Consider the following 366,918-nt stretch of genomic DNA (forward strand, 5'->3'; position numbering starts at 1 on the left):
CCCTGATGGAAAAAGACCACACGATTGGACACATCACGGGCAAAGCCCATTTCGTGCGTGACAACCAGCATGGTTCGCCCCTCTTCCGCCAGACCACGCATAACGCGCAACACTTCGCCGACCAATTCCGGGTCGAGAGCCGATGTCGGCTCATCAAAAAGCATGACTTTCGGTTTCATTGCCAGCGCACGCGCAATGGCGGCACGTTGCTGCTGTCCGCCGGACAAATGGGCCGGATAAAAGTCCCGCTTGTCGGCAATGCCAACCTTGGCCAAAAGCGCTTCTGCTTCTTCAACGCATTCCGCACGCTTGCGACCCTGAACATAGATCGGTGCTTCGATAATATTTTCCAGGATCGTCTTGTGAGACCAGAGATTGAAGCTCTGAAACACCATGCCCAATTCAGAGCGAATGCGCGAAACCTGCTTTTTATCAGCCGGATATGCTTCACCCTTGGAGTTTTTCGCCATGCGAATGGTCTCGCCGGAAACGCTGACAGTACCCGATGTTGGGGTTTCCAGCAGATTGATGCAGCGTAAGAAGGTCGACTTGCCCGAACCGGAAGAACCGAGAATCGAGATCACCTCACCTTCGCGCGCTTCAAGCGAAATGCCTTTAAGCACTTCATTGGTACCGAAACTCTTGCGCAGGTTTTCGACTTTCAAAGCCACCGGCGCATTTGAAGATATGACTTTGCTCACGATGTTTTTCCTTGGGTGCTCACTTTGACGACCGGCTGGCGCAGATAAGGCGTAAGCCTATATTCCGCAAACATCAGCGCGCGCGTCAGAACGAAGTTGATGGCGAGATAGATAGCGCCCGCAATAACGAACACTTCAATCGCACGATAAGATTCAGCGATCAGCTTGGCCGCGATGCCTGTCACTTCCATCAAGGTAATGATGGAGGCCAGCGACGTCGCCTTGACCATGGAGATCATTTCATTGCCGTAACCGGGAAGCGCCTGACGAATTGCCAGCGGCATGACGATGCGGCGGAAACAGGTGAAACGCGACATGCCGCAAGCTTTCGCAGCTTCGATCTGACCGCTTGGTACCGACAGAAGACCGCCGCGTATGATTTCGCTGGCATAGGCAGCGTTGTTCAAGGTCAGCGCAATGATCGCACACCAATATGGCTCGCGCAGGATCGGCCACAGGAATGAATAACGCACCGCCGGGAACTGGCTGAGGCCGTAATAGATAATGAAGATTTGTACCAAAAGCGGCGTACCGCGGAATACAAACACATAAAGGCGTGCAATCCAGTCGAGAACTGTTATGCCCGAAAGACGCATCAAGGCAAAAAGCAAAGCCAGAACAGCGCCAAAGATAATCGAACTGGCAGCAAGTTGAAGGGTCAGCGGAACGCCGCCAATCATCTGCATGAAGGCTTCCCAGTAGAATTGCAGGTTCATGATGCTCTCCGCACGCCGCGCGAGAAATGCCGTTCAGCTTTCTGCAGAATGGTTCCGGAAACCGACGAAATCAACAGATAGAGCGCACCGGCAATCAGGTAGAAATTGAATGGCAATCCCGTCGATCCAGCGCCGATCTGTGCCTGTCGAAGAATATCAACGACACCCACCACCGAGATCAGAGCCGACTCTTTCAACGCAACCTGCCACACATTGCCAAGGCCGGGCAGTGCGTGTCGAAGTGCAAGCGGCGCAATGATGCGGCGGAATTTTAATGCCTGCCCCATACCGCACGCCGAGGCTGCTTCAAGCTCCCCCTTCGAAACCGCACGATAGGCACCGCGAAAAACCTCGGTGTGATGGGCGCCACAGGAAATGCCGATCGCAAGTACGCCCGCCAGAAATGCCGGAAACCCGACAAAACCCTGTGCGCCGAAGAAATGACCGATCGCCGTTACGGCAGCGCTGCCACCGAAATAGAACAGATAGATCACCAGCAGATCAGGAATGCCGCGAATAATGGTGGTGTATGCGTCTGCAACACCACGCAGCGTACGTCCGCCGGAGATTTTTGCCCAAGCTGCGAACACACCAATGACAGCACCCAACAGATAGCCCAGAACGGACAGCGCCACCGTGACAAGCACCGCCATCATCAGCACATAGCCCCAGCCATCAGGCCCGAAGCTCAGAATATCGAGAAAAGCCTTCATGATGCCTCAGGCCGAATGGGGGATAAGGAAATAAACGTCATCTGTTTTCCGGGTCGTTCTTTCAGGCTGGTGCCTCATTTATCCAGGGTAGGCAAAGCTGGTTGCACACTATCCGGGATTGGGTTCACAAAAACAGCACCATTGAGCATTTTTTTATGATCTTCTTTGGCCTTTGCAATCTGTTCCGGGTTAAGAAACAGCTCGATCGCAGTACTTCCCATAATCTTCGCTGCATGGGCCATGCCTTTATGCGCCGCAGGCAGCTTACCCTGCGCGACCATCTGCCATGAATGAAGCGGCGTGCCGATTGCGCATGTTGCACCGCGCATCTGCACAGTAGGAACAACCCAACTGACGCTGCCAACATCTGTAGAGCCTACGAGCGAGTTATCGCCCTTATAAGGCTCATAGATACCTTCGCAAAGTGCAATTTCAGCATTTGGCTGGACACCGAAGCGGCGGAAGGCATCGGAGATATCTTCTTTGGTCAGTGTTGCCTGAAAACGTTTTGCGGTTTCGCGGTCCTGCTCATCAAAAATCGGCGGGCCGAGCCGATCAAGCTCGCGCTGCATCATCTGTTCCAGCGCCGGATTGCCAATCAGATTGGCATCACCGCTGACAATATTGCTCTTGTCCGTTGTTTCAGTCATCAAAGCTGCCCCCTCGGCAATCTTTTTGACGCGCTCCAGCAGACCCTGCATTTGCGGCAGATCGAGCGCAGGGATCAGATAGCGCACGCTGGTTTTTGCCTGAACGACATGGGGGGAAAAACCGCCTGTATCAGTGACTGCATAGTGAATGCGTGCCGATGACGGCATATGTTCGCGCATATAGTTCACGCCAACATTCATCAGCTCGACCGCATCAAGCGCGCTGCGCCCAAGATGCGGAGCCGATGCTGCATGAGCTGCACGACCGGTGAAGTTGAAATTGATTTCGTTGCAGGCCAGTGAAACCGGATCGTTTACGCCCGCAAAAGGGGCCGGATGCCAGCAGAAAGCAATATCGACATCGTCGAACAAGCCTTCGCGCACCATAAAGCCCTTGGCCGATCCGCCCTCTTCCGCAGGGCAACCATAATAACGGACACGCCCCTTGATGCCATTGGCTTCGAGATATTCCTTCACTGCAGCAGCTGCCAGAAGGGAACCCGAACCAAGCAAATTATGGCCACAACCATGCCCGTTGCCGCCCGCTTCAATCGGCTGCTCTTGCGCTACTCCGGCAAGCTGACTCAACCCTGGAAGGGCATCGAATTCGCCCAGAATGGCAATGACCGGGCCTTCTTCACCCGCCTCGCCCATCACTGCCGTGGGCAGGCCTGCAATCCCACGCTCAACACGGAAGCCTTCGGCTTCAAGCTGTGCTGCATGTGCAGCGCTCGATTTATATTCTTCGTAATTGGTTTCAGGATTATCCCAAACCATATCGCTAAGATCGAAATATGCAGCACTCTTGGAGTCGACAATATCCCAGATGTCGTGATGGTTTTTCAACGTGGTTCTACCGCTTGCGGCTGATGTTTCAAAATTTGCGGGAGAAAGAAGCAGTTCAAGGACAGCAAAACAACCATGGTTGAATTCGCGTTTCGCCAGTTTTTATGGCTGAAACATCATGGTCTGAATTCCGTCAAAGAAGAGAACGCTCCTCCCGAGCTGTACCTAGAGGTACTCTAAACTAGTGGCAACCGATATAAGTGAAATTGTTCAAAAAACACTGCAAAACAGTCATTTTGAACAAAATTAACATTCAATTTGATAAGTGATGGCTTTTATATCCTGATCAAGGTTGCACGCCGCCACTCAAAAGGCCGCGCGAGTGAAAACCAGCACGGCCCTAAATCATTTTGCGATGTGTGATCAGAAGTCCCAGTCTTCGTCTTCCGTCGCGACAGCCTTGCCAATTACATAAGAGGAACCCGAGCCTGAGAAAAAGTCGTGGTTCTCGTCGGCATTGGGCGAAAGCGCCGAAAGGATCGCCGGGTTGACCTTGCAGGCTTCCGCCGGGAACAGGGCTTCATAGCCAAGGTTCATCAGAGCCTTGTTTGCATTGTAATGCAGGAATTTCTTCACGTCTTCGGTCAGACCAACGCCATCATAAAGCGCTTCGGTATAACGCACCTCATTATCGTAAAGCTCGAGCAACAGATCGAAGGCAAAATCCTTGATCTCCTGCTTTTTGGTCTCATCAAGTTTTTCAAGCGCACGCTGATACTTATAGCCGATATAATAACCATGAACGGCTTCATCGCGGATGATAAGGCGGATGAGGTCAGCCGTGTTGGTGAGCTTGGCACGGCTCGACCAGTACATCGGCAGATAGAAGCCCGAATAGAACAGGAAGCTTTCCAGGAACACGCTGGCAATCTTCTTCTTGAGCGGATCTTCAGCGTTATAATTCTCAAGGATCAGCTGCGACTTCCTTTGCAGGAATTCGTTTTCTTCCGACCAGCGATAGGCATCATCCACATCAGGCGTCAGACACAGCGTCGAGAAGATCGACGAATAAGACCGCGCATGAACCGCTTCCATGAAGGAAATGTTCGACAGAACCGCTTCTTCATGCGGGGTGGAAGCATCCTCCATCAGTGTCACAGCACCGACAGCATTCTGGATCGTATCCAAAAGTGTCAGGCCTGTGAACACGCGGATAGTGAGCTGCTTTTCTTCCGCTTTCAGCGTTTCCCACGATTGGATATCGTTGGACAGCGGTACTTTTTCCGGTAGCCAGAAATTGCCAGTCAAGCGGTTCCAGACTTCAAGGTCCTTGTCGTCTTCGATCCGGTTCCAGTTGATGGCGCGCACGACAGCCGGCTTTTTCGTATTGTTGTTTTTAAACTGCATGTTCATTTGTCTCGATCCTGATCAAAGAGCGCAAGAGACGCAGCCTTCAACCTGCGTACCTTCGAGCGCCATCTGGCGCAGGCGGATGTAGTAAATCGTCTTGATACCCTTCTTCCAGGCGTAAATCTGGGCCTTATTGATATCGCGCGTGGTGGCGGTATCGCGGAAGAACAGTGTCAGTGACAGCCCCTGATCGACATGCTGCGTTGCCGCTGCATAGGTGTCGATGATCTTTTCCGGGCCAATCTCGTAGGCATCCTGATAATATTCAAGATTATCATTCGTCATAAAGGCAGCCGGGTAGTAAACACGGCCAATCTTGCCCTCTTTACGGATTTCGATCTTGGAAACAATCGGATGGATCGAAGAGGTCGAATGGTTGATGTAGGAAATCGAGCCAGTCGGCGGCACGGCCTGAAGGTTCTGATTATAAAGGCCGCCTTCCATCACGGATTTTTTCAGTTCCTGCCAATCTTCCTGCGTCGGGATCGCAATACCGGCGTTCTCAAAAATCTCGCGAACTTTCTCCGTCGCAGGTTCCCAGACCTTATCGGTATATTTGTCGAAATATTCACCGGTCGCGTATTTCGACTTTTCAAAGCCCTTAAACGAAGTCCCCTGTTCAATCGCGATACGATTGGAAGCACGAACCGCGTGGTAGGCCACCGTGTAGAAATACATATTGGTGAAATCGACGCCTTCTTCCGAACCATAGAAAATGCGCTCGCGAGCGAGATAGCCGTGCAGATTCATCTGACCGAGGCCGATCGCATGGCTTTCATCATTACCGCGCGCAACCGAAGGAACCGAGCCGATATGGCTCATGTCTGCAACGGCCGTCAGGGCACGGATCGAAGTTTCGATGGTCTTGCCAAAATCCGGGCTATCCATGGCTGCCGCAATATTGAGCGAACCGAGGTTACAGGAAATATCCTTGCCAAGATATTTATAAGACAAATCATCATTGAAAATGCTGGCTTCGCTCACCTGAAGGATTTCCGAGCAGAGATTGCTCATGGTAATGCGGCCATCGATCGGATTGGCACGGTTCACCGTGTCTTCAAACATGATGTAAGGATAGCCGGATTCAAACTGGATTTCCGCCAGTACCTGAAAGAAGTCGCGCGCGTTGATCTTCTTCTTGCGGATACGGCCATCATCAACCATTTCGCGGTATTTTTCGGTGATCGAAATCTCGGTCATCGGCACGCCATAAACGCGTTCAACGTCATACGGCGAGAAGAGGTACATATCCTCATCATTTCTGGCGAGTTCGAATGTGATGTCAGGGATCACAACGCCAAGCGACAGCGTCTTGATGCGGATTTTTTCATCTGCATTTTCGCGCTTGGTATCGAGGAAGCGCATGATATCAGGGTGATGAGCGTGCAGATAAACCGCACCCGCACCCTGACGCGCACCAAGCTGGTTGGCGTAGGAGAACGAATCCTCAAGCAGCTTCATCACCGGAATGATACCCGACGACTGGTTCTGGATCTGTTTGATCGGCGCGCCGGATTCACGAATATTAGTGAGGCTGAGTGCCACACCACCACCGCGCTTTGAAAGCTGCAAGGCAGAATTGATGGAGCGACCAATCGATTCCATATTGTCTTCAACGCGCAACAGGAAACATGAGACAAGTTCCCCGCGCTGCTTTTTGCCTGCGTTGAGAAAGGTCGGCGTTGCCGGTTGATACCGGCCCGCAATGATTTCATCGACCATTTCGCGTGCGTGCTGTTCATTGCCACGCGCAAGCGCAAGCGCAACCATGCAGACGCGGTCTTCGTAGCGCTCGAGATAGCGCTTACCGTCGAAGGTTTTCAGCGTATAGCTGGTGTAATATTTGAACGCGCCGAGGAAGGTCGGAAAGCGGAATTTCTTGTCATAGGCATGATCGAAAAGATCGCGCACGAAATTGAAGGAATATTGATCCAGCACTTCCTGTTCGTAATAGCCTTCATCGACCAGATAATCGAGCTTCTCACGCAGATTGTGGAAGAACACCGTATTCTGGTTGACGTGTTGCAGGAAATATTGCTGTGCCGCCTGACGGTCGCGATGCAGCTGAATCTTGCCTTCGTCGTCATAAAGGTTCAGCATTGCATTCAATGCATGATAATCGAGCGACGTTTCTGTCAGCTTCTGCGACTTCGCTGACGACGCGGCGCCGGAGTGATCCTGCTTTTCGGAAGCAGCCAGTGTCTCGCGCTCACGGGTCAAGGTTGTGTCTGCCGTGTCCAAAATCGTTCCATCCCGTCTTTAACATTGCCAATGTCTTCGTCGGTTCCCAGAAGCTCGAAGCGATAAAGATAGGGAACCTGACATTTGGCAGAAATGATGTTGCCTGCGAGGCCGAAGGCCTCACCGAAATTACTGTTTCCTGCAGCAATCACGCCGCGAATGAAGGACCGATTATTCGCATCATTGAGAAAGCGAATGACCGGCTTGGGAACAGCGCCTTTTGCACCCCCGCCGCCATAGGTTGGGGTCACAAGCACAAAAGGCTCGTTGACCTGCAACAGGCCAGTATTGTCTTCGTAGCTTTCCAGCGGAATGCGCTTTGAGCGCATCCCCAGACGCATCACAAAGCGATGCGTGTTTTCCGAGCGACTGGAAAAATAGACGATCTGACCCATAACAAACCCCGGCAGCAGTTGGGGCTTATGTGAGCGAGCTGATCATATCTGGACGGAATCCTGCCCAATGGGATTCACCGGCAACAACAACCGGAACCTGACGATAACCGAGACCCTGAACAAGATCGTAAGCATCGGCATCGGCGGAAATGTCGATAACATCATATTCAATGCCCTGGCGGTCGAGTGCGCGGGTGGTTGCTGTGCACTGGACGCAGGCTGGCTTGCTATAGACGGTGACGTTCATTTTTTCCTCACTGGGGATGGGTTGGGATGGGCTGCGAACTGGGATAAGACGCAAAAACGCTCACGCATTGCGAAATGCGCGTGACAAGAGACGACAACTAAAAGGCAACTCGCTCTAGAGCGCGTTTCGATCTGATTGAATCAGATCCACGCTCTAAACTCCTTTACTTTAAGCATAATTTTATCGACCATCGTTTCACTCCGACAGGACTTATGCTCCAAGCGAACATTCTGTACAGCCCGTAAAGGGCGGGCCAGAACTGGCCAATTTTGAATTACTAATCGACACGCTTTTCACCCCGAAGCTTTTGAGGGGATATTCGGGGCGGCAAAAGAAATGGCAGAACAATTCTGCCGGAATTCCATTACGCACCAACCGGACACCCCGCCCGTTGACGTTCACGTTCAAGGCAGGTCTCCTGGCTCACGGCTCTGCGTTCGCACCCGTCTTCCCGGCATAGGCCAGTGACATCTGGATTTGAACTCGCCGCTTACAGTTGCGGGGGCAGCTACGGCTTAACAATATCCACCATGGACATAGCGCACCGTATTCCCATCTTCGCTTTCAATTCTCACGAATCGTAAGAACCTTGAACACAAGATATGGTATCTGAAGTTAAAAAATCTTCAATGGATAGATGCTTCAAAATTTTTTAATGTTGGCTTTCTTAGGACTGACCTGTGAATAGCAGGGATATTTACCTGATCTGTCCACAGGCAAGCAGAGAACCGCTCACCAGATGCATTCTGTTGGCGGGATTCGCAGCGTTAGGAAATCCATCAATTGTGCTTTCACACAATATATAGTGTGGCTCTATATAGTGTGGCTCTTCATTTTTAAGCAAATTGAGCACACAGCAACATTCAGGAATAAAATTTCACCTTAAACGCCGCCCGAAAAATCTCGTCAACAAGATCAATGACTTGCTCCAAAATTCAACAGATCAAACAGTTGAACCGATTAAAATCGTCGATGTCCGCCGAAGGGATAATTTGACAGCGAGGCTTCATATCCTGTATCGATCTGGAAAATCCTGAACGTTGTTCAGCATATTGAACAATTAGGAAGAGATCCTCCCAAGCATCTCTTCGGACGACCGATGCACCGGCAGCATCGGGAAACTGCCGGTCTGGCTTTCCTCTACGCGAAAGCCAGACCGCTTTAAACCCAGTGTCTCGATGCCGGCGAGGAATGAGAGACCTCGGCTCTGGGTAAATATGAATAAGGGTGGAAATGATGACTGTAGCTATCAAGCCATTTTCGTTCGACACGGTCGGCTCAATGCTTGTCGAGTGGGGGGCTGCAAAGCGTCTCGGCGAAATTCTGGGCGAACGTTTCTCTGAACGAAAAATTCTCATCGTAACAGACAAGGGCCTGCACAAGGCAGGTGTTCTCAATGAAGCACTTGCTTCACTTGAAAAAGCAGGATTTGGCGTCAGCATTTTTGATTCTGTTGTCGCCGATCCGCCGGAATCGGTTCTGTTTGAATGCGTCGATCAGGCCAAAGCAGCCGGTTGCGACATCGTATTGGGCCTCGGCGGCGGTTCCTCGATGGATATTGCCAAGCTTGCTGCGGTGCTTATCATCTCCGAGCAGCAACTCTCAGAGCTTTATGGCATTGGCAAAGTACAGGGCACGCGCCTGCCGCTGATCCAGATCCCCACCACCGCTGGCACCGGATCGGAAGTGACCAACATCACGATTCTGACCACCGGCGAAACCACCAAGATGGGTGTTGTTTCCCGCCAGCTTTACGCAGATTTCGTCATTCTGGATGCAGAGCTGACCTGCGGTCTGCCAGCGCTTCACACAGCAGCCACCGGCATTGATGCTATGGTTCACGCCATCGAAGCCTATACCAGCCGCATCAAGAAAAATCCGCTTTCCGACGCTTTCGCGCGTGAAGCGCTGAAGCTCTTGTCCGCCAATCTGGTTGCAGCTTGCGAAAACGGCAAAGACCGCCACGCCCGCGAAGCGATGCTGCTTGGCGCAAACTATGCCGGCCAGGCCTTCTCGAACGCGCCGGTTGGTGCCGTTCACGCATTGGCCTATCCGCTCGGTGGCCACTATCATGTACCACATGGTCTCTCCAACGCCCTGATGCTCGGGCCGGTTCTGCGTTTCAACATGGCCGGCGCTGCGGAACTTTATGCAGAGCTTGCAGACCTGCTGCTTGGCAAAGCAGAAGGCACAACAGAACAACGGTCAGCAGCTTTCGTTGATTATATGGAAGACCTGATGAACCGCTCTGGCGCACCACGCCGCCTGCGCGACGTTGACGTCACCGAAGAAAGCCTCGAAACGCTTGCCCGCGATGCGATGCTTCAGACACGTCTTCTGGGTAATAACCCTGTTGATGTTACGGAAGCTGACGCACTGGCGCTTTATCGCGAAGCATTCTGATCCATCAATGACAATTTAAAAACAGTTCCCGGAAGGACTGGCCCAAGCCGCCACCCTTCCGGAGGTTTGTTTTGTCCTTTCGGAGTAACATCTTGAGCACTGAACGCATCGACGGTCAGGAGCAGCCATATTGGCCTGCCGGACCGTTCAAAATTCGTCTGCCTTTTATTCACTACAAATTCGAATGGCCTGACTATTGTCAGGGCCTGCTGATGTGCGCGGTCGATCTCGCAGCCATTCCTCTGATGGCGGAACTGTTGGGCATGCCATTTGAAGTGGCTTTGGCCGTGGTCGTTCTCAATGGTCTGTTCTACCTCACCCACCACCTGCTTGGTGACCCTGTTGTCCCGGGCTGGATCACACCGGCTGTTCCGCTCATCATGGCCTATTGCGCAACGTTCCCGGAAGGACCCGAACGCGTTCACGCACTCGTTTCCTTCCAGATGACGCTGGGGCTTTTATCCATATTGATTGGTGCAACTGGCATAGCCAATCGCGTTATTGCGGCCATTCCGCAGGCGATCAAATCCGGCATCATCATCGGCGCGGGCTTTGCGGCGGTCATTTCCGTCTTCAAGATCGGTGGCAACTTCGATATCTTCCCGTTCACCATCGCAATTTCTATCGGTCTTTGCTTCTATCTGATGTTCTCGCCGCAGTTTGCACGCCTGTCGCGCAATGGTGGAATTTTCGGACTGATCGGCAAGCTTGGCATTCTGCCGTGCATTCTGCTTGCGGTCGTGATTGCTCCGCTGTTTGGCGAAGCCAAATGGCCGGAATTCCAATGGACGATTTCGTCGCCTGACTTCAAAACTTTGTGGCGGGAATACACAATTTTCGGTCTTGGTTTACCACCGCTCTCAATGTTTCTGACCGCGCTGCCAACAGTTCTCGCGACCTATATCGTCCTCTTCGGTGACGTGCTGAAAACCAAGTCGATCCTCGGCGAAGCACAGCTTCATCGCCCGGATGAAAAGATCGACTATAATGCTAACCGCGCGCACCTCGTTTTCGGTATGCGTAATACTGGTATGTCAGTGCTTGGGCCCGATGTCACGATGTGCGGACCCGTCTGGGCTGCAATGCAGGTGGTCATCTGCGAACGCTTCTCTAAAGGCAAAAAGTCGATGCACTCGATTTTTGGCGGTGCAGGCTCGTTCCGCTGGGGTACGAATACCGGCCTGTTCCTGATGCCAATCGTGACACTTGTGCAGCCGATCCTAGGTGTTGCACTTACCCTGACACTGCTCATTCAGGGTTATGTTTCGGTTCGGATTGGCGTAATGGAAGCCCGTTCACAGCGTGATCTTGGCATTGCCGGTGTTACCGGTGCCGTTCTTGCAACGCGTGGCGCTGGCTGGGCTTTTGCCACAGGTGTTGTGCTTTGCCTGCTTATTTATGGCCGCGATTTTTTCAAGGGCGAGATTGATCGTACCTTCGTTAAAGATCAAAAGTCGCAGTAATCTGACCAAGAAGTCTCCCGGAAAATCACCGGGAGGCTTTTTAATCATATCACGGCAAATGGCTTGGAATTAATGAACCCCAGCCAGCGCAGCTGATAGACCTTTGAGAGATGTATTAAACGCTACAATTTCCATAGCTGAGCGGTTTGCGTAAATTACGTCGACAAACGCACCTTTTTTTATAGCTGCTCGTAATCTCGGGCCAACGCTTTGATACGCAACACACACATCTTTGTTGCATCCATCAACTTTGGCTGCAACTACTGACCCATGATCATCAAGCCGCAAGTTTATAGCATCACCTATATTCAATACGGGTGGAACTCTTAAGATCAACGTTGGCTGGCCATTTTGCATTGTCGCCAATGACCAGCTGAACACGTCGCTACCTGCCTCATCGACGATATTCTGAGTAATATTACATACGCGCACTCTACTCTTTAGATTCTCGTCGCAAATCAATGTCCAGTTGGGAAAGGGCTCTATTACGCGTCGATACTCTCCAGGGTTAATACCAGAAGGAATCTGGATGCCGGAAGGTTTAATTTTGTACGAGTGATCAACCCGACTTTGTGTTGCCTTATTCGCGAACGAACTACTACATAAGAATAAAAGAGCCGGAAAAGTAACTAAGAACATGAGAAGAGTACCAGCTCTTTTATGCATTAGCTTCTGCTCCTTAGTTAAATGTAAAGCTTGCGCCTGCACCTACACCCCAACGCCCACCGGAACTGGCTGCAGAAACATTGAGCCGCACACGCTGGCTTTCAGCTGTGTAGCCAAGCCCAAGCGCAAAAGCGCCCTGGCCGCCCCAAGCACCGCCACCAACCGCAGCACTAACTTTCCCCGGCCTATCGTCATACCTTAGTGATGAGGCAGCAAGCCCAATGGCGGCAGCCTGCTTAGCTTCTTTACTAACATCATCAATATGGCCGGTTAACTTCGAAATCTGCTCGTCTGTATATTTGTTCGATTGCCCGATAACCTCTCCGACCTTATTGTCCGTATATTCTGTTGATCGTTTGTAAGTCTCTTCCGACTTTGTGTCCGTATAAGTGTGCGCTGCACTGGCCACATCTCTCAGCTGCTTCATATTTGAAGCATCTGAATCCCGTGTCCCTGACGCAACATTATGAAGTACAACAGGCGCATTAGGATCTCCCCCGTGAAATGTTACACTATTCTCTGGCTTTCCATCCAAGCCGGGATCATATTGCACGACGTTTGGAGAAGGCTGCTCAGGAATTGAATGTATCTTCTGATCCAGATCATCAACTCGCTTGATCGTTCTATCCAAAGACTGGTTTGTTGCAAATAATTGCGAACCATTCACTGCATCTGTCGATTCTGTATCTAGCCGACCTGCCGCAACATTTTGAAGAATGCGCTCAAAACCTGCAGATCCGAAAGAAACTGCACTTACGGGATTAGAACCAGCATAATCATAATATTCATTGCCAAGAGTTGTACCCTTCGTTGCAACAACCTTCGATGTTTTTGATCCCGCACCGATAGCAACATCGCCCTCATTGGAATCTGCTTGAGTTTCAGCTCCCAATGCAATTGCATTATCCATAATTGCAGTGGCATTTTTTCCGAGGGCCTGGCTATTGACGCCTCTCGCAACAGCACCGCCTCCGATAGCTAGGCTTTCTGAACCAATCGCATCGCTATCACTAAGGGAAGAGTTAGCATGAAAATACTTGATACCGCCGCCATTATTAATATTCGTAATTTTTGTATTTAAATCTTCAAGCCCATTATCAACAGCCTTAAAGCCATCGCCAATATTATGATAATCTTTACCCCTTATATTATAGGTAGGATCTGTGAAGACTCCATCAGAGTTGAATTCAGATCCACCACCAACGATTGACGAGACTGAATTTCCAAAAGATTTATAGCCGTCACTAATCTTATTAACGGCTTGATTAGTTGCAAGTAACTGCGAACCATTAACAGCATCCATGGAATCCTGTGAAATTCTACCCGCCGCAACATTGGTTATTGTACGTTGAAAGTGCCTTTCTCCTTCACTACTGCCAACTGAGACAGTGCTAGTAGGGACCCTGCCAGCAAAAGTATATGTATCACCGCCAATCGTTGTATCTTTCGTTGCTACAACAGCTGACGTTACGGAATCTGCTCCAAGAGCAAGACTACCATCATACTCACTAACTGCATTAGCCCCAAGCGCCATGCTCCCCGTTTTGCTGGCTGTAGCGTTCGCTCCAATGGCGATTGCATTGAGTCCACTGCCGACACTGTTAGGGCCTATACCGATTGCATTCTCTGCTGTTGCCGAAGAATGTTCGCCCAAAGCAGTTGAATTCAAAGCACTTGCGGTAGCGTTGTAACCGAGCGCAGTTGCCCCCTGTTCTTTAGCATCAGAACATGCTCCGATAGCCGTCGCGCCAGTTCCGGCAGCCTTAGCCTTATTCCCCTCCGCCAAACTGTTATCATCATCGTCGTCTTGAGGATCAGCCTTGCCAATACAGTCTGTTGTGACTTGACCAACCTTACTGCCTAAATCAGTTGTCTGCGCAAACACGGGATGAATTAGAAAACATGAAATAGAACAAGAAGATAAAAGGAAAACATTTCTAATAAAATATTTTTTTTTGTTAAAATTGAAGTTCATTACACCCTCCTAAATTATTTTTTACTAATTTAGGTTTCCATATTTTTATTTACCTTTAAATCACTAATAATAGCTAGTATATTATAATTAATTATTTTTAAGAAAAATTAATAAAAAAGCATAATATAGATATAAAAATTATAATATTAAAATGATAAATATTTAAAATTCATTGCAGTCCTCATATATATATTATGAATTTTTGCATTAGAATTATTGAAATATATTCATTGATGACGCCGTTCTAGAATATGGATTCAAAATTGCGAAACGAACAATCTATTCTTCAAATATCCATAGCCGTTACTATTTTTGTTGCAGGATTTGGCGTCGTTTTCGGCCTTTTATCTGGTTCATTTTCCATTGTCTTTGACGGTGTTTACATGTTTGCTGATGCCGCGATGAGCGGGCTTGCACTCGTTGTCGCCAGGCTAATTGCCCTGTCTGCGCTACCAGAACCTCCAAGCGGAAAATTGCGTGATCGCTTCACTATGGGCTTCTGGCACCTTGAACCTATGGTTCTGGGCCTCAATGGCATCATGCTGACTGGTGTTGCAATCTATGCGCTCATCAATGCCATCGGAAGTCTGATGCATGGTGGCCGCGACCTCGAATTCAGTTACGCGATATTCTATGCGGTCGTTGCTCTGATTGCCTGCCTCGGCATGGCATGGCTCGAAACCCGTGCCAACCGCAGACTGAAATCCGACTTCATTGCGCTTGATGCCAAGGCATGGATCATGTCAGGCGGCATCACTGCCGCACTCCTGATCGCCTTTCTGATCGGCTATTTCATTCAGGGAACCCGGCTTGACTGGGTAACGCCTTACATCGATCCCGCTGTTCTTGCCCTGGTCTGTATCGCCATCATTCCGATGCCGATTGGTACCATCAAACAGGCGCTTGCCGACGTGCTGCTTGTGACACCTCTCGATCTCAAGCAGCATGTGGATCAGGTTGCCAAAGAAGTCGTTAAACGCAATGGTTTCAAGTCTTATCGCGCCTATGTCGCCAAGGTTGGGCGCGGCAAGCAGATCGAACTCTACTTCATCGTACCGCCTGATCAGCCCGCAAGAAAGCTCGAAGAATGGGATGCATTGCGTGATGAAATCGGCGATGCACTTGGCGGCGAAGGCCCAGACCGTTGGCTGACGATTGCCTTCACTACCGATGTTGAATGGGCCGTTTAGCGGCCCATTCACCCGCCTTTACTCAGCGCGCTGACGCCGTTTTGTCATCAGCATGGGTGCATATTCAAGAACATACAGCCCAAAGGCCAGCATCCATAAGAACGCCGATGCTGCGAGGAATGTATGAAAGAAATTAGGGACCATTTCCGCGAATGGGCGGATCAACGCTGACAGTATCAGACAAAGATAGGCAATCTGTGTGACAGGTGAAGCGACAAGTTCGCGGCCCGTATGTCCGCGGGTGGCCCGGGTCATGACTGCCAGCATCATACAACCAATGACACCGACCGTCATAACGTGAAGAGCCGAAAATGGATTGAGTTGTTCGAGAGCGGCCAGTGCTATGGCAACGAACCCGGCGGGTACAAAGAAGTAGGCGACATGCAGGATAAGAACCAGCTTGTCTTTTGCCACGCTCCATCCGCGCCAGCGATAAAGCCGAACAAGATGCAGACCAGCTGCGATGATTGCGATGACCGCCGTCAACCACTGTTCGGGCGCAATAATCCAGCTCACGCAGGCGAAGGCACCGACAAGAATGGCGAGACCGTCATACCGATTGAAAGGTACCGGAAAACGAGTGGCCCCCATCCGATTAAGCCAATTACGCGTGAAGCTTGGAATGATCCTTCCACCAATCAACATAACCAGAAGCACATAAGCACTGACTCCGATACGATTGGCAGTTGCTATGTCGCTGTTCGTTATCGCCAGATAATGGAAGCAGAAATTGGCAAGCATAACGATTGTCACTCCGGTCAGAACCTTAAGGTTCTTCCACTGATGTCCGGCAATGATTTCGCGCGATGCGATAAACAGGAGCAAAGGCAAAAAGAGGCTTTCAATACCGATTGCAATATAGAGATTAACAAGATCGGGAACCAGAAAAACCAATCGACCTATGAGCCAGACACTGAACAGCAGGGCAAGCGATGTACCTGAAACCGGTAAACGGCCTGTCCAGTTCGGAACAGCAGTCAAAAGAAACCCAGCGAGAATGGCGGACGAAAAGCCGAACACCATCTCATGAGCATGCCAGTTGAGCGCACCATAAGCACCGCCAACCGTCAGACCGAATGTGAGCGAGAGCATCCAGAGCAGCATGGCCAGAACAGCCCATATAGCCCCACCCAGAAAAAACGGGCGAAACCCATAGCTGAAGATTGCCGGACCAGACTTCTTGTAGCCACGAGCAATCGCACCACGACGTTCGGAGGGCACTGCTATGGAAGCTATCTGGGCAGTTGAGGCTGCGGGGGTAACCAGCAGCCCTTCCATTATTGTCATGACGTCCTCATCATGGAACCGCGGCCAGAGCGCATCGTATCTGTCTCGAATTTACCTGCGCTCCAGAATTATGGAGTTATGCAACACCGCTGCATATTGGAAACCCATTATTTTGCGCTGGCAATTGCCTTTTCGAGACGCGCTTGAACGGGTTTGGGCTTCTTGGCAGCAACGATTTCGTCAAGATTGGCTGGATTGTCACCAACAACGATTAGAGCAACCATGCCCATCGCATAGTGGGGCGTGCACTTAACAAAATATGCACCAGGTTCGGAGACGGTCAGAACGTAATTCTCGTTAATCTTGCTTTTGAATTTTTCCGCAGCTGCCGGGATCATATCCTTTACCGACTCGACATTGTGTCCCTTGTCGATCGGAATAAATGTGATCGTGTCGCCGGGGTTTGCTTTGATATAGGCAGGCTCGAAAACCATTGCACCTTCAGCACCCTTATTGAGCATGTGAACCTCAATATTTTCGGCCAAAGCGGGAGCAGCCATCGCAAGGCAAAGTCCGAATGCTGCGAATGGGATTGCAAACTTACGCATCTAATTTCATCTCCATGGGCCGGCTTCTGCAGCATCACGATGGTGCCGGAAGAACCGCGCTGCTGGAAACTTAGACCGACTCCATTTCAATCTCTTTGATTGGGATCAAACAGATTCAATATTGTTGATTATAACAGTCAGATATCCCGAATGGACTGACGAAGCGATCTCTGAGCGATCACGAAATACAGGTGATTTGCATCAAAACGCTCGCTACTGCTTCGGCAAGGAATCAAGATTTCGTGCCGAAACGACCGTGACCTGCATACAACGCTCCCCGCTAAACACAGATTTCGCGCAAATCGAAGTTTCCATTAGAACAAGAATTTCAGTGCCTTGCGATGTGTTTCAAATCGCACCCGCAAATGTGATCGCTGTTTGTGTTGACTATTAACACTTCGTTAACCACAGTTTGTTGCAATCTGTTACATAGCGTTACAATCGGATTGGCAGACCATATCGATACGAGGTGCATATTGGAAAAAATACGGCAGATAGAACAGCACTCCTTGCACACAAGGAACAGCTCTGCCGTTTCGCAGATGACATCATTCTGGGGCCTGATGCGCGCCTACTGGGTGTCGGAGCGTTGGAAGGAAGCATGGGCGCTGACCATCGCCATCTTCATCTTTACAGCCTTCATCAGCAAGACGACGGTTTGGGTTGCCGAAGCATCCGGCCATCTGATGAACTCCATCGTCAATGTCAAAAGCTCGCCGGTTCAAGACCCGCTGATGGGCATTGCCATCAATGCAGGCATGCTGATCGTGCTGATGCTCGGCAAAGACGTCATGCTGGTCGGCTTCCGGCATCTCCTATCCACAACCTTGCACCGCAAATGGCGCAAGTGGCTTAATGACAGCTTCTCCGATGCGATGCTGGATCGCAATCACACGCATTTCCACCTGCAACAGGGGAAGGGTGCGAACCTGCCGGACAATGTGGACCAGCGTCTGCAGGAATCCATCAAAGGCATGACCGGTGGCGCCATTGGTCTTGTTATGGGCATTGTCGGCGTCGTCCTTTCCGCCTTCTTTGTTGGCCAGAAGCTGCTTGAAATCTCGACCGAAGTGACCGGCCTTGAATTTCTTGGCTCCTACGGCGGCGCAGTACTGGCCTTCATTGCAATCATCATCTACGTGCCCATAGGCACCTTCATTGCAATCAAGATCGGCCGTCAGCTTGAAAAGCTGAACCTCGGCATGCAGAAAGCCGAAGGCTCGTATCGTGGAGAGTGGACGACGCTGCTGCGCCGCAGCTTCCAGATTTCCGCATCCGAAGGCGAAGCAGTGCAGCGTTCGGTCAACAAGCGGCTTTACAAGGATGTTGATGGCACATGGAACCGCCTCAACCGTTTCGACGCCGCCTATCTTGCCTTTTCGCAGGCCTATGGCTTCATGTCGAACCGTATCATCGCCTATATACCGGGTCTCGTGCCCTATATGAGCGGCGCTGTCAGCTTCCGCAATTATGTGACCGGCGCCGAGCTGGTGGCAGCCATGATCAATGATTGCTCGTGGTTTATTCAGGTCATGCCCGCAATCGCCAATCTGCGCGCGAATGCCGGTCGTGTGACAGGTCTCGCACAGGCCATTGAAGCGGTGCAGGAACCAGCAGAATTCTACGCGCGTTCCGGCGTAAACCGCTTTACTTTCTCAACCCAGCACCAGCGTTTCGGTCTTTCAGTCCGCAATCTCGCTCTCATGCAAGGACCGGATAACGAAGCAGCATTCCTGCGCTCGGGCGTGATCAATATCCGTGCCGGTGACTGGGTCTATATGCGCGGTGAATCAGGTTCCGGCAAAACATCCTTCATCAAGGCGCTGAATGGCCTTTGGCCTTATGGCACCGGCAATATCATCTTCCCACAAAAAGCGAAGGCCATCTACACACCACAGGAAGCGAAGTTCCCGAACGTATCGCTCAAGCAGCTCGTATCTCTTCCAGAAGATGAAAGCGCATTCAACGATCTCGCTGTCGCAGCCGTTTTGCACGAGGCGGGTCTAGGTGAATTCATCCTGCGCATGAATGATGACAATGCAGATGGAACGGCATGGGACATGGTGCTTTCAGGCGGTCAGAAGCAAAAGATCATGCTGGCGCGACTTCTGTTGCACAAGCCATCAATCATCTTTCTGGATGAAGCAACCGGCGCGCTTGACCCTGCATCCAAGACGCGCTTCCACTCTGCTCTGAAGACACGTTGCCCGGATGCAATCGTCATCAGCATCATGCATGAGGAAAAGCTTCCAACACTGGAAGACGGCGAAAGCGTCTACTCTCATGTGCTGGAAATAAAAAATGGCTATGTTTCGCTGAAGCCGGTCGATCTTGTCATCGAGCCGGAAGCCCCATTGATTGCGGCAGAGTAATTGTAGTCTCATGAGAAAAAATACTATAAATATCTGGCTGCTTGGAAGCGTCAGCTCTTCCGGTCGCCTGATTATATTGTAACATGCACTGAATAAATTTTTCCGAATCCGGCCTTTCTCATTTACGGACAGTGCAATGACTTACGTTCCCGACCCGTCTCGCTACGATTCAGCCATCTTTCGCCGCGTGGGCCAAAGCGGTCTCAAATTACCGGCAATCTCGCTCGGCCTTTGGCACAATTTTGGTGATACAACAACTTTGGATCGCCAACGCGAAATCCTGTTCAAGGCATTTGATCTGGGCATCACCCATTTCGATCTCGCAAATAACTACGGTCCACCTCCGGGATCAGCAGAAATCAATTTCGGTCAGGTCCTGAAACACGATCTGGCGGCATATCGTGATGAGCTGATCATATCGACCAAAGCCGGTTGGGATATGTGGCCGGGGCCCTATGGGGCCGGTGGAGGGTCGCGCAAAACCTTGCTTTCGAGTCTTGATCAAAGCTTGAAACGACTGGGCGTTGATTATGTCGATATCTTCTATTCGCATCGTTTTGACGCGCATACTCCACTCGAAGAAACCGCCGACGCACTGGCCTCTGCCGTTCGTCAAGGTAAAGCTCTATATGTAGGAATCTCTTCTTACTCAGGCAACAAAACGCGTGAAATCGCGAAGCTTCTTGAACTGCGTCGGGTTCCACTGCTGATCAATCAGCCGTCCTATAATCTGTTCAACCGCTGGGTTGAAAAAGACCTGCTGGCGGCAAGCGAAGAAGTAGGGTCCGGCATTATCGCCTTTACGCCGCTGGCACAGGGCCTGCTCACCAACAAATATCTCAATGGCGTGCCCGAAGATTCCCGCATCAATCGTCCGGGTGGGCATGTCCTGCATCAGGAACATTTGTCTGCCGCAAACATCGAACGTGCGAAGGCACTGAACGAAATTGCCAAACGTCGCGGACAGTCGCTGGCTCAGCTTGCTCTTGCTTGGGTATTGCGTGATCAACGCGTGACATCTGCCTTGATCGGCGCCAGCTCTGCAAAGCAAGTAGAAGAGAATGTCGCAGCACTCCAGAACCTGTCCTTCACGGCGGAAGAGTTGGCTGAAATTGATCGCTACGCGGTCGAGGGCGGCGTTAATCTTTGGGAAAAGCCATCCCACGATGAAGCTATTTAAGGCTTAAAATAGCGTAGGAAGTAATAATAAAAAGGCCGGTTTTCGGCCTTTTTATTTACGCAAACATACTAAATCTTCTCTCATGATTTTAGAAAAATACTAATTTTGGCGATTATTTAGAAATCGTATTTCTTGTTGTATATCGCACACTAAGTCATCATTCGCCTATGGATTATACAAGTTATGTTTACATAATAATTGCTATCGCCCCTTTCATAGTTTGGGGGATGGTAATTTTCGCCCTCTCCAATGACGCGTGGTCAGTGAAAAATGGACGATCCGATAATATAAACGACAATGAACAAGAAGATACGCATGGAATATCTTTTATTCCGTACGGCCTGGTATTTCCTCTTTATTATCGCTCTTCTGGACAGCAGAGTTTTATAGGTTAACGCAACATGCTGTTGTTAATCGCCTGTCCAATACAAAATTCATGATGGAAAGTACCGATTGCTACGGTTATGGATGTCGTCATCATAGCCATAAGCAAAGGATTTCGTCATGAAGCATTCCCTGATTGTCTCTCAAGGCCGAGTGGCAGATCGTACAGGCGGTGCGATACCAGGAGCATTGGCGCTGGCTAATTCCCTTGCAGCCCGGTATGGCTTTGAAATACAGACGGCGGGAAAGCCATCTTCAGCAAAAAATGATCATTGGAAAGACGCGCTGCTGGAAGCAGAACAGACGCTTACGCAACTCGCAACAGCCGTATCAGCGGAATTTGAAGCGGGACGGCGTCCTATTCTGGTAACAAATACGTGTTCCGCAAGCCTTGCCACGATCCCGCAAGCGGTTCGATATATCGACGATCTCGTTGTTTTATGGATTGACGCTCACGGCGATTTCAATACTCCAGCCACAACAGCATCGGGATATCTCGGCGGCATGGCCCTTGCAGGCATTTGTGGCATTTGGGACACTGGACACGGCGCAGGACTGGCCAGTGAGCGCGCAATCATCGTTGGTGGCCGCGATATTGACCCTGAAGAGCAATTAGCCCTTGATAAAGCTGGGGTTCAGGTCGTTCGTCCTGCAAACGTAACGGCTGAAACTATCCTTAAGGCCATAAAGGGCCGGCCAGTTTGGATTCATATCGATTGGGACGTTATGGAACCAGGACTTATTCCAGCAGCTTATGCGATTGATGATGGTTTGAATGTTATTCAATTACGCAGCATTTTGGCCGCAATCCCTGAATCTCAAATCGTCGGAATTGAGCTGGCTGAATTCGAAATGCCCGAAGCCCAACAGGATGCGGAAAACGCCCTGGCCCTCATTCGAGAAGCCACTGCGCCGCTTTTCAAAAACGTATGAGCCACAATCCTGTGCCGTCTCTTTCATCACGGCTGCACATATGCCGGGCAGTCCAATTTCCACCGACATTCAACTTTAGGACTACATGCCAAAAACCTTTCAAAAAAATACTATATATTACAATGCTTTAAATAAAAATCAGGTTAAAGTAATTGCTCATACTGATACAGTTCAATCTTGATATTACTACAATCTTTAATTAGCACATTCAGCAAGACACGCGCTTTTTTATATACTATGAAGCAGACATACCTTAAGCGTGTTGAATTGCGGATGCACACACATGAACTCCGATTTAGCGCAGCCACAATGGCGCATATCTGAACTTTTGCCAGCTCTCGCCCTTTTTATTGTGGGCTTCACTACTCTTCTTTATGCTTTGCTCTATCCACGCGGTGAAAACGACCAATACGCTGTTCTGCTGCAACCAGGGGCGAATATCGCCCAGATCACCACGATGCTCGAACAGACCGACGCGCAGATTGTTTCGATCAATGAGCGTATGAATGTCGTTGTCGTCCATGCGGAGCGCGCTGATGCAGTGACCGCACTCTATGATGCGGGCGCATGGCTCGTATTCGAACCTTCCCAGCTTTCAAGCTGTATCGATATCTCGGTCACCGGGGCCTAATTTCATGATCATTGAACTTGATGATATTCGCAGACGCTTTGCGCGCTTTCTGGTTATTTTTCTTTGGCTGCACGTCCCGCTTTTTGTGGTGATTGCTTATGCAACAGGCACCTCGGTTATCGGTGGCGCACTGCCCGCCGCCTTCCTTGCTGTATGTTATAATCTGATGTGGTTGCGCGTCGATATTGCGCCAGAAACACGATTTCTTTCAGCGATTGCTCTGGTCGCAGAACCCGCAATCCTGCTTTACCTCTTGCGTGGCCATATCTGGCAAATGGACATGCATATGTATTTCTTTGCCATGCTGGCTCTCACCATTGGCTGGTGTGATCGCCGCGCAACAATCATTGCCGCAATAGCAGTCGCTTTTCACCACCTTGTGCTGGATTATTTCCTGCCCTCGCTGGTCTTTCCAACAGGAAGCGATATCAGGCGTGTGATGATCCATGCCGTGATCGTAGCCGTTGAAGCAGCCGTTCTGGTCTGGTTTAGCGACATGCTCGTCGCTTGCGTTAACAGCATCAGCAAAATGCGCGATGAAATAATGGTGAAAAATGCCGAGATCGAAAAGCGTTCCGAGCAGGTCGAGCAGGCTTATAAGGCAAAAGGCATGTTCCTTGCCAATATGAGCCATGAAATCCGTACACCGCTCAATGCTATTCTTGGCTTCTGCCATCTGATGCAGCGTACGGATATGACCGAGCGCCAGCGTGACTATCTCACCAAAATCAATAGTGCCAGCGGATCATTGCTCCGTCTGATCAATGACATTCTCGATTTCTCCAAGAATGATGCGGGCAAGCTGACACTCGAAAACAGACCATTTGAACTGCGCGCCCTGTTTGACCGCAAATTGCAGATCACAAGTGCAGAAGCGCGCGCGAAAAACGTCAATGTCAGCCTTCATATTGAAGAAGGCGTTCCTGAGCGACTCGTCGGCGACGAGATGCGCCTTGGCCAGGTTCTGCTCAACCTGATGACCAATGCGATCAAGTTCAGCGAGAATGGCTCGGTCACGTTGCGCGTCAGCGGTAAAACAACACAAGACGGTGATTATCGGCTCAAGATCGCCATTGCTGACACTGGCATCGGCATGACTGATGAACAACAGTCGAAACTGTTTAATTCGTTCTCGCAGGCAGACAACTCTACCACGCGCCGCTTTGGCGGCACTGGCCTTGGTCTGGTTATCAGCAAGCAGATCGCAACCCAGATGGGCGGCGACATTACAGTTAGCAGCGCACCGGGTAAAGGCAGTGTCTTCACCGTCACATCGAATTTTGAAAATCTGGACCGCAGCCACGCCATTATTGAAAGGCCTCTGCCACATATTCAGAAATTGCGCGTTCTGGTCGCGGATGACAATCCAGCCTCGCGCGAAATATTGCAGGGCGTCTTCGCAGACTGGTCGATTGCTATTGATCTCGTTGCTTCTGGCAATGAAGTCATTGGCGCTCTGGAAACAGCTTTTCAGCGCGGCAATCCTTATGACTTGTTGCTGCTTGACTGGAAAATGCCGGGCATGGACGGTATGGAAACCGTTACCAGCCTCTATGCCAATGCGAAGCTGACCAAGCTGCCGGAAATCGTGCTGATCACCGCTTATGGCAGCGATGAATTCAAGGCCAAGGCTTCTCGTGCAGGGATTGCGGCCTATCTGCCAAAGCCAATTGAAGCGCAGCAGATATTAAAAACGCTGAATGAAATTTTCCCACTTTCAAAAGGCACGTTAGAAGCAGCGCATAATTCAGAGCTGATATCGGAACCGCTGCGCGGAGAAAAAATTCTTCTCGTTGAAGACAATGCAATCAATCGCGAAATCGCGTATCAGCTTCTCAGCGATGCTGGCTTGGAAGTCGATACGGCAGAAAACGGCCGTATGGCCTGTGAAAGCGTTGAGCGATCAGGCGATAGTTATGCAGCGATCCTCATGGATGTGCAGATGCCGGAAATGGACGGGCTGGAAGCCACACGCCATATTCGTCGCAAATGGACAGCTGAAGCATTACCTATTCTTGCGCTGACGGCACACGCCTATGAAGAAGAACGCCGTCGCTGCGCTGAAGTGGGCATGAATGATCACATTGCCAAGCCGATCGATCCGGCAATTCTGATTGGAACGCTTGAACGCTGGATGAAGCCGCGCCGCACGAAAGCGCCCGGTGCTATTGTGGAAGATAAAATCCAGCAGGTTGTTTCATCCGATCTTCCTGAGCATCTGCCACCTTTCGATCTGGCGCGCGCTCTTGGCCGTGTGAACGGCAAGAAGGCTCTGTTACGCCGCCTTATCATCAGCTTCCATGATGATTTCCTGAATGTAATACCAACACTCAAGGAGCAGCTTGCCAAAGGTGATCTGACCAGCGCACGCCGCCTTGCCCACACACTCAAAGGTGTGGCTGCATCACTGGAACTGCCTGCAATATCGCGTATTTCCGCAGAAATTGAGCTGGCTATTGCTAACGAACAGCTGGTTGGTCTTGAGCCGACACTCTTTGCGCTTGATGCGGCACTGAAACCTGCGCTGAAAGCTGCTGAAAGTCTGAAGGAACAGAAGAGTGAGACAACAAATCAGGCTGACACCAGTGTTCAGCAGGCAGATATCGAAGCGGCGGTAACAACATTGAGAGAGAACCTCACCCGACGCAGCATGCGCGCGCGCAGCAGTTTTGATGCTCTGCTGCAACTGGCTGAACCATCAGCTTCGGGCGAGCATGCGCAGGCTTTGCAGGACGTAAAGCAGGCACTCGACAAACTCGATTACGAAACCGCCCTGCGCAATCTTAATGCCGCTTTTCCGGCATAAAAATTAAAGTGCCGCTGTGGCTGATACCGCAGCACATTGAAGACTACCGGAGTTAATTACATGCCCAATCGTGCAACCGTGCTGATCGTCGATGATGACGTTTCCAACATCGAGATTATGAATGCGGTGCTTGAAGACCATTATGAAATCTGTTTTGCGACCTCGGGTGAGCAGGCACTTGAAGTCGCACGCTCAGTTTTGCCCGATCTCATTCTTCTAGATGTCCTTATGCCGGGCGTTGATGGTTATGAAGTATGTACACGCCTGAAAAACGACCGTCTTCTCGCTGACGTTCCAGTTATTTTCACAACTGGGCTGGACGATCAGGAGGCCGAGGTCCGCGGTCTTTCACTGGGAGCTATTGATTATGTCACGAAGCCCGTCAATCCGATCATTCTGCGCGCACGCGTTTCAAACCACGTTGAACTTAAGCGCTTACGCGACCAGTTGGCCCAAATGGCCGTCACCGATGCACTGACCGGCCTCAGCAATCGCCGACAACTCGAAACAACGCTGAAGTCTGAAATCGCACGTCTGGCACCGACGGGAGCGTGGCTTTCTGTGATCATGCTCGATATCGACTTCTTTAAGCTGTTCAACGACACCTACGGCCATCCAGAAGGGGATCGCTGCATCGCCATGGTTGCAGCAGCATTAACGCGTGCAGTCCACAAAGTGTCGGGGCTTACCGCGCGCTATGGCGGAGAAGAGTTTGCCTGTGTGCTTCCGGGAGCAGACCCCGAAGCAGCCTTAACGACCGCGCGTGAAATCCAGTTTCAGGTTCAGTCGCTGAACATCCCGCATATGGGTTCAAAAGTCAGTGCCAACGTTACTGTCAGCATTGGTATAGCTTCCGCGCAGGCCCAACCGGGCATGGATGGCTCGCTTTGGCTGGCACACGCAGATCATCAGCTTTATTCGAGTAAAAAAAGCGGTCGCAACCAGATCGCAAAAATCGAATTCTCTGCCACAGGCAGCGTAACGCGAAAAACAGCCTAAGACTTAAGGAAGTGGTAGCTACCCTCAAGTTTTAGTGTAAATCAAGGTGCTCTTTGAGCGGCATGTCGTCATGAACAGACACGGTTTGCCGCTCGATCATCCGATGCACCAGAGGCGGTGTGGATCCCTTATGAAGCGCCAACAATCTCTCTGAAACCTCTGCATCCGAATGCGTGCGGCGCTGATTGTGGCGCACATATTCAACCCATGTCGGCACGTGATAGCTCTCGGTCCATGTTTCAGGGTTTTCAAGATCGCGCAGCAAGGCCCATTGCCGCGCACCATCCCGGATACGAATACGACGTCTGAGCGCCATTGCAGCCAGAAATGCCTGCACGTCTTCCTGCGCAATTTTATAATCGACCATAATCATGATCGGACCGCTGCGTGAACGCAGATCAAGACGCAAGCGTGGTTCGCTGAACCGGTTGAGCGGATCAAGATTAAGCTGCTCAAACTCAGGTTGCGGTAAACAAAATCCGACCAGCACACCAAACAACAGAACACAGGCAGCGGTCATTAAGGCACCCGGCACGCCGAATTCATCTGCCACCGAGCCCCAGAGCCAGCTGCCCGCTGCCATCCCGCCAAAGGTAGCAGTCTGATAAAGCGCCAGCGCGCGTCCAACCACCCAGCGCGGTGTCGAAAGCTGCACCGTGACATTGAAAAGTGACAGTGCCAGAACCCACGACATGCCTGCTGGGAGCAGAAAAATGCATCCAAGCCAGATGCTGCGGCTCACGGAGAGCAACAGACAGCTAACCGCAAATGCAGCAAAAGCGCCGCGCACCAGCCATTCATTGCCCAGCAATTCGCGTAAACGCGCGCTCGAAAGCGCGCCGCCAATGGCGCCAATTCCAAAAAAGCCAAGCATAATACCGTATGTCAGCGCCGTCCCATCAACGAGATCGCGCGCGACGAGTGGCAAAAGTGCCAGAATAACAATTGCGGACAGACCAAAAAGAAAGCCGCGAAACATGACTTTGAGCAGATTCGGCGACATGGCCACATAGCGTAAGCCTGCCAACATAGCTGGTCCAAGCGCCTCACGCGGCAATGTTGATTTGGTTGTTTGCGGCTGCCAGCGCCAGAGCGCCAGAATAAGCGCACAATAGCTGAAAGCATTGAAGATAAATGCAAAAGCGGCACCCGCCACAGCAACAATGGCGCCGCCAATTGCTGGGCCGATACTGCGCATGAGGTTGAAACTCATTGAATTGAGCGCAACAGCTCCTGGCAGATCAGCTCGCGGAACAATATCGCCCATTGATGCCTGCCACGACGGATTGTGCAAAGCACCGCCGCAACCAATCAGAAATGTAAATGCCAGCAGCATCCATGGTGTCAGCATATTCAAATATGCGCAGACTGCGAGGGCTGCTGATATAATCAGTAATAATATCTGAGCGGTCAGCATGATGCGACGGCGATCAAAATTATCGGCCAGGGCACCGGCAGCAACAGAGAAAATCATCACGGGCAAAGTGGTGGAAGCCTGCACCAGCGCAACCATATCATCAGAATGCGCGATTGTGGCCATCATCCAACCCGCGCCCACTGTCTGCACGAGACCACCAAGGTTTGAAAACAGCGTTGCGGACCATAGTGCGCGAAAAGTTCCGTATTGAAACGGCGCAAGGGGGGATTTTCTTTGCGGCATTCGGACGAACCTCCGTATTCATCCGTTATCGGAGAGCGATGCCATAATCATGAATCAGGCCAGCGCGTTAAAGTATTTCCAATGTAAAGCCAACCCATCAAAATGCGCTAACTTTTATTTTTAATCCCTCTCTTATTGCAGTCACTGCAAATTTCTTAATTATTGCCGCCAGCAATGATGATCCGCAGCGAGATAAATTCCGACTGATAAAATAACCGGCCGCATCAGACCTATCTTACAAGATTATTATTTGGTTCAAATTGACATCATCACTGATCAATCGATTTCCCATACTGACGGTTGTTGATCTTCTCCATATGCAGCAGCAGCGCAGAATGATCGGCATCACCATTACCGGCTTCAACAAACGAGCGGAATTCATCGCGCACTTGTTCAGTTAATGGAAGTTGAAGAGAAAACTGCTCCGCCATATAAGCCACCGCGTCGAGATCTTTCAACTGCAAACGTGACGGACCACCAGGCTGAAACAGACGATCAACCATACGACGTCCGTGTAATTCTAATATACGGCTCTCTGCAAAGCCTCCTCGTATCGCATCACGAAATTTGCCTCGATCAGCTCCTCCGGCTTCAACAAGCACCATAGCTTCAGCAATAGCACCAATCGTAATCGCGACAATCTGTTGATTGGCGAGCTTGCAAATCTGTCCAGCCCCCGATGGGCCAACATATGTGACACGCCCCAACGCTGCAAAAACATCCGCCAATTCGTGAACAGATTTCTCATCACCACCAGCCATAAGCGCCAGCGTGCCAGCTTCCGCTCCCACAGTGCCGCCCGAAACTGGGCAGTCGATATGGTGAATACCCATTTCTTTCAATTGTTGAGAATGCTCGCGCGCTGTGGGGGGAGCAATTGACGATGTATCGATAACAATTGTGCCAACTTTCAACGCTGATGCCACACCATTATCGAATAAAACTGAACCAACTGCCTTGCCATCAGATAACATTGTAAAGACGATATCGGCCTTTGCGACGGCCTGCAGAGGGGTGGCAGCCACTTTTGCTCCATCTTTCAATAACGCTTCCGCTTTTGATAGATCGCGGTTCCACACAGAAACTTGAAATCCAGCTCCCAGCAGTCGGCGCACCATTGGAGCGCCCATCAGTCCCGTTCCAAGAAACGCTATTTGACGTGTCACCGCGAACCTCCCAATTCGTCTTCTATGTGAGCTTTGATGATCTCATCGAAAGAAGCTTCCGCCGTAAAACCCAATTCAATTGCGCGTTTGGCCTCAAAGCCCGGCGCCCATCCCGCACATATACGCATAATCATGTCATCCGGCTTCTGCCGAATGAGCGCGACGGCTTTATCACCGGCAACGCGCCGCAAAGCTTCAATTTGCTCACCAACGGTAACTGAAAGTCCGGGCATGGAGAGATTACGATTTGACCCCAAGCGCTGAAGATCTATGGTTGCACCATGCATCAAAAAGCCCACAGCAGACCGAGGAGAAGTATGCCAATGGCGAACATCGTCGGATACGGGCAAGATCGCCTCTTTTCCTACCAGCGGTTCTCGTAGAATACTTGAGAAGAAACCTGATGCCGCTGCATTTGGTTGCCCTGGTCTGATGCAAATGGTTGGCAGACGAATGCCTATGCCGTCAAAGTATCCGCGCCGAGAATAATCCGATAACAGCAGTTCGCAGATAGCTTTCTGCGTCCCATAGCTAGTGAGCGGTGTCAGGTGGTAGTCGTCAGGAATAGAGAAAGGGAAAGGGGCGCCAAAAACTGCGATCGATGATGTGAACACGATACGCGGATAATAACCATCTTTGTCATGGGCGCTCCGAACAGCATCAAAAAGAAAGCGCGTTCCGTCGAGATTGATCCGATAGCCCTTATCAAAATCGAGCTCAGCCTCGCCCGATACAATTGCTGCCAGATGAAAAATGACATCAGGGCGTTGATCGATCAGCTTTTCAGCTACACCGGGAGCAGATAAATCCCCGGTCTCCAACACTAATTTTCCGGTGAATTCTACGGGAACCTGCGGATCAACGACATCAAAAAGTGTCAGTGCTCCCACGTGCCGACTGCCAAGCATTCCATCTTTAGCCAATCGCTCGCATAGCTTGCGACCAACCATACCAGCAGCCCCGATAATTAAAATGTGCATTTACTCTCCTCCATAATGCACACTAAAGTCCTTTCATTCGCTAAAAACAATAAAATCATAAAATTAGCAGATTTATCGCTTCGGGTTTTATTAAACTTAATTTTTCTGTTTGATCTTCTGTTCGCGAAAGAAAATAAACAGACCTGACCCGACGATAAGTGCCGCACCCATAATCATTTCGGCTTTAGGTACGTCTCCAAAGAACAACCATCCAAATAGCACGGCCCAGAGCAGAAGGGTGTACTGAAGAGGTGCAACTGTTGCCGCATCAGAAATTTTCAGTGAACGATTAACCAGCATATGTGCGGACATAGACACTACTCCTAAAAGCAGCATTAGCACAAACTCCGTAGAACCTCCCATCGGTCGCCAATCAAAAGGTGCAAAAACCAGTCCTGCTATCAAAGCACCGATCAACTGAAAAAAGACCAAGGTTTTATCCGGTGTGTTTCTCAGACTTCTTCCTGAAATCATCATGAACGCAAAAGCAGCTGTGCCAAAAATTGAAATAATCGCTGGAGCAGTGAACATCGCGCTGGATGGGTTAAGCGCAATCATCACACCTATAAAACCTATAGCTATAGCGGTCCAACGCCGCCAACCCACCTCCTCACCGAGCAGGAATGGTGATGCAGCAGCCACATAAATTGGCGCCGCAAGCCAATATGTCATAACATCAGCAAGTGGTAGATACATCACCGCATAATAAAACGCGAAGACTTCAACGGTTGAAAAGAAAACACGCGCAGCCTGCATAATAGGCTTTTCAGCTTTGAGGATCGGCTTCAATCCTGCACGCCAAAGGAAAGGGGCCAGAACCAGAAGTGCAGCAGTACTGCGGATCAAAATAACCTGACCCACACTATAGCTGGCAACAAGCCACTTACCCATAGCATCGTTCAAAGCGAACATCAGCATTCCAAGCAGCATCAGCGCTGGTCCCGTCAGGGCCGGAAGTGAATGGTGACTTTGCGATGGTTGAGATGCGGCAGACATTAAACATCTGATCAGAGCTGTTCGATGCTGTGTTTCATATAGAGTTCAAGCCCAAAATCCAACGCTTTCCGGCTGCGGCGAAAATTTCAAACCAAGCGTCAAAGCTCTCTTGCACCAGCGCTTTACCTAAAACGCTATCGATGTAGCGATTCAAATTCGCCAGTGCTCTACAATGTTATTTAAAAACTTAATTGAACCTTCATGGATTGATTGCGATCCCCCGCAACTTCGAATGCTGTTAGGATATCTTCCAAAGGATAGATCGAACTTAGAAGCGGCTTCACGTCGACAGCTCTACGATTAATCAAATCAACAGCAAGCCCGAACTCCTCGTGAAAGCGAAAGGAACCACGCATATCGATCTCTTTTGAAACGACAATATTTTGCGGAATGGAGACATCTCCACCGAGCCCAACTTGCACCAAAATGCCAAGCGGCTTTAGAACTTCAAGTTCTGCCCGCATAGCACGCTCGTTACCGGAAGCTTCAAACATAATATCGAAATAACCCTTATTCGAAGCATAGTTTGCAGGTTGTTCGGGATTATCATTCACATTTATTGTGCGATCGGCACCGATTTCTCGCGCTTTTTTAGCACTGGTTCCATCACGCCGGTTGCTACTATTTCACGCGCACCATGAGCGCGGGCAGCAATAATGATCAACGCACCAATCGGTCCGCAATCAGTAACCCGAATGCGCTTATTGAGCAACGAGCCTGCTCGTGCGATTGCATGAAGCGTCACTGCCAGCGGTTCAGCAAATGCAGCTTCATGTATGGAAATGCCGTCACTAACCTTGTGGCACTGCCAGCTTTCTACAACCAGCTTCTGACGAAATGCAACCTGAATATGAGGCATAGGCATCGCGCTACCGTAAATGCGCATATTGAGGCAGTGGTTTTAAAGACCTTTGAGGCAATACTGGCACGTATTACACGGCCTACTCGGAGAGACGCCTACCTTATCACCGGCTGCGAGACCAATTACATCTGTACCTATTGCAGTTATTGTTCCTGCTACCTCATGACCCAATATCATTGGTTCGCGCACACGAATGGCACAGAAACCTCCGTGATTGTAGTAATGAAGATCAGACCCACAAATGCCACCCGCCTGAATGGCAACTTCGACCTGACCTGTACCAACATTTTCGGCTTCGCGATCTTCGATACGAAGATCTTTTGCGGCGTGAATGACAACTGTTTTCATATCTTCCACTTCTTATTTTTTGCTTATGTTATCGATAACATTTAAGCAAGACTTATATCATTTTTGACTCTTTAGGCGACGGAATAACTGGGAGGAATTTATGACGTTTCCGCTATTCGGCCTGTCGGGAAAGCCAGCCCTAATAACGGGATCAAGCCAAGGCATAGGTTTCGCACTTGCAAAAGGCTTGGCTGAACACGGGGCCGGTGTCATTATCAATGGGCGGGATCCCCAAAAAGTGGAGGCGGCAGTTCGTGAACTGCGAGACGAAGGTTATACGGCACATGCGTCCGACGTTGACGTAACGGACAATGATGCAGTCAAGTTTGGCATAAGTGCTATCGAGCGCGACATAGGTCCCATCGATATTCTGATCAACAATGCCGGTATGCAGTAACGCGCACCACTTGAAGAGTTCTCGGAGGATAAATGGCAGCAACTACTACAGACGAATATCTCAAGCATCTTTATTGTTGGGCAGGCTGTGGCGCCTCATATGATCGAACGAAAACACGGCAAAATAATCAATATAGCTTCTGTGCAAAGCAAGTTGGCTCGTCCGTCGATCGCATCATACACGGCGACCAAAGGTGCTGTTCGCAACCTTATACGTTTAAATGCGCTTGTTATTAGTTTTCAATGTTTTCGATAACACAGAAAGAGCCAGAAACCGCATCCTGCATTTACCATCTGCATCTCCGGTTCTTTCACCATGAGGCCAGCAGAATTTGCCTGAAACCGGCAAATATCGAATCTCTGCAACCGTATTTTCTCCTATCAATACGAATGCTGAGAAATTCCTCGCCGCTCCTCTTACCGCTTGAAATAGCGCGTGTTATCGATATCATCGTAACACAAAATGTATCAGGGGAACTTTCATGCATACACGTTCTGCGATTTTCGAAGGCACGATTCATGCCGGTTGCGAAGAAGATTTTTTCCGCATCGTGAAGGAATAACTGCTTCCAATTCGGAAGCAAATGCCCAACGCTCAAGCAGTGCGTGTCATGCGTATGCTGAACGTTGACCCCGGTTCACCTTCTATCGCCATGGTGCAAGAGATAGACTACCCCTCGATGGAGGTTGTTGAAGAAGCATTGGCTTCTCCCGTGCGGCTCGAAGGGCGTGTGATCACAGACAAAATAATGGAAATGTTCGATGGGCGTTTCTAGCACATTGTTTATGAGAAAATCCCAACCGTAAACGTCTGACAAACTATTTGATGACCTGACAGGACTTTGCATGAGCGCCTCCCCTACCAGAAAAGCAACAATGCGGGACGTTTCGCGTCTTGCAGGCATATCGCAAATGACGGTTTCGAGGGTTATTGCAAATCCTGAACTTGTATCCGAAGCGACCCGCAAACGTGTCATGGAAGCGATTGAGCAATTAAGCTACGTGCCAGATCGTGTCGCTGGCAGCCTTTCTTCCCGGCGCACTAATTTCATCACAGCTATTCTGCCAACATTGACGAACTCTAACTTCGCAGATACCGCGCAAGGGCTCGCAAAATCGTTGCTCTCAAAGGGCTATCAGCTGTTGATCGGCTTTACGATATATAAGCTTCAGGAAGAGGAGCGTATCATCCGTGCAATGCTGGAACGGCGCCCTGACGCAATTGTTGTCGCAGGAACTATCCATACAAAAGCCGCAACGGAATTACTTCTCCGGGCCGATATTCCTATTGTCGAAATATGGGGTAAACCCGACCAACCGATCAATCATTCCGTAGGCTTTTCTAATTATGAAGTCGGGCGCGCTGCGGCGCGCCACCTTTTGTCACTTGGACACCAGAAGATCGGTGCCATCGGTTCTCGAACAGATGCTGATGCCATAGATTTACGCGGTGAGAGTCGATTGATGGGCTTTGCTTCAGCATTGAGGGAGGCAGGCGTCAGCGATCAGCTGATCATACGCGAAGGTACCGCGCCTGTGTCTCACGATCATGGCGCAAGAACTCTTTCCATTTTATTAGAACAAGCTCCTGACGTAGAAGCTGTTTTCGCTGTATCGGACATATCAGCTTTTGGTGCAGTTATGGAGTGCCATCGCCGAGGAATTAATGTACCGCAGCAAATATCAATTATGGGTTTTGGGGATTTCGATATTGCCCGTCAATGTGTTCCGGCAATGACCACATTGCGTGTCGATGCTGTCGGAATTGGCACGAAAACAGGCGAATTGCTGCTCAATTTGTTTGAAAAAAGCGAAACAGATGAGAAGCCAACCTTACCCTTTCGCCTTGATGTCGGTTTCGAACTGATCGAACGACAAACAACAAAAGCAAAAATATAGATATGTTTTACAATGGATAAATGCTCTTTACACATCGCGCATTAAGCAAAAGATACCTTTTTCTAGTAAAAGATAAACATTAAAAGCATGTCGTATCGGATTGAATTTAAGCGAAATAATCCCCCGAAACAGAAGTAACTTCTCGCGAACGATTTCGATTATTCAATGAAGCCTTATCGATAATTCCTAAAAAGACACAAATTGTATGGGTTTTAGGCCGTATTCATAAGTGGCCACATAAACAAATCGCCGAATAACTGACCGTGCCTCCCAACACGGCGTTCAATGATTTAAAGAACGCGATGGCGTACTGCCATGATGCATTATCTCGTATGGACATGGAAATGCGACCTGCATCATGTTCAAACCTATAAACTCGACATCAAATGTGTCCGAAGCACTTGTGATAGTTCGGATGGCCGAGCGTCTTACTTATTATGGAGGATTATCCGATCAACATAACAATGAATTCATGTGGTTAGCTATGGACGAAATTGGATGTCGAATTGCTATTCGCAAGTCAGTTTGCCGGACCTTCGTCGGTTATTTGAGTTAAAACAGCTCAAAGTCCCTCTCGGCGATATTACGCGTCTGATGGGTCGTCATCGCTCAACAACCTACCGGGAGATCAAGCGCAACAGCTTCCGGGACACCGAGATTCCAGACTATAATGGCTATCATAACGTTATTGCCGACAACATTAGTAAATACCGCAGAACACGGTTGCGCAAGCTCAGACGTTACCCAGAGCTGTGCAAATTCGTCATAGAACAGTTGGAAGCCCATTGGTCGGCTGAACAGATTTGTGGCCGACTGATTAGCCATGGCCTAAGCGCGATACATCTGTGCGCAGAAACAAGCTATCGCTTCATTTATTCAAATGAAGAATATGGGCTAAAGCTGTATGAACACCTGGCTGAGATGCGAACAAAGCACTGCCCACGCGGCACCAGAAGATCGCGCAGCTCTCGCATTCCAGAAGCGTTTCGTATTCATCAACACCCTGATTTTATTGGCAATCGCCCGTAATTCGGCAACTGGGAAGGCGATTTGATTATCTTTGATCGTGACCTCGGAGAAGCCAATGTTATGACACTTGTTGAACGCAAAAGTCGTTATTGCGTGATCATCAAAAACAGCAGTTGGCATTCAAAGCCCATCATGAACAAAATCATTCGGACCTTTGCTGCACTGCCCTATCATGCACGCCGCAGTTTTACCTTTAATCGTGGTTCCGAGTTTATGGGGTTCCGGGCTTTGGAAGATGGAATGGGAGCTAAAAGCTAGTTTTGCAATCCCAACTCACCGTGGCAAAAAGGTTCTATTGAGAACATCAATAAGCGCATCCGACGGTATTTACCAGCAATACGAATCTGGTGCAGATTAGCCAGGCGCAGTTGACTGCCCTCGCCCACAATCTCAATGCAACGCCGCGGAAGTGTCTTGGATTCAAGACGCCAGCCGAGGTCCTTGCTACACTTTTACAGGAAGTTGCATAATCAGATTCCCTTCCCTACGGCATGATGCACTTGGGGTAGCTTTTCCAGTGCCTCAAAGGTGAATATGCCTCTAGCAGGTTTGGCAATAAGGAACCAAAGTCTCGAACGCTCGCGAAAATGTAACCACCTATTATGACGTCCGCGAACAAGTGGGGACAGAATGGGTTATCCAAGCCTACTCAGAAGATTTATGCCAGATGATTCCAATCAGTTGCCAGCCCTATGAAGCACCTGTGTACGAGATAGTTACATAGCCCGGCAGCGCTACAGTTGGCCGCAAAGCGTCAAATTCACTGGATACACATACGTTCAAGGTCGGTTTGAACTATCGTTTCTAAATCTTACAGGCAGCCGTTCAATTAAATTTGCGACGGCTGCCGCATCTTAAAATGCTCAATGGTACTGCTCATGATGAGACCGACAGCATCTTCGCGTTCAAAGTTCAGCTCAACATCGAGAACAGCCAGCTCTTTAACAAAAGCTTTCGGCAAATTTTGCATGGTAGTTAAACGCACTTGATCCTTGGCAGTTGTGATCAAACCGACTCCCAATTGTTTGGCCCGATCCTGCAAACCGACGACATCACTTGTCGAATAAGCATAATGATCAGCAAAAGATCTCGTTTCAATCACGTCTCCACCCGCCTCTCTTACGCTGGCGTAAAATTTTTCCGGGTTACCAATGCCTGCAAATGCCAACCATCTGTTTCCTTTGACTGTTGACCGCGAAGAAGGGAGTAATTGCGCATCGAATATCGGCCGCGCAGCTCGGGCCGCTTGCCTCACAACAAAATCGGCTGCGTCTCCCTTCCCTATCCGTAATAGAGCACTGGTCTTGCGCATCTGATCTGTCAAAGGCGCCCGCAATGGACCTGCCGGAATGACCTTGCCATTGCCGATCCCGCGCGAGGCATCGACGACCAACAGCGCGAAATCCACATGCAATCGCGCGCTTTGAAAGCCATCATCCATGATGATGAAATCACAGCCACGCCGGATTAACTCATGTGCTGACTTGAGTCGATCCGGACAAAGTGCAACCGGCGCATGACGTGCCAGTAAAAGCGGCTCATCACCGACATGCCGCGCACTGTCATTTAAAGGATCCACAATGTGTATCCCTTTGTAATCGCCACCATAACCGCGTGAAACGATACCCGGGCTAAAACCTCTTTCTTTTACAGCTTTAGCAAAAGCAATTGCCGTTGGTGTCTTGCCCGCACCACCGACCGTAAAATTGCCAATGCACAATACCGGCACTGCGATCCTTGGTGGTTCAGTTCTAAGAAGTCTGCGACCTGCAATCGCTCCGTAAACCCAGGAAGCCGGCGCAAGGCTATGTGCACGCCAACCAGGTTTTTCCCACCAGAAGGTCGGCGCCTCTCTCACCATTGTCAGATGCCGCCATGGATAAAGGCGGCCTCATTACGATTTCCCGGTAACTGGGCCTGCAACACCAGCGGCTGTATAAATGGCTCAAGCGAATTCAACGTCCGGTTAAGTGCGCCACGCATATCTTTAACTGTATCAGCGCCAGCACGGATCATCGTTTTGAGATGCTCTGGATTGTTAAAGAGAAAATTGATCGCGCCTGCGAGCATGTTTCGATCCTTAACAACGCGCGCACCACCATTTTTGATAAGCCGTTGGAAAGATTCACGGAAATTCTGAACATTCTTTCCGGTAAGAACAGCTGTCCCCATCATTGCTGGCTCGAGCGGATTGTGGCCGCCTTCTTTGGTCAGCGAATTACCGATGAACGCCACTTCAGTGAGCTGCAGATAAAGCCCCATTTCGCCAATCGTATCGCCCAGCAGCACATCAGTGTCTGGGTCGATAACATCGCCGCGGCTTCGCGCTGCAACCTTCAATCCCTTTTCGGCCAGCATATTTTCAATGGCTTCTGCGCGATTTGGGTGACGTGGCACGATGATCGTCAGAAGACGCGGATAACGCACTTTCAGCATCTGATGTACTTCAGCAGCGATTTCTTCTTCACCGTCATGGGTCGATATGGCTGCCCAGGTGCGACGTTCCCCAATCTGGTGCTGAAGTGTGGCAAGCGCTTGCGGGTCGGCAGGAGCAGGCGCAGTATCGACCTTGAGGTTGCCGGAGACACTGACAGGCCGAGCGCCAAGTGTGCGAAACCTGTCACCATCGAGCTCAGATTGAGCGATCACATGTGCAAAATTCTCAAATAGTGCCTCGGCAAGCTCAGGCCGCTTTTGCCATGCGGCGAAGGAGCGATCGGAAAGACGGCCATTAACCAGAACCTGGGGTATATGGCGTGTGCCGAGTGACAGCACTGTCGCAGGCCAGATTTCAGATTCACAGCCAATCACCAGGTCCGGCTTCCAGTGATCGAGGAAATTATTCACTGCCGGTTGCAGGTCGAGCGGCGCATATTGATGGATGACTTGATTTCCCAGCTGATCAGCAACCAGCTTCGCCGATGTTACAGTCCCGGTGGTCATGACGATATGGATGCCGGTTGCAGCGATGCTTTCGATCAGCGGTGCCATAGCAACCGATTCACCCACACTTGCGGCATGAGCCCAGATAACCGGCCCTTGCGGACGAGCAATGCCGGTCTTGCCATAGCGCTCGCTGCGGCGTGTGCGTTCTTCCTTACCACGTGAAGCACGATAGGAAATATAAGTCCCTATAAAAGGGTAAACGGCGGAGCCGAGCATGCGATAGGCCGACAACATATTTCGCGCCCATCGTTCACTCATTTACCTGCCTCCAATGCAGCATAGGCTCTATTTGTCGCGTCATTCAGTTGTCGCGTCAGTTCCATGCGCTTTTCTTCCAATTGTGCCTCATCCGCATTTTCATCCACCCAGACAGGCTCTCCGCATACAATCATCGAGCGCCCGAACGGTAAAGGAATAGTGGTCTTATCCCATGTCTTATGCAAAACGTGATTGCGCGAAAATGCATATGCAAAAGGCAGTATCGGTCGGCCTGAGAGTTTGGCCAGCAAAATGATACCCTCGCCAGCTTCCCTCGCCGTGCCATGTGCAATATCGGCAATCATTGATGCAGATTGTCCCTTTTTCAGCGCACTTTTCAATGTCAGAAGTGCGCGCGCACCACCTTTTTTCGCTGAATTTCCTTCGCTGCGCCCGCCGGAACCGCGCACCGTGATAAAGCCGAACTTTTCTGCGATACGCGCATTAAGTTCAGCATCTGCACTGCGCGAAAACATGGCAACCACAGACAAATCATGCGGGCGCACAACAGGCGCCATAATGTGCTGGCCATGCCAAAAGGTTATGATGGAGGGGTTGTTCTCCCGCAAAAGAACCTTGATATCTGCTGAACCCGTCCGAGGAGGGTTAGTCAAACGCACGAATTTCAGATAGCCGGCAATCAACTGCACGAGTGCAGATTTGACCAAAGCCGAACGCGCAAGTGGGCCGCGAATGCGACGCCACAAGCGTTTTGCAAAGCCATCGGAACGGTCGCGTGAAGCAGACAAGCGTTTATTCCGCTTTCAGATCAACACCTTCCGGGTCCAGCAAACGGTGCAGATGCACGATAAAATAGCGCATATGTGCATTATCAACTGTCTGCTGAGCCTTCGATTTCCATGCAGTCTTAGCCGATTCATAATCTGGATATATCCCAACGACATCGAGTTTATCGAGATCACGAAACTGAACAGTTCCAAGCTTTGTCAGCTCACCGCCAAACACCAGATGAAGAAGCTGCTTCTTGTCGCCTTCAACGCTCATTTTAATACCCTTTGAAACTACTTGCTTTGCGGCATGATTAGCTCAATGGCCAGTCCGCGACAACACTCAACATTTCCTGTAAAAGGTTGCCGCTGGATGCCACCAATGCCCCATGTTGCAGCGTCGGTCCACCATAAATAATCGGTCGAGCGTCATGACCAAGAAGCGCCCCGCCCGACTCACTTAAGATAAGATCGGCTGCTGCCAAGTCCCAATCATGCGAATTGGGCCGAATGAAGGTGCCAGCAATATCACCCCGCGCCACCATTGCAATCCGATAGGCAAGAGATGGCACATAAGGATGAACAATCACACGATCACGCCAACCATCTGGCAACACATCCACCATTCGTTTTGCTGACGCCATGGATATTTTTTCACCCGGTGGCGGCAATCGTGTTTGGATCGGCAGACCATTCTGCGACGCGCCAAAGCCTTTTCCAGCCTCGATAACTTCGCTAAGCACCGGACATTGCAGGACGCCTGCGATTGGCTTGCCATCTTCTACGACGGCAACACTTACACACCATTGTGACTGACCACCAATGAAGGCACGGGTTCCATCAATGGGATCAACAACAAAAGCACGACGACGGTGCTGTAGCGTACGGTCATCGGTCGTCTCCTCTGAAATCCAGCCGTAGTCAGGCCGCGCTTCAAGAAGAACCTGCTTGAGATAGGTATCGACAGCGAAATCGGCTTCGCTAACCGGCGACTGACCTTCTTTGAACCATACCTCCGGTGACTGCCCGAAATAACGCATGGCGATGCGACCTGCCTCACGCGCGGCATGACGCAACAGTTCCAGCTCGTTCTGAATATCTTTTCGCTTCTCAATTTCCGGCAAGGGTCATGCCTTCGATTACGAGTGTCGGAGCCGCCATGCCGAAATTCCGATCAATATCGGACGCAGGAGTCATATTAAGGAACATATCTTTAAGATTGGAAGCTATCGTCACTTCACTCACAGGATAAGCCAATTCACCATTCTCGATCCAGAAACCAGATGCACCACGGCTATATTGCCCTGTGATCATATCAACGCCCTGGCCAAAAACTTCTGTTACATAAAAACCAGTACCAAGCGCACGAATGAGCGCTTCCGGCGTGTCTTCACCCGGCTCAATCGCAAAATTGGTTGAGGCGGGAGACACGCCCGAACCTGAACGAACACCACGTCCATTACCGACAAGACCAAGTTCCCGCGCACTTGAACCAGAGAGGAGCCAATGCCTTAGCACCCCATCCTCAACCATAGTCAGCGGCTGGCCTTCAATGCCTTCGCCATCGAATGGGCGGGACGACGATCCACGAACCCGCAAGGGATTATCGGTGACATTTATTCCCGACTTCAAAATTTGCTTACCCATGCTGTCACGCAAAAAACTGGTTTTACGTGCGACAGAAGCACCATTGATCCCACTTGCAAGATGCCCTGCGATTCCGCGCGCCAGTCGCGGATCGAACACAACATTGACAGGCCCTGTTTTAACCTGCCTTGCACCCAAACGCCGAACTGCTCGTTCACCTGCGCTTCGTCCAATATTTTCAGGCGTTTCGAGATCCGCAAAATGAAGGCGTGAGCTGAAGTCGTAATCGCGCTCCATCTTCGTGCCCTCGCCTGCGATAGCAGAAACAGAACGGCCAAAACGCGTCGCAGCATATTCGCCCGAGAAGCCGGAAGATGTCACAAGCACCAGACCGCCCATGCTACGCGATGCGCCAGCGCCACCCGAATTGGTAACACCGGCAACTGCGCGTGCTGCCTCTTCCGTTAAAAGTGCATCGGCTGTCAGCCGCGCAGTATCAACCTCAGTGGCGTCAAAGAGATCGAGGCTGCGTGGCTGCTTAACAAGCAAATCCGGATCGGCCAATTGCTCAAACGGATCTTCAGGCGCAACGCGAGCCATGGCCACCGCACGCTCTGCCAATCTGTCGGGATCGCTGCCTGCATTGGCCGAAACACTGGCGATGCGGCGGCCCACAAAGACACGCAGGGAAAAGTCATCACTCTCCGACGAATCGGTTCCCTCAACCTTGCCAAGCCGGACAGAAACACTCACCGAGCGGGCTCGGATCACAACTGCGTCAGCATGATCCGCTCCGGCGCGCTTTGCAGCAGCCACGAGCTGTGCCGCGCGATCAACAAGTTTACCCGATGAATTGTCTGAAATCATTATATAATCCAAGCTTGAAATCAACGATGGCTCCACTTGGGAGACCACGCAATGTAACCAGCCGTAATCGGAATTTGCAAAAAACTTATGTCAAATTATTCGACATCGGACTGATTAGAGACATATCGTGTTTCTATATTGCTGAAATCCGATGGCTTCAAGGGAAGCCGTTACATTCTTCGAATTCCAAGAGCATATCATGGTCCCAACTGGCGGAAGCCTTTACTTACAAGCGCTGATGATTCTGGGCGGCGCGATTATCGCGGCTCCGCTATTCAAGCGGCTCGGTCTTGGTACCGTTCTTGGCTATCTTGCGGCTGGCATCGTGATCGGTCCAGTGGCACGCCTCATCTCAGATGGCGAAGATCTTCTGCATTTCTCAGAGCTCGGGGTCGTGTTTCTTCTGTTCATCATCGGCCTTGAATTAAAGCCATCGCGTCTATGGGCCTTGCGTCATGCGATTTTTGGTCTTGGCGCCGCACAAGTCATCCTGACAGGCTCAGCCCTCGCGGCACTCGGTGTGTATCTCGCTGGCCTTAGCACTGAAGCCGCGATCATAATCGGTTTTGGGCTCGCGTTGTCTTCCACGGCGTTTGCGATGCAGGTTTTGGAAGACCGTGCTGAAACGAACCAGAAGCACGGACAGCGTGCTTTCGCGATATTGTTATTCCAGGATCTTGCAATCGTCCCGATCCTTGCAATCATTCCCGCACTTTCTCCCAATGAACCGTCACAAGCCAGCGCCGGTTTTCATCTTGTGACCGCTGTCGCAGCAATTGCAGCCCTTGTCATCGCTGGACGCTATCTTATCAATCCAATGTTCCGGATCATTGCGAATACCGGCGCACGCGAAGTCATGATCGCAGCAGCTCTTTTTGTGGTGCTGGGTTCGGCAAGTCTATTGCAATCGGCCGGGTTATCCATGGCTATGGGCGCTTTCATAGCAGGCGTTCTTCTTGCCGAATCGTCATACCGCCACGAGCTTGAAGCAGACATTGAACCGTTCCGGGGTATTTTCCTTGGGTTGTTCTTCGTCGCCGTGGGACTTTCGCTCAACCTAACCGTCATTCTGCAATACTGGAAAACAATCCTGATTGCGGTTCCGATTTTCATGATCGTCAAAGCAGCGATCACCTATTTGCTCTGCCGCATCTTCCGTTCGAACCACAATGATGCGATCCGGGTAGCTTTTCTGCTACCACAGGGCGGTGAATTCGCCTTCGTGCTATTTTCTGCTGCCGCAGCAGCCGCCGTTATTTCAAATGCACTAAGCTCTGAACTTGTTGCCGCTGTGACCGTATCAATGGCCTTAACGCCGCTTTCTGTGGCCATCGGTTCAAAGCTGTTAATCAAAGACAAAACCGAAGACGTCATTGAAGAAAACTTCGAAGGCGCTGGCGCCGATGTTCTGATGATCGGCTTCTCGCGTTACGGGCAAATCTCTGCGCAGATCCTGCTTGCGGGTGGCATCGATGTGACCGTGATCGACAACTCACCCAATCGCGTAAGAGCGGCGGGCAAATTTGGCTTCCGCATTTATTTTGGCGATGGAACCCGTAAAGATGTGCTGGAGGCTGCCGGCATCCGCAAAGCAAAACTCGTGGCTGTGTGCACACATAAAAAGGAAATCACCAACCGGATTATCAATCTGATCCAGTCGGAATATCCGGATGTGCGCCTGTTTGTTCGCTCTTATGATCGTGAACATACCCTGCAGCTTCGTGCGCAGGGTGTTGAATATGAACTGCGTGAAACTTTCGAATCGGGTCTTTTGTTTGGCCAGCGCACACTCGAAGCATTAGGCTTATCTGAAGCCAACGCCTATGCCATTCGGGAAGATGTACGTCAGCGCGATGAAGACCGCCTTCATGTTCAAGCGTCTGAAGGCATCATGGCAGGGCGGCATCTGCTGTTTAACAAGCCAGTGACACCCGAACCGCTGGTCAAACCACAGCGTGAAGGCCAGCGTATCGACAAAGCCGGCGATAACATCGACACTGTTGCTAATGTTGATGAAGAAACTCCGTCGGAACCGGTTGCGGCTGAATAGATCAAGAAGCAGCTGCAGCGGTTCTGCCACTCAGAACGGAATCCAGTGCGCGTTTCAATTCTTCGCGAATGGGTGCGCTTTGCGATAAAATCTGTTCGAACTTTAGAAAATCGAGCAGGCCTATTCGCTCAACATTCGGACGCAGGAAGATATGCGGGGGTCTGTTTCGGAATTTATTCTCGATAATTGAGCACATGGTGAGCTGATTGGCTCCCATGACCGCTTCAATTGTTGTCGGCATATAATCATCAGGGCCAACAGGCGTGCCAACGACATCAATTCCTATGATGATATCTGCCTTATCGAAAAGCAGATCAAACGGCACCGGATTGAGCAGTCCGCCGTCAACCAGAATACGTCCATCGCGCCGCACTGGCCTGAATACCGGTGGAATGGCGCAGGATGCGGCAATAGCAGAGCGCAAATCACCTTCTTCGATATTGAGTTCAGCCGCCGCATGAAAATCCGATGCAGTGATGCTCATCGGAATTTTCAGCTCTTCGACATTTTCAGGCAGTGACGCCGGAAGAAATACGTCTAATATTTTCTCGAGGTTGAACTGGCTGACACGGAACCCACCTTTCAGCAATTCCACCCAGCGTTCAGGACGTGCCTGCCACATACGGCGCGCGACTTCCGATCGACGATTGAAAATTGCCGCCATATATTCATGAATTTCTGTGCCGGTCATACCATTGGCAACGCCCGCACCAACGATCGAACCGATGGAAGAGCCAGCAATTGCGACCGGTTTAACACCAAGTTCGTCGAGAACTTCAACTATATGAATATGCGCAATACCACGAGCACCGCCGCCGCCAAAGGCAACGGCGATGCGCGGAGATGTCGGTAGAGACTCATCCATAAAGCTTTCCTCTCGCTGCACTTGTGCTCTTTTTGATCCCAACATTTGCTCAGCGTATGAATCGACGGGGGCAAATGTTGGAATCAGACCACTAGCTTAAGATTGCGCAGGGCCGAAAATCAGAATTGCAGGTTCTGCTTCCAGAAGCTTTTTGGCAATAGCCTTCACCTGATCCAGCGTCACGGCATCAATCAATTCATTACGTTTATCGATATAATCCCGATCAAGATCTGCTTCCTGAAGGCCAACAAGCGTGTCAGCAATCGAGATCGATGAATCGAGATTATTCACTGCGTAGGAGCCTTTAAGGTAACTCTTGGCCGCAGCAAGTTCTGCTTCTGTCGGCCCTTCATTGGCCATCTTGGCCACCTGCTCGCGAATGATTTTTAGAGATTCCTGCGCTTTTTCTGGCCGGGTAGCTGTGGAAATCGTCAGCGCTGAAACATGATCACGAAGCGACATTGACGACGATACCGAATAGGCGAGTCCACGCTTCTCCCGCACTTCTGCATAAAGACGTGATGTGAAACCACCACCAAGAATATGGTTCATCAGATAGGCAGCGAAGAACTCTTCATCCTTGCGAGGGACTGCTGGATAAACAAAGCTGATCGACGTTTGAGGCATGTCAAAGCTAAGGCTGGTGGTTGTACCCAGTGCGAGCTTTGCATCAGGCACCGGCACCAGTTCCGCCGTTGCTGGCAAATCACCGAAGACCTCATCGAGCATCTCACCGAGATCCTTGGCATTAATAGCGCCAACCACACCAACCGTCAGGCGATCACGTGCAAAATTTTTGCGATGAAAGTTCACCAGATCATCACGACTGATCGACTGAAGCGACTTAACAGTCCCTTCATCGGGGCGGCCATAGGGATGGTTGCCATAAAGCACGTCTGCAAACTTACGCGATGCGATCGTCGAAGGATTGCGCTGTGATGCTTCAAGGCTGGCAACGACCTGTTGGCGGATACGGTCAATTGCGTCTTGATCAAAACGCGGTTTATTGACCGCGAGTGCGAGAAGATCGGTAACAGGTTTGCGGTTCTCAGCCAACATACGAATACTGCCTGAAACAGAATCCGGCGACGCCGAGAAACTCATTTCTCCGCCCAGATTATCAATGCGTTCCTGAAAGCTGTCAGAATCAAGATCACCTGCGCCTTCATCGAAAAGCCCGGTCATCAGGTTAGCAAGACCTTCCTTGCCCGATGGATCCTGTGAAGCCCCGCCCTTAAAAGAGAAACGCATGGACACGAGCGGCACTGAATTATCTTCCACCAGCCAGGCTTTAATGCCCTTTGGTGAAACCACTTCCTGAATTTCAATTGCACTGGCAGGAAGAGTGAGTGCCGTTAGCATCATCATGGATATCACAACGGCAACGATGGCACTCTTTGCTCGCAACATGTTCAAAACAACAACCTCACTCACTGGATTGCTCCTCCCGCGTTGCCTTCACCGTCATTGGTTGCTGCTGCAGCTGGATTTTCGCGTGCATTTTCCGGCTCCGTATCAGGTGGTAGCAAATAGCTCGTCACTGATTGATCTTTCACCAAATAACGGCCCGCGGCATCCTTAACCTGATCGACCGTCACCGATTTGATGAGGTCCGGCCATTTCTGAATATCTTCGATATTCTGGCCAATCGACAAGGTAGAGCCATAGATGCGGGCCATCCCAGACTGGCTATCCCGTGCAAATGTAACAGCTTTGAGGAAACGATTTCGTGCCTGATCCAACTCTTCCTGTGTCACACCGTCTTTAATGATCCGCGCAACCTCGGCATCAACCGCCTTTTCTACATCAGCCAGTGTCTTACCCGTTTGCGGGGAGCCATAGACAGAAAACGTTCCGTCATCGAGTGCATCACCATCATAGCTTGCCCCGGTGTTCGACGCGATGCCCTGTTTGACGATCAACTCTTGATAAAGACGTGAGCGCAGCGAACCGCCTAAGATTTCACCCAGCAGATCAAGCGCAGGCGCATCGCCCTGCTTCACATGCGGAAAGCGCTTTTCATTCGCATAAGACGGTACCAGCCAAGATACACGGAAAGAAGGCGTACTCACCCGATCATCATGCAAGGTTACAACCCGCGCTGCGTGCTTTTCCGGTTCCTGCGGACGTTCCCGTGGCAGAACCTCGGCACGCTTGGGGATTTTTGCCCAGGTTTGCATGACGAGATCACGGACGCGTTCAGGTGTCACGTCCCCGGCAATAACCAGTGTCGCATTATTCGGCGTGTAATATTGGTGGTAGAAATCAACCGCATCCTTCAGGCTGAGTTTCTCCATTTCCTGCCGCCAGCCGATAACCGGCACACGATAAGGATGATTATAGAACAGCACGGCGTCAGTGTTTTCCATAAGCATCGCTGCGGGGTTTGAATCGACCCGCATACGACGCTCTTCAAGGATCACCTCTCGCTCTGTCGTGACCGCTTCTTCATCGAGAACCAGATTGGCCATTCGATCGGATTCATAACCCATCACCATTTCGAGCGCATCGGGTGCAACACGTTGGAAATAGGCGGTATAATCATAAGAGGTGAATGCGTTTTCCTGACCGCCAATCGCTGCGATCTTCGCGGAGAATTCGCCCGCCGGATAAGTCTTGGTGCCCTTGAACATCAAGTGCTCAAGAAAATGCGCAATACCGGATTTTCCTGGAGCTTCATCAGCGGACCCGACATGATACCAGATCATCTGAGTGACTACCGGCGCACGGTGATCCGGAATAACGACGACTTTGAGGCCGTTTTCCAGCGTGAAGCTGCTGATATCTTCAGATTTCGTGATTTCTGGCAGATTTTGCGCAGGCTGAACAGCTACCGTATCAGACGACACGACGGGAGCAGATGTCTGCGCCTGAACAGAAACGACTGCTAGCGGCAGAGCAAGCGCGAAACCGAGTGCCGTGGACAAGAAAAAGCGCCGGAGTGAGGGGTTATACACCAAACGACATCTCCAATCAGTTTTGATTTCGCCGTTCAAAAGGACGAAATGATCAAATTCAATATCAAATATCACTGCCAGCCCCGGTTATCCGGAACCAGCGGATTTTCAGCCATGCCTCAACTGAATAAGACGAATGATGGTGCCACCATAATTTCGTTCTTCATGAACGACGAATCGTTCATCCAGTTCAAGCGATGCTTCTGCTTCCTCTTCAAGCACGATAAGTGCGTCAGGATTAAGCCAATCACCTTCCAGTGCAGATAAAAGAGCCTTTTCCCCCATGCGGCGACCATAGGGTGGATCAGCAAATATCAAATCGAAGGGTTCCATCGTGCCCGCTTCGCCCAGCTTGCAGGCATCACGGCGCAGAACCTTGGTCTGGCCCTGAAGTCCGAAAGCTTCGATGTTCTGGCGAAGAATGCCGCGACCTTCTGCAGATTCTTCGACAAAAACCGCATAGCGGGCGCCGCGAGAAAGCGCTTCGAGTCCGAGCGCCCCCGTCCCTGCGAAGAGATCAAGCACACGACCGCCATCAACCTTATCGGGAAAGCTGTGTGCGAGAATATTGAAAAGGCTTTCACGCGTGCGATCCGTGGTTGGGCGGATCGCATTTGTTGCCGGTGTTACGAGCGTACGCCCGCGGAATTTACCGCCGACGATCCGCACCACCGCCCCCTGGCTTGCCACCGCGTGGCTTTCCATCACCCGATCGGCCGTTGCTCGGCTTACCACCTGAACCGGAACGATCCGGACCCTTGCCAGAGCTTCCCGCACCCTTCGACGGGCCGCGACCTTCGCCTGAACGCGGTCCGCTGCTGCGTGGGCCACGATCAGCGTTTCCACCACCAAATCGGCCGTCACCACGCGGAGCTGAAGGCTTGCCAAAGCTGCGGCCTTCATAACCACCCGATGACCTCTCACCGCCTTCAGCCTTCAACTCAGCACGCTCGCGCTTACCCGGACGGCGTTCCTGCTTCCGATCATCACGGCCTTCAGGACGTGGACCGCGCCCCTCTGACCGGCCCTCAGAACGACCTTCATAACGGCGTGGACGATCCTCACGGCTTTCGTCACGACGCTGTTCACCGTCGCCAAAACGGCGTGGACGTGACTGGAAGTCACCTCCACCACGCGGGGAACGGCTTACAGGGCGTCCTTCCGAACGGCCCTCAAAGCGACGCGGACGATCTTCACGACCCTCATCGCGACGCTGATCACCTTCCTCGAAGCGACGTGGGCGAGATTTGAAATCGCCTTCCGACCGGCTTGCACGTTCACCACGAGCCGTGGCACGCGCTGCTTTTTCTGCGGCAGCTTTTTCACCCTGTGGACGTGCGCCAGATGCCATCCAGACGTTCACGCCACCACGACGACGCGGCTCGACCTTGTCTTCTTTTTTTTCCGGGCGTTTACGGCGCTCAGGCTGACTCGAAATCCATTCGCGCTCACGCGGCTGACGACGATATTCACCTTCTTGCTCACGCGGTTCACGCTGTTCCATTTCGCGCGCAGTGCGGCCCTGAACAACGGTGTTGGAAAATTCATTCAGAATTGGCGCATCAAAATCTGCGCCCGATTCTTCTACAAGCTTTTCACCGAGCTGATCGCGCAGAATGCGTCCGCGAATTTCACGCACGCCGCCTTCTTCCAGATCACCAAGTTGGAAAGGACCAAAAGAAACGCGGATCAGGCGCCCAACAGTGAGACCCAATGCACCGAGAATGTTCTTAACTTCGCGGTTTTTGCCTTCGCGCAGACCAATAGAAATCCAGACATTCGCGCCCTGCTCACGTTCAAGCGTCGCTTCGATACTGCCATAAAAGACACCATCGACGGCGATGCCGTTTTTAAGCTCGTCAAGCTGTGCCTGCGTGACCTTACCATGGGCGCGAACGCGATAGCGGCGCAGCCAGCCGGTCGAAGGCAGTTCCAGAACGCGCGACAAACCACCGTCATTGGTGAGCAGCAGCAGGCCTTCTGTATTAATATCGAGACGACCGACAGAAAGAACACGCGGCATTTCGGCGGGCAGTGCTTCAAATACAGTCGGACGCCCTTCAGGGTCACGATTTGTCGTCACAAGGCCAGCAGGCTTGTGATAAAGCCAAAGCCGTGTGCGTTCGGCCTGCTTCAACTGCTTGCCGTCAACAGTGATAACATCACTGCGTTTTACATTCACTGCAGGACTTGCAAGCACTTTCCCATTAACCGCGATACGACCAGCCGCGATCATTGTCTCTGCTTCACGGCGCGAGGCGATACCTGCACGTGCCAGACGCTTGGCGATACGTTCGCCACTATCTTCATCTTCTTGCGGCGGGCGCGATCCAAACTTGCGCGGAGCGCCGCGTTCATCGTCACGGCGAGGCCTGTCTTCACGCGAACCAGCTTCCCGAAATCCCGGACGCCGCTCACCGCGTTCGCCGCGCGTGCCGCCCGCGCGATCTCCACGGCCTTCACCGCGACCGTATGGAGGACGTCGACCGCCCTTATTGTCGTCTTCTGTACTCATCTGATATTAGCCTCTCAGCAGCGTCGCCTTGCCGTCTCTTGCCGCAGGGAAGCCGGCGAGTCACAGTCTGATCAAGGACGCTGTATAAATCCGTTCGCAAATCGGTTTTGATTTCGTGACTTATGCAGTAACAAATCGCTCATAAGCTTGCGAGTAAAATTTCCCTCTACCGGCCATGAAATGAGGTTGGATTGAAAAAGGTTACGGATATTGCATCCATTAACGGCGCGACTTTCATGGATGTTGCACTCGAAGAAGCCAAATCTGCTGCTCTTCGTGGTGAGGTGCCGATCGGCGCAGTCATCGTGCATGATGGAGAAATTATCGCACGCGCAGGTAACAGAACACGTGAATTGAATGATGTCAGCGCCCATGCCGAAGTGCTGGTTATTCGGCAGGCTGGAGAAAAACTTGGCTCCGAACGTCTGCCGGACTGCGATCTCTATGTGACACTTGAGCCATGCGCCATGTGTGCAGCCGCTATCTCTTTCGCACGTATTCGCCGTCTTTATTATGGCGCGGCTGATCCGAAAGGTGGCGGAGTGGAATATGGGCCGCGCTTTTACACACAGCCCACATGTCATCACATACCTGATGTTTATGCCGGATTTTCAGAAGAAGAATCCCAGAAGCTGCTTCGGGATTTTTTCCGTGAGAAGCGATAAACTTTTTTAACTGGCCACCCGGTGTCCGATCATATGACGCAGCGTATTATCGCGCAGCGCAAAATGATGAATAAATACCATCAACACATGGCCTGCTATGATAGCCAACAACACCCAACCCAAAAAACCATGGGCGGCATTAGCTGGAGCCGTTAAAGCAGCGTCTTGAACACCCGTCTTCGCAAATATCTGCATTCCGAGAAACGAGAAACCGCGGCCACCGCCATAAGTTCGTAACAGTGCAAGTGCCGGAACCGCGAACATCAGCGCATAAATCACCAGATGGCCAAGCCCTGCCAGCTTACCCAACGTACCCGACTTATGCGGGCGACGCGACAGATTGAGCAATCCCCAGATACCCCTGAAAAGCACAAGCAGCAGCAATACAAAACCCACTTGATAATGCGTCGGCCAAAAGAAATTATAGAGCGAGGTATCTTTCGCGAGTACACGAAGGATTGTCGATGTGAACTGCCAGGCAAAAAGCACGGCCATAGACCAGTGGAAACAACGGCTGACCAGCCCGTAACCATCAGAAGTGTCCCAAAAGCGGTTTGATTTATTCATAATAAGCACCTTACATCCCGAAAAGAGCAGATTACGATCTGCCAGAATGTACTCCTTGATTGAAATCAAATATTTCTCAAAATAACCGACATTAAAAAAATTTAATGTACAATAATCATACGCCTAAACACGGTATTTTCATGACATTGCGGTATGTATAAATATAATCAGCCAGAAGCGTTAACTTCTGGCTGACCAAACAATAAAAGATGATATTTTATATAATCAATTCCATGGCAGCATATCGCGCCAGCTTTTACCACCGCCAGCCGCCTTTTTGCGCTCACGTTCTTTCTGCGCTTCATCTTGCCCAAGCTCACCCGCAGATGCAGTAGGTGCTGGCTGACGATAAGCCAATGGCGGTTCACTGAGATACTTGCGCGTTGAAGATGAACCCTGTGCCTGCTGTTCGCGCGCTTTCTTCAACTCTGCAACACGTGCAGGATCCGCGGTCGGCGTCCGTGTCGCGAATTCTTCACGACGGCTGCTACCGCTTGGAAGGTGGCTTGCATTGCTGGCAATCGGTGCATCCTGCTCAATCGGCGAAACAAAGTTCGGATTGTCACGATTCGCAGTGATTTCATCCCGCAGACGCTTGCGACGCTGTTCTGGTGATTCCGGCCATGATGGATCACCAGCACTTGCCAGACTCTCTTGCGGAGCAGGCAATGAGCCCTTATCACCCGCTGCCGGACGCACAAGATCAGGACGCGGCTTATAATCAATGCGCTCTTTTTTCTTGCCCTGACCGAAGCTAGCCATATTCGACATATCGTCGAGAAGCTGAGCACTCGCTGTTTTGTCGGTCCCGTAGGTCGGCGACGACACGCAGCCAGACAGTGCGAGACCCGCAACCGCCGTCATCAATACCAGAACTCGTCCTTCAATCTTCATAAGCGCCACTTCTTTTACGCCTGTCGATTTTCTCTATGTCAGAGAAGTTTTCACACCTCTGCCTCAGAAAACCGGCAACTCCAAGGCAGATTGCAAGTTTATCTCAAAGACTGCCTTTTACATGAGACCATCTCGACGGGCAATCGCGTTATTAACCGCTATTTCACCATGTTCTCACGCTATAAGGCAAGCCTTGCAGCGAAAAGCCCGGAACTTCACCTGGTGACCGGGCTTCCGATTATTAGGCTGAAAGCTTACCAAGAGCTTTCAATTCATGCAGTGCGAGTGCGTCACGCGCCGAGACTTCCGGGAATTCCGGGTCCGAACCGACATCTGTCGTATAACGCCATGAACGAGCACACTTCTCACCTTCCGCACGAACAGGAACAACGGCAACGCCTTTAACTTCATCTAGCGTGAAGGCCTCAGCAGGCGCAGCAGCATCGGTGAGTGAGATACCGCTGGTAATGCAAATCTCAGCAAAATCCAAGCCATCAAGCGAATCGGCAAGGCTTTTGTCGGTGATGTAAACGACCGGAGCTGCTTCCAGCGAAGAACCGATGCGCTTGTCCGCGCGCTCCAGTTCCAGCGCACCCGTAACAACACGGCGAACATTGCGGACCTTGCGCCATTTTTCAGCCAGCACGTCATCGCGCCATTCCGCTGGAATTGTGCGGAATTGCTCGAGATGGACCGAAGCCGATTGCGGATAGCGATCAAGCCATGCTTCTTCGGTGGTGAAAGGCAGCATTGGTGCAAGCCATGTGGTCACACGATCAAAGATCGCTCGGACTGTCTGAAGTGCAGCCTTGCGACGCGCGCTCGATGGCGCATCGCAATAAAGAGCGTCCTTGCGGATATCGAAATAGAACGCCGAGAGTTCGACATTCATGAAATCGATCAAAGCGCGGGAAATACGCTTGAAATCAAAAGCATCATAACCTGAACGTACGACTTCATCGAGTTCAGCCAAGCGATGCAACATCAGGCGTTCGAGTTCAGGCAGATCGGCGTGAGGCAGCGTTTCGCCTCCGTCATGGGCGAGTGTGCCGAGCATCCAGCGGATCGTGTTGCGCAGCTTGCGATAGGCGTCGATGTTGGTCTGGATGATGTTTTTGCCCAGACGCTGATCTTCCCAATAGTCGGTCGTCATGACCCAAAGACGCAGAATATCGGCGCCTGAGTCCTTGATCACATCCTGCGGCGTCACAGTGTTACCAAGCGACTTCGACATCTTTTTACCATTCTCATCCATGGTGAAACCATGGGTGACAACGGCATTGTAGGGCGCACGGCCTCGCGTCCCGCAGCTTTCCAGCAATGATGAATGGAACCAGCCGCGATGCTGATCCGAGCCCTCGAGATAGACATCGGCTGGCCACTTCATGTCAGGACGATCTTCAAGCGTGAAGGTATGCGTCGAACCGGAATCAAACCATACGTCAAGAATATCGCGAACCTGCGTCCAGCCTTCGTTGGCGCGGCTGCCTAGGAAGCGCTCACGTGCACCTTCCGCAAACCATGCATCAGCGCCTTCTTCCTCGAAAGCTTCGAGAATGCGCTTGTTAACGGCATCATCCTGAAGAATATTGCCCTCTTCATCCGCGAAAACGCAGATCGGCACACCCCAAGCGCGCTGCCGTGAGAGCACCCAGTCGGGGCGACCTTCAATCATCGCGCGCAGACGAGTCTGCCCGGCCGCAGGCACAAAGCGGGTTTCTTCAATGGCTTTGAGCGAACGCGAACGCAGCGTTGTGCCATCGCCAAGGTTCTTGTCCATGTAGACGAACCATTGCGGCGTATTGCGATAGATAATTGGCTTCTTCGAGCGCCAAGAATGCGGATAGGAGTGCTTCAGACGACCGCGTGCAAAAAGATTATTATGCGCGATGAGCTGCTTGATGACAGCGTCATTGGCATCGCCCTTTTTGCCATTGTCGTCGATAACGCGCGCGGCACCACCTTCCCGATCAGGACCAAAGCCTGGCGTATCCTTTGTGTAAAAACCGTCGTCGCCCACCGGGAAAGGAATGCTCGGATCAATGCCGCGTGCTTCAAGTTCACGCGCGGCATCCATCCATGCTTCAAAGTCTTCGCGACCATGGCTTGGCGCGGTGTGAACAAAGCCCGTACCGGCATCATCGGTGACATGGTCACCAGAGATAAGCGGAACAACAAACTCATAACCGCCGGCGAATCCTTTGAGCGGATGATTAAGCTGGAGCGCACCCAGTTCTTCAAACGTCACATCACGCAAGCGCTTGAATTCCAGCTTTGCTTTCTTCGCACACTCTTCTGCCAGCTTGTCGCCGAAGATGAGCTTTTCGCCAGCCTGCGGGCCGAAATCGTTTTCAGCAGCAACGACTTCGTAAAGACCATAAGCAACCCGGCTGGAATAGGAAACCGCACGATTGCCGGGAATGGTCCATGGAGTCGTCGTCCAGATAACAACGGAAGTTCCGGCAAGATCACCAGTACCGGCGACCGGGAACTTGACCCAGATCATATCCGACTCAATATCATGATATTCGACTTCGGCTTCTGCCAGCGCTGTACGCTCGACAACCGACCACATGACTGGCTTCGAGCCACGATAAAGCTGGCCACTGGCTGCAAACTTCAACAGTTCGCCAGCAATCCGCGCTTCCGCGTGGAAGTTCATCGTTGTGTAGGGATTTTCAAAATCGCCACAGATTGCGAGACGTTTGAACTCTTCAGACTGAACCTTGATCCAGCCCGCTGCGAAATCACGGCATTCCTTGCGGAATTCGTTGATCTCGACTTCGTCTTTATTCTTGCCCTGTGCGCGGTATTTTTCTTCAATCTTCCACTCGATCGGCAAGCCATGGCAATCCCAGCCCGGCACGTAGTTCGAGTTGAACCCGCGCATCTGGAACGAGCGGGTGATGACGTCCTTGAGGATTTTATTCAGCGCATGGCCGATATGAATATTGCCGTTTGCGTAAGGAGGGCCATCATGCAGCACATAAAGCGGGCGGTCCTTCGCATCTTCACGCAGCTTTTTGTAGAGGTTCATTTCCTCCCAGCGCTGCACGAAAAGCGGTTCGCGCTGCGGAAGACCTGCACGCATAGGAAAATCGGTCTGCGGAAGATTAAGTGTCTTCGAATAATCGATCTTATCGGTCATTTTATCATTTGCCTGTAATCCCGCACGACAAACTGGCGGGTGAAAATGCTTGAAAACTGAGAAAGCGCAAGGCGCAACAGGTCATTCCCGGACCTTCCTCCCCAGCGTTGCGTTTCTCGCAACGCCATCGGGTTTTAAAGGAAGGCCGGGCCAATAATTCGGCCAGTGCTTCTTATGAGCATGCCGATATGCCGAAAATCCGTCATCATGGGCACGCTTTTAGCAATCACCATCGCAGGAATAAAGAGGCAGGGCGCAATAAACTTGCAGCCCTGCCTCTGAAAACCTTACAGATTGACTAATTTCAAATCAGTCGAGCGAAAAATCGAAACGATAAGTCGCCGACACACCAACCGTAAACTGGTTTGGCGAGCCATGATCCTTAACGATACTCGAATTCTTGGCCTTATCCTGGAGGCGATTATATTCAGCAAACAGACTGGTATCGATCTTATCCGTTGCCTGCCATGTTACAGCGCCACCGACCCCGACCGATTCCCAACCGCCACCCGGACGATATTCCTTCAAACCGGAAGCCACAGCTTCTTCAGCCGTCACACCATAGTAAGTGCGCATGTAATCCTTGGATGCGAATGTCGCACGCGGACCCGCAGAAACGCGAATTTTCGGCGTTACATCGTAAAAGGCATCAGCGGCGATATCAGCAACAACACCCTTATGCGCACGAATGCCGTGACGAACTTCACCGCGGAAACGTAACCAGTCGGTCGGATAAACGTCCACGAAACCGCCAGCCTCACCGCCGAATTTCGTTTTGTGTATGCCTTCAATGTCGGTATCGCGCTCGAACATCAGTTTTCCAACCGCACCAACGCGAAAACGATCCTTGTCAATGAAAGCAAACGACGCGTTGTCATTGCGCGACGAAAAACGTTCCGCCTCGCCCTGACGGCCGAGAGAAATAAGCGGCTGCGCCGAGAAGCGATACTTGTTGGAGCCCTCAAATTTAGGGGCAATCATTCCGGCTGCACCGACTTTAAGATACCAGTCACCCGACCAGAAATGCTTGCGCGCTGGCTGTGCAACTTCTGTCGTGTAGATATCAGTCTGCTGCACATCAGCAGCAAACGCTGACAATGGACTAAATAAAGATACGGCGCCCGCGACCAAGGCAAGAGATACAATACGCGTCACTTGATACTCCGATCAAACAGTGCCCATAAAACTTTGGGGCAATTAATACTGCTTGAACGAAATATGTAAAATTAAACTTAAACACCGATGAAAACGACAACACTTATTTTCCCATAAGTGTTGCATTAGAACACTACTGATTAGAAAACGATAATAGACGATCCAAATCAGAAATCGGCTTTGCCCCGGCGAGCAGGCTACGCGCTTCTTCTTCATCCCGCTTCATTTGAGTAATCAGCGGATCAAGTCCCTCGAATTTCACTTCACCACGCAAATAGCCGAAGAAAGATACTTCAACGATTTCACCATAAAGATCGCCGGAGAAATCGAAGACAAATGTTTCAAGCAATGGCTTTCCATCGCTGGCTACTGTCGGGCGCCGACCAAAACTCGCAACCCCATCATGCAGAATGCCATCGGCTCTGCGGAATCGCACCGCATAAATGCCATGCTTCAGACTGACATGATCATCAATCACCATATTGGCAGTTGGAAAGCCGAGCGTCCGGCCCAGCTTCTGCCCATGGATGACCTCACCGCTGACACGATAGCGATACCCCAAAAGGCCCGCAGCCTCAGCAACCTCGCCATCACAGAGAAGCGAACGAATGCGTGTTGAGGAAACAATTTCCCCGCCCTCGTCGCTGAATGCATCAACGAGCGAAACACTAAATCCAAATTTTTGCCCAGCCTCGACCAGGAATTCCGGCGTGCCGCGACGGCCTTTGCCGAAATGGAAATCATAGCCCGTTACCACGCAATTGGCTTGCAAACGGTCCACCAGAATAGTGCGAACGAAGTCTTCAGCCGAGAGCGCCGAAAAATCACCCGTAAACGGTTGTTCAACTACCGCATGAAACCCCATGAGACGCAGAATTTCAGCTTTTTCGGCGGCATCCGTCAGACGCTCAACAGGTTCGTCCGGCTTGAAAAAGCTGCGTGGATGCGGCTCGAAAGTCAGAACGACAGCCGGCAGTCCATCCATCTGTGCCAGCTCCAGCGCCCGTTCCAACACGGCCTGGTGGCCGCGATGCACACCATCAAAATTACCAATCGCCACCACGCAATCGCGCAGTGATTGTGGCAATTTGTCTGTTTCTGAAAGGCGCTGAAAAACTGGCTTTGTCATGATCGGCTTGTTCTCGAGCAATTATCAGACGAGCGCGTAAAGCGCGGCAACCGGCGCGTTTCCGTGCTTCTTCAGGAAAGCGTCCATTCTCTCGAAATCGACTGTTCCGTCCGTAGTATAATCTGCGGCATGAACGCCACCGGAAATATAGAGCACGTCGAGACCGTAATCCGCAGCGCCCTTTACGTCTGTAAGCACACCATCGCCGATACCCAGAATTCGGGACTTATCAACGGGCTGACCACGAATTTCCTCGACCGCCTTTGACGCCGCTTCATAAATCGGACGATGTGGCTTGCCGGCAATCAGTGTACGGCCACCAAGCTGACCATACTCACGGGCCAGCGCACCAGCGCACCATATGAGACGCGGACCGCGCTCAACCATAATGTCGGGATTTGCGCAGATGAAAGGCAAATTGCGCGAGCGGAGGCGTTGGAGCAAATCCGCATAGTTTTCTGGCGTTTCGGTTTCATCGTCATAAAGACCGGTACAAACGACACCCGATGCTTCAAACTCTTCCACCAGCTCAACATCCAGCCCCTCATAGATCGCGAGTTCCCGTTCGCTGCCGATATGAAAAACTTTGCGCGGGCCTTCGATGATAAGATCACGGGTCACATCACCGGACGTTACCACGCGGTCATAGGCGTCTTCCGGGACACCCAGCAGTGTCATCTGCGCAATAACGCTGCCAAACGGGCGCGGTGCATTGGTCACAAGAATAACCGTAATGCCTTTGGCGCGCGCCCGTTTCAGGGCTGCAACTGCCGGGGCGAAAGCCTCCACGCCATTATGCAAAACACCCCAGACATCGCAGAAGATTGCATCATATCCATCCGTCAAATCGTCCAGGCGTTCAGGCAGTTTCATCATTTTCCTCAATATCACTATTGTCCGGCAGCTACGCTCGTAAACGAATGTATCGCGTGGTTCCTCTACAAGACGCAAGCCTTCATGTCACCCGGCTTGAAGCTTTCTCCGCCCAGATCAAACAATTCTGTTAACCAAACACAATGTTTCCTGAAGATAACCGCGTGGGGGCAGCAATTTCCCGCTCCTTCTTGCCCAACAACTATATAGTCCCCACATTGAATGGAAGGGCCGACGCAACAGCATATTTCATGCGCACCGTGCCCTGTTGAGAAAAATTTATTTTCTGCCCTGTCAAAAAACGGCAACGATCCTTGACAATGAATAGGACCACTTCTATCTCTTGGGCACGTTAGCACTCAGACAGATCGAGTGCTAACAAGTTCGGATCGGTTCGATCCGTAAACAGGGTTCAACGTCTATAACACCAAGGGTTATACCATGGCTGATATCAAGTTCCGCCCGCTTCATGACCGCGTCGTCGTTCGTCGCGTTGAATCGGAAGCTAAGACTGCTGGCGGGATCATCATCCCGGACACCGCTAAAGAAAAGCCGCAGGAAGGCGAAATCGTCGCTGTTGGCGCTGGCGCTCGTGACGAAGCTGGCAAGCTGATCGCCCTCGAAGTGAAAGCTGGCGACAAGGTTCTGTTCGGCAAATGGTCGGGCACCGAAGTCAAGATCGGCGGCGAAGATCTGCTGATCATGAAAGAATCCGACATTCTGGGCATCGTTGGCTAATCCCTTCTGGCTCGCGCCGGCTAGGCGAAGCCAAAGATTAGTTTCTGCTTGAATATTAATTCACCATAATCTGACCGGGACATTTCCCAGGAGAGTAAAATGGCTGCAAAAGACGTAAAATTCGGTCGCACTGCGCGCGAAAAGATGCTGCGCGGCGTCGATATCCTCGCTGACGCTGTTAAGGTAACGCTCGGCCCTAAGGGTCGTAATGTTGTTATCGACAAGTCCTTCGGCGCTCCGCGCATCACCAAGGACGGCGTATCGGTTGCCAAGGAAATCGAACTCGAAGACAAGTTCGAAAACATGGGCGCACAGATGCTGCGCGAAGTGGCTTCGAAGACCAACGACACTGCTGGTGACGGCACGACCACTGCGACCGTTCTCGGTCAGGCTATCGTTCAGGAAGGCGCAAAAGCTGTTGCTGCCGGCATGAACCCGATGGACCTGAAGCGCGGCATCGACCTCGCAGTAACAGAAGTTGTTGCAAACCTTCTCGGCAAAGCCAAGAAGATCAACACTTCGGAAGAAGTCGCTCAGGTTGGCACGATCTCCGCTAACGGCGAAGCCGAAATCGGCAAGATGATTGCTGAAGCGATGCAGAAAGTCGGCAACGAAGGCGTGATCACGGTTGAAGAAGCCAAGACCGCTGAAACCGAACTCGAAGTCGTTGAAGGCATGCAGTTCGACCGCGGCTACCTGTCGCCATACTTCGTCACCAACCCAGACAAGATGGTTGCTGACCTCGAAGACGCTTACATCCTTCTGCACGAAAAGAAGCTTTCGAACCTGCAGGCTCTTCTGCCAGTGCTCGAAGCTGTTGTTCAGACCTCGAAGCCACTCGTCATCATCGCAGAAGACGTTGAAGGCGAAGCGCTTGCAACGCTCGTTGTCAACAAGCTGCGTGGCGGCCTGAAGATCGCTGCTGTTAAGGCTCCTGGCTTTGGTGATCGCCGCAAGGCAATGCTCGAAGACATCGCGATCCTCACCGGCGGTCAGGTTATCTCCGAAGATCTCGGTATCAAGCTCGAAACCGTTACGCTCGACATGCTCGGTCGTGCGAAGAAGGTTTCAATCTCGAAAGAAAACACCACGATCGTTGACGGTGCAGGCCAGAAGGCTGAAATCGATGCTCGCGTTTCGCAGATCAAGCAGCAGGTCGAAGAAACCACTTCTGACTACGACCGTGAAAAGCTTCAGGAACGCCTTGCCAAGCTCGCTGGTGGCGTTGCCGTGATCCGCGTCGGCGGTGCAACGGAAATCGAAGTTAAGGAAAAGAAGGACCGCGTTGACGACGCCCTGAACGCAACCCGCGCTGCGGTTGAAGAAGGTATCGTTGCTGGTGGTGGTACTGCTCTGCTCCGCGCTTCGGCTCAGATTTCGGCCAAGGGTGCAAACCCTGACCAGGAAGCTGGTATCAACATCGTTCGTCGCGCTCTGCAGGCTCCGGCTCGCCAGATCACGACCAATGCTGGTGAAGAAGCTTCCGTGATCGTTGGCAAGATTCTTGAAAACGCTTCGGAAACCTATGGCTACAACACAGCGAATGGCGAATTCGGTGACCTGATCAAGGCTGGCGTTGTTGACCCGGTTAAGGTTGTTCGCACCGCTCTGCAGAACGCAGCATCGGTTGCTGGTCTCCTGATCACGACTGAAGCTATGATCGCTGAACTGCCTAAGAAGGATGCAGCTCCTGCTGGCATGCCTGGCGGTATGGGTGGTATGGGTGGCATGGATTTCTAAGAAATCCAAAGACCCAATTATCTTGGAAAAGGCGGCCTTTAGGTCGCCTTTTTCATATTGCGTAACTCTTTATGATTTATAGAAAATTCACCTAAATTGAGCTTTTACGTAGATAGCCAATGTATTTTAGAATTTTCTGATTTACATTCTGCGCAGTTCGTGATCAATCGCTGTGTGATACTGGATAGACTTCCTAATTGCCCCCGCACTTGGAAGTCTTGTCTCAGGCAACAGGAAAGGCAGGCTTACGCCTGCCTTTCCACTTTTTAGTTTATAACTGTTATTCGCTGTTTTCAGCTTCGACCCGTTGGGCGTCATGACATAGGCCTTTTTGGCGATTGCCCACTCCCCACAATACGATTCAGCCTGAGAAGATAACTTGCCAATTCCGTCAACGCATATTCCACTTTGAGTATGCTATAGTCAGGAAAACAGTTCTGGATATAAATCCGTCGCGCTTGAGATGTTATTCACGACGTTCAAGACTGTCATCTATATTCTATTCCCGGATTATCTGGCAGTCGTCAGGAAGCGGGCTCTGAATTGAAGTGCGCACGCCTCAACTCAATCGTTATCGACAAGCTGTGGAACTTCGCAAACGCTTGCAATCCTGCTTGTCGCACTGTTTTTGCGCACTATGATTACCTGAACAGACAATCAGATGGATAATCATATGCGCAAAGAACTGCCGATAGCCACCGCACCAAAAGACGGACGCAAAGTCACCGTGGTCTGGATCGATGATGATGATCAGCGCAATGAATCGGTCGGGCAATATCGTTCGCTCGATAAGCTGAAAGCCGGGGGCGGCGACTGGGATGAAACTGACACCGGCTGGTGGGTTTTCACTAACAGCAAAACCCAGCAGAAGGTCGAACCAACTGCATGGATTTCCGAAACCGACGACGGCGAAGACGACAACGAGGATAACTAAAGCGCGAGTCATTGCTGATAAAATTTGACTTTTACATTCATATTTTATCAAATGATTGAGAGCTAAGGCTTTGCTGTGCAAGCAGTCCATAGCCAATAATCCAGCTATGCTGTTATTCTCGATTCTACGGGCGGTCATTTTCGTCGCCTGAAACAAGCCGGAGACTGAAGATGACTGCCACGCGTACCGAAACAGACACTTTCGGACCGATCAATGTTGCCGCCGACCGTTACTGGGGCGCGCAAACACAGCGTTCTTTGCAGAATTTCAAGATTGGCGGAGAGCGCATGCCTCTGCCTCTTGTTCATGCATTGGGCGTTGTCAAGCGCGCAGCAGCTGAGACCAATATTGCGCTTGGCAAGCTTGATCCGGTTCTCGGGCAGGTCATTGCCGTCGCGGCATCCGAAGTGATTGAGGGCAAGCTCGACGATCATTTCCCGCTTGTTGTCTGGCAGACGGGCTCCGGCACTCAGTCGAACATGAACGCCAATGAGGTTATTTCAAACCGCGCGATCGAACTACTGGGCGGTGAACTTGGCTCGAAAAAGCCGGTTCATCCGAATGACCATGTCAATATGAGTCAGTCTTCTAATGACACGTTCCCGACTGCAATCCATATCGCGACAGCAGTTGAAACTGTTCAACGCCTCTATCCTGCTCTGACACACCTCACCAAAGCGCTTAAGGACAAAGAAGAAGCCTTCAAAGACATTATCAAGATTGGCCGCACGCATACACAGGATGCAACGCCCGTTACGCTCGGACAGGAATTCTCCGGTTATCGCGCGGCCCTCGAATATGCGCGCCATCGTATTGAGCAGTCGCTTGCTGACGTGTTTCTGCTGGCACAGGGCGGCACAGCCGTTGGCACGGGTCTTAATGCACCAAAAGGTTTCGATACCGGATTTGCAGATGCGGTGAGCGAAATCACCGGCTTGAGCTTTAAGACAGCACCCAACAAGTTCGAAGCGCTTGCAAGCCACGGTGCGCTTGCGAACTTCCATGGCAGCCTGAATGCACTTGCCGCTGATCTCTTCAAGATCGCCAATGACATCCGCTTCTTAGGCTCCGGCCCGCGTTCAGGTCTCGGCGAGTTGTCTCTGCCGGAAAATGAACCCGGATCATCAATCATGCCGGGCAAGGTTAATCCAACACAGGCCGAAGCTTTGACAATGGTGGCAACACAGGTCTTCGGCAACCAGACCGCGGTAACCGTTGCTGCAAGCCAGGGACATTTCGAGCTTAACGTCTTCAAGCCGGTCATTGCGTATAATGTCCTGCAATCGATCCGGATTCTGAGTGACGCCATGGTATCTTTTGCAGATCATTGCGTGGAAGGAATTGAAGCAAACGAGGACCGCATCAAGGACCTTCTCGAACGCTCCCTGATGCTGGTGACCGCCCTCGCTCCTGCAATCGGCTATGACAATGCCGCCAAGATCGCAAAGACCGCACACAAAAACGGCACGACCTTGCGCGAAGAAGCACTGAACAGCGGCCACGTATCGGAAGAAGATTACGATCGGCTTGTTCGCGCCGAGAAAATGATTGCACCTGAATAACTGTACACAATAATCGAACGAACTGTCGAGGAATATCTATCTTTCCTTGACAGTTGGAACCATTTAATTGGTAGCTCATATTCATTTGGAGATACCAGAAATGTCCTCGATTACTCCTCAGAGCAACAGCGTGGCTACGCTAGTCGCACGCGTCTTCCTTTCGATCCTCTTTATTCTCGCTGGCTTCAGCAAGCTGACCGCTATTTCCGGCACAGCTGGTTACTTCGCAGGCCTTGGCCTTCCTGTTCCAACTGCAACCGCCGTTCTGGTTGGTCTGGTTGAATTCGTCGGTGGTCTCGCCATTCTCGTTGGTTTCCAGACCCGTATTGCTGCTGCAATCGTGGCTCTGTTCACCATCGGCGCTACGCTAGTGGCACACATGAACTTCGCCGAAGGCATGAATGCCATGATGGCACAGAAGAACCTGGCTATTGCCGGTGGTCTGATCCTTCTTGCTCTTCATGGCGCTGGTTCGATCTCGATCGATGCAAAACGCGGCTAATCCCCGCTCTCATGCCTGATTTTGAAAAGCCGTGCCTTATCAGCACGGCTTTTTAGCACCCACTTTATCAAGACACAGAACTGTTACTTAAAGTGCGTCAATATTGCGTCTGGCGAACTTGTAAGATAATGCAACCGCCTATTTTGATTTGGAAAGACATAACGTCCTCCCAGGCGTGCCTTATAACTTAGTTTGTAGAGAAAAAATGACCGTTTCCCCGACAACGAACAGTCAGCCTCGTGCTGAGGCCCATACGGGCAAGAATTACAGTTTTGCACTCGCCAGCCTCACCATGCTCTTCTTCATGTGGGGGTTCATCACTTGTCTCAACGACATTCTGATCCCGCATCTCAAGGGCGTTTTTCAGCTTAACTACTTTCAGTCGATGCTGATCCAGTTCTGCTTCTTTGGTGCTTACTTCATCGTCTCGCTGCCTGCTGGCGCTCTTGTCAAACGCATCTCTTATAAATGGGGTATCGTGACCGGTCTGGTGATTGCGGCCATTGGCTGCGCCCTATTCATTCCAGCTGCGTCTTATCGCGTTTACGAACTGTTTCTTGGTGCGCTTTTCGTGCTGGCTTCGGGCGTGACGATTCTTCAGGTGGCTGCGAATCCTTATGTCACCATTCTCGGCAAACCTGAAACAGCAGCCAGCCGTTTGACGCTAACACAGGCTTTCAACTCGCTCGGCACAACCGTCGCACCATCCTTTGGTGCACTCCTGATCCTGTCAGCCGCAACCAGCGATGCGGCAAGCTCTGCGCAAGCAGATGCCGTTCAGTTCCCTTATCTTATGCTGGCGTTGGCTTTCGCAGTCCTCGCAATCGTTTTCGCGATCCTGAAACTGCCTGACGTTCAGGAAGAAGAAGCTGTTCTTACCAAGGAAGACGGTTCAGCATGGCAATATCGCCATCTGGTCTTGGGTTCTATCGGCCTGTTCGTGTATGTCGGCGCCGAGGTCAGCGTTGGCAGCTTCCTCGTCAACTTCCTCAACGATCCGAATGTCGCGGGTCTGGCTGAATCTGAGGCCGCGCACTACGTTTCCTATTTCTGGGGCGGCGCAATGCTGGGACGCTTCATCGGTGCAGTTGCCATGCGTTATATCGATGACGGCAAGGCGCTGGCATTTAACGCCGCTATAGCCATCATTCTGCTGCTCATCACCGTAGCAACTACGGGGCATGTCGCCATGTGGTCGGTTCTGGCAATCGGTCTCTTCAACTCGATCATGTTCCCGACGATCTTCAGTCTGGCTCTGCATGGTCTTGGCAAACACACCAGCCAAGGTTCCGGCATTTTGTGTCTGGCCATTGTTGGCGGTGCGATTATACCGCTCATTCAAGGCGCGCTTGCAGATAGAGTAGGCATTCATCTGGCGTTCCTGATGCCGATCATCTGCTATATTTACATCGCCTATTATGGACTGATCGGCAGTAAACCGAAAATCTAAAACAAAAAAGCCGGTCTGAATTTCAGACCGGCTTTTTAAATTCGGTATTATACTGTTAGCCAGCCAACCCCTCGCGGATACGAGCAATCACATCCTGAACACGGCTATTCTGTTCGCTGCGGCGTGCTGAAACCAGACAAGCCTGCGAACGCAAGATTACGCCATCTTCAAGCACTTTGAGCTGATTGGCTTTGAGCGTCGAACCGGTCGATGTAATATCAACAATCATATCTGCCGAACCTGCCGCAGGGGCGCCTTCGGTCGCACCGAGACTTTCAACGATTCGATAGACCTGAATGCCGTGCTTCTGCGAGAAGAACTGCTGTGTCAGACGCCAGTATTTGGTAGCAATCCGCAGACGGCGACCGTGACGCTGGCGGAAATCCGCCGCAACATCATCAAGATCGGCCATCGTTGTTACATCGCGCCAGACTTCCGGTACGGCAACCACCACATCAGCATGACCAAATCCAAGCTCTGCTTCAATCGCCACACGCTCATCGGCATGGGCAAGCGTTTCGCGGATGAGGTCTTCACCGGTAACACCGAGATCAACGCTGCCATAGCCAAGCTCACGCGCGATCTCCGATGCCGATAAAAACAGAATATCGAGATCGTTTTCACCTTCAACCCGCGCACGATAATTGCGCGCGTCGTCAGGTAGAATAACCTTGTATCCGGCCTTTTCCAGCACAGCGAGCGTCTGCTCTTTCAGCCGTCCTTTGGACGGAAGTGCGAGCGTTACAGTCATGATTGTTCTCCGCTCAGCGCCTCGAGCCGGTCCAGCCAGATGGAAAAACCAACGCCCGGAATGTTTTCGGATGCACCGAGCATAGTCAACAGTCGGTCATAACGACCGCCACCGGCCAGCACCATATCCTTGTCGCCACCCGCCTGACGGATTTCATAAACAAGACCCGTATAGTAATCGAGCGGGCGTCCGAAAGACGCATCGTAGACAATGTCTTCGGCAGGAATACCGGCGGCGATAATCGCATCAGTGCGCGCTTCAAACTTTTGCAGAACAGCACTCAGATCAAGTGCGTTGTCGGCTGCAAAAGCCCGCAGCGTGATGGTCGCAGCTTCAAGCGACACGCGGGTCGAAAGGAATCGCTTGAGCACATCCAGTGTGGATGAAGGAAAACGGGCCGCAGCCAGATCTTCCTTCTCGATCAAGCGACGGGCGATTTCCGCAGGCGTGCGTCCAGCTCCCGGCGACATGCCAGCTTCAAGCATTTCTGCTTCCAGCATACGTGCCAGGCCTGCCTCGTCACCTTCGGCAACCAATCCAGCCAGATGTTCCGGCAACGGGTCAGTGCGCTGCTCGCCGGTCAGTTCGGCAAAAGCTGCTTCCATCGTGTGTGCATCGCCAAAGGCACGTAGCAGCTTCTTGCGCCATCCTTGCGGAAGACCAAGGGCTTTCAACATACCTGCAAAAACGGATTGATCGCCCAGCACGATTTCAAGCTTGGCATTGGGAGCTGCGGCATGAACACAGGCCAGCGCATCGGCAATCGAACGCGCATCCGATGCCGCTTCGTCGGTTGCACCCAAATCCTCGATGCCTGCCTGAAGAAACTCAGCCGCGCCATCGCGACGCTGGCGGAACACTTCACCGAGATAGGCATAGCGCTTGGGTGTTGCAGCATTCAGCGCAATGTGATTGCGGCAGACCGGAATAGTAAATTCCGGACGCAGGCAAAGGCTGTCGCCATTTTCATTTTCAGTGAGAAAGATACGGCGGCGCAAATCTTCGCCCGCCATATCCAGAAACGGATCGGCAGGCTGGATCAGCGGAATATCGACAAGCTCCGCTTCGCTGGCATCAAGCTGCCCGCGAAGCATCGTGAGGACTAAAGATGTGCGTTGACCTGCCATGTTACCCGTCACTTCACCTGCTGTGCGCGATCTTTGGCTTGCGCTTCAAGGATTTCGCGCACTGCCGCAACGATACCCTCTTCCTTGACCGTGATCTGTGCCGGGCGACTTTCTCGCCAGGTTGCATTGTCTTCGATTTCAGCAGAGATACGCTTGCCTTCGATCAGATCCTTGATCTGAACTTCGCCAGCTTCACGCTCCTGCGAACCCTGAATGATCACGCATGGCGCGTCACGACGGTCGGCATATTTCATCTGTGCCTTCATGCCAGAACCGCCGACATACATTTCAGCACGAATGCCAGCCTGACGCAGATCGGAGACCATCTTCTGATAGCGACCAAGGCTTGCTGCGTCCTTATCCATGACCAGCACAACAACCGGACCAACCACATCGGACACATCAAGCTTGCCGAGGTTTTTCAGCGCAGTCATCAGGCGCGAAACGCCGATGGAGAAGCCCGTTGCCGGAACCGGCTCGCCACGGAAGCGCGACACCAGACCGTCATAACGACCACCGCCGCCAACCGATCCGAACACAACCTTCTGGCCATCTTCGTTGGTAACGTCAAAAAGAAGCTCGGCTTCAAATACAGGGCCGGTGTAATATTCAAGACCACGCACAACCGAGGGGTCGATTTTCACCCGACCTTCGTAGCCACCAGCGTCAAACAGAGCTTCCATATCGGCAAGCTCTTTCACGCCTTCTTCGCCCTTGGCATTGCCGGCAACGACGGCCTGCAGATTGGCGATGGTTTCAGCACCTGTTGCACCACCCGCAGCGGTAAAGGCCAGAACCTTTTCCACTGCCGCATCGGACAGTTCAGCGCCCTTGGTGAAATCGCCGCTTTCGTCAAGACGACCCTTGCCCAAAAGAAGACGAACGCCTTCAGCGCCAAACTTGTCGAGCTTGTCGATGGCACGCAGAACATTGAGGCGCTTGCCAGCATTCGCATCGCCTTCAAGCCCAATGGCTTCGAGAACGCCGTCGAGAACCTTGCGGTTATTGACGCGGATCACATAATCGCCGCGCTGAATGCCAAGGCGCTCAACCGTATCGGCCATCATCATGCACATTTCAGCATCCGCCGAGACGTTCGGCGCACCAACAGTGTCGGCATCGAACTGCATGAACTGGCGGAAACGACCTGGGCCCGGCTTTTCGTTGCGGAAAACCCAGCCGTTGCGATAGCTGCGATATGGCTTCGGCAGGCTCTCGTAATTTTCAGCCACGAACCGTGCCAGCGGTGCAGTCAAATCGTAGCGAAGCGACAGCCACTGCTCGTCATCATCCTGAAACGAGAACACACCTTCATTCGGACGATCCTGATCCGGCAGGAACTTTCCGAGCGCATCGGTATATTCAATGAGTGGTGTTTCTACCGGTTCAAAACCATAGAGGTCGTAAACTTCACGGATGGTCGCCGTCATCTTTTCGGTGGTGCGCAAATCATCCGGCACCCGATCGACAAATCCGCGCGGCAACCGCGCCTTCATCTTGTCCGCTTTATCGGCCATTTTTCCTGCCTGATCGCTGATTTTGTTCATGTTGCGCCGGAAAACCCGGCAAATTCGTTGCCGGTTTCCTAACGCATCAAACCGGGTGCGGCAAGTGCAGGAAGAGCTTTAAAAAGCGCGATCAGCGCGTGGCGATGGCAACAGCCACGCCAGCCATCATTCCGGCGCATGTGCGGTTGGCGATCTTGACCATGCGCGGGGTGCGCAAAAAGCGTCGCGCCTGCACCGCCAACAGCACCCAAGCATTATAAACAACAGCCAGAACCATGAACATAACCAGCAGCAATTCGCCCCAGCCAAGGATAGAAACGCCTGTGAGATCAATCACGGTCGGCAGAATGGCAACATAGAAAACCATGATCTTCGGATTGCCCAGCGTAATGGCCAACGCGCTTAGGAAAAGACCCCCAGCCTCATTGCGACGCGGGATGATGTCTTTACTGGTAAGATCACTGACAGGCGCAAACCACATCTTCCATGCAAGATAAGCGAGGTAAACCAGACCACCGTATTTAAGCAAGAGAAAGAGGGTATGGAAATTATGCGCCAGCGTGGAAAGCCCCCATACAGCGAGCGACAGCCAGACAGCATCGCCAATCCAGAGTCCGAGCATGAAAGGGAAAACGCCCTTATGCCCGCGACTGATCACTCGGGCCACCAACGCGCCGATATTTGGACCTGGCGTGCCAGCTGCAACCATCAAAATTCCAGCAAAAACCAAAAGCGACGTCGGATCCATTTGTCCTAACTCCAGAAATGCACTTCTTCTGTGACAGAAAACCAAAATCGTCGCAATCTACAGTTTATTGCGGTCGCTCCAATTCCTGCCGGAGTTTTTCAATGTGCGGGCGGCAATGGCAGCCTTCAATATGATCGTTGACCAGCCCCATGGCCTGCATGAAGGCGTAAACGGTTGTTGGCCCGACAAAAGACCAGCCACGTTTTTTAAGGTCTTTGGAAATACGGGTTGAAACTGCTGTGGTGGGGTTAGCGGACAAGGTGGGATAATCCACCACCTGAGGCCGTTCCTCGGCACTCGGTTCAAACGACCAGAAATAAGCAGCCAGAGAGCCTTTCTCCTCAACCAATTCAATAGCGCGCTTCGCATTGTTGATTGTCGATACGATTTTGCCGCGATGACGCACAATGCCCTTATCCGCGAGCAGCCGCTCAATATCCTTGTCGTCGTAAAGCGCGACGCGATTAAAATCGAAACCGTCAAAGGCTGCACGGAAATTTTCGCGCTTGCGCAAGATCGTCAGCCATGAAAGGCCCGACTGAAACCCTTCAAGGCAGATTTTTTCAAACAATCGATTGTCACTTGTGACAGGAACGCCCCACTCATTGTCGTGATAAGCAATGTAATCGGATAACTCGCCGGGCCAGAAGCAGCGAATTTTACCGTCTGCGTTGACGATAAGACCTGTCTTTTTCTCTGCTGTATCGCTCATTCTGGCCTCCACAGTTTTAGCAATTTTTAATCATGTCACGCAACTTGCTGCTAACCACAACTTTATTTTGCATCACGCAGGCGCCCGACCATTGGAAAAATTTACCTTTATGATTCCTTTGAGCGGCACAATAGGTTCATGAAATTCGGGGCTGTATTCCTGACAGCAGATGTCAGGAGTGCGACGGGTAACCGCGTCAGCGCAAATGCAAGGCGCAAAACAGACGGATTTGGCTTATGAAACCACGTCATCTGCTTTTGATTGGATCGTTTGCGGCGATTGCCGTTTCCATCGTGACCACCAGCATGGCTTTTGCCAATGATCGTTATGCGACCCAACCACCAGTTCGCATTGACGATGCAACATCGCAGCGTTGGCTGGCGCAACTTGGTGGACCTGCGGTGCGCGTCCTGCCTCAGGCAGAAGCCGCACAACCGCAAAAGCGCACCCTCGTCCGCCAGAAGCAGCAGCCCAAAGCCCGTTATCAGAGCGTGAGCCAGCAGCGTCCTGCGGCTAATCCGGCAAAAGTGGTCCGCAAAAAGCAACAACTCGACCCGATGTTCCTGCCGCAAGTCGTATCATATTCCGGCGGTGAAAAACCCGGAACTCTGGTCATCGATACAAACAAGCGCTTTCTTTACCTCGTTGAAGGCAATGGTCAGGCGCGTCGCTACGGAATTGGCGTCGGCAAGCAAGGCTTCGGCTGGAAAGGCACACAAAAGGTGAGCCGCAAAGCGGAATGGCCAACCTGGACACCGCCTAAGGAAATGATTGCCCGCGAACGCAAAAAGGGACGCATTCTGCCCGCTCAGATGAAGGGCGGCATCAACAATCCTCTGGGCGCGCGCGCATTGTATCTGGGTTCCACGCTCTACAGAATACATGGCACCAATCAGCCATGGACGATTGGCAAAGCCATGTCTTCGGGATGTTTCCGTATGCGTAACGAAGATGTGACCGATCTCTATGGTCGCGTTCCTGTGGGTACTCGCGTCGTCGTTCGTTGAATTAAACCCTTTATTCAATGCAAGTTCAGGCCGTTGTCGCAAAAGTGACAACGGCCTTTTTGTCATCGAATTGAAATTTTTGACGTTTTTATAGGAAATGCATCTGCGTTAGCGCACAAAGGAAGACGAAAGGTCTTTCACTTTCCATGCGAACACCCATATGCTGTGAAAGCAAAACTAAGAGATATATGTATATGTAAGAGGGAAGGACTGAATATGACCGTACCGGCGGTAAAACTCAACGACGGCAATCGCATCCCGCAGCTCGGTTATGGTGTCTGGCAAATAGGCAATGATGAAGCCATCTCAGCCGTCAGCGAAGCGCTGAATGTAGGCTACCGGCACATCGATACGGCTGCCATTTATGGCAACGAAGAAGGCACCGGCAAGGCAATCAACGAATCTGGTATCGCGCGCAGCGATATTTATCTGACAACAAAGCTCTGGAACAAAGAACAGGGCTATGAGTCAACGCTCAAGGCTTTTGACGAAAGCCTCAAGAAGCTTGGTACGGACTATGTTGATCTTTATCTGATCCATTGGCCGCTGCCATCCAAAGACCTGTTCATGGAGACCTGGCGCGCTTTTATCAAAATCAAGCAAGAAGGCCGTGCGAAATCCATTGGTGTTTCGAACTTCCAGACCGCTGATCTCGAGCGCATTCTTAAAGAAAGCGATGTTGTTCCGGTTATCAACCAGATCGAACTGCATCCGCAGTTCCAGCAGGATGAGCTGCGCCTCTTCCACAGCAAACATAACATCGCGACCGAAGCATGGAGCCCGCTTGGTCAAGGCACGATTCTTGAAAACCCTACGCTCAAAACCATTGCGGAAAGGCACGGGAAGTCAGTCGCACAGATCATCCTGCGCTGGCATATCGAAACCGGCAACGTCGTCATTCCAAAATCTGTTACGCCAGCACGTATCAAGGAAAATTTCGAAGTCTTCGATTTCAGCCTCAATGGCACTGACCACGATGCAATTACCAAACTGGACAAGACGGATGGTCGTATCGGACCAAATCCTGCGACATTTTCGGTGGTTTAGTAAAAATGAAGCCCGGAGGAAACTCCGGGCTTTCTTTATCGCAGCAGCTTCAAACTGCCCGTTAGCGAGCGCACCCATTTCGTTGGGCCAGCGATTCCCACCCCGTCAATTACTTCATTCAACAGTTCCTTTTCAGGAAAAAGGGCTTCATACTCGGTGTAAACATGCAGCGAGCGCGCAAAGGCAGGGAAGGCCACAACTGCGCGACGTTCCTCAAAGCCTGCTGCTTTTAATGCAATTGCTCGAATAGTTTCCCCGTCAGCCTGCAGGATCGGCACCGGACGGTCAGAGCTGATATCAATCGCAACACCTGTCTTGTCGACCAGCTGTCGTGCGGCAATGAATGGCAACTTTGCACCCAGCCCAATCGAAATCGCGCCAACCGTATTGGAAATCAGCCCCAGCGGCATTTCTGGATTAACAATAATGGCGAGGCGAAGATCTTCTTGCATGACGGCTCCTGAAACAGAAATTTCTCACCGAGAAATACACCGCTTTATGGGGGTAATCCTGCCTATCTATCCCTTCCTGAAAATATTTTTGGTAGATATTACCCAGAATGATCGATTCTGAGGTAAATTCATATGAACATGCTTGATCCATCCGACATCAGGATTCTCGAAGCTTTGCAAGGTGACGGCCGGCTTACAAATCAGGCGCTTGCGGAGCAGGTTGGTATGTCCACTTCTCCAAGCTGGCGTAAAGTTCGCAAACTGGAAGAAGATGGCGTAATACAGGGCTACCGCGCTACGCTTGATCGCAGGGCAATCGGCCTTGGCGTTCTGGCCTTTGTCCGCATCAAGATCGATAGTCACAACGAAGCGGAAGCGGAACAGTTTGCAGCTGAACTGATGAGCCTTGATGAAGTCATCACCTGCTACAGCATTGCAGGGGACGCCGATTTTCTGCTGCAAGTCGTATCGCGTGATCTCGATACCTATGCCGATTTTGCCATGTCCACGCTGCGCCGCCTGCCCCGCATCAAGGAAATGCAGACAACTTTCGTGCTCAAAGAAACGAAAAGCTTCAAGGGCTTTCCGCTCAAATATGCACGTTCAATGAAGTCCGGAGCCTGAAAGCACAACGGGCTTTGGCCCGCCATAAGCCCAGTCCAGCAACTCAATTGTGTGCACTATTGGCAGTTTGCTGCCTGTTGCGATCTGCGTCATGCAACCAATATTGCCCGTCGCAATCAGATCGGCACCAGTCGCCTCAATATTTCTGACCTTGCGATCTCGAAGTTTTGTCGCGATTTCAGGCTGCATGATATTGTAGGTACCCGCCGAACCGCAGCAAAGATGCCCTTCCAATGGCTCTTTCACAGTGAACCCGGCTTTGGAAAGCAGGTCTTTGGGTTGACGCAAAATCTTCTGGGCGTGTTGCATGGAGCAGGCCGAATGATAGGCAACAGTAAGCATCTTCGGCTTGTCGGGTTGCGGCAGTGTGATGGTCGTCAGATATTCGGTAATATCCTTGGCGAGCGATGAAACAAGTGCTGCTTTATCCTTATAGGCCGGGTCGAGCCGCAGCATATAACCATAATCCTTGATCGTCGTTCCACAGCCGGAAGCTGTCACGATAATCGCATCAAGGCCACCCGCTTCAATCTCCCGCGTCCAGACGTCAACATTGTGCCGTGCCTGATCGAGCGCCTGCTCCTCGCGTCCCATATGGTGAACCAGTGAACCACAGCAGCCTTCATCCTTCGGCGCCACCACTTCAATGCCAAACCGATTGAGCAATCTCAGTGTCGCTGCATTGATGCCGGGATTGAGCACGGGTTGCGCACAGCCATTCAGGATCGCAACACGTCCGCGCTTTTCACCCTTGGCTACATTGATTTTTAGAGGATCAGCTTTGGCGGGAAGGTTTTGCGGGGCGAGTTCCAGCATGGCTGCAACGGGCTTTAAATGATCGTATTTTCGCATCAGTGGCGCAAAGGGTCGCCCGAGTTTGGCGAGCTTGAGTGCCATCCGAAACCGGCCCGGATAGGGCAGAACCTGCGCCAGCACCCCGCGCAGAAAGCGGTTCATGAATGGCCGCTTATAGGTCTTTTCGATATGCGCACGCGCATGATCGACCAGATGCATATAATTGACGCCCGACGGACAGGTGCTCATGCAGGAAAGGCACGATAGGCACCGATCAACGTGGCGCACGACTTCTTCATCCGCCGGACGTCCGTTTTCGAGCATATCCTTGATAAGATAAATACGTCCGCGCGGGCTATCGAGTTCATTGCCAAGCGTCACATAGGTCGGGCATGTCGCTGTGCAGAAACCGCAATGCACGCATTTACGCAGGATTTTATCCGCTTCGCTCACACCCGGATCGAGCAATTGTTCGGGGCTGAAATGGGTCTGCATGGCTCACACTCCCGCCTGCTCAGGATACATACGTCCCGGATTGAGAATGTTTTCCGGATCAAACTGATGTTTCAGCCTCTGTGAAAGTGCTGCAAGCGCTGCCGGTTGCGGCTCAAATACGTGCGTGTTGGCCCGCACAAATTCCGGTGCGCGTATTAGCGTTGCATGGCCGCCACCATATTTGGCGATCAGCTTGCGCAGTATCCCGGCTTCCGGCTCTGCTTCCATCCGCATCCAGATCAAACCACCTTGCCAATCATAATAGGCATCGACGCCTGCATGACGGCGCAACTCGTCAATCATACGCCAGCCCTGCATCGGTGCCATTGAAACACGCCAGACCACGCGCGTATCGCCAGCCAACGCATAGGGCAGCACATCGCGAACTTCTGTCCAGAGCTGTGTCGATTGCGGCTCATCAATCACGTCTATTATCCCTGCCCGGCCAAGTAGAGTCTGTAATTGCCTGCTCCGATGCGCGACAGACGGCGCAAAACCTTCCAGTCTTAAAATGGTTGCGGCTTCCCAGCCGAGCTTTCCGTCGAGAAAGCGATTGGCGACGGTGGGCGGCAAATGGGCACTCGATGCCACTTCCTCGCGCGATCCCATCGCCATAGCCATAACGCGAGCAGCCTGTTCGTCGTCCAGCCCACGAACAGCAAGCGTCACAGAAGTCTCGGGCTTCGGCAGAACCTTAAACGTAACTTCCGTTGCAACGCCCAGCGTACCCCAGGAATTGGCCATGCCCTTGGAAAGATCGTAGCCAGTGACATTTTTGACGACACGCCCACCAGATTTGAACAATTCACCGCGGCCTGAAACCACGCGAACGCCCAGGATATGATCGCGCGCAGCGCCCGCCTTTAACCGACGCGGCCCCGAAAGATTGGCAGCCAACACACCGCCTATTGTCCCCTGCCCTGCTTTGCCACCGAGCAGCGGACCATAATCCATTGGTTCAAAATGAAAGCACTGATTGCTTGCCGCCAGCAGTTTTTCGATCTCGGCGAGAGATGTGCCAGCCTTTGCTGAAAGAACCAGCTCATCCGGCTCATAGAGCGTTATGCCTGAAAGCTGCGACACATCCAGCACATGCCCTGCCTGAACAGGGCGACCTATCCCACGCTTTGAGCCATTGCCGATAATCTCCAGCGGTGTGGATGTGCTAAGAGCCCACTGGACCGCTTCAACGACACCCGCTTCATCGCGTGGTTTTAGAGTATTTACATCAGTCATCATCACAACCACAGATCAGAAACGCGGAAGGTCGGGAAAGGCCAGCTCGCCGCGATGCACATGCATACGGCCCAGCTCGGCGCAGCGACGCAGTTGCGGAAAGACCTTGCCGGGGTTGAGCAGGTGCTTGGCGTCAAATGCACATTTGACACGCATCTGCTGGTCGAGATCGATTTCGTTGAACATTTCCGGCATGAGATCGCGCTTTTCGATACCCACGCCATGCTCACCCGTCAGCACGCCGCCAACCTTCACGCAAAGACGTAAGATATCGGCCCCGAAATTTTCCGCAGCCTCCAGCTCTCCGGGAATATTTGCATCATAGAGAATGAGCGGATGCAGATTGCCATCACCCGCATGAAACACATTGGCGACCCGAAGTCCGTATTTTTCGGACAGCTCGCGCATCCCAGACAAAACACGCGGCAGTTCTTTGCGTGGAATTGTGCCATCCATGCAGAGATAATCCGGCGAAATGCGCCCCACTGCCGGGAAAGCCGCTTTACGGCCCGCCCAGAAAGCCAGTCGCTGTTCTTCCGATTGCGACAGGATACAGGTGGTTGAGCCATTTTTGAGCGCAATGCTCTCGACCGCTCCTATCAAATGGTCAACTTCGATCGGCGGTCCATCGAGTTCGACGATCAGCAGCGCCTCGACATCAAGCGGATAGCCGACACGAACAAAATCTTCAGCGGCGCGAATGGCAGGCCGGTCCATCATTTCCATACCACCCGGAATGATCCCCGCGCCGATAATATCCGCCACGCATTGCCCCGCCTGCTCACTCGACGGAAAGCCAACCATGACTGCACGCGCGGTTTCAGGCTTCTGCAGGATACGAACGGTGATTTCCGTCACCACGCCAAGCAGACCTTCCGAGCCGGTCATCAGCCCTAAAAGATCATAGCCTTCGCTATCGAGATGCTTGCCGCCAAGGCGCAAGACTTCGCCAGTTATCAGCACCATTTCGATGCCAAGCACATTGTTGGCGGTGAGACCATATTTCAGACAATGCACGCCACCTGCATTCTCCGCAACATTACCGCCGATTGAGCAGGCAATCTGCGAGGATGGATCGGGCGCATAGTAAAACCCCTCATGCTCGACAGCTTTTGTGATGCCAAGATTGGTCACACCCGGCTGCACGACTGCCACGCGATTAGGATAATCGATTTCGAGAATGCGATTGAAACGCGACATGCCAAGGAGGACTGCATCGGCCAGCGGCATAGAACCACCGGATAGCGACGTGCCAGCACCGCGCGGCACCACGCGAATGCCATTATCGTGACAATAGCGCAAAACTTTTGAGACTTGCTCGACCGTTTCTGGAAGGACAACGACCAGCGGCAGAGAACGATGCGCCGTTAGCCCATCGCTTTCAAACACGCGCATTGCATTAACAGTATCGACAATCCCCTCACCCGGTACGATATTGCGCAAGTCTGCAACGATGCCAGCACGTCGTTGCAATACGGCCGCATCCGGCTCCGGCATGACCAATCCGCTCATATGTTCCTCCGCCTCCCAGCGACTTCACATGATTGGTAAACTAATTTTACCAATCATGACTATGGCGAAACAGTTTTGACACTGCGGCATAATCGCCTTGCGATCTCAGCAAAGCCTCGGCTAGATGAGCAAGTACATATATCTGCCGGGGAGCATTTGAAACTATCATGATGAGCAGTCTGGCCGATATGGAGATTTTTGCACGCGTTGTCGCAACCGGCAGCATGTCTGCAGCAGCGCGCGATCTTGGCCTGTCACCCGCCGTGGTTTCCAAGCGGCTCGGGCGTCTTGAAGAGCGGCTTGGCACGCGACTGCTTCAGCGCACAACGCGCCAGATTGCTTTAACGGAAGCCGGACAAGGCTACCATGAGCGCGTGCTGGCTATTTTGTCGAACATTGAAGAGGCGGAAGCCTTCGTGGCCCGGCGTTCGGCAGATGCACGCGGGACTTTGAAAATCTCCGCCCCCACCACTTTCGGACGCATGCACATCGCGCCTTATCTGGTGCCATTCATGCGCGCCAATTCCGACCTGACTGTCAATATGCAGCTCTCGGACGAGATGGTCGATATTGTTGGTGACGGCTATGATCTTGCCATTCGCATTGGCGAACTGTCCGACTCTACACTTGTGGCCCGCCGTCTCGCACCTGTGCGCAGAATTCTCGCGGCATCCCCGCATTATATTGCAGAACGCGGAACACCGCAGACGATCGAGGATCTTGCCGATCATATCTGCCTTGCACCGCACAACAACGATCCATGGCGGCTTGAAGGCCCTAAAGGACCAATAACAATCCGTCCCGTCGGTCCGCTTCAGACCAATTCAAGCGAAGTGGTGCGCGAGGCGGTGCTGGCTGGTCTTGGAATTGCGCAGCGCTCGACGTGGGACATTGGACCGGAACTGGCAGAAGGCAGGCTGGTGCAGGTTCTACCGGAATATGCCGCATCGCGAAATGTCGCCATTCACGCGGTTTACCCCTCCAAGCAGTTCCTGCCTGCCAAAGTGCGTCTCTTCATAGACTATCTCGCAGATCTTTATGGACCGGTACCCTATTGGGAAAGTAGCAGTACTCCGCACGATATATCTAAATAATAGACGAAGCGGCTATGATTACGTAATAAGACGCCCGTTGCGTGATCGCGACAGCGTTTGCCGTTCGCCGGACAATATTAAGTCCAGACAATATCAAGGAATGACAATGAACACAGTACCCCGCCTGATTTTCGCACTCGTCGTGGCCGTTATCGTCGGTTGCGGTTTCATGTATTATGATAAATCGCGCGGCGCTGAATGGGTTGTTTCCCCACAGCAGATCGAACAAGCAAAGTCCGAAGGAAAAGCTGGTTTTGAAAGTCGCCCCGGCACCGTAGCGGTCCGTCCTATCCGTAGCGAAACTGCAGATGTGCTGCCCTTCAAATGGGCGATATATGGCCTAGTTGCCGGTATTGTTGTTTTCGTTTCGGGCCGCAAGCGCAAAAAGGCCTGACAACAGACCCCAACTCTTTACAAACCCCGGAAGCGATGTTTCCGGGGTTTTTATTTATGAACTGAAGATGCCATTGCCCGCTTGGCGGCTTAGGGATAGTTTGCAGCCATGATGGAGGCAGCAGACGGCATGGCCGAGACAGTTTTTTCCCGCATTCATGCAAGCCGCACTGCGGATGATGTTGTGCATCAGATCGAGAGTCTGATTCTCGAAGGTGTTCTGCGTGGCGGCGACCGTCTCCCGGGCGAGCGCGAGCTCGCACGACAGCTCGATATCTCCCGCCCTATTCTGCGCGATGCGCTCAAGCGGCTCGAAAATGCTGGTCTTCTCACCTCCCGCCACGGCGGCGGAACCTTTGTTGCCGATGTTATTGGTCAGGTATTCAGCGCCCCTGTTGTGAAGCTTTTTGCAGAGCATCGAAAGGCAACGACCGACTATCTCGAATATCGCCGTGAAATTGAAAGCGTGGCCGCCGAATATGCGGCTCTTCGCGCCACATCAGCCGATAAAGCTCTTTTGGCGGAAATCATGACCGCAATGGAAGACGCCAATAGCGCCTGTGATCTGGTTAAGGGAGCCCAACTCGATGTCGAGTTTCACAATGCAATTGGTGAAGCTGCCCACAATATCGTGTTGCTGCACACTTTGCGTTCCTGTTATCAGCTGCTGAAGGATGGCGTTTTCTACAATCGTAGCCTTATTTACAGCTATCCCGGTGTTGCTGACATGCTGCTTTCACAGCATCGTTCCATTTACGACGCCGTTATTGCTGGTAACCCGCAAGCAGCACGTGAAGCCGTGCAGAAGCATATCCGCTTTGTCGAACAGGCAACCAACGACCGTGAGCTTAACGATGAGCGCGAGCGCGTATCGCAATTGCGCTACCGCCAGCGAGCAGGAAAAGACGCGAAAGAAAGCTACGAGTTATGAAGACTGCGACGTTTAAAGAAGCGAAAGGACCGGACGGCATCCGGCTCTATGCTATGGGTGATGTGCATGGCCGCCTTGATCTCTTGCAGGACATGCATGGTCTCATCCATGCAGATATTGATCGAAATCCAACGCATGACTGGCGCATCATTCACCTTGGTGATTACATCGACAGAGGCCCGGATTCTAAAGCTGTGCTGGATTTTTTGATCCATGCGTCGGCACATGATCCGCGCATTATCTCGCTCATCGGCAATCATGACGACGGCTTTGTGCGCTATCTGACGACCGGGGATACGAACGGCATTTTTGCACTTCATGGCGGCAGCGATACCGCCCGGTCATATGGAGTGGAGGTCGATTACACTGATGGAGCATCAGCGGCAGCAGGATACAAACAGCTCGTCGACAAAGTTCCGCAAGCGCATATCGACTATATACGCTCGATGCCGTCTTCAGTGACCTTTGGAGATTTCTTCTTCTGCCATGCAGGTGTAAACCCGGCAGTTTCTCTCGACGAGCAAGATCGGGACGATCTTATGTGGATCAGGACACTGTTTTTAAAATGGACCGATCCGCTGGAGAAGGTCATCATCCACGGACATACGCCGCAGGGTGCTATCGATGTTCAAACCAACAGGGTTAACCTCGATACTTATGCCTGGAAAAGCGGAAAACTGTCAGCCATCGTGATCGATGGTCTGGAAAAGCGTTTTCTGGAAGCGACTGGTCCAGCCGCTAATCCTGTTATTTAACGTGCGCTGGAAATGCCGTAGCCGTCGGTGGAGGTCATGCTGTTGCCGGCATCGACGGTGAAAATGCCAACTGCCATAAACACAATCGCAGAAATCATCAGGACGGTGAGGAGTGCGGCATGCTTAGCGGTCATGGTCGAAAACTCTTTCGAGGTTACCAGGAGAAACGATGAACCGAGCTTTCCTAATAGCCAAGGCTTGCACCTTGTCTGATCACTGACCGCACGGAAGTTGGCCTCAGTTACACTCGAAAAAAGTTACCCGCAACTGAACGAACAAACGACAATTGTCGCTTTCTGAGGGAAAAAACTAATTCGTTTCGCCCTGTGGCAAAGTCGCAACGCATTATAAGGTCTGGTCTGTTGTTTGCAGGCAACTTTTTAGCTGTTTCTCTTAGATGAGATCAACCCAGGCACGCGCAAGCGCAGCCCCGGCCTTGTCTGCGGCAATCCCCGATTGCCGGAGATTAACAGGGAGTTCTGCCGCCCAATTGGAATCATACCTGGCAATCGTATCACTGAGCGTTTCACTCCAATTGACGACCAGCTTGGTATCCGCTTCAAAATGAAACTGCGTTCCGTAAACGGCACGCCCGATGCGGTAGGCCTGATGAACAGTCATGTCGCTGATTGCCATATGAATGGCACCCTCCGGCAAGGAGAATGTATCCCGGTGCCAGTGAAAAATTGGGAAAGCTGAACCTGCCGCAGACAGGACAGGATCGCTCTCTCCCTGCTCCGTTAACCGCACTTCGTGCCAGCCAAATTCCATCGGACGGTCGAGAATATTCTCACCACCATAGGCGCGTGCGACGAGCTGACTGCCAAGACATATACCAAGCACAGCCTTGTCTTGATCGCCAAAGGCCCGAATAAGATTGAGCAAACCTGGGAAATAGGGGTAGTCGCCATCGGCAAGTGCGTTCTGCTCGCCACCCAATACGATCAGGGCCTCATGCTCACTGTCATCCGTGGGAAGTGTATCGCCATTATAGGCATGCCTCACATCGATTGTATGCCCAGCTTCAAGCAGGATCGGCTCAATCTGCCCCAGACCTGAATCGGGATAATTCTGAACGACCAACACACTCATTGTTCAAGCCCCAAGTTTTACATCGAAAGGGCTAGCATGAAAAAAGCCCGGACAACAGCCGGGCTTTCATGGGTTTCAGTTTATTGCGTCTATCAATTGATGACTGACACGCTGACGGTGCGGCCTGCCACCAGATGCACCCCCTGAGGCACATCTTCAAGCTTCACACGTACCGGAACGCGCTGCGCCAGACGCACCCAGTTAAATGTCGGCGAAACATTCGCCAAAAGGTTCGTTGAATCGCTGCGTTCGCGATCTTCAATACCGCCAGCGATACCCTCAACCTGTCCCTTAAGCTTTAGCTTGCTGCCCATCACGTCAATCACAACCGGATCGCCGATGTTGATACGCTCGAGCTTGTTTTCCTCAAAATAGCCCGAGACATAGAACGAGTCTGTATCAACCAGCGCCGTTACCGGGGAACCTGCTGTCACATAATCGCCGGGCTGGAGCGAGAAATTGGTGATGACACCATTTACGGGCGCTTTGACAGAGGAACGTTCCAGATTGAGCGATGCGAGATCACGGTCGAGTTCAGCCTGACGATAGGTGGCCTCCGCTTGCATTGTCGTGGTTTCGATCTGCTCCATCTTCTGCTGCGTGATGGTGTTATCATTCAGCTTGCGATAGCGGGTAAGATCGCGATTGGCCATATCAAGAGCAGCCTTGCTGCTGGCAAGCTTTGCTTCTGCCTGTTGCAAAGCAAGCTTGTAGCGCGCCTGATCGATGCGAAAAATCACATCCCCCTGTTTGATGTTCTGATTGTCGCGCACCAGAACCTCGCTCACCAAACCCGAAACGTCTGGAGCAAGACGCACAACGTCGGCGCGGATTTTGCCGTCGCGTGTCCACGGCGCGTTCATGTAATAATCCCAGAGATGCCAGCCGAGAAGCCCTGCCATTGTGACCATGACGAGGGTTAGGAAGACCCGGCCAGAATGTGCAAAAAGTTTCTTCATAGTGGTATTCCATTTAAGATGACGGCGCTTGCGCCGAGAATGCAGAAGTACATGGCAGCGTCAAAAAGAGGCCTGTGCCACACAAAACGATAAAACCGGGCGCGTGCGAGCAATCTCTGCATCAGCGAATTTGCGAAATAAGCGCCCAGTGCCAGAACTGCGAGGCTCGGCAGATAGATTCCATAGATGTCGAATTCCGGTCTCATGACTCTAAAATTTCCATTCTCTGAACGTGTTTCAGGCGGCCTGCGGCAGTTCCAGTCGCGGCTGTGGTGGCAACTGGAAAGGCGGCGCCTTCGGAAAGAGGTTAAATCGCAGGGCGACCAGCGCCAGACGCGGTCTTTTAGCGATTGCAGGCGATCCCTGATCGATGATAATGGCGATAGCGTCATCGATAGCCGAAAGTAGCTGCTCGTCTATATCGGTACGCGTTTCAGCTTTCCTGTTGTGCAGAAGCGCACGATAGTGAGCACCAATTCCGTCGAGCACCCTATCGACCGCGTCCCGGCAATCTTCAGGCAGCTTCGCCCGATATTGCTGAAGATCGATCGTATTCATGCCGTTACGCAGATCACGCAGCAGATCGACCTTGGCGATATCAGCTGACGGGATCAGCGCCAATCGTGGTGTCATCATGCCGATACGATCAATCATTCTAAGCAACAAGCGGTTCATCCGCTGACGACGATGACGGCCCGGCTTGCGTTCGGTTGCAAGAGCAAGATCATTCCAGCCTGCCTTAACCAGACGCTGCACCGTCCATTCAGCACCCACCGAACGAACAATCGACGTTACGACAGCTGCAATAACAATACCAACGACAGTCGCCAGATTAGCATTGGCAAAGCTGACGAAATCATGTGTGAGACGGCCTTGCAGCATCAGCAGCATCGGCAGATTTATGCACAGCACCATGCCGAGCATGAATTGCGACGGTATTGCAAGAAGCAGTCCGGCAGGTATCAGAAACAAGCCCAGCACGAGCATAAGCGGAAAGAAACTATCAACTAACGGCAGCAGAGCGAACTCAAAGACAAAGGCCGCAACAATCACAATCATCAACAATTGGCCAAACTTGCGCATAACCGGAACCGGATCATCCATCGCTGCAAAAAGACAGCAAAAGATACCAGCCATCATCGCGGCTGCACCGCCCTGCGACCAGCCCGTTGCAATCCAAAATGCGGTCGCAACACATGTCGAGATAAAAGCACCAAAACCCGACAGAAAGGCCATGCCATAATCTCTGTGCTGCGGACGGGTTTTCAGATGCGCATCATAACGACGCCACCGAAGCGAATGTCGCGAACCGGAAACAATGTCCTGACGCAGTGTAATACAGTCGCTCCATATCTGAACCAAATCTCTCACGCGTGCTGCAACATTAAATGGCAACAGCTCACTCCATGTGTCGGCATCCCTGCCATAGCGTTCGATCTCATCGATATAGCCCAACAAAACCGCGCGGCGCTGCTCGGTAAGATTCTCTCCGCTTTCAATCCAGCTGCAGGTTTCATCAAGCAATTTCTGCACTGCCGGATGCCAAGGCTTTTCTCCTTCGCCAGGCTTGAGAAGCAGTACATCATGCAGGCTCGAAATAATCGGCAAAACAGCCACCATGCGCTGCTGAAGAACATGCAAAAGTGTACCCAGATTGCGGATTGATGATGTATCATAAGCCACATGAGTGGTCAGGTTGCGCAGTTCCAAGGCATCGGCGGCAAGCCGCTGACGGTCGCGGCGAAATTCCGGACTGTCTCCTTTGCCACGTAATGTCTCTAATAAGAGCATGGAGCCGTCGCGCAGCCAATTGTCGATACGAGCTACGACAACCGGACCGCTGTGGCGCGGAAATACCAAACGATTGACCACTGCTGCGCAGATAATGCCAATCGCAATTTCTTCAACGCGTCCCACTGCATAGGCAAAAGTTGTCTCTGGGGCCGATACAACCACAAAACTTGCAATGGCTACAGTGTAACCAGCCAGCATGAAGAGATAGCTGCGCGGCGTACCATCAAGCAGACTGATTGCAAGGCAAAGCCCCATCCACAGGCCAATAGCCAGTGTCAGGATTTCCGGAGAATTGACTAGATTTGGGACGAATAGAATCGTCACTGCACCGCCGATAATGGTCCCGATCAGCCGGTAAAACCCCTTCGACGTCGTGGCACCTGAGAGCGGATGCGCGACGATATAGACCGCCGCTATCGACCAATACGGATTGGGAAGGTCTGCCATAAGGGCGATCCACAGCGCAAGCATCGCCGCCGCAAACGTCTTCAGGGAGAAGACGACGTCCCAAAATTTCGGCAATGTTTCAACTGGTTTCGTCATCAATATCTCAAGTTTTACTTACGGTTTTCATGGATGCCGCATTCAGGATGGCCGGTTTTGAAACTTTTCGTTTAGTTCCCGCAGCACATCCATCGCGATATCGACGGAATCCGGGTCAAGATCACCGAGAAAGGCAGTACGAAGTCGCGCAGAGGTTTTGTCCACTTTCAAAGCGAGCTCGCGTCCTTCGTCCGTCAACTGGATAAGCTTCACACGACGATCTGTATCATCGGCAATACGTTGGATAAGTTTGTCTTTTTCCAACTCATCCACCACACGGACAATTGTTGCGCCCTCAATGCCAACCCTCTCGGCCAGCACGCCTTGCGGTATGCAATCGCCGTGCCGCAACAAGCTAATGAGTGGCAATGCTTTTGCATCTGAGAGGTTGTGCTCCGCCATGGCGGTATCAAAAGCTTTGCGCCAACCGCGTGCGTTTGCGGAAAGCAACGAAGCAAATTCAACCCAGGCCTGTCTCATGATTTAAGTTCCATTCAAATAGATAGCTTCATATCTATATGTATACAATCTTGTTTGTTTCAACTCATATTCTGATCCCATCAAAAAATCGTGTAGACGTCTGCGTGCCTTGCCCAATGCAACCAAAGGGCTTGACCATGCCCCCGCGCCTCTGCCATCGATGCGATCATGCGCGCAAATTATAAAATGCAACGAATTTATATCGAAACTGGTATAAGCGACGGCGTTAGTGCAGAAGCACCGACGCAAGCCGCCCATTATCTCACACATGTCCTGCGTTTGAAGGAAGGCGACGAGGTTCTCGCCTTTAACGGACAGGACGGCGAATGGAAGGTCAGGCTTCGTCCCGAGGGCAAGAAGCGGCTCTTTCTGGAAGTGATCGAACAAACCCGCCCACAGCCAGCACCTTGCGACCTGATCTATTGCTTTGCACCGCTCAAACAGGGCCGGCTTGATTACATGGTACAGAAAGCCGTGGAAATGGGTGCTGGCATTCTGCAGCCGGTGGTCACACAACATACACAAGTGCCCAAGCTTGGCACAGACCGCATCAAAGCCAATGCGATTGAAGCCGCCGAACAATGCGGTGTGCTTGCCATCCCCGAATGCCGTGAAGCAATACGCTTTGATCGCTTTCTGGAGCAATGGGACCAATCGCGACGTTTGATCTTCTGCGATGAGGGCCATGAGACAGATGACCCATTGACCATTTTGAGCGAACTCAAAAACGGCCCTTATGCTGTTCTGATTGGGCCAGAAGGCGGCTTTTCGGAAAGCGAGCGCCGGCAATTGCGCGAACTGCCTTTCGTCACAGCGATACCGCTTGGGCCGCGCATTCTGCGCGCTGATACCGCGGCCGTTGCGGCGCTTACACTTGTGCAAGCAGTATTGGGCGACTGGAAAGCACGAGCATGAACTCAAGAAAATCCAATCTTCAATGAAATTGACTTGCGTGATTTGACAAATTTGTCCAATCACGCTGACAAAGATAAATCGACTAGGGACACAATACATGGCGCGCGATACGACCGATGAAACAGCACTGACCGGTGTTGAAGAACTCGCAGCCTATCTTGCTGAAGGTAGCAAGCCGAAGGATGCGTGGCGCATCGGCACCGAGCACGAGAAATTTCCTTTCTACGTCGCGGATAACAGCCCTGTTCCCTATGAAGGTCCGCGCGGAATCAAAGCCATTCTCGAAGGCATGAAGGCCAAACTTGGCTGGGAGCCGATCATCGATGAGGGCAATATTATTGGCCTCGTTGAACCGACCGGACAGGGTGCGATTTCGCTTGAACCGGGTGGTCAGTTTGAGCTTTCAGGTGCGCCGCTTTCCTCCATCCACCAGACGTGCCGCGAAGTGAATGCGCATCTCTCGCAGGTGCACGAGATCGCGGAACCGCTGGGCATTCGTTTCCTTGGCCTCGGCGGCAGCCCGAAATGGACATTGGCAGAAACGCCGGTTATGCCGAAGTCGCGCTATAAGATCATGAGCAACTACATGCCGAAAGTCGGGCATGAAGGTCTCGACATGATGTACCGCACCTCGACCATTCAGGTTAATCTCGACTTTAGCTCCGAAACCGATATGCGCCGGAAGATGCAGGTTTCGATGAAGCTCCAGTCAATTGCGACGGCGCTCTTTGCCAGCTCGCCTTTCACTGAAGGCAAGCCGAACCATCTTCTGTCGTGGCGCTCCAATATCTGGCGCGACACCGACAACCAGCGCTCTGGAGTTTTGCCTTTCGTCTTCTCGGAAAACTTCGGCTTTATTGATTATGTCGAATGGGCGCTCGATATACCGATGTACTTCATTCTGCGAGATGGACGTTATCACGACTGCACGCATGTCACCTTCCGACAGTTCGTGAACGGCGCATTGAAGGGCGAAGTCAGCGATCCGGTTCCCAATATGGGCGACTGGACCAATCATCTTTCGACGCTCTTCCCGGAAGTGCGTCTCAAGCGCTTTCTGGAAATGCGTGGCGCTGACGGCGGTCCATGGCGTCGCATTTGCGCTCTGCCCGCTTATTGGGTTGGCCTGCTTTATGATGATGAAGCGCTCAGTGCGGCAGAATATCTGACCAAAGACTGGACTTATGAAGAGGTTCTGGCGCTGCGCAATGATGTCCCTGCAAAAGCCCTGAATGCCTCGTTCCGGGGTAAGCCAGTCGTGCAAATCGCACGCAAGACACTGGAAATTTCCCGTCTTGGTCTGCTTAACCGTAAGCAGCTCAATGGCGACGGCTTTGACGAAACCCACTTCCTTGCACCGCTCGAAGAAATCGTCGCAGCGGGTATCACCGATGCCGAGCGTATGCTTAAAGCCTATAACAGCGTGTGGGCGGGTTCGGTCGAACCGATCTTCCTGGAATACGCTTATTGAGTATTAAAAACAGTCGAGCTTATCTTCGACCGTAACCAGCGATGCGCCGGGTCACTTTCCCGGCGCTTATGCCATATCTGCACAAATGGTATCGGCGGCAGAACTACAGGCGCAGGCAGCACAATCAGATTATTGTCCTGCGGCAAATTCCTCAGCCCGCCGCGCGCAGTGGTCAGGATAAGATCTGTGCCAGCAATAAGCTGCGGCGCAACGCCCCAATGAGGCACCACCACAGCAATATGCCGTGTATGGCCCGCAAGTTTAAGGCTTTCCTCGATCTCTGTCGTCGCATCGCCACGCACTGCAACCAGTGCATGAGGACGGGCGAAATAAGTCTCCGCATCAAATGCTCGCCCTTCAAGACTTCGACGGTCGAGCAGACAGACATATTCATCCTGCATGATGACATCAGCGGCGATTTGCGCTGGCAGATGCGGAAAGACGCCAAAGCCCAGATCAATATCGCCATCGAGAATGCGCGCGATCATACCTTCACGGCTGAACTGACTGACTGCAAGATCAATTCCCGGCGCGTCCTGTCGCAATTCGCGCACTAACCTTGGCAGCAAGATACTGCCGCCATAATCTGACATCGAAAGATGAAAGCGATACTGTGTCGTTGCGGGATCAAATCCCTGCGGCCCAAGCACTGCACGAACACCCGTCAAAACCTCCGTTAGCGGCTTTGCAATTTCCATTGCCTTAAGCGTCGGTACCAACCCAGCGCCTTCACGCACAAGCAGCGGATCATCAAAAAGACCACGCAGACGCACTAGCGCATGGCTGACTGCTGGCTGGCTCATATTGAGCCTCACGGCAGCACGGGAGACGTGCCGCTCCGTCAGAAGCACATCCAGAATGACGAGCAAATTCAAATCAACATTTCTTAGATTATTCGTCTGATGCATATACAACTCGGTAATCTGAATTTCCAATTCACCAAACATATAACTAGATCAAAGCGAAAGGAATAGACGAAAGGACTTTCCATGCAGGCCCAGGGATCACTTACATTTCTCGTCGCAGCCCTCATTGCCGGTGCGGTGGTACCATTTCAGGCCGGTGCCAATGCGGCTCTCGGACGCGCACTTGGTCACCCGCTTTGGGCAACCATCGTATCGCTGGTTGTCAGCATCATCTGTGTGCTGCCGGTATTGCTGGCCATGAAAGTTTCGCTACCCACTTTCACCGGCCTCGCCGGACAGCCAAAATGGATATGGATCGGCGGCGTTGCCGGTGTGCTCTATATCACCGCTGCCATTTTGCTTGCGCCAAAGCTTGGGGCAGCCGGTTTCATGACTGCGGTCATCGCCGGGCAGCTGATCGCCTCTGTGCTGATCGATTACTTCGGCATCATGGGATTTGTATCAAGAGAAATCACGCCATCCCGCATAGCTGGTGTTCTGTTGGTGGCTGTGGGCGTCATCGTGATGCAGGGACCGTCGCTCTGGCGCAGTGCTGAAACTATCGCTACGGCAACAGTCAATAAATAAACAAAGGGCGCGGAAATCCGCGCCTTTTGTTCGTTAAGCAGAAACCTGCGTTCCCTTGCTCGGATCAGGGATAACGACAATCGTGCTGCCATCGCGTACATTGTTATAAAGATCAATGACATCCTGATTGAGCAGTCGGATACAGCCCGACGACACGGCCTTGCCTATGCTCCATTCTTCCGACGAGCCATGAAGCCGATAGATCGTGTCGCGACCATCCTTGTGAATGTATAGCGCGCGAGCACCAAGCGGGTTTTTCAAGCCGGGAGGCATACCGCCATTGGCAATACTATAAGGCATCAGCTCCGGCTGGCGCGCCACCATTTCATCCGGCGGCGTCCAACGCGGCCACTGGCGCTTATAAGCAATAATCGCACGCCCTGCCCACGAGAACCCATCGCGTCCGACGCCGATGCCGTAACGCATGGCCCGGCCATTGCTGCGAACATGATAGAGATATTTGTTCGGCGTATCGACGATGACAGTGCCGACCTTTTCGCTGGTCGGATAATCGACTTCCTGCCGCCAGAATTTCGGATCGACTTTGGCAACATTTACTGCAGGCAGAGGAAACTGCTCATAAGGCATGGCCTCGTACATTGGCGGCACAGCACGCACCGGGGCTGGCGCGGCAGCAACTTTAGCAGGTGCGGCCTGCTGGGCCGTTGAAACGCAACCCGAAAGCGCGACAGCACTCGCACCGATCAGAAATGCACGCCGGCTCGTGACACCTTTAGGCAGCATGGGCACATCACTGCCTTCAGAAAATTTACGCGACATCCAAAAACTCTTTCATTTGCACGACTTGAAGCCACATGCCCTCCACTACGAAAGCATGTCAGCGAATGTTTGCCGAGAAAAAGGAGACCAAACTTAAGTGAGCCTTAAGAGAACAACGTATTCTGCAACTTACGCGTTATCTTGAATGATGATGAAGCAATCAAAAGGCTTGTGTTGCTAAAATAGCGATCCCTGCCCGCCAGAACCAGACGATGACGCCTTTCGCGTGGCGCCCTTTGGTGATGAGGTATCGTAGCCATGTCCCGCCGTTGCCGCAACATCCCCATCGCGGAAGCGGATCGATAGCGCGTCACCGTCAGAAACGCCTGCAGCGAGTTTGACCGGCTTGCCATCGGCATTAAAAACAACCGCAAAACCGCGATCAAGAACACTTTCATAAGAGAGCGTCCGCATCAGGCGTTCCAGTTCGTGACCGCGTCTTTTCGTGCGCTCAAACAAGATATTAATCGCCTGATCACGCCGCCGATCAAGCTGCTCTATTGTGCCTTTCGCAAGGGTCGTACGCCGTAACAAAGGCTCTGGTGCCAGCCTGTCGGAACGCCTCGCAAACAATGTGCGCCGCTCGCGCAAAAACGCTTCAAGCGCACGCGGCAGACGCTGTCCAAGCAGCTTCATGTGACGCTTCTGTTCGTCGAACCCGCGTTGCAGCAAGCGCGGCGACAACTGACGTGCGCGACCCTCAAAGTGAACACGCTTCTTTTGTGTATTCACAAAAAGCGCCCGCGTCAGTCGCGAAGCGGCTTCATCAAAACGACGCCGTGGCAATGCCAGCAACTGATCAGCCGACGGCAATGCCCGGCTCGCGGCACGATGCGCCTGACGCTTCAGGTCGATAAAACGTGACATGGCAGACGCCAGGCGCGCCGATTGCGTTGCAACAGTTGCGATCAGATCGGCTTTGACGGGCACAGCCATTTCAGCGGCACCCGTGGGCGTTGGCGCGCGTACATCGGCGGCCAGATCAATAAGCGTCCAGTCGGTTTCATGACCGACAGCCGAAATCACCGGAATATGCGAAGCCGCAACTGCGCGAACGACTATTTCTTCATTGAAACCCCAAAGATCTTCGAGACTGCCTCCACCGCGCGCGACAATCAGCACGTCGGGGCGTGAAATCGCGCCATCTTCAGCCAGTGCATTGAAACCTTCCACCGCTGCGGCCACTTCCGCGCCGCTTGTCTCGCCCTGCACGCGCACCGGCCAAACGATCACATGCAGCGGAAAGCGATCTGAAATGCGGTGAATAATATCGCGGATCACCGCCCCTGTTGGCGATGTGACAACACCAATAACCCGCGGCATGAAAGGCAATAGTTGCTTGACCGCAGGATCAAACAGACCTTCGGCGGCCAGCCTGCGCTTGCGCTCTTCAAGCAGCGCCATCAGCGCACCAGCGCCTGCAGGCTCCATCTGTTCAATGACGATCTGATATTTGGAAGAACCTGGATAAGTCGTCAGTTTGCCAGTGGCAATGACTTCCATACCCTCTTCGGGGCGGAAGCGTAAACGCCCCATCGATCCACGCCATATCACGGCTTCAAGCCGCGCACGATCATCCTTCAAAGCAAAATAGGCATGTCCCGACGAATGTGGTCCACGATAACCAGAAATCTCGCCCCGCACGCGCACATGCGAAAACGTATCCTCGACCGTACGCTTTAAAGCGCCGGAAATCTCGGAAACGCTATATTCCGCTACATTTGAAGCGGTGCCGCTTGGTATAGAATCGGAACCCATGCTCATCTCATCATAGGCACCCAGCGCACCCCTCCGGTCAACGGGTCAAGTCGTCGCCCTGCATCTTATGCACCATCACCAGCCCGGCAACAATTCGTTGCTGCGCACACGCCGTGTCCGAACCGAAGGAAAACCTGCAATTTCAGCCGACGCCAATGCAGCCGGTGCAGGCGATGAAATATTATCAAGACTTTCAATGATATGCTGGGCCAGTGCATCAACAATCGGATTCTGCTTGGTATGTCCGCGCATGATGCCAATGCCGAATTCCGGCAAGGTGCCAAAACCATCTGCTTCGCCCAAAACACGCATTCCGGGCCGTAGCGCACATTCCGGCAACACAGAAACCGCAAGCCCCGACAGAACGGCAGCCGCCAGAACAGTCGCAGACCAGCTCGTAATAATGATGCGATAATCGCGTTCCACCTGTTCCAGAACATTGATTGCAGCATGGCGCCAGATGCAAGTCGGTCGCCCGACAGCGAGCGGCAACATCGCCTCTTCATGCACCGCATGGTTGGCCGATGCTACCCATAAAAGCGGCTCAGTGCGTACAACTTCTGACCGGCGTTTATCATCGCACTGCGTCACAAGAGCAATGTCCAGCGTTCCACGACGGATCATTTCGTCGAGATTAACCGTCGGCTCGCAAACAACCGACAATTCGACACGTGGGTTAGACCGCGCAAAACGCGCCATGATTTCGGGCAAAAACCGATCGGCATAATCGTCGGGCGTGCCGATACGCACATGGCCTTCAAGTTGCGTATCATCAAAGGCTGCAATGGTTTCACCATTCAGCAACAACATACGGCGCGCATATAGCAGCAGCCTTTCACCATCTTCAGTCAGCCGATTGATACGCCCATCGCGTTCAAAAAGCGGTTTTCCGATACGCTCTTCAAGGCGGCGCATCTGCATTGAAACAGCAGATTGTGTTTTGAAAACCGCATCAGCCGCTTTTGTAAAACTGCCCGTATCCGCAATGGCGATGAACGTCTGCAACTGATCCAGATCCAAAGGTGCACTCATCAAAACCATCCATCACTATTATTGAACTATTACATTAAAAACATTCGTTGGAACAATCAATTCCATTATTGGATAAAGCTGGTGTTGCAGAGAATGGAAACGCGAAAGCGAATGACCTGACGATGGAAACAATTTGAATACGCGCGCTTAAAGGAGAGCGGCAATGACAGCGATCAGCAAGACCATCATGACACATTTACCGGCTACGAGCACACTGACCTCTGTGCTCAAGCAAATGGTAAAATCGGTGTTTATGTCGGTTATGCGGCGCTGGACGCTAATCCGAAACCGACGCCATGTGCTCCACCTCAATGAACTCGATAATTACCTGCTCAAGGATATCGGACTTCAGAGTGGAGATGTTTTTACTGCGATCCATAAACGCAGCGCGGAGGATCCGACGCGCGTTCTGGCAGCACTTGCAGATGCACGTTCACGCGTGGAGGCGACCCGCCACATCTGTTGATTGAACATCTGGCAGGCGCCACCTTCACATGCCGGGTCCCCTCTCGGCCAGCCTGCCTTTTTGCCCGGCCGCACCTCTGCTGCCGGGCTTTTTTTTGCCTGCTCGTTGAATTTTGAGCGGCAAAGACAGTGCTTTCTGGCTGCAGCAAAGAAATAATTGAATTTGCCATATTTTTTTAAAAGAAGGGCTTGCACTCATCGTATGAGTTCGCTAGATGGTGGCCACCGATGAATAAAGCGATTGCTTACATCGAAATCACGGTTCAGAAACAAACTGATACGTGACCCTGCTGGGGAATAGGTTAACGGTAGACCCACGGACTCTGACTCCGTTAGTCCTGGTTCGAATCCAGGTTCCCCAGCCATTTGAATTCATTGGTTTTTTCTAATTTTAATCTATATTTTTCCTGTCTTTGGTTTGTAAATCGTGCGAAATGCGATTTCTTTAGGAGATTAAGCCACTGTTTTTGTTATCGTTTAATTCTAGAACAACGGTACACTTTCCAAACTTCTCTGCATCGGCAGGCTGCCAAAACGATTTACATTGCATCATTTGATCGATCTGCCCGTGAGTGAAATGGGGTGGTTTTCGGACTGTCCGGATTTGGACAGCAACGCCGCGAATTTGTCGGCAAACGACAAGGCGGCAATTTGCGCGCGCCTATGGCAGGCGAGCCGAACGCAAGCACAGCAAATTCTCCACCAGAACCGACTCTGTGTAGTTTAAGAATGCCGCCTGCCAGGATGCCCGCTACTGCACATGGAACGCGGGGGCGCTCCCGCTGTCCTATGAAAACAGCACCCGCTAATTCGGCCACTAAGCGACCAGAAAATTCTAACTTGACAATGTTGAGGTACGTACCTCAGAATGGTATTGCCGCAAAGAGAACGCTTGGAGGAGATCATGGACCCCAAATTTGTAATCGATAGTGAGGATGCCTTACGCCGCTTATATCCCCCGACGCATAACCTCGCTCTCCAAAAGTTTCAGCAAGAATTAGGGCCACATGCGCAGGCATTCATCCAGCGCTCACCATTCCTTTGCTTGGGTACGCAGGATCTCAACGGTCGGGCAGATGTAAGCCCTCGCGGGGATCCGCCTGGGTTTGTTCGTATCTTGAATAGCAGCACCTTGGCTATTCCTGACCGCCCAGGGAATAATCGACTGGATAGCCTGTCGAACATCCTAGTAAACCCAGCCGTTGGCCTGCTTTTTATGGTTCCCGGCTTTGACGACACCCTGCGCGTCAATGGATTGGCCAACATCGTAAATGACCCCGCTCTTCTCGAAGGCATGCAGGTCAAAAACCGTATCCCTACCCTGGCAATCGTCGTTCATGTTCGCGAGGTATTTCTGCACTGCGCAAAGGCTCTCAAGCGCGCGCGCATCTGGGATCCAGACCATCGTCAGGATCGCAGTCAGATGCCTTCACTCATCAAGATGATTTTAGATGAGACCACAGGGGCACCCAGTGAGGAGGAAATGCGAAAGATCGACGCTGTCCTTGAGGAGGAATATAAGCAGACGATGTACTAACAACATCGGCATGTCTGTTTATGAGAGTGCAGGTACGGGCGCTGACGGCAGAAATGGGGTCGAAATCTGACGTTTAGAGACGCTAAATGAAGCGGCAATCATATGAGATCAAATGGTGCGAAATTGTTGCACATTGTTTTGCATTTCGCAGCTAACCCATTGATTCATAACGGGCGTAGAATGCATCATTTTGCAAAATAATGACTATATATCAATAGATTGGCTGGGACTCTGACTCCGTTAATCCTGGTTTGAATCCAGGTTCCCCAGCCACTTCCTTTTATAATTCCACAACTTAGCCCTATGTCGCCAGCGTTGTGGATACCCCAACGCTGCCCCCCCACAAAGGGCGCTTTTGGCGATGTCGAACTTCCTCCGGCGCGAAGCCAATTCCTTCTTCTTCCGGCGGCGTGTCCCCGCCTCCCTCCAAGCTCGCCTCGGGTAGACCGAGATATACAGGTCCTTAAAGACCACCGTGCGAAGAACAGCCAGAGCGCGAGCCGCGCACCTGTTCATTGCCACGGAGAAGCTATTCCGAATGCTTCAAGAAGAAGACGATGAATTTCCATTGACGGACGACGACAAGCATATCGCGGAAGTGTCTGGACATTCGGAAAAGGATACCGAAACGATCATCAGGAAGCATTATCTTGTATCAAGTGCGGCTGTGGAAAAGATCGAAAGCAGAACGATTGCTGTAAACCGTGCACAAAGCGGTAAACTAGAGGAGTGACTTATTGGGTCTAAGTCATTGATTTAATGGTCGGAGCGGCGGGATTCGAACCCACGACCCCTTGACCCCCAGTCAAGTGCGCTACCGGGCTGCGCTACGCTCCGAACCATAAAAAACCCCTAGAATATAAAGGGTTAAATCGCAAGCCCTAATCATATTAAATTGGAACAAAATGAACACAGATGAATAGATCGCCACGGAGCAGAACCAAAAACGCCATAGGTGTTCTTTTTTTGTTCCAAGCCTCCGCTTGTGAATTGACTTATATGCACTGTTTAAGTGAATTAGCGCTATCTAAGACACCATGGCGGTGAGTGTGTCTGCTTTTTCATGGAGCAGTACAATGAATGCGGTTACGCGAGACAATGAATACGACGAAGAAATTGAATTGGTACTCGCCTATCACAAGGGCGATGTAAAAGCGGCGATTGAAGCACTATTGAAAGACCGGGACTTCCTCGTCAAAGAGATCGAGTACGCCAGCCTTGCCATGTCGATGGGCTTTGCTCGCGGCTGGAAGCCAACCGTCATCAAATAAAAAACGTCCTTAAGAACCTGAGACAAACCAATGTCGTTCGGTTCACCTGTGCTAGAGCGCGTCCACTTTACTCGGGGTCATCTCCGCAGGATTTGAAGTAGTTGGCACATTCTTGTGGTTCAAACAGCGTGACGATCTGGCCGACAGTATTCCATAAGCCCTCGACGGTTCGCTCGGCTTTGGCGCGCAAGACGGCCTTGAGCTTGGCGAAGGCCTTCTCGATGGGGTTGAAGTCTGGACTGTATGGAGGAAGGTAGAGCAAGCTGCAGCCCGCACCTTCGATTGCGAGACGCACGCCCTTCGCCTTATGTGACGGCAGGTTGTCCATGATGACGATGTCGCCGGTCACCAAGGTTGGAATGAGAACCTGTTCGACATAGGCCTGGAATGCGACGCCGTTCATCGCACCGTCGAGGACCATGGGCGCGGTCATGCCAGATAGTCTGAGTGCACCGGTAAATGTCGTTGTCTTCCAATGGCCGTGTGGGACCGGTGAATGGCATCGATCTCCGCAAGGGGCTCGTCCGCGAAGCCGGGACATCTTCGTGCTCAGGCCGGTTTCATCAATGAATACGAGGTGCGCTGGATCGAGATCGAGCTGGCCGTCGAACCAGTCCTGGCGACGCTTCAGCAGGTCAGGACGGTCCTGCTCCAGTGCATGTGCGGTCTTTTTTTGAAAGTCCAGCCGCGCTTTCGCAGCCAGACGTCAAGCGCACTGCGGCCGATCAATACGGCTCTCTCCTCATGCAATCGCCGGACCATTTCGTTGAGCGTGATATCCTTCGCCTCTTCGATCATGCCGAAGATGAAGTCCTCGTGAGGATCCAGGCGTGAGCCGCCGCGTCGGCCCTGCTTCGCCGGGGTCAACAGACCTGCTCGCGCACTCGCAATCCAGGCGATGGCTGTTGAAATCCCAATCCCAAATCGGGCTGCCGCTGAACGTGCCGACATGCCATCCCGTGACGCAGCCAGAACGCGGCTACGCAGATCATCACTGAAAGCCGGGTCATATTGCCTCCAACCAAATCACCAGTCGGAGCGATGGAATCAGAATTCGGCGACCAAGGGAATCCTCAACGCGATTCCGCGTTCAATGGACGCGCTCTAAATGCAATCACCACTACAAAAAGACGGCGCCGTTAATGGCTGTGCGCTTCGGGGAATGGCAGACGCTGGAAGAACTGGAAAGGCGCATTCTGTGCAGCAAATGCGGAAATCGTTCCGGAAACTTTGTCAGTTACGGGAACCCTGAAAGAAGATGCAACTTAAATGGAAGCGCACCTTCATTGGCGGGCAGACGTGCGCGTGCTGGAACAATGATGCTGACACCCGGACTGTAATGTCGAAGTGACCTAAAGATTTCATCGCAACGTTGGTGCATGTACACTTGTTCAGGTTTACATGCACCAACATATCAGAACACAATGCTTTGGTATTAAACCAAAGTTAAGGTGACGGCATCGATCTTAGCGAGGAGGGACTGGTGCAGGACCCGGACAAAATGGTTCTTCAATCTGGCCCGAACCAAAACACCAAAATCCAGTAGTTGTAACCCGATTGGTCAACGGATTTACGGAAGCAGTAGCGGCCATCGCGAAATGGGAAAGCATTCCAGCAAAAAAGATAGCAAGACCTGTCACAATAATATTTCTCATAGTTCCTCATCAAAAGTATTTAATATACAAAAACTATATTAAAGAAGACATTGATGAAATAACTAAAAATTGATCACTAACAGTTGACTGATTAATTGTGGGGGATTTTGCAATTTTTCGTCGATGGATGAGCTGATGAACCGCTTTAATGTTCTCTACTTCTTATCCTGAGCCAGAACCTGATCGAGACGTTTGTTTGTCTCTTTGGCGCTGTCTCTTGTCTCGTCCTTAAGCTCCTTCATGCCATCCCGTAGCTGGCTGACATGGCCGTCCAAATCTACCCAGCGCACATAGTCGTCACGAGTTCGGTTAATCCTCTCGTGCAGAGCGTCATCACCAGCCTTCATTGAGGCTGACAAGGATCAGAAAGCCGCGATCAATGCCAGCCCGAAAGTGACAGCTATACCGATTAGCCACTTAATATCGTCACCCATTACCAGCCACATGCTTTCTGCCTATAGGCATTATGTCCTGCAATCCCTTGCCCGGCTTTCAGATCGTTTCCGGCCAGATAGACCGCTGTTTCGGGTTTAACGCTTATCTGCTTCCAACCCGCGCAGTTGGTCGCATTGCTCACGCAACCCGCCAAAGCTCAAGGCAATGGAGAAGCGTTGATTCAATTGGTATTAAGGACATAATGAATGCCATTTCGTACAGGCCAGCTTGTTGGAACATACAAGCCAGAGCAGCTTAGAGCCCTGCAACGTGCATATGTCGAAACCTGTGTGCTGCTTAATGTTTCTTTGCCTACAGCAGCAGAAGCCCTGAAGATCGCGAAACAGGTTTACAAGATATATGATAGTGGAATTGAAGACCCTTATGAGATTGCTCGGATAATTCGACACGCTAATAACATAGATTAGAAACTGTTCACTAAATGTATAAGACCTGCTCGTTGGCAGGGTTAAATTGTGTGTTCATTTCTATGATGATCGTTGCATTATTATAACATTTTACATGTTGGAGACGCAGTATGAGTGACAACAGTTTTGTTGACCTTATTGGTAGTGACGGTCAAATCTACCGGGGTATACGATTATTCGTTGACATAAATTCTCCGGATCAAACTTGGGGTCGCATGAGCAAAAGCAAATCCGCACATTATTACTACGAGTTGGATGACGGAAGATCGACAGAACTTAACAGGTTTGGGGAACATGTTATAATGGGAACTTCTATCATTCTTAAGCCAGTCTAGGTTTTTGCTTTCAAACACTATAAAGTCAGGCCAAGGACGATTATCGGCTTGGCGAATGCCACTATTTAACCAGCCTGCTATAGGCTGACACCGAATTACCACAGACTGCTAAAGGCTGGTACAGAACGGGCGGGACGCTAACCCTGCTGACAGCGGGCGATTGCATCTAGCATCAGCGCATCGCAATCAATCAAGCTGCCGGTGATCCCCTGCGCTTCTGCTTTCAACGCCGCCGTTCTGATTAGTATGCGAGGCGGGCATGTACTGGATTACATATACCTAGGATTGCCGGAAACACTACCTAGCCCGCCGTTATATCCGGCTTGAATTGACGCCTTTCGGTCGCCTCGCATTCTGTCCGAGTGGCAGGATCGCAGCAGGATTTGAACCTACGACCTGTGAACCTAAGTCCAACGCTCTATCCAGCTGAGCTATGCGAGCCTGTTTATCCCCTCGAATTGAGAACCGCCGCGTACCTTGCGCTATCTGGATGCCAAGCAGTGGCGGCGGTCATGTCATATTTGCGAGGCAGAACCTACATGGCTGGCGGTCGGGATATCCACAACCCTTGACTATCGACTTATGGCAGATAACCGCCGTGCGACCAGCTTCTGACTTTCGGCTTCGTCGCCATACGGTGAACCACCGCTGCCTCGCATTCCGTGTGCGCCGAGCGCCAAATCTCTCGGTAACTCTACACCCTTTCGGGGAGGACGGCCTTGGCATTCACCGCGTCTCGCACATTCCGTTGAGGTGTTGCCTCGAATTCTACAGGTGGAGTAGCAGCCCCACACTATCGATCTATGCCACGTTCCCGCGTGTAATAGATTAATTAGGCAGTCCTGAACCCTTTCGAGTTCTCCCCATCATGCGGCGTACCGCGTGATACTTTGGCGCTGTGGGAGGATTTGCACCTCCCGGCAATCAGGTGGAAGCTGATAGCCGGCTACTTGCACCCGCTCGAATCAAAACGCGGCCCGTAAGCCGCTGAAATCTACTTTGGATACATTTATCCATTCTGAAACTATGTGCAGATTATTCCGTGTCTAGTGATTTGACAAGACGTTTATGCGACCTTTCTACGTTTTTGTGTGAAGAAGTGTCTATGAAGTGCATTACAGGCGAGACGAATATCCCCAATCATGTGTGGAAAGTAAGCATCACGTTCGAGCATATACTGAACCGCTGCAAGGAGATTGCCATTTCGCAGTTCGATTTGCGCGTCAACGATTGCCTTCCTTGCATCATCAAATGCTGCGTTTGCTCGTCTTACCCACGCGTCGTATTCCTCTTGGTTCGTTGTGCCGACCGTCCCAGAGTGCTCATAGTGGGCTGCGGATGAGCAATCAGCTTTCCGCTTATCATTATAGACCTCACGATAACGATCAGCAGCATCGTATTGTTCGGTGCTGATGCCGTCTGATCGGTCGCGTTTCCATGCGAGATGAAGCCGACCCAAATTGTCGCCCGCAAGTTCGCTGAGCGCCTCAGATGCTGTCATGCCGAATATCCTCATTCTTGCCAGTTGCGCGACCTTTGCAGGCGGTTCCTTTGCCCTGCTGATTTGACCGGATGGTGTCCGCAACACCCCTTCTTTCTTCGGCCTTCCCCTTCCTCGTTTTACTCTCGGCTTTTCCGCCTTGCTGTGCGCCGCCATAGTGTTTCCTCATCGCCTAGGGTTATGTTTATGCCGGTTAAGGTAGATTTTTCTTAATCTGCTCTTTGATGATGTCGCGAAGACCAGACATAATTTCCTTCGCTTCGTCAGACTTGACGACAACCTCCCCAGCCTGTGAGGCTGTTATAAGATAAATTGTATCCTTCGATGGGATAAGGATTGCTAGAGCTAAGGACGGGATTGTTATCAACACCCATATGACTGTCACGATAGTAGCTGGAAGCTTTTCGATATCTTCGATGGCAGATATAACCCAAAGCACGACCACTCCGGCGCCGCCCATAAGCCCGACCATGAAAGCGATAAAGCCAAACATTGGCTTAGCGCTGCCCGCTACATCTGCAAGATAAAGTAACCAACTTAATGTGTTCATCGCCCTCTCCTATGCCGCTTTCCGAATTGCTATTGCTTCCTTTGCGGAAATGCCGCCAGCGAGACACTTGCGCACGAAGACGTGAGCAAGTTCGCGATTTTCAAATCGGAAGTGCTTGAGTGAATTTAGAATTGTTGCGTGGTCACGTTCGCCCATCAGATGACCGATGCGTGGCAGTGAAAGGTCTTCTCGTTCAGCCCACACAGCTAATATTGCAAAATGTCTGACTGCTGAGACTTCATAAGTCTTGCCGCGTCCGATGATGCAGCGCGTCGAGAAATTCGATTGCTCACAGACTTCATCAACGATTTCTCGCCATGAACGGCGTGTTTCGACAGGCGCCTCTTTCCCCATCAGTGCATAAGCCGCTGCTATTGCAGCCTCTTTGTTTGCCTGTGCTTCTGCGGCAGCGGATTCCAGCTTTGCTAGATATTCCGCTTCGGCCTTTGCCTTGGCTTCTACCCTAGCTTGCTCAATTGCTTTTTCCTGTGCGGCCTTCGCTGCTCGTTCTTCCTCGGTCTGACTGCTTACCAAAAGGAGTTGAGCTGCCTTTGCCGCTTCCTGTCTACGCTTGATACCTGCTTCCACATGGCTTGATCGTGCGAAGAACATTCTGCCGATACCGCCTCGGTCGCCGCGACGACTATTCCGACCTCACATTTACCGCCCTTGAGAACATGCAAACGGCTGTTCTCGAAGCTGCTGAGTGAGGTGGATCATGGCCGAGAAGCGTAAGATTTTCTGCTGCGGTTGCCAGTCGTCAGTTGATGCGCACCTGAAAGACGGCAAGGAGATTTACCCTCATCGTGGCGACTTGTCCCGCCTGCCGTTCTGGAAGTGCGACACCTGCAAGAACTTCGTCGGTTGTCACCACAAGACTAAGAACAGGACGCGGCCGCTCGGGTGCATCCCAACGCCAGCAATCAAAAAGATCAGATCAAGCATTCATGCTGTTCTTGATCCTCTTTGGCAGTCTGGCCGCTTCGATCGATCGACTTTGTATTCTGACATAGCTCACGTTCTGGTTCTCGAAGAATATCACACCGCCGAACTTCACAGCGTCGAACAGGCGAACGAAGCCTATCGCGTAATCAGTGATATTGCAGCCCATGCGTGAACTCTCCCGCTCCGAAATCATCGCGAAACGCAAGGAATTGCAGCAATCATTCAGGTGATTGAGCGCGCTGCTATGAATCCGAATGTTGACATCGACACGATGGAGCGCCTGCTTGAAATGCAGGAGCGCATCATGGAGCGAAATGTAAAGGCGGCTTTTTCTGCTGCACTGTCCCGTATGCAACCAGAATTGCCTGTTATCAATGAACGAGGCGGCATTAAAGACCGCGCAGGGAATGTGCAGAGCACATATGCTTTATGGGAAGATATCAATGATGCCATTAAGCCAGTTCCAGCTCAATACGAGTTTGCGCTCAGCTTTAAAGTTGGGCGTGAAGATGGGATGATTGTTGTTACTGGTGTCCTTTCTCATGCAGAAGGCCGCTCAGAACAAACATCTATTCACCTACCAACTGACACTTCTGGCAGCAAAAACGCTGTTCAGGCTGTAGGGCCCAGCACGTCATACGGCAAAAGATATACTGCTTGTGTGCTCTTGAATAACAATCGCAGTTTCAACTTGCATTTTTTTATAATAATACGACCAATGCGCGGCTGAATTTCTTTTAATTTACATCGCAAATTTTTCTAATTAAGCTTGTATATACAATGCCATTCGCCAATCGAATACGGATGTATATTAGATATATACATTTTATATATGAAAAATTAACCAATAAGTTTCGAATATTATTTATTAGGAAAAATTTTATAATTTTTACCTGCGACACGAACTCATTTTACATGGCCATCATAATCCCGCAGTATTTCCACGCGATACATTCAAAAACCCTCACACCTTATTCGATATAAAACGCGTGAAAATACCGGCTTAAATTCGTCTAAGCCGCCTAGTAGTTTCACAAAATTGCGGATAAGCCCTTTTTGATAAATATGATCATGAGGGGTCTATGTCCTACTTTCCAAATTGGCGTCTTACAAACGACAGTACTGTACTACCTGACGAACGATTACCGACCTCAGCAGCAGTGCCGATGGGCATACAACATCTATTGGCTATGTCGGGTTCAACAATTGTTGCACCTCTGCTCATGGGTTTTGATCCGAATGTCGCCGTATTCTTCTCCGGCATAGGAACGCTCCTATTCTTCGTTATAACAGGTGGCCGTGTGCCAAGTTATCTCGGCTCGTCCTTTGCTTTTATCGCCGTTGTCATTGCCGTCACTGGCTATGCTGGTAGCGGCCCTAACCCAAATATTGCGTTGGCGCTTGGCGGTATCATCGCCTGTGGCGCTCTTTACGCAGTGATCGGCCTGATTGTAATGGCCGTCGGGACTGGTTGGGTCGAGAAACTTATGCCACCGGCTGTAACCGGCGCAATTGGCGTTGCCATAGGTTTAAACCTTGCACCCGTCGCGATCGGACAGCTCAAGGGCACCGGCGCGCATATGACAATCGCATTGCTTACGGTGCTATGCATGGCCATGATATCTGCTTACGGCTCACTCGCCACCAAGCGTATTGCTGTATTGCTGGCTTTGCTGTTCGGCTATTGCCTCGTACTGATTTTCGGGAATGGTCTGGGCTTCGTTCCCGGCATTGATTTTTCTGCGGTTGGCGCCGCGCCGTGGTTCGGCTTGCCCGCATTTTCTGCGCCTGTCTTCACCTGGCCTGCAATCACGCTGATCGCTCCGGTTGCCATCGTGCTCGTCGCGGAAAATCTGGGCCACATCAAAGCGCTTGGTTCGATCACTGGGCAGAATATGGATCGCTACATCGGTCGTGGATTTCTGGGTGACGGCATTGCGACAATGATTTCCGGTTCAGGCGGTGGTACAGGTGTTACAACCTATGCCGAGAACATCGGCGTCATGGCGATGACCAAAGTCTATTCGACTTTGATTTTCGTCATTGCTGCTATTGTAGCGATTGTACTTGGCATGTCGCCTAAATTCGGCGCCATCCTGCAAACCATACCAGCACCCGTTCTTGCTGGCCTTGCCGTATCTGTCTTCGGCCTTATTGCCTCAGCAATGGCACGCATCTGGGTGGTTAATAAGGTAAACTTCGCTGATCCGCGCAACCTTTTCACAGTCGGCGTTGCCCTGATTTTTGGGGCCGGTGACTTCACCGTCAATATTGGTGGATTTTCTCTCGGTGGAATAGGCACATCAACCTTTGCAGCACTGATTATGTATCAGTTGCTGAGCATTGGTCGTAAAAGCGACGATATAAAATAAAAAAGTGTCGCGCAAAACCACCAGGATTTTGCGCGACACGCCCCCGCCAGTATCAAAGCTGCCCCGCTTCCATTAAGCGCGGCGCGTACCTGACGATACGATATCGAGATATACGGCAAGCACCAAAATACTGCCCTTGATTATCTGCTGCCAGAATGTATCGACACCCAGCATCGACATGCCATTGTCGAGGCTCGACATAATGAGCGCACCGACCAGCGCACCAATGACTGAACCGACACCGCCCCGCATCGATGTTCCACCAATAAAGCAGGACGCGATTGCATCCAGCTCGCCGCCGAAGCCAGCTGAAGGTGTGCCGGCCGCAAGGCGTGCGGTGGTGGTCAAACCTGCAACAGCAGCCATCAGCCCCATCAGCGCAAACACCGCCATCTTGACGAAATTTACGTTGACCCCGGAGAACCGGGTAGCCTCAAGATTGGAGCCGACAGCATAAATATGCCGTCCAAATACGGTCTGTCGCGAGATGACAGTAAATACACCAAGGATAATCAGCAGAACGAGAACCGGAAATGGCACGCCCTGATAGCTGTTAAGGATAAGAATAAACCCGAGGATAAGAATGCCTGTGCCGACAAGTCGCGCAATTTCCATCGCGGGCGACAGCATTTGCAGGTTGTGTTTACGCTTGCTGGCACGCGTTCTCAAAGTGATCAATATCAGTACGGCAAACAGAGCTATCGCGCAGATATTGCCGAACCACTCAGGCAAATATCCTTGTCCCAGATATTTGAAATCTGATGAGATCGGCGCGATGGTGACACCACCCATGATGCCCAGCACGATACCGCGAAATACCAACTGCCCACCAAGTGTGACAATAAAGGATGGGATTCCGAGATAAGCTGTCAGCCAGCCGTTAAAGCCACCCAGAATAACGCCCAGAACCAATACGGTACTGATTGTCGCCCATAATGGCCAGCCATAGATGACGTCGAGTACCGCCGCGACGCCGCCCAAAAGGCCCAGCAAAGCCCCGACAGACAAGTCGATTTCACCTGCAACGATAACGAACACCATCGCCGAGGCCAACATGCCGGTTATTGCCATCTGGCGCAGGAGATTTGAGAAGTTTCGCGCTGTCAAAAACTGCGAGCGACCCATTTCAGGATCATAAGTCATGATGGCGAAGAATGCCCAGATCAAAGCGACGACGATCAACAACGCCACGATCTTATATTCCGATAGAAATTTTCTGAGGCTTTTGCCTGTCAACGTCATGTCATGCACCGATTAGAGTAGAGCATTTCCAGCAAAAGTAGGAAGTGTTTTTGCGTAGAATAATGCGTAAAAACAGTAAGTTAATTTGGTTCAGTTCTCGATAAGCTAGGCGGCATTGGCTTCGGGTGTGCCGATAGCAGCGGCAAGTACCCTCTCTTGGGTGAGATTTTCATTCGGGAAGTTGCCGCGCAATTTGCCCTCGCCAATAACAAGAACACGATCGCTAATGCCCAACACTTCCGGCATTTCCGACGACACCATCAAAATGGCCACACCTTGCTTGGCAAGTGCAAATATCAGCTTATAGATTTCATATTTCGCACCGACATCGACACCACGTGTCGGTTCGTCAAGAATAAGAACTTTCGGATCCGGCAGCATCATTTTTGAAAGGACAGCTTTCTGTTGATTGCCCCCTGATAGCGATGCAATGGCCAACATTGGATCGGCTGTCTTCACTTTCAAGCGCAGGATTTCGCGCTGAATGGTGGCAAGTTCGGCCTCCTTGTCGAGCAAACCGCGCAGGGAAAAGCGATCAAGAACAGAAATCGTCATATTATGACCAACAGGCATGATGGGCAGAATGCCATCTCGCTTGCGATCTTCTGGCACCATACAAATACCCTGCTGCACAGCATCACGCGGGCTACGGATTTTGACTTCCTTGCCTTCAAGAAAGACTTGCCCCTGATGAGCACCCGGCCAGACACCAAACAGACTGGACACGAGCTCGGTACGCCCTGCCCCCACAAGTCCTGCAATGCCCAAAATCTCGCCGCGCCTTAACTCAAACGATACATTATCGACCACTTTGCGATCAGGATTCGTCACTCCCCAGCAACTCACATTGCGGGCTTCAAAAATCACTTCACCAATATCGTGTGGCTCGCGCGGAAAAAGGTTTTTCATTTCACGCCCGACCATCATCGTAATAATGTCAGGTGTTGTCAGTTCTGCCATCGGACGCGTCGCAATATGTGCGCCATCGCGGATGACTGTCACCGTGTCTGAAATCTCCGCAACTTCATCCAGCTTGTGGGAAATATAAACGCAGGCCATGCCCTGCGCTTTAAAATCCTTGATCAGATCAAGCAGAATACGGGTCTCTGATGATGTTAGCGCGGAAGTCGGCTCATCGAGAATAAGAAGCTTGGCGTTCTTATTGATTGCCTTCGCAATTTCAATGAGCTGCTGTTTGCCACCTGTGTAATGATAAACCGGCAGAGCGACATTGATATCAAAAATCTTGAGGCGTGCGAGTAATTCGGTTGCCCTCGCATTCATCTGGTCATAATCGATGAAGCCGCCAGTCGTCGGCTCTGAACCGAGAAAAATATTCTCGGCTACCGACAAATGCGGCACCATCATCAGTTCCTGATGGATAATCACGATGCCGGCTTCTTCGGTATCGCGAATGCCAGCAGCTTTCAGCTCCTTGCCTTCCCAGAATATTTCACCGGTCCATGTACCATAGGGATAAACACCAGAAAGCACTTTCATCAGTGTCGATTTACCTGCACCATTTTCACCGCAAAGTCCGACGCATTCTCCCGGGCGCACCTTCAGAAAAATTCCATCCAACGCCTTTACACCGTTGAAATCCTTACTGATGTTTCGCATTTCCAAAAGATATTCGGACATAAATAAACGACCTTCCAGCAATTACCGGGCGTCAATTGGCCAAAGACAGCGTTGTCATGGCGAGGCCAACTGAGATTTGCTGAAGATCAGACGCCTGAAAAACAATATCCGGCGCCTGATCCATCAGCTTATTTCCAAGTTGAAACGAATGGGATTTACTTCCCTTCGATCTGTTCCTTGGTATAGAAGCCGTCTTTCACATAGACGTCGACATTGTCTTTGGTCACAGCAGTAGGCGTGAGAAGCAAAGTATCCACTTCCTTCGCGCCATTGTCGATCTTGCCATTGAACTCAGGCTTTTCATCACGAACCAGCTGAACCGTAAGCTTCGCAGCTTCTTCAGCAATGAGCTTGAGAGGTTTGTAAACAGTCACGGTCTGCGTACCGTCAACCAAGCGCTTTACGGCAGCGAGATCACTATCCTGGCCGGAGACAGCGGTTTTACCTGCAAGACCCTGTGCGGCCAAAGCCTGAATTGCACCGCCGGCAGTGCCGTCATTTGACGCAACAACAGCATCAATCTTGTTCTGGTTTGCAGTCAGTGCATTTTCCATGATGGAGAGCGCTTCGGTCGGGCTCCATTCCTTGACCCACTGCGAGCCAACAATCTTGACCTTACCGGAATCGACTGCTTCCTTCAGCGCTTTTTCCTGACCGGCACGAAGAAGCTTGGCGTTGTTATCCGTCGGTGAGCCACCGAGCAGGTAATAATTACCTTCCGGCTTTTCTTTCAGCACGGCTTCTGCCTGCATGAAGCCAACACGCTCATTATCAAAGGAAATGTAAGCATCGATATCGGCATTCAGGATAAGGCGGTCATAGGAAAGAACCTTGATACCGGAAGCCTTTGCATCGGCCACCACAGCATCAAAAACCTTGGAGTTCATCGGCACGATCACAATGGCATCAACGCCCTGAGAAATCAGGTTTTCAACCTGCTTCACCTGCTTTTCTTCATTTCCGTCAGCCGACTGAACGTTGACCTTGGCACCCAGTTTTTCTGCTGCAGCGATAAAATAATCGCGGTCACGCGCCCAGCGTTCAACACGCAGATCATCGATAGAAAAACCGATAACCGGGTTTTCCGGAGAAGCGAAAGCAGGCGCGGTCCCCATTGCGCCAAGGCCAAGAGCTGCGGCGACCAACGCACCTGTCAGAAAATTACGACGTTTCATGCACATTCCTCCAATAACCACCAGCGACATGCCGGCTGATACAAGACCTCGCCCCGAACAAAACCGCCCACGGAGTTTGGCACAACAAAGAAGCCTCCAAGGGAGACAACTAACGACTTATATCTGGCTGATCCTCCCTACGGTGCTCAGCACCAAGACCACTCCAGCAGAACCATCGGCAATATGCATGGCTCCTATCCTCGGTTGCAATTGATACTCGAACAAAAATGAATAGCAAGCATTTTTCTGATTTACGTACCTCATTTTTACTCCTATGTTCCGCTGCGAGGAGTGAGCATGAAACCCACTGTGCATGATATAGCCAGAACTGCAGGCGTCAGTCTTGCCACGGTTGACCGTGTGCTCAATGATCGCCCCGGCGTCAGAGCGAAAACCCGCGAACGGGTGACCGACGCGATGAATACACTTGGCTATGTGCGCGATGTGGGCGCAGCCAATCTGGCACGTGGCAGGCTGTACCAGTTTGATTTTATTTTGCCGGATAATGAAAACACCTTCATGCAAAGTCTGCGCGCCGAGCTTATGGCAGCGATGGAGCGTGGGCCTTCCGAACGTATTTTGATCAATCTGATTCTCGTTCCGGCATTTAATGAAGCTGCCCTTGTAAAAGCGTTGAATGAAAGCGCCGAGCGCAAACCTGACGGCGTCGCCTTTGTTGCCGTTGACACGGACCCGGTGCGCAAAGCCTGTGCAAGACTGACAGAAATTGGCATCCACGCGGTGACAATTGTTTCTGATCTTGGCCTCTCAACGCGTGCCCATTATGTCGGTATAGATAACGGCGCAGCCGGTCGGACAGCGGCACGTTTGCTCGGCCTCTTTGCCAGTGGTAAAAGCGGTGCCATCGCCGTTATCGCTGGTTCGCTGAAAGTACATGACCATCAGGAGCGATTTGAGGGTTTTAGAAGTGCCATGGAAACCGATTTTTCCGGGCACAAGATCCTGCCTGTTCTCGAAGGCTTCGATGAGAGCGCGCGCGTTGAGAAACTCGCTCTTGAACTTCTCGAAAAACACAAAAACCTCTCCGGAATTTACAGTTTGGGCGCAGGGAATAGCGGACTTGTGCGCGCGCTTGCCGCTTCGAAAAACATCAACAGGCCATTGGTCATCGCGCATGAACGTGACGGTGTCACATCGCAAGCGCTGAGGGACGGCCTTGTTCATGCTGTGTTGGCACAGGATGCGGGGCATGAAATTCGCAGTGCCATTCGTGTTCTGAAAGCAACGGCGGATCGCCTCGCGATTGTGCAGGGCCAGGAACATATCCGCATCGAAATTTTTCTGAAAGACAACCTGCCACAACTCGATTGAGTTGCAGGTGAACCGACAATCCGACTGGAGAAAATATGTATCTCGGGCTTGATCTTGGAACATCCGGCGTAAAGGCACTTCTGATCGATGGCGAGCAGAGGGTTGTTGGCTCCGCGCATGGTGAACTCGACGTTTCTCGTCCGCACCCGGGTTGGAGCGAGCAAGATCCAGCACAATGGATCAAGGCCTGTGAAACAGCCATTGATGGCCTGCGCGCAACGCATCCAAAAGAATTTGCAGCCATTGCAGGTATCGGATTGTCCGGCCAGATGCATGGTGCAACACTGCTTGATGAAAATGATAAAGTGCTTCGCCCCTGCATTTTGTGGAACGATACGCGCAGCTATAAGGAAGCGGCAGAGCTCGACGCTGACCCGGCTTTCCGCGCAATTACCGGCAATATCGTTTTCCCAGGCTTCACCGCGCCCAAACTCGTGTGGGTTTCTCGCAATGAGCCGGATATTTTCTCGCGCACCCGCAAGATTCTCCTGCCAAAAGATTATCTGCGCCTTTGGCTGACAGGCGAATATGTCTCCGACATGTCAGATTCCGCTGGAACAAGCTGGCTTGATACCGGCGCACGCAAATGGTCATCCGAACTGCTCTCCAAGACCGGATTGACCGAAAACCACATGCCGAAACTTGCCGAGGGCAGCGACGCCACCGGTACTTTGCGGGCTGAACTTACCGCGCGTTGGGGAATTTCGAACGCCCCTGTCGTTGCAGGTGGCGCTGGCGACAATGCAGCCTCTGCATGTGGCATGGGAACTGTACAGCCCGGTCATGCATTCGTTTCGCTCGGTACATCAGGTGTGCTGTTTGCAGCGAATGGCGCCTATCAGCCAAAGCCTGAAAGTGCGGTCCACGCGTTCTGTCATGCACTTCCCCACACTTGGCATCAGATGGGCGTCATTTTGTCAGCCGCCAGCGCCCTCGACTGGTTTTCGCGCATCACAGGCACCAGTGCACAAGCTCTTGATGGAGAGCTTGGCGACAAGCTGAATGCTCCCGGTATCACAACATTCCTGCCATACCTTTCCGGCGAACGCACCCCATATAACGACGCAAAAATTCGTGGTGTTTTCAGCGGTCTGGATCACGAGACAGACCGTAAGGCGATGACACAGGCCGTGCTTGAAGGCGTAGCCTTTGCCATACGTGACAATCTCGTTGCGCTGCAATCAGCCGGCACGGAGATCAAATCACTTATCGCAGTGGGCGGTGGATCGCGTTCCGCCTATTGGCTCAAATCTATTGCAACCGCGTTGAATGTACCGATTTCTCTGCCTGAAGAAGGTGATTTTGGCGCAGCATTCGGTGCGGCGCGGCTAGGTCTGATTGCCGCCAGCGGCGTTGATCCGTTTGCAATCTGCACGCCACCGCGAACCGCGCAGACCATCGAGCCTGAACAGGCGCTGATCTCGTCATATGACGAGGCTTATCACCGTTACCACGCACTATATCCCGCGCTGCGTCCGCTTTCTTAACAAGCAAGGACAAAGCGACAAATCTTCAACATTGGAGGAGCATCATGAGCACCGGATTTTTCGGCGACATTCAGAAAATACGTTACGAAGGACCTGACAGCGACAATCCGCTGGCATTCCGCCACTACAATCCAGACGAGATCGTCCTTGGCAAGCGCATGGAAGATCATCTTCGCTTTGCAGTCGCCTATTGGCATACATTTGCATGGGAAGGTGGCGACCCCTTCGGCGGACGTACCTTCGACCGACCTTGGTATAAGGATGGTCTTGAGGCTGCGAAGCTGAAGGCCGATGTGGCCTTTGAGTTCTTCTCGCTTCTCGGAGCACCTTTTTATTGCTTCCATGACGCCGATGTGCGCCCGGAAGGCAATAACTTTGCTGAGAACACGAAGAACCTTGAAGCGATTGTGGATATTTTCGAGCGCAAGCAGGCCGAGACCGGCATCAAGCTTTTGTGGGGCACAGCCAATCTCTTCTCGCATCGCCGCTATATGTCAGGCGCTGCGACCAATCCTGATCCGGAAGTGTTTGCCTTTGCAGCCGCAACTGTTAAAACCTGTCTTGACGCGACCAAGCGTCTTGGCGGCGACAATTACGTGCTTTGGGGCGGTCGTGAGGGTTATGAAACCCTGCTCAACACCGACCTCACACGCGAGCTCGACAATATGGGCCGCTTCCTGAACATGGTGGTTGAGTACAAGCACAAGATCGGCTTCAAAGGCACGATCCTGATTGAGCCAAAGCCGCAGGAACCAACCAAGCATCAGTATGATTATGATGTCGCAACGGTTTATGGTTTCCTCAAGCGCTACGGTCTGGAAAACGAAGTCAAGGTCAACATAGAACAGGGCCATGCCATTCTCGCGGGCCATTCGTTTGAGCATGAGCTGGCACTGGCCCGCAGCCTTGGCATTCTCGGTTCCATCGACATGAACCGCAATGACTACCAGTCGGGCTGGGATACAGATCAGTTCCCGAACAATGTGCCGGAAATGGCGCTGGCCTATTATCAGGTTCTGCTGGATGGTGGTTTCAAGAATGGCGGCACCAATTTCGACGCCAAGCTGCGTCGTCAGTCGCTTGATCCACAGGATCTGTTGATCGGCCACATTGGCGGCATGGATTGCTGTGCACGTGGCCTCAAGGCTGCTGCCCGCATGATACAGGATGGCGCGTTGAGCAAGCCCCTCGATGAACGCTATGCTGGCTGGTCGGGTGATTTCGGTAAAAAAATCTCAGCCGGCGTTTCGCTGGAAGAACTTGCTCAGGAAGTCGTCAACAAGGATATCAACCCGCAGCCAAAATCTGGCCGTCAGGAATATCTGGAAAATGTCGTCAACCGATACGTTTGATCATACACGAAGCAAAAAAACCCCGCTCAATGAGCGGGGTTTTTATTTAGTTTAAAGCCACATCATGTGGTGCACGACAGGTAGCAAAACGGTCCAACTTCTGGTCATACACAGACGTTTTGACCGCCATCATACCAAGCACGGTATGAAACACATTATCATGCGAGGAAGGCTCTGCCGTTGTCTTGCGCAGACAATCGGCATTGAGACCAGTGTCGGCGGCATATTCCGGCGCAAACCAGGTGATAAACGGTATATGTGTCTGCTGCGACGGTGCAATGAAATAGGGCGCTGCATGAAGGTAAAGACCGTCCTCACCAAGTGACTCGCCATGATCGGACATATAGATCATGGCTGAAGCAAACTTGTCCTCATGCGCTTTGAGAAGATCGATCACTTCAGACAGAATATGATCCGTATAGAGGATCGAATTGTCATAGGCATTGACGATCTCTTCCTGTGAACATTTAACGAAATCATTTGAACGACAATCAGGCTTGAAACCCGCATATTCAGCCGGATATCGCCTGTAATAGGCTGGGCCATGGCTACCCGTCATGTGCAAAACGATTGTCGCATTGCCGGTAGTTTCGCTCAGTTCTTTCGACAGGCTGTCGATCAGTATCTGATCGAGACATTCGCCCCCTTCGCAATAGCGCTTGTCCTGCGCACCTTGCAGATCGATGAGCTTTATGCGTTCAGCAACACCCTTGCTGCCGGTGTTATTCTCATACCAACTCGTCTGCACACCTGCATGTTTGAGCACATCCATCAGATTTTCGGAGCCACGGAACTTGGTGCTGGAATAATCCTCACGGGTGAAAGGCGAAAACATGCAAGGCACAGAAACGGAAGTTTCCGTCCCACAACTCGTCGTATTGGTGAAGGCAATAACGCCTTGCTGTTTCAATTCAGGATTAGTTTCACGCGCATAACCGTTGAGGCTGAAATTCTGTGCACGCGCAGTTTCACCGACAACCACCACTGTCACCAGTTTTTTTCCGGCCGGCAATTGTGTCAATGTTTGTCTGGCATTGACGCCGAGCGGCTGCATAACAATAGTGCGGTTTTTATAAACATGTGAGACATATTGAATTGTGCTGGCAATGGGGGTGCTTGGCATGAGTTTCTGCATGATATCAGCGCCATGCTCACGAAACATCGATGAATAAGCCGCATAATTCGACCCAAGTATGGTGACTGAAACAATCAAACAGGCGAGGATGACACCTGTGTTTACCATCAGCTTGCCGAGAATAGGTCGATGCTTGACGCGCACCCATGCGATCAACAGCGATGGGACAACACCAAAAATCAACATGTGCCACAGGAAGCTTGGCGTAAGCAGAGCGCCGGACTCGGCTTTCGTGGTCGTGAGTGCGGCTTCAACGACATATTTGTCGATGATGGTTCCGAAAGTATCGGTGAAATAAGAGCCGCCCGCCGCGATCAACACAAACAGGATCAGCATCGGCTTGATGATAAATTTTGCCGAAAAGAACACGAACAACGCCACGTGCAGCGCAAGAAGCGCGACTGCAATGCCCACAAGTCTCCAAGGAGAATCGGCATAATAGGAACCGATTGCTCGCCAGAACGAGATGTTTGTGAAAATAAGGACGTAAAGTGCCGTCAAAAGGCACAGTGGCCCACTGGCAATCACAGGGCGGAACTTCTGCATGGCAGATGCTTTCGAATAGCTTTGAATTCGCACCCCCTACAGCACCGACAGATCATTGCGTCGGTTGTATCAGGCACACCCTGTGCAAACATGAAATCAAGATGGCTTTTCTACGGCGGCACAAACGAGCCATTGGTCATGCCTAATCGCTCAAATAAAAACGCCGCCATATATGGCGGCGTTTTCAGTTTCATTCCGCGTCAGAGGCTTACCCATCCGCCGTTCTTGTTTGATGAGCGGACACAGGCATCAATGAATGCGACGCCTTTGACGCCATCATCAACCGTGGGATAGATGACCGCCGTGTCGAGCCTCGTATCATCACGTCGCGCCTGAATGGCGTGAGCTGCTTCAGTATAGATCGTCGCAAAGGCTTCCAGATAACCTTCCGGATGCCCTGCTGGAATACGTGTAACACGTGTCGCTGCATTGCCAACGCCCGCACCGCCGCGGGTGATGAGGCGCTTCTGTTCACCAAACGGTGTGAACCACAGCCGGTTTGGGTCTTCCTGGGCCCATTCAATGCCGCCCTTGGTACCATAGACACGCAAACGAAGACCATTTTCATTCCCTGGCGCCACTTGGCTGCACCAGAGCATACCCTTGGCTCCACCTGCAAAACGCAGCATCACATGCGCATTGTCATCCAGACGACGCCCCGGCACAAAACTGTCGAGATCAGCAGCCAGACTTTCAAGCGTGAGGTTAGTGACAAAGGATGCAAGGTTGAACGCATGCGTGCCGATATCACCCGTTGCACCACCAAGACCCGATTGCGCCGGGTCAGTACGCCAGACGGCACCCTTGGCGCCGGTCTCCTCAACCGCTTCCGTGAGCCAGTCCTGCACATATTCGACCTGTACCACCCGCAGATCACCCAACTCACCATTGGCAATCATTTCGCGCGCCTGCCGAACCATCGGATAGCCGGTATAATTATGGGTAAGCACAAAAAGTGCACCGCTTTCATCAGCCACTTTCTTGAGCTTCTTTGCATCCGCCAAGGTCGAGGTCAGCGGCTTGTCACAGATGACATGAATGCCTCGGCGTAGAAACTCCTTGGCAGCGTCATAATGCACATGATTTGGCGTCACGATAGCAACCGCCTCAATGCCATTTTTGAGCCGCGCCTCGCGGATCGCCATGTCCTTATAACTCGAATAGATACGATCCTCGGCAAGGCCAAGTTCCCGTCCCGAAGCCTGTGCTTTTTCCGCAGAAGAGGACAAGGCGCCTGCCACCAGTTCAAAACGATTGTCCAGCCGCGAAGCCATACGATGCACACCACCGATAAAGGCCCCTGCACCACCGCCAACCATACCAAGCCGAATGCGTGGATTGGCTGTTTCTTTGGTTTTTGCTTCAATGGTCATCGTGGTTCCTCAAAGCCCCAGCATACGTCGATTGGCAGCATCGTCTGTGCCGCCGGCTGCGAAATCGTCAAATGCCTTCTCGGTGACACGGATGATATGGTGCTTCACAAACTCAGCCCCTTCACGTGCACCATCTTCAGGATGCTTCAACGCGCATTCCCATTCGACAACAGCCCAGCCGTCAAAATCATTGGCTGCCATTTTCGAGAACACAGAACCAAAATCGACCTGACCATCCCCCAGCGAACGGAAGCGGCCAGCGCGATTAACCCAGCCCTGATAGCCACCATAAACGCCTTGACGCCCCGTCGGATTAAACTCGGCGTCTTTGACGTGGAACATCTTGATGCGGTCTTTATAAATGTCGATATTGTCGAGGTAATCGAGACATTGCAGCACATAATGCGAAGGATCGTAGAGCATGTTTGCCCGCGGATGGTTCTTAACCCGCTCCAAAAACATCTCAAACGTCACGCCATCATGTAGATCTTCGCCGGGATGGATTTCGTAGCAAATATCGACGCCATGCTCATCCGCATGATCAAGGATTGGCAGCCAACGACGCGCAAGCTCATCAAACGCTGTCTCGACCAGACCAGCCGGACGCTGCGGCCAAGGATAGATGAACGGCCACGCCAAAGCGCCTGAGAATGTGGCATGCGCACCAATACCCAGATTGCGGGAAGCACGGATTGCCATTTTGACCTGCTCAACCGCCCATGCCTGACGCGCTTTCGGATTACCGCGCACTTCCTGCGCCGCAAAGCCATCAAATGCTTCATCATAGGCCGGATGTACGGCGACAAGCTGACCTTGCAAATGCGTCGAAAGCTCGGTGACCTCTACACCGTTTTCACGCGCGACACCGGCGAACTCATCACAATAATCTTTAGACTCCGAGGCCTTCTTCAGATCGATCAACTGGCTTGCCCAGGTGGGAACCTGCACACCTGCATAGCCTTTTTCAGCCGCCCATTTGGTAATACCGTCCCATGTGTTAAAGGGCGCTTCGTCGCCCGCAAACTGCCCGAGAAAAATCCCGGGCCCTTTGATCGTTTTCATCAAAAGTCCTCCAAATGAAACTCAAACGTAAATCAGGGCAATACAGATACGCGCCCGACCAGCGGGCGCGCAGCAGAAAGTCAGAAAGGAGAATCCGGGAAGTAGAACTGCTCGGCATTATCCTTTGTGATCAGTGTGGCATCGAGAATGTATTCACCGCTCACAGGAACCTGATCATAAAAATGTCCGGCGGCCAGCTGCATGGCTGTTGAAACCATCGCAGGCGGATAAAGAACGTCCACTGGCATAAGTTTGTCGCCATCCATGACCTTCTTGATCATGTCTTTAGAGCCAGCACCACCAATGATGTACTGAATATCGTCGCGATTGGCCTGCTTGATCGCTTCGAGCACACCAACAGCCATATCGTCATCCTGACACCAGACAACATCGATCTTCGGGTACTTTGTCAGGAAGTCCTGCATGACACGGAACGCGTCGTCGCGGTTCCAGTTGCCATACTGGCGGTCAAGAACCTTGACGTTTGAGCCAGCGATACCCTTGTCAAAGCCATCCTGGCGCTGCTGGTCAATAGGGATAGGCATGCCGCGAATAACGACGACCTGAGCATCAGGGGTATTTTTTGCGATGTATTCGCCAGCGACCTGACCAAGAGCCGGATTATTGCCTGCGATGTAAAGATCGCGGATGGAATTATCATTGTTGCTCGGAGCACGATCGACAAGAGCTACGAAAGTACCCTTATCCTTGATTTCCTTGATAGCATTGACCAGTGGATCGGGATCCGTCGGCAATACGACAAGCCCATCAAGCCCCTGCACGGCAAGATCCTGCAAAGCATTTGCCTGACTGGCTGCATCTGGTGATGTCTTAACAATAACGTTGAGGCCCGGATGCTCCTGCATCAAGAGTTTGGCAACACGTTCTGCATGATAGACAACACCGGCCGTCCAGCCATGATCAGCAGCCGGAATAGATACGCCGATCGTCACCTTCTTATCCTGCGCACTTGCCGCGCTGGTAAACGCCAAGGCTCCAGCTGCCAAAGCAGCAAAAGCAAAACCTAGAAATTTTCCTCGCATTCTTTCCTCCCAAATATACAGGGGGCTTTACCTCTGTGACCGGACCGCCCCTTCAATCCCGCCAAACTTGACCTCCGTGGCGCAGAAACGCTACGCGTTGCGCCACGGTTTATCGTCGCGCCAGCGACCGCTGGACCAGCATTGCAATGATAATGATCGCCCCCTGAATGGCGCCGATCAGATATTCGCTGATAAAATTCGAAAGCAGCATGATATTGCCGACGATTTCGAGAATGAAGGCACCGCAGATCGTGCCCCAGACACGACCGATGCCTCCTCGCAATGCCGTACCACCGACAACAACCGCTGTAATTGCCTGAAGCTCCCACAACATGCCAGTCGTCGCAGAAGTGGAACCGAGACGCGGAACATAAAGCAGCACCGCAACAGCGACACAAAGCCCTTGGACGACGTAAGCAATCGTACGAACACGCTTGACAGAAATACCCGAATAACGGGCCACGTCTTCGCTTGAACCAACCGCGATGACATGGCGTCCATAACGCGTACGATAAAGCACGAAGGCAGCAATCGCAGCAGTTACAAAAATCGCAATGACGGGAATGGGTACGCCAAAAACTGAGCCAAAATAGGCCGGGCGATACAGTGCTTGAATTTCAGGGTTGCGCAGCGTGATAGCTCCGCCCTGAGACAGCCATGTCGTCAAACCACGATAAATGCCCATCGTTCCAAGCGTCGCAATAAACGGCTCGATCCCGCCCAGAGTCGTTATCAATCCGTTGGTCAGCCCGCAAAGAGCACCGACAACAACGGCCAGAAGCACCGCGGCAATCAGCATCATGACCGGATCAGCGATAGCACCGCTGTTCATGAACATGATCATGATACTGCCGACAAAAGCGGCCATAGCGCCAACCGAAAGGTCAAGCCCGCCGGACGAGATAACATACGTCGCGCCGAGCGCGATGATAGCAATAAAGGCACTACGCGTCGCAACATTCAGCAAATTGTCGATGCTGATAAAATTTGGATTGGCAATCGTACCCAGAACAAGCAGCAAAAGCAGAGCAATGAAAGGTGCAATTGCTCGTAAATCCCAGTCACGAGATGTCTTTGGCACTCTGCTTTTGTCGGTCGCTACGTCAGTCATTTACTTACCTTTATTTTATGCCGCTTCTTCAGCGCTGACGCCTGTTGCCAGAACAACGATATCGTGTTCGGTCATGGTTTCGCCGGAAACTTCGCCTGCGATCCTGCCCTCGCGCATCACAACGATCCGGTCGCATATACCGATCAATTCTGGCATTTCGGATGATACAACGATGATGGATTTGCCTTCATCGGCCAGATTAGCGATGAATTGATAAATCTGCTCTTTGGTACCCACATCAATGCCACGCGTCGGCTCGTCAATGATGACAATGGACGGATTAAGCATCATCATCTTCGCAAGCAGAAGTTTTTGCTGGTTTCCACCCGAAAGCTGCCCGGCGAGAATATCTTTACGTCCCGTACGGATATCGAACTCTTGAATCGCATCGTCGAGCGCCGCACTCTCTTTTCGCCGATCAATCTGCAAACCGCGCACAAATTTACTGATCGACGCAAGTGTCAGATTGATGCCTATATCCTTGGTCAGCAACAATCCCTTGCCCTTGCGGTCTTCGCTTAGATAAGCGATGCCGGCAGACAGACTTTCATGCGCATTATGGAAATTGACTGGCTTGCCATTATGACGCACCTGCCCCTTACCCGGACGAAGCCCGACAACGCCCTCCATAAGCTCGGTACGCCCTGCGCCAACCAGGCCTGCAAACCCCAGGATTTCTCCCCTGCGCAATGCAAAGCTTGCTGTTTTGACATAACCCGGCACCGCGAAGTCTTGAACTTCAAGAACTTGTTCCTGCCCGCGTTGCGCTGCGCGATCCGGATAAAGTTTCGCAACATCGCGCCCCACCATCAAGCGGGCCATATCATTGGGCTGTAGCTCGGACGCCATATGAGCAGAAACGAGTGTTCCATCACGCAGCACAGTGACGCGATCCGATATCTCTTTCACCTCTGGCAAACGATGGGAGATATAAAGAACTGCGACACCCTTGGCTCGAATATCGCAAATAACCTTCAGAAGAGCCTCGGTTTCAACTGGAGTCAATGACGCAGTCGGCTCATCAAAAATCACCACGCGATGCGGCACAAGCAACACACGCGCAATCTGAACAAGCTGACGCTGCGCAATCGAAAGATTGCCGACAATCGCATCGGGATTAATATCCGCACCCAGATCACGGATGGCTTTACGTGCACCTTCGCGCATGGCTTTGTCATCGACCACAAGCCCATTTGCGAGTTCTCGCCCGAGGTAAATGTTTTGAGAAACCGTCAGATCAGGTGCCAGCAGAATCTCCTGATGCACAAGCACGATTCCCTGTGCTTCCGCCTCTACCGGATTAGAAAAAGCTATCGGCTTGCCATCAATAAGAATTTCGCCACTCGTCGGGCGTTCATTGCCTGCAAGAAGCTTCATCAGCGTCGATTTTCCGGCGCCATTTTCGCCGATAATCGCGTGCACCTCACCACCATAGATGTTGAGGTTAATACCTTTGAGCACCTGAACTGGCCCAAAAGACTTCGAAAGAGATAAAGCCTGAAGAAGCGGTGTTTCGTTTTCTTTGGAGACAGCAATCATATGCAAGCACCAAGGACAACGTTGTCGCAAGGCCTTTCGCAGCAAATTGCAAACACATGAATATCAATGAGAATATTAGAATACAACGTGAACTCCTCCCAAAGCCTCGCATTCAAACCTTAGCGCCCGCTTTGAGGTACGTAAAGCAAATTGTTTGAAAGTTATGACGCAATTCGACAGTGCTCAACGAAAGGTTGTTAAAAATAATTGACACATAATAAAATGCTGTCATTCATTCGGCATTTGCGCTTATGAATGCGTGGTTTCGATGCAAATGATACTTTTTGAATAGTGATACGCTTTGAAAAAGTCCGTTCCTGATACCCTGAACAGAATGTGTTTGCCCGCTCGGGTGGCTAGAATGCCGACTACCTGGCTTCTGCTAACTATTATCGCGGCGGCGTGGCTGCTGACACTGCCGATCACATTGCCGATCGGCCCCATGTATTGGGATACCTATCTCTATCTTGATGCGGCTCAACGCATAAATATTGGCCAGACGCCGTCAGTCGATTTTTTTACACCCGTTGGCCCATTGGGCTATTATCTCTTTGCTTGGGGATTAAACCTCTTCAAACATGCGCAACCTCTTTTGCTTGCTCAATGGTCTTTACTTGCGGTTGCAGCCCCTTTGATCGCAATAGCCTTGTCGGATTTGGCGCAGCGAAATCGCGTATGCGCCTTCGCACTTCTCATACCATTTCTGGTTTTTGCCCTCTTCCCGGCAAATACGCAGTTCGAAACACCCTATCCGGGATTAGATGGCTTTGGCATTTACAACCGCCAAACATCTCTACTGCTTTACGTATTAATGTGCGGATTGCTCTTTCTTGCGAATGGACGAAAGCTAGCAATCTTTTGTGCGATGACAATGCTGTGCCTGTTTTTGACAAAGATTACCGGATTTCTGGTCGGCGGAGTTTTCGGCTTGATCGCATTGATGGCAGGCCGAATTTCTATCCTCAATGTCTTTATCGCGACCCTCATGGTTCTCGCCATATTGGCAGGATTAGAGCTCAACACGCACATTGTTTCAGGCTATTTTTCTAACATAAAAAAATTATTGGAGATTAATGAAAGCGTATTGCTTCCGCGCTTTCTCACTGTTGTATCAAGCAAGCTGGACGTTGTGCTCCCAACAGCCATTCTCATTCTTGTGCTGGTTTGGCAGGAAATTCGCGGAAATTTCTCACCCAGTCGTTTTTTTGATCGAGGCTCAGTTTGGCTGACGGTCACTCTTCTGGGCGGTATAATTCTTGAAACACAAAATACAGGCGGCCAGGAATTCCTTTTCATCTGGCCCGTCATCGTGATGATTTACTATCGGCTGCGCGACAAAAACGGCAAAGCCAAGATTCTCTTCCTGACGCTGTCCGCTTTCTGTGTGATTCCAACCATCACCAAAGTTACACATAAGACCTTGCGTGCAATTGCCGTTGCGCCAACTTATGTTACTCCTCCAGTGACAGAGCTCAAAAACATGAGCCAGGTTTCTGCCAGACCCGATATCATGGCGCGTGCGAAACTGTTACCAGAACATTACGCAGAACATGCTGATCCTTATAAGGCTCTCGCAACACAGGGACAGCTACCAAGCTGGCGCCTTTACTCTGAACTCGACTATCAGATGTACTGGCTCATTTCAGTGGATGAAGCGGTTAAGGCGATCAAACGATTTGAGAGTGAACACAACATTCGGCTCAACAGACTGATGGCGCTTGATTTTACAGACCCTTTTCCATGGCTTCTTAACCGCACGGCCACGCGGAAGATTCAAATCGGCGCAGATCCATTTCGCACTGTTCCACCCATGACAGATGAAGTTAAGGCCGAGGTTACAGCAACCGATGGTGTATTGCGGCCTAAATGCCCTATGACGACATCCCGCCTTGCTTTGCAGAATATCTATGCGGATGCGCTTAAAGATCGCGATGTCGTGGCGCTCGATCCTTGCTGGGACTTACTGCTACGCCCCGGCATTCTCAAACAATAAAAAAGCCGGGCAAATTGCCCGGCTTTTCTCTTTACTTGATCTGCGCTTTTACAAAATCCTTGACGATACCGACAATGCCGCGTCCAAGAATTTCATCAAGCGCTGCGATGAACTCATCAACATTCGCACGACTACATATCAATGGCGGCTGAAGGCGGATCACATTACGATTATACTCTGTGAAAGCCACCAGAACGCCATGATCACGCAGCAGATGACTTCCGATAAAGCCCGGCAGCGAGCCTTTCAGCTTGTCATCCAGCATAGCCAGCACTGGGCGCAATACCATTGGCATAGCGTTGGAGAAGTCATGGAACTCCAACCCAACCATCATGCCCTTGCCGCGCACTTCCTTGATCAGTTTAGGATAGCGTGCGTGCAACTCATTCAGGCGCTCCAACAGATATTCGCCGGTTTCTGCCGAGTTATCAATGAGATGCTCATCGTAAAGCACATTGATCGTTTCAATGGAGGTGATGCAGGATTCACCAATGCCGCCGAAAGTTGCCATGGCATGGATCATTGCTGTCTTCGGCGTACCATAGGCTTTCATATAGACGTCGCGCTTGGCAATCATTGCAGCCATCGCCGTTTTGCCACCGCCCAGCGACTTGGCCAGGGCAGTAACATCCGGAATGACGCCGTAATGCTCAAAGGCATAGAACTTGCCAGTACGACCGAAACCGCACTGCACTTCGTCGGCTACCCAAACCACACCATACTGATCACAGAGCTGGCGCAGCTTCTGCCAGAATGATGCATCGGCCTGAATAATGCCCCCACCGCCCTGAATGGTTTCAAGAACGATGACGCCAATTTCCGGGTCCGCGCGGAACGCGTTTTCAATGGCATCGATATCGCCGAACGGTACGCGCACCGTATTGTCGACCAACTTGAATTCACCACGATAAAGTCCGCCATCAGTAATGGACAGCACGCCCTTTGTCTTGCCGTGGAACGAATTTTCTGCATAGACAATCTTCGGTTTCGTCGGGCCTGCGGCACGTTCTGCAACCTTGACTGCCGCTTCCATGACTTCCGAACCGGACGAGCCCAAATACACCATATCGAGATCGCCCGGAGAGCAGGCTGCAATGTCATAGGCCAGGGCAGTGGAATATTGCGACATGAAAGCAATAGCGATTTCGTGTCGCATTTCTTCCTGAAACTTGCGACGCGCTTCAAGAATACGCGGGTGGTTATGCCCCAGTGCAAGAGAGCCGAAACCACCGAAGAAATCGAGAATTCTGCGGCCGTTCTGGTCGTAATAATACATGCCTTCGGCACGTTCGATTTTCACTTTGTGAAAACCGAGCAGTTTCATGAAATGCAGCTGCCCCGGATTAAGATGTGCAGTGAAAAGCTCTGTCATGCGTGGCAGATCAAGCGCCTTGGCATCTTCGACCGTCAGAAGCTTCGGTTTGGGCGTGTTATTCGTTATAACTTGATTGGTCATGGTCTGTCCTCAAGCTGCTTTCAGTGCAAGCTTTTTGTGATATTCACTGTACGCTGCGATCAGCATGTCTTCATCGCGATATTGCGGCACCCAGCCGAGCTCCCGCTCGCCTTTTGAAACATCGAGAATGCACATCTCATCGGCAATCAGATATTGCTCCGGGTCCATCAAAGGCCTGTTAAGCCAATCAAGGAAATCCAGCGTGCGCTTGACCGCCCAGGCTGGTGTAGGAACGAGAATGGATTTCGAGCCTGCGTGCTTGACCAGATCGCCAAGCAATTTGCGCACCGGTGGCGGATTGAGCGAGCCGAGATTATAAACCTCATTCGGCACGCCTGCCTTGAAAGCCGCATAGCAAGCGGATGCACAATCGAACACGGAAATGAACTGATAAGGATTCTTGCCAGAGCCAATCATCGGCACAGGCAGGTTGTTATCAATCAGCTTGAACAGTTTTTCCAGAATACCAAGGCGTCCCGGCCCGATAATCAGACGCGGACGGAACAGCGAAATACTTATGCCACGCTTGCGCCATTCAGCAGCCAATTCTTCGGTTTTCAGCTTTGACAGCCCATATTCGCCCAGCGGATTGCAGGGATGGTCTTCCTTCTGCGGCCAAACATAAGTGTGGCCATAAACCATGTCCGTGGTGAAATGGACAAGACGCTTTGCGCCTGCTTCGTCCATTGCATGAATAATATTTTCCGTGCCGTAATAATTGACCGGGAAAAAGAAATCGTGTCGCTTGGCCCGAACCTGAAGCGGTGAAAGCATTTTGGCGGAGAGATTATAGACCATATCGTCGCCGCGAAGCCCAAGCTTGCGGATGGATTCCGGGTCGGTCACATCGGTGTAAACGAAGGTCGCTTGTTCGTAATGCGCGAGATCGCTTTTCACGATGTCTGCGACGATCACTTCGTGCCCGTCAGCGAGAAGCATGGGAGCTAGATAACGCCCCACAAAGCCATCGCCACCGAAAATAATATGTCTCATAATCCTGCCCCGACTTTTAAATTTAGACTGACGAACGGTCATGAACCGCCGCGTTCTGTTCGACCTTCGGCGGCTTACCGCTCTGTGCGATCAACACTGTTCCAATGCAGATGAAAGCGATACCGGCGATCTTGTAGGCACCCAGTTCTTCCTTGAACAAAAGCCACGCGAAAACTGCAACCGCAACATAAGCAAGGCTCAGAAAAGGATATGCAAAAGACAAATCGACTTTTGAGAGCACATACATATGTGACGCCATGGAAATCACGAACATGGTCAAGCCAGCGAAAACCCACGGATTAAAGACAATCTGAAATATCCGGTAAATCAGCGTATCTGCCGTATAGCTGGCATTACTGAATGTCATCATGCCATACTTGAGCAGTAACTGTGCTGCCGCGTTGGTCATGACCGTGAAGAGAATGAATGGGATATATTTCATCGTCTGTCCCGTGGTTTAATTTTTTAATGCAGTACGCCGCCAGAAATCGGAGCAGAACCGCGCATCGCGCATGTCTTCAAGCTGCTGCCATTCTGGAAAGCTTGCCTTGAATGTTTCAGAACTCATGCGTTGATCCTTGTACGGATTAACACGTCCACCAGCCTCGACCGTCATTTTGTCAAGCGCATTAAGCAGATCCAGCGTCTTGCGCCCGCGATTGGGAAAATCCATCGTCAGCGTATAGCCGGGCTTTGGAAATGACAGCAGGCCCGGTGAATGGACCTCGCCAAACCGCTTCAATACGGTGAGAAACGATGCCTGCCCTGCTGATCTGCTTGCTGCCAGCATAGCGGGAATGACACGCTCTGCCTCATGAAATGGTATAACACTCTGATGCTGATAAAGCCCTGCCGGACCATAAAGCCGGTTCCAGTTGCGCAAACCATCAAGCGGATAAAAGAAACCCGCAAAGCCTGTCAGATGTGGTTCCTGTTTGCGGCGTTTTGCGCGAAAATAGAGAGAGTTAAACGCCGTCAGGCTCAGCTTGTTGAGCATCGAAAATGGCAGATCAAACGGCACGCCGAGCGAAGCTTCTGCGCTATTTACTTTGCGATTGCCGTTGATGGCATGATTACCCGTGATTAGCACACCACGACCTTCTGAGCGACCACTTGCCAGCTGGTCCACCCATGCGACAGCATATTCATTGTGGCGGTCAGCTTCTTCCGCCATTGCGAAATAGTCAGCCAAATTGTCAAATGGCGTGATGCGTTCTTCAACATCCAGTGAACCAACCGGCATCAGACGGATACGGGCATTGAGAATGAGCCCTGTCAGGCCCATACCACCAATGGTTGCCGCAAATAGCTCGTTATTTTCAGAACTTGAACAGATATAATGCACGCCGTCTGAACGAAGCAGCTCAAGGCTTTCGACATGACTGCCGAAGGTTCCTCGCAAATGGTGGTTCTTGCCGTGGACATCATTGGCGATTGCACCGCCAAGCGTCACAAAACGCGTGCCGGGAGTGACGGGCAGGAAATAACCGTGCTTCGCTACAGTCGCAATAATCTCGCTCAAAAACGCGCCAGATTCAGCTTCCAGAATTCCTGTATGCGGGTCAAAACTGATAATGGTCTTGTGTGCACGCATTGGCACAAGCAAACCAGCATCATTATGGCAGCTATCGCCATAAGACCGCCCATTGCCGAAAGCGAGCAGGCTTTCCGGGCCTTCCAGCCTGGAGAACACATCGCCAAAAGCAATCGCCTTTCGCTTGCCGCGATCAATGCGTCCAAAGCTTTCGAAAGACCGGTCCATCAGCGCATTCCGGCCACAAACAGCAGAACCGCACCTATCGCGATCACCACCTGACTACGCCAGTCATTTGCAAGAAATACAACGGGATCATCGTCCATTTCCCTACGGTGTGTCAAAATCCACACGCGGATGATGATGTAGAGTACAATCGGGACCAACGGCCAGATGAGCCAAGGATAAGTGTATAGCTCGCGCACAGCACCGCTGTTGATGTAAAGTGCGAGAACCACGACGGCCGTAAAGCCGGAGGCCACGCCACTCTGGCCGATAATATCCATATCTTCAGGACGATAACCGCGGCCTGCTATACGATCTTTCTCCGTCACCGTCGAATTCTGTAGCTCAACGTAACGTTTGACCAGCGCGAGCGACAGGAAGAAGAACATGGCAAAGGCCATCAGCCAGAATGACTGCGGAATCTCGGTCGCCGCTGTTCCCCCCAATAGCCGCAGAGTATAAAGCGCTGCCAGGCAGATCACATCAATGAGCAACATCCGTTTGAGCGCCAGCGAGTAAGCAGTCGTTGCAATCAGATAAAGACCTATGACCATCGCAAACTCAGGCGGAAGCAGAAAGCATATCGCAGCCGCTGTCAGCAGAAGTAAGGCTGAAACTTTAAGTCCGAAGGGAATGCCAAGCGATCCACTCGCAAAAGGGCGCAACTTCTTGCGAGCGTGTTGGCGATCGAGTGGCAGATCAATAATATCATTAAGGATGTAAATCGCAGATGCCGCCGCGGAGAATGCAACGAAAGCCAGAACCGAAGACAGCAATACTTCGGGGTAAAAGATGGTGTGGGTAAGGATTGCAGGAACAAAAACCAGCAGGTTTTTCAGCCATTGGTGAACGCGCAACATCTTCAAATAGGGTTTGATACCGTTGGCTTTCTTTTCAAACAGACGACTACCGTGAACTTTCTGAAAGCGTGATGCGGCACGATCAGGCGCGACGACGATTGCTTCACGTGCGGCGGTAAAAACCGCTATATCGGCGCGATCATTGCCGGCATAATCAAAGCCTTTCAGACCATAATGTTCGGTTAGTGCTTGTGCTTTGCGATGAGAGGAAAGATTGGTGCTTCCATTCGTTGCAAGTACCTCATCGAAAATATGAAGCTCTTCCGCTACGGCTTGTGCCAAAGGTTGCGCTGCAGCAGTAGCCAAAACCAGTTTGCGACCACGCGCGTGTTCATGATTCAAATAATCCAGAAAATCCTGTCGATAAGGAAGCAAAGCTGGATTGAGAGATATCCTCATCGCAATTTGTTGCTTTAAATAAGCTTTGCCTGATAATAACCATATCGGTAGCAAAAATAGAAACAGCGGGTTCTTTTTTAAAAGAATAAACGCGCTTTCCCATAGCAGGTCTGTCGCGACAAGTGTTCCATCGAGATCCACAGCCAAAGGTAATTCTTGGCCTTTTAGCCGCTCATCCATTTTTCGTTATCACTTTCAAACCCGCCCCCGCATACTTTCGTCGGCCAAGCTTCCTTAGCGAGGCAAAAAACGAAAGCATAAATGAACAATGATTTAATCGTGGCTACAATCAATAATTGTTCTTGATGAGCTTGTATCTACCAAATGCCCCTTTAATCAATCCCTACGAGTTTTGGTTAATAACATTCTTCTCTACATATTCGCTGGTCTAACTTATCGCCCCGTAATATAAGGCGTCGATCTTTTTTAAAGTCTGATCTGCGCTTTTTGCACGGACGCCTCACGTTTAGAGCCCCAATATGAATATCGAACATGCTTTGACTGATGGTGCCAATATCTTTGAGCTTGCACCGATTTCCCTATGGCTCGAAGACTATAGCGGATTGCGAAAGCAGTTCGAGCAGTGGCGCAAACTGGGCGTTACAGATTTACGAGCATTTCTGAAAGAAGATACAACCCGCTTGCGCATCTGCACGAGCCAGATTCGCGTACTCAAGGTCAATCGCAAGACTCTTTCTCTCTATGAAGCACACGACACCAACCATCTCACTGAAAATCTGGAGCGCGTATTTCGCGACGATATGATTGACCCGCATATCGAAGAAATGGTCCAGCTCTGGAATGGTGATAACGCTTTCGCCAGCGACACCGTAAATTATTCCCTTACTGGTAAGCGTCTCGACATTCAGCTCAAGGGAGTGGTTCTACCAGGCCATGAAGAAAGCTGGGATCGCGTTCTTCTATCCATCGAAGACGTAACCGCCCGCGAAGAAGCCCGTCGTGAGCAGAACAAGCATAAACAGCATGCCGAAGGCCTGTTCGAACATTCACCCGTTTCGCTCTGGGTGGAAGATTTCAGCCGCATCAAACAATTAATGGATGACATTCGTGAACGTGGAATAGTCGATTTTCGCGTTTTCACTGATGTGCATCCAGAATTTGTGCGCCAGTGCATGAACGAGATTCGCGTTCTCGACATTAATCGGGAAACTCTTGATCTGTTCCTTGCACCTGACAAAGCAACACTTTTGCAAAACCTGCAAAATGTCTTCAAAGGCGACATGGAAGCGAATTTTCGTGAGCAGTTGATTGACCTCTGGAACGGTGTGCTGTTTCAGCGCCGCGAGGTCATAAACTACGCACTGGATGGCTCAGAACGACACCTGCTGTTGCAGTTCTCCGTGCTGCCTGGACACGAAGACGACTGGTCTTTGGTTCAGGTTGCCCTTGCCGACATTACGGCGCGCAAAAAGGCCGAAGCCTATCTTGAATATCTCGGCAAGCATGATGTGCTGACAAAGCTGCACAACCGTGCTTTCTACGTTGATGAGTTGAACCGGCTTGAACGCAAGGGCCATACACCCGTTTCGATCATCATTATCGATCTCAACGGTTTGAAAGCAGCCAATGATCAGCTGGGGCATGCCAGCGGTGACGGCTTGTTGCGCCGTATCGGCGAAGTGCTGAATGAAGCGGTAAAGCTTCCCGGACACGCCGCACGTATCGGCGGTGACGAATTTGCAGTTGTACTGCCTTATGTGGATGAACGCGGTGCGGAATCGGTGATGGAAGATATTCGCCGATTGGTTGACATCAACAACCAATATTATTCGCAGCTGAAAATCGAGCTTTCGATGGGTGCGGCAACATGCATGCCCGGCGAAAAACTGGAAACAGTCGCCAAACGCGCCGACCTTCTGATGTATGAAGACAAACGCAAGCATTATTCAGCGGAAGCGCTACGGAAGTCGCAACTTTCCTGATCACTCGTCAAACGTGATGGTCGTCTTGCCGCGCGTAATATCGCTCACAAGACGTGCAAGATCGTCTTGTGCAGCGAGAGGCATTGCACCAGCAATTTCAACACCGGTTGCCGTGAAGTTTTCATTGGCAATCGTCACATGCTCGACGGCCGTAAGCCGCGCCTTCAGAAGCGCATGATCGGAAAAATCACAGGCAAATGAAAAGCCTATCACCGGGATCACTTCGGTCTTTTCCGCCTGACGCAGACACATGGCCGCCGTACCGCCATATGCACGCATCAATCCGCCACTGCCCAGCAAGATGCCTCCAAACCAGCGCGTGACCACAACCACGATATTATCGAGCTGCTGCCCGTCTATTGCCTGTAGAATTGGCTTGCCTGCCGTGCCGCTTGGCTCACCATCGTCACTGAAACGATAGTTCTGCCCAATGCGCCATGCCCAGCAATTATGGGTCGCAGCAAGATCTGAATATTCAGCGAGAAAGTCCTTTGCAGCCTGTTCATTGACGACAGGGGCGGCAATAGCCAGAAACCGACTTTTCTTTATCTCCTGTGTGATGGATTCAATGCGGCTGATGGTGAACATGACTATCCTGCAAACGGTATTTGGCGGGCCTAGCATTTTACGTTGCGGATGACGACCCCTTATGCCTCCGTTAGCATTGCGTGCTTAGAAAGTTGGGTATAAGGCAATGAAAACGAGCTGTGCATCCTGCTTGCCGCTCGCCCTGCCCCAAGATGAAAGGTCCGCCGATGTTCGATTTGATTGTGAGAAACGCCAATCTTCCCGACGGACGTGAAAAGCAGGACATTCTGGTCAAAGACGGCAAGATTGCCGATATCGTTCCATCAAGGGGTGAACATCAAGCCGGAAGGGTAATCGATGCTTCCAATCGGCTGGTCACTCCGCCCTTTGTCGATCCGCATTTCCATATGGACGCAACTCTGTCACTGGGCCTGCCGCGCCTCAACCGCTCGGGCACGCTCCTGGAAGGCATCGCACTTTGGGGCGAATTAAAGCCAATGCTGACCGTTGAAGCCATGGTCGAGCGCGCCTTGCGTTATTGCGATCTGGCCGTAAGTCAGGGCCTGCTTGCCATTCGCAGCCATGTCGATGTCAGCGATCCGCGCCTGCTCACTGCCGAAGCGATGATCGAAGTGCGTGAAAAGGTGAAGCCATATATCGATCTGCAACTCGTGGCCTTTCCGCAGGATGGTTATTATCGTTCGCCGGGCGCTGTCGATCTCGTCAACCGTTCGCTCGATATGGGTCTTGATGTTGTCGGCGGCATTCCGCATTTCGAACGCACCATGGCTGATGGTGCAGCCTCGCTTGAAGAACTCTGCCGCATTGCCGCAGAACGCGGCCTGCCGGTTGATATTCATTGCGATGAAACCGACGATCCAATGTCTCGCCATGTTGAAACATTGGCTGCACAAACGATGCGTTTTGGTCTTCAGGGCCGCGTATCCGGCTCGCATCTCACATCCATGCACTCCATGGATAATTACTACGTTTCCAAGCTCATTCCGCTGATTGCGGAAGCGCAGATGAACGCTATTCCAAACCCGCTCATCAACATCACCTTGCAGGGGCGTGCCGACACCTATCCAAAACGTCGCGGCATGACCCGCGTGCCAGAACTGATGACTGCTGGCGTCAATGTGGCCTTTGGTCATGACTGCGTGATGGACCCCTGGTATTCGATGGGTTCAGGTGACATGCTCGAAGTCGGCCATATGGCTGTACATGTGGCGCAGATGACGTCGATCGAAGGTAAGAAACAGGTCTTCAATTCGCTCACCGTCAATTCCGCTAAGGCACTTGGCCTTGAAGGTTATGGCCTTGAAAAAGGCTGCAATGCAGATTTTGTGGTGCTTCAGGCGCGAGACCCACTGGAAGCTTTACGTCTCAAGGCCAACCGTCTGACAGTCGTGAAGCGTGGCAAGATCATCGCCGAAACACCACAACGCGTCAGCGTGCTCAACCTTGAAGGGCGCCCTTCTTCGGTTGATGGTGCGGATTATGCACCCCTGGGATGATATTCCCACAAATATACGACGAAAAATGAGTGCCTGTTTTTCAATCGTCTGATAAAAGCGCTTGAATTAACGGCAGATTCGTCTGAAATTCGTGACGTTGCTCATAAGCCTCACAAAAAGAGGCGGAGCAATCAGTCGCGCATAATTGCACGTCTACACATCACCCAAGAGGGGTTCCTATGACCACAACAACCAAATTCACACGCCGCAGCGTTCTCGTAATGTCTGCGGCACTTGGCGTAACTGCCCTGTCCAGCGGCGCGTTTGCAGCCGAAGAAAAGCTGAAAGTTGCGGGGATTCACGCTTCGCCCGTTGAAAATGCATGGAATTCGCGTCTTCACGAAGCGCTCAAGCAGGCCAATGACGACGGTGTTATCGAATATGTCTTCTCGGAAGGCGTTTCGGCCAGCGACTATCCGCGCGCCATGCGTGAATATGCAGAACAGGGCATCAAACTGATCGTCGGCGAATCCTATGCTGTTGAGCGCGAAGCGCGTCAAGTTGCGGCTGACTACCCGCAGACCACGTTCATCATGGGGTCGTCCGGCAAGGAACAGGGTGACAATTTCGGCGTATTCGGCACCTGGAATTTTGAAGCTGCCTATCTTGCCGGCATGCTTGCTGGCGGCATGAGCAAGACCGGCACTTTCGGTTCGGTTGGCGCTATCCCAATTCCTGAAGTCAACATGCTCATCAATGCATTTCAGGAGGGCGTGAAGGAAACCCGCCCGGATGCGAAGTTCAACGCTTCATTCATTGGCACATTCTTTGATCCGCCAAAGGCACGTGAAGCTGGCCTCGCGCAGATCGATGCTGGTGCAGACATCCTGTTTGGCGAACGTATTGGCACGGCAGACGCCGCTAAGGAACGTGGTATCAAGGCAATTGGTTCGCTGATCGATTACACGCCACGCTACCCGGACACGGTTTTTGCCAATGCAATGTGGAACTTCCGCCCAATCCTTGATGCAGCCGTTGCAGACGTCAAGGCTGGCAATCCAACCGGCAAGGACTACACACCATTCAGCCTGATGAAGGAAGGCGGCAACGACATCGTTTACGTCAAGGGCGTTGCCCCGGCAGAAGTCGAAGCCAAGATGGAAGCACGCCGCGCGGAGATCAAGGCTGGTACTTTCAAGGTCGAGCCAAATCCGGCAGAGCCTAAGTAAGAAATTTCAGGACAGCAACGTGGCACTCGATATGAAGCAACAGGATGCAACGGCGCTCGCACTCGCGATTGCGAAGGGCATTTTGTCCGCACGAGAGGCCATGGATGCCGCGATTGAAGCCGCAGAAAAATGGCGCCCTCTGGGCGCCATTGCATATCTCGATGAAGAACTTGGACGCAAAAATTCGACTGCCTTCGATCAGACAGCTCCATTCGCCGGAGTGCCGTCCCTGTTCAAGGACCTTGGAGGTCCATGCGCGGGGCTTCCGATACGCCTTGGTTCCCGCGCTTGCGCAGATGCGCCACGAGACCTTGATTCAGAACTCGCCGCACGTTTACGCAAAGCGGGCCTTAATTTCTTCGGCACGACAACTGTCCCCGAATTCGGCATGGCGCTTGCAAGTGAGCCGATAGACGGCCCTGTCGCTCGCCATCCTTTCGTTAACACACTCTCGCCTGCCGGCTCATCCGGCGGTGCGGCTACAGCCGTGGCAGCAGGCATCGTCTCTATAGCCCATGCAACCGATGCTGGTGGCTCGATCCGCGTTCCGGCTGCAACCTGCGGGCTGATCGGCCTCAAGGCAAGCCGTGGCGCTATGCCAGCCGGTCCGCATTTCGGTAATTATCTCGCGGGTATTGCAAGTGAATTTGCGCTTTGCCGCTCAGTCCGCGATGCAAAAACATTATTCCCGCTCGTTGCAGGGAACACCGAAAGCTTCCTGCCCGATTTGGCATTCGTACCACACACGAACCTCTCAAAATTGCGCATCGGTATTGTTTCGGGAGATTTGACCAAATATCCGGTAACGGAACAGCGCCATCAAGTGGTTGACAATGCGGCCCGCTTTCTCGAAGCGCAGGGCCATACAATCCGCACAATCGACGCGGGAAAGCTTGCGCCGCTCATTGATACAAGTGCGACAGCTTTTGACCGGATCATCTCGGCCAATCTGGCATCTGCTATTGATGCTTTCTCCATTGACGAAGATAAGCTTGAGAGACTGACGCAAGCCGTAGCCTTGCGCGGGCGCAAGATGAGCGCGATCGAACTCTACGACGCCATGAATGGTGGCGTTATGACCGCCCATAAACTCTGGCAAATTTTTCACGATATTGATGTACTGATTACGCCGATGCTGGCGCGTGGTCCTCTGCCCATCGGCTCTTACCCGATGGATCACGACGATGTGGATACACATTGGCATACGATGAATGCATTCGCGCCTTATGCCGCATTGGCCAATATTTCCGGCTTTCCGGCACTTTCCATGCCATTTGGCGAGGACGCAAACGGCATGCCGCTTGCAATTCAGTTGATTGGACGAATGGGAGCGGACAATCTTCTCTTAAACCTTGGCGAGTTGATGGAAGAGGACCATCGCTTTCAGCACAAATTTGGCGTTGCGGGGTTGAACGCATGACCACCACAGTTCTCGAACTGCAAAATATAACCAAACGCTTTGGCACGCTGACCGCCAATGACGATATTTCGTTACAGCTTGAACGCGGCGAAATCCTCGCTTTCCTGGGCGAAAACGGTGCTGGCAAAACCACGCTGATGAATATTCTCTTCGGCCATTACGTGCCCGATGAGGGTCGCGTTTTCGTCAAAGGTGTAGAAATACCGCAGGGCAAGCCACGCGCCGCTATCGAGGCTGGCGTTGGCATGGTGCATCAGCATTTTACGCTGGCTCCAAATCTTACGGTTCTGGAAAACATCATCACCGGCACCGAAAGCCTCTGGAAGCTGAAATCAGCGGATAGCGCAGCGCGAGCCAAGATCGCGGAAATCGCCAAGCGCTTTGGCTTGCAAGTCGATCCAGATGCGCGGCTTGGTGATCTTTCGGTTGGTGAACAGCAGCGCGTGGAAATTCTCAAAGCGCTGTATAACGACGCGGACATTCTGATTCTTGACGAGCCGACCGCCGTTTTGACCACACAGGAAGCCGAAAGCCTGTTTGCGACATTAAAAGAAATGGCGCGTCAGGGACTGTCGCTCATCTTCATTTCGCATAAACTGCATGAAGTCATGTCGGCGGCTGACCGCGTTGTGGTCTTGCGCGGCGGCAAGCTTGTGGCTGAACGTAAAGCGTCCGAAACATCCAAGGAAGAATTGGCCGAACTTATGGTTGGCCGCCGTGTTTCGCGCCCTTCGCGCGCAGCCGCCACCCCCGGCGAGACTTTGCTTGAAGCAAAGAATATAACCGTGGTTGAAGATGGAGCAACACGCCTTAAAGACCTCGATTTTCATCTGCGCGCTGGCGAAACCCTTGGCATCATCGGCGTTTCCGGTAATGGTCAGGCAGCGCTGGGGCGTCTTGTTTCGGGGCTTAGCCAGCCTGCCAATGGTTCACTCGTTATGTTCGGCGAAGCGGTCACACAGTTTGATCCGCGCCAGTTCGTGGGGATGGGAGTTGGACGTATCCCGGAAGATCGCAATGCAGAAGGTGCAATCGGCGATCTGACACTTTGGGAAAACGCCGTACTTGAGCGCGTCCGCGATCCGCAATTCTCGAATGGAATTCTGGTCAATCGAACGGCGGCGCGCGAATTTACGGATCGCATCATCAAGGATTTTGATGTGCGCGGCGGAACACCCGACAGTCGCATTCGCCTGTTATCTGGCGGCAACATGCAGAAGCTTATTCTTGGCCGCAATCTTGAAACGGCTCCACGTATTCTGATTGCAGCCCAGCCAACACGCGGCCTTGATGAAGGTGCAGTCGCAGCCATTCATTCCCGCATTCTGGAAGCCCGCGCCAAAGGTGCTAGCGTGCTGCTCATCTCGGAAGACCTTGACGAAATCATCGGCCTTGCCGATCGCGTGCAAGCTATCGTCAAAGGAGAGCTTTCTCCACCCATAGATGCAGCCGAGGCCAATGCGCAAAGACTGGGCCTGATGATGGCCGGCGAATGGCAGAATAATACGACGAAGGGGCTCAACTGATGCGTATTGAACGACGCGAACACCGCCCCATGCTTCTGGTGGCAACGGCTCCGGTTATTGCTGTACTCGCTGCGTTTGTGCTGGCTGGCCTGCTGATCGCAGCCGCAGGCGCGCCAGTGCTTGAATCCTTCCGCCAGATTGCAATCGGCGCATTCGGCACAAGGCTTTCCATCACCGAAACACTAACCCGCGCAGCCCCGCTGATGCTGACCGGCCTTGCTGCGGCTGTCGCTTTCCGCTCAAAACTCTGGAATATCGGTGCCGAAGGCCAGTTCTATATGGGTGCACTGGCCGTTGTTGCACTTGGCACACAACTGGCGCTCCCCGCCCCCGTGCTTATCCCATTGCTGCTGATCGTGGGTGGGATTGCTGGCATGATATTTCTACTGATACCGCTTGGATTACGCCTGCGCTTTGGCGTCGATGAAGTCGTGACCACGCTGCTGCTCAATTTCATCGCTGTTCTATTTGTTTCGATGATGATCGAAGGTCCTATGAAAGACCCGCTGGCTTTTGGCTGGCCGCAGTCGGAACCCGTGCCAGATGCAGCCATGCTACCCAAAATCATGTCGGGTATGCGCCTCCATATCGGTATTCTGATAGCCATCGCCCTTGCGCTGATCATCGCATATGTGCAGAAGCGCACTGTTTTTGGTCTTGAAACCAAAGCTGCGGGGCTTAATCCGAAAGCGGCACGTTTTGCAGGCGTGCCCCTTGGCAAAACGTTGGTGAAAGTCGCCTGTATTTCAGGCGGCCTTGCAGGTCTTGCCGGTGCGATACAGGTCATGGGTGTCAAAGGCTATGTCACCACCGATTTGTCGCCGGGCTTTGGCTATTCCGGCATCATCGTTGCCATGCTCGCCAATCTGAACCCCATCGGTGCTATTTTCTCTGCACTTTTTGCAGCCGCCATGTTCGTTGGAGCTGACGGCATGAGCCGTGCCATTGGCATTCCGAGCTTCATTGCCGATGTCACCGTGGCACTTTCGCTACTCGCCATGCTGGTTGCTCTCTTCTTCACCCAATACAGGATCGCCCGATGAACGAGCTGATGGATATCCTGCTTTCCGCCGGCCTTTGGGTCTCGGTCCTGCGTATCGCAACACCACTGATTTTCGGCACGCTTGGCGCGCTTTATTGCGAACGCGCGGGCGTTCTTAATCTGGGCATCGAAGGTATCATGACCTTTGGCGCGATGATCGGCTGGCTGACGGTCTTCAACGGGGCCGACCTTTGGGTAGGCGTGCTTGCAGCCGCAGCGTCGGGTGCTGTATTCGGTCTGCTGCACGCAGCCCTGACCGTGCCGCTCGGCCTGTCGCAGCATGTCGTGGGCCTTGGGATCACGCTGTTCGCGTCAAGCCTCAGCTACTTCCTGTTCCGTCTGTTGGTGCCATTGTCTTCGACACCGCCGACGATCACGCCATTTCAGCCGGTCAATCCGACATGGCTTTCGGATATTCCATTTATCGGACAGGTTTTAGGCACCCAGACCGCGCTCACATGGATCGCCATTCCACTGGCATTGCTGCTCGGTTATGTGCTTTTCCGTACGCCATTGGGCCTTGCCATACGCATGACGGGTGAAAATCCCCATGCAGCCGAAGCGCAAGGCATCAACCCGATCCGTGTTCGTATTTTCACGATCATGTTTGGCAGTGCTTTGATGGCTGTCGGCGGCTCGTTTCTGACGCTCTCTGCCTTCAATTCATTCTTTCCGACGATGATGCAAGGACGCGGCTGGGTGTGCATCGCCCTCGTCGTATTTGCCTCTTGGAAGCCCGCGCGTGCGCTTCTCGGTGCACTGCTCTTTGCACTGTTTGACGCGTTCCAGTTGCGTCTGCAAACGGTTTACGGGAAGGTCGTTCCTTATCAGCTTTTCCTGATGATCCCATACATCATGTCGATTGTAGCTCTTGTGGTCATGGCGCGCCGCGCACGCGTACCACAGGCACTGATGCAGCCCTATCGCCGCGGCGAGCGGTAGAAATAAAATGCAACAAAAAACGGCGCCTTACGGCGCCGTTTTTATATCGTCAGAGAAATCAAGCTGCGCTCGACTTGCTCTTTTCAAAGCGCTTGCGCTCATTCGGATCGAGGTAGAGCTTGCGCAGGCGGATCGACTTTGGCGTCACTTCGACCAGCTCATCATCCTGAATCCAGGACAGAGCGCGTTCCAGCGTCATACGGATCGGAGGCGTAAGCTTCACCGCTTCGTCCTTGCCGGCAGCGCGGATATTGGTGAGCTTCTTGCCCTTGAGCACGTTGACTTCCAAATCATTATCGCGGCTATGAATACCGATCAGCATGCCCTGATAAACCTTGACGCCAGCGTCGATGATCATCGGACCACGATCTTCGAGGTTGAAGAGCGCATAAGCAACAGCTTCACCCTGATCGTTGGAAATCAGAACGCCGTTGTTACGGCCAGCAATTTCGCCCTTGTATGGCTGATAATCATGGAACAGACGGTTCATGATCGCTGTACCGCGTGTGTCGGTCAGAAGTTCCGACTGATATCCAATCAAACCACGGGTCGGTGCATAGAACACCATACGAACGCGATTGCCGCCCGAAGGACGCAGTTCTACCATTTCAGCCTTGCGTTCAGACATTTTCTGAACAACGGTGCCAGAATATTCTTCATCGACGTCGATGACGACTTCTTCAATTGGCTCAAGCTTTTCGCCATTCTCGCCGTCTTTCATGACGACGCGTGGACGCGAAACGCCCAGCTCAAAGCCTTCACGGCGCATGTTTTCAATGAGAACAGCCAGCTGCAATTCGCCACGACCGGAAACGAAGAACGAATCCTTCTCGCCGGATTCTTCAATCTTGAGAGCAACACTGCCTTCAGCTTCTTTCATCAGGCGGTCACGGATCACGCGGCTGGTAACCTTATCACCTTCCGTTCCGGCCAGCGGACTGTCATTGACGATGAAGGACATGGTCACAGTCGGTGGATCAATCGGCTGTGCTTCAAGTGGTGTGGTCACGGAAGGATCGCAGAACGTGTCTGCAACTGTGCCCTTGGAAAGACCGGCAATAGCAACGATGTCGCCTGCCTGTGCTTCTTCAATTGGCTGACGTTCGATACCGCGGAAAGCGAGAATCTTCGAAATACGACCGTTTTCAAGAAGTTTGCCTTCCTGATCAAGGACCTTAACACTCTGGTTCGGCTTGATCGAACCGGAATGGATGCGTCCGGTGATAATGCGGCCAAGGAACGGATCAGCTTCAAGAATCGTACCGATCATACGGAACGGGCCTTCAGCAACTTTCGGCGCCGGAACATGCTTGAGAACAAGATCAAACAGCGGTGCCAGACCTTCGTCCTGCGGGCCTTCCGGGTTCAAAGCCATCCAGCCGTTACGGCCCGAACCGTAAAGGACCGGGAAGTCGAGCTGTTCGTCGGTTGCGTCAAGATTGGCAAAGAGATCAAATACTTCATTGATAACTTCTTCATGACGGCCATCTGGACGGTCGATCTTATTGATCGCAACGATTGGCTTCAGACCAACCTTGAGTGCCTTGCCAACAACGAATTTCGTCTGCGGCATCGGGCCTTCAGCAGCATCGACGAGAACGATCGCTCCGTCCACCATCGAAAGGATACGCTCCACTTCACCACCGAAGTCGGCGTGGCCTGGCGTATCGACGATGTTGATGCGTGTGTTTTTCCAGACAACCGAAGTCGCCTTCGCGAGAATGGTAATCCCGCGTTCTTTTTCGATGTCGTTCGAATCCATCATGCGTTCTGCAACGCGCTGATTGTCGCGGAACGAGCCCGACTGCTTCAGCAGTTCATCGACCAATGTTGTCTTGCCATGATCGACGTGTGCGATAATAGCGATATTACGCAATTCCATATGGAGATCACTTCTTGTATGAGTTGGGAGCCGCGCCAAGATGGATGCACGGAAAATCAATGGGGCGCTCTTACAGGTTTTTTTGCGTTTTAGAAAGGGGCAGCGCTAAACTGCCCCTCAATTAACCCGAAAAACCCGGAATTGCGCGTTTATTTACACGTTGATTGTGACAGTTTTGCCGTGAATTCTATAACAAAGTGCCTGACAAAATGACCAGCGCAACGCTGAAATAGATCACAAGCCCTGTCACGTCGACGAGCGTTGCTACAAAAGGTGCAGAAGCGCTTGCCGGATCAAAGCCTAACCTTTTGAGAATAAAAGGTAGCATTGAACCCGTTACAGAGCCGAATGTCACAATACAGACCAGTGCCATGCCAATGGTGATAGCGACCAATATCCAGTGTTCGCCGTAATCATAAATACCGAGCATCTGCCAGATAGTGATACGGACTATGCCGATAAAGCCAAGGAAGCTACCTAGCGCCACCCCAGTCGGCAACTCACGGAATGCGACCCGCCACCAATCCTTCAACTTAATTTCCTGCAAGGCCAGCGCGCGAATGATCAGCGATGTTGCCTGCGAACCGGAATTACCACCCGAAGACATGATGAGCGGAATGAACAGGCTCAGCACCAGTGCCTTTTCCAGTTCCATTTCAAAATGCTGCATCGCACTTGCCGTGAGCATTTCGCCCAAAAACAGAATGCCCAGCCAGCCTGCGCGTTTTTTCAGCATCTCGCCGAAGCCGATACGCATATAAGGCTTGTCGAGCGCCTCCATACCACCGAAACGATAGGCGTCTTCGCTCGCATCCTCGGTCATAGCATCGAGCACATCGTCAACAGTCACGATGCCGATAATATGGCGGCTGTCATCAACGACAGGCACTGCCAGAAGGTCGTGCTTGCGGAAAAGGCGCGCAACGTCTTCACGATCTGCGTTTGGTGAAATGGTAATAGGATCATCGTCGCGTGCAAGCGAAAGGATCGGCTCATCCAGCTCGCGGATAATCAGCCGGCGCAGGCTGACCACACCAAGCAAAACGCGAGTTTGCGGATCAATCACATAGATCGCGTACACCGTTTCACGTGTACGTTCGACCTGACGAATATGGTCAAGCGTTTGCCCGACATTCCAATTGGAAGGCACGGTGATGAACTCAATGGTCATCAGACTACCAGCCGTGTTCGGCGGGTAGCCCATCAGCTTCTTGAGTGCAGCTTTCGTTTCGGGTGCGAGAATGGGGAACAGCCGTGCGCGATCGGCATCTTCGAGTTCCTGAAAGACGTCGGTCGCCCGGTCAGCGGACATACCATCCAGCAACTGACTTGAAATGTTTGGCGGAAGAATGGCCAGAATTTCCGTGGCACGTTCCAGTTCCGGCTGATCAAGCAGGCGGATCGCATCTTCTTGCGAAAGCTGGGCGATAACGGCAACTGCGTCATCTGCGTCGAGTTCATTGACGATCTCTACCGCGTCGCCCGTACGAATATCGGCGATGCGGCTAGCGATTGCTGCAGCAGGGAGGTCGGCAACATTGAGCACTTCAGAGATGAAGTTGTTGTCGGTCATGGGCTTGCCTTTCTGTCGATCCGCCGTCGAAGACAGACCGTGCAAGCTGACCGCAAACGATCAGATCACGAACTGCCTTGACGGCTGAAACAATCGACTGTGACTGTCGCTTGGCATAAGAGAATAAGACTCCGGTTGAAATGCAGCCCAAAAAATGCGGCTGCGTGGCTGATTTGCGCTTGGTTGCCCCGAAAGTCAACCCCTGCCTCCCCATCATGAAGGCTTTTTCATAATCCGATAGCACCCTTGTCTCATCCACCGCAAAATCCTAAGTCTCATTCATATCGAATTGATTTTATCCGGAGTTTTATGATGTCCGAAAGACAAGCTTATAATCACGCATTGACGCAATGGAACGGACCGCTTGGCCTGCCGGATTTCAACGCATTCAAGGATGTCGATTTCGCTGCCACCTTTGATGCGGCTCTGGCTGATGACCTTGCGGAGGTCGAGGCAATTGCAAACGATACCACTGAGGCGACGATTGAAAACACGCTGAAGGCCTTGCAGCTGACGGGCAAGTCACTTGATCGCGTTTCCTCGATTTTCTGGCTGCGAGCCGGTGCTCACACAAACGAGACCATTCAGACGCTGGAGCGAGAAATCGCACCCAAAATGTCGCGTCATTATTCGCGCATCATGATGGACCCTAAACTGTTTGCGCGCATTGATGCACTTTATGAGAAACGTGATTATCTTGATCTGGACGTCGAAACCAAACGCGTTCTGGAAAAGACCTGGAAAGGCTTTGTCCGCTCTGGCGCCAAGCTTGACGATGCAGGCAAAAAAGAGCTCGCTGGCATCAATGAAAAGCTCGCAGGCCTAGGTGCACGCTTCGGCCAGAATGTTCTCAAAGATGAATCAAGTTGGGCTTTGTTCATCACCAAAGAGGCGGATCTTGCGGGGCTTCCGGATTTTCTCAAAAACGCCATGCAGAGTGCTGCAGCCGAGCGCGGGCAGCCCGATGCATGGGCGGTCACGCTGTCACGCTCGATTGTTGAACCATTCCTGACCTTCTCAGAAAATCGCGAACTGCGTGAGCAAGCTTTCAACGCCTGGGCTAAGCGCGGCGAAAACGGTGGTGAGACGGACAACCGCGAGATCGTGCGCGAAATGGTGGAACTGCGCGAACGCAAGGCCCGCCTGCTCGGCTATGCCAATTTTGCCGCATACAAACTCGACGACACCATGGCCAAGACGCCGAAGGCTGTCATGGACCTTCTGGAGCCAGTCTGGGACAAGGCGCGTGCAAAAGCGCGCGAAGAAGAAGCAGAACTGGAACGTTTGATCGCGGCCGACGGCAATAACCACAAGGTCGCACCGTGGGACTGGCGCTTTTACGCCGAAAAGCTTCGTGCCGAACGTTTTGCTTTTGATGAGGCGGAATTGAAGCCTTATCTGCAACTCGAAAAGATCATCGAAGCGAGTTTTGATGTTGCAACCCGCCTTTTCGGCATTCGCTTTGAAGAGAAAAAAGGGATTCCCACATGGCACCCGGATGTAAGGGTGTTTCGGGTATTGAACGCTGACGGCAGTGAACGCGGCCTGTTCCTGGGCGACTATTTCGCACGTACCTCCAAGCGCTCTGGCGCATGGATGAGTTCGCTGCAATCAAGCCACAAGCTCGATGCCGGACAAAAACCATTCATCTACAATGTGATGAATTTTGCAAAGCCTAAGGCAGGGGAGCCAGCACTTCTGTCGCTTGATGACGCCCGCACCTTGTTCCACGAATTTGGTCATGCGTTGCATGGACTTTTGTCGGATGTGACATGGCCAGCTGTTTCCGGCACCGCTGTTTCGCGTGATTTCGTCGAGCTGCCCTCGCAGCTTTATGAGCATTGGCTGACAGTCCCCGCCGTGCTTGAAAAATATGCCGTGCACTATCGCACCGGAGAAGCAATGCCAAAAGCGCTTCTCGACAAGGTGCTTGCAGCACGTTCGTTCAATGCGGGCTTCAACACGGTGGAATTCACCTCCTCCGCGCTTGTCGACATGGCTTTTCATACCGGCAAGGAGAAGATCGCAGATCCTTTGGCCTTCGAGGCAGCAACGCTGAAAAAGCTGTCGATGCCAGACGCGATTATCATGCGTCACCGCACGCCGCATTTCACCCATGTCTTCTCCGGCGATGGCTATTCTGCCGGTTACTATTCTTACATGTGGTCAGAAGTGCTGGATGCCGATGCTTTCTCGGCCTTTGAAGAGACCGGCGACGCGTTCCACCCTGAACTGGCCGCGAAGCTCAAGCAATATATCTATTCTGCCGGTGGCAGCCGCGACCCGGAAGAGCTTTACAAAGCCTTCCGCGGCAAGATGCCGACGCCGGATGCGATGATTGAAAAGCGTGGCCTCAATTAAAAGCGTGTCTTGCAAAAGTGGTGTCCGGTTTTGGGACAAAAACATGCCCAAGAAAGACAAAAGCCCGGCTTAGAGCCGGGCTTTTTCATTCTCAATATTCGCCGAGCTTGGTGTCGGGCGTATAGTCTACACCCTCAACTTCTTTGATGACCGGCTGACCACAATGCAGAACGCCAGTTGCAGCGTTGAAAGCATAGGTCGGCGAGCCATACAACTGCCACCCTTTATTGAGCGCTGCGGTAACACGGTGGCAGAAAGCAGAATCATCCGGGCCGGTGATGAAACGATAAAGCTTCATAGTCATTTTCCTTGGTTATGATGACGAATTTGATTTTGCGAGAACGCGCTCGGCCATTTCGAGATGCAGACGTTCGACCATCTGGCCATCAAGTGAAACCACACCCTTCTCAGCATTTTCGGGCTGCGCAAACACTGAAATCACCGCGCGTGCATGGGCCACATCTTCATCCGAAGGGGAGAAGGCGCGATTGGCCACCTCAATCTGCGAGGGGTGAATAAGCGTCTTGCCGTCAAAGCCCATTGATGCAGCCTGCAAGCATTCCGCTTCAAAGCCCACACCATCCCGAAAGTCATTAAAAACACCGTCCAGCACAACAATGCCGCCAGCACGCGCAGCCAGAATGATTTGCATCAACCATGGGATCAGATAAGGCCGTCCGGTTTGCGGACGAACGCCAGTGGCACGCGCGATATCGTTCGGCCCGACCACAAAACACCCAAGCCTTGCCGCCGAACGATGACCAAGTACAGCAATTTCATCCGCATTGAGGATGCCACGTGGCGTTTCGATCATCGCCCAGACGCGCATATCTGGGTCCGCATCGTGGTGGTCAAGCCGGTTGGCAGCGTCTATCACATCCTGCGGGCGTTCGACCTTGGGTAACAACACGGCGTCTGCACCTATTCTGGCTGCAGCGTCAACATCGCCCTTGCCCCACTCGGTATCGGCAGTGTTTACCCGCACGACCCGCTCAAATCCAACCTTGGGATGCTGGGAAAAGTGTGCTGACAACGCGTCTCGCGCTGAAATTTTTGTCTCGGGCGCTACCGAATCCTCCAGATCGTAAATCACACAATCCGCTGCAAGCGTCAGCGACTTTTCAAGCGCACGGCTATTGGATGCGGGTACGAACAAAACGGAACGACGTGGGCGAGCAATTGTTTTCATGCGCAATTTGTGCACCGATCTGCATCAGCAAACAAGCGCTCGCCTACAAAGTTTTTAAATTCCGCTGGCTTCGTGTTCAAGCGTTCCGGTGAACTCACAGGATGCACCGTGGTAATAGGTGCATCCGCCGACTTCTTCGATCTCGAGTTTATACTCACCAACGAAATTCATCTTTATCTCGCAATAGCGCGGGTTCCTGACGGACTCGGCTTCTTTCGGATCAAAACCTTCGTTCTGGATTTTGAATGTCGCCTTTTTGTCTTTAATGGTGACATCCCCGGAGACACCGCCACCGCAGCCAGGCTGATTATCGACCATTGGGACGCTCGTAGACAGAGATACGGCATATTGATCGCCACTTTTGTGCGTCACATCAGCCTGAAGCTCCATGCCTCGATTGCTTTTAAATAGTCCTTCATGCGGATTGAAGCCAGGTTTGTTTGCCGCAGACGCTGGCAAACTCATCACTGTAACTGTCAATCCCAAGAGAAAAATTCGAAGCATATTCCACCTATCGCTGCTAATCATAAGACAAAAATCGTAGATAAGACTTTGATTATTTAAGCTATCCGGTCAAGCAAATATAATATTCCTGTACTGTCAGCATAATGATCGCTCGGAAGCGAATGCAGCTAGAAGTGCGGTGTGAGCGCACCTCCCATTCAGAAGACTTGAAATCCGCCTTAACTCTGCTTATTTTCCGGCCTTCGGTTGGAATGCACCCGCCGCTCGCAGCCTGACGGCCTCGGTAAAGCATTCTGAATTCACGTTCCTGTTCCGGTGACGGCAGAAACGGCAATGCGAGCGCCCGTTTACGAAAATGCTGCTCACTTCAGGAGCGAAACCATGACCACAGCTATCCTTGCTGGGCACAATACAACTGATTTCAAGCATCAGGCTCGCCGCTTGCGGCAGGCATTGAATGAAGAAGGTATTCACATCAGCCACGGAAAGGCACTTGACCTTGTTGCCCGCCAGTCCGGCACGCGCGATTGGAATACCCTTGCAGCCAATGGCATAAAAGCCGAAGCCACTCGCATCGAAGAGAGTGCGACCCCTTACCGGGTCAGCCAGCGCGTCTCAGGCATGTTTCATTCAACCGCCTTTAACGCTCGTATTATCGGTGTTGAAGAAACGATCAAGCCCGATCTCTGGCGGATCACCCTGCAATTCGACCCTGCAATTGACGTCACGGTTTCGCCGAACCTGTCGACGCTGCGCAGACGCTTCACATTTGTTGTCGGTGCAGACGGGAAATCTCGCAGGTTGACCGGCAGCGAGGCGGGCGGCATAGCACTTAACATGCAATAATTTCGCCAGACTTTCCTTCAGCGCATGATTCTGAATTTTTAAAACCATTTTCAGACATATTCATGCGTCGGGCATGTTAATCGCTTCCGGCTTGTCTCAAAACAGGCCGGAGGCGTTGTAAATCTGGCTTAGGGTTGCGACCTATTGGGCAGTTGCGGCCTGAAACATTGACTCTGTGCAACGCTGATGTAAAGCAGACTGCAAATTAAAATACCCAACCGACAGGTCAGGAACATGGACAAGTTCACCAAGCTCACGGGCGTCGCGGCCCCCCTGCCGATCGTCAATATCGATACGGACATGATTATCCCGAAGGATTATCTGAAGACGATCAAGCGCACGGGTCTGAGCAAGGGGCTTTTTGCCGAAATGCGCTTTAATGAAGACGGAACCGAAAATCCGGATTTCGTGCTCAACAAGCCCGGCTATCGCAACGCACAGATTCTTGTTGCTGGCGACAATTTCGGTTGTGGCTCCTCGCGTGAACATGCGCCTTGGGCTCTGCTTGATTTCGGCATTCGCTGCGTGATCTCGACCTCGTTTGCCGATATCTTCTATAACAACTGCTTCAAGAACGGCATTCTGCCGATCAAGGTTTCTCAGGAAGACCTCGACAAGCTGATGGACGACGCATCGCGCGGTGCGAATGCAACGCTCACCGTTGATCTGGAAGCCAAGGAAATCCATGGTCCCGATGGTGGTTCAATTTCCTTCGATCTCGACGATTTCAAGCGTCATTGCCTGCTCAATGGTCTTGATGACATCGGACTCACCATGGAAAAGGTAACGAACATCGACACGTTTGAAGCAAAGAACGCCCAACAGCGTCCTTGGGCATAATGGTCATTGCATTAAACGCCTCCGGTCGATGCGTGGTGGCCTGAACAAGTGAATAGGACACGATTGGCTGAAATGGCCCGAGAAGATCAAAGCGGTGATTGGGCGGCACGTTTGTCGCCCTCGCTTGACGAAATCGAATCCATCGCGATTGAAGCTCTTGCACATCTGCCGCAAGAGTTCAGGACGCTGTGCGGCGATATCATTATCCAGATCTCTGACTTTCCTGAAGAACAGATTGTCGAAGACATGGGACTGGAAACGCCTTTCGACCTGTTAGGCCTGTTCGAGGGCACCGGTATTGGTGAACGCTTTAGCCTGCAAACCGGTGAAGGCCCCAATCGCATCACGCTCTTTCGCCGCGCAATTCTGGATTATTGGTCCGAGCACGAAGAGACACTCGGCGATATAATTGCCCATGTTCTCATCCATGAAATCGGCCACCATTTTGGTCTGTCTGATGACGATATGGAAGCTCTGGAAGCTCAGGCAGAGTGAAACTGCGTATTGCTGGTATCATGACGCCAGGTCGTCATTTCTGACCAGAACTATGACAATTTTGGCAGATTTCGACACAATCTCAATACAGATATTACACGCGGAGAATGCTATTGATTAGCTCAGTTCAAACTGAGTGACGATCATGAACCTTTCTCCGGCGGCCTACCAGCTTCTGCTCGTTTACACGACCTATGTTATTGCTGCCGGAAGCCCTGGCCCCAGCAATATGCGCATCATGGGCGTCGCCATGAACCAGGGTCGAAAAGCGGGACTGATGTTTGCCGCCGGCGTTGTGACGGGCTCGATCTTTTGGGGTCTGATGGCGGCGACGGGTGTTTCGGCAATCCTTACACGTTTTGCCGAGGCGCTGATTATTCTCAAGATTTTCGGCGGCTTTTACCTCCTTTATCTGGCCTTCAAAGCGGGGCGCGCTGCCATGATGTCGGATGAGAAGATCGCCGCCCGCAGCACAAGCGGTGACGCTTTGCTTTCAGGCAAAGAGCTTTATCGGCGCGGCTTGCTGCTGCATCTCTCCAATCCCAAGTCGATCCTGTCATGGATAGCGCTGGTAACGCTTGGCATTGGCACAAACTCGTCATGGCCTCAGGTCGCTGCATTCCTCGGCGGCTGCATTGCGTTAAGCATCTCGATTTTCTGTGGCTACGCCATCATCTTTTCAACCGCGCCGATGGTGCGTTTATATCGTCGCGCTCGCCGCTGGATCGAAGGCGTTCTTTCCGCCGTCTTCGCCTTCGCTGGTATTCGCCTGCTTCTGTCGCGCTGAACCTGTCTAAGAAATGAGTATTGCGTTGAAATTTTTCAAAGGCCTTTCCGCTTTCCCCCTCACGCCAATCGATGCGGCAGGCAATCTCATAGAGGATGCGCTCAGCGCTTTTCTCACCCGCATCCATGACGCAGGCGCGGATTCAATCGGCCTATTGGGAAGCACCGGTGGTTATGCTTTCCTCACACGAGAACAACGCCGACATACAGTCAGTACCGCCGTGAAATGCATCGGTGGCAAGACACCGCTCATTGTAGGCGCCGGCGCATTGCGAACCGATGAAGCGCAGACGCTTGCCCGCGATGCGGCGGATGCCGGTGCTGATGCGCTCTTGCTCGCGCCTGTATCCTATACACCGCTTACGCAGGAAGAAGGCTTTCAGCACTTTAAGGCTGTTGCGCAAGCGACCGATCTGCCTCTGTGTATCTATAACAACCCCAGCACTACCCATTTCATTTTCACCATCGAGCTGATTGAGCGGTTGGCAGATATTAAAAATATCAAGTCGATTAAAATGCCGCTACCTGCCGATAATAAACATGCGGCTGAGATCGCGAAACTTCGCGCTGTAACACCCGATGACTTCACCATCGGATACAGCGGTGATTGGGGTGCGAAGGATGCTCTGCTCGCAGGCGCCGATACTTTCTATAGCGTGGCTGCAGGACTTCTACCGAAGCAGTTTGCGGTACTCATGCGCGTCGCACAAAGCGGGGATAAGACAGAAGCCGAGCGCATCAATAAGGCATTTGAACCGCTCTGGAGCCTGTTCAAAGCCCATGGCAGTTTCCGCGTGATGTATGTGATTGCCGATTTGCTTGATCTTGCAAAGATCGAGCCACCACGGCCCATTCTGCCATTGGGCGAAGAAATACGAGGACAGGTTGAGGCAGCCCTAAAAGCGTTGAACGATCTGCCTCACTGAATAAAACAAAGGCGCCCGTCTGGGCGCCTTTTGCGATTTTTTTGCCACTCATCATTTTCCGAAAAGCGGTTCCTGCTTTTCGGGATACGTTCTATGCCACGCTCAGGCGGACATCTATGTTGCCGCGTGTTGCATGTGAATAAGGGCAAACAATGTGCGCGGCATTAACCAGCTCTTCTGCCCTTGCCTTATCAACGCCCGGCAAAACGACCTCAAGAGCCACATCCAGACCAAAACCAGTGCCATCTTCGCGCGGACCGATCCCTACTGTCGCCGTCACTGTACTGTCAGCGGAGATGGAAACCTTTTCCTTGGCTGCGACAAATTTCAGTGCGCCGAGAAAGCATGCCGCATAACCGGATGCAAACAGTTGCTCAGGATTGGTGCCTTCGCCACCCGAGCCGCCAAGTTCCTTTGGTGTGTCAAGAACAACGCTGAGACGTCCATCAGCGGTCTTGGCGCTGCCTGTGCGTCCACCGGTTGCTGTGGACTGTGTCGTGTAAAGGATAGGCATATGAAAATCTCCGTTGATACGTATTGATTTATCTCCACCATCAAAATTGCAGATTATTATATTGTGCACAATCTAATTTTGCAAAATACATTATCACAAATATGTGATGCGCAATTCAATTGCACCTCATGTAAAGTTCTGTCATGGAGTGAGCGCTATGAAAGAAGACCCAAGAGAATCTTATCTTAATCTGTCAGATATGGTCTGTTTCGCGATCTATTCGACCGCGAATGCGCTGACCCGCGCTTATCAACCGATCCTCAGTAAACTGGAACTCACCTATCCGCAGTTTCTGGTCATGATTGTATTGTGGGAACAGGATAACCGCACTGTTTCGGAAATCGGCGCGAAACTTAGTCTTGATTCCGGCACCCTCACCCCGCTTTTGAAAAGGCTGGAATCGGCAGGGCATATTGCGCGCCGCCGTGACCCACAGGATGAGCGGCAGGTTCGTATTACGCTGACCGATCAAGGCCGTGCTTTGCGCACTGAGGCCGAAGCTATTCCGGAGCAGGTCTTCTGCGCACTCGGTCAACCCATAGGCGACTTGCAAAAACTTCGGGCGCAGCTGCTTGATGTCCGCAGCAATCTTAAAGACAGTCTCTCAAATTGAAAAAGCGCCGGAAAACCGGCGCCTTTATTTTGCTATCTGCAATCTCGATTAAGCGGCGAGTGCCTTTGGCGTAATCAGGCCACGAGCGACAAGCAGTTCCGCGATCTGGATCGTGTTAAGAGCAGCACCCTTGCGAAGATTGTCGGAAACGACCCACATTGCCAGACCATTTTCAACCGTGATGTCCTCGCGAATACGGCTGATATAGGTCGCATCTTCGCCGGCCGATTCATATGGCGTGATGTAGCCACCGTCCTCGTGCTTATCGACAACCTGACAGCCGGGCGCTTCGCGCAGAATTTCGCGGGCTTCTTCCGCCGAAATCGGGTTTTCGAACTCGATGTTGACTGCTTCCGAGTGACCGATGAACACAGGGACACGAACAGCCGTTGCGGTGAGCTTGATCTTTGGATCAAGCATCTTCTTGGTTTCGGCCACCATCTTCCATTCTTCCTTGGTGTAGCCGTCTTCCATGAAGACATCGATATGCGGGATAACATTGAACGCAATGCGCTTGGTGAATTTCTGAGCGGTGACAGGATCAGCAACAAAAACGGCACGCGATTGCTGGAACAGCTCGTCCATGCCTTCCTTGCCGGCACCGGAAACGGACTGATAGGTCGAAACAACAACACGCTTGATCTTGGCCGCATCATGCAGAGGCTTCAGCGCCACGACGAGCTGCGCAGTCGAGCAGTTCGGGTTGGCAATGATGTTCTTCTTGCGGAAGCCTTCAATCGCGTCCGGATTCACTTCAGGAACGATCAGCGGAACATTGGAATCGTAGCGCCATGCAGACGAATTATCGATAACGACACAGCCCTGCGCACCGATCTTTGGCGACCATTCCTTGGAAATGTTGCCGCCAGCAGACATAAGGCAGATGTCAGTATCCGAGAAATCATACTGGTCGAGCGCCTTTACCTTCAGCGTCTTATCGCCATAGGACACTTCCGTGCCCTGGCTACGGCGCGAAGCGAGCGCTACGACCTCATCAGCTGGAAAACCGCGTTCTTCGAGGATATTGAGCATTTCGCGACCGACATTTCCGGTGGCGCCGACGACTGCAACTTTAAAACCCATTTACCTGTCTCCTGTCCTCTCCGCTTCCATAAAACCCGCGACCAGCGGGCCTTTTCCCAGGGCCGGACCCGGGGAGAGTGGGCGAGCAGGCCAAGGGGTCAGACCGTTTTGGTGGTCGTTTTAATGCAAGTGGCCGTGGTAGTTTTGGAAACGAACGCCATAGGGCTGGCAATGGCGATGAGGCCATTCAGTCCACACAGGCTATGTGATGCGCGAGAAGCGTTCACGGGATTGTCTCCTTTTCCGATTGCGCTTTTAAGCCGTTTGAAAAAAGAGTCAATGTATTTGCAGTGATGAACGCAACAAAACTGCTCAAATGTGTGGGAGCGATACCGCTTATTACGCCGGGACCGCGAAATGACAAAGACCCGCGCGGAAGATACAGCGCGGGTCTTTGAACACTGATGCTCTGTTAGTAAAGCAGACGCGTGCGAATAGTGCCCGGAATTTCGCGCATTGCCTGAAGTACATCTTCGGCGTGTTCTTCCATCGCATCACCTTCGATCACCACATAGCCGACTTCACCATCGGTCTGCAGAAACTGACTGACAATATTGATGTTGTGCGATGAGAAGATGTTGACGAGACTGTTGAGGATGCCCGGGCGGTTCTCGTGCACATGCATGAAGCGCGTGCCGCTTGGACGTGCAGGCAGCTGAACCTGTGGGAAATTGACCGCACCCAGCGTTGAACCAACATCGGAATATTCAACCAGCTTGCGGCTGACTTCCATACCGATGCGCTCCTGCGCTTCTTCGGTGGAACCACCGATATGCGGGGTCAGGATGACATTTTCCAGTCCCTGCAATGGCGAAACAAACGGATCTTTGTTCGAAGCCGGCTCAACCGGGAACACGTCAATTGCCGCACCCGCAAGGTGACCTTCTTTGAGCACCGTTGCCAATGCCTCAAGATCGACCACATTTCCGCGCGCATTGTTGATGAGGAAGGCGCCCTTCTTCATCTTGCGCAGCTTGGCTTCGGTAATCATCTTGGCCGTCGACTTGTTCGATGGCACATGAAGGCTAACCACGTCAGAAATTTTGAGCAATTCGTCGAGCGTTTCGGTCGGGATGACATTGCCATATTGCAGCTTGTCGGTCATGTCGAAGTATCGGACCGTCATGCCGAGGCTTTCAGCCAGATTGCCGACCTGCGAACCGATATTGCCGTAGCCAACGATGCCCAGCGTCTTGCCGCGGACTTCACGGCTACCGGTCGCACTCTTGTCCCAGCCGCCGACATGGGCTGCATTGGAGCGAGGGAAAATACGGCGCATCAGCATGATGATTTCGCCAATCACCAGTTCCGCAACCGAACGGGTATTGGAGAAAGGTGCATTGAATACCGGAATACCACGCTTGCGGGCGGCCTTCAGGTCCACCTGATTGGTGCCGACCGAGAAACAACCGACTGCGATCAGACGCTGCGCTGCTTCAAATACTTCATCGGTAAGCTGTGTGCGCGAACGGATGCCAACAATATGCGCGGAAGCAATCGCCTCGATCAACTCAGCCTTGTCGAGTGCCTTGGGCAAATGAACGACGTTCGTGTAGCCGGACGACTTGAAATAATCGACAGCAGACTGGTTAATGCCTTCGAGAAGAAGAACGTTGATACGCTCACGCGCGAATGAAAGACGTGCAGTCATGTTTGGTGCTTTCAGGCTCTGGGCTCGATATTCGCTCAGCGACATAAATCAATCAGCAAATGTCGTCATTGCGATATTCTGGGTCGGTATTGATCGCGAGAGCGACTTAGCACCCAATGGCTCAGAAAAAAACCAAATTCGACGGAAAGCTGCGGTTTCGCGTCGTATTTGGATAATCATTTCAATCTCGGAGGCCACTCCGCCGCAGAACACCCGAAACATTTGCATTCTTGTCGAAAAATAGTTCAAAACTTGCGTCTTTTTTCGCTGATCGACCCAATTCTTATGTTCAATCCTCATCGCGAGTCGTCGCCAGTCGATCACGCTCATAGCGCTCTGTTAGCGGAAACTCTGGCAACCACCTTTCTCGACGTATCGTCCAAAGTTCATAAGTTGGCTTCAGCCGATCCGGGACGTCCAGCGAACCAAGATTGATCTCAATCTCATCATCCGTTCTTGAAAAAATGGAAGAGCCACAATGCGGGCAGAAATATCGACCGGCATAGCTGTTTGTTTCACCTTCAATCGTGACGGCATTTTGCGGAAAAATCGCTGAAGCATGAAACAAGGCGCCGTGATGTTTGCGGCAGTCGAGACAGTGGCAAATCCCTACACGGTCGGGATCACCTGAAGCTTCAATCCTGACGCGTCCGCATAAGCATCCACCTGTAAGCTTTCTCATGCCTCCCTCTCCTTCACACATAGGGATAAGAACAGGTTCTCATACTAAAAGATAATAACCATACGAAACGATTCAGTTCATCATAATCGCGTGGAAAAGTGTGCGGACGTTGGAGGAGAACATCCGCGCATATCAGCAAGATGCTGTTGGGAGGAACCCTATGTCAGTTCAATCGGGCGCCAAGGCCGGCGCACCTAAAATGACGCGCGAAGAGAAGAAAGTTATTTTCGCCTCTTCACTCGGTACAGTTTTTGAATGGTACGACTTTTATCTTTACGGAACACTGGCTGCATTTATCGGTGCCGCGTTCTTCAATGAATATCCGGAAACAACCCGTAATATTTTCGTTCTGCTCGCTTTCGCAGCAGGCTTTCTTGTACGCCCGTTTGGTGCGCTCGTCTTCGGACGTATCGGCGACCTTGTCGGACGTAAATATACATTCCTTGTGACAATCGTCATCATGGGCGCTTCGACGTTTCTCGTCGGCATTCTGCCTGGTTCGGCAACGATTGGCATCATAGCGCCTGCAATTCTGATCATCCTGCGCATGTTGCAGGGTCTGGCACTGGGCGGCGAATATGGCGGCGCGGCAACCTACGTCGCTGAACACGCACCAAACGGCCGTCGCGGTTTTTACACGTCATGGATTCAGACTACCGCAACGCTCGGTCTGTTCCTTTCGCTAATGGTTATTCTGAGCATTCAGAATGTCATGACCACGGAATCCTTCGCATCGTGGGGCTGGCGCATACCATTCCTCGTTTCGATTGTTCTCTTGGGCATCTCGGTCTGGATTCGTCTGCAGATGAGCGAATCGCCTGCTTTCAAAAAGATGAAGGAAGAAGGCAAAACATCAAAAGCCCCGCTTTCCGAAGCTTTCGGCCAGTGGAAAAACGCCAAGATCGCATTGATCGCTCTTTTCGGCCTTACCATGGGTCAGGCGGTTGTTTGGTATAGTGGCCAGTTCTACGCACTATTCTTCCTGCAGAACGTTCTGAAGGTTGAAAACCAGTCCGCCAATATCATGGTCGCGACTGCATTGGTCATAGGCACCGGCTTCTTCGTTGTGTTCGGCTGGTTGTCCGATAAAATTGGCCGTAAGCCGATCATCATGGCTGGTCTTTTGCTCGCTGCAGTAACCTATTTCCCGCTGTTTAAAGCTCTCACGCAAGCTGCCAATCCGGCACTCGCACATGCTGAACAGACAATTCGTGCAACAGTGACTGCGGCACCCGGTGATTGTAACTTCCAGTTCAACGCGACCGGAACGTCGAAATTCACAAGCTCATGCGATATTGCGACGAGCTTCCTGTCCCGCAGTGCAGTGCCCTACGACGTGGTCACTGGTCCTGCTGGTCAGCCAGCAACAGTCAAGATCGGTGATATCACTGTCGCATCTTTTGATGCCACTGCAGCCGGTGCTGAAGCAAAGGCCAAGCAGGCAGCCCTGACACACGACATCAATCTCGCTCTGCAGAAAGCCGGTTGGCCGCTGGTACGTAACCCTGCAAAGGTGGCAGATTCAAAGCTTGAAGCTTTCATTGCTGCAAACCCAGAGCTTGCTCTGAGTGCGGAAGCAGTTCGTGCGGGCGAAAGCACCACCATGACCAATGCGGAACTGGTGAAAGCAAATATCGTCACGCAAATTGAAGCGGACGCAGCTGGTGAACCAAGTCAGGCTGTCTACACGATCCCGAATGCAGGAACGTTTAAGATGGTCGCCGATCCATCGCAGATCAACTGGGTTATGACAATTGCCATCCTGACCGTTCTCGTGATCTACGTCACGATGGTCTATGGACCAATTGCTGCTATCCTTGTTGAAATGTTCCCGACGCGCATCCGCTATACAGGCATGTCGTTGCCTTACCACATTGGCAACGGCTGGTTCGGTGGTCTTCTGCCCGCAACCGTCTTCGCGATGAGTGCTGCCAAGGGCGATATTTATTACGGCCTTTGGTACCCGATCATCATTGCGACGATCACGCTCGTCATTGGCATCCTGTTCGTCAAGGAAACCAAGGACGTCGATCTCAACAAGGTCGAGTAATTATACCTTTGCCAACAGAAATGATGACGCCGCCCCTTGGGGCGGCGTTTTCATTTGCGGTATTTCGCCTCAATCTCAATCAGCTTCTGCTTGCGCCAAAGACCTCCACCATAACCGGTCAATGAGCCATCGGCACCAATCACCCGATGACATGGAATGATGATAGCAATCTGGTTTGCACCGTTGGCCCGCGCCACGGCACGAACCGCAAGCGGCTTTTCTACTGCCCTTGCAATCTCGCTATAGCTTCGTGTCTGGCCTGCCTCAATATTCTGCAACTCTCGCCAGACGTCACGTGTGAAAGCGCTGCCGTGCAGCACCAGCGGAATATTGAAATTCGCCGATCGACCTGCAAAAAACGCATCGAGTTCCTGTTCCAGTACGTCATGCGACGGGTATCGTCCGATACCGATTGAACCATGACAGGCCTTGTGCAGCTTTTTCAGCTCTTGTGGCAACGCCTTGCGATCAGCAAATTCCAGCAAATGCAGGGATGAGTGATCACACACGGCGATCATCGTGCCAAGCGGCGTCTTGATCCAGTCTGCGCGCAGCAAGCCGCCCTTTTGCAACTGCGCCGGGGGCAGGCCAAGGATGCGTGCGAAAGCATTGCGGAATGCGTCGGGCGATTCAAAGCCCGCATCCACTTGCGCATCGATGACGCGTTCGCCTTGTGCAAGCGTCTGGAAACCCTGTCGCAACCGTTCCTGCCGTGCCATTTCAAGGAAGGTAATGCCAAAATGCCGTCTGAAACTACGCCGTACGGTCGATGGATCAAAGCCCATGCCAGCAACATCGCCCTCGCTCCAGCGCCGTTGCGGCTGTGCATCCAACGCCTTCAACAGAGAACCGACAGAAGCATCAGCTTCCGCTGCGGGCTGCAACGGATGACATCTTTTGCAAGCACGAAAACCGTCGGCAATGCATTCAGATATGGAAGCAAAAAACCGGCAATTCTCTTTTAACGGCTTTCTTGCAGGACAGGTCAGCCGACAGAAAATGCCGGTTGAAAGCACGCCAACATAGGCTTTACCTTCATAAGCGGTGTCACGCGCCAGCAAGGCATTATACAAAGTGTCGATATCGGGAAGCGTGTTCAACATGACCACTATTTTTAGCGTCCTGGCGATAAATTAAAGCCGGAAATCGGGCGTTTATTATTCAACGATCCGCTTTCTGCAAAGCTGCGAAACAACTTTACCATATCAAAACGATTCTATTCATTGCGGTTCAAACGCGCGCTATTTATTCTGAACATCAGAGTAGCGATATATCCCGTAAAAAGCTGAACAAGCAGGTGAACAATTGCCTTCAGGAGTTGAAACAGCAATCAGTGCTGCTGACGCTTTCTCTCACATGAGAATTATCAATGGCATGGGTATCAGTCTGTGCCTGTCACGGCTACTGATCTTTGCTTCACGTTTCGTCCAGCATCCCAACAAGCATAAAATATCTTATATGCATATCGGATGGGTGATTGTAGTCTTCCTCTGGATCATCCAGTTCTGGTAGGACTATCTTTTTGAAAGCAGCACAAAGACATACAATGTCTACACCTATGTTTCAGATCTTCTCTATGTTTTCGGCCTGTTTTTCATGTGTGTTACTTTAACACCGGACGACATCAAGGAATATGGCGACTATGAACGCTATTTCATGTCCCGAAAACATGGCTTTTGTCACTCTTGATACTGCTCAATCTGATGGAACTGATGCGCAGTGCTGGCCCCAGTATTTCCATCAATAATGAAGAATCTCCCCTCGGGGATTTCATTTTCTTTGCGATTGAAACGGCCGTGATATTGTTTGCAATGCGGATCAAAAGAAAGGGATTTCAATATTTCTTTATCGCTCTGTTGATAGCTGCGGTGTTCGCAAACTTCACAATACAGCTCGACTGAAAATAACAAAAACGCCGCTGCGCGATCTCTGCACAGCGGCCGTTTCGTAATAGATAATATCAGCGATTAAGCCGAAAGCGCCTTGAACTTGGCAAGGATTGCATCGCCCATTTCGGTCGTGCCAACCTTGTTGGTGCCTTCCGACCAGATGTCGGCAGTGCGCAGACCATCATCGAGAACACCGGCAATCGCAGCTTCCAGACGATCAGCTTCATCGATCAGGTTGAACGAGTAGCGCAGGCACATGGCAAGCGAAGCGATCATCGCGATCGGATTGGCAATTCCCTGGCCAGCAATGTCCGGTGCCGAACCATGTACTGGCTCGTAAAGTGCCTTGCGCTTGCCAGTCACACCATCAGCAGCACCGAGCGAAGCCGATGGCAACATCCCGAGCGAACCGGTCAGCATCGCCGCAACGTCGGAAAGCATATCGCCAAACAGGTTGTCGGTGACGATCACGTCGAACTGCTTCGGCCAGCGCACGAGCTGCATACCGCCAGCATCAGCCAGCATATGCTCAAGTTCAACATCCGAATGCTTTTCCTTGTGGCGAGCCGTGACGACCTGGTTCCACAAAACGCCCGACTTCATTACGTTGCGTTTTTCCATCGAGGTGACTTTGTTGCGGCGTGCGCGCGCAAGTTCAAAAGCCACATCGGCAATACGTTCGATTTCGTAAGTGTCATACACCTGCGTATCGATACCGCGCTTCTGGCCGTTGCCCAGATCGATGATTTCCTTCGGTTCACCGAAGTAAACGCCACCGGTCAGCTCGCGCAGGATCAGGATGTCGAGCCCCTCGATAACTTCGGGCTTCAGAGACGATGAATGTGCGAGTGCCGGATAGCAGATCGCCGGGCGCAGATTGGCATAGAGTGCTAAGTCCTTGCGCAGACGCAACAGGCCTGCTTCTGGACGCACTTCATAAGGTACGCTGTCCCACTTGGGACCGCCAACCGCGCCGAAAAGCACGGCATCAGCAGCGAGCGCCTTTTCCATATCCGCATCGGAAATCGCCTGACCGTGCGCATCATATGCCGATCCGCCAACCAGGCCTTCGTCGGTTTCAAAACCGAGATTCAGACCCGAATTGAGGAAAGCGATAATTTTGCGGACCTCAGCCATTGCTTCGGGACCGATGCCATCGCCGGGCAGGAGAAGAAGTTTTCTGGATGCCATAATGCCAAGCCTCTGTTTTTTCTCACACAATAGCGGCAGTGAAATCAATTTCCGATATCGCGCTTTCAAGTTCCGCGAGGGTTATAGAACCCCCTCGCGCGGCAAGCAACAACCAGCGACACGAAATTTATGAAAAAGAACAGAGGACATGCAGAAATTATATAACGGCGTTATCAGGCATATCCATCCATACTTCAAATCTTTCCGAAGCTGGATATCCTCTATTCCAGAGGACGTGCTTCCGATGGAAGCATGATCGGAATACCACCGCGAACCGGATAGGCAAGCTTGGCTTTTTGCGAGATCAGCTCGCTGTTTTCCGCATCATATTGAAGCGGCCCCTTGGTCAGGGGGCAAACAAGCAACTCCAGCAGTTTCACGTCGAGATTGCCGGTATTTTCATCTATTGCCATTATTTATTTCCCCAGCGGTCATTGCAGACGCGAACCATAATCGTCCTTGTTCTTCGCCAAAACCATTTCGGTAATCGCGATCAGGGTCGCAGCGCGTGTTTTCAAATCCGCAGCCTCCAGAAGCACCTGTTTTTCCGCTGGACCAAATGGCGACATCATCGAAAGTGCATTGACCAGCGTGTCATTGGCCGCCCGCGAAATGCTATCCCAGTCCGCTTCCAGATTGTGTACTTCCAAATATTCCTTGAAAGCACGCAACAGTGCTTCGCGGTCCACATCGCCGAGATCACTTGGATCTTCAAGATCGGTTAGAAATGGCGCAATCCTGCATTGGCGATAAGGCCTGCGGGAATGCACTTCTTCCAGAAGCCGGAAACGGCAAATGCCCTGCAATGTAATCAGCACACGACCGTCACCAGTCTCAGCATAAGTGGTAATCCTTCCGAGACACCCGACCTGGCTCAGTTGCGGTCGAGCCGTTTCGTCGAATGTCTCGGCTTCGTCATCTTCATTTGCATCTTCAATGCGAGGCTGGATCATTGCGATAATTCGCTTACCCGCGAGCGCATCTTCGACCATTTCGAGATAGCGTGGCTCAAAAATATTCAGAGGTAGCTGGCCACCGGGCAAAAGAAGGGCTCCCTTGAGCGGAAATACCGGGACAAGCTCTGGAATATCCGAAGCTGTACGATATCGGGCATTGCCCACTTGCATGACTTTCTCCTTCTGAGCATTTCCAGCAAAATTCCGAAGCGGTTTTGCATGCGGAAATTCATAAAAGCAAAGTGATAAAGTGGCTTCAATGGTTTGGTATTATGAAGCCGCTTAAGAAAACAGCAGCGACGAAAGCTTGCGGCGCGCACCCAATGTCGCTGGATCCGCATTACCCCATGCCTCAAAGAACTGAAGGAGCTGCTTGCGCGCACCATCATCATTCCAGCTGCGATCTGCCTTCATGACCGCCAACAGCTCGTCAGCCGCTTCCACTCGTCGCCCCTGTGCGTTGCGCACCTGAGCAAGATCGTAACGCGCCTGAAAATCATTTGGATCAGCCTGCACACGGCGCTCCAATTCTATAGGATCACCAATAAGCTTGACCTGATCGGCAAGGGCGATCCGGGTTTCAAGCGCCCGAACCGGCGCTGCTCCCTGCTTGTCAGCAGGCAGGCTTGCCAGAATTTCGCGCGCCTTATCGGCATCGCCCGATTCAAGCAAACAAGTCGCCAGACCGACAACGGCGTCAACATTATCAGGCGCAACCTGCAGGATGGACGAGAAAATCTGCGCCGATTGCACAAAGTCGCCAGCTTCAACCAATTCCTTTGCGGCTGTCACTGCTTCAGAAATTGCCGCCTCCTGATCGCTGGGGCCTCCGATTTTCGCTATGAATTCCTTCACCTTGGATTCAGGCAACGCACCCATAAAACCGTCGGCTGGCTGACCGTTAACAAAGGCAATGACAGCCGGGATGGACTGGATACCAAGCTGGCCAGCGATTGATGGATGATCATCAATGTTCATCTTAACGAGCTTGACTGCGCCGCCTGCTTCACGAACTGCATTTTCGATAATGGGCGTAAGCTGTTTGCAAGGGCCGCACCATGGCGCCCAGAAATCCACAAGTACCGGCTGATTTCGTGATTCCGCGATAACATCCGCCTGAAAGGCTGCGGTCGTCGTGTCCTTGATAAGATCATTGCTGCCCTGAGGAGCGCCACCAACACTCGGATCCGATGTGCCAAAAGACACATTGCCGGTCATTTGTGCGCCTGAGTTCGAATAGGGATTGTTCTGGCTCGTCATCGGATATTCCTTATGTCTTCCAGCTTGCATATAGGGCAGCGGCAGGCCGGTTTCGATATCTCAGTTCGTATCTGCAGCAACCAATTTCAAGCTGCCATCGCACGACAATCGTCAATTGCCAGTCTATACCTCTGAAGACGCCTTCGCATCCTCTGAAACAGCAAGAATGCGCACTTCATGTCCTGTCGCGGCGAGAAAGCGCATCAGATCATCCCGTTTGATTGATGTCGTGGCTTCGTTCGTTAGTGGATGCCCGTTTATGATGTCATTTTCCATTAAACTTGCGTCGAGCACAATCTGAACATTGTGCCCGGTATCGTTTACCGCGCCAAACACTGTTACGCCGCCTGGTACCACGCCAAGATATTCCATCAGCTTCTCTGGCTTTCCGAAAGAGACACGGCTGGAAGCACCAATAATCTGATGGATCGACTTGAGATCAACGACCGCTTCCTCATCCACAGTCACCAGAAAGAAATTGTCTTTCTTGTCCTTCAGGAATAGATTCTTGGTGTGACCTCCCGCGATTTCGCCACGCAGGCTTTGTGAATCGGCAACCGTGAACAAAGGTGGATGCTCCACCGTCTTCACCTCGATACCGAGGTTTTTCAGATATTCATGCAGCTCGGCCGATGTCATAGGCATATTGGTCCCCATTCCCTAAAATAACACAATCATCCACTTCAATACGTGCTTTGCATACTCTTAATAAGCAAACTCAAACACGCAAGCTCAGCAAAGAAGAATGCAAAGATTGAAGATTAAGCGTGAATCACCAACGGCAATCATTGAAAAAAGCCCCTCTGATATTATCGGTAGTTTTTGTTGCAATAATTAAATCATAGATTGCACCCCTGACACCAGGTCAACGTTGTTAAGCGACACAACGCGAGAAATTATAATTATATTTTTCAATGTCTTATGCCACATTTGCGCAATAATCTGAAGCAAATTGCACTTTTCATGATTTTCCCTGTTGCAATCCGGAATCCGTTAGTCCATATACCGCCTGCCTAACGGAAACGACTTCTCTCTCAGAGAAGACTGGCGCGAGCGGGTGTAGCTCAGGGGTAGAGCACAACCTTGCCAAGGTTGGGGTCGAGGGTTCGAATCCCTTCGCCCGCTCCAGTTTTCCGGTGGCTTTCCGACAAGCTTTAACAATCGAGATAATAGCTCTTTCCTCTCGGTAACGACTATTTTGCGTTCAGGCGTACCCTATGATTCGCAGTGTGCTTTTATTGATCATCGGTTTCGGCGCGTTGTTGCAAGGGTTTATGCGCGTTGGAAAACCGGCACAGGCCGTTGAAAAATCTGGCTGGCTATATCAACAGTTTGGCGATCAAGGCATCGCATACGGAATGATAATGATCGGGTTGATCGCCCTCTTAGTCGGCGCAATCATGTTCAATAGCAGCTGGATCAAGATCGTTCGTTTGCGCAAAAACAATTGAGATGTGATCTGATTTTAAATCACGTCACACATGCCAGATATGATTTATTGTTCATTATCTGGGAATAGATTAAGCATCATAAACGCGTCCAACCTCACGGGACGACCAACTCCATGAAAACTGAAACTGTGTTTAGCGCTGTTCTGGCGTTGTGCCTTCTGTTCTTGACTTGGGCTGTCGGTTTGCCGCTTTCAATGCGTTAGAACGCAGCAATCATAATATGCACATAAAGCAGTCGCCTACACTTTCCTTTCCTCGCCGAACAGATGAGAGCTGAAATAATTTATAGGTAGTGAAAGACGGTATCCTGATTTTCATCAACGAGACCGTCTCAAATCATAGCTGTCTGAAACCAAGGAAGTGGTGCTTTTTATTTTCGAAGCGTTTCGTCCATGTGTTTCAATACCAGTTCAGAAACCTCGCTGTGAATGTCTGAGCGACTTTTTACAGTATCAGCGCAGATAGGATCGATTTCCCCAATTGAGTCTAGAAAATCAACAGCGCTTGGCTGGCATACAGGCAGGAAGCTGAAATGATCAGCTCCGCTCACTGTTTCATATTGAGCGCCTGGAACCTGACTGGACACTTTATCAGCAATTACGGCAAAGGGAATTTCATCCCCTGACCCCAAATTGATAAAAGCACTTGGAACACTGATTTCTTTCAGACTCTCTGGAACATAGGCATGAACTAGTCCCGGATCGACTATCACTGCTGATTTGATGCGCGTGTCAAGGTTGGATTGTTCAAACAGCATTTTATCGACAGTGCGCAAATCGACCATACCGACCTTAACGGTCTCACCATCGGTATAACCCACGCCACCTTGATACCACGCACAGTCCCATTTATCGTATTGATCGCAATAAGTTGCAAAGGCTTCAAGATTTGCACGGGCACCGATCAGCTCAAGTGCTGTTGCACCACCTAACGAGAACCCAACAACACCAACTTGATCAGCCTTAAGATGTGGTGCCCATTCAGCATCGCTTGTCAAAAAGCTTGTGACATCAGAGATATCGTGCGTTCTCTGCCATAGCTTTGGTGTTTCCGCAGGAAGCGAGTCGCCAGAAGTTGTGCCCGGATGATTTGGTCCGGCAACCATAAATCCGGCTTTAGCTAGCCGTGCAGCCAACCATCCAGCCGCCTCAACACGCCCGCCCGAACCATGAGAAAGCAGAACCACGGGAAAAGTCCCTACAGCGAAAGGCGCATCCAAATACGCTTGAGTGCCTTCGAAAACCTTGTTTTGACCATATAAGACAGCTGCACCGCCCTTTTGAGCAGGATACCAGACCGTCACTGACAGCTCCTTATTCCTCTCGGCCGACGGCACCTTTATTTCTCGTACGCCGACTTCAAAAGCAAATACGTTAGATGGTAAAGTTATCAACGCAAATGTGCAAAATGTTGCAGCTAGAACAGATCGTTTCATAATTCTCTCCGGATTGGAATATTGTCCCTGGAGGATCGTAAAACATGCCTGATCTTGCGTCCTAAATCATGATTCAGGTCGTACGGAAACGCGATATAGGTCATGGAACGACGGTCTTATTTACTGAATAGAGTTGCAGCGTGATCTTCGTTCCCTTACCCTTTGTCGTCGCTTTGCTTTTGACAATCCTGTTTTTTACGATGCTGTGGAACAGAACTTCCGCGCAGCACAACTGGCCATTTCAAGTCCTTGTCGCACTTTGCATTGCGCAGTCATTGGCGGTAGGCTTGCGATGGGGATATGGTCTCACCGAAGTTCGCTATCTGCTTCCAATAATCGCCAGCGCTCTACCGCCATTGCTTTATGCGAGCTTTCGAACCTTGATCGGCTCTGAAACGGACCGAAAAACCGAGAAGCTTTGGTTTATAGCAATTTTCCCAATCACGGTTATAGGCCTGCTATTGATCGCACCTATCCTGATTGATAGTGCTTTGATCCTGCTTTTCACCGGATATGCAATCGCACTGTTATATCTTGGTCGGCGCGGACCAGATTCTTTAAGTGATGCACGTTTTGAAACAGCGATTTCAGCCCATCGTGCACTTCTTATCGCAGCAGCATCTCTCTGCATGTCCGCCTTTTTCGATATCGCAATCCTTTTTGACTTCGAGTGGACGAATGGAAGAAATGCAGCTCTGATGGTCAGCAATGCTAATCTACTTGGGCTATTTTTTCTCGGCCTGACGGCAATCGTCGCCGGTAAAGCGCAACCATCAATGCCGAGCCATGAAGACAAAAGCCAAGGCGTTTCGGACCGCGAACAAGATCAGGCGGTCTTGTCGCATGTCGAAGAGGTTCTATCAGAAAAAAAGCTGTACCTCGATGAGAACCTGACGCTGGTTCGTCTTGCAAAAAAAATTGGCTTACCCGCACGTCAGATTTCAACGGCTGTGAACACTTTGACCACAAAAAATGTGTCGCAATTCATCAATGATTATCGAATAGCTGAAGCTTGCAAGTTACTAATCGAAACAGACACATCCGTGACCGTGATCATGCTCGATTCAGGCTTCACAACGAAGTCGAACTTCAACCGTGAATTCCGCCGTGTGACCGGGCTTAGCCCGCTGGAATGGCGCAAACAGAAAAAGTACTCGAATTAAATATTAAGCCGATGAACGCAAAATCAGCTGGCTTGCAAGGTGAGTGATCTCTGCTTCAACAGCAGAACCGCTTTTCTGAGCATTGATCCGCGAAAACAGCATATCCAGCCCGAGTTGGGCTATTGTGCGATAATCCTGCGCCACCGTCGTCAATGGAGGGCAAGTAAAGCGGCTCAGTGGATGGTCGTCATGGCCAGCTACCCGAAAGTCGCATCCCTCTTCCCGCCCAACGTGACGTCGCCGCTCATAAGCGGCTGAAATCACGCCAAAAGCAATACGGTCATTGGCGCATAAAACCGTCCGTGTTGGAAAGCCTCCTCGATCCAGGATGCGTCCCGCTTCTTCATAGCCGAGTTCTTCGAAATCCCATTTCTTTGACCTCATCGGCAAGATGATCGGCTCAATACCAATACGCTCCATTGTGGAAGTATAAGCAGTCCGACGCTCGATGGCATTCTGGTTGACTGCTGGCATTTCCATGAAACAAGGGTGTTCACCCGTGCGGCAGAGATACTCGACAATATTGCCAATGCTCTGGCGATTATCAGTCCCAACGAAAGGCTGGTCGTCACTAATACGGCTATCCAGAAAAACGACTGGCATCGAATTTGACAGGCTGGCAAGAAGCTTTGCATCAGTCTCGAATCCCAGCGGCGCCATCAGGACACCGGATATATTCAACGACATCAACGTGCGCATGGCGCGCGCTTCAAGTTTACGATCACCATGAGAGGAGAGAATGATTGTCCAGTATCCTTCCGCCAGACAACGCATTTCAATCTGACGAATGATCTCAGCATAAAAAGGATCAGAGATATGCGGAACAATAACGCCGATATTCTTTGGCTTTTTGCGGTTCATGCTGACCGCAAAAATATTCGGCTGATAATTATGGTCCTTGAGCGCCTTCTCAATGCGCGCACGTGTCGATGGCTTTACACTCTCGGGATTATCGAAATACTTCGAAACAGTCGGACGTGACAATCCGCTAGCCGCAGCGAATTCTTCCATCGTCCTGATCTTGTTATCCGCCATCGCTGCTCCTCCCATCCTGTGTCACGAGCATTTCCGGACGGGCCCATTATTTTCTATGCGTAAAATTATTTTTTACTGGAAGCAACTCCAAATTTACCCAAAAATGCAACGATTACTTGATTTAAAATTATAAATTTGGGCGCTCTGTGCCTCGCTCAATGAATTTTAAATCGATCTAATTTTTACACGTGATAATTTTTTATTGACTCATTGAGCATGCTCAATCATTTCTAGTGGAGGCCCGATATGGGGCTTGGGAAGGATCCTGCCCTTCCGGGAGGTTTCAGGATTGGCAGCAATCTTGGATCCAGCAGGGAATGTTTATGTGTCCCTAATCAGAAGGACGACCCGGCTAGTGCCGGTTCTACTCGGAGGAAATCATGTTTCGTAAGTCGCTTGGTCGTATTCTTTTTTCTGGTGTCACCCTTGCCATGTTGGCGGGCGTTGCATCCGCTGAAGGCATTGGCGCATCGCTTCTCACCCAGCAGCATCCTTTCTACATCTCGCTCGCTGAAGCGATGAAAAAGGAAGCGCAGGCAGAAAATGTGCCACTTGAAGTTTCCATTGCCAATCAGGATCTGAGCAAGCAGCTCGCTGATGTCGAAGACTTCATCACCAAGGGTGTTGATGTCATCATCATTTCTCCGGTTGACAGCAAGGGCGTCCGCTCTGCCATTAACAAAGCGCAGAAGGCAGGCATCAAAGTCATTACCGTTGACGTTCCAGCCAACAATGTCGAGGTGACTTCTTTTGTCGGCACCGACAATTTTGCGGGCGGCGAAAAGGCCGGTGAGCTGATGGCAAAATCCATCGGTGAAAAGGGCAATGTAGCAGTGATTGAATATCCGACGGTTCAGTCGGTTGTGGACCGTGTCGAGGGCTTCAAGAAAGCGATCGCCAATCACCCGGATATCAAAATTGTATCAATCCAGCCCGGCATCACCCGCTCAGAAGCGCTTGCTGCCGCACAAAACATCATTCAGGCCAATCCTGATATTGTCGGCATTTTCGGTTTCGGCGATGACGCCGCCCTTGCAGCGGCTTCGGCTGTCAAGTCAGCAAAGCTTGACAAACAGGTTAAGGTTATCGGTTTTGACGGCATGGAAGAAGCGCGCAATGCAGTCAAGAATGATCCTGTCATGGTGGGTGTGATTGCTCAATACCCTGATGAAATGGGGAAAGTCGCCGTTCAGACTGCAACAAAGGTAATCAAGGGTGAAGAAGTTCCCGCCAAGCAGCCAATCGTCCCTGGCGTAGTCACCAAGGACGGCGAAACCAAGTAACACCGCGTGAAATGATGACACTCCTCCCAGTCGTCATTTCCATTCAGTGCGCGGCGGCATGGCGGTCACCACCCGCCCATGCCGCCGCGCACATTATCGGCAAAGACTGTCGCATCGGCCATCCCCCGCCTGATGAAGACAGCAAATAATGGAGAGCGGAGGTTTTCAGATGACCGTTATCAATTCCGCACCAAAGAGTAATCAGGATATCGTTCTTGATATCAGCGATGTTGCCAAATCATTTGGTCCCGTTGTTGCGCTCAAGCGTATGAATCTGACAGTCCGTCGCGGTCGCGTCCACACATTGCTTGGCGAGAACGGTGCTGGCAAATCCACACTGATGAAGATTCTTGCCGGTCTTTTCAAACCGACATCGGGCACGATCCTGTTCAAGGGGGAGCCTTACACACCCAAAAACCCACGCGATGCTCGCGCAAGCGGCATTTCAATTGTCTTTCAAGAGCTCAGCCTTTCCCGCAACCTGTCCGTTGCCGAAAATATCCTCGCCAATAATGAACCGAGCCGCTTCGGTTTCATTCGCGAACGGGAACTCAATATGGAAGCAACACGACTCATTGCGGAGCTAGGGCTTCCCGTTGATGCACGAGCAAAAGTCGGCGACCTTTCAATCGCGCAGCGTCAGCTCGTCGAGATTGCGAAAGGCCTGAGCCGTCCGGCTGATGTGGTCATTCTTGATGAACCGACCTCTTCCTTATCTGACAGCGAAGCAGAAATTCTTTTCACCATAATCGAACGGCTGAAAGCCCAAGGCACGGCTGTTATCTATATTTCACACCGCATGGAAGAAATCATGCGGCTCTCCGACGATATCACTGTAGTGCGCGACGGCGAGTATGTAACGACAACAGAAAAAAGCCAAACCAGCATCGACAAGCTCATCGCGTTAATGGTCGGGCGTGAGATGAATGATATCTATCCGCCTCGCGAGGCCCCTCGCCCATCAGCAATCGTTCCGTCCATTCTGGAGACCAGGAATCTTTCAGTTCCAGGTAAGTTCAACAATGTATCGATTGATGTGAAGCCCGGCGAAGTGCTTGGGTTGTTCGGTCTTGTCGGTTCTGGCCGATCAGATGTGATGAAGGCTCTCTTTGGCATGCTCCATCCCACCGGCGACATTCTGCTGGACGGAAAACCCATCAATCTCGCGTCACCGGCGCAGGCTATTGCAAACGGCATCGCCTTTGTAACAGAGAACCGCAAGGAAGAAGGCCTCGTTCTGCCCCATAGTGTTGAACGCAACATCAATATGGTAGCGCTCGGCCAGCTCGCAGGTCCTTTCGGCCTGATGCGCTCTTCAGCCGAGCGTTCCAGTGCCAAGGCCGAAGTGCTGCGACTGGCAATTAAAACGGCATCTATCGACACTGTTGCCGGTTCGCTGAGCGGCGGTAATCAACAGAAAATCGTGCTGGCAAAATGGCTTCAGATGAAGCCAAAAATACTGATACTTGATGAACCAACCCGCGGTGTAGACGTTGGCGCAAAATTTGAAATCTACCGCATTATCCGTGAACTTGCCGCCCATGGCGCGGCTATCCTGATGGTTTCTTCAGAGTTGCCGGAGGTTTTGGGTCTGAGTGATCGCGTCGTGGTTATGCACAACAAGCATGTCGCCGCAACACTCGATGCAGACGGCCTGACTCCTGAAACCGTCATGAGCTACGCAGCAGGAATGCACCAATGACAAACACACAAGACATTCAGAAAAAAGCCGCGGATGCGGAAGTCCGCCGCTCACTATTTTCTTCTCCACTGATCCGTCAATATGGCGGCATCGTCATTTCGCTGGCGGTTCTCTGTATCGTTTTTGCAGTGCTGAACCCGCGCTTTCTCGCATTCAACAACTTCATGAATATCATGCAGCAGGTGGCCGTGATCGCCGTCGCAGCCTACGGCATGACCTATGTGATCCTGCTCGGCGAAATCGATCTGTCTATCGGTTCAATCATAGCAGTTGCTGGCATGGTTGCTGCCCAAGCCTTTGCCATGGGCTTTGGCTTCGTTCCAACAGTTGTGTTCACGCTGGCAGCTGGTGCCATCATGGGGGCTATCAACGGTGTTCTGTCAGCAAAACTGATGCTGCCGTCTTTCATCGTGACTGTTGCCACAATGGGCATCTATCGCGGTATGGTCAGCCTGCCGACAAATGGTGCACCGGAAATCATTGAAAATGACACATGGCTGGCTATCGGCTCGGAAAGCTGGCTCGGGCTGCCGATCATCATCTGGATCGTCGGTGTATTGTTTTTTATCAACTATGTCATTCTCTCGAAGACCGTGTTTGGCCGCCGTATCTATCTTGCAGGCGGGAACAAGGAAGCGGCTATTTATTCCGGCATCCGCGTTGATCGCATCAAGATCATCGTCTTCATGCTGTCTGGCGTCATGGCTGCAATCAGCGGCATCCTGCTTTCATCGCGCTTGTCCTCTGCACAGACCAATGCCGGCATGGGTTACGAACTTGATGCTATTGCTGCCGTCGTTCTGGGTGGAACCTCACTTGCAGGTGGCGTTGGCACCATGGTCGGCACGATCCTTGGAGCACTGATCATCGGCGTGATCAATAACGGCATGAACATGCTGTCTGTCCCTTATTTCTATCAGCTCATCGTCAAGGGTGTCGTCATTCTTGTCGCTGTCTGGCTGGATGTCCGCTCTAAATCCGTCAGATCATAATTGGTTAATCGCATGAAAAAGATCATCACTATTGGCGAAATCGTCGTTGAGATTATGGCTGTGGAAACCGGCAATGGTTTCAAAAGTGCTATCCCGCTGATTGGCCCTTTTGCTTCTGGTGCCCCTGCGATTTTCATTGATCAGGCCGCTAAAATGGGCCAGCCATGCGGCATCGTGAGCGCGGTTGGCAATGATGATTTTGGCGCACTCAATATTGAGCGGCTGGAAAAAGATGGGGTTGATGTTGCAGCCATCAGCATCCATCCGACAGCAGCCACAGGTAGCGCTTTTGTGCGTTATCGTCCTGATGGAAATCGCGACTTCATCTTCAACATCAAGCACAGTGCATGCAGTGCGATTGCGCTCACACCCGAAGCTGAAAAGCTGATCGAGTCTGCCGATCATCTGCATATTATGGGTTCGGCCCTGTTTTCAGATGGAATTGTCGAAACAATTCACGAAGCAACTCTGCGCATCAAGGCCAAGGGCGGGACCATTTCCTTCGATCCGAATATCCGCAAGGAAATGCTTGACCTTCCGGGTATGCGCGCGGCGCTTGTCCATGCACTCGAACACACTGATCTGTTCATGCCAAGCGGGCCAGAGATTTTCCTTTTCACAAAAGCGACTGAAGAAAAAGCCGCTGTCGAAGAGTTGCTGGCGCGCGGGATCAAGGCGATTGTTATCAAGCGCGGTTCCGAAGGAGCGAGCTATTACGATCAATCCGGTCAAGTTTCGGCAGCGGCATTCAAAGTCGATGAAATCGACCCGACCGGCGCCGGCGACAGCTTTGGCGCGGCATTCGTCACCTGCTGGCTCCGCGGTCTTGCTCCACAAGAAGCATTGCATATTGCCAATGCGACTGGAGCATGCGCTGTGAGTGTAAAAGGTCCGATGGAAGGCACATCGACAATGGCTGAAATTACGGCTTTCATCGCAAAAAATGGCGTCCCATCTTAAGCGTAACCTGACCTTTAGGAAAATTTTAATGGCACATTCGTGCACAAAACAAAGGGCGGTTTGACCGCCCTTTTTCAATACCTGTTGTAAGACGGCTCGATCAATCAATGCGAAGAAACATCCGAAAATTCACCCTGGCGGGTAAAGGCGATGCCGTTCTGATCAAACAGGTGACAAAACTGCGGATCGACAGAGACCTTAATTGCCGTGTCTCCGCTAATCGGTGCAGTGCCCGGCGTTATGATGCAAAATGTTTCGCTCATGCCTTCCGGTACGCTGTAAACAATGGTTTGCTGTCCGAGGCGCTCGACAACGGACGAGTTAACAGTGATCGCGTTCAGGCCGTCACTAATCGCGACATGCTCGGGACGAATGCCCAATGTCAGTGTCTGGCCGGCTTGTGGACGGGCTGCTTCTTCACAAAGAACCGGCAAAACCAGTTCATTGTCTGCAAGCTTCACGCGGGCATAACCATTGCTCTCAAAACCAGAAAACGTCACCGGCAGCATATTCATGCGTGGGTTGCCGATGAAGCCAGCAACGAAGCTGTTGCGTGGTCGATGATAGAGTTCAAGCGGCGTACCAACCTGCGAGATGTTGCCACCTTCAAGCACAACGATACGATCAGCCATGGTCATGGCTTCGACCTGATCATGCGTCACATAGATCATGGTTGCGCCGAGCTGTTTGTGCAGCTTTGTCAGCTCAATCCGCATATCGGCACGAAGCGCTGCGTCAAGATTGGAAAGCGGCTCATCAAACAGGAAGATTTTTGGTTCACGAACAATCGCACGGCCAATGGCCACGCGCTGACGCTGACCGCCGGACAACATGCCGGGCTTCTGCTCAAGGCGCTGATCCAGATGTAGGATCGAAGCCGCATGTTCCACCTTGCGCTTGATGGTGGCATTGTCGGCACCTTCGACGCGCAGCGGGAATGCGATATTTTCAAAAACACTCATATGCGGATAGAGCGCATAGCTCTGGAACACCATCGCGATGCCGCGCTTGACCGGAGGCAGATCGTTGACGCGCTTTTCATCAATGACGATATCGCCCGATGTCGTATCCTCAAGGCCCGCGATCATGCGCAGAAGCGTGGACTTGCCGCAGCCCGATGGTCCGACAAAGACCATGAACTCGCCGTCATTCACTTCAAGGGATACGTTCTTGACGACGTCAAACTGGCCGAAGCTCTTGACAATATTCTTGAGGGATAATTTTCCCACGCTGCTCTCCTGCGGCCGAAACTCTTATTTATAACCCGCCCTGCCAAAAGCTTCGGCAGGGCGGATAAGCTGTCGATTTAGTTCAGCTTCTTCAGTTCTTCATCTGCCTTCTTCAGCGCATCTTCAGGCTTTGCATCGCCTGTGATGACGGACTGAACCATGGCAATCATGACGTTCTGGAAACCGCGCCAATCGGTGAAGAGCGGCTCTGCACCACCATACTGGATGCCTTCGATCAGAGGGCGCCAATAAGGAATATCGACCATGACCTTATCAACTGCAGGAGATGGCCGCATTGGCGTCAAGCCTTCATCGGTTGCCAGTTCATATTCTTCCTGAATAGCAGGCGACGTGATGTATTTGGCAAACTCGGAAGCTTTTTCCTCAACGCCCGAATCCTTGAACACGGCAAGGCTGTCAGTAATCACCAGCGTGCCTGGGCCCTTCGCATCAGGACCAACGGGGAGCGTCGCGATGCCCCAGTTAAACTTTGAATCCTGAAGACGAACAGCGGCACCCGAGCCGCCCTGGATCATGCCGACTTTGCCGTCGAGGAAAATCGCGCGGACTTCGTTCTGCTCATAAGCTGTCGGACCTTCTTCGGCGTAAGCCTTGATATCGTTATAAGCCTTGAGAGCAGCCAGAACCTGCGGATTATCGATGACCACTTCACCCTTGTCGTTCAGGATCTTGCCGTCATTGGTGTAAACCCAGTGCAGGAACTGGTGCACAGTGTTGTCGAAAGTCTTTGCCGACAGGCCATAGCCTGGAATGCCGGTCTTTTCCTTGATGATTTTGGCGAATTCGATTTCTTCCGCCCAGGTCCGTGGTGGCTTTTCAGGATCGAGACCAGCCTGCTTGAACAGGTCCTTGTTCCAGTAGAGAACCTTGGTCGAAAGTGCGATCGGCACGCCCCACTGGGTGCCGTCATAGGTGACCGTTTCAACGACGTGCGGAAAATAAGTTGCCTTTTCCTCATCACTCATCGGCACCTGAACGATCATGTCGTTGTCGGCAAATTCCTTGAGCGTGCGCGAACCGACATAGGCGATTGCTGGCGGTGTGCCTGCAGCGGCAAGTGTCGTTGCCTTGTCCTGGCACTGTGCCCAGCCGACCACTTCAACAGCGATCTTCCAATCCGGGTTCTTTTCTTCCCAGGCCTTGATGTATTTGTCATGCGTCTTGTCGAGCTTGTCGCCGCAATAGATCCATGAGATCTCCTGAGCTGCCGCCGATGCACCCAGCGTGCCCAGCATCGTGCTGCCTGCGAGAACAAGCGCTGCAGCCCCCATTTTTAATATCGTCGTCACCTCTGGAAACTCCCTTATCATGGTAGATGTTTAGACGGATTGTTATTGCTTCACCGCGCCCGCAGTCAGACCCCCGACCAGATAACGCTGTAAAAGGAAGATAATGATCATCGCCGGTGCGATGCCGATAAACGATGCCGCCATCAGCTCATTCCACACCACTTCCTGCTTGCCAAAGAAGGCAAAGAGACCAACCGGCAGCGGCATGTATTCAGCCTTGGAATTGAACGTCAGTGCAAAGATGAACTGCTGCGCATAGGCACCGATGAAAGTGGTGATGGCCACAACGATGATACCCGGCATGGCAATCGGCAGAATGACCCGGCGCAGCGTGTAGAACTGGCTTGCGCCATCCATATAGGCAGCTTCATTCAGCTCACGCGGAATACGCATCATGTAAGTGCGCAGCAGCCAGATTGCCGCCGGAATGAGAAATGCTACACCCGGCACAATCATCGCCGCATAGGTGTTAAGCAGCTGAAAGCTGCGCATCAAGCGGAACAGCGGTATCAGCAGAACTGCGCCTGAAAACATGTTAATGGCCAGAAAGCCGCCAAGGATCAGCCCAGCTCCGCGAAACTCGAAGCGCGAGAAAGCGTAAGCAGCAGGCACGACCAGAAGCAACACGATGACCGTGACCACTGTTGAGATAAAGAACGAGTTGAAGATATAGCGCCCGAACTGCGGCACGCTCTTCCACATCGAGAAATAGGCATCAAAACTGCCATTTTCAGGCCAGAATGTATAAGGCGAAGAAAACAGCTGGTTGAGCGGTTTCAGCGAAACCAGAAAGCCTTCGATGAACGGCGCCAAAAGGAAAAACAGGAATACTGCAATTCCCACATAGGCTCCGATTTTTTCATACCATGTGTAGCGGTCGATCAGCGGCGTGTTTTGCGTTTGGCTCATTGTTTGTCCCCTTATGCCAGCTTTTCGGGGCTGATGCGTCGCGTGACACGGAAATAAGCAAGGCAGAACAGCGACAGGAATATGCAGATCGTGACAGCACGCGCTGCACCCTCACCGTAACGCTTGGAACCGATAGCGGTCTGATAGGTGTCGATAATCATCGTGGTGGTCGAGCCATTTGGGCCGCCCTGCGTCAGAATCCAGATGATGTCGAACGAATTGAATGTCGCAATGGTCGATAACATCGACATGGTGATGATGGCAGGCAGCATCAGCGGCAACGTCACCCGGCGGAAACGGTACATGCGGCCTGCGCCATCCGTCCACGCAGCTTCATAGAGATCCTTCGGGATCGCCTGAAGAGCGGCGAGGAAATAGAGCGTCACCATTGGCACGCCGATCCAGACGTCGGTCACAATAGTTGCCCAAAATGCCGTCGAGCCATGCGCAAGAAACGCAACCGGACCATCGACCAGACCGAAACGCTGAAGCATACCTGAAATCATGCCGAACTGACCGTTATACATCCAGCTCCACATGAAGATACCAATCGCCATTGGCACGATCCATGGCGGCATGATCATGATGCGAAACAGTGCGCGTCCCGGCAAAGCCATGTTGAGAAGCACTGCTCCAAACATGCCGATCGATATTTTCATCAACACCGAAAAGAACGTCCAGACGAATGTACGGCCAATGACGGCCAAAAACTGCGCATTGGCAATCTTTTCATAATTGGCCCAGCCAACCCAATTGGTTGTGCGGCGCAGCGATGCATCGGTGAAAGACAGGATGAAGGTGTCGATTAGCGGATAGGCAACGATGGCCAGCACATAGACGAGTGCCGGTGCCAGCATGACCCACGCAAAGATGACTTTGGAGCGTTGCATTCCCATATATCAGATCAAGCTTTCTGAAGTGCTGTGTCAAAGCGCTCCCACACGGGACGCAGATCGATGACCGTACGCTTTTCGCGCGCTTCATCCATTGCCATGGCGAGAATGCCCGCTTCCATCGCATCAAGCGGCGAAACAGGAAGCGGTCCACCATGCATGACATGCGCGATCACTTCTTCTGCCATTTTCTCGTCAGCACCATAATGCTGCGAAAGTTCAGTACGTGTCGCATATTCCTTGTGAATGGTGCGCTTTTCGTTCAGCACTTCATGCACATCGAAATAGCCGCGAATGAAATCGCCTTCGGCCTGACCGCGCGTTCCGAAAATCGCAAAGCGGCGGAACTGGTCGGGCGCATTCAGATTTGTGTGGAAGTTCATGCCAACGCCATTGGCATATTCAATGATCGCGACCTGATAATCGATGATGTCACCATCGGAATCGAAAACTTTGTCAGAACCTTGCCAGCCGGTCGGCTTGCGATGAAACAGCGACATGTCGTTGATGCCTTCACGACGCGGATCATTTTCTGGAATAAAGGTCTTACGCCCACCAAAACTTGCAACCCGCTCAGGGCGCGATCCGATCACGCTGTTGTAGAGATCGAGATCGTGGCAGCATTTCTCTAGCAGGAAGCTGCCTGACCACTTCGAATAACGGCGCCAGTCGCGCATGAAGAATGCGCCATGATACGGATAAATATGTTCAGCCGCTTCGACCGAAACGATATTGCCGAGCAGCCCATCGCTCTTGGCCTGCATCAGATCGCGATACATAGGGGCGTAACGCAGGACGAGGCCTACCAGCAAACGCTCCTGACCATGCTTGGCAAGAAGTTCAGCCAGCGCATAGGTCTGCTCGATAGATGACACAATCGGCTTTTCGGTGAAAACCGTAAGACCCGCTTCAAGCCCCACACGAATATGATCGAGATGCATATGGTTTGGCGAGCCGATCATCAGAAGATCGAAGGTCTCATTGGCGATCAGCTCTTCCGGCGTTGCATATTGCTTACCAGCTGAAATGCCATGCTCATCGAGTTCCGCCATGCCTGCGGGAGCAGGGTCGACATAGCCGACAATCTGGAAATCGGGATCTAGCGCATTGAAGACAAAACCCAAATAACCCAGACGATATCCCAATCCTACAATGCCGACTTTCACGATGAACTCCCATGCGGTTTTTAGTAAGATGAAAATCTGAGCGGCAAAATGTCAAGAAAAAAACACGCATAATTTAGCAAAGCAAAAGCTTTCACACAGAGTTGAAGCCTTTCAGAAAAGGCATTTCTGGACGACTGCCTGAAAAGAAATCATATTGCTCAAAATCGGATCAACATGTTCAAATAGCGATCTTAACGGATGCATTCTAAAATTTTACTAATTAAAACAATTATTTAAGTTGAAATCTATATCATAAGCCACCTGGAAGAACGCGCCAAAGCACAATATTACACGACAAATTCTCCCTTCGTGAGACGCATAAAGTCATGTTAAATCCGCAACAAAGGAATTTAATAACTATTAAATCAAAAGCGCACAAATTTTAGGATGGACAAAATCTTAAGAAGGCGATGTTATAGTTACTAACAGGCGCCATGCCTGAAAACCGCATGATTTGACGCATAAGCGACCGAGACTCAGCGGAATTGCACATTTCTGGAACGCACATTTGATCAAACGTGATTTTTACTTTTGATCATGCGCTTGTATTGCTGGTGGAGAATTGCATGCCTAGCCTATTCCGACTTGAAAACTCGTGGGTCGCAAACCCTGCACCAGCCGGAACCATGACAATTGAAGTGTTTAATCTGTCGGATGAAACCCTGACCGATTTCTCGCTTTGCTACACCAGCATTACACGAATCGTTGGAGAACCGCAGATCACGAACGGACACTTTGTCCTGCATGATGGCAGCTTCAACGAAATAGCTGCGCCCGAAGGCTTCACATTGAAGCCAGGTGGAACATGGACGGTGAGCGTCGCACCACTTAATCGCTCACCGTTCCATGTTAATGACGGAGCGAAGACGGCTTATCTCAAATGTGCCGATGGCCGTTTGATCGACATTGAGACCGGTGAACTGGCACTATCAGGACAGATACCCCCGCTGCCCGGTGCCCGTCTGCCGGAAGGCCGTCTTACGCTTCCGTTTTCCCTGCTGCCATGGCCTGTAAAATTTGAGGCCGAAGCAGGCAGCACACCAATTGCACTGCATCCCGCAGAAGGTACTGATCTTGCAGGTCTGCGTGCACTTTCACTGGTCGAGGAGCTCCATGCGCGGCTGTTTCCGCAAGCACGTCAGGTCTTTTCGCTCAGGCCTGTCGAAGGCGGTCGCGCTGTTTCCATCAAGGCCGATGCGAGCATCAAAAAGAGCGGCTTCACAATCGATTTCACCGCTGATCTGATCACGGTTACTGGTTCAGATAATGATGGCACACGCCATGGTCTTATCGCGCTGGCACACATCCTTGATGGTGCGAAACAGGATGCAGACCGCTTCAAATTCCCGGTTTCAGGCCGCATCGAAGATGCCCCACGCCATGACTGGCGCGGCTGCCTTCTCGATGTTTCGCGCCATTTCTGGACGCATGATGAAGTTACCCGCTTCCTCGACATCATGGCATGGTATCGCCTGAACACCTTCCATTGGCATCTGACCGACGACGAAGCGTGGCGCATTGAAATTCCGGAGCTGCCGGAACTGACTTCCATTGGAGCAACCCGCGCTCCGAACAGCCCAATGCTGCCTCAGCTCGGCGACACGACGGAAGCTTCACACGGGTTTTATACGCAGGCAGAGATCCGCTCAGTCGTTGCACATGCACTCTCGCTTGGCATCGAAGTGGTTCCGGAAGTCGATATGCCCGGTCATTGCAAGGCGGTACTGACCGCTCTGCCTTATCTACAGGATCGCAATGAAGCAAATGAGTCCTACACCACCGTTCAGGGCTTCACGAACAACGCGCTTAACCCAGCGATTCCCGCGACCTGGGAGTTTGTGAAGACAATTCTCGACAATATCGTTTCGCTGTTTCCGGGCCGTTATATCCATATTGGCGGCGACGAAGTTGCTGACGGATCATGGATCGGCTCGCCGCTTGCACGCGAACTGATGGAGCGCGAAGGTCTCGAAGGTACGTTTGAGCTTCAATCATGGTTTATGCGCAAACTCAAGATCATGCTGGAACAGCGTGGCCGTGTTCTTGCTGGCTGGAACGAGGTAGCTCATGGTGGCGGCGTGCAGCCGGAAGGCACTTTGCTGATGGCGTGGCAGGCACCGGAAATCGGCATTGAGCTTGCGAAGCAGGGTTATGACGTCGTCATGACACCGGGTCAGGCCTATTATCTTGATATGGCGCAATCGCATAACTGGTGGGAACCGGGTGCGGGCTGGGCTGGCGCTTCCACGCCGGAGGAAAGCTACGCTTACGAAGCAGCAGGCGATTTCCCGCCGGAACTGGCGCCGCATCTCAAAGGCGTTCAGGCCTGTATCTGGTGTGAACATTTCACCAGCCACGCCTATTTCAACGACCTCACCTTCCCGCGCCTGTTGGCTGTGGCCGAAGCTGCGTGGACACCGGCATCCGAAAAAGACTGGCTGCGCTTTGCTGTACAGGCACGTCGCCATCCGCTGTTCTGATATCGTTTTACAGCAGGAATCAGGAAAGCGTGACGCGGACAATGGCGACTTCAAGCCTTGATCTTGTTCGAAAATATCCGATCGTGCGTGCCAGCACGATCGCGATCCTGTTCTTTGGTTTTGCGGGAGCGGCCACAACACCTTATCAGCCGATTGTCGGTATCCGGGTCATCGGCTTAAGCGACTTCTCTTACTCGGTCGTGGCTTTTTGTGCGGTTGTCGCTAATCTTGCAGCCAGCATTGCCATCGGACTTGTTTCTGATCGTATCGGGCGTTATCGCGCACCGATGGTGATTGTGACTGCCCTTGGCATTGCAGGTTTCGGCCTGATCTGGCTGTTTCCCTCGCCATTTGTCTTTGCACTGGCAACCATTGGCCCGATTGCGCTTTTCAATGTTGTCAGCACGCTTTTATTCGCGAATATCCGCAATCATTCCGCCGGGATGACACCGATTGAACTTAGCGATTCGATCACCATCGTTCGCATGGCGATCTCGATTGCATGGATTCTCGTTCCCGGACTTGTCGGTGCGGCCCTTGCCGGAACCGGCTCGCCCTTGACCGCTTATTCATTTGCCACACTGCTTTCGCTCGGTTGCTTGCTGTCGATCATCACGCTCATGCCCAATGATCATAAGCCGGACAAAAACGCGCAAAGCACTAAGCCATCAAGTCTTGCCGATCTTCAGCGCCTGATTTCACCCAGCGTCTTCGTACGGTTGATCGGAACCGCACTGATCACCTCCGTTTTGCACGTCAATGCTATCGCGCTACCGCTGATCATAACAGGACGCGGCGGCGGCTCGGTTGAAGATGTCGGCATGGTCATGGGCTTTGTCGCAGGGCTTGAAGCAATCCTGATGCTGGTCTGGGCGCGCATTGGCCGCAGCAAAAGCCAGATCAGTATCTTCTTTGTCGCGTCACTGCTTTATGCAATCTATCTGGTCTGGCTTGCATTCCTCACCACACGATGGGAGATTTACGCCGCATCAGCAATCGGGGGGATCGGCGCTGCTGCAATCGTGAGCCAGCCAATAAGCTATCTGCTTGGTATCATTCACGATCGGCCCGGCCTGTCGGCTTCCCTGATCGCAATCAACATGTTTGTCGGTGGCGGCATTGGCACGGGCCTGTTTGCGATTGGGACAAGCATTGCCGGCTATGGAACAGTCACGATTATCGGGGCGATAGCGGGATTGTCGGGTGTCGCAATACTGGCGAAGGTAGAGTACAAGAAGAACTGAGGGGGATGCCTTGAAGCGGATACTGCTGGAAGTCTGCGTTGATGACGCCCAAGGTCTTGATGCCGCAATCAAAGGCGGCGCAGACCGGATCGAGCTTTGCTCGGCACTGGCAATCGGCGGACTGACGCCCTCTATTGGTCTCATGCAACTTGCAGCCAAAGCACCAATTCCGATCATGGTGATGATAAGGCCACGCGCTGGCAGCTTCGTCTGGACCGAAGGCGAATTGCAGATCATGGAAGCCGAAATTGCAACAACAAGAGCCCTCGGCCTCGCAGGTGTTGTGATTGGTGCCAATCTGCCTGATGGCAGACTGGATAAGGCCGCGCTGCAAAGACTGGTGAAAACAGCGCAAGGCCTTGAAATTGTGCTGCATCGCTCAATCGACCTGACGCCTGACGCAGCAGAAGCCGTGCAAATAGCGGTCGCACTTGGCATCAACCGAATCCTGAGTTCGGGTGGGGCATTAAAAGCCGTATCCGGCCTTGAGCGCCTTGCGGAAATGCAGAGTGCTGCCAAAGACGAAATCACCATCATGCCGGGTTCGGGTGTAAATGTGGGTACACTTCCGGCAATCGCTGCGGCATTACCTGATCTCACTGAAATTCACGCATCCTGCAGTGCGCCAATCAATGCGGATGAAGTTTTGCTGAATTTCGGCTTCGCTGTACCGGGTGCAACGAGAACCACAGCTGCGAAAGTTGCCGAGCTGCGCGCGGCGCTTGATGCCGTTGCCGACGGAAGACAGCCGCCTTCCTGATGTGCAGGCGGATGAAGCAAAGGAATTTGTGTTGAAATAAACAAAAGACATTAGAAATTTGTGTTGAAGTAAATTTTTCTTTTCAATAGAAAATCCCAACACAAGGAAAGGGCCGGAGTTGCAACCGACAGAAGACCTCTATCAGACTGTGCAGGCAGCAGTGCCGGAGCTTACTCCAAAGCTGCGAGGCATATGCCTGTTGATCGAAAACGATCCAGTAGGCTTCATTCGCTCCACGGCACGCGAATTGTGCAATCAGCTTGGCACATCTGAGCCAACGCTCATCCGTTTCTGCCAACGCTTTGGTTATGCTGGCCTAGCAGATTTCCGCATCGACCTTGCTTTATCGCTTGCCCAGCGCCCCGGACTCGTGCCCGCTGGTGTGGAAGCAAATCCGGTTGATCGTCGTGCTGTCAATTTCGCCGCCAAGGATGCAATTGGACGCAAGGCAGTTCATTTGCTCGAAGGCGATACTTCAGTGCTGTTTGACAACGGTTCAAGCGCCGAGCGTCTGGCCGCTCATCTTGGCAATCTCGCACCGCTCATCGTCATGACCCGCAGTCTCGACGTCGCACAGAGTGTGCTGCGCCACAAACAGCATCAGGTGATGCTGACCGGTGGCAGCATTCGTCGCGAAACCATGTCTGTCACAGGACGGCTAGTTGAAACTGCCCTTTCTGAAATGCGCTTCGACACTTTTGTGATGGGTGCGGACAGTATTGACCCGGAAACCGGTGTGAGCACTTTCCTGGAAGACGAAGCCCACGAAAACCGGGCAATGATTGAAGCTTCCGGCCGCATCATTGTTTTGGCCGACAAGACCAAATTCAGCAAACCACGGCTGCATCGTATCTGCGCAATAGACCGGATTACGGCGATCGTAACCGATCTTGAACCAAATCACGAAATAGCCAACCGCATCCGCGAGCGCGGTGTGCGTGTTATCAGTACTCAAGAGGACGGCGTTAATGACTAAACTGGAAGACAGCCATACCTGGCAGGAAATTCATGCACAGCCGGGCATCTGGCAGGCATGGGCTGCTCCACTTGCCAAACAGTCGGCTGAAATCCGTGAATGGATCGCCGCCAAAGGCATCAAGCGTATTGTTTTCAGCGGCGCGGGCACCTCGGCCTTTATCGGGCAGGCTCTTGCATCGGTGAAGGCTGGCACGATTTCGCTGACCGCTATTCCGACCACCGACATTGTTTCCAATCCTTCTGAAACGCTGTCTGATGATGCGGAACTGCTCGTCGTGCAGTTTGGCCGTAGTGGCAACAGCTCGGAAACCATCGCAACCCTCGACTTGCTGGACGAGCACTTCCCGAAGGCACACCGTCTGAACATTACCTGCAATGGCGAGAGCGCACTGGCCGTTCGTGCTGCAAAAGGTCCGGGCGAACAACGCGTGATCGTTTTGCCGGAAGCGACCCACGACCGCGCCTTTGCCATGACGTCGAGCTATACGACGATGCTCCTGTCGGCGCTCGCCTGCATTGATGACACGGTAGATGTCGCGGACAAGCTTAACAAGCTCTCGGCTGCAGGTGCAAAAGCGATTGCAAAGCTCGACGCAATGTCTGCCCCGCATCCAGAGCGCGCAATCTTCCTGGGCTCAGGCGCATTGACCGGCGTCTCCCGCGAAAGCGCACTCAAGGTTCTTGAGCTGACCGCAGGTCAGGTCATGACCAACTGGGACAGCACACTTGGCTTCCGCCATGGCCCGAAGGCCAGCGTTGTCGGCAACACCCGCGTTGTGGTTTTCATTCATCCGGATCAGTATACCGCGCGCTATGATCGCGACATTGCAGTTGAGATTGCTCAACAGTTCGCGACAGCGACGGTTACGACAGTTGGTGGCGACGAAGGTTGTGATCTTGTGCTTGATCTTACTGGTGACAGCCGCTGGGATTCCGTGCTTTACGTGCTTCTCGCGCAAATCTGGTCAGCACGTTGGTCGGCAGAACTCGAAATCAACATCGACAACCCGTTTATTGATCAGGGCAACCTGACACGCGTTGTTTCGGGCGTTAAGATTTACCCGTTTGCGGCATGAAACACGAGGTCAGCATGATCTGCGGCGCCATTGATCTGGGCGGCACCAAAATTGAGGGCCGCCTGTTCGACGCAAATATGGAAACAGTTCTGACACGGCGTATTCCAACGCCTGTCAGCGACTTTAGAGCCTTTATCGACGGGCTTTCCGCGCAGATTGAATGGCTGACCGAGACGGCGGGCAATCCAAATCTGCCCGTCGGCATCAGCCTGCCCGGCTGGATTGATCCGGCCACCGGCCATGGCTTTGCATCCAATATTCCGATCACCGGTCGCGATGTGGGGGAAGCGTTGGTCAAACGGTTCGGACGCAGCTTTCCGTTGATGAACGACTGCATGGCTTTCGCCTATTCGGAAGCGCATGGCGGGGCGGCTGAAGGAAGCCTTGCGATGATTGGCCTGATTGTCGGCACCGGCATGGGCGCCGGCGTGGTGATCAACGGTGAAATTCCCCCACGCTATAATGGTCTTGCACTGGAAATCGGCCATACGGGCATGCCTGCACGCATCCTGAGTGAGCAGAACCTTCCATTGATCCCTTGCGGCTGCGGCAAAACAGGCTGCATGGAACGCTATGTTTCTGGAACAGGCCTTGCCGATATTTCCAAAATCAAGCTTGGTGAGACCATCACTAATCAGGAACTGACGTTGCGTGCTTCCAATGGCGACACAAGCGCGGAGCAGGTCCTCGATGACTGGGCTGATCTGATGGCGGAATCGCTTCTGACCATGCAGCTCGTTGTCGATCCCGATTGCTTTGTGCTGGGCGGTGGCCTGTCTAATATGGATGGTGTTTCCGAACGCGTTTCAAAAGCATTTGAAAAGCGCAAACTTGGTCCCACACGCATTCCCGCCATCAGAACTGCACGTTTCGGTGATAGTTCGGGCGCACGCGGCGTTGCGCTGTATGCATTAAATAAATCAGGAGAAAGCCAATGACTCGTCTTGTCGCCCCCGATTATGTGTTTCTGAACGGGCGGCTTCAGACTGGTCTGGTGGCCGAGATTGGTACAGCCGGGATTGTTCACCTTCGTCCGCGCAAATCAGACGAAATGCCGGATTTGACGCCACACGTGCTCATGCCAGCCTGTATCGACCTTCAGGTCAATGGTGCAGGCGGCGTCATGCTGAATTCTGACACGAGCGCCAAGGGCATTGCGCATATCATCTCGACACTGCGCAAGCTTGGTACGGGCTGGGTTTTACCAACGCTCATTACCTGTGAACCGGAGCGTATCATTCAGGCGGCTCATGCGGCTGTCGAGTGCAAGGGAATGGATGGCTTCTTCGGCCTCCACATCGAAGGCCCGCATCTCAACCCCGCCCGCAAAGGCACGCATCGCGTTGAATTCATTCGCCCGATGGATGCATCCACGCTTGAAGCGCTCAAAATTCTGCGCAAGGCGGATGTTCCTGTGATGCTGACACTCGCACCGGAAATGGTGCCGGGCGACACGATCCGCGAGATCGCCGATATGGGTGTCGTGGTTTCCGCCGGCCACACCAATGGCACGACGGAACAGGCACAAGCCGGACTTGCCGCAGGTGTGAGTTGCTTCACCCATCTTTACAACGCTATGCCGCCGATGACCTCGCGCGAGCCCGGCGTGGTCGGCACTGCAATCGACAGCGAGGCTTTCGCCGGCATCATTGTCGATGGGCATCATGTGACATGGCAGATGGTCGGCATCGCATGGCGTGCACGCCCAAAGCGCGACCGTATGTTTCTTGTATCTGACGCCATGTCCACCATTGGCGGGCCGGATCATTTCGAGCTATATGGCGAACGGATCCAAGTGCGCGACGGTGCCCTCGTCAATGCCGCCGGCTCGCTTGCAGGCGCCCATATCGATATGGTCGGCTGCCTTGCTAATCTGGTTCAACATGTCGGCGTAAAGCTTGAAGAAGCTATTCGCGCGGCTTGTGTCGTGCCTGCCGATGTGATGGGTGTCGCCGCACCAAATCTTGGTGCCGGAACACCACTACCCCAACTTCTTGCGCTTGACAGCAATCTGCAGCGCATTTCCCTTTGATATGCATCTTTACCCCATGGAGTCCCTTTATGAGCAGCACTCAGAGCTTAAGCAAACTTCCCGCCCGTTACGCGAGTGGTGCGCGTGGAGGCATCACCTCGATCTGCTCGGCACATCCTCTGGTAATCGAAGCGGCTCTTCTTGAAGGCATTGCCACCAACACTGACGTTCTGATCGAAGCCACCTGCAATCAGGTCAACCAGGACGGCGGCTATACCGGCATGACACCAGCAGATTTCCGCCGCTTTGTCGAAGACATCGCAGCGCGTCTCGGGTTCGATACAAAACGGCTTATTTTAGGCGGCGACCACCTCGGTCCCAATCCGTGGAAGCATCTCAGTGCCGAAGAAGCAATGGCCAAATCCGAAGTGATGATGGATGGCTTTGTGCGTGCAGGCTTCACCAAAATCCATCTCGACACGTCCATGGGCTGTGCCGGTGAGCCTGTGGCGCTCCCGGATGCTGTAACGGCTGAACGCGCGGCACGTCTTGCCAAGGTTGCAGAAAAGGCAGCTGCCGAATCCGGCTTTGATCTGCCTGTCTATATTGTCGGTACGGAAGTTCCAATTCCGGGCGGTGCGATGGAAGAAATCGAAGATCTGGAACTGACGAAGCCAGATGCAGCGCTTGAAACCATCTCCATTCATCGCAAGGCTTTTGCAGCGCTCGGCCTTGAAGATGCGTTTTCTCGCGCCATTGGTGTTGTCGTGCAGCCGGGCGTGGAATTCGGTAATGAAAACGTTGTCTATTACGACAGCGACAAAGCAACCGCTCTTAGCGGCGTTCTCAACGAAACCCCACAATTTGTCTTCGAGGCCCATTCGACCGACTATCAGCCGGTTGAGGCGCTCTCGGCACTGGTGCATGATGGCTTTGCCATTCTGAAAGTCGGACCGGGCCTGACATTCGCGCTGCGTGAGGCACTTTACGGCCTTGATCAGATTGCAGCTTTCCTGGACAAACTGCCGGAAGAAGAAACCGTTCGCGGCAAGCTTGAGAAACTCCTTCTCAATGAACCTAAAAACTGGGAAAAATATTATCATGGCGATGCGGAGGAGCTGCGTATTCAGCGCCATTTCTCCTATAGTGACCGCATTCGCTATTACTGGCCGCACCCGGAAGCCGTGGCAGCCGTCAATTCGCTGCTAAAGCGTCTTGAAGGTCGTAAAATCCCGGAAACGCTGATCAGCCAGTATCTCGGTACACTTTATCCGGCTGTTGCAGCAGGCAAGGTTCAAGCCACGCCGCATGCGCTGATGGTCGAAGCCGTCAGAAATGTCATCCGGGTTTATGGAAAAGCTGTCGGAACACATTAAAAAACAAAAGGGCGGAAATTCCGCCCTTTTTCTATTAGCTCTTAAGTGACGGGCTACCCCCCTTAACGCCGATTGAAAATTGGCACTCTTTTTTCCTTGAACGCCGCACGCCCTTCCTGCGCATCAGCTGTTGCAAAGCAGATTGTTTGCAGGTCGCGTTCGTACTCGATAGCTTTTTCAAGTGGCATCGAAACGGCCGCTTTGAGATTAAGCTTGGCGGTTTTCGGAAAATGATGCGCGATAAAATAAAGATTTAGAGCGGCGATCTGATTCAATCAGACCGAAACGCGCTCTAGGCATCTCATAAGTATCGAGCTCACGAATAATACCTTTTGTTCTTGTCTTGATCTGTTTGCAGTAGCAACCCAACTTTTGCCCCCGCCGTTTTAGGGCTTTTTGATCTAACCTGGCTTTCGCAATTCGATTTAGGTGCGATTGTGACAATGGAAAATGAAAATAACACCAGCGCCACACTATCTTAAACTTGACAATTGTAATCTAGTATTTAAGCAGTGAAGTCAGCGCCAATATCACTCCAGTTGGCTTAAGAGGCTCATTTCGGCTGCGGACACATCAATGGAAAAAGCGAAGGCTGAGCAGCTAGAGCTCTTATATCGAAATGAGTATCGTCGCCTTGAGCGCATAGCTATGCGTCAAGTGAGTCCTTTTAGCGCGGCTGATGTGGTTCAGGATGTATTTACAGCTATCTGGTCCAAGGCAAAGACGCATGTGACCCTTTCGCCAGCCTATCTTTCACAGGCGACCAAGTTTGCGGCTATCAGTCGGTTTCGCTCGGAAAATCGACGCCAGAAATTTCTGGATGGCCTGACTGAAGAGCAGTACACACCTCCCGTCATCCAGCCCGACCAGATCGTTGCGGCCCGTGAAGATTTTAAACGCCTGGAAACCGCTATTGCGTCGTTGCCTCTAAGAACGCGTCAAATATTTCTGCTCAACCGGATACGCGGTTGTACCTATGATGAAATTGCCGTTGGACTGGAAATATCTTACAGCACGGTCGAGCGCGAAATGGCCAAGGCGATAATGGCGTGTAAGCATTCGACATAGGCGATCGCAAATTTTGAGGGCACAACCTGCTTCATGGAAAACCGCGAAACCACCGAGCCCCAAGACCAGTCGCTTGTAGAGAAATCCGCGATTGCCTGGTTTACGCGCATCAATGGTAACCCGACACGCACCGAAAAACGGGATTTTGCTACTTGGCTTGAGATGAGCCCAGAGAATAAGGCTGCTTATCAGGAAGTAAGCGCTTTATGGTCCGACATTGGAGCTGTTGCAGACAGCGTGGCTAAAAATGCCAATAGTGAACTCGACATTCCGATGAAGAAGATTGAGGACTTTCGTCGCAAAAAATGGAACGCAAAGTCAGGCGCTTTGATCGCTGGTTGTATCATGGCGTTTTTTATCGGCGCCTGGGTGTGGGTGAATGATCCAAGTTTGCTTCAGAATATGACCGCTGATTATAGTACTATCAAAGGCGAACGACGTTTAGTTACGCTGACAGACGGATCAACAATCCTCATGAATGCCGACACTGCATTGGATGCGGATATTTCCACGACAATGCGGCGTATTCATCTTTTGCGTGGAAACGCATATTTCACTGTTCAGAAGAATGGTGCTCCCTTTGTCGTACAGGCTGGCAATGGCGAGGCGCGTGTTTTGGGAACGCAATTTGACGTCGGCATAAATGGAAATGATGACGTCACAGTCACTGTGGCGGAAGGCAGCGTTGAAGTGTCGGCCGTCGATGAAACCCAAAAAGCAATACTTAAGCCCGGTGAAAGCATCGAATATGATAGGGCTGGCTTGGGGACGGTGAATGCTGTTGATATCGCCGAGCGCTTGGCGTGGCATGAGGGACGTCTCATATTTGACAATGCGCGCCTTGGTGATGTTCTTGCCCAGATCGAGCGCTATCAAGACGGCCGTATTGTCGTTCTTTCGTCTGAATTGAGAAACAGACGGGTGAGCGGCAACATTTCCCTTGATAAGACGATGACCACACTCGAAGCAATGCACTCGTCTGTTGGCTTCAGGATGACCAATCTTGTTGGGAAGGTCATTGTAATAAGCCCATAAATTATTTTTTAAAAAATCCCTTTTTTGTGAGGGTCCACTTCCTTCTCCGGCGATATGATAGTGAGAGTGCTAGAAAACGACCGCCTCTCGAATTTTATTTTGTTGAGAGGGTATGGATTATGGGCAAGTTGCCAAGCCGCAGGAGAATGGTTTTTCTTCTTGCATCGACAGTTCTAACGGCGGCAATAACCAGCAGTCTCCTTTGTGGAACAGCCTCTGCACAGGCGACAGCCCAGACTTATCAATTTAACGTCCCAGCCAAACCTATTCGTCAGGCCATGAACGATATTGTTCGTGTCACAGGTATTGATGTTGTGTTTCCCGAAACAGCGGCAGCGTCCGGCATCGGCCGCCCCGTGCAAGGTATGATGACGCCACAACAGGCTGTCGCAACCTTGTTAACGGGAACAGGACTGGCACACAAATTCACCAGCACAAAGACGGTAACCATTTCAGACCCCACCAAGGAATCGTCACAGCTCAGTGCACCGGCTGCCGATGGCACGACCGTTTTGAACACAATTACAGTGACTGGCGGACATGGCGCTTTAGGTAGTCATGATGACACTTACACATCCGCTGGGTCCGTTGCGTATATCTCAAGCGAGGAAATAGAACAAAAAAGAGGCACTTCCGTAGGGGATTTTCTCGGAGGTGTTCCCGGTGTTCTCAACGGTGATAGTCGTAATTCGGGCGCACTTGATGTCAATATTCGCGGGATGCAGGGACAGGGCCGCGTACCCGTAATCATAGATGGCGCCTCTCAGGAACAGACAGTTTATCGTGGTTATAACGGTGCGCGATCAGGCAGCTATGTTGACCCGGATCTGATTGGCGAAGTTTCAATCGAAAAAGGAGCAAGCTCGGGCGCCGATGCCACAGGTGCCATCGGCGGCATCGTTCGCATGCGAACGATCACTGTTGACGATATCCTGATACCCGGCAAAAAGTTTGGTGTGCGGTTACGCGGCGGTTTTAACAGCAACAGTACCTCCGTGCCGCCAGTCTTCACACAAGGCGGAATGTTGGGCGGCCGCTTTCCTGAAGGAACGACACCTGACGTGCGCGATGGTGGCAACATGGATAGGCCCGGTTTGCTCGATCCCACCGGTGGTAACGGTAGTGTAGCGGGAGCCTTTACCTCCGAAAATATTGACTTGGTTGCAGCTTATGCCCGGCGCAAAAACGGCAATTATTTTTCCGGCGAGCATGGCAAGGGGCAGCCACATTTTGTCGATCTCGGCACCGAATATGGCTACACAACCATCGGATACGAAGGACTGTCGCCCTGGAAGGGCGGAGAGGAAATTCTGAATACATCGACCGACAACAAATCGTTGTTGCTTAAGGGAAATATACGCTTTGGAGACGATCACGCCCTTGAACTGAGCTACATGAATTACGACAGTACGTTCGGTGAAATCATGCCAACCCGACTTGGTACCCACACAAGTGCAGTGGGCGGTTTCCAGTCAGAGCTTGATAAGCTTGAACTTAAAACATGGACGGCACGCTATCGTTGGGATCCGGAAAGTGACTTGATCAACCTGAAAGTTGACGTCTTCCGCACTGATATGGATCATCGGGCAACCAACTTGCTTTCTTTTAGCGGCATCACCACGGAGAGCTATAGCTGGTCGCAGACTATACGTGACGGCGTAACAATCTCGAATGAAAGCCAAATTGCTGCGGTCCCTGGCGACTTCAAATTCGAATATGGAGGCGCATGGAAGCATGAGAAAGTAGGGGCGCCCGACGATTATGAAAACGACAAATGGTTCGTCAATCATCTTGAATTCCCCCCCCGGACAGGCTCACGGACGGAAAAAAGCGCGTTCGTTAATGCAAACTGGGAAATCGATCCTCAATGGCAATTGAAGGCCGGTCTACGTTATTCGGATTATAAAACGACAGATCAGAACTACTCTTTAGAACCGCTCACTTATTGGCCAAATGCAACCTATCAACTTGTTCCCGGAAAGGACACATATCGTTCGGGACACGGTTGGTCGAAAAATGTTTCGCTTAGTTGGACACCGACTGACAGTATTCAGCTCTATGGACGTTATTCTGATGCAATAAGGCTGCCGACAGTATTTGAATCTATAAAAGGCTTTTCAACAGGGCTGATGCCGGACGAGCTGGAACCAGAACGCGCCAAGACGTTTGAAGTAGGAGCAAACAAATCGTTCGAAAATATCATCGGGGAAAATGATCGCCTTCGTACCCATATTGCTTACTATGATAACGACATTGATAATTATCTAACTCGTTCAAATGTGCCATACAACATCCCCGGCCAAACAAGCATTATCGGTTCACTCGGCATGGTTAATTTGGAAAACGCTCGCATGTCGGGTATTGAGGTTAGCGCTGACTATGAACGTGGCCCATTGTCCGCACGCCTCTCCTGGAACCACGCCCTTAAATCGCGCTTCTGTGCAAGGCCCGGCACTCTTCATCGCGTCGATGACTTGTGTTCAGAGGGAGGTTTCGCAAATAGCTATGCTTTGCAGCACGTCCCACCAAAAGACACGGTTTCGATGCAGCTGAGTTACAAAATGTTTGAGGAACGTCTCACCTTGGGGACTCGCGTGAGCTATTTTTCAAATCGCTTTGTGAAAAGCAAAGCAGATTCAACAAGTGAAATCCAGCCCGGCAATTGGGAACCATATACACTTGTTGACGTCTTCGGCAGTTACAAGTTCGACGAGACAAAGCAACTCGATTTTGCAATCGACAATCTGACGGATCGTTACTACATGGATGCTCTGAATGCTGCACTCATGCCCGGACCGGGACGTACTTTCAGGCTGAATATGACTGCGAAGTTCTAGAGCATCTGCTTCGAGGAAGGGGATAATTCAGCTTTCAATAAACTAATATATCCCCCCTCTGACATACAAAAAATTATCACTGCGTTTTCTTCCGATACTCTCAAGCTTTGCATGAACTTGGCCGAAAACAACGCTACAAAGCGTATTAATGCAATCGCTCACGTATCCCCACCGAAATTGCAGTTAATTGCTTAACCCAGCACTATAAGACAGCTGGTTTGCTTGGTTTGATTTTATGATCTTTCATTAAAAATTAACGAATGGACAAAGGGATTTTTCCATCGAACCTCGAATGTAACTTCTTCAAACAGATCATATTAGGCGTGACGGTGACCGTCAAAGGCCAGCTGATTTGGAGACGCAAATTGCTTCGAAAAGCTTAAGATCCGGCATCAGTGATCCGTTGATCGCAAATTGTTATGATGTTCATGCAAATTATCTGTCTGCGCCTGAAGAAAAAGTCTCTTCACAGAATAAACAGAAGTCGCGCGCTCCGCACCAATCACCTAAGAAGGCGTAAAAGGGATTAAAGAACTCTATAATATAAAAATTGATCAATTTTTCTATGAAATTATATCGATAAGGTCGATTGAAACACCGATTACTAACCACCTTAATCGAAAAGCAAATCCCCCTGAAGGCAGCTCTGCTCGCAATTGGCTTGATTTGTAACAATCTTATAGAGCGCATAAATTATCGCGCCACAAACGATTCACTTTATAAATATGATTAGAACTCAGATATTATCATAATGCGATTATTGCCAATTTTTCTTACATGGCCGAAGCCAATTTTTTGGCTTGACGATAGCTAATTCCCAAAAACGCCTTATTTATTCACAATCTCTCCGTTGACTCTCTTTGTATAGTTATTCAATTACGACCTACAGCATAGAATGATCGATTAGTGGACGCCCCTGGAATACGACAGATGGCCAATTTGGATTAATTATGAGTATTGAAGTTTTGGATAAAGGCGAGCCCAGTGGATTAGCTCAGGCTGAGCCCACTAAGGGACCTGGTGTCGCCATTCGCGACATTACCGAAGCACTATCAAAATATAGGTTGGCGCTTATTTTTGGTTGGCAAGATGTAGCACAACGCTACCGCAGATCAAGGGTCGGCGCATTTTGGCTCACGTTGAATATGGCCGTACTTATCGGTGCTTTGGGTTTGATTTTTGGCACTTTGTTTCAAAGCGATATGAGACATTTTCTGCCTTACGTTTGCGCCGGTATAATAACATGGAGTTTTATTTCCACATCAGTTGGCGATGGATGTTCGACTTTTATTGCGTCCCACGGCATAATTTTGCAGGTCAGGATGCCGCTATTTACGCATGTAATGCGTGGCTTATGGCGTAACATCATCATATTTTTTCATAATATAGTCATTTTTCCAATAATCGCCATTGCTGTTGGGGGCAGTATAAACTTCAATATAATATGGGCGATTCCTGGATTTGCCTTACTGTGTATAAATTTAGCTTGGATAATGCTAATTCTTGCAATTCTCTGCGCTCGATATCGGGACATGAGCCAAATTATAACTAACATCTTGCAGGTATTGTTCTATGCGACACCCATTATGTGGATGGTAAAAGTTCTCCCAGGCCACGTTTCGCGCGCATTCATAGAGTGGAACCCAGTCTATCATCTCATTGAATTAATTCGAGCTCCGCTGCTGGGCAACTCTCCAACAGCTTTGGATTGGGCCGTTTGCGTTGCAGCAGCATTCTTTGGATGGGCCTTGGCTATCGTATTTTTTGGGCGCTACCGTTCCCGTGTAGCGTATTGGTTGTAGGAATGAGTTTTATTCAATTAAAAGACGTAAGTGTCGAATTCCCAATATATAACTCCTCGAGTAGATCGCTAAAAAACCGCGTTCTAAGCATAGCCACCGGAGGGAAAATTGAGAGGCGCAGTGATCGATTAGTTATCGTTCGCGGATTGGATGGTGTTTCGCTTACGTTTAAAGATGGTGATCGGATTGGACTTATTGGGCATAATGGATCAGGTAAAACAACGCTTCTGCGGGTTTTATCCGGGATTTATATTCCTACTCAAGGGACTTCCGTAATCGACGGTCATTGCGTATCGCTGATCAACATTAATCTTGGAATAGATCCTGATGCGACCGGTCGCGAGAATATACGTCTCCGCTCGGCGATGATGGGTATGCATCCTCGAGAGATTACAGAAAAATTTGATCAAATCGCAGAGTTTTCCGGATTGGGTGAATTCCTCGACGTCCCCTTTCGTACCTATTCATCTGGCATGCAGCTGAGATTAGCTTTTGCGACCTCCACAGCAGTTCGTCCTGAAATCTTGATAATGGACGAATGGCTTTCGACTGGTGACGAGGATTTTAAAGAACGTGCGAATGAGCGAATGAGCGAGCTGGTTAATTCAACAAAAATTCTTGTTTTGGCGAGCCATTCCAAACAACTATTGGAAAAAAATTGTAACCGAGTTGTGTGGCTCGAACATGGGAAAATCAAAATGGATGGTAGTCCATCAGACGTGTTACCTGCCTATTTTGGCAGGTAAGATAAAATTAGCTTTATTGATGATTCAATTTTCAAAATTATTTCGACAGTCAGTTGAATAAGAGTTCAAAAAGCAACTTTTAGTGCGAAGATTAGAAAAATCGTCAAAGCTTATGTCTGATTTTTATCGATTTTTGAATTCGCTCCAGTGGTGCCGCCCCGTTTTTAACGGGGACTCGTTAGATGAACTCACGCGGCCATTTTCAGTTTCTGTGCAGGTGCTACGTCGCCGATGCTCATATTGGGACGTTTGTTGTCGTAGGTTGATGGCCACTGCGTGGCAAACTCTTGTGCCTCCTCAATGCTTCCGATGATGTGTTGGTTGAGCTATTCATGTCGAACCGTGCGGTTGTAGCGTTCGACATAGGCGTTCTGTTGGGGCTTGCACGGCTGGATGCAGCTCAAGGCGATCCCCCCGCGTCTCCACCCATTCCATCAGCTTGCCACTGACATATTCCACGCCGTTGTCCACCCTTATTGCCATGGGCTTACCGCGCAATTCGATGATCTGGTTCAGATTGCGGATGACGCGCTCGGCAGGCAGCGAGAAATCCACCTAGATATCCAATCCCTTGCGATTGAAGTCGTCCAGCACGTTCAACAGCCGAAACTGCCTTCCATCCTCGATGGCGATCCCCTATGAAGTCCATGGGCCATGGCCATATTCGGCGCTTCAGGCACGGCGAGCGACTCTGGCTTGTTCCGTCGCAATCGCTTACGTGGCTTGATCCACAGGTTCAATTCCAGTTCGCGATCGACCCGCTTGTGGTTCCACCGATGTCCCCGGACATTGCGTAGGTAGAGAAAGCACAGGACGAAATCCCAGTTCTTCTCGGCTCGCGTCAATCCGATCAGCAGATCGGCGATCTGCTCGTTATCGTCATTTAGCTTGGCACTGTAGCGATAGCAGGTCTCGCTGACATCAAAGTGCGGCAGGCGAGCGCAATGTACAGAGGCCCTCAACTCCAATCGCTTTCAGGGCCATCTCTCGACGTTGAGATGGCCGTATCACTTTTTTCCCAAGGCATATTTGAGCAATTTGGCCTGCATGCTCATCTCGGCATACATCTTCTTCAGTCGCCGGTTCTCGTCTTCGAGAACTTTCATCTGGCTGATCACTGACGCACCCAAACCGCCATATTTGGCTCACCACTTGTAAAACGACGCTGTGCTCATTCCGAGCTACTGGCACAAATCCGGCAGGGGGATGCCATCTTCTCCCTGGCGCAGGATGGCAAGGATTTGCGGTTCGCTGAATTTCCTCATCTTCATCAAAATCTCCTCGTTCATAAAGCCCGAGAAAATTCTACTTTTGAAACCCATTATTCGCGGGGGGACTACCCAGTGCTTTAGGGTGACTTTATCACGGCTGATAGCGGCCGCTTGTGGTACGTAGCGATTTCAGCTGCATGGTGCCACATCAATTCGCCAACTAATAATCGCGCAGTCAAACCCTAACGGCATATTAGCTCTGACGCAGTTTGATGTATATGTGTTTTTCCTGCGCCAACGGCTCCAACCTGAAGGAGATCGATTTCCTCAGTACGTACATCTGGCATGTCAAAAATCTGAGTTTTGTGCTCTGTCAATCTGTCTGCTCATTTGACTATGGAGAACTCACCGGGTGACTGACGACTGCGCGATCTTCGACCAAACCGTTGGAGACAGTGCCGACCACGCTTGATCAGACGCGCTATAACCATGGTTCCAACCAGGCGAAAAATTTCTTGCGTATCATGCCCTGGAAAGCCGCGATTATTTGCAGTGCTTTCGCGTGTTTCGACATACAAATCGCTGCCAACGTAATGATCTAGGGCTTAGCACTATTTTGGCAGTTTTCGATTCACGGGCGTGTGCCAGCAGCTTCAGACAGTGCGGGCATCTGCCGGGGGGACCGCATGAAGAAGTCTAGACCGAGCTCTTCCTTCAATTGCTGATGTGCCTGTTCGCAGATCCATCTGGCCTTAACCGTAGCGGCAAGTATCTTGAGGCTCGTATCAGATTATAAGTTGGGCACATAGCATTTTGTTCGCCAGTCGACCGGCGTCCGCCGACGATCCAGGCCTCCTCGCCTGGCAAGCATTGCATGCGATTATCGAGCATCCGGTGCTTATGACCATTCGCAACGCGGACACGTCGAGCCGCAAACAAGCATGTCAGCTGGCCCTTAGTACCGCGCCGCCAGCTTTTTTTGTGACATTTCTTACCAGAAAATGGTCCCGTTTGGTTCCTGATTCATTGATGAACGAGAGCTTAATTCAACGTGGATGATATCGATGGGACAAGCCTAGATATTCATACAGATGCTCTTTTTCAATTTGCAAGTTCCAAGAGAGCCCCACGCTTTTAATGCCAGCACAAAGTCGTTCCGCCACCTTTCGATTCACACCTCTTACCGAGGCAACAGCAAGAACACGGATGCGGAGATCATCAAAAGAGCTTGGACAGTTCTGCCGAGCTCCAACTTCAATCAGAAACGAGCAATTTTCTAAAACCGCACGAGGCCACTCGGATAGGTAAATGCGCCAAATTCAGCTTAACCCCGATTTTAGCGCATTCAAATAATCATAACCATGATCAGCGCTTGGTTCCAAAACGGCACCTTCTGCCCACTCATTCCAAGCGTTCACGAAGATCATTGGATAACTAATTCTCCCCTCCTCGAACCTTGACAGTGTGATCGCTTTGCAACTAGAGACCCATTTTCGGAATAGTTCCGGAGAGCTTCCAATAAGCGTGTGAGCATTCGTCTGTCGACGCGGTGTGTTATCCCAGTCTGGACATACGCCCATAAGCATCTTGGGAAGAAAATTCGCCGAATTGAGGGCGGTCTCCATGACAGCCTCATAACTTTCATAATAATCTTTTCTGGTAGCATCAAACGGTCCGATCTTGTCCGATTGTATTGTGATCCTCGGACCTGTACGAACTATTCTATGTGGCGGAAATTGAACTACAAAATCCACATGCTCCAAATGTTTTTCGTTGAACTGCAGTGAAAATACAGAACCAATTATGAGTGAAAAACCGGTTCTAGTTCGCACACGAGTTCTGATTTCGGACAAAAAAAGAGAAAAATTGGGGATGGCTGCAACTTGATAAATCATAAAGACTGGTCGGCCATCTATCATTTGATAGGAACCCAATTCGATACTTTCACAGATATCGTTTACGAGACCGTTAAGTGTATCTTCGTCATATGTCTGTTCAAGAATGACATCAGACGTCGCTCCATCCCAAGCTCTGGTCCAGCTCTCATTCGCCCAACAGAGGCAGTAGGTTACAGAGGACTGACCAAGGCTACTAAATACTTCGGAAGGCTTCTGCATTATCCTTTTTTTTCCGAAACGATAATAATACATGCAGAAGTTGTTCACACCGTACTGCTGGGCCAAATCTACTTGTTGACGGTGAATTTCGGGCAACCGAAGGTCATAGAACCCCAGAGCGCCGGGCAGCTTTGGTTGCACATGCCCAGGAAACCGCGGCTTAGCTCGAACAACGTTAAACCATTCTGTGAACCCCTCACCCCAATTTTCGTTATTCACGTCAATTGGATGGAACTGGGGAAGATAGAAAGCGCTAACGATAATCTGTTGGCTGGCTGCATGAGTTTCAACGGCACCATAGTAACGAGTTCTTACAGCCTGCCTTACCTTATTAAAATTAGGTTGCAATTCCATATGCTTGATAGCGTCCTTAAGTCGGCGTACCCCATACCGGCTTAATAACTTCTCCCAACCGAATTTCATTAGGTCAATTCGAAGCTCACTCTCATAACTTTTTGATTTTGAGTGAAAGACGTAAATATCTGTTGAGACGCCTAATGCGAATCCAGCATCGGCTGCTCTAAAGCAGTAATCAGTTTCTTCACCGTAGCCTTCCGGGAACAATTCCTCGTCAAAACAACCAACTTCATCAATGCATCGACGGGTTATTGTGAAGCAGAATCCGTGAACGAGCGGAACGTATGATACGGGATAATCGTGTGCAACATAAGCACAGAAATTATCCACATCTTGCACTGAAACACCACGCGGCAACTCATTAACAGCAGTCTGAGTACTTGTTGACTGAAACGCTGGAACAGATTGATAGCTTGCGGCATTTGACATTGGCCCTAATATACCGAGCTCTGGATGATTTAAAAAACACTGCTGCGTTCTCACTGCCCAATTCAAGGGAACTATTGTATCGCTATTTAAAAGCGTAACAATATCCGCATCACTTAAATTAATCCCACTATTAGCGGCTTTGGTATAACGGATAGCAGTTTCATTCCTGATAATCTTAATATGTGGAACAGTGCTGGCAAATGCAGAAAGAATTTCGCGAGTTTCTTCATCTGATGCGTCATCTACGATTATAATTTTATTTATATCACCAGAGTTGAGTAAAACCGACTCTAGGCAAGCACGTGTTTCGTTCGGTGCGTTATGAACGCAAATGACTAAATCGTGTGACAAACGATCAATATTTTTTACCATGCTAAATCAATCTCTTGCCGTTTGCATAACAAAATCCACTATCCTCGACCTTCCTTTCACGTCATACGCAAAGTGTATGAAATTACCTTCATCGCGCGTGGAAATACCAGGTTCAAATATCTCTATTTCTTTAACCCCTGACTTCATAATTGCATAACGTAAACTAATTTGATCCCTTATACTTCGCGTATTTATCTCTGACCACCAATGATCAAAGAACTTCTGCACATTCCTGCGCAATGGCCTGCTAATCAATATATTAGTCTCAACAAGATTTTCATTCTTTACACCAATATTTTGATATAGCTCCACTTGTTGATCTAATATTTCGATATCGTCAGAACCAATTCTTTTGCATTCATTGGCTTCTTCTATATAACCACTTCTTACCGGGTGACGAATAACACCGATGTCAGCACCGCTTTCAACTACAATTTCGACATAGGGAAGAATACCTTTTAAAGGAACAACGTTCGCATCAACCCAGACAACGACGTCGTAATCTGGAAAGAAGTAATGCGGATGAGTTTTTACAAATCGTGCGGTCTTTCGAGGATTCGGATCAACGTAGGGAGTCACCCGATTTTTATAAGGCTGCGGAACGGATATGGGTTGATCGGTAAAACAATAGTAATCCACCCCTAACTCCACAGTCGGAATACTCGCTAATTCGTCGAAATTTCCCATTACTGCAGAGCAAACGGCTACGCGCAGATTACCAAGCTTCGAATCTTTTGAGGGAAGCTTAATTTCTACCTGCCGCCTTTGATTGTTTGTAAAACTCGTAATTCTACTAGTCCGAGATCTACTCCAGTATCCTGCCAGATTATAGGCAACGTCTGCCGTCACACATATCTTCTTATAACCGTTGGCTACGCCCAGAACTCCTATAAAGCGCTCTATTGCGTGAGCGAGAGCCCGTCTATCTGCCCTTTTTCTTCATCAAAATCTTCATAGCGTAGACCTGCGTCCAACAAGGGCTTAAGCATACGAGTTCTGCACCAGAAAAAGGCCCCCCCGGGAAATCCGGGCACGTATTAAGCTCTGGTATGCCAATTATCCTTTTTGACAACTGATCAACAGCGGTCTTATTGCTACCCCAAGACGGCTGAAGGCTTGTTTCACCATAGTATGCAGGATAAAATAAACCAATCGAAGCATCACTTTCAAAAATGTTATATATCTGGGAAAATATACCTTCCGACCCCAACGTATTATGTAGAAGGAATTTCCTCCAAAACTGATATCTGCTTTGGTAATTTGACTTTTTCGAGTGAGCATGAATAAAAATGTCATATTTTATTATTTCATCTTTAAAAAGAATCACCCACGACGCAACGTCGCGACCCTTATTTTTACATCTATTTACAATGCATTTATCTATTTGAGGTATTTGATCAATGAAGAATTTTTTCTATGGCTTTACATCTTCATTATCCTGAATTGAGATCAAAAGCGAAAACTGTACTGAAATGTTTTTTAGATAGTTTAAAAATTCAGCAGCACAATCTGTATGAAATAGATGCAGATGAACACAAATTGAAAGTCGAGGATCAATTTTAGCAACGTGGTCGAACTCGAGAATCCGATCGATCGGTCCATATTCAGGTTTACGAGTCCGTATAAGGCCATGCATTAAATTAGAGACGCTTGCACTGGTTTTTAAAGTCGGCGTCTTAAGCATGAATGACCGTTGTTCGGCACGACCAAACTTCAGATAATGTAGTAGTGAATTATATCTAGCCTGCTTTACATCGGGATTCGCCATTAAATAGCGCTGCCCATCGAAAAGCGGTCCAGGATTCCGCTTCTCGAAGTCACCATTCCGTAAAAAGTGAACCGCCGGATTAACACCAGCATTCTTTACATCGGGATTATTGGCAAGGTACCATTCTTTATCAAAAAGGGCACTGTTCGATATGATACGTCCATTGCGAATATCGAAAATAAGTCGCTTAACTGCCTTAAAGCGCGCTAAGCGCTTCCATATATATTTTCTCACATTGACCCCGTAATTTCAATCATCCCCCTCAGTTTAGGGAGATTCAATATCCCACCACCCGATACACTTAATCGTCAACGTCTTCAATTGTTGACATCCGCTGACTGCCCTCTTTTTTCATCAGAGTACTTCAGAAGATTTGAATTTTCCGCGCTTTTCGGGATTTATACTTCTGATTTCCACAACAAGGCGATCCTCGTTATACAAACTACATCATATCACTACTAATCTTTTATATTGTTCTAATGCTTCTACTATGTCGACAAGTCATGAATGCAAAAAATATTGGTAAATAGCTAGGAAAATAGACTTACCCGGAGTTTATTAGGTGGATGCGACTGATCTCGATCTCTTTTTTGGCCCAGTCAATATTTTTCCCGTATCGAATCTAGGACCTGTATCTGCATAAATAGCACATTTTGCCATAATAATCACTAATGCGCTTAAGTCGATGACTGAAAAGTTAATTGATACTAGTAACAATAGGTTCGTAACGGCCACTCGCGTTTTGGCCCTCGCAATAGTAATAACTGCCTGCCGAGACAGACCCAAGGGGATGCCGACATCACTGCAGCAATCTTCGCCCAAATTGGCGTGACTAATGCGATGCCATACTCCAATTAGGCCCCTTAAAATCAGCTAGCCACTGGCGATGGCTGTCACGCTTATTCTCATCTGTTAAGAGAAACTCCGTTATGCGCATTCTCTAACTCTCAATGACAGAACACAAAATTAAACAGAATGTGGAGAAAACTACACCGACTACAAATAAAACCAACAATTTTGTTAGAAATCAATATTTCTAAAATAAGATAAATTATAATATAGTTTGATATATCAAATCAAAATATTATTCATGGCGCTACAATAACCAAAAGCAACTATTTATTCTAAATGAACATTATAATATCAAAAAATTCTAGTATATTATCTCAAAAACTCTTTTGCTATCGAATGTACTGGCGTCTGTTTTTACATCACTGATAAGCGTCTTTATCGATGTAAACTGACCTATCATATTTTTTTCAGCATAATTTACCTCATTCTGAAGAGCCTCGACAATCAATTCAGGCGTGGGCAATTCGATACTCGTAATGTATTCGCTACGCTCACAGAGGTCTTTACTCTCGTACTTATTCGTTATGGTGCGAATTCCCGCATAGGCCATTTCTAATGGAGGGTAACTTGGGTGGGGAGAAACCATAAGCGAGATGCCAACGGATGCCTTGCTCAGCAAACCAGCATATTCCTCAAGTGGCATCTTACCTGTTATGACGCAATTTGGGATAGATTTTACAAGATTAGAGTCAAAGCTTTCACCGATACAGAAAATTTTCCAATCATTCGCTTGAATCGGATTCCTCCTTGCCCATAGAGATAAAGCATCAATCCCAGCTTCAAAGCAATTCCTGAGAGCTGAAGGCCGCGAATAAAACAAAATTATCTTCTCCCGACGAAAATCTGAGAGCATAGAATCCACTTTGTTATTGGGCTTGTAGCGGATTACCATTTTTGAAGGAAAATGATATTTTCTTTCCAAGTAATTTACGAGTTCTTCTGAATTTATTATGGCGACGGTATCTTCTCCACGCATATAGGTTGACTCTGCAAGAGCATAACGGGTCGACCATCCATAGAATCCTGGCTCGAAATCCTGTATAAGGTAAACAATTTTCGGCGCATAACCAAAGAAATACTTTTGTAAATCATGCAACTGGTAGGAATTCCGAGCTGTCCACCAAGCAGTGGCAATAAAAATGTCATTTGGTCGAACATCCAAATACTGATCATTTCTATCTGTCGCATCGACTATAACGTAGGGAGCAGCTCGCTCATCTCCAAGTTTTTGCACTTCATATCCTCTTAATGCTTCTGGAACATCGCTGACCAGCGCTTCAGATACAATAATCCGAACATCAATATCCTGGCCTGCTGACGCGACCATCTCAGCAAAGATTTTAAGTGCTGTATCTATACCTCCGAATATCGCCGCCGGATGAACAGTGTGCAGCATCAGATTCAGCCTGCGCTTTTCCTCGTACTGTGGAGCAGCGAGGATACGTAAAGTCTCACCGATTGAAGAGGAGATCAATCCAACAGGTGCGCGCTCCGAACCCAGCAATGGTACAAATCTCATCTCCTCTGGATCAGGAGCACCCTGATAATGCGGACGGAGTGTAACGCGAGCCCAAGCGTGTCCTGTGCACTCCGCGATAAGCAACAATGCTCTTTCTATGGCGTGTGCAAGAGTACCATCGATTTGTCCTTCCTCATCAGGAAAGTCTTCAAATTCTAATTGCATATCCAGGATAGGCCGAATAGCTTTAGATCTTCCCCAAAACATAGATCCAGATGGAAATTCAAGTGTGGTCTTAACGTCTAGAACTAGACCTAACTTACTCATTAAACTACTTACTATCGGAAAGTCGTACCCCCAATTAATATCTTTTTTCACTTCATGAAAATGTTCTGGGTAGACAATGCCTATATTTCTCTTCGAGAGTAAAAATAAATTAGATGCTGCAATCTCTCGGCTTCCAACTAGATTCTCGAAAAGATATTTTCTCCACCTCGAACCCAATCCATGAGCGTGCAGAGATTTCTTTGAATGCAAATGAAGAAATGCTTCATACCGCGCATATACTTCGCGGTGTGCAATATATTTTGGGGCAACATCTCGGCCACGATTCGGAGTTACACGAACTTCAAGCTCTATTACATCTATTCCCGACTCTAAGAATTTTCTCTCGATCTCCGCCTTTTTAGCATCGGTATCGGTCGTAACAAACAGACCAAATGGGACAGGAATGTTAGCTATATACTGAATTATTTCAGAAGTTAAATCGGGATAGTAGATATGCGCGATGACAGCGACTCTATCAAATTTTACATCTAACTTTTCGTTATCTATCGGTATGCAAACCGAAGGATTTATATCATCCGACAATATTCTTGCCGACAAAACTCCATTTTCATTTATATATGCAGGAGAATTTAAAGAATTACGTTCAAAAATAGAGAATTTGTTTAGATTAAGCTTGTACTTAATAAACTTTGCACTATGCAAAATCAAAGAATACACGCCACGTTTTTTTATTATACTGTAAGCACGCAGAGCATAGTACATGGATTCATCCTAGATGCAACTTTTACACAAGTATGGTTCGAAACCTAGATATCAAGAACGCACATGAAAACACATGTTTACGGCTTAATTCACCATAAGGAATCATCAGAAAACCAATAATATTTTTAATTATAAATGATCTAGCTTCAGATTGAAAATCCAACTGACTAGCGCACAGTCAATCATGGACTAATTGAGGCCCACTTGGAGTTTGGACCACGGATAAATATAGTTTACGCGCTGAAGGCTGCGGGGATGCCGATGAGCCATTTATGCATGAACTCGGCATCTGATTGTCAAGGCCGTTTTATGATCGGAATTTACTATAATTTCCGTACCAGTCCTCCATCTTAATTCGTGGATCGCCATAGTTCATAAATCAATCGGCGTTAAAATATTCGGCTCGGAACTTGTCCTTTAAGCTCTCGATATGCTGTCGGCTTGTTAACTCGAGAGAAGTCGGACGACCACTACTGCAAGTCAACAAGACTAAGTTATGAGAGATAAATCGTTACCATAATCCAAACGAATAATACTGGGATAACCGACATGACGACATATCGGTTGCAGGGTCTATACGTCATCTTCACTAAGTGAGCGATGCAGCATCAACTGCTAGCGAAAAGCATGAGAACGTGGTCAAAAACATCAGAATATGGATTTCGTCCAATAGCCAATCGACCTTCCATATCCGGCCGGGTTTAAACGAGACTAACCTACGCTTTTGAAAAACTCGATGTTTGCATTGAACCGTCTTTTCCCCCGATAACGAATCATAGTTGGAAATTTCAATTCTGAATGGCTTAATTTAACCAAAGCACATCACCATATGATAGCTCATACCAAACAGACGACGGCATATTGCTGCTATTTGACCCGCCAATCCATGAAAATAATATTTTTAATTTTAGTCCAAACATACGGATTTACTAGGTAAGAAAATATTGTGGCTGGGGCGCCTGGATTCGAACCAGGGAATGCCGGTACCAAAAACCGGTGCCTTACCGCTTGGCTACGCCCCAACAAAAATCAGATCAGAGTGATCGATAGCGCGGGCTTATAACCTCTCTCCGTACGGAGCGCAATCGTCTATTACAAATTCTGTTAAGCTTTACACACCTGGGGATAACTCTACGTAAAGGCGTTAAAGACATAACGCTGTCAAACCCATAATGCTTTGCGTTCTCTATCAAAACTGATATTTGATATAAACAGTATTTTTCTCGGTTGTCGCAATGTTCCTGCTGCTCGTTTCATTTCTTGCAAGCGCCATTCTTTGCGGCGTTGGTCTTTATATCCTTGCAAATCTTTTACCCAAGAGCTTTCTTGCAGCGGGCTTCAATGCGCGTTCAAACCACAGCATAGCGGCGCGGCAAATCGGGGGTCTCGCGGTCATCCCCGGAATATTGACTTCTCTCTTGATGTTCGGAACCGATCTCGGGTTAACTATTGAACTTGTTTTGTGCCTCTCTGGCGCATCTTTATTGCTCTGGGTAGTCGGCGCACTTGATGACCGGTTCGACCTTTCCGTTTCGATACGGTTTGGATCTCAACTCCTTGCAGCTGGCCTCGTCATCTACGGATTAGGCCCGGACTTTCGGCTTCTGGCAGAGATTTTTCCACATTGGTTGGAAATTACTTTTATGGTCATTACACTTGTTGCTGCTATCAATATAACCAATTTCATGGATGGTCTGGACTGGATGACATGCGTCGGGATCGGCATCCCGATGGCAGGATTAGCATTACTGACCATATTTCAGCTCAGTGGCCTGGACAGCGGTACACTAGGAGCAATTATCGCAGGCGCTCTTTGCGGCTTCGCAATCTTTAACCGCCCTCCTGCCAATATTTTTCTGGGAGACTCCGGCAGCTTCCCGCTCGGCTTGATAACAGGTACCGCGCTTCTTCTGCTGGCAAAAGGAACCCATATCTCTGTCGCGCTTATTCTGCCGCTATATTATATTTTAGACACGGTAACGACGATGGTTTTACGTGCAGCGCATGGTGAAAACATTCTCAAAGCACATTCTAAACACGCCTACCAGCTTGCCAAACGATCTGGATGGAGCGTAACCAAAATCGTGGGGCATGTAGCAGTCATGAATTTAATTTTGATTGCATGCGCTACGGCAATCCTAGAGTTTAATCATATGCTCTCACAAATGATATTTCTGCTTGTAGCATTCGTGTTAGTATTATTACTTTTGTTAGATTTTCGTGGTCATTTTAGGAAGCTATGACACTAAATAAAATTTTGCGTACAGCACTTACATCTTCAGTCGCCATAGCTGATCGCAATGCATCTAAGCTCGCCGGAACATCCACATCGCCCTTATTGCCTTTAGGCGCCCGCATTATTTTGGGATGGCGCGTGCTTTGTGCATGAGAAGGATCATAGAAGAGCTCTTCAAACATTTTCTCGCCTGCACGAACACCCGTCACTTCGATCGCGATATCACCGTCTGGAGTTTCCGGGTTGCGGACAGTTAACCCGGCGAGCATAATCATATTTTCAGCCAGATCCCGAACCTTAACGGGTTCACCCATTTCAAGAAGCACGGTATCACCAGTTTGCGCAATTCCGCCCGACTGCACGATAAGTTCCGCAGCTTCCTTGATCGACATAAAATATCGCGTCATATCTTCATGCGTTAATGTTACCGGCCCTCCCTGAGCAATTTGCTCACGGAAAAGAGGAACTACAGAACCATTCGAACCTAAAACATTTCCAAATCGAACTGAGTAGAAAAGCTTTGACTGACCGGCAGTTTCAGCCAGCAAACCGTGGTAATAAACAATCAGCTCTGCCCAGCGTTTTGTAGCTCCCATCACATTGGTTGGCCGCACAGCTTTATCTGACGAGATCAGAACCATACGCTTCACATTCGTCGCCAAAGATGCAGCCGCAACATTCACGGTGCCAAAAACATTATTATGGATACCGACCAATGGGTTCTGTTCAACGAGCGGAACGTGCTTGTAAGCTGCGCAATGATAGACCGTGTCTACATTGTGCGCGCGAATAGCTTTTTCAACGCACTTTCGATCCGTCACGGACCCAAGAACAGGAATGACAGGGCAACTTGCAACTTGGCGTAACTGGCGCTCTATCTGATAAAGTGCAAATTCACTGCACTCAAAGAGAACGATACAAGCAGGATTCCATTGCGCAATCGTTTGGCACAAATGACTTCCGATAGAGCCTCCTGCACCAGTAATCATGATACTTCGGCCTTCTACCACTTCACGCAGCAGATCGACGTCAGGTGGAACCGGAGAGCGCCCAAGAAGGTCATCGATCTCTATATTGCGAAGCGCACTGACGAGATATTTTCCTGCCGTTAAATCGGCAATAGGCGGAAGAATACGTGTACTGACCGGAAGTCGCCCAAGAAGACGAGCCAAGGTTTGCCGTTGTTTCTGATCAAGGCCCGGTTCGGATATAACGACTTGCTTAACCCCAAAATTTTCAATCAGCGCCGGAATATTGTCAATGCCATACACCCGTAAACCAACGATATCCATTCCGTTGAGTTCGCCCGCGGGATCGATAAAGCCTATGACCTGCGTATCGCTGTGGCTTCTCAAAGCGGCCGCAAGTTGTCTCCCAGGTTCACCAACTCCGATAATCAGTGCGGTACTGGAATATGCTTTCGCCATCTCGGCGCTGCGCAAAAGCCATTTCGCGCCAAACCTGCTTGCAGAAATAAGGACGGTACTCAACAACCAATATAAAAGCGGAACCGAACGAGGCAAACCAGCTCCGCCATAAGATTCCATAAGAAAAACCAGCGCCACCCAGAAAAGTGCTGCAATTGCCGTGGCCTGAAAGATTGGCCAGATCGCACGTTCAGCCAAATAACGAATGATCGCACGATAGAGACCAAATCGAATAAAAACAGGAACAGCCAATACCGGCGCTATGGCGATCAGAAAAATTTGGGTTGGCGTTGGTATAAACACAAAACCCAAGCGCATAACAAAGGCCAGATAAGCGCTGAGTAATAGCAACAAACAATCGCTCACGAGCAAGATTATCTGCTTACCAAAGCGCGGCAATAATGCCAGTTTTTGCCAAGGCGACCTAAAACTCATACGAATATACCTAGCCCTCTCAAGGCGCATATCCCAAAAATCAGTTATGAAAATTGGGCTGCATTAAACTTTTTTATCGCGATATCAAACGGCTAATAACAACACCCAAACATAAAACGCTTTCAATAGCTGCACCGATATCATGAGTCTTTGAGCGGGACTACATCAATTGAAATTTCAGGCACTTACAAACATTATGTCGCACCTCTTTATTGTAATATTTAATTAAATTGATCTTTTATCAATTGCTATTGCGCTTTTCTTCGAGCTTATCATTTTCAAAGGATGGAACTAGCCATCTCCAGCTATTATAAAGATATAAACATTTCTTTATGCCACATTGACAATTGATGATGCTTCATTCAGACTGAATTGCGTTATGGTTCTTTCGTCAGACTCTCGACGGAAGCTAAGAGGGAAACCGGTGCGCTAAAAACAATACCGGTGCTGCCCCCGCAACTGTAAGCGGCGAGCCCTGATCCATCATGCCACTGGAATGAAAGTTCCGGGAAGGCGGATCAGAGCGCATCCCGAAAACTGTAAAAGGTCTTCGGATAAAGATGCGCTCCAAGGCGCTGACCCGCGAGCCAGGAGACCTGCCATGACAGATAACGTCAACGGGCGGGGTGTCCCGGAATGTCGCAAAGCGGGCGTTCAGCCTATGCTCTTTTGCGTCTCCAACCCCGCCGCCTATATCGGGGTCTATAGATATGTCACGAACAACACTTTCCACCGCCACATTGGGCGTGCCGCGCATTGGGCGTCATCGCGAACTGAAATTCGCTCTTGAAGCCTTCTGGTCCGGGAAATCTTCCGAAGCGGAACTTCTCGCAAATGCAAGGGCCCTACGCGCCGCCAACTGGACCGAACAGCGCGACCGCGGTATTACAAAAATTCCGTCCAACGATTTCTCGCTTTACGACCATGTGCTCGATACTGCCGTGATGGTGGGGGCGATCCCTGCGCGCTATGGCTGGTCAGGCGGCGATGTAACGCTTCAAACCTATTTCGCCATGGCGCGCGGTCGTGAAGGCCAAGCACATGGTGATTGCGGCTGCACCCATCCGCAAGAAGGCGTGACCGCGCTGGAAATGACCAAATGGTTTGATACCAACTATCATTACATGGTGCCAGAACTGACCGATGATCAGAGCTTCGCACTTTCGTCACGGAAGCCGGTGGAGCATTTTCTTGAGGCAAAAGCGCTGGGTATCCACACGCGTCCGGTCATTCTCGGGCCGGTGACCTTTCTTAAGCTGGCAAAATCGACCGCAGCGGGTTTCAATCCGATAGCGCTGCTGCCGAAACTGCTGCCTGTTTACGAAACACTGCTGGAGGAACTGGCGGCAGCCGGAGCAGACTGGGTGCAAATTGACGAGCCATCGCTGGTTCTGGATCTCATTCCCAATGAACGTGCTGCGTTTGAACTCGCCTATCAGCGTTTGAGCGCCGCAAGCCCGGTCAAAATCCTGATTGCCAGTTATTTTGGAGAACTCGGCAACAATCTTGAGACCGCACTTGCGCTACCGGTGGCGGGCTTGCATGTCGATCTTGTGCGCGGGGCAGAACAGCTTGCGGAAGTTGAAAACAAAGCACGCAAAGATCAGGTGCTTTCGCTCGGCGTCATCGACGGTCGCAATATCTGGCGTGCCGATCTCAGCACGATCACCGATCGTATTCAGCCTGTCATCGACAAGCGCGGGTTGGAGAAAATCGAAATCGCACCGTCCTGTTCGCTCCTGCATGTGCCGATTGATCTGGAGCTTGAAACAACCCTTGATGAAGAGCTGAAAAGCTGGCTCGCATTCGCAGCGCAGAAGATCGACGAGCTTTCCATCGTCGGACGCGCACTGGCATCCGGCAAAAGCACTGTTCTTTCTGAACTCAAAGCAGCCAGCGACGCGCTCGGCAGCAGAGCCCGATCACCCCGCGTGCATAATGCAGCCGTTAAACAGCGGATTGCGAATATCACCGAGGCGCAGAAAAGCCGCCAGAGTGCTTTTGCAAAACGTCAGAAATTGCAAAATGCAAAGCTTGACCTTCCCGCCTTCCCAACCACCACAATCGGCTCTTTTCCGCAGACGCCGGAAGTGCGCAAAGCCCGCGCGGCACACATCAAGGGCGAGATCAGCAACGCGCAATATGAAGGTTTTATTCAGCGGGAGACCGAAGTCGCTATCCGCTGGCAGGAAGAAATTGGTCTCGATGTGCTCGTTCATGGCGAGTTTGAACGCAACGACATGGTGCAATATTTCGGCGAGCAGCTTGCGGGCTTTGCTTTCACCAAGCACGCATGGGTGCAAAGCTATGGCTCACGCTATGTCCGTCCGCCCATCATTTTCGGCGATGTTTCGCGTCCGGAACCGATGACGGTGGCATGGTGGAAATATGCACAATCGCTGACCGACAAGCCGGTCAAGGGCATGTTGACGGGGCCGGTCACGATCCTCAACTGGTCATTCGTCCGCGACGACATCCCGCGCTCGGCAAGCTGCCGTCAGATTGCGCTCGCCATTCGTGACGAGGTACACGATCTTGAAGTTGCAGGCGCCGCCATGATCCAGATTGATGAGGCGGCACTGCGAGAAGGTCTGCCGCTGCGCCGTTCCGACTGGGCGCATTATCTTGACTGGGCCGTCGAATGTTTTCGCCTCTGCTCCACCGGCGTTGCCGATCAAACGCAGATCCACACCCACATGTGTTATTCGGAATTCAACGACATCATCGCGGCAATTGCCAATATGGATGCCGATGTGATTTCGATTGAAACCTCGCGCTCACGCATGGAACTGCTCGAGGCCTTCAAGACCTTCAAATATCCCAACGAAATCGGGCCAGGCGTTTACGACATCCATTCGCCGCGCGTTCCGAATGTCGATGAGATGGCCGATCTCCTGCAGCTTGCCCGCAGGCAGCTTTCTGATGCGCAACTATGGGTCAATCCCGATTGCGGCCTCAAAACCCGCAAATGGGATGAGGTTCGCCCTGCCCTCATCAACATGGTGACAGCAGCGAAAGCGCTTCGCGCTGAACGAGCTTAGTAATGCAAGCCTGCGCCGGAAGTCCGGCGTAGGCTACCCTCCGTTCACAAGCGCCAGAATAAGCTGTTCAACATTGCCGCCCGACCCCATTTCAACACGGTCGAAGTCACGGCCCTGCTGACGCTGAACGGCGACCAGCGCATTGATACGGTTAATCAGTTCGCGGCGCATTTTCTGGCATTTCGGATCGTTGGGGATGGAAAGCCCAACCGTTGTGCGGACAATCTCGCGCGTCATGTCCTTGGCTGTTTCACCGTGCACAAGTTCATGCTTATAGATGCCATCATAAAAGCGTTCCCAGTTTTCTTTTACTGGGGAGGAAAGCTTCTGTGAGGGCTTCGGCAGCGTATAGGTGATCTTCAGTTTTGGCTTTGCCGAGACAATCGTGCAGCCATTGTTGGAATTGTCGAATTTGCGATCCCAGGTCAGCACAAAGGTGGTGTGCGCAATCACACGGGACTTTCCGGCCTTCGGGCCACGCTCACCGATGGATTCATAGAGCTGTGGACCGGTTCGACCGGTTATCGCGTATGGCTTTATAATTTCAACGGCTTTCCAGTCGTCTTCTGCATGGGCGAGGCCTGAAAACAGAAAACCGAAAACGACACTCAACACAGCTATTCGCACGACGGCTCCAGGATCAGGTCGGTAAAATCACGGCGTGTAAGCTACAATATGACGGCGATAATCAGAAGCCCTTTCAGCGAGGATGATGACCATATCGTACGATATTGACAAAATATTCATATTTTCGTATATATGAAGATATGAAGGATACTGACCCAATCGACGCAGGACTGACGTCCCATTCCGCCGACAAGGCAAGTGATTTTCTCAAGGCAATCGCCAACAATCACCGGCTTATGATTCTGTGTCGGCTGACTTGTGGTGAGAGGTCGGTGGGGCAGCTTGCCGAAATGCTTGGCCTGCGTGACTCCACCGTTTCGCAGCATCTGGCCCTGCTGCGTCGCGATGGCATTATTGCCGGGCGGCGTGATGGACAAACGATCTGGTATCGCATCGAAAGCGATGCAGCCAGAGAGGTGATGGCGGTCCTTTACTCTCATTTCAGGCCACCAACCCAATCATCGGCCCAAAGCTGAAGAAAAAATATGCCCGATCAGACACTCGCCAGACGTAATATCCTTGTGTTGACCGCAGCACAGGCACTGGGTGCGTCAAGCCCGCCCATCATCATTTCACTCGGCGGTCTGGTTGGCCAGCAGCTTTCCTCCGATCCGGCGCTGGTCACACTGCCGGTCAGTCTGTTTAATCTGGGCCTTGCGGCGGGCACCCTGCCTGCAGCTTTTGTCATGCGCAGTATCGGGCGTCGCAATGGCTATCTGCTGGGCGCCACTCTCGGCATAGTCGCCGGACTGATTGCAGCACTGGGTATTTTTGTTGCGTCCTTCGTCATATTCTGTCTCGGCACCTTCATTGCTGGTTTCTATGCTTCCTATGTTCAAAGCTATCGCTTCGCGGCTACCGATGCAGCAACAGGTACGCTCAAGGCACGCGCCATCTCCTATGTTATGATTGGCGGTCTGATCGCCGCAATCATCGGCCCCCAACTTGTCATATGGACCCGCGACGCGTTCGCCGCGACTCCCTATGCGGGAAGCTTCCTGAGCCAAGCCGTTCTAGCACTCTTGGCAATCCCGGTGCTGATGCTGCTTCGTACACCCAAAGCTGTGAAGTCCAGCAACGCTACCGGCAATGGCCGCCCACTCAAAGAGATCATGCTGAACCCGCGCTACATCCTCGCGCTTGCGGCAGGCGTGGTTTCCTACGGCCTGATGACCTTTTTAATGACCGCCGCCCCTATAGCGATGGTTGGGCACGGTCACTCCATTGATAATGCCGCACTGGGCATTCAGTGGCATGTACTGGCAATGTTTGGACCAAGCTTCGTTACAGGCATTCTGATGACCCGCTTCGGCAAAGAACGTGTAACTGCCGTCGGCCTCTTCATCATCGCTTTGTCTGCAATCGTTGCCCTCTCGGGCCTCGATCTCAGCCATTTCTGGATTTCGCTGATCCTGCTGGGCATTGGCTGGAATTTCGGCTTTATTGGCGCAACAGCGATGGTCGCCGACTGTCATACGCCGGAAGAGCGTGGCAAAGCGCAAGGCGCAAACGACTTCTTTATCTTCGGAACGGTTGCCGCTGCATCTTTCTTTGCCGGATCACTCTTGCATTCGTCAGGTTGGAAAACAATTAACTGGATGATCTTCCCGGCTGTGGCTCTCATCCTTGTGCCGCTTTTATGGCAGTCGGTGCGAAAGCAGAAAGCCAAGACTGAAGCATAGAAAAAGCCCACCCTGAAGATTCAGGGTGGGCTTTTTTCCAATCACAATTTGATCTTACTGTTCGATCGTGCGGTTCCAGCGGCTGTTGAGCTGCTGACGGCCTTCGTTAACGGCATCCCAATCAAGCGTGTTCGCGGTCTTCATATAACCGTTGAATGCATCAAGCTTTGCCTGTGCTTCCGGCGAACCGGCCTTGGCTTTCTGGTTTGATGGAATAACATTACCGTAGTCCAATGCCTTGCTTTGTGCATCGGCTGAGAGCAGATAATGCGCAAGCTTCTGGCTCAGTTCCGGTTCGCTATTGCCTGCAAGCACGCATTCGGTCACAGCGAGAACGACAGAGCCTTCCTTAGGCTGTGCATATTCAACCGGAATGCCCTTGTCCTTCAAGTTGTTTACGCCGGTTGGCGTCAGCGGGAAGATTGCAGCTTCGCCGGTCTGAACCATTTCGGAAATCTTGGCCGATGACGGAATGAACTCCAGAACATTCTTGCCAATGGTATCCGGGAATTTTTCAAAACCTGGCTCAAGGTTCTTGTCGTCACCGCCCTGAATCCGGTTGAACATAAGGAACGCATGCAGACCGAAAGTCGAGGCGGAAGCCGACTGGAACACCACCGCGTTCTTGTACTTTTCGTCAGCGAAGTCCATCCACGACGTTGGAGCTGCCCAACCCTTTTCGTCGAAGAGCTTCTTGTTGTACGCGATGCCGGTCATGCCCATATCGACGCCGATTGCCATGTCGTCTTTGAGACGTGCGGCTGGCTGAATGTCAGCGAGAACTGCATCATCCGTGATCTTCTGGCAGAGACCGGCATTGATCGCACGAACCATAACGCCGTCGTCGAGCAGCATGACATGCATCTGTGGCTTGTCTTTCTGCGCAGTTGCTTTTGCGAGAATATCAGCAGACGTGCCCGGAACGACAACGACCTTGACGTTGTTGGCTTTTTCGAATTCCGGCAGGACATGCTCGGTGTAAGCCTTTTCCATGTTGCCGCCATTCATGCCGATATAAAGCGTTTTGGTTTCAGCCGACGCGCCGCATACAAAAGCTGCCGACAGGCCGAGTGTCATTGCCGCCATCGCGGTAATCCGTTGATTTTTCATGCTTAGTTCCCTTCCATGTTAAGATTGGTATTGGTTGAAGTAAAGCGGTTGATCGAAAAGGCCTCGATCGGTGTTTCTGTCTCGCCCTTATGTGCGAGGTCTGCGAGGACGGCGCCCACGGCAGGTCCGGTCTGGAACCCGGCGCCGTTAAAACCAAAGGCGTGATAAAGATTTTTGACCCGGCTGCTTGGCCCGATCACCGGATTGTCATCCGGTATTTCGGCTTCGGTCCCAGACCAGAAGCGGATCACCTGCGCATGTTGAAGATGCGGAAACAGCTCGATTGCACGCAGCATCACCGAGGATGCCGCATTGACCGAAGGCCGCGAAAAGTCCGGGTTTTCAAGCGGTGTACCGCGTCCACCACCCATGACGTAATTGCCGCGTGTGACTTGGCGGCCGTAGAAACCGCCGCCTTCTTCGCCAAGGCTCATTGGCAGGCGATAGGGCATCGGCTCGGTCACAACCATCGTCGGATAAATCCGCGTTAACGGAACCGGCTCACCAAACGAGGTCGCGAACTGATCTGACCAGGCACCCGCACAATTGAACAGAAGGCGCGAGCGGATTTCGATGCCATCCCCGGCCAGAATGGCAAAACCATCGCCGGTTTCACGCGCTTCAATGACCGGTGTGTTTTCCAGCACGGTCGCACCGGCAGCCTGCGCGGCACGGGCAAAAGCAGGCGAAACCAGACGCGGATTGGCATTGCCATCTTCCGCACAAAGCGAAGCACCTGCGACATCGCCCGGAAGCCATGGGAAACGCTCGCGCATCGCATTGCTGCCGATCAACTCGACATCGAGGCCAAGCGGTCTGACTTTTTCTGCATAGGCTTCAAGCTTGGCGAAATGCGCTTCCGTACGGGCAAGTTTCAAATGTCCGCTGCGGCTGTATTCGCCATCAATGCCGATCAGTTCCGGTAGTCGCGCCCACAATTTGTGCGAACGCTGTGCCAGCGGCAATTGTTCCGGCGCACGACCCTGCCTGCGAACGCCGCCATAATTGACGCCGCTTGCCTGCGCACCGCAAAAGCCCTTGTCGAGCAGGATGACCGACAATCCGGCCTGTCGCATGAAAAGCGCAGCCGAGCCGCCCACAATCCCGCCGCCAATAATCACCGCATCCGCCTGAAGATGGCTCATCATGACGAAGTGCCTTCCTTGGCCGGAGCGCCAAAGCCGAGCGGGATTGGCTTGACCGGTGCCTGAGCGCGGATGCGCCCGGATTCTGCAGGCGTTTTGCCCTGCATCGACGCCAGCAGTTCTGCGGCGGCAGCACTGCACATACGCCCCTGACAACGGCCCATACCCACCCGGGTCAGTGCCTTGAGCCGATTGATCTCGCGCATATCGCCTTGGCCGATGACTGCCTTGGCATCACGCACCGCGATTTCTTCGCAACGGCAAAGCGTGACATCGCCTGCAATCGTGTCGAACCAGTCGCGTGGGAACGGGAAGGCTTTTTCGACGATCAGGCGTTCTCGATAGATATGATCGAGCTTTGTGAGAAGCCCGCGCTCCGTGCCTTCGTCAAACGGCAGGCCCATGTCGCGGAGCAATGCAATCGCGGCCAATGATCCTCGAATTTCAGCGGCATCGGCACCGGCAATGCCTGCACCGTCACCCGCCACATAAACACCTTCGCGGCTTGAACGGCCAAACCTGTCTGCCACAGGAAGCCATGCGCGGTCGCGTTCTTCAAAGCGGAATTCGCAACCGGCGAGATCGGCAAGCTGTGTTTCAGGACGCAGCGCAAAACCATAAGCCAGCGCGTCGCATTGAGCCTCGAGCACGCGCTTGCCCGCACGATAGCGAATGCCTGTCACATGACCGTCGCCCAGAACCTCATCCGGCCGCACATTATAACGGATAGGCACGCCACCAAGCTTCAAACGCAGACCGTAATAAGCACCGAGCGCCACGATGCGCGGCGCATAAAGCGCAAGATGTGCCAGATGAAACTTGGAGGTGAAGGGTGCAGTGTCGAGAACCGCTACGACCTTCGCACCTGCATGATGATACTGCCAGGCCACCAGATAAAGCAGCGGCCCCGACCCCATGAACACCACGCGTTCGCCAACCGTGCAGCCTTGCGCTTTGAGCGCCGTTTGCGATGCGCCAAGCGTATAAACACCGGGTTTGGTCCAGCCTTTGAACGGCAGAACCCGGTCGGTCGCGCCGGTTGCAAGAATGAGATGGCTATAGGCAAGCTGGCTATGCGAACCGTTGCTCAGGAGATCGAGACGATCGCCCTCGCCACGCGTGATATTCCACACCAGTGTTTCCGGGCGATAATCGATTGCGCTGCGAAGCCTATCAAAAGTCTTGTGCAGTGCCTCGGCCTTATGCGCTTCTGAACCATAACGCGCGCGATAGCTGCGACCGTCATCGAAAGGCGGCCGGCGATAGATCTGGCCACCTGAGCGATAGCCTTCATCAAGGATGATGGGCTGAAGACCAGCCTTGACCAGCGTTTCGGCAGCGCGAATGCCTGCGGGACCAGCGCCCACAATAACCGGATGAAGTGCCGCGCTCATTTCGCCGGCTCCGTCACAAAGGACATGCCATTTTCCAAAAGCGTTGTGCAGGCACGAAGCTTACGACCCTCAGCAGTCATTACATGACAATCCTGACAGGCGCCGATCAGACAGAAGCCCGCACGCGGTTCGCCGGTAAATTCGGTATGACGCAGCTTCCCCTGCACCGAGAGAATGGCGGTCAACACGGTGTCGCCACGGCGGCCCTCAAAAGGCACGCCGTCGAGCGAGAAGCTGATCGGCTGCTCATTCAGCCGATACCGTCTGCGGAATTGCGCCGCGGCAGGCGAAACCGGGATCGTCATGACTACCTGCTTAGCCTTTGCCCACGAGGACGCGATCAAGACCAAACAGGCGATCAATGATCACCATGGTCACGGTTGCAACAAGGATCATCAGCGCAGACACCGCCGCCATCATCGGATCGATGGATTCGCTGGCATACATATACATGCGGACCGGAAGCGTGACCGTGGAAGGCGAGGTGACGAAGATCGACATGGTCAATTCGTCGAATGAATTGATGAAGGCAAGCAACCAGCCACCCGAAAGACCCGGCAGCAGCAGCGGTAATGTAATGCGGCGGAACACCGTCCATTCACCGGCACCCAGTGTGCGGGCCGCATTTTCCGCATTGCGGTCCATGCTGCTGAGCGATGCCAGAATGAGGCGCAGCGCATAGGGCGTTACGACAATGACATGCGTTGCGACCAGCCAGGCAAACGAACCCGTAAGCCCCATCAATGAGAAGAGGCGCAGGAATGCGACGCCCAGCACCAGATGCGGGATGATCAACGGCGACAGAAACAAAGCGTTGAGCGCATCGCGGCCACGGAAATTATACTGTGCAATTGCAAGGCCTGACGGAACAGCCAACAGCGTTGAAATTGTTGCCGAAAAGATTGCAAGCTTCAGCGAATTCGAGAACGATGTCATGAAGTCGTTATGGGCAAAGACTGCCTCAAACCAGCGCAGCGAGAATCCATTCCATGGCATAGTCAGGGTATTTTCCGGTGTGAAAGCCACCAGACACACCACAACCATCGGTGCCAGCATGAAGATGACGACCAGCGTGTGGAAGAGAAGAGCAAAAGGACCGTTTTTAACCATGGCCGTTGTTACCCCAGCTTCTTTCTCGCCTGCCCTTCAAGCATGCGATTATAGGCGATCATGATCACAAGATTGGCGACCAGAACGATAATGGCGATAGCAGCACCCAGCGGCCAGTTCAGCTCGATCAGGAATTCGTCATAGACGACCGTTGCCGCCATTTTGAGACGACGCCCACCAAGCAGACCCGGAATAGCAAAGGAGCTTGCAGAAAGCGCAAAGACGATCAGGCTACCCGACAGAATGCCAAGCACGGCCTGCGGAAACACCACGCGGCGCAGCGCTGTGAAGCGCGACGCGCCAAGCGTGAGCGCAGCGGCTTCTACCGTTGGATCGAGCTTTTGCAGCACCGTCCAGACCGGAATAACCATGAAAGGCAGCATGATATGCACAAGACCGATCACGATGGCTGTTTCGGTGTAGAGGATTTGCTGGGCTGGCAGACCGACAAATTCCAGCACGCTGTTTACAAGCCCGTTGCGTCCCAGCAACATGCTCCAGCCGAATGTGCGCACCACAACTGAAACCAGCAGCGGGCCGATGATGACGAGCAGGAAAATCGAGCGCCAGGGTGCGCGCATATTGGACAGAATATAGGCTTCCGGCACCCCGATCAGCACTGTGATCACAGTGGTAATCAAGGCGAGTTTCAGTGTGCGCCAGAAAATATTGAGGTAATACGGGTCCTGAAGCACCTGTATATAATTGGAGAGCGTATAAATATCTTCGATGCCCTTGTCATAGCTGTAGCTATTGAACGAGAGCAACACCGTCAGCCCCAGTGGCAAGAGCACAAGGGCAAAGAACATCAAAGTGGATGGGCCTGTGAGAAAAAGCGGCATCCAGTTGCGCCGTTCTTTCGTCTCCCCGGAGCCTGATTGAGGACCTGTTTGTGAAGCAGCACTCATGATCAGTGCGCTCCCTTGTCGAGAACACGGCAATCCGCATGATCCCATGTTAGCCCGACCCTGCTGCCTTCTATTGGCGGTGGGTTGCCAAGGTTCGGCAGAGCGACGGACAGCATGCCTGCAGGCGTCAGAACGCCCAGCAGCCACTGCGCACCCATGAAGTAACGTGTCGTAACTTCACCGCTGACATGGCCCTGATCCTCATCAACGAGATGCACTTTTTCCGGGCGAATGAAGACAGAAACCTCACCGGATGCGGGCGCATCTTTTGCAGGAAAACGCACCTGTGTATCAGCCAGATTGATATGACCGTCCCCGGCATGACCCTTGAGAAAGTTCGACTTGCCGACAAAGTTGGAAATGAAGTGATTATGCGGATGCTCATAAAGCTTATACGGTGCATCGACCTGCGTTATGACACCCTTTTCCATGACCACGATGCGGTCGCTGATCGACAGCGCTTCGGCCTGATCATGTGTCACCATAATCGTTGTGATGCCAACCGTGCGCTGAATCCGGCGCAGTTCAAACTGCATTTCTTCACGCAGCTGTGCATCGAGATTGGAGAGCGGCTCATCGAGCAGCAGAACCGGCGGATTGATGACCAGCGCACGAGCAATGGCCACACGCTGGCGCTGACCGCCCGACATTTCACGTGGATAACGATCCGCAAGTGCACTTAGACGCACCAGTTCCAGCACATCGCGAACACGCTTTTCCCGTTCTGCCTTTGGAACATTGCGCATTTCAAGGCCGAAGCTGACATTCTGCGCAACAGTCATATGCGGGAAAAGTGCGTAACTCTGGAAGACGACGCCAAGCTCGCGTTTGGCCGGAGCAAGGCGTGTTATATCGCGTCCATCAAGCGTGATCGAGCCTGATGATGGCTGCACAAGGCCCGCAATCATCTGCAAGGTTGTGGTCTTGCCGCAGCCCGAAGGGCCGAGAAGCGAGATGAACTCTCCCTTTTCAATCTCCAGATTGAAGTTATCGACGGCTGCGAACTTGCCGTAATAACGGGAAATATTGGAAAGGGTCAAAAAGCTCATTGCGTCTCCCTCTCGGCAAGACTTCCGCCATAGGCTGGGGGAACGGAAGCGCCGTGATGTTTTCTCACGTCGCCTCTTCGTTAGGGCTGGCTTGCGGAAGCGGCTCGACCGCGCATGAAGCGCTGATCAGACTTGGATGGTTTGAACGCGCGTTGGTCCGGTCGCTGGCGCAACCGTGGCGTTCCCCTTGCTTCAAGTTAAAACCGCCGATCCGCTTACGGCATCGTCAAGACACCTTGCCGGACCTTCCCATTGGCGACGGATTTTAAATGGCAGAAAATTTTGAACGATTACAAATTATAATTTTCAATTTCGGAAGAAATTATATATTTCTTTCAAAATACAGAATTTGGTAGCAATTTTATGGATGATATATCAGAAAATACGAAATCTGGTGCGGCGCTTAACTCAAGTCTGGTGAAGGCAATTTATATTCTGAAAGGCCTGGCAGCCAGCACGGATGATGGCGTGCGGTTGATCGATCTGGCGCGCGAACTGGAACTGAGCCAGCCTTCGGCGCATCGTTTGCTCAAGACGCTGATTGCGGAAAACCTTGTCGAGCAGCTTCCCGACAAGAAGGCCTATCGTCTGTCGCTGGAGTTTTTCGCTATGGCCGCCCAGGCGCGTCAGCGCGATGGAATCCTGAGTCTTGCCCGCCCTTCCCTCTTGCGACTTTCAACCACCTTCAACGATACCGTCTTCCTGCTGGTGCGCAGCAATTTCGATGCGGTCTGTCTTGATCGTGTGGAAGGGCCGTTCCCGATCCGCTCTTATACTGGTGATATCGGCGGTAAGGTGCCGCTTGGCATCGGTCAGGGTAGCCTTGCCATTCTGTCCTTTCTGCCGGAAGAAGAGCGCGAGGCGATCATCCGTTTCAACATGCCCCGCATTCTGGACAAGGCCACCATTGACGAGGTTGATCTTCGCATCATGATCGCACAAGTGCGCGAAACCGGTGCCTCTACCTTCAACTTCAATATGATCGACGGGATGGCCGGCTTAGGTGTTCCGGTGCTCAATCGGAGTGGTGAGGCGGTTGCCGCACTCAGCATCGGCACGCTGGCCTCACGATTAACAGAAAAACGTCAGCACACGATCACGGAACTTTTGCAGCGTGAAGCAGCCGCTATTTCCGATAAACTCAACCCTTTTGACCCGGCTTTGCGTCATCCCAGTCAGGCATTCGTGAAATAATCGGATAGTTTATCAGGATTTCACGCAATAGCCTTGTCTTGTCCACAGAAGCCCCCGAAATTGGAGATTGACTTGCACTTTGCAGCGGCGTTTGATCTGGCAAGTATGGGGGATCTGTAGCAAGAGGCGAAAAGCCCGAAACAGAAATTCCATCTCTTTATTGATGTAAAAATGGAGTTCTGTTGTGTTCAAGTTCACCAGACGGGGAATGTTTCATCTTGCTCTCGCTCTCGCCGGATCCACGGCGATGGGCACAGTTGCCACCACGGCAGCACAGGCTCAGGACAAGATCCTGCTCATCATCAATGGCGCGCTCGGCGATAAATCCTTCTTCGATTCCGCTGCCAATGGCATGAAGATGATCAAGGACAAATATGGCGACGACGTCGAAACCAAGATTCTCGAAATCGGTGATGATCCGACCAAATGGGAACCGGTTTTCCTGGATGCATCCGAGCAGGACTGGGATCTGATCATCGGCGGCACCTACCAGATGTCGGAAACAGTTGGCTCTGTTGCACAGCAATATCCGGACAAGAAATACGTCCTCTATGATGCAAGCGTGCCTTATGAAGAAGGCGGCTACGACAATGTTTATTCCATCCAGTACAAGCAGAACGAAGGTTCCTATCTCGGTGGGATGCTGGCGGCCTCGCTCCTGAAAGACGGCAAGCTCGGCGACACCGGCAAGAATCTCGGCTTCCTTGGCGGCATGGATATTCCGGTCATCAACGACTTCCTCGTTGGCTATATTGCTGGCGTGCAGGCAGTCGAGCCTGACACCAAAATCGCGATCTCCTATGCAGGCTCTTTCATGGATGCGGCAAAGGGCAAGGAACTTGGCCTCGCACAGTATCGTTCGGGCGTGTCGCTCGGCTTCGTCGTTGCCTCGCAGACCGGCCTTGGCCAGCTTTCGGCAGCCAAAGAAACCGGCAAATATGTTCTGGGCGTCGACTCCGATCAGGAAGCCATCTTCAAGGACAGCGATCCGGCAATGGCCAAGCAGGTCGTCAGTTCCGTGTTGAAGAACGTCGATGTCAGCCTTCTGCAGGCCTATGACCGTTTCAAGGAAGGCAATCTTCCATTCGGCAAGGCTGAAGCGCTCGGCCTGAAGGAAGGCGCTGTCGGCATCGTGCAGGATGGCAACATGGCTTCCATGGCCACGCAGGAAATGAAGGACGCCATCAAGAAGGCTTCCGATGAAATCTCCGAAGGCAAGATCACGGTCCCAACCGCATTTGGCATGAGCACCGAAGATCTCAATGCGATCCGTAACAAGGTTCGTCCATAATCGTGGAAAAACAAGCTGAAAACATTGAAGGCGGCGATACAATCGTCGCCTTCCGAGATGTGAGCAAGGTCTATCCGAACGGCACGGTCGCACTGCGCGATGTGTCGTTTGCGATCCGCGCCGGTTCGATCCACGCCATTTGCGGCGAAAACGGCGCAGGCAAATCCACGCTCATGAAAATCCTGTTTGGCATCGAAAATGCCACCGCAGGCGAAATCGTGATCGACGGCCAGACGATCTCTTCATGGTCGCCGGAAGATGCCGCTGCCCGAGGCATCGGCATGGTGCATCAGCATTTCTCGCTGGTGCCGACGCTGACCGTCACCGAAAATATCATTCTCGGTCATGAGCCGGTGAAAGGCGGGTTTATCGACCGTGTGAGCGCGCGCAAATCGGTCGAAGAACTCATGCAGCATTATGATCTGCACGCCGATCCGGATGCGATCACCGGCACGCTTTCGGTTGCAGCCCAGCAGAAGATCGAAATCCTCAAGGCGCTGGCGCGTCGTACGCGACTGCTGATCCTGGATGAGCCGACCGCCGTTCTTTCGCCGCCCGAAATTGAAGAGTTGATGCGCAGGCTGAAAGCACTGCGGGATGAAGGTATCACCATTCTCTTCATTTCCCATAAGCTCAATGAGGTGCGCGAACTGGCCGAAAGTGTCACGGTCTTGCGCGCAGGCGCCGTTGCAGGAACCGAAAAGCTCGCCGATGTGCTAGACGATGCCATCATGCAGATGGTTATGGGCCACGCGGTCGAGATTCCGCAACGCGCGCACAAGCTCGACGCGACGCAAACAGTTCTTGAAATGAAGGGCGTCACCATTGAAGCCCTCGACCCTGCCGACCGTATCCGCGATGTAAACCTCACCATTGGTGCGGGAGAAATCGTTGGTGTTGCCGGTGTGGATGGCAGCGGCCAACGCGGACTGGTTTCCGCATTGTCTGGCCTGATGCGCGCATCTCAAGGTGCAATCACCCTAAACGGCGCAGATATGTGTGCCGCCGACACTGCAAGCTGGCGCGAGAAAGGCCTGGCCTATCTGCCTGCCGACCGCTTTTCACAAGGCGGCGCGCCGGGCCTGTCTCTGGCTGAAAACACGATTGCCGGCACGGATGGAAACCGCGACACTGATTTCGGCCCCTTCCTGCGATGGAGCGCGATCAAAGCGCGTGTCAGCGACATGATTAAACAATATTCGGTGCGTGCAGGTGCAATCACCGAAAGGCTCGACTCGCTGTCGGGCGGCAATGCGCAGAAGCTTATCGCAGCGCGCGAACTTGCCACCAGACCGAAGTTCCTGATCGCCGATCAGCCAACACGCGGCATTGATGTTTCAGCAGCAGCCTTCCTGCATCGCCGCATCGATGAAGTGGCGCAGGGCGGCTGTGCTGTGCTTCTTGTCAGTGCTGATCTCGATGAATTGCTGCGGTTGAGCGATCGCATCGTCGTGTTCTTCAATGGCCGGATTGTCGCCGTCCTCAAGAACGGACCCGATATTACTCCGGCGGTCCTTGGACCTTATATGCTGGGCACGCGAGCATGATCCCAAAAAGTGTAAAACGGTTTTTGGATAAGATCATGCTTAAGCAGAGAGTTGCAGCTTAATGCGTAGATTTATATCCTATCTTATTCCCTTCTTTCTGACAGTGCTGGTGATCGGTATCATCATGGCGCTGCTGATCGTGCCACTCGCCCTGATGCAGGATAATCCGGCAGGTGTGTTGAAAACCTTCTTCCTCGGACCGTTTGGCAGCATTCGCCACATGGGTAATGTGGTGGAAGCTGCAACGCCGATCATGCTGACGGGCCTCGCCATCACCATTCTTTTCCGCTCCGGCCTGTTTAATCTGGGCGCGGAAAGCGGTTTTTATCTTGGCGGACTGGGTGCCGTTGCGGGAGCCGTTCTGCTGCCGTCGCTTGGCTGGTTCTCACTGCCGGTCGCCATTTTGTGCGGTGCGGTTGCAGGCAGCTTTGCCTGCACGATCCCCGCAGCGCTGCGCCTGCGTTTCGGCGCATCTGAAATGGTAACGTCTCTGGTTCTCAACTATGCCTTCCTGTTTCTCGGGCTGTTCGTGCTCAATTATGTCATCCGCGACCCGGCTGCGGGCGGCATGATGTCTTTGCGCATTCCACCCGAAGCAAAGCTCGACCGGCTTCTGGCAGGCACGCGTTTGAACTCCGGCTCGATCATTGCCATTCTCGCCTGTATCGCAGGTGGCATCTGGCTATACTGGACGCGTTCCGGCCTCAATATCCGCATTGCAGGCTCCAGTCCCGGATTTGCAAATCATCTGGGCCTACCGCTCAAGGGCATCATCATGCGCGCGCAGATCGTTGGTGGTCTGGTGGCAGGCATGGCCGGTGCACTCGAAGTTCTGGGCCTGCATAACCGCTTTGCATGGCTGGACCTGCCCGGTTACGGCTGGACGGGGCTGGTGGTTGCCATCCTTGGCCGCGAAAACCCATTCCTGCTCATTCCGGCAGCTTTGTTCCTTGGTTTCGTTCAGGTTGGCGGCGATCTTCTCGCCCGCAATATGAATATCCCGACCGAAGTCGTGGGTCTGATAACCGCGGCTATCATGGTGGGCGCAACAGCAAGCGTCATTCATAATCACCCGACAGTATTGCGCGTGATCCGAAACCTCCGCAATCGGGAAGGAGAACAGGCATGAGCGCAGTTCTTGCACAAATTCTCGATCCGGCTTTTATTGCAACCATTCTGCGTGTTGCCACGCCCTTGTTGCTGGCAGCGCTTGGCGTGATGATTTCCGACCGTGCAGGCGTTCTGAATATCGGCATGGAAGGCATGATGCTGATCGCAGCGCTGATAGCCGTTCTCGCAAGTGCGGCAACGGGAAGCCCGGCCATCGGGCTCCTTGCGGCCCTTATAGTCGGCGCCTTTCTCGGCTGGCTCATGTCTCTGTCTGTCAACAAGCTCGGTACCGATCTCATCATGACAGGCATCGCGCTCAATATTGCAGCGGCTGCTGGCACGACGCTGGGGCTTTTCCTTGCCACCGGTGACAAGGGTATGTCGGGCGCGTTGAAAAGCGGGGCGCTGCCAAGCCTCAGCGTTCCTTATATCGGCAATATCCATATATTGAGCTTTGTCGCATTGCTGGCTGTTCCGGTCGTTAGTCTTCTAATGATGCGGACGCGGTTCGGCCTTCATCTGCGCGCAACGGGTGTCGATCCGAAATCGGCACGCGCAGCAGGCATTCACACCGGACGCGTTCAGATGCAGGCGCTCATACTTTCTGGCATCTTTGGCGGTGCGGCAGGGGCCTATCTCTCGCTCGGTTATGTGACATGGTTCGGCCAGAACATGACCGCCGGGCGCGGTTTCATCGCCATTGCTGCCGAAGTGATGGGGCAGGGAACGGCGTGGGGAACGCTGATCGCAAGCCTTGTACTTGCCGCTGCGGAATCGCTGGCAATCACCCTGCAAAGCCTTGGGTTGCCCTTCGAGCTGATGCAGATGATCCCTTATCTCGTACCCGTCGTGGTGCTGACGATACACGCCGCAAGAAGACAGCGGCGTGCAAGACAGTTGAAGAAATCCTGAAATGCATGAAAACGAGAAAAATATGAAAGCCTGGGAGCTGACACGCGATCTGCTGCGCAACACAAAGCCCGTTGTTCGGGCGGCGGAAGAGCAGACATGGGATGCAAGCGCCGTCATGAAGGCGCAGGACGATCTGATGGCCATGTTCTGGAAAAGCAATGTGCCGGGATCGGCAGCGCCTGAATGCCTGATGGCCGGTGCGCTGCAATCACTTGAAAACAAGGGTTATGTGCTGGCACCCTATGCAGAGCTTCTGCGCGACGGGCTTGCGGCACTGGAGCGCTCTGATTTTGAAACCCTTTATCGCATCGATATGCGTTTGCGCATACTCATGCGCGCGGCAAAGCCCGATCCCGATCATCCATCGCAGAAAACCATCCGCTTTGCATCGTGGGATGCATTTGATGCGACAGTGAACTGGCCCAACGATGTGGCTTATCCTATCCAGTCTGATGATTTCCGTGACCGTACCGCGGGCGCATGGATGGCGCAGCTGGTGGGCGCTGCGGCTGGCACGGCACTTGAGGGCTATACGGCCGAGAACATCATGGAGGCTTTTGGTCCGATCCGCGATTATGTGCGCGAGCCCAACACCTATAATGACGACATCACTTTTGAGATCGCCTTTCTGGAAGCCTTTGGCGAGAGGGGTTCTGCTGTGACCAGCGCCGACATTGCCGAACGCTGGACCTCGCTGATCCCGCTTGGCTGGTCGGCGGAGGCAATCGCCCTTTCCAACATGCGTCGCGGTCTCACGGCGCCTGAAACCGGCACTTCCGACAACCCGTTTGATGAATGGATTGGCGCACAGATGCGCGGCACAATCTGCGGCATGGTCGTGCCGGGACGTGCGCGTGAAGCTGCCCGCCTTGCCTGGATGGATGCGGAAATTTCACATGCCGGAAACGGAATCCTGGGCGAAGTTTTCAATGCCGTCATGGCAGCCCGCGCCTTTACAATCAAAGACACGCGCGAATTGCTGGTTTCAACCGCAGAGCTTTTTTCGACCGACACGGAATATGGCGCAGTTCTCGCTTTCGCGCTTGATGCCTGCCGTGCTGCAGATCGCTGGCAGGACGCCTGGGCAAAATGCGATGCGGAATATGCCGAGTATAACTGGATTCACGTCACGCCAAATGCCGCAGCACAAGTTGTGGCACTCTGGTTCGGCGAAGGCAATTTCGACCAGACGCTGGAAATCGTCTGCGGCATCGGCCATGACGTTGACTGCAATGCCGCGCAGATTCTGAGCATGATCGCCATTCAGCACGGCCCCGGCATTATCGCAGAACGCTGGTCAAAACCGCTCCTTGCCGACGACATCGTCACCTATATGCGCCGACCGGCGAAAATCTCTTTCGATGCGCTGGTCGATCAGACAGTGAATGCAGCGCGCAACGCTCTTTAAAATCCCCTATCAGGAAACCAATCATGGCCCGTAAAATCATTATCGATACCGATCCCGGTCAGGACGATGCAGTCGCCATTCTTCTGGCCCTCGCAAGCCCTGAACTCGACATCCTCGGCATCACCGCCGTTGCCGGCAACGGCCCGCTGGCCCGCACAGAAATCAATGCGCGCACCATCTGTGAAGTTGCGAAAAAGCCGGACACAAAAGTATTTGCAGGCTCCATCCGTCCGCTGGTGCGCCCGCTTGTGACGGCTGAAAACGTCCATGGCAAGACCGGCCTTGATGGTTATGATCTGCCTACACCCACCATGCCGCTTCAGGCACAGCATGGTGTTGATTTCATTATCGAAACACTGATGAAGGAAGAAGCTGGCACCGTCACTCTCTGCCCGCTCGGCCCTCTCACGAACATTGCCTCTGCACTCATCCGCGAGCCGAAGATCGCTGAACGCGTCAAGGAAATCGTGCTGATGGGTGGCGGCTATTTCGAAGGCGGCAACATCACGCCATCGGCTGAGTTCAACATCTATGTCGATCCACATGCAGCCGCAGTTGTGCTCAAATCAGGCATTCAAATCACCATGATGCCGCTCGATGTCACGCACAAGGTGCTGACCACCGAGAAGCGCATCGCAGCCATTCGCGGCCTCGGCACGCATGTCGGGGAAGTCGTTGCTGCATGGCTTGAATTCTTCGAGCGCTATGATGAAGCAAAATACGGCACCGATGGTGGCCCACTGCATGACCCGAACGTCATCGCCTATCTGCTCAAGCCTGAACTTTATTCAGGTCGCCATTGCAACGTGGAAATCGAGATCAATTCGGAGCTGACCATCGGTGAAACAGTCGTCGATTGGTGGGAAGTTACCGATCGCCCAAAGAATGCACTCTTCATCAAGGATGTTGATGCGGATGGTTTCTTCAGGTTGCTGACTGAGCGTCTCGCAACGCTCTAAACACTCTCAAAATCACATAATTGCCATAAAAAAGCCGCAGGATTCACAATCTTGCGGCTTTTTTGCCATCGGTTTTTATGGCTTTTTTGTGATTTATGGCTGTTTTTGCAGAAGTTCGGCCACTTCTTGCGCCGTCGGCGCGGCAGATCCGGCCCCCACGCGCGTCACAGCAATCGCACCGGAAGCTGACGCGAAACGCACGCAATCATGCAGCGACTGACCCTGCGAATAGGCAACAGCAAAGCCACCATTGAAACTGTCGCCAGCAGCAACAGTGTCAACCACCTTCACCTTGAACGGTTCAAAGTGTTTGACCTCATCGGCCGTCACAAGCAATGAGCCACGGCCACCAAGCTTGACGATAACGATCTTCGGACCACGTTCGAGAAGCTTGCGTGCAGCAGCTTCCGCAGATGCAATATCGGTTGGTTCAATGCCGGTGATTTCAGCGGCTTCGGTTTCGTTGGGCGAAATGATTTCGCTCAATGAAATCAGATCAGCCATACGGCTTGCATCGCCAACCGGAGCCGGATCAAGCAGCACGGTTCCACCAGCGGCTTTCACAGCCTTTGCAACAGCAAGATTGGCTTCATGCGGGACTTCACGCTGCAACAGCGTGATTTTGGCTTTCGCAATATCAGACGCATAGGCATCAATATCGGATGCGGCCCAGTTTGCATTGGCCCCAGCGCAAACAACAATCGTGTTCTGTCCGGCCTCTTCGACCTGAATGATCGCGATACCGGTATCGACACCATCAATCATTTGAACACCGGCGGTATTGAGACCAAACTGCTGCATTTGCTTGACAGCCAATTGGCCAAAAGCATCGTTGCCAACCGCACCGACGAAACGGACATCGCCGCCGAGCTTTGCCACAGCAACCGCCTGATTGGCCCCCTTGCCGCCAAGACCGATGCCATAGCCGGATGCATTGAGTGTCTGGCCGGGACGCGGCAGCGCTGCCATGCGGGCACTGACATCCACGTTTACGCTGCCAAAAATGAAAATTTTCAATGGAGTTCTCCACAATTGCGATTGCCGCGGAACATAGCGTTGGTTGTTGCAAACTTCCATGCCACGCATCGCGCAATACACAAATACTACAAGGTAAGACACCGCCCAAATATAGATATTTTAGCCGATCTGGAACGAAGAAGCTTGACCATGAATATTCCTCCACCCCATAAATAGAACGGGGAGAATATGTGAAATTACATATGTTTTATTTGTAAGGTGCAGTTTGAAACAATCTACATAGGGAGATGCTGCGATGGTATCAGAAAAGCTGCAGGACATGATTGCACGTGTCCATCAATCGCTTCTTGCTGATATTCAATCGCTCAAAGGAAACAGCCCCGAATTTATCCTTTTCTTATCTTTCACAGATATGAAAACACGAGCAACGACGTTCTGTACAACGGCATCAAGTTTTGAAGATTGCTGGAAAGCCGCGATTAAAAATTTCGAACGACAGGTCATTGAAAACAACATAGAGGTTCGCTCCCTTCGGATCGATTGGGTCGATCATATAGAAGAGCTCAGCAAAGCCGACCTCGAGGCCCAGCTTAAAAATATTAAACGTAACTATTTTCGATTTGGCATTTCGCTAGACCCTATGTTTGAGCAGGCTTTTCTGGAAACAGAGCTTAACGGCAATGCTATGCTTTATGGTGGGCCATCAATCGTGCATGCCATAATTAATGAGGCCAACTTTAACCGATATGGAAAACGTCAGCGGGGCTTCTCTGATATATCCGTTGCTGATGTCGAACAGTTTCATATCTTCTCTGCGCAGGGCGTTTTCGTGAATGACGAAGACGAATTTATTCATAAACTTCCTGGTGCAGGGCCAAATGCTGGTCGACGCACAATAGAAACATTGGCTGTTACGGATATTGACGGATTAATCGCCCGCGGGAGCACATTTCTGGCCTCTCAAATCAGAGAAGACGGGCGCTTCATCTATGGCTGGCACCCCTGTTTTGACAAGGAGATTGGTGCCTATAACACGCTGCGTCACACGAGTACGCTTTATGCAATGCTCGAAGCCTGGGAAGTGACACAGGACAATGCGCTGAAAACAGTGATCGAGAAGGGCCTAGCCTATCTTACAGAGCAACTTATCAAAACAGTAAACCACAACGGGAGTGAGTTGGCTTTTCTCACCGAAGAGAACGGCGAAATCAAACTTGGCGGCAATGCGGTTTGCCTGTTGGCGCTTGTCAAATACAGCGAACTGACCGGAAACAAGCAATATCTGCCTTTACTGGAGAAGATTGCGCTTGGCATTCTGCACATGCAGGATGAGGCAACCGGCAAATTCAGCCATGTTCTCACCTATCCATCGCTCCGCGTGAAAGCACCTTTTCGCATCATTTATTATGATGGGGAGGCGGCTTTCGGGTTGATGCGGCTTTATTCGCTTACACATGACGAAAGATGGCTGAATGCGGTTGAAAAAGCCTTTGGCTATTTCATAGAGGCCGATCACTGGAAAGCGCATGATCACTGGCTATCCTATGCCGTCAATGAGCTGACACGCTATCGGCCTGAGCGCAAATATTACGAATTCGGTATTCGCAACTTCGCTGACTATCTTGATTTCGTCACCAACCGCATCACGACATTCCCAACTTTGCTGGAACTTATGATGGCAGCCCAGCAGATGGTAGTGCGGATACAAGCCGATCCCGCTCTTTCAGGCCTGTTGAATGATGTTGATTTAAAACAGTTTTACTTTGCGCTTGAACGCCGTGCGCATCACCTTCTGAACGGCCATTTCTGGCCGGAACTTGCGATGTTCTACGCCAATCCGGCGCGGATCAGCGGCAGTTTCTTCATAAGGCATCATGCGTTCCGCGTACGTATCGATGATGTGGAACACTATCTCTCGGGTTTTGTCGCCTATCGCAAATACCGGCTCGCACAGCAAAAAAGTGAAGAGCATCAGCGATTCCTGCAAGCAGCACCCACACTGGAGCGACCACTGATCGGCCTGATGCGTGCAAAGGGCAGACCCGGACCAAGGACGCTGGCGACTGCGCATGTAGCTGCAGCACAGGGCATTGCGCTTTATTTCTTCACACCATCCGATGTGAATATTGTAGAGAATACGATCAATGCGCTGAAGTTTGAACATGGCAAATGGGTGAATAAGCGCATCGGCTTCCCCCATATCATCGATAATGATGAAGGGTCTCGGTCCGCGGCAGATGTATGGAAGACGCTTGAACGCCAGAGCACCATGACAACCATCATGCTGGGCGGCAAAGCCATAACGCTGCAAAAGCTGCGCGATGCTAACATTTTCAGCGATATGATCATCCCCGATCTGTGCGTCGGCGACCCGGATACGACACTGGCTTTCATTGACGAACATCGCGATGTTGTCTTCAAGCCTGTCAGGGGCGCGCAGGGCAACGCGGTTTCACTCGTGAGCTTAGAGAGTGGCATCTATAACATCCAGCTTGGCGCGGATAAGCAGACAGTTTCGGTCGATGATATAAAGGATTTTATCGCCCGGACGTTTCCCGCGCATCGATATATCGCGCAGAAATATATTCACTCGCGCACGCCTTCCGGCCTGCCTTTTGACGTCCGCTTGCATTTGCAACGTGGTGAAGGCGGCGCATGGAAAACCACGAAAATCTATGCCCGCATTGGTCAGGGAAAGACCATCACCTCCAATATTGCAGGCGGTGGCAGCATCGCCGATGGCCGTATTTTTATTGACGGGCAATTTGGCGTGCGGGCACGGGCGGTCTGGCAGACCCTCACCAATATCGCCCATGAATTTCCGGAAAAATTTCAGGCACTTTACGACAAACAGATCGATGCGATCGGACTTGATCTTGGTCTCGATAAGCATGGAAAGCCCTGGCTGTTTGAAATCAACAGCTATCCCGGCACCAAGTTTTTTGAATTCGATGAAGCGCTGATCCGCGTCGGGTATCTGAAATATCTGGCAGCGCAAGCAGTTCCCGATGAGAGGCCAGTTCTTGCAGAAGCCCCGTCATTAGCATCCCTGATCGAAGCATTCGGAGGCTCACCAGATCAGGCAAGCCAGAGCGATCAGATCGTCTCATCCATCGCCATTGATAATGCACCGCCCACGCGCAACAGTGTTGGGCTGTTTTATGCGGCGGGCGATGTGATTGGTTGCAGCAAGGCAGCACTTCAAAAGAACAAAGACCGTTTGCTTGCCATTTTCGGGCAGAGCGACAAAGCGCCGGTCGAGGGTGTCTCCTATTACCAGACCCGCTCTCTGCGCGAAGGGCTTATCCGTGCAGCCACCACCCGCCGCGATCAGTTTAAAGGCCATGTCTTTTGTGTTGCGGGCAGCGTTGGCAAAACCAGCACCACCCATCTGCTGGCGCATGCGCTGCGGCGCAGTGGAAAATCGGTAGGGGTGAACGGCGCAGGCAATGTGCCGGAATATGTCGCGGCTGGGATGGCAACAATGCCGCTCAACCGCGATTGCCTCGTCTTTGAAGTTGCGGGTGCTACCGCGCCGGACAAAGAGCCTATCGGCCTCACCTCAACGCGGATCGTCCATCCGCATATCTGCATTTTGAGCGCCCTCACCCCCGCCCATATGGATAAGATGATTTCCATGGAGCGGGCAGCATCGGTTAAAGCGGCAGCTTTTCGTGGTCTTGATCCGCTTGGTACTGCGATCGTCAATCGCGACATCGAACATTTCGAACTTGTGAAGCATGAGATCCCTTCAACCGTCCGCATGCTGACATTTGGGCGTCACGCAGAAGCTGACATTCGCTGGAGCGAACGGGATGCAGACCACAAGATCAATATCAGTATTTTTGGCAAGCCGTTTACGCTGCCATTTGATGTTTCCCGCGATGCCTTTGTGATGAATGGGTTAAGCGTTATTGCTGCCCTGATTGCCGACGGTGTTGCCCCAGCAGATGCAGCGCTTGCAATCGGTGGCTGGACTCCGCTTGCTGGTCGTGGCGCGGTGGTGAATGTGGCGTGGAAAGAAGGGCAAATTCAGCTGATTGATGATGCCTATAATGCCAATCCCGCTTCAATGACGGTTGCTTTGCGCGAACTCGGTTCCCTTAAAACGCGTGGTCGCCGTATTGCCGTGTTAAGCGAAATGGCAGAGCTTGGCAACAAATCGACGGATTATCACACAGCGCTCGCGCGCACAGTGCGCGATAACAATATCGACCAGATTTTTCTGCTCGATTCCGATGCCTATAGCGGCTTCTGGAAAGAGATTCGCAGCGAACAGCGTGCAGCAAAAAGCCCGGCGCTTGATGTGCTGAAATCCGAGCTGGTCGCGGGTTTGCAGCCAGGCGATACGCTGCTGATCAAAGGCTCCAATGCGACCGGCTTGCACCAGCTTTCACGCTGGTTCAGAGAATTGTCAGCAATTACTCAATGAAAATCTTTACGCTGGCAGCGCGTCCGCCTGCATCAACAACGGTCAGTGTGGAATAGCCGGTGCCATCCGGCAGCCATGTAGCCGTGCGGCGGCGGTTGGGTTCGGCAATGGGTTTGCCATTGGCAAGCCAGCGAAACGGTGCGCGTCCGCCCTGTAATTTCAGCACCAGCGGTGAGGCATTGTCGGTCAATGCCTTCAATTCGACATGCGCGCCATCCGGTGGAAACACGATGCGCGGTGCAGGCTCAATCGTGGCTTTGAGAACCGGCAGCGGATCGCTTGCAGACGAAAAGCGTATCTGCGTCACAGGAAGATCGGCGCGTGCCGTGCGAAATGCGCCAGCAGGCGCACGCGGAAACGGTACGGAAGCAACGCCCGAACGCACAAAGGCTTCAAACAGAATGGGCGCTGCCGAAACATAACCGGCAAGGCCGGGCACCGAGCCACCATCGGCACGACCGACCCAGACACCCAGCACATAACGCCCGTCATAACCGACCGACCATGCATCGCGATAGCCATAGGACGTACCGGTCTTGTAAGCGAGGCCGAGGCGTTTCGCACCTTGTGGCGGCACGACACCGGCCAGAATATCGCCAATCTGCCACGATGCCTGCTCGCTCAGAATAGGGGCCGACGGCTGCACAGGTTCTGAACCTTCCGTGCCGTCTCGAAGGGCTGCCCCTCGCCCGCCATTGGCAAGGCCAGTATAAAGCTGCACCAGATCGCGCAGGCTGATACCCGCACCACCAAGGCCGATAGCCAATCCCGGCGCTTCACCTTTCGGCAATTGCAGATTGACCGCCGCCTGACGAATACGCGTGGTGAGCCGTGCAGGACCGACTGCATCAAGAAGGCTGATGGTGGGCACATTCAGCGACATTTGCAGCGCCTGACGGATGCTGACATCGCCCTGATAGCTCATATCGAAGTTGCGCGGACGATAGCCTGAAAAATCCTGCGGGCGGTCCTCAATAATGGTTTCCTGCGCAATCAGGCCCTGCTCGAAGGCCAGCCCATAGATGAAGGGTTTGAGGGTGGAGCCGGGCGAACGCACGGCGCGCGTCATATCGATCCAGCCCTGCCGCTTGCCATCGAAGTAATCAGCGGAGCCGACTTCGCCTAAGATATTACCGTTGCGGCTGTCGGCCAGCACCATGGCGACCGATACTTTTGGCCCAAGCTTGGCAGCGGCTTCACGCGCCACAACTTCAAGCCCAGCCTGCACCGACTTTTTAAGCGTCAGATGATGCCGGGCCTCGGTCGGTGCCCGCTTCAATGCGAGATCGGCAAAGTGAGCGGCCAATGAAGGCAAGGGATGGCGCGTCGCGGATATGCGCTCACGCGATGCGCGCTCGGCTTCTTCAGTTGTGAAAACATCAGACGAAACCATGCGTTTTAAAACACGATCCCGCGCGGCAACCGCGTTTTTCATCGCGCGATCCGGACGGCGGCGCTCCGGCAATTGCGGCAGAGCCACAAGCAATGCTGCTTCTGAGGTCGTAAGACGCAGCGGCTCTTTGCCGAAATAGGCTAATGATGCCGACCGTACGCCTTCCAGATTGCCGCCATAAGGCGCGAGTGTCAGATAACGTTCGAGAATTTCAGACTTGCTGAGGCGCCGTTCAATCTGGACGGCACGCGCGAGCTGCCGGAACTTGGAGCCGAAGCTGCGGTTTTCGCGCGGCTCGATCAACCGTGCAAGCTGCATGGAAAGCGTGGAGCCGCCAGAAACAATACGGCCGCTCCCTGCAAGCTGATATGCGGCCCGAAGAAGTGCTGTGAAATCAATGCCGCCATGCTCGTAAAAACGCTTGTCCTCATAGGCGATCAGCATTTTCACGAATTTCGGATCGACATCCTCAATCCGCGTATTCAACCGCCAATAGCCGTCCGGCGTTGCATAGGCGCGCAGCAAAGCGCCGTCGCGATCCATAACTTCTGTGGAAATCGTCAGCCGTTCCGGCAAAGGCGGAGGATAGGCGCGGTCGAGCCAGTCAAGCCCGACTACAGTTCCGAGTGCAGCGATGCCGAGAAACGCGGCACCGCCAATCGCTATTTTCCAACGCCTTTTCATTTGTTTGAGCATGATCTTGTCCGAAAACCGGTTCCTACTTTTCGGGATCATGGCTTACGGTGCAGCCACCTCCATCATGCCGGTTGCCGTGCGCGCTGCAAATTGCGGACGATACATATCCTCAACCGTTGCTGCCGGATGGGTGTAAAGACCCGGCGTCACCGCGCGCACCACATAAGCGAGCGTAATCGGCTTCTTCTCGCCTGCCGAGCGGTCGAAAGCGGCCACAAAACGATCATTGCGGAATTCGAGATGCGCTGCCTGTGTGCTATCCAGCCATGGGAAATTGCCAAGATCTGCACTGGAAACAAGGCCCGGATTGTCGATCTCGAAACCAGCTGGCAGCAGATCGGTCACCAGCAGACGCGACTGCCATTCCTGCAGATCGTCAATTTTCAGAACAACCACATAGCGCTCATTCTGATTGACCCCGGTGACGTTGGCCGGTTCGCCATCAAGCGTATAATAAGTGCGCTCGATGTTGAAACCTTCGCCGCCCGCGGGCAGCGACTGCGCAGGTGGCGCAACTGCGGTCACGACGGCATCAACCGAACCCTGCCCCTTGTTAGTGACGACCAGCGGCTGCGCTTCAAGGCTTGCACCATTGAGACGTTCAGAAAACGCGCCCTGATGTGCTGTGCCATTGATGTCGAGGCTGATGACGCCATTATCGTCCTGAAGCCCACGTGCTGCAAGCAGCATCCATGCCTGATCCTGCGTGCTGAGATAACGAGCCTTTTCACGCTGGAACTCGACCAGCGTAATCAGCGATGGCAGCACTTTCGGCGCAGGCTTGGTTTCCGCAGCCAGAGCCAGCATTGCCGCGCCATCACGCAGCGGTGAACCATAATCGGAGCGATTATAGTCGTAGCTGGACTGGTTGGTTGCGAGCTGGAGCGACGCATTGAACACGCGTTCAGAACGCGGCTGATCACCATAAAGGGCAAGCGCTGCACCAAGCTGGGCAACGGCCATCGGGCTTGCAAAGTTTTCAAGCTGGGTATCGGCAAAGTAACGCAGATCGCCAACAGAAGCCTTCTTGTTGCGTGCCAGAACATAAAGCGCATAGGCAATGTCGTTGCCGCGTTCCTTGACGTCGGTGGTATAGCCGAGCGCATTTTGCAGATTAGAAAGTGCGGACAGCATCGCCTGCTGCGGCACGTCATAGCCCTTTTCGCGGGCACGCGTCAGGAAGTCGGTCACATAGGCGTCCATCCAGAGATCACCCGATCCCGGCGACCAGAGGCCAAAAGAACCGCTTGAAGACTGGTTGTTGAGCACGCGGAAGATGGAATCCTGTACACGCTTCTTGAGTTCTTCCGGGCTTTCCAGTCCCGCAGCCGCTTCCGTACCTGCCGCCATTTCGCTCAAATAAAGCAGTGGCAGTGCGCGGCTGGTGGTTTGCTCGGTGCAGCCATAAGGATAGCGGTCAAGCGCCATCAACAAAGCCGGCACATCAAATGCGGCACTTCGCGTCACACCAACGCTGACAAAAGCACCATCAAGCAGGCTTTCCGACAGAAGGCCGCCGTCAATTTTCAGGCTTCCGCCATTGGCAGCGAGATTGACGACATGGCGGCTCGTGACCGGCAGATCGACCGGACGCACCGGCACTGCCAAAGCCTGTTCAACATTGAGGCCTGCATCATTGGAAAGCCGGATCGTTACACCACCGGCACCCGTGGCCACCGCATTGAGCGGCACGGTGATCGATTGCCGCTTGCCACCGGCAAGGGCAATGCTTTCAGGATAGGAGCCAACCTCGACGCCGAGATTATCGGTGGTCTCAAGGCTCACACGATAATTGCCGTCCGGTGCATCCGTATTGGCAATATCGAAGCGGATATTGGCCTGATCGCCAGGGGCCATAAACCGTGGCAGACCAGCAGTGATGACCACAGGATCGCGGATAATGACATCGGTCACCGCGTGACCGACGGCCTTCTTGGTCCATGCCACCGCCATGACGCGCGCGGTTCCGTTGAACTGCGGTATGTCGAAATCAATTGTCGCCTTGCCGTCGCTGTCGAGTTCAACCGGACCGGAGAACAGCGCAACCAGCTTTTCGGTGGGCGGGCTGCCTTCCGCTGCCATATTGCCACCATCGCCACCTGTGCGCAGCTTGCCGGTGACGCCGAGCGAACCGTCGATCAGGCGACCATACATATCGCGCATTTCAAGGCCCAGCTGACGCTGGCCGAAGAACCAGTTTTCAGGGTTCGGTGGCTGATAGCGTGTCAGATTGAGAATGCCGACATCGACTGCCGCGACCATGACATAGGCCTGCTCGCCACCCGCATTTTCAACCGAAACAGGGATGGAAAGTGTGGAACGCGGCGCGATCTTTTCAGGCGGGGCCAGCTTGACTGCAAGCTGCTTGTCGGCAGGATCGACCTTCAGCCATTTAAGACCAATCGCACGCGCAGGCATACGGCTTTCAATCGCCTCACCCGGACGGAACAGCGTTGCCGTAACATAGGCGCCCGCACCCCAATCCTCACCCACCGGAATATCGATGGTCGTGCCACCTTCCGGCACGCTTGCGGTGATTGTCTTGAGCAGCTTTTCAGCACCAATGGTGATGAGCAGCTCACCGGCAAAACGCGGGGAGATTTTCAATTCTGCCGTGTCACCTGCCGCATAATGTTCCTTGTCGAGCGCGATTTCGAGCCCGTCCGGCGTTTCCGTCGAAGTGGAGCTGACATACCAGCCCGCATCGAATTCATAGCTCGTGGCCGGACCCGAAGCATCAGCCGTTTCGATTTCCAGACGGTAACGACCCCAATCGACCGGCAGACTGATTTCAGCCTCGCTATCGGTTGTAAGGTCAATCTTGCCATTGGCAATCGCCTTGGTGAAAGTGACCGGTTCGTAGTTCCAGCTGTTGCCACTGCGATACCACTGATAATTACGCTCGATCTTGACCAGCGACCATTGTGCGCCATCAAGCGTCTTGCGGTCGCCCTTGCTGTCAGAGGCGATCAGGCTGAACTTTGCGGTTCCACCCTGCGGGACTTCATCGCCTGCGAAATCCGGGCGAATGCCAATGAGATCGGTTTCCGGCTGAATGGCAATATCGATCTTACGCTCAACCGCACGACCACCGGTTTCGCGCATACGAACGGTCACGGCCGCGTTTACGAGACGCGTCGTTGACGGCATTTCATCGACAGTAACCGGGAAAGTCGCCTTGCCGTTGTCATCGACTTTTGACAGGCCATCGAGCGGAAGGCGCGTGGCTTCGCCCTGTTCTTCATCGGCGAGGCCGAAGTAATAGCCCTTGAAGCGGTCCCACTGGCGCTTGGTCGAAAGCGTGACCTCGCCTTCAAGCGCAAGACCGGCGGCAGGCGCACCATAAAGGAAACGACCGTCCACCGTGATATTGGCGGTTTCGCCAACAGCGATTTCCGGCTTGTCAGACGTCAGATCGAACTCGATCCGGTCCGGCACGAAATCTTCAACCAGAAACATCTGCGTGGCAATCGCTGGCTGCTTGGGATCGGTATAGACCGAAACATTCCAGGTGCCGCGCATGGCATTCGACGGCAAGGTCAGGTCGATGGCATGACCACCGGCCAGTTTGCTGTCGGAAACAAGACGGCGGTCTTCCACGCCATCGGGACGCGTGAAAATAAAGGTGAGTGGCAGATCATCAATCGCGGTTGCGGTGTCGTCACGCGCAAGCGCACCCACATGCACAACTTCGCCCGCACGATAGATACCGCGCTCTGTCCATGCATAAAGATCAAGCGCTTTCGGCACGGCACGGCCCGTCACACCACGATCGGAAAGATCGAAACCGGCGCGCGCCATGTCAAGAAATGTGAAATCCTCATCGTCACTACTGGCCATCAGCACCGCTGGCACCATGCCGTCCGTGCCGCGTGTCAGTCCCGGTGTAAACGTCGCCCGGCCATCGCTGTCGGTGGTCGCTTCGCCCAGCACTTCATTGTTGCGTGCAAGCAGCGTCAGCTTCACGCCTTTAAGCGGCTCCGCGCTTTCCAGCGAACGGGCAAACACATTGATGCCGCCCTGTCCGGTATAGGTCGAAAGGCCGATGTCGGAAACGACAAACCACTGCGTTGCCTTGGTGCCATATTCATCATCGGACTTCTGAACCAGCGGCTCAGCAGTCAGCACATAGACGCCGGGCTTGCGTTCCGGGAGTGCTTCATCAACCGGGAAACTGGTCGTTGCTTCCTTGTTCAGCTCATTGCCTGCGACCTCAATCTCACCTTCCCAGACAGGTGCACCCATCTGATCGGAAACCGTGCTGATGTCGTAGCTGTCCAACTGCCGCAGGAACTGATAGCCGGAGAGAAGCTGTGCCAGCGAACGGTCGCCGACGCGATAGAGCTTGACCTTGGCTGTACTCAAATTGACGCTGACCAGCGGAATGCCGCGACGGGCTTTCGCAGGCAGCACGAAGCTGTCGCCGGTAAAGCGCACCGATGGCGCGCGGTCCTGCACATAGATCGAAAGATTGACCGGCGCTGGCAGCACTTCGCCAACAGCCGATGGCAGACCCTGACGGAACGTCACCGTATAATTGCGGCCATGTTCCAGACCCTCGACGCAAATCTGGCGATCCTTGGCGTCAACGGCTTTTGGCGCGCCATTGTCGAGGGTAACGAAGCTCGAATAATCGACGCCGCTTTTCACCAGTTCTTCCGAGAACTGCGCGCAGATGCGCGGCGCGGCATTGTCATTATCGACCGTATTATTGACGATGCGGAAGCCTTTGCGGGCTTTCAGATCTTCATAGGCTTCACGAACGGATGCGGAATTGACGAGATCAAGGCTCGCTTCATAAGCCTGCAGAGCCGGGCGCGATGCATCGCGCTTTTCCAGCGCCTGTGCCATGACGGCAAGCGCCTGCGCGCGATCTTCCGTGGTGCGTGATGTCTGGTAGGCAAACCAAGAGGCTGACGTCGCGTCGCGTTGGAGTTCTGCGCGCTCCTGATAATTGGATGGCTCGATCAAAAGCGCAGAAAGGGCATATCCCGCCCATAGCTGGCTGTCGTCCGGGGACATGCTCGCAGCTAAACGGAACTTTTCCATCGCCGTGCGCGGATCACCGTTCATACCGGCAGTGCCCGCTTCATTGCGTAATGTGCGCAGGCTGTCAGCGCTTTCAAGGCTTGCCATTTCGCGCTTGAGACGCCGGGCTTCATCGATAAGATTTGGGGCAAAGAACGAGATTGCGGGAGGCGCACCAATGTCTTCAACTGCAGCGGCGGCCGCCGCTTCCGTCACAACACGGCCTGCAATGGAACCGACAGACGCATTGAGCTTATTGTAATCCGATTTCAGAAAGCACCATTTGACCTTGGGATTATAGGTGAAGGCCAGACAGGAATTATCGCCAAGGCAGATGCTTTTGCATTGCGCAAGCGAGACATTCTTTTCGGGTCTCAGATCAAAGCCGAAATAATCGGCATCCTGCGTGGTCTCGATCTGCCGGGTTTCAGCGGCAATCGCGCTCAACGGTGTCGCAAGGCAGAACGCAGTCGTAAAGGCCAGTATCAGGCGATTAAACTGAAAAGACATGAATGTCACTCTTCCGTTGTTTTCCCTCATCCCGTGCGGTCGTCGTCAACCGAAACCCGCACGCTCGTCAGCTCAGACATTACCAATTTATCCAAAACTGAATAGCTGGATTCTTGCCTGAAAGCCCGAATAGACTTTGATATACAACAAACCTGATCAAACAAGGTTTGTTTAGTGACAACTTAATAAATCAACCGAAAATGTAGCTAATTAACTGATTGCAATAAGTTACTGGACTTTTTCTCAAGCGTCATCGTCTTGAGATTACCTGAAAACAAAATGCCGGTGATCGGCAAAACTGGTTCCGTAGGCAGCGCTTCATGATGGGTGCTGTCTTTTGGAACATGAAGCTTATGCTCGGTGCCTTCATCGGCACCGGACATGATAAGCGATACATTCCCGCGCGCTTGCAGCAATTTTGTCCCGTACAGGAACTCGAAGCTCAGCATCGAAACGAGGAATTTATAGGTTCCGTCGCGTACGCCACCCTTCATCATGGCGGCGCGATGGACCTCCTCGCCGATTACTACATCAAGCGGCGGAATACGGGGATCACAAACATAACCAAGCGCGAGCAGTTGGCCGTTATCAACCTCAAAGCGCATTCTGTCTGCACCAAAATCGAGTGCGGAAATTGAAAAGCGGCGGTTGCTATATTGAATTGGCACGCGTCCCAACCGCTTGCAAAGCTGTTCGCCACTCAAGGCGCGTGCATTGGCGAAGTGGTCTGGATCAATAGCAAATGGCAGCGCTTTTGGGCGATGCTGCATAGACAAAGCTTGGTCGAGAGCATCAGCGATCAAGTTGGCTACAATCGTCGTTGAAACAGGGCGCGCATAATGGCCCTGATCGAGATAGAAAGCCGAATTGCTTACGACGTCACGGCCATATTGCTGCATCAGCATCCGCGAAACATCGACTGAAATGGTGCCATACCATTGCGATATGTAATTGATGCCCGCATCAATTGAAGGAACCGAATTCAGGAACGAGCCATTGCGTGCGCCAAATATAAGCGTTGCGATCCGCAGGTTAGGATTGCGTTCCAGTGCGTAACGAATGATCCCCTCGTAAAATCGCGCCCAATGGCGAAAGGGACGTCGTTCATCGCCGTAAACAAAGGCATCATTGATCGCATATTCAATCAGCAGGAGCTCGCAATCCTCGAGCTGCTCAAACTGCTTGAGCTGATAAAGGCCAAGCGCGCTCGTGGTGCCGCCCACGGCAAGATCAGCAACAATGTCCAGCTCCACGCCGCGTTTTGCCATCGTCCCCAGAAGAGTTGGTAGATAGCCGGGCAGCATGACGGTGTTTGAACCACCGATGATTACAGTTTTGAGCTTCATTTCGTCACCGTTGCAGCTTGGCCTGCCGGCGTCAGCGAACCACAACGCCACACACCGTAAGTGCTTGCATCCCAATCAAAATAATAAGCGGCTGCGATCTGGCCACTATCCATCATCTGACGAAACCGACCGCGTGCCTTCTCGACCAGCTGTTCGCGATTATTGTCATTTGCCGGGCAGGCTTTGGAGGTATTCGCAAAACCCCATTCGGTGATCCAGCATGGCTTTCCATCAGCACCACCGCAGAAAGAGAGAGCGTTGCTAATGTGTTTCGCGCGCGCGGCCCGCGTGCCGCTGCTGCCCGGATAAATGTGAATACCATAGCCGTCGGCCACATCCTTAAGACCATATTTCTTGAGAAGATCGGTAAAGACGGTTGGATCGACGCTGTCTATTCCGCGCCGGTCAGCATCGATGAACGGAATATCGGACAAACCCGCAGATACAACTTTTGCTTTGGCGCTGTGCTTGGTCTTTGTCAGCTCCGTCCTGACAATGCGCAGAAGTTCGACGTATTTTTCTGCACCCTTTTCGACCAAAGGCAGGTCTTCCATCTCATCCAAGGAACGTGCGGTCTTCATCCTTTCCTTGGGCAGAATGGCAAGATCGCCATTATAGGCACCCCAATTGATCTCATTGCCGGGTTCAACAGCAACCAGTGGCGCCCCAAGTGCATCAATCTTTTGCAAGGCATCTGCGATCGCCTGCTGAAAGCGATCCGGCGATATATCTGAAAGCCGATACATATCCCAGATGCGCCCGCGACCGGAACGAGGCTTCGTTCCTTCAGGATAGAAATCCGCGTTATTGAGCGAAATTTCGAGCAGGATGGCCAAACCTTTTTCATGAGCAAGACGCACCGCATCGATACTCTGATCCACCGGTCGCGTGAGGGACAGCCGAACTGCCACCACGCCATTATCCACCATCTGATCAAAAATCTGCTCACGCTCTGCTGGCTTAAGCCAGGCCATATTGACCCGGTTGACGCCGAAGCGTGTATCGGCAAGAGCACTTTGAGGCTGGAGAGCCAACGACAAAGCGCCCACGAGCGCTATCATCGCCACCATCTCGCCCCTGATGCTCTTGCAGCTTGGCATCATCTTATCCCGATATCCTTGAGTGCGCCGTTGAAATTGGCTTCACATTCCGAATAGCGATTGATGGCAGCAGGCACATCAATCTTGGAAAGAAAGTCGCGCAGATAGGCCTTCTTCTGAGGTTCACGGTTCCAGACGCTTGCATCAATATGTGGAAAGCCGACGAAGCCGAGCATTTCTCGCATTCGGTCATCGACCGCGATCATCAGCCCCGGAACACCCGACTGCATACCGATGATAGTGCCGTGGAAACGACGGCTTAAACCGAAATCCTGACTGGAAATCCAGCTGCGCCATTTATGCGTATCGAAAAACACCAGCAGCTCGTTTTTGCGCTGCCACTTTTCCATGTGTTTGTAGTCGACAGGTGCGGTGATGCGGCTTGCAGCCTCATCGAAAGCTTGCGCATGATCTTCGCCTGCGATGTTCATGTTATAGACGATCACCTCGTCCTGAATGACATAGCTTGCAGCGCTGTCTTTTTCGAGCAGCGCATGTGCATCGACAATCGTATCGGCGACACTGCCGAGATAGCCGCCGAATGAGATTTTTTGCGCATCCGCGAGGCTCGGATCAGCAAGACGGCTCAGCGATAGCTTCATCTGCTCTGGTCGATAGTAGAGCGAAGGGCAGCCCGTCGGACGGACATATTTCATGCCCGCATCTTTCAGAAACGCTTCCGTAAAATGCCCGCGTGTGAGGAAGAAACTTTCCTTGCGGCGCAGAATTTCCAAAAACCGGCGCGTGCCTTCCGGCAATTCGGCTTTCAGATTTTCCTTCTTCTGAATGCCGATGCCCATCACGACAATTGGCATGTTCAGCTTTTCAAAGACGAAGGATTCCGTTGTTGCGGCATAACCGGGACGCAAAAGATTTGCCGATGCAAACAGGCAGAGATCAAAGCTTTCATTGAGCTTTGCATAGGTGTCAGGTGAATTGAGGCTGTTGGCCAGATGCCAGAACGGAACATAAGTCACATCATGGCCGCGGACGGCATAGGCAGCGCCTTCACCAATGAGGTAATTGCCAGTATTGGCAATCTTTTTGACCTGATCGATCACATCCTTTTTGGTGCGGATGGGCTCGAAATAAGGGCGGTGTTTAACAGTTGCACCCGAAACGCTTTCGACGGTCCGCATCAAATAGGACGGAATGCCGGTAATCATTATGCGCATGGTTATCCATCTTCGCTTAAATTAAAGAAAATTGCTGGATTTGGATTAGGCGTGAGATGCCCCAATGCCGATGTCTGAAAGCACGCTTCGGAAATTGCGTTCGCGAGCCGAGTATTTTTCAACCACATCAGGGATGTTCATTGCTGCGATATGATCACTCACGAAAGCGCGCCGGTCGTTAGCTGCATTGAGATCACGGGCATCGATCTTTGGCAGACCGGAGAAATTGAGCATTTCACGCATACGGTCATCAACGGCGACCATAAGGCTTGGTACGCCCGCCTGCATGGAAATGATATTTCCGTGGAAGCGGCGACCGAATGAGAAGTCCATCGTAGAGCACCAGGCACGCCATTGATTGGTGTCAAGGAAAGCGTGAACGCTGAGCTTCTTCTTGAGATCGCTTGAGCCTTTGTAGGTCAGCGGCCCTACCAGCTCACCAGTCGTTGAATCATAAGCACGGCCATTGGCGTCCGATTCAAGCTGCATATCGAAATGCAAAAGCTCATCCTGAACCACATAGGCTGAACGACCGTCGTCCGAACTCAGCGCATTCATGTCGCCGATGGTTTCAAGTTCTGCGCCCATATAACCTGTGAAAACTGTGCGGCCTTCACCCACTTTGACCTGCGGCAGACGCGTAATGGCCTTGCGCATATTATCAGGACGGAAATAAAGCGACGGGCAACCAACCGGACGCACATAGGAAAAGCCCCGATCACGAAGATAGCCGGCTGCGTTTTCACCGCGGGTAAGGAAATAATGCTCGCGGGATTTAAGCACTTCGAGAAGCTTCTTCGTGCCAGCAGGCAAACCGTCTTCGCCTTCAATATCAGGGCGGTTCTGGATACCAATGCCCAGCATAACCACCGGCATATCGAGCTTGGATAAAACCAGCGCTTCCGCATCTGCCGACAGGCCTTTACGCAGAAGGTTTGCGCAAGTGAAGACGCAGATATCGAACTCCTTGTTAATCTCCTCGACACCTGTTCCATTGTTCACGCAATTATAGAGATGCCAGAACGGAATATGCTTGGCTGACGGCAGAAGGGCCGTCATTGCGCCCTCGCCGATCAGATAATTTCCGGTATTGGAGATGTTTTTCAGTTCCTGGATAAAATTATCCCTGGATTCTGAATCCTTCTGCTTTTCCGAATAATAGACCTGCGCTTTGTCTGCGCGATCAATGAGACGTGTCAGATGGCTCGGAATGCCGGTGACAAGAATTCTTGGGTTGGTTGGGCGGCTCATAGGTCGACCTTTCTGGTATAATCAGGCAACTGCACGGCCGGGGAAAACGGCAATCGTGCTGGCATCGTCTGCAACGTCCGGCTGGGAGGACCGGGATTTCGGATAGACCGGGCTTATTTCATTGGCCCAATCGGTAAATTCGGAGAAAGCAGCGCTCCAGGTGCGGTGAGCGGCTGACGCCAATGCGCCTTCAGCCGTACGCATCAGGGCTTCGCGATCCTGCGCAAGAATGGTGAGAATGCGCGTCATATCGGCCACGATCTGCGCATCATTGCCATTGCGGATTAAGATGCCGTCGCGACCATGATTGATCAGCTCATCGACAGCACCCACCGCAGTTGCAACCGGCACACAGCCGAGCTGCTGGGCTTCAGCAATCATCAGCGGTGCGCCTTCCCAGCGCGACGGCATCAAAAGCACATCTGCCCAGGCGAGATGGTTTGCGATATCTCTTCCGTCGAAGACCGGTGGCGAGACCTTCACGCCCGCATCTTTGAGACGCGTCATCCAAGATGCACTTGGATCGTCGGAAAGGATTTCTCCACCGATGGCTTGCGCTTCAAACAAAATGCCCTGCTCTTTGAGCTTGACGATTGCATCATGTAACCGGTCGATCCCCTTTTGGCGATCAAGACGGCCCATATAAAGCATCCGAAACGGCTCACCCTTGCGTATCTGTTTACGCGCGGCCGTTACCTGCGCACGCAGCTTTGAATCAATGGAGAAGCTTGCACCATTAGGCACCGAGAATACTTTCTCAAACGGCACGCCAAAGCTGTGCAGGTAGATTTTCAACTGATCTGAACAGGTGAGAAAGGCGTCATAAGCGTGTTCAAAAGCAATCGCCGCATAGGGCTGGCCCGCTTGCCTACGGAAGACGGTTTCGTCCACCACATGCAGATAACAGGCCGTGCGTGTGCCTTCCGAACGCAGCTTGCCCATTAATGGATGCGCTGCCATGACGTGATTGTTGACCACGAGATCGAAACCGGAGAGTTGCCCGCGCAGGATGCCCCAATCAAGCGGATGATCTTCGGTTATGAAATCCTGCCCAAGGAAGCGGTTTGTGTCGCCCCACGCCGGAATACCGTCTTTCCAGAAGTGCAAATAGTCGAAGGATTGATCGAACTCGTCGAGCACATCCATGCGCTCATTGCCAAGCACGAACAGATGCGTTTCAAATCCCTGGTTCTTCAACTCACGACCAGCCGCATAAGCCACCTTCTCTGCTCCCCCAAAGGAGGCATTGGACACCAGAACTGCAGCCGTCTTCTTTCTTGCGGTGCTATGCGCAAGCGGCAGAACTGGTCCACCGCCCATTTCATCGCGCAACACCTGATACATTTCTGAAAGTGCTGGCAGACGACGCGGACGCCATGTCCAGCGCATGGCGGCACTTTGTTTGAGCGGGCTTGTCGCAATCGATGTCACCAGATTGAGCATCGACTGTTCGGGGCGGGAAAGCGCCCTGCGCTGACGGACGCGCGGAAAAGGGAAGCGGACTTTCATGCGCGCCGAGGTGGGCCATAATTGCTGCGTACCCAATGATGCAAACCAATCCAGCGCATCGTTTTCGATGATGTCTTTGATCAGTTTCGTCGAGACGAAAATCAGATCCGCATGGGGCTGGCGCGTGCCGGAAGGCATGATTTCAGTATCGATACGCCGCTCGTCTTCAACATTGGTCAGTTCGACAAAGACGATATTCGCCTGTTCAGAAAGCCTCTCAAGCCGAGACAGAATGTTTGGCAACAGCCGCGAACGCGCCAGAAGCTTCAAAGTTTCGGTATTGGATGAAGCAAGAAAGGGCGGGAAGTGAAAATTATCCGGCTCGGAAACGCTACCCCAAAATGCGCGGATGGCATCATCAAATTTAAGATCAGTCGTGCCAAGGCTAAGATCAGTAAAAAGACTGACTGTTCCCTCGCCTGCACGGATCACGCCATAGCGCGGACATTCCTCATGCTCGAAACCCACAAGCGTCGGGCGACGAAACAGCGCCTTATGTCGTTTGCGGAGAAAGTTGATGGAGCCGGAGCGGTCGCGATTGGCTTCCTTGAAGCGGCTCTCAGCCCGCAGGCGATATTCGAACCCGGTGTCATGGCACGGCGTTCCGACGAAACCGGCTTCAATGGCCGAAAGCCAGAATTCCCAGTCTTCAAAACCATTCTGCCGGTCGTCGTCAAAGCGCACGCCGCTGCGGAACACTTCCGCTGAAATCATTGAGCCGGTATCGCATATATTGTCAGTAATGCAGTGAATAAGCCGCGAATAACTATCGCCATAATGCGCGCGCCAGTTGACTGAAAACGTGTCGATATTGGTGTAAACCCAACCGACATTGCTTGCGAGCAACTTGCGATAAAGCGTGTCGATGGTTTGCGGTTGCACCCGATTATCGGCATCCACGAAATAGACGGCTTTCACATCCGGCATCTCTTCGAGAATATAATCAATCGCACGGTTACGCGCACCACCGGGACCAGTATTCTCTCCGAAGATGACGTGAATATTGGGGTGTGCTGCCGCATAAAGCGCCAGACTGTCGAAAACTTCGCGACGCGGATCACCATCGACGGAGACGACGATCTGGGTACGGAAAACCGTTTCCGAGGCAAGAAGGGTTTCAAGCGCTTCAAGCGCAAGCGCCGCATGGCCATAAAGCGGCATGGCAACGACGATCAAATCTCTCGATCTATCGTACATTCGCAACCTCTTTGGCTAATTCCTGAACGGGGCTTGCGGCTTCGATGTGCTTGACCAGGCGGAAGTTGAAAATCTTCAACCAGGAAAAGTCGACTGAATCACCTGCAGCCTTGCTGAGCACGATCAGATCCATCGTGCGATCAATCGGCTCTTCGAGCATGAAATTGATATCGATTGGACGATTGGGTGCCACTTCCGACCAGCCACTGAACAAGACCTGTGCGCGCCGACGGTCCATATTGGTGATCGCGTCGATCTCTTCCTTCACATCGGAAGCGAGATTGACCAGCAGCAAACCCGCCACGCATGGCTGTCCCTCAGGGTGGTCGATCACGGCACGCGCTGATATCCGGACCGTACCGGGGGCAACAACCCGGCGGATGGCAGCGGCCGTAATACCTTCCTCAAGTGGATGGCAGCCGATTGCATCTTCATGTTCAAGAAACCGCACGGTTGGGAAATCCGGCGTCAGGGGGGTAACGGAAACATTGGCGACACTGCGTAGCAATTCAATCGGCAGGCGATAATCATCAACCTTGCGGCCATTGATGAGCGATGTCGGCACAATTGCGTTGGGCAATGATGCTGGCCGAACGCCCGGAAGCCCCGTAAAAATACGAAGTGCCAGCGGACGCATATCGAGATCGCCATGCGGGATGCGGGCACGAGCCGCATAGCGTTCATTGGCAATCACATTGCCCAACGAGAGTTCTGGTGGCACACCGCCGGTCGCGGAAATTCGCAGACGCAGGGTCCGGTGACTACCATCGCAAGCCTTAGGCAGCGAGAAGAAATTCCATTCCGAATGAAGCGTGGCATAAGGCACGAGCCATTCGGCAATGCCTTCGCCATTCTCCAGATAATCGAGTGTTACGATCAGCTGTCCGTTGCGATTGGCAGGCATGTCGCGGAAATGCAGGGCAAAGCCCGATACGGCATAGCTTGAAACTGGAAAGAGCTGTTCAATTTCCGATTCACGCAGCAAGCGTGCAAAACCTTCATCCTTTGGATCGACCAAAGGCGCATGGCTGAAAATCTCTGTAGAGGAATCCCAGTTGCGGGCGTGAAAGGCATCCTCGATAGCGCGATAGTTTTCGAACATCGTTTCGCGTTCACGACGCAGCATCGCAAGCTCGGCATGCACTTTGCTCACATGGCCGACAAGCCGGTCGAGGCCGTTTTCAAGCAGCTGCGATACGAGAAGCGGTATGGTTTCAGGGGACGCCTCATCAACGCGCACGACGGGGACTTCAGGAATGGTGCGCATCCGGTAAAGCTGCTGCAGGACGCCATTGAGTTCTTTTGCGCCCTCATCGGAAGCGGCAACAGCAACGAGTGGAAATGTATTCGCCAGACGCAGCCGCTTGCCGTCTCCTTCAACGAAGGCGGTCAATTCGCCAAGAGCGGTCGGTTCCAACGCTTCACGATCACGCATTGAAGCAATGGCATAACGGCGGGTTTTCCGCGCCGAGATCGCTGGAAGTGGTGTGCTCAACATAATCATCCATTGTCTAAGAACCAACTTGGGAGGTTTGGCCTCTGCTCACAATGAGAAAATACTGACTATGTATTGTCAATAATAATAATGAGAAATGTATATGATAATACTAAAATTATTTAGAATCTATTTAATTCAAAATTTGAAACAATGTAAAATTACATTGGATGCAGCAGTTAAAAGCGCAGAAATACGGGATTTTATATTATATAGTTTTTCCTTTGGCGCCCTATTTTCGTCATATAATTCTCATTTTCCATTTAGTAATGCTTCGATCAAGGTTTTTTGCTGCCGTAAACATTCCGACAGTCGAAAGCGCTTTTCGATCGTTCTTCGCGCAGCAGCCCGCATTGGCAGGCATGCATCTGGATCTCGAAGCACATTCAGAATCGTTTCAGCCAACGCATCCGTATCGTAAAAGGAAACCAGCAGGCCGTTTTTCCCGGCACGTATCACCTCACGAACCGGTGGCGTATCTGAACCGATGATAAGTGCGCCACAAGCCATGGCCTCAATGACGGACCAGGACAGCACAAACGGATATGTGAGATAAATGTGGGCTGAGGAGATTTGATAAAGTTTGCGCAACTGCGCATGAGAAATAGTGCCAGGGAAAATGATGCGGTCTGGCGGCAGCTCTATGTCGCGAAGCAAATATTCGCGCCATGAACCGCCACCCGGCGGCGGCGTACCGTAGCTTACCCCATCTCCACCAACGAACACGAATATCGCGTCGTTATTTTGCCGGATAATTTTTTTTGCAGCTTCAAGCGCCTGTGGAAAGCCCCTGTAAGGCTCAAGGTCGCGCGCAACGAATGTAATCACCTGCGATTCGCCTGCTTTGAGAACGCGTCCACTCGGCAGCTCGATTGAAGCGTGCCTGTCAGGGTAGAACAGTTTCGTATCTACCCCCTCATGCACAACAGCGATCCGCTTCTGCACCGACGCAGGATAAAGGCCTTTTTGCCAGTGTGTCGGGCTGAAGCCTCCATCGATCCCATCCAGCGTGACGAGTTGGGCCATATTGCGCAGCCGCAGTCGCTTGCGTGTTTCCAAACCCGTTTTGTCTTCAGGAGCGAAACCAACATCTGCGCCGTTGGCGCGATAGAAAAATTCACAATATCCGAGCGCAGGTGTTGAAGGCAAAACGTCTTTAACGAACATCATACTGCCCCAGCCGATGTGACCAATCACAATATCAGGGGCTTGGCCATGACGCGCCATAGATTCCAGAGTTTCGGCCACACGATAACCGATCCTCGTGTGATGGTCGGGTATTTCGAGATATCTGGCCATCGCACCATTTGGGCGAGGACCAGATTCTACTCGGTGGCGGATGACACGGACCGCTGGGAGGCGACGATCCACTGTCTCGCAAATCAGACTCACATCATGTCCGCTTGTAGCCAAATTGTTGGCCAGCGCAGCAAATTGCCCAAAACCGCGCCTATGCACAAAAGCTATACGCATGTCACAAAAAGTGTCCAGTTAAAGGCCGTAAACAGTACACTAAACATCAAATGCCATAGCGGGCAGCATTGCCCCATACCAGCTCAAGGCGGTGCAGAGTTTGATAAGCGATCTCCAGATTTCGAAGATCATCATCATCGCGAGCGAGGATATGACTGTATGTTTTGCTCGCATTTCGCAAGCTTGCACAAAGACGTTCACCCTTATCCGTCAGGCGAATACGCGCTGACCGCTTGTCTCTTTGCGAGGCAACACGATCCACATAACCACCATCGGTAAGTTGTTTAAGATAGTAGGAAATATTGGACCCAACATAGTGCCCGCGATCCAACAATTCACCCACGGTAAGTTCAACATCGCCGATAGCCATCAGCACCAGAGTTTGCGCAGGCCCGATATCCTCGACACCCAACTTGGTGAGTTCAGTTTTCAGCAAACTGACAAAGCGGCGATTCACCCGTTCAATCATCCGGGCCAGCTCGAAATGCGTAACGATAACTGTATGGGCCGGATGTGTGCGTTCCTGTTTTTCGGCGGTAACGTCAGGAAAATCAACAGAAGTAAATCCGTCGATTGATGTATCGACTTCCACTCCCTCGTGCAGAAGTTTTTGCATCTCTTGCTCTCCATTTTTCAATTTTACTTCAAATTTTGAAGAAATTTGTAGTTACTTTTTCTTTCGTCCTTTCAAACTTCCCCGCCACAAAAACTTTTTTCGGTCACATTCTATGCAGTAATACTTTACTGATCTTACGAAGCAGAACACACTACCTATGGATACCGGCCACCTGTGACCATTACAAGGCAGATCGCGCATGGATAATACTCGCGAAAACCAATCAATTGGCAAGAGCGTAGGAGATAAAAAAAGCGGCGACGATGCTGCGTTCACGCCGAAAAGCCTTATTTTTAAGGCTCGGCGCGTATTCTTGTCCGGCCTCATTTATGCGGTGGTTTTAAGCGCCTGTATCAATTTGCTACAACTCACTGTACCTCTCTATATGTTGCAGGTGCATGATAGGGTGCTCAACAGCCGAAGCATGGACACGTTAACCATGCTGACGATTCTGGCCGTTGGGGCGATGCTCGTCTTCGGCGTATTGGAATACATTCGAGCGCTATCCTTCCAAGCAATGGGCAGTGCACTTGTTCGCCGACTAAATCTTCCTGTTCTCACTGCGGCTGTGCAGGCATCCGCAAACGAAGGCCTTCCAAAAGCTACGCAAACATTGCGGGATCTGTCAGAACTGCGAAGCTTTCTCACCTCGCCCGCCATCAATGCACCGCTTGATGCGGCATGGTCACCAATCTTTCTTGGTGTACTGTTTATGCTGCATCCGATGCTCGGCTTGATAGCGCTTATCGCTGTTATTATTCTCGTTGCATGCGGCGTACTGAATGATCTGTTGACCCGCAATCTCATTCAGGAAGCAAATCAGGCCAATGTCGAGGCAATTGCCAAAATTGGCAGCACTTTGCGTCATGCAGAAACAATTGAAGCAATGGGGATGTTACCGGCTCTGGCACGTCGCTGGCGAACCATGCAGTTACAAGCACTTGAAGTGCTTGATATGGGCGGAACACGCGCACGCGCCATATCATCGATTGCACGCACGGCACGTTTTATCATCCAGATCGGCGCGCTTGGTCTGGGAACGCTTCTCGCTATGCAGCAGGAGATCACCCCGGGCGCTATGATCGCAACCAGTATAATCATCGGCCGTCTCCTGATGCCTTTTGACCGGATCGTTGAGAATTGGCGTCAGTGGGTAAGCGCTATCGGCAGCTGGAAACGTGTCCAGTCGCTGCTGTCTGAAAACCTTGCCGTGCGCCAGACAATGCCGACCCCTCGTCCCAATGGCGACCTCGTTGTCGATAAGCTGATCTACACCGCCCCCGGCGTCGATGTTCCGATCATCAAAGGGATTTCGTTTTCGATCTCACCGGGCGAAGTGCTTGGCGTTGTCGGCCCTTCCGCGGCAGGAAAATCGACCCTCGCACGCTTGCTGATAGGTATCGTGAAGCCAACGTCTGGTGGCGTTTTCCTTGATGGCAACAATGTATATCTCTGGGAACGCGGCTCTTTTGGTGAAATCGCCGGTTATCTGCCGCAATCCGTGTCGCTGCTGGATGGCACAATCAAAGACAACATTGCTCGTATGGGCGATAGCGATCCACAACGCGTACTGGAAGCAGCTCGCCTCGCCGATGTGCACGAGATGATTGGGCGCATGCCACTTGGCTATGATACGCCAGTGGGTGATGGACGGCTGACGCTTTCGGGCGGGCAGCGCCAGCGTATCGGATTGGCACGCTGCCTCTATAATCGCCCTTGCCTTATAGTGCTCGATGAGCCGAACTCTAATCTTGATGCGGTGGGCGAACGCGCTCTGATGCGGGCAATCGAACACGCTCGTGATGACAGTGCAATTGTCATCATGATTGCTCATCGACCGTCTATTATGCAGGTCGCCGACAAGCTTCTGGTGCTCGACAATGGGCGGATCACACAGTTTGGCCCCCGAACGGATGTGGTCTCTTCACTCACTCCGGCCAGCAATAATGGCCCGCAAATGGGAGCGGCAAGTGCATGATTGGCAAACCTGTTATTCCGCGTCGTGTCTCCAGCTTGCTCGCCCCGCGTGCAGAATCATCCCACAGCAAATCTCTGACCCGGTTTGGCTCCGCGAAGCCGGAATGGGCACATGATCTCGAGCAAGAAGATATGAAATCCCCCCTGCGTGGTCTCATCATTGCAGGGCTTGCAACAATTGGCGTTGCCTTTGGCGGCTTTTTTGCGTGGGCCTATTCTGCCAATCTCGGTAGTGCGGCAGTAGCCATGGGTACAGTGATTGTCGATTCTAAACGCAAGACGATCAGTCATCTCGAAGGCGGCATTCTTGACAGGCTTCTGGTTCAAGAGGGGGATGTCGTTAAAGAAGGACAGCCGCTTGTCCGGCTTGATGCAACGAAAGCACGTTCCGAACTGCAATCACTGGAAAGTCGGCGTATCGGTCTTATTGCCAAACTTGCACGTCTGCGTGCAGAGCAATCTGGCGCCACTGAAATTACGTTTCCCGAAAATTTTTCTGAAGGCGGAGAGAACGCAGAAAATGCGATCCGTGCAGAAAATATCTTTTTTCAGAAGCGCCTCGCACAAAAACTGAGCAAGATCGACATTCAGCAAAAGACAATTGAGCAATATAGCGAGCAGGAAAAAGCTTCTACATCACAGATTTCCGCGACGGATCGCCAAATTGAGCTGATCACCGATCAACGCAATGCGATCGCAAGCCTTGTCGAAAAAGGCTTTGCGCAGAAATCGAAGCTTACAGAAATTGATACACGTTTGAGCCAGCTTGCTGGTGATCGCGGGGAATATGCCGGCGACAAAGCCAAAGCCGGACAGGCAAAAGCTGGCGCAGAATTTGCACTGGCAGCCATTGAAAGCGACCTGCAGTCGGAAATAGCTGGTGAAATCACCTCAAGTCAGGTCGAGCTATCTGATGTGCAGGAAAGAATCGTAGCAGCAAAAGACGTGATGCGCCGCGTCGAGGTAAACTCACCCCAACAGGGCATTGTCGCCAATATCCGTCTTCGCACACCGGGCGGTGTAGTCGCTCCCGGCGAGCCAATCATGGACATCGTGCCAGAGAATGAGCCTATGGTGGTCGAGATGAAGATCAGTCCACGCGACATCGACAGCATCTTCGTTGGAGCAAGTGCACAGATAAAATTGACCGCCTATAATCAGCGCTCAATGGCACCACTTGATGGACGGCTGACATATATTGCAGCGGATCAATCGCTCGATGAGAAGAATGACACGGCATATTTTGTAGCCCGCGCTGAGATTACGCCAGAAGCCCTCGCCGCCAATCCAACTGCAAGGCTCTATCCCGGCATGCCAGCAGAGATCATCATCGTTCATAAAGACCGTAAAGCGATAGACTATCTGGTGTCGCCCATCACTGACAGTCTCAATCGTGCTTTCCGCGAAGATTAACGCTCAAGGGCGTGATTGTGGCCTCTATGACTGGCAGATTATTGAAACAGCATTCTGCAATATAAATCATCATTGGTATGAATAATCGTTATTTTACTGCGTCGCGGATAATCCATTATGTGCAGCCCTATCATATTGAATTAATTTAACTTTTTAATAATTATGAATAATTTCAAATTTTGAACTAAAATTATCGTAAATAGTAATTAAATATGAATTACAATATATCTATTTATTAATCTTAAATGGCGTTTATATAAATTAAAAGTAATAATTTGTTACTTATGTGAGTCAATTTTAGGACAATTTATAATGTTGCATTTCTTATTGATGCGGCGCAAACTACTATAAGTAAGATGGTCGGAACGTATCCGGCTTTTTTGTAACCATACAGGAACACAAGGAGAAGCAGATGGCCACTTTAGAAGGCGGCGCCTACGACGACGTGTTGTTCGGTTCCCGCTTTGACGACTTCATCCGCGCTCATGGCGGTGATGATCTCGTATTCGGAGGTGATGGCAATGACATCATCTTCGGCGACGACGGGAATGACATCCTTTTCGGCGGAAATGGTGATGACCTCCTTTTCGGCGGAAATGAAAATGATATTCTGTACGGTGATGCAGGTAACGACGTCCTGAGTGGCGGTGATGGGAATGATGTGCTGTTTGGCGGCGCTGGTGATGATATTCTTCAGGGCGGTGCAGGCTCAGATCTTCTCTTTGGCGGCGATGGGAACGATATCTTGCAAGGTGGTGACGGCAACGACATCCTTGATGGCGGCGCTGGTGATGACATCCTTATCGGCGGCGCCGGTAGTGACGTCTTCCTGTTCAATGGTGGCGGCGGAAACGACGTCATCCTTGACTTCAACCCAGGCGAAGACACCCTTCAGATCCAGCAGGGCATTAATGGCCTTGATGTTAATTCGGCGGATGACCTTGCAGACCGTGTCACACAGGTTGGTGGTAATGTGATTGTCGATCTCGGCAATGGCGACACCGTTACCCTCGTGAACACCAGTGCAGAAGATATACAGGCTCATCCCGACCAGTATTTCACTGTCCACTGATTAAACGATTGAGTGCGTGCCCGGCATCCTCCCGCCGGGCACGTTCCTTCTTTAATTTTTTTCAATCTCGATTTTTGGCCCGACCCAGCCTCGTTAGTGCTGCTTCTGGCCCTGCATTTCCAACAAGAATGAAAGGGCGCTCACATTGAACCTCGACCATTCGGCGGACACTGAAAGCAAAACCGAGAATCTCTCCATTTGCCGTCTATGCGCCGACGTGGCTCTGGTCATCTGGGATGTTCCCGGCCCGGCTCGCTCCACAAACAAATGCACGCTGGAAACGCCTGTCCAGCCCGTCCCGCTGCTCAGTGTTGGCATTCCGCTGGAAAATGGCGGGATGCGTATGTTCTGGGCCATGCGGACCGGAACCGAACCAATCGAATTATCGCTGAGTGCAGGTTCATTGGGACCTACAGCACAAGCAATCCTTTATCCGGCCAATGAGCTTGCAGCATTCGACGTCAATCATGTCGTGAGTGATCTCACTTTGCCCGGCCATATCAAGCTTCTGACCAATATCCTCACAGCCTGGCGCAGCACGTTCCGGCTGACGCGAAATCAGGCATTCGCATCCCTCGTGCGCGAGCTGACTTTTGCTTTAACGCCGGAACCCCGGGAAGCTCAGCATTGCGGTGAACCTGTTTCCGGGCATCATCTTCTCGAAACAGCCATCGATCCGATGCTCGGCGAAATCTCCGCCATTTACGGCATAACGCCAGGCAGCGTCATGGTGATCCCGCCGCGATTTGTGCTTGGTCAGCAGGGCCGCAATGCCTGGCAGTCCTGCCATCTTCTGGTTGAAGCTCCGCAGGATCTGCCTTCATCGCTCCTGCTTGTACTAAGCGGGAAGAAGGGTGTCGCGGTGCGCAAGATGGCAACCCGAACGGCAGAACAAAACGACTTCACCAAATGGTGGAGCAAATGGCAGAGTAACGGTGCTTTGCGGGCGTTTCTGGTTCGCCAGCTGGGAAAAATCAATGCGGCAGGCGCCGCCGTTGCCATTGATTTACAAACGCGCTCGCCGCTACCTGTCCGTCAAATTGCACAATCCACTTCTCAGCCGGCAGCCGAAATCGATCTGGCGCTGGCATTGGATGGAGGACTGATCGTCGGTGGCTGGATGCATGATCCTTCAGCCATGCTCGCCGATATCGAATATTTGCCTGAAGGCGGCAGCGCTCAGTCGCTCAAGCCTTATTTCCATAAGTTTGCAGGTAAAACTGCCAAGCGTGAGGATGCTCCACAAAGGGACGTGACAGGCTTTGTTGCGTGGTTGCCATCGGCAAAAAACCTTGGCCCATTGCTGCAGCCGCGTTTTCAGATGCGGCTTACCTCGGGCAGCACCGCGCCACTGGTGCCTGCGCCACAACCTTTTGAACCATCCGCGCAGCGAATGCGGATCTTGCGTTCCGTCCCGCCACAACAGGCGCGGCCGCATGTTTTCGAGCAGATTCTCGCCCCCGCACTCACAGAAGTTGAAAAGAAGATCGGCGCAACGGTGCGCATCACGCAAGTCAAAGAGTTTGGTGAGACGCCTGTTTCTCCTTTAGCCTCGATCGTCATCCCGCTCTACCGCAATCTCGATTTCCTGCGGTTTCAGTTCTCATCGATGGCAACTGATCCGTGGCTGATGGCCAATGCTGAATTTATCTTCGTGCTCGATTCACCTGAAATTCAGGATGACACGGAGCATATGCTGGGTGGCCTCAACATCCTTCATAATATGCCGTTCAAGCTTGCAATCATGAACCGCAATGGCGGCTATGCGCGCGCCTGCAATGCGGGCGCAAGCATCGCGACAGGCACAACAATTGTTATGCTCAATTCGGATGTGGTGCCTTCCGAACATGGTTGGTTGCAGCAGCTGATCCAGCCGCTATTCGATGAGCCGAAGCTCGGTGCAATCGGCCCGCGCCTTTTGTTTGAAGACGGCTCTCTGCAACATGCCGGGCTTTACTTTGCCCGCGATCGACAAGGCATCTGGCTCAATCATCACTACCATAAGGGTATGCCCGGCAATTATGCGCCTGCGCGTCGTGGGCGTGATGTTCCGGGCGTTACCGGCGCGTGCCTGATTACCCGCAAGGACATCTTTGATCTGGTAGGCGGTTACAGCGAAGACTATGTCATCGGCGATTACGAAGACAGCGACCTGTGCCTGAAAATTCGCCAGCTCGGTTTCCAGATTTACTACGAGCCGAGCGTTGCCCTCTACCATTTCGAGCGCCGCTCAATCCGCCGCAGCGCGGATTATATGCGCGGCCTTGCCAGCCAATATAATTCCTGGCTGCACACACAGCGCTGGAACGAAGAAATCAGTGAACTGATGGCCCCGCAACACGACGAGATGCAGCTCTCAATGCCCTCAAATGTGATCGTGGCCAAATCTGAAAGGAGCGCCGCTTGACGGAAGTGGTAATGCTGAAACAGCCAGAACCTGAAGCCAAACCAGCAATACCCGAAGAACAGATTGACTGGCTGATACAATCTGTTTTGAAGAACCGGTTTCTGCCCTCACCCGACCCGAACAGCGTGTTCGTCGGAGACGGCGATTATCGCGCCGTGGGTGCCGAGTTCCTTGGTCATTTCATCCGCAAGGGCGGGCTGAGACCTGATTCACGCGTGTTGGATATCGGTTCGGGGATTGGCCGCATGGCCATACCACTGACCCAATATCTCGACCCGGCGAAGACACACTATGCCGGTATTGATCCTGTGGTCGGTGGCGTTAACTGGTGTCGCCAGAACATCACTGCGCGCTATCCCAATTTCGAGTTCCGTCATCTCGACATTGCCCATGATCTTTATAATCCAAAAGGAAGCGTGAGTGGTCTGACCCTCACATTGCCTTTTGCGGATAAGAGCTTCGACTTCGTCATTATGACCTCCGTGGTCACGCATTTGCCGCCTGACGAGGTAAAATCCTATCTGGAACAGATTTCGCGCGTCCTGGCGCCTGGTGGCAAACTGTTCATGACTGCCTTTGTCGTGGACGACATTGCCGCTCGCGACCGGCACGGCAAGCGCGACAAGCGCCTCTCCTTTGAGCGTCACGGCACAGGCCCATGCTGGTTTGTGCCGGAACTTCCGCCCCTTGCGGCGGTCGGCTTTGAAAACGGCTTTCTGGATCGTGCGCTTACAGGTGCCAAACTGGAACTACAAACAAAGTCCTTTGGACATTGGCGCGGCATTGAAGCCGATCACTATCAGGATATCTTCATTGCCTCGCGCGGAGTTAGCGTCTGATGGCCCCGCGTGTACTCATCGCAGCCCACAACCATCCGTCGCTGCACCCCGGCGGAACGGAAATTTTCGCCCATGATCTGTTCCGCGCCTATCAGCGGGCAGGCTGTGAAGCGATGTTTCTAGGTGCAACCAACAAGGTGCATCGCGAAGCGCGTCCAGGCACGAGCTTTCAGAGCATTGGCAACGGCGGCGATGAAATTCTGCTGTGGTCCGGGCACTTTGATCGCTTCTATATGAGCCAGATCGACCTATACGGCATTGTGCCGGATATTGTTGAACTGCTGCGTGACTTCAGACCCGACATTGTGCACCTGCATCATCTGCTGCTTTTGGGCGCAGAATTCCCCCATATCGTGCGCCGCACACTGCCTAATTGCCGGATTGTCCTGACGCTGCACGATTATTACCCCATCTGTCATCATGACGGGTTGATGGTTCGCACCACCGGCAAAGAACTTTGTCATGGGGCAAGTCCAGATCGCTGCCACGCCTGTTTCAAAGATATTGCGCTGGATAAATTTGTGCTTCGTGAGCGCCACATCAAATCGCTGCTGAGCACTGTCGATGCGTTTGTGTCACCAAGTGCGTTTCTTAAACAGCGCTATGTAGAATGGGGCCTTGCCGATGATCGCATTCGGGTCATCCCCAATGGCCAGCCGGAACGTCCAAGATCAACGGCTGTTTCGCAAGAGCGGGCTAAGCCGACCTTCGGCTATTTTGGCAATCTCAACCCGTGGAAGGGTGCAACAGTTCTGCTTGAGGCCGCAAAGCTGCTGATTGCCGAGGGATTTGATTTCGAGCTCCGTGTTCATGGAGCAGCTCCCTTCCAGAGCGAGAGCTTTGTCAGCGAAATCGATGCGCTTTTTGCTCAAACATCTCCCGTTGTGCAGCGGCGTGGTGCTTATCGCCGCGAGGATATCGCTCAACTCATCCAATCCGTGGATTGCGCCATCATGCCTTCGATCTGGTGGGAAAACGCACCGCTCGTCATTCAGGAAGCACAGGGACAGAACCGTCCCGTCATCTGCAGCAATATTGGTGGAATGGCCGAGATGATCACTGATGGCATCAATGGTCTCACCGTTCCGCCCAATGACCCGCTGGCGCTCGCCCAAGCAATGCGACGCATGGCGGAAAACCCGGACCTGCGCCAGTCGCTTGGCGAAAACGCGCGGCACCCGGACACCATCGACACCACCGCAGCACGCTATCTCGATCTGATTGGATCCTTGCGCGCGGCCCGTGTCGAGGCAGCATGAGAGGTAGATCATGAACATCGCGACCAAAATTCCATCCGAAGGGGCACAAAAGCCGGTTGAAGCACAGAGTGCTCAACCGAAAGCTCAAAGGACTGAAGCCATGAAAGGACGCGTTGACGCTATTGAAGAAGGACGCCTTTACGGCTGGGCATTTGATCCGTCCTATCCCACTGAGCGGCTCATCATTCGCGTTCTTTTGGACGACAAGCCCATTGCCGAAGCACCAGCCGACAAAGAGCGACCAGACCTCAAGCGCAATGGCATTGGCGATGGGCTGCACGCTTTCGAAGTGATGCTGCCACAATTTGCTGCAGCCCGCGCTGGCGATCTGTTGGTCGTTGCAGCCAATGCTGCAGGCAATGAGCAAAAGCTGCGCGTTCCAAAACCTGATGAGCAGGCAGCTGAAGCGCTCATCGCAGCACCGATGACCCGCATTCTCGATAAACTCGATATGCTGATGGCTGCACAGCGGCAATTGCAGGTCAACCAGCGTTCATTGCAGCGCGCATCGCCCACCATCGACAGTTCCGGTGATGCGGCACCAGCAGAGCTTCTCGATATAGCCGGTTCGGTTGATGCGCTGCGAACCGATCTTCATCAGCGCATGACCGAGCTTGATGTTCATATCATGCGGATGGATGGCGTGGTGGCGGGCCTTGAACAACGCATGGAAGACGTGCGCAAGAGAAGTAGCGGTGACATCAAAGTACTTTTCGTGCTGGCCGCCGTTTTGACCGGCTTTGTCGCAGGCGCGCTTCTGACGCTTGCAGTCATGCCGTAAGGACAAGCCGTATGGTGCAAGACGAACGTCCAAATTCGGCTCCAAAACAGCCCCGCACACCTGATCGCCCACCCATGATGATTGAGGGTGAAATGGTGGTCGGCAGCGTGATTGAGGACACGCTGGTTTTAGTGCTGGGTATTGGCAGTGCGACCAATGATCAGGTTACGGCCTTTCTGAATGGCGACCCTGCAATGAGTGTGAAAACAAACCTCATTACCTGGCCGCTAAAAGAACCTTCACCTGCCGGAACGCACGGTTTTGTGGCAATTGTTCCGACCAATGTGCTGCGTCGTGGCGTGCTTAAAACAATCATGTTCCAGCACCGGTCCAAAGTAGGGCGCTATAACTTTGCCTCACGATCCGCCTCCATTGCGGATTTTGTTGCAATGATTGCCGATCTGTCGGGTTCAGCTCTGCCCGGCGTCATTGACGAGCTCGTCGAAGGCCTGATTTCAGGGCCAATCAGCCGGAAGAAGCTTTCAGCGATCACCGTTCTCTTACAAGCAGGAGCGCGTTCGGATGGCTGCATCGAATTGATCGGAGGCAGCGACGAGGGTGAAATTTTCGTTCAGGGCTGGGCTCAGGATTTGACGCCCAGTGTCACGCGACTGCTGATCAGCGGTAAGAATTCATCCCTCGCCGAATGTGCGATCAGTGTTTTCGCCCGCCCTGACCTCACCGAACAAGCATCCGGTTTTGCTGGGCTGCTGCTCTCCAATGAGCCGGTTGAAGCCAATGATATTGAGCGAATTCTGTTTCGCGGCAGGCGCGGCTGGCGATTTACAGAAGTCTATGATCGCAGGCTTTTGTCCGGGTCGCGCGAGACGCCGGCCCATATCCGCGCAATCCTGCCACGGGTGAGAAGCTCAACCGATATTTTGTTAAGGCTGCGTTCGGCAGCCAATCGCTTTGACGGTACGGATACCGTTTCGTCCCTCCCGTTTCCGGTCCGGATCGGCATCGACAATGTTTTCCGCGTTGAAGGCAGTGGCCTTCTTGTTGCAGGCTGGTTGCTCGATCCCGACAGCCACGTCGAGGGTGTAAAACTGCGTCGTCATCGTGGAGAAATCCAGATCGACACAACATGGACGCGCATTGATCGCCCGGATGTGACGCGTGAGTTTGACAATCAACCCCCGTTCAATGCTGGCCTTGATCCTAGCAGACACGCTCATGGCTTTGTGGCATTTGCTGTGGAACTTGATGGTGACAGTACCTCACCCTTCTACCTAGAACTAACCATCAGCGACGGGCGGCGTGCCTTCTTTCCGCTGACGCCGACACGCGTGACCTCGCGCGATGCAATCGTGCGGCAGCTTCGCGCAACGGACCCCAACACCTGGGCATTGCGCCACATCGTCGATCAGCAGCTGGTGCCGCTGCTGCGTGGCGTTACCCGCCCCGCACCTGAAGTATTCGGTGTGGTTGATCTGGGACCATTTGAAGACGCAATGGGGCCAGCAATCATCATCGGGATTGACGAGCGTGTCGAAGAGATCGAGCCATTGCTCGCGCTGCTTGCCCTTGATCCTGAAACGCGAATAGCACCGATTGTGATCGCAGCAGCAACCGAAATCATAGACCGCGTCGGCGTTCAGATCAGACGGCTGGCTGATTTCTATCGTCTGCGCATTCGACTTGTTTCGGCCCATGGCTCGGAAGATCTTTATGACGCGCTGGAAGTCGGCGCACGCACTGTTACCACCGATCAGGTTGTCTTTCTGGCAGGCTCCCTGCTGCCGCGAAAGGCTGGCTGGCTCAACAAGCTGGTCAGTGCATATGAAACCCATAAAGACTGTGTGCTCTCTCCAACCCTTGCCTATGAAGATGATTCAATCCGCTGGGCAGGGACGTGGGTTGCAGGACCACAATCGGATCGCGCCCTCATCAGTCGTTATGCGGGCTATCCGATCGACGCCATATCCGGCATGTCGCTGACCGAAGTGGCAACGGCAACCTTTGAATGCTGCATCATGCCGCGCGAAGCATTGTTTTCTGCCGGTGGCTTCACACGAGGCTATCTCGGCACCCATGAAAAGGGCCTGGACCTTGGGCTGAAGCTCAAACAATCGGGCCTGCGTTCCTATTGGCTGCCATCAGCACAGATGCTCGGCGCCGATGATACTTCTGTCACCGACAAGGCCTCAACCATTGCTTTAATCGAGCGGATCGACCGCCAGGTTTTCGACGCCCGGTGGTCGGCCATTCTCGCTGGCAAGCGCAAAGTGCAAATGGAGGAACCCGTATGAGCGAGAAGCTTCGCGTTCTGGTCATTTCCCACGCCCATCCGTCGATCTCACTCGGCGGTGGTGAAATTGCATCCTATAATCTGCACAAGGGCTTAAACACCATTCCCGGCGTGCAGTCAGTCTATCTGGCACGCGCGGTACACCCCATACCGCGACATGGGACGACTGCGCTGATGAGTATGCGTCGCGCAAGCGATGAAATTCTCTTTCATGCTGACGAGTATGATCACTTCTATCTTTCAAACAAAAACACCGACGAAATCCGCCGCGATCTGCTGCGGTTTGTGCGCGATTTCGACCCGGATATCATTCACTTTCACCACGTACTCGGCCTCGGCCTCGAAACGCTTTATGCCATTCGCGAGACATTGCCGGATCGCATCATTCTGATGACGTTTCACGAGTTCCTCTCGATCTGCAACAATGACGGGCAGATGGTAAAAGCTGGCACCTCGAAGCTCTGCAATGAAGCCTCGCCAATTGATTGTCACGCCTGCTTCCCGCAGATACCGCCTGCCCGCTTTTTAAAGCGCGAACGGTTCGTGCGCGGGATGCTGGAACTGGCAGACGCTTTCGTGTCGCCCAGCGAGTTTCTGGCAAACCGCTATCGCGAATGGGGTATAAATGCTGCGAAAATGGCAGTGATCGAAAACGGGATCGCGATCACACAGACTACGCCGCCACGCGAGCTTACGGGACCGGACCCACGGCGCAGTCGCTTTGCCTTTTTCGGGCAGATCAACCCATTCAAAGGCATTGATGTGCTTGTCGATGCGGTCTCACGCGTTCCCGAACAGGTATGGGGCGAGGATTCCCGCCTGATGATCTTTGGCGGCAATCTCGAAAAGCAACCGCCGGCATTTCAGGCACGAATGCAGAAGCTCATTGAAGAAGCAGGACCGCGTGTCCGCTTTTACGGCGCCTATCAGAATGCTGAAATGCCGCGGCTTATGCAGTCGGTGGACTGGGTTGTGATGCCTTCGATCTGGTGGGAAAATTCACCGATCGTCATTCAGGAAGCATTGCATCATCGCCGGCCTGTCATTTGCTCGAACATTGGCGGCATGGCTGAAAAAATTCGCGATGGCGAGGACGGTCTGCATTTTCGCGTGCGAAGCGCCGAAGATCTGGCTGATCGTTTTACTGAAGTGCTGAGCGATCCGAATATCTGGAACCGTCTTCATCAATCCATTCGCAAGCCTGTTCATTATGTCGATTGTGCAAGAGAGCACCTCGATCTTTATCACCAGTTGCGGGAAGCCCATCCGCGCAGGCTAAAGCCTGCCGTGGATACAACCGTACTTTCACAGGCCAGCTGAGCCTGGCTCGCCTGTATCTGTTACAAAAGAAGGAATAGCCTATGGCACGCGCCCTCGTCATGATCCCCGCAGGAGAAGTGTACGATCACGACAATGTCCGCTGGTATCGTCATACCGACGTGCAGGGCAGCATCAATCACTATCACAATATCGGCGACGCCTTCGTTTTTGAATCTTCGCTGAAGCTGATGAATTATGAAAAAGCTTCCGAGCTGCCGATCACCAATTTCTCACCGGAGAAAATCGATCAGCTGCGGGAAGAATATGATTATGTGATCCTGCGTGGCTCGAACTACATAAACAAGGATATGAACTGGCGCGATACGATCCCTGTTTTGCAGCGATTAAAGTTGCCCGTCATCGCTTTTGGTGTTGGCGCACAAGCGCCAGTGCGTGGTGAAATTCAGCTGTCAGAGGAAACAAAGGCAGTGCTGCGCATGATCGCCGATTCAACCGTCTCTGTTGGCGTGCGTGGGGCTTATACGGCTCAGGTTCTCAACGATATCGGAATTCAGAATGTCCGTATCATCGGTTGCCCGACGGCGTTTCGCCGTAACAATCAGCATCTGCGCATCAAACTGCCGCCGCTTGAGGAAGTGAGCCAGGTTGGCGTTACCGTGCGGCGCGAGGTTTCACCGGCTTACGCGCAGGATATTGAGCAATATCTGACCCGGCATCGCGATCTGATCCGCACAATGGCCGCACGCTTTGACGTAACGCTCATGGCACAGGGCGAGATTGAAGAAAAAAAGATGGTGTTCGGCACGGCTGAACAAAAGGAAGAGGCTATCGCAGCCCTCAAGGCGCATCGCTGGACCGCTGACTGGTATTTCGATGACACAATCGAAAACCTTTATCGGCATCGCATGTTCTATTCGGATGTTGTTGCCGACTACGAGGAATTGGTGCGCAAGCAGCAATTGGTTCTGGGCTACCGCCTGCACGGAAATCTGATGGCGCTCGCTAACGGCATTCCATCGATCTATTTCACTTATGACAGCCGCACTGCGGAATTCGCCGAAACCTATAAAATCCCAAGCTATGATGTCTTCAGCGACAAACAGTTCCGTTTGGAAGATTACTGGGACCAGCCCTTGTTCGATCAATACAACCGCGCCTGGTTTGAGACCTATGCTGAAATGAAGCAGTTTCTCGCTGAAAACGGTGTCGATAACAAAATGACCGACACCGGTCTGCCAATCGGAGAATTAAAGGTGGCTTGACGCTTATTGCGGCTTGGCCGGATCACTGGTTTTAGGCTCGTCGGGTTCTGGCTTGCTCAGATGCACTTCAAAAGGAGCGATGAGCTTCTTGGGCTTGTCGCTTGGCATATCTGGCGTGAAAGGTGGAAAAGCTGCACCAGCGGCCGGAACTTTCAATGCTGCAGCATCGACGAGATCGTCGCCTGAACTTTCCACGAGCTCGACATCAGAGACGGTTCCATCCGGCGCCAGATAAAAGCTGATCTTCGGTTTGAAAACACCATCAAGCTCAAGAGGGCGGAGTTCGCGCGATAGAAGAACCCCATAACGTCGGAGGATGCGGACGACAGCGCTTTGCCATTCAGCCTGATTGGTAATCTGAGGCGCTTCCGCCTCAGATGATGCGGCTGGTGCCGTAACACGAGGCCCTGTCTGCGCAACGGATGGCAAACTGTAGGACGTCGCGGTCAGCAAAGAACCAAGCATCATGAACAGGCGCAAACTCGTTTGATTTTTCATTTTCATGATCCTCAATGTTAGGTCTTTTACCCTTGAAAGCACCGATCATTCTGATCAGCCGCGTGACCGGGAAAGACGTTATAACTATCCCTGCAATCCGAAAACCGCGTCAGCAATATCGGATTGGCTCACCTTTTCAAACGTCTCGCCAATATACTGGGTTAATAGAACGCCAACTTCTCCGATACCCAGATCATCAAGCTGATCCGGTGTGCCGAAACCATATTCCATGTGCCCGCGCCCGATGATGCCGACGACAAGCGCTTCGGGCTTTTCTTTGAGATATGACGCGATGTTGCAAGCAAAGGCCCGATCCCAGGTTTGCTGCGCACGAACAAAGCGGTCAAACTCAGGCGCGGCTGCAGATTTTCCCTGCATATAGGACGGCCCGCCATTAGTCAGACGCAAAAGATGTTCGCGATGCGCAAGGCTCGCCGGACGTGCCGGGGTCAGACCATCGCGATCTACTTCCGCTATCGCTTCCCAACCTTCTTTGCCCACACGTGTCACGAGATCACGGCGACAATTAAGCGCCAACATCTTGACGTTAAACTCACGGCAGAGGTGGAAAAGCGGCCAGTAAAGATCTGCATCAAAGCCCCATACCTTGCGCCATTCAGTTTTCTCCAGAAACTGCTCGGCTTCAAGCTTGCCTGCCACCCATTCATCAAGCACTGGCTGAATTCTTCTCGGAAACATCTCAAAGCCAATGGCCATTTCATCGCGAAGAGCAAGAAGCGAGGCCGAAATATTCACCTGCCAGCGATGAATATCATGTCGATCATGCTGCTCGCCAAGAAGCACAACTTTCTTCCTAGCCATTGCAGCCATGATCTCACTATGGGTACAAATCTCGAGTGAATTTGGATTAATCCATTCACCTGCACGCAACTCGGCAGATTTTGCAATCATTTAAATACGCCCCTGCTCAACCGTACTGCACTGGGAAAATGAAAATTAATGCTGTGATCGGGGCAGTTGATGATTTGGAGAAGGACAGACTCTGGCACGGCATCTCGCATGACATATTATGAACTAGCCACGAACAAACGCGTAGCGAAAAGTTGATTATAATTATCAATATATTATTTGACTACGCTGTCCAGCACGAAGATGCCATCATCGAATGAAGGTAAGTTTTCCGAATATTATCCAAAACAATTTGATTTTCCGCACGAAGAAAGCTTCAGCATAAAACGCGCTCGCTCGGCACTCCATGCCTCGCAACCGCGCCAGGCCTTTAAATGTCTCAGTATCAAACCAGTCTTTGCAACGTTGAGTGCCAAAATGTGTTATCAGCAAGTCAATCTTCCGTTCAATGATGTCGGATGACAATGAACAATAGGTGTTAGGCTGGCCAAGATCGCCATCCCATTTTGGTATTTCATATTCCAGTATGGGCTGATCACTGAAAACATTCCAGGTCAGCTCGTTAACAGTTCGATGTTCCTGGTGGGCGTCCATGGAACGATGTGTGAATATAATATCTGGCAACCGACGCTGCCGCTGCGAGATTAACCACTCTTTTATCGCCCTCGTTTGAGCGGGAAAATAACTATCCTCAAACGCGGCAAGATGAACTTGGAAACGGACTGCCCGACGCAGAAAATCATACGCCGCAGCTTCAGCTTCCAGATGCCGCTCGGCACTGCCTGATAGGACACACCACTGCACGTCAAGCGAAATGCCAGCTGCAGCAAGGTGCAAAATTGTTCCTCCACACCCGATCTCAATATCATCGGATATGTGCACCTATACACAGCACTTTCAATGGTTTGTTTGGGCTCGCCTGTGAACGCAGATCAATCATAAGGCTAACGCAATGCTGGTGGCGCGCCGCTCAGCTTTATGTTTCTTGCAGGGCATGTCACCCTTCTCGACCATATCTTCAAGCGTTTGCCAATCACGCATGTATCCATGGACCGCCAAAAGCCTTCATATTTATAAGCCATTAGCTGATTTTCGGCGATGAGGCGACCGAATGGCTCTAAGACAAGTTCTTCACCTTCGCGCATGTAATCGAAGATTTCTTTCCGGAAAAGAAAATAGCCACCATTGATCCAGATGTCAGAGGTATTTGATGTGCGAAAGACCCGCACGTCGCCGCTATCAGCTATATCCGCGAGATGATAGGTCAAAAGCGGTCGAACTGCGAGAAAATAGCTATCTTGTCACTCGCAAGAAAGCGCTCAACCGTGTCTTCGAGATCAACATCGCTTAATCCGTCACTGTAGTTGGCAAGAAAGACGTCTGCATTGGCCACATGTGCACGCGCACTCCACAATCGTTCCCCAATATTCTCCAAATGCCAGTATCAAGAAGTGTGAAGCTCCAGTCGCGGTCAACTTCCTCCAAAAGCTGTACATTCCTTCCCCCATCTGAAACCACACAATCCGCGAATGTCTGAGGACGGATATTAAGGAAGGATTCCTTCACAACATTGGCCTTATAGCCCCGACACAATATGAAATCGTTATGACCATAGCCACTATAATACTCCATAACATGATGGAGTATCGGTTGATGCCCCAAAGGTATCATTGGCTTGAGGACACTTTCAGAATAGCCCCAACCCTAGGGCCAGCCTTTCGTTTACTGCCATTGTGCGCGAGATAAACCCGCAGAGAACCACCATGAGTTGATAGCTCTTCCACATCAATCACCTTGAGACGATGACGATGCGCCATGTACCGAATTGTCAGAAGCGAGCAATATGAGAAATGCTCATGATAGATCGTGTCAAACTGGTTTTGCTCTGTCAGATTGGCAAGATGAGGAAACTCCAAGGTTATAACGCCTTCAGGCTTCAATAGAACCTGCATTCCCCGGACAAAGTCATTAAGAGCCTGCTCCAAAAAGGATTGAGCGATTTCAGTAGGTTATGATTCAATCGGATTTCTGACATACGATGAAGATCGCGATGGCCTGGACTGAAAGCGCTCGCCGACAGTATGAACGTCGCAATTCGCGTTATGCAAGTGTTTTAACCGATGCAGAATGGTCGATTATTAAACCACTCATGCCAGCGTCCAGACACCCTGGCTCCCCTCGAAAGACGAACCTGCGTGAAGTGGTGAGTGTGCTGCTATATATAGCGTCTTCGGGTGGTGCGTGGCGGCTTCTGCCAAGGGATTTCCCACCGTTTTCCACGGTACAGAAATACTTTTACCGATGGCGAGATGAAGGAACACTGAACGCAATCAACAACTCGCTTGTTATAGCAGCCCGTGAGCTGGCGGATAAGCAGCCCAACTCGTGAACTCGCGTAATTGATAGCCAGTCGGTGAAAACCACGGAAAGTGGCGAAATACGTGGCTTTGATGCGGGGGAAGAAAATCAACGGGCGCAAGCGTCATATTGTGGTTGATACACTGGGGTTGATGGTTGGTCTCGTGATCCATTCGGCGGGTATTCAGGACAGAGACGGCGCGCCGGATGTCTTGAAAACCATTCTCAAACGTTGGCCATGGTTGCGGCACATCTTTGCTGACGGCGGATATGCAGGGCCCAGGCTCAAAGGTAGGTTAGAAAAGGTCGGGAAGTTTACACTGGAAATCGTCAAGCGGTCCGATCACGCTGAAGGTTTCAAACTACTTCCGCCGCGATGGGTGGTCGAGCGCACTTGTGCATGGCTGGGACGGTGCCGCAGATTGGCTAAAGACTTCGAGAAAACAATCGCTTCCGCAGAAGCATGGATCTACATCGCAAACATTCGCCTACTTACAAGACGCATCGCAAGAGCCTGATATCCCTACATGCATTATGATTCAGGTTCTAAGTAGATTAGCACTCTCAGCTAAAGTCTACTCCCCACATACAGTAATGAGCAGTCAAGGAGACTGGGCAAATACAGTGCACATCGTCAAAAATGGCTGGGGCTGTATCTATCGTGACCTAACTGATGGTAATCGGCAAATACTGGATTTTCCCATGAAAGGAGACTTTTTGGGTTTTCGGACCGGCATTGGATTTAACTATTATACTCTGATCTCAGTTACCGAACTTGCAGTGTTTGAGATCTCAATTGATCATTTAACAGAAAGCCTTTTACAATCTCCCCGCCTTGCAATGACCTTCATGGAATTGATGGCTCGACAACGATCAATTCTTATTGAGCATCTCATAAGCATTGGTAGGAGAAATGCTCTGGTGCGCGTCGTACACCTTCTTCTGGAGCTAGGTCACCGTGCGCAAATGAATGGCACAGGTGACAGTAGAGGTTTTTACTGCCCACTCACACAAAGTGAACTCGCCGATGCGGAGGGACTAACACCTATCCACACAAACCGGATGCTAAGAGACCCCAGAGAGGAACAGCTCCTCACCTTCCGCAATAGTGAGGTCGAGTTTCTCAACCGCTCGGCACTCGTACATATCGCGAATTTTGATGAGAACTATCTAACAATGGAAATTTTTCCACGCATCCGTTTCAATCACTAGACGACAGCTTATAACAGACAGCAGTTGCCCTATCGCCATAAATTGCCTAGCTGTTAGACAAATTAAGTTGAAATGGGGGAGATGAGTACCGTGATTGACTGGCTGGCAGATTCGAGCCCGGTAAACAGGAAAAGTGCTGCGGAAATCGTCTTTGAGGATATTCGCACTGCTATCGCCAATGGACGACTGGCTGTCGGAACACGCCTGCCCTCGGAAGCCCAGCTCGCTGAAAAATACAGCGTCAGCCGCCCGATCGTGCGCGAGGCGCTGCGCTCGCTGCAAACGCTTGGCCTCACCAACACCCGCACCGGAAGCGGCACCTATGTCATTAAAACGGCTCCCGGCCCGGAACTGAGTTATGGCGGCTATTCAGCGCGCGATCTTATCGAGGCGCGGCCCTTCATCGAAGTGCCTGCAGCCGGATGGGCAGCAATCCGTCACACTGAAGATCAGATGACGAGGCTCATTGATCTTTGCGACCGCATGGACAAGCAGACGGACCCACATAAATGGGTGCTGCTCGACACCGAGTTTCACAGCATGATTGCTTCTGCCTCCGGCAATGCAATGTTTGCGAAAATTGTGGCTGATGCCCGCGTGGCCCTTTCGCGCCAGTCGGAACTCGTTAATCTGATGGCCGGCCGTCGTGAGGCTTCCAACATCGAGCATCGCCAGATCGCCGAGGCCATAAAGAGTGGCTCCGAAGAACAGGCGCGTCTGGCAATGCAGAGCCATCTCGGTCAGGTGAAGCTGGCCGTCACCACCATTATGACAAAGGAAAAAAGCGCATCAGACTGAATGTCCGATGCGCAATTTTAAAATATGCTCAGGCTTCAATTGCCAGATTGGCAAGATGCTCCGGCTTGAGCGCCTGCTGCAATTGTTCCACTGTCATGTGCCCCTGCGCAAGCACGACCTCCGGCACCGTTTGCCCCGTGGCCAGCGCTTCCTGCGCAACTTTGGTCGCCGCATAATAGCCGATCAACGGATTAAGCGCTGTCGCAAGACCGATGGATTCCTCAACACGCCGCGCCATGATCTCCGGATTGGCGGTTATGCCATCCACACAGCGTTCTGCGAGAATGCGGCAGGCAGCACCCAGATGGCTGATGCTCTCCGACAGTGAGCGCACGATGATCGGCTCAAATGCATTCAACTGCAACTGACCGCCTTCGGCAGCCATGGTGATCGTGATGTCACTGCCGATGACCGCAAAAGCCACCTGATTGACCATCTCCGGGATCACCGGATTGATCTTGCCCGGCATGATACTGGAACCTGCCTGAACAGGTGGCAGGTTGATTTCGCCGATACCGGCTCGCGGACCGGACGACAAAAGCCGCAGATCGTTGCAGATCTTGGAGAGCTTGACGGCAACGCGCTTCAACACGCCTGAAAGATGCACGAACGCGCCCGGGTCCTGCGTTGCTTCAATCAGATCGCTGGCAGTGACCAGCGGGCGCCCGGTCAGACGCGCAAGATGTTCACAGGCCAGCGCTGCATAGCCTTTCGGGGCGTTTAATCCTGTGCCGATTGCCGTGGCACCCAGATTGATTTCATGCAGAAGTTTCGCCGATTCAAGCAGCCGCAAGCGGTCTTCGCCAAGCATGACGGCAAAAGTGCCGAACTCCTGACCAAGCGTCATCGGTACCGCATCCTGAAGCTGCGTGCGCCCGACCTTCAGCATCTTGTCGAATTCACGCGCTTTACGTTCAAACGATACCTGAAGAACTTCCATGCAATCAGCCAGTTCATCAATGGCTTCTATCACCCCGACATTAATCGCGGTCGGATAGGCATCATTGGTCGACTGGCTGAGATTGACATGATCGTTGGGGTGCAAATGCGCGTAATCGCCCTTTTCATGCCCCAGCAATTCCAGCGCTCGATTGGCGATAACCTCGTTTGCATTCATGTTGGTGGATGTACCAGCACCGCCTTGAATGACATCGACCACAAATTGATCATGCAGCGCGCCGTCGCGGATTTCGCGGCAGGCGCTGACAATTGCATCGAGATGGGAGCGGTTCAACAGGCCAAGTTCATGATTGGCCAATGCTGCGGCTTCTTTGACGAAAGTCAGGCCGCGAACGAGATAGGGATAGCGTCCGATACTGACGCCTGTGATCTGAAAATTATCCACTGCACGCGCGGTATGGACTCCCCAGTAAGCATCTGCAGGCACCTCCTTTGCACCAAGCAGATCATGTTCAATGCGCGTTCCGACCACTTTGTCCTCCTGAATTCGAAACGTTAGAGCGCATTCAGAAAGCGGTTTCACCTTTACAAAATGCGCTTTAATATCTGTCAAGCTGTCAGACAGATTTTCTTTGGTTACTCCTCCTTGTGACAAGCGTCAACACAGTTGTGAACTTGACTCGTGTTTTCTGATATGCGTTAAAGCCGCAATTAAACCTGTCATGCAGCTTTACAGAAAATGCAATGGGAACGAATTGAAGCATGTTCGGAAACCTGCTCACCCTTGGGGTGTTAAGGTTTCTTTTCTCAACAATGCTTTCAATTGAAACAAAAGATGCATTGCCGGGCCATGCGCAAGCGCCATGTATCGTTTCAAAAATGCCGTTCTTCGTTGCGGGTAGCGCGTAAAGCTAAAGGCCTTTATTCAAAACTGAGCTCTCAGGGAGGAGCGATGACAACAGAATTTATCAAGGCCACACCGGCCGAACGCGAACTCTTCACTGAAGAAGACCGCGGCTATCACAAGGCGCTGAAGCCGCGTCAGATACAGATGATTGCCATTGGGGGAGCAATCGGAACGGGTCTGTTTCTTGGTGCTGGCGGACGTCTGGTGCAGGCTGGCCCGTCGCTTGTGTTCGTTTACGCCGTCTGTGGATTTTTCGCTTTTTTAGTGCTGCGCGCCCTTGGCGAGCTGATTATGCATCGTCCGAGCTCCGGCTCCTTCGTCTCCTATGCCCGTGAATTCTACGGGGAGAAAATGGCCTTTGCGGCTGGCTGGATGTACTGGCTCAACTGGGCCATGACATCGATTGCAGACGTGACTGCCGTCGCGCTCTACATGAATTTCTTCAAGCATTATGTGCCTTGGCTCGAAGGCATTGACCAGTGGATGTTTGCGATGACCGCGCTCATCCTGGTGCTGTCGATGAACCTGCTTTCGGTCAAGGTTTTCGGTGAACTGGAATTCTGGTTCAGCCTTGTCAAAGTGCTTTCTCTGGTAATCTTCCTTGCTGTCGGCATTTATTTCGTCGTGTCCGGCACACCGATTGATGGCCATCAGCCGGGTTTCCATCTCATTCGTGAAAGCGGCGGTTTCTTCCCGAACGGTATCCTGCCCGCCCTTGTCATCATACAAGGCGTGGTCTTTGCCTATGCTTCGATCGAGCTGATCGGCACCACGGCTGGTGAAACCGAAGACCCGCGCAAGATCATGCCTGGTGCGATCAAAACAGTCGTCTTCCGCCTGCTGGTCTTTTATGTCGGCTCGGTTTTGCTGCTCACCCTTCTGCTGCCGCATACGCTCTATTCGGCTGGCGAAAGCCCGTTCGTGACCTTCTTCAGCAAGATCGGTGTTGAGGGTGCGGATATTATCATGAACCTCGTCGTGCTGACAGCGGTGCTATCATCGCTGAATGCCGGTCTTTATTCGACCGGACGCATTCTGCACTCGATGGCTGTTTCGGGTTCTGCGCCTGCGGCACTTGCCAAGATGAACAAGAGCGGCGTCCCTTATGGCGGCATTGCTGTTACCGCAGTCGTCACGGCAATCGGCGTTGCGCTCAATGCGATTGTACCTGCCGCGGCCTTTGAAATTGCATTGAACCTAGCCTCGCTCGGCATCATCACCGCCTGGGGCGTGATCATCCTCTGCCAGCTCAAACTATGGTATCTCGCGCGCAAAGGCGAGATCGCCCGTCCGGATTTCCGCATGTTCGGCGCGCCATATACCGGCATCCTGACGCTGTTCTTCCTGTTCGGCGTTCTGGTTTTGATGGCAGCCGACTATCCGGTCGGCTCTTACACCATCGGTTCGCTCATTATCATTATACCCGCACTGATTATTGGCTGGTATGGTCTGCGTGAACGAATCTATCGTCTGGCGGCAGAGCGCGCGGCTGAAACGCAAAAAACAGCTAGTTGAGGGGCAGAGTGAATAATTCGCAATTCAAACCATTGGTGGCGGTGATCGCCACCGGTGGAACTATTGCAAGCAAGCGCGGGGAAGATGGCGCAGCCACGCCGACGCTCAATGGCGACGATCTGCTTGCAACGCTCGGGCATGTCGGGGCACATCTACGCCCCGTCGATCTGATGGCAAAGGATTCATCCGTCCTCACATTGATTGATATGCAGACCATCTCCGACGCGGTTGCAGCGCAGATGGCAAATCCTGAAATCGATGGCGTGGTCGTCCTGCATGGCACGGACGCCATGGAAGAAACGGCCCTGCTCGTTCATCTGCAACACCATCTTTCCAAGCCGGTGATTTTCACCGGCGCGCAGTTTACTGCCGATCATACCGATGCGGATGGTCCATCCAATCTGACGACCGCAATCAACCTCGCAACTGACCCGGCCAATGCCAAAAAAGGTGTCTTGATCGCCTTTGGTGGACGGATCGTGCCCGCATGGGGCGCATTCAAATTCAGCAGTGATCATGCCGATGCTTTTAGGGAAGTGCGCGATCTGGAAAGACCGGATGCAATCCGCCTGTCCGCATCGGTCAGTTCAACACGGGTCGATATTGTTGCCATTCATCCAGGTTGCGACGACCTGCATCTTCGGGCGAGTATCAAGGCTCAAAGCCACGGCATCGTGCTCGCAGCTCTTGGCTCTGGCAATGCCAATGCAACAATCGTTGAAGCCGTAAAAGAGTGTACGAGAAACAATATTCCGGTGGTGGTTTCAAGCCGCGTTCCAACGGGGGTATTGGTGCCAGGTTATGGCGGCGGGGGTGGCGGACATGATCTGGTTGCAGCCGGCGCCGTACATTCGCAGACTTTGCGTCCTGGTCAGGCGCGGATTCTTCTGGCAAGCCTGATTGCCAGCAAAAGCCCGAAAGAGACGATTATCCGGGCATTTGATGACCTGAACTTCTGATCAGATGGCCGGTCACTTATGTGCCCGGCCTCACTGCTTTTCTCATGATATCACAGGCCAACTGAATGCCGCTTTACAGCCCGTGCGTTCCGTCATAGCCGTTGATTTTTGGTGCGACCCAGCCTTCGGGCTTACCTGTAGGCTTATAGACTTCAACAACAAGCGGGTAGCAAGCAGCCGTGTCAGATGAATGCTCGGACGAGCAGTCGCCACCCGGACAGGCCGACATGCAGCCCAGCAGGTCGATCTCGGCGAAGAATTCAAGATAGTCGCCGGGGCGAACCGGGCTTGCCTTCATGAAATACTGGCCGGTGTCGCGCGTGAAGCCTGTGCACATGAAGACGTTGAGAACGTCATGAACAAAGGTGCCTGCTTCTTCCAGTGACTTGCCCGTCTGCCTCGCAAAAGCGCGCGTCAGATTGGAGTGGCAGCAATGATGATACTGGCCGCCATTGCTCAGCAGATTGTGAGTATACGGATCACAGCGTGTTCCGATAACGTCATGCACAGAGCCACCGAATTCATCGAATCCGTACCAGTCGAGTGTGTCATGCGTGATCGTTGCGATCGGGCGCAGATAGGGCATATTGGAGAAGAGCTGATCACCCAGGCCCACATGCGTTCCATTGAGCGCACGTGTTTTGCCGGTATAAAGTCGCTCGTTGAGATTGTTGGCATTGAACAGGTTGAGATCGCCCACCTGCGAACCTTCGCTGCAGAGGATACGGCAGAAATGCCCGGCAGGAACCTGCCAGCAAGCGGCATCCCGCGCAGGAACAACGATGCGTTCGACAAATTCCAGCTCATCGCGCAGCGCTCGATAGGCTGCAAGATCAGGGCGCGGCAATGTATCGACAGGATAGCAGATCACAGGTTTGATGGCCTTGCGAGCGGCTGCATCTTCCGGCGCAAGGGTAATGGGCTCGGGTTTCATCCCTGTTTTTCTCCTTAAAATCGTTATGGGTATGCCGCGCTATTGCGCCTGTGCTGAGAATTGCTTGTTGGGACGGGGCAGGTTCTGTGCGCGGGCTGCTTCCAGAACCACGCGTTCAGACTCCTGCAAATAAAGTTCAAGAGTGCGGCTCGCAGCGGCGCGATCACCGTCGCAAAGCAGACCGCAGATTTCCACATCGCGTGCCACCCACGGCTCCTGAAAACGACGGGCATCCGGCGCCATGGAGAAGGCCAGGCGCGCCTGTGCCGCCACCGTCGCAAAGACGTCGTTCAAGCGCGGGCTGCCGATGAAATTGACGATTTGCTGGTGAAATTCCAGTGAAGCCGTACCACATTGCTGCCAATCCCGGTTGAGAGCAGCGCGCTGTACGGCTTCAGCGCGTTCAACAAGTTCCGACATCGCTTCATGCGAGGCATAAGCGCTGCACGTAACGCCGCGCAGTTCCAACGTCATGCGGATGGCATAGATTTCACTGATCTCGGCAGCGTTCAGCGCGCGCACTGTGGCACCGTGATGCGCTCGGTGTTCAATCAGGCCCTCGGCGACCAGATCGCGCAATGCTTCACGCAATGTATTGCGCGATACATTCAGCGTCTCGGCCCAGACCACTTCACGCAGCGGTGTTCCGGGTGCAAGCTCACCACGCAGAATTTTGTCGCGCAACAGCCCAGCCGCAGTCTGCGTCAGCACTAAAGGGCGATCTGAAGGGCGATCTTGGTTGGTCACGACGGTCTCCTTGGCAATATAATTTGTTGAACAATATTTCCATGTCAAGGGAAAATGCGCCTCTCCCACAGTCCCATAAACAAAATCTGTATCAGATTCTCGGAAGCCGCGCCGCTTTCTTTGCCGTCAGTTAAACATCTCGGCAGTGCGGGTTTCGGTCTTGTCTGCACCGATCCTCCGAAAAAGCAGGCTATTACGGGTAAAAACGCAGACATTTGTCTGATGCGGCCTAAATTGGAAAATTTTATCTCCGATGTTGAACAAAAAAGAAAGAGCCGAAAATTGAACAACTTAGTCGTTATCCGACACGATATAACGGCTATTCTCAGGATATTTTCATGGGCTTCGCAACGCTATGGTGAAAATTTATGCAGTAATGGGGATTGCATTCTCATAATTGTTCAACAAAGATAAGAAAACGAATGAGAGGAACGTCCTATGAAAAAGCTTCTGGCCAGTACTTTAATCCTGATGGCGTCACTGACGGCAGCCAATGCCGAGACCCTGAAGATTGGTGTTGATCTGACCTACCCGCCCTATAACTATTTCGATGAAGCCAATCAGCCTGCAGGCTTTGACGTTGAATTGATGAAGCTGATCGGCAAGAAGACTGGCAGCGAAGTTTCTTTTCAGGATACCCGCTTTGAAAACCTGATCCTTGGTGTTTCCAGTGATCAGTTCAATGTCATCGCCTCCACGCTTTACGTAACACCGGCGCGCGCAAAGCAGATCGATTACATTCCCTATATGAAGACAGGCGTTTCCATCGCCGTTTCGGCAAACAGCGGTGCAAATTTCACCAAGCCGGAAGAACTGTGCGGTAAACGCGTTGGGTCGATCAAGGGTGCCGCATGGATTCCTGAACTCGAAAAGCTCAACAAGTCAGTTTGCGCCGGCAATCCAATCGACTCCCGCGAGTTTCCAACCTCGCCAGAGGCCACGCAGGCCGTGATGTCCGGCGGCGTTGACGCGCAGCTAGAAAACTCCGCTGTTCTGGCCGACGCGAGCGAAAAGCTTCGTGGTCGTCTGAAGGTGACTTCGACCGAGCAGCTTTATCCTGTGATCGTCGGCTTTGGCGTCAAAAAAGGCAATGAAGAGTTGGCTAACTTCTTGCGTGGTGCACTCACCAAGCTTGATGGAGATGCCGATTATGAAGCCTTGTTCAGCAAATATGGTGTTGCGAAATCGACGGAAGCCGAATTCAAGGCAGCTATTGCTGAATAGGCGCGTCAGGCAGGTGGACACCACACACCTGCCTGACCGGTTAAGACTGGAATTTATGGCGCCAGCTGCGTATCCCGAAAAGTGTGAAATGGTTTTCGGAATGCCTGTTGCAACAATCAGTTGGAGCGCCGCGCGTCCACCTGGATGCTATACATTTGGGAAATCCGGCCCATGAATTTTGACTGGAACTATCTCTTTAGCCTGGCGCTTTATCCTGACTTCTGGCGTGCCACGGCACTCGTCGCGTGGCTGGGTGTGCTGACCTGGGTCGTCGGTACCGTGCTCGGCTTTTTGCTGGCGCTTGCAAGACAGTCGAACCTGCGCATCGTGCGCTGGTCTGCAAAGACCTATATCTGGTTGTTCCGCAGCTTGCCTTTGCTGGTATTGCTGATTTTCGTTTACAACATGCCGCAGTTCATACCGGCGCTCGGTCCAGTCCTGTCAGTGCCATTCTGGGCCGGTCTGATTGCGCTGGTCATTTCGGAAACGGCCTATCTCGCGGAAATTCATCGTGCAGGTCTCATTTCGGTTGATCAGGGGCAGCACGAGGCGGCTCATGCACTCGGTGTTCGCCCGGTGGGCAAATATCGTCATATCATTCTGCCGCAAGCTGTGCGCGTTGCATTGCCATCGCTGGGCAATGAATTCATCACCATCGTCAAGCTGACCTCGCTGGTATCGGTGATTTCGCTTGCGGAGATATTGCTGGTCGGCCAGCGGCTTTACACCCGCAATTTCATGGTCATTGAAACGCTGGTCGCAGTGTCGTTCTACTATGTGCTGGTTGTTTCGATTTTCAGCTTCTTCCTGTCCCGTCTTGAAGGTCGTCTCGATATTACCCGTATGACCGGGGCTGAAATTGCTGTGCCTGCCACAACGCAAGCGCCAGCCCAGACCACCAATGAACGCCGTATAGGCAAAAACGTTGTCGTGGCTCTTGAGCACGTCTTTAAGAATTTCGGCGGCAAACATGCACTCGCAGACGTCTCACTGAAGGTTAGCAAAGGCGAGGTCGTCAGCATCATCGGACCGTCGGGCTCTGGCAAGACGACCTTGATCCGTACGATCAATGCACTTCAGGACATCGACAAGGGACGTATCCTGCTTGATGGCGGTGAGTGGATTACAGCGGATGAGAAGGGCTATCGGGTTGTGTCCGATTTCCATGATCGCGTTACGCGGCTTGGAATGGTGTTCCAGTCATTCAACCTGTTCCCGCATATGACCGTTTTGCAGAACGTGACTTTTGGTCCGCGTTATCACGGCAATCGCAACAAGGAAGCCTTGCGCAATGCTGCGATGAACCATCTGGCGCGCGTTGGAATGGCGGCCCATGCCAACAAATATCCGCATCAGCTTTCCGGCGGACAGAAGCAGCGCGTGGCAATTGCGCGTGCGCTGGCTATGGACCCGGAAATCATGCTGTTCGATGAGCCGACTTCGGCGCTCGATCCCGAACTGGTGGGTGAAGTGTTGCAGGTCATTGAAAGCCTCGCACGCGATGGCATGACGATGATTATTGTGACCCATGAAATGCGCTTTGTCAGTCGTGTCAGCGACCGTGTCGTGATGATGGAAAATGGCCATGTCGCAGTCAACATGACGGCAGACGAACTCAAACAGGCCCCAGCTGACAGCCGAATCCAGAAGTTCATGCTGCAATGCTAAAGAGCACTCCGAAAGCGGTTAGGCTGTCTTCCCATTTGATAATTACAAAAAAGACCGGCGGATTTCATAATCCGCCGGTCTTTTTGTTTCATGCAAGAGGGCATTGCTGCCCCTTCATCATTCGATGGTTGCAAGTTCCTGACCAAGCCCAACGCTCTTGCCCGGCTGCGCATGGAGGCTGATCTTGCCGGCCTTGGGAGCAACGATGCGTGTCTCCATCTTCATGGCTTCCATGATGGCAACGACTTCGCCTTCTGCAACTGTCGCACCATCTTCAACCAGCCATTGCTGGAAGGTGCCGGGAATAGGCGCGGTCACGGCACCTTCCGCCGCCTGCTCACTGTTTGAAGTCGATTGCTGAGGTGCGCTGACGCCTGAGAAGAGGGCGGTGGGCAGGCCGATAGTGTGGCGCTTGCCATCGATCTCGATAAAACTGCGCAGCAAACCACCATCGACCGGGTCAATCCTTGCCGATGGTTCAACACCACGAAACTCGGTTTCGATCCAGTTGGTGAAAACCTTGAAGCCGTCTTCGCCGGTAAAGTCTTTTTCTTCAACAACCGCGCGATGGAAGGGAAGCACAGAAGCCACGCCTTCGATTTTAAACTCGGCTAATGCGCGACGCGCACGGATCAGCGCTTCCTCACGTGTGGAGCCCGTCACGATGAGCTTTGCCATCATAGAATCGTAAAGACCGGGAATTTCCGATCCGCTTTCCACACCTGTATCAAGGCGCACACCCGGACCCGAAGGGGCGCGGAAACGTGTGATCAGGCCCGGTGTTGGCAGGAAGCCACGGCCCGGATCCTCCGCATTGATGCGGAATTCAAAGGCATGGCCCCGGGGCGCCGGGGTGTCGGTGACAGACAGTTCCTTGCCGTCTGCGATACGAAGCTGTTCGATGACGATATCGATGCCGGTCGTTTCTTCGGTGATCGGATGCTCGACCTGAAGGCGTGTGTTGACCTCGAGAAACGAGATCGTGCCGTTCTGCGACAACAGAAACTCGACGGTTCCTGCACCGGTATAGCCCGCTGCTGCGCAGATTGCGCGTGCGGATTCATGAATCCGTTCGCGCTGCTCCTGCGTGATAAAAGGTGCTGGTGCTTCTTCAACGAGCTTCTGGTTGCGGCGTTGCAGCGAACAATCGCGTGTTCCAAGAACAACGGTGTTGCCGTGTGTGTCGGCGATGACCTGTGCCTCGATATGGCGTGGCTTTTCAAGAAATTGCTCGGCATAGCATTCGCCACGTCCGAAGGCTTCTACCGCCTCGCGAACGGCGGAATCGAATAACTCGCCTACTTCTTCCAGACGATGCGCCACCTTCATGCCGCGACCGCCACCGCCAAATGCGGCCTTTATGGCCAGTGGAAGTCCAGCTTCACGCGCAAAGGCAACGGCTTCGGCGGCTGATGCCAACGGGCCGTCCGAACCCTTGACGAGTGGTGCGCCAACTTTTTCAGCGATGCGCCGTGCTTCAACCTTGTCACCCAGCGACGTGATAACCTCTGGTGATGGGCCAACCCAGATGAAACCCGCATCGATCACCGCTTTGGCAAATTCGGCACGTTCCGACAGAAACCCGTAGCCCGGATGCACGGCATCCGCGCCTGCACGCTTTGCAATGTCGAGTATCTTTGCAATATTGAGATAGGTATCTGCCGGACGACCTGTGCCGAGGCCATAGGCTTCATCGGCAAATTCGGCATGCAGCGAATTCGCGTCGGTGTCGGAATAGATCGCGACAGATGCAACACCATAATCGCGTGTTGCGCGGATGATGCGAATGGCGATTTCACCACGATTGGCAATAAGCAGTTTTTTCATCAGCGTATGACTTCTGAGGTTTCGAAAGCCGAAATTGGATTGAAGCGGATGCGGGCACCGATCGGTATCTGCCCTGCGAGGTCGAGATGATGATGTGCAACCACACCGATCACCGGATAACCGCCGGTTAGAGGATGGTCAGCGAGAAACAGAACCGGTTGTCCACTTGCTGGCACCTGGATAGCGCCAAGGGCGGTACCCTCCGACGGCAGCTCATCGTTGATGGCGCGTTCAATTGCATTTGCGCCTTCAAGACGCATCCCGACGCGGCTTGATTGAGGCGTCACATTCCACTCCTGTGATGTGAGTGTTTCAAGACCCTGTCGGGTAAACCAGTCGGTGCGGGGACCGAGCACAACATCGAGTGTAACGACTTCACTGGCGCGCGGCAGGCGGCGCTGTGCGTTTGTATGTGATGAAACCGCCAGTGCGGGCCGGTTTGCAGGCACAAGAATATCGCCTTCAACAACGGGTGAGGGTCCAATCTTGGCGAGCGTGTCGCGTGCGGCGGATCCCAGAACAGGCTCGACGTCAAAACCACCGCGCAGCGCAAGATAGCTCAACATACCTTCTGGCGGGATGCCCAACGACAGTTCATCGTCTGCATCCAGCGCGATTGGTTGCGCAAAGCCCGCGGTGACGGTTTGGCCTTCGCGCGTACGAATGGTCAGCGGACAGGGTGCGCCGGTCACGGCGATGGTGACGGGACGATCAACCTTGAGTGCAAAGCCGCCAAAGGAGATTTCAATTGTCGCGACATGAGCAGGGTTACCAACACAACGATTGGCCTCTCGCATGGCGATGCGATCAAGCGCGCCGGATTCTGAAACACCCTGACTGGCAAGCCCCGGACGCCCCATATCCTGATAAAGTGCGGGGCGATCAGCCCGGGTTACAAGCAGGCCATCGGCGGACTGAGGCGTTGCTGCTGCCACCGATGGCTTCGATACGGCGACAGTTCCGCCTTTGGCCATGTCGCGAAACCGCACACGATCACCGGGCGCGAGCAATGCCGCACGTTCGCGCCTCGTGTCCCACATGGCAAGCGGTGTGGTGCCGAGCAATTGCCAGCCGCCGGGGCTGTCAGACGGATAAATGCCGCCGAATTTGCCTGCCAGTGCTACCGATCCAGCCGGAATTCTAACACGCGGGCTTTTGCGGCGCGGTACATCGAAGCCGGGATCGTCACAGGTCATATAGGCAAAGCCGGGCGCAAAGCCGGTAAAGGCAACCGTATAGGTCGCCTCCGTGTGGCGCTCGATGACCTCGTTGATTGTGCAGCCAAGCATGGCTGCGACATCACCGAGATCTTCACCATCATAAGCGACGGGTATTTCAAACAAATCGCCGCTGCGGGAGCTACGCACTGAGAGATCAAGCGCTGCAATCTGGCTTGCAAGTTTGGCACGATCTGTCAGCCAGCGGTCAAAGCGCACCATGATCGTGCGTGCGCCGGGAATGACTTCGCACACGCCCACAAGCTCTGCTGCAAGCATTGCATCAAGCAGCGTGAGCGTTATGGAAAGATCATCAAGTTCGATGAGAAAACTGTCGCTGCCTGAAGGCAGAAAACGCAAGCGTTCACTCATGATGCAACATTAACAAAAGGCTTGAGTTCGACGCCGCGTGCTTTCAGCCGTTCGCGCAATGCGGAGGCGATTGCAACGGCGGTTGGATTGTCACCGTGAACGCAGATCGACTGTGCATCAAGCACGATATCGGTTCCATCAATAGCAGTTACCCGCTGTTCATTGACCATCCGCAGCATCCGTTCCACGATTACTTCAGGATCGTGGATGACAGAACCTTCAAGGCGGCGATTAACGAGACTGCCATCCAGATTATAGGCGCGGTCGGCAAAGGCTTCCCAAACGACCGTCAGTCCTGCTTTTCTGGCCTGTTCGACGATTGGTGCACCGGCCAGCGCCATCAGTACGAGCGAAGGGTCAATTGCCTTGATCCCGGCAATCACATCGGCAGCCTGCCGCGCATCATGGGCAATTGTGTTGTAAAGTGCGCCATGCGGCTTTACATAATTCACCTTCGTCCCTGCGGCTTGCGCAAGCCCCTGCAATGCACCGATCTGGTAGATTGTATCGGCGACAAGTTCACTGCTTGAAGGGTCCATGTTGCGACGACCAAAGCCGACGAGATCGCGATAGCCGATATGCGCCCCCACACTGACACCGCGTCGGGCCGCTTCACGCAGGACGCTAAGAATTCCGGCTGGATCACCCGCATGAAAGCCACAGGCAATATTGGCGCTGGTCACAATGGCCAGCATTGCTGTGTCGTCTCCCATGGGCCATGGGCCGAAGCCTTCTCCGAGATCGCTGTTGAGATCGATAGCTGCCATGTCTTACCCCTGTTGAACAGAAATACATTACGGGATATTGTTGAATAAACTATTATCAATTGTTCAACAATACAAATTCGCATATAGCTGGAAATTGATAGGGAAGAGCCTGATGGCGTTCCGCAAACTGTTCTGATTTGACAAGGTTTGAAGGATTATCATGACACGCGAAATCTTGTCCCCTGCAGATGACCAGACATTGGCGACCCTGACCGCCGCCAAAATTCGCGAGATGTTGATTACTGGAGAGCTGTCGCCGGGCACCAAGCTTTCCGAACAGCAGATTGCAGCGCGGTTTGGCATATCGCGCAACACGCTTCGCGAAGTTTTTCGCCTTCTGACCAGCCAGAACCTGCTGACTTATATTCCCAATCGCGGCGTGTTTGTTGCAACGCCGGATGAAGCCACGGTCGTTGATATTTATCGCGTGCGGCGTGTCCTTCAGAAGGGAGCTGTTCAGGTCGCTATTCCCGGACACCCTGCATTGATACGTATGAGAGCACTGCTCGCGCAAACGGCATCGGCGCGCGAAACTGGCAATTGGCGACAAGTCGGAACAATTAATATGGAGTTTCACCGCGCAATGGTGGAGCTTTGCGACAGTCCGAGATTAAGCGCGTGCTTTGATCTGGTTTTGGCTGAATTGCGGCTTGTCTTCGTGCAACTGGAAGATATGGCGCATCTTCACGAGCCTTACATCGCACAGAATGCGGAGCTTCTCGTTTCTCTTGAAACGGGAAATATCGAGACTGCGGCCCAGCAACTCGATTCTTATCTCTTACGATCTGAACGCTCTGTGCTGGCTGCATTGCAGCGCAGGAAATTTATTTAAAACTGGATCATAAGATCAGAAATCTACTGTAACTTCAAACAGATATTCTCGGAACAACAATCATTATAATTATAAAAATATTGCCGACCTATACAGAGACAGGTCGGCTTTTGGAAATTCTGTCATTTAAAATGATAATTGCTTTTTAATATTTACAGTATGTATTTGCATCCACATATGTGAAATCACCAACGAAGCTTGAAACCCGCATTGCCTTTCAACAAGTAGTTGCTCGAGGCGTCTTCAAGAGCGGCACTCACCGAACCTTGCCCATAAATCGCATATTTTTCATCTGCCCAACTAACATCGATGCCGGACCCGATCTCCATCCAGTTAGACTGATTTTCATTTTTAATTTTAGTTCCCGAAACGCGGATATTTCTACTTGCCTCAAATTCTCTATAAAAATTCGTTATGAGGTAAGCTGTCGAACGAGCATTGCGGCCATCTGTAGTCTGCCATTTGCTGTTATACTCTACGCTTAAACCAATCCGGCCAAGGAAACTGGAATCTCTTTCCAAATCTACCTTAGAGCCCCAAACGTCTGTAAACGCTCCTGAATCAAGTAAAGCGCCTTCCGCGCCTTGTCTCAAAGCACCCTCACTTATCGTAGTGTCACCACTATAGTCACTAGCCCCCGATAAAATTAACGCGGCTGTTCCTCTTTTTACGAAGCTACCTTCACCAGTTACATTTCCAGAGAAATTAGCGTCATTTGAAAGATTCACGCTTAATTTTCCGGCTCCCAAATTTAGATTACCGCTGCCAGACAATCCATGAATGTCTACAGAGTGACTTGAAATATTCAGAAAACTATCAGAGGCAATATTTAGATTTCCAGAGCCAAAAACTGTGCCGTCATTACCCGCTGTAACCGTGCCACTTGAAACATTCAAATCTCCCGAAAAACTATTTTCTCCCGACAAAATGAGATTTCCGCTACCTTTTTGAGCCACATCGCCTTCGCCAGAAATCGCTCCTTCAAATACAATGTCATCGCTACCGTTGAACGCGAGTTGTGCGGCCTGATCGACATTCACGTTACCCTGAATACTACCGCTGGAGCCACCAGCGCCAATCTGTAGAGTGCCACCCTTCACGTCAGTATTACCAGAATAGGTATTCTCACCCGTAAGAACCAAGGTACCTGAGAAGGTTTTTGCATGCCGTCTGTTCGAGCGAGCACAGTGAATATAGTCGCGACCTTGGCAGCGTCGGTATCGTGAACACTGCTCACACGAATGATAGGCTTTTCACCCAGTGTAGCAATATCACTCTCAAGCATCAGAGCATCTACTGCTGCAAATGACGCTATCTCATAGTCAATCACTAGAAATTGCATAGCTGTGGCACGCACTCCACCAGCCGAATTATCGACCTCAACTCTGCCAGCAGTACCACCAAAAAATGGCAAAATGATCGTCAGACTATTCTCCATGAAAGACTAACTCAGGATCCTGGGTCCAGTTATCATGGTTTTGTTGCAAACTGTTCATCAAAATGGGTGGGCTTATATTATTTTGGCTTTTAATCAGCCGATTATTTTAGATGTTTAAAGGCCGCCATTTTGATAAATCCGTCATCCTTCTGTGTGTTCGATGGTACCTTGCTTACAATCTGAGCCTTCGCAATCTGAAGGAAATGATGGCGGAACGTGGCATCGATCTCGATCATTCTACCGTCCATCGTTGGGTTATCTGCTTTAACCCAAAAACTGCTTGAACGTTTCAATGAGAAGAAGCGTCAGGTCACACGCAAATGGAACCTTGATAAGATTTACATCAAGGTCAAAGGCGAGAGGCTGCACCTGTATTGTGCCATCGATAGCAATGGCGATACGGTTGAGTTCTATCTCAGCAAGAAACGTGATTTGAGCGCTGCTAAACGTTTTATACGCAAGGCACTGGCCCGCCACGGCAGGCCAGTGCGCATTACCATTGATGGAAGCGAGACCAACAGACTAGCTATTTTGCAATGCAATGCAGAGAGCCGACTCAGACAGGATGGTAAACTTATTGCCATTCGCTCCAGCAAATATATGAACAACAGCATTGAGCAGGATCATCGTCGCATCAAACGACGCACACGCTCCTTGCTTGGCTTCAAGTCACAAACCGCAGCGGGCATAACGCTCGCCGGTATAGAACTCATTCACATGATGCGCAAACAACAAGGCGTCTTTTCAGCGGCAAATGAACGCTCAATCAAAAAACAGTTCGAGGCACACGCTGCATAACTACGTCCAGAGATAGGCCGTGCTCCGTTCAGATTGAATTTTTGCAACAGAGCCGACCCGGACCATCGGTATCGTTCGAGTGATGTAAAAACTCTGAGTCGGCTCGAATTCAGGCCCACAAACCTTCTAAGGTCGTCCGTGGACTTTGCTTTCACTTTTAGGATCGTCGCAAGCACCTCCTCATCGACGCATATGACGAGTCTATCATGCCCGTCAGATCGTGCGTTTGAGTTCGCCTCCCCGGCCTTTTTTTGGGCTACCGCTTTGTCGACAAGGCTTCTATCGTCAAGCTGCACCAGAAGTCCCGCTCCCTGCGGCGGTTCCCGTCAGGAAATCGAACATTTCAGAAAGCTGCCCTTCAAGCATAGCATGACCCGGATGAACGGTCAGTCCGCGTGCACGCGCGTGCTGTAAAAGCGCAGTATATTCAGGCTGCATGATCACCTCGGCCACTACCGCGCCCGGATCGACATCCTCGACCGCAAGTGGCAAAGGATCATCGGGTTTCAGACCCAGTGAGGTGGCATTGATGACCAGATCATGCCCGGACACATCGCCGCCAACGAAAACTTCAATCTCCGGATGATGGGTTTTAAGCCGTGCGGCCAAGGTGGCGAGCTTGGCGACCGACCGGTTGACCAGCGTCAGACGGCGCGCGCGCCTGGCCGCGACCGCCATGGCAATGGCACTGGCAGCTCCTCCTGCACCAACCAAATAGACAGCGCGGCCAGCAATTTGATGTCCGGCTTTTGCAAGCCCGGCAACAAACCCAGCGCCGTCCAGCAGATCTCCGGTCAGGGTGCCGTCAACCTCGCGCCGGATGGCATTCACCGCACCCGCAACCTGCGCCCGGGCCGTCAGACGGTCGCAAAGCGTTGCGATCTCGACCTTATGGGGCACGGTCACGACAAGACCGCCGAAGTTTTCAACCCCGCGCAGGCCCGCCACAAAACCTGCCAGCCCAATTGGCGCGACATCGCAGGCGACCATGACAGCATCCACGCATTTTTCGGCGAAAACCGCATTCATGGCCTGCGGTGTGCGCACATGCTGCGCCGGATGGGCGACAATGGCGAAAAGTCTGGTCTTGCCCGAAATCATCATAGCAACAGCGACATCGGATTTTCGATGCCCTCCTTGAAGGCGGCCAGCACCTGCGCGCCCAATGCCCCGTCGACCGAGCGGTGATCGACGGACAGCGTCACACTCATCACATCGGCCAAAACGATCAGGTCGCCGCGCCCAACGGGGCGGCGTTCGCTCGCCCCTACCGCCAGGATGCAGCTTTGCGGGGGGTTGATGATCGCCGAAAAGCTTTTCACCCCATACATGCCAAGATTGGACACCGAGAAGCCACCCCCCTGATATTCCTCGGGCTTCAGCTTGCCATCGCGGGCGCGGGCCGCGAGGGCCTTCATCTCGGATGACAGTGCGCCAAGGCTCATTCGGTCGGCCCTGCGCAGAATCGGTGTCAGCAATCCGCCTTCGGTTGCGACGGCGACTGAAATATCGACCTCGGCCAATTGTAGAATCTCGTCTCCATTCCAGACAACATTGGCCGCAGGCACTTTGCGCAGGGCCAGAGCAGAAGCCTTAATGACGAAATCGTTGACCGAGATTTTTGCGGCCTTGTCGCGCCCGTCATTGATCTGCGCGCGCAGAGATAGCAGGGCATCCAGCTCGCAATCGACTGACAGATAGAAATGCGGCACGGTCTGCTTGGCCTCGACCAACCTGCGCGCAATCACCCGACGCATATTCGACAGTGGCTTGACCTCGTAGACACCGATGCCCACTGGAATCGGGGGAGAGCTCATGTTCGCGCCTGCCGCCGGCGAAGGGATGGCTTCGGGGGTGATAGTTGGTGCACGAGCTGCCGCAATCAGGCGTTCGATGTCGATCTTGACGATCCGCCCCTTCGGGCCACTGCCTGCCACGCCATCAAGGCTAAGGCCCGCCGAAGCCGCCATCCGCCGCGCGATGGGCGAAGCCGAATGTTTGCGCTCGCCCGCCATAGTATCTTCGTGAGGGATCGCCTGTACAGTGGCAGCCGGAGTTGGTTCCGCGCCGGTTGCGGCCGCAACCTCCACCGCGGGCAGAGCTTCGCCTTCGGCCAGCAGAACTGCGATCACCTGTCCGACATCGGCGCGCTTGCCGTCTTCCACCCGCAACTGGCCGACGATGCCATCGGCCTCGGCCTCCAGCTCCATCGTGGCCTTGTCGGTTTCCACCTCGGCCAGCAGCTGCCCCCTAGTCACGCTGTCACCGGGTTTGACCAGCCATTTCGCAATAACCGCATCTTCCATGCCTGCAGACAGCGACGGCAGAATGATTTCGATAGCCATTTCCCAATCCTCCCGGGTTTAAGCAGGTAGCGGCAGGCCCTGACCCGCCATCATGTCACGAAGGCCTGCTTCAATTTCCTGCGGGCGGGCACAGGCCGCCGTTTCTAGCGCTTTGGAAATCGAAGGCGAGGCCTCGCCCCCTGTCACACGTCGGATCGGCTGATCCAGATAGTCGAAGATCCGGCGTTGCAGTTCATCCGCCAGCATCGCGCCGTAAGAGGTCCCGAGCGCCCCCTGTTCGACGATCAGCACATTATTGGTCTTGCGCACCGAAGTCGTGATCGTATCCCAGTCAAGTCCCGCACGATCTAGCGAGCGCAGATCGATGATCTCGGCATCTACGCCCAGGACTTCGACGACCTGTCGGGTTTTCTCGACCATCGCCAGATAGGTCAGGATGGTGATCTTCGATCCCGGGCGGACGATGCGCGCCTTGCCGAAGGGTATGCAGTAATCGAGATCGTCGACCGGGGCCGCGCCCTTGGAATTGTAAAGATCGACATGTTCGATCACCAGAACCGGATCATTGCAGCGCAGAGCCGAGTTCATCAGTCCGACATAATCATAGGGAGTCGAGGGCGCGACGATACGCCAGCCCGGGGAGGTGGCGAAAATCCCCGCCGGATCCATCGAATGCTGCGATCCATACCCCGTACCCATCGCGACCTTGGTGCGCAGCACCAGCGGCATCGGGCCTTCGCCCCCGAACATGTGGCGGAACTTGCCGATCTGGTTGAAGACCTGATCCGCCGCAACCCACATGAAATCGGGATACATGAATTCGATCACCGGACGGACGCGGCCATCGGCGGCCATGCCAGCGGCCACGCCGGTAAAGGCATTTTCGGCAATCGGCGTACCAAGGCAGCGATCAGGGTATTTTTGTGATAGCCCCCGTGTCGCGCCGTTGGTGCCGCCCTTCAGTCGGTGGACATCCTCGCCCATCACCACGATTTCGGGATCGGTGCTCATCCGGCGGTCCATTACATCAGCAACTGTATCGATGAACTTGGCGTTGCCTTCAAGCTTGCCGGTGAAATCGGCCTGTTCGATATAGGTCGCACCCGCCATTTCCGACAGATCACCGCGCAGCCCGTAATCGACAAAGCTTTCTTCGGGCCAAAGTGCGGGGATAATCCGCTTCTTGCCATCGACGGTTTCAATGAGCTCGTCGGTCACCTCGTTCATCAGGGTCTGGCAGCGCTGACGCAGGGCCTCGAGTGCGTCGGAGCCAATGATCTGGCGTTCCTGTAGCGTTTTGGACAGCGCGTCGATCGGATCACGGTCGCGCCATTCCTGTTCCTCTTCCTTGCTGCGATAGCCGAAGGCCGATCCAGGCAGGGCGCCGTTCTGGTGAAAATAGCGGTAGACATCGGCCTCAATGATGGTCGGACCCTCGCCCGCACGCATGATCCGGTTAGCCTCTTCCGCCGCCAGATAGACCGAAAGCGCATCCATCCCGTCAACCTTGAACGAGGGAATGCCGAACGCGAGCCCACGCGCCGAAAGCCGAGGCTCGGCCGTAACCTCCTCGACATGGGTCGAGACGGCATAGCGATTGTTTTCAATGAAGAAACAGATCGGCAGCTTCCATGCGGCGGCAAGGTTCATGGTTTCCAGAACCGAGCCGATGTTGGTCGCGCCATCGCCGAAATAGGTATAGACGACATTCCCAGTGCCTGCCTTTCGATGTGCCCAGGCAGCCCCCGCCGCCATCGGCACTCCACCACCCACGATGGCATTGGTACCAAGGTTACCGCTTTCCGCCCAACGCAGGTGCATCGAGCCGCCTCGACCCTTGCAGAAGCCTTGCGCAAGACCAAGAATCTCAGCCAGCGTCTTTTTCGAAAGATCGCGGATCTGCTCATCAAAAGGCTGTTCGGGGTCGATGCCTGCCTGTGCCACATAGGACAACGCCTTGGCAAGGAACTGGTGGTGCGCGCGGTGCGAGCCATTAACCTGATCGGTCGGACGCATGGCCAGCGCAGACCCCACCGCACCGCCTTCTTGCCCCACAGCCGAGTGGGCGGGGCCATGGATCAGCCCCTGAGCTGCAAGTTCAAGAACCTTTTCCTCAAAAACACGGATCAGGCTCATTTGCGCCAACATGGTTAGCCCGGTTTTTGGGTCAAGCGCGGTACGGTCGGCCTCGGTCGCGCGAATCTCGCGCCAGGGGGCCAGGGGCGTTAGGTCGAAAAAGCTCGGCATGGAAATGCTCCGGGAGAAGGATGGTCAGGCGGCGAGGAAGCCGCCGTCGACGGGCAAGATGGTTCCGGTGATGAAGCTCGCCATCTCGGACGCGAGGAAGATCACCGGATCAACGATTTCACGGGTTTCGCCGATGCGTTTCATCAGCGCGCGGTTCAGGAACCAGTCGGCACCACCCGGACGGTTCAGCTGGGCCACCGCCATTTCGGACATCATGATGCCCGGGGCCACCGCATTGACGCGGATCCCGTACGGGGCAAGATCGCGCGCCATCACCTGTGTCAGCGAGCGTACAGCCCCTTTTGATACGACATATCCCGTGGTGGACCCACCCGCGACAAACCCCGCGACCGAGCATAGATTCACCACGCAGCCCCGGCGCGCCTTCAGCGCAGGAACGAGCGCTTGAGACATGTTGAAGGTGCCAACAAGGTTCACATCGATGACACGGTCGAAGATTTCGATCACGGCCGGGTCATCGAAAGACGCACGGCCCGCGATGCCCGCGTTGTTGACCAGCACATCCAGGCCGCCCGCCGAAGCCAGCCCTTCGGCCAGCCCCGCCACGGCAGCGCGGTCGGTCACATCCAGTGCCACGGCCCGGACCTTCAGCCCTTTGGCGTGAAAGGCACCGGCGGTTTCAGATAGAGCTTCGGCATTCATATCTGCCACGATGACCTCGGCCCCAGCTTCAGCCAAGCCGCAGGCGATGGCCGCGCCGAGACCACGTCCCGCCCCAGTCACCAATGCAATTTTGTTTTCGAGCAATGCTGCCATATTCGTCTCCTGCCGGGGATTCCGCGGCGAAAGGATTGCGGTCGTCAGACCATGTAGATGCCGCCGTTCACCTGAATGGTTTCGCCGGTGATAAAGCTTGCGGCGCCAGAACACAGGAAGGCGATCACGGATGCGATTTCGCTGGGCTTGCCAAAGCGCCCAAGTGGGGTTTGCGTGATGGATTCATCGCCTCGCGCCGCTAACAGGGATTGAGTCATCGGCGTCTCTATAATGCCAGGCGCTACTGCATTGACCCGCACGTTAGGCGCAAGCTCGCGCGCCAGCGCCCGGGTCAGCGATACCAACGCCCCTTTGGTCGCGCCGTAATGGGCATTGGAAAAGGCCCCGCGATAGGCCGCAACCGAGGTCAGGTTCACGATGCTTGACCCCACGCCCAGATGCGGAGCGGCACGACGCAACAGGTAAAAAACGCTGTCAAGATTGATCGACATAGTGCGGCGCCACTGGTCGTCGGTCATCTGTAGGAAGGGCTCGGCCAGATAGATTCCGGCCGAGGGCACGACATAATCGATCTGCCCGAATTCGGCTATAGTACGGTCTACCAGCATCTGGGCCGAGGCCGGATCGTCCGCATCCATCGGCAGACAGATATTGCGCCCCGGACCGGGCAGGGTCGCCGCAAAGTCCAACAGTGGGGCCAAATCGCGGTCGGCCAGTACCATAGCGGCCCCAGCCGCCGCAAAGACCTTTGCAACTTCGCGGCCTATGCCACCGTTCGCGCCGCTCAGAAGAAGGATTTTGTTGCTGAAATCGAACATCATGGCCTGACCAGATCGGAACGATAGGCAGCGACATCGACGTAAGAGACGATTTCGAGGATGTGGCCTTCCGGATCACGCAGGAAGGACAGAAGGACGCCGTCGCGCACCTCGATCACCGGTTCCGCACTCAGCAGACCGCCCCCTGCGGCGCGCACCTGTTCAACCACCGTCTCAATGTCATCAACGATGAAGGTGATATAGGTCGCGCTTTGATGCGACAAGATCAGGCCCTCCACATCGACGCGCGGAGCAGGCGCCTCATCGGGGGCGATGAGCTTGATCCGCTCGCCCATCGGTGTCTGCAGGCGCAGGGCGGTATAGCCGCAACTGCTCAAGGCGGCGGCCGAGGCCTTGGGACCGGGCACATAGACCTCGGACACGAAGGTCAGTCCAAGGGCCGCCTCATAGAAGGCCCGCATCCTCGGCAAATCGCTGACGGTCAGGCCCACTTCCAAAGGTGCAGTCATCTTCATCTTGTGTCTCCGGGCCCGGTCAAACTGCGAGCCATTCTTCCATCACCGCCGTATTGGCGCTTAATTCTGCAGGGGTTCCCTCGAACACGATGCGGCCATGCCCCATCACCGCCACGCGGTCCGAGACCTTCAGCGCTATCACCAGCTTCTGTTCGACAAGAACCACCGACACACCCTTTCGGTTGATGTCGGTAATCATCTCGCCTACCTGCTGCACGATCATCGGGGCCAAACCTTCAGTCGGCTCGTCGATCAGCATGACAAGCGGGTTGCCAAGCAGGCTGCGGCACATGGTCAGCATCTGCTGCTCGCCGCCCGACAAGCTACCTGCCCGAGTGTTGCGGCGTTCCTTCAGACGCGGGAAATAGTCGAACATCTGTTCGGCGGTCCATTGCGCCGCGCCCACGACCCCCTTGTGAACCCCCATCTGCAGGTTTTCATCGACAGTCAGGTTGGTGAAGGTTTCGCGTTCTTCAGGGACATAAGCGATGCCAGCCCGGCAGATCGCATAGGGGCGCTGCCCGGCAAGATTGCGACCATTCAGAAGAACCTCGCCCTCCGTAGGGGTGACAAGACCCATCACTGTTTTCATCGTGGTCGATCGCCCCGAGCCGTTGCGGCCCAAAAGGCTTACAACCTCGCCCTGGTTCAGGCTGAAATCGACACCGTGCAGGATATGGCTTTTGCCGTAATGCGCATGAACGCCGCGAAGGGCTAGCAATTCGCTGTTAGCCATCGTCAGACCTCCTCACCCAAGTAGGCTTCCTTGACCCGGACACTGGTACGGATTTCCTGCGGCGTGCCAGTAGCGATGACTTCGCCGTAAACCAGAACGGTGATGCGGTCGGCCAGATTGAAGATCACATCCATATCGTGTTCGACGATCATCAGGGTCCTACCCTCGGTGATCTCACGGATCAGGCCCGTGGTGTAATCAGTCTCTTCATGCGACATGCCCGCCATCGGCTCGTCCAGAAGGATCACCTTGGGGTCAGAGGCCAACGTCATCCCGATTTCAAGCGAGCGCTGATCCGAATAGGGCATGTCGCCCGCCAATACCCGGGCCTTGCCGGTCAGCCGAATCTTTTCCAAAAGCTCGTCCACCTCGGCATTCACACGTCGCAAATGCGCAACCCGGCGCCAGATGTTGAACTGCAGTCCGTGGCGACGCATGACTGCTAGACGCAGGTTCTCGGTCACGCTGAGTCCCGGGAAGATATTCGTGATCTGGAATGACCGCGCCAGTCCGCGACGGTTCACCTGCGCGGGGTCCAGCCCGCCGATCTCGGCCCCGTCCAGCCGGATGCTGCCCGAAGTTGGCTTGTAATTCCCCGAAATCAGATGGAACAGTGTCGATTTCCCGGCCCCGTTCGGCCCAATCAGCGCATGGCGTTCGTTTTCAAAGATTTCGAGGTTAACATCATGTGTGACCTGTACGGCGCCAAAGGATTTACACAGGTTTTCCAGAGTAAGGATCGTGCTGCTCATGCCTTTACCTCCTGCTGAAGACGTGCCTCGCGGCGATTGATGCCGGTCACAAGACAAAGGCCCGCCACGATCAGCACAAGGGGTAGCGCCCAAGTCGCAAAGGCGAAGGGGCTCCAAGCGTGACCTGCGAATTCAACCGCAGGCCAGTTGCCCGCTTGACGGGCAGCCCGATAATCAGTGCTGAAGAAACGCTGGGTTAGCTCGATTGCGGTGACGAAACCGGCTGCGGCCACAAGGAGACCGATTATCCGGCCCACCAGGTGCAGCGGGTTGATCGCACCGCCCCCGCCCTTCAGCCGGGCGAATATCTCGCCCACGATGCCGCGCGGCAGATACATCATGACCAGCATGAAGATCACGCCCTGATACAAAAGCCAGCTGCGAGTCAGATCCGAGGTGACATGGCCGAAGAAGGTCATAGCCGCCGCCCCGATTGCTGGGCCGAAGAAGACTTTAGCCCCTCCGATAAAGGTATTTAACAACACGGCGGTAGAAACATGTGTTTCCAGAACCACATAGTTCGCGGCCTCAATGTTCAGGGCCTGCAACGACCCAGCGACTCCGGAAAAGGCGGCTGACAATGCGAAGACAAGCGTCGCCAGAACATGTGTGTTATAGCCCAGAAACTTCAACCGCTGCTTGTTCTCGCGCAGGCCCAGGGCCAGCCGTCCGAAGGGGGTAAAGGTGAACGCCCAAAGGAGACCGATACACAGAACCGACCATCCCAGCACCAGATAATAGATCTCGGTGGTCGAGCCAAAATCGAAGCCCCAAGCGGGCATGCGGAACGAAGATACGCCTGCCTCGCCCCCGAATATCTCCTTAAGATGCGGTGCAAGGGCATGCAACAGTTCGGCCAGCGCAAGTGTGATCATCGCGAAATAGGTGCCGCTGCGCTTGGTCGAGAAATACCCCGCACCCAGCCCCGCCAGCAAGCCGATAGCGGCCCCGGCCAGTGGCAGAAGTGGCGTCGGCAGCAAGCCAGCACCATTGAAGGCATTCATCGCATGGACGGTGGCAAAGGCCCCCAGCCCGAAATAGGCCGCATGACCAAAGGACAGCATCCCCGCCTGACCACAAAGCAGCGCAAAGGCCGTGGCAAACAAAGCGGCGATCAGCATCTGCACAGCGGCATTCAACATTGATTCCGACAGAAAGACCGGCAGCGCCATAAACAGCGCCAGCACAACCACGACGGCAAAAAGTTTCTGGATCATCAGATCATTCCTTCTCGCCGAGCAATCCGGACGGGCGGACCAGCAGGACCAGTAGCATCAGAAAGAACGGCAGCGTCGCGGCCAGGCTTGATATCTGCAGCGTCATCACGCCTCCAGCCTCGCGCGCCCAGTCACCCAGGCCGATGGGCTCAAGCATATCGGCCAGAGATAATCTGATCCCCACCGCCAGCGAATTCATCACGCCGATCAGCAGCGAGGCCAGCATGGCCCCACCCATCGAGCCAAGGCCGCCGACCACAACGACGACAAAGACCACAACGCCAAGTTCCAGCGCCATATTCGGATTGGTCGTGTAAAAAGCCCCTGCAATAGATCCGGCCAGGCCAGCCAGAAAGGCACCTATGCCGAAGATCCCCATAAAGACCACAGGCACATTATGGCCTAACGCCTCTACCATTCGGGGGCGATAGATAGCAGCGCGGACCACGATGCCGATGCGCGTCCGGGTCAGAAGCAGGAATAGCACCGCAAACATCAACAGCGCGACCATTCCCATGAACAGCCGGTAGAACGGATAATTCATGCCACCCAGCGTAAAGGCCGAAAAGCTCAGGCTGGCCGGCACACTGTAGTCGACAGGAAAGTTGCCGTAGAACATCTTGATGACTTCGGCGATTACCACTGACAGGCCAAAGGTCACCAGCAGCTCGTGGGCATGCCCGTGAGCATGGACCCGGCGCAGGATGAACCGTTCGACGCAGACACCAAGACCTGCGACTAGAAAGGGCGCAATGATAATTGCTAACCAGAAGCCCGTCACCGGTTGCAATGTATAGGCGAGATAAGCGCCGATCATGTAGAATGAGGCATGTGCGAAGTTCAGCACGCCCATCATGCCAAAAATCAGCGTAAGACCCGCCGAAACCATGAACAGCAGCAACCCGTAGATTGCCCCGTTGAGGAGGGCGAAGATGATCTGCTCCATGCGGTCACCTTTCGTTCAAACTGTAGGGAATTCCGAAGTTCGCCCCTGCCCCAACACTATTGGTTGGGGTATGGGACCGCATACTCGAAAGCTTCAGGCAAGCGGGGAAGGCACTTGCACGACCGGGCCTCAGCCCGGGCGTTTCATCTTGCAACTTGCCTGAACCGGGTCGGCGGAATCTGCACCCGAATACACTTTCAGCGGTTTGAAGCCGTATTCGGTCCCATCGACCTTGAACGCCGCCTCTTTCGAGACCTGCTGAATGATCATCGGCATTTCGGCCTGATGGTCAGCGGACCGGATGCTCAGCGTACCGGTGGGCGTTTCGATCTGGGTTTTTTCCATGGCCAGCACGATTTGATCGGCGGTGACCGGTTCGATGCCGGTTTCCAGCGTCTTCAATGCTGCGCCGAACAGCTGCATGCCGAAGACACCGTAAGGTTCGACATAGGCAGGATAATGTCCTGACTTCGCCTTGTAATCCTCGGCAAACACCTTACTCGACTCGTTCAGTTCGGGGTTATAGGGCGCGGACATGACATGCCCTTCAGCGACCGCACCGGCATTGCCGATATTGCCGGGCTGATCAAGGAATGACGTCCCAAATCGCACCTGCAGCTTAGCATCTGAGGTCGCCTTCATCAGCAGCAGCAGATCGTTCGACCAGTTCCCAGTCAGGACTGTATCTGCACCCGATTGCTGGATCTGGGCCACATAGGGTGAGAAGTCCTGAATCTTGTTCACGTCATGTAGGGTCTTGCCGACGACCGTATAGCCGACGGGTGCAGCATTGGCCTCCACGATCGATTGCACATCGACGCCCCAAGAGTAGTTCTGGTTGATCGAATAAACCTTGTCACCCATAAGTCCCAGCTCGCGCATTCCCTTGGTCAGGGTCTGGAAGCGGATCGTCGCGTTCGGACTGGTGCGGATGATGTGGAAGTGGCACTTCTCGCCTGTTAGCTCCAGCGCCTCGCCGCCAAGGTTGATGTAAAGGACTTCGCGGCCCTTGTTGCGCAGGTTGTATTTGCGCACATCTTCGGAAATCTGCCCCGCAACCGAGGATGATGACCCCTGCAGGATCACTCGCGCGCCATCGGCAATCGCGGCCTTGACCCGGTCGGCTGCACCGACCGGCCCGCCCTGGCTGTCATATTCCGCAAGCTCAATCTTTTCGCCGCGGAAACCACCGGCGGCATTAATCCTATCGATCTCATAAAGCACAGCGGTGCGGTATAGCAGACCGGTAGATGCCTGCGCCCCGGAAAGGGTCTCGACCAACGCGACCTTCAACGGCTCGGCCACTACCTCACCCGCGACCATTACCATAAAAGCCGAACAAAACAGTGCTGACTTAAACATTCATTCCTCCCTCAATCGTTCCTCCAAACTGGTAGGGACAATTATTTCAACTGGCATTACCAGTCAAGACATTGTTGCCAAAAAAAAGAAAAAGCCACACCGTCAAGACAAGAATATTATTGCAATACATAGCCTTATATGGAGACAATAGAAAAGATTTGGTATTACCAGACTTGCATATGGGCCAGCGAATCGGCCACAGTAGATTGAACCCGTCATTGAACTGACATGAGGATTACCGCCGAATGGGAAAACAGCTCACCGAAGAAATAGCGGCAGAGCTCAGCCACCGCATCCACAGCGGCGAGTTCGGCCCCGGCCAACGCCTGCCCAGCGAAAGGGAATTAAGCGCGTATTACGCTGTGTCGCGCCCAGTTGTACGCGAGGCTTTGTCGCATCTGAAATCGGGGGGGCTGGTCGAAGCGCGGGCCGGATCTGGGGTTTTTGTGACAGCGGATCGCGAATCGCGCTTTTTTCGCATGCCGGAAATTGATCTCGATGAAGCGGAATCACTGGCCCAAGTTATGGAGTTGCTTCTCGCCGTCGAGGTCGCAGCAACCCGCAGCGCCGCACAGCACAGAACTGATGCAGATCTTAAGTTAATTCGACGAGAGCTCATAGGCCTCGAGTATGCGATCGCCAGCGACCGTCTCGGGGATGACGAAGACTTCGCTTTTCATCGGGCCATCGTCGCCGCTACCCACAACCCCCACTTCATCTCCCTGTCACAGCACCTTGAGGCCGGAGCAAGAAGTGTGATCAGACGAGCTCGCTCCAACACGCGAGCAAACTTGCCGATTGAGCTCGACGCCGTTCAGGCAGAACATCAGGCGATTTACCAAGCTATCGCCGATGCAGATCCTGCTGCTGCGGCTGCCGCTGCGGCACGCCATTTGGAAAATGCCAGTGAGCGAGCAAAGCTATATCGCCGAAATTCTGCGGTCAGTAATAAGGATCAGCTGAATGGCAACGGGTCGAAGGATAGGACCTGACGTCACCCGGCCACTTTCGCGTTATGCCGTTTACCAGGCCAAGTGAACGGAAGTTTCTTTCTTCTCGCAACGTAAAGCGGCATGTTTGAACCGTTTGGTCGGTAAGGTGTTGATTGCCGGGGGTGCGGACGAAAATTTGGACTGGTTTTACGTTACAATGCCAAGACTGTTTCGATTTTCGATTGGGCTTCGTGCGCCAAGTGACATTTTGATCCGCTTCTCGTTGTACCATCGAATGTAGCCATCGACTTCCTTGATAAACTGCTCGAGTGTGGTGCTCTTCCAATCGCTGGGATAAAAGTATTCTGTTTTCAGCCTTCCGAAGAAGCCTTCGCATGCAGCGCTATCTGGGGAACACGCCTTGCGGGACATTGCGTACACCAGCTTCGCATCACTGATCCTCGATAGCCAACCCGGCCAGCGATAGTGCGCACCCCGATCAGAATGCACTATTGGCCGTTTATCTGCGTCGCTCACAGTTTCGATGGCGGCATCGAGCATCGTGTTGACCAATTGCGCAGCTGGTCTCACTCCGATAGACCAGCTGATGACCAAACCATCGAAACAGTCGATGATGGGTGAGAGATACACCTTGCCAGCCGGGATATGGAATTCAGTGATATCAGTCAGCCATTTCTCATTCGGCGCTGTGGCCTTGAAGTCGCGATTAATAAGGTTCTCGGGTGCTGGACTGATTTCTCCGAGATAAGAGCGATATCGCCGCCGCTTTGGCGTGGCAACGATCAGGTTCTCCTGTTTCATCAAGCGCTGTACAACCTTCTCGGAGATTGTAACGGATTGTTTGGCTAATGACGCCTGTAGCCTGCGGTAGCCATAGCATCGACGGTTGGCTTCGAAGATTTCGGTGATGTTTTGACGAATAGTGAGGTACTTATCGCTCATCCTCATGCGGGTTCGATGGTAAAAATATGAGCTGCGCGCCAATTCCAACTGAGTAAGCAGATCAGGGAGTTGATAAAGATCTTTTAGGGCGTCAACCAACAGCGTTTTCTCCCGATTACTCAGAAGTTGCAGATCGACGCCCAGGTCTTTCCTAAGAAACACTCTTTGCATCTGGGATGGGATCAAGCTGATATCCCAAAGCTCGAGCACGGCGTTGTAGGCTTGCCAGAACCCGGCCGCGATGTCGCTCATCATATGCCTCTGCACCAGGATCACGATAAGCCATACCGAAGCGAAGGGCGTTGAAGAAGAGCACAGCGATCTTCCGTGCAGTCGCCGTCACTGCTTTCTGCTTGCCGATACGTCCTGCCAAACGTCGGTAAAACGCACCCAGTGCTGTATCGCTTCGGCCAATCATGGTAGCTGCCAACCGTATGAGTGCGGCTGCCCGACTCGATGATCGGCGCGTTCTCGACAAAAGAAATCTGCCGCCAGATATCTTGTTGCTCGGAGCCAGGCAAAGCCACGATGTAAAGTGTTTGGCTGTTGGCCATGCCCGCAAATCTGTGCCGCACTCACCAATCAACTTCAGAGCAAGTGATGCACCGAAGCCATGGATTTGTGTCAAGTCCGTTCCTACAAGGCCATATAATGCGGCCCGGACATCAAACGATGGCGTATTCGGCTGCTTCGTCTTTATTCTGATCTTAGGCAACGGCGATTGTGGCTTCTCGACATTACGCGTCATTGGGGCTATCGCCTGCTCGAGCTTGTGATCGCATTCGAGCATCTTTTGCTGATAAAAGTCGTACAGGTCCAACGATTGGGAAAGCGCAAAGATGTGTTCATCTTGATCATTCCCAACCAGGGATGCGCGTATCGTTTCGACCGAGGAGTGACAACGGATATCGCGCAAGGATGCCAGCACATCGGGGTCACGTTCGCCGGCAACGATTGCCCGGATGATCCTCATGCCTTTGACGCCGGTGATGTCTGACACGACATGGTGAAGCTTGTCCGACATCAACGCCTTTGAGACCAAACAGTGTTAATTGAGCAGAGAGGACTTTCGGCTCATCATAGCTCAATTAAAGGAAGCAAAGATGAGACAGAAACCCGTTCCGCAAACGTCTACCGCTGAGAAGACGATGAAGGATATACGGCGCGCGACGCGCAAGCATTATTCTGCAGAGGATAAAATCCGTATTGTGTTGGAAGGCCTGCGTGGCGAGGACAGCATTGCCGGGATTTGTCGCCGTGAGGGGATCGGCGAGAGCCTGTATTATAGCTGGTCGAAGGAGTTTCTCGAAGCTGGCAAGAAACGTGTCCGTCGTGGAATGATTTGAGACTTTTTGTGCTCTTGAAGATTGGAGTTTCCGGCTTGTTTTGCGGGTTGATTTAAGCTGCTTTGGCCTGGTGGTTTAAGCGGGGTTTTTTGATGGTGTCTCGTTTGATCCTTTCGCGTTCGATTAGGATGGTCTGTCCACGTCGGAAGTCAACGTCAGCCGGGGTGAGATTGTCGAGGCTCTCGTGGTATCTGCGATGATTGTAGTGATCGACGAAGGCTGCGATCTGGGCTTCGAGGTCCTGCTTGAAGAAGTAGTTTTCGAGCAGGATGCGGTTCTTGAGCGTCTGGTGCCAGCGTTCGATCTTGCCCTGCGTTTGCGGATGACCGGGAGCGCCATGGCCTTGGCTGATTTTGTATTTGTCCAGCCAGTCACCAAGGTCGGAAGCGACGTAACATGAAGCGTTGTCCGACAGCAGGCGGGGACGGTGTTCGACCTTGACCTTATCGCAGCCTGAAGTTGCCAGTGCCAGGTCGAGTGTATCGGTGACATCCTCGACTTTCATGCTGGTGCACAGTTTCCAGGCGATGATGTAGCGGGAATAGTCATCAAGGATGGTCGACAAATAAAACCAGCCCCAACCGACAACTTTCAGATAGGTGAAGTCGGTCTGCCACATTTTATTCGGCCGCGTGGTCTTGTCCTTGAACTCATCATTGGCCTTGATGACAATAGAGGCTGGTGACGTGATCAGGTCGTGGACCTTGAGCAGACGATAGACCAAAGCCTCTGATACAAAATAACTTTCCGTATCGGTGAACTTCACCGCCCGCTCTCGTGGTGACAGGTCGGCGTGGTCCAGCGCCATTTCGATGATGCGATCCCGGATGTCATCAGGAATGCGGTTCCATACCCGTGACGGTGCGGACGTCTGGTCTTCCAGCCCCTCGAAACCGTGGGTCTGGAAACGATCATACCATCGATAGAAGGTCGGTCTTGGAATGCCCAGCTTGTCGAGGAGGGGCCTAGCTGACAAATGCGACTGCTCCACAAGCCGGAAGATCCCAAGCTTTTCGGTGGCGGGATATCTCATTCGTCGTCGCCCCCATCCCCGATCATGCTTTTTTGAGCAGGCGGTTTTCCAGTATGACGTCGGCCAATGCCTCTTTCAGGTCACGGCTTTCACGACCCAGTGACCGAACCTCGTCACTGGTCGCCGAGCGGGCCGTATTGCCAGCAAGGAGTTTCTTGCCAGCTTCGAGAAACTCCTTCGGCCAGCTATAATACAGGCTCTCGCCGATCCCCTCACGGCGACAAATCCCGGCAATGCTGTCCTCGCCACGCAGGCCTTCCAACACAATACGGATTTTATCCTCTGCAGAATAATGCTTGCGCGTCGCGCGCCGTATATCCGGTAGACGTTTGCGGAACGGGTTTCTGTCTCATCTTTGCTTCCTTTAATTGAGCTATGATGAGCCGAAAGTCCTCTCTGCTCAATTAACCCGTTTGGTCTCAAAGGCGTTGATGTCGGACAGACGACGGCTTGGTCGGATACATTAATTATGACGATCAACTCTGGCATTTCACTCTAACTAGAGCATCATAAGTTAAGAGCCCCCTTCGCCACAAGGTGGAGGGGACTCCTAGAAAAGCTATACTTAATTTTAATGTAAAATTAATGAGTCAATATTGATGAAAGATCAAACAACGTGGCCTGCACTCCAGCCCGAAGACCACGCCCATTGAAAGTTATACCCGCCAAGCCATCCGGTGACATCCACGACTTCGCCGATAAAATAAAGGCCCGATACTTTGTTTGCTTCCATGGTTTTGGAATTTAGCTCTTTCGTGTCTACGCCACCAATAGTTACTTCCGCAGTGCGATAACCTTCAGAACCAGCAGGCTTGACCGTCCAATTATTTACCGCACTGTCAACCTGGCGCAGAATTTCATCCGACATATCGGCCAGTTTATCAGGAGCGGAAATATCGGCTGCAATAATTTGCGCGAGTTTTTTTGGAAGAAATGAAGCTAAAGCAGTCTGCAAAGCTTGTTTGCCGTTTTCTCTTCGCAGTATACGCAGTTTTTCAAGTACATTGACTTCCGGTGCCATGGACATGGCTATCTCGCTGCCTTCCCGCCAATAAGACGAGATCTGCAAGATAGCTGGCCCGCTTACGCCACGATGCGTAAACAACGCGGCCTCTGAAAACTGCGTTTTTCCGCAGTGCACCTTTGCATCGACCGCAACACCTGCCAATGGCTTCAGGCGTTCCAGAAGATGCGGTTCAAACGTCAAAGGCACCAAGCCGGGGCGCGTTTCGACAAGCTTTAGTCCGAAGCTTGAAGCAATTTCATAACCTAATCCTGTGGCGCCCATTTTTGGAATGGACTTACCACCGGTCGCAACAACGAGCGATTGCGCAATCGTGGTGCCGTGAGAATGGCGAACCACGAATCCCCTGTCCGTTTTGCTCACACTCTCAATGGAAGTTTGAAGCTGCAGATGAGCGCCGTTGATCTCCATCTCATTACGCAGCATTTTTATAATCTGGATGGCCGATCCATCGCAAAAAAGCTGACCAAGTGTCTTTTCATGAAACGAGATATCATAGCGTTTCACAAGGTTGATGAAGTCGGTTGGCGTATAGCGGCTTAATGCAGAAATGCAAAAATGCGGATTTTGAGAAATAAAGTTTTTAGGACTGGTGTGAATGTTCGTGAAGTTACACCTTCCACCGCCAGAGATTCTGATTTTATCGCCCGGTGTCTTTGAGTGATCAAGGACAAGAACCGAACGGCCACGCTTCGCAGCTTCGACAGCACACATCATGCCTGCCGCGCCCGCACCCAAAATCAAAACATCAACCGTGTCCAAAACCAAGCTCCAAAAAAGAAATTCGAAAATGCATTTCAAGAATTCATTGCTGTCACTGCATTTTGGGAATCGAGAGCGTTCGTATTCAACCTTTATCAGCTCCGGTCAATATCGCCTTAAGCGAGAATTGCTGTTGTGGCGTCCTTTGCAACGACAGGATCAGCAAGATGCAGACCCCGGTTTTCCTCCTTCGCTGCACCAACTCGAAGGGAATAATGGCCAATGCTGTGATCCAGTTTGATGAAACATTCGTATGATGCTTCATGAATGCAAATGTTTCCTTTGCCTCACAGACATGGCACAAGAAAGTAGAGCGCAATTTGCCGCTTCTGGCTTCTCCACATCTGAGCAAACGGGATTCAATACAGATGAATGAACGGACTGCTTCGGAAAATCAGCCCTCACTGGAGGAATTGATGCTGGCGGTCAGTTCCCGGCGCGACGTGGACGCATTCGAGGTGATTTTCAAGCATTTCGCACCACGGGTGAAGGCCTATATGGCTAAACTGTCTGCCGATACGCAAACAGCGGAAGAATTAATGCAAGAGACCATGATTACGGTCTGGAACAAGGCAGATCAGTTTGATTTTTCCAAAGGCGCCTTGTCGACCTGGATTTTCACCATCGCACGCAACCAGCGCGTTGACGCTTTACGACGAGCCCGACGCCCGGAGTTTGACCCAACCGATCCAGCCTTTGTGCCCGACGAGGAGCAACCAGCCGACATGAGGATCGTGGACCGGCAGTCCGCCAGCCAGTTGCGCGCGGCAATGGCTGATTTACCGAAAGAACAAAGCACTCTCCTGGAACTCGCTTATTTCGAGGAAAGCACACATAGTGCCATCGCAAAGAAGTTGAACCTTCCGATCGGCACGGTCAAATCTCGCCTGCGGCTGGCATTCAGCAAATTGCGCGCAGCGCTCGAACACTCGGGAGCGCGATGATGAATATCAAACATCATGTGAGCGACGAACTCCTCTCGAGCTATGCCGCCGGCACACTGGCCGAAGGCTGGAGCATTGCTGTCGCCACCCATCTTGCGCTGTGCCCGTCCTGCCGTTCCCGGCTCAAACAATTTGAGCAAATTGGCGGACAGCTTCTTGAAACGGTTGAACCCGGGACGATTGAAGCATCCACATGGGACAACTTCAAAGGCAGGCTTCAGAAAGCTCCGCCCTCACCCGCGCATTCGGCACCACGCACCGAAATAAAAATGCCTGCCGTGATACCGGAGCCACTGCGATCTTACGTCGGCGGCGATTTACCGGACCTGAAATGGAAATCGCTTGGTCGGGGCGCCTATCAAGTACCGATCAAAACGCGCGACGGCGAAACGCAGGTTCGCCTTTTGCGAATTCCCGCGGGGAAGCCGGTGCCCGAGCATGGGCATGGCGGTCGCGAACTGACATTGGTGCTAAGCGGCAGTTTCCATGATGGCACCGGACTGTTCGCGCGCGGCGATATTGAAGACGCGGATGCTGATCTTGTGCATCAGCCAATTGCCTCGCCTGATGGCGATTGTATCTGCCTTGCCGTGACTGATGCACCGCTAAAATTCCAGAGCTGGCTTATGCGACTCGTACAGCCATTGATTGGCATTTAGAGCGCACCCCGAAAAGTATGAAACGATTTTGGAATAAGAGACACAATAAAACAGAAGGCGGCAAATATGCCGCCTTCTGTTAGTTCAACACGACAATTGCCGCGTTCAACGCGGTCGCCAGCGACAGCCATATCAGATACGGCACGAATAGCAGCGCCGAGATACGATCTGGTTGCCATGCACGAATGATGAACAGTAGCACACAAAGCCAGACGCCGATGATCACGACAAGTCCCAGTATGGTCAAATGAGCGCCAAAGAAAATCGGCGACCACAGGAAGTTTAAAATCATCTGGCCAAACCAGGGACCGCGACGACTCCAACCGGAATCACTGATCCATGTCCGCCAGCCCGCAATCGCAATGAAGACATACAGGATCGTCCATATCGGAGCGAAAGCTGCATTGGGCGGGGTAAACCACGGCTTTTGAAGCGATGCATACCATTCACCCGGCGGGAACCCAATCCCGATTGCCATTCCCACCACGACAATAACGAATGCAAAGACAGCCAGAAGCCCCAATTTTTGCATGTCCTTACTCCAGTTTATCCGCTGATCCGCGATGTCACCCAATAGCCAATATAGGCAGAGGCAGCAGACAGAACAGTACCCCATATCATATCAGCGATCGTCAGCGCCCAAGACCAGTTTTTCAGTGTCGCCTGATTGGTGAGATCGTAGGTCGCATAGGCAATAAATCCTAGAAGCGCTCCATTAACAAGTGTAACAGAAGCGTTACCAGCAATAAGTCCGGGCTTTACCGCAAAGAACACCAGTCCAAACACAAAGATCACATAGAAAACGATAGCCGGTGCCAAACGAAACCCTGACAGCATCATATCGCCCATAATCGGACGATAAATCACGTTGGCCATATTGGAGAGCCAAACGGCATCAATAGCCAGAAAAGCAAGCGCCGTTGCGCCATAGGCTATGAGATAATCTTTCATCGATAACCAGCTTTCTTATTTAATTCGGGTCCAGCCCACACTCCGACACAGGATGCCAGCCAGAACACAGCCATTGGAAGTCATATGGTCACCATCAACCTTCACACTAATCTTGTAGTTAAGGTTGCGTTGCGGATCGAAAGCGGTGCCTGAATATAGGCCCTCAGAAGTTTTGTTGATGCTCATCACCAGCCGGTCTCCCGCTTTCTCTTTCGGTGTCCCGGGTTTGATCCAGGTATTGGTGGCGCAAATATCCTTGCCGCATCCGGCAATTTTTACCCGAGCCTTACCATCTCCCCTCGCCCAGTTTCCATTGATCTCTGCGGCGTGCACCGAGAGAGGAAACAAAACCGTCACCATGCCGATCACCACTATCCATTTCATCGATGCCTCCTCTGGTAGTGAACCTAGAACCTAAGCATGTTCAATCGTGTAAAGGCCGACATTGATCGCGCCTTCTTCAAATCCCCCTTCGCAATAGCAAAGGTAATATTCCCAAAGCCGCCGGAATTTATCGTCGAAACCAAGCTTTTGGATTTCCGGCCAGTTGGCGATGAAACGCTGACGCCATTCGGCAAGTGTCAGCGCATAGGAGTGGCCGAAATGCTCTGTCTCCTTTAACACCAGACCAGCCTTCACAAGATCACGCTCAAACACCTGATCTGAAGGCAAAAAGCCGCCCGGAAAGATGAATTTCTGGATGAAGTCGGCCTTGCGGCGATAGTCCTCGTAACGTGTTTCCTCGATCGAAATGACCTGTAAGACCGCTCTGCCGTTGGGTTTGAGGCACCGCTTCAGCGTTGCGAAATATTCAGGCCAATAGGCTTCGCCGACGGCCTCAAACATCTCGATTGATACAATGCGGTCGAACTGACCCTGAACATCGCGATAATCCTGCAAGCGCAGATCAACTGAATTATTCTGCCCCCTCTGCGCGACAAGCTGCGCTGCCCAGGCAAGCTGCGATGGCGAGAGGGTTATTCCCGTCACATGCGCACCCTGATGCTTTGCAAGATAGCTCGCCAGTGCACCCCAGCCACACCCGATTTCGAGAATTTTCTCGCCGTTCTCAACCGCCAGTTTCTCAGCGATACGCTGCAATTTTTGTCCCTGCGCACTCTCAAGGCTATCGCTCGTCTCGCTCCAGATTCCCGATGAATACAACATCGAAGGATCAAGCCATCGCGCATAGAAATCATTGCCGAGATCATAATGTGCTTCAATGTTTCGACGGCTTCCACGCCGCGTATTGGCATTAAGCAGATGGCCGATACGGTTCAATGCCCGCATCCAGATCGACCCGCGCAACGTAGAAAGCAACGTATCGCGATTGCGCACCGCAAAACGGATGACCGAGGTCAGATCAGGGGATGTCCATTCACCCTCGATATAGGCTTGCGCAAAGCCAATATCCCCGCCCGTCAGCAACCGACGCAGGCTGTTCCACTTGATGATTTCGATCTTCGCTTCCGGTCCGGGTGAGGAGCCATTGGCGGCCAGAACCTCTCCACCGGGGAGTGAAAGCACCAAGCGCCCATGCCGGACCTGTTTCAGCAGCCGCTTCAACACTATAGCCGAGGGGCTGAAAGCGGTCCGGTCTATCCGGCTTGACGCGGGTAGTCGATGATATTCGTCGAGTTGGCTCATGCGGCCTTGTTCCTCTTTTGGACGGTCTCGTTACGAACAGATGTGATGGAAATCTCTGGCGGTGCGGGTCGTTTGCGCAAACCGATGCCCTTCAACCAGATTTTCAGCGCTTCCCAGTGAATACCGCCAACCACTTTCAAGGTGAGAAACGGAATTGCAAAGAAAGCGCGCAGCAAGGCTCCGTCAGTCAATTCAACCCGGTGCGCCTGATGGCGAGCCGTCAAAAGCAGACCTTCATCATCAAAACTGTTGATGCGGATCGCCAACTTGTCTGTCGGTGGAGTGACCTCAAATTCATATCGCAGCCTCATATCCATGAAGGGCGAGACGTAAAAAGCCTTGTCGCAGCTTTGCACGATGCGTCCGCTTGCAGCATCGTCGACCGGGATCATATAGCCATGGCGCTGGCGGAAGGTATTATCGACCTCCCAGAGGATCGCGACAATTTCGCCGCCACGATTATAGCAGAAGAAAACACTCAGCGGATTGAAAGCCCAGCCCGCAATACGCGGCATGGTGAGCAGGCGGATAGCGCCGCCATCGGGCGTGACGCCGGCTACATCCATGGCACGTTCGACCTGCAAGCGCAGCGACGTGGCCGATCCATCGCCCCTGTCTTTTCTATAGAATGAAAACAGATTGAAACGGTCGAGCGAAAACAGCTTCAACTTGCCATCAAGCGCTTCCAATTCATCGAGATCGAGCAGAAGCGAATAGATTTTATAAGCCAGCTTATGAACCTTTGGCCGTAAGCGCGCGTGGGTCACATGGCCGGGGAAAAGTGCAGACTGGAAGTTTTGGGTCATGGCCGTATCCGCTCCCGGATCGGCAATGGTTGGCGAACAATGCGCCCACTTTCCTGCTCGACCTTCCATGGGCGGCGCAGACCACCCAGATCTTCCGCCACGGCGAGACCTGCCTGAAGCCCGTCCTCATGAAAGCCGGAGCCGAAATGCGCGCCACAGAACCAAGTCCGCCGCTGTCCTTGCAATGACCAGATTTCCTTCTGCGCACGATCCGTTGCCATGTCGAAAATCGGATGTTCATAGACCTCGCGCCGGATCACCAGCGCCTCGCGCGGCGCCCGACAAGGATTGAGTGTGACAAACGTCTCGGGTGCGCGGCCCAACGGTTGCAGGCGGTTCATCCAGTAGGTGATCGACGGCTGTGTTGGACCAGTGGCTGCATTGGTAAGATAATTCCAGCTCGACCACGCTGCACGGCGTTTTGGCATCAGCGTTACATCGCTATGCAACACCGCTTCATTGCGTGAATATTGAAACGCGCCGAGAATGCGGCTTTCATCGGCAGTCGGATCGGCCAGCATTCGCAAAGCCTGATCGGCATGGGTGGCGATCACGACATCGTCGAAAACATGGGAAACTCCGTTTCCGTCGAGCAACTCGACCAAACTTTCTGAACGGCGCACGGATTTGATGGGCGTCGAAAGCATGATGCGGTCTGCATAGGGTCTGGTGATACGCTTTACATATTCCCGACTGCCCCCGGATACCGTACGCCAGATCGGCCTGTCACGAAGAGCCAGAAGTCCATGGTTGCAGCAAAAGCGCACGAAGCTTGCTGCCGGATATCGACCGACTTCCATGGCAGGGGTGGACCAGATCGCCGCCGCCATCGGATAAAGATGGTCATCACGGAAGGCGCGGCCATAATCATTGCGTGCCAGATAATCATCAAGCGAAATGCCACCCATGATGCCGAGATCTTTTGGCGCATTGCGATAAAAGCGCAGCAGATCACGGATCATCGACCAGAAGCGCAGACTGACCAGATTGGAGCGCTGGGCAAAGAGTCCGAAACCTGTGCCGCCTGAATATTCATATGCTCCGTTTCCGACTGAAACCGCAAACGACATGTTGGACGGGGCAGTCGGGACATCAAGCGCACGAAACAATGCAGTCAGATTGGGATAGGTCACTTCATTATAAACAATGAACCCTGTATCGACCGCGACCGGACCGACGCTGCTCTCAAACTCGACGGTATTGCTGTGGCCGCCGATGCGATCAGATGCTTCAAAAACAGTCACATCATGACGTTTCGAGAGCAGCCACGCAGCAGACAGCCCTGAAATCCCGCTGCCGATAATCGCGATCTTGAGACGTCTAAAGCTACCCGGATGTTTCGTGATATCCATAGTCCCTCTTTTCACCGCGCACTTGGCTTGGCTCTCTGATACGTTTTCATCCTCTTACGTTTTGAGAGGGGGTTCGGTTCAATCGGCTGCTGAACTTTTTTAATTTTTTAAGCTGCTTAGGAAACCAAAAAGCAGGATCAAACGTATTGCATGCAGAAAACGCACTCCTCGCCAAAGGTTCGCCATGCAACCCGGTCTTCTCTTCATTGTTGCCATTACGCTGTCTGTCACGATGACGCTTGCATGGGGGCTTGCACGCAAGAGCGGCAAAAGCGGCTGGATCGACGCAATCTGGTCTTTCTCAGTGGGTATAGGCGCAATCGTAGCCGTTGTGCTTGCAGATGCGACATGGCAGCGGCGTTCGGCGATACTGATCCTTGTTCTGGCATGGTCGCTGCGCCTTGGCTTGCACATCACACAGCGAAGCGTGAGCCACGGTGACGACCCACGTTATGCAAAGCTGATAACAGAATGGGGTGAAAGCGCTTCCTCACGCCTTTTCTGGTTTTTGCAAATACAGGCTCTCGCAGCCTTCATTCTGGTTCTGTCGGTCTATCTCGCTGCCATCAGCCGCCCCGGCTTCCCAATTTTCTGGGACATGATTGCCGTTGCGATCATCGCCGTGGCACTGATGGGTGAAGCGCTGTCTGACTCTCAGCTTGCACGGTTTCGCAAAACGCCGGAGGCCAAAACTGAAATTTGCGAAACCGGCCTCTGGGCCTATTCCCGTCATCCAAACTATTTTTTTGAATGGCTGTTCTGGTGTGCATGGCCGCTGATGGCGATCACCGCATCGCCGTGGAGCTGGCTGTCGCTGCTCGCTCCGATCCAGATGTACTGGCTGCTGGTGCATGTCTCCGGCATCCCGCCGCTAGAACAACATATGTTGAAATCGCGCGGTGAAAAATTTCGCGCCGTGCAACAGCGTGTCAATGCGTTTTTCCCCGGCCCTCCAAAGAGCTAAACACACCAGCGTCCGAAATTTTCAGTAAAGTTGATCTTTCATAAAGTTTCGTCCCGTAGTTTTTGATATTCTCTAAATATTCAAATAAGTATAATTTATATGACCAACGGAAAGCTAAAAGCAGAACGTTGAAACTCATCACTTTCTGCGGGAGCATAAAAATTGCAACGAATAACAATTACCGTTGATGATGACCTGATGCACGACCTCGATGCATTAATTGCCCGAAAAGGCTATGCCAATCGTTCTGAGGCAGTTCGTGACCTTGTCAGATCCAGCATAGGTGAAGCAGACATTGCAGCTGATGAGGCCCGGCATTGTGTGGGTGTATTAAGCTACGTTTACCAGCATGATGCGCGCGATTTGGCGAAAAAACTCACGGCTTCGCATCATGACCATCATCAAATGTCCGTCGCTTCGTTGCATGTCCATATGAATGAAGAGCTGTGCCTTGAAGTCAGCCTCCTTCGCGGGGCGGTGAAGGATGTTAAGCAATTTGCGAATTCAATCATTTCGCAACGCGCTGTCGTTTATGGCGATGTGTCCATCATTCCGCATGAACCTCACGAGCATTAGGCATCTCAAATCAATATAGCGACCGGTTTTCAACATATGTCATAAAACATCGTATTGAAATTATTGCTTTAATGTAGCTAATCGGCATATTCCCTACGTGATTTGGTATCTCGTTTCGAAATAGTGGACACTCATGGATATTACCGTTCTCATATTTCTGCTTGTCTATCTGGCGATGGGTTGCGGTACTTTACCAGGTTTCAAAGTCGATCGAACGGGTGCTGCAATTATCGGATCACTCGCAATGCTTGTGGCGGGCAGTCTCACTGCGCAAGCTGCATGGAACGCGATTGACTACAAGACTTTGGGCATGTTGTTCGGCCTGATGGTGGTATCAGCCGGCTTTTCTGTTGCGGGATTTTATGGCTGGGTTGCAAAGCGCGTAACGGAGCTGCCACTCTCACCGCCGTTGCTGGTCGGCGTGATGATTATTGTAGGCGCATCATTTTCGGCATTTCTGACGAAAGATGTGGTTGCAGTGGCTATGACACCCTTGCTGGTTTCAGTGAGTCTGGCGAGGGGGCTTAATCCTGTACCCTTTCTTCTTGCTTTCTGCTTTGCCGTTAATACGGGTTCAACTGCCACGTTGATTGGTAGCCCGCAAAACATGATTACCGCACAGCAACTCGGACTTTCGTTTAACGGATTCCTGAAAATAGCGGCCATACCTGCATTGCTGTCATTGCCGATTGTATGGGGTGTTATTGTTTTCGCATACCGGGGCCGGTGGGAGCTAAAGACGCAAGCTGCAAAAGGTGTTGATGTTTCACAGGCGGGAAAAATCGATGTTCAGGAAACAGTAAAGACGGGTCTGGTCGCGCTGGTTGTGATCGGATTGTTTATCTTCAGTGATTTGCCGCGCGAGCTTGTAGCGATGGGGGGCGCAGGGATTCTCCTTATCAGTCGAAAAGTCTCATCACATGATATGCTCAAACAGGTTGATGGCGATTTGCTGCTGCTGATCATGGGTCTGTTTATTGTGAATGCGGCCATCGCAGCGACGGAAATTCCGCAGGATTTGCTTAATCATTTGCGCGAGGCAGGGCTTGACTTGAACGATCCGCTTACTTTGCTCTTTGTCGGTGGCGTTTTGAGTAATCTGGTCGGAAACAACCCAGCCGTGATGCTGCTTGTACCATATCTTCATTCAGGCGCAGGTGCCGATGCGCTGGGAGCTGCTTTGGCTTTGGGAACAGGTTTTTCAAGTAATATGATCGTTTTTGGAAGCCTTGCGGGCATTATTGTCGTTGAACAAGCGGGGGATCGCGGAATTAAAATATCATTTATGGAATTTGCCAGAACTGGCATTATTGTAATGCTTCTGTGTATGATTGTTGCAGCTTCGTGGATTTATGTCTTAACCAAATTCTAATTGATATAATTTAATAGAGAATTTTCGAAAAAAATAAATCCTATTGATCAATATATCAATACTGCAAACTTCTTTTGACTGTTAATAATTATCTTATAATTTTAATTATTTATTTGTAAAATAAGTATTGATCCCAAGCGACCTGATTGCTAGCTTGTACGCGGTGGTTTAATCGAGGGGAGCAACTTTAAGGGCTGCTGCATGCCATCTCCCCATTGTCTTTGTACGGAGGTTACGTATGCATTTCACGCCGCGAGAGATTGACAAGCTCATGATTCATACGCTGGCGATTGTCGCGCAGCGTCGTAAAGATCAGGGTTTGAAGCTGAATCATCCTGAAACCGTATCTTTGATTGCGGCGGCGGCACTTGAAGGTGCACGTGCAGGCAAGACGCTTGAAGAGGTCATGGAACTTGCCCGTAAGACCATCACAAAAGATGATGTGATGGAGGGCGTTGTTGAGATGATCCCTTATGTACAGGTTGAAGCTGTTTTCACTGATGGTAGCCGGCTTGTCACTGTTCACGATCCAATCCAATAATTCCCACAGGAGGCTTAGTTATGGCTGCAGATAATACAAAGACTCCTGTTGGAGGTCTGGTTCTCGGCAAAGGTGATATTGAGATCAATGCCGGTTATCCAACCACAACACTGAAGGTTCGCAACACGGGTGACCGCCCTATTCAGGTGGGTTCCCATTATCATTTCTTTGAAGTGAATTCGGATCTCGAATTCGACCGCGAACAGGCATTCGGCAAGCGCCTTAACATTCCTGCAACCACCGCTTTGCGCTTTGAGCCGGGTGACGAGAAGCAGGTTGTTCTGGTGCCCTATCAGGGCAAGCAGCGCGTTCTCGGCTTTAACGGTCTGGTGAATGGCTGGGTTGGCGAAGAAAGCTACAACGAATCCCGTCCACGTCTGACGGATGCAATGGAACGCGTTGAGCGCTACGGCTTTAAAAACAAAGCTTGATTGCCCGCTCCGAAAACCAGCGAACAGGATACTGAAATGGCTAAAATCTCACGGCAGCAATATTCGGATTTGTATGGTCCAACCACGGGCGATAAAATCCGTCTGGGCGACACGGATCTTTATATCGAGATCGAAAAAGACCTTCGCGTTTATGGTGAAGAAGCGGTTTATGGCGGCGGCAAGACCCTGCGTGACGGCATGGGCTATGACAACGAACTGACAAGCTCTGCCGGCGCACCGGATCTGGTTATTACCAATGTGACAATCGTTGATGCTGTTCAGGGCGTTATCAAAGCAGACGTCGGTATTAAAAACGGCCTCATTTACGGCATTGGTAAAGCCGGCAATCCGTCCACCATGTCGGGTGTTACGTTGCCTCTCGGACCGGGAACCGATGCAATCTCGGGCGAGCATCTCATTTTGACGGCAGGCGGCATTGACGCGCACGTTCACTTCATTTCGCCACAGCAGGCACAAGCGGCTCTTAGCAACGGTGTAACGACGCTGTTTGGCGGCGGTGTGGGCCCAACGGACGGTACGAACGGCACAACCATTACGCCGGGAACCTGGAACATCGAAATGATGTTGCGTTCTTTTGACAGCTGGCCGGTAAATGCGGGCGTTCTCGGCAAGGGCAATTCGTCCTCGGTAGTAACGATCGAAGAGCAGATCAGAGCCGGCGCGATGGGTCTTAAAATCCATGAAGACTGGGGCAGTACGCCGGAAGCAATCCGCACATCGCTGACTGTTGCGGATAAATTTGATATTCAGGTCTGTATCCACACCGATACGCTGAACGAAGCCGGTTTCGTTGAAAACACGATTGCCGCTTTTGAAGGCCGCACCATCCACACCTATCACACCGAAGGTGCAGGCGGCGGACATGCGCCCGATATCATCCGTGTTGCAGGCCAGTCGAACGTCATTCCAAGCTCGACCAATCCGACACTGCCTTATGGCATCAATTCGCAGGCCGAATTGTTCGATATGACAATGATCTGTCACAATCTCAGCCCGAAGATTCCGACCGACGTTGCTTTCGCTGAAAGCCGCGTGCGCCCGGAAACCATTGCAGCTGAAAACGTGCTGCATGATATTGGTGCTATCTCTATCCTGTCGAGCGACAGTCAGGCCATGGGTCGCGTCGGTGAAAACTGGATGCGCACCATCCAGACGGCGCATCTGATGAAGACCCGCTTCGGTGCTTATGACGGTGACAAATCCGGCAACGACAACCAGCGCGTGCTGCGTTTCGTTTCCAAGGTTACGATCAATCCGGCGATTGCCCAGGGCGTTTCGCATGTTGTGGGTTCGATCGAAATCGGCAAAATGGCGGACCTCGTGCTATGGGAACCTGCATTCTTTGGTGCCAAGCCAAAGATGGTTATCAAGGGCGGCATGATCTCATGGGCGCTCATGGGTGATCCGAACGCATCGCTGCCGACGCCGCAGCCAGTCATATATCGTCCAATGTACGGACAATTCGGTTCCGCATCGCCGAAAACCCGTGTCACTTTCACATCGGCGGCCGGTTTCGAGAATGGCATCGTGGACCGTTATGAACTGAAATCTCAGGTCGTGCCGGTGTACAACACACGCGCCATCAGCAAGGAATCAATGGTGCGCAACAATGCATTGCCAACCATTGAAGTGAACCCTGAAACCTTCGCTGTTACTGTTGACGGCAAGCACGCCACTGTTGAGCCCGCGACGAGTGTGCCTCTGACGCAGCTTTATTTCTTCAGCTGATGTAAAATTCACGGGAGGGTTATCAGCCCTCCCGCGTTCACTTAAAAAGTTTCGTTTTCGCTTTGAATGCAATGCAGAATAATGCCGCTTTCAGCTGCATTTCCGACTGCCGGATATGAAGCATAAGCTTCCGGAGGAACTATGATTCTCGTTGAGAAGACACTCGGTAACATCAAGGATTCCGTGTGGCATGATCGTTCACATCATGCACAGGTCGATTATCTCGCGCTAGAACAATGGGAAGCACCCAAGAGCCGCCTGCGTAAGGCCAGTGAAGGTGGCGTCGAGCTTGCCATTTCTCTGCCGCGCTCGGAACATCTGCATGATGGCGATGTGCTCCATTATGATGAAGCTGCGAACATCATCGTTGTAGCACGCATTGCGCTGAAAGAAGTGATGGTCATCGAGCTTCAGGGGTTGGAAGAACTGGCACCGCAGGAAATTCTGCGTATCTGCTTTGAACTCGGTCATGGTCTGGGCAATCAGCACTGGCCAGCAGTCATCAAGGGAACGACGGTTTATGTGCCGCTTTCTGTCGATCAGAAAGTCATGGCCTCTGTCATGCGCACCCACGCATTTGATCGCGTAAAGACGTATTTTGCGCCGGGCGAAGAAATCGCAGCGAAGCTCGATGCCAAGGAAGTGCGCATGCTTTTTGCGGGTGCCGACGCGACCCCGCATCATCATCACGACATGCACAAACATTCTCATTCCCATAGCCATTCCCATGATCACCATCATGATCATGGCGACCACTCGCATTCCCATGACCACAGCCATGAGCATTCGCATGACCATCATCACGGCCACAATCACAGGTAATCCATGTCAGGCATGAAGAACGAAGAACCACGTCCAATGCAGGATATGGTTCTTCTGGCAAAATTGCTGCAATTCTCGGACTCAACACTGCCTGTTGGTGCATTTGCATTCTCAAACGGCCTTGAATCTGCCTTGCAGACCGAGGTCGTGACCAATCCGGAAAGCTTGCATCGTTTTGTTGAGCTGGTGGTCCGCCAGGCAGCCCACATGGATGGCATCGCTTTTATCCATTCTCATCGCGCCATTCTGGTCGGTGACTATGAAAGCGTGCTGGCTGCGGATCATGAAATCTGGAATCGCAGAGTGGGCGAAGAGCAACAGCTTATGCTTGCGCGTATGGGCAAGAAATTTGCAGAGCTCTCTCTCAAGATCAGCGATTTCCCACCGCTTGAGCGCTGGCTAAAAGACATCAAATCCGGTGCTACACCGGGATGTTTTCCAATCGGCCAGGCGATGGCTCTGGCGCATATGGGTGCGGATGAACGGCAAGCCTTTGTGGTGCATCAATATGGCGTTGCATCGATGATCTTAAGTGCTGCGGTACGCCTGATGCGTATTGATCATCTGGATACACAGCGCATATTGTTTGCGGTCCAGAGCCGGGTCGAAAGTGACTATGAGGATGTGCAGGGGCTGGCACTTGATGAAATGTCGAGTTTTGCGCCAGTCTTTGACGTTCTCGTCGCGCATCACACAAAAACGCATGTCCGTCTATTTATGAACTAAAGCACATCCCGAAGAGCGGGAACGGGTTTTCGGAATTAGATGCGCGCAAAAGCAGACACACAGCGCAGTCTGAAAACTGGAAATGCTGGAAATAGCGTCTTGAAACAGGAATGAACCATGAAGAAGATTACACGTATTGGTATCGGCGGACCTGTGGGTTCGGGCAAGACGGCAGTTATTGAAACGATCACGCCGCGGCTGATTGAAATGGGCATCAAACCCCTTATCATCACCAACGACGTTGTGACGACAGAAGATGCCAAGCAGGTGCGTCGTACGCTGAACGGTATTCTGATCGAGGAAAAGATCGTCGGCGTTGAAACAGGTGCATGTCCCCACACGGCTGTGCGTGAAGATCCTTCAATGAACATTGCAGCCGTTGAAGAGCTGGAAGAAAAATATCCCGACAGCGATGTTATTCTGATTGAATCGGGTGGTGATAATCTGACGCTCACATTCAGCCCGGCGCTTGCCGATTTCTATATTTATGTGATCGACGTTGCAGCCGGCGATAAAATTCCACGCAAGAATGGTGCAGGTGTCTGCCAGTCGGATATTCTGGTGATCAACAAGAAGGATCTGGCACCTTATGTCGGTGCGAGCCTTGAGGTTATGGACCGCGATTCCAAGCTTATGCGCGGCAAGAAGCCATTTGTCTTCACCAATTGCAAAACCGGCGAAGGCATTGATGATTTGATGCAATTGATCCTCGATATGGCGCTGTTTGACGTCAAGCCCGTTGTTCAAACAGAAGCGGCTGGGTAAACGCATGAGCCTTCACGAGCGACTAAGCCGACTTGATGCAGCCAGAGAACTGAAGGGGTATCATAACCAGCCCGCGCAGATGCGCGCAGCCGGACCGGGTAAAATCGGCGAACTTCGTCTTGGCTTCTCGGTGCGCAATGGTCGCTCAGTGCTGCATGATCTCTATCGCGTATCGCCTCTTCTCGTACAGCAGGCGCTGTACTGGGACGAGGCGATGCCAGAGCTGCCAATCTGTTCGATCATATCGATTGGCGGCGGCATTTTGCAGGGCGATCGTTACAAGATCGATATTCATGTTGGCGAAAATGCCTGCGCGCAAGTGACGTCGCAGGGCGCAAACCGTGTTCATCAGATGGACGCGAATTACGCCTCGCAATATCAGACAGTGACAGTGGAGGCGGGCGCATATCTTGAATATCTTCCCGACTTCACTATTCCCTATCGTAACTCGCGTTTCATCAACCAGACTGACATTGTGATCGATGAGACTGCAACCCTCATCTATGGCGAGATGATGATGACGGGACGCAAGCATCATCATGAGAGCGAGAGGTTCGGTTTCGATCTTCTCTCAATGATGGTTTCGGTCAAACGCCCGGACGGAAAGCGGCTTTTCACGGATAAAGTTCTGATTGAAAAGGGTAATCCAACTATCGACTTCGCAGGTGTCATGCGCGGTTTCGATGCTTTTGCCAATATTGTCTGCATTACGCCACCCGATGTTGCCGCACGTATCAAGGAACGTGTTGAGGTGAATTTCAGCACCGATGCACCACGTGCAATATCTGGCGTATCGATGTTGCCCAACAATGCTGGGCTGATGCTGCGCGCAGTTGGTATCGAAAGCTATGACGTTCGCGCCGAAGTGCGGAATTTTTGGAAAATTGTTCGCGAAGAAGCGCGCGGACGGACTTTGCCTGAGGAGTTTCTCTGGCGTTAAAACGCATCTCGGAAACTAAGGACGGGTTTTCGGACAAGATGCGCGTTAAACATCGAAACGTGCCTTCGATTTGATTAAGAGGGGTTAGCGAAATGGCAGAGAAGAAAGTTAGTTTTCCGATCGCGTGTCTGCGTGGCGCGGGACAGGTGTTCTTTATGGAGAACGCTATCACCGGCGTATTGTTTTTCGCAGCAATTGCCTATGCATCTTATGCGACCGGCATATGGGCAACGACAATCGGTGCCGTTATTGGCCTCATTGTTGCGACGCTGACCGCGCATCTGCTTGATTGCGACGAACCGTCGATCGGTTCCGGCCTGTTTGGTTTCAACGGCATCCTTGTCGGGGTTGCGCTGCCCACCTTCATAGCAGCGACGCCGCAGCTCTGGTTCTATATCATTATTGGGGCCGCCGTCAGCACGGTTGTCACCGCCACATTCAGTGCCACACTGACCAAAAGCTGGGGCATACCCGGTTCGACCGGGCCATTTGTTCTCACAGGTTGGCTAATGGTCGCTGCCGCTTATTCGTTCGGTGCACTTGATGTAACCGGTGACAGCCCGAAGCTTGCATCGGATTATCTGCAGGGTGCTGCCAGCATTCCCGCCAATATTGAGCTGGTGCAAATTTTCTTCCGCAATATTGCGCAGGTATTCCTGCTTGGGAATGAAGTGAGTGGCGCGCTCATTCTGATCGGTATTTTTGTCGCTTCGCGTCCAGCCGGAATTGCTGCAGCCCTCGGCTCGCTGATCGCCTTGATCACAGCAATAGGCATGCGGGCGGATCCGGCTGTTGTGATTCAGGGTCTCTATGGTTTCAGCTCGGTTCTGACAGCAATTGCCGTTGGAGTGGTTTTCCTCAAAACAGACGGTAAAGTCATCGCCTATGCATTGCTAGCAACCATCACGACGGTCTTCATTCAGGGTGCTTACGACGTCATCATGTCACCGATGGGGCTACCGTCTTTCACAGCGCCCTATGTCCTGACGCTGTACCTGTTTATCGCACCAAAGAAACTGTTTGCGCCGCATCCTCACAAGCCGGTGTCCAAGCACCTCATAAGCGATAAATAATTTTTTGAAACAGGGACCTGTGGTTCTGAATTTCAATTCTGAAGGAAAAGAACATGCAATCTATAAGTGCTGGCGATACAGCCTTTCTTTTGATTTGTACTGCGCTGGTGTGCATGATGACACCGGCACTGGCTCTTTTTTACGGTGGCCTCGTACGCCAGCGTGATGTTCTGTCGATCATGATCCAGAACTTTGTCTGTATGGGTGTGATCGGCCTGATCTGGGTATTCGGCGGCTTCAGCCTCGCATTTGGTCCAACCGTCGGTGGCGTCATTGGCGACATCACCACCTATTTCGGCATGTACCATGTAGGCATTGAGCCAAACCCAACCTATGCGGCCAACGTGCCATTCATTCTGGTATTTGCGTATCAGATGATGTTTGCCATCATCACGCCCGCACTGATGACGGGTGCCTTTGTCGGACGCTTCAAATTCGGCGCTTACCTTTTCTTCATCGCTTTCTGGACGATCCTTGTTTATCTGCCTGCCGCACATTGGATCTGGGGCGGCGGTTTCCTTGCAAAGCTTGGCGTTGTCGATTTTGCGGGTGGCATCGTCATTCACGCTTCTGCTGGTTTCTCTGCATTGGCAGCAGCAAAATATCTTGGGAAACGTAAGCTCGCAAAAGGCCAAAAAGAATCGCAGCCTGCAAGCTTGCCGCTGGTTGCAATCGGTGCAGGTCTTCTATGGTTTGGCTGGTTTGGCTTCAATGCGGGCGGCGCCTACGCAGCCGATGCGCTGGCGGCTTATGCCTTCACCAACACCATGTTGGCTGGTTCCATCGCAATGCTCGTGTGGATGTTCTGGGAATGGAAAGAATCGGGACGCCCATCTTTCTCCGGCGTGCTGGTCGGTGCAGTGACTGGTCTTGCAACGATCACACCCGCTGCGGGCTATGTTGAACCAATGACCGCTCTGCTGATCGGTGCAATCGGCGCTTCCGTTTGCTTCAATGCAAAATATGTTCAGAAGTGGCTCAAGGTCGATGATACGCTTGAAGTCTGGCGCGCGCACGGCGTGGGTGGCATGACGGGTGCTATCCTGATCGGTGTAACTGCAAGCTCAAACATCAATGCGGTATCTGCCAGCGCCTATCAGCTCGGCATTCAGGTCATGGCTGTTGCTATCGTTGCGATCTATGCGTGGATCATCACCATGATCCTCCTCAAAATTCTCGATGCATTCGGTCATCTGCGCGTCCCTGATGAAGTGCAGGTCGAAGGTCTCGACGACAATCTCTACGGCGAAAATGCTTTCAGCCTTTGGGGCATGAAAAAGCAGATGGATAAGTAAGCCATCCGTTAAAAAATAAAAAAGCCCGCATTCAATTTTTGCGGGCTTTTCTTTCATATTCTCATAGACTTAAAGCAAAATAAATTTCGAATTTATCGATATACTTGTTGCCTCACTAAAATGCCGCCAGTAAGATGATTTTGGAAAAAGATCATACTCCGAGGGCAAAAGTGAATTTCATCTCCGTTTCCTTTGCTGCCATTGTCGCGCTGGCATCAACGACCGCAGTCTACGCCCAGCCAAAAGATACTCTGGTTCTGGCGATTGGTGGCGAACCGGATAACGGGTTTGATCCTCTCGCAGGGTGGGGCGGTTATGGAAATCCGCTGTTTCAGTCCACGCTTCTGCGCCGTGACGTCAATCTCGATACCGTCCCTGATCTGGCGACCAGTTGGACACTGTCGGACGACCGCAAAGTCTGGACCTTGAAACTGCGCCACGACGTTCAGTTTTCTAACGGCACTCCGGTCACGGCAGAAGATGTGGCTTTTACTTTCAACAAGGCAAAGGCGTCTGCCAACGCGATTGATCTGAGCGTTATGGAAAAAGCTGAAGCCGTGGATAAGGACACGGTCCGTATTTCTCTCAGCAAGCCATGGATCACCTTTGTCGAAGCCTTCTATACGCTTGGCATTGTGCCAGCGGCTTCATACGGTCCTGATTACGGCCGTAAGCCCGTTGGTTCCGGGCCTTATAAATTTGTCGCGTGGAATGAAGGCGAGCAGCTTATTGTTGAACGCAATGATGCCTATTACGGTGACAAGGGACCATTTAAAAAAATTACTTTCCTCTTTACCGGTGAGGCTCCCGGACTGGCGGCCGCGAATGCTGGCGCTGTCGATATGGTGGCTGTTCCGGCACAGTTAGCAGATGCTGTTCCAAATGGCTTTCAGGCGGTTCCGGTTCAAACCGTCGATAATCGGGGACTGAGCCTGCCTTTTACGAAGCCACATGATGTCGATGGCCGCAAAGTCGGAAATGCTGTGACGTCGGACCCGGCCATTCGCAAGGCGATCAATATGGGCATTGATCGCAAGCTTGTCGTTGATGTTGCCCTGCATGGACATGGCACACCGGCGTTTGGTCCGGCAGACGGGCTGCCATGGGCAGGTAAGGCTGACACGATCGAGTTTAATCTTGAGGGCGCAAAGGCAATTCTTGATGAAGCTGGCTGGATTGCCAGCGACGATGGAATCCGCGTCAAAGATGGCATCCGTGCAGCGTTTCCAATTCATTATCCTGCCAGTGATGCGACAAGGCAGGCACTCGCTGAAACCTCGGCAGAACTGTTGCGTCCCCTTGGGATCGAAGCAACGCCTCAAGGGGGTAGCTGGGATGCCATTGGCCGCGTCATGCATTCAGAACCCGTTGTGTTCGGGTTCGGCAGTCATTCGCCTTACCAGCTTTACAGTTTGTTCGCAAAAAAGCTTGGTGGCGTCGAATATATGAACCCAAGCTACTACGCCAATCCTGAGGTTGAGGCGCTGTTCGAGAAGGCGCAGGGGGCTGAAAGCCTTGAAGCTTCAATGCCTTACTGGTCAGAGGCTGCGGATTATTATGGCCTGAAGGGCGATAACTCGTGGGCATGGCTCATCAATATCAATCATGTGTATTTCGTGAACAAATGTCTGGATCTGGGCAAAACGCAGATTGAGCCGCACGGACATGGCTGGCCGGTCACTGCAACAATTGCAAACTGGCGGTGGACCTGCGAGTGAAGGCCACCAATATCACCACTCTGATTTCCTTGCGTGTTTTGCGCCTTTGTGCGCTGGTCATATGCGTTGCTTTCGCAGTGTTTCTGCTTATGAAGGCGTCGCCAATTGATCCTGTAAATGCTTATCTCGGACCAGCCATGGCCTATGTTGGCACCGAGCAGAAAATGCAGATTGCTGCAATCTGGGGACTGGACCGTCCGGTCTTGGAACAGTTTTTACGATGGGCTGGGAATATTCTGAAGGGCGATCTCGGCTTCAGCATTACCTACAACACTTCAGTTGCAGAAGTTATGAGCACCCGCATCGGTGCCTCCTTGACGCTCACTGGTCTGGCGTGGCTGTTATCCGGGATTCTTGGCTTTTCACTAGGTCTGATTTCAGCAGCCTATGAAGGGCGCTGGCCGGACCGGATCATTCGGCTTTATTGCTACATACTCGCCGCAACGCCGACTTTTTGGCTCGCGATGCTGATGCTCGCTCTTTTCTCGGTCAAACTGGGATGGACCCCTATTTGCTGTGCCGGTCCGATTGGTGTTCCTTCCGAACAGGTCACCTTTTCAGAACGCTTGCAGCATCTCATCCTTCCTTTGACCGCATTGACACTTTTTGGCGTTGCACAGATCGCTTTGCATTCCCGCGCTAAGCTTATCGAGGTTTTGCAGTCAGACTACATTACCTTTGCACGGGCACAAGGAGCCCGTCAGGGCGACATCATCCTTCGCCATGGCATAAGAAATTCTGCTCTTCCCGCTCTGACTGTTCTGTTTGCTTCAGTAGGAGAAATTTTCGGCGGCGCCATTCTCGCGGAACAGGTTTTCGCCTGGCCGGGGCTGGGCCGCTCTGCCGTTGAAGCTGGTATTCGGGGCGACGTAGCCTTGCTGTTGGCAATTGCCATGCTGACGACGGTCGTCGTCTCAACTGGCAATATGATTGCCGATATTCTCTATCGAATCGTCGATCCAAGATTGAAGGGGGGAGCATGAAAGCGTTCCCTCTCAACGGCCGCATCCGCGCGCTGATCAGTGCCTTGTTCGCATTGACCGTCATTTCCGCCATTTCAATCGCGGCCTGGATCTATGGTAATATCGGCATTCGCTCTGACTTTTCCATACGCAACTTGCCACCAACGCTTGAGCATTGGTTCGGGACCGACCAGATGGGCCGCGACATGCTGGCACGGACGTTGCATGGCCTGACACTGAGCCTGAGAGTTGGTATTCTGGCGGCAGGATTTTCCGTCATCATTGCACTGGTCATCGTTCTGCTGTCTGGTCTGGGCAAAGTGGCAGATGCGATTGGCAGCTTTATCATCGATGCCATGCTCGCCATGCCGCATCTGGTTTTGCTGATTTTGATCAGCTTTGCGTTGGGGGGCGGAACAGGCGCGGTTATCATCGCGGTCGCGATTTCACACTGGCCGCGTTTTGCGCGTATTTTGCGCGCGGAGCTGATCCAGATTCAGGTGGCTCCTTTTGTTGAAGCATCTCGCAGTTTTGGCAAATCGCGGAGCTTCATCCTCGTCAACCATATCCTGCCGCATCTCTTGCCACAAATGCTGGTTGGATTTCTGCTGATGTTTCCGCACGCCATTCTGCATGAGGCCGGTCTGACATTTCTCGGCTTTGGTCTCGAGCCGTCCCGCCCTGCGATCGGGATCCTGTTGTCGGAAGCCATGCAGCATATTACTGGCGGCCGCTGGTGGCTCGCCGTTTTTCCCGGTCTTGCACTATTGATCATGGTGCTGTGCTTCGACCTGCTCGCCAATGCATTGCGTCGCCTTATCAGCCCAAAAGAGGCCCATATATGATGCTCGAAATCGACAATCTTTCCGTTTCGTTCCAGCGTTACAGTGGTATTTTCCGTCAAAATTTAACGGCGCGCTTATCCAATGTAAGCATCGATATCGCAGCAGGAGAAATTGTTGCCCTCGTTGGGCATTCGGGAGCCGGCAAAAGTTTGCTTGCTCACGCAATCCTCGGTTTGTTACCCAGGAATGCTGTTACGACTGGAGATATTTTCTTTGAGGGGAAGCGGCTTAATGAAGATGCACGCCGTGAACTGCGTGGGCGCGATATTGCTTTGCTGCCGCAGCAGACGACATATCTCGATCCAACGGCAAGTGTCGGCGATCTTATACGCTGGGCGGCAAAACGCGGCGGGAAGCCAGCAATAGTAGAACAGCGTTTGAATGATGTTGGGTTGAGTGATGAGGTCGCGCAATTCTATTCTCATCAGCTTTCAGGCGGCATGGCCCGGCGGGTGCTTATGGCGCAGGCGACAGCTGGCGAAGCAAAATTGATTATTGCCGATGAGCCAACGGCTGGCCTTGATCCTGAAAACTGTACGACTATCCTGCAGAAACTGCGCAAACATGCTGATAAAGGAGGTTCGACTCTTATCATAACGCATGATCTGATGACCGCTTTGCCTTATGCCGACAAAATAGCTGTTCTTAACGAAGGAAGGCTTAGTTGCGTTTTACCATCAGCCGCATTTCGGGGGACCGGCGACGAAATCACCTCCCATTATGCGAAAACAATGTGGCTTGCACTCCCGCAAAATGGCTTTAACGCTTATGCTTGAAGCAAAAAATATCAGTGCGTCATTTAAGAGAAAATCTGTTTTTTCCGATCTGTCGATCTCGATAAATGCTGGTGAAATTTATTGTATTTCGGGGCAGTCCGGTTGTGGAAAGACAACATTGGGCCGTGTTCTTGCTGGCCTCCATCGCCCAGACACGGGCGCTATTTATCTGGATAATCAGCAATTTTCACCGGAACAAAACTGGCGCGTCCAATATTTGTATCAATCCCCACTCGCCGCGATGAACCCTCGATGGCGGATTCAGAAGATCATTCTTGAGTCGGGACCGATTGATACTGAACTGGCGCAACTTCTCGGCGTTCAAACGGAATGGGCGGACCGCTATCCCCATGAGCTTTCTGGCGGTCAACTGCAACGCGTTTCAATATTGAGAGCACTGGGCGCGAAACCACGTTATCTGATTGCAGATGAAATTACCTCAGCACTTGACCCCATCGCGCAAGCACAGATTTGGCACATACTCACATCTTTGGTTGAAAAGAATGCAATGGGAATTGTTGCGATAAGCCATGATAAAGAGTTGCTTGCAAAAATAAGCAAATTGCAAAAGCACCTCGTACTGGATGATGAAAAATATAAAAATCGATAACTCGCTAGAGCGTCCCGAAAACCGTGAAACGGTTTCCGGATAAAGCTGCGCGTTACAGCGCGTTTCGATATGATGAAATAAGATCCGTGCTCTAAACTCTTTTACTTTAAGCGTACTCTTAACGATCCTTATTTCACGTCGGTCGGATTATGCTCTACAACACATGCATCCACATTGCATAAAACCGGAAGTACATGTTTTGACTGATCTCGTCAGGTCAGGATTTGAGTGACCGATCGGGTTGCCGATATCATCATGGGGACGAACTGACGCGTAAGAGTATTCTCATCGTAACGCAGGTTCGAGGCAGCGAGTACGACCGCAGCAGTTGTATGTCCGTCGGGCAAATGAATTGGAGCCGCCAAAGCTATATCTTTGGTATAGACCTGCTCTACCGCAATGGCAAAGCCGCGCTGACGCGTCTCATAGATACGCTGCCATATTTTTTCAGGTTCGAATATTGTTTTGGGCGTGTAAGCCCGTAGATCGCTACGCGCCAAAATATCGCTAATCTGGTCGTCTTGTAATCCTGCCAGAAACACCAATCCCGCCGCCGAACAATAGGCTGGCAATTTGCTGCCTACGATAACATCGTTATCGAGCGTATTGGCCGACAGATAGCGAGCCAGATAGATGATGTCTGTGTCATCACGTAGCGTGAGAGAGATTGTCTCTCCCGTGCTTCGATTGAGATGAAGCAAATAAGGATGTGCACGTTGCACGAGTTGACTGGATCGTGTGTAGCGATAAGCCATATTCAGGGATTTGGCCGACAGCTCATAGGTCTTGGCATTGGGCACTTTTTGAAGATAGCCAAGATGCAACAAGGTGTGGGTGAATCGCTGCGCTGCAGAACGGTCAATCCCCGCGCGCTGAGCTAACTGCGTGAGAGTTTGGCGCGCATGAATTGAATCGAAAGCTTCGAGAACACGAAATGCTTTTTCTACGGCCCGAACCATCATTGGATCGTCGTTCTCTTCTTCCGTATGTGCCATTTCCAGCCACCCCTCTGCCTTCGCTCACAGTACTCCCGATACCATGCATCTTACTGATATTGATTAATTGTTAGTGATTGGCTACAGGGTTTTTCATTCTTTTAAGCTGTAAATCCAGGCTCAGGAACCCGTTATAGCCGCCAAAAAACCGGAAGGTGCCGAAACCGACACCCTCTCCTTTTGCGTTAGAGGATCAGAACTTGATGCCCTCAGGCAGCGCGGACGTATCCATACCAGCGTCTTTGAAGCCTTCCAGCAATAGCGGAACAATCGCCTGATTTGCACGATACTCTTCTGCCCATTTCTGAAGGAAAGCCTGAACGCGGCCATCTTCATCTATACGTGTGGCAGCGGAAACAGGAATGCCGTGCGGCGGTGTCGGCACAGTATAGCTTGAAAACACGCCGGGTGCTGTTGTGAAGGTCTTAACACAGATCGGCAGTTCTTGAATCATATAGTCTGCCCGCCCCGATTGAACGGCCATGATGGCTTCGCTCATTTCCTTAAGGCTCATAATCTTTGCCTTAGGCATGCTTTCTCTAATGAAATTCGTCTGGGCTGTGCCGGTTACCATAGCAAAGGTGACGTCGGGATTATTGTATTCTTCCCATGTCGCCATTGGCTGCTTTGCTTTTGAGCCGATGACACAATCCGACATCTGCCAGACAGGTCCAGCCATGGCCAGAGCTTTTTTACGTTCTTCAGTGGCAGTCATACCCGGAAAAATATCAAGGCGCCCTGACTGCAAATCCAGAACAATGCTCTGCCAGGTGACTTCACGCCACTTAAGCTTCAGGTCTTTTCCCATTGCTTTGCCAAGATCAGCAGCCATCTGGCGGCAGACACGCGGCCCATAGCCGGCATATTCGAGTTCACCGCCAACGTGGAAAGATGTCGGCGGGTAATTACGGACCCCGCCGCAAACGACCTCGCCAGTCCGTTCGATTTTGTCCCATACGGATTCGGCCATTGCCGGAGCGCTCATGGTGAGCGTGGCGCAGGTCAGAAGCGCTGCTGCTATCTTCCGCATCATATCAATATTCCCTTCTTAATGCCCTTCTGAGGAGAGCTTGAATTCAACAGATGGCAGCATGTATTTTTCTATCCACCGAGGACAAGAGAAAAATTGAAATTTGGCTATTACCCTTAGAGAAAAATGCTAATTGGCCATTAAAATAAGAATAATATTCGCATAATGATTAAATTTAATCGCATGGCGATTGAAATTACATTTTTATACTAAATATGCTTTTCAGCAATTTCGAATCGCGGTAGCCCATAAAGAAAAAGCTGCCTGATCCGGATTCAGGACAGCTCCAAAATGGGAGTACATGAAGATGTACCAGTTTGATTGGTCTGTTATCCTGGACGGACAATTGTGGCTCAACGCTATCGGTGTAACTGTTGCCTATGCAGTTGTAACCTCTCTGGCTGGCCTGCTGATAGGGGTCATACTCGGACTTGCTCTTGTATCACGCATACCCGTGCTCAAATGGCTGATAAATGGCTATATCCATTTGTTTCGCTGTACCCCTCTGCTGGTACAAATCGTGTGGTTCTTTTACGCGCTGCCGATGCTGACAGGTTACACCCTGCCTGATTGGTTTGCCGCAGGTTTGGGACTGACCCTTTACATGGGGGCTTTTGCTGCGGAAATTTTCCGCGCGGGCGTTATCTCCATTGATCGCGGCCAATGGGAAGCATCAACGGTACTCGGTTTCTCCTACTTTACCAAAATGCGCCACATCATCCTGCCGCAGGCAACGCGCAGAATGATTCCTCCGATCGTTAGCCAGACAATTCTCCAGCTGAAAAATACATCTCTTTTGTCTGTCGTCGCCGTACCAGACATTATGTATGCAGCCGGAAGCCTGACGATGCAGACTTACAGGCCTTTGGAAGTCTATACTTTCGCGGCGCTGCTCTACCTGGTCATCCTGACACCTGTGACTTTGATCGCCAACCGTTTCGAAATCAAACACTAGGGCTGCGCCATGATTAACGTGAAAAATCTGCGAAAGACATTTGGCACGCACGAAGTTCTCAAAGGGATTGATCTTAATGTAAGCCGTGGCGATGTTGCGGTTCTTATTGGCCCCTCGGGTTGTGGAAAATCCACACTGCTGCGCTGCCTGGACCTACTTGAGCAGCCAACGGAAGGCCGCATCGAAATCGCCGGAAAAAGCCTGGAGTTCAATCCGAACAGTAAATTTTCCGAGCGCGTTCAGGCCGATTTTCGTTCCAAAACTGGAATGGTGTTTCAGGGGTTTCACCTGTTCCCGCACATGACTGTTCTGCAAAATGTGATGTCTGGCCCGCTGCTCAATAAGCTTAAGACCAAGCAGCAATCCAGAGAACTGGCGATGAGCCTGCTCAAGCGTGTCGGACTGGCGGACAAGGTTGATCTTCACCCTCATCAGATATCGGGCGGACAAGCACAGCGCGTCGCCATTGCCCGCGCTCTGGCACTGGAGCCTGAAGTCATGCTCTTCGATGAGCCGACCTCAGCGCTTGATCCTGAACTTGTCGGGGAAGTTCTTGACGTGATGCAGGGGCTGGCAGCCGATGGTACGACCATGATCGTCGTAACCCATGAAATGAGCTTCGCACGCAATGTGGCATCGAAAGTCGTCTTCATGGAAGGCGGCCATGTTGTTGAGACAGGCGCTCCGGACGACGTTCTGAAATCCCCCAAAACAGATCGCCTGAAGACCTTCCTGTCCAAGGTTGAACACTAATCACAGCATATCAATATGGGATGCCTGATCATGAAACCTTCTGACCTGCAGGGTATGTATCCTGCAATTCCTACACCGCTGACTAATGACGGAAAACTTGATATTGCAAAGCTGGAAGCGCTGATCGAATTCAATCTGGCGGGCGGAGCCAAAGGCCTGGCCCCCATTGGCGGCACCGGCGAGTTTACGGCTTTGGCATATGAAACACGTCTTGCTGTCGTGCGTGAGACCGTGCGCATCGTCAATGGGCGCGTTCCTGTCGTGGCGGGTGTTGTTTCTCCCGGCTGGGCAGAAGCAGTCGAGCACGGCAAGGCCTTTAAAGATGCAGGCGCAGATGCATTGCTTCTTGTCACCCCGTTTTACGTCATCCCAAGCCAACAGGGCGTTATCGACTATTTTCACGCTTATCGTCAGACCGTCGATTTGCCGATCGTCTATTATGATGTTCCGTCGCGCACAAGCTTTGTAACGGCTGTTGAAACGCTCAAGACATTGGGCGAAGATGGGACGATCATCGGCGCCAAGATCTGCAATACGGATGCCTATTATTTCAATCGTCTGTCGGTTGCGGTCGGCGACAAAATTGCTCTGCTGTCCGGCGATGACATGATGTATGTGGTGCATATCATGTATGGCGCCACCGGGGGCATCCTCGCCAGCGCGCCTATGCTGCCAGCGTTCTGGACCCGCATTCACGACACGCTTATCGGCGGCAATCATGCCGAAGGCATCGCTCTGCACCGCAAGCTGCTTCCGACATTTGCCGCTCTGTTCAATGAAGTGAACCCCGGACCACTCAAATCGATGATGGCTGATCTCGGTATGCCTGTCGGCCCCGTATCATTACCGCTTAAAGCGCCCAATGACGCAACGCGCGACCTCATTTCCAAGGCGATTAAAGGCCTGAAAGCACAAGGGATCGCTTGATCAATGGCAGGCGGGGCTAAGTTTCTGGATTTTGCAGAGGCGAGAGAAAAGGCAAGGTCTTTTCTCCCCCGCGCTCTATTTGACTACATTGATCGTGGTACAGAAGCGGAGACTGCGATTGCATCACTGCATCAAGGGTTCAATGCAAAACGCATAGTACCGCATGTATTACGTCCAGTTTCCTCTCCCGACATAACCGCCCGCTATCTCAACAGCAATCATCAATGCCCATTTGTGATCGCACCGACGGCACTGGCCGGTATGGTTCGTCATAACGGGGAAATCGTTATGGCACGCGCTTCAAAAGAAGCCGGCTTACCTTTCGTCGTCGCTACCCAATCATCGACCAGCATTGAACAGATTGCGGATGGCGCTCCTGCAAGCGAGCTATGGTTCCAGCTTTATGTCTGGCGCGACAGGAATGAAACCTGGAAGCTGCTGGACCGCGTAAAAGCATGCGGTGTCGAAACTCTTGTTCTGACCGTCGATACGCCGGCATCTCCAAAGAAAATACATAACCAGCGCAATGGCTTTGGCGTACCATTGCAGCCGTCCGCCACATTAGCAGCCGACCTGTTGTTGCATCCGCGTTGGACGCTTGGTGTTATGGCACGTTATGCGCTTGGAAATGGCTTTCCGTCCTATGCGCATTACCCCGGAAATGTCGCAAAAGCTGTGACCCAATCTATTCGTGATCCACGCTTTGCGCTCGACATGGTTCTCGACACCGCCTTTCTTAAAGAGCTTCGGCGTCAGTGGCCACATAAGCTTGTGGTCAAAGGTGTCATGGCCGTATCAGATACGATTGATATTTTTGAAGCCGGTTGTGATGCGGTCGTCGTCTCGGCTCATGGCGGGCGCAATATGGACAGTGCAGCGACGCCGTTGGAAATGTTGCCTAAAATTCGCGATGCGATTGGTCCTGATAAGACCCTATTTGCTGACAGCGGCGTTCGGCGGGGGTCAGATGCTGCCAAGCTATTAGCAGCCGGTGCGGATGGTGTGTTCCTTGGGCGAGCGCCGCTCTATGGCCTTGCTGCAGAAGGAGCCAACGGCGTTCAGCGCATTGTCGATCAGTTTCGCGAAGAGCTGCGCTCCTTTTTAGCATTCGCGGGTTCTCCCGACATACAAGCTCTCCGAAATTCCCAGTGGATTGGTTAGCAATCCGCTCTTTCCATTAAACCGTCGTTTTCCAGGCCAGATCCATGCAATTCAAGCCCGATAATAATGATCATTTGCTCGCAAGCCTCCGTGGAGCATTAGGCGATCAATACGTGATGACGGATGCGCATGATATTGAGCCATACCTGTCGGATTGGCGTGGTTACGAAACAGGCCACGCACTTGCTGTGGTGTTTCCCGCGACAACCGAGGAAGTCTCAAGAATATTACGCCTTGCTGCCGAGAATAACTGCACTGTCGTTCCTCAAGGAGGCAATACGGGTCTGGTGCAAGGTGCTGTGCCGCTGCGCCAAAACCGCGCAATTGTTATGGGCTTGCGCCGCCTGGATCGCGTGCGTGAAATCGATAAAGCATCCAATGTCATTATTCTGGAGGCGGGTCTGACACTTGCAGCCGCTCACGACGCTGCGGCGCGTGTTGAACGGCGTATTCCGCTGCACCTTGGCAGTGAAGGCAGCGCACAGATTGGTGGCCTCGCTTCTACTAATGCAGGCGGCACAAGCGCTCTGCGTTATGGCCCAATCCGGGAATTGATTTGCGGTATTGAAGTCGTGCTGCCTGATGGGCGCATTATGAGCGACTTGAAAGCGCTGCGCAAAAACAACACTGGCTATGATCTGAAAAACCTCTTCATCGGAGCAGAAGGAACACTCGGTATAATCACCGCTGTAGCGCTGCGTATGCAGCCGGTCCTGCGTTCCTCAGGACATGCTTGGATTGCCTTGCCCAACCTTGAAACGGCTGTTGATATTCTGGTTGGCATACAGGACCGCTTTGACAGCGCAGTACAGGCGGTCGAGCTTTTATCCGGCAATCAAGTCGACCTTGTTCTTGAGCATATTCCGCGATCACGCCATCCGCTGGACAGCCGCCCGGACTGGTCCCTTCTGGTGGAACTGGGGAGTACCGACGCCAAAGCCGATCTCAGTAACGCATTGGAAGAGTGGCTCGGCGAGTTGTTTGAAGCAGGCCTTGTTGACGATGCATTCATTGCTCAAAGTGAAGCGCAGGCGGGTGATATCTGGCATTTGAGACATTCTGTATCAGAGGCCAATAAACTTGAAGGGCATAGTCTGTCACACGATATTGCCGTGCGCCCTGCTCTTGTTCCTGAACTCATTAACCGTGCAACGCACGGAGTGCATGAACTGTACCCAGATGCCCGCATTCTTATCGTGTCACATATTGGCGATGGCAATGTGCACTTCATTGTACATTTCAAGCATGACCAATGGGCCGATCTCGAAAATCCCAAATCAGTCACATCGGAAATTATGGAAAAAGTGCATGACGTCGTTGATGAGTTGAATGGCACATTCTCAGCCGAGCATGGCATTGGTCGCAAGCTAACCGCGGAGCTAGACCGACGCACAGACCCAGTCCGTATGGAACTCATGCGCTCCATTCGCGCACTACTCGACCCGGCACAAACTCTAAATCCGGAAAATGTGATTGCCAGCATAGAGGCGCAAAAAACGGACTCGATTTTTGTAAAGCACAATTCGTAAAATCAAAGAGTCAGAGTGACTCTTGTGCGTCCGAAAGGGCGCACAACGCTTCAATATATCCTAGGCGAGACACTTGGATTTTAGCCGGCTCAATTTAAGCGGCAACAGACACAACGATTTCGCATGCAGGAGCATTTGCGTCTCGCAATCTGTTTTATATTTGGCAAAATATGCATGAAAGCTATCGACTGATCCAGTCGTTAAGCTCGGCTTCTGCTCGTTCCAATGCGCTGTAATTCAAAAGCTTCCGAAGCAGTGCGACTGTTACCGCACGCGAACGCAAGTTGAAACGCCCTTCGTCCGGCTCCCCTTTTTCCTGATATACGCCCAGCTTTTCGTAGAGTTGCTGTAATCTATTCTGCACGCTTCTGAGCGACAGGTTGCGTCGGCGTGCGATAACGCGATCCGTCAGGCCAAGCGCAATATCGATCAGAATCTCATATTCGCTTTCACTGAACCCGCTGGCATGACCAAGGCTCTTCTGCTGCAAACCACGGACTTCACGATCGATCACGCATTGCGCTTCAACAAAAATACTACGGAGCGCCAAGCGCAGCTTGTCATCGGAAGCCGATTTCAACACATAGCCGTAGGCAGCGCCTTCCGGCACGATACGCGACACACCACGCACATAGGCTTCATCTGCGTAATTCGACCAGAACAGAATGCGGGTTTCCGGGTTTTCCTTCCATATGGTTCGCGCGGCTTCAATGCCGTTGCGTCCACTCATCTGCAGGTCCATCACAATATGCGCCGCACGATGTATTCGTGCCAGCTTTTCACCGGTCGAACCGTTATCCGCTTCCAGAACAACGCTGCACTCAGGCAATGCCGCGCGAATTGCCTCACCCAGATAGGTGCGATGCAATGGATCATCCTCCACGATCAGAACCTGCATCCTATCCTCCAACTGGTTCGTACATTTCCGGCGGCAGGTGGATCGTCACGCATGTGCCACTGCCATCCGTATTCTTTCTGATGGCAAAGCTCGCGGAAATGAGCCGTGCCCTTGTGCGCATATTGTCGATGCCATGGCCGCTCCGCTGCGCCTGACGGTCCATACCAATACCGTCATCCATAACTTCAACGAGAAGCCGCCCCCCCTTCCCGCGCAGGCGAACGCGGATTTCTCCGGCGAGGGCATGGCGGATCGCATTGTTGATCGCTTCCTGCACAATACGGAAAAGCGAGGTCGCAACCGTCTCTTCAAGCCTGTCGGTCATGCCGTCGCTGTCGTCTTCCAGAAACCACTCGATTGAAGCGCCGCTCTCGCGAATTGAGCGGTCAAGATGGTTCTCTGTTGCCTGCGCAAAGCCGAAGAGCTGAAGCACGGAAGGTTTGGCTTCTTCGATGATCTGCCGCAAATCCTGCATACAATGCTGCAAGCCGCGGAATAAGGGTTCGAGCTGTTCGCCCGAAAGGTCTGGCGCGCGTGTCAAACGCTCGACGTGACGGGCAAGGCGCGTCAGATCAGCCAGTGTCTGATCGTGCAAATCCATGCCAATACGATGGCGCTCGGTCTCCAGCGCCTCCGTGAGTTTGAGTGCGCCAAAGCGTAAACCCTCCTCACGTGCGCGCGCTTCCGTTTCGACAATCGCCGAGCGTTTCGCCTGTTCAGCGGCCCTGATTGCAAAAAAATACGGCGCCAGAAGATCGGCAATCGACTGCGCGTTTTCTACATCACGCATTGAATAACTGCCCGTCTGCAAACTAGAACAGCTAAGAGCACCAATAATATCTCCCTGTGCCTTGAGCGGCACATGCAACCGGGCCTTAAGATCGTGTTCGATGATGGGCGTCGAAAACGCACCGGCAAAATGAAAGCGCGGATCAATGCGGGCATCGTCCGTGAGCAGATACTCAACCTCTCCCGACAAGACGGTGCGAATCGGACTTCCCGACAACAGCGCGGGCGGGTTACAGCTCCAGGCGGTCGCAATGCCGCTTTCATAAGCGATGTGAAATTTGCCATCAATCATCTTGATGCAAACATCAAGATGGTCATAGGGCAGGATATGATTGATCTCGGCAGCAACGGCCTGAATGATGGAATCAAAATCAAGCTGTCCCGCCAATAATCTGGAGATATTCAGATAGCGGTCAAGCAGGCGCGCAGGTGCCAGTTCCAGCAAGCGACTCTCCTCCCAAAGACAGGTTGCTTTGCTCATATAATACGCCGCTTCTCTACCGGCGCGTCTTGCGGGTTCCCGCAATTTTGCTGCGTAAACCCGCAGCATGGTTGCTGCGATCAGCCTTCACAGTGCAACGCATTTGTTTCATCTTCGCTTCATCAGAAAATTGCCCGCAAGACAACAGGAAATGTCATGGGCGAGCTGATGCTGTTGAGGAGCGGCGGTGCGGGAGGTTTCGCGCCACATTCAAATTCGAACGATCCGAAGCGCTGACAGGCGCTGCGGGGCGGATATTTGCAACTGGGAGGAATAAAATGAAGCTTGGGAAAATTCTTTTGGCATCTGCAGCATTCGCCACATTGATGGCAAGCGGTAGTGCATTTGCTGACACATCATCGAAGAAGATCGCATTCTCCAACAATTACGCCGGTAACTCATGGCGTCAGGCGATGCTACAGAGCTGGGACAAGGTGACGAAAGAAGCCGTCAGCGCTGGTGCAGTTTCTGCGGCCGATGCTTTCACCACCGCTGAAAACCAGGCCACCGAACAGGCAGCGCAAATCCAGAACATGATTTTGCAGGGCTATGATGCCATCGTCGTCAATGCCGCATCGCCAACCGCTCTTAATGGTGCCGTCAAGGAAGCCTGCGATGCGGGCATCACCGTCGTTTCCTTCGACGGTATCGTTACCGAGCCTTGTGCATGGCGCATTGCAGTTGATTTCAAGGGAATAGGCGAAGGCCAGATCGATTATCTCGCCAAGCGTCTTCCTGAAGGTGGCAATCTGCTCGAAATTCGCGGTCTTGCCGGCGTTTCTGTCGATGACGAAATCCACGCTGGCATTCTGGAAGGCGTAAAGAAACACCCGAATTTCAAAATCGTTGGTTCTGTGCACGGCGACTGGGCGGCTGATGTTGCGCAGCGTGCGGTGGCAGGTGTTTTGCCAAGTCTGCCTAAGATCGATGCTGTTGTAACACAGGGCGGCGACGGTTACGGCGCAGCACAGGCTTTTGCCGCAGCAAAGCGCGAAACGCCGATCATCATCATGGGCAACCGCGAAGACGAACTTCAGTGGTGGAAGCAACAGAAAGATGCGAACGGCTACGAAACCATGTCGGTTTCAATTGCGCCCGGCGTTTCAACACTCGCCTTCTGGGTCGCCCAGCAGATTCTCGATGGCAAAGAAGTCAAGAAAGACCTCGTCGTGCCATTCCTGAGCGTCAATCAGGACACGCTGGATAAGGAGCTTGCCAACACCCAGAAGGGTGGCGTCGCGAATGTCGAATATTCGCTTGAAGACGCGCAGAAGGTCATTGCGGACGCAAAGTAACCTCATCACCTTATCTCCCAGGGGGTGGGCGTGTCTCATGCCTGCCCCTCCCATATATCTCCAATACAGTTCGAGTGCATGGCAAATTCAATCGACAAAGGCGAAGTCGTCGCCGCACGCAATATTCGCGTGCAGTTTGGTGCGGTAAAGGCACTGGATGGCGCTGAGCTTGTGATCCATGAAGGCGAGTGTGTGGGACTTGTCGGCCATAATGGAGCAGGCAAATCCACTATCGTCAACGTCATCAATGGCGGCCTTACCCCGCACGAAGGCAGCCTTTCCTATCACGGTGAGGCAGGCCATGGCGTGGCGACAGCGCGCAGGCATGGCGTTCGCTGCGTCTTTCAGGAATTGTCGCTCTTCCCTAATCTGACAATTGCCGAAAATGTCCGCATCATGCAGCGCGACCTTGCGGGCGCCAACTGGCGCGGCAAGGCTGTTGATCTCATAACAAACAAGCTCAATGAGATTTTCCCCGGTCACAAGATCGATTGTTCGGCAACTGTCGATGAGTTGTCGATTGCCGAACGGCAGATGGTCGAAATCGCGATTAACTTCACCGCACCCGGCATAGCCCCAAAGCTGGTCATTCTCGATGAACCGACCTCATCGCTCGATGCGGGCATTGCCGCACAGCTGATGGCCTATGTCCGTCGCTTTGTCGGCACAGGTGGTTCGGTGATCCTCATTTCGCATATGCTGGGTGAAATCCTCTCGACATCCGACCGCATCGTCGTGATGAAAGACGGCAGGGTTGTTGCCAATCGCGCCGCAAGCGATTTCACCAATCGCAGCCTTGTCGAAGCCATGGGCAGCGTCGAGCGTGAAAAAGCAGCGCGCCGTACGGCAAAAGCGGACACCTCAGGCACAGCCGTTCTCTCTGCAAAAAAGCGCTCCAATGACAACAAGCCGTTTCAGGCTTTCAAGGGCGAAGTTATCGGCCTCGCTGGGCTTGCCGGTCATGGTCAAACCAAGATGCTGCTCAATCTTTATTATGCGCGTCGGCCAAACTGGTTGCCTGCGCGCAATTGCGAGATCGCATTTGTGGCAGGTGATCGCAGCCTCAACGGCACGTTTCCGCTCTGGAGCATCCTGCATAATCTCACCATTGGTTCGCTTGATCGTCTCTCATCGCTGAAGCTCGTCGATCAGTCACGCGAAGATCAACTCGGCGCGCAATGGAAAGACAAGATCCAGATACGCACACCGGATATGGGCAATCGCATTCTTTCGCTTTCAGGCGGCAATCAGCAGAAAGTGCTTTTTGCCCGCGCGCTTGCGACCAGCGCCAATGCCATTTTGATGGACGACCCCATGCGCGGCGTGGATGTCGGCACCAAGCAGGAAGTCTATGAAATCCTGCGCCAGGAAGCTGAAAATGGCCGCACCTTTGTCTGGTATTCCACCGAAATGGACGAGATTGAATTGTGTGATCGCGTCTATGTCTTCCGCGACGGTGCAATCGTGACAGAACTTATCGGCGACGAAATTACGGAAAAGAACGTGCTTGCTGCATCCTTTGAGGGAGGACACGAATAATGCGTCTCTCCGCTTCATCTCTCCGCCTGCTGACGCCGGTCTTCTCGCTCGCTTTGCTGCTGGCCGCTGTTTTCTACATGCAGCCGCGTGCCATGAGTTATACCGGCCTTAACCTGCTGTTCAATCTCGCCGTCCCGATTGCACTCGCAACAATCGCGCAGATGCTGATCATGGCAGTCAATGATCTTGATCTTTCGATGGGAACCTTCGTGAGCTTTGTGGTCTGTGTTGCCGCGACCTATCTTAACACCGACCCTCTCATCGGTGTTCTGATCCTTGCAGCAGCAATCGCAGCCTATGCAGCACTGGGTGCCATCATCCATCTGCGCAATCTGCCATCTATCGTCGTCACGCTCGGCATGAGCTTTGTTTGGGGTGGGTTGGCGGTTCTGCTCCTTCCCTCACCCGGTGGACAGGCCCCGGATTGGGCACGTTGGATCATGACCACAAAACCGCCATTTATACCTATGGCGATTGTCGCAAGTATTCTGATTGCCATCGTCACGCATTTCATCGTCATGCGCACAACCTTTGGTGTGCTGATGCGTGGTGCAGGCGGCAATGGGCGTTCCATTGAGCGCGCTGGCTGGTCGATTACAGCAATCCGCGCCGGAACCTATGCACTTGCGGCATTTTTTGCAGTGCTTGCAGGGATTGCCCTTGTGGGACTGACCACCTCGGCAGATGCCAATATTGCATTGCGCTATACGCTGCTCTCCATTGCCGGGGTTATTCTGGGTGGCGGCGAATTTGTTGGTGGCCGTATTTCTCCCGTTGGCGCAGTCATCGGAGCGCTGACTCTCACCCTTGCGGGTTCCTTCCTCTCCTTCATGCGGATCTCACCTGACTGGCAAATTGGCGCGCAGGGTGGAATCCTCATCATCGTGCTGGCGCTTCGCCTCTTCCTCAATCGCCTTGACCGCCGGGAGAAAAAGCAATGAACGCTGTCTCCGTTCTAACAAGCCGTCCATGGATATGGTCGTTCATCGCAACCATCGCGGTCTGGATCATCACCGTATTGTTTACGGGCGGCGCGGGTGCCGCAGGGCTTTCTCATGCGGCCTTCACCTTCGCATCATTTTCAGTGATTGTCGGCCTCGGACAGATGTTCGTAATCACGCTTGGACCCGGCAATATCGATCTCTCGGTTCCTGCCACCATGACCCTTGCTGCAACATTGGCATTGAAACTGATGGATTCGCAGGACAGCATGGTGCTGGCGGGGCTTGCAGTTGCACTGCTGGTCGGCCTTGGCATTGGTGTCTGCAATTATGCGCTGATCAAGCTGCTGCGCATCCCGCCGATCATTGCAACCCTGTCGATGAGCTTTCTTATTCAGTCAACTGCTATCTGGAGCAATCGCGGCTTACGCGTAAAGCCTCCTGAAGTTTTGGCTCAGTTCACCACATCCTCCATCTTTGGTATCCCCAACGTTGCACTCGTGGCGCTGCTTCTGTCGATCTTAGGCTGGGTGCTTCTCAAGAAAAGCATTTATGGTCGCTGGATTTCCGCCATTGGACAAAACCCGTTTGCCGCACGCATGGCAGGCGTTCCGGTCGATGGAACACGCTTCGTCACCTATTTGCTCTGTGGGATTCTGGCTTCGCTCTGCGGCTTTCTACTTGCCTGTTTCTCGGGTGGTGCGGCACTCAATATGGGTGCTGAATATCTGCTGATGTCGATTGCCGTCGTCATCATTGGAGGCACAGCGGTCGCCGGTGGTGATTCCAATATCCCCGGCATCTGGGGTGCCGCTCTCTTCATGTTTCTCATAGTCTCCATGCTCAACACCTATGGCTTCGGTGCCGGTGTTCGTCTGGTCCTTACGGGATTGACCATCATTGCGGTGATCTTCCTTGCCAGCAGCCGCAGATCTGAGCGTTAAACAGCATTCCCCGGAGTAATTTCCTTGTCTCAGCATCCTTCGACTTACGAAATTCACGACGATCGCTTCAAGCAGATGATCGTGCCGAGTGCTGCTCTCGATGAGCTTTACAATGACTGCCGCTGGGCCGAAGGACCGGTCTGGTTTGGCGACCTGAATTGTCTTCTATGGAGCGACATTCCGAACCAGCGTATTTTACGCTGGGTGCCGGAGGGTGGCGTTTCTGTCTTCCGCCAGCCTTCGAATTTTGCCAACGGAAATACGCGTGATCGTGAAGGACGGCTGGTTTCATGCGAACACGGCGGACGCCGTGTCACCCGCACGGAACTGGACGGCAGCATCACCGTTCTTGCGGACAGCTATCAGGGCAAAAAGCTTAACGCACCCAATGACGTCATCGTGCACTCTGACGGCACAATCTGGTTTACCGACCCGACCTACGGCATCATGGCCGATTATGAAGGATATAAAGCTGTTCCCGAACAGCCAACACGCAATGTTTATCGTCTTGATCCCAAAAGCGGTGAGCTTACAGCCGTTATAACAGACTTTCAGCAGCCGAACGGTCTCGCCTTTTCACCGGATGAAACGAAGCTCTTTGTGGCCGATAGCGCCTATAGCCACGACGAAACGGCGCCACGTCATATCCGTGTTTTTGATGTAGTTGACGGTGGTGCGCGTGTAACCGGCGGCAAGGTTTTCTGCACGATAGATAACGGCCTGCCGGATGGCTTCCGTTTTGACACGGATGGCAATCTATGGACCAGCGCTGGCGATGGCGTGCATTGCTTTTCACCGCAGGGTGAACTTCTCGGCAAGATCAAGACGCCACAGACGGTCGCAAATATTGCCTTTGGCGGCCCACGCCGCAACCGGCTTTTCATTGCTGCAACAAAATCGCTTTATGCAGTCTATCTTACCGTCACGGGGGCTCAGCATCCATAAAGGCTCGATCTTTAAAAGGTGCGAAAAATAATTTCTTTCCAATTTAAGTGAGACAAAATATCTGATCATGACATCTGTGATGGACCTGGGTCATTCCGGCTGAAGGTTGTGATCGTACCACGCTCACTAAAAATGAGAAGGAATTGACGATGTTCAGCCGGTTTCGTCTGTTTATACCTATATTGGCTGGCGCGAATTTGCGCGATCGCCTGATCGCGTGTTTCGGTGCTTTGCTGGGTATTGGCCTCACAGGTTTTATCACGGCACTCCTATTGGGGCAGTCGATGGCTCTGCCCATCATCGTTGCTCCGATTGGTGCTTCTGCGGTGCTTATTTTCGCTGTTCCGGCCAGTCCCTTGGCACAGCCGTGGTCAATCATCGGCGGCAACGTGATTTCAGCGCTGGTTGGCATAACAATTGCAAAATTTGTCGACCATCAGGTGCTCGCCAGCGGCCTGAGTGTCGGCCTTGCCATCGCTGCCATGTCGTTTGGCCGCTGCCTGCATCCGCCAGGTGGCGCGGCCGCTTTGACAGCCGTAATCGGTGGTCCAGCCGTAACAGGACTTGGTTATCAGTTTGCCTTCATCCCTGTCGGGTTGAACTCGATAATGCTGGTTGCGCTCGGCATCGCGTTTCACAAGCTCACACGACGCAAATATCCGCATTTGCCGGCGGCAGCTCCGGTCAACACGCATAAGACCAGCGATCTTCCTGCACCTTTACGCGTCGGCTTCAATTCAGATGATGTGAACAAGGCACTGCAAACTGTCGATGAAACTTTCGATATTGATCCCTCGGATCTGGATCGCCTGTTAAGACAGGTTGAGATGGAAGCGCTTGTTCGCACCCATGGCAAATCGCAGGCAAAGGACATCATGTCGCGCGATGTGATTTCCATCACCGAAGATGACACGCCGGACAAGGCGAGGGAATTGCTACTCACGCATAATATCCGCACACTGCCGGTGGTCGATGGAGCGGGTAAACTCAAGGGGACGGTTGGATTGCGTGAGCTACAGAACACCGGCGCTGATGCAGGCTCGTTGATGACCGAGGCGCTCACGGCTTCAGCGGACGATCCGGTGGTCGGACTGGTGCCACAGTTGACCGACGGACGCGCACATGCCGTTATCGTAACGGATCGCGACAATGTTGTGCAGGGTCTGATATCACAGACAGACCTTTTAAGCGCGCTTGCCCGTTCGCTCCGTTTTCAGGAGCCAGAGCAGTCAAAGAAGCGAAAATCCCCGCTTCACCTTTTGCGCGGTGCAGGGATTTAACCAATAGAGAGCAGCTCTCTTGAAAGCCTGTTCATACTCTCAGCGCCGCTTTCGGTTATCAGAAACTGTTCTTCGATCATCAGCGCGCCGAGCCCATTGGCATAAAACGGTGTTTCCAGCGCCAGCACCATATTCGGTTCAATCAACATTTCGTTGCTGCTTGAGATAAACGGCCACTCTTCAATACCAACGGCAGCACCCACCGAATGGCCAAAATGGCCGCGATAATATTCGCTGAAACCGCGCTCACGCATGACGCCAAGCATTGCTGCATGAACATCGCAGAACCGCGTACCGGGCTTTAACAGCGCTTCGCCCACCGAAAAGCTTTCCTGCAGCACCTTGTAGATTTCGCTCGCAAGCGGATCAGGCTTGCCGCAAACATAGGTGCGCGCACCGTCCGACGAATAACCGTTAATGAGTGTACCGACATCAGCTTTCACAAGATCACCATCTTTGAGCTCAGCCTTCATGTCCTGAAGATCAGGGCCGGTCGAGATATAAGCCCAGTGCCCGGAAAGGACCTGGCCATTCCGGCTGGCTTCCTTTGTGGCGCCCTCAAGCCAGGCTGCCGAAAGCGCGTTCAGGCTGGAGCCACGTCGGGCGGTTTTCAACATATTTTCCAGCCCGCTTTCTGCATAACGGGCTGCATTGCGCAGATACTCGATTTCGCGGGCATTCTTGATGAGCCGCAGGCGCTTGACAAGAATGGATGCGTCCTGCCAATCGACCGATGGAAGCGCTTTTTGGAGAGCTGCAAAATCAGCCGCTGGCATGAACTCCAGATCAACACCGATACGCGCTTTCGAAAGTCCACGCTCTGCCAGCAGATCGGCTAAAAGCCTGAAAGCTGCATCCTGATCAAATGTCTCGGCGCGCGGGCCGACATTGTTTGCCTGCCTGTAGGCCGCATTGATGTCTTCAATTGTTCTGGCATTTTTAACCGTCACCATATCGATCCAGATGCGATGGGTGCGGAAATCGATCCTGTCGCCAAGATGCGCTGCAGCAGCGTAGGCATGATCGCTGATGACGACGCCGAGTTTTGCCTTGTCATCGGCTGGCACCAGCGCAATTGCCGAACCCGCCCGCCCCCACATCGTTGCAACACCGGCTGTCACCCCGGTCGCATAACGGAAGTTTTCGGGCTGAAACAGCGTAAGCGCATCAAGCCCTGCTGCTCTCAAAAGAGACTGGCTTCTGGCGCGATCAATCTGGCTCATCATATTCTCTCAATGAAATTTAGGATGCAATTTGGCCACTGGACCAATAGGGCACAATCCAGCATCACCAGTCTTTTGTTTGTGATCGTTTATATAAGACTTGCCCGCTTGATAACGCAATTTTTGCTGTTGGTGGGTATCAGCCCAGGGTGACGGATAAATTGCCCATCAATTTTATTTATTATAGAATAATCTTCTAAAGAATCCCCGTATGGCGCAGCTACACCGCTTATCGATGCTCTGACGGTCGCTGTATAACCTGTATCAACTGAGGGCCTTATGGCGACCTCGAAGCAGGAGAATAAAATGAGCGGTTTGACCATTCGCAATCGCAAAATGAATTTGAGCAATTGGGGGCTGACGACGGCACTGACCGTTGCGCTTGCATTCGGCTCGTTCGCTCAGGCAAATGCGCAGCAAAGCAACCCTGACGCTACCATCAATATCGGGTCGCTCTACGAGCCGCAGAACCTCGATAATACCGCAGGCGCTGGTCAGGGCATCAACGAAGCTTTTAACGGCAACGTCTATGAAGCGCTGTTCCGCCTGGACGACAATGGCACTGTCGAGCCTGTTCTCTCGAAAGATTACACGGTCAGCGACGATGGTCTGACCTATACGTTCAAGCTTCAGCCCGGCGTAAAATTCCATTCAGGCGCGCCGCTGACCTCGAAGGACGTCAAGTTCTCCATCGAGCGTGTTGCAGCGCCTGAATCCAAAAGCTCGCGCAAAAGCAGCCTCAAGACCATTACAGGCATCGAAACGCCAGATGATGAAACTGTCGTCGTCAAGCTTTCGTCCCGCTCGATTTCGTTGCCTTACAATCTCAGCTATGTCTGGGTTGTGAATGACGAAGCAAGCGATCTGCAATCGAAGGAAGACGGCACCGGACCTTACGCGCTGGAAGACTGGCGTCGCGGTTCATCCCTCGCGATCAAGCGCTTTGACGATTACTGGGGTTCGAAGCCAAAGAACGAAGAGGTTGTTTTCCAGTATTTCACCGATGCAAGCGCGCTCAACAATGCACTTCTGACTGGCTCTGTAGACATCATCACATCGGTTCAGAGCCCGGATTCGCTGGCCCAGTTCAAGGACAATCCTGATTTTACCGTCAGTGAAGGCAAGTCCACGACCAAGCTGCTTCTCGCGTATAACGACCGTATTGCACCTTTCGACAATGTGAAAGTTCGTAAGGCGCTGGCGCGTGCCATCGACGACAAGAAGCTTCTGAACGCGGTTTGGGGCGACTATGGCACACTGATCGGCTCATTCGTTCCGCCAACAGATCCCTGGTATGTCGATCTGACCGGCGTGGATGCCTATAATCCTGAAAGCGCCAAGGAGCTCTTGAAGGAAGCTGGCTATCCCGATGGCTTCAGCTTCACCATCGATACACCGAACTATGATCCGCACCCGATTGCAGCGCAGTTCATCCAGAGCGAACTGGCCAAGATCGGCGTGAAGGTGAACATCAACATCATCACGGCCAATGAATGGTACACGAAGGTCTATAAGGCGCATGATTTCCAGGCAACCCTGCAGGAGCACGTGAACCACCGCGATATCGTGTTTTACGGCAATCCGGATTTCTATTGGGGTTATAACAACCCGAAGGTTGTGGATCTGATCAAGGAAGCCGAAGCAAGCTCCACCACCGATGAACAGACGGCCAAGCTGACCGAAGCCAACAAGATCATTGCAGAAGATGCAGCCAGCAACTGGTTTTATCTCTATCCGCAGATCGTAGTCTCAAAAAAGTCGGTGAGCGGCTATCCGGTCAATGGCCTGAATTCGCAGTTCTTTGCTTATGATATTACAAAGGCCGCTGAATAATCTGCTGTCCATAATCGAGAACTGATACTCGACACGAAGCGCCGCCTGAATTATTTTCCGGCGGCGTTATCGCATTCTGAGTGGCCCAAAACTGCTCCCTCATGCCCGAGAGGTATTCGCCATTCTTGCCTATATTCTGCGCCGTTCGGCCATTCTGATCCTGTCGGTATTCGTTGCAGCTATCATTCTGTTTTTGCTGCTGCGCCTTTTGCCGGGTGATCCGGCAAATGCGCTGGTCTCGGTTGGTGCGGACGCCGCGCAGATTGAAGCTGCGCGCAAACAGGTCGGGTCCGACCTCCCGCTTTATCAACAATTCACACAGTTCATCGGCTCGCTTATGCGCTTTGATCTCGGCAATTCCTTTGTCAGCGGCGCACCTGTTTTGACTGAAATCGGCAAACGCCTGATCGTAACGCTGCCACTGACACTGATGGCATTTGTGCTCGCAATCATCATCGCCGTGCCGTTCGGCATCCTGTCGGTCGTGCGTCAGAAAAGCTGGTATGGCTCGATCATTTCAGTGATTTCACAGTTGGGCATTGCGGTGCCGGTTTTCTGGATCGGCATTCTGCTGGTCTGGGTGTTCGCGGTGAAACTGCGCATGTTTCCATCGGGCGGTTTTCCATCGCGTGGATGGCAATCCGCACCTGCTGCATTTCAGTCGCTGACATTGCCAGTCATCACCATTGCCATAGTCATGTCGGCATCGCTGATCCGCTATGTTCGTTCGGCAACGCAGGATGTATTGGGCAGTGACTATCTGCGCACGGCACGCGCGCTGGGTTCTACGTTCTCACAAGCGCTGATCCGCCATGGCATCCGAAACGGTGCGGTTCCTGTGATTTCGATCCTTGGTATCGAACTCGCCTCAACGTTTCTCGGTGCTGTGGTTGTGGAACGCGTTTTCTCGCTCCCCGGCCTCGGCTCCATGCTGCTTTTGGGCATTGAGCAGCGCGATTATCCCAATGTACAAGGTGTCTTGTTCGTCTCGACGCTTCTGGTTCTTCTGGTGGGCTTCGCCGCCGACCTCGCGCAGCGGCTGATCGATCCGCGATTGCGCAGCCGCTCTGCGGGAGGCCGCACATGAGCAGCATCACCACATCTTCGCAAGGTTTACGATTGCCATGGCCGCTCGTGGCCGGCGGTATTCTTGTTGGCATTCATGTCATTGTTGCGGTGCTTACCCTGTTCTGGACGCCTTATGGGGTTGGCGACATGGTTGGCGGACGGCTTGAAGCGCCGTCATGGGAGCATTGGGCAGGCACCGACCGGCTGGGTCGCGATCTCATGACACAGATCATGGTCGGCTCACGCATTGCGCTCGTTGTCGGGCTTGGGGCGGTCACCATCAGCGCAGTAATTGGCGTTACCATTGGCGTTCTGGCCGCTTTTGCGACGCAGACGCTCGACGACATACTGGCTGCGACGCTCGATATTCTGATTGCTTTCCCGACATTGCTGCTTGCAATGCTGATCGTCGCTTCAAGCGATGGCGCAAGCCTTTCGACGGCCATTCTCGCAATTGGTATTGCTGGTGCAGCAATTGTCGCGCGGTTGACCCGCATTCTCGCCAAACGTGTTCTGGCGATGGATTATGTCACAGCATCGCGCATTTCCGGCACTTCTTGGCTCGGCGTCGTCCGCCTGCATGTGCTGCCGAACATCTGGCCAACACTTATCGTCAATTTTGCACTTCTGTTCGGACTGGCGGTTATTGCTGAAGCCTCACTCTCTTATCTCGGGCTTGGTGCTCCGCCACCCAATGCATCCTGGGGGCGACTGCTGCAGGAAGCGCAGGCTTCGGTTTATACAGCTCCCTTCGGTGCAATCGCACCGGGTCTTGCACTCGTTTCGCTCGTCATCGGGCTTAATCTTTTTGCAGATGGCTTGCGCGATGTGGCTGACCCAACGCGGAGGAGGCAACGATGAGCCCATTGCTGAACGTTGAAAATCTCGCAATCGAAACAGCAGGCCGCGTTCTTGTTTCCGGCTTGTCTTTTTCGGTTGGGCAGGGCGAACGCGTCGGCCTGATCGGTGAATCCGGCTCCGGCAAATCACTGACCGCATTGGCTGTCATGGGACTGCTTGCTGACGGAATGAAAGCAAGCGGTTCGATCACGCTCGACGGCCACCAGATTATCGGTGCGCGTGATCATACGCTTGTTCCGCTGCGTGGACGAAGCGTCGCCGCCGTCTTTCAGGAACCGATGACCGCGCTCGATCCGCTGATGCGCATTGGCAAACAGGTTGCAGAAGTGGTGAAGCGCCGCGCATCGCGCGATGGCCGCAAGCTTGGCAAAGCGGAACTTGAACGCGAGGTTATTGGGCTTCTGAATCGCGTTTCCCTGCCGGAACCGGTACGGATTGCCCGCTCATGGCCGCATGAGATTTCGGGCGGTCAGCGCCAGCGTGCAGCGATTGCCATGGCTCTTGCGTGTCGGCCAAAACTGCTGATCGCTGACGAGCCGACAACCGCGCTCGATGTGACGACACAGGCGGAGATCCTCAAACTTCTTGAGCAACTTGTTCGCGATGACGGCATGGGGCTTTTGTTCATCAGTCATGACCTGCCGGTCGTTGCAGGCATTGCCGAACGGGCGCTGGTGCTCAGGCACGGCAATTTGATCGAGCAGGGACCAGTGTCCACGCTTTTTGCCAATCCCGTTGCGGATTACACCAAGGGACTGGTTGCTGCCGCGCGTGCCTTCGATGCTGCATTGGAGGTGGCGCGATGAGCCTCATTGATCTTTCCAACGTATCTTTTGCCTATAGTGCTGGCAAAACCGTGCTGCATGGCATCGATCTCACGCTTGAGAGCGGCAGCAATCTTGGCATTGTAGGTGAATCCGGCTCCGGCAAGACAACCATGCTCAAACTGCTGCTGGGATTGCAGGTTGCAACGTCCGGCGATGTTAATTTTCGCGGCCAGAAGCTCAACATCAAAGACCGCAAATTCATGCGTGGCTTTCGCCGTTCTGTTCAAGCGGTTTTCCAGGATCCTTATTCCTCGCTCGATCCGCGCCAGCGCGTGTTCAACATTATTGCTGAACCGCTGCGCTCGCTGAAAATCGAGACAGACATTACAAAGGCCGTCGCTCAGGCACTGGCTGCGGTCGATCTGCCAGAAGATGCAGCAACACGTTATCCGCATGAGTTTTCCGGCGGTCAGCGTCAGCGCATTGCAATTGCGCGTGCGATTGTCGCCAATCCTGATCTGATTATCGCCGATGAAGTCGTCAGTGCGCTCGATCTTACCACGCGTGCGCGTATCATTGATCTCATGCGGACTTTGTCTGAACGCACGACTTTCGTGGTCGTTTCGCACGATATCGCACTTGTGGCTTTGCTTTGCGAAAGACTGATCGTGCTTGAGAAAGGCAGGATCGTTGAACAGGGCGATACACGCGATATTCTTGCCAATCCGCAACACGCCTATACGCAAAAACTGCTGACAAGCTTGCCGCGAATGCCCAGAGACGATGCTTCTAAAAGCGTTTAGAGGGCTAATCTGATCGAGGAATATCGAAACTCGCTCTAATCACTCGCAAATTCGCACTTACTTCTTCCGTTTTGGAAGAAGTAAGCTTCTCGCTGATGGACTAATCAATGCGCGGGCTTTTTGGCATGTTGCCCCTCAACTTCTCCTTTTGAATTGAGGCTATCGTGATCGACAACCGTACCGCTCCCTATGCAATCTTGCTGCTGCGTCTCGCACTCGGCATCCTGTTTCTCGCCCACGCCGGATTGAAGATTTTCGTCTTCACCCCTGCAGGCACGGCCGCCTTCTTCGGATCGCTCGGCCTTCCTGGCTGGTTTGCCTATGTCACCATTCTCTGGGAACTGGTTGGCGCAGTTGCACTCATCCTTGGCATTTTCCCGCGTATTGCCGCCGTGGCTCTTATCCCGATCCTTCTCGGCGCTATCTATACCGTTCACGGTGCGGCAGGCTTCTTCTTCACCAATCCAAATGGCGGCTGGGAATTCCTGGCACTCTGGATTGCGGGCCTTGCAGCCGTAGCACTCGGCGGAAATGGCGCATACGCTCTTAAGCCGGGTAAATAATACGAAGGATCACGGGGCTATGCCCCGTGATCCCAGATAAGCTTTCAGGGACAGATACCATGCTGGTAGACGGAAAATGGACAGAAGACTGGCAACCAGTGCAGGCCAAAGATGCAAAAGGCGGCTTCGTGCGCCAAATTTCCGGCTTCCGCAACTGGATCACGCCCGATGGACAGGCGGGCCCGACCGGCGACGCCGGTTTCAAGGCGGAGGCAGGCCGTTACCATCTTTATGTCGCCTATATCTGTCCCTGGGCTTCACGCACATTGATCGGCCGCAAGCTCAAGGGACTGGAAGATGTCATTTCCGTTTCCGTTGTTGAGCCTGCGCTGACCGATCAGGGCTGGCGTTTCGGTGACTATCCCGGTTCTGACCGTGACAGCCTGAACAATGCCACCTATATGCACGAAATCTATACCAAGGCGGATCCGCATTATACCGGCCGCGCGACGGTTCCAGTGCTGTGGGACAAGCAGAAGAATACCATCGTCAACAATGAGTCCGCAGATATTCTGCGTATGTTCAATTCTGGCTTTGGCGATCTGGCGCGCAACACAATCGACCTTTATCCGGAATCTCTGCGCACAGATATTGATGCTTTGAACGAATATATCTATCCGCGTCTTAACAACGGTGTTTATCGTGCTGGCTTTGCCACCACGCAAATCGCTTATGACGAAGCCTTCCGCGATGTCTTCGCAACGCTCAATGAGCTGGAAGCAAAGCTTGAGGGCAAAGGTCCTTTCCTGTTCGGCGATCAATTGACGGAAGCCGATATTCGGCTTTTCGTAACGCTGGTACGTTTTGATGCAGCCTATTTCAGCCTGTTCAAGTGCAACCTGCGCCGCCTGACTGACTATCCGACACTGCAAGCATGGCTGATGCGCGTTCTGGAAGTTCCCGGCATCCGCGAGACCGTCAATATCGACCATATAAAGCGTGGCTACTATTCCATCAAGACACTGAACCCAACCGGTATCGTGCCTGTTGGGCCGGATCTTCCTGGCCTCGCTCCTGTCGAAATCTGAGGGTGAACGTCATGGATTCACTGATAATCTTTCTGCATGGTGTCGGAAGCCGAGGTGACGATCTGGCTCCACTGGGCGAATACTGGTCACAGGCATTGCCCGCTACGGTCTTCGCCGCTCCAGATGCTCCTTTTCCGTTTGATCAGGGCGGTTCGGGTCGGCAATGGTTCAGTATCAGCGGCGTAACGCCGGAAAATCGCGCGCAACGGATTGTGGATGCACGTCAGGCTTTTGACAAAACCTTGCAGACGATCATGACAGCGAAGGGCTTTTCCGATAAGCCGCACCGTGTGGCACTGGTAGGCTTTTCCCAAGGCGCGATTATGTCTCTTGATGCGCTGGTCACAGGCAGATGGTCGTTGGGTGCCGTTGTCGCTTTTTCCGGCAGGCTGGCATCGCCGAAGCCCTTTACCCCCTCGCTTTCTACCCCAGCCCTGCTCGTGCATGGTTTAAGTGATCCGGTTATTGCACCAAGTGAATCCCAAAAGGCGCATCAACAGCTAAGTGAAATCGGTGTAAGTTCGACCTGCCATATTCTACCGGGCGTTGGTCATACGATTTCTGCCGAAGGAGCTGCTCTCGCTGTCAACTTTCTGAGGCAAACTCTGCATCTTGGATAATTTCCAAATTCAGTTATTTTCTTGTCTAACGACAAAGATAATAGCTGAACTGGAAACAATTATGGATCGGCTCGATTGTGAACGCATGTTCGTTGCCGTGCTCGATACCGGCAGTTTTTCAGCCGCCGCCCAGCGGCTTGGAACGAGCAGCGGACAAGCGTCGAAACTCATATCGAAACTGGAAGCCGACCTTGGTGTTCAGCTGATCAGACGCACAACGCGCGCATTGTCACCAACGGAAGTCGGCTTCGCCTATTACGAACGCATGAAAGGGCTCTTGCAGGATTTTGATGCGCTCGATGCCGCTGTCCGCAATGCTTCCGGTGCACCAACAGGGCGTATTCGGCTGACAGCACCCATGTCGTTTGGAACATTGCGACTAACGCCGGTTCTTCTCGACTTTGCCCGGTCTTTTCCCGATATACAGATTGATGTCAGTTTTTCAGACCGGATTGTCAGTCTGGTCGACGAAGGCTTTGATATTGGCGTGCGGATCGGCAAGCCACTGGATAGCAGCCTGATTGCGCGGCGGCTTTGCGATGCGCGTGTGGTGCTGATCGCATCGCCATCCTACGTCGAAAAGCATGGCTCGCCAGACCATCCGCGTGATCTCGTCACGCATAATTGCATCATCGATACCAACTTCCGCGAACCCTTTGTCTGGCGATTTGCTCCTTCGCCAGAAGGTGAACCCAGTGCAGTCAATATTGCCGGAAGGCTGCAATTCTCCAATGGTGAAGCCTGTCTTGAAGCAGCAGCGGCGGGGCTGGGTATTGCCCATGTGCCAAGCTTTATTGCGGGTCCCTCCATTCGCAAAGGTCGCGTACTGCAACTGCTAAAAGCCTATGAGGACAAACCGCTCGGCATCCATGCGGTCTATCCACCTGCAAGACATCTGGCATTGAAGGTGCGGGCGCTCGTTGATTATCTCGTTGAGCATTTTCACGGAAAGCCGGAATGGGATCGTGACTGGTAGAAGTCGCCATTAGAGCGCGTTTCGGTGTGATTGAATGAGATCGTTGCTCCAAATTATTGTCTTAATACGCATCCCCAAGGCAGCTTCGCACTTTTCGTGATGCGCTCCACGAAGAAGAGGCGGAACTTACAAATATTCCGCCCTTCCCGGCTTCATTCAACGTATCAAGCAGCCGCCTTAAGATTTTTTTCGCATCTCAGCAACATTCCGTAGAGGTCGCGCGGCTCATCAGGATCTGCAAGCATATCAAGTTCGATATAGAGCCCCGTTTCCTTCAATTTGCTGCGAACATAGCGCAGTGCCGAGAAATCTTCGATTGCAAAGCCAACACTGTCGAACAAGGTGATAGCCCGATCTGACGAACGGCCTTCTATAGCTCCAGTGATGACCTGCCAGAGTTCCTTGACGGGATAGTCGGGATCAAGTTGCTGGATTTCGCCCTCAATACGCGTCTGTGGCGGGTATTCAACGAAGATGTCCGAACGGAGCAGGATGTCTTTGTTCAGTTCTGTCTTGCCCGGACAATCGCCACCCACTGCATTGATATGAACGCCAGGGCCAACCATGTTGTCACTGAGAATCGTTGCATATTGCTTGTCGGCTGTGACGGTCGTGATGATATCGGCACCCTCAACCGCTTCCTGAGACGTGCCAAAGATCGAAATAGAAAGCCCTGTATCGCCCAGATTGCGTGCGCAACGCTCACTCGCTAGGCGGTCAATATCAAAAAGGCGCAGATTTTCGATTCCCAGAATAGCCTTGAAAGCCAGCGCCTGAAACTCGCTCTGCGCACCATTGCCAATGATCGTCATGGTCTTTGAACCCGGACGCGCAAGGTGCCTGGCCGCGACAGCAGACATAGCAGCCGTGCGCAATGCCGTTAAAATCGTCATCTCGGTCAACAGCATTGGATAACCACTGCCAACATCGGCCAGCACACCGAAAGCCGTTACAGTCTGGAGACCTTCCTTTGTATTTTTCGGATGGCCGTTCACATACTTAAAGCCATATAGCGTGCCGTCACTTGTCGGCATCAACTCAATCACACCTTCGTCAGAATGGGATGCGATACGTGGCGTTTTATCGAACTCTTGCCAACGGCAAAAATCTTCTTCGATCACTTCCGCCAGTTCCTTGAGAAAGGTTTCAACGCCTACCGTCAGCACCAGCTTCATCATGTGATCGACACTGACGAAAGGAACAATATTCAGCTTTTCATTGGTCATGATTCTGATCCTTGGTCGGATAGCTTTGTGCTGAATCTCAGGCACGCTTCGACAATAATTCTTCCGCAATCATTGAAACGACCTGCGGCAAGACTTCAAAAGCATATGGCGCATGGACGCGTTCAAGCTTCTGGTGGAACTCGCGGCCCCACGGCCCAATGTTAACCACCGGAAACTGTAGAGCATCATCCGCTGGTTGATCGACAAGGCGCGCAACTGGCGTGTTGTGGGAAACCACATCCTGACCCTGTGTCGCCTGCCCCAGAAAACTCATGTCAGAGATTCCCTGAAAATACGGCTTCCAGACCAGTGACTGACCAGGGAAGGCTGAAAATGTTTGCACGGTTGTCTCGATGGCCTGCTTAAAAGCGCGATCCTTAGCCTGAGTGTCATCAAGATGGCTCGCAGGGTAATGTAGACCGGAAAAGCCAACAACAACCGCAGGACCGGAGAGATGCGCCACACCGACAAGCCATTCGGTCAGTTGGCGGCTGACAGATAAAGGATTGTCTATGTGGGAAAGGCGCTTCTCCTGCTCGCTGTAAAGCGCCTCAAACTCCTCACCTGCAACCTCGGCGGCCATTCCACGCAACTGATCGAACGTTATGAGTTTCGGTACTGCTGGCGTTGCGCCGGCACGTTTGCCAATCAGTTGACCGAAAGCCTCTGACTGCCCCGCAAAACGTTCGACAGCCTCGGTAGCACCTGCCAGCACTTCAGTCTGAAAGCGCTCAAATAGCTCTTCTGCAGTCATGGCATGATAAAGCCAGTTAAGTGCAATCCAGAAGCGTTCAGGCGTGGTCACTTCATATCCATCGCGCAAGTCTTTTGCCTCGAGGCAGATTGGCGGTGGTGAGATATCATTTTCATCACGGTCGGCCAATGCTGCATTGCCTTCAAAGCGTGCAAGGATGCCAGCCGCCATTGCCTGCGCACTCACACCCTCATAAGGATAGCTTGCATGCGAGCTTAGTCCGATGACCAGCGCAAATGGTAACAGCTTTCCAATCGTCCCTGCGTAGACCGCGCGTCCCTCCTGACCGTCTCCTTGATCAGACGTCACATCAAGATTGATTGCAGCAGCGATTTCGATGTCGAAATCACGGGCTATCGCGGGTAGCGCATTACGCATAGAACGCATGCCACGGCTTTCGCGTTCTTCATCCGGTGTGAACACAAGCAAGAGATTGCCACTGCGATCTGCATCCTCGGCGAATTTTTCTGCACATGCTATTCCAACGGCAAGGCCACTCTTCATGTCGAGCATGCCACGCCCCGGAAGAAAATCGCCGCTTAGCAAATCTTCCAGAGCACGTTCTTCCTGTGCCGAACGTGCACGCTTCGACAAATCTTTAATCAGTGCATCTTTGAGTTTGAGGCTTTCACAAGCCAGAGACTTCAACTCGTGATAATTATCTGTCGCAACCGTATCGAAATGACCTGCAAGAGCAAGCGTACGCTTGCCCTTGCCACGAACCAGCGCGACGACATTATGCGTCAGCGGATCGCCATGACTTGCAACCGTGCGGATATTGTTTGGATTTTGCTGGAAGTAAGGAATTTCCTTCAAAACAGAGACCAGATGTTCGGAAAACCTGGCTTCACCGGGTGTTCCGGTTTCACTGTTCCATCCAACCAGACGCAGTGCCAATTCCTCGACATGCTGCGCATTAATATGGTTATGCGCCATCGTTACGGCGTTGGACGCGCCGTTTGAAACATTCGCAGTCATAGATCAAGTCTCCGTCAATGGGAGCGTGTTTCTAAGAAATGCAACACGCTTCTAAAGCTTAGATTTCAATTTTTGAGCATAATCCGACCGGAGTAAAACGAGGATAGATAAGATTATGCTTAATTTAGCAAGAGTTAGAGCACCGATCTGAATCAATCAGATCGAACCGCGCTCTAATGAGAAAGATGCTTGCGCAGGAATGCTCGCGTCCGCTCTTCGGTGGGATTGGACAGAACCTGATCTGGCGAGCCCTGTTCAACCACCACACCACCATCCATGAACATGACGTGGTCACAGACTTCGGCTGCAAAACGCATCTCGTGTGTGACGATCAACATAGTCATATGTTCACTTGCGAGCTGCTTCATAACTTGGTTCACCTCTTCGACCAGCTCAGGGTCAAGTGCGGATGTTGCTTCATCAAAAAGCATAACCTTCGGCTGCATGGCCAGCGCACGCGCAATCGCAACACGTTGCTTCTGTCCGCCCGATAGCCGCGCAGGATAGGCATGGCCCTTATCGACAAGGCCCACTTTCGCAAGCAAGCTATTTGCACGTTCCAATGCATCTGCCCGCGAGAGGCCCTTCAGCTTCATCGGTCCGACCATGATGTTCTGAAGAACGGTTAGATGCGGAAACAGATTAAACTGCTGGAAAACCATCCCCATTTCCTGCCGGATATGGTTGATGTGCTTTTCGAAAGCGCGCCCCTTGAGTGGGCGATTAACCTGATGTCCATCCAGCCAGATCTCACCGCTTGAGGTTTCTTCCAGCATGTTGATGGAACGCAAGAGCGTACTTTTTCCGGAACCACTGGGGCCGATAATGGAAACGATCTTTCCTTTGGCTACAGTGAGGTCAATGCCTTTCAAAACCTCGATATCGCCATAGGATTTCCTGATCTGACGAAGTTCGATCATGGGGGTCTGTGTGTTCATCGGATAGCTTCCGCTTTCTTGGCCGCTTTGCTCAAAACCCATTCCATCAAAAGATTGACGAGGTAATAGAGCACGGCTGCAACGAAGTAGAACTCAAAAGGACGATAGGTTTCGCTGATGCCACGCTGTGCGCTCAACACCAGTTCTGCAATGCCCAATACCGACAGAACGGCTGTGTCCTTGAGCAGGATAATGCTGTTGTTGCCGACTTGCGGCAGTGCAGTCAGGATCGCCTGAGGAATGATGAAATAGCGCAGCGCAGCACCATTTCCAAAGCCGAGCGAACGAGCAGCTTCCATCTGCCCCTTATCAACGGCCTCGAGTGACGCACGGAAAATATCAGCGTTGTAGGCAGCATAATGCATGCCGAGGCCGAAAACTCCCGTCCAAAAGGCTGGCACCATAATGCCTATCTGCGACAAACCATAATAGAGCAGATACAGCTGTAAAAGCAGCGGTGTACCCATAAACAGAAACACGATGCCGCGGATTGGAAGACTTATCAGCTTTGGGGCGTGAAGCGTTACAATCGCGATAACAATTCCCAAGACAATACTAATAAAGCCAGCCAGTACAGTAATCAGTACAGTCCAGAGCAGGCCTATCAGCATCAGCTCTGCATAGGGTGGAACGACGGTAAAATCGAGACTCATGCCCCTGCCCTCTTGTCTGCGCTGAAGTAAATTTCAAGACCGCGTACGATCAGGGAAATGACGGCAATAATCACAATATATGCCGCCGCCGCGACCGCAAAAACCTCGAAGGGCTTATAGGTAGAGGTCACAAAACGCTGTGCGGTATAGGTCAACTCGACCACGCCGATTGTCGAAACAAGAGCGGTGCTTTTTGTCAGAATAACGGTATTCACACCGAGCGAGCGGATCATCAGAGGAGCCGCCTGTGGCAGTATAAAGAGCCGCATCGTTCCTATCCGGCTAAAGCCAAGCGAACGCGCTGCTTCATTCTGCCCCTTATCGACTGCAAGAATCGCGCCACGCATTCCTTCCGACATATAGGCGCCGATGTTGAAGCCCATCGTGATCACGCCCGCAACAAAAGGCGAAAATTCAAAGCCAAATTGTGGGCCGCCGAAAAACACCAGAAACAACTGTACGAGAAGCGGCGTCCCACGCATGACACTGATGTAAGCGGTTGCGATCCAACGCACCGGCGCGTAACGCGAAAACTTCGCTATCACCAACAGGCTCGCAACGATGAGGCCGATGAGCAATGAGACGATAGTCAACTCAACCGTCACCCATCCTGCCTGAACAATGAAGGGAAAAATCCGCTCAATAAGTGCGATATCCATCCTTCAACCTTTCTGCCTCAACTCTGAAAGCATCTGTCACATTGGAACAAGCACGGCCGCGAGCCGGCAACACCTATGACAAAGTTTAGGAACGAAAGCATTCACCGCTTAACTGCATGGCCGTTTGCCACGACAAAAGCGAAAGAAGCCAAGCAACAACAATTTTGATGTCGCTTTTCAACAGTGGTCGAGCGGCTCTTCGAACCGCTCGACACCAATGTTCAAATCAACGGATATCCCCACCAATCCACTTTTCGGAGATGGTCTTGTAGGTGCCGTCAGCCATCATGTCATCAAGGGCCTTCTGCATGGCATCGCGAAGCTCAGGATTGTTTTTACGCACTGCAATACCGATATCATAACGCGGCAGCTGATCGTCTTTTACCTGATCGATAGGCGCATTGCTTTTACTGATCGCTACAAGGACAGGAACATCATCGGCAATTACAGCGTCGATACGGCCTGAACCAAGATCGAGTAGCATTTCTGGCAGCCCCTTATACGTGCGGACTTCGTATTTGCCCTGCTCACGCACCCACTTTTCAGAGGTTTCACCAAGCGTCACACCGATGGTTTTGCCTTCCAGTTCGTTCAGCGACTTGACCGTATCGCCTTTACGTACGAACAGCCCGAGACCGGAACGATAATAAGGGCCGACAAAATCAATAGCCTTCTTGCGTTCTTCGGTGATGCCCATCGAACCAACAATGGTATCAAAACGGCCCGTGACGAGGCCAGCAATGATCCCATCCCAAGCAGTCGTTACGATTTCAGGTTCAACCTTCAGGCGACGAGCAATTTCAGAGCCGATATCAACGTCGAAACCAACAACCTGATTGTTTTCATCGACAAAGCTGAACGGCGGGAAAACCCCGGATAGCGCAACGGTCATCTTGCCGCTCTTCTGAATCTTCTCCAGATCGTCAGCCTTAGCTGCATGAGCGCAGAGAGAGATGCCAAGTGCCACCAGCGCAGTGGAAAAAAGTCTCGCCATTTTCATTATCAAAGTTCCCTAAGATAGCTCCAAACGGAGCCGTTGACGCTATTTTCTGGCCTTGTAACCGGCCTCAACAGGGAATTGTGCAGCATCCCACCAGCTAGCAGCATTTTAGGAGCCACTTTTATATTCCCCTTGTCGGAAATCATTATCCGCAATCACATTGACAAAAAAGAATATAAAGTGATTGTTTTTGTCATAAAATGACGATTCAGTCACAATAAATTACTAAAAAGAAAGTGGGAACAATGGATGAATTAGATAAGAGGCTGATTACAGAATTACGCATCAACGGCCGTGCCTCTGTGCCCCAACTGGCAGAGCTGCTGGGAGTGGCACGCGCAACGGCGCAGAAACGCCTCGACCGCTTGATCGCCAATGGCGACATTAAAGGTTTTACCGTGCGCGTGCGTGATGATATCGGTAAAGATCAAATCCGGGCTTTCATGCTCATCGAAATGTCTGGTGCATCGCTCAAAGCCACCATCGCCGCAATCAAGCGCGTACCCGGACTGACCAGTCTTTGCAATACGAATGGTATTTGGGATGTGATTGCAGAGCTTGAAGTCTCGACAATCTCCGAACTAAACGAAGTCATCTCAACAATTCGCTCGCTTCAGGGAGTGAGCAAAAGCGAAACCTTCATCATGCTTGGACCTGCATAGCGAAACACATTTTCGATCTTACTTTTGCAGTTTCTGATAACGCTTGATGAGGCGATCACGCTTGAGCTTTGACAGACGCTGAAGCCAGAAAATCCCGTCAAGCTGATCGATCTCATGTTGATGACAGACTGCAAGCAAGCCATCAGATTCTTCAGTCCACTCAACGCCGTCCATATCCTGATAACGCAGATGAATGCGGGCATGTCTTTCAACATCGTCAACAACACCTGGCATAGAGACGCTTCCTTCCTGATGACGGATTTTCTCATCGCAAGCCCAGGTGATCTCAGGATTGATATAGGTCTTGGCGCTGCCCGGGCCGGAAAGCTCAAGCACCACGACACGCGTCAGAACACCTATATGCGGAGCTGTGATGCCGATGCCCGGTGCAGCGCGCAGCGTATCAAGCAAGTCCTGTGCAAGGATACGTAGATTATTATCAAAAACGGTGACCGGTGCTGCAGCAGCACGCAAAGCTGCATCCGGAAATTTGACAATCTGTCTAACGGTCATTCTGCTTCCCTGCTATTCGCTATCTGCCGATTATGACTTCATCGTCGCGTTAACGATGATGGATTCACTGGATCAAACTTAATGAGGCCCGCATAACGCAGAAACCTCAAAAGCTCTATCTCCATTAAAGCTAAAAGCTTTTCAACACAGAGGAGCCCTGTCTGTCTTATTAAGGTCTCATCCAAAATTCGCCTGGCAGCAACGGTAACCAACAGCGCGGAGACGCTGCGATGCCTTGCGTAGGTGTGAGCGATTGCAGACGGCAATACCACAATCCGTCGCTCCCTCAGACCCTTCATAGGTCATGCTAATGTCGCTCTAATATCCTGTAAGGAAGGAAGCGACTTTTACGCATACAAAAACTACAGACGCTGAACCAATATACTCTTACGTCATACGGGATTCTGTTAGCCTATGAAGAATAGGAACGAGTGCCTAGCAAGAAAGCAACACTGTTAAACCTGCCTCAACGGTACCCGATATAGGCATCTTAACAGTTTTCTTGCGAAAACCTTACCATATGAAAAATTGAAGGTAATCCGAGCTTACTAAACTGAACAGAAGCTTTTCTTTCGTCACTGAGACAATCTCACAATCGTGAGTCGCTCACCTCAAAAGGTGACGAAAATCCATTAAAGGCACGGGATCGATAGGGATCACTATACGACTATTTCGTTAAGAATGTCTACTCTTCAAAGACTCATTTGAAAGATTTTGCAAACAGTTATTCGGGCGAAGCTCGCCATGCTTTCAGCTTGTCAATCCAGCCTGAAACATTCGCTGACCTCCTTCGAACGGAATTTTAACAAATCCTGCATCGTAGAACCCAAAATGCATGCTCTTGCACTTGAAATATCGAGCCAGCTTCCGAGGCCCGATCGTCTCCTTTCTTCAGTGCTTAACAAACTCATCATCATATAAATTTGCGAATTCATTCAAAACCGTCCGATTCCCCCACAACCAATGTCCCGGAAAAACGCGATTTTACTTGCATCCATAAAGCAAACCCCTCATCAGCGATGACAGGCAAAATAGACTACAGTCTATTATCCAGAATTCTCTTTATATTCAGAGAGATAGACAAAATCCGATTCGTTATGACTTCATAGAAAGTTAGCTAAACGGAATGCGCTAATCATTTGTTAACATACGCCACTTGCAGCAAAATAAGAATCGGACATAATGACGGTATTTAGGCGGTATTAGTTCCAGTGCCGTCATTAGGGATCCCGAGCCTATGAATATCGCAAGTAAAGCAGAGCAAGTGTCGTTTGACGACATGATATTGACGCAAGGTCGAGAGATCTCGCGCAAGCTCAATCTGCTGCGTCATGAAAACTTCCCGCCAGATGCACGCAAAAACTTGCGGCAGTTTTCCATGGCGGAAGCTGCGTATTTTCTCGGTGTCTCTCCGAGCAATTTAAAGAAGCTTCATCTGGAAGGCAAAGGCGTTGAGCCTATCATCCTTTCCGGCGGACGCCGTGCTTATACAATTGAACAACTACAGGAACTGCGCCAATGGCTTGATCAGAACGGTCGTGCTGAGGTGAAGCGTTATGTTCCCCATCGTCGTGGCAATGATAAACTGCAGGTTATCGGCGTTGTGAACTTCAAAGGCGGTTCCGGCAAGACGACGACTGCGGCGCATTTGGCGCAACATCTCGCCCTCACCGGCCATCGCGTGCTTGCCATTGATCTTGATCCTCAGGCTTCGCTGTCAGCTCTGCACGGTATTCAGCCTGAGCTTGATGAATTTCCATCGCTCTACGAAGCTGTTCGCTATGACGAGCAGCGCAAGTCGATCCGCGAAATCATTCGCAAAACCAACTTCCCGGGTCTGGACATCATCCCTGCAATGCTGGAGTTGCAGGAATATGAATATGATACGCCGCTAGCGATGCAGAATGGTGGCGAAGGCAAAACCTTTTGGAACCGCATCGCTGTGGCTCTTGCAGAGGTGGATGCCGATTATGATGTTGTCGTCATCGATTGCCCGCCGCAGCTTGGTTATCTGACGCTGACCGCTCTTTCTGCGGCAACATCGGTGCTCATTACCGTTCATCCGCAGATGCTCGATCTTATGTCGATGTCGCAGTTTCTGCTTATGCTGGGCGACATTCTCAAGACAGTTCGTCAGGCGGGCGGTGCCGTACAACTTGATTGGTTCCGCTATTTGATCACACGCTATGAACCGACAGATGTTCCTCAGGCACAGATGGTTGGTTTCATGCAAAGCATGTTGGCGTCGCACATGCTCAAGCATCAGATGCTGAAATCAACTGCGATCTCAGATGCTGGCCTTACCAAGCAGACACTTTATGAAGTTGAGCGCTCTTCCATGAACCGCGGAACTTATGATCGCGCTATGGAGGCCTTGGAAGGCGTTAATTCGGAAATTCGCGGGCTTATTCATGAGGCCTGGGGTCGTTAGACGGCAGTCTAATTCTGAAAATATGAAATAAAATCAGGCTTATGACTGATTTGAGGATAAAAGAATGGCACGGAAGAACATTTTTCAAAGCGTAATGCAGACCGAAGAAACGGAAGAAAACTCCGTTTCACCGGTCGAAAATGTTTCGCGCCGTTTCGGTGCTGCTAAGTCTTTATCTGCATCCATCGATGAACTTGCAAAGCAGGCTTCTCAGAAGCTCGATGGAGAAACCATCGTTGAACTCGACCCTGCCGTTCTTGATGCATCTTTCATTGCAGATCGTCTGCCTGAAGCAGATGATCAGGAATATGCCGAGCTCCTGGAAGCTGTGCGTGAGCGTGGACAGGACAGCCCTATTCTCGTGCGCCCTCACCCGGAGACCGTCGGCCGCTATATGATCGTTTTTGGTCACCGGCGTGCAAAAGTCGCTCGTGAACTTGGCATCAAGGTCAAAGCCGTCATCAAACCGCTAGCCGACCTTGAGCATATTCTAAGCCAGGGTCAGGAAAACTCAGCGCGTGCAAATCTCAGCTTCATAGAACGTGTTTTGTTTGCTGCCCGGCTCGAAGACCTGCAGTATAGCCGTGAAGCTATTCAGGCAGCACTTTCTGTCGATTATCAGACATTGTCGAAGATGCTGACAATTCCGCGCGCTATCTCGGAAGATATGCTCATGGCTATTGGGCCAGCGAAAGGTATTGGCCGTGATCGCTGGCTCGAACTGCGAAAACTGATTGAGATGCCCGGCAAGGCAGATGCTGCGCGCGAACTGATGGATACGGATGCATTCAAGGCAGCACAATCCAGTACGCGCTTTGAACAGCTTTATGGCTATCTTAAAGGCTCCAACCAGAAGAAGTCGGTTACGAAGGCTGCAGCGCGTACTGGCTCGACCTGGAGTGCCGCAGACAAAAGCGTGAGCGCAATCATCAAACAGAATGGCAAAACAGCAACGCTGGCACTGAGTGCAGCCAATGGCCCGCGTTTTGCCGAATGGATTTCGCGTAATCTGGATACGCTTTATGCGTCATTCAGTA

At 52.2% G+C, this 366,918-nt stretch carries 309 protein-coding genes, 4 tRNA genes, 15 pseudogenes and 2 riboswitches (2 of these 330 running past the window's edge); of the genes and pseudogenes, 155 read left to right on the forward strand and 173 right to left on the reverse strand.

The window, feature by feature from the left end; translation table 11 throughout:
* From H5024_RS11970 to nrdH, 8 genes are all read right to left on the reverse strand, one after another.
* On the reverse strand, positions 1-701 hold the 5' portion of the coding sequence (locus tag H5024_RS11970; protein WP_187547126.1) for an ATP-binding cassette domain-containing protein. Its footprint begins 94 nt before the window's first position; only the first 701 of its 795 coding nucleotides appear in the window; its start codon is at positions 699-701; its stop codon lies beyond the left edge, outside the window.
* Positions 698-1,417 (reverse strand): ABC transporter permease, encoded by a 720-nt coding sequence (locus tag H5024_RS11975; protein WP_187547127.1) that lies wholly within the window; start codon positions 1,415-1,417, stop codon positions 698-700. The genes H5024_RS11970 and H5024_RS11975 overlap by 4 nt, the downstream gene beginning before the upstream one ends.
* Positions 1,414-2,130 (reverse strand): ABC transporter permease subunit, encoded by a 717-nt coding sequence (locus tag H5024_RS11980; RefSeq protein WP_187547129.1) that lies wholly within the window; start codon positions 2,128-2,130, stop codon positions 1,414-1,416. Before H5024_RS11980 ends, H5024_RS11975 begins: the two co-directional genes overlap by 4 nt.
* A gap of 74 nt (positions 2,131-2,204) precedes the next feature.
* Complete coding sequence (locus H5024_RS11985; protein ID WP_187547131.1) at positions 2,205-3,626, reverse strand: M20 family metallopeptidase; 1,422 nt, start codon at positions 3,624-3,626, stop codon at positions 2,205-2,207.
* Between the two features lie 363 nt (positions 3,627-3,989).
* Entirely contained in the window at positions 3,990-4,979 is a 990-nt protein-coding gene (gene nrdF / locus H5024_RS11990; RefSeq protein WP_187547133.1) for a class 1b ribonucleoside-diphosphate reductase subunit beta, read from the reverse strand.
* Positions 4,980-4,994: 15 nt separating this feature from the next.
* Positions 4,995-7,115: a class 1b ribonucleoside-diphosphate reductase subunit alpha gene (gene nrdE, locus H5024_RS11995; RefSeq protein WP_187548585.1), complete on the reverse strand. Its 2,121-nt coding sequence runs from the start codon at positions 7,113-7,115 to the stop codon at positions 4,995-4,997.
* Positions 7,116-7,192: 77 nt separating this feature from the next.
* Complete coding sequence (nrdI, locus tag H5024_RS12000; protein WP_187547136.1) at positions 7,193-7,612, reverse strand: class Ib ribonucleoside-diphosphate reductase assembly flavoprotein NrdI; 420 nt, start codon at positions 7,610-7,612, stop codon at positions 7,193-7,195.
* 25 nt (positions 7,613-7,637) lie between these two features.
* Positions 7,638-7,859 carry a glutaredoxin-like protein NrdH gene (nrdH, locus tag H5024_RS12005; protein WP_187547138.1) on the reverse strand — a complete coding sequence of 74 codons (222 nt, stop codon included), beginning with the start codon at positions 7,857-7,859 and terminating at the stop codon, positions 7,638-7,640.
* A gap of 390 nt (positions 7,860-8,249) precedes the next feature.
* Positions 8,250-8,466, reverse strand: a riboswitch (cobalamin riboswitch).
* Positions 8,467-9,092: 626 nt separating this feature from the next.
* Between nrdH and H5024_RS12010 the strand changes: the two genes are divergently transcribed.
* Both H5024_RS12010 and H5024_RS12015 read left to right on the forward strand, forming a co-directional pair.
* Positions 9,093-10,262 carry an iron-containing alcohol dehydrogenase gene (locus H5024_RS12010; RefSeq protein ID WP_187547140.1) on the forward strand — a complete coding sequence of 390 codons (1,170 nt, stop codon included), beginning with the start codon at positions 9,093-9,095 and terminating at the stop codon, positions 10,260-10,262.
* Positions 10,263-10,354: 92 nt separating this feature from the next.
* The gene (locus tag H5024_RS12015; protein WP_187547142.1) at positions 10,355-11,725 is read left to right on the forward strand and encodes a hypothetical protein; all 1,371 of its coding nucleotides are present in this window, start codon (positions 10,355-10,357) and stop codon (positions 11,723-11,725) included.
* Between the two features lie 69 nt (positions 11,726-11,794).
* On the opposite strand, the gene H5024_RS12020 is transcribed toward H5024_RS12015, so the two are convergent.
* Complete coding sequence (locus H5024_RS12020) at positions 11,795-12,391, reverse strand: invasion associated locus B family protein (RefSeq protein WP_187547145.1); 597 nt, start codon at positions 12,389-12,391, stop codon at positions 11,795-11,797.
* A 13-nt stretch (positions 12,392-12,404) separates the two neighbouring features.
* Entirely contained in the window at positions 12,405-14,366 is a 1,962-nt protein-coding gene (locus tag H5024_RS12025) for a YadA-like family protein (RefSeq protein WP_187547147.1), read from the reverse strand.
* A 263-nt stretch (positions 14,367-14,629) separates the two neighbouring features.
* On the opposite strand from H5024_RS12025, the gene H5024_RS12030 reads away from it, so the two are divergent.
* Positions 14,630-15,556 (forward strand): cation transporter, encoded by a 927-nt coding sequence (locus tag H5024_RS12030; RefSeq protein WP_187547149.1) that lies wholly within the window; start codon positions 14,630-14,632, stop codon positions 15,554-15,556.
* A gap of 18 nt (positions 15,557-15,574) precedes the next feature.
* Here H5024_RS12030 and H5024_RS12035 read toward each other — a convergent pair whose 3' ends face one another.
* Together H5024_RS12035 and H5024_RS12040 are read right to left on the reverse strand one after the other, a co-directional pair.
* Complete coding sequence (locus H5024_RS12035; protein WP_187547152.1) at positions 15,575-16,843, reverse strand: NnrS family protein; 1,269 nt, start codon at positions 16,841-16,843, stop codon at positions 15,575-15,577.
* A gap of 107 nt (positions 16,844-16,950) precedes the next feature.
* The gene (locus H5024_RS12040) at positions 16,951-17,391 is read right to left on the reverse strand and encodes a pseudoazurin (RefSeq protein ID WP_187547154.1); all 441 of its coding nucleotides are present in this window, start codon (positions 17,389-17,391) and stop codon (positions 16,951-16,953) included.
* A 542-nt stretch (positions 17,392-17,933) separates the two neighbouring features.
* On the opposite strand from H5024_RS12040, the gene H5024_RS12045 reads away from it, so the two are divergent.
* The 6 genes from H5024_RS12045 to H5024_RS12070 all read left to right on the forward strand — a co-directional run bounded on the left by H5024_RS12045 (position 17,934) and on the right by H5024_RS12070 (position 26,696).
* Positions 17,934-19,763 carry an ABC transporter ATP-binding protein/permease gene (locus tag H5024_RS12045; RefSeq protein WP_187547156.1) on the forward strand — a complete coding sequence of 610 codons (1,830 nt, stop codon included), beginning with the start codon at positions 17,934-17,936 and terminating at the stop codon, positions 19,761-19,763.
* Positions 19,764-19,899: 136 nt separating this feature from the next.
* Positions 19,900-20,943: an L-glyceraldehyde 3-phosphate reductase gene (gene mgrA, locus H5024_RS12050; protein WP_187547158.1), complete on the forward strand. Its 1,044-nt coding sequence runs from the start codon at positions 19,900-19,902 to the stop codon at positions 20,941-20,943.
* A 504-nt stretch (positions 20,944-21,447) separates the two neighbouring features.
* Positions 21,448-22,260: an arginase family protein gene (locus tag H5024_RS12055; protein WP_187547161.1), complete on the forward strand. Its 813-nt coding sequence runs from the start codon at positions 21,448-21,450 to the stop codon at positions 22,258-22,260.
* A 283-nt stretch (positions 22,261-22,543) separates the two neighbouring features.
* Positions 22,544-22,891: a hypothetical protein gene (locus H5024_RS12060; RefSeq protein WP_187547162.1), complete on the forward strand. Its 348-nt coding sequence runs from the start codon at positions 22,544-22,546 to the stop codon at positions 22,889-22,891.
* A gap of 4 nt (positions 22,892-22,895) precedes the next feature.
* Positions 22,896-25,697, forward strand: coding sequence for a response regulator (locus H5024_RS12065; RefSeq protein WP_187547163.1), 2,802 nt, complete (start codon positions 22,896-22,898; stop codon positions 25,695-25,697).
* Positions 25,698-25,757: 60 nt separating this feature from the next.
* On the forward strand, positions 25,758-26,696 hold the full coding sequence (locus tag H5024_RS12070; RefSeq protein ID WP_187547164.1) for a diguanylate cyclase: 939 nt from the start codon (positions 25,758-25,760) through the stop codon (positions 26,694-26,696).
* 31 nt (positions 26,697-26,727) lie between these two features.
* Here the strand turns inward: H5024_RS12070 and H5024_RS12075 are convergent, their stop codons facing one another.
* From H5024_RS12075 to H5024_RS12095, 5 genes and pseudogenes are all read right to left on the reverse strand, one after another.
* Positions 26,728-28,356 (reverse strand): MFS transporter, encoded by a 1,629-nt coding sequence (locus H5024_RS12075; protein ID WP_187547165.1) that lies wholly within the window; start codon positions 28,354-28,356, stop codon positions 26,728-26,730.
* A 269-nt stretch (positions 28,357-28,625) separates the two neighbouring features.
* Positions 28,626-29,522 (reverse strand): NAD(P)-dependent oxidoreductase, encoded by an 897-nt coding sequence (locus H5024_RS12080; protein ID WP_348770692.1) that lies wholly within the window; start codon positions 29,520-29,522, stop codon positions 28,626-28,628.
* On the reverse strand, positions 29,519-30,502 hold the full coding sequence (gene denD / locus H5024_RS12085; protein WP_187547166.1) for a D-erythronate dehydrogenase: 984 nt from the start codon (positions 30,500-30,502) through the stop codon (positions 29,519-29,521). Before denD ends, H5024_RS12080 begins: the two co-directional genes overlap by 4 nt.
* Before the next feature lie 96 nt (positions 30,503-30,598).
* Positions 30,599-31,432 carry a DMT family transporter gene (locus H5024_RS12090; protein WP_187548587.1) on the reverse strand — a complete coding sequence of 278 codons (834 nt, stop codon included), beginning with the start codon at positions 31,430-31,432 and terminating at the stop codon, positions 30,599-30,601.
* A 245-nt stretch (positions 31,433-31,677) separates the two neighbouring features.
* Positions 31,678-32,708: pseudogene (locus H5024_RS12095) on the reverse strand (L-idonate 5-dehydrogenase).
* A 100-nt stretch (positions 32,709-32,808) separates the two neighbouring features.
* On the opposite strand from H5024_RS12095, the pseudogene H5024_RS12100 reads away from it, so the two are divergent.
* The 4 genes and pseudogenes from H5024_RS12100 to H5024_RS12115 all read left to right on the forward strand — a co-directional run.
* Positions 32,809-33,321 (forward strand): annotated as a pseudogene (locus H5024_RS12100) (SDR family NAD(P)-dependent oxidoreductase); the annotation flags it as partial.
* Positions 33,322-33,586: 265 nt separating this feature from the next.
* Positions 33,587-33,880: pseudogene (locus tag H5024_RS12105) on the forward strand (hypothetical protein).
* 100 nt (positions 33,881-33,980) lie between these two features.
* Positions 33,981-35,003 carry a LacI family DNA-binding transcriptional regulator gene (locus tag H5024_RS12110; protein ID WP_187548588.1) on the forward strand — a complete coding sequence of 341 codons (1,023 nt, stop codon included), beginning with the start codon at positions 33,981-33,983 and terminating at the stop codon, positions 35,001-35,003.
* Between the two features lie 498 nt (positions 35,004-35,501).
* A pseudogene (locus tag H5024_RS12115) lies at positions 35,502-36,502 on the forward strand (IS30 family transposase).
* Positions 36,503-36,861: 359 nt separating this feature from the next.
* On the opposite strand, the gene lpxK reads toward H5024_RS12115, so the two are convergent.
* From lpxK to H5024_RS12145, 6 genes are read right to left on the reverse strand one after another with little or no spacing between them, the layout of a single operon-like run.
* Positions 36,862-37,893 carry a tetraacyldisaccharide 4'-kinase gene (gene lpxK / locus H5024_RS12120; protein ID WP_187547167.1) on the reverse strand — a complete coding sequence of 344 codons (1,032 nt, stop codon included), beginning with the start codon at positions 37,891-37,893 and terminating at the stop codon, positions 36,862-36,864.
* A gap of 2 nt (positions 37,894-37,895) precedes the next feature.
* The gene (gene waaA, locus H5024_RS12125) at positions 37,896-39,236 is read right to left on the reverse strand and encodes a lipid IV(A) 3-deoxy-D-manno-octulosonic acid transferase (protein WP_187547168.1); all 1,341 of its coding nucleotides are present in this window, start codon (positions 39,234-39,236) and stop codon (positions 37,896-37,898) included.
* On the reverse strand, positions 39,233-39,985 hold the full coding sequence (locus tag H5024_RS12130; protein ID WP_187547170.1) for a lysophospholipid acyltransferase family protein: 753 nt from the start codon (positions 39,983-39,985) through the stop codon (positions 39,233-39,235). Before H5024_RS12130 ends, waaA begins: the two co-directional genes overlap by 4 nt.
* 4 nt (positions 39,986-39,989) lie before the next feature.
* Complete coding sequence (locus tag H5024_RS12135) at positions 39,990-40,241, reverse strand: DUF4170 domain-containing protein (RefSeq protein ID WP_187547172.1); 252 nt, start codon at positions 40,239-40,241, stop codon at positions 39,990-39,992.
* A 37-nt stretch (positions 40,242-40,278) separates the two neighbouring features.
* Positions 40,279-41,088, reverse strand: a complete 810-nt coding sequence (locus H5024_RS12140) for a 3'(2'),5'-bisphosphate nucleotidase CysQ (protein ID WP_187547174.1) — start codon at positions 41,086-41,088, stop codon at positions 40,279-40,281.
* Positions 41,075-42,418 carry a TldD/PmbA family protein gene (locus tag H5024_RS12145; RefSeq protein WP_187547177.1) on the reverse strand — a complete coding sequence of 448 codons (1,344 nt, stop codon included), beginning with the start codon at positions 42,416-42,418 and terminating at the stop codon, positions 41,075-41,077. Before H5024_RS12145 ends, H5024_RS12140 begins: the two co-directional genes overlap by 14 nt.
* Before the next feature lie 199 nt (positions 42,419-42,617).
* Here H5024_RS12145 and H5024_RS12150 point away from each other — a divergent pair, with 199 nt between their 5' ends.
* Complete coding sequence (locus tag H5024_RS12150) at positions 42,618-44,468, forward strand: monovalent cation:proton antiporter-2 (CPA2) family protein (protein ID WP_187547179.1); 1,851 nt, start codon at positions 42,618-42,620, stop codon at positions 44,466-44,468.
* Position 44,469: 1 nt separating this feature from the next.
* Here H5024_RS12150 and H5024_RS12155 read toward each other — a convergent pair whose 3' ends face one another.
* The 5 genes from H5024_RS12155 to H5024_RS12175 form a co-directional block, all read right to left on the reverse strand.
* On the reverse strand, positions 44,470-45,333 hold the full coding sequence (locus tag H5024_RS12155; RefSeq protein ID WP_187547181.1) for a patatin-like phospholipase family protein: 864 nt from the start codon (positions 45,331-45,333) through the stop codon (positions 44,470-44,472).
* 96 nt (positions 45,334-45,429) lie between these two features.
* On the reverse strand, positions 45,430-46,701 hold the full coding sequence (locus H5024_RS12160; protein ID WP_247875346.1) for a pitrilysin family protein: 1,272 nt from the start codon (positions 46,699-46,701) through the stop codon (positions 45,430-45,432).
* A gap of 62 nt (positions 46,702-46,763) precedes the next feature.
* Positions 46,764-48,290 (reverse strand): pitrilysin family protein, encoded by a 1,527-nt coding sequence (locus H5024_RS12165; protein WP_187547183.1) that lies wholly within the window; start codon positions 48,288-48,290, stop codon positions 46,764-46,766.
* A 108-nt stretch (positions 48,291-48,398) separates the two neighbouring features.
* Positions 48,399-48,959, reverse strand: coding sequence for a 16S rRNA (guanine(966)-N(2))-methyltransferase RsmD (gene rsmD, locus H5024_RS12170; RefSeq protein WP_273727420.1), 561 nt, complete (start codon positions 48,957-48,959; stop codon positions 48,399-48,401).
* Positions 48,940-50,805, reverse strand: coding sequence for a pseudouridine synthase (locus H5024_RS12175; RefSeq protein ID WP_187547188.1), 1,866 nt, complete (start codon positions 50,803-50,805; stop codon positions 48,940-48,942). Before H5024_RS12175 ends, rsmD begins: the two co-directional genes overlap by 20 nt.
* Before the next feature lie 236 nt (positions 50,806-51,041).
* Here H5024_RS12175 and H5024_RS12180 point away from each other — a divergent pair, with 236 nt between their 5' ends.
* Positions 51,042-51,470 carry a nucleoside deaminase gene (locus H5024_RS12180; RefSeq protein WP_187548590.1) on the forward strand — a complete coding sequence of 143 codons (429 nt, stop codon included), beginning with the start codon at positions 51,042-51,044 and terminating at the stop codon, positions 51,468-51,470.
* 6 nt (positions 51,471-51,476) lie between these two features.
* On the opposite strand, the gene H5024_RS12185 is transcribed toward H5024_RS12180, so the two are convergent.
* The 6 genes from H5024_RS12185 to H5024_RS12210 form a co-directional block, all read right to left on the reverse strand.
* The gene (locus tag H5024_RS12185; protein ID WP_187547191.1) at positions 51,477-52,037 is read right to left on the reverse strand and encodes a cytochrome b; all 561 of its coding nucleotides are present in this window, start codon (positions 52,035-52,037) and stop codon (positions 51,477-51,479) included.
* A gap of 225 nt (positions 52,038-52,262) precedes the next feature.
* Positions 52,263-52,931 carry a hypothetical protein gene (locus tag H5024_RS12190; protein WP_187548591.1) on the reverse strand — a complete coding sequence of 223 codons (669 nt, stop codon included), beginning with the start codon at positions 52,929-52,931 and terminating at the stop codon, positions 52,263-52,265.
* Positions 52,932-53,172: 241 nt separating this feature from the next.
* Positions 53,173-56,079: an isoleucine--tRNA ligase gene (gene ileS, locus H5024_RS12195; protein ID WP_187547193.1), complete on the reverse strand. Its 2,907-nt coding sequence runs from the start codon at positions 56,077-56,079 to the stop codon at positions 53,173-53,175.
* 309 nt (positions 56,080-56,388) lie between these two features.
* Positions 56,389-57,234, reverse strand: a complete 846-nt coding sequence (locus tag H5024_RS12200; protein ID WP_187547195.1) for a MipA/OmpV family protein — start codon at positions 57,232-57,234, stop codon at positions 56,389-56,391.
* A 133-nt stretch (positions 57,235-57,367) separates the two neighbouring features.
* Complete coding sequence (locus tag H5024_RS12205) at positions 57,368-58,363, reverse strand: bifunctional riboflavin kinase/FAD synthetase (protein ID WP_187547197.1); 996 nt, start codon at positions 58,361-58,363, stop codon at positions 57,368-57,370.
* Positions 58,364-58,387: 24 nt separating this feature from the next.
* Positions 58,388-59,236: a TIGR01459 family HAD-type hydrolase gene (locus tag H5024_RS12210; protein WP_187548592.1), complete on the reverse strand. Its 849-nt coding sequence runs from the start codon at positions 59,234-59,236 to the stop codon at positions 58,388-58,390.
* A 441-nt stretch (positions 59,237-59,677) separates the two neighbouring features.
* On the opposite strand from H5024_RS12210, the gene groES reads away from it, so the two are divergent.
* The 6 genes from groES to H5024_RS12240 all read left to right on the forward strand — a co-directional run bounded on the left by groES (position 59,678) and on the right by H5024_RS12240 (position 66,162).
* The gene (gene groES / locus H5024_RS12215) at positions 59,678-59,974 is read left to right on the forward strand and encodes a co-chaperone GroES (protein WP_006472506.1); all 297 of its coding nucleotides are present in this window, start codon (positions 59,678-59,680) and stop codon (positions 59,972-59,974) included.
* 99 nt (positions 59,975-60,073) lie between these two features.
* Positions 60,074-61,714, forward strand: coding sequence for a chaperonin GroEL (groL, locus tag H5024_RS12220; protein ID WP_187547199.1), 1,641 nt, complete (start codon positions 60,074-60,076; stop codon positions 61,712-61,714).
* Between the two features lie 673 nt (positions 61,715-62,387).
* Positions 62,388-62,648 (forward strand): hypothetical protein, encoded by a 261-nt coding sequence (locus tag H5024_RS12225; protein ID WP_187547201.1) that lies wholly within the window; start codon positions 62,388-62,390, stop codon positions 62,646-62,648.
* A gap of 170 nt (positions 62,649-62,818) precedes the next feature.
* The gene (gene fumC / locus H5024_RS12230) at positions 62,819-64,210 is read left to right on the forward strand and encodes a class II fumarate hydratase (protein ID WP_187547203.1); all 1,392 of its coding nucleotides are present in this window, start codon (positions 62,819-62,821) and stop codon (positions 64,208-64,210) included.
* 100 nt (positions 64,211-64,310) lie between these two features.
* Entirely contained in the window at positions 64,311-64,712 is a 402-nt protein-coding gene (locus H5024_RS12235) for a DoxX family protein (protein ID WP_187547205.1), read from the forward strand.
* Between the two features lie 205 nt (positions 64,713-64,917).
* The gene (locus H5024_RS12240) at positions 64,918-66,162 is read left to right on the forward strand and encodes a sugar MFS transporter (RefSeq protein WP_187547207.1); all 1,245 of its coding nucleotides are present in this window, start codon (positions 64,918-64,920) and stop codon (positions 66,160-66,162) included.
* A 55-nt stretch (positions 66,163-66,217) separates the two neighbouring features.
* Here the strand turns inward: H5024_RS12240 and hisG are convergent, their stop codons facing one another.
* From hisG to H5024_RS12265, 5 genes are all read right to left on the reverse strand, one after another.
* Positions 66,218-66,913 (reverse strand): ATP phosphoribosyltransferase, encoded by a 696-nt coding sequence (gene hisG / locus H5024_RS12245; RefSeq protein ID WP_187547209.1) that lies wholly within the window; start codon positions 66,911-66,913, stop codon positions 66,218-66,220.
* Complete coding sequence (locus tag H5024_RS12250) at positions 66,910-68,040, reverse strand: ATP phosphoribosyltransferase regulatory subunit (RefSeq protein WP_187548593.1); 1,131 nt, start codon at positions 68,038-68,040, stop codon at positions 66,910-66,912. The genes hisG and H5024_RS12250 overlap by 4 nt, the downstream gene beginning before the upstream one ends.
* A gap of 8 nt (positions 68,041-68,048) precedes the next feature.
* Entirely contained in the window at positions 68,049-69,557 is a 1,509-nt protein-coding gene (hisS, locus tag H5024_RS12255; RefSeq protein ID WP_187547211.1) for a histidine--tRNA ligase, read from the reverse strand.
* 121 nt (positions 69,558-69,678) lie between these two features.
* A complete protein-coding gene (locus H5024_RS12260) occupies positions 69,679-70,296 on the reverse strand; it encodes a LysE family translocator (protein ID WP_187547213.1) in 618 nt (205 codons plus the stop codon).
* Between the two features lie 64 nt (positions 70,297-70,360).
* Entirely contained in the window at positions 70,361-71,008 is a 648-nt protein-coding gene (locus H5024_RS12265; RefSeq protein WP_187547215.1) for a DNA-3-methyladenine glycosylase I, read from the reverse strand.
* A gap of 236 nt (positions 71,009-71,244) precedes the next feature.
* On the opposite strand from H5024_RS12265, the gene H5024_RS12270 reads away from it, so the two are divergent.
* Positions 71,245-72,015: a L,D-transpeptidase gene (locus tag H5024_RS12270; RefSeq protein WP_187547217.1), complete on the forward strand. Its 771-nt coding sequence runs from the start codon at positions 71,245-71,247 to the stop codon at positions 72,013-72,015.
* A 216-nt stretch (positions 72,016-72,231) separates the two neighbouring features.
* Positions 72,232-73,062 (forward strand): aldo/keto reductase, encoded by an 831-nt coding sequence (locus tag H5024_RS12275; RefSeq protein ID WP_187547219.1) that lies wholly within the window; start codon positions 72,232-72,234, stop codon positions 73,060-73,062.
* A 35-nt stretch (positions 73,063-73,097) separates the two neighbouring features.
* Here H5024_RS12275 and H5024_RS12280 read toward each other — a convergent pair whose 3' ends face one another.
* Complete coding sequence (locus H5024_RS12280; RefSeq protein ID WP_187547221.1) at positions 73,098-73,514, reverse strand: DUF2000 domain-containing protein; 417 nt, start codon at positions 73,512-73,514, stop codon at positions 73,098-73,100.
* A 132-nt stretch (positions 73,515-73,646) separates the two neighbouring features.
* Between H5024_RS12280 and H5024_RS12285 the strand changes: the two genes are divergently transcribed.
* Positions 73,647-74,138 (forward strand): Lrp/AsnC family transcriptional regulator, encoded by a 492-nt coding sequence (locus H5024_RS12285; RefSeq protein WP_187547224.1) that lies wholly within the window; start codon positions 73,647-73,649, stop codon positions 74,136-74,138.
* Here the strand turns inward: H5024_RS12285 and glcF are convergent.
* The 3 genes from glcF to H5024_RS12300 are packed head-to-tail and all read right to left on the reverse strand — an operon-like array spanning position 74,118 to position 78,176.
* Positions 74,118-75,428 carry a glycolate oxidase subunit GlcF gene (glcF, locus tag H5024_RS12290; protein ID WP_187547226.1) on the reverse strand — a complete coding sequence of 437 codons (1,311 nt, stop codon included), beginning with the start codon at positions 75,426-75,428 and terminating at the stop codon, positions 74,118-74,120. The two genes, H5024_RS12285 and glcF, sit on opposite strands and share 21 nt — an antisense overlap.
* Positions 75,429-75,431: 3 nt before the next feature.
* Positions 75,432-76,664 (reverse strand): glycolate oxidase subunit GlcE, encoded by a 1,233-nt coding sequence (glcE, locus tag H5024_RS12295; protein ID WP_187548594.1) that lies wholly within the window; start codon positions 76,662-76,664, stop codon positions 75,432-75,434.
* A 15-nt stretch (positions 76,665-76,679) separates the two neighbouring features.
* Positions 76,680-78,176 carry an FAD-linked oxidase C-terminal domain-containing protein gene (locus H5024_RS12300; protein ID WP_187547228.1) on the reverse strand — a complete coding sequence of 499 codons (1,497 nt, stop codon included), beginning with the start codon at positions 78,174-78,176 and terminating at the stop codon, positions 76,680-76,682.
* A gap of 167 nt (positions 78,177-78,343) precedes the next feature.
* Between H5024_RS12300 and H5024_RS12305 the strand changes: the two genes are divergently transcribed.
* From H5024_RS12305 to H5024_RS12320, 4 genes are all read left to right on the forward strand, one after another.
* Entirely contained in the window at positions 78,344-79,270 is a 927-nt protein-coding gene (locus tag H5024_RS12305; RefSeq protein WP_187547230.1) for a LysR family transcriptional regulator, read from the forward strand.
* 106 nt (positions 79,271-79,376) lie between these two features.
* Positions 79,377-79,664: a hypothetical protein gene (locus H5024_RS12310; protein WP_187547232.1), complete on the forward strand. Its 288-nt coding sequence runs from the start codon at positions 79,377-79,379 to the stop codon at positions 79,662-79,664.
* Positions 79,665-79,793: 129 nt separating this feature from the next.
* Positions 79,794-80,594 (forward strand): FCD domain-containing protein, encoded by an 801-nt coding sequence (locus H5024_RS12315; protein ID WP_187548595.1) that lies wholly within the window; start codon positions 79,794-79,796, stop codon positions 80,592-80,594.
* Positions 80,591-81,349, forward strand: coding sequence for a metallophosphoesterase (locus tag H5024_RS12320; protein ID WP_187547234.1), 759 nt, complete (start codon positions 80,591-80,593; stop codon positions 81,347-81,349). The genes H5024_RS12315 and H5024_RS12320 overlap by 4 nt, the downstream gene beginning before the upstream one ends.
* On the opposite strand, the gene H5024_RS12325 is transcribed toward H5024_RS12320, so the two are convergent.
* The 6 genes from H5024_RS12325 to H5024_RS12350 form a co-directional block, all read right to left on the reverse strand.
* Positions 81,346-81,483, reverse strand: a complete 138-nt coding sequence (locus tag H5024_RS12325) for a hypothetical protein (protein ID WP_007877997.1) — start codon at positions 81,481-81,483, stop codon at positions 81,346-81,348. The genes H5024_RS12320 and H5024_RS12325 overlap by 4 nt on opposite strands.
* A 259-nt stretch (positions 81,484-81,742) precedes the next feature.
* Positions 81,743-82,441, reverse strand: a complete 699-nt coding sequence (locus H5024_RS12330; RefSeq protein ID WP_187547236.1) for a type 1 glutamine amidotransferase — start codon at positions 82,439-82,441, stop codon at positions 81,743-81,745.
* A 92-nt stretch (positions 82,442-82,533) separates the two neighbouring features.
* On the reverse strand, positions 82,534-83,400 hold the full coding sequence (locus tag H5024_RS12335) for an HlyD family secretion protein (protein ID WP_187547238.1): 867 nt from the start codon (positions 83,398-83,400) through the stop codon (positions 82,534-82,536).
* Positions 83,397-83,606: a DUF1656 domain-containing protein gene (locus H5024_RS12340; RefSeq protein WP_187547241.1), complete on the reverse strand. Its 210-nt coding sequence runs from the start codon at positions 83,604-83,606 to the stop codon at positions 83,397-83,399. The genes H5024_RS12335 and H5024_RS12340 overlap by 4 nt, the downstream gene beginning before the upstream one ends.
* Positions 83,607-83,637: 31 nt before the next feature.
* Positions 83,638-85,737 (reverse strand): FUSC family protein, encoded by a 2,100-nt coding sequence (locus H5024_RS12345; protein WP_187547243.1) that lies wholly within the window; start codon positions 85,735-85,737, stop codon positions 83,638-83,640.
* A gap of 42 nt (positions 85,738-85,779) precedes the next feature.
* Complete coding sequence (locus H5024_RS12350) at positions 85,780-86,217, reverse strand: MarR family transcriptional regulator (RefSeq protein WP_187547251.1); 438 nt, start codon at positions 86,215-86,217, stop codon at positions 85,780-85,782.
* Positions 86,218-86,385: 168 nt separating this feature from the next.
* On the opposite strand from H5024_RS12350, the gene H5024_RS12355 reads away from it, so the two are divergent.
* The gene (locus tag H5024_RS12355) at positions 86,386-87,132 is read left to right on the forward strand and encodes a 16S rRNA (uracil(1498)-N(3))-methyltransferase (RefSeq protein WP_348770693.1); all 747 of its coding nucleotides are present in this window, start codon (positions 86,386-86,388) and stop codon (positions 87,130-87,132) included.
* 97 nt (positions 87,133-87,229) lie between these two features.
* Positions 87,230-88,603, forward strand: a complete 1,374-nt coding sequence (locus H5024_RS12360) for a glutamate--cysteine ligase (RefSeq protein WP_187547255.1) — start codon at positions 87,230-87,232, stop codon at positions 88,601-88,603.
* Here the strand turns inward: H5024_RS12360 and H5024_RS12365 are convergent.
* Entirely contained in the window at positions 88,597-89,511 is a 915-nt protein-coding gene (locus H5024_RS12365; RefSeq protein ID WP_247875275.1) for a LysR family transcriptional regulator, read from the reverse strand. The genes H5024_RS12360 and H5024_RS12365 overlap by 7 nt on opposite strands.
* An 81-nt stretch (positions 89,512-89,592) precedes the next feature.
* Here H5024_RS12365 and H5024_RS12370 point away from each other — a divergent pair, with 81 nt between their 5' ends.
* Positions 89,593-90,096 (forward strand): DMT family transporter, encoded by a 504-nt coding sequence (locus H5024_RS12370; protein ID WP_187547259.1) that lies wholly within the window; start codon positions 89,593-89,595, stop codon positions 90,094-90,096.
* Between the two features lie 33 nt (positions 90,097-90,129).
* Here the strand turns inward: H5024_RS12370 and H5024_RS12375 are convergent, their stop codons facing one another.
* The 3 genes from H5024_RS12375 to H5024_RS12385 form a co-directional block, all read right to left on the reverse strand.
* Positions 90,130-90,876, reverse strand: a complete 747-nt coding sequence (locus H5024_RS12375; RefSeq protein ID WP_187547261.1) for a L,D-transpeptidase — start codon at positions 90,874-90,876, stop codon at positions 90,130-90,132.
* 177 nt (positions 90,877-91,053) lie between these two features.
* A complete protein-coding gene (xseA, locus tag H5024_RS12380; RefSeq protein ID WP_187547263.1) occupies positions 91,054-92,634 on the reverse strand; it encodes an exodeoxyribonuclease VII large subunit in 1,581 nt (526 codons plus the stop codon).
* A gap of 75 nt (positions 92,635-92,709) precedes the next feature.
* Complete coding sequence (locus H5024_RS12385) at positions 92,710-93,666, reverse strand: LysR substrate-binding domain-containing protein (protein ID WP_187547265.1); 957 nt, start codon at positions 93,664-93,666, stop codon at positions 92,710-92,712.
* Between the two features lie 163 nt (positions 93,667-93,829).
* Between H5024_RS12385 and H5024_RS12390 the strand changes: the two genes are divergently transcribed.
* The 4 genes from H5024_RS12390 (at position 93,830) to H5024_RS12405 (ending at position 96,401) form a co-directional block, all read left to right on the forward strand.
* The gene (locus tag H5024_RS12390; RefSeq protein ID WP_187547266.1) at positions 93,830-94,132 is read left to right on the forward strand and encodes a DUF1127 domain-containing protein; all 303 of its coding nucleotides are present in this window, start codon (positions 93,830-93,832) and stop codon (positions 94,130-94,132) included.
* 290 nt (positions 94,133-94,422) lie between these two features.
* A tRNA-Gln gene (locus tag H5024_RS12395) sits at positions 94,423-94,496 on the forward strand.
* Between the two features lie 539 nt (positions 94,497-95,035).
* Complete coding sequence (locus H5024_RS12400; protein WP_187547267.1) at positions 95,036-95,668, forward strand: pyridoxamine 5'-phosphate oxidase family protein; 633 nt, start codon at positions 95,036-95,038, stop codon at positions 95,666-95,668.
* 538 nt (positions 95,669-96,206) lie between these two features.
* A complete protein-coding gene (locus H5024_RS12405; RefSeq protein ID WP_187547268.1) occupies positions 96,207-96,401 on the forward strand; it encodes a hypothetical protein in 195 nt (64 codons plus the stop codon).
* A gap of 27 nt (positions 96,402-96,428) precedes the next feature.
* Here the strand turns inward: H5024_RS12405 and H5024_RS12410 are convergent.
* A tRNA-Pro gene (locus H5024_RS12410) sits at positions 96,429-96,505 on the reverse strand.
* Between the two features lie 239 nt (positions 96,506-96,744).
* On the opposite strand from H5024_RS12410, the gene H5024_RS12415 reads away from it, so the two are divergent.
* A complete protein-coding gene (locus H5024_RS12415) occupies positions 96,745-96,939 on the forward strand; it encodes a CUE domain-containing protein (protein WP_187547269.1) in 195 nt (64 codons plus the stop codon).
* A gap of 67 nt (positions 96,940-97,006) precedes the next feature.
* Here the strand turns inward: H5024_RS12415 and H5024_RS12420 are convergent.
* From H5024_RS12420 to H5024_RS12430, 3 genes are all read right to left on the reverse strand, one after another.
* Positions 97,007-97,890, reverse strand: a protein-coding gene (locus H5024_RS12420; RefSeq protein ID WP_247875276.1) for an IS630 family transposase whose coding sequence is annotated in 2 segments (ribosomal slippage) — positions 97,007-97,626 and positions 97,626-97,890 — 885 coding nt in all. Because the reading frame shifts where the segments join, the coding sequence is not laid out codon by codon here.
* 859 nt (positions 97,891-98,749) lie between these two features.
* The gene (locus H5024_RS12425; RefSeq protein WP_187547271.1) at positions 98,750-98,953 is read right to left on the reverse strand and encodes a hypothetical protein; all 204 of its coding nucleotides are present in this window, start codon (positions 98,951-98,953) and stop codon (positions 98,750-98,752) included.
* 74 nt (positions 98,954-99,027) lie between these two features.
* Positions 99,028-99,171 carry a hypothetical protein gene (locus H5024_RS12430; RefSeq protein ID WP_187547273.1) on the reverse strand — a complete coding sequence of 48 codons (144 nt, stop codon included), beginning with the start codon at positions 99,169-99,171 and terminating at the stop codon, positions 99,028-99,030.
* Positions 99,172-99,235: 64 nt separating this feature from the next.
* Between H5024_RS12430 and H5024_RS12435 the strand changes: the two genes are divergently transcribed.
* A complete protein-coding gene (locus H5024_RS12435; protein ID WP_187547275.1) occupies positions 99,236-99,457 on the forward strand; it encodes a hypothetical protein in 222 nt (73 codons plus the stop codon).
* A gap of 1,401 nt (positions 99,458-100,858) precedes the next feature.
* Here the strand turns inward: H5024_RS12435 and H5024_RS12440 are convergent.
* From H5024_RS12440 to H5024_RS12450, 3 genes are read right to left on the reverse strand one after another with little or no spacing between them, the layout of a single operon-like run.
* Positions 100,859-101,449: a hypothetical protein gene (locus H5024_RS12440; protein WP_247875277.1), complete on the reverse strand. Its 591-nt coding sequence runs from the start codon at positions 101,447-101,449 to the stop codon at positions 100,859-100,861.
* A gap of 37 nt (positions 101,450-101,486) precedes the next feature.
* The gene (locus tag H5024_RS12445; RefSeq protein WP_187547277.1) at positions 101,487-101,843 is read right to left on the reverse strand and encodes a hypothetical protein; all 357 of its coding nucleotides are present in this window, start codon (positions 101,841-101,843) and stop codon (positions 101,487-101,489) included.
* A gap of 9 nt (positions 101,844-101,852) precedes the next feature.
* Positions 101,853-102,455, reverse strand: coding sequence for a helix-turn-helix domain-containing protein (locus H5024_RS12450; RefSeq protein WP_187547279.1), 603 nt, complete (start codon positions 102,453-102,455; stop codon positions 101,853-101,855).
* Positions 102,456-102,561: 106 nt separating this feature from the next.
* Here H5024_RS12450 and H5024_RS12455 point away from each other — a divergent pair, with 106 nt between their 5' ends.
* From H5024_RS12455 to H5024_RS12465, 3 genes are all read left to right on the forward strand, one after another.
* Positions 102,562-102,960 (forward strand): zinc-finger-containing protein, encoded by a 399-nt coding sequence (locus tag H5024_RS12455; RefSeq protein WP_187547281.1) that lies wholly within the window; start codon positions 102,562-102,564, stop codon positions 102,958-102,960.
* A 54-nt stretch (positions 102,961-103,014) separates the two neighbouring features.
* Entirely contained in the window at positions 103,015-103,518 is a 504-nt protein-coding gene (locus H5024_RS12460; protein ID WP_348770694.1) for an ERF family protein, read from the forward strand.
* A gap of 352 nt (positions 103,519-103,870) precedes the next feature.
* Positions 103,871-105,160 (forward strand): solute carrier family 23 protein, encoded by a 1,290-nt coding sequence (locus H5024_RS12465; protein WP_187547283.1) that lies wholly within the window; start codon positions 103,871-103,873, stop codon positions 105,158-105,160.
* Between the two features lie 72 nt (positions 105,161-105,232).
* On the opposite strand, the gene H5024_RS12470 is transcribed toward H5024_RS12465, so the two are convergent.
* From H5024_RS12470 to xylF, 3 genes are all read right to left on the reverse strand, one after another.
* Positions 105,233-106,402, reverse strand: a complete 1,170-nt coding sequence (locus H5024_RS12470; RefSeq protein ID WP_187547285.1) for a sugar ABC transporter permease — start codon at positions 106,400-106,402, stop codon at positions 105,233-105,235.
* Positions 106,403-106,507: 105 nt separating this feature from the next.
* Positions 106,508-108,043, reverse strand: a complete 1,536-nt coding sequence (locus H5024_RS12475; RefSeq protein WP_187547287.1) for a xylose ABC transporter ATP-binding protein — start codon at positions 108,041-108,043, stop codon at positions 106,508-106,510.
* A 155-nt stretch (positions 108,044-108,198) separates the two neighbouring features.
* A complete protein-coding gene (gene xylF / locus H5024_RS12480) occupies positions 108,199-109,218 on the reverse strand; it encodes a D-xylose ABC transporter substrate-binding protein (RefSeq protein WP_187547289.1) in 1,020 nt (339 codons plus the stop codon).
* Positions 109,219-109,515: 297 nt separating this feature from the next.
* On the opposite strand from xylF, the gene H5024_RS12485 reads away from it, so the two are divergent.
* The 3 genes from H5024_RS12485 to xylA are packed head-to-tail and all read left to right on the forward strand — an operon-like array spanning position 109,516 to position 113,389.
* Positions 109,516-110,550, forward strand: a complete 1,035-nt coding sequence (locus tag H5024_RS12485; RefSeq protein ID WP_187547291.1) for a LacI family DNA-binding transcriptional regulator — start codon at positions 109,516-109,518, stop codon at positions 110,548-110,550.
* Between the two features lie 35 nt (positions 110,551-110,585).
* Positions 110,586-112,037 (forward strand): xylulokinase, encoded by a 1,452-nt coding sequence (xylB, locus tag H5024_RS12490; protein WP_187547293.1) that lies wholly within the window; start codon positions 110,586-110,588, stop codon positions 112,035-112,037.
* A gap of 44 nt (positions 112,038-112,081) precedes the next feature.
* Positions 112,082-113,389 carry a xylose isomerase gene (xylA, locus tag H5024_RS12495; protein ID WP_187547295.1) on the forward strand — a complete coding sequence of 436 codons (1,308 nt, stop codon included), beginning with the start codon at positions 112,082-112,084 and terminating at the stop codon, positions 113,387-113,389.
* A 46-nt stretch (positions 113,390-113,435) separates the two neighbouring features.
* On the opposite strand, the gene H5024_RS12500 is transcribed toward xylA, so the two are convergent.
* From H5024_RS12500 to H5024_RS12525, 6 genes are all read right to left on the reverse strand, one after another.
* Entirely contained in the window at positions 113,436-115,070 is a 1,635-nt protein-coding gene (locus H5024_RS12500; RefSeq protein ID WP_187547297.1) for a phosphoethanolamine--lipid A transferase, read from the reverse strand.
* 200 nt (positions 115,071-115,270) lie between these two features.
* Positions 115,271-116,443, reverse strand: coding sequence for a Gfo/Idh/MocA family oxidoreductase (locus H5024_RS12505; protein ID WP_187547300.1), 1,173 nt, complete (start codon positions 116,441-116,443; stop codon positions 115,271-115,273).
* Between the two features lie 9 nt (positions 116,444-116,452).
* Positions 116,453-117,505, reverse strand: a complete 1,053-nt coding sequence (locus H5024_RS12510) for a sugar phosphate isomerase/epimerase (protein ID WP_187547301.1) — start codon at positions 117,503-117,505, stop codon at positions 116,453-116,455.
* A gap of 80 nt (positions 117,506-117,585) precedes the next feature.
* Complete coding sequence (locus tag H5024_RS12515) at positions 117,586-118,548, reverse strand: substrate-binding domain-containing protein (RefSeq protein ID WP_187547303.1); 963 nt, start codon at positions 118,546-118,548, stop codon at positions 117,586-117,588.
* Between the two features lie 109 nt (positions 118,549-118,657).
* Positions 118,658-119,659, reverse strand: coding sequence for an ABC transporter permease (locus H5024_RS12520; RefSeq protein WP_187547305.1), 1,002 nt, complete (start codon positions 119,657-119,659; stop codon positions 118,658-118,660).
* Between the two features lie 15 nt (positions 119,660-119,674).
* Positions 119,675-121,198, reverse strand: a complete 1,524-nt coding sequence (locus H5024_RS12525) for a sugar ABC transporter ATP-binding protein (protein WP_187547307.1) — start codon at positions 121,196-121,198, stop codon at positions 119,675-119,677.
* Positions 121,199-121,559: 361 nt separating this feature from the next.
* Between H5024_RS12525 and H5024_RS12530 the strand changes: the two genes are divergently transcribed.
* A complete protein-coding gene (locus tag H5024_RS12530; RefSeq protein ID WP_247875278.1) occupies positions 121,560-123,191 on the forward strand; it encodes a hypothetical protein in 1,632 nt (543 codons plus the stop codon).
* Between the two features lie 31 nt (positions 123,192-123,222).
* Here H5024_RS12530 and H5024_RS12535 read toward each other — a convergent pair whose 3' ends face one another.
* The 5 genes from H5024_RS12535 to H5024_RS12555 are packed head-to-tail and all read right to left on the reverse strand — an operon-like array spanning position 123,223 to position 128,838.
* Positions 123,223-124,647 (reverse strand): aspartate aminotransferase family protein, encoded by a 1,425-nt coding sequence (locus H5024_RS12535; protein ID WP_187547309.1) that lies wholly within the window; start codon positions 124,645-124,647, stop codon positions 123,223-123,225.
* Positions 124,648-124,656: 9 nt separating this feature from the next.
* Positions 124,657-125,640, reverse strand: coding sequence for an NAD(P)-dependent oxidoreductase (locus tag H5024_RS12540; RefSeq protein WP_187547311.1), 984 nt, complete (start codon positions 125,638-125,640; stop codon positions 124,657-124,659).
* Between the two features lie 22 nt (positions 125,641-125,662).
* Complete coding sequence (locus H5024_RS12545) at positions 125,663-126,082, reverse strand: EamA family transporter (protein WP_187547313.1); 420 nt, start codon at positions 126,080-126,082, stop codon at positions 125,663-125,665.
* 15 nt (positions 126,083-126,097) lie between these two features.
* Positions 126,098-127,402: an FAD-binding oxidoreductase gene (locus tag H5024_RS12550; RefSeq protein ID WP_187547315.1), complete on the reverse strand. Its 1,305-nt coding sequence runs from the start codon at positions 127,400-127,402 to the stop codon at positions 126,098-126,100.
* Positions 127,402-128,838: a UbiA family prenyltransferase gene (locus tag H5024_RS12555; protein WP_187547317.1), complete on the reverse strand. Its 1,437-nt coding sequence runs from the start codon at positions 128,836-128,838 to the stop codon at positions 127,402-127,404. The genes H5024_RS12550 and H5024_RS12555 overlap by 1 nt, the downstream gene beginning before the upstream one ends.
* Before the next feature lie 299 nt (positions 128,839-129,137).
* Between H5024_RS12555 and H5024_RS12560 the strand changes: the two genes are divergently transcribed.
* The gene (locus tag H5024_RS12560; protein WP_187547319.1) at positions 129,138-130,601 is read left to right on the forward strand and encodes a GGDEF domain-containing protein; all 1,464 of its coding nucleotides are present in this window, start codon (positions 129,138-129,140) and stop codon (positions 130,599-130,601) included.
* On the opposite strand, the gene H5024_RS12565 is transcribed toward H5024_RS12560, so the two are convergent.
* Complete coding sequence (locus tag H5024_RS12565) at positions 130,602-131,189, reverse strand: YigZ family protein (RefSeq protein WP_187547321.1); 588 nt, start codon at positions 131,187-131,189, stop codon at positions 130,602-130,604.
* A gap of 167 nt (positions 131,190-131,356) precedes the next feature.
* On the opposite strand from H5024_RS12565, the gene H5024_RS12570 reads away from it, so the two are divergent.
* The 6 genes from H5024_RS12570 (at position 131,357) to H5024_RS12595 (ending at position 138,745) form a co-directional block, all read left to right on the forward strand.
* Entirely contained in the window at positions 131,357-132,646 is a 1,290-nt protein-coding gene (locus H5024_RS12570; RefSeq protein ID WP_187547322.1) for an amidohydrolase family protein, read from the forward strand.
* Between the two features lie 179 nt (positions 132,647-132,825).
* Positions 132,826-133,815 carry a BMP family protein gene (locus tag H5024_RS12575; RefSeq protein ID WP_187547324.1) on the forward strand — a complete coding sequence of 330 codons (990 nt, stop codon included), beginning with the start codon at positions 132,826-132,828 and terminating at the stop codon, positions 133,813-133,815.
* A 31-nt stretch (positions 133,816-133,846) separates the two neighbouring features.
* Positions 133,847-135,235, forward strand: a complete 1,389-nt coding sequence (locus H5024_RS12580) for an amidase (protein ID WP_187548599.1) — start codon at positions 133,847-133,849, stop codon at positions 135,233-135,235.
* A complete protein-coding gene (locus tag H5024_RS12585; protein ID WP_187547326.1) occupies positions 135,232-136,761 on the forward strand; it encodes an ABC transporter ATP-binding protein in 1,530 nt (509 codons plus the stop codon). The genes H5024_RS12580 and H5024_RS12585 overlap by 4 nt, the downstream gene beginning before the upstream one ends.
* Complete coding sequence (locus H5024_RS12590) at positions 136,761-137,804, forward strand: ABC transporter permease (RefSeq protein ID WP_187547328.1); 1,044 nt, start codon at positions 136,761-136,763, stop codon at positions 137,802-137,804. Before H5024_RS12585 ends, H5024_RS12590 begins: the two co-directional genes overlap by 1 nt.
* Positions 137,801-138,745 carry an ABC transporter permease gene (locus H5024_RS12595; protein ID WP_187547330.1) on the forward strand — a complete coding sequence of 315 codons (945 nt, stop codon included), beginning with the start codon at positions 137,801-137,803 and terminating at the stop codon, positions 138,743-138,745. Before H5024_RS12590 ends, H5024_RS12595 begins: the two co-directional genes overlap by 4 nt.
* 58 nt (positions 138,746-138,803) lie before the next feature.
* On the opposite strand, the gene typA is transcribed toward H5024_RS12595, so the two are convergent.
* The 3 genes from typA to H5024_RS12610 form a co-directional block, all read right to left on the reverse strand.
* Positions 138,804-140,627 carry a translational GTPase TypA gene (gene typA, locus H5024_RS12600; RefSeq protein WP_187547332.1) on the reverse strand — a complete coding sequence of 608 codons (1,824 nt, stop codon included), beginning with the start codon at positions 140,625-140,627 and terminating at the stop codon, positions 138,804-138,806.
* Positions 140,628-140,814: 187 nt separating this feature from the next.
* Positions 140,815-142,200 carry a magnesium transporter gene (mgtE, locus tag H5024_RS12605; protein WP_187547334.1) on the reverse strand — a complete coding sequence of 462 codons (1,386 nt, stop codon included), beginning with the start codon at positions 142,198-142,200 and terminating at the stop codon, positions 140,815-140,817.
* Positions 142,175-142,459, reverse strand: a complete 285-nt coding sequence (locus H5024_RS12610; RefSeq protein ID WP_247875279.1) for a hypothetical protein — start codon at positions 142,457-142,459, stop codon at positions 142,175-142,177. The genes mgtE and H5024_RS12610 overlap by 26 nt, the downstream gene beginning before the upstream one ends.
* 53 nt (positions 142,460-142,512) lie before the next feature.
* Here H5024_RS12610 and H5024_RS12615 point away from each other — a divergent pair, with 53 nt between their 5' ends.
* Positions 142,513-144,561, forward strand: a complete 2,049-nt coding sequence (locus tag H5024_RS12615) for a M3 family metallopeptidase (RefSeq protein WP_187548600.1) — start codon at positions 142,513-142,515, stop codon at positions 144,559-144,561.
* A gap of 91 nt (positions 144,562-144,652) precedes the next feature.
* On the opposite strand, the gene H5024_RS12620 is transcribed toward H5024_RS12615, so the two are convergent.
* From H5024_RS12620 to H5024_RS12630, 3 genes are read right to left on the reverse strand one after another with little or no spacing between them, the layout of a single operon-like run.
* Positions 144,653-144,859 carry a DUF1737 domain-containing protein gene (locus tag H5024_RS12620; protein ID WP_187547336.1) on the reverse strand — a complete coding sequence of 69 codons (207 nt, stop codon included), beginning with the start codon at positions 144,857-144,859 and terminating at the stop codon, positions 144,653-144,655.
* Positions 144,860-144,874: 15 nt separating this feature from the next.
* Positions 144,875-145,765, reverse strand: coding sequence for a CoA ester lyase (locus H5024_RS12625; protein WP_348770695.1), 891 nt, complete (start codon positions 145,763-145,765; stop codon positions 144,875-144,877).
* Positions 145,766-145,804: 39 nt separating this feature from the next.
* Complete coding sequence (locus H5024_RS12630) at positions 145,805-146,254, reverse strand: hypothetical protein (RefSeq protein WP_247875281.1); 450 nt, start codon at positions 146,252-146,254, stop codon at positions 145,805-145,807.
* Between the two features lie 342 nt (positions 146,255-146,596).
* On the opposite strand from H5024_RS12630, the gene H5024_RS12635 reads away from it, so the two are divergent.
* The 5 genes from H5024_RS12635 (at position 146,597) to H5024_RS12655 (ending at position 150,108) form a co-directional block, all read left to right on the forward strand.
* On the forward strand, positions 146,597-147,061 hold the full coding sequence (locus H5024_RS12635) for a glyoxalase superfamily protein (protein ID WP_187547340.1): 465 nt from the start codon (positions 146,597-146,599) through the stop codon (positions 147,059-147,061).
* A gap of 234 nt (positions 147,062-147,295) precedes the next feature.
* Positions 147,296-147,901, forward strand: a complete 606-nt coding sequence (gene leuD / locus H5024_RS12640) for a 3-isopropylmalate dehydratase small subunit (protein ID WP_187547342.1) — start codon at positions 147,296-147,298, stop codon at positions 147,899-147,901.
* 72 nt (positions 147,902-147,973) lie between these two features.
* Positions 147,974-148,396 (forward strand): metallopeptidase family protein, encoded by a 423-nt coding sequence (locus H5024_RS12645; protein ID WP_187547344.1) that lies wholly within the window; start codon positions 147,974-147,976, stop codon positions 148,394-148,396.
* A 145-nt stretch (positions 148,397-148,541) separates the two neighbouring features.
* On the forward strand, positions 148,542-149,183 hold the full coding sequence (locus H5024_RS12650) for a LysE family translocator (protein ID WP_187547346.1): 642 nt from the start codon (positions 148,542-148,544) through the stop codon (positions 149,181-149,183).
* A gap of 13 nt (positions 149,184-149,196) precedes the next feature.
* A complete protein-coding gene (locus tag H5024_RS12655; RefSeq protein WP_187547348.1) occupies positions 149,197-150,108 on the forward strand; it encodes a dihydrodipicolinate synthase family protein in 912 nt (303 codons plus the stop codon).
* 91 nt (positions 150,109-150,199) lie between these two features.
* On the opposite strand, the gene H5024_RS12660 is transcribed toward H5024_RS12655, so the two are convergent.
* A complete protein-coding gene (locus H5024_RS12660; protein WP_187547350.1) occupies positions 150,200-150,622 on the reverse strand; it encodes an organic hydroperoxide resistance protein in 423 nt (140 codons plus the stop codon).
* 157 nt (positions 150,623-150,779) lie between these two features.
* On the opposite strand from H5024_RS12660, the gene H5024_RS12665 reads away from it, so the two are divergent.
* Positions 150,780-151,235: a MarR family transcriptional regulator gene (locus H5024_RS12665; protein WP_187547352.1), complete on the forward strand. Its 456-nt coding sequence runs from the start codon at positions 150,780-150,782 to the stop codon at positions 151,233-151,235.
* Positions 151,236-151,283: 48 nt separating this feature from the next.
* Here H5024_RS12665 and H5024_RS12670 read toward each other — a convergent pair whose 3' ends face one another.
* Positions 151,284-152,318, reverse strand: coding sequence for an aspartate-semialdehyde dehydrogenase (locus H5024_RS12670; protein WP_187547360.1), 1,035 nt, complete (start codon positions 152,316-152,318; stop codon positions 151,284-151,286).
* A 77-nt stretch (positions 152,319-152,395) separates the two neighbouring features.
* Here H5024_RS12670 and H5024_RS21515 point away from each other — a divergent pair, with 77 nt between their 5' ends.
* Positions 152,396-152,527 (forward strand): hypothetical protein, encoded by a 132-nt coding sequence (locus H5024_RS21515; RefSeq protein WP_273727443.1) that lies wholly within the window; start codon positions 152,396-152,398, stop codon positions 152,525-152,527.
* 203 nt (positions 152,528-152,730) lie between these two features.
* Here the strand turns inward: H5024_RS21515 and serA are convergent, their stop codons facing one another.
* Entirely contained in the window at positions 152,731-153,969 is a 1,239-nt protein-coding gene (serA, locus tag H5024_RS12675) for a phosphoglycerate dehydrogenase (RefSeq protein ID WP_187548603.1), read from the reverse strand.
* A 289-nt stretch (positions 153,970-154,258) separates the two neighbouring features.
* Positions 154,259-154,651, reverse strand: a complete 393-nt coding sequence (locus H5024_RS12680; RefSeq protein ID WP_187547362.1) for a GFA family protein — start codon at positions 154,649-154,651, stop codon at positions 154,259-154,261.
* Positions 154,652-154,811: 160 nt separating this feature from the next.
* On the opposite strand from H5024_RS12680, the gene H5024_RS12685 reads away from it, so the two are divergent.
* Positions 154,812-156,701 (forward strand): MFS transporter, encoded by a 1,890-nt coding sequence (locus tag H5024_RS12685; RefSeq protein ID WP_187547364.1) that lies wholly within the window; start codon positions 154,812-154,814, stop codon positions 156,699-156,701.
* A gap of 50 nt (positions 156,702-156,751) precedes the next feature.
* Here the strand turns inward: H5024_RS12685 and H5024_RS12690 are convergent, their stop codons facing one another.
* The 6 genes from H5024_RS12690 to H5024_RS12715 form a co-directional block, all read right to left on the reverse strand.
* Positions 156,752-157,804, reverse strand: coding sequence for a trifunctional transcriptional activator/DNA repair protein Ada/methylated-DNA--[protein]-cysteine S-methyltransferase (locus tag H5024_RS12690; RefSeq protein WP_187548604.1), 1,053 nt, complete (start codon positions 157,802-157,804; stop codon positions 156,752-156,754).
* A gap of 864 nt (positions 157,805-158,668) precedes the next feature.
* A complete protein-coding gene (leuB, locus tag H5024_RS12695) occupies positions 158,669-159,781 on the reverse strand; it encodes a 3-isopropylmalate dehydrogenase (protein WP_187547366.1) in 1,113 nt (370 codons plus the stop codon).
* Between the two features lie 221 nt (positions 159,782-160,002).
* On the reverse strand, positions 160,003-160,194 hold the full coding sequence (locus tag H5024_RS12700; protein WP_187547367.1) for a Trm112 family protein: 192 nt from the start codon (positions 160,192-160,194) through the stop codon (positions 160,003-160,005).
* An 18-nt stretch (positions 160,195-160,212) separates the two neighbouring features.
* The gene (locus tag H5024_RS12705) at positions 160,213-160,908 is read right to left on the reverse strand and encodes an LON peptidase substrate-binding domain-containing protein (protein WP_187547369.1); all 696 of its coding nucleotides are present in this window, start codon (positions 160,906-160,908) and stop codon (positions 160,213-160,215) included.
* Positions 160,909-161,019: 111 nt separating this feature from the next.
* Complete coding sequence (gene trxA, locus H5024_RS12710) at positions 161,020-161,997, reverse strand: thioredoxin (protein WP_187547371.1); 978 nt, start codon at positions 161,995-161,997, stop codon at positions 161,020-161,022.
* A gap of 123 nt (positions 161,998-162,120) precedes the next feature.
* The gene (locus H5024_RS12715) at positions 162,121-162,642 is read right to left on the reverse strand and encodes a prolyl-tRNA synthetase associated domain-containing protein (RefSeq protein WP_187547374.1); all 522 of its coding nucleotides are present in this window, start codon (positions 162,640-162,642) and stop codon (positions 162,121-162,123) included.
* Between the two features lie 408 nt (positions 162,643-163,050).
* On the opposite strand from H5024_RS12715, the gene H5024_RS12720 reads away from it, so the two are divergent.
* Positions 163,051-163,125: transfer RNA gene (locus H5024_RS12720), tRNA-Gly, on the forward strand.
* A 101-nt stretch (positions 163,126-163,226) separates the two neighbouring features.
* On the forward strand, positions 163,227-163,448 hold the full coding sequence (locus H5024_RS12725; protein WP_348770716.1) for a hypothetical protein: 222 nt from the start codon (positions 163,227-163,229) through the stop codon (positions 163,446-163,448).
* A 370-nt stretch (positions 163,449-163,818) separates the two neighbouring features.
* Here H5024_RS12725 and H5024_RS12730 read toward each other — a convergent pair whose 3' ends face one another.
* Entirely contained in the window at positions 163,819-164,883 is a 1,065-nt protein-coding gene (locus tag H5024_RS12730) for a dienelactone hydrolase family protein (protein WP_187547378.1), read from the reverse strand.
* A 140-nt stretch (positions 164,884-165,023) separates the two neighbouring features.
* Here H5024_RS12730 and H5024_RS12735 point away from each other — a divergent pair, with 140 nt between their 5' ends.
* Positions 165,024-166,046 carry an AraC family transcriptional regulator gene (locus H5024_RS12735; RefSeq protein ID WP_187547380.1) on the forward strand — a complete coding sequence of 341 codons (1,023 nt, stop codon included), beginning with the start codon at positions 165,024-165,026 and terminating at the stop codon, positions 166,044-166,046.
* Between the two features lie 3 nt (positions 166,047-166,049).
* Here H5024_RS12735 and H5024_RS12740 read toward each other — a convergent pair whose 3' ends face one another.
* The gene (locus tag H5024_RS12740; protein WP_187547382.1) at positions 166,050-167,081 is read right to left on the reverse strand and encodes a LacI family DNA-binding transcriptional regulator; all 1,032 of its coding nucleotides are present in this window, start codon (positions 167,079-167,081) and stop codon (positions 166,050-166,052) included.
* Positions 167,082-167,461: 380 nt separating this feature from the next.
* Between H5024_RS12740 and H5024_RS12745 the strand changes: the two genes are divergently transcribed.
* The 4 genes from H5024_RS12745 to H5024_RS12760 all read left to right on the forward strand — a co-directional run bounded on the left by H5024_RS12745 (position 167,462) and on the right by H5024_RS12760 (position 172,018).
* The gene (locus H5024_RS12745) at positions 167,462-168,364 is read left to right on the forward strand and encodes a substrate-binding domain-containing protein (RefSeq protein ID WP_187547385.1); all 903 of its coding nucleotides are present in this window, start codon (positions 167,462-167,464) and stop codon (positions 168,362-168,364) included.
* A 169-nt stretch (positions 168,365-168,533) separates the two neighbouring features.
* Positions 168,534-170,066, forward strand: coding sequence for a sugar ABC transporter ATP-binding protein (locus H5024_RS12750; RefSeq protein ID WP_187547387.1), 1,533 nt, complete (start codon positions 168,534-168,536; stop codon positions 170,064-170,066).
* The gene (locus H5024_RS12755; RefSeq protein WP_247875283.1) at positions 170,063-171,058 is read left to right on the forward strand and encodes a ribose ABC transporter permease; all 996 of its coding nucleotides are present in this window, start codon (positions 170,063-170,065) and stop codon (positions 171,056-171,058) included. The genes H5024_RS12750 and H5024_RS12755 overlap by 4 nt, the downstream gene beginning before the upstream one ends.
* 12 nt (positions 171,059-171,070) lie before the next feature.
* Positions 171,071-172,018 (forward strand): sugar kinase, encoded by a 948-nt coding sequence (locus H5024_RS12760; protein ID WP_187547389.1) that lies wholly within the window; start codon positions 171,071-171,073, stop codon positions 172,016-172,018.
* Between the two features lie 104 nt (positions 172,019-172,122).
* On the opposite strand, the gene ugpC is transcribed toward H5024_RS12760, so the two are convergent.
* From ugpC to H5024_RS12785, 5 genes are all read right to left on the reverse strand, one after another.
* Entirely contained in the window at positions 172,123-173,247 is a 1,125-nt protein-coding gene (gene ugpC / locus H5024_RS12765) for a sn-glycerol-3-phosphate ABC transporter ATP-binding protein UgpC (RefSeq protein ID WP_187547391.1), read from the reverse strand.
* Between the two features lie 77 nt (positions 173,248-173,324).
* A complete protein-coding gene (locus tag H5024_RS12770; protein ID WP_187548606.1) occupies positions 173,325-174,539 on the reverse strand; it encodes an extracellular solute-binding protein in 1,215 nt (404 codons plus the stop codon).
* Between the two features lie 60 nt (positions 174,540-174,599).
* The gene (locus tag H5024_RS12775; protein ID WP_187547392.1) at positions 174,600-175,466 is read right to left on the reverse strand and encodes a carbohydrate ABC transporter permease; all 867 of its coding nucleotides are present in this window, start codon (positions 175,464-175,466) and stop codon (positions 174,600-174,602) included.
* An 11-nt stretch (positions 175,467-175,477) separates the two neighbouring features.
* Positions 175,478-176,362, reverse strand: coding sequence for a sugar ABC transporter permease (locus H5024_RS12780; protein WP_187547394.1), 885 nt, complete (start codon positions 176,360-176,362; stop codon positions 175,478-175,480).
* 8 nt (positions 176,363-176,370) lie between these two features.
* The gene (locus H5024_RS12785; RefSeq protein ID WP_187547396.1) at positions 176,371-177,525 is read right to left on the reverse strand and encodes a Gfo/Idh/MocA family oxidoreductase; all 1,155 of its coding nucleotides are present in this window, start codon (positions 177,523-177,525) and stop codon (positions 176,371-176,373) included.
* A gap of 566 nt (positions 177,526-178,091) precedes the next feature.
* Here H5024_RS12785 and H5024_RS12790 point away from each other — a divergent pair.
* The 8 genes from H5024_RS12790 to H5024_RS12825 all read left to right on the forward strand — a co-directional run bounded on the left by H5024_RS12790 (position 178,092) and on the right by H5024_RS12825 (position 187,411).
* Positions 178,092-180,005, forward strand: coding sequence for a family 20 glycosylhydrolase (locus tag H5024_RS12790; protein ID WP_187547398.1), 1,914 nt, complete (start codon positions 178,092-178,094; stop codon positions 180,003-180,005).
* A gap of 29 nt (positions 180,006-180,034) precedes the next feature.
* The gene (locus tag H5024_RS12795; RefSeq protein ID WP_187547399.1) at positions 180,035-181,249 is read left to right on the forward strand and encodes an MFS transporter; all 1,215 of its coding nucleotides are present in this window, start codon (positions 180,035-180,037) and stop codon (positions 181,247-181,249) included.
* 10 nt (positions 181,250-181,259) lie between these two features.
* Positions 181,260-182,009, forward strand: coding sequence for a copper homeostasis protein CutC (locus H5024_RS12800; RefSeq protein WP_187547400.1), 750 nt, complete (start codon positions 181,260-181,262; stop codon positions 182,007-182,009).
* A 118-nt stretch (positions 182,010-182,127) separates the two neighbouring features.
* Positions 182,128-182,985, forward strand: a complete 858-nt coding sequence (locus H5024_RS12805; RefSeq protein WP_187547402.1) for a transcriptional regulator — start codon at positions 182,128-182,130, stop codon at positions 182,983-182,985.
* On the forward strand, positions 182,978-184,063 hold the full coding sequence (locus H5024_RS12810) for an SIS domain-containing protein (protein WP_187547405.1): 1,086 nt from the start codon (positions 182,978-182,980) through the stop codon (positions 184,061-184,063). The genes H5024_RS12805 and H5024_RS12810 overlap by 8 nt, the downstream gene beginning before the upstream one ends.
* Positions 184,064-184,077: 14 nt before the next feature.
* Positions 184,078-185,001: an ROK family protein gene (locus H5024_RS12815; RefSeq protein ID WP_247875284.1), complete on the forward strand. Its 924-nt coding sequence runs from the start codon at positions 184,078-184,080 to the stop codon at positions 184,999-185,001.
* Positions 184,998-186,095, forward strand: a complete 1,098-nt coding sequence (gene nagA, locus H5024_RS12820) for an N-acetylglucosamine-6-phosphate deacetylase (protein ID WP_187547409.1) — start codon at positions 184,998-185,000, stop codon at positions 186,093-186,095. The genes H5024_RS12815 and nagA overlap by 4 nt, the downstream gene beginning before the upstream one ends.
* 29 nt (positions 186,096-186,124) lie before the next feature.
* On the forward strand, positions 186,125-187,411 hold the full coding sequence (locus tag H5024_RS12825; protein ID WP_187547412.1) for a D-tagatose-bisphosphate aldolase, class II, non-catalytic subunit: 1,287 nt from the start codon (positions 186,125-186,127) through the stop codon (positions 187,409-187,411).
* 62 nt (positions 187,412-187,473) lie between these two features.
* Here the strand turns inward: H5024_RS12825 and H5024_RS21615 are convergent.
* Positions 187,474-187,635: pseudogene (locus H5024_RS21615) on the reverse strand (enoyl-CoA hydratase-related protein); the annotation flags it as partial.
* Positions 187,636-187,987: 352 nt separating this feature from the next.
* On the opposite strand from H5024_RS21615, the gene H5024_RS12830 reads away from it, so the two are divergent.
* The 5 genes from H5024_RS12830 (at position 187,988) to H5024_RS12850 (ending at position 194,899) form a co-directional block, all read left to right on the forward strand.
* On the forward strand, positions 187,988-188,479 hold the full coding sequence (locus H5024_RS12830) for a sigma-70 family RNA polymerase sigma factor (RefSeq protein WP_187547414.1): 492 nt from the start codon (positions 187,988-187,990) through the stop codon (positions 188,477-188,479).
* 33 nt (positions 188,480-188,512) lie between these two features.
* Entirely contained in the window at positions 188,513-189,514 is a 1,002-nt protein-coding gene (locus H5024_RS12835; RefSeq protein WP_187547416.1) for a FecR family protein, read from the forward strand.
* A gap of 146 nt (positions 189,515-189,660) precedes the next feature.
* Complete coding sequence (locus tag H5024_RS12840) at positions 189,661-192,351, forward strand: TonB-dependent receptor (RefSeq protein WP_187547418.1); 2,691 nt, start codon at positions 189,661-189,663, stop codon at positions 192,349-192,351.
* A 950-nt stretch (positions 192,352-193,301) separates the two neighbouring features.
* Entirely contained in the window at positions 193,302-194,153 is an 852-nt protein-coding gene (locus tag H5024_RS12845; protein WP_187547421.1) for an ABC transporter permease, read from the forward strand.
* 2 nt (positions 194,154-194,155) lie between these two features.
* Entirely contained in the window at positions 194,156-194,899 is a 744-nt protein-coding gene (locus tag H5024_RS12850; protein ID WP_187547423.1) for an ABC transporter ATP-binding protein, read from the forward strand.
* A 188-nt stretch (positions 194,900-195,087) separates the two neighbouring features.
* Here the strand turns inward: H5024_RS12850 and H5024_RS12855 are convergent.
* The 7 genes and pseudogenes from H5024_RS12855 to H5024_RS12885 all read right to left on the reverse strand — a co-directional run bounded on the left by H5024_RS12855 (position 195,088) and on the right by H5024_RS12885 (position 205,536).
* Positions 195,088-196,170 (reverse strand): annotated as a pseudogene (locus tag H5024_RS12855) (IS3 family transposase).
* Between the two features lie 628 nt (positions 196,171-196,798).
* Positions 196,799-197,085, reverse strand: a pseudogene (locus H5024_RS21275) (IS701 family transposase); the annotation flags it as partial.
* Between the two features lie 344 nt (positions 197,086-197,429).
* Positions 197,430-199,385, reverse strand: coding sequence for a glycoside hydrolase family 99-like domain-containing protein (locus tag H5024_RS12860; RefSeq protein WP_187547425.1), 1,956 nt, complete (start codon positions 199,383-199,385; stop codon positions 197,430-197,432).
* A 6-nt stretch (positions 199,386-199,391) separates the two neighbouring features.
* Positions 199,392-200,234 (reverse strand): glycosyltransferase domain-containing protein, encoded by an 843-nt coding sequence (locus tag H5024_RS12865; RefSeq protein WP_187547427.1) that lies wholly within the window; start codon positions 200,232-200,234, stop codon positions 199,392-199,394.
* A gap of 565 nt (positions 200,235-200,799) precedes the next feature.
* The gene (locus H5024_RS12875) at positions 200,800-201,387 is read right to left on the reverse strand and encodes a hypothetical protein (RefSeq protein WP_187547429.1); all 588 of its coding nucleotides are present in this window, start codon (positions 201,385-201,387) and stop codon (positions 200,800-200,802) included.
* A 919-nt stretch (positions 201,388-202,306) separates the two neighbouring features.
* On the reverse strand, positions 202,307-204,514 hold the full coding sequence (locus H5024_RS12880; RefSeq protein ID WP_187547432.1) for a rhamnan synthesis F family protein: 2,208 nt from the start codon (positions 204,512-204,514) through the stop codon (positions 202,307-202,309).
* 947 nt (positions 204,515-205,461) lie between these two features.
* Positions 205,462-205,536, reverse strand: a tRNA-Gln gene (locus H5024_RS12885).
* A 213-nt stretch (positions 205,537-205,749) separates the two neighbouring features.
* Between H5024_RS12885 and H5024_RS12890 the strand changes: the two genes are divergently transcribed.
* The gene (locus H5024_RS12890) at positions 205,750-206,757 is read left to right on the forward strand and encodes a glycosyltransferase family 4 protein (RefSeq protein ID WP_187547434.1); all 1,008 of its coding nucleotides are present in this window, start codon (positions 205,750-205,752) and stop codon (positions 206,755-206,757) included.
* Here the strand turns inward: H5024_RS12890 and H5024_RS12895 are convergent.
* Positions 206,744-208,612 carry a nucleoside-diphosphate sugar epimerase/dehydratase gene (locus H5024_RS12895; RefSeq protein ID WP_187547436.1) on the reverse strand — a complete coding sequence of 623 codons (1,869 nt, stop codon included), beginning with the start codon at positions 208,610-208,612 and terminating at the stop codon, positions 206,744-206,746. The genes H5024_RS12890 and H5024_RS12895 overlap by 14 nt on opposite strands.
* Positions 208,613-208,975: 363 nt before the next feature.
* Positions 208,976-209,231: riboswitch (cobalamin riboswitch) on the forward strand.
* Positions 209,232-209,322: 91 nt separating this feature from the next.
* Between H5024_RS12895 and metE the strand changes: the two genes are divergently transcribed.
* Positions 209,323-211,653: a 5-methyltetrahydropteroyltriglutamate--homocysteine S-methyltransferase gene (gene metE / locus H5024_RS12900; RefSeq protein ID WP_187547439.1), complete on the forward strand. Its 2,331-nt coding sequence runs from the start codon at positions 209,323-209,325 to the stop codon at positions 211,651-211,653.
* 33 nt (positions 211,654-211,686) lie between these two features.
* Here metE and H5024_RS12905 read toward each other — a convergent pair whose 3' ends face one another.
* Positions 211,687-212,274 (reverse strand): DUF922 domain-containing Zn-dependent protease, encoded by a 588-nt coding sequence (locus H5024_RS12905; protein WP_348770717.1) that lies wholly within the window; start codon positions 212,272-212,274, stop codon positions 211,687-211,689.
* Between the two features lie 146 nt (positions 212,275-212,420).
* On the opposite strand from H5024_RS12905, the gene H5024_RS12910 reads away from it, so the two are divergent.
* Together H5024_RS12910 and H5024_RS12915 are read left to right on the forward strand one after the other, a co-directional pair.
* Positions 212,421-212,756 carry a metalloregulator ArsR/SmtB family transcription factor gene (locus tag H5024_RS12910; RefSeq protein ID WP_187547441.1) on the forward strand — a complete coding sequence of 112 codons (336 nt, stop codon included), beginning with the start codon at positions 212,421-212,423 and terminating at the stop codon, positions 212,754-212,756.
* Between the two features lie 9 nt (positions 212,757-212,765).
* Positions 212,766-213,962: an MFS transporter gene (locus H5024_RS12915; protein ID WP_187547443.1), complete on the forward strand. Its 1,197-nt coding sequence runs from the start codon at positions 212,766-212,768 to the stop codon at positions 213,960-213,962.
* Between the two features lie 54 nt (positions 213,963-214,016).
* Here the strand turns inward: H5024_RS12915 and H5024_RS12920 are convergent, their stop codons facing one another.
* From H5024_RS12920 to H5024_RS12950, 7 genes are all read right to left on the reverse strand, one after another.
* Entirely contained in the window at positions 214,017-215,072 is a 1,056-nt protein-coding gene (locus H5024_RS12920) for an ABC transporter substrate-binding protein (protein WP_187547445.1), read from the reverse strand.
* A 2-nt stretch (positions 215,073-215,074) separates the two neighbouring features.
* Positions 215,075-216,220, reverse strand: a complete 1,146-nt coding sequence (locus H5024_RS12925; RefSeq protein WP_187547447.1) for an FAD-binding oxidoreductase — start codon at positions 216,218-216,220, stop codon at positions 215,075-215,077.
* Complete coding sequence (locus H5024_RS12930; RefSeq protein WP_187547449.1) at positions 216,217-217,611, reverse strand: FAD-dependent oxidoreductase; 1,395 nt, start codon at positions 217,609-217,611, stop codon at positions 216,217-216,219. Before H5024_RS12930 ends, H5024_RS12925 begins: the two co-directional genes overlap by 4 nt.
* Positions 217,608-217,916, reverse strand: coding sequence for a (2Fe-2S)-binding protein (locus tag H5024_RS12935; RefSeq protein WP_187547452.1), 309 nt, complete (start codon positions 217,914-217,916; stop codon positions 217,608-217,610). The genes H5024_RS12930 and H5024_RS12935 overlap by 4 nt, the downstream gene beginning before the upstream one ends.
* 10 nt (positions 217,917-217,926) lie before the next feature.
* On the reverse strand, positions 217,927-218,721 hold the full coding sequence (locus H5024_RS12940; RefSeq protein ID WP_187547454.1) for an ABC transporter permease: 795 nt from the start codon (positions 218,719-218,721) through the stop codon (positions 217,927-217,929).
* 8 nt (positions 218,722-218,729) lie between these two features.
* Entirely contained in the window at positions 218,730-219,563 is an 834-nt protein-coding gene (locus H5024_RS12945; RefSeq protein WP_187548609.1) for an ABC transporter permease, read from the reverse strand.
* A 68-nt stretch (positions 219,564-219,631) separates the two neighbouring features.
* On the reverse strand, positions 219,632-220,678 hold the full coding sequence (locus tag H5024_RS12950) for an ABC transporter ATP-binding protein (RefSeq protein WP_187547457.1): 1,047 nt from the start codon (positions 220,676-220,678) through the stop codon (positions 219,632-219,634).
* 363 nt (positions 220,679-221,041) lie between these two features.
* On the opposite strand from H5024_RS12950, the gene H5024_RS12955 reads away from it, so the two are divergent.
* The 7 genes from H5024_RS12955 (at position 221,042) to H5024_RS12985 (ending at position 229,099) form a co-directional block, all read left to right on the forward strand.
* The gene (locus H5024_RS12955; RefSeq protein ID WP_187547459.1) at positions 221,042-221,872 is read left to right on the forward strand and encodes an IclR family transcriptional regulator; all 831 of its coding nucleotides are present in this window, start codon (positions 221,042-221,044) and stop codon (positions 221,870-221,872) included.
* Between the two features lie 184 nt (positions 221,873-222,056).
* Positions 222,057-223,163, forward strand: a complete 1,107-nt coding sequence (locus tag H5024_RS12960; protein ID WP_187547461.1) for a BMP family ABC transporter substrate-binding protein — start codon at positions 222,057-222,059, stop codon at positions 223,161-223,163.
* 2 nt (positions 223,164-223,165) lie between these two features.
* Complete coding sequence (locus tag H5024_RS12965; RefSeq protein WP_187547463.1) at positions 223,166-224,710, forward strand: ABC transporter ATP-binding protein; 1,545 nt, start codon at positions 223,166-223,168, stop codon at positions 224,708-224,710.
* 61 nt (positions 224,711-224,771) lie between these two features.
* A complete protein-coding gene (locus tag H5024_RS12970; protein WP_187547465.1) occupies positions 224,772-225,839 on the forward strand; it encodes an ABC transporter permease in 1,068 nt (355 codons plus the stop codon).
* Positions 225,836-226,732 (forward strand): ABC transporter permease, encoded by an 897-nt coding sequence (locus H5024_RS12975; RefSeq protein WP_187547467.1) that lies wholly within the window; start codon positions 225,836-225,838, stop codon positions 226,730-226,732. The genes H5024_RS12970 and H5024_RS12975 overlap by 4 nt, the downstream gene beginning before the upstream one ends.
* Positions 226,733-226,754: 22 nt before the next feature.
* Positions 226,755-228,140 carry an ADP-ribosylglycohydrolase family protein gene (locus tag H5024_RS12980; protein ID WP_247875285.1) on the forward strand — a complete coding sequence of 462 codons (1,386 nt, stop codon included), beginning with the start codon at positions 226,755-226,757 and terminating at the stop codon, positions 228,138-228,140.
* A gap of 23 nt (positions 228,141-228,163) precedes the next feature.
* Positions 228,164-229,099, forward strand: coding sequence for a nucleoside hydrolase (locus H5024_RS12985; RefSeq protein ID WP_187547471.1), 936 nt, complete (start codon positions 228,164-228,166; stop codon positions 229,097-229,099).
* Positions 229,100-229,192: 93 nt separating this feature from the next.
* Here H5024_RS12985 and rbsK read toward each other — a convergent pair whose 3' ends face one another.
* Entirely contained in the window at positions 229,193-230,176 is a 984-nt protein-coding gene (gene rbsK, locus H5024_RS12990) for a ribokinase (RefSeq protein WP_187547473.1), read from the reverse strand.
* A 196-nt stretch (positions 230,177-230,372) separates the two neighbouring features.
* Between rbsK and H5024_RS12995 the strand changes: the two genes are divergently transcribed.
* A complete protein-coding gene (locus H5024_RS12995) occupies positions 230,373-234,509 on the forward strand; it encodes a YheC/YheD family protein (RefSeq protein ID WP_187547475.1) in 4,137 nt (1,378 codons plus the stop codon).
* Here the strand turns inward: H5024_RS12995 and pbpC are convergent.
* From pbpC to H5024_RS13045, 10 genes are all read right to left on the reverse strand, one after another.
* Positions 234,499-236,598 carry a penicillin-binding protein 1C gene (pbpC, locus tag H5024_RS13000; protein ID WP_187547477.1) on the reverse strand — a complete coding sequence of 700 codons (2,100 nt, stop codon included), beginning with the start codon at positions 236,596-236,598 and terminating at the stop codon, positions 234,499-234,501. The two genes, H5024_RS12995 and pbpC, sit on opposite strands and share 11 nt — an antisense overlap.
* 42 nt (positions 236,599-236,640) lie before the next feature.
* On the reverse strand, positions 236,641-242,136 hold the full coding sequence (locus H5024_RS13005) for an alpha-2-macroglobulin family protein (protein ID WP_187547479.1): 5,496 nt from the start codon (positions 242,134-242,136) through the stop codon (positions 236,641-236,643).
* Between the two features lie 206 nt (positions 242,137-242,342).
* Positions 242,343-243,482 carry an SGNH/GDSL hydrolase family protein gene (locus H5024_RS13010; RefSeq protein WP_187547482.1) on the reverse strand — a complete coding sequence of 380 codons (1,140 nt, stop codon included), beginning with the start codon at positions 243,480-243,482 and terminating at the stop codon, positions 242,343-242,345.
* Positions 243,479-244,585, reverse strand: a complete 1,107-nt coding sequence (locus tag H5024_RS13015) for a glycoside hydrolase (protein ID WP_187547483.1) — start codon at positions 244,583-244,585, stop codon at positions 243,479-243,481. The genes H5024_RS13010 and H5024_RS13015 overlap by 4 nt, the downstream gene beginning before the upstream one ends.
* Positions 244,582-245,757 (reverse strand): polysaccharide pyruvyl transferase family protein, encoded by a 1,176-nt coding sequence (locus H5024_RS13020; protein WP_187547486.1) that lies wholly within the window; start codon positions 245,755-245,757, stop codon positions 244,582-244,584. Before H5024_RS13020 ends, H5024_RS13015 begins: the two co-directional genes overlap by 4 nt.
* Before the next feature lie 45 nt (positions 245,758-245,802).
* On the reverse strand, positions 245,803-247,008 hold the full coding sequence (locus tag H5024_RS13025) for a polysaccharide pyruvyl transferase family protein (protein ID WP_187547488.1): 1,206 nt from the start codon (positions 247,006-247,008) through the stop codon (positions 245,803-245,805).
* 21 nt (positions 247,009-247,029) lie between these two features.
* Positions 247,030-249,714: a glycosyltransferase gene (locus H5024_RS13030; protein ID WP_187547490.1), complete on the reverse strand. Its 2,685-nt coding sequence runs from the start codon at positions 249,712-249,714 to the stop codon at positions 247,030-247,032.
* Positions 249,704-251,212 (reverse strand): DUF6212 domain-containing protein, encoded by a 1,509-nt coding sequence (locus tag H5024_RS13035; protein WP_187547492.1) that lies wholly within the window; start codon positions 251,210-251,212, stop codon positions 249,704-249,706. The genes H5024_RS13030 and H5024_RS13035 overlap by 11 nt, the downstream gene beginning before the upstream one ends.
* 249 nt (positions 251,213-251,461) lie before the next feature.
* Positions 251,462-252,682 carry a glycosyltransferase family 4 protein gene (locus tag H5024_RS13040; RefSeq protein ID WP_187547494.1) on the reverse strand — a complete coding sequence of 407 codons (1,221 nt, stop codon included), beginning with the start codon at positions 252,680-252,682 and terminating at the stop codon, positions 251,462-251,464.
* 46 nt (positions 252,683-252,728) lie between these two features.
* Complete coding sequence (locus H5024_RS13045) at positions 252,729-253,298, reverse strand: MarR family transcriptional regulator (protein WP_187547496.1); 570 nt, start codon at positions 253,296-253,298, stop codon at positions 252,729-252,731.
* A 199-nt stretch (positions 253,299-253,497) separates the two neighbouring features.
* Here H5024_RS13045 and H5024_RS13050 point away from each other — a divergent pair, with 199 nt between their 5' ends.
* The 10 genes from H5024_RS13050 to H5024_RS13095 all read left to right on the forward strand — a co-directional run bounded on the left by H5024_RS13050 (position 253,498) and on the right by H5024_RS13095 (position 267,840).
* Positions 253,498-255,276 carry a type I secretion system permease/ATPase gene (locus H5024_RS13050; RefSeq protein WP_187547498.1) on the forward strand — a complete coding sequence of 593 codons (1,779 nt, stop codon included), beginning with the start codon at positions 253,498-253,500 and terminating at the stop codon, positions 255,274-255,276.
* Positions 255,273-256,688 carry an HlyD family type I secretion periplasmic adaptor subunit gene (locus H5024_RS13055; RefSeq protein WP_187547500.1) on the forward strand — a complete coding sequence of 472 codons (1,416 nt, stop codon included), beginning with the start codon at positions 255,273-255,275 and terminating at the stop codon, positions 256,686-256,688. Before H5024_RS13050 ends, H5024_RS13055 begins: the two co-directional genes overlap by 4 nt.
* 412 nt (positions 256,689-257,100) lie before the next feature.
* Entirely contained in the window at positions 257,101-257,760 is a 660-nt protein-coding gene (locus tag H5024_RS13060; RefSeq protein WP_187547503.1) for a calcium-binding protein, read from the forward strand.
* Between the two features lie 145 nt (positions 257,761-257,905).
* Complete coding sequence (locus H5024_RS13065) at positions 257,906-260,167, forward strand: glycosyltransferase family 2 protein (protein WP_187547506.1); 2,262 nt, start codon at positions 257,906-257,908, stop codon at positions 260,165-260,167.
* A gap of 11 nt (positions 260,168-260,178) precedes the next feature.
* The gene (locus H5024_RS13070; RefSeq protein WP_187547508.1) at positions 260,179-261,006 is read left to right on the forward strand and encodes a class I SAM-dependent methyltransferase; all 828 of its coding nucleotides are present in this window, start codon (positions 260,179-260,181) and stop codon (positions 261,004-261,006) included.
* On the forward strand, positions 261,006-262,265 hold the full coding sequence (locus tag H5024_RS13075) for a glycosyltransferase family 4 protein (protein WP_187547510.1): 1,260 nt from the start codon (positions 261,006-261,008) through the stop codon (positions 262,263-262,265). Before H5024_RS13070 ends, H5024_RS13075 begins: the two co-directional genes overlap by 1 nt.
* A 10-nt stretch (positions 262,266-262,275) precedes the next feature.
* Positions 262,276-263,046, forward strand: a complete 771-nt coding sequence (locus H5024_RS13080; protein WP_187547513.1) for a hypothetical protein — start codon at positions 262,276-262,278, stop codon at positions 263,044-263,046.
* A gap of 11 nt (positions 263,047-263,057) precedes the next feature.
* The gene (locus H5024_RS13085) at positions 263,058-265,298 is read left to right on the forward strand and encodes a hypothetical protein (RefSeq protein WP_187547516.1); all 2,241 of its coding nucleotides are present in this window, start codon (positions 263,058-263,060) and stop codon (positions 265,296-265,298) included.
* On the forward strand, positions 265,295-266,617 hold the full coding sequence (locus tag H5024_RS13090) for a glycosyltransferase family 4 protein (protein WP_187547518.1): 1,323 nt from the start codon (positions 265,295-265,297) through the stop codon (positions 266,615-266,617). Before H5024_RS13085 ends, H5024_RS13090 begins: the two co-directional genes overlap by 4 nt.
* Before the next feature lie 41 nt (positions 266,618-266,658).
* Positions 266,659-267,840: a polysaccharide pyruvyl transferase family protein gene (locus H5024_RS13095; RefSeq protein ID WP_187547520.1), complete on the forward strand. Its 1,182-nt coding sequence runs from the start codon at positions 266,659-266,661 to the stop codon at positions 267,838-267,840.
* A 3-nt stretch (positions 267,841-267,843) separates the two neighbouring features.
* On the opposite strand, the gene H5024_RS13100 is transcribed toward H5024_RS13095, so the two are convergent.
* The 5 genes and pseudogenes from H5024_RS13100 to H5024_RS13120 form a co-directional block, all read right to left on the reverse strand.
* Positions 267,844-268,338 carry an energy transducer TonB gene (locus H5024_RS13100; RefSeq protein WP_187547522.1) on the reverse strand — a complete coding sequence of 165 codons (495 nt, stop codon included), beginning with the start codon at positions 268,336-268,338 and terminating at the stop codon, positions 267,844-267,846.
* Between the two features lie 84 nt (positions 268,339-268,422).
* Entirely contained in the window at positions 268,423-269,250 is an 828-nt protein-coding gene (locus tag H5024_RS13105; protein ID WP_187547524.1) for a ChaN family lipoprotein, read from the reverse strand.
* Positions 269,251-269,457: 207 nt separating this feature from the next.
* Positions 269,458-270,148 (reverse strand): annotated as a pseudogene (locus tag H5024_RS13110) (PIG-L deacetylase family protein).
* A pseudogene (locus tag H5024_RS13115) lies at positions 270,145-270,903 on the reverse strand (glucose-1-phosphate cytidylyltransferase); the annotation flags it as partial. The pseudogenes H5024_RS13115 and H5024_RS13110, both read right to left, overlap by 4 nt.
* Positions 270,894-271,181: pseudogene (locus H5024_RS13120) on the reverse strand (SAM-dependent methyltransferase); the annotation flags it as partial. The pseudogenes H5024_RS13115 and H5024_RS13120, both read right to left, overlap by 10 nt.
* 77 nt (positions 271,182-271,258) lie before the next feature.
* Between H5024_RS13120 and H5024_RS13125 the strand changes: the two are divergent.
* The 3 genes and pseudogenes from H5024_RS13125 to H5024_RS13135 all read left to right on the forward strand — a co-directional run bounded on the left by H5024_RS13125 (position 271,259) and on the right by H5024_RS13135 (position 273,576).
* Positions 271,259-272,084 (forward strand): annotated as a pseudogene (locus H5024_RS13125) (IS5 family transposase).
* 37 nt (positions 272,085-272,121) lie between these two features.
* Positions 272,122-272,778: pseudogene (locus tag H5024_RS13130) on the forward strand (Crp/Fnr family transcriptional regulator); the annotation flags it as partial.
* An 81-nt stretch (positions 272,779-272,859) separates the two neighbouring features.
* A complete protein-coding gene (locus H5024_RS13135) occupies positions 272,860-273,576 on the forward strand; it encodes a FadR/GntR family transcriptional regulator (protein ID WP_187547531.1) in 717 nt (238 codons plus the stop codon).
* Between the two features lie 28 nt (positions 273,577-273,604).
* Here the strand turns inward: H5024_RS13135 and H5024_RS13140 are convergent, their stop codons facing one another.
* Entirely contained in the window at positions 273,605-275,008 is a 1,404-nt protein-coding gene (locus H5024_RS13140; RefSeq protein WP_348770696.1) for an aspartate ammonia-lyase, read from the reverse strand.
* Positions 275,009-275,428: 420 nt separating this feature from the next.
* Here H5024_RS13140 and H5024_RS13145 point away from each other — a divergent pair, with 420 nt between their 5' ends.
* Entirely contained in the window at positions 275,429-276,898 is a 1,470-nt protein-coding gene (locus H5024_RS13145; protein WP_187547540.1) for an amino acid permease, read from the forward strand.
* Positions 276,899-276,906: 8 nt separating this feature from the next.
* On the forward strand, positions 276,907-277,857 hold the full coding sequence (locus H5024_RS13150; RefSeq protein WP_187547542.1) for an asparaginase: 951 nt from the start codon (positions 276,907-276,909) through the stop codon (positions 277,855-277,857).
* A 73-nt stretch (positions 277,858-277,930) separates the two neighbouring features.
* Here H5024_RS13150 and H5024_RS13155 read toward each other — a convergent pair whose 3' ends face one another.
* Together H5024_RS13155 and H5024_RS13160 are read right to left on the reverse strand one after the other, a co-directional pair.
* A complete protein-coding gene (locus tag H5024_RS13155) occupies positions 277,931-278,791 on the reverse strand; it encodes a DUF1989 domain-containing protein (RefSeq protein ID WP_187547545.1) in 861 nt (286 codons plus the stop codon).
* Between the two features lie 39 nt (positions 278,792-278,830).
* Entirely contained in the window at positions 278,831-279,538 is a 708-nt protein-coding gene (locus H5024_RS13160) for a GntR family transcriptional regulator (protein WP_210309698.1), read from the reverse strand.
* A gap of 438 nt (positions 279,539-279,976) precedes the next feature.
* On the opposite strand from H5024_RS13160, the gene H5024_RS13165 reads away from it, so the two are divergent.
* Positions 279,977-280,762 carry an ABC transporter substrate-binding protein gene (locus H5024_RS13165; protein WP_187547546.1) on the forward strand — a complete coding sequence of 262 codons (786 nt, stop codon included), beginning with the start codon at positions 279,977-279,979 and terminating at the stop codon, positions 280,760-280,762.
* Positions 280,763-280,933: 171 nt separating this feature from the next.
* Positions 280,934-282,430, forward strand: coding sequence for an amino acid ABC transporter permease/ATP-binding protein (locus H5024_RS13170; RefSeq protein ID WP_187547548.1), 1,497 nt, complete (start codon positions 280,934-280,936; stop codon positions 282,428-282,430).
* A gap of 117 nt (positions 282,431-282,547) precedes the next feature.
* Here H5024_RS13170 and H5024_RS13175 read toward each other — a convergent pair whose 3' ends face one another.
* Genes H5024_RS13175 through H5024_RS13185 form a run of 3 tightly spaced genes read right to left on the reverse strand, consistent with a single transcriptional unit; the run spans position 282,548 to position 286,613 of the window.
* Entirely contained in the window at positions 282,548-284,257 is a 1,710-nt protein-coding gene (locus tag H5024_RS13175; protein ID WP_187547550.1) for a biotin carboxylase N-terminal domain-containing protein, read from the reverse strand.
* The gene (locus H5024_RS13180; protein WP_187547551.1) at positions 284,257-285,846 is read right to left on the reverse strand and encodes an urea amidolyase family protein; all 1,590 of its coding nucleotides are present in this window, start codon (positions 285,844-285,846) and stop codon (positions 284,257-284,259) included. Before H5024_RS13180 ends, H5024_RS13175 begins: the two co-directional genes overlap by 1 nt.
* Entirely contained in the window at positions 285,843-286,613 is a 771-nt protein-coding gene (locus tag H5024_RS13185) for a 5-oxoprolinase subunit PxpA (RefSeq protein WP_187547552.1), read from the reverse strand. Before H5024_RS13185 ends, H5024_RS13180 begins: the two co-directional genes overlap by 4 nt.
* 160 nt (positions 286,614-286,773) lie before the next feature.
* Here H5024_RS13185 and H5024_RS13190 point away from each other — a divergent pair, with 160 nt between their 5' ends.
* Entirely contained in the window at positions 286,774-287,445 is a 672-nt protein-coding gene (locus tag H5024_RS13190; RefSeq protein WP_187547553.1) for a GntR family transcriptional regulator, read from the forward strand.
* Between the two features lie 185 nt (positions 287,446-287,630).
* Here the strand turns inward: H5024_RS13190 and H5024_RS13195 are convergent, their stop codons facing one another.
* A complete protein-coding gene (locus tag H5024_RS13195; protein ID WP_348770697.1) occupies positions 287,631-288,545 on the reverse strand; it encodes an autotransporter-associated beta strand repeat-containing protein in 915 nt (304 codons plus the stop codon).
* Positions 288,542-288,883, reverse strand: coding sequence for a hypothetical protein (locus tag H5024_RS13200; RefSeq protein WP_187547556.1), 342 nt, complete (start codon positions 288,881-288,883; stop codon positions 288,542-288,544). The genes H5024_RS13195 and H5024_RS13200 overlap by 4 nt, the downstream gene beginning before the upstream one ends.
* 110 nt (positions 288,884-288,993) lie before the next feature.
* Here H5024_RS13200 and H5024_RS13205 point away from each other — a divergent pair.
* Positions 288,994-289,681, forward strand: a protein-coding gene (locus tag H5024_RS13205; RefSeq protein WP_187547558.1) for an IS6 family transposase whose coding sequence is annotated in 2 segments (ribosomal slippage) — positions 288,994-289,155 and positions 289,157-289,681 — 687 coding nt in all. Because the reading frame shifts where the segments join, the coding sequence is not laid out codon by codon here.
* 285 nt (positions 289,682-289,966) lie between these two features.
* Here the strand turns inward: H5024_RS13205 and H5024_RS13210 are convergent.
* The 11 genes from H5024_RS13210 to H5024_RS13260 all read right to left on the reverse strand — a co-directional run bounded on the left by H5024_RS13210 (position 289,967) and on the right by H5024_RS13260 (position 301,279).
* Positions 289,967-290,785 (reverse strand): shikimate dehydrogenase, encoded by an 819-nt coding sequence (locus H5024_RS13210; protein ID WP_187547560.1) that lies wholly within the window; start codon positions 290,783-290,785, stop codon positions 289,967-289,969.
* Positions 290,782-292,026, reverse strand: coding sequence for a dihydrolipoamide acetyltransferase family protein (locus H5024_RS13215; protein WP_187547562.1), 1,245 nt, complete (start codon positions 292,024-292,026; stop codon positions 290,782-290,784). Before H5024_RS13215 ends, H5024_RS13210 begins: the two co-directional genes overlap by 4 nt.
* Before the next feature lie 18 nt (positions 292,027-292,044).
* Positions 292,045-294,234, reverse strand: coding sequence for a dehydrogenase E1 component subunit alpha/beta (locus H5024_RS13220; protein ID WP_187547564.1), 2,190 nt, complete (start codon positions 294,232-294,234; stop codon positions 292,045-292,047).
* Between the two features lie 24 nt (positions 294,235-294,258).
* Positions 294,259-295,011, reverse strand: coding sequence for an SDR family oxidoreductase (locus H5024_RS13225; RefSeq protein WP_187547566.1), 753 nt, complete (start codon positions 295,009-295,011; stop codon positions 294,259-294,261).
* 44 nt (positions 295,012-295,055) lie between these two features.
* Positions 295,056-295,793, reverse strand: coding sequence for an SDR family NAD(P)-dependent oxidoreductase (locus tag H5024_RS13230; RefSeq protein ID WP_187547569.1), 738 nt, complete (start codon positions 295,791-295,793; stop codon positions 295,056-295,058).
* Positions 295,790-296,266, reverse strand: a complete 477-nt coding sequence (locus H5024_RS13235; RefSeq protein ID WP_247875287.1) for a VOC family protein — start codon at positions 296,264-296,266, stop codon at positions 295,790-295,792. The genes H5024_RS13230 and H5024_RS13235 overlap by 4 nt, the downstream gene beginning before the upstream one ends.
* 19 nt (positions 296,267-296,285) lie before the next feature.
* Complete coding sequence (locus H5024_RS13240) at positions 296,286-297,002, reverse strand: ABC transporter ATP-binding protein (RefSeq protein WP_187547571.1); 717 nt, start codon at positions 297,000-297,002, stop codon at positions 296,286-296,288.
* A gap of 2 nt (positions 297,003-297,004) precedes the next feature.
* Positions 297,005-297,754: an ABC transporter ATP-binding protein gene (locus H5024_RS13245; protein WP_187547573.1), complete on the reverse strand. Its 750-nt coding sequence runs from the start codon at positions 297,752-297,754 to the stop codon at positions 297,005-297,007.
* Positions 297,751-298,971, reverse strand: a complete 1,221-nt coding sequence (locus H5024_RS13250; protein WP_187547575.1) for a branched-chain amino acid ABC transporter permease — start codon at positions 298,969-298,971, stop codon at positions 297,751-297,753. The genes H5024_RS13245 and H5024_RS13250 overlap by 4 nt, the downstream gene beginning before the upstream one ends.
* A gap of 4 nt (positions 298,972-298,975) precedes the next feature.
* Positions 298,976-299,917: a branched-chain amino acid ABC transporter permease gene (locus H5024_RS13255; RefSeq protein ID WP_187547577.1), complete on the reverse strand. Its 942-nt coding sequence runs from the start codon at positions 299,915-299,917 to the stop codon at positions 298,976-298,978.
* A 129-nt stretch (positions 299,918-300,046) separates the two neighbouring features.
* The gene (locus tag H5024_RS13260) at positions 300,047-301,279 is read right to left on the reverse strand and encodes a branched-chain amino acid ABC transporter substrate-binding protein (RefSeq protein ID WP_187547579.1); all 1,233 of its coding nucleotides are present in this window, start codon (positions 301,277-301,279) and stop codon (positions 300,047-300,049) included.
* Positions 301,280-301,524: 245 nt separating this feature from the next.
* Here H5024_RS13260 and H5024_RS13265 point away from each other — a divergent pair, with 245 nt between their 5' ends.
* Positions 301,525-302,271, forward strand: a complete 747-nt coding sequence (locus H5024_RS13265; protein ID WP_187547582.1) for a FadR/GntR family transcriptional regulator — start codon at positions 301,525-301,527, stop codon at positions 302,269-302,271.
* A gap of 147 nt (positions 302,272-302,418) precedes the next feature.
* On the opposite strand, the pseudogene H5024_RS13270 reads toward H5024_RS13265, so the two are convergent.
* Both H5024_RS13270 and H5024_RS21620 read right to left on the reverse strand, forming a co-directional pair.
* Positions 302,419-303,334 (reverse strand): annotated as a pseudogene (locus tag H5024_RS13270) (IS3 family transposase); the annotation flags it as partial.
* Positions 303,335-303,565: 231 nt separating this feature from the next.
* Positions 303,566-304,198, reverse strand: a pseudogene (locus H5024_RS21620) (transposase); the annotation flags it as partial.
* A gap of 79 nt (positions 304,199-304,277) precedes the next feature.
* On the opposite strand from H5024_RS21620, the pseudogene H5024_RS13280 reads away from it, so the two are divergent.
* A pseudogene (locus tag H5024_RS13280) lies at positions 304,278-304,502 on the forward strand (transposase); the annotation flags it as partial.
* A 70-nt stretch (positions 304,503-304,572) separates the two neighbouring features.
* Here H5024_RS13280 and H5024_RS13285 read toward each other — a convergent pair.
* The 3 genes from H5024_RS13285 to H5024_RS13295 form a co-directional block, all read right to left on the reverse strand.
* Positions 304,573-305,869 (reverse strand): IS3 family transposase gene (locus H5024_RS13285; protein ID WP_187548613.1). Its coding sequence is split into 2 segments (ribosomal slippage): positions 304,573-305,587 and positions 305,586-305,869, totalling 1,299 coding nucleotides; the frame shifts between segments, so codons are not numbered across the junction.
* A 291-nt stretch (positions 305,870-306,160) separates the two neighbouring features.
* Positions 306,161-307,339, reverse strand: coding sequence for an NAD(P)/FAD-dependent oxidoreductase (locus H5024_RS13290; protein ID WP_187547584.1), 1,179 nt, complete (start codon positions 307,337-307,339; stop codon positions 306,161-306,163).
* Positions 307,340-307,424: 85 nt separating this feature from the next.
* Positions 307,425-307,604, reverse strand: a complete 180-nt coding sequence (locus tag H5024_RS13295; protein WP_187547586.1) for a hypothetical protein — start codon at positions 307,602-307,604, stop codon at positions 307,425-307,427.
* A gap of 151 nt (positions 307,605-307,755) precedes the next feature.
* Here H5024_RS13295 and H5024_RS13300 point away from each other — a divergent pair, with 151 nt between their 5' ends.
* Both H5024_RS13300 and H5024_RS13305 read left to right on the forward strand, forming a co-directional pair.
* On the forward strand, positions 307,756-308,283 hold the full coding sequence (locus H5024_RS13300) for a sigma-70 family RNA polymerase sigma factor (protein ID WP_247875288.1): 528 nt from the start codon (positions 307,756-307,758) through the stop codon (positions 308,281-308,283).
* Complete coding sequence (locus H5024_RS13305; RefSeq protein ID WP_187548615.1) at positions 308,283-308,942, forward strand: ChrR family anti-sigma-E factor; 660 nt, start codon at positions 308,283-308,285, stop codon at positions 308,940-308,942. Before H5024_RS13300 ends, H5024_RS13305 begins: the two co-directional genes overlap by 1 nt.
* A 79-nt stretch (positions 308,943-309,021) precedes the next feature.
* Here H5024_RS13305 and H5024_RS13310 read toward each other — a convergent pair whose 3' ends face one another.
* Genes H5024_RS13310 through H5024_RS13335 form a run of 6 tightly spaced genes read right to left on the reverse strand, consistent with a single transcriptional unit; the run spans position 309,022 to position 313,698 of the window.
* Positions 309,022-309,474 carry a TspO/MBR family protein gene (locus H5024_RS13310; protein ID WP_187547588.1) on the reverse strand — a complete coding sequence of 151 codons (453 nt, stop codon included), beginning with the start codon at positions 309,472-309,474 and terminating at the stop codon, positions 309,022-309,024.
* Between the two features lie 14 nt (positions 309,475-309,488).
* Positions 309,489-309,893 (reverse strand): DUF2177 family protein, encoded by a 405-nt coding sequence (locus H5024_RS13315; RefSeq protein WP_187547590.1) that lies wholly within the window; start codon positions 309,891-309,893, stop codon positions 309,489-309,491.
* 15 nt (positions 309,894-309,908) lie between these two features.
* Positions 309,909-310,277: a DUF2147 domain-containing protein gene (locus H5024_RS13320; RefSeq protein WP_187547592.1), complete on the reverse strand. Its 369-nt coding sequence runs from the start codon at positions 310,275-310,277 to the stop codon at positions 309,909-309,911.
* Positions 310,278-310,307: 30 nt separating this feature from the next.
* On the reverse strand, positions 310,308-311,540 hold the full coding sequence (locus H5024_RS13325; protein ID WP_187547594.1) for a cyclopropane-fatty-acyl-phospholipid synthase family protein: 1,233 nt from the start codon (positions 311,538-311,540) through the stop codon (positions 310,308-310,310).
* Positions 311,537-312,346 (reverse strand): DUF1365 family protein, encoded by an 810-nt coding sequence (locus H5024_RS13330; RefSeq protein ID WP_187547597.1) that lies wholly within the window; start codon positions 312,344-312,346, stop codon positions 311,537-311,539. Before H5024_RS13330 ends, H5024_RS13325 begins: the two co-directional genes overlap by 4 nt.
* Positions 312,343-313,698, reverse strand: a complete 1,356-nt coding sequence (locus tag H5024_RS13335; RefSeq protein ID WP_187547599.1) for an NAD(P)/FAD-dependent oxidoreductase — start codon at positions 313,696-313,698, stop codon at positions 312,343-312,345. Before H5024_RS13335 ends, H5024_RS13330 begins: the two co-directional genes overlap by 4 nt.
* A gap of 184 nt (positions 313,699-313,882) precedes the next feature.
* Here H5024_RS13335 and H5024_RS13340 point away from each other — a divergent pair, with 184 nt between their 5' ends.
* The 17 genes from H5024_RS13340 (at position 313,883) to H5024_RS13420 (ending at position 329,863) form a co-directional block, all read left to right on the forward strand.
* Positions 313,883-314,662 carry a DUF1295 domain-containing protein gene (locus tag H5024_RS13340; protein ID WP_187547601.1) on the forward strand — a complete coding sequence of 260 codons (780 nt, stop codon included), beginning with the start codon at positions 313,883-313,885 and terminating at the stop codon, positions 314,660-314,662.
* Between the two features lie 162 nt (positions 314,663-314,824).
* Complete coding sequence (gene nikR / locus H5024_RS13345) at positions 314,825-315,238, forward strand: nickel-responsive transcriptional regulator NikR (protein ID WP_187547603.1); 414 nt, start codon at positions 314,825-314,827, stop codon at positions 315,236-315,238.
* 133 nt (positions 315,239-315,371) lie between these two features.
* Complete coding sequence (locus H5024_RS13350; protein WP_187547606.1) at positions 315,372-316,610, forward strand: SLC13 family permease; 1,239 nt, start codon at positions 315,372-315,374, stop codon at positions 316,608-316,610.
* Positions 316,611-316,848: 238 nt separating this feature from the next.
* Positions 316,849-317,151, forward strand: coding sequence for an urease subunit gamma (locus H5024_RS13355; RefSeq protein WP_187547608.1), 303 nt, complete (start codon positions 316,849-316,851; stop codon positions 317,149-317,151).
* Positions 317,152-317,171: 20 nt separating this feature from the next.
* Positions 317,172-317,582: an urease subunit beta gene (locus tag H5024_RS13360; protein ID WP_187547615.1), complete on the forward strand. Its 411-nt coding sequence runs from the start codon at positions 317,172-317,174 to the stop codon at positions 317,580-317,582.
* A 36-nt stretch (positions 317,583-317,618) separates the two neighbouring features.
* Positions 317,619-319,331 (forward strand): urease subunit alpha, encoded by a 1,713-nt coding sequence (locus H5024_RS13365; protein ID WP_187547617.1) that lies wholly within the window; start codon positions 317,619-317,621, stop codon positions 319,329-319,331.
* A 141-nt stretch (positions 319,332-319,472) separates the two neighbouring features.
* The gene (ureE, locus tag H5024_RS13370) at positions 319,473-320,153 is read left to right on the forward strand and encodes an urease accessory protein UreE (RefSeq protein ID WP_187547620.1); all 681 of its coding nucleotides are present in this window, start codon (positions 319,473-319,475) and stop codon (positions 320,151-320,153) included.
* 12 nt (positions 320,154-320,165) lie between these two features.
* Positions 320,166-320,879, forward strand: a complete 714-nt coding sequence (locus tag H5024_RS13375; protein WP_247875289.1) for an urease accessory protein UreF — start codon at positions 320,166-320,168, stop codon at positions 320,877-320,879.
* Between the two features lie 117 nt (positions 320,880-320,996).
* A complete protein-coding gene (ureG, locus tag H5024_RS13380; RefSeq protein WP_187547622.1) occupies positions 320,997-321,644 on the forward strand; it encodes an urease accessory protein UreG in 648 nt (215 codons plus the stop codon).
* A gap of 4 nt (positions 321,645-321,648) precedes the next feature.
* Positions 321,649-322,584: an urease accessory protein UreD gene (locus H5024_RS13385; RefSeq protein WP_187547623.1), complete on the forward strand. Its 936-nt coding sequence runs from the start codon at positions 321,649-321,651 to the stop codon at positions 322,582-322,584.
* A 92-nt stretch (positions 322,585-322,676) separates the two neighbouring features.
* The gene (gene yut, locus H5024_RS13390) at positions 322,677-323,657 is read left to right on the forward strand and encodes an urea transporter (RefSeq protein ID WP_187547626.1); all 981 of its coding nucleotides are present in this window, start codon (positions 322,677-322,679) and stop codon (positions 323,655-323,657) included.
* A 53-nt stretch (positions 323,658-323,710) separates the two neighbouring features.
* Entirely contained in the window at positions 323,711-324,952 is a 1,242-nt protein-coding gene (locus tag H5024_RS13395; RefSeq protein ID WP_187547627.1) for an ammonium transporter, read from the forward strand.
* A gap of 170 nt (positions 324,953-325,122) precedes the next feature.
* Positions 325,123-326,670 (forward strand): ABC transporter substrate-binding protein, encoded by a 1,548-nt coding sequence (locus H5024_RS13400; protein WP_348770698.1) that lies wholly within the window; start codon positions 325,123-325,125, stop codon positions 326,668-326,670.
* Positions 326,667-327,653 carry an ABC transporter permease gene (locus tag H5024_RS13405; protein ID WP_348770699.1) on the forward strand — a complete coding sequence of 329 codons (987 nt, stop codon included), beginning with the start codon at positions 326,667-326,669 and terminating at the stop codon, positions 327,651-327,653. The genes H5024_RS13400 and H5024_RS13405 overlap by 4 nt, the downstream gene beginning before the upstream one ends.
* On the forward strand, positions 327,650-328,477 hold the full coding sequence (locus H5024_RS13410) for an ABC transporter permease (protein ID WP_187547631.1): 828 nt from the start codon (positions 327,650-327,652) through the stop codon (positions 328,475-328,477). The genes H5024_RS13405 and H5024_RS13410 overlap by 4 nt, the downstream gene beginning before the upstream one ends.
* Positions 328,474-329,253 carry an ATP-binding cassette domain-containing protein gene (locus tag H5024_RS13415; RefSeq protein ID WP_187547633.1) on the forward strand — a complete coding sequence of 260 codons (780 nt, stop codon included), beginning with the start codon at positions 328,474-328,476 and terminating at the stop codon, positions 329,251-329,253. The genes H5024_RS13410 and H5024_RS13415 overlap by 4 nt, the downstream gene beginning before the upstream one ends.
* On the forward strand, positions 329,246-329,863 hold the full coding sequence (locus H5024_RS13420; RefSeq protein WP_187547641.1) for an ATP-binding cassette domain-containing protein: 618 nt from the start codon (positions 329,246-329,248) through the stop codon (positions 329,861-329,863). The genes H5024_RS13415 and H5024_RS13420 overlap by 8 nt, the downstream gene beginning before the upstream one ends.
* Positions 329,864-330,075: 212 nt before the next feature.
* Here the strand turns inward: H5024_RS13420 and H5024_RS13425 are convergent, their stop codons facing one another.
* On the reverse strand, positions 330,076-330,858 hold the full coding sequence (locus H5024_RS13425) for an IclR family transcriptional regulator (RefSeq protein ID WP_187547643.1): 783 nt from the start codon (positions 330,856-330,858) through the stop codon (positions 330,076-330,078).
* A 193-nt stretch (positions 330,859-331,051) separates the two neighbouring features.
* Complete coding sequence (locus H5024_RS13430) at positions 331,052-331,891, reverse strand: transporter substrate-binding domain-containing protein (RefSeq protein ID WP_187547646.1); 840 nt, start codon at positions 331,889-331,891, stop codon at positions 331,052-331,054.
* Positions 331,892-332,195: 304 nt separating this feature from the next.
* Between H5024_RS13430 and H5024_RS13435 the strand changes: the two genes are divergently transcribed.
* From H5024_RS13435 to H5024_RS13455, 5 genes are read left to right on the forward strand one after another with little or no spacing between them, the layout of a single operon-like run.
* On the forward strand, positions 332,196-332,843 hold the full coding sequence (locus tag H5024_RS13435; RefSeq protein ID WP_187547648.1) for an amino acid ABC transporter permease: 648 nt from the start codon (positions 332,196-332,198) through the stop codon (positions 332,841-332,843).
* Positions 332,844-332,852: 9 nt separating this feature from the next.
* Complete coding sequence (locus tag H5024_RS13440; protein ID WP_187547651.1) at positions 332,853-333,596, forward strand: amino acid ABC transporter ATP-binding protein; 744 nt, start codon at positions 332,853-332,855, stop codon at positions 333,594-333,596.
* A 30-nt stretch (positions 333,597-333,626) separates the two neighbouring features.
* The gene (locus tag H5024_RS13445; protein ID WP_187547653.1) at positions 333,627-334,523 is read left to right on the forward strand and encodes a dihydrodipicolinate synthase family protein; all 897 of its coding nucleotides are present in this window, start codon (positions 333,627-333,629) and stop codon (positions 334,521-334,523) included.
* 3 nt (positions 334,524-334,526) lie between these two features.
* The gene (locus tag H5024_RS13450; RefSeq protein WP_187547655.1) at positions 334,527-335,684 is read left to right on the forward strand and encodes an alpha-hydroxy acid oxidase; all 1,158 of its coding nucleotides are present in this window, start codon (positions 334,527-334,529) and stop codon (positions 335,682-335,684) included.
* A 44-nt stretch (positions 335,685-335,728) separates the two neighbouring features.
* Positions 335,729-337,213 carry an FAD-binding oxidoreductase gene (locus H5024_RS13455; protein ID WP_187547657.1) on the forward strand — a complete coding sequence of 495 codons (1,485 nt, stop codon included), beginning with the start codon at positions 335,729-335,731 and terminating at the stop codon, positions 337,211-337,213.
* 181 nt (positions 337,214-337,394) lie between these two features.
* Here the strand turns inward: H5024_RS13455 and H5024_RS13460 are convergent, their stop codons facing one another.
* The gene (locus H5024_RS13460; RefSeq protein WP_187547659.1) at positions 337,395-338,111 is read right to left on the reverse strand and encodes a response regulator transcription factor; all 717 of its coding nucleotides are present in this window, start codon (positions 338,109-338,111) and stop codon (positions 337,395-337,397) included.
* 1 nt (position 338,112) lies between these two features.
* Complete coding sequence (locus H5024_RS13465) at positions 338,113-339,345, reverse strand: sensor histidine kinase (RefSeq protein WP_187548618.1); 1,233 nt, start codon at positions 339,343-339,345, stop codon at positions 338,113-338,115.
* A gap of 314 nt (positions 339,346-339,659) precedes the next feature.
* Between H5024_RS13465 and H5024_RS13470 the strand changes: the two genes are divergently transcribed.
* The 6 genes from H5024_RS13470 to H5024_RS13495 all read left to right on the forward strand — a co-directional run bounded on the left by H5024_RS13470 (position 339,660) and on the right by H5024_RS13495 (position 346,325).
* Positions 339,660-340,676 (forward strand): ABC transporter substrate-binding protein, encoded by a 1,017-nt coding sequence (locus tag H5024_RS13470; protein ID WP_187547661.1) that lies wholly within the window; start codon positions 339,660-339,662, stop codon positions 340,674-340,676.
* A 78-nt stretch (positions 340,677-340,754) separates the two neighbouring features.
* Positions 340,755-342,215 (forward strand): sugar ABC transporter ATP-binding protein, encoded by a 1,461-nt coding sequence (locus H5024_RS13475; RefSeq protein ID WP_187547664.1) that lies wholly within the window; start codon positions 340,755-340,757, stop codon positions 342,213-342,215.
* Complete coding sequence (locus H5024_RS13480; RefSeq protein ID WP_187547666.1) at positions 342,215-343,156, forward strand: ABC transporter permease; 942 nt, start codon at positions 342,215-342,217, stop codon at positions 343,154-343,156. Before H5024_RS13475 ends, H5024_RS13480 begins: the two co-directional genes overlap by 1 nt.
* Positions 343,153-344,100: an ABC transporter permease gene (locus H5024_RS13485; RefSeq protein WP_187547669.1), complete on the forward strand. Its 948-nt coding sequence runs from the start codon at positions 343,153-343,155 to the stop codon at positions 344,098-344,100. The genes H5024_RS13480 and H5024_RS13485 overlap by 4 nt, the downstream gene beginning before the upstream one ends.
* A gap of 75 nt (positions 344,101-344,175) precedes the next feature.
* Positions 344,176-345,045 (forward strand): SMP-30/gluconolactonase/LRE family protein, encoded by an 870-nt coding sequence (locus H5024_RS13490; RefSeq protein WP_187548619.1) that lies wholly within the window; start codon positions 344,176-344,178, stop codon positions 345,043-345,045.
* Positions 345,046-345,194: 149 nt separating this feature from the next.
* Complete coding sequence (locus tag H5024_RS13495) at positions 345,195-346,325, forward strand: HPP family protein (protein WP_187547672.1); 1,131 nt, start codon at positions 345,195-345,197, stop codon at positions 346,323-346,325.
* Here H5024_RS13495 and H5024_RS13500 read toward each other — a convergent pair.
* Complete coding sequence (locus tag H5024_RS13500) at positions 346,322-347,548, reverse strand: Xaa-Pro peptidase family protein (protein ID WP_187548620.1); 1,227 nt, start codon at positions 347,546-347,548, stop codon at positions 346,322-346,324. The genes H5024_RS13495 and H5024_RS13500 overlap by 4 nt on opposite strands.
* Before the next feature lie 306 nt (positions 347,549-347,854).
* Between H5024_RS13500 and H5024_RS13505 the strand changes: the two genes are divergently transcribed.
* The 9 genes from H5024_RS13505 (at position 347,855) to H5024_RS13545 (ending at position 356,067) form a co-directional block, all read left to right on the forward strand.
* On the forward strand, positions 347,855-349,381 hold the full coding sequence (locus tag H5024_RS13505; protein ID WP_187547675.1) for an ABC transporter substrate-binding protein: 1,527 nt from the start codon (positions 347,855-347,857) through the stop codon (positions 349,379-349,381).
* A 136-nt stretch (positions 349,382-349,517) separates the two neighbouring features.
* Positions 349,518-350,468 (forward strand): ABC transporter permease, encoded by a 951-nt coding sequence (locus H5024_RS13510; RefSeq protein WP_282186082.1) that lies wholly within the window; start codon positions 349,518-349,520, stop codon positions 350,466-350,468.
* Positions 350,465-351,310 carry an ABC transporter permease gene (locus H5024_RS13515; RefSeq protein WP_187547677.1) on the forward strand — a complete coding sequence of 282 codons (846 nt, stop codon included), beginning with the start codon at positions 350,465-350,467 and terminating at the stop codon, positions 351,308-351,310. The genes H5024_RS13510 and H5024_RS13515 overlap by 4 nt, the downstream gene beginning before the upstream one ends.
* Complete coding sequence (locus tag H5024_RS13520) at positions 351,307-352,116, forward strand: ABC transporter ATP-binding protein (RefSeq protein ID WP_187547680.1); 810 nt, start codon at positions 351,307-351,309, stop codon at positions 352,114-352,116. The genes H5024_RS13515 and H5024_RS13520 overlap by 4 nt, the downstream gene beginning before the upstream one ends.
* Entirely contained in the window at positions 352,113-352,880 is a 768-nt protein-coding gene (locus tag H5024_RS13525) for an ABC transporter ATP-binding protein (protein ID WP_187547682.1), read from the forward strand. Before H5024_RS13520 ends, H5024_RS13525 begins: the two co-directional genes overlap by 4 nt.
* 164 nt (positions 352,881-353,044) lie before the next feature.
* On the forward strand, positions 353,045-353,443 hold the full coding sequence (locus H5024_RS13530) for a DoxX family protein (RefSeq protein WP_187547683.1): 399 nt from the start codon (positions 353,045-353,047) through the stop codon (positions 353,441-353,443).
* 59 nt (positions 353,444-353,502) lie between these two features.
* Positions 353,503-354,471, forward strand: coding sequence for a glutathione S-transferase family protein (locus tag H5024_RS13535; protein WP_187547684.1), 969 nt, complete (start codon positions 353,503-353,505; stop codon positions 354,469-354,471).
* 11 nt (positions 354,472-354,482) lie between these two features.
* A complete protein-coding gene (locus H5024_RS13540) occupies positions 354,483-355,091 on the forward strand; it encodes a dienelactone hydrolase family protein (protein ID WP_187547685.1) in 609 nt (202 codons plus the stop codon).
* A gap of 61 nt (positions 355,092-355,152) precedes the next feature.
* The gene (locus H5024_RS13545; RefSeq protein WP_187547686.1) at positions 355,153-356,067 is read left to right on the forward strand and encodes a LysR family transcriptional regulator; all 915 of its coding nucleotides are present in this window, start codon (positions 355,153-355,155) and stop codon (positions 356,065-356,067) included.
* Between the two features lie 164 nt (positions 356,068-356,231).
* On the opposite strand, the gene H5024_RS13550 is transcribed toward H5024_RS13545, so the two are convergent.
* The 6 genes from H5024_RS13550 to H5024_RS13575 all read right to left on the reverse strand — a co-directional run bounded on the left by H5024_RS13550 (position 356,232) and on the right by H5024_RS13575 (position 362,269).
* A complete protein-coding gene (locus H5024_RS13550) occupies positions 356,232-357,293 on the reverse strand; it encodes an ornithine cyclodeaminase (protein ID WP_187547688.1) in 1,062 nt (353 codons plus the stop codon).
* A 37-nt stretch (positions 357,294-357,330) separates the two neighbouring features.
* On the reverse strand, positions 357,331-359,025 hold the full coding sequence (locus tag H5024_RS13555) for a M20/M25/M40 family metallo-hydrolase (RefSeq protein WP_187547690.1): 1,695 nt from the start codon (positions 359,023-359,025) through the stop codon (positions 357,331-357,333).
* Between the two features lie 173 nt (positions 359,026-359,198).
* Positions 359,199-359,963: an amino acid ABC transporter ATP-binding protein gene (locus H5024_RS13560; RefSeq protein ID WP_273727617.1), complete on the reverse strand. Its 765-nt coding sequence runs from the start codon at positions 359,961-359,963 to the stop codon at positions 359,199-359,201.
* Positions 359,960-360,616, reverse strand: a complete 657-nt coding sequence (locus H5024_RS13565; protein WP_187547693.1) for an amino acid ABC transporter permease — start codon at positions 360,614-360,616, stop codon at positions 359,960-359,962. Before H5024_RS13565 ends, H5024_RS13560 begins: the two co-directional genes overlap by 4 nt.
* Positions 360,613-361,275: an amino acid ABC transporter permease gene (locus H5024_RS13570; RefSeq protein ID WP_187547695.1), complete on the reverse strand. Its 663-nt coding sequence runs from the start codon at positions 361,273-361,275 to the stop codon at positions 360,613-360,615. The genes H5024_RS13565 and H5024_RS13570 overlap by 4 nt, the downstream gene beginning before the upstream one ends.
* 226 nt (positions 361,276-361,501) lie before the next feature.
* Positions 361,502-362,269, reverse strand: a complete 768-nt coding sequence (locus H5024_RS13575) for an ABC transporter substrate-binding protein (RefSeq protein WP_187547696.1) — start codon at positions 362,267-362,269, stop codon at positions 361,502-361,504.
* Between the two features lie 251 nt (positions 362,270-362,520).
* On the opposite strand from H5024_RS13575, the gene H5024_RS13580 reads away from it, so the two are divergent.
* The gene (locus tag H5024_RS13580) at positions 362,521-362,937 is read left to right on the forward strand and encodes an Lrp/AsnC family transcriptional regulator (protein ID WP_187547697.1); all 417 of its coding nucleotides are present in this window, start codon (positions 362,521-362,523) and stop codon (positions 362,935-362,937) included.
* A gap of 18 nt (positions 362,938-362,955) precedes the next feature.
* On the opposite strand, the gene H5024_RS13585 is transcribed toward H5024_RS13580, so the two are convergent.
* Positions 362,956-363,450: a peptide deformylase gene (locus H5024_RS13585; protein WP_187547698.1), complete on the reverse strand. Its 495-nt coding sequence runs from the start codon at positions 363,448-363,450 to the stop codon at positions 362,956-362,958.
* Between the two features lie 1,237 nt (positions 363,451-364,687).
* On the opposite strand from H5024_RS13585, the gene repA reads away from it, so the two are divergent.
* Both repA and repB read left to right on the forward strand, forming a co-directional pair.
* On the forward strand, positions 364,688-365,881 hold the full coding sequence (repA, locus tag H5024_RS13590) for a plasmid partitioning protein RepA (protein WP_187547699.1): 1,194 nt from the start codon (positions 364,688-364,690) through the stop codon (positions 365,879-365,881).
* 64 nt (positions 365,882-365,945) lie between these two features.
* On the forward strand, positions 365,946-366,918 hold the 5' portion of the coding sequence (gene repB, locus H5024_RS13595) for a plasmid partitioning protein RepB (RefSeq protein ID WP_187547700.1). It continues 14 nt past the right edge of the window; 973 of the gene's 987 nt are visible here — the first part of the coding sequence; it begins with the start codon at positions 365,946-365,948; its stop codon lies off the right edge, out of view.

This window comes from Ochrobactrum sp. Marseille-Q0166 (assembly GCF_014397025.1).
GTDB lineage: Bacteria > Pseudomonadota > Alphaproteobacteria > Rhizobiales > Rhizobiaceae > Brucella.

Coding starts and splice junctions, on each gene's coding strand:
- H5024_RS13560 (WP_273727617.1), bottom strand. CDS start 359,963: ATGAACACACAGACCCCCATGATCGAACTTCGTCAGATCAGGAAATCC.
- H5024_RS12750 (WP_187547387.1), top strand. CDS start 168,534: ATGACCGTTATCAATTCCGCACCAAAGAGTAATCAGGATATCGTTCTT.
- H5024_RS12285 (WP_187547224.1), top strand. CDS start 73,647: ATGAACATGCTTGATCCATCCGACATCAGGATTCTCGAAGCTTTGCAA.
- H5024_RS13545 (WP_187547686.1), top strand. CDS start 355,153: ATGGATCGGCTCGATTGTGAACGCATGTTCGTTGCCGTGCTCGATACC.
- H5024_RS13190 (WP_187547553.1), top strand. CDS start 286,774: ATGACACGCGAAATCTTGTCCCCTGCAGATGACCAGACATTGGCGACC.
- H5024_RS13555 (WP_187547690.1), bottom strand. CDS start 359,025: ATGACTGCGAATGTTTCAAACGGCGCGTCCAACGCCGTAACGATGGCG.
- H5024_RS12355 (WP_348770693.1), top strand. CDS start 86,386: ATGCGCGCAAATTATAAAATGCAACGAATTTATATCGAAACTGGTATA.
- H5024_RS13410 (WP_187547631.1), top strand. CDS start 327,650: ATGAAAGCGTTCCCTCTCAACGGCCGCATCCGCGCGCTGATCAGTGCC.
- H5024_RS12565 (WP_187547321.1), bottom strand. CDS start 131,189: ATGTTCACCATCAGCCGCATTGAATCCATCACACAGGAGATAAAGAAA.
- H5024_RS13515 (WP_187547677.1), top strand. CDS start 350,465: ATGAGCAGCATCACCACATCTTCGCAAGGTTTACGATTGCCATGGCCG.
- H5024_RS12770 (WP_187548606.1), bottom strand. CDS start 174,539: ATGGGGGCTGCAGCGCTTGTTCTCGCAGGCAGCACGATGCTGGGCACG.
- H5024_RS13250 (WP_187547575.1), bottom strand. CDS start 298,971: ATGATCCAGAAACTTTTTGCCGTCGTGGTTGTGCTGGCGCTGTTTATG.
- leuB (WP_187547366.1), bottom strand. CDS start 159,781: ATGGCATCCAGAAAACTTCTTCTCCTGCCCGGCGATGGCATCGGTCCC.
- H5024_RS13335 (WP_187547599.1), bottom strand. CDS start 313,698: ATGGATATCACGAAACATCCGGGTAGCTTTAGACGTCTCAAGATCGCG.
- H5024_RS13050 (WP_187547498.1), top strand. CDS start 253,498: ATGGATAATACTCGCGAAAACCAATCAATTGGCAAGAGCGTAGGAGAT.
- H5024_RS12595 (WP_187547330.1), top strand. CDS start 137,801: ATGAACGAGCTGATGGATATCCTGCTTTCCGCCGGCCTTTGGGTCTCG.
- H5024_RS12850 (WP_187547423.1), top strand. CDS start 194,156: ATGAGTTTTATTCAATTAAAAGACGTAAGTGTCGAATTCCCAATATAT.
- H5024_RS13010 (WP_187547482.1), bottom strand. CDS start 243,482: ATGAAGCTCAAAACTGTAATCATCGGTGGTTCAAACACCGTCATGCTG.
- H5024_RS12525 (WP_187547307.1), bottom strand. CDS start 121,198: ATGATTGCTGTCTCCAAAGAAAACGAAACACCGCTTCTTCAGGCTTTA.
- H5024_RS12415 (WP_187547269.1), top strand. CDS start 96,745: ATGAATGCGGTTACGCGAGACAATGAATACGACGAAGAAATTGAATTG.
- H5024_RS12780 (WP_187547394.1), bottom strand. CDS start 176,362: ATGGGAATGCAACGCTCCAAAGTCATCTTTGCGTGGGTCATGCTGGCA.
- H5024_RS12310 (WP_187547232.1), top strand. CDS start 79,377: ATGAACACAGTACCCCGCCTGATTTTCGCACTCGTCGTGGCCGTTATC.
- H5024_RS13085 (WP_187547516.1), top strand. CDS start 263,058: ATGGTGCAAGACGAACGTCCAAATTCGGCTCCAAAACAGCCCCGCACA.
- pbpC (WP_187547477.1), bottom strand. CDS start 236,598: ATGCTCAAACAAATGAAAAGGCGTTGGAAAATAGCGATTGGCGGTGCC.
- H5024_RS13175 (WP_187547550.1), bottom strand. CDS start 284,257: ATGAAAAAACTGCTTATTGCCAATCGTGGTGAAATCGCCATTCGCATC.
- H5024_RS13225 (WP_187547566.1), bottom strand. CDS start 295,011: ATGGCAGCATTGCTCGAAAACAAAATTGCATTGGTGACTGGGGCGGGA.
- H5024_RS12945 (WP_187548609.1), bottom strand. CDS start 219,563: ATGCCGCTTTTTCTCACAGGCCCATCCACTTTGATGTTCTTTGCCCTT.
- H5024_RS12045 (WP_187547156.1), top strand. CDS start 17,934: ATGACATCATTCTGGGGCCTGATGCGCGCCTACTGGGTGTCGGAGCGT.
- H5024_RS12550 (WP_187547315.1), bottom strand. CDS start 127,402: ATGGACCGGTCTTTCGAAAGCTTTGGACGCATTGATCGCGGCAAGCGA.
- H5024_RS13355 (WP_187547608.1), top strand. CDS start 316,849: ATGCATTTCACGCCGCGAGAGATTGACAAGCTCATGATTCATACGCTG.
- H5024_RS13435 (WP_187547648.1), top strand. CDS start 332,196: ATGTACCAGTTTGATTGGTCTGTTATCCTGGACGGACAATTGTGGCTC.
- H5024_RS12970 (WP_187547465.1), top strand. CDS start 224,772: ATGCGTAGATTTATATCCTATCTTATTCCCTTCTTTCTGACAGTGCTG.
- H5024_RS12540 (WP_187547311.1), bottom strand. CDS start 125,640: ATGAGACATATTATTTTCGGTGGCGATGGCTTTGTGGGGCGTTATCTA.
- H5024_RS12405 (WP_187547268.1), top strand. CDS start 96,207: ATGCTTCAAGAAGAAGACGATGAATTTCCATTGACGGACGACGACAAG.
- H5024_RS13180 (WP_187547551.1), bottom strand. CDS start 285,846: ATGAGTGAACGCTTGCGTTTTCTGCCTTCAGGCAGCGACAGTTTTCTC.
- hisS (WP_187547211.1), bottom strand. CDS start 69,557: ATGGCCGATAAAGCGGACAAGATGAAGGCGCGGTTGCCGCGCGGATTT.
- H5024_RS12445 (WP_187547277.1), bottom strand. CDS start 101,843: ATGAACACATTAAGTTGGTTACTTTATCTTGCAGATGTAGCGGGCAGC.
- H5024_RS12650 (WP_187547346.1), top strand. CDS start 148,542: ATGAACCTTTCTCCGGCGGCCTACCAGCTTCTGCTCGTTTACACGACC.
- H5024_RS12375 (WP_187547261.1), bottom strand. CDS start 90,876: ATGTCGCGTAAATTTTCTGAAGGCAGTGATGTGCCCATGCTGCCTAAA.
- H5024_RS13220 (WP_187547564.1), bottom strand. CDS start 294,234: ATGCCGAGCTTTTTCGACCTAACGCCCCTGGCCCCCTGGCGCGAGATT.
- H5024_RS12150 (WP_187547179.1), top strand. CDS start 42,618: ATGGTCCCAACTGGCGGAAGCCTTTACTTACAAGCGCTGATGATTCTG.
- H5024_RS12910 (WP_187547441.1), top strand. CDS start 212,421: ATGAAGGATACTGACCCAATCGACGCAGGACTGACGTCCCATTCCGCC.
- xylF (WP_187547289.1), bottom strand. CDS start 109,218: ATGAAACGTCGTAATTTTCTGACAGGTGCGTTGGTCGCCGCAGCTCTT.
- H5024_RS13505 (WP_187547675.1), top strand. CDS start 347,855: ATGAGCGGTTTGACCATTCGCAATCGCAAAATGAATTTGAGCAATTGG.
- H5024_RS13095 (WP_187547520.1), top strand. CDS start 266,659: ATGGCACGCGCCCTCGTCATGATCCCCGCAGGAGAAGTGTACGATCAC.
- H5024_RS12025 (WP_187547147.1), bottom strand. CDS start 14,366: ATGAACTTCAATTTTAACAAAAAAAAATATTTTATTAGAAATGTTTTC.
- H5024_RS13445 (WP_187547653.1), top strand. CDS start 333,627: ATGAAACCTTCTGACCTGCAGGGTATGTATCCTGCAATTCCTACACCG.
- ureG (WP_187547622.1), top strand. CDS start 320,997: ATGAAGAAGATTACACGTATTGGTATCGGCGGACCTGTGGGTTCGGGC.
- H5024_RS12475 (WP_187547287.1), bottom strand. CDS start 108,043: ATGTCCGAATATCTTTTGGAAATGCGAAACATCAGTAAGGATTTCAAC.
- H5024_RS12925 (WP_187547447.1), bottom strand. CDS start 216,220: ATGATGAGCCATCTTCAGGCGGATGCGGTGATTATTGGCGGCGGGATT.
- H5024_RS12365 (WP_247875275.1), bottom strand. CDS start 89,511: ATGCATCAGACGAATAATCTAAGAAATGTTGATTTGAATTTGCTCGTC.
- H5024_RS13300 (WP_247875288.1), top strand. CDS start 307,756: ATGCTGGCGGTCAGTTCCCGGCGCGACGTGGACGCATTCGAGGTGATT.
- H5024_RS12530 (WP_247875278.1), top strand. CDS start 121,560: ATGCCGACTACCTGGCTTCTGCTAACTATTATCGCGGCGGCGTGGCTG.
- H5024_RS12845 (WP_187547421.1), top strand. CDS start 193,302: ATGAGTATTGAAGTTTTGGATAAAGGCGAGCCCAGTGGATTAGCTCAG.
- H5024_RS13230 (WP_187547569.1), bottom strand. CDS start 295,793: ATGATGTTCGATTTCAGCAACAAAATCCTTCTTCTGAGCGGCGCGAAC.
- H5024_RS12465 (WP_187547283.1), top strand. CDS start 103,871: ATGTCCTACTTTCCAAATTGGCGTCTTACAAACGACAGTACTGTACTA.
- H5024_RS13025 (WP_187547488.1), bottom strand. CDS start 247,008: ATGAGCCGCCCAACCAACCCAAGAATTCTTGTCACCGGCATTCCGAGC.
- H5024_RS13265 (WP_187547582.1), top strand. CDS start 301,525: ATGGGAAAACAGCTCACCGAAGAAATAGCGGCAGAGCTCAGCCACCGC.
- H5024_RS13540 (WP_187547685.1), top strand. CDS start 354,483: ATGGATTCACTGATAATCTTTCTGCATGGTGTCGGAAGCCGAGGTGAC.
- H5024_RS13475 (WP_187547664.1), top strand. CDS start 340,755: ATGGCAAATTCAATCGACAAAGGCGAAGTCGTCGCCGCACGCAATATT.
- H5024_RS13450 (WP_187547655.1), top strand. CDS start 334,527: ATGGCAGGCGGGGCTAAGTTTCTGGATTTTGCAGAGGCGAGAGAAAAG.
- H5024_RS12040 (WP_187547154.1), bottom strand. CDS start 17,391: ATGCGTAAGTTTGCAATCCCATTCGCAGCATTCGGACTTTGCCTTGCG.
- H5024_RS12615 (WP_187548600.1), top strand. CDS start 142,513: ATGTCCGAAAGACAAGCTTATAATCACGCATTGACGCAATGGAACGGA.
- H5024_RS13060 (WP_187547503.1), top strand. CDS start 257,101: ATGGCCACTTTAGAAGGCGGCGCCTACGACGACGTGTTGTTCGGTTCC.
- H5024_RS12160 (WP_247875346.1), bottom strand. CDS start 46,701: ATGATGATGCTAACGGCACTCACTCTTCCTGCCAGTGCAATTGAAATT.
- nagA (WP_187547409.1), top strand. CDS start 184,998: ATGACTCGTCTTGTCGCCCCCGATTATGTGTTTCTGAACGGGCGGCTT.
- H5024_RS12035 (WP_187547152.1), bottom strand. CDS start 16,843: ATGACAATAATGGAAGGGCTGCTGGTTACCCCCGCAGCCTCAACTGCC.
- H5024_RS12830 (WP_187547414.1), top strand. CDS start 187,988: ATGGAAAAAGCGAAGGCTGAGCAGCTAGAGCTCTTATATCGAAATGAG.
- H5024_RS13305 (WP_187548615.1), top strand. CDS start 308,283: ATGAATATCAAACATCATGTGAGCGACGAACTCCTCTCGAGCTATGCC.
- H5024_RS12330 (WP_187547236.1), bottom strand. CDS start 82,441: ATGAGTGTGTTGGTCGTTCAGAATTATCCCGATTCAGGTCTGGGGCAG.
- H5024_RS13350 (WP_187547606.1), top strand. CDS start 315,372: ATGGATATTACCGTTCTCATATTTCTGCTTGTCTATCTGGCGATGGGT.
- H5024_RS12055 (WP_187547161.1), top strand. CDS start 21,448: ATGAAGCATTCCCTGATTGTCTCTCAAGGCCGAGTGGCAGATCGTACA.
- H5024_RS12250 (WP_187548593.1), bottom strand. CDS start 68,040: ATGGCAGGTCAACGCACATCTTTAGTCCTCACGATGCTTCGCGGGCAG.
- H5024_RS13365 (WP_187547617.1), top strand. CDS start 317,619: ATGGCTAAAATCTCACGGCAGCAATATTCGGATTTGTATGGTCCAACC.
- ureE (WP_187547620.1), top strand. CDS start 319,473: ATGATTCTCGTTGAGAAGACACTCGGTAACATCAAGGATTCCGTGTGG.
- H5024_RS12470 (WP_187547285.1), bottom strand. CDS start 106,402: ATGACGTTGACAGGCAAAAGCCTCAGAAAATTTCTATCGGAATATAAG.
- H5024_RS12515 (WP_187547303.1), bottom strand. CDS start 118,548: ATGCGAGGAAAATTTCTAGGTTTTGCTTTTGCTGCTTTGGCAGCTGGA.
- H5024_RS13170 (WP_187547548.1), top strand. CDS start 280,934: ATGAATTTTGACTGGAACTATCTCTTTAGCCTGGCGCTTTATCCTGAC.
- H5024_RS12400 (WP_187547267.1), top strand. CDS start 95,036: ATGGACCCCAAATTTGTAATCGATAGTGAGGATGCCTTACGCCGCTTA.
- H5024_RS12300 (WP_187547228.1), bottom strand. CDS start 78,176: ATGAGCGGATTGGTCATGCCGGAGCCGGATGCGGCCGTATTGCAACGA.
- H5024_RS12090 (WP_187548587.1), bottom strand. CDS start 31,432: ATGCTGCTTGGAATGCTGATGTTCGCTTTGAACGATGCTATGGGTAAG.
- H5024_RS13565 (WP_187547693.1), bottom strand. CDS start 360,616: ATGAGTCTCGATTTTACCGTCGTTCCACCCTATGCAGAGCTGATGCTG.
- H5024_RS12240 (WP_187547207.1), top strand. CDS start 64,918: ATGACCGTTTCCCCGACAACGAACAGTCAGCCTCGTGCTGAGGCCCAT.
- H5024_RS13235 (WP_247875287.1), bottom strand. CDS start 296,266: ATGAAGATGACTGCACCTTTGGAAGTGGGCCTGACCGTCAGCGATTTG.
- H5024_RS13200 (WP_187547556.1), bottom strand. CDS start 288,883: ATGGAGAATAGTCTGACGATCATTTTGCCATTTTTTGGTGGTACTGCT.
- H5024_RS12315 (WP_187548595.1), top strand. CDS start 79,794: ATGGCCGAGACAGTTTTTTCCCGCATTCATGCAAGCCGCACTGCGGAT.
- H5024_RS13070 (WP_187547508.1), top strand. CDS start 260,179: ATGCTGAAACAGCCAGAACCTGAAGCCAAACCAGCAATACCCGAAGAA.
- H5024_RS12590 (WP_187547328.1), top strand. CDS start 136,761: ATGCGTATTGAACGACGCGAACACCGCCCCATGCTTCTGGTGGCAACG.
- H5024_RS12155 (WP_187547181.1), bottom strand. CDS start 45,333: ATGGATGAGTCTCTACCGACATCTCCGCGCATCGCCGTTGCCTTTGGC.
- H5024_RS13330 (WP_187547597.1), bottom strand. CDS start 312,346: ATGACCCAAAACTTCCAGTCTGCACTTTTCCCCGGCCATGTGACCCAC.
- H5024_RS12660 (WP_187547350.1), bottom strand. CDS start 150,622: ATGCCTATCCTTTACACGACACAGTCCACAGCAACCGGTGGACGCACA.
- H5024_RS12135 (WP_187547172.1), bottom strand. CDS start 40,241: ATGAGCGTTGAAGGCGACAAGAAGCAGCTTCTTCATCTGGTGTTTGGC.
- H5024_RS13460 (WP_187547659.1), bottom strand. CDS start 338,111: ATGCAGGTTCTGATCGTGGAGGATGATCCATTGCATCGCACCTATCTG.
- H5024_RS12235 (WP_187547205.1), top strand. CDS start 64,311: ATGTCCTCGATTACTCCTCAGAGCAACAGCGTGGCTACGCTAGTCGCA.
- H5024_RS12280 (WP_187547221.1), bottom strand. CDS start 73,514: ATGCAAGAAGATCTTCGCCTCGCCATTATTGTTAATCCAGAAATGCCG.
- H5024_RS13420 (WP_187547641.1), top strand. CDS start 329,246: ATGCTTGAAGCAAAAAATATCAGTGCGTCATTTAAGAGAAAATCTGTT.
- H5024_RS12760 (WP_187547389.1), top strand. CDS start 171,071: ATGAAAAAGATCATCACTATTGGCGAAATCGTCGTTGAGATTATGGCT.
- H5024_RS12340 (WP_187547241.1), bottom strand. CDS start 83,606: ATGAGACCGGAATTCGACATCTATGGAATCTATCTGCCGAGCCTCGCA.
- H5024_RS12690 (WP_187548604.1), bottom strand. CDS start 157,804: ATGTTGAACACGCTTCCCGATATCGACACTTTGTATAATGCCTTGCTG.
- H5024_RS12705 (WP_187547369.1), bottom strand. CDS start 160,908: ATGCAAGTGGGCAATGCCCGATATCGTACAGCTTCGGATATTCCAGAG.
- denD (WP_187547166.1), bottom strand. CDS start 30,502: ATGCACATTTTAATTATCGGGGCTGCTGGTATGGTTGGTCGCAAGCTA.
- H5024_RS13375 (WP_247875289.1), top strand. CDS start 320,166: ATGAAGAACGAAGAACCACGTCCAATGCAGGATATGGTTCTTCTGGCA.
- trxA (WP_187547371.1), bottom strand. CDS start 161,997: ATGACGAGCCAGAACAATCCCTATTCGAACTCAGGCGCACAAATGACC.
- H5024_RS12175 (WP_187547188.1), bottom strand. CDS start 50,805: ATGAGTACAGAAGACGACAATAAGGGCGGTCGACGTCCTCCATACGGT.
- H5024_RS13015 (WP_187547483.1), bottom strand. CDS start 244,585: ATGATGCCAAGCTGCAAGAGCATCAGGGGCGAGATGGTGGCGATGATA.
- H5024_RS12070 (WP_187547164.1), top strand. CDS start 25,758: ATGCCCAATCGTGCAACCGTGCTGATCGTCGATGATGACGTTTCCAAC.
- H5024_RS12075 (WP_187547165.1), bottom strand. CDS start 28,356: ATGCCGCAAAGAAAATCCCCCCTTGCGCCGTTTCAATACGGAACTTTT.
- H5024_RS13135 (WP_187547531.1), top strand. CDS start 272,860: ATGAGTACCGTGATTGACTGGCTGGCAGATTCGAGCCCGGTAAACAGG.
- H5024_RS12500 (WP_187547297.1), bottom strand. CDS start 115,070: ATGCAGAAGTTCCGCCCTGTGATTGCCAGTGGGCCACTGTGCCTTTTG.
- H5024_RS12755 (WP_247875283.1), top strand. CDS start 170,063: ATGACAAACACACAAGACATTCAGAAAAAAGCCGCGGATGCGGAAGTC.
- H5024_RS13440 (WP_187547651.1), top strand. CDS start 332,853: ATGATTAACGTGAAAAATCTGCGAAAGACATTTGGCACGCACGAAGTT.
- H5024_RS12185 (WP_187547191.1), bottom strand. CDS start 52,037: ATGAATAAATCAAACCGCTTTTGGGACACTTCTGATGGTTACGGGCTG.
- H5024_RS12700 (WP_187547367.1), bottom strand. CDS start 160,194: ATGGCAATAGATGAAAATACCGGCAATCTCGACGTGAAACTGCTGGAG.
- H5024_RS12935 (WP_187547452.1), bottom strand. CDS start 217,916: ATGACGATCCCGGTTTCGCCTGCCGCGGCGCAATTCCGCAGACGGTAT.
- xylA (WP_187547295.1), top strand. CDS start 112,082: ATGAGCACCGGATTTTTCGGCGACATTCAGAAAATACGTTACGAAGGA.
- H5024_RS12645 (WP_187547344.1), top strand. CDS start 147,974: ATGGCCCGAGAAGATCAAAGCGGTGATTGGGCGGCACGTTTGTCGCCC.
- H5024_RS12210 (WP_187548592.1), bottom strand. CDS start 59,236: ATGAAACTGCCTGAACGCCTGGACGATTTGACGGATGGATATGATGCA.
- H5024_RS13215 (WP_187547562.1), bottom strand. CDS start 292,026: ATGGCTATCGAAATCATTCTGCCGTCGCTGTCTGCAGGCATGGAAGAT.
- ileS (WP_187547193.1), bottom strand. CDS start 56,079: ATGACCGATAAGATCGATTATTCGAAGACACTTAATCTTCCGCAGACC.
- H5024_RS12510 (WP_187547301.1), bottom strand. CDS start 117,505: ATGAAAACGATCAAAGGGCCCGGGATTTTTCTCGGGCAGTTTGCGGGC.
- H5024_RS13580 (WP_187547697.1), top strand. CDS start 362,521: ATGGATGAATTAGATAAGAGGCTGATTACAGAATTACGCATCAACGGC.
- H5024_RS13535 (WP_187547684.1), top strand. CDS start 353,503: ATGCTGGTAGACGGAAAATGGACAGAAGACTGGCAACCAGTGCAGGCC.
- H5024_RS12305 (WP_187547230.1), top strand. CDS start 78,344: ATGATGAGCAGTCTGGCCGATATGGAGATTTTTGCACGCGTTGTCGCA.
- H5024_RS13485 (WP_187547669.1), top strand. CDS start 343,153: ATGAACGCTGTCTCCGTTCTAACAAGCCGTCCATGGATATGGTCGTTC.
- H5024_RS12065 (WP_187547163.1), top strand. CDS start 22,896: ATGATCATTGAACTTGATGATATTCGCAGACGCTTTGCGCGCTTTCTG.
- glcF (WP_187547226.1), bottom strand. CDS start 75,428: ATGCAGACCCATTTCAGCCCCGAACAATTGCTCGATCCGGGTGTGAGC.
- H5024_RS13495 (WP_187547672.1), top strand. CDS start 345,195: ATGTTCAGCCGGTTTCGTCTGTTTATACCTATATTGGCTGGCGCGAAT.
- H5024_RS12385 (WP_187547265.1), bottom strand. CDS start 93,666: ATGAGTGCACCTTTGGATCTGGATCAGTTGCAGACGTTCATCGCCATT.
- repA (WP_187547699.1), top strand. CDS start 364,688: ATGAATATCGCAAGTAAAGCAGAGCAAGTGTCGTTTGACGACATGATA.
- H5024_RS12825 (WP_187547412.1), top strand. CDS start 186,125: ATGAGCAGCACTCAGAGCTTAAGCAAACTTCCCGCCCGTTACGCGAGT.
- H5024_RS12670 (WP_187547360.1), bottom strand. CDS start 152,318: ATGGGTTTTAAAGTTGCAGTCGTCGGCGCCACCGGAAATGTCGGTCGC.
- H5024_RS12145 (WP_187547177.1), bottom strand. CDS start 42,418: ATGATTTCAGACAATTCATCGGGTAAACTTGTTGATCGCGCGGCACAG.
- H5024_RS12390 (WP_187547266.1), top strand. CDS start 93,830: ATGACAGCGATCAGCAAGACCATCATGACACATTTACCGGCTACGAGC.
- H5024_RS13310 (WP_187547588.1), bottom strand. CDS start 309,474: ATGCAAAAATTGGGGCTTCTGGCTGTCTTTGCATTCGTTATTGTCGTG.
- H5024_RS13570 (WP_187547695.1), bottom strand. CDS start 361,275: ATGGATATCGCACTTATTGAGCGGATTTTTCCCTTCATTGTTCAGGCA.
- H5024_RS13040 (WP_187547494.1), bottom strand. CDS start 252,682: ATGCGTATAGCTTTTGTGCATAGGCGCGGTTTTGGGCAATTTGCTGCG.
- H5024_RS13415 (WP_187547633.1), top strand. CDS start 328,474: ATGATGCTCGAAATCGACAATCTTTCCGTTTCGTTCCAGCGTTACAGT.
- H5024_RS12505 (WP_187547300.1), bottom strand. CDS start 116,443: ATGACCATTGAAGCAAAAACCAAAGAAACAGCCAATCCACGCATTCGG.
- H5024_RS12225 (WP_187547201.1), top strand. CDS start 62,388: ATGCGCAAAGAACTGCCGATAGCCACCGCACCAAAAGACGGACGCAAA.
- H5024_RS12730 (WP_187547378.1), bottom strand. CDS start 164,883: ATGAAACGATCTGTTCTAGCTGCAACATTTTGCACATTTGCGTTGATA.
- H5024_RS12350 (WP_187547251.1), bottom strand. CDS start 86,217: ATGAGACAGGCCTGGGTTGAATTTGCTTCGTTGCTTTCCGCAAACGCA.
- H5024_RS12835 (WP_187547416.1), top strand. CDS start 188,513: ATGGAAAACCGCGAAACCACCGAGCCCCAAGACCAGTCGCTTGTAGAG.
- H5024_RS13030 (WP_187547490.1), bottom strand. CDS start 249,714: ATGTACGATAGATCGAGAGATTTGATCGTCGTTGCCATGCCGCTTTAT.
- H5024_RS12360 (WP_187547255.1), top strand. CDS start 87,230: ATGGCGCGCGATACGACCGATGAAACAGCACTGACCGGTGTTGAAGAA.
- H5024_RS12275 (WP_187547219.1), top strand. CDS start 72,232: ATGACCGTACCGGCGGTAAAACTCAACGACGGCAATCGCATCCCGCAG.
- mgtE (WP_187547334.1), bottom strand. CDS start 142,200: ATGACCGACAACAACTTCATCTCTGAAGTGCTCAATGTTGCCGACCTC.
- H5024_RS12345 (WP_187547243.1), bottom strand. CDS start 85,737: ATGACGAAACCAGTTGAAACATTGCCGAAATTTTGGGACGTCGTCTTC.
- H5024_RS13185 (WP_187547552.1), bottom strand. CDS start 286,613: ATGGCAGCTATCGATCTCAACAGCGATCTCGGAGAAGGCTTCGGCCCA.
- H5024_RS12180 (WP_187548590.1), top strand. CDS start 51,042: ATGGATGTTGCACTCGAAGAAGCCAAATCTGCTGCTCTTCGTGGTGAG.
- serA (WP_187548603.1), bottom strand. CDS start 153,969: ATGACTGCACGTCTTTCATTCGCGCGTGAGCGTATCAACGTTCTTCTT.
- H5024_RS12265 (WP_187547215.1), bottom strand. CDS start 71,008: ATGAGCGATACAGCAGAGAAAAAGACAGGTCTTATCGTCAACGCAGAC.
- H5024_RS13080 (WP_187547513.1), top strand. CDS start 262,276: ATGAACATCGCGACCAAAATTCCATCCGAAGGGGCACAAAAGCCGGTT.
- H5024_RS12815 (WP_247875284.1), top strand. CDS start 184,078: ATGATCTGCGGCGCCATTGATCTGGGCGGCACCAAAATTGAGGGCCGC.
- H5024_RS13325 (WP_187547594.1), bottom strand. CDS start 311,540: ATGAGCCAACTCGACGAATATCATCGACTACCCGCGTCAAGCCGGATA.
- H5024_RS13360 (WP_187547615.1), top strand. CDS start 317,172: ATGGCTGCAGATAATACAAAGACTCCTGTTGGAGGTCTGGTTCTCGGC.
- H5024_RS13320 (WP_187547592.1), bottom strand. CDS start 310,277: ATGAAATGGATAGTGGTGATCGGCATGGTGACGGTTTTGTTTCCTCTC.
- H5024_RS13575 (WP_187547696.1), bottom strand. CDS start 362,269: ATGGCGAGACTTTTTTCCACTGCGCTGGTGGCACTTGGCATCTCTCTC.
- H5024_RS13165 (WP_187547546.1), top strand. CDS start 279,977: ATGAAAAAGCTTCTGGCCAGTACTTTAATCCTGATGGCGTCACTGACG.
- glcE (WP_187548594.1), bottom strand. CDS start 76,664: ATGACTGATGTAAATACTCTAAAACCACGCGATGAAGCGGGTGTCGTT.
- H5024_RS12980 (WP_247875285.1), top strand. CDS start 226,755: ATGAAAGCCTGGGAGCTGACACGCGATCTGCTGCGCAACACAAAGCCC.
- H5024_RS12995 (WP_187547475.1), top strand. CDS start 230,373: ATGGTATCAGAAAAGCTGCAGGACATGATTGCACGTGTCCATCAATCG.
- H5024_RS12740 (WP_187547382.1), bottom strand. CDS start 167,081: ATGGCGGATAACAAGATCAGGACGATGGAAGAATTCGCTGCGGCTAGC.
- H5024_RS12940 (WP_187547454.1), bottom strand. CDS start 218,721: ATGGTTAAAAACGGTCCTTTTGCTCTTCTCTTCCACACGCTGGTCGTC.
- H5024_RS13045 (WP_187547496.1), bottom strand. CDS start 253,298: ATGCAAAAACTTCTGCACGAGGGAGTGGAAGTCGATACATCAATCGAC.
- H5024_RS12485 (WP_187547291.1), top strand. CDS start 109,516: ATGAAACCCACTGTGCATGATATAGCCAGAACTGCAGGCGTCAGTCTT.
- waaA (WP_187547168.1), bottom strand. CDS start 39,236: ATGAGTGAACGATGGGCGCGAAATATGTTGTCGGCCTATCGCATGCTC.
- H5024_RS13430 (WP_187547646.1), bottom strand. CDS start 331,891: ATGATGCGGAAGATAGCAGCAGCGCTTCTGACCTGCGCCACGCTCACC.
- H5024_RS12575 (WP_187547324.1), top strand. CDS start 132,826: ATGACCACAACAACCAAATTCACACGCCGCAGCGTTCTCGTAATGTCT.
- mgrA (WP_187547158.1), top strand. CDS start 19,900: ATGACTTACGTTCCCGACCCGTCTCGCTACGATTCAGCCATCTTTCGC.
- H5024_RS12745 (WP_187547385.1), top strand. CDS start 167,462: ATGTTTCGTAAGTCGCTTGGTCGTATTCTTTTTTCTGGTGTCACCCTT.
- H5024_RS11980 (WP_187547129.1), bottom strand. CDS start 2,130: ATGAAGGCTTTTCTCGATATTCTGAGCTTCGGGCCTGATGGCTGGGGC.
- H5024_RS12620 (WP_187547336.1), bottom strand. CDS start 144,859: ATGAAGCTTTATCGTTTCATCACCGGCCCGGATGATTCTGCTTTCTGC.
- H5024_RS13075 (WP_187547510.1), top strand. CDS start 261,006: ATGGCCCCGCGTGTACTCATCGCAGCCCACAACCATCCGTCGCTGCAC.
- H5024_RS12920 (WP_187547445.1), bottom strand. CDS start 215,072: ATGAAAAATCAACGGATTACCGCGATGGCGGCAATGACACTCGGCCTG.
- nrdH (WP_187547138.1), bottom strand. CDS start 7,859: ATGAACGTCACCGTCTATAGCAAGCCAGCCTGCGTCCAGTGCACAGCA.
- H5024_RS13105 (WP_187547524.1), bottom strand. CDS start 269,250: ATGATTGCAAAATCTGCCGAGTTGCGTGCAGGTGAATGGATTAATCCA.
- H5024_RS13425 (WP_187547643.1), bottom strand. CDS start 330,858: ATGGCACATACGGAAGAAGAGAACGACGATCCAATGATGGTTCGGGCC.
- H5024_RS12535 (WP_187547309.1), bottom strand. CDS start 124,647: ATGACCAATCAAGTTATAACGAATAACACGCCCAAACCGAAGCTTCTG.
- H5024_RS12060 (WP_187547162.1), top strand. CDS start 22,544: ATGAACTCCGATTTAGCGCAGCCACAATGGCGCATATCTGAACTTTTG.
- leuD (WP_187547342.1), top strand. CDS start 147,296: ATGGACAAGTTCACCAAGCTCACGGGCGTCGCGGCCCCCCTGCCGATC.
- H5024_RS12880 (WP_187547432.1), bottom strand. CDS start 204,514: ATGTACTATGCTCTGCGTGCTTACAGTATAATAAAAAAACGTGGCGTG.
- H5024_RS12270 (WP_187547217.1), top strand. CDS start 71,245: ATGAAACCACGTCATCTGCTTTTGATTGGATCGTTTGCGGCGATTGCC.
- typA (WP_187547332.1), bottom strand. CDS start 140,627: ATGGAATTGCGTAATATCGCTATTATCGCACACGTCGATCATGGCAAG.
- H5024_RS12260 (WP_187547213.1), bottom strand. CDS start 70,296: ATGGATCCGACGTCGCTTTTGGTTTTTGCTGGAATTTTGATGGTTGCA.
- H5024_RS12520 (WP_187547305.1), bottom strand. CDS start 119,659: ATGACTGACGTAGCGACCGACAAAAGCAGAGTGCCAAAGACATCTCGT.
- H5024_RS12320 (WP_187547234.1), top strand. CDS start 80,591: ATGAAGACTGCGACGTTTAAAGAAGCGAAAGGACCGGACGGCATCCGG.
- H5024_RS12370 (WP_187547259.1), top strand. CDS start 89,593: ATGCAGGCCCAGGGATCACTTACATTTCTCGTCGCAGCCCTCATTGCC.
- H5024_RS13155 (WP_187547545.1), bottom strand. CDS start 278,791: ATGAAACCCGAGCCCATTACCCTTGCGCCGGAAGATGCAGCCGCTCGC.
- H5024_RS13490 (WP_187548619.1), top strand. CDS start 344,176: ATGATCGTGCCGAGTGCTGCTCTCGATGAGCTTTACAATGACTGCCGC.
- H5024_RS12585 (WP_187547326.1), top strand. CDS start 135,232: ATGACCACCACAGTTCTCGAACTGCAAAATATAACCAAACGCTTTGGC.
- H5024_RS12975 (WP_187547467.1), top strand. CDS start 225,836: ATGAGCGCAGTTCTTGCACAAATTCTCGATCCGGCTTTTATTGCAACC.
- H5024_RS12010 (WP_187547140.1), top strand. CDS start 9,093: ATGATGACTGTAGCTATCAAGCCATTTTCGTTCGACACGGTCGGCTCA.
- H5024_RS13340 (WP_187547601.1), top strand. CDS start 313,883: ATGCAACCCGGTCTTCTCTTCATTGTTGCCATTACGCTGTCTGTCACG.
- H5024_RS12335 (WP_187547238.1), bottom strand. CDS start 83,400: ATGAAGAAACTTTTTGCACATTCTGGCCGGGTCTTCCTAACCCTCGTC.
- xylB (WP_187547293.1), top strand. CDS start 110,586: ATGTATCTCGGGCTTGATCTTGGAACATCCGGCGTAAAGGCACTTCTG.
- H5024_RS13500 (WP_187548620.1), bottom strand. CDS start 347,548: ATGAGCCAGATTGATCGCGCCAGAAGCCAGTCTCTTTTGAGAGCAGCA.
- H5024_RS12790 (WP_187547398.1), top strand. CDS start 178,092: ATGCCTAGCCTATTCCGACTTGAAAACTCGTGGGTCGCAAACCCTGCA.
- H5024_RS12190 (WP_187548591.1), bottom strand. CDS start 52,931: ATGAAGATTGAAGGACGAGTTCTGGTATTGATGACGGCGGTTGCGGGT.
- rbsK (WP_187547473.1), bottom strand. CDS start 230,176: ATGGAAGTTTGCAACAACCAACGCTATGTTCCGCGGCAATCGCAATTG.
- H5024_RS12655 (WP_187547348.1), top strand. CDS start 149,197: ATGAGTATTGCGTTGAAATTTTTCAAAGGCCTTTCCGCTTTCCCCCTC.
- H5024_RS12440 (WP_247875277.1), bottom strand. CDS start 101,449: ATGGCGGCGCACAGCAAGGCGGAAAAGCCGAGAGTAAAACGAGGAAGG.
- yut (WP_187547626.1), top strand. CDS start 322,677: ATGGCAGAGAAGAAAGTTAGTTTTCCGATCGCGTGTCTGCGTGGCGCG.
- H5024_RS12580 (WP_187548599.1), top strand. CDS start 133,847: ATGAAGCAACAGGATGCAACGGCGCTCGCACTCGCGATTGCGAAGGGC.
- H5024_RS13255 (WP_187547577.1), bottom strand. CDS start 299,917: ATGGAGCAGATCATCTTCGCCCTCCTCAACGGGGCAATCTACGGGTTG.
- H5024_RS13455 (WP_187547657.1), top strand. CDS start 335,729: ATGCAATTCAAGCCCGATAATAATGATCATTTGCTCGCAAGCCTCCGT.
- groL (WP_187547199.1), top strand. CDS start 60,074: ATGGCTGCAAAAGACGTAAAATTCGGTCGCACTGCGCGCGAAAAGATG.
- H5024_RS12890 (WP_187547434.1), top strand. CDS start 205,750: ATGTTCCTGCTGCTCGTTTCATTTCTTGCAAGCGCCATTCTTTGCGGC.
- H5024_RS12985 (WP_187547471.1), top strand. CDS start 228,164: ATGGCCCGTAAAATCATTATCGATACCGATCCCGGTCAGGACGATGCA.
- H5024_RS13245 (WP_187547573.1), bottom strand. CDS start 297,754: ATGAGCAGCACGATCCTTACTCTGGAAAACCTGTGTAAATCCTTTGGC.
- H5024_RS12325 (WP_007877997.1), bottom strand. CDS start 81,483: ATGACCGCTAAGCATGCCGCACTCCTCACCGTCCTGATGATTTCTGCG.
- nrdI (WP_187547136.1), bottom strand. CDS start 7,612: ATGGGTCAGATCGTCTATTTTTCCAGTCGCTCGGAAAACACGCATCGC.
- xseA (WP_187547263.1), bottom strand. CDS start 92,634: ATGGGTTCCGATTCTATACCAAGCGGCACCGCTTCAAATGTAGCGGAA.
- H5024_RS13020 (WP_187547486.1), bottom strand. CDS start 245,757: ATGCGCATAATGATTACCGGCATTCCGTCCTATTTGATGCGGACCGTC.
- H5024_RS12860 (WP_187547425.1), bottom strand. CDS start 199,385: ATGGTAAAAAATATTGATCGTTTGTCACACGATTTAGTCATTTGCGTT.
- metE (WP_187547439.1), top strand. CDS start 209,323: ATGTCACGAACAACACTTTCCACCGCCACATTGGGCGTGCCGCGCATT.
- H5024_RS12555 (WP_187547317.1), bottom strand. CDS start 128,838: ATGGATGAGCGGCTAAAAGGCCAAGAATTACCTTTGGCTGTGGATCTC.
- groES (WP_006472506.1), top strand. CDS start 59,678: ATGGCTGATATCAAGTTCCGCCCGCTTCATGACCGCGTCGTCGTTCGT.
- fumC (WP_187547203.1), top strand. CDS start 62,819: ATGACTGCCACGCGTACCGAAACAGACACTTTCGGACCGATCAATGTT.
- H5024_RS12110 (WP_187548588.1), top strand. CDS start 33,981: ATGCGGGACGTTTCGCGTCTTGCAGGCATATCGCAAATGACGGTTTCG.
- H5024_RS12895 (WP_187547436.1), bottom strand. CDS start 208,612: ATGAGTTTTAGGTCGCCTTGGCAAAAACTGGCATTATTGCCGCGCTTT.
- H5024_RS13240 (WP_187547571.1), bottom strand. CDS start 297,002: ATGGCTAACAGCGAATTGCTAGCCCTTCGCGGCGTTCATGCGCATTAC.
- H5024_RS12775 (WP_187547392.1), bottom strand. CDS start 175,466: ATGAGCCAAACGCAAAACACGCCGCTGATCGACCGCTACACATGGTAT.
- H5024_RS12560 (WP_187547319.1), top strand. CDS start 129,138: ATGAATATCGAACATGCTTTGACTGATGGTGCCAATATCTTTGAGCTT.
- H5024_RS12665 (WP_187547352.1), top strand. CDS start 150,780: ATGAAAGAAGACCCAAGAGAATCTTATCTTAATCTGTCAGATATGGTC.
- H5024_RS12840 (WP_187547418.1), top strand. CDS start 189,661: ATGGTTTTTCTTCTTGCATCGACAGTTCTAACGGCGGCAATAACCAGC.
- H5024_RS13395 (WP_187547627.1), top strand. CDS start 323,711: ATGCAATCTATAAGTGCTGGCGATACAGCCTTTCTTTTGATTTGTACT.
- H5024_RS12435 (WP_187547275.1), top strand. CDS start 99,236: ATGCCATTTCGTACAGGCCAGCTTGTTGGAACATACAAGCCAGAGCAG.
- H5024_RS12635 (WP_187547340.1), top strand. CDS start 146,597: ATGACCACAGCTATCCTTGCTGGGCACAATACAACTGATTTCAAGCAT.
- H5024_RS13295 (WP_187547586.1), bottom strand. CDS start 307,604: ATGAAGCATCATACGAATGTTTCATCAAACTGGATCACAGCATTGGCC.
- H5024_RS12685 (WP_187547364.1), top strand. CDS start 154,812: ATGTCAGTTCAATCGGGCGCCAAGGCCGGCGCACCTAAAATGACGCGC.
- hisG (WP_187547209.1), bottom strand. CDS start 66,913: ATGACTGTAACGCTCGCACTTCCGTCCAAAGGACGGCTGAAAGAGCAG.
- H5024_RS12450 (WP_187547279.1), bottom strand. CDS start 102,455: ATGTTCTTCGCACGATCAAGCCATGTGGAAGCAGGTATCAAGCGTAGA.
- lpxK (WP_187547167.1), bottom strand. CDS start 37,893: ATGGTGAGAGAGGCGCCGACCTTCTGGTGGGAAAAACCTGGTTGGCGT.
- H5024_RS13315 (WP_187547590.1), bottom strand. CDS start 309,893: ATGAAAGATTATCTCATAGCCTATGGCGCAACGGCGCTTGCTTTTCTG.
- H5024_RS12630 (WP_247875281.1), bottom strand. CDS start 146,254: ATGCTTCGAATTTTTCTCTTGGGATTGACAGTTACAGTGATGAGTTTG.
- H5024_RS13005 (WP_187547479.1), bottom strand. CDS start 242,136: ATGTCTTTTCAGTTTAATCGCCTGATACTGGCCTTTACGACTGCGTTC.
- H5024_RS12810 (WP_187547405.1), top strand. CDS start 182,978: ATGACTAAACTGGAAGACAGCCATACCTGGCAGGAAATTCATGCACAG.
- H5024_RS13525 (WP_187547682.1), top strand. CDS start 352,113: ATGAGCCTCATTGATCTTTCCAACGTATCTTTTGCCTATAGTGCTGGC.
- H5024_RS13385 (WP_187547623.1), top strand. CDS start 321,649: ATGAGCCTTCACGAGCGACTAAGCCGACTTGATGCAGCCAGAGAACTG.
- H5024_RS12545 (WP_187547313.1), bottom strand. CDS start 126,082: ATGAAATATATCCCATTCATTCTCTTCACGGTCATGACCAACGCGGCA.
- H5024_RS12950 (WP_187547457.1), bottom strand. CDS start 220,678: ATGAGCTTTTTGACCCTTTCCAATATTTCCCGTTATTACGGCAAGTTC.
- H5024_RS12455 (WP_187547281.1), top strand. CDS start 102,562: ATGGCCGAGAAGCGTAAGATTTTCTGCTGCGGTTGCCAGTCGTCAGTT.
- H5024_RS13520 (WP_187547680.1), top strand. CDS start 351,307: ATGAGCCCATTGCTGAACGTTGAAAATCTCGCAATCGAAACAGCAGGC.
- H5024_RS13550 (WP_187547688.1), bottom strand. CDS start 357,293: ATGACCAATGAAAAGCTGAATATTGTTCCTTTCGTCAGTGTCGATCAC.
- H5024_RS11975 (WP_187547127.1), bottom strand. CDS start 1,417: ATGAACCTGCAATTCTACTGGGAAGCCTTCATGCAGATGATTGGCGGC.
- H5024_RS13090 (WP_187547518.1), top strand. CDS start 265,295: ATGAGCGAGAAGCTTCGCGTTCTGGTCATTTCCCACGCCCATCCGTCG.
- H5024_RS13035 (WP_187547492.1), bottom strand. CDS start 251,212: ATGTTGAGCACACCACTTCCAGCGATCTCGGCGCGGAAAACCCGCCGT.
- H5024_RS13480 (WP_187547666.1), top strand. CDS start 342,215: ATGCGTCTCTCCGCTTCATCTCTCCGCCTGCTGACGCCGGTCTTCTCG.
- H5024_RS13260 (WP_187547579.1), bottom strand. CDS start 301,279: ATGTTTAAGTCAGCACTGTTTTGTTCGGCTTTTATGGTAATGGTCGCG.
- H5024_RS12020 (WP_187547145.1), bottom strand. CDS start 12,391: ATGCATAAAAGAGCTGGTACTCTTCTCATGTTCTTAGTTACTTTTCCG.
- nrdF (WP_187547133.1), bottom strand. CDS start 4,979: ATGAACATGCAGTTTAAAAACAACAATACGAAAAAGCCGGCTGTCGTG.
- H5024_RS13210 (WP_187547560.1), bottom strand. CDS start 290,785: ATGATGATTTCGGGCAAGACCAGACTTTTCGCCATTGTCGCCCATCCG.
- H5024_RS12930 (WP_187547449.1), bottom strand. CDS start 217,611: ATGAGCGCGGCACTTCATCCGGTTATTGTGGGCGCTGGTCCCGCAGGC.
- H5024_RS12680 (WP_187547362.1), bottom strand. CDS start 154,651: ATGAGAAAGCTTACAGGTGGATGCTTATGCGGACGCGTCAGGATTGAA.
- H5024_RS13585 (WP_187547698.1), bottom strand. CDS start 363,450: ATGACCGTTAGACAGATTGTCAAATTTCCGGATGCAGCTTTGCGTGCT.
- H5024_RS13055 (WP_187547500.1), top strand. CDS start 255,273: ATGATTGGCAAACCTGTTATTCCGCGTCGTGTCTCCAGCTTGCTCGCC.
- H5024_RS12715 (WP_187547374.1), bottom strand. CDS start 162,642: ATGCCTATGACATCGGCCGAGCTGCATGAATATCTGAAAAACCTCGGT.
- H5024_RS12205 (WP_187547197.1), bottom strand. CDS start 58,363: ATGACAAAGCCAGTTTTTCAGCGCCTTTCAGAAACAGACAAATTGCCA.
- H5024_RS13145 (WP_187547540.1), top strand. CDS start 275,429: ATGACAACAGAATTTATCAAGGCCACACCGGCCGAACGCGAACTCTTC.
- H5024_RS12955 (WP_187547459.1), top strand. CDS start 221,042: ATGGATGATATATCAGAAAATACGAAATCTGGTGCGGCGCTTAACTCA.
- H5024_RS13470 (WP_187547661.1), top strand. CDS start 339,660: ATGAAGCTTGGGAAAATTCTTTTGGCATCTGCAGCATTCGCCACATTG.
- H5024_RS12915 (WP_187547443.1), top strand. CDS start 212,766: ATGCCCGATCAGACACTCGCCAGACGTAATATCCTTGTGTTGACCGCA.
- H5024_RS13100 (WP_187547522.1), bottom strand. CDS start 268,338: ATGAAAAATCAAACGAGTTTGCGCCTGTTCATGATGCTTGGTTCTTTG.
- H5024_RS12570 (WP_187547322.1), top strand. CDS start 131,357: ATGTTCGATTTGATTGTGAGAAACGCCAATCTTCCCGACGGACGTGAA.